At 42.0% G+C, this 380976-nt stretch carries 340 protein-coding genes, 7 tRNA genes, 2 pseudogenes and 1 riboswitch (1 of these 350 running past the window's edge); of the genes and pseudogenes, 199 read left to right on the forward strand and 150 right to left on the reverse strand.

The features are described from left to right. The 4 genes from ABJH64_RS09580 to rnhA all read left to right on the forward strand — a co-directional run. Positions 1-475, forward strand: the 3' portion of a protein-coding gene (locus tag ABJH64_RS09580) for an FKBP-type peptidyl-prolyl cis-trans isomerase (protein ID WP_348277038.1). Its footprint begins 77 nt before the window's first position; the window shows 475 of its 552 coding nt (coding positions 78-552); its start codon lies off the left edge, out of view; its stop codon occupies positions 473-475. Beyond that, complete coding sequence (locus ABJH64_RS09585; protein ID WP_348277039.1) at positions 476-1033, forward strand: FKBP-type peptidyl-prolyl cis-trans isomerase; 558 nt, start codon at positions 476-478, stop codon at positions 1031-1033. 556 nt (positions 1034-1589) lie between these two features. Next, complete coding sequence (locus ABJH64_RS09590; protein WP_348277040.1) at positions 1590-2180, forward strand: MarC family protein; 591 nt, start codon at positions 1590-1592, stop codon at positions 2178-2180. A gap of 36 nt (positions 2181-2216) precedes the next feature. Continuing rightward, positions 2217-2672 carry a ribonuclease HI gene (gene rnhA / locus ABJH64_RS09595; protein ID WP_348277041.1) on the forward strand — a complete coding sequence of 152 codons (456 nt, stop codon included), beginning with the start codon at positions 2217-2219 and terminating at the stop codon, positions 2670-2672. A gap of 60 nt (positions 2673-2732) precedes the next feature. Here the strand turns inward: rnhA and ABJH64_RS09600 are convergent, their stop codons facing one another. The 5 genes from ABJH64_RS09600 to yihA all read right to left on the reverse strand — a co-directional run bounded on the left by ABJH64_RS09600 (position 2733) and on the right by yihA (position 5999). Continuing rightward, positions 2733-3854: a sugar phosphate isomerase/epimerase gene (locus ABJH64_RS09600; RefSeq protein ID WP_348277042.1), complete on the reverse strand. Its 1122-nt coding sequence runs from the start codon at positions 3852-3854 to the stop codon at positions 2733-2735. A gap of 97 nt (positions 3855-3951) precedes the next feature. Next, complete coding sequence (locus ABJH64_RS09605) at positions 3952-4425, reverse strand: hypothetical protein (RefSeq protein WP_348277043.1); 474 nt, start codon at positions 4423-4425, stop codon at positions 3952-3954. Between the two features lie 74 nt (positions 4426-4499). Next, positions 4500-4808, reverse strand: a complete 309-nt coding sequence (locus ABJH64_RS09610; RefSeq protein ID WP_348277044.1) for a hypothetical protein — start codon at positions 4806-4808, stop codon at positions 4500-4502. Between the two features lie 42 nt (positions 4809-4850). Further along, the gene (locus ABJH64_RS09615; protein WP_348277045.1) at positions 4851-5345 is read right to left on the reverse strand and encodes a DUF5606 domain-containing protein; all 495 of its coding nucleotides are present in this window, start codon (positions 5343-5345) and stop codon (positions 4851-4853) included. A gap of 51 nt (positions 5346-5396) precedes the next feature. After that, entirely contained in the window at positions 5397-5999 is a 603-nt protein-coding gene (gene yihA, locus ABJH64_RS09620) for a ribosome biogenesis GTP-binding protein YihA/YsxC (protein WP_348277046.1), read from the reverse strand. 123 nt (positions 6000-6122) lie between these two features. On the opposite strand from yihA, the gene ubiE reads away from it, so the two are divergent. The 8 genes from ubiE to ABJH64_RS09660 all read left to right on the forward strand — a co-directional run bounded on the left by ubiE (position 6123) and on the right by ABJH64_RS09660 (position 13165). Continuing rightward, positions 6123-6845 (forward strand): bifunctional demethylmenaquinone methyltransferase/2-methoxy-6-polyprenyl-1,4-benzoquinol methylase UbiE, encoded by a 723-nt coding sequence (gene ubiE / locus ABJH64_RS09625; RefSeq protein ID WP_111612467.1) that lies wholly within the window; start codon positions 6123-6125, stop codon positions 6843-6845. Then, positions 6794-7600: a porin family protein gene (locus ABJH64_RS09630; protein WP_348277047.1), complete on the forward strand. Its 807-nt coding sequence runs from the start codon at positions 6794-6796 to the stop codon at positions 7598-7600. The genes ubiE and ABJH64_RS09630 overlap by 52 nt, the downstream gene beginning before the upstream one ends. Positions 7601-7812: 212 nt before the next feature. After that, positions 7813-8571: an SDR family NAD(P)-dependent oxidoreductase gene (locus ABJH64_RS09635; RefSeq protein ID WP_348277048.1), complete on the forward strand. Its 759-nt coding sequence runs from the start codon at positions 7813-7815 to the stop codon at positions 8569-8571. Between the two features lie 146 nt (positions 8572-8717). Continuing rightward, a complete protein-coding gene (locus tag ABJH64_RS09640; RefSeq protein WP_348277074.1) occupies positions 8718-9323 on the forward strand; it encodes a M15 family metallopeptidase in 606 nt (201 codons plus the stop codon). A gap of 345 nt (positions 9324-9668) precedes the next feature. Next, a complete protein-coding gene (locus ABJH64_RS09645) occupies positions 9669-10406 on the forward strand; it encodes a ThuA domain-containing protein (protein ID WP_348277049.1) in 738 nt (245 codons plus the stop codon). Between the two features lie 77 nt (positions 10407-10483). Next, positions 10484-11065, forward strand: coding sequence for a NifU family protein (locus ABJH64_RS09650; RefSeq protein WP_348277050.1), 582 nt, complete (start codon positions 10484-10486; stop codon positions 11063-11065). 11 nt (positions 11066-11076) lie between these two features. Further along, complete coding sequence (locus ABJH64_RS09655; protein ID WP_348277051.1) at positions 11077-12150, forward strand: DUF3810 domain-containing protein; 1074 nt, start codon at positions 11077-11079, stop codon at positions 12148-12150. A 121-nt stretch (positions 12151-12271) separates the two neighbouring features. Further along, positions 12272-13165 carry a hypothetical protein gene (locus ABJH64_RS09660; protein WP_348277052.1) on the forward strand — a complete coding sequence of 298 codons (894 nt, stop codon included), beginning with the start codon at positions 12272-12274 and terminating at the stop codon, positions 13163-13165. A 12-nt stretch (positions 13166-13177) separates the two neighbouring features. Here ABJH64_RS09660 and ABJH64_RS09665 read toward each other — a convergent pair whose 3' ends face one another. Then, a complete protein-coding gene (locus ABJH64_RS09665) occupies positions 13178-14089 on the reverse strand; it encodes a DMT family transporter (RefSeq protein ID WP_348277053.1) in 912 nt (303 codons plus the stop codon). Positions 14090-14452: 363 nt separating this feature from the next. On the opposite strand from ABJH64_RS09665, the pseudogene ABJH64_RS09670 reads away from it, so the two are divergent. Beyond that, positions 14453-14721: pseudogene (locus tag ABJH64_RS09670) on the forward strand (AAA family ATPase); the annotation flags it as partial. A gap of 129 nt (positions 14722-14850) precedes the next feature. Next, a complete protein-coding gene (locus tag ABJH64_RS09675; RefSeq protein ID WP_348277075.1) occupies positions 14851-15549 on the forward strand; it encodes an ATP-binding protein in 699 nt (232 codons plus the stop codon). A gap of 70 nt (positions 15550-15619) precedes the next feature. Here ABJH64_RS09675 and dusB read toward each other — a convergent pair whose 3' ends face one another. After that, positions 15620-16609 (reverse strand): tRNA dihydrouridine synthase DusB, encoded by a 990-nt coding sequence (gene dusB / locus ABJH64_RS09680; RefSeq protein WP_348277054.1) that lies wholly within the window; start codon positions 16607-16609, stop codon positions 15620-15622. A 37-nt stretch (positions 16610-16646) separates the two neighbouring features. Between dusB and ABJH64_RS09685 the strand changes: the two genes are divergently transcribed. The 6 genes from ABJH64_RS09685 to ABJH64_RS09710 all read left to right on the forward strand — a co-directional run bounded on the left by ABJH64_RS09685 (position 16647) and on the right by ABJH64_RS09710 (position 21262). Beyond that, the gene (locus ABJH64_RS09685) at positions 16647-17597 is read left to right on the forward strand and encodes a CPBP family intramembrane glutamic endopeptidase (protein WP_348277055.1); all 951 of its coding nucleotides are present in this window, start codon (positions 16647-16649) and stop codon (positions 17595-17597) included. Next, entirely contained in the window at positions 17572-17778 is a 207-nt protein-coding gene (locus tag ABJH64_RS09690) for a DUF2007 domain-containing protein (RefSeq protein ID WP_348277056.1), read from the forward strand. Before ABJH64_RS09685 ends, ABJH64_RS09690 begins: the two co-directional genes overlap by 26 nt. Next, entirely contained in the window at positions 17762-18601 is an 840-nt protein-coding gene (locus tag ABJH64_RS09695; protein ID WP_348277057.1) for a phosphatidate cytidylyltransferase, read from the forward strand. Before ABJH64_RS09690 ends, ABJH64_RS09695 begins: the two co-directional genes overlap by 17 nt. Positions 18602-18671: 70 nt before the next feature. Beyond that, a complete protein-coding gene (locus ABJH64_RS09700; protein WP_348277058.1) occupies positions 18672-19949 on the forward strand; it encodes a Glu/Leu/Phe/Val dehydrogenase in 1278 nt (425 codons plus the stop codon). 72 nt (positions 19950-20021) lie between these two features. Continuing rightward, positions 20022-20684, forward strand: a complete 663-nt coding sequence (locus ABJH64_RS09705; RefSeq protein WP_348277059.1) for a phosphatidylserine decarboxylase family protein — start codon at positions 20022-20024, stop codon at positions 20682-20684. A gap of 77 nt (positions 20685-20761) precedes the next feature. Next, complete coding sequence (locus ABJH64_RS09710) at positions 20762-21262, forward strand: hypothetical protein (protein WP_348277060.1); 501 nt, start codon at positions 20762-20764, stop codon at positions 21260-21262. A gap of 52 nt (positions 21263-21314) precedes the next feature. Here the strand turns inward: ABJH64_RS09710 and ABJH64_RS09715 are convergent, their stop codons facing one another. The 5 genes from ABJH64_RS09715 to ABJH64_RS09735 are packed head-to-tail and all read right to left on the reverse strand — an operon-like array spanning position 21315 to position 24636. Next, the gene (locus tag ABJH64_RS09715) at positions 21315-21788 is read right to left on the reverse strand and encodes a Clp protease ClpB (RefSeq protein WP_348277061.1); all 474 of its coding nucleotides are present in this window, start codon (positions 21786-21788) and stop codon (positions 21315-21317) included. Then, on the reverse strand, positions 21785-22177 hold the full coding sequence (locus ABJH64_RS09720; protein WP_348277062.1) for a hypothetical protein: 393 nt from the start codon (positions 22175-22177) through the stop codon (positions 21785-21787). Before ABJH64_RS09720 ends, ABJH64_RS09715 begins: the two co-directional genes overlap by 4 nt. 58 nt (positions 22178-22235) lie before the next feature. Next, a complete protein-coding gene (gene mnmD / locus ABJH64_RS09725; RefSeq protein ID WP_348277063.1) occupies positions 22236-22919 on the reverse strand; it encodes a tRNA (5-methylaminomethyl-2-thiouridine)(34)-methyltransferase MnmD in 684 nt (227 codons plus the stop codon). After that, positions 22916-23398 carry a 2-C-methyl-D-erythritol 2,4-cyclodiphosphate synthase gene (gene ispF, locus ABJH64_RS09730; RefSeq protein WP_348277064.1) on the reverse strand — a complete coding sequence of 161 codons (483 nt, stop codon included), beginning with the start codon at positions 23396-23398 and terminating at the stop codon, positions 22916-22918. The genes mnmD and ispF overlap by 4 nt, the downstream gene beginning before the upstream one ends. Next, positions 23395-24636, reverse strand: coding sequence for a pitrilysin family protein (locus ABJH64_RS09735; RefSeq protein ID WP_348277065.1), 1242 nt, complete (start codon positions 24634-24636; stop codon positions 23395-23397). The genes ispF and ABJH64_RS09735 overlap by 4 nt, the downstream gene beginning before the upstream one ends. A gap of 197 nt (positions 24637-24833) precedes the next feature. Between ABJH64_RS09735 and bshC the strand changes: the two genes are divergently transcribed. From bshC to ABJH64_RS09785, 10 genes are all read left to right on the forward strand, one after another. After that, on the forward strand, positions 24834-26399 hold the full coding sequence (bshC, locus tag ABJH64_RS09740; protein WP_348277066.1) for a bacillithiol biosynthesis cysteine-adding enzyme BshC: 1566 nt from the start codon (positions 24834-24836) through the stop codon (positions 26397-26399). Next, on the forward strand, positions 26389-26961 hold the full coding sequence (locus tag ABJH64_RS09745) for a 5-formyltetrahydrofolate cyclo-ligase (protein WP_348277067.1): 573 nt from the start codon (positions 26389-26391) through the stop codon (positions 26959-26961). The genes bshC and ABJH64_RS09745 overlap by 11 nt, the downstream gene beginning before the upstream one ends. A gap of 22 nt (positions 26962-26983) precedes the next feature. After that, positions 26984-27481, forward strand: coding sequence for a hypothetical protein (locus ABJH64_RS09750; protein WP_348277068.1), 498 nt, complete (start codon positions 26984-26986; stop codon positions 27479-27481). A 554-nt stretch (positions 27482-28035) separates the two neighbouring features. Next, complete coding sequence (locus ABJH64_RS09755) at positions 28036-31095, forward strand: TonB-dependent receptor (RefSeq protein WP_348277069.1); 3060 nt, start codon at positions 28036-28038, stop codon at positions 31093-31095. A gap of 11 nt (positions 31096-31106) precedes the next feature. Beyond that, a complete protein-coding gene (locus ABJH64_RS09760; protein ID WP_348277070.1) occupies positions 31107-32468 on the forward strand; it encodes a RagB/SusD family nutrient uptake outer membrane protein in 1362 nt (453 codons plus the stop codon). Between the two features lie 133 nt (positions 32469-32601). After that, complete coding sequence (locus ABJH64_RS09765) at positions 32602-34251, forward strand: patatin-like phospholipase family protein (RefSeq protein WP_348277071.1); 1650 nt, start codon at positions 32602-32604, stop codon at positions 34249-34251. Positions 34252-34459: 208 nt separating this feature from the next. Further along, positions 34460-37252 (forward strand): 2-oxoglutarate dehydrogenase E1 component, encoded by a 2793-nt coding sequence (locus ABJH64_RS09770; protein WP_348277072.1) that lies wholly within the window; start codon positions 34460-34462, stop codon positions 37250-37252. 87 nt (positions 37253-37339) lie between these two features. Beyond that, entirely contained in the window at positions 37340-38887 is a 1548-nt protein-coding gene (gene odhB / locus ABJH64_RS09775) for a 2-oxoglutarate dehydrogenase complex dihydrolipoyllysine-residue succinyltransferase (RefSeq protein WP_348299518.1), read from the forward strand. Between the two features lie 152 nt (positions 38888-39039). Then, a complete protein-coding gene (gene lpdA / locus ABJH64_RS09780) occupies positions 39040-40437 on the forward strand; it encodes a dihydrolipoyl dehydrogenase (RefSeq protein WP_348276372.1) in 1398 nt (465 codons plus the stop codon). Between the two features lie 84 nt (positions 40438-40521). Next, positions 40522-41295, forward strand: a complete 774-nt coding sequence (locus ABJH64_RS09785) for a Rossmann-like and DUF2520 domain-containing protein (RefSeq protein WP_348276373.1) — start codon at positions 40522-40524, stop codon at positions 41293-41295. Between the two features lie 63 nt (positions 41296-41358). Here the strand turns inward: ABJH64_RS09785 and ABJH64_RS09790 are convergent, their stop codons facing one another. From ABJH64_RS09790 to ABJH64_RS09805, 4 genes are all read right to left on the reverse strand, one after another. Then, on the reverse strand, positions 41359-42897 hold the full coding sequence (locus tag ABJH64_RS09790; protein ID WP_348276374.1) for a bifunctional GNAT family N-acetyltransferase/carbon-nitrogen hydrolase family protein: 1539 nt from the start codon (positions 42895-42897) through the stop codon (positions 41359-41361). Positions 42898-43051: 154 nt separating this feature from the next. Further along, a complete protein-coding gene (locus tag ABJH64_RS09795; protein ID WP_348276375.1) occupies positions 43052-44053 on the reverse strand; it encodes an acyl-ACP desaturase in 1002 nt (333 codons plus the stop codon). 319 nt (positions 44054-44372) lie between these two features. Beyond that, positions 44373-45257: an ATP-binding protein gene (locus ABJH64_RS09800; RefSeq protein ID WP_348276376.1), complete on the reverse strand. Its 885-nt coding sequence runs from the start codon at positions 45255-45257 to the stop codon at positions 44373-44375. Between the two features lies 1 nt (position 45258). Next, entirely contained in the window at positions 45259-46986 is a 1728-nt protein-coding gene (locus ABJH64_RS09805; protein ID WP_348276377.1) for an alpha/beta hydrolase-fold protein, read from the reverse strand. A 170-nt stretch (positions 46987-47156) separates the two neighbouring features. Between ABJH64_RS09805 and ABJH64_RS09810 the strand changes: the two genes are divergently transcribed. The 3 genes from ABJH64_RS09810 (at position 47157) to clpB (ending at position 52210) form a co-directional block, all read left to right on the forward strand. Then, a complete protein-coding gene (locus ABJH64_RS09810) occupies positions 47157-48413 on the forward strand; it encodes a dipeptidase (RefSeq protein ID WP_348276378.1) in 1257 nt (418 codons plus the stop codon). A 284-nt stretch (positions 48414-48697) separates the two neighbouring features. Beyond that, complete coding sequence (locus tag ABJH64_RS09815) at positions 48698-49189, forward strand: hypothetical protein (protein ID WP_348276379.1); 492 nt, start codon at positions 48698-48700, stop codon at positions 49187-49189. Positions 49190-49591: 402 nt separating this feature from the next. Further along, the gene (gene clpB, locus ABJH64_RS09820; protein ID WP_348276380.1) at positions 49592-52210 is read left to right on the forward strand and encodes an ATP-dependent chaperone ClpB; all 2619 of its coding nucleotides are present in this window, start codon (positions 49592-49594) and stop codon (positions 52208-52210) included. 324 nt (positions 52211-52534) lie between these two features. Here clpB and ABJH64_RS09825 read toward each other — a convergent pair whose 3' ends face one another. From ABJH64_RS09825 to ABJH64_RS09845, 5 genes are all read right to left on the reverse strand, one after another. Continuing rightward, the gene (locus tag ABJH64_RS09825) at positions 52535-52717 is read right to left on the reverse strand and encodes a hypothetical protein (protein ID WP_348276381.1); all 183 of its coding nucleotides are present in this window, start codon (positions 52715-52717) and stop codon (positions 52535-52537) included. A 340-nt stretch (positions 52718-53057) separates the two neighbouring features. Then, positions 53058-53420, reverse strand: a complete 363-nt coding sequence (locus tag ABJH64_RS09830) for a carboxypeptidase-like regulatory domain-containing protein (RefSeq protein WP_348276382.1) — start codon at positions 53418-53420, stop codon at positions 53058-53060. A 184-nt stretch (positions 53421-53604) separates the two neighbouring features. Then, entirely contained in the window at positions 53605-55782 is a 2178-nt protein-coding gene (locus ABJH64_RS09835) for a DUF5916 domain-containing protein (RefSeq protein WP_348276383.1), read from the reverse strand. A gap of 28 nt (positions 55783-55810) precedes the next feature. Continuing rightward, the gene (locus ABJH64_RS09840; protein WP_348276384.1) at positions 55811-58219 is read right to left on the reverse strand and encodes a TonB-dependent receptor; all 2409 of its coding nucleotides are present in this window, start codon (positions 58217-58219) and stop codon (positions 55811-55813) included. A gap of 351 nt (positions 58220-58570) precedes the next feature. Then, the gene (locus ABJH64_RS09845; RefSeq protein WP_348276385.1) at positions 58571-59854 is read right to left on the reverse strand and encodes an OmpA family protein; all 1284 of its coding nucleotides are present in this window, start codon (positions 59852-59854) and stop codon (positions 58571-58573) included. Between the two features lie 172 nt (positions 59855-60026). On the opposite strand from ABJH64_RS09845, the gene ABJH64_RS09850 reads away from it, so the two are divergent. From ABJH64_RS09850 to ABJH64_RS09890, 9 genes are all read left to right on the forward strand, one after another. After that, the gene (locus ABJH64_RS09850) at positions 60027-60935 is read left to right on the forward strand and encodes an aminopeptidase (RefSeq protein ID WP_348276386.1); all 909 of its coding nucleotides are present in this window, start codon (positions 60027-60029) and stop codon (positions 60933-60935) included. Between the two features lie 15 nt (positions 60936-60950). Continuing rightward, complete coding sequence (gene hpt, locus ABJH64_RS09855; RefSeq protein WP_348276387.1) at positions 60951-61487, forward strand: hypoxanthine phosphoribosyltransferase; 537 nt, start codon at positions 60951-60953, stop codon at positions 61485-61487. A 15-nt stretch (positions 61488-61502) separates the two neighbouring features. Continuing rightward, entirely contained in the window at positions 61503-62075 is a 573-nt protein-coding gene (locus ABJH64_RS09860; RefSeq protein ID WP_348276388.1) for an adenylate kinase, read from the forward strand. 74 nt (positions 62076-62149) lie between these two features. Further along, the gene (gene obgE / locus ABJH64_RS09865) at positions 62150-63145 is read left to right on the forward strand and encodes a GTPase ObgE (protein ID WP_348276389.1); all 996 of its coding nucleotides are present in this window, start codon (positions 62150-62152) and stop codon (positions 63143-63145) included. A gap of 77 nt (positions 63146-63222) precedes the next feature. Further along, positions 63223-63795 carry a nucleotide exchange factor GrpE gene (locus tag ABJH64_RS09870; RefSeq protein WP_348276390.1) on the forward strand — a complete coding sequence of 191 codons (573 nt, stop codon included), beginning with the start codon at positions 63223-63225 and terminating at the stop codon, positions 63793-63795. A 4-nt stretch (positions 63796-63799) separates the two neighbouring features. Continuing rightward, positions 63800-64912: a molecular chaperone DnaJ gene (dnaJ, locus tag ABJH64_RS09875; protein ID WP_348276391.1), complete on the forward strand. Its 1113-nt coding sequence runs from the start codon at positions 63800-63802 to the stop codon at positions 64910-64912. 80 nt (positions 64913-64992) lie between these two features. Beyond that, the gene (locus ABJH64_RS09880) at positions 64993-65880 is read left to right on the forward strand and encodes a hypothetical protein (protein WP_348276392.1); all 888 of its coding nucleotides are present in this window, start codon (positions 64993-64995) and stop codon (positions 65878-65880) included. A gap of 17 nt (positions 65881-65897) precedes the next feature. Continuing rightward, on the forward strand, positions 65898-66791 hold the full coding sequence (locus ABJH64_RS09885; RefSeq protein WP_348276393.1) for an ATP-binding cassette domain-containing protein: 894 nt from the start codon (positions 65898-65900) through the stop codon (positions 66789-66791). Then, entirely contained in the window at positions 66784-68094 is a 1311-nt protein-coding gene (locus tag ABJH64_RS09890) for an ABC transporter permease (protein ID WP_348276394.1), read from the forward strand. Before ABJH64_RS09885 ends, ABJH64_RS09890 begins: the two co-directional genes overlap by 8 nt. Positions 68095-68255: 161 nt before the next feature. On the opposite strand, the gene ABJH64_RS09895 is transcribed toward ABJH64_RS09890, so the two are convergent. Continuing rightward, a complete protein-coding gene (locus ABJH64_RS09895; RefSeq protein ID WP_348276395.1) occupies positions 68256-68726 on the reverse strand; it encodes a DNA starvation/stationary phase protection protein in 471 nt (156 codons plus the stop codon). 331 nt (positions 68727-69057) lie between these two features. On the opposite strand from ABJH64_RS09895, the gene ABJH64_RS09900 reads away from it, so the two are divergent. Next, on the forward strand, positions 69058-70293 hold the full coding sequence (locus ABJH64_RS09900; protein WP_348276396.1) for an ATP-binding protein: 1236 nt from the start codon (positions 69058-69060) through the stop codon (positions 70291-70293). A 427-nt stretch (positions 70294-70720) separates the two neighbouring features. After that, positions 70721-72301 carry a peptide chain release factor 3 gene (locus ABJH64_RS09905; RefSeq protein WP_348276397.1) on the forward strand — a complete coding sequence of 527 codons (1581 nt, stop codon included), beginning with the start codon at positions 70721-70723 and terminating at the stop codon, positions 72299-72301. A gap of 48 nt (positions 72302-72349) precedes the next feature. Here ABJH64_RS09905 and ABJH64_RS09910 read toward each other — a convergent pair whose 3' ends face one another. From ABJH64_RS09910 to ade, 5 genes and pseudogenes are all read right to left on the reverse strand, one after another. Then, a complete protein-coding gene (locus ABJH64_RS09910) occupies positions 72350-74785 on the reverse strand; it encodes a TonB-dependent receptor plug domain-containing protein (RefSeq protein ID WP_348276398.1) in 2436 nt (811 codons plus the stop codon). Between the two features lie 108 nt (positions 74786-74893). Further along, on the reverse strand, positions 74894-75094 hold the full coding sequence (locus ABJH64_RS09915; protein ID WP_283414668.1) for a hypothetical protein: 201 nt from the start codon (positions 75092-75094) through the stop codon (positions 74894-74896). A gap of 308 nt (positions 75095-75402) precedes the next feature. Beyond that, the gene (locus ABJH64_RS09920) at positions 75403-76440 is read right to left on the reverse strand and encodes a BF3164 family lipoprotein (protein ID WP_348276399.1); all 1038 of its coding nucleotides are present in this window, start codon (positions 76438-76440) and stop codon (positions 75403-75405) included. 50 nt (positions 76441-76490) lie between these two features. After that, positions 76491-76691, reverse strand: a complete 201-nt coding sequence (locus ABJH64_RS09925; protein ID WP_348276400.1) for a hypothetical protein — start codon at positions 76689-76691, stop codon at positions 76491-76493. 136 nt (positions 76692-76827) lie between these two features. After that, a pseudogene (gene ade, locus ABJH64_RS09930) lies at positions 76828-78459 on the reverse strand (adenine deaminase). Between the two features lie 129 nt (positions 78460-78588). On the opposite strand from ade, the gene cmk reads away from it, so the two are divergent. From cmk to ABJH64_RS09985, 11 genes are all read left to right on the forward strand, one after another. Continuing rightward, on the forward strand, positions 78589-79272 hold the full coding sequence (gene cmk, locus ABJH64_RS09935) for a (d)CMP kinase (protein WP_348276401.1): 684 nt from the start codon (positions 78589-78591) through the stop codon (positions 79270-79272). A 4-nt stretch (positions 79273-79276) separates the two neighbouring features. Next, positions 79277-80173, forward strand: coding sequence for a 4-hydroxy-3-methylbut-2-enyl diphosphate reductase (locus tag ABJH64_RS09940; protein WP_348276402.1), 897 nt, complete (start codon positions 79277-79279; stop codon positions 80171-80173). Between the two features lie 133 nt (positions 80174-80306). After that, on the forward strand, positions 80307-81659 hold the full coding sequence (locus ABJH64_RS09945; protein WP_348276403.1) for a Na(+)-translocating NADH-quinone reductase subunit A: 1353 nt from the start codon (positions 80307-80309) through the stop codon (positions 81657-81659). Positions 81660-81664: 5 nt separating this feature from the next. Next, positions 81665-82882, forward strand: coding sequence for an NADH:ubiquinone reductase (Na(+)-transporting) subunit B (locus ABJH64_RS09950; RefSeq protein ID WP_348276404.1), 1218 nt, complete (start codon positions 81665-81667; stop codon positions 82880-82882). Further along, positions 82869-83633, forward strand: coding sequence for an NADH:ubiquinone reductase (Na(+)-transporting) subunit C (nqrC, locus tag ABJH64_RS09955; RefSeq protein WP_348276405.1), 765 nt, complete (start codon positions 82869-82871; stop codon positions 83631-83633). Before ABJH64_RS09950 ends, nqrC begins: the two co-directional genes overlap by 14 nt. Positions 83634-83663: 30 nt before the next feature. Then, positions 83664-84347 (forward strand): NADH:ubiquinone reductase (Na(+)-transporting) subunit D, encoded by a 684-nt coding sequence (locus ABJH64_RS09960; protein WP_348276406.1) that lies wholly within the window; start codon positions 83664-83666, stop codon positions 84345-84347. A gap of 14 nt (positions 84348-84361) precedes the next feature. Further along, positions 84362-84973 (forward strand): NADH:ubiquinone reductase (Na(+)-transporting) subunit E, encoded by a 612-nt coding sequence (gene nqrE, locus ABJH64_RS09965; protein WP_348276407.1) that lies wholly within the window; start codon positions 84362-84364, stop codon positions 84971-84973. A gap of 219 nt (positions 84974-85192) precedes the next feature. After that, positions 85193-85822, forward strand: coding sequence for a DUF1080 domain-containing protein (locus tag ABJH64_RS09970; protein ID WP_348276408.1), 630 nt, complete (start codon positions 85193-85195; stop codon positions 85820-85822). An 85-nt stretch (positions 85823-85907) separates the two neighbouring features. After that, complete coding sequence (locus ABJH64_RS09975) at positions 85908-86462, forward strand: DUF502 domain-containing protein (protein WP_348276409.1); 555 nt, start codon at positions 85908-85910, stop codon at positions 86460-86462. 106 nt (positions 86463-86568) lie between these two features. Beyond that, positions 86569-86787 (forward strand): hypothetical protein, encoded by a 219-nt coding sequence (locus ABJH64_RS09980; RefSeq protein ID WP_348276410.1) that lies wholly within the window; start codon positions 86569-86571, stop codon positions 86785-86787. 55 nt (positions 86788-86842) lie between these two features. Continuing rightward, a complete protein-coding gene (locus ABJH64_RS09985) occupies positions 86843-87931 on the forward strand; it encodes a 6-bladed beta-propeller (RefSeq protein WP_348276411.1) in 1089 nt (362 codons plus the stop codon). A 35-nt stretch (positions 87932-87966) separates the two neighbouring features. Here the strand turns inward: ABJH64_RS09985 and ABJH64_RS09990 are convergent, their stop codons facing one another. Next, positions 87967-88869 (reverse strand): DUF5050 domain-containing protein, encoded by a 903-nt coding sequence (locus ABJH64_RS09990; RefSeq protein ID WP_348299643.1) that lies wholly within the window; start codon positions 88867-88869, stop codon positions 87967-87969. Positions 88870-89303: 434 nt separating this feature from the next. Here ABJH64_RS09990 and ABJH64_RS09995 point away from each other — a divergent pair, with 434 nt between their 5' ends. Further along, on the forward strand, positions 89304-89687 hold the full coding sequence (locus tag ABJH64_RS09995; protein ID WP_348276413.1) for a TraR/DksA C4-type zinc finger protein: 384 nt from the start codon (positions 89304-89306) through the stop codon (positions 89685-89687). A gap of 3 nt (positions 89688-89690) precedes the next feature. Then, complete coding sequence (scpB, locus tag ABJH64_RS10000; protein ID WP_348276414.1) at positions 89691-90251, forward strand: SMC-Scp complex subunit ScpB; 561 nt, start codon at positions 89691-89693, stop codon at positions 90249-90251. Here scpB and ABJH64_RS10005 read toward each other — a convergent pair. From ABJH64_RS10005 to era, 4 genes are all read right to left on the reverse strand, one after another. Further along, positions 90248-90871 carry a SprT-like domain-containing protein gene (locus ABJH64_RS10005; protein WP_348276415.1) on the reverse strand — a complete coding sequence of 208 codons (624 nt, stop codon included), beginning with the start codon at positions 90869-90871 and terminating at the stop codon, positions 90248-90250. The genes scpB and ABJH64_RS10005 overlap by 4 nt on opposite strands. Positions 90872-90936: 65 nt before the next feature. Further along, positions 90937-91134 (reverse strand): hypothetical protein, encoded by a 198-nt coding sequence (locus tag ABJH64_RS10010; RefSeq protein WP_348276416.1) that lies wholly within the window; start codon positions 91132-91134, stop codon positions 90937-90939. 76 nt (positions 91135-91210) lie between these two features. Beyond that, positions 91211-92524 carry a ribosome biogenesis GTPase Der gene (gene der / locus ABJH64_RS10015; protein WP_348276417.1) on the reverse strand — a complete coding sequence of 438 codons (1314 nt, stop codon included), beginning with the start codon at positions 92522-92524 and terminating at the stop codon, positions 91211-91213. Between the two features lie 2 nt (positions 92525-92526). Then, positions 92527-93420 (reverse strand): GTPase Era, encoded by an 894-nt coding sequence (gene era / locus ABJH64_RS10020; RefSeq protein ID WP_348276418.1) that lies wholly within the window; start codon positions 93418-93420, stop codon positions 92527-92529. A gap of 326 nt (positions 93421-93746) precedes the next feature. On the opposite strand from era, the gene ABJH64_RS10025 reads away from it, so the two are divergent. Further along, positions 93747-93819, forward strand: a tRNA-Met gene (locus ABJH64_RS10025). Between the two features lie 1159 nt (positions 93820-94978). After that, entirely contained in the window at positions 94979-96628 is a 1650-nt protein-coding gene (locus ABJH64_RS10030) for a hypothetical protein (RefSeq protein WP_348276419.1), read from the forward strand. A gap of 1491 nt (positions 96629-98119) precedes the next feature. On the opposite strand, the gene ABJH64_RS10035 is transcribed toward ABJH64_RS10030, so the two are convergent. The 5 genes from ABJH64_RS10035 to ABJH64_RS10055 all read right to left on the reverse strand — a co-directional run bounded on the left by ABJH64_RS10035 (position 98120) and on the right by ABJH64_RS10055 (position 103524). Beyond that, a complete protein-coding gene (locus ABJH64_RS10035) occupies positions 98120-98395 on the reverse strand; it encodes a hypothetical protein (protein ID WP_348276420.1) in 276 nt (91 codons plus the stop codon). Between the two features lie 72 nt (positions 98396-98467). Then, a complete protein-coding gene (locus ABJH64_RS10040; protein WP_348276421.1) occupies positions 98468-98974 on the reverse strand; it encodes a polysaccharide deacetylase family protein in 507 nt (168 codons plus the stop codon). A 44-nt stretch (positions 98975-99018) separates the two neighbouring features. After that, positions 99019-99729: a DUF1080 domain-containing protein gene (locus ABJH64_RS10045; protein ID WP_348276422.1), complete on the reverse strand. Its 711-nt coding sequence runs from the start codon at positions 99727-99729 to the stop codon at positions 99019-99021. A 64-nt stretch (positions 99730-99793) separates the two neighbouring features. Then, positions 99794-102655 carry a PVC-type heme-binding CxxCH protein gene (locus ABJH64_RS10050; protein ID WP_348276423.1) on the reverse strand — a complete coding sequence of 954 codons (2862 nt, stop codon included), beginning with the start codon at positions 102653-102655 and terminating at the stop codon, positions 99794-99796. Continuing rightward, on the reverse strand, positions 102652-103524 hold the full coding sequence (locus ABJH64_RS10055) for a sugar phosphate isomerase/epimerase family protein (protein ID WP_348276424.1): 873 nt from the start codon (positions 103522-103524) through the stop codon (positions 102652-102654). The genes ABJH64_RS10050 and ABJH64_RS10055 overlap by 4 nt, the downstream gene beginning before the upstream one ends. A 966-nt stretch (positions 103525-104490) precedes the next feature. Between ABJH64_RS10055 and ABJH64_RS10060 the strand changes: the two genes are divergently transcribed. The 5 genes from ABJH64_RS10060 (at position 104491) to ABJH64_RS10080 (ending at position 108344) form a co-directional block, all read left to right on the forward strand. Continuing rightward, entirely contained in the window at positions 104491-104766 is a 276-nt protein-coding gene (locus ABJH64_RS10060; protein WP_348276427.1) for a hypothetical protein, read from the forward strand. 188 nt (positions 104767-104954) lie between these two features. Then, positions 104955-105797 carry a substrate-binding domain-containing protein gene (locus tag ABJH64_RS10065; protein ID WP_348276428.1) on the forward strand — a complete coding sequence of 281 codons (843 nt, stop codon included), beginning with the start codon at positions 104955-104957 and terminating at the stop codon, positions 105795-105797. A 119-nt stretch (positions 105798-105916) separates the two neighbouring features. Then, complete coding sequence (locus tag ABJH64_RS10070; protein WP_348276429.1) at positions 105917-106918, forward strand: multidrug DMT transporter permease; 1002 nt, start codon at positions 105917-105919, stop codon at positions 106916-106918. Positions 106919-106934: 16 nt separating this feature from the next. Further along, positions 106935-107837, forward strand: a complete 903-nt coding sequence (gene rbsK / locus ABJH64_RS10075; protein ID WP_348276430.1) for a ribokinase — start codon at positions 106935-106937, stop codon at positions 107835-107837. Positions 107838-108029: 192 nt separating this feature from the next. Then, the gene (locus ABJH64_RS10080; RefSeq protein WP_348276431.1) at positions 108030-108344 is read left to right on the forward strand and encodes an ArdC-like ssDNA-binding domain-containing protein; all 315 of its coding nucleotides are present in this window, start codon (positions 108030-108032) and stop codon (positions 108342-108344) included. Positions 108345-108921: 577 nt separating this feature from the next. Here ABJH64_RS10080 and ABJH64_RS10085 read toward each other — a convergent pair. Further along, entirely contained in the window at positions 108922-109629 is a 708-nt protein-coding gene (locus ABJH64_RS10085; RefSeq protein WP_348276432.1) for a response regulator transcription factor, read from the reverse strand. After that, positions 109626-110624 carry a sensor histidine kinase gene (locus tag ABJH64_RS10090; protein WP_348276433.1) on the reverse strand — a complete coding sequence of 333 codons (999 nt, stop codon included), beginning with the start codon at positions 110622-110624 and terminating at the stop codon, positions 109626-109628. Before ABJH64_RS10090 ends, ABJH64_RS10085 begins: the two co-directional genes overlap by 4 nt. A gap of 464 nt (positions 110625-111088) precedes the next feature. Between ABJH64_RS10090 and ABJH64_RS10095 the strand changes: the two genes are divergently transcribed. From ABJH64_RS10095 to ABJH64_RS10110, 4 genes are all read left to right on the forward strand, one after another. Then, positions 111089-111538, forward strand: coding sequence for a nuclear transport factor 2 family protein (locus ABJH64_RS10095; protein ID WP_348276434.1), 450 nt, complete (start codon positions 111089-111091; stop codon positions 111536-111538). Positions 111539-111553: 15 nt separating this feature from the next. Beyond that, the gene (locus tag ABJH64_RS10100; protein WP_348276435.1) at positions 111554-112156 is read left to right on the forward strand and encodes a flavodoxin; all 603 of its coding nucleotides are present in this window, start codon (positions 111554-111556) and stop codon (positions 112154-112156) included. Positions 112157-112468: 312 nt separating this feature from the next. Further along, positions 112469-112927 carry a (2Fe-2S)-binding protein gene (locus ABJH64_RS10105; RefSeq protein ID WP_348276436.1) on the forward strand — a complete coding sequence of 153 codons (459 nt, stop codon included), beginning with the start codon at positions 112469-112471 and terminating at the stop codon, positions 112925-112927. An 11-nt stretch (positions 112928-112938) separates the two neighbouring features. Continuing rightward, positions 112939-115209: a molybdopterin cofactor-binding domain-containing protein gene (locus ABJH64_RS10110; RefSeq protein ID WP_348276437.1), complete on the forward strand. Its 2271-nt coding sequence runs from the start codon at positions 112939-112941 to the stop codon at positions 115207-115209. A gap of 328 nt (positions 115210-115537) precedes the next feature. Here ABJH64_RS10110 and ABJH64_RS10115 read toward each other — a convergent pair whose 3' ends face one another. The 4 genes from ABJH64_RS10115 to ABJH64_RS10130 form a co-directional block, all read right to left on the reverse strand. Then, entirely contained in the window at positions 115538-116191 is a 654-nt protein-coding gene (locus ABJH64_RS10115; protein WP_348276438.1) for an outer membrane lipoprotein carrier protein LolA, read from the reverse strand. A gap of 33 nt (positions 116192-116224) precedes the next feature. Continuing rightward, complete coding sequence (locus ABJH64_RS10120; RefSeq protein ID WP_348276439.1) at positions 116225-118720, reverse strand: DNA translocase FtsK 4TM domain-containing protein; 2496 nt, start codon at positions 118718-118720, stop codon at positions 116225-116227. Between the two features lie 53 nt (positions 118721-118773). Continuing rightward, a complete protein-coding gene (locus tag ABJH64_RS10125) occupies positions 118774-119814 on the reverse strand; it encodes a quinone-dependent dihydroorotate dehydrogenase (protein ID WP_348276440.1) in 1041 nt (346 codons plus the stop codon). Between the two features lie 334 nt (positions 119815-120148). Further along, positions 120149-121645 (reverse strand): M28 family peptidase, encoded by a 1497-nt coding sequence (locus ABJH64_RS10130; protein WP_348276441.1) that lies wholly within the window; start codon positions 121643-121645, stop codon positions 120149-120151. Between the two features lie 275 nt (positions 121646-121920). On the opposite strand from ABJH64_RS10130, the gene gcvP reads away from it, so the two are divergent. After that, complete coding sequence (gcvP, locus tag ABJH64_RS10135; RefSeq protein WP_348276442.1) at positions 121921-124809, forward strand: aminomethyl-transferring glycine dehydrogenase; 2889 nt, start codon at positions 121921-121923, stop codon at positions 124807-124809. Positions 124810-124954: 145 nt separating this feature from the next. Here gcvP and ABJH64_RS10140 read toward each other — a convergent pair whose 3' ends face one another. From ABJH64_RS10140 to ABJH64_RS10150, 3 genes are all read right to left on the reverse strand, one after another. Then, positions 124955-125266: a hypothetical protein gene (locus ABJH64_RS10140; RefSeq protein ID WP_348276443.1), complete on the reverse strand. Its 312-nt coding sequence runs from the start codon at positions 125264-125266 to the stop codon at positions 124955-124957. 104 nt (positions 125267-125370) lie between these two features. Then, complete coding sequence (lipA, locus tag ABJH64_RS10145; RefSeq protein ID WP_348276444.1) at positions 125371-126249, reverse strand: lipoyl synthase; 879 nt, start codon at positions 126247-126249, stop codon at positions 125371-125373. A 54-nt stretch (positions 126250-126303) separates the two neighbouring features. Beyond that, on the reverse strand, positions 126304-127032 hold the full coding sequence (locus ABJH64_RS10150; RefSeq protein ID WP_348276445.1) for a hypothetical protein: 729 nt from the start codon (positions 127030-127032) through the stop codon (positions 126304-126306). 70 nt (positions 127033-127102) lie between these two features. Between ABJH64_RS10150 and ABJH64_RS10155 the strand changes: the two genes are divergently transcribed. Beyond that, the gene (locus ABJH64_RS10155) at positions 127103-127507 is read left to right on the forward strand and encodes an OsmC family protein (RefSeq protein WP_348276446.1); all 405 of its coding nucleotides are present in this window, start codon (positions 127103-127105) and stop codon (positions 127505-127507) included. A 166-nt stretch (positions 127508-127673) separates the two neighbouring features. Next, positions 127674-128582 carry an L-serine ammonia-lyase, iron-sulfur-dependent, subunit alpha gene (gene sdaAA / locus ABJH64_RS10160; protein ID WP_348276447.1) on the forward strand — a complete coding sequence of 303 codons (909 nt, stop codon included), beginning with the start codon at positions 127674-127676 and terminating at the stop codon, positions 128580-128582. Here sdaAA and ABJH64_RS10165 read toward each other — a convergent pair. The 6 genes from ABJH64_RS10165 to ABJH64_RS10190 all read right to left on the reverse strand — a co-directional run bounded on the left by ABJH64_RS10165 (position 128571) and on the right by ABJH64_RS10190 (position 135238). Further along, positions 128571-129032 (reverse strand): hypothetical protein, encoded by a 462-nt coding sequence (locus tag ABJH64_RS10165; RefSeq protein WP_348276448.1) that lies wholly within the window; start codon positions 129030-129032, stop codon positions 128571-128573. The genes sdaAA and ABJH64_RS10165 overlap by 12 nt on opposite strands. Then, complete coding sequence (locus tag ABJH64_RS10170; protein ID WP_348276449.1) at positions 129029-129967, reverse strand: calcium/sodium antiporter; 939 nt, start codon at positions 129965-129967, stop codon at positions 129029-129031. The genes ABJH64_RS10165 and ABJH64_RS10170 overlap by 4 nt, the downstream gene beginning before the upstream one ends. A 7-nt stretch (positions 129968-129974) precedes the next feature. Further along, a complete protein-coding gene (gene upp / locus ABJH64_RS10175) occupies positions 129975-130619 on the reverse strand; it encodes a uracil phosphoribosyltransferase (protein WP_348276450.1) in 645 nt (214 codons plus the stop codon). Positions 130620-130684: 65 nt separating this feature from the next. Continuing rightward, on the reverse strand, positions 130685-131977 hold the full coding sequence (locus ABJH64_RS10180) for an OmpA family protein (RefSeq protein ID WP_348276451.1): 1293 nt from the start codon (positions 131975-131977) through the stop codon (positions 130685-130687). 137 nt (positions 131978-132114) lie between these two features. Continuing rightward, entirely contained in the window at positions 132115-134262 is a 2148-nt protein-coding gene (locus tag ABJH64_RS10185; protein WP_348276452.1) for a cation:proton antiporter, read from the reverse strand. A gap of 19 nt (positions 134263-134281) precedes the next feature. Beyond that, positions 134282-135238 carry a calcium/sodium antiporter gene (locus ABJH64_RS10190; protein ID WP_348276453.1) on the reverse strand — a complete coding sequence of 319 codons (957 nt, stop codon included), beginning with the start codon at positions 135236-135238 and terminating at the stop codon, positions 134282-134284. Between the two features lie 223 nt (positions 135239-135461). On the opposite strand from ABJH64_RS10190, the gene ABJH64_RS10195 reads away from it, so the two are divergent. Then, complete coding sequence (locus tag ABJH64_RS10195) at positions 135462-136043, forward strand: DsrE family protein (protein WP_348276454.1); 582 nt, start codon at positions 135462-135464, stop codon at positions 136041-136043. Positions 136044-136086: 43 nt separating this feature from the next. Here the strand turns inward: ABJH64_RS10195 and ABJH64_RS10200 are convergent, their stop codons facing one another. The 9 genes from ABJH64_RS10200 to ABJH64_RS10240 all read right to left on the reverse strand — a co-directional run bounded on the left by ABJH64_RS10200 (position 136087) and on the right by ABJH64_RS10240 (position 149518). Further along, positions 136087-137619, reverse strand: coding sequence for an SPFH domain-containing protein (locus tag ABJH64_RS10200; RefSeq protein ID WP_348276455.1), 1533 nt, complete (start codon positions 137617-137619; stop codon positions 136087-136089). A gap of 12 nt (positions 137620-137631) precedes the next feature. After that, entirely contained in the window at positions 137632-138198 is a 567-nt protein-coding gene (locus tag ABJH64_RS10205) for an NfeD family protein (protein WP_348276456.1), read from the reverse strand. A gap of 185 nt (positions 138199-138383) precedes the next feature. Continuing rightward, on the reverse strand, positions 138384-138935 hold the full coding sequence (locus ABJH64_RS10210; protein WP_348276457.1) for a lipocalin family protein: 552 nt from the start codon (positions 138933-138935) through the stop codon (positions 138384-138386). A gap of 11 nt (positions 138936-138946) precedes the next feature. Next, positions 138947-139732 carry a hypothetical protein gene (locus ABJH64_RS10215; protein WP_348276458.1) on the reverse strand — a complete coding sequence of 262 codons (786 nt, stop codon included), beginning with the start codon at positions 139730-139732 and terminating at the stop codon, positions 138947-138949. Positions 139733-139735: 3 nt separating this feature from the next. After that, entirely contained in the window at positions 139736-141127 is a 1392-nt protein-coding gene (locus tag ABJH64_RS10220; RefSeq protein WP_348276459.1) for a mercuric reductase, read from the reverse strand. Positions 141128-141241: 114 nt separating this feature from the next. Further along, positions 141242-141817, reverse strand: coding sequence for a hypothetical protein (locus tag ABJH64_RS10225; protein ID WP_348276460.1), 576 nt, complete (start codon positions 141815-141817; stop codon positions 141242-141244). 315 nt (positions 141818-142132) lie between these two features. Next, entirely contained in the window at positions 142133-145066 is a 2934-nt protein-coding gene (locus tag ABJH64_RS10230) for a prolyl oligopeptidase family serine peptidase (protein WP_348276461.1), read from the reverse strand. A 602-nt stretch (positions 145067-145668) separates the two neighbouring features. Next, entirely contained in the window at positions 145669-147372 is a 1704-nt protein-coding gene (locus tag ABJH64_RS10235) for an amidohydrolase (protein WP_348276462.1), read from the reverse strand. 61 nt (positions 147373-147433) lie between these two features. Continuing rightward, entirely contained in the window at positions 147434-149518 is a 2085-nt protein-coding gene (locus tag ABJH64_RS10240; RefSeq protein WP_348276463.1) for a hypothetical protein, read from the reverse strand. Positions 149519-149611: 93 nt separating this feature from the next. Between ABJH64_RS10240 and murF the strand changes: the two genes are divergently transcribed. Then, positions 149612-150907, forward strand: a complete 1296-nt coding sequence (gene murF, locus ABJH64_RS10245; protein WP_348276464.1) for a UDP-N-acetylmuramoyl-tripeptide--D-alanyl-D-alanine ligase — start codon at positions 149612-149614, stop codon at positions 150905-150907. Here murF and ABJH64_RS10250 read toward each other — a convergent pair. Continuing rightward, positions 150900-151319 (reverse strand): PIN domain-containing protein, encoded by a 420-nt coding sequence (locus tag ABJH64_RS10250; protein ID WP_348276465.1) that lies wholly within the window; start codon positions 151317-151319, stop codon positions 150900-150902. The genes murF and ABJH64_RS10250 overlap by 8 nt on opposite strands. Next, on the reverse strand, positions 151309-151635 hold the full coding sequence (locus tag ABJH64_RS10255) for a DUF6364 family protein (protein WP_348276466.1): 327 nt from the start codon (positions 151633-151635) through the stop codon (positions 151309-151311). Before ABJH64_RS10255 ends, ABJH64_RS10250 begins: the two co-directional genes overlap by 11 nt. Before the next feature lie 132 nt (positions 151636-151767). On the opposite strand from ABJH64_RS10255, the gene ABJH64_RS10260 reads away from it, so the two are divergent. Beyond that, positions 151768-152445 carry a DUF2461 domain-containing protein gene (locus tag ABJH64_RS10260; RefSeq protein WP_348276467.1) on the forward strand — a complete coding sequence of 226 codons (678 nt, stop codon included), beginning with the start codon at positions 151768-151770 and terminating at the stop codon, positions 152443-152445. 46 nt (positions 152446-152491) lie between these two features. On the opposite strand, the gene ABJH64_RS10265 is transcribed toward ABJH64_RS10260, so the two are convergent. The 7 genes from ABJH64_RS10265 to ABJH64_RS10295 all read right to left on the reverse strand — a co-directional run bounded on the left by ABJH64_RS10265 (position 152492) and on the right by ABJH64_RS10295 (position 155658). Further along, positions 152492-153319: a Cof-type HAD-IIB family hydrolase gene (locus ABJH64_RS10265; RefSeq protein ID WP_348276468.1), complete on the reverse strand. Its 828-nt coding sequence runs from the start codon at positions 153317-153319 to the stop codon at positions 152492-152494. After that, on the reverse strand, positions 153319-153591 hold the full coding sequence (locus tag ABJH64_RS10270) for a hypothetical protein (protein ID WP_348276469.1): 273 nt from the start codon (positions 153589-153591) through the stop codon (positions 153319-153321). The genes ABJH64_RS10265 and ABJH64_RS10270 overlap by 1 nt, the downstream gene beginning before the upstream one ends. A 15-nt stretch (positions 153592-153606) precedes the next feature. Beyond that, complete coding sequence (locus ABJH64_RS10275) at positions 153607-154029, reverse strand: hypothetical protein (protein WP_348276470.1); 423 nt, start codon at positions 154027-154029, stop codon at positions 153607-153609. A gap of 44 nt (positions 154030-154073) precedes the next feature. Beyond that, positions 154074-154493, reverse strand: coding sequence for a hypothetical protein (locus ABJH64_RS10280; RefSeq protein WP_348276471.1), 420 nt, complete (start codon positions 154491-154493; stop codon positions 154074-154076). Positions 154494-154609: 116 nt separating this feature from the next. Then, positions 154610-154683: transfer RNA gene (locus ABJH64_RS10285), tRNA-Ala, on the reverse strand. Between the two features lie 48 nt (positions 154684-154731). Further along, positions 154732-155352 carry a recombination mediator RecR gene (recR, locus tag ABJH64_RS10290; protein WP_348276472.1) on the reverse strand — a complete coding sequence of 207 codons (621 nt, stop codon included), beginning with the start codon at positions 155350-155352 and terminating at the stop codon, positions 154732-154734. A gap of 12 nt (positions 155353-155364) precedes the next feature. Beyond that, positions 155365-155658, reverse strand: coding sequence for an ATP-dependent Clp protease adaptor ClpS (locus ABJH64_RS10295; protein ID WP_348276473.1), 294 nt, complete (start codon positions 155656-155658; stop codon positions 155365-155367). Positions 155659-155711: 53 nt separating this feature from the next. Between ABJH64_RS10295 and ABJH64_RS10300 the strand changes: the two genes are divergently transcribed. Then, positions 155712-157160: a sodium:solute symporter gene (locus ABJH64_RS10300; protein WP_348276474.1), complete on the forward strand. Its 1449-nt coding sequence runs from the start codon at positions 155712-155714 to the stop codon at positions 157158-157160. Here the strand turns inward: ABJH64_RS10300 and ABJH64_RS10305 are convergent. After that, a complete protein-coding gene (locus ABJH64_RS10305) occupies positions 157155-157493 on the reverse strand; it encodes an MGMT family protein (RefSeq protein ID WP_348276475.1) in 339 nt (112 codons plus the stop codon). The two genes, ABJH64_RS10300 and ABJH64_RS10305, sit on opposite strands and share 6 nt — an antisense overlap. Then, complete coding sequence (locus ABJH64_RS10310; protein WP_348276476.1) at positions 157474-158367, reverse strand: mechanosensitive ion channel domain-containing protein; 894 nt, start codon at positions 158365-158367, stop codon at positions 157474-157476. The genes ABJH64_RS10305 and ABJH64_RS10310 overlap by 20 nt, the downstream gene beginning before the upstream one ends. Before the next feature lie 59 nt (positions 158368-158426). On the opposite strand from ABJH64_RS10310, the gene ABJH64_RS10315 reads away from it, so the two are divergent. Genes ABJH64_RS10315 through ABJH64_RS10325 form a run of 3 tightly spaced genes read left to right on the forward strand, consistent with a single transcriptional unit; the run spans position 158427 to position 160035 of the window. After that, a complete protein-coding gene (locus ABJH64_RS10315) occupies positions 158427-159104 on the forward strand; it encodes an SDR family NAD(P)-dependent oxidoreductase (RefSeq protein ID WP_348276477.1) in 678 nt (225 codons plus the stop codon). A gap of 10 nt (positions 159105-159114) precedes the next feature. Further along, positions 159115-159573 carry a nuclear transport factor 2 family protein gene (locus ABJH64_RS10320; RefSeq protein WP_348276478.1) on the forward strand — a complete coding sequence of 153 codons (459 nt, stop codon included), beginning with the start codon at positions 159115-159117 and terminating at the stop codon, positions 159571-159573. Positions 159574-159579: 6 nt separating this feature from the next. After that, entirely contained in the window at positions 159580-160035 is a 456-nt protein-coding gene (locus ABJH64_RS10325; RefSeq protein ID WP_348276479.1) for a hypothetical protein, read from the forward strand. Between the two features lie 107 nt (positions 160036-160142). Here the strand turns inward: ABJH64_RS10325 and ABJH64_RS10330 are convergent, their stop codons facing one another. After that, positions 160143-160565, reverse strand: a complete 423-nt coding sequence (locus ABJH64_RS10330) for an META domain-containing protein (RefSeq protein WP_348276480.1) — start codon at positions 160563-160565, stop codon at positions 160143-160145. Between the two features lie 411 nt (positions 160566-160976). Between ABJH64_RS10330 and thrA the strand changes: the two genes are divergently transcribed. The 3 genes from thrA to thrC are packed head-to-tail and all read left to right on the forward strand — an operon-like array spanning position 160977 to position 165668. Next, entirely contained in the window at positions 160977-163427 is a 2451-nt protein-coding gene (gene thrA / locus ABJH64_RS10335; protein WP_348276481.1) for a bifunctional aspartate kinase/homoserine dehydrogenase I, read from the forward strand. Next, a complete protein-coding gene (locus tag ABJH64_RS10340; RefSeq protein ID WP_348276482.1) occupies positions 163427-164362 on the forward strand; it encodes a homoserine kinase in 936 nt (311 codons plus the stop codon). The genes thrA and ABJH64_RS10340 overlap by 1 nt, the downstream gene beginning before the upstream one ends. 4 nt (positions 164363-164366) lie before the next feature. Then, the gene (gene thrC, locus ABJH64_RS10345) at positions 164367-165668 is read left to right on the forward strand and encodes a threonine synthase (RefSeq protein WP_348276483.1); all 1302 of its coding nucleotides are present in this window, start codon (positions 164367-164369) and stop codon (positions 165666-165668) included. A gap of 193 nt (positions 165669-165861) precedes the next feature. Here thrC and ABJH64_RS10350 read toward each other — a convergent pair whose 3' ends face one another. The 3 genes from ABJH64_RS10350 to ABJH64_RS10360 all read right to left on the reverse strand — a co-directional run bounded on the left by ABJH64_RS10350 (position 165862) and on the right by ABJH64_RS10360 (position 169002). Beyond that, positions 165862-166617 carry a hypothetical protein gene (locus tag ABJH64_RS10350; protein WP_348276484.1) on the reverse strand — a complete coding sequence of 252 codons (756 nt, stop codon included), beginning with the start codon at positions 166615-166617 and terminating at the stop codon, positions 165862-165864. A gap of 198 nt (positions 166618-166815) precedes the next feature. Beyond that, positions 166816-167769, reverse strand: coding sequence for a Fic family protein (locus ABJH64_RS10355; protein WP_348276485.1), 954 nt, complete (start codon positions 167767-167769; stop codon positions 166816-166818). A 258-nt stretch (positions 167770-168027) separates the two neighbouring features. Then, positions 168028-169002: a polyprenyl synthetase family protein gene (locus ABJH64_RS10360; RefSeq protein WP_348276486.1), complete on the reverse strand. Its 975-nt coding sequence runs from the start codon at positions 169000-169002 to the stop codon at positions 168028-168030. 147 nt (positions 169003-169149) lie between these two features. Between ABJH64_RS10360 and ABJH64_RS10365 the strand changes: the two genes are divergently transcribed. From ABJH64_RS10365 to ABJH64_RS10375, 3 genes are all read left to right on the forward strand, one after another. After that, positions 169150-169635 carry a DUF4199 domain-containing protein gene (locus ABJH64_RS10365; protein WP_348276487.1) on the forward strand — a complete coding sequence of 162 codons (486 nt, stop codon included), beginning with the start codon at positions 169150-169152 and terminating at the stop codon, positions 169633-169635. An 80-nt stretch (positions 169636-169715) separates the two neighbouring features. Next, positions 169716-171413: a 1-acyl-sn-glycerol-3-phosphate acyltransferase gene (locus ABJH64_RS10370; protein ID WP_348276497.1), complete on the forward strand. Its 1698-nt coding sequence runs from the start codon at positions 169716-169718 to the stop codon at positions 171411-171413. Beyond that, positions 171391-172449 carry an NAD(P)H-dependent glycerol-3-phosphate dehydrogenase gene (locus ABJH64_RS10375; protein WP_348276488.1) on the forward strand — a complete coding sequence of 353 codons (1059 nt, stop codon included), beginning with the start codon at positions 171391-171393 and terminating at the stop codon, positions 172447-172449. The genes ABJH64_RS10370 and ABJH64_RS10375 overlap by 23 nt, the downstream gene beginning before the upstream one ends. Positions 172450-172708: 259 nt before the next feature. On the opposite strand, the gene ABJH64_RS10380 is transcribed toward ABJH64_RS10375, so the two are convergent. Together ABJH64_RS10380 and fbp are read right to left on the reverse strand one after the other, a co-directional pair. Then, on the reverse strand, positions 172709-173875 hold the full coding sequence (locus tag ABJH64_RS10380) for a PQQ-dependent sugar dehydrogenase (protein WP_348276489.1): 1167 nt from the start codon (positions 173873-173875) through the stop codon (positions 172709-172711). Positions 173876-173944: 69 nt separating this feature from the next. Then, on the reverse strand, positions 173945-174982 hold the full coding sequence (gene fbp / locus ABJH64_RS10385; protein WP_348276490.1) for a class 1 fructose-bisphosphatase: 1038 nt from the start codon (positions 174980-174982) through the stop codon (positions 173945-173947). Between the two features lie 57 nt (positions 174983-175039). On the opposite strand from fbp, the gene ABJH64_RS10390 reads away from it, so the two are divergent. Together ABJH64_RS10390 and ABJH64_RS10395 are read left to right on the forward strand one after the other, a co-directional pair. Further along, positions 175040-176341 (forward strand): aspartate kinase, encoded by a 1302-nt coding sequence (locus ABJH64_RS10390; RefSeq protein WP_348276491.1) that lies wholly within the window; start codon positions 175040-175042, stop codon positions 176339-176341. Positions 176342-176404: 63 nt separating this feature from the next. Then, complete coding sequence (locus ABJH64_RS10395; protein ID WP_348276492.1) at positions 176405-177529, forward strand: Gfo/Idh/MocA family oxidoreductase; 1125 nt, start codon at positions 176405-176407, stop codon at positions 177527-177529. A gap of 157 nt (positions 177530-177686) precedes the next feature. On the opposite strand, the gene ABJH64_RS10400 is transcribed toward ABJH64_RS10395, so the two are convergent. Next, positions 177687-178172, reverse strand: coding sequence for a low molecular weight protein-tyrosine-phosphatase (locus tag ABJH64_RS10400; RefSeq protein ID WP_348276493.1), 486 nt, complete (start codon positions 178170-178172; stop codon positions 177687-177689). A gap of 190 nt (positions 178173-178362) precedes the next feature. On the opposite strand from ABJH64_RS10400, the gene ABJH64_RS10405 reads away from it, so the two are divergent. From ABJH64_RS10405 to panB, 4 genes are all read left to right on the forward strand, one after another. Beyond that, on the forward strand, positions 178363-179601 hold the full coding sequence (locus ABJH64_RS10405) for a glycosyltransferase N-terminal domain-containing protein (protein WP_348276494.1): 1239 nt from the start codon (positions 178363-178365) through the stop codon (positions 179599-179601). Between the two features lie 2 nt (positions 179602-179603). After that, positions 179604-180527: a ribosome small subunit-dependent GTPase A gene (rsgA, locus tag ABJH64_RS10410; RefSeq protein ID WP_348276495.1), complete on the forward strand. Its 924-nt coding sequence runs from the start codon at positions 179604-179606 to the stop codon at positions 180525-180527. Between the two features lie 61 nt (positions 180528-180588). After that, the gene (locus ABJH64_RS10415) at positions 180589-181080 is read left to right on the forward strand and encodes a phosphoribosyltransferase family protein (RefSeq protein WP_348276496.1); all 492 of its coding nucleotides are present in this window, start codon (positions 180589-180591) and stop codon (positions 181078-181080) included. Positions 181081-181084: 4 nt separating this feature from the next. Then, positions 181085-181906, forward strand: a complete 822-nt coding sequence (gene panB, locus ABJH64_RS10420; protein WP_348299650.1) for a 3-methyl-2-oxobutanoate hydroxymethyltransferase — start codon at positions 181085-181087, stop codon at positions 181904-181906. Between the two features lie 51 nt (positions 181907-181957). Here panB and ABJH64_RS10425 read toward each other — a convergent pair whose 3' ends face one another. The 6 genes from ABJH64_RS10425 to ABJH64_RS10450 all read right to left on the reverse strand — a co-directional run bounded on the left by ABJH64_RS10425 (position 181958) and on the right by ABJH64_RS10450 (position 189461). Next, positions 181958-183043: a hypothetical protein gene (locus ABJH64_RS10425; protein ID WP_348274837.1), complete on the reverse strand. Its 1086-nt coding sequence runs from the start codon at positions 183041-183043 to the stop codon at positions 181958-181960. Positions 183044-183202: 159 nt separating this feature from the next. Continuing rightward, entirely contained in the window at positions 183203-184411 is a 1209-nt protein-coding gene (locus tag ABJH64_RS10430) for a glycoside hydrolase family 57 protein (protein ID WP_348274838.1), read from the reverse strand. Further along, positions 184408-185697, reverse strand: a complete 1290-nt coding sequence (locus ABJH64_RS10435) for a glycosyltransferase family 4 protein (protein WP_348274839.1) — start codon at positions 185695-185697, stop codon at positions 184408-184410. The genes ABJH64_RS10430 and ABJH64_RS10435 overlap by 4 nt, the downstream gene beginning before the upstream one ends. 6 nt (positions 185698-185703) lie before the next feature. Next, positions 185704-187623, reverse strand: a complete 1920-nt coding sequence (locus ABJH64_RS10440) for an amylo-alpha-1,6-glucosidase (protein WP_348274840.1) — start codon at positions 187621-187623, stop codon at positions 185704-185706. A 342-nt stretch (positions 187624-187965) separates the two neighbouring features. After that, a tRNA-His gene (locus ABJH64_RS10445) sits at positions 187966-188041 on the reverse strand. Positions 188042-188117: 76 nt separating this feature from the next. After that, positions 188118-189461, reverse strand: coding sequence for a dihydroorotase (locus ABJH64_RS10450; RefSeq protein WP_348274841.1), 1344 nt, complete (start codon positions 189459-189461; stop codon positions 188118-188120). A 47-nt stretch (positions 189462-189508) separates the two neighbouring features. On the opposite strand from ABJH64_RS10450, the gene ABJH64_RS10455 reads away from it, so the two are divergent. Together ABJH64_RS10455 and ABJH64_RS10460 are read left to right on the forward strand one after the other, a co-directional pair. Beyond that, positions 189509-190882 carry a DEAD/DEAH box helicase gene (locus ABJH64_RS10455; protein WP_348274842.1) on the forward strand — a complete coding sequence of 458 codons (1374 nt, stop codon included), beginning with the start codon at positions 189509-189511 and terminating at the stop codon, positions 190880-190882. A gap of 72 nt (positions 190883-190954) precedes the next feature. Then, on the forward strand, positions 190955-192118 hold the full coding sequence (locus ABJH64_RS10460; protein WP_348274843.1) for an alpha/beta fold hydrolase: 1164 nt from the start codon (positions 190955-190957) through the stop codon (positions 192116-192118). 497 nt (positions 192119-192615) lie between these two features. On the opposite strand, the gene ABJH64_RS10465 is transcribed toward ABJH64_RS10460, so the two are convergent. Continuing rightward, positions 192616-193917, reverse strand: coding sequence for an amidohydrolase (locus ABJH64_RS10465; RefSeq protein WP_348274844.1), 1302 nt, complete (start codon positions 193915-193917; stop codon positions 192616-192618). A 149-nt stretch (positions 193918-194066) separates the two neighbouring features. Between ABJH64_RS10465 and ABJH64_RS10470 the strand changes: the two genes are divergently transcribed. The 6 genes from ABJH64_RS10470 (at position 194067) to dnaN (ending at position 200512) form a co-directional block, all read left to right on the forward strand. Next, a complete protein-coding gene (locus ABJH64_RS10470) occupies positions 194067-194765 on the forward strand; it encodes an SDR family NAD(P)-dependent oxidoreductase (protein ID WP_348274845.1) in 699 nt (232 codons plus the stop codon). A gap of 174 nt (positions 194766-194939) precedes the next feature. Further along, a complete protein-coding gene (locus ABJH64_RS10475; protein WP_348274846.1) occupies positions 194940-195458 on the forward strand; it encodes a TlpA disulfide reductase family protein in 519 nt (172 codons plus the stop codon). Between the two features lie 231 nt (positions 195459-195689). Continuing rightward, complete coding sequence (gene gldA, locus ABJH64_RS10480; protein ID WP_348274847.1) at positions 195690-196598, forward strand: gliding motility-associated ABC transporter ATP-binding subunit GldA; 909 nt, start codon at positions 195690-195692, stop codon at positions 196596-196598. Between the two features lie 2 nt (positions 196599-196600). Further along, positions 196601-197320, forward strand: coding sequence for a gliding motility-associated ABC transporter permease subunit GldF (gene gldF, locus ABJH64_RS10485; protein WP_348274848.1), 720 nt, complete (start codon positions 196601-196603; stop codon positions 197318-197320). A 139-nt stretch (positions 197321-197459) separates the two neighbouring features. Continuing rightward, the gene (gene gldG, locus ABJH64_RS10490) at positions 197460-199148 is read left to right on the forward strand and encodes a gliding motility-associated ABC transporter substrate-binding protein GldG (RefSeq protein WP_348274849.1); all 1689 of its coding nucleotides are present in this window, start codon (positions 197460-197462) and stop codon (positions 199146-199148) included. A gap of 239 nt (positions 199149-199387) precedes the next feature. Beyond that, positions 199388-200512 (forward strand): DNA polymerase III subunit beta, encoded by a 1125-nt coding sequence (dnaN, locus tag ABJH64_RS10495; protein WP_348274850.1) that lies wholly within the window; start codon positions 199388-199390, stop codon positions 200510-200512. Between the two features lie 272 nt (positions 200513-200784). On the opposite strand, the gene ABJH64_RS10500 is transcribed toward dnaN, so the two are convergent. The 6 genes from ABJH64_RS10500 to ABJH64_RS10525 form a co-directional block, all read right to left on the reverse strand. Beyond that, positions 200785-201027, reverse strand: coding sequence for a VF530 family protein (locus ABJH64_RS10500; RefSeq protein WP_348274851.1), 243 nt, complete (start codon positions 201025-201027; stop codon positions 200785-200787). 316 nt (positions 201028-201343) lie between these two features. Further along, a complete protein-coding gene (locus ABJH64_RS10505) occupies positions 201344-201550 on the reverse strand; it encodes a hypothetical protein (RefSeq protein ID WP_348274852.1) in 207 nt (68 codons plus the stop codon). A 165-nt stretch (positions 201551-201715) separates the two neighbouring features. After that, the gene (locus tag ABJH64_RS10510) at positions 201716-202102 is read right to left on the reverse strand and encodes a VOC family protein (RefSeq protein ID WP_348274853.1); all 387 of its coding nucleotides are present in this window, start codon (positions 202100-202102) and stop codon (positions 201716-201718) included. Between the two features lie 49 nt (positions 202103-202151). Next, entirely contained in the window at positions 202152-202538 is a 387-nt protein-coding gene (locus ABJH64_RS10515; protein ID WP_348274854.1) for a glyoxalase/bleomycin resistance/extradiol dioxygenase family protein, read from the reverse strand. Positions 202539-202599: 61 nt separating this feature from the next. After that, positions 202600-203538: a TIM barrel protein gene (locus ABJH64_RS10520; RefSeq protein WP_348274855.1), complete on the reverse strand. Its 939-nt coding sequence runs from the start codon at positions 203536-203538 to the stop codon at positions 202600-202602. 29 nt (positions 203539-203567) lie between these two features. Next, complete coding sequence (locus ABJH64_RS10525; protein ID WP_348274856.1) at positions 203568-204494, reverse strand: nucleoside hydrolase; 927 nt, start codon at positions 204492-204494, stop codon at positions 203568-203570. A gap of 109 nt (positions 204495-204603) precedes the next feature. On the opposite strand from ABJH64_RS10525, the gene ABJH64_RS10530 reads away from it, so the two are divergent. Further along, positions 204604-206232 (forward strand): sulfatase, encoded by a 1629-nt coding sequence (locus tag ABJH64_RS10530; RefSeq protein WP_348274857.1) that lies wholly within the window; start codon positions 204604-204606, stop codon positions 206230-206232. A 181-nt stretch (positions 206233-206413) separates the two neighbouring features. Here ABJH64_RS10530 and ABJH64_RS10535 read toward each other — a convergent pair whose 3' ends face one another. After that, entirely contained in the window at positions 206414-207916 is a 1503-nt protein-coding gene (locus ABJH64_RS10535; protein ID WP_348299648.1) for a sulfatase, read from the reverse strand. A gap of 461 nt (positions 207917-208377) precedes the next feature. Here ABJH64_RS10535 and ABJH64_RS10540 point away from each other — a divergent pair, with 461 nt between their 5' ends. Together ABJH64_RS10540 and ABJH64_RS10545 are read left to right on the forward strand one after the other, a co-directional pair. Then, positions 208378-210084, forward strand: coding sequence for a GMC family oxidoreductase (locus ABJH64_RS10540; protein ID WP_348277181.1), 1707 nt, complete (start codon positions 208378-208380; stop codon positions 210082-210084). Positions 210085-210087: 3 nt separating this feature from the next. Next, on the forward strand, positions 210088-210681 hold the full coding sequence (locus ABJH64_RS10545) for a gluconate 2-dehydrogenase subunit 3 family protein (RefSeq protein ID WP_348277180.1): 594 nt from the start codon (positions 210088-210090) through the stop codon (positions 210679-210681). 213 nt (positions 210682-210894) lie between these two features. On the opposite strand, the gene ABJH64_RS10550 is transcribed toward ABJH64_RS10545, so the two are convergent. The 8 genes from ABJH64_RS10550 to ABJH64_RS10585 all read right to left on the reverse strand — a co-directional run bounded on the left by ABJH64_RS10550 (position 210895) and on the right by ABJH64_RS10585 (position 218978). Next, complete coding sequence (locus ABJH64_RS10550) at positions 210895-213324, reverse strand: PAS domain S-box protein (protein ID WP_348277179.1); 2430 nt, start codon at positions 213322-213324, stop codon at positions 210895-210897. Positions 213325-213332: 8 nt separating this feature from the next. Beyond that, positions 213333-213779, reverse strand: coding sequence for a response regulator (locus tag ABJH64_RS10555; RefSeq protein WP_348277178.1), 447 nt, complete (start codon positions 213777-213779; stop codon positions 213333-213335). Between the two features lie 383 nt (positions 213780-214162). Further along, positions 214163-215296 (reverse strand): 6-bladed beta-propeller, encoded by a 1134-nt coding sequence (locus ABJH64_RS10560; protein WP_348277177.1) that lies wholly within the window; start codon positions 215294-215296, stop codon positions 214163-214165. 54 nt (positions 215297-215350) lie between these two features. Continuing rightward, a complete protein-coding gene (locus ABJH64_RS10565) occupies positions 215351-215635 on the reverse strand; it encodes a hypothetical protein (protein WP_348277176.1) in 285 nt (94 codons plus the stop codon). Positions 215636-215949: 314 nt separating this feature from the next. Continuing rightward, a complete protein-coding gene (locus ABJH64_RS10570; protein WP_348277175.1) occupies positions 215950-216609 on the reverse strand; it encodes a hypothetical protein in 660 nt (219 codons plus the stop codon). Between the two features lie 159 nt (positions 216610-216768). Further along, complete coding sequence (locus ABJH64_RS10575; protein ID WP_348277174.1) at positions 216769-217560, reverse strand: SDR family NAD(P)-dependent oxidoreductase; 792 nt, start codon at positions 217558-217560, stop codon at positions 216769-216771. Further along, positions 217550-218224, reverse strand: coding sequence for a hypothetical protein (locus tag ABJH64_RS10580; RefSeq protein ID WP_348277173.1), 675 nt, complete (start codon positions 218222-218224; stop codon positions 217550-217552). The genes ABJH64_RS10575 and ABJH64_RS10580 overlap by 11 nt, the downstream gene beginning before the upstream one ends. Beyond that, positions 218217-218978, reverse strand: coding sequence for an SDR family oxidoreductase (locus tag ABJH64_RS10585; RefSeq protein WP_348277172.1), 762 nt, complete (start codon positions 218976-218978; stop codon positions 218217-218219). Before ABJH64_RS10585 ends, ABJH64_RS10580 begins: the two co-directional genes overlap by 8 nt. A gap of 275 nt (positions 218979-219253) precedes the next feature. Between ABJH64_RS10585 and tnpA the strand changes: the two genes are divergently transcribed. Further along, a complete protein-coding gene (gene tnpA, locus ABJH64_RS10590) occupies positions 219254-219715 on the forward strand; it encodes an IS200/IS605 family transposase (protein WP_348277171.1) in 462 nt (153 codons plus the stop codon). A 238-nt stretch (positions 219716-219953) separates the two neighbouring features. Here the strand turns inward: tnpA and ABJH64_RS10595 are convergent, their stop codons facing one another. From ABJH64_RS10595 to ABJH64_RS10615, 5 genes are all read right to left on the reverse strand, one after another. Continuing rightward, on the reverse strand, positions 219954-221672 hold the full coding sequence (locus tag ABJH64_RS10595; RefSeq protein WP_348277170.1) for an IlvD/Edd family dehydratase: 1719 nt from the start codon (positions 221670-221672) through the stop codon (positions 219954-219956). Positions 221673-221935: 263 nt separating this feature from the next. Further along, positions 221936-223240, reverse strand: coding sequence for a UDP-N-acetylglucosamine 1-carboxyvinyltransferase (murA, locus tag ABJH64_RS10600; protein WP_348277169.1), 1305 nt, complete (start codon positions 223238-223240; stop codon positions 221936-221938). Further along, a complete protein-coding gene (locus tag ABJH64_RS10605) occupies positions 223240-223914 on the reverse strand; it encodes a DUF4290 domain-containing protein (protein WP_348277168.1) in 675 nt (224 codons plus the stop codon). Before ABJH64_RS10605 ends, murA begins: the two co-directional genes overlap by 1 nt. Positions 223915-223979: 65 nt before the next feature. Then, positions 223980-226250: a UvrD-helicase domain-containing protein gene (locus ABJH64_RS10610; protein WP_348334673.1), complete on the reverse strand. Its 2271-nt coding sequence runs from the start codon at positions 226248-226250 to the stop codon at positions 223980-223982. Between the two features lie 279 nt (positions 226251-226529). Beyond that, positions 226530-227369 (reverse strand): lysophospholipid acyltransferase family protein, encoded by an 840-nt coding sequence (locus tag ABJH64_RS10615; protein ID WP_348275450.1) that lies wholly within the window; start codon positions 227367-227369, stop codon positions 226530-226532. A 125-nt stretch (positions 227370-227494) separates the two neighbouring features. On the opposite strand from ABJH64_RS10615, the gene ABJH64_RS10620 reads away from it, so the two are divergent. From ABJH64_RS10620 to ABJH64_RS10650, 7 genes are all read left to right on the forward strand, one after another. Beyond that, positions 227495-228106 carry a sigma-70 family RNA polymerase sigma factor gene (locus tag ABJH64_RS10620; RefSeq protein WP_348275451.1) on the forward strand — a complete coding sequence of 204 codons (612 nt, stop codon included), beginning with the start codon at positions 227495-227497 and terminating at the stop codon, positions 228104-228106. Between the two features lie 6 nt (positions 228107-228112). Beyond that, entirely contained in the window at positions 228113-228385 is a 273-nt protein-coding gene (locus ABJH64_RS10625) for an anti-sigma factor (RefSeq protein ID WP_348275452.1), read from the forward strand. A gap of 2 nt (positions 228386-228387) precedes the next feature. Next, positions 228388-228960 (forward strand): guanylate kinase, encoded by a 573-nt coding sequence (gmk, locus tag ABJH64_RS10630; protein WP_348275453.1) that lies wholly within the window; start codon positions 228388-228390, stop codon positions 228958-228960. 4 nt (positions 228961-228964) lie between these two features. Next, positions 228965-229531, forward strand: coding sequence for a nicotinate (nicotinamide) nucleotide adenylyltransferase (gene nadD, locus ABJH64_RS10635; protein ID WP_348275454.1), 567 nt, complete (start codon positions 228965-228967; stop codon positions 229529-229531). Between the two features lie 318 nt (positions 229532-229849). Then, positions 229850-231142, forward strand: a complete 1293-nt coding sequence (locus tag ABJH64_RS10640) for a 6-bladed beta-propeller (protein WP_348275455.1) — start codon at positions 229850-229852, stop codon at positions 231140-231142. 276 nt (positions 231143-231418) lie between these two features. Next, entirely contained in the window at positions 231419-233200 is a 1782-nt protein-coding gene (locus ABJH64_RS10645; RefSeq protein WP_348275456.1) for a glycoside hydrolase family 15 protein, read from the forward strand. A gap of 282 nt (positions 233201-233482) precedes the next feature. Further along, entirely contained in the window at positions 233483-234376 is an 894-nt protein-coding gene (locus tag ABJH64_RS10650) for an N-acetylmuramoyl-L-alanine amidase (RefSeq protein ID WP_348275457.1), read from the forward strand. 491 nt (positions 234377-234867) lie between these two features. Here the strand turns inward: ABJH64_RS10650 and ABJH64_RS10655 are convergent, their stop codons facing one another. From ABJH64_RS10655 to ABJH64_RS10685, 7 genes are all read right to left on the reverse strand, one after another. Then, a complete protein-coding gene (locus ABJH64_RS10655) occupies positions 234868-237042 on the reverse strand; it encodes a bifunctional alpha,alpha-trehalose-phosphate synthase (UDP-forming)/trehalose-phosphatase (RefSeq protein WP_348275458.1) in 2175 nt (724 codons plus the stop codon). 172 nt (positions 237043-237214) lie between these two features. Beyond that, on the reverse strand, positions 237215-238555 hold the full coding sequence (locus tag ABJH64_RS10660; RefSeq protein WP_348275459.1) for a vanadium-dependent haloperoxidase: 1341 nt from the start codon (positions 238553-238555) through the stop codon (positions 237215-237217). Between the two features lie 120 nt (positions 238556-238675). Further along, on the reverse strand, positions 238676-241972 hold the full coding sequence (locus tag ABJH64_RS10665) for a VCBS repeat-containing protein (RefSeq protein ID WP_348299464.1): 3297 nt from the start codon (positions 241970-241972) through the stop codon (positions 238676-238678). Then, positions 241944-245243 carry a VCBS repeat-containing protein gene (locus tag ABJH64_RS10670; protein ID WP_348275461.1) on the reverse strand — a complete coding sequence of 1100 codons (3300 nt, stop codon included), beginning with the start codon at positions 245241-245243 and terminating at the stop codon, positions 241944-241946. Before ABJH64_RS10670 ends, ABJH64_RS10665 begins: the two co-directional genes overlap by 29 nt. Then, on the reverse strand, positions 245240-245815 hold the full coding sequence (locus ABJH64_RS10675) for a hypothetical protein (RefSeq protein ID WP_348335066.1): 576 nt from the start codon (positions 245813-245815) through the stop codon (positions 245240-245242). Before ABJH64_RS10675 ends, ABJH64_RS10670 begins: the two co-directional genes overlap by 4 nt. 229 nt (positions 245816-246044) lie before the next feature. Continuing rightward, a complete protein-coding gene (locus tag ABJH64_RS10680; protein WP_348275464.1) occupies positions 246045-247535 on the reverse strand; it encodes a RagB/SusD family nutrient uptake outer membrane protein in 1491 nt (496 codons plus the stop codon). Positions 247536-247554: 19 nt separating this feature from the next. Further along, the gene (locus ABJH64_RS10685; protein WP_348275465.1) at positions 247555-250542 is read right to left on the reverse strand and encodes a SusC/RagA family TonB-linked outer membrane protein; all 2988 of its coding nucleotides are present in this window, start codon (positions 250540-250542) and stop codon (positions 247555-247557) included. An 827-nt stretch (positions 250543-251369) separates the two neighbouring features. Here ABJH64_RS10685 and ABJH64_RS10690 point away from each other — a divergent pair. Further along, entirely contained in the window at positions 251370-254027 is a 2658-nt protein-coding gene (locus tag ABJH64_RS10690) for a DUF5686 and carboxypeptidase regulatory-like domain-containing protein (protein ID WP_348275466.1), read from the forward strand. Between the two features lie 52 nt (positions 254028-254079). Here ABJH64_RS10690 and frr read toward each other — a convergent pair whose 3' ends face one another. The 3 genes from frr to ABJH64_RS10705 form a co-directional block, all read right to left on the reverse strand. Then, positions 254080-254640 carry a ribosome recycling factor gene (gene frr / locus ABJH64_RS10695; protein ID WP_348275467.1) on the reverse strand — a complete coding sequence of 187 codons (561 nt, stop codon included), beginning with the start codon at positions 254638-254640 and terminating at the stop codon, positions 254080-254082. Between the two features lie 12 nt (positions 254641-254652). Beyond that, positions 254653-255363 carry a UMP kinase gene (gene pyrH, locus ABJH64_RS10700; protein WP_348275468.1) on the reverse strand — a complete coding sequence of 237 codons (711 nt, stop codon included), beginning with the start codon at positions 255361-255363 and terminating at the stop codon, positions 254653-254655. A gap of 274 nt (positions 255364-255637) precedes the next feature. Continuing rightward, positions 255638-256132 carry an acetyl-CoA carboxylase biotin carboxyl carrier protein subunit gene (locus tag ABJH64_RS10705; RefSeq protein WP_348275469.1) on the reverse strand — a complete coding sequence of 165 codons (495 nt, stop codon included), beginning with the start codon at positions 256130-256132 and terminating at the stop codon, positions 255638-255640. A 66-nt stretch (positions 256133-256198) separates the two neighbouring features. Here ABJH64_RS10705 and ABJH64_RS10710 point away from each other — a divergent pair, with 66 nt between their 5' ends. The 54 genes from ABJH64_RS10710 (at position 256199) to cysM (ending at position 295676) form a co-directional block, all read left to right on the forward strand. Further along, positions 256199-258826 carry a M1 family metallopeptidase gene (locus tag ABJH64_RS10710; RefSeq protein ID WP_348275470.1) on the forward strand — a complete coding sequence of 876 codons (2628 nt, stop codon included), beginning with the start codon at positions 256199-256201 and terminating at the stop codon, positions 258824-258826. Positions 258827-258976: 150 nt separating this feature from the next. After that, positions 258977-259059 (forward strand) — tRNA-Tyr (locus tag ABJH64_RS10715). A 159-nt stretch (positions 259060-259218) separates the two neighbouring features. Then, positions 259219-259291 (forward strand) — tRNA-Gly (locus ABJH64_RS10720). Positions 259292-259335: 44 nt separating this feature from the next. After that, a tRNA-Thr gene (locus ABJH64_RS10725) sits at positions 259336-259407 on the forward strand. 64 nt (positions 259408-259471) lie between these two features. Next, positions 259472-260659, forward strand: a complete 1188-nt coding sequence (gene tuf, locus ABJH64_RS10730) for an elongation factor Tu (RefSeq protein ID WP_348275471.1) — start codon at positions 259472-259474, stop codon at positions 260657-260659. 118 nt (positions 260660-260777) lie between these two features. Beyond that, positions 260778-260851, forward strand: a tRNA-Trp gene (locus ABJH64_RS10735). A 16-nt stretch (positions 260852-260867) separates the two neighbouring features. Continuing rightward, positions 260868-261056 carry a preprotein translocase subunit SecE gene (secE, locus tag ABJH64_RS10740; protein WP_086543367.1) on the forward strand — a complete coding sequence of 63 codons (189 nt, stop codon included), beginning with the start codon at positions 260868-260870 and terminating at the stop codon, positions 261054-261056. Between the two features lie 18 nt (positions 261057-261074). Beyond that, complete coding sequence (nusG, locus tag ABJH64_RS10745) at positions 261075-261632, forward strand: transcription termination/antitermination protein NusG (RefSeq protein ID WP_348275472.1); 558 nt, start codon at positions 261075-261077, stop codon at positions 261630-261632. Between the two features lie 3 nt (positions 261633-261635). Then, positions 261636-262079, forward strand: a complete 444-nt coding sequence (rplK, locus tag ABJH64_RS10750; protein ID WP_348275473.1) for a 50S ribosomal protein L11 — start codon at positions 261636-261638, stop codon at positions 262077-262079. A gap of 10 nt (positions 262080-262089) precedes the next feature. Further along, positions 262090-262788: a 50S ribosomal protein L1 gene (gene rplA, locus ABJH64_RS10755; RefSeq protein WP_348275474.1), complete on the forward strand. Its 699-nt coding sequence runs from the start codon at positions 262090-262092 to the stop codon at positions 262786-262788. 2 nt (positions 262789-262790) lie between these two features. After that, positions 262791-263333 carry a 50S ribosomal protein L10 gene (gene rplJ, locus ABJH64_RS10760; protein ID WP_348275475.1) on the forward strand — a complete coding sequence of 181 codons (543 nt, stop codon included), beginning with the start codon at positions 262791-262793 and terminating at the stop codon, positions 263331-263333. 42 nt (positions 263334-263375) lie between these two features. Next, positions 263376-263756, forward strand: a complete 381-nt coding sequence (rplL, locus tag ABJH64_RS10765; protein ID WP_348275476.1) for a 50S ribosomal protein L7/L12 — start codon at positions 263376-263378, stop codon at positions 263754-263756. A gap of 156 nt (positions 263757-263912) precedes the next feature. Next, positions 263913-267788 carry a DNA-directed RNA polymerase subunit beta gene (gene rpoB / locus ABJH64_RS10770; protein WP_348298968.1) on the forward strand — a complete coding sequence of 1292 codons (3876 nt, stop codon included), beginning with the start codon at positions 263913-263915 and terminating at the stop codon, positions 267786-267788. A 48-nt stretch (positions 267789-267836) separates the two neighbouring features. Next, on the forward strand, positions 267837-272150 hold the full coding sequence (gene rpoC, locus ABJH64_RS10775; protein ID WP_348298970.1) for a DNA-directed RNA polymerase subunit beta': 4314 nt from the start codon (positions 267837-267839) through the stop codon (positions 272148-272150). Positions 272151-272214: 64 nt separating this feature from the next. Next, entirely contained in the window at positions 272215-272538 is a 324-nt protein-coding gene (locus tag ABJH64_RS10780) for a DUF3467 domain-containing protein (RefSeq protein WP_348298971.1), read from the forward strand. Positions 272539-272636: 98 nt separating this feature from the next. Beyond that, complete coding sequence (gene rpsL, locus ABJH64_RS10785) at positions 272637-273047, forward strand: 30S ribosomal protein S12 (protein ID WP_348298973.1); 411 nt, start codon at positions 272637-272639, stop codon at positions 273045-273047. An 18-nt stretch (positions 273048-273065) separates the two neighbouring features. Then, positions 273066-273533 carry a 30S ribosomal protein S7 gene (rpsG, locus tag ABJH64_RS10790; RefSeq protein WP_283414129.1) on the forward strand — a complete coding sequence of 156 codons (468 nt, stop codon included), beginning with the start codon at positions 273066-273068 and terminating at the stop codon, positions 273531-273533. A gap of 5 nt (positions 273534-273538) precedes the next feature. Then, positions 273539-275662, forward strand: a complete 2124-nt coding sequence (gene fusA, locus ABJH64_RS10795; protein WP_348298975.1) for an elongation factor G — start codon at positions 273539-273541, stop codon at positions 275660-275662. Positions 275663-275674: 12 nt separating this feature from the next. Further along, positions 275675-275980 carry a 30S ribosomal protein S10 gene (gene rpsJ / locus ABJH64_RS10800; protein WP_008203035.1) on the forward strand — a complete coding sequence of 102 codons (306 nt, stop codon included), beginning with the start codon at positions 275675-275677 and terminating at the stop codon, positions 275978-275980. Positions 275981-276218: 238 nt separating this feature from the next. Beyond that, the gene (rplC, locus tag ABJH64_RS10805; protein ID WP_348298976.1) at positions 276219-276851 is read left to right on the forward strand and encodes a 50S ribosomal protein L3; all 633 of its coding nucleotides are present in this window, start codon (positions 276219-276221) and stop codon (positions 276849-276851) included. Positions 276852-276854: 3 nt separating this feature from the next. Next, positions 276855-277484 carry a 50S ribosomal protein L4 gene (gene rplD / locus ABJH64_RS10810; RefSeq protein ID WP_348298978.1) on the forward strand — a complete coding sequence of 210 codons (630 nt, stop codon included), beginning with the start codon at positions 276855-276857 and terminating at the stop codon, positions 277482-277484. A 4-nt stretch (positions 277485-277488) separates the two neighbouring features. Further along, positions 277489-277776, forward strand: a complete 288-nt coding sequence (gene rplW, locus ABJH64_RS10815) for a 50S ribosomal protein L23 (protein ID WP_111611451.1) — start codon at positions 277489-277491, stop codon at positions 277774-277776. A gap of 13 nt (positions 277777-277789) precedes the next feature. After that, on the forward strand, positions 277790-278614 hold the full coding sequence (gene rplB / locus ABJH64_RS10820; protein WP_348298979.1) for a 50S ribosomal protein L2: 825 nt from the start codon (positions 277790-277792) through the stop codon (positions 278612-278614). A 2-nt stretch (positions 278615-278616) separates the two neighbouring features. Further along, the gene (rpsS, locus tag ABJH64_RS10825; RefSeq protein ID WP_057939455.1) at positions 278617-278895 is read left to right on the forward strand and encodes a 30S ribosomal protein S19; all 279 of its coding nucleotides are present in this window, start codon (positions 278617-278619) and stop codon (positions 278893-278895) included. 2 nt (positions 278896-278897) lie between these two features. Then, entirely contained in the window at positions 278898-279290 is a 393-nt protein-coding gene (gene rplV / locus ABJH64_RS10830; RefSeq protein WP_348274834.1) for a 50S ribosomal protein L22, read from the forward strand. A gap of 9 nt (positions 279291-279299) precedes the next feature. Next, a complete protein-coding gene (gene rpsC / locus ABJH64_RS10835; protein ID WP_348274833.1) occupies positions 279300-280031 on the forward strand; it encodes a 30S ribosomal protein S3 in 732 nt (243 codons plus the stop codon). Between the two features lie 23 nt (positions 280032-280054). Then, a complete protein-coding gene (gene rplP / locus ABJH64_RS10840; protein WP_348274832.1) occupies positions 280055-280477 on the forward strand; it encodes a 50S ribosomal protein L16 in 423 nt (140 codons plus the stop codon). A gap of 5 nt (positions 280478-280482) precedes the next feature. Then, the gene (gene rpmC, locus ABJH64_RS10845) at positions 280483-280665 is read left to right on the forward strand and encodes a 50S ribosomal protein L29 (RefSeq protein ID WP_348274831.1); all 183 of its coding nucleotides are present in this window, start codon (positions 280483-280485) and stop codon (positions 280663-280665) included. Positions 280666-280683: 18 nt separating this feature from the next. Beyond that, complete coding sequence (gene rpsQ / locus ABJH64_RS10850) at positions 280684-280947, forward strand: 30S ribosomal protein S17 (RefSeq protein WP_348274830.1); 264 nt, start codon at positions 280684-280686, stop codon at positions 280945-280947. A 2-nt stretch (positions 280948-280949) separates the two neighbouring features. Continuing rightward, on the forward strand, positions 280950-281318 hold the full coding sequence (rplN, locus tag ABJH64_RS10855) for a 50S ribosomal protein L14 (RefSeq protein WP_348274829.1): 369 nt from the start codon (positions 280950-280952) through the stop codon (positions 281316-281318). A gap of 2 nt (positions 281319-281320) precedes the next feature. After that, a complete protein-coding gene (rplX, locus tag ABJH64_RS10860) occupies positions 281321-281665 on the forward strand; it encodes a 50S ribosomal protein L24 (RefSeq protein WP_348274828.1) in 345 nt (114 codons plus the stop codon). Next, positions 281658-282218 (forward strand): 50S ribosomal protein L5, encoded by a 561-nt coding sequence (gene rplE, locus ABJH64_RS10865; protein WP_348274827.1) that lies wholly within the window; start codon positions 281658-281660, stop codon positions 282216-282218. The genes rplX and rplE overlap by 8 nt, the downstream gene beginning before the upstream one ends. A gap of 2 nt (positions 282219-282220) precedes the next feature. Then, positions 282221-282490 (forward strand): 30S ribosomal protein S14, encoded by a 270-nt coding sequence (gene rpsN, locus ABJH64_RS10870; RefSeq protein WP_057939446.1) that lies wholly within the window; start codon positions 282221-282223, stop codon positions 282488-282490. An 82-nt stretch (positions 282491-282572) separates the two neighbouring features. After that, complete coding sequence (gene rpsH, locus ABJH64_RS10875; RefSeq protein WP_057939445.1) at positions 282573-282968, forward strand: 30S ribosomal protein S8; 396 nt, start codon at positions 282573-282575, stop codon at positions 282966-282968. Positions 282969-282977: 9 nt separating this feature from the next. After that, positions 282978-283535, forward strand: a complete 558-nt coding sequence (gene rplF, locus ABJH64_RS10880; protein ID WP_348274826.1) for a 50S ribosomal protein L6 — start codon at positions 282978-282980, stop codon at positions 283533-283535. Between the two features lie 6 nt (positions 283536-283541). Next, complete coding sequence (gene rplR / locus ABJH64_RS10885) at positions 283542-283892, forward strand: 50S ribosomal protein L18 (RefSeq protein WP_348274825.1); 351 nt, start codon at positions 283542-283544, stop codon at positions 283890-283892. Between the two features lie 6 nt (positions 283893-283898). Continuing rightward, positions 283899-284417, forward strand: coding sequence for a 30S ribosomal protein S5 (gene rpsE, locus ABJH64_RS10890; RefSeq protein ID WP_348274824.1), 519 nt, complete (start codon positions 283899-283901; stop codon positions 284415-284417). A 5-nt stretch (positions 284418-284422) separates the two neighbouring features. Next, positions 284423-284602, forward strand: a complete 180-nt coding sequence (gene rpmD / locus ABJH64_RS10895) for a 50S ribosomal protein L30 (protein WP_348274823.1) — start codon at positions 284423-284425, stop codon at positions 284600-284602. Positions 284603-284604: 2 nt separating this feature from the next. Next, on the forward strand, positions 284605-285051 hold the full coding sequence (rplO, locus tag ABJH64_RS10900) for a 50S ribosomal protein L15 (protein ID WP_348274822.1): 447 nt from the start codon (positions 284605-284607) through the stop codon (positions 285049-285051). Between the two features lie 4 nt (positions 285052-285055). Further along, entirely contained in the window at positions 285056-286375 is a 1320-nt protein-coding gene (secY, locus tag ABJH64_RS10905; RefSeq protein WP_348274821.1) for a preprotein translocase subunit SecY, read from the forward strand. Position 286376: 1 nt separating this feature from the next. Further along, entirely contained in the window at positions 286377-287150 is a 774-nt protein-coding gene (gene map, locus ABJH64_RS10910; RefSeq protein ID WP_348274820.1) for a type I methionyl aminopeptidase, read from the forward strand. A gap of 1 nt (position 287151) precedes the next feature. Continuing rightward, positions 287152-287370, forward strand: coding sequence for a translation initiation factor IF-1 (gene infA, locus ABJH64_RS10915; protein ID WP_057939437.1), 219 nt, complete (start codon positions 287152-287154; stop codon positions 287368-287370). A 7-nt stretch (positions 287371-287377) separates the two neighbouring features. Next, positions 287378-287494: a 50S ribosomal protein L36 gene (gene rpmJ / locus ABJH64_RS10920; RefSeq protein ID WP_082632371.1), complete on the forward strand. Its 117-nt coding sequence runs from the start codon at positions 287378-287380 to the stop codon at positions 287492-287494. A gap of 3 nt (positions 287495-287497) precedes the next feature. Further along, positions 287498-287875, forward strand: a complete 378-nt coding sequence (gene rpsM, locus ABJH64_RS10925; protein WP_057939436.1) for a 30S ribosomal protein S13 — start codon at positions 287498-287500, stop codon at positions 287873-287875. 15 nt (positions 287876-287890) lie between these two features. Next, on the forward strand, positions 287891-288289 hold the full coding sequence (rpsK, locus tag ABJH64_RS10930; protein ID WP_057939435.1) for a 30S ribosomal protein S11: 399 nt from the start codon (positions 287891-287893) through the stop codon (positions 288287-288289). Between the two features lie 18 nt (positions 288290-288307). Continuing rightward, entirely contained in the window at positions 288308-288913 is a 606-nt protein-coding gene (gene rpsD / locus ABJH64_RS10935; RefSeq protein ID WP_348274819.1) for a 30S ribosomal protein S4, read from the forward strand. 39 nt (positions 288914-288952) lie between these two features. After that, the gene (locus tag ABJH64_RS10940; RefSeq protein ID WP_348274818.1) at positions 288953-289942 is read left to right on the forward strand and encodes a DNA-directed RNA polymerase subunit alpha; all 990 of its coding nucleotides are present in this window, start codon (positions 288953-288955) and stop codon (positions 289940-289942) included. A 6-nt stretch (positions 289943-289948) separates the two neighbouring features. Next, the gene (gene rplQ / locus ABJH64_RS10945) at positions 289949-290506 is read left to right on the forward strand and encodes a 50S ribosomal protein L17 (protein WP_348274817.1); all 558 of its coding nucleotides are present in this window, start codon (positions 289949-289951) and stop codon (positions 290504-290506) included. Positions 290507-290626: 120 nt separating this feature from the next. Further along, positions 290627-291724 carry a glutamine-hydrolyzing carbamoyl-phosphate synthase small subunit gene (gene carA / locus ABJH64_RS10950; protein WP_348274816.1) on the forward strand — a complete coding sequence of 366 codons (1098 nt, stop codon included), beginning with the start codon at positions 290627-290629 and terminating at the stop codon, positions 291722-291724. Between the two features lie 22 nt (positions 291725-291746). Then, on the forward strand, positions 291747-293027 hold the full coding sequence (gene eno / locus ABJH64_RS10955) for a phosphopyruvate hydratase (RefSeq protein ID WP_348274815.1): 1281 nt from the start codon (positions 291747-291749) through the stop codon (positions 293025-293027). A gap of 103 nt (positions 293028-293130) precedes the next feature. After that, a complete protein-coding gene (locus ABJH64_RS10960; protein WP_348274814.1) occupies positions 293131-293418 on the forward strand; it encodes a septum formation initiator family protein in 288 nt (95 codons plus the stop codon). Next, complete coding sequence (locus tag ABJH64_RS10965) at positions 293399-293950, forward strand: hypothetical protein (protein WP_348274813.1); 552 nt, start codon at positions 293399-293401, stop codon at positions 293948-293950. Before ABJH64_RS10960 ends, ABJH64_RS10965 begins: the two co-directional genes overlap by 20 nt. Before the next feature lie 18 nt (positions 293951-293968). Beyond that, positions 293969-294799: a serine acetyltransferase gene (locus tag ABJH64_RS10970; RefSeq protein WP_348274812.1), complete on the forward strand. Its 831-nt coding sequence runs from the start codon at positions 293969-293971 to the stop codon at positions 294797-294799. A 1-nt stretch (position 294800) separates the two neighbouring features. After that, positions 294801-295676: a cysteine synthase CysM gene (gene cysM / locus ABJH64_RS10975; protein ID WP_348299480.1), complete on the forward strand. Its 876-nt coding sequence runs from the start codon at positions 294801-294803 to the stop codon at positions 295674-295676. A gap of 89 nt (positions 295677-295765) precedes the next feature. Here the strand turns inward: cysM and ABJH64_RS10980 are convergent, their stop codons facing one another. The 5 genes from ABJH64_RS10980 to ABJH64_RS11000 all read right to left on the reverse strand — a co-directional run bounded on the left by ABJH64_RS10980 (position 295766) and on the right by ABJH64_RS11000 (position 310005). Next, positions 295766-296992, reverse strand: coding sequence for an MFS transporter (locus ABJH64_RS10980; RefSeq protein ID WP_348274810.1), 1227 nt, complete (start codon positions 296990-296992; stop codon positions 295766-295768). A 115-nt stretch (positions 296993-297107) separates the two neighbouring features. Next, positions 297108-299816, reverse strand: coding sequence for a hypothetical protein (locus ABJH64_RS10985; protein ID WP_348274809.1), 2709 nt, complete (start codon positions 299814-299816; stop codon positions 297108-297110). A 284-nt stretch (positions 299817-300100) separates the two neighbouring features. Further along, positions 300101-303595, reverse strand: a complete 3495-nt coding sequence (locus ABJH64_RS10990; protein ID WP_348274808.1) for a hypothetical protein — start codon at positions 303593-303595, stop codon at positions 300101-300103. A 103-nt stretch (positions 303596-303698) separates the two neighbouring features. Beyond that, the gene (gene yaaA / locus ABJH64_RS10995; RefSeq protein WP_348274807.1) at positions 303699-304451 is read right to left on the reverse strand and encodes a peroxide stress protein YaaA; all 753 of its coding nucleotides are present in this window, start codon (positions 304449-304451) and stop codon (positions 303699-303701) included. 1 nt (position 304452) lies between these two features. Then, positions 304453-310005, reverse strand: a complete 5553-nt coding sequence (locus tag ABJH64_RS11000; RefSeq protein WP_348299478.1) for a gliding motility-associated C-terminal domain-containing protein — start codon at positions 310003-310005, stop codon at positions 304453-304455. An 82-nt stretch (positions 310006-310087) separates the two neighbouring features. Here ABJH64_RS11000 and ABJH64_RS11005 point away from each other — a divergent pair, with 82 nt between their 5' ends. Further along, on the forward strand, positions 310088-311134 hold the full coding sequence (locus tag ABJH64_RS11005; protein ID WP_348273997.1) for a type IX secretion system membrane protein PorP/SprF: 1047 nt from the start codon (positions 310088-310090) through the stop codon (positions 311132-311134). A 327-nt stretch (positions 311135-311461) separates the two neighbouring features. On the opposite strand, the gene ABJH64_RS11010 is transcribed toward ABJH64_RS11005, so the two are convergent. Next, positions 311462-312883 (reverse strand): Gfo/Idh/MocA family oxidoreductase, encoded by a 1422-nt coding sequence (locus tag ABJH64_RS11010; RefSeq protein WP_348273996.1) that lies wholly within the window; start codon positions 312881-312883, stop codon positions 311462-311464. A gap of 190 nt (positions 312884-313073) precedes the next feature. On the opposite strand from ABJH64_RS11010, the gene ABJH64_RS11015 reads away from it, so the two are divergent. The 3 genes from ABJH64_RS11015 to ABJH64_RS11025 all read left to right on the forward strand — a co-directional run bounded on the left by ABJH64_RS11015 (position 313074) and on the right by ABJH64_RS11025 (position 315722). Further along, the gene (locus tag ABJH64_RS11015; protein WP_348273995.1) at positions 313074-314096 is read left to right on the forward strand and encodes a ThuA domain-containing protein; all 1023 of its coding nucleotides are present in this window, start codon (positions 313074-313076) and stop codon (positions 314094-314096) included. Positions 314097-314146: 50 nt separating this feature from the next. Continuing rightward, complete coding sequence (locus ABJH64_RS11020) at positions 314147-314998, forward strand: sugar phosphate isomerase/epimerase family protein (RefSeq protein ID WP_348273994.1); 852 nt, start codon at positions 314147-314149, stop codon at positions 314996-314998. A gap of 271 nt (positions 314999-315269) precedes the next feature. Continuing rightward, positions 315270-315722 carry a GNAT family N-acetyltransferase gene (locus ABJH64_RS11025; protein ID WP_348273993.1) on the forward strand — a complete coding sequence of 151 codons (453 nt, stop codon included), beginning with the start codon at positions 315270-315272 and terminating at the stop codon, positions 315720-315722. Between the two features lie 185 nt (positions 315723-315907). Here ABJH64_RS11025 and ABJH64_RS11030 read toward each other — a convergent pair whose 3' ends face one another. The 4 genes from ABJH64_RS11030 to recQ form a co-directional block, all read right to left on the reverse strand. After that, positions 315908-316363, reverse strand: coding sequence for a gliding motility lipoprotein GldH (locus ABJH64_RS11030; RefSeq protein WP_348273992.1), 456 nt, complete (start codon positions 316361-316363; stop codon positions 315908-315910). After that, complete coding sequence (ricT, locus tag ABJH64_RS11035; protein WP_348299477.1) at positions 316356-317819, reverse strand: regulatory iron-sulfur-containing complex subunit RicT; 1464 nt, start codon at positions 317817-317819, stop codon at positions 316356-316358. Before ricT ends, ABJH64_RS11030 begins: the two co-directional genes overlap by 8 nt. Before the next feature lie 134 nt (positions 317820-317953). Beyond that, positions 317954-319240: a phosphoribosylamine--glycine ligase gene (gene purD, locus ABJH64_RS11040; protein ID WP_348275517.1), complete on the reverse strand. Its 1287-nt coding sequence runs from the start codon at positions 319238-319240 to the stop codon at positions 317954-317956. A gap of 14 nt (positions 319241-319254) precedes the next feature. Further along, positions 319255-321432 carry a DNA helicase RecQ gene (gene recQ / locus ABJH64_RS11045; protein WP_348275518.1) on the reverse strand — a complete coding sequence of 726 codons (2178 nt, stop codon included), beginning with the start codon at positions 321430-321432 and terminating at the stop codon, positions 319255-319257. A 96-nt stretch (positions 321433-321528) separates the two neighbouring features. Here recQ and ABJH64_RS11050 point away from each other — a divergent pair, with 96 nt between their 5' ends. Then, positions 321529-322497, forward strand: coding sequence for a KpsF/GutQ family sugar-phosphate isomerase (locus ABJH64_RS11050; protein ID WP_348275519.1), 969 nt, complete (start codon positions 321529-321531; stop codon positions 322495-322497). Positions 322498-322505: 8 nt separating this feature from the next. Then, on the forward strand, positions 322506-323576 hold the full coding sequence (locus tag ABJH64_RS11055) for a mannose-1-phosphate guanylyltransferase (protein ID WP_348275520.1): 1071 nt from the start codon (positions 322506-322508) through the stop codon (positions 323574-323576). Positions 323577-323604: 28 nt separating this feature from the next. Here ABJH64_RS11055 and rlmB read toward each other — a convergent pair whose 3' ends face one another. Beyond that, the gene (gene rlmB, locus ABJH64_RS11060) at positions 323605-324378 is read right to left on the reverse strand and encodes a 23S rRNA (guanosine(2251)-2'-O)-methyltransferase RlmB (protein ID WP_348275521.1); all 774 of its coding nucleotides are present in this window, start codon (positions 324376-324378) and stop codon (positions 323605-323607) included. Next, on the reverse strand, positions 324351-325586 hold the full coding sequence (locus ABJH64_RS11065; protein ID WP_348275522.1) for a GWxTD domain-containing protein: 1236 nt from the start codon (positions 325584-325586) through the stop codon (positions 324351-324353). The genes rlmB and ABJH64_RS11065 overlap by 28 nt, the downstream gene beginning before the upstream one ends. Positions 325587-325647: 61 nt before the next feature. On the opposite strand from ABJH64_RS11065, the gene ABJH64_RS11070 reads away from it, so the two are divergent. After that, on the forward strand, positions 325648-326424 hold the full coding sequence (locus ABJH64_RS11070) for a methyltransferase domain-containing protein (protein WP_348275523.1): 777 nt from the start codon (positions 325648-325650) through the stop codon (positions 326422-326424). An 11-nt stretch (positions 326425-326435) separates the two neighbouring features. Here ABJH64_RS11070 and ABJH64_RS11075 read toward each other — a convergent pair whose 3' ends face one another. After that, on the reverse strand, positions 326436-327050 hold the full coding sequence (locus tag ABJH64_RS11075) for a MarC family protein (RefSeq protein ID WP_348275524.1): 615 nt from the start codon (positions 327048-327050) through the stop codon (positions 326436-326438). Positions 327051-327230: 180 nt separating this feature from the next. On the opposite strand from ABJH64_RS11075, the gene ABJH64_RS11080 reads away from it, so the two are divergent. Then, complete coding sequence (locus ABJH64_RS11080) at positions 327231-327989, forward strand: hypothetical protein (protein ID WP_348275525.1); 759 nt, start codon at positions 327231-327233, stop codon at positions 327987-327989. Between the two features lie 85 nt (positions 327990-328074). Here the strand turns inward: ABJH64_RS11080 and ABJH64_RS11085 are convergent, their stop codons facing one another. From ABJH64_RS11085 to ABJH64_RS11105, 5 genes are all read right to left on the reverse strand, one after another. Next, positions 328075-328908 (reverse strand): OmpA family protein, encoded by an 834-nt coding sequence (locus tag ABJH64_RS11085; RefSeq protein WP_348275526.1) that lies wholly within the window; start codon positions 328906-328908, stop codon positions 328075-328077. A 228-nt stretch (positions 328909-329136) separates the two neighbouring features. Continuing rightward, positions 329137-330027, reverse strand: coding sequence for a sterol desaturase family protein (locus ABJH64_RS11090; protein WP_348275527.1), 891 nt, complete (start codon positions 330025-330027; stop codon positions 329137-329139). Positions 330028-330129: 102 nt separating this feature from the next. Continuing rightward, positions 330130-330888 (reverse strand): DJ-1/PfpI family protein, encoded by a 759-nt coding sequence (locus ABJH64_RS11095; protein WP_348275528.1) that lies wholly within the window; start codon positions 330886-330888, stop codon positions 330130-330132. A 298-nt stretch (positions 330889-331186) separates the two neighbouring features. Next, the gene (locus ABJH64_RS11100; protein WP_348275529.1) at positions 331187-331402 is read right to left on the reverse strand and encodes a dodecin family protein; all 216 of its coding nucleotides are present in this window, start codon (positions 331400-331402) and stop codon (positions 331187-331189) included. Between the two features lie 151 nt (positions 331403-331553). Next, a complete protein-coding gene (locus ABJH64_RS11105) occupies positions 331554-332402 on the reverse strand; it encodes a peptidylprolyl isomerase (RefSeq protein ID WP_348275530.1) in 849 nt (282 codons plus the stop codon). 231 nt (positions 332403-332633) lie between these two features. Here ABJH64_RS11105 and ABJH64_RS11110 point away from each other — a divergent pair, with 231 nt between their 5' ends. The 3 genes from ABJH64_RS11110 to ABJH64_RS11120 are packed head-to-tail and all read left to right on the forward strand — an operon-like array spanning position 332634 to position 335087. Further along, positions 332634-332984, forward strand: a complete 351-nt coding sequence (locus ABJH64_RS11110; RefSeq protein ID WP_348275532.1) for an MmcQ/YjbR family DNA-binding protein — start codon at positions 332634-332636, stop codon at positions 332982-332984. Next, entirely contained in the window at positions 332981-333934 is a 954-nt protein-coding gene (locus ABJH64_RS11115; protein ID WP_348299670.1) for an ABC transporter ATP-binding protein, read from the forward strand. Before ABJH64_RS11110 ends, ABJH64_RS11115 begins: the two co-directional genes overlap by 4 nt. Positions 333935-333953: 19 nt before the next feature. Further along, a complete protein-coding gene (locus tag ABJH64_RS11120) occupies positions 333954-335087 on the forward strand; it encodes a phosphatase domain-containing protein (protein ID WP_348276841.1) in 1134 nt (377 codons plus the stop codon). A 9-nt stretch (positions 335088-335096) separates the two neighbouring features. Here ABJH64_RS11120 and ABJH64_RS11125 read toward each other — a convergent pair whose 3' ends face one another. From ABJH64_RS11125 to ABJH64_RS11140, 4 genes are all read right to left on the reverse strand, one after another. Further along, positions 335097-335432: a c-type cytochrome gene (locus tag ABJH64_RS11125; RefSeq protein ID WP_348276842.1), complete on the reverse strand. Its 336-nt coding sequence runs from the start codon at positions 335430-335432 to the stop codon at positions 335097-335099. Between the two features lie 160 nt (positions 335433-335592). After that, positions 335593-336123: a peptidylprolyl isomerase gene (locus tag ABJH64_RS11130; RefSeq protein WP_348276843.1), complete on the reverse strand. Its 531-nt coding sequence runs from the start codon at positions 336121-336123 to the stop codon at positions 335593-335595. A 5-nt stretch (positions 336124-336128) separates the two neighbouring features. Then, a complete protein-coding gene (locus ABJH64_RS11135) occupies positions 336129-336848 on the reverse strand; it encodes a class I SAM-dependent methyltransferase (protein WP_348276844.1) in 720 nt (239 codons plus the stop codon). Beyond that, positions 336835-339246: a YfhO family protein gene (locus ABJH64_RS11140; RefSeq protein WP_348276845.1), complete on the reverse strand. Its 2412-nt coding sequence runs from the start codon at positions 339244-339246 to the stop codon at positions 336835-336837. The genes ABJH64_RS11135 and ABJH64_RS11140 overlap by 14 nt, the downstream gene beginning before the upstream one ends. A 161-nt stretch (positions 339247-339407) precedes the next feature. Between ABJH64_RS11140 and ffh the strand changes: the two genes are divergently transcribed. From ffh to ABJH64_RS11160, 4 genes are all read left to right on the forward strand, one after another. Then, a complete protein-coding gene (gene ffh, locus ABJH64_RS11145; RefSeq protein WP_348276846.1) occupies positions 339408-340751 on the forward strand; it encodes a signal recognition particle protein in 1344 nt (447 codons plus the stop codon). 139 nt (positions 340752-340890) lie between these two features. Continuing rightward, positions 340891-341181 carry a hypothetical protein gene (locus ABJH64_RS11150; protein ID WP_348276847.1) on the forward strand — a complete coding sequence of 97 codons (291 nt, stop codon included), beginning with the start codon at positions 340891-340893 and terminating at the stop codon, positions 341179-341181. A gap of 409 nt (positions 341182-341590) precedes the next feature. Continuing rightward, the gene (locus ABJH64_RS11155) at positions 341591-341839 is read left to right on the forward strand and encodes a DUF6364 family protein (protein WP_348276848.1); all 249 of its coding nucleotides are present in this window, start codon (positions 341591-341593) and stop codon (positions 341837-341839) included. Then, positions 341836-342249 carry a PIN domain-containing protein gene (locus ABJH64_RS11160; protein ID WP_348276849.1) on the forward strand — a complete coding sequence of 138 codons (414 nt, stop codon included), beginning with the start codon at positions 341836-341838 and terminating at the stop codon, positions 342247-342249. The genes ABJH64_RS11155 and ABJH64_RS11160 overlap by 4 nt, the downstream gene beginning before the upstream one ends. Before the next feature lie 47 nt (positions 342250-342296). Here the strand turns inward: ABJH64_RS11160 and ABJH64_RS11165 are convergent, their stop codons facing one another. The 3 genes from ABJH64_RS11165 to ABJH64_RS11175 all read right to left on the reverse strand — a co-directional run bounded on the left by ABJH64_RS11165 (position 342297) and on the right by ABJH64_RS11175 (position 345073). After that, a complete protein-coding gene (locus ABJH64_RS11165; protein ID WP_348276850.1) occupies positions 342297-342773 on the reverse strand; it encodes a nucleoside deaminase in 477 nt (158 codons plus the stop codon). A 371-nt stretch (positions 342774-343144) separates the two neighbouring features. Further along, a complete protein-coding gene (locus tag ABJH64_RS11170; protein WP_348276851.1) occupies positions 343145-343888 on the reverse strand; it encodes a LytTR family DNA-binding domain-containing protein in 744 nt (247 codons plus the stop codon). Between the two features lie 111 nt (positions 343889-343999). Continuing rightward, positions 344000-345073, reverse strand: coding sequence for a histidine kinase (locus ABJH64_RS11175; protein WP_348276852.1), 1074 nt, complete (start codon positions 345071-345073; stop codon positions 344000-344002). A gap of 336 nt (positions 345074-345409) precedes the next feature. On the opposite strand from ABJH64_RS11175, the gene ABJH64_RS11180 reads away from it, so the two are divergent. Further along, positions 345410-347923, forward strand: coding sequence for an outer membrane beta-barrel family protein (locus ABJH64_RS11180; protein ID WP_348276854.1), 2514 nt, complete (start codon positions 345410-345412; stop codon positions 347921-347923). A 298-nt stretch (positions 347924-348221) separates the two neighbouring features. Here the strand turns inward: ABJH64_RS11180 and ABJH64_RS11185 are convergent, their stop codons facing one another. Continuing rightward, positions 348222-349202, reverse strand: a complete 981-nt coding sequence (locus ABJH64_RS11185; RefSeq protein WP_348276855.1) for a pyruvate dehydrogenase complex E1 component subunit beta — start codon at positions 349200-349202, stop codon at positions 348222-348224. Between the two features lie 250 nt (positions 349203-349452). After that, on the reverse strand, positions 349453-349851 hold the full coding sequence (locus ABJH64_RS11190; protein ID WP_348276856.1) for a rhodanese-like domain-containing protein: 399 nt from the start codon (positions 349849-349851) through the stop codon (positions 349453-349455). A 69-nt stretch (positions 349852-349920) separates the two neighbouring features. Between ABJH64_RS11190 and ABJH64_RS11195 the strand changes: the two genes are divergently transcribed. Further along, positions 349921-350430 (forward strand): metallophosphoesterase family protein, encoded by a 510-nt coding sequence (locus ABJH64_RS11195; RefSeq protein WP_348276857.1) that lies wholly within the window; start codon positions 349921-349923, stop codon positions 350428-350430. Positions 350431-350666: 236 nt separating this feature from the next. Here ABJH64_RS11195 and ABJH64_RS11200 read toward each other — a convergent pair whose 3' ends face one another. After that, a complete protein-coding gene (locus ABJH64_RS11200) occupies positions 350667-350810 on the reverse strand; it encodes a hypothetical protein (RefSeq protein ID WP_348276858.1) in 144 nt (47 codons plus the stop codon). 166 nt (positions 350811-350976) lie between these two features. Between ABJH64_RS11200 and hisS the strand changes: the two genes are divergently transcribed. The 3 genes from hisS to ABJH64_RS11215 are packed head-to-tail and all read left to right on the forward strand — an operon-like array spanning position 350977 to position 353724. Further along, entirely contained in the window at positions 350977-352341 is a 1365-nt protein-coding gene (gene hisS / locus ABJH64_RS11205) for a histidine--tRNA ligase (RefSeq protein WP_348276859.1), read from the forward strand. 43 nt (positions 352342-352384) lie between these two features. Further along, positions 352385-352720 carry a YbaB/EbfC family nucleoid-associated protein gene (locus ABJH64_RS11210; protein ID WP_348276875.1) on the forward strand — a complete coding sequence of 112 codons (336 nt, stop codon included), beginning with the start codon at positions 352385-352387 and terminating at the stop codon, positions 352718-352720. Continuing rightward, on the forward strand, positions 352717-353724 hold the full coding sequence (locus ABJH64_RS11215) for a glycosyltransferase family 2 protein (RefSeq protein ID WP_348276860.1): 1008 nt from the start codon (positions 352717-352719) through the stop codon (positions 353722-353724). Before ABJH64_RS11210 ends, ABJH64_RS11215 begins: the two co-directional genes overlap by 4 nt. Here ABJH64_RS11215 and ABJH64_RS11220 read toward each other — a convergent pair. Next, positions 353721-353939, reverse strand: coding sequence for a PspC domain-containing protein (locus tag ABJH64_RS11220; protein WP_091695064.1), 219 nt, complete (start codon positions 353937-353939; stop codon positions 353721-353723). The two genes, ABJH64_RS11215 and ABJH64_RS11220, sit on opposite strands and share 4 nt — an antisense overlap. A gap of 94 nt (positions 353940-354033) precedes the next feature. Here ABJH64_RS11220 and ABJH64_RS11225 point away from each other — a divergent pair, with 94 nt between their 5' ends. The 4 genes from ABJH64_RS11225 to ABJH64_RS11240 all read left to right on the forward strand — a co-directional run bounded on the left by ABJH64_RS11225 (position 354034) and on the right by ABJH64_RS11240 (position 365009). Then, on the forward strand, positions 354034-355803 hold the full coding sequence (locus tag ABJH64_RS11225) for a hypothetical protein (RefSeq protein WP_348337676.1): 1770 nt from the start codon (positions 354034-354036) through the stop codon (positions 355801-355803). Positions 355804-356279: 476 nt separating this feature from the next. Further along, the gene (locus ABJH64_RS11230; RefSeq protein WP_348276862.1) at positions 356280-359567 is read left to right on the forward strand and encodes a TonB-dependent receptor; all 3288 of its coding nucleotides are present in this window, start codon (positions 356280-356282) and stop codon (positions 359565-359567) included. 53 nt (positions 359568-359620) lie between these two features. Next, a complete protein-coding gene (locus ABJH64_RS11235; RefSeq protein ID WP_348276863.1) occupies positions 359621-361345 on the forward strand; it encodes a RagB/SusD family nutrient uptake outer membrane protein in 1725 nt (574 codons plus the stop codon). Between the two features lie 139 nt (positions 361346-361484). After that, positions 361485-365009, forward strand: a complete 3525-nt coding sequence (locus ABJH64_RS11240; protein ID WP_348276864.1) for a VCBS repeat-containing protein — start codon at positions 361485-361487, stop codon at positions 365007-365009. A 130-nt stretch (positions 365010-365139) separates the two neighbouring features. On the opposite strand, the gene ABJH64_RS11245 is transcribed toward ABJH64_RS11240, so the two are convergent. Continuing rightward, positions 365140-365901, reverse strand: a complete 762-nt coding sequence (locus ABJH64_RS11245; protein WP_348276865.1) for a creatininase family protein — start codon at positions 365899-365901, stop codon at positions 365140-365142. Positions 365902-365988: 87 nt separating this feature from the next. Here ABJH64_RS11245 and ABJH64_RS11250 point away from each other — a divergent pair, with 87 nt between their 5' ends. The 4 genes from ABJH64_RS11250 (at position 365989) to ABJH64_RS11265 (ending at position 369840) form a co-directional block, all read left to right on the forward strand. Further along, positions 365989-366978: a N(4)-(beta-N-acetylglucosaminyl)-L-asparaginase gene (locus ABJH64_RS11250; protein ID WP_348276866.1), complete on the forward strand. Its 990-nt coding sequence runs from the start codon at positions 365989-365991 to the stop codon at positions 366976-366978. Continuing rightward, positions 366975-367718: a copper homeostasis protein CutC gene (locus ABJH64_RS11255; protein ID WP_348276867.1), complete on the forward strand. Its 744-nt coding sequence runs from the start codon at positions 366975-366977 to the stop codon at positions 367716-367718. Before ABJH64_RS11250 ends, ABJH64_RS11255 begins: the two co-directional genes overlap by 4 nt. After that, on the forward strand, positions 367715-369259 hold the full coding sequence (locus ABJH64_RS11260) for a VCBS repeat-containing protein (RefSeq protein WP_348276868.1): 1545 nt from the start codon (positions 367715-367717) through the stop codon (positions 369257-369259). Before ABJH64_RS11255 ends, ABJH64_RS11260 begins: the two co-directional genes overlap by 4 nt. A 119-nt stretch (positions 369260-369378) precedes the next feature. Next, positions 369379-369840, forward strand: a complete 462-nt coding sequence (locus ABJH64_RS11265) for a CBS domain-containing protein (protein WP_348276869.1) — start codon at positions 369379-369381, stop codon at positions 369838-369840. A gap of 211 nt (positions 369841-370051) precedes the next feature. Here the strand turns inward: ABJH64_RS11265 and ABJH64_RS11270 are convergent, their stop codons facing one another. The 4 genes from ABJH64_RS11270 to ABJH64_RS11285 form a co-directional block, all read right to left on the reverse strand. Then, complete coding sequence (locus tag ABJH64_RS11270; RefSeq protein ID WP_348276870.1) at positions 370052-371224, reverse strand: PLP-dependent transferase; 1173 nt, start codon at positions 371222-371224, stop codon at positions 370052-370054. 104 nt (positions 371225-371328) lie between these two features. Further along, a riboswitch (SAM riboswitch) is annotated at positions 371329-371431 on the reverse strand. Between the two features lie 59 nt (positions 371432-371490). Next, entirely contained in the window at positions 371491-372051 is a 561-nt protein-coding gene (pth, locus tag ABJH64_RS11275; RefSeq protein WP_348276871.1) for an aminoacyl-tRNA hydrolase, read from the reverse strand. Between the two features lie 82 nt (positions 372052-372133). Beyond that, positions 372134-372712 carry a 50S ribosomal protein L25/general stress protein Ctc gene (locus tag ABJH64_RS11280; protein ID WP_348276872.1) on the reverse strand — a complete coding sequence of 193 codons (579 nt, stop codon included), beginning with the start codon at positions 372710-372712 and terminating at the stop codon, positions 372134-372136. A gap of 22 nt (positions 372713-372734) precedes the next feature. Next, positions 372735-373661 carry a ribose-phosphate pyrophosphokinase gene (locus tag ABJH64_RS11285; protein WP_348276873.1) on the reverse strand — a complete coding sequence of 309 codons (927 nt, stop codon included), beginning with the start codon at positions 373659-373661 and terminating at the stop codon, positions 372735-372737. A gap of 372 nt (positions 373662-374033) precedes the next feature. Here ABJH64_RS11285 and ABJH64_RS11290 point away from each other — a divergent pair, with 372 nt between their 5' ends. The 7 genes from ABJH64_RS11290 to ABJH64_RS11320 form a co-directional block, all read left to right on the forward strand. After that, the gene (locus ABJH64_RS11290; RefSeq protein WP_348276874.1) at positions 374034-376727 is read left to right on the forward strand and encodes a M14 metallopeptidase family protein; all 2694 of its coding nucleotides are present in this window, start codon (positions 374034-374036) and stop codon (positions 376725-376727) included. Between the two features lie 232 nt (positions 376728-376959). Then, positions 376960-377232 (forward strand): hypothetical protein, encoded by a 273-nt coding sequence (locus tag ABJH64_RS11295; RefSeq protein WP_348276877.1) that lies wholly within the window; start codon positions 376960-376962, stop codon positions 377230-377232. A 28-nt stretch (positions 377233-377260) separates the two neighbouring features. Next, positions 377261-378406 carry a DUF4221 family protein gene (locus tag ABJH64_RS11300; protein ID WP_348334677.1) on the forward strand — a complete coding sequence of 382 codons (1146 nt, stop codon included), beginning with the start codon at positions 377261-377263 and terminating at the stop codon, positions 378404-378406. Beyond that, the gene (locus ABJH64_RS11305; RefSeq protein WP_348339434.1) at positions 378378-379403 is read left to right on the forward strand and encodes a hypothetical protein; all 1026 of its coding nucleotides are present in this window, start codon (positions 378378-378380) and stop codon (positions 379401-379403) included. The genes ABJH64_RS11300 and ABJH64_RS11305 overlap by 29 nt, the downstream gene beginning before the upstream one ends. 88 nt (positions 379404-379491) lie before the next feature. Then, complete coding sequence (locus tag ABJH64_RS11310; protein ID WP_348334681.1) at positions 379492-380217, forward strand: EcsC family protein; 726 nt, start codon at positions 379492-379494, stop codon at positions 380215-380217. A gap of 31 nt (positions 380218-380248) precedes the next feature. After that, on the forward strand, positions 380249-380623 hold the full coding sequence (locus ABJH64_RS11315) for a transposase (RefSeq protein ID WP_348339436.1): 375 nt from the start codon (positions 380249-380251) through the stop codon (positions 380621-380623). Continuing rightward, positions 380539-380976: transposase (locus ABJH64_RS11320; RefSeq protein WP_348339438.1), on the forward strand; the 438-nt coding region annotated here is incomplete at its 3' end. The genes ABJH64_RS11315 and ABJH64_RS11320, both read left to right, overlap by 85 nt.

The following is a 380976-nucleotide window of genomic DNA, read 5'->3' on the forward strand; positions in this document are numbered from 1 at the left end:
TACTGATAACGCCATACTAGCAAATGATAAACTAGCCATAGAAGAATACCTAGAGTCAAATACAATCGTCAATGTGAAAGAATATTACGATGAGGTAACTGGCCTGAGGGTAATTTGGCAAGAATTATCTGGCTCTGGAATAGGCGTCACCGCAGGAGACACATTGCAAGTGGATTACACCGGTAAATTACTTTCAAATAAAGTATTTGACACTTCTAACGAACAAGTAGCCAGAGACGCTGGGGTGTTTTCATCTGGTAGAACATACGCTCCTCTTAAATTTCCAATTGGCTACAATTTCCTGATCGCAGGATTTGAATTTGGAGTAGGTCAAATGGAGCAAGGGGATAAAGCTACGGTATTCATCCCTTCGGAATTTGCCTATGGAAGGCAAGGGAGTGGAATTATTCCAAGCAGTGCCCCGATACTATTTGAATTAGATCTTATTCAGGTAACTCAAGGACCACAACAATAAATGAGCAATTCTAAACTAAGTATCCTCTCATTCCTTTTAGCGTTAGTTGCACTTAGTAGCTGCGACACACAAAATCCTTTTGATACAGGACCTGCCTATGATGTAGAAGGGAACCTCGCAAAAGACAGCCTGTTGATCGTGGATTACCTCAAAACGGCTGAGATCGATAGTTTGTATAGAATCTATGATCCTAGTGGAGTGGTCATCATCGTACAGAAGGAGGGAAATGGCTCAAGACCGCTTACTGGCAACGCTATTTTCACCAATTACATAGGATCGCTGATGAGCGATGGCTCCGTGTTTGACACTAATATCAGGCAGGTAGCCATAGAAAATGATATCGATGTAGAAGGCAGAGAGTATGAGATCTTGAGTTTTGCACTAGGTTCGGGAACGGTTATACAAGGCTGGGATATTGCATTCAGGCGACTAAGGCCAGGATCTAAAGCTCGGCTGATCATTCCCTCTACTTACGCATATCGAGATGCCGCAAATAATGACCGGATCCCACCCAATTCCGTCTTAGTATTTGACGTGGATTTTAAAGGGATAGAATAAATTAACTAAGGGGGCTTCGGCCCTCTTTTTTATTTCTTTGAAAAGCCAAAAAATCACGTTGTGGCAGGAGATCAGAAGCTATCTCTAATCGTGGATTGGTAGTTCACCTAACCTATGGGCGTAGTGCTAGCTTGGGAGAGTATGGGAGCAGTTTTCAAAGAAAGTATAATTGCAAATTACTTGATAATGAAAATTACCTGAGCCTTATCATCCTATCTGTTCACTTGAACCCTGTTAAGCATGGACTAGTGATGACAGCCAAGGTAGAAGGTATTTTTTTTCAGCTTATTCTACCCATAAAACTCCCAAAGTATCTAGAGAGCAGGGTTGTGCATGGTTTGGAGGTATTTCTGAATTTCTAAAATTTCGTGGAAGAGTTAGTGAAGATTTTTTAACTGATGAGTACTCTCGAGAGTGATAACCTCATCAGAGAAGTGAAACCATCGAGGTCAGGTAAATAGTAATGGTTGCTGACAACTTATTTCTTCACATTATTTTAATCTAAATACCTTCTGAGTCTTATAGACCTCAACCGTTAATTCCCTACTTTCGCGGCATGTTTGATTTGAAGGAAATTTTATCTGTTTCGTTGATCTTGTTTTCGGTGATTGATATTCTCGGTTCTATTCCGATTATCGTCAATCTCCGCCAGAAAGTAGGGCATATTCAGTCTGAAAAAGCTACGCTTGCTGCGGGTGTTCTGATGATTCTTTTTCTGCTTGCAGGTAAGTCGATTCTAGGACTTTTCGGAATTGGTGTGGAGGATTTTGCTATTGCCGGTGCGCTGATCATTTTTGCAATCGGTGCAGAGATGATTCTAGGAATTGAGCTGTTCAAATCGGATCCAGACGCCAAGTCTGGTACCTCTATCGTGCCAATTGCTTTTCCGTTGATCGCAGGTGCGGGTACGCTGACTACTATTTTGACGCTGAAGGCAGAGTTTGCGCAGCTCAATATTGCTATAGGTATCCTACTGAATTTGATATTGGTTTATATCGTATTGAAAAGTACGGGGTGGCTAGAACGGAAAATCGGAAAAACAGGCCTTGATGTGCTGAGACGGATTTTTGGTATTATTTTGCTTTCTATCGCAGTGAAAATTTTCAAAACAAATGCCTTTCCTATAGGGGTTGAAACTGGTCTCTAAACCGGTTATCTCTCCTATTTTCACTTACTTTGTTTCATGATTACCATTTACACTGACGGTGCTGCCAAAGGCAATCCAGGTCCGGGAGGATACGGAGCTGTCCTAAAATTCGGCAAACACCGCAAAGAACTTTCCGAAGGCTTCCGCAGAACTACCAATAACCGCATGGAACTTTTGGCAGTGATCCGTGCGCTTCAAGCCATCAATACTACCGAGTTTCCTGTTCAGATTTACTCCGATAGCAAGTACGTAGTTGATTCTGTAGAGAAAGGCTGGATCTGGGGTTGGCAGAAAAAGGGCTTCAAGGATAAAAAAAATCCAGATCTCTGGTTGCGCTATATTCCACTTCACTTGAAATACAAACCCAAATTTATTTGGGTAAAAGGCCATGCCGGAAACATCGAAAATGAACGCTGCGACGTGCTAGCGGTACAAGCTGCAGAGGGATTTGATCTGAAGGTGGATGAAGGGTATGAGGAAAGTCAGAAGTAAAAGTTAAAGATCTAAAGTCTGAAATCTGAAAAAAGTACTTCAGACTTCAGACTTTAGATTTCATAATTTCTCCATGGTCATCACCGGAATATCATTTCGATTAACCTCCAATAGTGGCCTGTACTCAGTCTCAGGATAGACCCATCCATTTTCCCTCAACTCATAGAGTAGAGGAGCGAGGTTCTGCACGGCAGCTTTGCAGCCTTGAACGATTGCTCCCATATTTCCAGTTTGTTTTGAAAGCACAGCTTCATTCTCGATTTCAAAAGGACCTGAGAACCCTTTCTCCTTCAGGATACTCACAAAGGCTCGCCAATCCATAGAATCACCTAAGCCAAAGCCTGGCAAAGTGGCTTCGTAGTGATGTCTGTCCCAAGGATTGGTACTTGAAGGAATACCGGCTTTAACGGCCCAATCCTCACGGACTGCCTGCATGGGATACATGTTGCCCCAGAAAGGATCAGGGTTGTTTCGTGTGGATTTGACGTGAATGCGCTTGAGGCGCTTCATATCGGTATTTTTGATCACTTCCAGCGGATCAGTATGCTGCCAGATATCGTGGGAAGGATCATAAATTTCGCCGTGATTGGACTCAGGGATGAGTTCATACATGATTTTTCTTGATGCCAAAACTCCGGGAAGATTATTGAACGTACCAAAGTGACCGGAGCTTCTCCAGCCTTCCATAGGACAGTTTTCATAAAGTACAGTTATTCCCAGATCATTTGCATATCGTATGATGGGGCCAAAAACTTTTTGATATTCGAGTAAATTCTTCTCAAATCCACCTTCTTGATTTCCAAGCTCGTGGTTATATCCTACGAATGTTCCGACCTTAACATCATTTTCATCTCCACCGAGCAAGAATGCAATCCTGATCAATTTCAATAGATGGTTCTGATTCTTCAAACGTTCAGCAGGATCCCCTCCGATTAGGTTATCAAAAGCTCCAATGGAAAGTCTAAGCTTAGCTCCATTGAATTTCTCGATGAGTTTTTTGGCCTCTTCGGGATCAAAATTCTCATAGTCCAAGTGAGTCGCCACGAAATCGTCACGTGTCCCGTCCTTTCTGAAAACACATAAGTCAAGGCCTTGAACGCCGATTTGTAATGCTTTTCCAACCGTTTGATCCAAACTAAGTTGGTCAAAAGCAGAAGTCATGATCCAGATGGGGTTTGCCATTTTGGGAGTTTTTTGGTGAAATAAAAAAAGGGAATAGTCCGAGTTTAGTGAAAGCTCGATCTATTCCCAAGGAATGGAATTTATGTGATTTTGTCAATCAATGCACTAAGGTCACGATGACTTTCTGGGTGCCAAAGCCTGGCAATGCTACGTTTTGCGATAGAACCAGCTGGGTTGGAGTTACACTTTCTACGATTAAATCCCCTTCAGCTCCTGGGATATCAATGATGTCGGTATTAACAGTCAGTATTTTAGTGGCATCACTATAGCTCCAAGTGAAATCCACCGTTTGCGGGTCTGCGGGGTCACATTTAGTTGGGCCATCATCTACTACGCCTATGCTGATGGGGGTTTCATAGTTAAATGTAACTAAGTTGTCCAGCAAGCAGTCATCTATCAGCGAAATAACACTAATGCCATTTGTGGTGGCAGTGCTTACCTTCCAGGCTATGCCTGAACCGATGATTTCAGCATCGGATTTGATTGGATCTGGATCGTCATCGCCACAAGATGCTAGTGTCATCAGACTTGCCATTGCTAAAAGGAAGGAGAGTTTTTGAAAAGTTTTCATGTGAAAAATGGTTGAGTTGAAAAGCTATTTGTTAAGTACTAAGCTAAAATATAGCTTTAATTTGATAGTAATTGTCATTCTGGCGCAGAATACCTTTTTCTGATTTCGATTTTTTGCTTTTGCCTGTTCCAAAGGGCCCTAGCCAAATCAGGAGCGACTTGGTCTGGCTCGGATACGTGGAGGATTTTTTTCAGTTTTTCCTCTCCCAAGTCTATTCGATAGCAGATCTGAAGCAAGCGCTCAAACTCTCTGTCCAGCATGTGCGCTATGACTTTTGAAAGGGAGGAGATAGCTTTTTCCTCATCAAATTCTAAAGAGACTTCAGGAAGTTCAAAGTCTTTGCGCAGCAATAAGAAAGTTTCTTGAGGTAAAGTTTCGCTCATAATAAAGACAAAAAAGCCCCGAGGTGAGTCGAGGCTAGGTACTTATTTGTCTGATTTTTTGTCAGACTTAGCAGCTTTTGGAGCTTTAGCTTTTTTCTCCTCGGCAGGTTTTTCCTCTTCTGCTTTTACTTCCTCTTCTTTTTTCTGAAGTACTTCAGGAGCTTGTGCTTTGATGAGTTTGTACCACGTGATGAGCTTTTTGATATCAGAGGTGTAAACTCTCGCTTCGTCCACCTCGGGAAGAATGTGCTTCATAAAGGCTCTTAGCTCGGAATCATCCGGATTGGCATCCAGTCCCAAATCTCCTTGGAATTCTGCTTCGATCTTCTGCATCACAGACTCCAGAGGCTCTGCGCCCTCTTCGGTCAGGGTATAAATAGAAATATCGCTGAGTATAGAAACACGCTGGGACATGCCGGCAACGAGTTTGGTATTCTTTCCATCCATGCTTTCCAGGATTACTCCTGTGCGAGATGGTTTCAAAACTTTGAATAAACCGGGTTTACCGGCGACGGAGGCAAGATCTTTAAAATTCATTCGATATGTTTTTTTTCAAGGGTGCAAATATAGGGTTATCAGTGTAATGATTCACCTCGCTTGATATTCAGTGACTAATTCTTCCATAAATCCAATCAACTCCTCTTTGCCGGTGCCGGCTTCTGCACTGGTGATAAAGTAATCTGGATTTTCACCGAACATCTCTCTGGTTTTCTTTAGAAACTTCTGGATGTTCTGCTCAGTTTTCGACTTGGATTGCTTGTCGGCTTTAGTGAAAACCAGGGCAGTAGGAACTTCCTGAGTTCCGCACCAAAGCAAAAATTCCAGATCGATCTGCTGTGGCTCTAATCGGCTATCGATCAGTACAAATACACCGCAAAGATTTTCACGCTTGGTCAAATAGGTGGTGATCATACTTTCCCATCCTTGCTTCACTTTCAGGTTTACTTTGGCAAAGCCATAGCCAGGAAGATCGACCAGATACCATTTGTCATTGATCATGAAATGGTTGATGAGCTGGGTTTTACCCGGCTTTTGGGAGGTTTTTGCCAATCCTTTTTGGTTGACTAGCATGTTGATCAGTGAGCTTTTGCCCACATTGGATCTACCGATAAAAGCAATCTCGGCCCGATCTGGCTTTGGACAATTCCCAGGGTTGGAATTACTGATTACAAAAGTGGCTTTCTGGATCATTTGCTGGTATTTGTTTGCAAAAGTACGACATTATCCGAAACTGAAAGGATGAAGAGGAAGCGTAACAATTTTCCTTTCCTCGTGTTTCTTGCCTATTATTGCCCTTACAAACACAGAATTCTCATGGCCGTAGTTCCTTATAAAGACAAGCAAGATTCCAAGAAAGATCAGGTAGCGGAGATGTTCAATAACATTTCTGGCAAATATGATTTGCTCAATCACGTGCTCAGCATGGGTATTGACATTACTTGGAGGAAAAAAGCAATTAAATACCTGAAAGATGATCAGCCTAAATTAATCCTGGATATTGCCACTGGGACTGGAGATTTTGCGATTGAGGCGCTTTCACTTAACCCAGATAAGATCATCGGAGTGGATATTTCCGAAGGTATGCTGGAAGAAGGCCGGAAGAAAATGAAGAAAAAAGGACTTGAAGATAAGATTGAGCTTCAGCTCGGCGATTCTGAAGGCTTACTTTTTGAAGATAATAAGTTTGATGCGGTCATCGTTTCTTTTGGAGTGAGAAATTTCGAGAATTTGGAGAAAGGTCTCGCCGATATGTATCGGGTTTTGAAGCCAGGCGGGAAAGTGGTGATTTTGGAGTTCAGCAAGCCTACCAAGGCACCGATGAAGCAAGCGTATGCGTTTTACTCCAAAGCTATTTTGCCCCAGATCGGCAAAATTGTATCCAAGGATAATTCTGCTTATACTTATCTCCCTGAGTCAGTACAGGCCTTTCCGGACGGGATGGATTTCCTGAGAATTATGAATAGTGTAGGATTCACCAGCAACTTATGCAAACCACTAACATTTGGAATAAGCTCAATCTACGTAGGGACAAAGTAATTCTCGCAGGTTTAGTTTTTGTAATAGCGACACTTCCAACCTTCGGTCAGGGCATGTTCGGACTGACTTCAGCTTCGACTTCGGATAATAGACCAATTTCATACGGGTTTTTTCTTGCTGCTCATAACAGTACGCTGCGGATCAAATACACCGATGCTTTTCTTGATCCAACTTCTGTTGATCCATTTACAGGGGTTAGAAGTATTCAGACTAAGTTTTCGCCGGGCTTTTCACTCGGGTTTATCGGTATTTTGAGATTTCACGATCAGGTTTCGTTGATGTTTACTCCCAAAGTGGGGTTTTATGAATACAAAACTGAGGTAACCTATTTTAATGATCAGATCGATGTAGAGTTAGTCGGCGGGGATGTGATTGTCAGCGAGGAGAATCTAGGGAATGTTGTAGAGTATAGCTCGGAAGCGACAATGGTAGAATTGCCTTTGCTTTTCAAATACCGCTCCGTCAGGTTTAATAATACCCGGATGTACTGGCTCGGTGGAGCAAGCTATCAGTTTCGTACCAAAGGTCAGGACGAAGCTAATGTGGATGATATCGTGATGACGGGACAGGATGTTTCTCTAGAAGCAGGAATGGGCTTTGAGATTTATTTCAAATACTTCAAGTTTGCTCCAGAGATTCGCTTTTCACATGGGATGATGAATGCCTACCAGGCGGAAAATACCAGACCAGAACTTCAAGGTGCAATCGAATCGATTAAGAGGAAAAGCATTACGATCTATCTGAATTTTCAGTAGGAAGATTGTAAGATTGGAATAGTGAACTATTGTAAGATTTTATCTCATCCATCATCTTCCTTAACAATTGCGGGTTGAGTATTGAAAATTGTCCATTGATAATTTTTTAACTTGCCTCTATGAAATCGAGCATGACCCAAGCGACTCACAGAGGTATGGTTATACTGCTTGCGAAGATTCCATGTGGCCATTAAAAATCAAAATATAGACACATGAAAAACAAAATTGCCTTAGTCACAGGAGCGACTTCCGGAATAGGTAAAGCTGCTGCTATCACCCTTGCAAAGCTTGGTTTTGATATCATTGCTACAGGAAGACGTGGAAATCGACTGGAAGAATTGAAGTCTGAATTACCTGAAGGAATTGATTTTTTGCCCCTGATATTTGATGTGCGCGATCGGGAAAAGGTGCTGGAAATACTCGAGAATCTGCCCGAAAGATGGAAAGCCATCGACGTGCTGATCAATAACGCAGGAAATGCACATGGCATTGATCCAGTGCAAACTGCCAATCTGGACGATTGGGATGCGATGATGGATATCAATGTAAAAGGACTTTTGTATGTTTCTAGAGCTATTATTCCAGGAATGACTGATCGGAAATCAGGAATGATCATCAATATCGGATCCATAGCCGGCAAAGAAGTATATCCTAACGGTAGCGTCTATTGCGGTAGTAAGCATGCCGTGGATGCGATCACTAAAGGAATGCGAATAGACTTGAATCAGTTTGGAATCCGAGTGGTCGCCATACATCCAGGTTTGGTGGAGACCGAGTTTTCTCTGGTGAGATTCAAAGGAGATGAAGATAGGGCAGGCGCTGTCTATCAGGGAATGGAACCTTTGGTCGCTCAGGATATTGCGGATATCGTCGAGTTTGCCGTAACTAGGCCTGCACATGTGACGATCGCCGATGTGGTGGTGCTTCCCACAGCTCAGGCTTCCGCTACCCTTGTAAAAAGAGCTATTTGATTGTGAACAAACTATATATTCCATTAATACTACTAGTAGCCTCTTGCGGTACTTCACAAAAGTCTGATCAGGAGGTTTTCTCCGAGCAGCAGAGAGAAGTGCTAGATCCTGTGAAGGATATAGATTTGGAAATCGAAATTCCCGAAATGGAGAAAGTGCTGATCAATCAGGGATTGGTCAATGTGGAGGAAGTCATTCCAGGCATTAAGGTAGAGCTGAAATATTCGACCACGGATAATTTCTTTGGACAGGATGTCTATGGAGACTTAACCAACGCTTACTTGCAACCAGAAGTAGCAGAGCTTTTGAAAAAAGCCCAAGAAATGCTTCAAGCTGAGAATCCTGATTTTACTTTTCTAGTCTATGATGGCGTCCGACCATCCTCCGTGCAGCAGATTCTTTGGGACAATCTAGACAAACCTGACAGCGTAAAACCTCTCTATGTAGCAGATCCAAAAAAAGGCAGCTTACACAACTTCGGGGTGGCTGTTGACTTGACGATTTTTGACACTAAGGCTGACTCGACTTTGGATATGGGCACAGGCTATGATTACTTTGGCTATCCAGCTTATCCTGACCGTGAAGCCCAAATGCTCGCTGAGGGAAAAATCACCAAAGCTCAAGTAGCTAATCGGGAGATTTTGAGAAAAGTGATGACAGCAAATGGATTTTCAGGAATCGGTTCGGAATGGTGGCATTTCAATGCTTTTTCCAGAAAAGAAGCTGGAGAGAAGTTTGAAATGATCAAGTAAAAAAGACGGGAGATAGAAGACTTGAGACAGAGAACAGGAGACCCATGTCTGGTGGCTGTGGCAGTAGTATGAATGAGTGGTTCCCGTTGATTAAGTTTCAGAAAACTAGATTTTAGCCCCAATTGGCGGGTTTGTTTTATAGATAATTCAATAGATTTAGAATCAATTATCAGCATACAAATCCTTTTTTCTCAAGTTGAAAAAGTCTCTTAGTTTCGTTAAACGCTAGCATTTGAGTAGCATCCCACACCTGACATTCAGCATCGGTCTGAATCCTAAGGATGAAATTGGAACACAGATACTATTCCTAATTAAATAAATACATTAAAAAACAATTCAAACCCTATGACCTTAAAACGATCAATTCTCACGCTCTCGCTGATTTTCAGCATTGCGCTGGTATCTCAGGCACAGCAATTCAAAGCGCTCGTCTATACCAAGACGGCAGGTTTTCGCCATCAATCAATTCCCAATGCAGTCGTAGCGCTGAAGAAAATGGGCGAAAAGCAGGTATTTAGTGTGTATGCCTCTGAAGACCCTAAAGTGCTGGAAGAAGAAAGTTTGATGAAATACGATGTCCTAATCTTAGTATCGACTACTGGGACTATTTTCGATGAAAAAGCGCAGGCTTCATTGCAGAAATTTGTTCAAAGTGGCAAAGGTGTAGTCGGTGTGCATGCCGCTGCGGACTCAGAGTATGATTGGCCTTGGTATAACAAAATGATGGGCGCTTATTTCCTTTCTCATCCAGCTCAGCAAACCCTGCGTCTGGAAGTGGTAGATCAGAATCATCCGGCCACCTGGCATTTGCCTAAAAATTGGATGTGGACAGACGAATTGTATGAATACAAAGACATCAATCCTGATTTGAACATTCTACTCAACGCAGATGAAAGCACATATAAAGTCGCTAAGGGCAACGGTGCCAATCACCCAATGGCTTGGTACCATGAGTTCGAAGGTGGTAGAGTATTCTATACTGCTTTGGGTCACGTCGATTCAGCTTGGGAAGATGATGTGTTCTTGAAGCATCTCTACGGAGGAATCTGGTACGCAGCTACCGGACACCCCTTTAAAAAGTAAAAAGATTCCTTGAAAAAGCCGATTTGCAGGAACTTAATACCTGTAAATCGGTTTCCTCTTTAAAAATCAAGAATACCATGTTACAAGCTCAAGCTAGACCAGTTCACCTCTACATGGAGGCCAATCCAAACCCCAATTCTTTGAAATTTGTTGCCAACTTCATGTTGGTAGATGAAGGGGTAAGTTTTGATTTTCCAGATGCTGAAGCTGCCAAAATTAGCCCGCTGGCTCAAGAATTATTCAATTTTGCTGCAGTGGAGCGTGTGTTTGTTGCTTCTAACTTTGTGACTGTGACTAAGTCCGAATCAGTAGAATGGTCAGAAATACAAGGAATAGTACGTGATCATATCAAGCACTATTTGGAAGCAGGCAAAGCACCCGTACCTGTCAACATAGAGAAAGATCCCTTATTTGATGAGAACGATTCTGAAGTCGTGAAAAAAATCAAAGGAATCCTGGACGAGTATATCCGCCCAGCCGTGGAGCAAGACGGGGGAGCTATTGTCTTCCATTCCTTCCACGAGGGAGTGGTGAAAGTTCAGCTTCAGGGTTCCTGCTCAGGCTGTCCATCCAGTACTGTGACTTTGAAAGCTGGAATCCAAAACCTGCTTACCAGAATGCTTCCTGAGGTGAAGGAAGTGGTAGCAGAGGGAGTTTAAGCTGGCATTTTATGGGTAAGAGAGATTGGTCCTGGGCGATTCTTGGAGTTATTGCTTTGGGAATCCGTTATTTGGCTACTCAAAACCCTGAGGGCACAGACGATATTTATTCAAGAATCTTCTTTCCGGGAATCCGGAATGTAATCGATTTGACGCTGGGAAGATTGCCTTTTCCCAGCGTTTATTTGTTTATCGTGTCGGTGATGCTGGTTATAGGCATTTATCTTTTTAGGCTTCGCAAAAGAATTGGGTGGAAAAATAGACTCCTTTACTCCCTCAGGGCGCTAGCTAATGGGCTAGGGGCGCTGATTTTCTTTTTCTTAATCCTCTGGGGGTACAACTATCAGCGTACACCCATCGTGCAGCAACTTGGTCTGAGACCTACATCCATGAATTTGGAGGAGTTAAAAAGTGAAGTGCTCCTCACGCAGCGTCTGGCGCAGCAGTACCGCAATTCTATCACGCAGGATACATTGGCCATAGAGGAGATTTTACCTTACCCAGAACTGGAAAATCTCGTGAGGGCAAACATTGCAGATAATCTGGATATGCTGGGCCTGAACTTCACCGGCCGACCTCGCACCAAGCTTTTTCCCCCTCCAGGATTTATGCGGAAAATGGGAATCCTTGGAATTTATTTTCCTTTCACTGGAGAAAGTTATATTGATCCCACATTGCATGCGCTAGAAATGCCATTCACAGTGGCTCATGAGATGGCGCACAGTTATGGTGTCACGGATGAAGGGGAGGCCAATTTTATCGCTTGGGTAATCTGCACCAATAGTGACGACCCACTCCTGAGGTATTCTGGGCAACTTAGATTGCTGACTTATCAAATCCGAGACTACTACCGCATGAGCCCTGAGGACTATAAGCTCTGGATTAGCACTTTGGACCGAGGCATAAGAAATGATTTGATTTCTCTTCAATTAGCTTCAGAGGCCTTCAAGCCCTTTTCTATAGAGCTGAGTAGGAAAACCAATGATGTATTTTTGAAGACTCAAGGAGTCAAAGCCGGAATCAACAGCTACCAACAACTTCCAAAATTAGCCTTTGCGTGGAGAGCGCGGATGAAAGGCGAATAGTCAACTATCTTAAGTTTTTGTTTGATCGGATCGAAAATAATTCTTAGTTTGAGCGAAGCCAAATCCACCTTCATTAGAATTTGAATTAATTGGTTTTAGCTCATTTTAACGTTCTCGGTTTATGCGCCCACTGCTATTCGCTCTTTTCCTGTTCTCTTTCATTCAGGCTAGTTTTGCCCAAATCACAATGGAAACTGAGCGTGCCGATGATGGAAGCATGGAGCTTTACACAGTTAACTCTACTGTGATCCCTTACACTGTTTTGATTGATTATGCTGAGTTGAGTAATCTGAATTCGACCGGAAGTACTTCGATGGTAGTGGCGCGGCCTGGGAAGTCTAAGGTGGTGACCTTGAAGCGAACGGTAGAAAGTCAGCCCACCAATGTCCGCTACACCTTCACATATGTCAAAGGTGATTACACCAGAAGGTCAAAAACGGAGGCAGTTTATTTGATTCCCTTACCTGAAGAAACTCAGACAAGGGGAATTAGGATGACTCACATAGAAAATCGCCTGCAGCCAAAGGAGGTGAACTTAGAATATGTAGGGATTTCTTTTGAATTTGGCTTGCCAACTGAGATTTTGGCTCCGCGTAAAGGTGTTGTCTCAGACCTCCAAATGGGAAAATCTTCGGAAAAGGAAAATTTGGATTTTGACAGAGGAGAAAATTTTATTGAGCTTTTTCACGAAGATGGATCTCTGACTAAAGTAATGGTACTGAGTCCTGGCAGTGAAAAAGTAAAGTTAGGACAGGTAGTTTTTCCTGGCGATGTATTGGCTAGCTCCTCGGGCGAGGCATACAATTCTGGGTTTCATGTGAGGTTGGCGAATATGAAACCATTCAAAGACCCTGACGGAAAGCTTCGCTATGAAATGACGCCTATGAAGTTTGTCTTTAAAGGCGGAGAATCGGACTTTTCCAGCCCGATGGAAGTGGCGGTAGTTCATCCAGTAGAATTGGTCACTGGAGAAATGAGTAAGAAAGAGAAGAAGGAATTTGAGGCGGGCAAATAGGCAGAATGTGAATCAAGGTTGAGCGACTTTTTTCCTATTTCCTACCCAAACTCCTATGATCACGGCGAGGATTCCTACATAATGTCCTAAAAGTAAAACTTCTCCATCCAGTACACCCCAGAAAATAGCCACAATCGGGATGAGGTAGGTGACGGAAGAAGCAAACACTGGAGTTGCTGTTTTGACCATGACATTGAATATAATCAATGCTAACGCCGTCCCCATCACCCCGAGTAGGGTGACATAGCCTAGCGCCGGTAAGGCTCCGGCTACATTCACGACCTTATAGGAAAATTGAGTTCCAGCCATCAAATACACAAGTGCCAATGGCAACACCATTAGCAAAGAAATGGCAGTGATTTCTATGGGTTTGAGTTTTTGAAAGCGGTATTTGATGATGTTCAGATTGAAACCGTAGCAGATGCAGGCTAGAATCACGTAGAAAGCATGGGAGTTGATATCTGCAAAAGCTCCAAAACCGGAACCTTCTTTGACGGTAACCAGAATGAAAACTCCGATGAACGCGATGGCTAATCCTACGCCGTTTCGTCTGGTGATTTTCGAGTTGAAAAATAAAGCCCCGATGACTACAACAGACAGCGGAGTCAAGGCATTCAGCACCCCAGTGAGAGAGCTACTGAGTTGAGTTTGAGCTTTGGCAAATAGAAAAGCAGGAATAAAACTGCCCACCAAACCTACAATTATGAGGTTTTTAAGCTGAGTTTTATCAAGATTTCTTAGCCTAGGAATGGATAAAGGTAAGAGGAAACTAGCCGCAGCCACGATTCTATAAGCGCCTACTTCTCCGGGAGAAAATACTTCTAGCCCTCTTTTGATTAAAATAAATGAACTGCCCCATATGAGGGATAAGAGAATTAGCAAGCCCCAGTTTCTTAGGTTGCTGTCATTGGTGGTAGTGGACATCGATGGTCGCAGAGAATTATTCGCTTTGCAAAGGAAGCAAAACCAAAGAAAAGTTAGAGAAAAAATTACAGGAGACTAAATTAGGAGCAACTCTTAAGTCTGATTTTCTTGTTGAGATACTCGTGGAATCGATGAGTTGATGCTTTTTCGGGTTATAAACTAAATAACCCATCAATTCTATAAAGTTTTTATGGTTATAACCTTAATATATTTACGATTAATGATTTTTTTATGGTTATAACCTAAAAGAACATCATTTCAAGAACGACTGATTATGATCAGTTAAGGGGATTCATTGACAAGCCGCAGATCAAAATCCTAACTGGGATTAGGAGAAGCGGTAAGTCAACAGCTTTATTACTGCTGAAGAAAGAATTGCTGTCTAGAGGTGTTGAAAGCAACCAGATTATTCATATCAACTTAGAAAGTTTTGTGTTCTCCGACTTGCGCACAGCTACTCAACTTTATGGGTATGTTGAAGAGAAAGTACAAAAAGAGCCTATTTGCTTCTAGATGAGATCCAAGAGGTAGATGGCTGGGAAAAAGCAGTCAATTCATTTATGGTAGATTTTGAAGTAGATATTTACCTCACTGGCTGCTATTCTCATCTTTTGTCGTCAGAACTGGCCACTTATTTGGCAGGACGCTACGTAGAGATTCCAGTTTACACGTTGTCCTTTGCTGAGTATTTGGATTTTCGAGCTGCTTATTTCCCGAGTGACGCACCTGATAGAAAATCGGCCTTCATGGCCTATTTGAGAATGGGAGGTTTTCCAGTATTGCACACGTCAGATTATTCAATAGAAACGGCTTATAAAGTCGTGTACGATATATATTCTTCTGTTATACTCAGAGATACTGTTCAGCGCTACAAAATAAGAGATGTGAAATTGCTCGAGCGGATTGTGAAATATGCTTTTGATAATATAGGGAATACTTTTTCGGGGAAGAATGTGGCAGATTATTTCAAAAGTCAACAAAGAAAGATTGATCTTAATACAGTCTATAATTACCTTAATGCGTTGGAGGGAGCATTTATTTTGTATCGTGCATCGCGATATGATATCAAAGGAAAAGAGATCTTGAAAACCCAAGAAAAATTTTACTTGAGCGATGGGGGATTACTTTATGCTACTATGGGCTATCGGGATAGGATGATCTCTGGGATTTTGGAGAATATAGTTTTTCTTGAATTAAAAAGAAGAGGATATACTGTGTTTGTAGGGAAATTTCTTGACAAGGAAATTGATTTCATCGCAGAGAAGAAAGGTCAAAAGATATACGTTCAGGTAGCATATAAACTAGAGAGTGAACAGACTATAGAAAGGGAGTTTTCCAGTCTTTTGGCCATTCAAGATCAATTCCCAAAATATGTTGTGACACTGGATGATTTTTGGAAAGAAGATGTAGAGGGTGTTCAGCATGTACACCTATCCGATTTTTTGCTACAGAGTTTTTAATTTTAGCATAAAAAAGGTGGTAAAGCTGAAAACTAGCTTTCCAACTTTACCACCTCACTACTTATTTGTTCTAAAAAACATGATCTGCATAGACATTAGAGACTTGCTCCAAAATCTCGCATACATGCTCATACGTTTCTGCAGTGACCATTTCAGACCGGTATTGTTTGAAGTTGGGCATGCCGCGGAAATAATTGGTGTAGTGTCTCCTCATCTCAAGAATGCCAAGTTTTGGCCCTTTCCATTCTACGGAGAAGTCCAGGTGTTTTTTGGCGACAGCGATTCTCTCATCTAGCCCGGGTGCAGCGAGTTTTTCGCCAGTAGCAAGATAATGCTTGATTTCATTGAAGATCCAAGGGTACCCAATGGATGCTCTGCCGATCATCATGCCATCGACATTGTATTTGTTCTTGTATTCCTGAGCCTTTTCTGGCGAATCTATGTCACCATTCCCAAAAACAGGAATATGTAAACGTGGGTTTTCTTTAACCTTATTCAAATAACTCCAGTCCGCTTCACCTTTGTACATCTGGGCTCTAGTCCGTGCATGGATGCTGATAGCCTGAATTCCCACATCCTGAAGTCGCTCTGCTACTTCTACGATTCGTATCGTGTTTTGATCCCAGCCCAAACGGGTTTTCACGGTCACGGGGATGTTGACAGCTTTTACGATTTCGGCAGTCATCGAGACCATCTTGTCTATGTCCAACAGAATTCCGGCACCTGCACCTTTGCAGGCTACCTTGTTTACCGGACAGCCGTAATTGATGTCCAGAATATCTGGCTGGGCTTCTTCTACGATTGCTGCTGCTTCTCGCATCGAGTCGATTTCGTTGCCGAAAATCTGAATTCCGATTGGCTTCTCATAATCGAAAATGTCGAGTTTAGCTACACTTTTAGCAGCATCACGAATCAATCCCTCAGAGCTGATAAACTCTGTGTACATAAGGTCTGCACCGTTCTGTTTACAGACTGCTCTGAACGGTGGATCGCTGACATCTTCCATCGGTGCAAGCAACAATGGGAAGTCCCCTAACTCCAAGTTTCCTATCTTAACCACTTCTTATTTTAAATTTGCGCGTAAATTTACCCCAATTATGGAGATATACGAAACTGAATCAGAAATTGCCAAACGAAAGAATTGGCTTTTGTCCTTGATAGTCATTGTTTTAGTAGGGATAGGGATTTTGGTAGTACTTCAAGTCTTAGCACTGGCGGTTGCACCTTTTCTCTTTAATATCTCCGTCGAAGAGATTATGGGGCTGATGCTAGGGGATTATTCTCCGCAAAATGGTCGAATGGCCATGTTTTTTATCCAAGGAATTGGTTCTGGAATAGGATTTTGGGTGGCGGCATACGTGGTGATGCATTATATAGATAAAGCTGATCTGCATTGGGAGATTCAATTGCCGAGGTTTAATCTGACAGGCGCAGGCTTAGTTTTGTTAATCTCACTCGGGGGAATGTTGTTCAATGGTTTGTTGGTTTATTGGAATTCCCAGTTGGTGCTGCCGGAATTTATGTCTGGTATAGAGCTGTGGATGCAGGAGATGGAGACTCAGCTGATGGAGATGACTAAATTTCTTACAGATTTTCAGTCTATTCCTGAGCTCTTAATGGGGATTGTGGTGATTGGAGTGCTTGCAGGGATTGGTGAGGAGATGTTTTTTAGGGGGTTGATTCAGCCCAAGATGCATCTATATACAGGCAATGGACATGCAGGAGTTTGGTTGACAGCTTTTATTTTCTCGGCTATCCACTTGCAGTTTTATGGGTTCTTACCCCGATTATTTCTGGGAGGGATGTTCGGTTATCTTTATTATTATTCCGGGAGCCTTACTTATCCTATTTTGGCACACATAGCCAACAATTCAATTACTATAATATTGGTGTATGCTTCTAACCAAGGGATGATAGATTTCGACATGGAATCTACAGATACAGTGTCCTATCCTGCAGCTATGGGTGGTTTATTGGTTCTTCTGGCAGGAATCTATTACTTTAAGAAAATAAATAAGCCCAATGGAGAACTGGAACAAGGTATTTGAAACCCCAACGCAGGTAAGAGCTGAGATAGTCAAAGGCGTCTTGGAAGAACACGAAATACCTGCGGTGGTATTGAATAAAAAAGAAACGGTGTATCAGATTTTTGGGTACTACGAGGTGCATGTGCAGCATGAAAATTTGATGGAGGCAACTAACCTAATCCAGAATGAGATCACGTTTTAGTATAAATAATTACAGTAATCTAGGTCAGAGAGCCATTACGGGATTGTTTGGAGCTTTGCTTATCGTAGGTGGATGTGTTTATTCAGAATATACTTATTTCTTAGTCTTTGCTGGAATTCTGGGTTTTTCGCAGATGGAGTTTTACAAGCTCAGCGGGCTGGATGGAATGCTACCTTTGAAGAGTTTCGGTACTTTTCTTGGACTGATGATATTCTGTCTCACCTTTTTAGTACAGCAGGAACATCTCTCGGATAAGTACTTTTTCCTTATCTTCCCTATCGTCTCTATTACATTCTTTATTAAGCTTTATCGCAAAACAGATAAAAAACCTTTCACAGGCGTTGCATTTACTTTTTTGGGCCTTTTCTATGTCGCTGTGCCATTTTCCTTGCTGAATCTTGCGGTATTTTCAGTAGATGCTACCTATAATTATCAGATTATTATTGGCTGTCTTTTGATTCTTTGGGCCAGTGACACAGGAGCCTATTTTGCTGGAACAAAATTTGGTAAGACTAAGTTATTCGAGCGAGTTTCGCCCAAAAAATCCTGGGAAGGTTTCCTGGGAGGAGCATTTTCTGCGATTGGTGTGGCATTCGTATTGACAAGATACTTTCACGTGATCGAAGATTGGAAATGGCTGGTGATAGCCGGAATTATCATTATCGCGGGCACTTATGGAGATCTGATTGAGTCGCTTTTCAAGCGTTCTATTGAGATCAAGGACTCAGGCAAAGGGCTGCCAGGTCACGGAGGATTTATGGATCGTTTTGACGGTTTGTTACTTTCGGCCCCTTTTATTACCGCGTTCTTGAAAATCTTCTAATTTCCACCCCCTTAAATTGAAAATCTGCTTAATATTGTAACGCATTTGAATAACTAAATCAAACCCAAATATGGCTTACATTGAACCGGCTCCGATAAAGGATAAAGAGAATCCCTTGGAGTCAATGATGGAAAGATTCAACATCGCAGCTGAAAAGCTGGGCCTCTCCGATGAGGTGTATAATGTGTTGAAGAATCCCGCCAAACAAGTAATTGTATCTCTTCCAATTACCATGGATAATGGAAAAATCCAGGTGTTCGAAGGCATCCGAGTTATCCATTCCAATATCCTCGGTCCAGCCAAAGGTGGGATCCGATTTGCGCCAGATGTACACATCGATGAAGTGCGTGCATTAGCCGCATGGATGACATGGAAATGTGCCGTAGTGGATATTCCATATGGCGGAGGAAAAGGAGGCGTGAGGTGTAATCCTAGAGAAATGTCCAAAGGTGAAATCGAACGCTTAGTGAGAGCTTACACGATGGCTATGATCGATGTATTCGGACCGGACAAGGATATTCCTGCTCCTGATATGGGAACTGGACCTAGAGAAATGGCCTGGCTGATGGATGAGTATTCTAAAGCAAAAGGAATGACTGTCAGCTCCGTAGTTACAGGTAAACCGCTAGTGCTTGGTGGATCTTTGGGTAGAACTGAAGCTACCGGTCGTGGCGTAATGGTTTCAGCTTTGGCAGCCATGCAAAAACTGAAGATTAATCCTTTCCAAGCTACTTGTGCAGTTCAAGGATTTGGTAATGTGGGCTCTTGGGCAGCTAGGTTGTTAGAAGAAAGAGGCTTGAAGATTGTCGCTATTTCTGATCACACAGGTGCATTTTTCAATGACAAGGGGATCAATATTGTAGAGGCAATCGAATACCGCGATGCAAATGGCGGAAACCTGGAAGGTTATCAAGGAGGCGACAGAATGGAAAATGCTGCTGATCTTTTGACCCTAGAGGTAGATGTATTGGTGCCAGCGGCAGTAGAAGACGTGATCACGATTCACAATGTCAATGATATCAAAGCTAAGCTAATCGTGGAAGGTGCTAATGGCCCTACTTCAGCCAAAGCTGATGCTATCATCAATCAAAAAGGAATCATGGCTGTGCCAGATATCTTGGCAAATGCAGGAGGTGTAACGGTTTCTTATTTCGAATGGGTTCAGAATAGATTGGGTTACAAATGGACAGCTGACCGAGTGAACCGTCGCTCTGATCGAATCATGAAAGATTCATTTGAAATGGTTTATCAAGCTTCTCAGAAGTACGATGTACCGATGAGAATAGCTGCATATATCGTCGCAATTGACAAAGTAGCGAAGACATATACATTCCGAGGAGGCTTCTAAGCCAATTCTCTCGAAAGAATATTTTATCTTTGAGGCGTGGGGAATTCTCCACGCCTTTTAGTTTTGAAGCTTATGACTATACATAGAGAAGGACGCGTTTTGTTATTTTGGTTGCTAATTATTTTAGTAGCTGGGAATTATCTCATCATTTATTTCATGCCAGATGCTCGGGTGTTGTCTAATGTGGCAGTATTGGGAAGCATCGTGCTTTATCTGATTATTCTCCAATTTTTCAGAAGTCCGATATTCCAGTTGCCATCGGACGAAAGCCTTGTTTACGCGCCCGTGGATGGGAAAGTAGTGGTAATAGAGGAGACTTTTGAAGATGAGTATCTAAAAGAAAACCGCAGACAGATTTCGATTTTCATGTCTCCGATCAATGTTCACGTTACCAGATCTCCAATCAAAGGCATTGTGGAGTTTTTCCAATATCACCCAGGGAAATATTTGGTTGCTTGGCACCCTAAGTCAAGCACTGAAAACGAGCGTACTTCCCTGGTCGTGACTCATGAGAATGGAACAAAACTTATGGTCCGACAGGTAGCAGGTGCCTTGGCACGACGAATCAAATGGTATGTGAAACCAGGTTCGGAATTAGCTTCAGGTGGGGAGTTCGGTTTCATTAAATTCGGATCAAGAGTGGATGTGTACCTTCCTTTAGATGCTGAAATATTAGTAGGATTAGAAGCGAAAACTAAAGGAGGAAGAACTCCGATCGCGCGGTTGAAAGGGTAGTTTTTCTTTCTCCAGTTTTGTAGCGAATAGCGCACAGGTATCGTTTCAGGTATTGTTAACCAAATTTCTTTTTAGCCATGAAACATCTTTCCTTATTTTCTCTTATTGTAATAGCATTCGGTTTATTTGCCTGCGACAAAGATGATGATCCACTTCCGAACCAATTAGTAGGTAGCTGGGAAAGCAGGTATTTTGTGGACTCTGTAGATTATTGGGTAGTGAATACGCTAGAGTTCAAAAATGACAGTGTATATCAATTTAGAACCACCGTCAGAGATTCAGAAGCAGGCCCTGATTTAGGCTATCGTATGTATTATGATGATAGGTATGAATGGGATGGAATGAATTTCAAATATCTTCCAGACTTGGCTTATTGGATTGACTATAAAGAGGAAGCTTTTTATGTTCCACAGCAAGAGTTACGCGCCGGTATTATTGATTATTTCCATCAACCAATTGCCAGGATCACCTTTATAGATAACAAGGAGAGATTACTATTTCAGGAGCAATGTCCAGAAAACCCTGCTTTTGGGTGCGAGGAGCCAAGAGATCCTATAGAATATGTGAGAGTGGATTGAGACTGTTTAGTGTCGGAAAAAGTAGGATTCAATTTGGTGAATCCTACTTTTTTTATGCCTTGATGACTTTTTTATAAACAACGAATCCAAGACCTAGCGTAATCAGGAACAGGATCAAACTGATCCACTCAAAGGTTCTTCTTTCGTTTAGTTTTTCTTTGAGTTGCTTATCACGCTCAGCTACGGCTCTTTTCAGTGCCTGCACGTCTTGCTCTTGTCTAAGCGCGATAGCTTTGTAATCTTCTCCGGTTTGTGTAGCAGTGGTGGTTTCGATGTCACCGATCATTCTGAGTTCATCCATGATTAGATTATCCTTAGCAATGATTCGTTCCAGCCATTCGTTGGTCTCAATCATGTCTTTTTTGGTACGATTGCCAAAAATTCCGGATTTTCTGGTTTCGGAGTCTTTCCATTGTTGAGTAAGCACGTCTCGCTCCTGAACCATTTTCTCCAACTTAGCTTGCCCTGCTTCGGTGAATTGAGGATTGAGTAAGTTAAAAAGTAAGAGAAGTAAACCTAGACTCATTTTTCTGGATTGTAGTTGTGAATAGTTAGTAGCTCGGATTGATCGTTGTGGCGCTTATTTCTGATATATAAAAACGCAAAAATTAACATTCCCACAAAAAAGGTTAAAGTCGCTGATTGAGATTTCCATTGAGTTAATTCCTGGGAATTAATTTCGTGATTTTTGTGTGCAAGCTCGCTTTTAAGTTTCTGAACGTCATTTTGCAAAGAAGCAGCCAATTCCTGAAAATCTTCAGTTGCCAAGTTAGCTTGTGAGTTTTTTTCAGACATCATTTCCTGTGTTTTTTCAGGTGTGTTCTCTAGATTTTCTTCGGTGAATCGTGAATTATGACTGCCAGCGAAGATCTGAATAGGTAAGAGAAATAGCCAAGTAAAGATTGCCGTTTTCATTGAAATGTAGATTGGTGGTTTTCCTGATCCCTATCCAAACAGCATTCCAACCCTCGGTTTATTTTCTCCAGCCTCTGGTCATTTCTTTTTTGCCAGGAGGGCCAGGCAAAGTTTCTACTGCAAGTCCCATTTCCTTCAAATCTCTTTTCAGTTGACCGGTGGCACAGTAGGTAGTAAATATGCCGCCTGCATTCAGGCTGTCACAAACCTTGCGGAGCACTACTTTTGACCACATTTCAGGCTGTTTGCTTGGCGCAAAAGCATCATAAAAGACCACATCAGATGGGTAGAGTTGGACATCTTGAAGCGTAACTTTCTCTTTTTTCATGTTGAAATATTCAGACATGATGATGCCTTTGTCCCATTCTGCTTTGTGTAATCTTTGCAGATAAGGCTTGTAATGAAAAATCGCATCATCCATATCCCCATAGTTTAGCTGGGAATAAATATCCTCAGTTAGCGGAAAGGGCTCTATGCTATGATAAAGTACTGGGATCTGATTTTGCTCCGCCCATACTAGCGTCAGCCAAGCGTTGAGACCTGTGCCAAACCCAACTTCAAAAATCCTGATTGGCTTTTTCTTGGGGTTATTCATCACCCAAGTATCCAATCCATAGAGCATATTGATGTGGATAGATTCTCTAAATGCGCCTCCCAAATTGTGATAACTCTCCTTCAGGTCGTCATTGTATAGAGAATGTGACCCATCTTCCGTGGTGATAATTCTCAGACTCGAACTCATACCGAATAGATTAAAGCTGAGCAATAAGCCGAAATTCCTTCTTGTCTTCCTACAAAGCCAAGTTTTTCAGTAGTTGTAGCTTTGATAGAAATATCATTTTCGGATACATTCATCACCTCCGCTAGACATTGCTTCATGGCCGGGATGTGTGGGTTTAATTTTGGGAGCTGCAAGCAAATGGTGGTGTCTAAATTGCCAACTTCATAGCCAGCTTCACGGAGTAGAACCATTACTTCTGACAAGAGAATCTTACTGTCTATTCCTTTGAACTTCGGGTCTTGGTCGGAAAAATGAAAACCAATATCACGAAGATTCGCAGCACCTAGCAGTGCATCACAAATCACATGGATCAAAACATCGGCGTCGGAGTGTCCGACTGCGCCTTTTTCATAGGCTAATTTGATACCGCCCAGCCAGAAGTCATAGCCTTCTTTGAGTTGATGGACGTCATAGCCGAAACCTATTCTGAATTTGTTCATGCAGGTACAGATTTATAGTAAAGTACTGAGGAGTTTTCTTCACGGATCAGGCGGTTTGCCCAGGTCATGATTTCATCTCCTTTTATTTTTGATTTTTTATTGAATTCTCCGAAGTACAAATCCGGGCTCCCAAGCTGCGCATAATTTGCCAGGTTCATGGCACGATTAATTAGCTGAATGGATTCGTAAGTCTTCATGGCCTCACCTTGGTTCTTCACCTTTTCAAGCATGTTTTCGGAGATTTCTGAAGTAAGAAAGTTTGAAACTACGGCATCAAGAGCATTTTCCGCTTCTTCCGCTTTCACTCCATTTTCCATTTTTCCAGAGAAAATAAGTAATCCTGGATCCACAGAACCTAAGACATAAGCACCCACCGCAGCAAATAGTTTTCCGTTTTTCACTAATGTTTGCTCCAGAAGAGATGACTTGCCAAAACCTATGATGTCTGTGACCAAGTCTGCTTCCAGGTATCCGTTTGCTAATTTGGCCGGCATTTTATAGGCTTTATACAGCGCATCCGTGGGCACAGGTGCTTCTACTGTCTTAGTTCGTTTGGTCAGTTGCGTAGGCTCAGCAGGAATCGAGTCTGAAGCTTTGCTCTGATTAGGGATAGGTTCAAACCATTTTTTGGCTAAGCGCTCAACTTCCCCTGCTGTCACCGCTCCAGCTACCACCAAGACGGCATTGTCAGGTCTGTAGTGGGCTTGATAGAATTCCCAGACGTCTTCCTGCGTATAGTTGATTATATCCTCCAGATTTTGCCCGATGGTAGGCCATCGATAAGGGTGCGTCGTGAAGGCTAAGTCACGTAAATGATGAAAAACATCCCCGTAAGGTTGATTTAGGTAGCGCTGCTTGTACTCCTCCATGACTACCTTTCGCTGATTTTCGATTGTTTTCTCGCTCAGGGTCAGTTGCAGCATGCGGTCAGATTCCAGCCAAAAGGCCGTTTCTAGGTTCGCGGCTGGTATCGTGATGTAATAGTTCGTAATGTCTGGACTGGTAAAGGCATTGCAGGCGCCGCCGACCCGCTCCAGCTCTCGGTCGAAAACAGGGACATTCGCCGAACTCCCAAACATCAAATGCTCGAAGAAATGTGCGAGTCCAGTTTTACCGGGCTTTTCGTTTCGGGACCCCACTTTATAGAGTAGGTTGAATACGGCGATTTTGCTGCCGTGATCCTCATGTACAATTACTTCGAGTCCGTTTTTCAGGAAAAATTTAGTGTAGGGTAGCATAGGTGTAGGGTGCAAAGCTAAGATAATTGGCAATTTTGGCTAGTCAGGAACTGCATTTTAAATAAACCTTAGTGTAAAATCTTCAGTTTAACCAGCAACGCTCCCACTAGTGTAAGCATTCCAGATTTTTTCGAAAAAAAAGCGAACTTTGATTTGCCTTAGTTAATCTTTATTTATCATCCTCAGCTCAAACCCCTATGAAAAAACATTGCGTAGAACTCCAAAAGACAGGTCAGTTTTCACAATTTTTTTTGGACTATATCGAGGGAAAAAAGGAATTAGAGCCTTTTTATGCACTTGCACCTAAGATGGAGAATTTTCAGCAGGCAATTGAGCAGAAGTCTTTTTCCCAAAGTAAAAGAAAAACACTAGTCGAGGCTCTTCAAAATCAATATGCCAATCAGGAAGTAAGCTATGCCGTTTCTTCGAATATAGAGTCATTAGCTTCTGAGAAGACCTTCACCGTAACCACTGGGCATCAGCTGAACCTATTTACCGGTCCGCTTTACTTTATTTATAAAATTGTTTCGACGATCAATCTCGCAAAGAAATTAGAGGAAAATTACCCCGACAGCAAGTTTGTACCGGTTTATTGGATGGCAACAGAAGATCATGATTTTGACGAGATCAATTACTTCAAGTTGGATGGGAAGAAGTATCAGTGGAACTCAGATCAGACTGGTGCGGTAGGTCATTTCGAATTGGATAAGAGCTTCAAGGATTTTCTGAAGTCGGTTTCCTTTGCGCCTGAGGTTTTTTTGGAGGCATATTCTTCTTCCAAGACTTTAGCCGAGGCAGTTAGAAAGTATGTCAATTCACTTTTTGGAGAGGAGGGATTAGTAATCGTAGATGGGGATGATGTGAGTTTGAAGTATGAGTTCAAGGAAGTTATTCTCTCAGATTTATTTGAGCATGCTCCATTTGAAAAAGCTACCGAAGCGACTAACGCTCTAGAGAAACTCGGCTACAGCAGTCAGATTTTCCCGAGGGAAATCAATTTCTTTTATTTGGATAAAGGTGTTCGGGAGCGAATTGAACGCATGGAGTCTGGATTTGGTGTAGTGAATACTGAGCTGAGGTTTTCTGACGAGGAGATGAAAGCCTTGGTAGAAAAACATCCGGAGCGATTCAGTCCAAATGTTGTATTGCGCCCCCTTTATCAGGAAAGTATTTTGCCAAATTTGGCCTATTTGGGAGGCCCGGCAGAAGTAGTGTATTGGCTTCAGTTGAAAGGAGTTTTTGATCATTTTGAAGTTCCCTTTCCAGTTATTTTGCCGAGGAATTTTGCGCTGATCATCAATCAAAAACTACAGCGCAAAATGGCGCAGTTGAATTGGGATATTGAGGATCTCTTTGTAGATGTGGATCACTGGAAAAAGACTTTTGTGAAGGCTGAGGCAAGTATAGATATTGAGTTGAAAAAGCAGAAGGAAGTGATATCCACACTTTTTGATATGAAAGGAAAGGAAGCTGCTCACTTGGAGAAAAGCTTGGAGAATGCATTCGAAGCAGGGAAAGTGCGCTCTTTGAAAATCATCGATCAGATGGCTACAAAGCTTCGAAAGGCTGAGGAGCGTCGGTTACACACGCAAATTGAACGTGCATCTGCGATTCAAGAACTAGTAAAGCCAGGTGGTAGCCCACAGGAACGCGTGGTCAACATGATGCAGTTTTACCTAAGTAATCCAGAGCTGATCGCTTCACTTTTGGATTGTTTTGATCCGATGGATTTTAAAATGATGGTGCTAGCGGATGAATCGTGATAAGCAGGAGTTGAGGAGGTTTTATAAGCAAAGGCGGGCAGCTATGTCAGCAGAAGAGATAGAGGGAAAATCTCTTCAGATTACGGATCAGGTGATATCTTTTTTGAAGGAGCGTGAGACTTTGAATCATTTCCACCTTTTTTTTCCCATCTCAAGACAGCGTGAAGTCAATACATTTCCCCTCAAAGATTTTTTGGAAAGTAGAGGAAGCGTCCTGTACACTGCGAAAGTAGCGCCTGATACGTTGATCTTGCAGACTTTGCGACAGGAGCCTAAGACTACATTTCTGATAGATCAATGGGGTATCCCTGTGCCGAGAGATTTTGAAGTCGTGGAGAGCGAGGCCATTCAGGTGGTTTTTATCCCGCTTTTGGCATATGACCAAAAAGGCAATAGAATAGGGTTTGGAAAGGGATATTACGATGTGTATTTAAGTAGTTTAAGTCCTCATGTGTTAAAAATAGGCTTGAGCTTCTTTGAGCCTGAAGCAAAAATCCCATTTGAGAAGCACGATATACCGCTTGACTATTGCGTTACGCCAGAAAATATTCTTACTTTTTAGGTCTTTATAAATTCAGCAATCCATGCGCTTTCCCTTTATAGTGGTTGTCACCACATTCCTTTTGATGTTTTCGCTTCCTTCAGAGTCTATGGCTCAGTTAAGAGATTATAATACGATGATAGGAATGACCGCCGGGACGAATATCGGAGGTACAGTGAAACAGTTCTTTTCGCCTCAGAGTGCAGTAGATCTTCTTGTTTATCGAAGGTGGAAGGGATGGGTGGCAGCTGCTTTATATGAGCATCATTTGGACATCAGAGAGCTGAGGGGCTTAGAGTGGTATTTTGGAGGAGGCGCTCATTATGGTATGTGGAAAGATGGAAAAGGAGAGCCGCCTTGGGTGGATCCCATCGATCAGGATTATGCTGCCTTTGGGATAGATGCGATAGTGGGACTGGAATACAATATCAACCGAAGTAGCTTTTATGTTGGGGTATATTGGAAGCCGGCTTACAACTTTACCGACTTTACCAAGTTGTGGGAGGATGAGGCAGCCTTTACTCTGAGGTATGCGCTATGAAAGTGTGGTATTGATTTCAGTAGTGTGCACTATTTGTAGAATAATGTTTTAAGGGGAAGAATTTTATTGCCGTTATTTTTTTAGCCTATTTTATCCAATTTGTTATCCATACTCGACTTTATGGATGAATAAAGTATCTCTAGAATTGAAATTTTTCAGAAATATCAGGTCTTCTATTATTTTTTCAACCCAAGTTGTTTTTTTTGATAAAAGATAAATAATTGTCAAAATTTTAATTTTTTGGCAACTATGAAATAATATTCTGTTTAAACTGATATTTTTTCTGATAGTCTATTGATTTCATTCCTGAAGCGGAATAAGATTAATAATTCTTCTGTGAAAACCGTTTATACTGAAATTTAACCGTTTATTCTAATTAAGGGTATTTATTTTACTATTATGGATGTTGTTTTATATTATTTGACAAGAGGGATGTATTAATTGTATTTTTTTTATTATTTATATAATAATGCCTGCTTGGGAGTGATTTCATGTAGCATTTTGATATTCGATTTTAAGGAATTTTCTTTAGGTATCAACCAAATAAATACCTTATGAGAAAAGCTTTACTATGTATTGTTTTGCTGCTAACAACAACCCTCAGTTTTGAGGTGTTGGCACAACAACGGCAAATTACCGGAACGGTAATTTCAGCGGAGGACGGCCTCGGATTGCCAGGGGTGAATGTCCTAATCAAAGATTCCTCGCGAGGGGTTATTACAGACTTAGACGGAAAGTATTCTATTGCAGCCAGCACAGGTGAGACCTTGGTATTCTCGTTTGTGGGTTACCTATCTCAGGAGATTGAAATAGCTCAGAGCAGTGTTATTGATGTCACACTTGAAACAGATGCTAAGATTCTAGGAGAAGTGATAGTCGTAGGCTATGGTAGTACGACCAAGGGGGATTTGACGGGGAATATCGCCAGTGTAAAAGGTTCTGACCTAGCAACTGTACCTGTAGTGAATTTCCAGGATGCCTTGCAAGGCCGTATGGCGGGAGTTTTTGTCCAGTCTTCTAGTGGTAAGCTAGGTGAAGGAGTGAAGATTAGAGTACGAGGAACCACGTCTATTTCTGGTGGAAACGATCCGCTATATGTTATTGACGGGATTCCGGTGACTTCAAATGGTGCAATAGGATATTATAATCCGATGTCAGACATCAATCCAGGAGACATTGAGTCTTTGGAGGTTTTGAAAGATGCCTCAGCTTCAGCTATTTATGGTGCTCGTGGAGCTAATGGGGTTGTTTTGGTAACTACCAAGTCTGGCTCTAAAGGGAAAACCAAATTTAACGTTGGTATTCAAAGAGGTTACTCCAGCCCGACGCGAAAGAAAGAATTCTTGAATGCTTCGGAGTTTGTGGAGCTGATGAGAGAAGCTGGGTATAACAATGACCTTCAGATCTATAATATCGATCCAATAAATAATCCTGATGATTATCCTGGTTCAGATCTTGAATTTGTAGAAAGTAGATTGGATAGATATTCGGGCTATGCAGATTGGAGAACGGGTGAGATAGATACAGACTGGCAAGATCAAGCTTTCAATGAGGATGCAGGTACTTTCAGTGTGAATTTCTCTGCATCTGGAGGAGATGATAAGACGAGATTCTTCTTGAGCGGATCCTATGATCAACAAACAGGTATTATGATTCGAAATGATTTTGAAAGAATATCAGGACGACTTAATCTGGATCATTCTGTATCAGAGAAGTTTTTAATAGGCGCAAATTTCAGCCTTAGTCGAACTGATAATAATCGTCTTTCAGATGATAACCAGTTTAACAACCCAATTCAGCTAGTCGCTCTGGCACCTATTACTCCTATCAGAGATGAGAATGGTGAGCTTTATGATAGGCCTACTACTACCTACTATAACAATTTGATAGATTCTGAAAATGCAGAATGGGTGAATTTGTCCTTTAGAAATCTGACGAATCTATTTGGTGAGTATAAGATTTTACCAAATTTGAAATTTAGAACAGAGTTTGGTGTCGATATATTCAACCAGAACGAGGAGCAGTTTTTTGGCTCTAGAACCAATTCCGGTTTGTCAACAAATGGATTTGGCCGGTCGAGATGGGCTAGGATTGTAAATTACAATACCAACAATTTCTTCACCTACAATAAGGTGTTTAATGAAATGCACAATTTTGAAGCAGTGGTGGGGATGTCCTTTCAGCGTTCTGATCAAAGCAGTGCTTTCGTGGAAGGACAAGAATTCCCTTTAGATGATTTGAAAACTCTTGCTTCAGCAGCAGAAATCACTGGAGGATCGTCTTCATTGACAAATTTCACCTTCCTGTCTTATTTCGCCAGGGTGAATTATAAATATGGTCAGAAGTATCTTGCAACCTTGAGCGCAAGGATGGACGGCTCTTCACGTTTTGGTCCTAACAATCGCTATGGATTTTTTCCAGCAGCCTCAGTAGGCTGGATCCTTTCCGAAGAGGGCTTTTTGCAGGGAAATAGTACTGTAAGTTTATTAAAATTGAGAGGTTCTTACGGATTGACAGGTAATGCTGAAATTGGGAATTTCGACCATTTGGGTCTTTACGGTTCGTCTGCTTATGGACTGGTTCCTGGACTAGTACCTACTCAGATTCCCAATCCAGATTTGACTTGGGAGAACACACGTCAACTAGACTTGGGAATTGAGTTTGGAATCTTGAATGACCGGATCACTGGTGAGATTGATTACTACAATAAGAATACAACAGATTTGTTGCTTAACGTGCCGGTACCAGCTACCTCTGGTTTTAATACCCAGCTTACAAACATCGGTAAGATGCAGAACCAAGGTGTAGAAATTGTCTTGAACTCGGTCAACATTGCTAAGCCAAACTTCCAGTGGAATACTTCAATAAATTTTGCTAGAAACGTCAACGAAGTGAAAGAGTTAGCGCCAGGACAGGAGTCAATACCTCCATCATCCTCCAGGTTCTTGAATGCAGTAATTATCGGTGAGCCGTTAGGTGTTTTCTTTGGTGTAGCCTATGCAGGGGTAGATCCACAGAATGGTGATGCACTTTACTATACGAATGCAGATCAAACTGAAACGACCACTGACTATAACGAAGCAGAGCGAGTAGTACTAGGAGATCCAAATCCATCGTTTTTGGCTGGTATGAGCAATACTTTCAAGTATAAAGGCTTCGATCTCATGTTCTTGTTCCAAGGAGTATTTGGAAATGAGATCTTTGAGGGTGGTGGAGGATTCTACTCCGCTAATGGAGATTGGTTTGATAACTCTACGCGAGATCAACTTGCAAGATGGCAAAACCCTGGTGACGTGACGGATATACCTCAAGCACGACTAGGTGAGTGTAACGGGTGTCAAGCATCTAGCAGATATCTTTCCGACGGGTCTTATGTAAGGCTGAAAACGCTTAATGTTGGATATTCATTTAGTCCTAAGGTTCTATCCAAGATTAATCTGACAAGCTTGAGAGTTTTCTTCACCGGTCAAAACCTGCTGACATTTACAGATTATAAAGGATGGGATCCTGAAGTAAGTGCGGATTATTTGGGAGGAAATATCCAAATCGGAAATGATTTCTATTCAGCTCCGCAAGCCAAAACACTTTCTATTGGTCTTAATGTTGGATTTTAACTGAACTTATTATGAAAAAATATATAATTATTGGATTAGTTATTTTGTTTTCGGGATGTGCGGATCAATTGGATTTGTCCCCTCAGCAAAGTGTTGATCAGGATTTAGCTTTGAGTACGGATGCCAATGTAAAAAGAGTCCTACAAGGGGCTTATTCCGAAATCCGAACCGGAGATTTATATGGTGGTAGTTTGCTGCTATATGCAGAAATGCTAGGTGCCAATGGCGAGGTAAGATGGGAAGGTACTTTCAATCAGCCACGAGAGATGTACAATAAAAATATTTTTGTCAACAACTCTTTTGTGCAAGGCACCTGGTCAGCAGCCTATCGAGCCATCAATGTGTCTAATAATATCCTGGCCTCGCTGGAGGTGGTGAATGCTGAAGATAGATCTCAAGTGGAAGGTGAAGCCTTGTTCATCAGAGGGTCTATGTTTTTCGAATTGGTAAAATTCTATGCGCTTCCTTATTCGGCGGGTAACATCCAGTCCAACTTGGGGGTGCCATTAGTTCTTACGCCTACCAGACAAATCAATGAGGAAAGTTTTGTTCCTAGAAATACTGTTGCTGAAGTTTATGCTCAGATTATCAGTGATCTAGAAAAAGCAGAAGCTCAATTGCCTGCGGTAAACGGATTTCTGGCGCGAAACTATGTAGCAGCAGCTCAACTTTCTCGGGTTTATTTGCAGATGCAGGATTATGTCAAAGCAAGAGATGCTGCAAACAGAGCTATTACACTAGCTACAGCCAATGGAAAAATGTTGACTTCAAACTACTTGGATGCGTTCAATACCGACGGCGATTCTATCGAAGATTTGTTCTCTATTCAGGTAAATACGCAAGATTCAGACAACGACATGTTCCTTTATTATTCTCTCCCGGAGTTCGGCGCGAGAGATGGTGATGTCGCTATTTTGACTCCTCACTTCACTTTCTATGAAGCAGGAGATGATAGGCTAAATCAGTTTTACGAAGGCGCTGGCGAGGAAAGAACTGCTAAGTGGAGAGATCAATTTAAAAATGTGAAGGTGATCAGACTAGCAGAGATGTACTTGACCAGAGCTGAGGCCAATTTTAGATTGGGAACTTCAGAAGGAGCTACGCCATTAGCAGATCTGAACAGAATAAGACAAAGAGCTAAGCTACCTGCAGCTACTACTGTTTCTTTGGCGTCTATTCTCGCAGAGAGAAAAGTAGAATTAGCTCACGAAGGCCAATTCTTACACGATGTCAAAAGAAATCAGGGTTCTATAAAAGACAATGCGTCAAATGCCACCTTTAGCTATACCGATGGGAAATTAATATTCCCTATCCCTCAGCGTGAGATGGACGCCAACCCAAATTTGATTCAAAATTCGGCCTACACAAATTAATTAGGTACTAAATTGGTAAAAAGCAGCTCCAAATGGGGCTGCTTTTTTTATGCCTTGTCTGTTATATCTTTTGGACAATCACTACCTTAAACAAGGCAAGTGACCCGTTCTTCGTCTTTAAACTTCAATTTTTATGATCAATTCTGATTCAATTAGTGCTCCATTGAAGCCATTCGAAACAATAGGTCTATGCTTTAGCGGCGGAGGATATCGGGCCAGCGCATTCAGCCTAGGTGTCTTGGATTATCTTCAGAGGGTTAGCTTTGATGAACGACCCTTACTTGATAAGGTCATTGCACTAAGCTCGGTCAGTGGCGGGACGATCACAGCGGCTACTTATGCAGCTAGTCAAGCTAAGGGGGATTCATTTGCTACTTTTTACAGAAAACTCTACACCTTTCTCAAAGAAGATAAGCTAGTAGATGAGGCTGTATCGAAATTTATGGATGAAGAAGTTTGGAGAAATACCACCCGGAGTAGATCAATCATCAATGGGTTTGCGCTCACGTATTTTGAGCGTTTAGTGGAAGAAAGCTTCAGGGAGTTAGATCCGGATTCTATGCAAGGCCATTTGAAATATGTGGCTTTTAATGCAACAGAGTTTTCTTTCGGATTGGCGTTCAGGTTTCAGAATGCCAATATGTTTGGTAATTATCCTTTGAACTGTCAGGAACTTGAAGCTGTAGCACCATCTATTAGAATTGCTGATGCTATAGCATCTTCCTCTTGTTTTCCGGGAGGGTTTGACCCAATGATTTTTCCCAATGATTATTTTGAAGACCACCAAAGTGAAACTTATCTGAAGTTGGTTAAAGTCGATAATTTCAAAAATGGCATCGGGATAATGGATGGTGGAATCGTGGACAATCAGGGAATCGGTAGTATGGTTAATTTTGACAAAAGCTCGAAGAATGGTTTTCCACTTGACCTCCTGATCATCAATGATGTGGATGGCTATAAAATGAAACCATGGGAAAAATTCACGCCTTCCAACAGCACGGGCGAAGCAGAACCTTTGGATTCATTGGTCAATCGGTACTTGGCCTATCTTCAGCTGAAGCCATTATATTGGGTGGGGCTGAGCTTGTCAGGTTTGAGTTTGTGGTATTTTTTTGGGTTAGACTGGGCAATGCTGACTAGTATGCTCTCTGGGTTAGTTGGTGTTTTTTCTGTGCTTACTGTTCTTGGATTAGTTGGAAACGTATTGGTAGGGAAAATAAAAAGGAAAATAAAGGAAGAATTCGTAAGCAATATCCCAACTCCGCTACAGGATGATGTCGAGAAGTTCACCCAGCTACAAGTCAGTCAGGTAAGAGAAATGATTCAAAATCGATTTACCTCTGCTATGAAAATGATTAACTCTGTTTTCCTGAGGCAAATAAGACGCATTAATTTTGATTATTTCTACACCTCACCAAGATTTAAAAACAGACGGATTACCTCTATGGTTTACCAGCTGAATGGCTTACAAAACAATGTCAGTAATGAAAATCAAAAGAAGAAAGCAAATCAGGTCACTGTTTCTGATTCGATCAAAGCAGTTGCGTTAAGTGCTTCAGAGATGCCCACTACCCTTTGGTGGAGGGAAAATGATATTCAAGAAAACAGACAGGACAAGTTGATAGCGTGCGGTCAATTCACTACTTGCTATAATTTGATTAAATACATACAGGATCTTCCGTCTGAGTATAATAGCTTAGAGGTAAAGAATCTTGAAAAATTACTTCTGGAAGATTGGAGCAAATTTGAGACAAATCCGCTGGTTTTTGTCGGAAAAGAGTAATTCCACGTATTCGTTCTACCTCAGCATACGGATGAATTAGGTATTATCTAATACCATGCTTTCCTTAAATCACTCCTCTATTTTTAAGTTCCTAGACCTGAAGTAAGAATTATGTTTTGGGAAGAAATGTAAATTCGGAAAAGCAAATAAGCAATTTTTAATTGTTACTAGAAGACCTTAGCTTTGAATTCTTCTTTAAGAATCAATTATGGATAAGTTTTCTTATATCGCAAACGCTCATGTGTCCTACATAGATGAGCTTTACTCTTCTTACAAAAGTGATCCAGAATCAATCGACCCAAGCTGGAAGGAGTTTTTCGACGGCTTTGATTTTGCACTGACTAATTATGGAGAGGAGGAAGGTGCACCTTCTTCTAATGGAGCTTCTAAGTCTCCTGCCAAAAACGGCGCATTGGCGACTCCAGGTACGATCATGGACATGGAGGAATTGCCAAAAGAAATTAAGGTGAGAGCCTTGATTCATGCCTACCGCTCTAGAGCTCACTTGAGATCCAAGACCAACCCGGTACGAGAGCGAAGAGATAGAAAAGCATTGATTGATCCTCAGGATTTTGGTTTGGGGCAAGATGATATGAATACGGAGTTCCAAGCAGGCAACGAGATTGGGATCGGGAAAGCAAAATTTTCAAAGATTTTAGAATCGCTGAAGACTATCTATGAGGGTCCGATGGGTTTTGAATACTTATATATTCGTGATCCAGAGATGCTGGATTGGTTCAAAACTAAGGTGGAAAAAGATGCCTTGGCTTTTAATCCAACTCACGAGGAGAAAAAGAGAATACTTTCTAAACTGAACCAAGCAGTAGTATTTGAGAACTTTTTGCATACTAAATACCTTGGACAGAAGCGTTTTTCTCTTGAAGGTGGAGAAAGTACTATCCCGTTTTTGGATGCTGTGATCAATACTTCTTCCCAGTTGGGTGTGAAAGAAGTGATGATTGGTATGGCACATAGAGGGCGTCTGAACGTGTTGGCTAATATCATGGGCAAAACTTACGAGCAAATTTTCTCTGAGTTCGAAGGTACTGCCAAGCCTGACTTGACGATGGGTGATGGTGATGTGAAGTATCACATGGGTTATTCCAGTGATATTGTGACACATAGTGAGAACAAAGTTCACTTAAAACTAGCGCCAAATCCTTCTCACTTGGAGGCTGTGGATCCTGTAGTGGAGGGTTTTTTAAGAGCAAAAATTGACTCCGAATATAAGGGTGACAAAACCAAAGCGCTTCCAATTCTAATACATGGTGATGCGGCTGTAGCAGGTCAAGGTATCGTCTATGAAGTCACCCAGATGGCAGATCTGAAAGGTTATAACACCGGAGGAACTATTCACTTTGTGATTAATAACCAAGTAGGTTTTACTACTGATTTCGATGACGCCCGCTCCTCTATTTATTGTACAGATGTTGCTAAAATCATCGATGCCCCTGTGATTCACGTCAATGGCGATAATGCTGAATCTGTGGTTTTTGCTGCAAAACTCGCCGCTGAGTTCAGACAGAAGTTTAGCAGAGATATTTTTGTGGACATGGTATGCTACCGTCGTCATGGCCATAACGAGTCTGATGAACCTAAATTCACTCAGCCCGAATTATATAATATTATTTCCAAGCATCCGAACCCTAGAGAAATCTACGTCAAGCGTTTGGCCGAGAGAGGAGATGTTGAGGCGAAATTAGCTTCGCAAATGGATGAGGAATTCAGACAATTGCTTCAAGATCGTCTGAATCTCGTGAAGGAAAAGCCTTTACCTTATCAGGCTACCCGTTTTGAAAATGAATGGAGTAGTTTAAGAAGATCAAAACCAGAGGATTTTGATTCTTCTCCCGAAACGGGCATTAGCCAAGACGTAGTAGAGAAAGTTGCTGAAGCACTTACGGTGATACCGAAAGGGTTCAAGCCTCTTAAACAGATTGAAGCCCAAATGAAACACCGAAAGGACATGTTCTTTCAGTCCAAATCATTGAATTGGGCAGCAGCAGAGCTACTTGCGTATGGTTCATTGACCTTGGAAGGTAAGACAGTTCGCCTCACTGGACAGGATGTGCAGCGTGGTACATTCTCTCACCGACATGCCGTTCTTCATGATGCGAATACCAATGAAGCGTATAATTCGTTGAAGGAGATGAAGGATAGAAAAGGGGATTTCTACATCTATAACTCCCTGCTTTCCGAGTATGCGGTACTAGGTTTTGAATATGGCTACGCTATGGCAAATCCAAATTCTTTGACTATCTGGGAAGCACAATTTGGTGATTTTGCTAATGGTGCTCAGACGATGATTGATCAGTTTATCACCTCGGGTGAGTCTAAGTGGCAGAAAATGAACGGCTTAGTGATGCTTCTTCCGCATGGATACGAAGGTCAAGGGCCAGAGCACTCCAATGCTCGTCCGGAACGTTTCCTTCAGTTGGCGGCAGAATACAATACAGTAGTTGCTAACGTCACCGAGCCATCGAACTTCTTTCATTTATTGAGAAGACAGCTTGCATGGGAGTTTAGAAAACCTTGTATTGTCATGTCTCCTAAATCTCTCCTGAGACATCCAAAGGTAGTTTCTCCACTTTCAGAGTTTACCAAAGGTCACTTTAGAGAAGTTCTTCCTGATACTACTGTGAAGGCGAAAGACGTGAAGCGAGTTGTTCTTTGCTCGGGAAAAATCTATTACGATCTCGAAGAAATCAGAGAAAAGGAGAAAGTAAAAGATGTAGCGATCGTTCGGATCGAGCAGCTTCACCCACTTCCTAAAAAACAAATGCTTGAAGTGCTCGCAGATTATCCAAAAGCTGAGTTGGTTTGGGTTCAGGAAGAACCATCTAACATGGGCTATTGGAATTATATCCTGAGACTTCTATACAAGGAATTGCCAATGGAAATCATCGCACGTAAAGCGAGTGCTTCCCCTGCTACAGGATATAATAAAGTCCATGTGGAGGAGCAGAAAAATATTATCGCTCAAGCACTTAAATTAAAGTAATCCAGCTCTTTTTAGAAAGACATCCTAAATAGTCCTATCATTTTGTTCCTCTCTTTTTGACTACAAAAGAGAAAAAAAGAAAAACTTATGAGCAAAGAAATTAAAGTTCCTACAGTAGGTGAATCCATCTCGGAAGTCACTATAGGCCAATGGTTTAAAAAAGATGGAGATGAGGTTCAGATGGACGAAGTCCTTTGCGAACTAGAATCCGACAAGGCTACCTTTGAGTTGCCAGCAGAAGCAGCCGGAATACTCAGAATCAAAGCCCAGGAAGGAGATGTCCTAGAAATCGGCGCTGTGATCTGCGAAATAGACGAATCTGGAACATCAGGTAATTCGGAGCCTTCCGCTGAATCTTCTAAAGCTGAATCTGCCCCTAAAGCTGAAGCAAAATCATCGGCAGCCAAAAGTACCGGTGAGGTGAAAGAGATGGTTGTGCCTACAGTGGGAGAATCCATCACCGAGGTTACATTGGCCAATTGGATCAAAGCTGACGGTGATTATGTGAAGTTGGATGAGATCATCGCTGAAGTGGATTCTGATAAAGCTACGTTTGAATTGCCGGCTGAAGCATCTGGGATTTTGCGCCATGTGGCGGCAGAAGGCGATGTGCTTGAGATCGGTGGAATGATCTGCAAAATCGAAGTGACCGAAGGCGAACCAGCAGCTGCTTCATCCGAAAAATCATCCGATTCTGCTCCTGCTGCTTCTTCTTCTTCTTCAGATAATACAAACTATGCAACTGGACATGCATCCCCAGCTGCGTCTAAGATTTTAGCAGAAAAGGGCATCTCTCCAGAGACCATAAAAGGCTCAGGAAAAGATGGAAGAATCACTAAAGAAGATGCTCAATCAGCTCAAAAACCAGCTGCTGCACCGGCTAAAGCTGAAAGTAAAACTGCTGAATCTTCTGCACCTGCACCAGTGGCGGGATCGAGAAATGAACGCAGAGAGAAAATGTCTTCTTTGAGAAAAACGGTAGCCAGAAGATTGGTATCTGTAAAGAATGAGACAGCCATGTTGACCACATTCAATGAGGTAAACATGAAACCAATCATGGATTTGAGGTCAAAATTCAAAGAGCAATTCAAGGAAAAGCATGGTGTTGGACTTGGATTTATGTCATTTTTCACCAAAGCTGTTTGCGTAGCGCTTCAAGAGTGGCCGTCTGTGAATGCTAAAATTGATGGAAATGAAATAGTATTTAATGATTTCTGCGACATCTCGATTGCTGTATCTGCTCCAAAAGGATTGGTCGTTCCGGTGATCAGAAATGCTGAGGCGATGAGCTTCGATCAGATAGAAAAAGAAGTGGTGAGACTTGCCGGGAAAGCAAGAGACAACAAACTTTCAATCGAAGAAATGACTGGCGGTACGTTCACCTTGACCAATGGCGGCATCTTCGGTTCGATGATGTCCACACCTATTATCAATGCACCTCAGTCAGCTATCCTTGGTATGCACAACATCGTTCAGCGCCCTATGGCAGTGAATGGTGAAGTAGTCATCCTTCCGATGATGTATTTGGCATTGTCTTACGATCACAGAATCATAGACGGTCGTGAGTCTGTTAGCTTCTTGGTAAGAGTAAAAGAATTGCTTGAAGATCCGACGCGCTTGTTGTTTGGAGTTTAAAAAAGTATTGAGTCACTAGTACAAAGTATCAAGTAAAGGGGGCGTTTTCAAAAGAGCTCATTGTTAATGCTCCCACACTTGATATAATAGTATTTCCATTATAAGTAAGAGTAAGTCTTAATGCTTATTTCTTTCTACTAAAATCTAAAAAAATGTACGACGTAATAGTAATAGGTTCTGGTCCTGGAGGATATGTGGCAGCGATTCGCTGCGCGCAACTTGGTCTGAAAACCGCCATTATAGAAAAATACCCAACTCTTGGAGGTACCTGCTTGAATGTAGGCTGTATTCCTTCCAAGGCACTTTTGGATTCTTCTGAGCACTATCACAATGCTGCCCATACCTTCGACACGCACGGTATCAAACTTAGCAATTTGAAAGTAGATCTAAAGCAGATGATCATTAGAAAGGATGATGTGGTGAAGCAAAATACAGATGGAATCAATTACTTGATGAAGAAGAACAAGATCGATGTTCATCAGGGAGTTGGCTCTTTCGTGGATAAGACTACCGTGAAAGTTACCAAGGACGATGGCTCTTCTTCTGATATTCAGGGGAAAAATATCATCATCGCTACTGGATCTAAGCCTTCGACCTTGCCTTTTATTAAGCTTGATAAAAACAGAGTAATTACTTCTACGGAGACGTTGAACCTAAAAGAAATTCCTAAGCACCTGGTTGTAATCGGCGGTGGTGTCATCGGTCTAGAGTTAGGTTCTGTATATGCGAGATTGGGTGCAAAAGTTTCTGTAATCGAGTTTATGGATTCCTTGATTCCTACCATGGATCGCACCATGGGCAAAGAGCTTCAGAAGTCCCTGAAGAAAATCGGTTTCGAATTTTTCTTAAAGCATAAAGTGACTTCCGTAGAAAGCAAAGGCAAGGAAGTAACCGTGAAAGCTGAGAACTCAACAGGCGAAACAGTAGAAGTGAAAGGCGATTATGTCTTGGTTTGTATTGGCAGAAGGCCTTATACAGAAGGATTGAATGCGGAAGCTGCAGGGGTGAAAATCACCGAACGAGGACAGATCGAAGTGAATGATCATCTACAGACTTCGGTTCCAAACATTTATGCTATCGGAGATGTGGTCAAAGGTGCTATGCTAGCTCACAAAGCTGAAGAAGAAGGCGTTTTTGTAGCAGAGACTATTTTGGGTCAAAAGCCACATATTAATTACAACCTGATTCCTGGTGTAGTATATACCTGGCCGGAAGTGGCTGCAGTAGGATACACCGAGGAGCAGCTGAAGGAAAAAGGCATCAAGTATAAAACAGGTAAATTCCCGTTTATGGCTTCTGGCCGCGCCAGAGCATCCATGGATACAGATGGATTGGTAAAGGTTTTGGCTGATGCTGAGACGGACGAGATTCTAGGGGTACATATGATTGGCCCAAGAACTGCAGATATGATTGCTGAAGCAGTAGTAGCGATGGAGTACAGAGCATCCGCTGAAGATATCTCTAGAATGTCCCATGCGCATCCGACCTATACGGAGGCATTCAAAGAAGCCTGCCTGGCTGCGACGGATAACAGAGCGTTACATATCTAAGTTAAAAACACCACTTAAGTAAGAAGCCATTCGAAGAGATTCGGATGGTTTTTTCTTTTTGGGGAAAAATAGTTTACTTCCACTATGAAGTTTAAAATTGCCATTTTGGGTGCGGGAAATGTGGCTTGGCACCTGGCCTCAGCTTTGGAAGACGCAGGGCATACCATCACAGAAGTGTATGCTAGAACCCTCAAAAGTGCCTCAACTATCACAGATAGAGTCTATGCCGGTGAGCCCAAGGATGATTTGGACTTCTCGACTAGCGAGGCAGAGATTTTTATATTGGCGGTAAGGGATTCAGCGATCCTTGATGTAGCTGATGAAGTGATTTTGCCCGAGGATAGTATTCTAGTTCATACCTCTGGCTCTGTGCCTTTGGATATGTTGAATTATAGCTCAGCAGCTTACACGGGAATATTTTACCCACTTCAGTCATTTACTAAGGGCAGAAAAATCGAGTTTGATGAGGTCCCTATTTTGCTAGAGTCCGATGATGAAGAGACCTTGCAAAAGCTAAAAAAACTAGCTAAATCTTTGTCGCCTTTGACCTACCTGGTGAGATCAAAAGACAGAAAGGCGATGCACATTGCTGCTGTTTTCGCAAGCAACTTTTCCAATCACATGATCAGGATCGCCGAAGAAATAATGAAAAGGCAAGGTTTGGACTTCGAGATGCTGAAGCCCTTGATCATTGAGACGATTTCCAAAAGTCTCCAGCTAGGTGCAAAGGCAGCCCAAACTGGTCCTGCCATCCGGGAAGATTACGAAACCTTAGAAGATCATCATCGCTTTTTAAACTACAACGAGAGTCTCGCTGAAATCTATCGGCTGGTCTCTCAGGACATTATCGATGGATAAGTGGAGTTAGGTGATCAGTTTTTCTTGCGGAAAATCGCACGTAGTATTTGGGAACATTTCCACTTATTTGGATTGATCTTTTAGCCTTAGTTCAAATAAATCTTTCCTGCGATCTTTCAAATTCCGAACACTACCAAATTGATTTAGCTCACGCAAAAGAGACAGATCCACGTCTGCTATTAATGTCATCTCGCTATTCGGTGTAGCTTCAGCTTTGATTCCATTGCTTGGGAATGGGAAGTCACACGGGGTGATCACCATGGATTGCGCATACTGCATGTCCATATTATGTACTTTTGGCAAGTTGCCTACACTGCCAGCCATGGCTACATAGCATTCGTTTTCTATCGCTCTAGCCATCGCACAATTCCGAACTCTGGAATAGCCATTCTGTGTGTCGGTCAAGAACGGAATGAATAAAATATCCATGCCTTGATCAGCCAGTATTCGGCTCAGCTCTGGGAATTCTGCGTCGTAGCATATCAAAATGCCAATTTTCCCACAATCCGTATCGAAGGATTTGAGCACACTTCCTCCTTGCATCCCCCATACTTTTGACTCTAACGGAGAAATGTGAAGTTTTTCATAGGACTCTATCGAGCCATCTCGCTTGCATAAGTACCCGACATTGTAGAGTTTGTCATTGGTTACTTTCGGCATAGAGCCAGTGATGATGTTGATATTGTATGAGACGGAGAGCTGTCCGAAGCGCTTGACAATTTCGTCCGTGTACTTGGCTAGCCCACGTACTGCTTGTGCTTCGCTCAGGTGATTGAACTCAGCCATCAAAGGAGCATTGAAAAGTTCTGGAAAAAGTGCGAAGTCTGCTCGATAGCCGGATACTGCATCGATGAAGTATTCTGCTTGCTGCATCAGTTCGTCCAAGTCATCATAAAGTCGCATTTGCCACTGAATCAGCCCAAGTCGCACGATGGTCTTATTCGTAGCGGCTTGGGTAGTTGGCTTTTCGTAGAAAATGTTATTCCATTCAAGTAAGACTGCAAATTCACTGGAAGCGGCATCTCCTTCCAGGTAATTTTTCATAATCCTGGCAGGATGAAAGTCATTTGCCAACTGGAAGTTCAATACCGGGTCATAAATCTCCTTCAACTTTACCTTTTCCAGATATTCCTTTGGCCCCATCTTATCCGCGTACTTGTGGTAGTTTGGGATTCTTCCCCCGAATACGATGCCTTTTAGATTTAACTTTTCGCAAAGTTCTTTTCGGTAATCGTATAACCTTCTACCCAGCCTCAGGCCACGGAACTCGGGTTTGATAAATACGTCAATCCCATAAAGCATATCTCCATCATTATTGTGCTTGTCAAAGGTGAAATCAGTAGTGATATCTTTATACGTGTGCTCTCCTTCGAGGTGATCTTCATTTACAATGATGGAAAGAGCACATCCCGCCAGTTTCTCATTGATCCGAATGACCACTTGCCCTTCCGGGAATTTCTTGATTAGACTTTCGATTTGACTTTCTTTCCAAAAAGAGCCAGGCATACTTCTGTAGGCTTCGATCATGGCAGCTTTGAAATCCTGGTAGTCGGAAGGCTGAAGGTAGGAGAGCGCTATATTTTCTGTCTGAGTATTGTCCATGGATTAGGCTAGAGGATGCCGGTTTGATCGTTGAGAAAAGCTTATGGATAAAAGTTGAGATTTGCACGCCATTTATCCCGAAGCTAAGTGTTTTGAATTCAATCAAAAAATCCTTCCCAAGCTGGAAAGGATTTCGTAAGGTTAGTCTTTAAGGCTATTTCAGCCAGGCTAGTTTTACTTCTTCCGGAGCTTTCATTCTATCGGCCAGACGCATATATCTATCAGATAATTTCACAAGGTACTCTTGCGCTTTGGAAGCCACATCATTCAAACCGGTTAGGCTTTCTATTTTCCATAGCTGTACCAAATGATCAATGATTCTCGCATAATCCCAACCGGTGTAAATTCCTACCTTCTGAGTGATGGCTGAGAATTCGGTGAAAAGTGAGGGATTGGATCCGCCTACTCCCATCATGACAGCAGGCATCACGATTTGCTTTCGCATTAGCTTTTCAAAAGCAAGGATTGCTCCGTTCGGATCTATATCAAATATAGCAGACATAAAACTCTTGTAAGCTTTCTCGTGTCTGGCTTCGTCTCCCGCAATTTGTTTGCAGATCCTACCCAAAACTGAATCACCGGCGATATCCGCTAGTTTCCCAGTATTTACGTGGGAAATTTTAGTAGCTCTCTCCTGAAAAGAAGTATAAACGATAGCCTGATATGGATCGCCTCCAGAGTTTGGGTCGAAACCGTTCATCAATAGTCTGTGGATGGTTTGCTCCACGGCCTTCATATCTACTCTCCCCGTCATGTAGAGGTATTTGTTGAGTAGATCTCCATGGCGGTTTTCCTCAGCAGTCCAAGATTTGGACCAGCGAACCCATCCAGATGGAGAGAAGAGCGATCTTTCTGGATTTATTCCTTCCAGTAAGTTGAAATAGGTCTGATAACTTGGGAGGGCTTCTTCCGTGATCATATTGCCGATCAGTGATGTCAATACGGTATCCGGTATCCCTTCAGATCTTTTCTGCAATAATTTTAATTGGTCATGAATATCTGGGTCACCAAAATCTGGAAGAAAATCGGATGGTTGCCAGCATTGGTCAGGATCTACCAGGATTTTATCCACAGCCTCGCCTACTAGGCCATCTAATTGAGAGATAACCTCTATGTTTTTTTCTAGTTCGTAATCTATTTCTCCTGATTTCATCATGGATAAATTTAGGCCGAATCTTTACAATTCGGTGCGGTTTTTTGACTTAGGACAAATTTACTCACAAATGGACAAAATACTGATAGAAAGAAATTATCAATGATTAGGTTTTTGTAAGTAGTCAATTATCAGCAGTTTAGCTGATGGGGTCTCTTGGCCTTTTTAGGTTTTCCCCGTGTTATTATTGCATGAGGCTAACTTCAAGAGATATTTTCTTGCGAGCCCTCTCTTTAAGATAAGGAATTTTTCGACTTCTCAGTTCAATGGGCACAAAAAAGCCTTCCGAAAAAGGCTTTTTAAACGCTAGAAAGAAATTTGCTTAGTAATCTAATTTGTATGCAACTACTTTGTTTTTGAAAAAGGTAGGGACTAACACAATGTTGTCTTCAGGGATAAATCCTATGTCTGCAGTATTGGACTCTTCACTTTTGGTGTCTAAGAGGAGCGTCTCTCCATCACCACTTACGAAATAAATCTCCCCAGCCCAACGAGAAGCCACATAATTGCCATCTCCCAAAATCACAAGTCCATCACCACCGGTGACCGTTTTGTTAATTATCGTGGAGGATCCGTCTGAGTTGAAAGATTTCACACCTGATTTGTCAAGTCCGTAGATCGTTCCATCTTCTGCGATTTCAATTCCGTTGATGGATTCGTTGCCTTCTGAGATGGTTGATATCATGCCGTCAGCGAGTAAATGAATCTTGCCGGTATTCATGTCGGTGAAATATACCTTACCGTCGTAAGTCGCCAAGTCGTTTAGAAAGCCTGCTCCCTCAACGGTGTATTTATTGGTGATCTTGCCAGTTTCAAGGCTTACTTCTACGAGTTGATCGATATCAGTCACATAGAAGTTGCCATTGGTGATACCCATGCCCTTCGGAGCATTTAGACCTTTTACCCATTCTTGAGTCACGATATTTCCTTCCTTATCAAGAATAGAGATAGAGCCTTTTCCATCCTTTCCGGTCGGATCTCCATCTATATTGGACACGTATATTTTACCGGAATTCTTATCGTAGAGCACAGATTCGTTGGTGGTGAGTGTAGTGTCTGATTCCCAAAGCATGGTTAGCGTTGGGGTTTTCACGTCAGCTACCTTGGCACCTTCTAGCACTTCTTCGGTTTTGGTTGAAGTACAATTGGTGAGTATAAAAGCGCTTGAAAGACCAAGCAGCATTAATTTTAGATTTGGGGTTTTCATATTAGTTTTTGTTTAAAGTCCAGTTGTATTGATTGAATGCTGGTGGTGCCGTTTGTTTTAGTCTTTCTCCGATTTCTTCTAAATACATGGTGTTGTATCGAAGCCTAGAGATATAATTTGGGAGCGTCGGGTCCCCATTCCAACAATGCTCGGCTCGGTCGCCATACGCGACTGTTCCATCAAAATAAGGATTTTCTGTTTCTTCGAGAAATTCCTCAGTCAAATATACCGCGTTGTTTAGGTAATAATTATCCATATCGCCACAGAAAATATTTATTTTTCCCTCCAGTTTTGGACCAAGTGAACTCCAGTCCCGCTCCATAATATAACGGAGATCGTAATTCTCCTTCCAATAGGAGGCGACTGTAGGATCGATTTCTCCAGAATATTTGTCCCAAATAGGTTTTGGGTAGCCATCATCGGCAGCAGGGGAATACACCGCCTGCCAAATGTCAAATTGATCACCAGATCTGCTTTTGGTTCCGCCAATAGCTAGCTCGCGATGATTCATGTCCTGAATAGTGGACTGAATATGCCCAAGGTAGTCTCTATGTCCTGGTCGTAGTGTCTTGCGAAATTTGCCTTCTTCATAGTAGGCGTTTTGATCTTCATAGAGATTGATAGAGGTGTAAGCTCTGAAATCTATAGGGTCTGGACAAGCTGCAAAGCAACCGTTGTATTCATCTGGATAGAATACTTGTGCCGCCAAAGCTTCCCATCCCCCGGTGGAGCCTCCGTAAAGAAAACGAGACCAACCTTCACCTATTCCACGGAACTGATCTTCAATATAAGGGATCAATTCATAGGTAATGGCGTCGCCATAAGGTCCAAGATTTGCAGAATTAACGGCATAGCTATCGTCATAGTAAGGATTGGCGTGTTGGATTTCTATGATGATGAAGCGCTGAAAATCTGGTGATACCCATTTTTGATAGAAATCGTAGGCTTCTTGCTGCTCCATTTTGGCATAGCCATAGATGCCAAATCGAGCGTTGTAATCGTCCTCGCCCAGTTCGGGGTCTGGAGGTATAGTTCGAAAGCCTGAAAAGTCAGATGGAAAGTGTCCATGAAAAATCATCAGAGGATAATACTGATTGGGGTTCTCGTCAAATCCCTCCGGAAGTAGAATATTTGCGCCGAGATACATATCCCTCCCCCAGAACTCCGAGAGCTTTTCTGATTTCATTTTAATATGCTTGATGTACTCCGTATCCTCTGGGAGTGGGATTTCTGGAATAATTGTGTTGACAGTGAGACTGAGTTCTTGGCCTTTTTTCCAATTCACAGTCATAGGAATACTGTAAATATTCTTTGGCGCCCTTGCCCATTGGCGTCCTTCACCCTGATCCATGGGGAGCTTCACGGTATGTCCATCAGACCTCACGAACGTATCATGTTTTTGGATAAAGGCCTGAACGTAGTAAGTACCGTCCTCTAGTTTATCCATACGCTCAACCGGATATCCAAAGCTTTCTGGGTCAAAAAGTATAGGCTTGCCTACTTCGTAATCTTCAAAATCCATCCCAAAGACTTGATTTGTGCCCACATTATCACTGATTCCAAATCGAGGTTCCGAGGTGCTGTCTGTGGAGAAAATCAGAAGCAATCGTCCATCTTTTAGCTCAGCTTCAAGAGCTGGATCTATCACGATCTCGATAGGAGAGGAATCAGTAGGTGTGCAAGACCAGCTAAAAAAGAGCAGCATGGTACAATAGAAAATTTGTTTCATAGAGGGTGGTTTTAGATTGGAATTTAAGGATAATCACCTGAAAATAGAAGTTGCTGGGTTTTATAAATCACAGATCTTTCCGATGTTTTGTCAATAATGCCATTGGTGGATTAAACGAGTTTCACTTAGAAAAACCACTTATCTTACAGATTCATACAAACCGCCGACTTATGAGAAACTATTTGAGTACAGTCCTGCTTGCCACCCTGGCTTTGGCTTGTACACCTAAAGAAGAAGAAACTACTATTGACTATACTACCCTTTCGGATGCAGAAAGATTGGAAGTAGCGAAAGAAATCGCCCAAGAAACTATTATGGTAGATGGGCATGTTGATTTGCCGTACCGAATGAAAGTAGGAGGTTTTACGCTACAGCGTGAAATATTGGACGTTTCAGTCCGGACTGACGGCGGAAACTTTGACTATCCTCGAACCAAAGAGGGTGGCCTTGATGCGCCTTTTATGTCTATTTATATTCCTGCCGGACTTCAGGCCATGCCAGGAGCATCCAAAGCTTTAGCTGATTCGCTGATCTTGATGACAGAGCGTCTGACTACTACTTTTCCAGACAAATTTGCGATGGCTTATAGCCCCGCGGATATAGAAGCGAATTTCGAGAAAGGTATTATCTCACTTCCTATGGGGATGGAAAATGGTTCAGGGTTGGAAGATGATATTTCTAATGTAGCCTACTTTCACAAGAGAGGAATTCGTTATATCACCCTTACGCATGGTAAAGACAATCTGATTGGCGATGCCAGCTATGACACTACGGGTACCTATGGTGGTTTGAGTGAATATGGAGAGCAAGTGGTGAAAGAAATGAATCGTGTGGGCATCATGGTTGACCTTTCTCATGTTTCGGATAATACCTTCAGGGATGCCTTGGCGATAACCAAAGTTCCTGTCATTGCTTCGCACTCATCGGTGAGAAAATTCACCCCAGGATTTGAACGAAATATGAGTGATGAGCTCATTCAAGCTATGGCCAAAAATGGCGGTGTGATGATGATTAATTTTGGTGGGACTTTCATAGATTCTGCTTACGCAGCGGGTTCTGGAAAAGTAAGAGAACACTTGGTGAATTATATGGTGGAGAATAACCTAAGTAGAACCGATTCGGCATTTGAAGTTTATGCAGCTGAATACACGGCTGCTAATAATCCTTTTCCAACGGTGCAGCGTGTGGCGGATCACATTGATCATGTGAAAAACTTGGTAGGGATAGACTATGTGGGCTTGGGTTCTGACTTTGATGGGGTAGGTGATTCCTTACCAACAGGTCTGAAAGATGTCTCCATGTATCCAAATCTGATCGCGGAACTTCTCAAGCGAGGATATTCTAGAGAAGAGATAGAAAAGATCTGTTACAAAAATATATTCAGAGTGTGGACTGCAGTGGAAGAATACGCTGCTACTGCTGAGTAAATAACCACTTGGTAACTATTCGCTTGAAGCCTTGATTTGACCAATCAGGGCTTCTTTCGTTTTAAGGGAAAAATAGTATGTAATATTACTGAAGGGTAAGGTGCTTCTAAGATGATTGGGATAGCAATTCTAGTTTTCCATGGTGAGTATAAAAGCAAACCCTAAAGGTGCAAATTCAGCAAGATACGTATGTGGAAGTGGGATTTGTTTTAAACAAATTGAGCACAAAAAACTCATCCTACAATTATTGCTTTAATTTTAATCAGGCATTAAAAAAATAACTTATGAAAATTAGACTTACCATTTTATTTGTATTCGGCTTCTTTGTAAGTGCTTTTTCCCAAGAAGGATTAAGTCTTCACCTCAAAGGACTCGAAGGATGTTATACCGACTACTACAGCGAGTTTGCTAATAAAGGAGCCAAAGCAGTAGAGGATGGTGAGCATGAAGTTGTGATTTCGATTATTTATCAAAATAAGAGCAATTGCTACCTGGGTAAAGCTACGGTTAAGGACAAGAAACTTGTTCTGCCTATCCTGATGCTAAAGGATGATAAGAACTATTCTCCACTGGCTACTATATTTAATAATATCGATCAGGCTTGGTTGATTCAGCAAGACCAAAGGTCTCTGTATGAAATCAGTGATGGGATGAGTAAAATGGTGAAATCCGATCAAGGATATCTGGTTCAATTATTTTTCCCTAGTGCAATCAATTCAAATTCAGGTGTAAATGTAGAAGCACCTCCCGCGAGTGTATTGCTGAAAGGAAACTAACATAAGCCCTGCCGGATCGGTAGGGCAATCAGTGAAAAAAGGTAACTACACCCTTTAGATACAAGGAATTCAGCCCCGGCTTCCCTATCGAAAGCAGGGGTTTATTTTTTGAAGCCAACAGCTTAGCGGATCGATTAGGATAGATTTTTTTAAAAATTATGGTTACGTAATTTTAATTATACACTCGTTTTTGCCTGCAAAACCTGACGTTAAGTTGGGGTGATCTGTGTAAAATTCTGTCAGAATTTCCGTTTTGTGAGTGAGAATTGAGTTTTTTCCGACATTGTGACCGAAGAAAGTAATTGGAGATTATTTTGATAGTAGTGGTAGAGACTTGGATTGGAGAATAAACCTCTACATACCAACTCAATTAATTAGATACCACTACTAATCAACCATACTATGGACTTTAAACAATTCACTATAAAATCTCAGGAGGCGATACAAAAAGCCTTGGAGTTAGCATCGGCAGCGGGTCAGCCAAACATTGAGCCGGCGCACCTGCTGAAAGGCATTATTTCCGAAGATGAGAATGTAACGGATTTTCTATTCAAAAAGCTAGGAACAAATAAACAACTCATATCAACAAAGCTTGATGAGCAGCTAGCTCGACTTCCTAAAGTGAGCGGAGGGCAACAGCCGCACTTGTCAACTTATTCCAACCAAGTACTCACAAAAGCCAAAGATTACCTTAAGAACTTTGGGGATGAGTATGTGGCAATTGAGCATTTGCTATTAGCAATCTTGGCATCAGGTGATGCTACCTCGTCAATCTTAAGAGATCAAGGAATCTCTGAAAAGGCATTAATTGAAGCAATCAAAGAACTTAGAAAAGGAAATAAAGTGACCGATCCAAACGCAGAAAGCAAGTATCAGGCTTTGGAGAAATACTCGAAGAATCTTAATGAAATGGCTAAGAAGGGTAAAATTGACCCGGTAATTGGCCGTGATGAAGAGATAAGGCGAGTGCTACAGATCCTAGCTCGTAGAACTAAGAACAACCCAATTCTTCTAGGTGAGCCAGGCGTGGGTAAAACAGCCATTGTAGAAGGGCTAGCGCAAAGAATCGTATCAGGAGATGTTCCTGAAAACCTTAAATCCAAGACGTTGATCTCTTTGGATATGGGCTTGCTGGTCGCTGGCGCTAAATATAAAGGAGAATTCGAGGAGCGACTGAAAGCCGTCATCAAAGAAGTAACTGATGCAGAGGGCGAGATTATCTTATTTATAGATGAGATCCACACCTTAATCGGTGCAGGTGGAGGCGGCGAAGGAGCCATGGATGCTGCGAACTTGCTTAAGCCTGCTTTGGCACGAGGTGAACTTCATGCTATCGGAGCTACTACGCTGAAAGAATACCAGAAATACATCGAGAAGGACAAGGCTTTGGAACGAAGATTCCAGGCTGTTATCGTAGATGAGCCGGATGCTGCGGATGCGATATCTATTCTTCGGGGAATTAAGGATAAATATGAATTGCATCACGGCGTGCGGATCAAAGATGATGCGGTGATTGCAGCAGTAGAGCTTTCGCAACGTTACATTTCAGATCGGTTTTTACCAGATAAAGCCATTGACTTGATGGATGAGGCTGGCGCAAAATTGCGAATGGAGATCGATTCTTTACCTCAGGAATTGGATGAATTGAATCGTCGGATCATGCAGTTGGAAATAGAGAGGGAAGCAATTCGAAGAGAGAAAAACAAAGATAAGGAAACCGTTCTGAGCAAGGAATTGGCTGAACTTGCTGAAAAGCGAGATAGTGTAAAAGCGAAGTGGGAAAGCGAGAAAGCGGTGATCACTGGGATTCAACGAGAAAAGGAACGCATTGATAATTATAAAATAGAAGCAGAACAGGCAGAGCGAGCTGGGGATTTTGGAAAGGTAGCTGAGATTCGATATGGAAAAATCGGAGAGGCTGAGCAAAAGCTCGAGTCTTTCAAGAGCCAGTTGAAGGAAATGCAGGCGGGTTCTCCATTGCTGAAAGAAGAAGTAGATCAGGAGGATATTGCAGCTGTAGTGTCCAAGTGGACGGGAATTCCGATGAACAAAATGGTCCAGTCGGAGCGTGAAAAACTATTGCATTTGGAGCTGGAATTAGGACATCGTGTAGCTGGGCAGAAAGAAGCGATTAGTGCCTTGTCTGATGCTGTGCGAAGAAGCAGAGCTGGTTTGCAAGATCCAAAACGTCCAATTGGTAGCTTTATTTTCATGGGTACCACTGGGGTAGGTAAGACGGAACTGGCTAAAGCTTTGGCAGAATACCTCTTCAACGATGAAAACTCCATGGTACGAATCGACATGTCGGAGTACCAAGAAAGACATGCCGTCAGCCGATTGGTAGGAGCACCTCCGGGCTACGTGGGATACGATGAAGGTGGGCAACTGACAGAGGCTGTTCGTAGAAAACCGTATTCTGTGATTTTATTGGATGAGATCGAAAAGGCACATCCTGATGTGTTTAATATTCTCTTACAGGTCTTGGATGACGGTAGATTGACTGATAATAAAGGACGAATTGCCAATTTTAAGAACACGATTATCATCTTGACTACTAATATCGGATCACACTTGATTCAGGAGCGATTTGCTGAGATGGAGGAGTGGAATAAGGAGGAGATTTTAGAAAAGACCAAAACAGAAGTTTATGAGCTCTTGAAAAAGTCTGTTCGTCCAGAATTCTTAAATAGAATAGATGAAACGATTATGTTTGAGCCACTAAATAAGGAGGTCATCCGTAAGATCGTGGATATCCAATGGAGAGAAATTCAGCATCGATTATCCGAATCAGGTATAGAGATAGAGGCGACTAAAGAGGTGTTAGATTACCTGGGAGAAGTTGGATTTGATGCGAACTTCGGCGCAAGACCGCTGAAGCGAACTATGCAGCGTTTGTTGCTCAACGAGCTTTCCAAGCAGATTTTGTCTGGATATATCAAAAATGATTCAGCAGTATTGGTAGATCTGGATGCAGACAATCAGGTTTACTTTAAAAATATTGAAACTGATATTGAAGTGTAATTTAGGTTAGTGGTATATGGTTAAACCCTCGGAGTAAATGACTCCGAGGTTTTTTTTACCTCCATCCCTATCTAATTAATTCCCAGAATGAATAGTTTCGTAGGTGGCTTTTAAATGAGCTTTCACTCATTCGACTGAGTCTTTAGGTGACTTGATGTTATGATACAGGAATTCAAAAGGCCGAAGCGAATATTATTCTTCCACCCAGTCGATTTCGTGCTGGCCATAAATTCTCCAAAAATAATTGTTGCAGCGGGTAGGACTGTAATTTTGAAATCTTCCACTTGAGCAAATTCCGTCTGAGCCAGAGGATTAAGGAATTGCCTATTTCTTTATCCCTACTAGTGGTTCTCCCTCTTGCTGTTGCATGTAGAAAGATGATGAGCCGTTGGCTTTTACTTTTACTCCTTCAATCGTATCCACCATCAGCCCAATCTCTGGTAAATACTTAGCCTCGTCGATGCCCAAGAGCATTTTGCCAGCTAGCAAATGGATGTAGTTTGCCACTGATCATTCTTGTAGAAGCTCAGTATCAAGCATATCTTCTCTAGTTAGGATCATGCGTTACTAAAAATCATCAATATCTTATTCGCTATTAACTTCCTATCAAAATTGGCTCCTAATGCTCAGGGATAGTATGCACCATCTATCTTCTTAAAATACAGTAGAAAGCAAATTGTCTTTATCAGAATTAAAAAATTAACTGACGGAATTAATGCACATAGTGTCAGTTGATACCTGTGGTTTTAATTTCTAATATCAATATTTGGGATATTTACCTCAACTATCGACTAGCTAGCATGAGCATCCGTGTGGTGGAATCCAACCAGATTTTCTAGGGCGTGCGCTATTTTACAATATCGTTTAATTTGATTTGACCAAAGGACTTTGGCAGATCTTTCATACTTACATCTACTTTTTTTACTTCTGTCCCTACGTACCTTATGATCAATGTCACCTTCTTTTCCGTGAACAGAGATAGGTCAAGTTCGAAAAATCCGTTTAGATCAGACGCGACGCCTTTGGTAGTTCCATCCACTAGGATTGCCGCACCAGGAATTGGGGCTGAATCCTTGTCTATGATTTGGCCTCTTACCACAGGAGTTGTTGGAGGTTTAGGTTGCTTTTGTGCCAAAACTTCTTGGTCAATGCAATAACTAAAAAGAATTCCTAGAAATAGGAATGTTCTGAGTACGTTGGCTTTTGTCATCTGGGTTAAAAATTATTTCCCTTAAATAACTAATTTATAAGCACTTAAGCAAGCGTTTATTTCAAGATAGGCTGTCTGCTCCTGAGTGAAGAGGTGCGAAGAATAATTTGAATCCGCAATGCGTCTGTTCTTAATTGCAAAATCAAGGAGATTGTGGTTCCCAGTTTAGTGTAATTAAAAAGCCCTAAAGGTTCCACCAATAAGTAAACTTCAGTACTAAGGATCTATTCTTGGTATAAAAAGGAGCAGGCAGGTAGTTGTCGGTATAAACCAAGAATATGTCCGAAGCGGGCTTGAATCTCCACTGAAAACGAGTGTTTAAATTGATGTTTTCGATCTGCTCATTATACTGGACAAATGCCGTGAAGAAGAGCGTATTTGTCATGGTTACATCTACACGTGGCCCTACGAGCCAGAAGTTGGTCCTATTCCAAGGTTCTGGCAAAACGATGCGATTGTAGTTTGCATTCATCGTGATACTCACATAGGGCTGAAATCTATAGCCCAGTTCTCCGCTCACATTATACCGATCACCATCTGCATAATATCCGCCCATTCGAGTAGAAAAAGCATAGGTGAAAACACTTTGTGGTTTGGAAGTGTATTCTGTACCCCAAGCAAACCACTCATGTTTGGTACCAGCCGGAAGGATTTCACCACTGTAGTTGGTCGGGTCAAAAGGTCTCTGCAATACCACAAAATCATAGGCAGTCCATAGCATGAATGTGCTTTGTGACCTCCATTTTATGTTATAGGCTATGTAGGAAGCATTGTCTGTGTAGTCTCCTGAAGTATTCCAATAGCTGGTGCTACTCACATCAGGGCCATGATTGAGGATTTTTTCACTTTTTGGAAACCATCGATATCCTATTTTAGGATTGATTTTGAAGTATCCGTTCCTGGGTACGTAGCCTACTTCAGCAGTGTATTCATCAGAAACATATTCATGTTGCCATTCCCAAGTGAGGTTGCCCGCGGTGTATTTGAGATTTGCGGCCTGCACAAAGCCGTTCTGTGAATTGTCAGGGCCAAAACTTTTAAGCCCCATCACCTTCCCGGTCCAGAGGTTATTAGAAGTAGCGAGATTGTATTCCAACCCTACATTTCTATTGAATTGTGAATAGATTGGCGCCTCAGAATTAAGGTCTGGATTATAGTTAAGGGATTGTTTATTGACAAAAATGGCTCCGATGTTTGATCGAGCACCTACTCTCCTCTGAACTGCCAACACGGTGAAATTCTGCGAGGGAAGTGCTTCTTTCTCTACCCCGCCAGTTTGCATATTCATGGCACCTATCCTCCAGTCTTTATTAATCTTGCCACTGACTCTGGCTCCAAATTGAATTGGAGCATTCAGCCCGATTCTTCTGGAGAAAAAAGGACGGATTCTTTCGTACCCAAAACTTGCAAACAAGTCTCCATTTTCTAGGAAAAATTGCCTTCGCTCAGGGAAGAAAAGCTCGAAGCGGTCCAGATTGGTTACTTGTCGGTCCACTTCCACCTGCGAGAAATCCGGATTTACTGTCAGGTCAAGATTCAGTGAAGAAGTCAGGGCAATCTTGGCATCTCCACCGATTTCTTTTCTATATACAGGATCTTCACCTTCAAATCTATTTTGGCGAAAGCCTCCAAGAGCATAGGGAATCAAAGATATATTAGCACCTACCTGTGGCGGCGCCTGATCCCAAACGAGTATTCCAGTGTAAGCTAAGGAGGCGGAGGGAAATTGGCGAGGAACAGGCGCCCAGCTTGATTTTTCAGTGGTTTTGAGATCTAGTCTGGAAAAATTGATTCCCCATTCGGTAATTCCTTTTTTGTAGCGGATAGATTTAAATGGAATTTTCGCTTCAAACACCCATTTATCTTCGTAGTTAGTGACTTTTGAGGTCCATTTATTATCCCAGCTTAGATCTACACTTCCTCCGTTGTACATAATGCCATCCCACTGCGCACCGGCTGCATTTGCCCCAAAGGAAAATCCATTGGTCTGATCATCGAAAGGATCCATGAATAGGAGGAAGTTGTCATTTTTTCCAAAATTAAAATCACGCCGTAGCGACTCCACCATATATGGCCCTGGCAATGCATGAAAATTCTCTACTAATAAATATAAATTTTCATCATCATAGGTCATCCGCACGTCTGTGCGCACCTGTGCGAAACTGGTGTCCATGGGAGTGATCATGAAGAAGTCCGTAGCCACTTCAGCATCCAACCACGCTTGCTCGTCCAACAATCCATCTATTTGGATTGATGAGGAGGCTTTGCTCATGTGAAGTCGGTAGGAGTCATTTATTTTTTGAGCGGCGAGGGGGTTTGCCGCGAAAATAATGAGAACAACGAAAATGAATTTTTTCAACATAAAATGATTCGTAACCTATTTTCCAGAGTTATTGCTTTAGTCTGTAAGCGAAGGTTAAATTGATTTGTCTTCTCTGATATTGGCTACTTCCTTCGGTATAAAAAGTCTCGTCCTCATTTATAAATCTGCTTATTCTACTGTTGAAAATATCTGTGGCATTGAGTGTCACGGTGCCTCTGTCGCTGAGGATTTTTTTGGCTGCAGAGAGATCCATGAAAAATATACCTTTACGCACGCCCTGCACTGTTTTTTGGCGGGCTTCATAATTTGCACGGACCTGTAGCTCTATGCCGTTGCCGATCGAAAACCTAGAAGTTTGGCGGAAAAGCCAAGAGTAAGTCTTGGTCTGATAATTTGTCTGAATATTTGAACCGTCGATATTGGCGTGGAAGAAATTGACGTTGAAGTCTAGTTTCCACCATTCATTCAGTTTATAATCGCTGCTGATCTCCAGACCAAAGGAATTTTCTCCATTGAGGTTATATGGCAAGGTCACCGAGAATCCTTCTTCATTTACAGTTCTTAAGCGATCGATTTTATCCGAAGTGCTTCTGTAATAGACTGTGGTGAAAAATGTTCCTTTTTCAAAGTATTTTATATGACCAAGTTCGAAAGCATTGGTGTATTCAGGATTTAAATCAGGGTTTCCGCTAAAGAAATTCCGTGCATCGGAGAAAGTCACGTAGGGGCTTAAGTCATTGTAAACAGGTCTTCTTACTCTTCTGCTATAGCTGAGCTGAAAGGCATTTTCTTGCGAAATAGAATAAGTTATATGAGCACTTGGAAAGAGGTTGGTGTAGCTTCTTGGATTGACTTCATTTGTTTCCTCGAGGATAGTTTCTACATCTGTATATTCTGCCCGTAGTCCAGCCTGGTAGCTCCAATTATTGGTTTTATTGCCAATAATACCATAAGCAGCCAGAATATTTTCTTTGTAAATGAAGATGTTGTCAAGTCCAGGAATAGGTGTGAAATTTCCATTTTCGTCAGCTTCCTGCACGATGTAATCATTTTTCATATCCCGAAAGCTTGTCCGGAATCCTGTCTCGAATTTGCCTTCCTCACCAAATGGATTTACATAATCGAGCATGACTAAGTATTGATTTTCGTACTCGTCATTTAGTGAAGTTTGAAGCTGGTTTTCCTCAGGGATGAGGTTTCCCTCTGTGGTGTAGGTTTGTTGGGTGAAAGTTTGATCTGAATTTTCCCAGTAGTTCAGATAGGTGAAGGTAGCGGTGAGCTCCTGTCCACTTTTATTAAATTCCCTTTTATAGTTAGCGGAGATTTCAGAGTTTGGTTCTTGCTCGGTCTCATCTTGCCTTCTTAATGTATAGCCGAGAGGAGTGCTGAGGTTATGAATGCTATAGGAATCATCGTAGCGAATATCTGTGATCCTATGCGCGTCACTTCTTCGCCAGAGGTATGAAAGAGTGAGGATGCTATTTTCGTTGAAATAATAATCCAAACCGCCTCGAATGGTATTATTCAGACTTTTGACAGTGCCTTCTTTACTTTGGTCGGAAATGAGCGTAGTATCTCCATTGTAAACCTCCTGATATAGATCACCTACATTGGGGGATTTTCGATAAGCAAATCCATAATTGACAAACCAGTTTATTTTTTTGTGCCTGTAATTCAGGTTTGTGGTAAAACCAAAGTTGGTAGGAGTGCCGCCGATAAGCTCGAAGGATGCATTGAAACCTTGACTATTATCTTTTTTGAGGATAATATTTATGACTCCAGCCATGCCTTCTGCTTCATACCTCGCAGAGGGATTGGTGATTACTTCTACACGATCGACCATGTTTGCTGGAAGCTGTCGTAGTCCCGCCCCACCCTTGAAGCTTACCAATCCCGAAGGTTTTCCATCAATTAGAATGCGGACGTTAGATGACCCCCTGAGCCGGACATTGCCTTCTGGGTCCACAGCCACTGAGGGAAGATTCATAAGAATATCATTAGCTGTACCACCGGCATTTGCCAGGTCTTTTCCTACATTGAAAATACGTTTGTCAAGCGAGAGTTCCATAAGCGTTTTTTCGCCTTGTACTATTACTTCGTCCAGATCCCCAGCAACAGTATTCATTTTTATTTCACCTAGCTCATAAGCAGGGGCTTCATAGGAAATAGTTAATATTTCAGTTTTGTGTGGCTCATATCCCATGAATTCAATTATAGCATAGTATTGTCCCTCTTCAATGTCAATTTGAAACCTGCCATCCTCATTTGATAGACCTCCACCGATTAGGCTGTCTTGGGTAGTATAGATTCCAATGGATGCAAAAGGCAAAGGCGAGTTTGAACCATTTTCTACGATCACTCCACTTATAACTCCTCTTTTATCCAGCTGAAGGGCGTAGGAATCGTAGCACAAAAGAATGCTCAATAGGAAAGGTGCTAGAAATTTAATTGTAAAATACTGCTGATCTTCTAACATCAGATAATTAGATTTTTATAGGCTTGAATTGATAGAAACCCAAAGTAATTTATGGTTTCTGTTAAGTTTTGATGCAAGTTATTTTGAATAACTCTAAATATCAGCAGTAAAATGTTAAAAGGCGGGAATTGTTATATGAGCTGACTGTAAAGCTTCCGCTATACCTTATATGTAAGGAATGGGATATTAAGGATAAGTAGATTTTCGTTCTCTATAATTTTCTACCAGGACAAAATAGGTATGGATAGGGTGGAGCAAAAGCCTTCTTCATGGGGTAATTCCAAAAAAAACTACAGACAAAAAAAAGACCCGATATGAAATCGGGTCTTGAATATTCTAGTAGCGAATTACTTATTTCACTTCGAAACTTGCTCTTCTAGCCATTTGTCTTGCATCAGCAGATGATTTGTCAACGCTAGTATCTTCACCGTAACCTTTGTAAGAAAGTCTAGATGCATCTACTCCAGAGGCAACAATTAGATCGTAAACTGCTTTTGCTCTTCTTTCAGAAAGCTTCATGTTGTAATCTTCAGGACCTAGCTCATCAGCATAACCTTTGATTTCAACACTAACACCAGGATTCTTTTTCAAGAAGTTAGATACATAGCTAGCAGCGCTAGTAGAGTACCCAAGTGGCTTAGAGCTATCAAATGCATAGTAAACATTTACGTAACCATCATTGATTGCTTTCTTGAAGAAGTCAAGTTGTTCTTTAACTTCCTCAACAGGGCATCCGTTAGTAGATGCTGGACCAGGAAGGAATGGACATTTATCCATATGATCTGGAGTACCGTCACCATCAGAATCCATAGTCATCCCTGAAGAATTAACTCTTGCTCCAGCAGGTGAATTTGGCTCTTTGTCTAGGTAATCAGGAACACCGTCACCATCAGAATCTTTCAACATATCCTTGATACCGTTGATTTGAGAAGCTAGCTCTTCTTTAGTAGCATACTTATCAGCTGCAATGTACCAATCTGCATGTTCTTCGTTTTTACCTAGGTAGAACTGAAGACCTAATGAACCTGTCCACCAAACTGCATTAGCACCGAAAAAACCTTGATCAGCTGGACCGATTGCTTGAGAACCATCCCAAGTAACTGTCTGACGACCATTGATAATTGTACTAATATCTCCTACTAATGCAATGCTTTTACCTAACTTCAATTGAGGCGTAACCCCCACGATGAAGTTGTAAACATCATCAGTGAAATCATTATAAAGATTTTCCTGAGGTCTTACATTTCCAATACCAGCTCCAAAATGTCCAAGCAATCCTAATGATCTTGTGAAAGACTCAAAATTCATGATTCTGCCAAGATTGGTAACCGCTTGAAGGTTTAGTCTGTAGTATTTGGTGTCGAAAGAACCCGTGTTGGCGTCTTCATTGCCAGCTTCTTTCATTGATCCAAATCCGTAGTCCAATTTCAAACCGAACTTCTCGTTGAACATATACCTAGCGCCAAATTCTACATGGCCAAGGTTTAAGGTAGGTGATAAGAATTCAGGTGCCAGAGGTGCCATTGGTTTGTTGAAACCACCGCCAACTTCTAGTGAGAACTTATCGAATTCCTGAGCATTAGCTCCGAATGCCAAAGCCCCTGCGATTACTGTTGATAGTATTAGTTTTTTCATAACAAAAAATTTTTGTTCAAATTTTAAGTGTTGATTGATGTGAATACAAATTTATAAACTTTTTATTTACTACAAATCTAGCTGAATTATTTTAAACCCAATTGGGACAAGAAAATAATTCATAACTTTTTTTCAAATTAATTATCAAAATATTAACATAATTTATGCCAAAATGAAATTTTTATTCGAAATCCTCAAAATAGAAAGTATTTCTGGCGACGAGGGTCAACTAGCGGAATTTATTTTGCGCTCTATCAAACAACGCAAAACTTCTTGGAAAGTTATCCCAGAAATTTATTCTGGTGAAAATTTCCACAATTGCATTTTACTCAAATTCGGTAATCCGAGAACTGCAGTATTTGCGCACATGGACACTGTAGGCTTCATGGCAAGGTATAATAATCAGTTGATACCCGTGGGAGGGCCGGAGATTGTTGCGGATTCTGTTCTCGAAGGAAGGGACTCTTTAGGTGAGATTACCTGTAAGCTACATGGCGAGCAAGATGAGATTTTTCATGATTTTCCAAGAGGTATAGACCCGGGTACTCGACTTTCATATGCTCAGAACATTCGATTAGATGAAGAGTTTATACAAGCTGCCTACCTGGATAATAGGTTAGGGATTTATAATGCGATGAAACTATGCGAAACAATTACTGATGGTTGGGTAGTTTTTACCACATATGAGGAACATGGAGGAGGATGCATGCCTTTTATACTCAAATTTATTCAAGAAACGTCTCCGATTAAGCAAGCCTTGATTTCTGACATTACCTGGGTGACTGAAGGAGTTCAGTTTCATGAGGGGGTGGTGATTTCTATAAGAGACAAGTTTATTCCGCGGAAAAAGTTTCTTGATAAAATTATTAATCTTGCCAAAGAAAGTGGAATTCCATTTCAGCTTGAAGTAGAAGAGCACGGCGGTAGTGATGGCCGCGAGGTGCAATTTTCCCCTTATGCCATCGATTGGTGTTTTATAGGAGCTGCTGAAGAAAATGTACATACGCCTAACGAAAAGGTCTCCTTGGCTGATTTGCAATCAATGTTGGCGATTTATCCTTATCTGGTGGAGAGGCTCTAATATATAATCACTATCATGAGTAAAATACTGAAAGACAAGACGTTTGAAATTTACCTGACTGCAGAAGAAATCAAACTACGTAATTCTCAACTTGGACAAGCTATCACGCGTGATTTTTTAGGAAAGGAGTTGGTCGTAATCGGAGTGCTGAACGGATCTTTTGTCTTTATGGCAGACATTTGCAGGTATATAGATCTACCCTTGACTACCTCGTTTATAAAAATTAGTAGCTATTCAGGTATTGAATCAACAGGTGAAGTGCGCTCGATTTTAGGTTTGCAAGAAAAAATTGAAGGCAAATTTGTCCTGGTTGTGGAAGATATAGTTGATACTGGAATCAGCATGGATTATTTATTAAGGGCTCTTTCGGAGCACAATCCCGAGCAATTATCTATTGTAACCCTGCTTCACAAACCTGATGCATTTCAGTTTAATTATGCGTTGGATTATGTCGGTTTTGAAATTCCCAATAAATTTGTGATTGGTTACGGCCTTGATTACGATGGTTTGGGTAGGAATCTGCCCGATATTTATCAACTCAGTACTCCTTAAATAATAGACTTTCTAATGTATAATATTGTATTATTTGGCCCTCCTGGTGCAGGAAAAGGCACGCAAAGCGAAAAACTCATTGAAAAATACGGGCTTACGCATCTTTCAACAGGGGATCTTTTTAGAAAACACCTTGGAGAAGGAACTGAACTAGGTCAGCTAGCTAAAAAGTACATGAACGAGGGGAGATTGGTGCCAGATGAGGTAGTAATTGGCATGGTGGAGGATAAAATTAATGAGACCAAAGACGCCAAAGGGTTTATTTTTGACGGCTTTCCACGTACAACCGCACAGGCAGAGGCGCTAGATGAAATGCTTTCTAAGCACGATCTTGAAATTAATGGAATGGTTGCGCTCGATGTGCCGGAAGAAGTATTAAGAGTCAGAATCAAAGAGCGTGGCAAAACGTCAAATCGAGTGGATGATCAGGATGATGAGAAAATCAACACCCGTATTAAAGTGTACCTAGATGAGACCCTTCCGGTGGCAGATTACTATGCTTCTCAGGGGAAACTTCAGAAAATCAACGGTGTAGGTGAGATCGAGCAGATTTTCTCAGACATCACTTCAGTGATTGATAGCTACTGATTGCCTTAATTTTCCTAATTTTGCAATTCATATTTGGCTAAGCTAGTAAGCTTAGCCTTTTTTCTTTATTAAAAATGGCTGATTCAAACTTCATAGATTACGTTAAGTTCTGCTCCAGATCTGGCGCCGGCGGACCTGGGTCTACACATTTTCGCAGAGAAAAGCATGTTCCAAAAGGCGGTCCGGATGGTGGAGATGGCGGAAGAGGAGGACATATTATAGTAAGAGGGACTACTCAAGTTTGGACATTACTTCACTTGAAGTATAAAAAACATGTGATAGCTGAGGCGGGTAAAGGTGGTGAAGGTGGACGAAGAACAGGCGCGGATGGAAAGGACGTGATATTGGAAGTGCCGCTCGGAACCATCGCTAAAGATGCCGAAACTGGCGAGAAACGTTTTGAGATCACTGAGGACGGCCAAGAAGTGATTTTGACTAAAGGAGGCAGAGGGGGCCTAGGAAATGATCATTTCAAAACCTCCACGAATCAAGCGCCCCACTATTCACAGCCAGGTGAGGAAGGAATTGAAGAATGGATCATCTTGGAGCTAAAACTGCTTGCGGATGTTGGTTTGGTTGGTTTTCCAAATGCCGGTAAATCCACCTTACTTTCTTCCATTTCTGCTGCTAGACCTGAAATAGGAGATTATCCATTTACCACACTGGTACCAAACCTTGGCGTAGTAGCTTATCGCGGTGACCAATCTTTTGTTATGGCAGATATTCCAGGGATCATTGAAGGCGCTGCTGAAGGAAGAGGTCTCGGTATTCGATTCCTCCGCCATATAGAGCGTAACTCCATTTTGCTATTCATGGTGCCTGCCGATGCTCCGGACATTTCTGAGCAATACAGAATCCTTCTGGGAGAATTGGAAAAATATAACCCCGAACTGCTGGACAAACGCAGACTCCTGGCTATTTCTAAGGCAGATATGCTGGATGACGAGTTGAGGCAAGAGATGGAGAAGGAAGTGCCAAAAGGCATTCCTCACGTTTTCATCTCCTCCGTCTCACAGTACAATCTTGACAGTCTAAAAGATCTTATCTGGCAGGCTATCCAAGAGGGTTAAGGTGTCAGTTTGTCATAAAAAGTGCAATGGCAACAATATTGATAAGTCCATAGCGCCAATTATTGTCTATTTCAATTATGAAAAATAAAGAACAAGTGGATCAAGAAACTAACCTTCAGGATGAGGGCTTGGACCAAGATATGTTTCAAAATACTTCTTCAGAAGCCGATTTTGAAGGTGTGGAATCTCAAGCTATCTCGGAAGAGAATAGATTAGAATATGAAGTAGCTGACTTAAAGGATAAATATCTTCGGCTTTACTCGGACTTCGAGAATTATAGAAAAAGGACTGCCAAAGAGCGTTTGGACCTTATTTCTACGGCCTCTGAGGATGTAATAAAAGATTTGATTCCTGTAGTTGACGATTTTGAGCGAGCGTTCAAAGCAAGTGAGCAGGTAGATGAAGGATCCAAAGTAAGGGAGGGGAATTTTCTCATTTTTCAAAAAATGGTAAAAATCCTGGCTTCAAAAGGATTGAAACCAATGGATGATCTGATAGGAAAACCTTTCGACGCAGATACCCAAGAAGCGATCACACAGATACCTGCCCCTAGCGAGGACCTGAAGGGGAAAGTAGTTGATGTGGTCGAGAAAGGTTATGTGTTAGGAGATAAAGTAGTACGCTACGCAAAAGTGGTGACAGGAGCATAATATTATGGCGAAAAGAGATTATTACGAAGTACTTGGAGTAACGAAGTCCGCGTCTGCCGATGAGATAAAAAAGGCATATAGGAAGCTAGCGATTCAATTTCACCCCGATAAAAACCCTGACAATCCCGAAGCTGAGGATAAATTCAAAGAAGCAGCTGAGGCTTACGAGGTGTTGAGTAATCCAGAGAAAAAGCAACGTTATGATCAATTCGGTCATCAAGGCGTAGGTGGCGCTGGCGGCTTTGGCGGAGGGGGAATGAATATGGAAGACATTTTTTCCCAATTCGGCGATATTTTCGGAGGCGGGGGTGGCGGCTTTGGCTCATTCTTTGGCGGTGGCGGAGGAGGCCGACGTACTAAAAAAGGAACCAATCTTCGCGTCAAGATGAAAATGACGCTGGCAGAAATTGCCAACGGAGTAGAGAAAAAGATTAAAGTGAAGCGTCATCTAATTGCAGATGGAGTGACTTTTAAGTCTTGCTCTGCCTGCCAGGGTTCTGGTCAGGTCAAGAAAGTGGTCAATACGATGCTTGGACAGATGGTTTCAGCTAGTACCTGCGGGATATGTGGAGGGAGCGGTCAGATCGTTGACAAAAAACCTGCGGATGCAGATGCTCGAGGACTTATTGTCAAAGAAGAGGTTATTTCTATCAATATCCCAGGTGGAGTGGCTGATGGAATGCAGCTAAGCATGTCAGGAAAAGGAAATGAAATCCCGGGAGGCATAGCTGGAGATCTACTTATCGTCATTGAAGAAATAGAAGACAAGATTCTCCAGCGCGATGGAAACAATGTGATTTTTGATCTCTATGTATCTTTTATAGATGCTGCTCTTGGGGCCTCCATAGAAGTGCCAACTATTGAGGGCAAAGTGAAGATCAAAATTGATCAAGGAACCCAAAGCGGAAAAGTACTGCGATTAAAAGGGAAAGGGATAAAAGATATCAATGGCTATACCAAAGGTGATCAGCTGATCATGGTGAACGTATGGACTCCCACACACCTTTCTCGAGATGAAAAAGAAGCATTGGAAGGAATGCGAGATTCAGACAATTTTAAACCGGACCCCGGTAATGGAGAGAAATCATTCTTCGATAAGATGAAAGAGTTCTTTTAATATAAAATTAGCCAGAAGCAATTCTGGCTTTTTTTATATTTTTAAAAAACCTTTTCAAAGTCGCCTCGTAACCTTACCGTATGCTTAGAAATTTGTGTCTGCTTTTCCTGATGATGATTGGATGGGTAGCTGTGAGTAAGGCGCAATTGGTCAAGGAGTTCAAAGCAACGGAAAGAACTGGTTTTGATATGGTTGCCGTTGAGTTCACTACTTATAAGAGTAGTACCCAGCTCAAGCGAACCAAGTCTGCGGATCCTATCTACATCCATGGACACCTTGAACAAACGAATATCCTCCCGGTTTATTCTCAGAAAATATCCAATAATGTCCTCAGTACGTCATTGGTACACAAAAATGTGGAATCTGAAAACCTAGGGAAAAGCATTACCTCCAAGCTTTTTTCGGGATCTGCTGACGACTTTGATCACAGTTGGGATGTGGCTTTGAGCACTAATTATCTTTATCATCTGGACTTTAACTTGGGGATGGGTAAGTCAGATTTTGACTTGTCTAATCTCACGATCAGTCAGCTCAAAGTGAAAAGTGCGAGTGCAGACGTCAATATTCACTACGGCACTGGCGCTCCTAACAAAGTTCAAATGGACACCCTTTTGGTAACATTGAACATGGGGACTGTGATGATCAGCAATGCCAATTTCACCAATGCCAAAAAGATGATTTACGAGGTGAATTATGGCAAAATCGATTTGAATTTTTCTGAAGGGATGCACAATCCCACTCATGTGATAGCGGCGGTAGGAGCAGGCTCGATACATTTAAGACTGCCTTCTGACTCCTTTCCCATCAAAATAAAAGTAAGAACCACGGCGATGTGCAGAACTTCTTTGCCTAAATACCTCAAGACGTTGGAAAAAGGAATATACGTCACCAAAGGCTATAATGCTTCAGATCCACGATTAATGGAGTTGATCCTTGATGTGGGCGTGGGTTCATTAACAGTAGAATAATCCGTACTTTTTGCGATATGCTGAAAATAGTTAAGCTAAATAAATCCTATGGAGCAAATAAAGCTCTGACGGATGTGAATTTGAATGTGTCTGAAGGATTGGTGTTTGGGCTTCTAGGTCCAAATGGAGCTGGAAAAACTACTCTTATTCGAATTATAAATCAAATCATTGACAGTGATAGCGGGGAAGTCTATGTAGGAGGAGAATTACTTTCGCCGAAACACATAGAGCTGATTGGATATTTGCCTGAGGAACGTGGCCTGTACAAGAAAATGAAAGTCTGGGATCAGATGCTTTATTTCGCCAGACTTAAAGGCCTCCCTTCCCAAGAAGCAAAAATCAAGATAAAATACTGGCTCGAAAAGCTCGAAATGGAGACTTGGCGAGACAAGAAAATCGAAGATCTATCGAAAGGGATGGCGCAAAAAGTCCAATTCATCTCTACAATAATTCATAATCCCCCGCTTCTAATTCTAGACGAACCATTTTCAGGCTTTGACCCTGTGAATGCGGAAATCATAAAAAATGAAATATTGGAGCTAAAGGAAAAAGGTACCACCGTTATCCTCAGTACGCATCGGATGGAATCAGTAGAACTTCTGTGCGATCAGGTAGCGATGATTAATCGTTCCAAAAAAATCCTAGACGGTACGATCAAACAAGTGAAATCCAGCTATCGTCCTGAAGTGTATTCTGTCACCTTGGATCATCTCACTCGTGATCTACCCATCGAATGGATAGCAAGGGAAGAGGAGGGTAGCTATAGCTTTACACTACCTCTAAGCGGCAAGCATCCCAACGATCTTCTCAACGAATTGATGCATTATGGGCAGGTGAGCCGCTTTCAGGAACTCATCCCGAGCATGGAAGAAATTTTTATTCACCAGGTAAAATCAACAGAAAATGGATAAGATCTGGCTAGTAATTCAGCGGGAGTATGTAGCCCGTGTCAAAAAGAAATCATTTTTACTCGTCACCTTGCTCACACCACTTATTTTCCCTGCCATAATGGGCGTTTTTGTATGGTTAGCAATGGAGGAAGACGGTAATCAGGCCTTGAGGATAATAGAGGTGGTAGATGATAACAAGCTTTTTTTTCTAGAAAGCTCTGAGCAATATGCTTTTTCATTCTCAGATACAAGTCCAGAGGAAGCCAAGCAGCTAGTGCAAAATGGGGATCGTTATGGATTTCTGCATATTCCTAAGTTCGACATCAAGGATCCGGCGGGGATTTCTTTTTATGGGGAAGAGAATCCCAATTTGAGCTTAATCAGTTACCTGGAAAATAACCTTCGGAAAAAAATCGAAGAGCAAAGATTATTTGAAAGTGGGATAGACCCCAAGATCATCAATGAAGTTCGTACCAAAGTAGCGATCAAATCGATCACGCTCGATGATGAAGGAACAGAGACAGTCTCTGATGCGACTGTGAATTATGTCATTGGTTTTGTGTCGGGAATTTTGATTTATATGTTCATTTTCATCTATGGTAATCAGATCATGCAGGGTGTGATAGAGGAAAAGTCTAGTAGAATAGTCGAAATTTTGGTTTCCTCCCTGAAGCCTTTTCAACTCATGCTTGGCAAAATCATAGGTATCGCCGGAGTAGGACTGACCCAGCTTTTGATTTGGATCGTGCTCATCGGTACATTAACTACCGTCGTGACTGGAGTCCTAGGTTTGCAGATGCCACAGCAACAGGCGATGGAACTGGCAAACCCTGAATTGACGCAGGAAATAGTCCAGAATTCTGATATGAGCAACATTCTTCAAGTAATCGCGGATATTAACTATGTGCAGATTGTATTGAGTTTTGTTTTTTATTTCTTGGGAGGATACTTGCTTTATGGGGCGTTATTTGCAGGGATAGGTTCAGCGGTGGATGCGCCTTCTGATGCGCAGCAGTTCATGTTACCGGTGACAATTCCGTTGATCGTGGCATACATGGGGTTATTTGTGTTTGTACTGAATGACCCCAATAGCTCCACCTCCTTTTGGCTTTCCATAGTCCCGCTGACTTCTCCGATTGCGATGATGGGTAGGGTGAGCTATGGAGTTCCTTTTTGGGAACTGGCACTTTCTATGGGGTTGTTGATTGTTGGATTTTTGTTCACTACTTGGGTAGCTGGAAAAATATACAGAATCGGAATACTTATGCATGGAACCAAACCAAGCTACAAGACGCTTTGGAAGTGGATAAGGACAGATAATTGAGTATTATGAGTCCAAAAGCCAGAGCCTGGAATCGAAAGTTAGAGCCAAGAACCTAGAAGGAAAAATCCAGGTCTAAGAATTGAGAGGCTCGAACAATGGCAGAAAAAAATCCCGACCAGAATGTTGATCGGGATTTTTCATTTTATGTGCTGTCGGAATTTTCACCTCAAATAGGCTGATAGCATCCAAACAACCTTCTCTTTAGATGTGATGTAATCACTCATCAAAGAGACTGTTCCCTCATCGCCTGAAGCTCCGGCAGCTTCAAGTGTTTCTCTTTCCAGTTTGAGGAGCGTATTCATATTTGATTTGATGATTTCTACCATTTTCATAGGTTCGCTTACCTCTTTCGCCTCTTTTATAGAAGAATTGTCAATGTATTCTTGGTAGGAAGAAAGCGGTCTTGCGCCCAAAGTAAGAATACGTTCTGCCGTTTCATCTACTGCTAGATTCGCAGCATTATACAGTTCTTCAAATTTGGCATGCAGCTCAAAGAAATTTGGGCCTGAAACATTCCAATGAAAATTTCTCAAATTCTGATAGTAAATCTGGTAATTGGCCAATAGGTCATTTAATTTTTCCACCAAAACTTTACTTTCTTTAATTTCCAATCCTATGTCGTTCGTTTTCATCTGTTTGTAGTTTGATGTTTTATGGTTATATGAAATCTCGAATTCACGATAAGCATACTCGGGTTCATAAGTAATTTAATTAAGTATTCAGTAGTAGTAGCACTTGCTGGGTAAGTCCAGCCAAATGGTGTTTTTTCATTCGTGTAAAGCAATCCTTTTTTGAAATCAGTGTGATGCTTGTTCTATCTTTAAGGGTTTAATTTCCCCAGCTTGAATTTAAATTTAAATTTACTCAATGAGGCTATGCCTTCCCAACTGATAAATTCTATCTTCAAGTCATACTATCTATACGATTGGGAAGTTAGTAACGGTAGTAATTCAAGTTAGATTAATGAAAAAAAGATTTCAAGACCTTACTTCGCTGGATTTTTATTCGAATAAAAAGCAGGTCAAATGGATAGTAGTAGCAGCCTCTTTGATCATCGGTGCAGGGTCGATTTGGTACACGAACAGCCTGGTGGAGGAACTGCGTGAGCGGGAACGGCGACAGATAGAATTGCTCTCCAGCGCGCTGGAATATGCCGCTACCACCATGGAGAATCTTACTTTCATCAATCAAGAAATCATCCAACAGAATTATTCTATTCCCATTATCATGGTGGATGCCTTGGGTAAGCCGATAGAATACCGGAACATTCCATTTAAAAAGAATGCTGATGGGGCAGACTCCTTGAAAACCCTGGAGAGTGAATTAGTAGAAATGCGCTCGGAGTATGAACCCATTCTCCTGCCTGATGCTGATATTTTGGTTTATTACAGGAATTCTGAACTCCTTATCAACCTCAAATATTACCCCTATATACAGCTAGGTGTAATTTTGATTTTTGGTCTGCTAGCCTATGCGCTTTTTAACCAGAGTAAAATAGCAGAACAGAATCGCGTCTGGGCGGGACTCACCAAAGAAACTGCACATCAACTCGGTACTCCTATCGCCTCACTGATGGCTTGGATAGATTACCTAAGAAACTCGCCAGTTTGGGAGGAAAACAAGGAAATCATTACCGAAATGGACAAAGATGTAGTGAAGCTGCGAATGGTGACTGAGCGATTTAGTAGCATTGGATCCAAACCGGTAATTCAATCTGGGAACGTCTATGAAACTATAGAGGAAACGATCAATTACTTGCGCCCTAGGATTTCTACCAAAGTTGACCTGAATATTCATGCAGATGCCAAGGATCTGGATGCTATGATGAACAAGCCTTTGTTTGAGTGGGTGATCGAAAATATCTGTAAAAATGCAGTGGATGCGATGAAAGGGAAAGGCAAAATCGATATTGAGATTCTTCAGGACAGTGACAAATTCGTAATCATAGACATCACCGACACGGGAAAAGGTATGGAAAAAAACATGTACAGACGTGTTTTCAATCCAGGATTCTCTACTCGTCAAAGAGGCTGGGGCCTGGGCTTGACGCTGGCTAAGCGTATCGTAGAAGGATACCATGGAGGAAAAATCTTTGTCAAGCAATCCGAAGTTGGAAAGGGGACAACCTTTCGAATTCTGCTGCATGGAAGTCAAGAGGGAGCATCGCAGTTTATTACGGAAGGAATTTTGGAATATTAACTTTGGGTATTTACGAATTACGATTTTGGATTTACGAGGGCAAATTGTACTTCATTCATCACTTCCTATAGTAAACCCTTTCGCTTTTTCAATGATGAAGTCTCCTCGTAACGTTACTGCGACGAGGAACGAGGAAGCAGTCTGGTTGTGTTAATGAGATTGCGAGCCTCGCAAAGACGTACTTCGAAATCCAAAATGCTTTTTTTAATGATGAATGTCGAATGATGAAGTAAGCAACACTGAAACCCCGATTTTTATTCTTCAATTTTAAATTTCCTTCAGGCGGGTCTCCAAATAATTTTTTAAAAGCTCAGAATTGTAGAAAACGATTGAATCTATCAGGAATCTCGTAAATCGTAAATCGTAATTCGTAAATTCTTTACGCCTATTTTTTCACTACCTTTGCCCCCTTAATTTGAAGTCTCCCATGAGTTTGAAAGAAGAAATCCAGAAGCGTAGAACCTTTGCCATTATTGCTCACCCTGATGCAGGAAAGACCACTTTGACTGAGAAGTTATTGCTTTTTGGAGGTGCGATACAGACGGCAGGTGCAGTGAAATCGAATAAAATCGACACAGGAACAAAGTCGGATTGGATGGCGATAGAGAAGCAAAGAGGGATCTCAGTAGCTACCTCTGTTATGGGCTTCGAATACAAAGACATCAAAATCAACTTGCTTGACACACCGGGTCACCAGGATTTTGCGGAAGATACCTACCGTACTTTGACGGCGGTTGATTCAGTAATTATGGTGATTGACTGCGTGAAAGGCGTGGAGATTCAGACGGAGAAGCTCATGGAAGTTTGCCGGATGAGAAACACACCGGTGATCTGCTTTATCAACAAACTCGATCGGGAAGGGCGTGATCCATACGAACTGATCGAAGAGGTAGAACAAAAGCTAAATATTCAGTGCCGTCCGCTTTCCTGGCCGATCGGTATGGGGAAGTCATTCAAAGGTGTGTACAACTTATTTGATCACAAGCTCAATCTTTTTACCCCATCTCAACGAAAACTTAGTGATGTTCGCCAATCATTTGAAGATGTGAATGATCCGGAATTGGATGAATTGATCGGTAGGAGCTATGCAAAACAGCTACGGGATGATGTGGAATTGATCGAAGGGGTGTATCCTGACTTTGATCCATCGGAGTACCTGGAAGGAAAAGTAGCTCCGGTATTCTTTGGTTCAGCTGTAAATAACTTCGGGATTAATGAGATGCTGGATACCTTTATCAAAATCGCCCCGGCACCCAAAAGCCGTAGAACAGAAGATCGCGAAGTGAAGCCTGATGAGAAGAAATTTTCGGGTTTTGTATTTAAGATCCACGCTAATATGGATCCGAATCACCGAAATAGAATTGCTTTCTTGAGAATATGCTCAGGAACTTTTGAGCGAAATAAGCCCTACAATCACGTTCGTGGCCCAAAACCTTTGCGATTTTCCAATGTAACCCAGTTTATGGCGCAGGATAAGGAAATGATCGACGAGGCATTTCCAGGAGATATTGTTGGTTTGTATGATACTGGAAATCTAAAAATCGGCGATACGCTGACGGATGGAGAAGACATGCAGTTTGTAGGTATTCCGAGTTTCTCTCCGGAGATTTTCCGTGAGGTGGTGAACAAGGACGCGATGAAAACCAAGCAACTTGAAAAAGGCTTGAAGCAACTGATGGAAGAAGGTGTAGCGCAATTGTTTACCTTCGATATGGGTTCTAGAAAAGTAGTCGGGACAGTCGGGCAGCTTCAGTTTGAAGTAATTCAGTTCCGACTGAAAAACGAATACAATGCCACGGTGGAGTTTCATCCTATGAACCTGTACAAAGCCTGCTGGATCACAAGTAAGGATAAGAAACAATTAGAAGAATTTGTCCGCTCCAAAAACCGTCACATCGCTCATGACAAGGATGGCAAGCTAGTCTTTATGGCCGAGTCAAAAGCTTGGCTTCAGATGGTCATGGATAATTATCCTGAGATAGAGTTTCACTTTACTTCTGATATTTAATGATAAACCTTCCAGGTTTTTAAATCTGGAGGGTTTTTACTTTAGGGATTACTTTTCAATAGTGTAGTTAAATTTTGTAGATCCAGGCTTACCGCCTCCACTAATTCCTTCTATCTCTCCATTTATCAAATGCTCTGCATCAGAATTATAGAAAGATACAGATGCCTTTCCCGACGAATCTGTCTGGATATTCGGTGCCCAAAAAAGAGTGGCGCGCTGATCTGGTTTAGGAAGTGAACTGATATCTGCTGGATATTTGGGTGAGTAGAATTCCTTTTCCACCTGATAGCCCTTCATGGTCAATGCGGCATCCTGTTGGATTGTTTTTTTATCAGTACCAAGGTCTTTCCTAGTGTAAAATCCAATTACTCCATTTGATCCTCTTGCACCGAATATCGCCGTGTCCGCTCCCTTCCATACTCGGTAGCCTTCGATTTCTTGCACAGGGATAGTGAGCAAGGATTCTAGTCTGACTTGAATGTCATCCACCATGAGCATCGGTTCCATACTGCTGTTGATGGAATTCACTCCTTGGATGTGAATCTTCGCGCTTTCTCCATATCCCGTTATTTGCACGCCGGCTACTCTACCTCTCAGTAGGTCTATCGGATTCAGCAGGTTTTCCAGTGCCGGCTTGCCAGCCACTTGCATCTGTACAGTTCCAGCGCCATAAGTACTGGAGATATTGGAGGGTTGATCTATTCTTTTTGCCCTCACTTCTACTCCCTCAAGGGCAAATTCCGAGTTATCAAAGTCAAATGCTTTATCAATAGCTAGACGCACGGCAGCGTTGGTTAAGAAATTTTGATCGAGAGCAGAAGGCTGGGTAAAATCAGAATAGAGTTGGTAGAATAGCTGTGGCGAACTATAGGAGCTTTCTGTCAAAATAGTAGCTATTCTACCATTGCTTGTTTTCCCCTGTAGGATTATTTTCGTAGAGTCAAAGAAGATAAGGTCTTGGATTTCAAACTCACCTTTAGAATTGGTTACTGCAGTTTTTGACTCTGGGAAGGGGAATAAGGATAGGTAGGATACAGTTCCCGATTCTATAGGCTGATTTTTCTTTTCATCAGTAAGTACTCCTCTGATCGTCAATCCTTTTTCAACGCCATATTCAGGATCTGTCACCTTTTCGCTCAATGCCTCTTTTATCGTAAATCGCCGCCAGCCTTGCGTCAGCATAAGGATGTCCAGGTCTTTTGCGCGATCCTGATTGCTGGGATTGAAATAATAACCCGGCGATTCGATATGTCCTTTCAGTTCTGAGGAAAGTAAAAGGTTCGATTGTATCGTTTCTTTGTTTTCAGACAAAGCTACCTGACTTCCGTCAACTACGCTTAAAGACATATTAGCAGCGACTGGATTTCCTTCTTTATCCTTTGCTTCAATGTCAATTTGAACTCGTTCTCTAGGCTTATAAACCGATTTGTCCATGGATGCTGTGATGGTCATCTGATCTTGATGATCGATGAAAACTAGCCGCTCTGCCAAGGGATTTCCGGCCTCATCTAAAACAGTGATTTGAGCGATTCCTGAGGGAAATTCTTTCTTTGGGATTCGGGTAAAGCTTACTTTCTTTGATAGATCAGCTTGACTGGATGCACAGACTATTCCACGTGTTTGCGCCAAAAGATAGACAGTTTGAAGGGTGGAATTCTCTGAAGCTTGAACCTTCACGAGGAGATCTGCTGTAGTAGGCGAATTCGTCACAGAGAGAATTATTCCTGAATCAAGGGCTTTTGGTAGCGTTACTATTTCTTGGCTATTCTCGATCGTTGCCGTGTATTTCTTCCTTTCTTTGGGCATCAAGGCAAAAACGCCCATCCCAAATTGATTGCTTTCAAATGTGGCAACTTCCTTTTCGCCTTCATAGACTTTTCCGCTCACCACTTTACCCAAGCCATCCATTCCGATAGCTTTGAAGCCTACTTTACTCATGATCCCATTGATTAAATTACCTCCTTCGGGAAAGAACTGAAGAGCTATAGTTTCATCACTTAGGGCGTTATTGATGGGGTCTTGGGTATTCCATATTTTTATCTGCTTATGAAAAAAATAGGCTTCATCGGCATTCCGCATCCAATTGGTATAGGAGCGAACTAGGTAGTTTCCTGAGGGAAGTGATTCATCTAATTCTAGCTGACCTGCCGCAAAACCTTCTCTAGAAAATAGCTGATCCTGCTGTATTACTTCACCGGAACTATTGATCAACTCTACATAAATAGTGTTGCTGAATAACGATGGTTCATGGTATGAACCCGCTGTGAGATAGACTTTAAACCAAATTGTCTCACCTGCGGAATAGTTTGGTCTGTCTAGGTGGAGATAAACCTTTTCTTGAGGAAGCTCGGTGATATACCTTTTGAATCCTGCGATGATCCTCTCTAAGGGATTAGAGAGTGGAGAAAAGGAGAAGAGTAAAATGGTAAAGATGGTAATAAATACCGTCGAGCTAAACTTATTTATTTTTAGATAAGCCATCATAGGATAGGTGTTTAGATGAAAAAGAGATATAATCTATATTGTAAAAATGAAAGCACAACCCATAATCAATGAGTTGTGCTGACTTGCTTCTACAAGACTATTAATTCATCAAGTGTCACATTCTGTCTCTATTAAAACTACAATTACATTCTGACAAAATGGGTCGCCTGTTGACCAAAATAGCTCTCCACATCCATTGTAATAATCTGTTCTAGTACAACCATTCATTCCATATCCAGATTGATATGGCAATAAAGTATTGATTAAAATGGCTAAGGTAACGACAAGCACTGTCTTTAATTTTTTCATGATTTTTTTAATTTGGGTTTATTTTTGATGGATTATACGCCATTTTATTTGAAGGGTTTTCCTAATTCTAGGAATTCAAACTATTTTTTAAATCAATCCTATATGTGTTTTTCAGCTGGATAAAATAAAGTAGGTCCATCCAATAATCGTCACATCGCTCATGACAAGGATGGCAAGCTAGTCTTTATGGCCGAGTCAAAAGCTTGGCTTCAGATGGTCATGGATAATTATCCTGAGATAGAGTTTCATTTTACTTCGGATATTTGATAATAAACCCTCTAGATATTAGAATCTGGAGGGTTTATACTTTATTGTCCATCTAGATCGTAGCGAGTCAAGTTGGGCTTCCCATCGTCATGATAGGATATTAGAAATTCATCATCACTTGAAACAGTAATAAATTCTACTTCATGATCCAGATTAAATCTCTTTATTTTATTCCCCTCCCAATCATATACAAGCACTATATCGCTTAGATAAGGATCTATAGAGAAGTCTTTTCCAGAGAAAAGTAGATAGATGTAATTATTTGTTGCTGAGCTTGATATAAAACCAAATTTGTTTTCCTGTTTAAGGTTTGCTGATATACTTTTTTCATCATCATTAGGTTTTGTTTCTGGAGCCCAACCTTCAAATACATAAGAAGATTTTACCTCCTTTTCTCCATTAATATTTAGGATTTCAAAATATGGAGCATATTTAGTGGTGCATAGTATTTTATCTCCAGATGGTTTTAAAATAAGATCTCCTTGTTGACTCATTGGAACATTACCCGATTGTGCATTTCCATCGGTGAATGGGTATGGGATATCCAAAACTTCAAATTCATTAGAATTTGCTCTTGACATAGCAAATTTCAAATCAAAAATACCAGTACCAAAAAATAATGAATCACTTATTTTTAGTAGTTTTTGATAATTAAAATTGAAGGCTCTAGATGTTTGATTATAACAAGAATCTATTTTATCATCAATTGCCTTGATGTTCATTTCCTGATATTTCCAGTTTTTTCTGCCATATAATCCAATTGTATTTGAGTTATTCCCAATTCTTTGAATTGTAGTTGGGAAAATTATTTCACAGGGGCCTTCTCCAATTTTCCCAAATCTGCGTAATCTATTGCTGTTCTCAAGATCGAATGTTTTAAAATGGTATTCATCTGGATCTGCAACTATCAACTGATTATTTATCAATTCAATATCAAAGGCTTGGTTTAGCATAGCTGAAAAATCCAGATATTTGCCTTTAATATTTTTTTCGTCAGGAAAATCATTAAAGAAGGATTTAGAATCTTTTGGGGATGTGCAGGAGGAAAGTATTAATACAAATAGAATCGTGTTTTTCATCGATTTAAAAGAAATGGCGAGAATGGTATTCTCGCCAAAGTTGAAATAAATTAACATGCAGCTTGTTTACCAATGAAAACATAGATTTCTGTAATAGGATCTCCATTTTCATCTACACCTTCAACCATTACTCTGGTACATTCATCTGAACCGGATTTACATCTTGTGCAATCTTCACCTGCCATAGAAGGGGTGATAAATGCGAAAGCGCCGAGCACTAACACTCCAGAAAATAAAATTAACTTCTTCATAATAATTAAAATTTACCTTAAAAAAATCCCTTTGAGTAGGCGGATTCGTTTTCCTAATCGGTTGGCCAAAAGATCACTAGCAATATAGGTGGGGGGGGGTTAAAAAGCAACTAATTTGTAAAATTATTTTAAAGAATTAATATTCAGCAAAAAACACCTTTTTAAACTTAAATCGTTGCCCATTAAATAAACCTTTATCGCTCAGCTTCAAATCAGGAATCACCAATAAGGCCATAAAGCTTAGCGTCATAAATGGAGAGTTAAGCGTAGCTCCCATTTCCTTGGCAAGTCTATCAATCTTCGTGTAAGCAGCAGCAACTTCATAACCGTCCGAAACAGACATAATTCCTGCTACAGGAAGTGGAAGTATTTCTTCCTAATCTCCAGAGACAGCAGAAACTCCGCCTTTCGCCTCGATTATCAGATTCACAGCCTTGCAGATGGATTCATCATCGATTCCAACTGCGATGATATTGTGCGAATCATGCCCCACAGAAGAAGCAATGGCACCGGTTTTCAATCCGAAATTCTTGATAAATGCCACCGCTGGTGGAGCATCCTCGTAGCGATTGACCACGGTAATTTTTAAGATATCTTCGTCTGGAATCGATTCTGCGAAGCCATTTTTGATTAGAATCTCTCCTGAGATTGCTGGCGTGATCAATTGTCCGTCCAAGGCTTCGATCACTCTGACTTTGGAACCATTTGCTTTGAGCTGAAAGTCTTCTGGCTTCTTGAGTGAAGTATTGAAATTATTGATGATGTCGTTTGTGATTGGCTGAATCAGCGTTTTACCATTCTCCGCTACCTTCTCTCCATCTATATAAGTGCTGATGACTTCGAAATCTTTCAGGTCTTTTACCAGAATAAAATCAGCTGGATCGCCTTCTCTGAGTTGTCCCACATTTAAAGAATAGTGAGCGATCGGGTTCAAACAAGCAGCCTGAAGTACATTAAACACATCTTTTCCTTTTGCGACAGCTCTTGCTGCAAGTTCATTAATATGAGAAACTGCCAGATTATCCGGATGCTTATCATCCGAGCAAAACATGATCATCTCAGGGAATTCATCGATGAGGTCGATCAGTGCCTCAAAGTTTTTGGCGGCGGAGCCTTCACGGATAGCGATCTTCATCCCAAGTTTTAATTTTCCCAAAGCCTCCTCAGCCGTAAAGCATTCATGATCGGTGCTTGGGCCAGCGCTTACATATTTTTCAGCCAATTCGCCTTTTAGTCCTGGCGCATGTCCATCGATAGGTTTACCGTATTTCTTTGAGATTCGGATTTTCTCCATCACCAATTCATCCCTATCCACCGTTCCTGGCCAATTCATCATTTCCGCTAGGTAATGAATCTCTGGGCGAGACATCAGATTTTCTATGTCTGCGGCATTGATCTCTCCGCCTGCCGTCTCAAATGGCGTGGCCGGCACACAGGATGGAGCGCCGAAGTAGAACTTGAAAGGAACCTGATTTCCATTGTCAATCATGTATTCCACACCCTGCATTCCGCAGACATTGGCGATCTCATGTGGATCTGAGACAGTCGCCACCGTGCCATGAACAACGGCAAGTCGAGCGAATTCTGAAGGGACGAGCATGGAGCTTTCCACATGCACATGCGCATCTATGAAGCCAGGCATCAGAAAAGGAAGATTCTCTGAAGTGTTGATTTTTTTGAGAGAAGATATTTTGCCTTCGGAGAAAATGAGTGAAACGGGATAGATTTCACGATTTAGGATATCGACGAGTTGACCTTGGATCTGCATGAAAATGTGTGGCTGAATTACTTGGAGAGAATCTTTATTAGCGATTCGGTTCCGAGGGTTAGGGATAGGTTTGGATTAAAACTACTATATTTGCGCAGCAATAAAAAAACGAATCAAGCGGGTTTTTGAATGAATAAAATCGTCATCGCCATCGATGGGTACTCAGGATGTGGGAAGAGCTCCACGGCCAAAGCAGTAGCAAAGGACTTGGGATATACCTACATCGATTCCGGAGCCATGTACAGAGCGGCGACCTTACATTTTTTAAACAACTTCCTGTCCCCAGCCAACCCACATGATGTGGAAAAGGGGTTAAAATCACTAGAAATTTCTTTTCACCTTAATCCTGAAACACTCAAACAGGAGACATATCTGAATGGCTTGAATGTGGAAAAGGAGATTCGCACGATGCGAATTTCTAATAAAGTATCTGAGATCGCTACTGTTGCTAGTATTCGGAAAGAGTTAGTCGCTCAACAGCAGCGACTGGGCAGGAAAAAAGGCGTGGTCATGGACGGTCGAGATATTGGCTCTGTGGTTTTTCCAGAGGCGGATCTGAAGATTTTCATGACTGCTGATCTGGACACTCGAGCTGCTAGAAGACAGGAGGAGTTGCTTGCAAAAGGAGAGCTAGTGGAATTAGATGCAATAAAAACAAACCTTTCAGACCGGGATAGGGTTGATTCTACACGATCAGAGAGTCCTCTGATGAAAATGCCGGAAGCGGTGGAGGTAGATACAAGTAATAGTACCTTTGGAGAGCAAGTGGGAAAAATAGTCCATTTGGCACGTCAAATTATTGATAAAAAATAGAGCTATGCAGGTAACCATTGATAAAAACTCTGGGTATTGCTTCGGTGTGGAATTTGCCATTAAGATGGCAGAGGACGAAATGGAGCAAAGTGACCAGTTGTATTGCTTAGGTGATATTGTGCATAATGATATGGAGGTTTCTCGCTTGAGCGCAAAAGGCCTTGTGGTAATTGATCGGGAGGAGTTGGCTGGATTACATGATTGTAAGGTGCTGATTCGAGCTCATGGGGAACCGCCTGAGACCTACAGAACAGCGATTGAAAATAACATCGAATTGATCGACGCCTCTTGCCCAGTCGTACTAAAGCTTCAGCATAGAGTAAAGAGTGCCTTCGACAAAATGGAGCGAGAAGAAGGTCAGATCGTTATTTATGGTAAAAAAGGCCATGCCGAAGTGATTGGGTTGACAGGTCAGACCTTAGAAAAAGCCATTGTGGTGATGGAAGACGCAGATCTGGAAAAGATTGATTTCACCAGACCAGTTACTCTTTTCAGCCAGACCACAAAAAGCACCAAAGGCTTTTATGAAATCTCTCAAAAAATAGAAGAGCGGATTCAAGCAGCAAGGCAAGAGCTCTCTAGGGAGACATTCAATGCAAATGATTCCATTTGCAGACAGGTTTCTAACAGAGAGCCACAGTTACATCGGTTTTCGCAGGAAAATGATGTGATTTTATTCGTTTCTGGGAAAAAGAGTTCAAATGGAAAAGCACTTTACCAAGTCTGCCTAGCTCAGAACAAGAGAAGTTACTTCATAGAGAATGAGTCAGAGATAGATCCTGACTGGTTTCAGCTCGAGGATAAAATTGGAATTTGTGGTGCGACTTCCACTCCCATGTGGCTAATGGAGCAAGTCAAAACCTATGTGGAATCTCTCGAAGAAGGCGTGATTTCGGTGTAATTAGCAAGAATTTAAAATCTCAGGAAGCCATTCTTCCAAAAGTTCAAACATTAAAGTTCAGATTCCCTCAAATTAAAAAGGTTATTTATTAGATTTGGGGCGTTTTTCAAAAGCTCATAGTTCAAAAACAGATATGTCTAAAATAGTGAAGCTTAAGAAAGGTTTTGACATCAATATGGTGGGAAAAGCTAAGCAAGAGCTGGCTGATTTCGCCCCGGCGCAAACCTTCGCAATTAAGCCGACAGACTTTATAGGGCTCCAACGCCCAAAAGTACTTGTCAATGAAGGAGATACCGTAAAGGCTGGTACTCCAATCTTGATCGACAAAGCATTGGATCAAGTAATTTATGCAGCTCCTGTTTCCGGCAAAATTGTCGAAGTGAAGCGTGGGGATCGTCGCAAGCTACTTGAGATCAGTATTTTGGCGGATGCTACCATAGCTTACGAGCAATTTGGTCAAGTGGACATCGCTTCCCTTGATAGAGATGCTTTGGCGGCTAAACTTGCGGCAAGCGGCACATGGCCTTACATCATTCAACGTCCTTTCGGCATCGTAGCGAATCCAGCGGAAACTCCAAAGAGTATTTTCATCTCTGGATTTGATACTCACCCGCTAGCTCCAGATTATGGTTTTGCTTTGCAAGGCCAGGAGAACTATCTACAAGCAGGAATCGAAGCCTTGGCAAAATTGACAAGTGGCAAAGTTCATCTAAATGTGGATGGTTCTAAAGGTACTCCAGCTGTTTTTGCTAATTTGAAAGGTGCGCAAGTAAATAAATTTTCGGGGCCTCACCCTGCTGGAAATGTAGGCGTACAGATTCACCATTTGGACCCTATTAATAAAGGAGAACTTGTCTGGACAGTTTCGCCATATGGCGTAGCTCAGATTGGTAAATTTATTTTGGAAGGTATTTACGATGCATCCAAGGTGTTGGCTGTGACTGGATCTGAATTAACTAAGGCCGCCTACGTGAAGACCTATACTGGAGCAAATGTTTCTTCATTTGTGAAAGGAAATCTTAACTCAGGTCATGTTCGGGTAGTTTCTGGCAATGTACTTACGGGAGAGAAAATTTCTCTAGAAGGTTTTGTAGGGTTCTACCACAATCAGATCACGGTTATTCCTGAAGGCGATTACTACGAGTTTATGGGTTGGGCAAAGCCTACCACCAGACTTAGTTACCATAGAGCTTTAGGGTTGCTTTCTTTCTTGACTCCAAATAAGGAATTCGTCTTAGATTCTAACGGTAGAGGAGAAGAAAGGGCATTTGTTCAGACAGGTGTTTTTGAGTCTGTTACTCCTATGGATATACTTCCTGTTTATCTTTTGAAAGCCATCATGGCTGAGGATTTTGATGAAATCGAAGAATTGGGAATCTATGAGATCGTAGAAGAAGATTTAGCTCTTTGTGAGTTTGTGGATGTGTCTAAACATCCTGTGCAGGAGTTGGTGAGAAAAGGAATTGAATTAATCCAATACAGTTAATCCATATGAAGTTTCTAAGAGATTTATTGGACAAGCAGAGGCCAATGTTCGAAAAGGGCGGTAAGCTTGAAAAATTATATTATGCATTTGAGGCGGGAGAAACGTTCCTATTTAGCCCAAATCACACGACAGGAATCAAAGGAGCACAAGTAAAAGATGCTATTGACCTGAAGCGAATGATGATCACTGTGGTGATTGCCATGATTCCTTGTTTGTTATTCGGAATTTATAACACTGGCCATCAGCATTTCCTAGCTACCGGTGGGACTACTGGTCTTTGGGATAATTTTGGAGACAAAACTTGGGTAGGTGTAATGCTTGTCCTTCCTATTGTTTTAGTGGCCTACACAGCGGGTGGGATAGTTGAAGCGATTTTCGCAGTCGTACGAAAGCACCCAATAAATGAAGGCTTCCTAGTGACCGGTATGCTTATTCCATTGGTAGTGCCTGCGACTACGCCATTATGGCAAGTCGCCTTGGCAACTGTATTCGCAGTAGTGATTGCTAAAGAAGTATTTGGCGGCACAGGGATGAACGTGCTAAACGTGGCGATGACAGCCAGAGCATTCTTGTATTTCGCTTACCCAGCTCAGATCTCAGGTGATCAGGTATGGACTTACTTAGGCGATAAAATGCCAGTTGATGGCTTCTCAGGTGCTACTGCCCTTGCGGTGGTTTATAATGCAGGCGTGGAGGGTACTCAGTCAGCGGTAGAAGCACTAGCCAGTCACAACACTGTGCTTGGATCTGGATTATTTGATTTTACCAATCTTTTCATGGGATGGATCCCAGGTTCTATAGGGGAAACATCTACTTTGATGGCCTTAGTTGGTGCGTTGATTTTGGTAGCAACAGGTGTGGCGAGCTGGAAAATCATAGTTTCAGGTTTTGCTGGAGCATACATTATGGGTTTTGTGATGAATCTATTCGCAGTGAATGAATACATGGCATTGCCGCCTCAGTATCACTGGGTAATGGGAGGCTTGGCATTCGGTATTGTATTTATGGCAACAGATCCGGTGTCAGCAGCTCAGACAGAAGTCGGTAAGTGGATTTATGGTCTTTTAATAGGCGTTCTTACAATAATCATACGAGTGACTAATCCAGCGTATCCCGAGGGAATTATGCTGGCGGTTCTATTCATGAACGTGTTCGCTCCATTGATCGATTATTATGTAGTAAAGGCAAACAAAACAAGGAGGATACAACGTGCAACAGTCTAATACTTATATTATAACATTCTCCGTCATTTTGACGGTAGTTTTGGGGTTACTTCTTTCTGGAACTTCCCAGTTGCTTGGTCCTATGCAGAAGGAAGCTATTGCTTTAGATAACAAGAAGCAGATCCTAGGTGCTGTTATTTCCGGTGAGGAGATTGCAGCAATGACACCACAAGAGGTGAATGAATACTATAACAGTAGAATCGCTTCATTGGTAGTAGATATTAACGGTAAAGAAGTGACTGAACAAAATGGGGTAGCTGTAACAGCAGAAACTGTGGATATAGCTAAGAACTATAAGAAGTCAGCTGATGAGAGATTGTATCCGGTATATATTTATCATGGAGAGGGAAATCCGAATGATGTCTCTAACTACGTATTGCCTCTCTATGGAGCAGGCCTTTGGGATGCGATTTGGGGATATATTTCCTTAGATACAGATATGAATACTGTAGGTGGTATCACCCTAGCTCACGCCGGCGAGACTCCTGGTCTAGGTGCTAGAATCACAGAACCGGGCGTTCAATCCAGGTATGAAGGCAAGACTATTTTTGATGATTCTGGAAATCTTGTAGCTATAGAAATGCAAAAAGGTGAAGGTAAAGATTACTCTTCCGACCCACATCAAGTAGATGGATTGTCTGGAGCTACTATCACTGCAAAGGGAGTAAATAATATGCTGAAGAATTATCTTGGCTATTATCAGGCTTACATTGAAAAAAAGAAGTCATCTACTACGGTAGCTGCACTTTAATCTAACTATCAACTCAAGAAATATTTAAACATGAGTGCTGAAACAGTAGAAAAAGCAATTGAGAAAAAGCCAGCTGAGGCATTATTCTCTAAGCGCCGTAAAAAACTTGTCTCTGATCCATTGGTGGATGAAAACCCGATTACCATTCAGGTACTTGGTATTTGTTCGGCATTGGCTGTGACTACGCAGATGAAGCCAACTTTGGTAATGGCCATATCGGTTATTTTCGTGGTAGTAATGTCCAACTTGGTCATTTCTTTGATGAGAAATACCATTCCTAGCCGAGTGAGAATTATTGTGCAGCTTGCTGTAGTTGCTACATTGGTGACCCTAGTAAGTGAAGTATTGAAAGCTTTTGCTTATGACATGTACAAAGAACTTTCTGTGTTCGTAGGATTGATCATTACCAACTGTATTGTGATGGGCCGTCTGGAAGCTTTTGCTCTGGGCAACAAACCTTACGATTCAGTATTGGATGGTTTTGGATCTGCTTTGGGTTATTCTTGGATCATCCTTACCGTAGCATTCTTCCGTGAGCTTTGGGGATCAGGAGCTGTGTTTGGAATTCCCGTTTTTGAATATGTGTCTGGAATATTCGGTCCAGATTTCAAATTGGCTACGAATGGTCTAATGGTATCACCTGTAGGAGCATTTATCATCCTGGGATTGATTATCTGGGTACAGCGTACCAAAACTGGATATGTAGAACACTAAAACAAGCTGAAGAAATGGATTTATTTAATTTAGGTATTCGGTCGATTTTTATCGACAACATGATTTTCGCTTACTTCCTTGGGATGTGTTCTTTCTTGGCAGTTTCCAAAAAGGTAAGCACCGCAATTGGTCTTGGTGCAGCAGTAATCTTTGTCTTGACAGTGACTGTTCCAGTGAACTGGCTATTGAACGAGTTTGTGCTGAAAGAAGGAGCTTTGACCTGGGCTAGTGCTGGATTGGCTGATATTGACCTCTCTTTTTTACGTTTTATCATGTTCATTGCGATTATCGCGGCAATGGTTCAATTGGTAGAAATGATCGTGGAGAAATTTGCACCTGCATTATACGGAGCACTAGGTATCTTCCTTCCTTTGATCGCAGTGAACTGTGCGATTCTAGGTGGGTCACTTTTCATGGCACAAAGAGATTATACCTTAGCCGAATCTGCAGTCTATGGATTTGGCTCAGGAACTGGATTCTTCCTTGCTATGGTAGCTTTAGCTGCTATCCGTGAGAAATTGAAGTACTCACATGTTCCGAATGGATTGAAAGGATTGGGAATTACAATGCTTTTAACCGGTCTAATGGGAATTGCATTTATGTCCTTTATGGGAATTGACTTGTAAAAAGCTGGAAGACCGATGACTGGTGACCGATCTTGCTTGAAAACTGGCGTGTGTCACACTCTTTGGTTCAATTGTTTTTTATAAGCATAAAAACTAAAAATTATACTAATAAAGCTCTGGGACAATATCTCAGAGCTTTTGTTTTTAGTGGTAATTGATTTTTGTCAATTCCCTCGTAACTTTTGAGCAGTAAAGATATTAACTAAAATCCTGATTAAAATGAAAAACCTATTGTGCTTATTTTGTCTCCTAACCTTGTCCTTTTCAGTTTCTGCACAGGGAGATAGTTGGATCGAGCTGTTCAACGGCAAGAATCTGGACGGATGGAAAATTTCCGAGAATCCTCAATCTTTCCAAGTGGAGGATGGGATAATTAAAGTGGCGGGACCTCGCGGGCATGCCTTTTATGTTGGAGATGTAGCGAATCATGACTTTAATAACTTTGAAGTAATTGCCGAAGTGAAAACTATGCCAGGAGCAAATTCAGGAATTTTTATACATACTCAATACCAAGAAAACGGCTGGCCAAATATTGGCTATGAAATACAGGTAAATCAAAGTCATACCGATTGGAGAAAGACAGGTAGCGTGTATTCCTTCCAGGATGTAAAAGATGTCTATGTAAAAGATGGCGAATGGTACACCGAACATATCATCGTTCAAGGTGATGTAGTCACTGTGAAGATCAATGGAGAAACAATCAATGTTTACGACCAGTCTAAAGATGAAAATCGTAAAGACGGTTTGGGCTCTAAAAAACTAGATCACGGTACAATAGCACTACAAGCACATGATCCTAACTCTGTGATTTATTATAAAAGTGTAAAAGTAAAAGTCCTTCCAGACTAATTGAGGAGAAATTTAACTATAACTTATCATCACCTGAAAATCCTGATTATTCTTCAATAAAAATCAGGATTTTCCTTTTACAGCCATGGCATTTACTTACAAGCGCATCATTTCATATTTTCTACGGGGGATGTTATTCGTCACTCCTTTGGCAGTCACTTTTTATGTTATCTATCAAACGATCCTTTTCCTTGATAATTTAATACCAGTTCCTCTACCAGGAATTGGCATCTTGATGGTATTGGGGTTGATTACCTTCGTTGGGTACTTAGCCAGTCTTTTCTTTGCCAAGCCGATTTTTGACTGGTTTGAGAGAGGCTTGATTAAAATTCCACTGGTCAATTTGATTTATACCAGCATCAAAGATTTGATGGGAGCATTTGTGGGCGACAAAAAGAAATTCTCCTCACCGGTCAAAGTTCAATTGAGCGATACCTTCATCCGATTGGGCTTTGTCACACAGGAGGACATGTCCATCGTCGGGGAACCTAACATGGTTGCCGTTTACTTCCCGCATAGCTACAATGTCTCTGGTAATGTGTTCTTGGTGCCAAAAGAAAAAGTAACGCCATTAGTTGGGGTTAAAAGCTCTGACGTGATGAAATTTATGGTTTCGGGTGGAGTTTCCCCTTTAATTTAATTTTTTCAAGAAAAAAGTTAACTAAGAACTTGCTTCTTTCTTTCTTTCTTTCTTTCTTTCTTTCTTTCTTAGATAAAATTATTGTTCATTTCTAAATTTATTTATCATGAAGAAAAAAGTTCTTTTGGCATTTTTGCCTCTTTCATTCTTGCTATGTTTTTTTAGCATTCAGCCTTCCGTTGCGGATTGTAAACCAGGTCATAGTTCCACTGGAAACCAAGATTTCGGAGGTCCAAACGGTCGTTGGGAATTAGTATGTGATAAGGCACATTCTGCTGTTTGCTGTGTATCTCATCCATCACCTCCGGAAGAAGAGGAAGGGTAATTAATTCTTTTCAATCAGGCTAGGATTTCGTACTCCTAGCCCATTTAATAAAAACATGTTTAAATACCTTTTATTCGTAAGCTTAAGCTTTTTCTTTTTTTCTTGTGTATCAGAGAAATCAGATTTGGAAAACCAAAGTTTTTATACAATTAATTTAAATTCGGCATTTACAGAGTCAGTTGATTTTATAAGTGACACTACTTTCATACCATTAGAGTTTTGTGATGATTGTATAATAGGGGATATTTCAAAGGTCCTGAAAACGCCAGATGGATTTATTATTTCAGATAAAAGAGTTACTAAACGAGTACTCAAATTTAACAATGATGGAGGATTTGAATTTGTAATCGGGGCTCAGGGTGATGGATTAGGAAATTATGTATTACCCTTTGACATAAGTTTAATTCCTGAAACTAATAGGTTGGCGGTCTTAGATCAAAATCAAAAAAAGATCATTATTTATTCTCTCGTTGATGGAAAGTTTATAGAAGAAATACCAATTAACTTCCAAGCAAAGTCCTTACACTATATATCGCCAAACTTACTTGCAGTCCATTTAGATGGACAGTTTTCAGGAAAGGAATTAGATTATCTAGCGGGAATACTGGATCTTCAAAAAAATGAGTTTATATACCAAGAAGTTTTAGATTTCTCTAAAACTGATCAGAATAAAACAGCGGCAGACTTTCTAAAAGGAAGTAAAGATCTTTTGTTTTCTAAGTCATTAAATGACACCATATATGTAGTAGGTAAAGATGGGTTTACCCCCAAGTATTTGGTTGATTTTGGAGATAAAAGAGTTTCTGACGAAATAAAAAAGTTGCCACTTATGGATATGAGAACTAGAATGATGAGAGAAGTTCCATTCTATCATAATGGAAATTTCATTGAGAATGAAAAATATTTATTCTTTTTGTGGTGGGGAGAGGATGAATACGAAAACTTTACTTTATTTGATAAAAAAGAAAATCAGACCCTAAATTACCACGGGAAAAATATAATTTTCAAAAGACCATTTTATATTACTGAAGATTATATGCTGTCGTATTTGTTGAATGAAGATTATGAGAATATGGGAGTAAATCAGCAATTTTTTGGGCTTTCTCAAAACCAAGTCTTAATTAAAATTAGCTTCCGGAATTAATAACGATTACAAATATTCTCATTGAATACCTATAATCAAGGCTTATGATACCGCACAAAAGCTATCCACTCTCCATCAGGTGACCAGCTGTGCACGTTGATAGTACCTTGACCTCCATAGAATACTTCCGTTAGATCTTTGATCTTTTTGGTCTCCACATCTAGCAAGCGAAGTTTGACATCTTTCCCAAAGGGGTGAGATCCTTTTTGATCTTCGAGATAGGAAATGATTACTGCTGATTTATTGTTGGGCGAAGGATGCGGAAACCAATTGTCCAAGGAGTCATCAGTCAGTTGCTCAGCGCCAGTTCCATCTGGTTTCATTCGGTAGGCATGCATTCTTCCCGTGCGGTTCGAGTTGAAATAGATCCACTTTCCGTCGTAAGAGTATTCAGGACCATCATCGAGTCCTTCGGCATCAGTCAATCTAATTTCTTCGCCGCCAGCTGTAGGAATAGAGTAAATATCCCAAAGTCCATCTCGCTCAGCACAATAAAGCAGGGTCTTCCCATCTGGACTGATCCCATGCCAATAGCTAGGATGTTTTGGGGTAATCAGCTTTAATTCTCCTCCATCCATTGGCATAGTATAAATACGTGAACTTGTGCCTTCATCACTTTTGCTGATCACAAGCGTTTCGCCGTCAAAACTTATCCCATGATCGTTGTTTGCTCTGGAGATTTTATCAGGCTGAATTTGCCCCAGTTTGTTTCCATCCAAATCAACTTTCTCCAAGAATCCTCCCGAATTAATCAGCAGGTATTCTCCATCTCTCGACCAGTTTGGCGCTTCAAAATGACGGACTTCTTTTAAGACTGTTTTTTGCGAACCTGTTTTCACATTTAGAATTACTAGTTCGCTAACAATTCCTTCAGGAACCTGAGCGGTCAATGAAAATGAAATAGCGTAAAGGATTAATGTAAGTGTGTATTTGGTCATGAGCTTTTGTATAAAATGAATTTAGTGATTTTTGAGATCCAGTCAAATCAATTAAATCCAAGTACTACAGATTTTTTAGTAGATCAAATTTTAGCTATAAGGGGCGATATTTAATTTTACGTTGTTGTTTGAAGTTTAGCATGCTATTGATCAGCCTAGAGTTGTTAATGATTTCGGGAGATTTCTATAGAGTTGATAATCAGTTTTTTGCGAATGGCTTCATAATTTTAGCTGATATTCGCGAAATATTGAAGACTAAAGTTGAATTTTATCTCCCATAGTTTTTCAGCTAGCAAATGGCGAACACAACACGCCAGGTATATTTTTAGGCAAAAAGGCAAGTCTGAAACTCTTGGAAATCCAATGTCTAGATGTATTTTAGGGAACTTATTCTAATTACAATCGTCCCGTTACTATTATATAAATATCAGGCTATGAGCAAGGAAGAAAAGACCGCATATTCTCAAGAGGAATTGAAAGAATTTGAAGAGATAATCTTGAAGAAACTCGTCAGTGCTAAGGAGGAATTACTTTCGCTCAAAGAGTCGCTAAGCAAGAAAAATGACAGTGGTACCGATTTCACGGCATCGACTTCAAAGTTACTCGAGGATGGCGCAGACACGCTGGAGCGGGAAAGTCAAAATCAATTGGCCGCTAGACAACAGAAGTTTATCTATAACTTGGAGAATGCACTCATCCGGATTAAGAATGGCACCTATGGCGTTTGTGTAGATACCGGCAAGCTCATAGCAAAAGAAAGATTGATGGCAGTGCCTCATACCATGCATTCCATAGAGGCAAAGCTTGCAAAAAAATAAGTTTTGGATTTTCTACACAGGCATATCGAAGCATTGATTTTTTGTGCACCTACACCTTTGCCTAAGGTGGAGATAGTCAAATGCTTGACTGAAATGTTTGAAGCCGAAATTCCCGAGACACACGTAGATCAGGCTATTGAAGATTTAGTGGAAAAGTACCAAGGGGAAGATTTTTCTTTTCAGTTAGAACACTCGGGAGGTGGATTTCATTTTTTGACAAAACCTGCCTATCAGACGTCAATTGGGATTCTATTGCGTCAGCAATCTCAGAAAAGGCTATCAACAGCGCAGCTCGAGACCTTGTCAATTATTGCCTATAAGCAGCCAGTAACGAAAGGGGATATTGAGCAAATCAGAGGTGTAAACAGTGATTATTCAGTGCAGAAGCTTTTGGAAAAGGAGTTAGTAGATATCAAGGGGAAATCAGATGGCTTAGGGCGACCGATTCTGTATGGAACCTCTACTAAGTTCATGGAATATTTTGGGATCAATGAGCTATCGGAGTTGCCACAACCAAAGGATTTTCTGCAACCTGACAATCAAATAGGTGAGGAACGTGATTAACCGGGTAGTTTCACCTTAGCTAATTGGCTGATTAAATACTTGCTGCCCGAAGTCACTTCTTCGCATAAAACCTGAGTTCTCCGGGTCTCACCTTTTTCGAACTCTCGTCCTGCGAGTAAAAATCTTTTTCCAACCTTTATATCTGATAGGAATATCACATGCTCGAAGCTATTGTTCTTGTCGTATTTGCTTAGTTCTTTCATGAGAAAAAGATCTGCAGATGAACTTGCTTTTGGATTTCTCATGTGCTTTCGCAAAGGAATAAGCAGATCAGTTGGAAAATAAGCGGTGGATAAGAGGGGCAACATTAGTTTCTGAAAGGTAGATTTCCATTCCGCTCCATGCGGGGGGATTTCGATGCCAAATTTCACGAATGCATGTAGATGCGCCACTTCATGAATGAAGGTGAGAAGGAATTGGTAAGGATTAAGATCAGCGTTGATTGTGATGGTTTGGATCTGGCGATCTCTTCGATATCTAAAGTCTCCAAGTTTAGATTTTCTAGTGGCGGTGGTTTTAAATGAGAAAGGCTCTTTTTCCCAAAGAGCCAAGGCATAACCGACAGCCGGGGCAGGTAGTTTTGAATCTAGTATTTGCTTTAGTTTTTCTGAACTATCCATAGCGAAAACTACAAAAAAAAAGAGTCCCGAATTATCGAGACTCCATACTTTCAGAGAAGAAAGAATTATTGAGCTGGCTCAACTACTTCGACAACCTCTTCTACAACTACAGTAGAATCAGCTTCTTCGATGATAATTTCTTCTTCAATAACAGGCTCTTCAACTACCTCGATAGTTTCAGTTTCTTCTGTTACTTCTTTGTTACCGCATGAAGCTACTGCGAACATGCTAGCGATTGCGAAAATTGCAAATACTTTTTTCATTTTTTGTGGTTTTCTTAATTACGGTGCAAATGTATTATTCTTTTGATCAATAAAACAATAGCCGTTCAAATATATTTTATTTGTTTTTATAGATGATTTTTACAGGCACACCTTCAAAGTCAAAGTTTTCCCGAAGCCGGTTCTCCAGATATCTCGTGTAGGGGGATTTGATGTATTGTGGAAGGTTACAAAAGAACGCAAAAACAGGGTTTTTGGTCGGTAGCTGTGTGGTGTATTTGATTTTGATGTACTTCCCTTTCCATGCTGGAGGAGGATATCGCTCTATCTCTGCGAGCATGACATCGTTTAATTTGGAGGTTGAAATTCTCCTGGTTTTATTTTCATATACCTTGACGGCCAACTCAATTGCTTGAAAAATTCTTTGTTTTTCAAGAACTGAGGTGAATATGATCGGGATCCATTTATTTTCTCCTAATTTATCCAACATATCATCCTTGATCTTTCCCATAGTTTTATGGTCCTTTTCAATCAAGTCCCATTTATTCACCATGATCATCACACCTTTGTTGTTTTTGATCGCTAGGGAAATCAGGTTCATGTCCTGAGATTCAAGCCCTCTTGTGGCGTCCACTATGACTATTACTACGTCTGACTCCTCCAACGTTCTTAAGGAGCGCATCACTGAATAGAACTCTACGTCCTCGGTTACTTTGGATTTTTTTCTAATTCCTGCAGTATCCGTGATGATGAAATCCTGTCCAAATAGCTGATAACGAGTATGTATGGAGTCACGCGTTGTGCCTGCTTCATTGGTGACAATAGAACGATCTTTTCCGATCAATGCATTTAGGAAAGAAGATTTTCCCACATTTGGACGTCCTAGGATTGATATTTTAGGAGTATCAGAATCAGGGTCTTCCACACCTTCGTCATCGAAATGTGTAATCACTGCGTCTAGCAATTCACCCGTTCCACTACCACTAGCAGAGGCTACAGGATATACTTCAAAGTCACTTACACCCAATGAATAAAACTCATGTGCTGCAAAACTCTTCTCTTGATTGTCAGCTTTATTGGCTACTACGTAAATAGGTTTTTTACTGCTTCTTAATTCCTTTGCGAATTCACTATCCAGATCTGTCAGACCTGTGTGGCAGTCCACGACGAAGAGAATCACATCCGCCTCTTCTATGGCAAGCTTCACTTGTTTGCGAATCTCAGCTTCATACATGTCGTCCGAACCGGTCACGTATCCACCTGTGTCAATTACAGAGAAAAATTTGCCCGACCACTGTGCATGACCGTAATGCCGATCACGAGTTACGCCGCTCATATTGTCTTCAATCGCCTTGCGTTCTTCCACCAGTCGGTTAAAAAGAGTGGATTTACCTACGTTAGGTCTTCCTACTATCGCTACTATATTTGCCATGATTAGGTTGGGTCGTACCCAAATTTTTTCAGTTTCAATTTATTTTTTCTCCAGTCTTGCTCCACCTTCACGAAGGTTTCGAGGAAGACTTTTTTACCGAAGAATTTTTCCAATTCTTCGCGTGCTTGTATTCCCACTTTTTTCAGTGCAGCACCTTTGTCACCTATAATAATTCCTTTTTGGCTATCACGTTCTACATAGATTACTGCTCGAACACTGATGATATTTTTCTTCACTTTGAAATCTTCTATAGAGACTTCAGAGCTGTAGGGAATCTCTTTTTTATAATTCTCAAAGATTTTCTCCCGGATGATCTCAGAGGCAAAAAACCGCTCGGATCGATCTGAAAGTTCCGCTTTGTCATAAAATGCAGGGTGCTCTGGAAGTCTGTCTAGAATTTCCTGCATGACCTTTTCAGTATTGAATTTTTCTCCTGCGGATATAGGGATAACTACTTCAGTCTTAATTCTCGAAGTCCAGTATGTTGTTACTTCTTCTAGTTGACCTGGTTTTGCTAGGTCTATTTTGTTGACTACCAATAAAACTGAGACACCAGACTCGTTGATTTTTTCGATCACATGTTCGATATCCGCGTCAGTCTCATACAAGTCAGTGACAAAAAGAATGATATCCGCATCTTCTAAAGAGATATTAACGAAGCTCATCATGTTTTTTTGCAATTCATACTGCGGCTTGAGCATCCCAGGAGTATCTGAGAACACAATCTGATAATCATCAGAATTAGTCAGGCCAATGATTCTGTGTCGGGTAGTTTGTGCTTTGGAAGTGATTATAGAAAGGCGCTCACCCACAAGGATATTCATCAATGTAGATTTGCCCACATTTGGTTTACCTATGATGTTGACGAAGCCTGCCTGATGTTTTGGTGAATCCATTGTAGAAATTTTTTACAAAGGTACTTGATTTTTATGGACTCCTGACGATTGAGCTTATTTGGCAAAATAAAATTTGGCTATGACGGGGGTTAGACTTTTACCTTTTAGAACTGTGTGTAATGATTTGAGAAGCAATTGACTGATGAAAATGAAAGTGAGTTTTTCGATAAAGTAGCAGAAGAAAACTGTGCTAAATTTTCATCTATTCCTAATATTTTTCTTGGCATGAATTTGCATTCCAAAAATAATCGCCTACTTTTGTATCACAATAAGCCACAAGGGCAGATTAGCAAAGAAAAAAAAAGCTTATAGCTTTATAGATATATCGCGGGATGGAGCAGTTGGTAGCTCGTCGGGCTCATAACCCGAAGGTCACAGGTTCGAGTCCTGTTCCCGCTACTTGGTAACTCCGGACAATGTCAAAATTGTTCGGAGTTTTTTGTTTTTCAGGGGTTTAGCATTATTTCGAATCTGTTTGAATCTGTTATATTCGGATGGTTTTGTCCCAGTTTTTGTCCCAGATATTGTCCCAGTTTTTGTCCCAGTTTTTTATGCTCTTTTTGCTCCGCTTTTTATTGTGACTATTTTGGGGCATGATTGACATCAAAATTTCTGCTGTTCTGAACCCAAAAGCAATTCCCTCATCAGGTGGCCAGGGGATTTATTTGTGCATAAATTGGAAAGTTCGACATTACATTAATCTCAAACTTGAGAAAATTCCTAAAAATGCTTGGTCTGGAAAAACCACCAAATGGGTGAATACTAATTACCAGTATGCAGATTTTCAAAATTTTGTAAATCAATATCTTACATTGGTTTTGTCAACTGTTTTTGTAAAATTCCGGCATTCTTTTCACGGGTTTTTTGAAAGCACCGCCGATGCTTAGTGTGTACCCTTCGGAGAGGGTGAATTTACTCATGGCCGGCACCTATTTTAGCAGGGATTTGTACTTTATTTTGTCCTCAAGTCACTTTCAGCGATGTGTGATCCATGTGTAGTGAATGTGTATAATAGGGCTTTCCAGCCACCAGACAGTATTCCGGGTCAGAAATATCGAAAAAATGTCTCTACGCTACATCTGATCAAGTCCAAAAAGGAACTTAGTTATTGGCTTCACGAACTAGCTAACTGGGATCATCTACACCATGAGTTTGTCCATGAAAAAACGGTCAATCCCATTAGGAGAAAGTTTTAGTATAAACACAAACTGTTGAGACTTTTCTTCTTGATTTTGAAAAGTGCCTCTTATAACCTTTTTGCCTACCTGGAAAAGACCAGAATCCCAAAATCCACCAATGGGCTAGAGTCATAATTCGGACATTTAAAAATCTGAATCATATACACTCTCTTTTCCCTCAAGAAATCAAGGCGAAAAAAACAATTTACTTAATTTACTCTTTCACATAATGTTATCAAAAACCTTGAATTAGTACCTGAAGTGAGGGCAAATACATTTTTTAGAGAGTTAAGTTATTTTTTTTGTATTTATATAAATTTAGTAATAATGTATTCATTTACAATGGCTTGAAGTAATTTTGCTCTTCAATCAAATTCTATATGAAACGCTCAGTACACTTTCTAATTTTACTAACAGGGATGACTCTTTGGTCTTGTAATGAAGAATCAGAAATCCCTACTTCTACCAATAAAATTCCCTACCTGCTGAATTCTGATCAAAGTGTAGTAGGGCCTCGGGTGGACTTGTCTCAAGCCGGAACAATTTTTCCGCTCCTTCAAAGCAGTTTGGCATCTTCCCGAATTCAATCGGCAAACTTCAAGCTAGAGCTCCTTAGCGAGATTAAGGCCCCCGAAGTGGGAGGGAAAAGTCTACAGGCTGCCAATGTTAGAGTCACAGGCGATTTTTTGACTATTTCTTATAATTTGGAAGGAAGTTCGTATTTGGGTGGGATTGATATTGTCAATATTTCCCAGCCTAATTCTCCAAGATTGGTTACTCAAATACTTTTTGAAGAGGGATCAGTAAGCGATGCCTTCATTGAGGATGACCATTTGTACTTCACTGGAGCCTTGGATATAGACCGGGTGAGCGGACTGAGCTCGCCTGCGATAGTTGGAAAAATCCGTCTCAATGAAATCTCAGAGGCCACGGATGCCTATGATCAAATGGATATACCTAGCTTTGTTGGCACTTACACGGAGAAAGGTTTTGGCAGCTATTTAGCTACCTCCGGAAATAGTGGAGGAGGATTGACCATCTTGGACGAAAATTTCCAACGAACCGGATTCATTGATTTACCCAATGCCCGTTCGGTGGCTGTGGGGGATACCACCGCTGCTGTTCTTCAAGGCGAACCGGGACGGATTGCCGTATTAGATGAGGAATTGAAGTTGATCAATCAATTTTCTATTGCAGGTGCCGGAAATCCGGAGGCAAAGGGTCAGGTGGATTATTTCAATTCCTTTTTGGCAGTAGCCGGAGGGCCTGAGGGAGTCTTGATCTATAATCCTGTCGAAGGCAAATTGATCACCACCTTGGAAATGAATCCAATTGAGGGTGTAGCGGACACAGATATTGTGGCAAATGGCATAATAGCAGAAGGAAACTCACTCTTCATGGCTAATGGAGCTGCTGGGCTTTACGTCGCTGACCTGATCGGAAATGAACTAAATATTCTCGGGACTTTTGATGTCAATGCATCGGCAAATGGTGTGGCGGTGAGTGATGATCTGGTTATAATTGCAAACGGAACAGCAGGAACCCGAATCCTAAATCTAACCAAATCAAAACCCATCCAAGAAGGAGAAATCTTTAACCTTGATTTTTCTTCTGTCACTAGGGATGAATTGGCGGTAAAGGGATGGATATTTCAATCCTTTACCCAAAGTGGAGGTGAACTTCGTGGAGGAAGGTACGGCGGACCTGATCGTAGCAATCTTATCAATCCTAGTGCACCACAGAAAAATCAAATTAAAATACCGGCAAACCAATTGGTTGCGGTCGATGAGCTGAAGGTTTCAATACGAAGAGACCAGCCCTATGAGGTGTATGTCTGGCTTCAGAAAAAGGATGGTAGCATTGAAAATCTAGGCTTAACCAGACTGGCGGACAACAACTCAGTTCAAAGTCTGGCTTTTGACCTGAAGGGAACCGAAAACCTGGATTACGTCATCCTGGGTGCGGCTCCTGCCGCTGGAGGATATGGTAGAGTCTATATCTCCAAAATCAGCATGAGCGGTAAATTCTGACGGTGGTTAGTTTAATATGTACATAGACTTACTTGCAAGATTGTGGGTAGTCGTGTCAATGAAAATCAATCCCGCCCCTGATTCAGAAAATGGATCACCATAGGGCGGGATTTTTTTGTGTATTGGGCTAGCCTATCTAGGGTCTGCTCTCAAACTATTGAGATAAAAATGGTGATAGTTTTTTGCCAACGAGTCTACAAAACATTAGAATTCTGTTCAGCTCCGAATATCTTTTGGGGATTTTCCATAAAACTCCCTAAAACTCTTAGAAAAGTATGCTGGGTCCTTAAAACTCACATCATAAGTAACTTCCAACCTCAGCTTGTATGGGCATTTAATCAACAGTTAGTGCGCTACCTTCAATCTTTGCGATCGAATGTATTCGTGGACCGTTTCCCCGGCGATTGCCTGCAGGTTTCTATAAAGCTGAATATTACTCACAACTACTTCTTTGACAATAGTCTCATGATGAAGGGATGGATTCTATATCTCACAAAGTATAAATAAATCTAACTATTCAATGAAAGCCCTGTCGTGCTCATTTTCAATTATCTCCTGAACCTTGATTTTTTCGGGTGAACAAAGGATCTCATGAAGCTACATCCAGGAGGGGATCAACTTGTGAACCCGAGACTTGAGAATTTTTACATTAAACAGTATAGAGATATAATCGTCCGCTCCGACATTTAAACCTTCGATCTGAGAACTTTCCCCAGTTTTGGCTGTGAGAAGGTTTATAAGGATTTGGGTGGACCGTAGATCAGATTTGATTTTTTCGCTCATTGCTATGCTGTCCATGTGGGGCATCATCACGTCACTTAATATCAGGTCAGGAACATACTGTAGGGCTAGGTCTTGGCCTTCTTGACCATTTGAGGCGGTAATATTTGAAACCTTAGTCCTGAAATTCGTACACCTCGTATGGCTCGTACCCCTCGTACCGTACGAATTGTACGAGGGAGAAAAATGATTCTAATCCTTTCAAATGAATTCAATCCAGCGACGGCTCAAATACCTCCAAATTTGGAGGAAATTCAAAGGTTCATTTTCTAATTTTGACCCTGTTTAAAATAGGTTCGTTTTCTGAGTTTACATCAAAAAGGAAAATGATCATTCAAAAACATAAACATAAAAAATCTACATATAGCCTATAGAGCTACATTTTAAGACGTTCAAAATGGTTCTATTCAAATAAATTTAAAATTGAAAAAGCAAAATGAACCTGTCACCCTTTTGCCCCCTTTTCTTCGACGTGCCGATTTTTGTAACAATATTCAAGCATGATTGACATGAAAATCACTGCCGTTTTGAACCCTAAAAGCAAAAAGTTGGCTGGAGGAGAAGCGATTTATTTGTGCATTAATCGGAAGGTACGGCACTTTGCAAATCGATCGAGAAACTAGTCGTTCTCTACGGTAAATTTCTTCTGGCCTGAAGAAGTTTTTTTGTTCAAGATCAACTATTCCGTTTGATTTTAAATAGTTTGTTGACTTAGATTTCCCTACTTCTTCCTAGATCCTTCCATGTAACCAACTGAATGTTATTTTCCATTAGTAGGGTTTTGCATGTTTCACTAGTGAAAAAACCGAAGTCTATCTGTCGCCATTCCGATCCAAAATTCGAATGATTGACGGCGATACCTTGCATTTCCTGTGTGTCAAAAGCAGGATGGATCAGGATCATATTTAAACCGGGAGACAGCTCCCTGAGAACTTGTTCGTAATAGGTAGCGAGCTTGCCTTTTTCGAAATCTGCATATTTGCCCACCTACACATGGTCAAAAATCAAGTCATCCTTTCGGATGTTACTCTCGAAGTCGAGACCCACTTCTTCCATCATTTATCGGTTGATCAGACAGGGAAGTTGGTATTCTTTGGCGAGGTCTCTAAATATGTCCAGGAGATCGGGGAGTGAGCCTACACTGTACATGTGCGAATCTAGATGCGAAGGAGAAAGGCCAAGTTCTAAAGCTCGCTCAATTTGAGCTTGAAGTTCCTTTCTGACTTCACTAGCTATGGCATGTTCACTAAGCGATTTTCTTTTTGGATAGAAATAGCCATTCTCGTCTACCAGACTTGGGACTTCATGGACAGGTAGAATTGGTCCGAATTTATAGTTTCCCCATTCACAGGTGAGCGTAAGATGTATCCCATAATCAAAGCGGGGATTGTTTTTGGCGAATTTTGCCATTTCAAAAAACCCGAGACAAGGCACCATGAGGCTGTAGGAAGTGACCATTCCTTTTTCCAAAGCACCAATTGTCGCCAGGTTTTCAGAATGGCATAGAGCGGCGTCATCCGCATGGATTATCAGCAATTTGCTGTTTTCTGCGTAATTGCTATTCATTTGTGAAACACATTTCAAAGTTCAAAAACAAGAATACAGAAGCATTACAGTTCTTTGATTTTTACGTTTCTGTAAGTGACCAACCCCGCATTTTGAAGCCCGATATGCCCGGATTTGGCAATGCCGTAATCAGGAACTTCTGCCCATTTCCCAGCCGCTTTCCGGCTTTTCCAATCTTCACTGCCAAACTCATATCCCACTACTTTTTTGCCATTGAGCCAGTGCTCCACGTGAGGATATTGTACAATGATCTTCGTAGAATTCCATTCTCCGACTGGCCTCACTTCAGCTCCTTCCGGTGCGTACATCGAATAGCTTCCTGCTGTTAATTGGTTGGGTTTCATTTGGTCAGGCCAACCTTTATCGTCCAAAACCTGATATTCTGGCGCATTTTCATAAATAGGTGTACTGTCAGATTTTTGAACATAATAGAAAATGCCAGAGCTGTTGGCTTCTTCGATTTTCCACTCTAGCTCTAATTCAAAATTTTCATAGGAGTTTTTGGTAATGAGATCTTCTCCTGCGTCCCATCCTGCTCCGGAGGCAATTAGTTCGCCATTTTCAAATCTCCATCCTTTGATTTCGGAACCATCATACATCTCCCAATGATCCAGTATATTACCATCTGTGAGCTGGATCCATTCAGAACTTGGGGTTTCAACTTCTGTATTTTCAGTTTTGCTTTGTTCGTTAGCTGAGCAGGATAGCAAGGCCAATGTTGCCATTGACAGCGAGAAGGATTTAAGTGTTTGCATGGGGTTTAGGGTTTATTGGTTTGGGTTACAGGATAGTTGAGTAAGGAAATGATTTGTTCTTGATTTAGCGCAAGTTAAGTAGGTAGGCTGAAATGTCGGCCAATTCTTGGGATTTCATGCCCAAGCTTGCTGGATCTGGCATAATCGAATATGCCTCCTGTTTTTTCTGATCGATTTCTGACAAACTTAGCGTGATCCGTTTGCCTGAAAGATCTTTAATAATCAGTGTTTCTTTAGTTTCGCCTTGGATAAATCCATAATAGGATTCACCGGATTTTAACTTCACCAGCCAAGGTTCGTAGCCAAACACAATTCCTCCATTCGGATTGATAATGGCATCGAGCAAGGTGGTTTGGTCATATTTGGTCTTGATTTGAGATAGATCTGGCCCAATGTCTTTCCCTTCTCCATTTACTGAATGACAGGTTGTGCAAAAGCTCTTAAATGCTGCCTCCCCTCTGAGTACATCGGAATTCAGGCTTTTTAAGTGATCGATAGCGTAGTTCTCTCCGTTTGCTTTGCTGCCAAAATAATTTCCGGCCTGTACGCGAACTCCTAAATTGGGATTACTCGGAATGGTTTCCTTTACCGTGTCGATGAGGTCGGCAGGTAATGAATTAGATACAAGCATTTCCATCAGCATCTGGCCGCCAAGAGGGTCTTTTGCCATGGCTTTTGCCTGATTTTTACGGTCATTCAGCGCCATTTTTTCCTCCAAGAGTAGGCTTCTCTTGGCTTTCATTTCAGCTAGTTTTCTTGTTTTCTCCGGATCTACTCCTATTTTACCCCAATCCAAAAATTCTTTCCAGTCATTTCCCTGGCGAAAGGAAAGCCAGTAATTGGCCATTTCGGCAAGGGAGGAGTCTGGGTGATTACTGAATGAGTAGATCGCTTCTGCCGCGCTTTTTTCTGGAATAAATGCCAAGGAGGTCAGTACATAATCTTGCTTTTTAGTACCCAGCTTTTCATTTTCCAGACGTTTTTTCAGTGCTGGGATTGCTTCTTTGCTAGGGATTCTCCAAGCCAAAGCTTCCAGTTCTTCGGACCATTCGCCTTTCTCCGTTAAGGGAAAGGTTTTTATGGAAATGGCGAAGGCTTCCTGTTCATGACCGGTTGCCAGTTTTCCAAGAGCATCCAAATACCAGCTGTCCGTTGGATCAAAATCTTTCAAAAGCAGTTCAAATGCCTTTTTTCTGACCTCCCAATCCCTATCCCATAGCATGGCGGCATAAGTTCTTCTCACCAAGGCAGAGGGATCCTGCAGCAGTTGGTCTGATGGGAGAAAGGAAGGATTTCCGCTGGCTTTGATTGCCCGAAGCGCTTCCAGGCGAGTCATTTCGTCCTCGCTGTCCAGTAGTTTTAAGGTTTTTTGTTTGCCTTGCTCTCCTAACTGAGCCAATAAATAGATGGCTCTAGACTGGATGAACGGATTTTCATCACTTAGTAATGGTTCAATGAGCGGAATAGCCGTGTCTCCTTTGGCTTTCAACGCTTCAAATGCCTTTAGCCGAACGTTTACGGCTGGATTTTTCAAAACTTCCACCAAACCTTGGTCAGAATCATAATCAAGGGTGGGTGTGCTGAGTTTCTTGTCTTTAGGAACTATGCGATAGATTTTACCCACTGCGGTGGTGTCTTTCATCTGATGCCCACCTACCACCGGATCATACCAGTCTGCGATGTAGATGGCTCCATCTGTTCCAGTTACCAGATCACTAGGCCGAAACCATTTGGCTTTTTGGCTTTGAAAGGACGTATCATTCCATACATAACCTTCATCATCTTCCTTCACTGAAGAAAAAAGTATCGTCCGTGTGCCAAGTTCATATCCGGATTTAAAAACCTGAGGCTGGTAGGAAAAAATTGAATTTCTACCTGCATCTGCACTCATAAGAGTACCTCTAAATTGCCGGCCGAAAGCATCTCCCTCGTATCTCATCATACCTGTAGGTGAACCTGCACCGGTTTTATCTCCAGCTGGCATTACTCCCGGATCATCCTGATGCCAATGCGCACTAAAGATGTCTTGACCAGGTCGTTGGTCTGCTTGCCAAGTTCTGGTGCCATCCGAGCTGAAATAGCCTGCATTGCCTTTCTCCGGAATCCAAGAAACTCTACAGGTGACGACCTGATCATCGTTGTCATTTTGCCATAAGTCCCCTCTAGAATCAACGAAGACCTCATAACTATTCCTGAAATTATGGGCAAGGACCTCTAGTCCTGTTCCGTCCGGATTGATTTTTAAAGCTAATCCACCGACATATACTTTTCCATCGTCACTGATCTGACCTCCGCTGTTGGAGGTGTTATAGGGTGAACCACCGGTATATAAACTTCCCGAGCGTAGGGTCCAGCCACTTTTGTCAGTGACCTGATGGGGTCCAGCATTTCCTGTATTGAAATATAGCTTTCCGTCAGGACCTGCCAAAATGGAATGCAGCGAGTGATCATGGTCTAGACCTCCGAATCCAGTAAGAAAAATTTCCTTTTTATCGGGAACATCATCACCATCTTCATCCGTGTAAACAAGCAAATGGGGAGCACAGGAAACAAATACCTTGTTGCCTAAGACTGCAATTCCCAAAGGGGAAACTAAATCTGGGTCTTGGACAAAAACCCTGGAAGAATCCGCCACGCCATCCTGGTCGGTATCTTCCAGAATCATTACACGATCGCCTTGAGCGTGGTGGAGAAAGGAATTCGAATCATTGTTATAGTTTCTATAATTCACTGCTTCTGTCACCCAAATCCTACCCTTTGCATCCACGTCCATATTCGTTGGATTAAAAAACATCGGTGATTCTGCCCACACACTGATTTCGAATTCTTCCGGAGAAAACAAAGCTGGCCCCTCAATTGCATCCGACTCACAAGAATAAGATAAGACCGAAAGTGCGATAATGATTGTTATGGATTTGACGCTCATGCGGGATTGAGATTTTTGTTTACAAAAGCTAGGTTGTGTTGATATGCTTTTAGGATATCTGCCCCTTTGGGCGTCGACCATTCGATTTGCATCCAGCCTGATCCTATATAGTCAGATTTTGACAGCAATTCACCTATTTTTGCCCAATCCAAGTCACCCTCACCCAATAATTTTCCGTTTTCCTTGATGTGGATTTCGCAGATATAATCCTTTGCCAGGAGCGGAATTTCCTCATAGATGGGATGGCCGGCATCTGCAGAATTTCGGAAGTCGTAATAAATTTTTACTGAATTGGAACCAACGGCTTCGATGATTTCCAGATGCTCAGCGGCAGAGAGGTAGGACTCGATGCCCAAGATCACTCCAGTTTTTTCTGCTTTTGGGGCAATGTTTTTTAGCTTGGAAATGACTTCACTTTTCCCTTTTGAATCGTCACGTAGGTCATTTTTATTGAAAAAGGGCAACAAAATGACCCCCAGCCCCATGTTCTCTGCTACCTCGATGCTATCGGAGACCCATTGTTCGGTTTGGGGGTCAGATTTATAAGGGTAAGAATTCAGCTCCCCAATTGCCAGACTACTGATGGGGATGCCTAGTGCTTTGGATTTTTGAAGGTATTCTTGTTGAATGGATTTTTGTCTCAGATGAAGCTGATTGTCGAAGTTGCCTAGATTTACCTGTAATCCGTCTAATCCAATTTCTTTTGCCACCGCTAATCCATTTGGATCGCTGCTGTGCTCAATCGACCAATCACAAGCACCTACTTTTAGGTTTAGGTTCGGGAAAGGACTTGAATAAGTGTCAAACCCCATCCCTAAAGCTATAGATGCCAGAGCTGATTTTTTAATAAATTCTCTTCTATGGGTCATTTTCGAGTTCCGCTTATCAATTTTGAAGTTTTCATTTGCCGAAAAAACTGCAAACCACCTATACTTAGATCTAAAGCTAGTCAGTCCTTCGGATGAATATATAAACTTTTTCTAGCTTGTATAGACAGGATGGGTGGGATTTGCTTTATCAGATACTCTTTCTCCAAGCCTAAGAAAAAAAACCTCGTTAACCTGAGAATCCGTCGCGAGTAAGTGCCTACTGGTTCCGTCTAAAAATTCTGTTCAATCAGTTCAATTTTGATTTTGGGAGCAACGGGACACGTCGGACGGGAGGTGATCAAACACCTGCTAAATTCTGGTTGTTCCACTGTAGTTTTTGCAGGAATTAGAAATCCACAGCGAGCAACTGAGGGATTTCCGGCGCATGAGCAGTAGAAGTTTCGAAGGTTTGATTTTGAAGAGCAGAGTTCTTTCGGCGTGGCGCTGAAGGGAATTGATGTGTTGTTTCTACTCCGTCCCCCACAAATAGCGGATGTGGACCATATCTGCGCCTTTGCCGCAAAGATCCTGTGCAATTTTGGCACATATAGCGGTCAGCCTTTCGAGCTTACGGGGTTGCAAAATTTGTCCTTTCAGGAGGTTTCGAGTCTTTTTCAAAAAACAGTTGGACTTACAATAAGCTATCGAAGGTTGAATCCATTTATGTTTTTTTGATGAAAAGGCGAATCGGGATGAAAGCGGAGTTTGCTTTGGTCATGCTGATGCTCCACTTTCAGCCCCGATTCCAGGCCGAACCTCGAATCAGTACTGACTTTTCGAGAATTATGGGGAAAGCCCTGACATCACTGGAAAGTTTTGTTTTGAGAGAGAAACCAAAATTGAGCGCACAAAAACCTTAACCTATCCTGGAATCAAGACCCACGTTTCTAGTCCAATTTTTTACCGGCCACTTATTTACCTTGAGGAAAAAGTGATTTATTAGAGGGATTTTCAATTTCAGCAAGAATGTATTTTTCTCTTAGTTTTGTAGTCAAAGTCCTGACCAAATTCAGCATGACTCCAAAAGCCTTTCCAGCAATTCCTTTCTTTAACTTGTTTTGGGGCCTTGTAAATAGCCAGGAAAAGTATCTCCAAAAAGTGATCTTTGATACCAACGTGGGGTCTGGCTACGATGATGTGGTGACTATTGCAATGCTCCATGTTTTTGAGGATGGGGAAAAAGATCGAAATCCTGTCCACGGTCGGCAGCACTTTGTATGTTTCACCTTTCAAGAGTCGTAATTTTGGGAAATTCCAGTTATAATATTCAAAAAATCGCCAAATCACTCGGCTTATCGGTCACCACTGTGTCACGTGTTATTTCGAATCAAACGGAAAAATATAGGATCAGTGCTAAGACAGCCAAGATTGTAAGGGATTTTATAGCGATTCATCAGATAGAGCCGAATGAAATCGCAAGGCAATTGCGAATGAAAAGCACGAAAACAATTGGGTTAATCGTGCCAGATATTGCAAATCCATTCTTTTCTGAAATCGCAAGAAGTATAGAAAATGAAGCCCGAAATAACGGTTATTTTGTGATTTTGGGCGATAGTAATGATGACCAAAAGCTTGAAGAGGAGCTGGTTTCTTTGATGCAAAAACGGAGAGTTGACGGCTTAATCATTGCCCCTGTTGGAAAAGATAGCAAAACGTTTGAGCAGTTGGTAAGTAGAAATTTTCCTCTTGTTTTTGTAGATAGGTATTTTGAAGAACTAGATGGCAGTTACGTATCATCTTCCAATTATGAAGGAGCTGTGAAGGCTACAAAATTTTTGATCGGAAATGGGCATAGAAAAATTGCATGTCTTCAAGGATTGCATGGGACGAGTACCAATTCAAACCGAGTCAACGGGTATTTAGAAACGTTAGAATCCGAAGGATTAATTAGCGATAGAAATCTGGTGAAAGGAGACAGTTATTCAGAGTCAGATGGCTATCTCAATGCCTTGATTTTGCTAAAGGAGTTTCCACAAATTACAGCGGTACTTTGCCTAAGTAACCTAATTGCGTTGGGAGCACTTAGAGCAATCAAGGAATTAGGAAAAAAAGTTCCAGAGGATATTTCGCTTATAACGTTTGATGATCAGCCTTACTTTCAGTTTTTCCAATCACCCTTAACCACCGTTGCTCAACAGATGACCTCAATCGGAACAAGTGCTTTCCAGATATTGCTTGACCATATAGTTTCGGGAGAGGGTTTTTCGAAACAAAAATTACTATTGGATATGCCCTTAATTGAAAGAGAATCTGTAAGAATTATTGGAGAATAATCGGAAATAGTATTTTTTTAATTAGTTTGAACAAACGTTTGTGCAATGCTTTTAACCGTGATTTAGTTAAGAGTAAGGCAAGAAATGGAATTGAACTATCAAAACCCAAAATAATCCTTATGTTCATAATTGATTCGTACCCACTAGCAGTAGGTCTGCTTCTTGTTACTATGATTTGCTGGGGTTCCTGGGCAAATACTCAGAAATTGGCCACTAAGAACTGGCCATTCCAACTTTTTTATTGGGACTATTCTCTAGGTATCATTTTGCTGACTTTGATTTTGGGTCTGACCATGGGTAGCTACGGAGAGGAGGGTAGAGGTTTTATTACAGATCTTTCTCAGGCTTCACAGACAGCTATTTTTTATGCATTCCTTGGAGGAGTGGTTTTTAACATCGCGAATTTATTACTAGTCGCAGCTATTGATATTGCTGGAATGGCGGTTGCTTTTCCGGTAGGAATAGGTCTTGCTTTGGTCCTGGGAGTTTTGGTGAATTACATAGCAACACCTGTAGGGGATCCTGTATTATTGACGATTGGAGTAGTGCTGGTTACCGTCGCTATAGTTTTGGATGCGATTGCCTTCAAAAAACACCAACATGAGAAAGCATTTTCAATGAAAGGGCTTTGGATCGCGATAGTTGCAGGAATCCTGATGGGCTTTTTCTTTCGGTTTGTTGCAGCAGCCACCTCATTGGAATTTGCAAATCCTACTCCGGGTCTTATGACTCCTTATTCCAGTGTTTTTGTTTTTGGAATAGGATTGTTTCTATCAAATTTCATATGGAATAGCATTTTAATGTATAGGCCATTGGTAGGGAAAAAAGCTACTTATTCAGAATACTTTAGTAACGGAAATCTGAAACTTCATCTGATAGGAATTCTTGGCGGAATGATTTGGTGCTTGGGAATGTCACTCAGTATGCTTGCATCTGAACAAGCTGGTTTTGCGATTTCTTATGGATTAGGCCAAGGCGCCACGCTCGTGGCGGCTATATGGGGGGTGTTTATTTGGAAAGAATTTAAGTCACCAAGCAAATCTGTGAAGCTTCTACTTTTTCTCATGTTCATCTGCTTTTTAATAGGACTAGCGTTGATCATTCTTGCAAAAACCGTTTGATTTCAATGTATTCAAAATGAAAAAAATAATAGTTGTAGGGAGCTCAAATACAGATTTAGTAGTTCGGTCGCCGAAATTACCTGAACCTGGTGAGACCTTAATTGGCAGTAAGTTTTTCTCAACACAGGGTGGAAAAGGAGCAAACCAAGCGGTAGCCGCCAAACGCGCTGGAGGAGAAGTGATTTTCATCGCTAAAGTAGGAAATGATGGTTATGGCAAAGAAGCTGTGAAGCAATATGACGAAGATGGGATTTGTACGGATTTTATAAAAGTATCAGAATCTTCGCCAACAGGAATAGCGATTATCACAGTGGATGATCGTGGTGAAAATACCATCGTAGTCGCTTCAGGAGCAAATAGTGAGTTGCGTCCAATAGACCTTCAACTGGATGAGGAAGAAATTCGTGAAGCGGAATATTTTCTCGTCCAACTCGAAACACCATTGGAAACAGTCAATGCGCTTGCCTATTTCTGTAGAATCAACAATAAAAAGTTGGTGCTTAATCCAGCTCCCGCTACGCCATTGTCTGCTCCTATACTGCAGGATCTTTTTATGATCACACCAAATGAAACAGAAGCGGAACTACTTACGGGAGTAAAAATCCGTGATTTGGTCGCTGCAAAAGTTGCAGCTGGGAAATTGATTGAAAAAGGTGTAAAGCATGTGATAATTACGCTTGGGGAAAGAGGGGCATTTTATCATGATGGGAAGAACTCATATCATGTTCCATCCCCAAAGGTGAATCCAGTTGATACCACTGCGGCAGGAGATACGTTCAATGGTGCGTTGATAGTGGCACTTTCGGAAGGGAAAGGAATGGAAGCAGCGATTGAATTTGCTAACAAGCTCGCTGGAATTTCAACCACTAAAGAAGGTGCACAGGCCTCGATTCCTTATAGAAAAGAGATTGTTTTTTAATCTTTTAAAAACTAAATCTCAGTGTATAGAATAATGGTTGAAAACTTCAACAAATTAGCGGAAACCCCAAGAAATGAAATCATCGAGGGAGTCCAAAATGAAAACTTCACTTAGGAAAAGGTTTGGCATCCGAAAAATGCTCCAAAAAACCATGTTTTGAATCGGCCTTATTTAGGGTTCGAGGCGCTTTGAATGGCTTGGGTGGCAATCTTCAAGAAATTCAATCATCCTTACTTTCTGACTTTCAAACAAGCAAAACGGTTTGAAGAAACTATCAGAAAAGGCCAAAAAGGAACAAAAGTGGTATTCTGGAAGATCTCCAAATTAGTCTTAGGACAAGCCAGAAATGAAGCCGTAGAAGATGAGGATTTCTACGGAAGAAAGTTCACACCCTGTATCTGGACAGTTTTCAACATCGATCAAATTGAAGGAATCGAATTTGCAAGTAATGAAACAAAGGCGAGGGTTGTTACTCCTCTTGAAACTTGTGAACAGATTATTTCTTGATATGCAGCTTGCCCTAAAAACGTTCATACCGGTGATGAAGCTTTTTACAGTCCATCCACTGATTATATCAATATGCCATATAAGTAAGCTTTTAAAAGAGACCTACAGAATTACTCCTATCATTGCAGACTTGGAATGTAGTTTTTGTTAGTCACCCTGTAGTTGAATGTACGCCACGGTATGGCTTAAATACATCTCGAATTCATGAGGACTTTATATTTTCTAAGGTCTCTAGAGATTTAACCTCTTCAGCTTTTGATTCGGGGACTGAATTGCTAAGTTCATTCTTGAAGGAATACCCTGGAAAATCAATAATCCGACGAGGATTAAATTTGACAGCAGCAGCCTATCTTTGGTTACTTTTGGGAAATTTTTGAAGTATTTCACAAATAATAGTAGTTAATAGCAAAGTGAAATTTCTCACTATTATTTCAGTAGAGATATTCAGTGTTTCACGAGATAAGAAACTAATCTTCAATTGTTTAATGAAGGAGGTGCAGCCACTACTAACGAGTGTCTTTACCCGCTTAAGCAGTTATTTAACCAATCGATTTGGCTTTCTAACTTGCCTGATATCTTACAACAATTTCATTCCATCCAATTTTCTGAAAAAATCCTCCCGATAATTCCGGCTGATCGGATAAAGCTCTTTTCCTATCAAAACCTCATTAGCTTGCACTTCATCGATATGCCGCATATTTATGATAAAAGATCGGTGGATACGTACGAATTCTCCGGGCAAGGCATTTGCAATTCCAGTCAGGGAAACCAGAGACATTACTTTTCGGCTGGGTGTTATAAATTTCACATATTCCCTTTGGGCTTCTATTGCCTGGATTTCTGAAAAAAGAAACTTCACGATGCGGGTATCGGTCTTGATAAAAAAATAATCAGGTTTCTCAGCGGTTTCTTCTGTAGTCACCTGCGCCGAAAGGTATTCTGTAGCCTTTTCGATTGCCTTTGTAAACCGCTCAAAGGAAACCGGCTTCATCAGGTAATCAATCACGTCCAGCTCATAGCCTTTGACTGCATATTCCTCATAGGCAGTCACAAAAATAGTAAGCGGCTTTTCCTCCAATTCATTCAGCAAATCCATACCTGTCATCAGCGGCATGCGAATGTCGAGCAATAGAATGTCAACGTGATTTTCTTTCAAAAACCCCAGCGCTTCCTCCCCGTTTTTGCACACCCCAGCGAGTTCCAAATTTGACATTTTGGATACATAGTCGGAAAGCAACTTCCTTGCTGGCGGCTCGTCGTCCACAATTAATACATGGTAGCTCATCCTAAATCAATGGTTAACTTCACTTCAAAGTACGTCGCATGCTGATCCAAGGTCAACTCATGCTTTCCAGGATAGATCAGATTCAATCTTTTTTTCACATTAGAAAGACCTACTCCACTTTCTTCCTCTGCTGTCTTTCGGGCATCGATCACCTCATTTCTACTATAGAAATGTAGCCTGTCAGCTGCATCAACAGTCAGTTTGATCTCAATCGTACCATCTATGGTATTTCCGTGTTTAAAGGCATTTTCCAGAAAAACCAGAAATATCAGATGGGCAATCCTATGCCGATCTTTCACACCTTCATACGTGAAAAATATCTTGGGCTTCTCATCCAACTTCAATCTCCACAGCTCAATAAAATTCTCCATAAAGGTGATTTCCCTGGAAAGGGATACAAACTTTCCCTGATCTTCATAGAGCATATGCCGCATCATTTCGGAAAGTTTCATGATCGCCGGAGCAGTGTTATTCTCCTTGAAATACGCCATGGAATAAATGTTATTTAGGGTATTAAAGAGGAAATGTGGGCTGAGCTGTAGCTTCAGAAACTTCAATTCGGAGGCCAATTGACTATTGCGAAGTTCAATTTCATTTCGCTGAGCTTTGATCAGATTGGCAAAAAACCAGACAACTGTCGTGACCAAGTAGAAACCAATGGCTGGAACCGATCTGATGAAATAAGTATAAGCAACAGATTGATGTGACATACCGAGGAGATTGACCCTCAGAAGCACAATGACAATCACTAAAGCAAGTGAAGCGATCACGTAGGAAAAATGCTTGCCTTTAGCATACAGCCTCGGCAGGAGCAAATAGTAATTCAGATACGTGATGGCGGAGGAAGTCAACACATCCGAAATGACGATTTTCCAAATTTCTAACGGAGAATTAATCCAGCTGCTAAGTGAAGCAAATAATATAGCTCCATAGCAAAACCAGAAAAGTACATGCAGCGCATAGAATGCCGGACGCGATATGACAGTATTCTTCATTTTCGAAATTTAGAATTTTAAATAACACCAAATCTCAGCGATCATCCAACTGACTGTTGCGCTCTACAGAAGACAGGTTTTATCCAACAAGTGGAAATAGATCACTACTATATATATGTAAATTGGAAATAGTTAGTACTGGCTATGTACATCCACTTTTCTACAAGTAAATAGGGAAAAGCAATCTAGGATATGTTAAAATTTAAAATTGAGGCCGCTTCGGTCTTCGGTCACCGGTCTTCCGACCAAATAAGCTAAGAATTTAAGGTGACTGGCATCTTTAGGGATAGACATGCTAACTGATTTTTCATTCGTAGATCAAATCTGTTGACTGGGTGAGAGAACCTTGCTGTCTATTGATTTCCCCCAAACCCTAGGATTTTTTTTCGTCTATTAGTACTGATGAATTGGGTCAATCCAATTTACAACCCATTGAAAACTAGCACTTCAAAAACAAAATAACCATGAAAAAACTCCTCTTCATTTTTACCCTCATATTATTCAGCGTTTCCTTCACTTTTGCCCAATCTTCCACCGAGCAGGAAATTAAAAAGCTTTCCATGGACAAATGGCAATGGATGGCAGATAAGGACGTAGCCAAACTGGAAAAGTTATTCGACGACAAAGCAAAGTTTGTTCACATGAGTGGAAGCTGGAAAAAAGACCGGGAACTGGAAATCATCGAAACGGGAAGCATTTGGTACAAGAAAGCGGAGGTGCACGATACGGCGATTGAGATCTCTGGAAACACTGCATTGGTTTGGAATAGAATCACCTTGACTGCTCACGTGAGAGGTGATGATGTGCAAAATGAATTTACCGTGACAGAAGTATATCAAAAGCAGGGCGAAGAATGGAAAATGCTGGTTTTGACCTTCAGTAGTGTGCGTGATACCCACGAGATAGAACATTAAAAAAATCAGAAATCGATGAAACGTCTCCTCCTGTTCATCTTCCTCTTCAGCGCGCTGAGCTGCAGCAGTCAAACCCAGCCTGAAGTACAGCTGGATGAGGTAGCATCGGAAAAAATCCTTATTGTTTACCTCACACGCACCAAAAACACCAAAGCTGTGGCGGAAATGATTCACGAAAAGGTAGGTGGAAGGCTGGTTAGTCTGGAATTAGAAACTCCCTATCCGGAAGATTATGCAGCAATAGTCGCACAGGTAGCTCAGGAAAATGAAACTGGGATTCTACCTCCCTTAAAGACAAAAATTAATCTTACCCAGTATGAAGTGGTCTTTGTAGGTTTTCCTACTTGGGGAATGCAGCTGCCACCACCTATGAAAACCTTCCTAAGTGAAAATGATCTGAGTGGAAAGACTGTCATCCCTTTCAATACCAATGCTGGTTATGGATTAGGAAGCAGCTTTGACAAAGTAAAAGAGCTCTGCCCGGATTCTAATATTCTAGAAGGCTATTCCACAAAAGGAGGAATAGAGCGGGATGGTATCCTGTTCGTCATGGAGGGTACCAAAGAAGTGGAAGTAAAAAAAGAAGTCAATGACTGGCTGAGCAGCATGGGTTTTTAAAACGTATAAAACTGAAAAATATAGATTGATTGGGTTACAAGAGAAAGTCCAGGTCCGTGTGGGTCTGGTTTTTCTGACATAGACTTAGGTCTTGCCTGACGGCAGTCCTATCCACCGAGCTTTGGTCAATGCCTTATATAGTAAAAGCGGAAAAAGGTTCTATGATCAGCCATTTATCAATCAGTTAACTAGTTAGTAAAAAATTTAGAACCCTTTTAAATAAATCAAATCAGTGGCAGAATATGCGTTTCGTTTGAATTTCGTAAGCATCACTCCATGTAAATAGTTAATTTAGAAATAAATACAACACTTATGGCACAGTATAATTTGACAATAAATGGTAAATCTCTCCAGGTAGATGTAGATCCAAGCACTCCTATGCTTTGGGTGTTAAGAGATCATCTGGATCTGGTCGGTACCAAATTTGGCTGTGGCATCGCACAATGCGGAGCCTGTACGATCCACCTGGATGGCAACGCAGTGAGATCTTGCCAATTGCAGGTTTCGGCTGCAGAAAACGCTGAAATCACCACCATAGAGGGCATCTCCGAAAACGGGGATCATCCTGTACAGAAAGCCTGGCTGGCTCATGATGTCCCTCAGTGTGGCTACTGCCAGGCAGGTCAGATTATGTCAGCCACCGCACTGTTGAAAAACAATCCCAGTCCAAGTGATGAGGATATCGACAATGCGATGAACGGTAATATCTGCCGCTGTGGAACCTACACTAGAATCAAAGCAGCTATCAAAACTGCCGCTAAATCAGCCTAAAACCCGAAATCATGACTTTGATAAATAAAAAATTAACTAGAAGATCCTTTCTGAAAGTCTCCACACTGGCAGGAGGCGGAATGATGCTGAGTTTCAGTTGGCTGGCAGGATGTAAGCCTACGCCGGAGCAAATTCTGACTATGCCTGAAGAATGGTTTGAAATCAACAGCTACATCAAAATCGGAGAAAATGGAGCAGTCACACTTTTCAATCCCAATCCTGAATTCGGATCAAATGTCAAAACTTCTCTTCCTATGATATTGGCAGAAGAGCTCGATGTGGATTGGAAAAACGTTTTTGTAGAGCAGGCAGATTTTTATCCCGAGCGCTTCGACCGACAGTTTACCGGGGGTAGTCAAGGTGTGAGGCAAGCCTGGAAACCTCTGCGAACTGCAGGTGCTACAGCCAGGCAATTACTGGTCAATGCTGCCGCCCAAACTTGGAATGTGCCGGCAGGAGAAATCACAACTCATGCTGGAATGGTAGAACATACAGGATCCGGCAAAAAAGCTGGGTACGGCGAGCTGGCTTTTTTGGCAGGAACCCTAGAAGCTCCAGATCCTGAGACGGTCAAATTGAAGGATATTTCTGATTTCAAAATTATAGGCAATTCCAAAAAGAATGTGGACGGGCTCAAAATCGTCACTGGTAAGCCCATCTTTACCATGGATCATAAGGTGGAATGGATGAAATATGCAGCAATCGTACATCCTCCGGCTTTTGGCATGAAGATCAAATCCTTTGACAAAAGCTCGGTGACTTCGTTACCTGGTATCCAAGATGCCTTTGAAATAAAACTTTTCAAAGATGACTATGAGCGTAATTTTTTCGATACAACTACTTTCCCTGAGGTAATCGCTATAGTTGGCAACTCCACCTGGGAGGTGCTGCAGGCCAAGAGAAGCCTCCAAGCCGAATGGGAGCAAGCACCGGAAAGCCAGTTCAAAATGGCAGGATGGGGTGGCAATGTGTCCGATGTCAAGGTTCCGAGTGGACTGGAGGATACCAGTTCTCATAAAGAAAAAATGGACCAGTACCTTTCTAAACCCGGAAATGTAATTAGAAAAGACGGTGACCCGGAAGGTGCATTTAAGAAAGCCTCAAGAGTACTCGAACGGACTTATTCCGCACCATTCCTAGCCCATAATACGATGGAGCCTATGAATGCCTTTGCAGATGTAAAAGGTGATAAAGCCGTCATCTACGGGCCAACTCAAGCACCTGAATCAATTATGAATGCGCTGTCCAGTAGCTTGGGGCTACCCAAAGAAAACATTCAGATCAATTTAGCCCGAATGGGCGGAGGATTTGGCCGAAGAGCCTACAGCCATCATTTTACAGAGGCGGCTTTGATTTCCCAGAAAATACAAGCACCGGTAAGTATGGTGTATTCCCGTGAGGATGATATGAGTGCCGGCGTATATAGACCTGCCTATTCTGCCACTTATCGAGCTGCATTGGATGAGAATAATAAGCTACTCGCGCTGCATGTAAAGGCAGGCGGAATCCCCGAATCACCACTTCACGCGAATAGATTCCCGGCTGGAGCAATCGATAATTACCTGGCTGAAAGTTGGCAAGTCGAATCTAACATAACCATAGGTGCTTTCAGAGCACCCAGATCCAACTTTATCGCCGGAGCTGAGCAAAGCTTTCTGGACGAACTCGCAGAAGAAATGGGCAAAGATCCAATTGAATTTCGATTGGAATTGCTGAAAAGAGCAGAGACAAATCCCGTGGGCAAGGACAACGACTACGATCCTAAGCGTTATGCCGGTGTGTTGGAACTCGTGAGAGACAAATCCAATTGGAACAGTCCAAAGGATGGAATCTATCGTGGCGTGTCAGCTTATTTCTGTCATAATTCCTACGTGGCGGAAGTGATTGATATCAAGATAAATAACAATCAGCCCGTAGTGGAAAATGTCTTCGCAGCGGTGGACTGCGGTATCGTAGTAAATCCGGATGCAGCAGCTAACATGGGTGAAGGGGCTATAGTAGATGGTATAGGCAATGCATTCTATGGAGAGATGACCTTTGAAAATGGAGCTCCTACCAAAAGAAATTTTGACACCTATAGAATGATCCGACACTCAGAAGCTCCCAAGAAAATCGAGGTTCACTTTGTGGATAATAAAGAAGAACCTACCGGATTGGGCGAACCGCTCTTTCCTCCTGTTTTCGCTGCGTTAGGAAATTCGCTTTACAAGGCAACTGGGAAGCGATTATATGAGCAACCTTTTCAGCCTCAGATTTTACAGATGGAAAATCTGAGAATGTAAGATGTTGGCTTGAACTAAAGAATATGGATTTCCAAACTTGGGCTATCCATATTCTTTCTTTTAGTTCTAGCTGAAGTAAGGTTTTACAACAAAGAAAAAGGTGGAGTAGTACTATTGCAGGATGAACGTGAAATAGCAGTGGCCTCCACAAGGTAAGAAGAGCTGATGTAGTTTCTTCGTTCTACTTAAGTATGCTGCCTTGGTAAGGCTACGACAAATCTTATTAATCGATTAATCCAACTATTGAACTGTTCATCGAATTTTTCAGAAGAGCTTACTGCTTTCAAAAGTAGAAATCCTCTTTTTAGAAGTAGATTTAGCTTATGTACTACCTCAAATCAATCACCTCAATTCCAGGATATTGTTTGGTGTCAAAGACGAAGTAAGAAGAAGGCAGATTTGCGTCAACCTTGAGGTTGTTGAACGTATAGGAAAAAACACCTCCTTGACCATCAAACATCTCCCATCCAAGTAAATTAGAGCTGTTTTTGTCTATCATGAGTTTTACCTGCTCGAAGGGAGCATTGCTTTTTTCTGCAAATAATTCAATTATTTGAGCTGTCTTGCCTTGGAATTGCTTTTCACCAATCAGTTTGTAGCTATAGTCTTTTTCATAAAGCCTGTAAATATTAGAAGGTGTTAGCTCACCTTCCATCTGACCAGCATCGTTAATAGTGACTTCCTTGTAGTTATCAGATTGGATGTAGGTCCAGACAGTTTTTCCATCGTTGTAGATTTCCTGGTCTGGAATTTTAAGACGGTATTGTTCGCCTTTGACAGCTATTTCACCAGTCTGTCTATCACCGGTGCCGCTTGCATCCTGGAAGGTAAAGGAGAAATTTGCTGTAAAGCCGTTCATTTTCTGAAACTTCTGACTCATGGCATCCAAAATTACTTTTGCTTTTGGATCCTTCTGAGCAGCTGCCTCAAACGAGCATACTAAGGCAAGAATTAAGGTATAAACTAGGGCGATTTTTTTCATGTAAGCGAGCTGCTTGAACTAATTGAACAGCTTTTACAAACTCTCCAATAACCGTTCCAAACTAGCTTCATCTTGAATAAGCACTTCCCGGGCTTTTGACCCCTCAAATGCTCCCACTATTCCTGCAGCTTCCAGCTGATCGATGATTCTTCCTGCGCGATTGTATCCTAGCTTTAGCTTTCGTTGAATCAAAGAAGTACTTCCCTGCTGATGCATCACGAGTAGTCTCGCCGCATCATTGAAAAGAGGGTCTAAGTCAGAGAAATCCACGTCTCCAATTGAATTGTCTGCATCTTCCCCTTCAAATTCAGGAAGTAAATAGGCGTCTGAATAGCCTTTTTGCTCACCAATCCAGTCACAAATCGAATCTACCTCAGGAGTATCCAAAAATGCACATTGGATTCGGGTCACTTCAGATCCATGGGATAAAAGCATATCTCCCATACCAATCAATTGATCCGCTCCACCAGTATCCAAGATGGTTCTACTGTCTATTTTGGAGGTTACTCTGAAGGAAAGTCGAGCGGGGAAATTCGCCTTAATAATACCCGTGATCACGTTCACCGACGGTCGCTGGGTAGCCACTACCAAGTGAATTCCAATCGCTCGGGCAAGCTGTGCAAGTCTGGCTATTGGACCTTCGATTTCCTTACCTGCCGTCATCATCAAATCCGCTAATTCGTCAATTACTAAGACTATGTACGGCATGAATCTATGCCCTTTGTCTGGATTTAATTTTCGCGCCACAAATTTTGCGTTGTATTCCTTCAGGTTTCTTGTGCCGGCATCCTTCAGAAGGTTGTAGCGATTGTCCATTTCAATACACAGAGAATTCAGCGTATAAATCACCTTTTTGGTGTCGGTGATAATTGCCTCTTCGGCTCCAGGCAACTTGGCAAGGAAATGTCTCTCTATCTTGTTGAAAAGGGTAAGTTCCACCTTCTTAGGATCTACCAGGATGAACTTGAGCTGTGATGGATGTTTTTTGTAAATCAGAGAAGCTAAGATCATATTCAAGCCCACTGACTTACCTTGACCAGTTGCACCGGCCATGAGTAGGTGAGGCATTTTCGCCAAATCCACTACAAAAACCTCGTTGGATATCGTCTTTCCGAGGGCCACTGGAAGATCTTTGTCCGATCTCATGAATTTCTCTGTACCCAAAACCGCACGTGCTGGAACAAGCTCTCGGTTTTTATTTGGAACTTCTATACCAATCGTACCTTTGCCGGGAATAGGGGCTATGATTCTGATTCCCAAAGCTGCTAAGCTCAGCGCTATGTCATCTTCCAAATTTTTGATTTTGGAGATTTTCACACCAGGCTCAGGGACGATCTCATAGAGGGTAACCGTCGGGCCGATGGTCGCTTTGATCTCTTGAATTCCTATTTTGAAATTCTCCAAGGTCTCAACGATCTTGTTTTTATTGTCCTCCAATTCTTGACGACTAACTGTTACTTTCTGAATATCATATTCATTTAGCAGGTCAAGCGTAGGGTATTTGTAGTGAGGAAGATCAAGAGTAGGGTCGTATGCATCCAGATTCTCCACTTCCTCTGCCGTTTTCTCTTCTCCGGCTGGTTTTACTACGGAGAAGTTTTTTTCATCTGAAATCTTCTCATCCTCTCGATGAACGATCGGGTCCAGGATGTTTAATTGAGGCACATCGAAGGCAATCTCTTCCTTTTTAGGTTTGGCAGGTGCTTCTGGTTTTAAATTGATTGCTTCTTTGGTTTTATTTTCCTCCTGATCTTTTACAATCCAAGAGCTTCCATCATCATCGATTTCTTCTTCCTCTTCGAGTTCCGCCTCAGGGGAAAATGGGTTTTTTCCTGGTAAAGGCTCAATCTCCAGCTCATCGTCTTCCAATTCAGAATCGGAAGATTTAGCACTAAACCAGTCTAATTTGTCAATATCAAAGAAGAAAATCACGAAGATTAGCATGGATCCACCCAACAGAATGAAAGTGCCCCAGCTAAGAAAATCTGCTGACAACTTCGCCAATTCATAGCCAAAACCTCCAGAAAGGAAGCTCCAATAAGAGTAGCCCTGAACTAGAATCACAATATAGCCAGTCAATAGCCCTAACCAGAAGGTGAAGAAGAGCGCGAAGGTGGTGTATCTAGTAAGTGATATCAGTGAAATTTTAAAAGCCCATTTGAATCCCAGGATGAATAGGAAGGGAGGGAATAAGAAAGCTGCCACTCCAAACCATCTGTAAATCATCCAATTACCTGCCTGAGCACCGAGATATCCGAGCCAATTCGTTGATTCTCTGGCTGTGTCTCGAATAGCTTCGTCAGGATTATTCATCACCAAACTTTGGTCCGCAGGTCCATTCACTAGGTAGCTGATAAAAGCTATAAAGAGAAAAATAGCTATTGACATCAGCAAGATGCCAAGTGTCAACACTAGCTTGGTTGAATTAAATTTCCCAAAGGAAAAACTCGGGGCTTTAAGTCCTGAACCTTTCTTTTTGGTGGGTTCTGTCTTTTTTCTAAAAGTATTGGTCCTAGGTGAATTGGCCATGTATTCGATTCAAATCCGATTTAAGATAAGCGTTATGAATTTAGATTGGCAACTTACTGCGAAAAATGAGCCAATAATCCTTTTTTGATCTTCTTGATCAAGCTAGGTCCCTCATAAATCATGCCCGAGTACACCTGAATGAGACTGGCTCCAGCTTCGAGTTTTTCTATCGCATCAGCCGCTGAAAAGATTCCACCCACACCAATGATTGGGAAGGCTTTATTTGACTTATCGGATAGGTATCGGATGACTTCGGTACTTCTTTTTGCCAAGACTTTCCCACTTACTCCGCCAGCACCGATTGCCTCCACTTCCTCAGCTGAAGTGCTCAGTTGCGAGCGATCAATAGTCGTGTTTGTCGCAATTACGCCGTCGATTTTTGTTTCTTGTACGATTTCGATGATGTCGTCGAGTTGCCCATCTGTCAAATCAGGGGCTATTTTTAACAGGATAGGTTTTGGTTTTGGCTTGAGTTCATTTGCATGTTTCACGGCTTGAAGGAGAGCTTTCAACGGTTCTTTCTCCTGCAAATCCCGTAGGTTTGGGGTATTCGGCGAGCTTACATTCACCACAAAATAATCCACATAATCATGCAGGGCTTCCAGGCAAATCAAGTAATCGTCAACAGCATTTTCGTTGGGGGTGGCTTTGTTTTTACCAATATTTCCACCGACTAATACGGTTGATTTCCGCTTTTTCAAACGCTTCACAGCTTCGTGAACCCCACCATTGTTGAAGCCCATTCGGTTGATCAATGCTTCATCTTCCGGAAGTCTGAACAAGCGAGGCTGGGGGTTTCCTTCTTGAGGTTTGGGCGTGAGTGTCCCGATCTCGACAAAACCAAAACCAAGCATGGCCATTTCGTCTATGACCTTCGCATCTTTGTCAAATCCTGCTGCTAACCCAACTGGATTTTTGAATTTTAACCCAAAAACCTCTCGTTCTAATCTCTGATCTTCCAGCGCAAAAGTCGATTTTACGATCGATCCTATGATAGGGAGATTAAAAGAAAACTTGGTGAGATCCACCGTAAAATGGTGAGCATCTTCAGGTTTTTTCAGGAAAAAGAGTGGCTTAAGCAGGGATTTGTACACGGGATTTGATTTGCGTTCGTGTGGCAAAGATATCCTTTTATGAAAAATGAAGATTCGAAAAGTATAAGGAATTTGTTTTTACTGCAGAGTCCGGAGAGTTTTGCGAAGAAGGCACGACTGAAGTTTTAATAATCTCTACAGTCTGTACCATCCACCCAAAAAGCAGGTAGAAGAAGAGGTGAGGCAATACTATTTAAGCAAGTATAAAATCAATATTTAAGATTACAGGGTAGTCGATAGTAGCTGTGTTCCTTGTGAAAAGATTTGACCTTGACCAAAAAAAAGGCCACTGGATCACTCCAATAGCCTTTTTTATGAATTTGAGACTGAATACTTATCTGTCAGTTCTAGTGTTTGTTCCGTCCACGCGCGGTTTGTTCTCTCTGTTGGCTATATCCCAAACGGTATAGAATATTAGTCTTGATCTTTTCTCCATCAGCGGGAATTCGATTTTGTCCACCGTGTCTGTCACTTGGTGATAGTCATCGTGTACTCCATTGAAGAAGAATGCTACAGGGATATTGTGCTTCGCAAAGTTGTAATGATCTGATCTGTAGTAGAATCTGTTTGGATCATCTGGCGCATCATATCTGTAATCTAAGATCAAGTTGGAATAAGTGATGTTGTTGTATTCTAGGATTTTTTTCAAATCTGTAGAAAGCATTTCAGAACCGATCACATAGACAAAGTCTTGGTTTTTCTCCTTCTCATACTCGTAGTCAATTCTTCCTACCATGTCGATGTTGAAATTAACTACCGTTTTATCAAGAGGAAAAATAGGATTCTCTGAGTAGAATTCAGATCCCAAAAGTCCTTTTTCTTCGCCAGTGACATTGATGAAGAGGATAGATCTTCTTGGTTTGATGCCGTCTTTTGCCGCCATCGCAAATGCCTCAGCGATTTCAGTGACAGATACAGTTCCGGATCCATCGTCATCAGCGCCGTTGAAAATTTCGCCAGTACTGCTCACGCCTACGTGATCGTAGTGAGAAGAAATGACGATCAATTCGTCTTTTTTATCGGTTCCCTCTAAGTAGCCCATTACGTTGGAACTCTCTATTGGCTCTACTTTCTTTTCGATTTGGTAAGTAGCTTTCTGAGCTTTGATGGACTGAGGATTTGTTTTAGCGGCTTCCTTTAATTCTTCTACTGGAGTGTTGAACAATTCCGCCATTTTATCAGAGCTTACCATGAATATTGGTCTTTGCTCTACTGGCTTATCAAAACCTACTCTTCCTTTTCCAGCCAGGCTCTGGTAGCGTCCGGCAATACGGTCGAAGTTAGCCTGACCTTCCATGCTTACGATGACGATGCCCGCTGCGCCAGCTTCCATTACTTTCATAACCAGATCGTTGGATCTTACGCCTACTGCCCAGATCCCTACCAGTTTGTCTTTTACGTCAACCTTGGCTAGGTTTTCATCTGTCACCAAGCCTAAGAAAACCAGCTCAGTTTTGGCAGCCTTCTTCATATTACCGTCTCCAGTGAAGACAAAATCAGTGTTGTTTACCAATTTGTTGTTACCCACTTTCAGAGATATTTCACCAAATGAAGCGCTCACAAGGTCAACTGGCTGTAGATAGCTGCCATCTACTGGAGCAGTCAAGCCTATCTTTTTGTAAAAATCTGCCAGGTATTTTGCAGCTACTTTTTGTTCTTCTGAACCTGTGTCTCTTCCTTTCATTTCGTCAGAAGCAAGGTAAGTAAGACGTTCTTTCAGGTCTTCAGCGGTGATGGTGTTGGCGTACTTTACCTGTACAGGTTGCTGTGCCAACGACGGCAGCGCAAGGCCAAAAGCCATAGCACCCGTCAATAACAGACTTTTATTCATCAGTATATAGTTAGGTTTTTAATTTAAAAGGGAACCAACCTCACTTCATACCTAGAAATAGGCGTGAACTATTGGCTAATTCCAAACTTTTTTCAATTCTGCCGCTAAACTAGAGAAATTTTCTACCCTTCAATAAACCGTTTATATATTTTGGTGTTTAAAGGGGGAAATAATGGAGCACTTGAAAGCTTTATCTTTCAATAAATTGTACCTTCGCACCTTGAAAAAACAGCGAATTTCAAACCCAAATAGTTAATCGTCTTTAACGTTCTTATATGAAGATCAATCTTTCTAATGCTGTCAAGTTTGAGAGCAGACACAATGGCCCGACTGATGCTGAGATCTCCTCAATGCTGGAAAAAATCGGAGCCTCATCTTTAGAGGAATTAATCAACCAAACGGTTCCGCAAGCCATCCAATTGGAGCGTCCATTGGATCTTCCGGCAGCTAAGCTGGAATCGGAGTTTTTGAAGGATTTTAAAATACTTGCTTCGAAAAACAAGGTTTTCAAGTCATTCATCGGCTTGGGGTATTACGATACGCTCGTACCAGGAGTGATTTTGAGAAATGTACTGGAAAACCCAGGATGGTACACCGCTTACACTCCATATCAGGCAGAAATCGCTCAAGGGCGTCTGGAAGCATTGATCAATTTCCAGACAGTGATCATGGAGTTGACAGGAATGGAGCTAGCCAATGCATCTCTTCTGGATGAGGGTACTGCGGCCGCAGAAGCTATGAACATGCTTTTTGCCATTAAGCCTCGAGAGAAAAAGAACGCTACCAAATTCTTTATTGACGACAAAGTTTTCCCTCAAACCAAGGCTGTTTTAGAAACTAGGGCTGAGCCAGTAGGAATTGAATTGGTGTTTGGGTCCATAGATTCCTTGGACTTGACAGATGAGAATTTGTTCGGCGTATTATTCCAATATCCAGATGCAGATGGCGAAGTGCGAGATTATTCTGCGCTGGTAGCTGCTGCTAAGGAGAATAATGTGACTACTGCATTTGCAGCGGATCTTTTAGCTTTGACGCTGCTGACACCTCCTGGTGAGATGGGGGCTGACGTAGTAGTTGGTTCATCCCAGCGCTTTGGTGTGCCCATGGGTTACGGTGGGCCACATGCTGGTTTCTTCGCTACCAAAGAAGCTTACAAGCGTCAGATTCCAGGCAGAATCATAGGCGTGTCTCAAGATCGTGAAGGTAATAAAGCCTATAGAATGGCTTTGCAAACGCGTGAGCAGCATATCAAGAGAGAAAAAGCAACTTCAAATATTTGTACTGCTCAAGTCCTACTTTCTGTAATGGCTGGTTTTTATGCCGTCTATCATGGACCAAAAGGACTTAAAAATATTGCGCTTAGAACACATGGATTGGCGAAACTTACCGCCAAGTCTTTGGAGCATTTAGGTTATGAAGTTTCTTCTAAACATTACTTTGACACCATCAAGGTAAAAATAGAAGCCAAATCCCTCAATGCGATTCAGTCTCTGGCCCTTTCTGAGGAGATGAATTTCCGATATGATTACGACACCGTGTATTTGTCCTTTGATGAGGGCAAAACGCTGGAAGATATAGCTACTGTGGTCGCAGTTTTTGCGAAAGCAAAAGGAATGGAAGTTCCTGATCTTTCGGCTTTGGCATCTGAGATTGAGCTAGAGCTACCGGAAGGATTGCTAAGAACATCCGAGTACTTGACTCACCCGGTGTTCAATGACTTTCAAAGTGAGCACGAAATGCTTCGCTATATCAAGCGTCTAGAAAATAAAGACTTATCCTTGGTTCACTCCATGATTTCATTGGGTTCCTGCACGATGAAGCTAAATGCGACAGCTGAAATGATCCCAGTGACTTGGCCTGAGTTTGGGCAGATTCACCCATTTGCTCCTACCGATCAGACAGCTGGATATCAGGAGCTTTTTGCAAATCTGAGGCATTGGTTAAATGAAATCACTGGTTTTGCTGATACTTCTCTTCAACCAAATTCTGGTGCGCAAGGCGAGTATGCTGGACTTATGGTGATTCGTGCTTATCATCAGAGCAGAGGTGACCACCACAGAAATGTGGCTTTGATTCCTACCTCAGCCCATGGTACTAACCCGGCTTCAGCTGTCATGGCTGGCATGAAAGTGGTTTTGGTGAAATGTGACGAAAAAGGAAATATTGATCTTGAAGACTTGAAAGAAAAAGCGCAAGCTCATTCTAAAGACCTTTCATCTCTGATGGTAACTTACCCATCCACTCACGGAGTATTTGAAGTTGCGATTCAGGAGATCTGCCAAATCATTCACGATAATGGTGGGCAAGTTTACATGGACGGCGCTAATATGAACGCTCAAGTAGGATTGACAAGCCCGGGAAGAATCGGTGCTGACGTTTGTCACCTGAACCTTCACAAGACGTTCTGTATTCCTCACGGTGGTGGCGGTCCTGGCATGGGCCCGATTTGCGTAGCAAGTCATTTGGCGCCATTCCTTCCAGGTAATCCGGTGGTGAAAACTGGAGGTGAGCAAGCTGTATCTTCTATATCTTCAGCTCCTTATGGTAGCGCAAGTATTTTACCAATATCCTATGCATACATCGCTATGATGGGTGGAGATGGATTGACCAATGCTACGAAGATGGCGATCCTAAATGCTAATTACATTAAGGAAAGATTGAAAGATCATTTCCCTATCCTTTATACGGGAACTCAAGGAAGAGCTGCGCACGAGATGATTGTTGACTGTAGAGCATTCAAAGAAGTAGGAATAGAGGTGGAAGATATCGCTAAGCGTCTGATGGACTATGGCTATCATGCTCCTACCGTTTCCTTCCCAGTAGCTGGTACGCTGATGATCGAGCCTACGGAATCTGAGACCAAAGCTGAATTGGATAAATTCTGTGATGCGTTACTTTCTATACGAGATGAGATTCAAGAGATCCAAGACGGAAAAGCTGATCGAGTGGAGAATGTATTGAAAAATGCACCACATACTGCGATGATGGTTCTGAGAGATGATTGGAACTTGCCTTATTCTAGAGAAAAAGCCGTTTATCCTCTTCCTTATGTAAAAGGAAATAAATTCTGGCCAAGTGTAAGAAGAATCGATTCAGCATTCGGTGATAGAAACTTGATCTGTAGCTGTATTCCTGTGGAGGATTATGTAAGCGAAGAAGCTTAATTAGCTTTTAATATAACTAGTGAAAGGGCTGCCGATTGGTAGCCCTTTTTTTTGGTTTTTACCTCGGAGGTCACAAAGGACACGCGGAGTACACAGCTGTCAGTCGGAGTGAAGTCGAAGCCAATTTTAAAGTCTTAAGCTGACTTTACATCAATGGTCTCTCATCGTCTTTAGAAAGCTGGATTTCCAAACCGCCAGTTTTTGATGCTACAAAATTGTAAACCACTGCCCCCAAAGCCCCCACGATGAACCCTATTATTCCATACATAATTGGGAATACGATTGCCATTCCGATTCCTAAGCCTGCTCCGGATATGGGGAATTCATCTCCGAGCAAGCCAGAGAACACAGAGAGAAATAGAGCGTAGAAAATTCCAATAAAAAAGCCAAGTGCGCCAAGTGTCAAGCCATAGATTTTGGCAGCTGAAGCCACCCCGATTTTTTCAATTTTTACCATAGGGTTAAAAGTTTAGTGTGAGTTTAAATTTCCTTTAAAGTATTAAAAATTAGGCATAAAAAAAGCACACCCAAAAGTGTGCTTCAAATATTTATTTAGTGAAACTAGACGTTCACGTGACGTTCAGCATGGTAAGACGACCTCACTAATGGACCGGATTCAACATATTTCAGTCCTCTTGCCAGTCCTTCTTCTCGGTATTCTGCGAAAAGATCCGGATGAATAAACTCAGCAACTTCTATGTGCATTTTGGTAGGCTGTAAGTATTGTCCCAACGTCAGGATATCGCATCCATGCTCTGCTAGATCATCCATTGTCTTGAATACTTCCTCTTTTTTCTCACCCAAGCCAAGCATAATTCCCGTCTTAGTTCTTTTGCCATACTCTTTGGTGAGCTTGGTTTGCTCCAGTGATCTGGCATATTTTGCTTGTGGGCGCACTCTTCTATACAGGCTTTCCACTGTTTCCATATTGTGGGAAACCACTTCCTGACCAGCACTGATCATTCTATACAATGCATCCCAATTTGATTTGACGTCTGGGATAAGAGTTTCTATGGTGGTGGAAGGCGAGAGTTCTTTGGTTTGAATCACCGTTTGATACCAGATTTCTGCACCTTTGTCCTTAAGCTCATCTCTATTTACCGAGGTCAACACGGCATGTTTTACACCCATGAGTTTGATTGCTTCAGCTACGCGTCTTGGCTCATCGGTGTCATACTCCGGTGGACGGCCTGTCGCTACTGCGCAAAACGAGCAAGACCTCGTACATACGTTTCCCAATATCATAAAGGTTGCAGTGCCAGCTCCCCAGCATTCTCCCATATTAGGGCAATTGCCGCTTTCGCAGATAGTATGGAGCTTGTGCTCATCTACTAGCTTACGGACTTTAGCATATTCTTTTCCTACAGGTAGTTTTACTCTTAACCAATCAGGTTTTTTTCTTCGAGTAGCTTCTTCGGAAATTACAGGTAATTCGATCATTGATTTCTGATTTGATGCAAAGGTAAGTTAGCCATGGGCAAAACCCAAGTTGACTTACTGTCTGAACCCATAGAAAAACGTGAAATAAACAGATTGGAATAGCTGTCTATTTTCAGTAGTAGGGATCAGCGGGATTTCTTTGGTAAACCCTTCCAGCATGTATCCTAGTTCCAATCCAGTAGCATTTGAGCGGAAAACACCAAATTCAAAATTCAGGGCAGCTTTTAGATTTCCACCAAAAGCAAACTCTGACTCACCCAGACCTTCGAATAAATATCCTGTGCCTAAGATGTAGCCCGGAACTTGATGGATTTCGGCATCATACTGTTCATTGACTGTTTCTACGCGATTTACTGCATACTCTATATAGTATGGAGCGATCAAACCGAAGGTAGGGCCTACCGCAGCTAGCGCAGATACTTGCACGCCTTGATTGGGAGCTTTTTTGAAAAGAATGATTTCCCGGCCGTACTGAGGTCTGATGGAATAGAGATAATTAGATTTCCCGAAAATGTAACTGTTACCTAGATTGTTGGTGTATCGGGTCTCCTTTGGGTTTTTGACATTGGAAAGTTCCAAAGCCCAAAAACTAAACTGACTATCGTCAATCCGTGTTCCTACTTTGAAAACAAAACCTCCAATGAGTCCTCCGTTTGTGTTTTTATTGACACCAAACATGTATTCCTTGTCATATTCATAGTTGCCTATGTCCTCTCTTTGGGCAAATGATTCGAAGGATAAGGAAAGTAAAAGAAGCGGGATGATGAATTTCAGCTTGTTCATTCGAGTTGGTCGAAAATATAGCCCTATTTTTGGGTGTTAGTATTTTAACTGATTTTAAATCTAAGAGTTTATGCCCACTATAAAAAGTTCGTATTTAGGGAATTTGAGAACTGTCTCCGAGCATCTACAATCCGGAGTGAAAATTCTTTCGGATGCACCAGTCGATAATAATGGAAAAGGAGAGGCTTTTTCCCCTACTGATTTGGTGGCTAGTGCTTTAGGAAGTTGCATGGTTACAATCATGGGAATAGTGGCAGAGCGTGACGAAGTTTCATTGGAAGGCCTAACTTGGGAAGTAACCAAAGTCATGCAAGCTTCCCCTCGTAAAATAACCGAAATCGTAGTTGACTTTCATTGGGAGAATCCGGTAAATGATCCTGCTATGATTCAGAAATTGAAAAATGCTGCTAAGACTTGCCCCGTCGCGCTAAGTTTGGATCCAGTCATTAAGCAGACGTTGAGGTTCAATTTCTGAAAGCAATAGCAAACGACAGGAGTAAGCTAAGGAATGAAAAACTGCACAGTTACCGGAACTGTGGTCTTCGATCCCACGTCTTCTATCCAAACTAATGAGAGAAGTTCAATTGCTTGTTCCTTCACAACGCTATTGAATAATCGATAAGAATATAAACCCACATAACATGAGCTATTTATTTGAATCCTTCAAAGGCTGGAAAAGCTATTGCGAAGAGAAGAATCTAACCTTTCCCGAGTCAGTGATTGAATATGAAGTCGATCAGAAGAACGGCAATAAGGAATCCATCAAAGCTGGTCTTCTCCAAGCGTACGGCGTGATGAAGGATGCAGTGAAGACAGGGTTGGAAGAGGACATGACCTCTCGCTCAGGAATGATAAATAATGGCGCCAAGAAAGTCTATAATCATCCGCTGACGGTACTTTCCCCAGAATTTCAGAAGTTGATTTCACGTGCTTTGGCTGCCAAAGAAGTGAATTCCTGCATGGGACGGGTAGTGGCTGCACCTACTGCAGGAGCAAGTGGTATTCTCCCTGGGACTTTGGTTACGCTTCAGGAAATCCACGGATTGAGCGATGAGCAAATCGTCGAAGGATTATTGGTAGGTGCTGGTATTGCGCTGATTATTGAAGATAAAGCAAGCTTGGCGGGAGCAGTAGGTGGCTGTCAGGCAGAGACGGGATCGGCAGCTGCGATGGCTTCCGGTGCGATTGTTTATTGTTTGGGTGGAAGTACTGATCAGATTTTTAACGCCGTAGCCATTACAATTCAATGCATGCTTGGCTTAGTTTGTGATCCTGTTGCGGGATTGGTGGAAGTCCCATGTGTGGTGAGAAATGCCAGTGCCTCAGCGATTGCATTCAGTTCGGCCCAGATCGCGCTAGCTAATGTAAGTGCAGTGATTCCTGTGGATGAATGTATTGACGCGATGGGAGAAGTGGGAGCTTCTATGGAAAGTCGCTACAAAGAAACAGCTATGGGCGGACTAGCTGCGACGCTGACTGGACAGGCTATTTCTGAAAGGATTCTGATAAAAGATATCGAAATCCTTCCCGATGAGGAGTTAGAGGAATAGGTTTTTTAGAAAAGGGATTTCAAAAAGTTGATTGACACTAAGACTAAATACTACAGCCCAAAGACAGGCACTCCAAAACATATGTAGATAAATGTGTGCTTTTTTCACTCCAAAAGACACCATTATCAAAGTTCCTACTATTGGAGTGAAAAGTATAGGAGTGAAAAAAGCAATTCCAATTTCTCCATATTTTCTCCACAGGTGTACGATGCGCCTGTTCTTTTTGGAGAAAACTAACTTAGGTTTAGCCGTGAGATTTGCATTGATAAATCTCTTGATTTTTTCGCCTACCAGTGTGAAAACAACAACGCTAGTCATCATTCCGGAGATGGTCACCAGTAAAATCACCCATAGGCTAAACCCTGCGGCAGAACCCAAAATTGGTCCTGAAAGGATTTTGAACCAACATAAAAAATAGATGCCTAGCAGGGTCAGAATTTTTTCTATCATAGAAGAAAGTACAAATAGGCAAAGTAGCTAAGCAAAAGTAGCGAGCCTTCCACTTTGGATACCCGCATTTTTGTACGCATCAGCAAGAAGAGCAGTATAGTGATTCCGATCATCCACAAAAAGTCAGAAGCTATAAATTCCTCTGACACACCTATCGGCTTGATGATGGCTGTTAGGCCGATGATGGATAGAATATTCATGATGTTGCTGCCCAAGATATTCCCGAGAGCCAAATCTGTCCGTTTAGATAAGGCGGCGATGATAGAAGTGATTAATTCTGGCAGACTGGTTCCAATAGCTATAATAGTCACGCCGATGACGCGCTCCGATACCCCAAATTCCCGGGAGATTTTTACGGCATTGTTGACTAGCAACTCAGAGCCTAGGTATAGCCCTAGCACTCCACCCAGAAATAGGCCTCCTGAGGCTAACCAAGAGTAATCTTTCACTTGTTCTATTTCCTCTTCTACTTCTGTATTGTTAATCGAGTCTGCCCCCGGGCTTTTGAAAAGGTAAACATTGAAGGCAATGAACAATCCAAACAATAAAATCCCTTCCCATAAACCGATTAGCCCATTGTAGCTCAAGCCGTAAAAAAGCAAGGTAACAAGCAGGGTGACTACATAGTCAAATCGGATGTGGCTTTTACGAATTAGGATCGGATAAAAAATTCCACTGATTCCAAGTACGAGCGCAATATTAGCGATGTTGGATCCTATCACATTTCCGATAGAAATATCGCTATTTCCTTTTAATGCGGCATTTACACTCACTAGTAGCTCTGGAGCCGAAGTGCCAAAAGCAACGACAGTCATACCGATTAAGCCTGCACTCATCCCGAGTTTTACCGCCATGGCTGAGGCTCCGTCCACTAAGATTTTTCCACCATAGAGAAGAATGACCAAACCGAGAATTAGAAGAAAATATGGGAGCATGGGAAGATTATAGTTTTGGGCCAAAAGCAAGATCGCCCGCGTCGCCTAGTCCAGGGACAATGTAAGATTGGTGATTTAATTTTTCGTCTATTGCTCCGATCCATAGGGAATAGGAGCAGGTGATATTTTCTTTGAGGTATTGAATGCCCTCAGGAGCAGCGATGACTGCGGCGATATGAATGTGCTTAGGCGTCCCGTGTGACAGGATAGTTTGGATAGATTCCACCAACGATTTGCCTGTAGCAAGCATAGGATCGGCGAGTATGAGTACGCGTCCCTCTACGCTTGGGCTGGCATGATATCCCAACTGAATGGTAATTTCTCCAGGGGTACTTTCATCTCTAAAAGCGCCTATAAACCCACTATCTGCCTGATCAAAATAATTTAAAAACCCCTGGTAAAAAGGTAAGGAGGCTCTCATGACCGAAACAATCACCGGTTTTTCACTTGCGATTAGGTTTGATGTGGTCGTGAGCGGAGTTTGGATTTCAGTGGAGACATATTCTAAGGATTTGGATAGCTCATAGGCCATTATCTCGCCCATTCTTTCCAGGTTTCTTCGAAAACGCATTCGATCATTCTGAATGTGTATATCCCTCATTTCACGAAGAAAATGATTGGCGAGGGAGGGGGTGTCAGATAAAACAAACATACTGCGAAGATAAAATAAAAACCCGGCTCTTCTGAACCGGGTTTTTGTAAAGCGTAATTTTTGGCTTAGTTGACCGCGAAGCTTGCTCTCCTCGCTAGCTGCCTGCTTTCCGCAGATGATTTGTCCACGCTGGTATCTTCACCATAACCTTTGAAGGAAAGTCTCGATGCTTCTACACCTGAAGCAATCAACATATTATAGACAGCTTTTGCTCTTTTCTCCGAAAGCTTCATATTGTAATCTTCAGGCCCTAGTTCGTCTGCGTAGCCTTTGATTTCCAGATTTACACCGGGATTCTTTTTCAAGAAATTGGCCACATAGCTCGCAGCACTAATGGAATACCCTAGTGGTTTGGCGCTATCAAATGCGAAATAAACATTCACGTAACCTTCGTTGATTGCTTTCTTGAAGAAATCAACTTGGTCTTTTACTTCTTCTACTGGGCAGCCATTTAGGGAGGTAGATCCCGGCTGGAAAGGGCATTGGTCTAGGTGGTCTGGAGTGCCATCTCCATCAGAGTCCAAGGTCATTCCAGAGGCGTTTACTCTAGCTCCTGCCGGAGTGTTTGGCTCTTTGTCTAAGAAGTTCGGCACACCATCTCCATCTGCATCTTTTAGCATGTCCTTGATTCCATTGATTTGAGAATTTAGCTCCACTTTAGTGGCGTATCTATCAGCAGCGATATACCAATCAGCATGTTCAGTCTGCTTTCCTAAATAGAAATTAAGTCCCAATGTGCCAGTCCACCAAGTTCCAGTAGCATGAACCATTGGATTGGAATTGGGAGCGGGAGGCTGAACTTCTGCATTGTATTGATTTCCGTCGAAGGTATAAGTTTGCCTTCCATTGATAATCATAGATATATCTCCTGTGAGTGCGACTCTAGTCCCTAACTTCAATTGCCCTGTCAAACCTGTAATGAAGTTGTAAACATATTCTGGGTCAGTAGTTAATGTTGTTTGTTCAAACTTCAAGCTGCCACCTCCCACACCAAAATGTCCTAGAAATCCTACACTTCTAGTAAAAGATTCGAAGTTCATAATTCTGCCTAAATTGGCAACTCCCTGAATATTAGCTCTAAAATAATTCGTAGTAAAACTTGGGCTTTTGTCTTTAGCTTCTGAAAAGGAACCAAAGCCAGCATCTGCTTTCAAACCGAATTTCTCATTCACCATGTATCGAACGCCAAAGTCTAAGTGTCCGATGTTCAAAGTAGGTGATAGATAGCCTGGCGTTAATGGCCCCATGGGTTTATTGAAGCCAGCATTGGTTTCAAGTGACCAGCGATTGAAATCAGTTTGCGCAAGCAAAAGATTTGACAACCCTAAAAGGACTAGGGATAATACTTGTTTTTTCATTTGGATTTTGGGGTGATTAATTTAAACGATGCAGCTTCCTGCATATTTCATGCAACTTATTTCAAAATGGGGAAATGAAGGTAGCCTAGAATATTGATGTACTTACACGGCTTGCTAGCTCAAGTTTGTCCTGATAATTATTTTCTCCTCAGCAAACTCGAGAGCGTTCTCCCTATCCAATCCAACCGATCGATAGGTCCGACAAGTGATCCATGCATCATATCCATTAGGGGCATCCCGGCCGCCTTTGGCTGATTAGGATAGATAAGAATAAAGCTGTGAAATTTTAACCAGGTATTGATCAACTGAGGGACCTGTTCGAATTTGGGATGATAGGATTCTTCTCCTCTTCGACTGAGCACCATGATCAGGTTGTCATCCGGTTTGAGTAGAATATTTATATTCCCTAGTTCTTCCCAATTGGGAAAAGGGCGGAAATCTACCCTTATCGGATGCTTATGCAGAATGTCTTCCAAGTATAGTTTGGTTTCATCTCCCGTGTAAAAAATCATTCGTGCGCCGGTGTTTCGCGCAATATTCCAGATTTTCACGAGCCAGAAAGGAAAGCCTAATTCATTTTCGGCTTTGGGCGGTATAAAAACCAAATGCCTTTTGTGGGTGTCAAAAGGTTGAAATGGCTTGTAGATAAAGGTGGTTGTATTGCATTTGCTGAGGAGCCCTTCGGTTAGATTTCCTAGAAAGCTATCCTCCATGCCATGCTTTTCATGAAGTCCAAGGATGAGGGTGGAGATTTTATTTTCGTGAATCACACTGGCGATCCCGTGTTCTACATTGGTGTCATACCTAAGCAGCTCGTATAAAAAATGATCCGTGGATGCTGCTACTTTGCTTGCTTGGTTTAGGATTTTCTGAGCTTTTACCTCAGCTCCATCGTCTTGAAGATCCGGATTAATAATACTCAGAGCATACAGACCAGTAGGGTTTTGTGGAGACTTCAGCATGATGCTGAGATGAATAAGTTCTGCGACGGTATCTTGATTTCTCACTGGAATCAACATACGTTCTGCGCTTTCTTCTATCCCAAGTTCCGAGAGTGGAGATTCAGACAATAGAATGCGACGTGCGGCTTTTTGAGCTTCCAATGAGGCAATAGTGCAGGTCACCAAAATCATGATAATGGTGCCGTTCAGCACGGATTCAGACAATAATCGTATAGATTCCCCACTAGCATCTGTCCCAATAATGGTATTATACCCCACAAGAACTGCAGCGAGTGTAGCAGCTGCTTGGGCATTGCTCAGGCCAAAAATAATACGGCGTTCATCCCTGGAAAAACCAAAAGTTTTTTGGGTGGACAGCGCTGCTAAATATTTAGCTGTGGTAGCAACCACCGTCATTACAAGTGCCACGGTCACTGTCTCCCAACCTTGAATAAATGCCCGGAAATCAACCAGCATTCCTACACCTATGAGGAAAAAAGGGATAAATATCGCGTTACCCACAAAACCAATTCTATTCATCAAAGGCGACGCTTGTGATATCAAGGGGTTCAGTGCTAAGCCGACCAGAAATGCTCCAATAATAGCCTCCACTCCAGCCCATTCAGCCAAGGCAGCACCAGTAAAAAGCAGCACCAAAACAAAAATGTACTGAGTGACATTGTCCTCGTACCTTTTCAGAAACCAGCGACCTATCCTTGGAACCAGAAACCAGACGATCATCACAAATAGAACTAAAGAAAACCCAAGCTTAGCCCAAAAGGAAGTATTTACGGCTCCATTCGCCATCCCTACTACGATTGCTAATACGAGCAAGGCAAGTGTGTCAGTAATTAGCGTACCGCCAACTGTGATGTTGACTGCTCTATTTTTTGCAATACCCATCTTGGAAATCATGGGGTAGGCAATCAATGTATGTGAGGCAAACATACTTGCTAGTAGGATAGAGGTGGCCCAGCCAAAATCCAATAGGTATAGCCCTGCTGCCAAACCCAGGATCATAGGGATCAAAAAAGTGTATAAACCGAAAATGATGCTCTTTTTACTGTTTTTCTTGAAGTCAGCCAGGTCGATTTCAAGTCCTGCCAAAAACATGATATACAATAAGCCAGCCGTCCCAGAAAGAATAATTCCACTGTCCCTTTCTATCAAACTCAGACCGTTTGGTCCTACCACCGCACCGGCAATGATCAATCCTAAGAGCGGTGGAATTTTAATCTTATTGAGAAAAATGGGTGCTAGTAGAATGATCAATAAAATCAATAGGAATTTGAGCACCGGATTGGTGATGGGCAATTCAGTAGAAAACACCAATTCTAGGAGCATAGAGTTTGACACTAAAATTTTATACTTCTAAACTAACGAGGTATGCGGTATAGCCTAGGTAGGTGATTAATAGTAATCCGGCCTCCCATCTATCTAGTGTTTTCTTTTTCCCCATAAACATAGCTAGAAGAAGAAACAGCGTACCGCCTATCAAAATGTAAATATCTGTATTGAACGCAACCTTGAACGAAAGGGGACTGATCATCGAACTGACCCCCAGAATTAGGAAAATATTAAAAATATTAGAGCCAATGATGTTGCCGATAGCGATGTCATTGTTCTTTTTCATGGAAGCGACCACGGACGTGGCTAGTTCAGGCAGAGATGTACCCGCGGCGACGATGGTCAAGCCTATGATTTTTTCGCTCACACCCAGAGATTGAGCCATGGCTACGGCATTATCCACTACTAGCTTTCCACCGATCACCAAACCTCCCAGACCTATAATAATTAATCCCCAAATTTTGAGGGTAGAGTAATCCTTTAGCTCAATTACCTCCGTGCTTGGGTCAGATTTAAGCTGGGTGAATACATAGTAGAGAAATCCTATAAAAAGCACCAGTAAGATAGCCCCATCCAGCATACTAAGTGCAGGGCTTTCGCTGCTGAGGTAGTTATTTGCCAAAATAATAAGAACTATCGCGGCGAATAATGAGAACGGGATTTCTTTCCAAACAGAACTAGACTGTACAGCTAGCGGGGTAATCAATCCTGCGATTCCAAGGATGATAAACAAGTTGAAATTATTTGAACCAATCACGTTGCCAAAAACTATATCCGGGTAGCCTCCCATCGAAGCAACGGAGTTCACGACTAATTCGGGGGCGGATGTCCCAAACGCCACGATGGTCAGACCTATCGCCAGGTCCGAGATTTTATTTTTTTTGGCTAAAACGGAAGCTCCATCTACAAGCCAATCTGCGCCTTTCACTAATAACAATAGTCCGGCGATGAGGATAATACCTTGAAGGATCATAATAGGTTTGATTTCTGTCTCAAAGCAAGCCGCTTGCAAAAATCTATCAAAAGTAGATTGAAAAATGAGTTGCTGATATCCTCGGAGCTACAATTATTTTAAGTGGCTTGCTTAGAATTCTACATCTGGTCAGACTGAGCAGAGAAATTATGGGGCTTAGCTTCATGGTAAATAATCCTATATATTTGGATGCATTTCCTAATTCCTTTAAAATCATGTTCTTATGAAACTCTTTTTCTTTTCCCTTAGCTTAATTTTCTTAGCTAATTTTACAGGAGCCTTCGCACAGGAGGGCATGCCTCCTCACATCAAAGACCACATTACCTATCCTGTTTTAGATTTTCATCCTTGGGTGGGTGTTATGCCAAGCAAGAATGCTGCTTTGCCTTTTGATCCTACGTTGGATTACAAAATTGTCCTTGATCTATATGGGAAAATGAAGGATTCCACGGCGATTCATCCCGTTTTTCAGGAAGTGGCACGGACCTATAATCTAAACATCGCTAATGGAGTCCCTGCCGATAAAATCCACATGGCAGCAGTCATCCATGGAGGAATAGTGAGAGCAATTCTTTCTGAGGAGAATTATCAGGAAAAGTATCAAACTGCCAATCCAAATTTGTTGGCTATCAAAGCTTTAGAGGATTTAGTTGTTAAATTTTATGTCTGTGGCCAAAGTTTAGCCTTCAATAACATCCCTTCGGACAAGGTAACGTCACTGGTGAAAGTAGCTGTTTCAGCAAAAACATCTTTTATCACGCTGGATCAAATGGGCTATTCCTACCTCAATATCAGTGATGATTAGGCAAAAAAAGAGGCTGGATCGGTGTGATTCAGCCTCTTGTTGATTATTCTTTTTCACGTTGTGGATCCTCCTTTATATTCGGAGTTTCTTTCTGTTTTGGGACTTCTTTTAACTCCTCTCCTTTGAGATAGGTAGGTAAATTCAACCCTGCCATATTAAATAAGTCATTCAATGGGGGAACTGTTTTCATCATTCCTGAGACAAAATTAGCTGTCGAGCCATTGCCATTTTCGTTATTCCCCGAGTCCCAAACGGTAATTTTATCGATCTTGATATTTTTTACGGCTTCCACCTGAGTTCTAACTAATTCAGGAAGCTTTTCAATCAAAAGCAACTGGAATGCCTTGGTTGGATCTCCGCCGGCAGCACTTACCACTTCACGATAGCCTTCTGCTTGTTTGGTGAGAATTTCATACAAACCTTTCGCTTCGGCATCCATTTTAGCAAAAATCGCATCTGCTTCACCCTTAGCCTGCTCTCGGATTCGTTCTGCTTCAGCTTGTGCATCGATGATCGCTCGAAGTTTAGCGATCTCTGCCGGGACTACGATGTTCGCATTTTGAGTGGAGCGCTCTCTTTCAGCTCTTGCAGTTTCAGCTTTTTGCTCCGCGAGATAGGCTTCTTCTAGTGCTCTAGCACTTTGCACTTTTTCGGATGCTAGGGCAATTCTGAGGGCTTCGGCTTCTTTTTCCCTACGCTGCGCATCAGACTGGGCAATGGAAATTTTGGCTTCGTTTTCCCCTTTGATTGCGATGGCGTTTGCTTCGGAAGTTTTTACGCGGGTATCTCTTTGAGCTTCAGCTTTACCGATACTTTCGTCTTTGGCTGCTTCGGCGATACTTACCTCACGATTTTTGTTGGTGATGGCGATTTTCACATCACGATCACGCTGGGTATCCGCGATCTGCACATCCTTTTCACGATCGGCTAAAGCCTTACCCGTTTCACCGATTTTCTCCTGCTCTGCAACAGATATTTTTGCTTCGTTGATGGCTTTTGCAGCCGCTTCCTTACCTAGTGCCTCTATGTATCCAGACTCATCTTTTATATCCGTTACGTTGACGTTAATGAGTTTTAGACCGATTTTCTTCAGTTCGCTATCTACGTTTTTGGAAATGCTTTCTAGGAATTTGTCTCTGTCAGAGTTGATTTCCTCGATTGTCATCGTAGCAATCACCAATCGTAGCTGACCAAAAAGAATATCCTTTGAAAGCTCCTGAATCTGCTCATGAGCCAGGCCAAGCAAGCGCTCAGCAGCAGTATTCATCGTGTCTGTATCAGTAGAAATAGCAATCGTGAATCTACAAGGCACATCCACCCGAATGTTTTGGCGGCTAAGTGCATTTGTCAAATTGGCTTCAATGGAAATAGGTTTCAAATCCAGATAAGCATAATCTTGAATCACTGGCCAGATGAAAGCTCCACCTCCATGAATACAGCGAGCAGAGGTGCCGCCGGTTTTGCCGTAAACGACCAATATTTTGTCAGAAGGGCAGCGCTTGTATCGGGAGACAAGGGCTAGAATAGTCACAAAGGCAACAACCGTCGCGACGACGATGAGAATTAAAGGATCCATGAATAAATTAGGTTAAAGCTTTTCTACGATGAGGATATTGCCACTTTCTACGCGCATGATTTTCACGGTGGCATTTGTTTCTATTTTGTCATGCTCGGTCATGGCATCTATTTCTCTTACCGAGCCATTTAGACTGACCATTATTTTCCCTTTGCCCTGCATTCTGCCTGGGATAGCGAGATAGACATCAGCGATTTTGTTCAGGGTTTTTTCCAGTCGAAATGTATTGTCTTCGCCGAGTTTCTGGATCTGCTTGATGATGAGAAAAAAGAAGTAAACAAAGGCGAAACCCACTACCAAACTGACAAGAATTAGTAGGGAAGTGTTTGGAATCAGGTTGTAAAAAGAAATTCCAGTCCAGCTGAAGCCGAGTAGGAAATTGACTAAGTTCCGAAAAGAAAACATTTGGAAAGGAGCATCTCCTCCATCTAAGTCCCCATCAAAATCCGCTTCTAATCCATCCGAGCCACCTCCTCCAACAAATGTCAGGATGGTCTGAAGCACAAAAATCAGAGACACGGGTATAGCGATGTACCAGAAGATTTTGAGTTGAGGGTCTAGTCCTTCTAAAAATTCCATTTCATTTTAAATTAAGCCCACAATAGGCAGCCTCAAAATATTAAAAATTCTCGAATTACTATCTTTTTATTTTCGAATAGCTAAGGGGTGAAAAAGTAAATGAAAACCTCATAAAATGTCTAAATCAAGCAGGTCTAGTTGAAAAGGGAAAATCCCAGAATTGAAATCCTGGGATTTTAAGTTGCTTAGTCGTCACATTGTATCGTCTTCACGAGTTTTTCTAGATCGAATCCCTTCTCCTCAACCCTTTGAAGTATGCCGTTATAAGTAGCTTCGTCCATTTCTTGCGTCCTGGACAAAATCCACAGATACTTTCGGTTTGGATGTCCGACCACAGCGTAGGAGTAGTCTTTAGCCAAGTCTATGATCCAATATTTTCCTTTGAATGGCCAGAAGAATTGAACCTTCAACTTGGCATTTCCAGATCCATCTTCTACCCAAGCCTTAGCTGTGGAGGTCTTCGTTTTGCTTTTTTCTGGAAGATTGCATGAATTGACTACCTCAATCGTACCGTCCTCATTGGGTGTATAGGTGGCTTTGGTGCAGGTACACCCTTTTTGGAAGGATTGTGGGAACGAGGCAATCTCGTACCATTCCCCTGCATATTTTTCAAGATCAACGTAAGGAACTGTCTCCAGACTTTGCGCTTGGGAATTATGTGATAGAAACATAATGCTTGCAGCAGCCAGAATTGGCATAGCCAAAGCAATTTTTTCAGTTTTGTTTAAGGATCTCATAATAGGATGGTTTAGTTGAGTTTGAAAGGTGCTGTTTTTCTGTTTTTGTATCCATGATAACTGACGGCTATGAATAGCACGATAGCACCGACTAGTGCTGTCCACTGCAATTCTGGAATTGTATTCCAATGTCTCACTGCTATTGCGACCAAGGCCCAGATACCCACACAGGCTGATTCTCTCAGGTTTCGGGCAGCGATTAGGAAAAGATTTAGAATAACTGCTACGATGATCATCACCACCGTCCAGCTTACTTCAGGTGCTCCGCTGCTCCATCCAATCTTAGCTAGGTAGGCAGAAATGTTGGCTATCGTTGCTACACAGATCCATCCGAAATAAATGGCAATAGGCCACCATAGCCAGACGATAATCGGCCGGGGTGCATCCCATCGTTCCATATTGGTGTTCAAAACCGTGATGACTAGGCTGGACAAAATCCCAAGCATCACGATGACGCTAATTCCGGTATATTCCATGAGCCACATATAAATCCAAAGTCCGTTACCTAGGTTGGTAAGAATCAAATAAGGGCCAATTTGAGAGAGGAAGTCGGAATCTTTGTCCGCATTAAATGCTCGGATGTTAAAGAAAATAGCCTGTATGAAAAGCGCCAAAAAGATCAATCCCCAGATGGAGAAGGCATATCCGGCAGGCGTAAATAGATTTTCATATTCGGAACTTAGTGAGCTTACTGTATTGCCGTTAATTCCTTTTGCATTGACCCAATAATTCCAAAAGATGACCAAAGCCAATACGATCAGATTCAGGACAGCATAAATTTTATGTGATTTTTTCATGGGTTAATCTTTGAGAGGTTTAAGTTGCTGAAGGAGTGTTGGGATTAGTTCTGTGACGGTGGGGTGAGTTTGTACTGAATTCATCAGCGTTTTATAGCTCATTTTTCCATACATCGCAGTCAGGAATGTGCCGATTATCTCATCTGCACCAGTGCCGAAAACTGTTGCTCCTAGGATTTGTTCAGAGTCGGCGTCTATGATAACCTCCATTTTTCCCTGTGTTTCTCCCTTTTCTTTTGCCCTGGAAATATCACTCATCGGCATGCGGGAAAACAGCAGTTTCTTACCAGAGTCCTTAGCTTGACTCAGTGTCATTCCAGCTCTCCCCATAGGAGGATCTATATAAAGCGCATAATTGGTGATTCGATCGCTAAGTTTTCTCTTTTTGTCTCCCAATAGCTGATCCTGAACGATCTCGAAATCATTGTAAGCAGTATGTGTAAAAGCACCTTCTCCATTACAGTCGCCCAATGCGTAAATTCCTTCAATGTTAGTTTCCAATTGCTGATTCACGTTGATGTAACCTTTTTCAGAAATACTAAGTCCAGCATTTTCGGGTTTGAGCAGGTCTGAATTTGGAATTCTTCCAGTGGCGATCAGCACCTGTGTGCTACTTATTTTTTGGTCTTTTCCATCCTTCTGAAAAGATACTGTTACACCGCCTGATTTTTTGTTTTTGCCTGCGAGGCAGTTAGCTCCGCATATCACTTTAATTCCATCCTTTTCTAAAACCTCCCGAACCAGCTCTGAAGTATGCTGATCTTCTTTGGAAATCAGGAAATCACCCTTTTCCAGCACGGTGACTTTGGATCCCAGGCGCTTGAAAATCTGCGCGAATTCCAGTCCTATGTAACTTCCTCCGATGATTGCTAAGCTTTCCGGCACTTTATCGAGCTGAAGAATTGAGGTATTGGTGAGGTGATCGACGTCTTCAAATCCCTCTGGAACTCGAGCACGAGCGCCAACATTTAGGAAGATTTTATCAGCTTTGAGAACCCTGGAGCCCACCTTCAACCTAGTTTTGTCCACGAAGGAAGCGGTGCCTCTAATCAACGTGACCTGAGCTGAGTCCTCCAATGATTCTCTGATCCCCAGCCTCGATTGATTGACCAGTTTGTCTTTTCTTTTTTTGATTGCTTTAAGATTAACTGTGGGCGATTTGGGTACTTCGATTCCCAGATTAGGAGCGTTTGCAATTGCCCAGGCCGCTCTTGCGCTTGCTACATAGGCTTTGGTAGGCGTGCAACCTGTATTCACGCAGGTGCCTCCTAGCGCCCCTTTTTCTACTATAGCTACTTTCCATTTTTCCTTGGCTAGGGCCAAAGCAAGGGGATTTCCCGCTTGACCAGAACCAATTATAATGGCATCAAAAGTTTCTACACTGTCCTCTATCATGGGCTAAAAAGTTTGGTTAATGAATTTTGTTTCTCTAAAAGTTACAAACAGAAAGCCAGACGCAAAAAAAAAGAGCCTGATATCCAGACTCCTTAGATTTTAGAAAATTGAGAATTAACTTTTTGAAATTAGCCAGGCCCGCACGTTTCCATGAAACTCGTTGATCGCTTTCGTATGAAAATACGGATAGATGATCTTGTCTCTAAACCAAGATCCACTGCGATAGAAAGTTTTGTGTGAAACTTCGGTTTTGCCACTTGGAAGTGCCTTGAATTGGATAAACTGAGAACCTTCAGATTTAGAGTTTTCCAGATAGCAGATCCGAATTAATCCCTTTGATTTATCAATCTCCATTACTTCATGGCCCACTTGCAGTTTTATGAGTGCATTGAAAACATGAAGGTTCAGAATAAGCACTTGTCCTTCACCCATTCCACCCGTGTAGATTTGTCCTGGAAAAACCTCCTCGCTACTGAGCCGAGAATACAAGCGATGAAAGTGAATCATTCTTCCGCTCCAGGCTTTTTCTGGGGATATGTTCACATAAGCATTCCAAACACTATCGAAATCCTGCTCATAAGTGTAGGTTTCCAAATGCTCATGGTAGTTCGGATCTGATGCCTGGTAGCAAATGGACTTCAGCTTCGCAAAATCAAATTCTGCGTTTGGATCGTTGTTGGATTTTTGCATGAGTAAATAGTGCTCGCTAGGGCGAAATTATTTTTAAAGAAAGCGAATGTCCAGCCATTCGCAAATTCTATAGTGATAGGAGGTAGTATTGATAAAAATGATCTGTTTTTTGAAATTTTGAAGGGATGATTTGGAGCAAACAAATAATCACTTCTTAGGGCTTACTAACGTAAAGTGGACTGAAATAGCTACTTCACACTATCCCTCCCACATGGAATAAGTATAGAGACTTCTTACGTGCGTTCTTCGCTAAAATCTCTGCGCCCATTGCGGTTTGATATAAAAAAGAGGAGCTTTTTACAGCTCCTCCCGGTATTAAAATGCTCTTTTTTCCAGGTGTTCATCCAGATCGATCTTGTCAATACCTGTTGACATCCAGTCCGGTGCTTCGGCGCCTTTTAGATGATGGTCAAAGAACTCCATCATCCGCACGGAATAATCTTTTCGGTTTTCAAGTTTACCTAGACCGTGATTTTCTCCTTTGTACTGAACCATAATCACTGGCTTTTTCAATCTTCGCAAGGCAGAGTAATATTCAATTCCTTGTGTGAAGTCCACTGCTCCGTCTTTATCGTTGTGCAGGAGAAGGAGTGGAGTGTTTACGTTTTTCACGTGGTAAACTGGGCTGTTTCTTTCATAAGATTCCCAGTTTTCCCAAGGAGCTCCGGTGAATCTGCCTTGCGAAGCTTCGAAGATCGACATGTTTCCTCCTCCAGAATTCCAATAGATGAGATCATACATGGAAATCATATTGGTGAGAGGAGCTCCAGCTGCTGCGGCTTTGAACATATCGGTCTGCGTGATCAGGAAGGAAGTCTGATAGCCACCCCACGAGTGACCGTGAATTCCTATGTTATCCGGGTCGATCACACCAGTTTCAATTGCGGCTTTTACACCAGGAATCACACACCATACGGCAGACATACCCGGGTCATCCATGGTGTACACAATGTCCGGAATGAAAACGGCAAAACCATTACTGGTATAAACTGACGGACTCCAGCCGGTGCCGCTGTAGCCTGGGTTAGACCAATTGTGACGAGTCTGGGATAGTTTTTCGTAGTAGTAAACCACGGTTGGATATTTTTCACCTTCCACGTAATTGGCGGGTAGGAATAGAGCGCCTTGAAGTTTTGCGCCTTTATCAGAAACATAATCAACTAACCTTGTGCCTGCAGACCAGGCGTAGTCTTCTACATTTGGCGCATTCTCGGTGACTTTGGTTGGAGAGGAAAGAGAGGCGTCTGCAGAGAAAATTTGGGTTGGCGTATTAAATGTTTCTTTGCTGAAGAAATACACTTCCGCATTTTCCGCTTTTCTCAGAGAACCAATACTCGCATCCTCCCAAATCAAAAATTCCGCACCTGGTTCCAAACCTTTTTTCGAAGTGTTTATCCTAGCAATTCCACTTTTCTTGGTCCATTCCCCATAGGTTCTGATATAAAGTGGCTTGCTCAGGTTGATACCTTTTTCCTCTGGATCAAGGGAAAAACGGTATTGATATCTGATTTGATCCGATTTGCCATTTTGAGTCAAATTAACTGCCTTGCCCTTTGCTGTCACGGGTACTTGCCAGATATCCCAACCATCGTTTAGCAACACATATTGGCTATCACTACTCCATCCGAGTGAACCGTGCAGCGGCTTTTTCACATTATGGTCATCCTCTACATCTACAAAGGAAACTGGTAAGCTACCTGTCAAATTTGTCTCTTCACCAGTAGCAATGTCGTAGCTGTAATAGTTGCCGTCGTACCCGTAAATTAACTTGGTGCCATCCGAAGATCCACGTGGATAGGAAGAATATCCAGGAAGATAGAAGTTGGAGAAAAGTGTCTTTTTCTCACCGGTCATCAGATCTACTATATAAAAGTCTTGGTAATTCTGTCCATCAAGATTGCTTTGAAGTTCGTAAGTCTGATTGTCAGAGCCGATTGCATATTTCTCCTTATCCAAAATACTCAGGCTAAGCATACTACTGTCCTGAAGCTGAATATGCTTGCCAGACGACACATGGTACATCGCATAGAAGCTGTAGTTTTTATCCTGGTTTTCCAGAACTTGCTGACGAGACTGAAGTCGGCTGTCATTCCAGTGCCAGATGGTCATGTCTGGTTTGTCAGCATCGTTTTCTTTAGGACTTACTTTTCCAGAATCCAATTTCGATAGTGCTTTCTTCAGGTCGGCGAGGGAATTCATAGCCGTATCTGTCATGATTCTCTTTATCGCTTCTGCCTCTGCTACCTTCACAGAATCCGGATCCAATTCTTTCTTAACCTCTTCTTTTTTGGCTAAAACTAAAGGATGAATACCGTAGAAAAGTCTCGTCAAGTCTTCAGACCACATCGGACGGCGATTTGGACTGATGGTATATTCTTTAGAAAAACCAGTGGAGTCTTTCGCAGGATCATAAACCGTCACCTGAGGACTGCTAAGATTTTTCACTCCGACCACCTTGCCATGATCTTGCTTATATTTTTTGTCTTTGACCATTTTCAGCGCTGCAAATGCATCGCCTTTTTCAGTCCAGTTGAGAGACTTGTAAGAAGCTTTGTCCGAATCAAGCACGCTGGTGCTATTGCTGGCCATGTTGAGCAGATAAATTCCATTTCCAGATTCGTTGGCGGCATCGACGGTATAGGCCAGGTAGTTCCCGCTTTTGTTGAAAGAGAACTCTGCAACATTTCCCAGATTTTGCGCCTTTTTGGAATTGAGGTGATAGATCAAAAGATCCGATCCCTTGGCATCTCCACCGCCGTCCTTGGTAAGATTTAGCGCGAGGTGGGTAGAAGCATCTCCGTTGAAAGAAAATGTGCTTACATTTTCAAAAGTCATCTTCTCTTCCTTATCAGTTGAGCCAAGTTTCATCAGAATAACTTTGTCTTTCAAAGGTTTACCTTTGGATTTTTCGTTAGCTTCCTTTTCCTTGAAAGTGGGATATTCCTTGTACGCGATCCACTTGCTATCCTTGCTGAATTGAATAGCAGGGTAGGAGGTAAACCCTATTTTAAAAGTCTGCGTGGAATCTGGATCACTCACATACTGAAGGATCACTTCTCCGTCCGCTTCAAGAGCAGTCATCCCATAGGCCACCCATTTGCCATCAGGAGAAATTTGGAAAGTGCCTATGTTCATGGATTTCCAGGTAGGAATATCCTTCCAAGAGATTGGCTTAGGTGCTTCGTCTTGGGCGATTGCCAAGTTGCTGATTAGGCAAAAAAGCCAGAAAAAGGTAAAGAGTTTTTTCATACGTTTATAATTTGATATTTAATGGCCATATAGCCTGTCCCGATTTTCATCGGGAGAATCTCGCCTGGTTATAATCATCCCAGTGTGTGATGTTCTTCGTCAGGCCTGTCTGCCTCAGGCAGGCAGGCTCGATTTCATGATGCGTGTTTTTTCAGATTTTGAAAATAGGGAAAAATAATCAGATGGATTGGTAGATCGAATAATATGATTATCCGCAATACTGCCAGTCACCTTATATTCCTTGCTTATCTGATTGGAAGACCGATGAGCGAAGCAGCCTCAATTCTTAAGTTTAATATTTGCTACTTTGCTTATTCCACCTTACTGGTAGAAAAGTGGATAATCATATCGAATAATTATACCGTGTGAATCAAAGTTATATGGTGTCCCCCCGCTAGGGCTTTTCTGGATGGTAGATGTCGTTTTGTTTTACAAAGGTGACTGCCCGCTTGGCTTGGTTTTAGGATAAGCTAAGGGGTGGCTACAGGTTGTTATGAAAAAAGTCTCAAACCTTTCGATCTGAGACTTTTCGAAAATCCTAATTCGGTGAATTTCAAGTACGTGTTTTCTTAATTGACATCCAGCAATCTACAACTGACAACCTACTTTTTATACACCACTTTTCCTCCAACAACCGTCATCGAAACTTTGCTATTTAAAATCTCATCTTCCGGCACTTCCATGATATTTTTATCAAAAACAGTGAAATCAGCCGCTTTTCCTACTTCAATCGAACCTTTGAAATCTTCTTCAAACTCGGCATACGCACCATCCAGCGTGTAAGATTTAAGCGCTTCAGCACGAGTCATTTTCTGATCGCCTTCATAGCCTCCTTCTGGCATTCCTTCTAGAGTTTTACGGGTGACGGAAGCATAAAAAGAAGGGATAGGATCAACTGGCTCAACAGGTGCATCTGTTCCGTTGGTGACAACCGCGCCGGATTTCATCAGTTTTTGCCAAACATAGGCTCCATCGATGATTCTTTTTTCACCTAATCTATCAATAGCCCATGGACGATCTGAACTTAGGTGAATGGCCTGCATCGCTGCTATTACGCCCATTTGACCAAATCGAGGAATGTCATCAGGATGAATGTGTTGAGCATGTTCGATGCGGAACCTCAGATCTTTTGCATCAGGAAATTTGGTGAATGCTCCCTCATATCTGTCCAAGATTTCCTGATTAGCGCGGTCACCTATGGCGTGCGCACATACCTGAAAACCTGCTGGAATAGCTTTTTCTGAAACTTCTGTCACCACTGACATTGGTAGAGTCTCATGACCTTGATGCCCTGGTCTATCAGAATAATCCTCCAATAACCACGCGCCTCTTGGGCCCAAAGCACCATCGCAATTCAGTTTGATCGAGCGAACGGTCAGCATGTGATCTGCTGTGTCTATCATAGGGCCTTTTTTATACCACTCTTCCAGCAATGCAGGCTGAGTCCCCGTTAACATCACGTATTGGCGAACGCTGAGTTTGCCTTCATTTTTGAATTTCTGTATAAGGTCAATTACATTTTGGCCAGATCCTGCATCGTGGAAACTTGTAATTCCTTTTTCATTCAGCTCCTTTAGTGCTAGGGTTAAGGCTTCTTCGGCTCTTTCTGGCGTTTCTGCAGGCACTAATCTCGCCACCAAGCCAGATGCTCTTTCAGTTAGTACACCCGTTGGGTTGCCAAGTTCATCAAGGATGATCTCCCCACCTTCTACTTCACCGGGTCTTTCTCCTTTGAGGTTAGAAATTCCAGCCAGTTCCAAGGCTTTTCCATTGGCGAATGACGCATGTCCACTCGCATGTCTCAAAAACACAGGATTGTCAGGGGAAACTTCATTGAGTTCATCGTTGGTTTGGAAGCCTTTTACCATCTTTTCTGGCTTCTCAATCCACTTGTCCTGATGCCATCCGCGGCCGGTGATCCAGTCTCCAGGTTTAGCTTTTGATACTGCCTCAGCTACTTTTTCGACTAGTTCGTCGTAGGTTTTCACGTACATTAAGTCCAGTTCCAGCTTGTTGTAGCCAATTCCCATCAGATGGGCATGTGACTCCACTAGCCCAGGAGTCATGGTTTCACCATTCAAGTCGATCACCTCCGTGTTTTCACCCTGGTGTTTTTCGATTTCTTCGGTGGAGCCTACTGCGAGAATCATTCCGTCTTTGACGGCAACTGCTTCAGCGGTAGGCTGCGCTTCATTTACCGTGTAAATGATGCCGTTGGTAAAAATCAAATCGGCAGGTTCGGCCTTTTCGGAGGAGCAAGAAATGAGGAAAATCCCCAAGATTGCGAATAAGTAGATGTTCTTCATGGATTTATATTTCCTTCGAAACTACTGCTTTTTCAAACAATCCAAAAAGCCAGTCCTGTAATTAGCGCATCCAGATTTTGCGGGATTTCCTGAATTTTCCCTCAGATTCAAGAATCAAAATATAAAGCCCCGGAGTTAAAAATCCGGCTTGGATCTCCACTTCTCTATTGGCGGGAATGGCAATGTCACTCACTAATTCCTGTCCCAGAGAATTGATCAAAATACCAGTTGAGACTTTGTTGGTGAGAACCTTGATCGGCCCCTCACTTGGGTTGGGAAAGACTTTGATTTGGTACTCGTCTTCATCAGGATTGGATTCGGCGGTGGAGGTAAGGTAAATCAGACCACCAGCTCGTGTTCCCAAAATCAAATCTGTAGTCCCATCAAAGCCATCTGTCGCGGTAGTTATCCAAGTATTTCTTCCCAATCGCGTCGGGAAATTCTGTCCACCGATTTGGATCAAAACTTCAGAGATGGTAGCGGATTGCATGAAATCCTCGATTTTGCTGATTACGCCATTTTGATCTACCGCATAGAGGTCAGGATTGGTTTTTTGCATTACTACTACATTCAGATTCCGGTTGGCAGGATTGTCTGCAAATCCCAGAAAGTCAGATTCAACGAGTGATGCAGAATAATTGGAAAAATCAACCGAATACAAGTCCAAGCTCCCATTTTGCGAAGCTACAAGCATCATATCTTTATTTTCATAAGGGAAAAACTGAAGATAATCTCCTCGCTGGGATGTGTAGCCGGTGAGCGTAATTTGATTATAACCTGATTCTCCCAATTCATAAAGTAGCTGAGTTGGGACACTTCCTTTTCTGGATATTCCCGTGATCAGCTGATGGTGTTTGCCTGCTTTATCATTAAAAAGAATTTTTTGAGCATCAATGAGTTTCAGGTTTTCCAGTGACTCATTGTACACGTCAACATAAGTAAATGCTCCATCTTCTAGAAAAAGCATGGATTCTGAGGCAATTACTTCTCCATTCTTAAATTTATTTGAGATGATAAATAAGCTCCCATTTGAGTTATTTCCAATGTGGAAAGGCTTAGCATTTTCTCCCAGATCAATCATCTGATTTTGAAGGAAATCAAAGTCTGCATTGCCCTGCCTGTCAATTTTCACGATAGAATTGGCAAAATCAATCCCGAAATTAGAAGAAGCCTCGCTAGTGTTTAAAGAGATAAGAAGTTCATCGTCGATCTGCTGGCCAATGTGAAAAAGCGGAAAAGCTGGCAAATCGCCATAATTAGGTAACGTATTGCTGAAGCTTTCGAAGGTAGGAGTGGTGCTGGTTCCTATATTTGGCAGAAAATAGAGGATGTCGCATTCATCGCGCCCTAACAGCAAATCTTCTACGCCATCTCCATCCAGATCTTTGTATAAAATAGAATGTCCGCCTGCGTGTAGAATTCTGTCGTTTTCCTCTGATATTTTCCGAGAATTTAAGTCTTGTCCCTGACAGGTTTTTCCAAAGGAAAGATCTCCACAGCCACAGAATTCGAAGTTTCCCCAGTGACTTACCCCAAAAGCAAACCCGTCGATATCCGCTATACCTTTTCGCTCCACGCTGGTGTTTTTGTAAAACTCCATGTAATCGCCTCCGGCAAAATTGAAGATGACCAGATCTAAATCCCCGTCACCATCTAGATCCTGAATTAGCGGAGTGTCCAGATTATTGGTTTGGATATTTCCTGAACCGTCAAGTTTGAGGAAGTTTTGCGCTACCTGCCAAGAGATCTGTGAATTGGTGGAGGTGTTTTTATAGGCTTTAATTCCGAGTGCCGTTGAGGTGAACAGGTCTTTTTTTCCATCGCCATCGAAGTCCGTGAGGACCAAAAATCCATTGATATCGGAAGGAAGTGCATAGCTTAACTCAGGTAAATGGAGGAAGTTTTCGCCCTCTTTTTTCAAAACCAGCAGCTGCCGGGAATTGATATCCCAAGTCACCCATTCTTCGATTCCATCACCCGTCAGGTCTATTGTTTCTAGCTGTGCAGCATTGATTCCTCCAGTGAAGGGCGCTGTAAGTTGGACATTATTCACTTCGACGGACGGGTTTTGATCTATTCGAAAAATCTCTTGTGCCTTCAGTTGAAAGCAGCTGATCATAAAAATGAAAATCCAGAATTTGCGCATGGAGTGGTGATGGCTAAGACAAATTAATACGGTTGTCTCCCTTCAAAGATGTGAAGGATTCCTTTATTTTGGGAAATAATTCCTTCGAAAACGATGAATACCTCCATTTTATATACCCTCTTCAAAAAAAGTACGGGCGTGAGCACAGACACTAGAAAAATCGAGAAAGGCAATATCTTCTTTGCGCTGAAAGGCCCAAATTTCGATGCCAATGCCTTTGCTCCGAAAGCCTTGGAAATGGGAGCGTCAGTAGTTGTGATCGATGATGTTAAGCACTTTGTCGAGGATGACGAGCGGTATTTTCTGGCTGAAAATGTGCTGAAAATGCTTCAGGATTTGGCGAATTACCATCGCAAACAGCTGAATATCCCCATCATCGGACTGACTGGCTCTAATGGGAAAACTACCTCTAAGGAACTTTTGAATGCAGTTTTGAGCAAGAAATTCAAAACCGCGGCTACGGTCGGTAATCTGAATAATCATATCGGGGTGCCACTGACTTTACTGTCAATTACTAGTGCGCATGAGATTGCTATCGTAGAAATGGGAGCAAATAAGCAGGGAGATATTGAAGAACTCTGCTTGATCGCTGAGCCTACGCATGGTTTTATCACCAATATCGGAAAAGCTCACCTGGAAGGCATGGGCGGTCCAGAAGGAGTTTTGAAGACAAAGACAGAGCTGTTTCAGTTTCTGAGAGAAACTGAGGGGACAGTCTTCATTAATTCTCAGGATTCGATTTTGTCAAATTTTTCGAAGCGATTTGATAATCCAGTTCTTTACCCCTCAAAGGGAGACTTCTGCGAAGTGACTTTTCAGGAGGCAAATCCCTTTGTCAAGTTTTCCGTGGATGATAACGAAGAAGTGTTTTTGAGTCATCTGATTGGAGCCTATAATTTTGGAAATATTGCGACGGCGATCACCGTCGGGAAGTTTTTTGGAGTGGAGATGGAAAAGGCCGTGCAGGCTATCGTGGAGTATCAGCCTTCAAATATGCGCTCTCAATTACTGGAAAAGCGAAGCAATCTGATCATTTTGGATGCTTATAATGCTAATCCCTCCAGTATGGAAGTTGCGATCCGAACTTTTGGGAATATGACTGGGAAGAAGCACAAGATGCTGATTCTTGGTGATATGTTCGAGTTGGGAGATCATGCTGAATCGGAGCATGCTCGGCTAGGAGAAATCATTAGTGAATATGATATTGAAAAGGTTTGTTTTACCGGCCAGTTAATAGTTTCAGCTTTGGCCAAGTATCCAAAAGCGCTTTATTTCCCTGATCCTTTTTCCTTTAGAAACTGGCTTCAGGATAGCAAATTGGAGGATTATCTGATTCTGATCAAAGGAAGTCGCGGGATGAAGCTGGAAGGATTGGTTGATTTTATTTAAAAAGGGCGAGGAATTCTTGCGGAGTAAATACTGGAAGGGTGGATAACTTATAATCTTTTTTATTACGGGTAATGATAGCTTCAATTCTCGAGTTTTGATTAGCTGTTTCAAATTGAATAGCATCTTCAAAATCCGTGAATCCATTTCGGAAAGCGTTTCTAATTTCGACATCTCCAACCGGAAGAATTTTGCAATACTCTAAAATCTGTTGCATGGACTTTATAGTTAGCTCTTTCCCAATTTCTTTTCTAGCCACGTAAAAGGAATTAGAAATCATGAGGCTTGAAAAAAAAATTGAAACTTCTCCGTTCGCTGCCAAGAGAAATATTGCGTTTGATTTTTCCACAAAAGGATCTCGCGTTAATAAAGTATCCAAGAAAATATCTGAATCAACAAAAATATTATGAGCCATATTTTTTCATTAATTCCTCTGTAAGAGTCTTTTTGTCTTCTGACAATTCGGAATACTCTAATTCAGAATTGATTTTTGGCTTACGTGCAAAAAAAATCTCCAAATTCTTAGGAAATGGCTCAGTCCCATCCAATATCCTCTTTACAATATCAGGGTTTTTGGAGGGTATTTTCTCTAAGGCTTTTTCCTTAGACTCAGTCACTTCAGATAAAAGTGTTTCAACCAAAGCAGATAAACTTAGCCCTTGCTCTTCAGCATGCTTTTTTGCTTTTTCAGCGAGTTTTTCGTTGATGTCCAATGTTACCTTCGTTGTCATGACTTCTGGATTATTCCATTTAATTTAAGAAGATTTCTTCCAGTATTGAAATCAATTTTACCTCAGTAAAGTTTACTTCACTATCTGACCTCAGACGATCTTCAGATTTCATTAGTTACAAAAACCAACAAAATGCGCCCATACTTACCTTTTTTAACAGCCCTCGCCGAACATAATTCCAAAGAATGGATGGACGCCAACAAGAAATGGTATCAGGATACTCGAGCGGAATTCTTGGAAGATGTGGCGGTTTTGTTGAAAGGTATTGGAGAGTGGGAGCCGGAGCTTTTGGTATTCAAACCTAAGGATTGTGTATTTAGACAAAATCGGGATATCCGCTTTTCTGCCAATAAGATGCCCTACAAAACTAATTTTGGCGCCTATTTTTCTCCCAAAGGAAAGAAGTCGGAAGGTCCCGGCTATTACCTACAGGTCCAACCTGGAAATTCATTTATAGCTGGAGGAATCTGGATGCCGATGGCTGAAACGCTGAAAAAAATCAGAAAGGAAATCGATTACTCTGGCGCTGAGCTTGCCAAACTTGAAAGCCAGCCAGCTTTCAAATCTCAGTTTGGCGAAATTGAAGGCGAAAAACTCAAAACCAGCCCCCGTGAATACGAGCCTGATCATGAGTTTATAGAATATTTAAGGTTGAAGAGCTTTACTGTTTCTTCCAAAATTGCAGATCCAGACATAGCGTCTGGAGCATTTCTCAAAATCGCTTTGGACGGCTTTCAAAAGATGAGACCGCTGCAGGAATTTCTTTCCAAAGCGATAGAGGATGTGGAAGGTGGAGCGGATATTTTATAGAATTAAGAGTCTAGAATTAAGAATAGAAGCCAAGAAGCTTTGTTTCTTAGCCGATCTCAAAGTTCAAATCCCGAATTTTCTCCAGTGTGGCAGCTACTCCATCCTCTTTGTTGTGATGAGTGATTTCTTTTGCCACAGCTTTCACTTCCATTCTTGCATTGTCCACGGCGACTCCCCAGCCGACGGATTGCAGCAAATCGATGTCATTATAGTTATCCCCAAAAGCAATGACAGATTCAATACCAAAATCATACGAATGCTCCAAGATTTTTCGTAGTCCTGTCGCTTTCGAAATAGCCTTAGGAGCAATTTCCAAATAGGTGTCGCTGGATCTATATAAATGCAAGTCGAGCGCATGTTCGAAATGTAGTTCACCGAAAAGCCAAGCCATTTCATTGGATTCACCCATGCACATCACTTTGTGCGCACCAGAATTATTTTTCGCCCAAAGATCAACCACTTCCTGACCTGGAAGCCAATCGCATTGAACTTTCGTGTTTCTCACTTCACGCTGTGACCAATAATCGTCCTTTTCCTCATACCATTTTTCTCCTTGATACAAACTCACGTGTATATCAGTTTTGTGAGTCAAGCGAAGAATCTTGGCTACCAGCTCTACCGGAATGGTCACGTCATCTAGCACTTCTCCATCCGCACTCAGCACATAGCCGCCGTTGTAGGCGATCAACGGTTGGGGGAAGCGGTTCATGTCATGAAGCAAATGCCGCATGGCATCGGGCATGCGGGAACTTGCAAGAATAACTGGGAAATCGGAAGGAAAATCTGCCACTACGGCTTTGAGGCGAGGCGACAGATCGCGCACTGAATTGAGGAGAGTGCCGTCAATGTCAGAGCAGAGGGCTTTTATGATCATTACTCGAAGTCTGACCAGTTCACTTCATCAGCAAAATTGGCAAAAACGCCAAAGCCAATGATGGCAATAAAAATCACAAAAACTGAGAAAATGATGAGTTTCACGATTAACTCAGCCTTCGCCCAGTTGGCTTTTTCAGGGTCGGTGTTTTTATCTGTTGCCCAAATAATGAGCATGACTAAGCCTATCAAAGGAAGTCGTTTTACCAGTACTGCGATTACCCATTCCCCGAGTGAGGTGGGTGGCTTTTTGTATTCGTGAGGTAATTCCATGAATAATAGGTTTAGTTAAAAGTCTTTGGTGTCAAACATGTACTCCTGCATCGCCACATTCTCAGGGTTGGTAGGGTCAGTTTGGATGAACTGTACCGTAATTTGTTGATAATCTTCAGCATTTTCAAAATCACGCAGGTAAAGTTCAGCACACTTTCTAGCCAACACTTCAGGCTGGTTTCCCAAGATCAATGGATCGCCATTTTGTAGTTTTAGGTAAATGGTAGAAGTAGTAGAATCTTCTGCGGTCGATTTACTGAGGTTGATATTCATGCTTTGGAAATTGCCCAGCTTTCGGATTTCTTCAGAAGGCATAAAGCCTTCACCCATCATAGCTTCCATTCCTTTGAAGGCGAATTTGGCGATGTTCTCAGGATCGCAAGAGCAGGAGCTGATTGTTCCAATGAGTAAAAAGAGAATAAAAATTCTATTTCGCATCGTAATTTTTAAGAGAGAAGTTAGCCCTGCGAATTTAAACAATCTTAGGAAGATCTTTTAGAGATGAGTAAAACGGCTCGTTTGTTATCAGGATTCGAAGAGTCATTTTGATTAGGATAAGGGGTCGCATCAATTAATTTGATAATATACCCTTCGGTAGAAAGTTGGACAGGAAAACCGCTTGCAGTTTCGTTTGTACTTAGTTGGAAATCATGTTCTTTTCCGTCAATTGTCACAGTTGCTTCGATCACTATCATTCCTTGCCAAATGCAGACTATTCCGTTGGGGCATCTCGAATCCTGAATATTTAGCAGAGTTAAATAGAAGTTTTTAGGACAGATTTGCAGCCTTTCATTGATTGCTATCTCATACTCTTTATCCAAGTCAATACCTTCGCAATTTTTTTCATTATCACAGGAAAAGAAAAAAAAGGCAGACAAAAATAGAATCAAGATGTTGCGCATTGCAATACAAAGTGTTTGAGAAGTCTGTTCTAAACGGATGATCCGGGGAAAGTGATACAAATTAGAGTTGATTGAAAATACAAAAAGCCTCACATTTCTGTGAAGCTTCTTGAAAGTGGAGAATAACGGATTCGAACCGATGACCCCTTCACTGCCAGCGAAGTGCTCTAGCCAGCTGAGCTAATCCCCCTTTAGGTTTGCAAATATAGACCTTGGTTTTTCCTATGCAAAGGAAATTTCACTCGGTTGTGTAATTAATTCGAGTCATAATACTTCGCCCAAGCGTGACTTCATCCGTGAATTCCAATTCTCCGCCTACTGGTATTCCCCGAGCGATAGAACTTACCATTATTCCTTTTTCCTTCAACTTTTTAGCGAGATAGAAGGATGTAGTGTCGCCCTCCATAGTTGCGCTTAGTGCTAAAATCACCTCTTTGATAGGTTCAGTTTGCAAAGCTGAATCTACTCTGGATAGCAAGGATTCTATTTTCAATTCCTCTGGACCTATGCCTTGAATAGGAGAAATCACTCCTCCTAGCACATGGTATTTTCCCTGAAATTGATTCGTATTCTCTATCGCCAGCACATCCCGAATGTCTTCGACTACACAAAGAAGCGAGCCGTCCCGACGATGACTTATACAGATGCTGCATTCTTCTCCGTCAGAGATATTGTGGCAGGTCTTACAATACTGTATTTCAGTACGCATACGGGTGATCGCCAAAGCTAGGGCTTCGGTATTTGCCTCGTGTTGCTTGAGAAGATGAAGTGCCAATCGAAGGGCTGTTTTCTTACCTATTCCCGGCAGTCGGGAGATCTCGGTGACAGCATCTTCTATCAGTTTGGAAGGGAAATTCAATTCTGGGTGGATTTAAACTATTGCGGCTTGGATTCCGGCATCTAATATAGCTTCACACATAGGTTTTAGCTCTGTTATGCTGCCTTTTTTTACCGCACATTTTCCTCTGTAGTGTATGGTGATGGTGCATTGCTCTGCCTGCTCTATACTATGCTTGCAGACTTTCATCAGAATCTTGATCACGTGATCGAATGTGTTGAACTCATCATTGTACACGATCAAGTCGTTGGATTCAATATCTATCAAATCCTCCACTAGAACTTCTGATTCCTCGATATATGGAAGTGGGTCGTATGAATGATTCATTTTGCAAAATTAAGAATATTGGACAACTTAGCGAACCCACTTCAATACGAAATATGAATTCCCAACTAGTTCTCCTGGTAATCTGTTGCTATTTTTTACTGCTATTTCTCATTTCCTATTTCACTTCCCGCAAGGTTTCCGCAGATACTTTCTTTACAGGAGACAGACAATCGCCTTGGTTTTTGGTTGCTTTTGGGATGATAGGGGCCTCGCTTTCAGGGGTTACCTTTATTTCAGTTCCTGGGGAGGTCGGTAATTCTAACTTCTTTTACTTCCAAGTTGTTTTAGGTTACACCTTGGGCTATTTCGTGATAGCCAAGGTGCTTTTACCACTTTATTACCGGCTGAATCTCGTCTCTATCTACTCTTACCTTGATGATAGATTTGGGTTTTGGTCATATAAGACGGGTGCTTTTTTCTTTATTTTATCCAGAACTTTAGGGTCTTCGATACGGGTTTTTCTAGTGGCAAGCGTGCTTCAATTAATTCTTTTTGACTCCTTGGGAATTCCCTTTTGGGTGTCGGTTTTGATCACGGTGGGCTTGATCTGGCTTTATACTCATCGTGGAGGGATCAAAACGGTGGTGTGGACAGATACACTTCAGACATTTTTTATGCTTGCAGCAGTTGTGGTTTGTGTGATTTCAGTGGGAAATGCCTTGAATTTCGATGGGGTTGGCGATTACATCAAATCAGTTTCAGATGATCCTCGTTCTCAGATATTCAACTGGGATTGGAAAGCAGGAACGAATTTCTTTAAGCAGTTTGTCTCTGGGGCTTTTATCACCATCGTCATGACAGGCTTGGATCAGGATATGATGCAGAAAAATCTGACCTGTAAAAACATAGGCGAGGCGCAAAAAAACATGTTTTGGTTTACGACGATTTTGGTCTTTGTGAACTTACTTTTCTTGGCGCTTGGCGTTCTACTTTATCTATATGCAGAGACACAAGGTGTGCAGATTCCGATCAAAACAGATGAGCTATTCCCGCTGCTGGCGACGGAGTATTTTACGCCATTTGCAGGGATTATTTTTGTATTGGGTATCACGGCTGCGGCCTATTCCAGTGCAGATTCCACGCTGACAGCGCTGACGACTTCTTTTTGCATCGATTTCTTAGAGATAGAGAAAAGATATCCTGCGGAAAAGCGGGTTATGGTCCGAAAGAAAGTACACATTGCATTCACCTTTATTATGTTTTTGGTGATCATGGCCTTCCATGTGATCAATAATCAAAGTGTGATCAATTCGGTCTTTGTGATCGCGGGATATACCTACGGACCTTTGTTAGGGTTGTATTCTTTCGGACTTTTCACCAAGTGGAAGGTTCGGGATAAGTTCGTTCCTTACCTAGCTGTCTTTGCTCCGCTGCTGACTTTTGCGATAGCATCCAATTCGGAAAAACTGTTCTGGGGCTATAAATTCGGCTTTGAAGCCTTGATTCTGAATGGGTTGATTATGTTTGGCGGGTTGTATTTGTTGAGAACTAATAAGTCATAACGCCAACTCCACCTCAGGATTCCAGAAGACCTTGTCAAAATTCTGGACTTTGTCTTTTACGACTTCGATCCCTTCTTTTTCAAGCAATTCCTGCATTTCTGTTGGGGTAGAAAAATGCCCTTTTCCTGTCAATAAACCCTGGCTGTTTACTACGCGGTGAGCGGGAACGTCTGACATCGTGTGGGCAGCATTCATCGCATAGCCGACCATTCTGGCTCCACTTTTTATCCCTAAATAATGTGCAATCGCGCCGTAATTAGTGACTCTACCTCTGGGGATCAAGCGAACCACCTGATAGACCAAATCAAAATAATTAGGCTTTTCGGTTTTCATTAGACCAGTTGATTAAGGCTTGATTGATGGTTTTCTTGACTTTTTTTTCTTGGACTTTTTCTCCTGATTTAATGGGAAACTGAAAGCGGATAATAATGCTTTCAGGTTTGCTCTCCAGAATGTTCAGTTGGGAGCCTTCGGCAAACACATAGTCGGAGAATTCTGTCAGTGCCGCAGTGAGTTTCTTTTCCAATTCATTCAATTGGATGCCAGTAAAAAATGGGATTTCGGAGTCCATGATCACCTGATGGGAATTATTCCTAGAGTAATTCACCACCTCAGAAGTCAATGCTAGCGTATTTGGGATAATGATGATTTCTCCAGTTTCACTTTTCAACACCATATTAATCAGTGTGATATCCCTGATAAACCCGACGCTTTTCCCAATCATAATCTTGTCTCCGATCTCCAATTGATCCGAAAACATCATAATCAACCCATTGACGATGTTTGTAATGTAATCCTTGGTGAGCAAAGCAATGGCTGCAGCTACGATGGTGATACTTGTTAAAAATTCCAGAGGTCGAACCCCAAAAGCCAACATGAGGGTAACCAAGAAAACCATGATGTTGAGTAAGGTGGAAAGTCTGTCAATTCCAATTACAAAATTGGGTTGTACCCGAACTTCCTCAGTTTTCTTTAGGTAAAATTGCAATGTGACAATTCGGGCAAGGGATATAATCAAATTTCCACTGATCAGAACAATCGCCGCTTTAACCAAGTTGGAGGCTATAACATGGGTGTCGAAGAAGGGGCTGAACCAACTGTTTGATTCAAAACTGACTAGCAGAATTACCAGCAAAACCAATTTCAAAAAGAAATTTCTTCTTCGTTTATTTTCTTTGTCTTTGATGATGGTTTTAAGTTGATTCATGTCTCTTTTGAAAAATTACCCCTATTTTTAACAAATATCAGAAAGAATTTTGGAGTAGTATGAGCAGAAATATAATAATAACCGGCGCAGCTGGTAATCTAGGTGAGGCAGTTGTAGAGAAGTTCAAGCGTGAGGGATACCATATTATAGCTTTGTTGCAACCAGGCAAAAACGAAGAAGTGGAAGAGGCAGACGATACCTATGAGGTGGATGTGACTGACGAAACCGCCACAGCGGAGTTTGTCAAAGAATATTATTTGCAATATGGAGAGGTAGATGCCATGGCGTTTTTGGTTGGTGGATTTGCGATGGGAGGTATATCAGATACCAGTCAGTCGGATTTGGAGAGCATGTTCACGCTCAATTTTTTCTCAGCTTTTCACTTAGTAAAAGGCTTTTTGCCACACATGAAAAAGCAAGGAAAAGGCACTTTCCTTTTCGTAGGAGCACGACCTGCGCTACAGGTGGCGGATGCCAAAGGGGCGTTAGCTTACGCGTTAAGTAAGAAATTGGTGATATCTCTGGCAGAAATAGTGGGCGAAGAGACCAAGGACACCCCCATTAGATCACACGTTTTTGTACCAAGTATCATCGATACGCCACCAAATCGTAAGTCTATGCCAGATGCAGATTTCAGCAAATGGGTAAGTGCAGATGAAATAGCTGAGGCGATGCACTATGCTGTCAATACACACGCGCTGCGCAATATGACCTTCAAATTATATGGAGAAGTTTAATTTTATACCAATGAAAAAGAAAGCACTAGTACTTGTAGTTTTTGCCTTCATATTCGCAATTCCAGGCTTTTCGCAGACAGAAGAAGATGCTGTGAAAGCCGTAATCGAATCGCTTTTTGATGGGATGCGAGCAAAAAATACAGCGCAGATCGCGGATGTATTTTCCGAAACTGCCATCATGCAAACCATAGAAACGACGGGAGAAACAGGTTCGGTAAAAGCTGGTTCTGTAGCTGATTTTGTCAAGGGAATAGGGAATCTTCCAGCCACAATGAACCTGGACGAGCGAATCACCGACTATCAAATCAATATTGATGGGCCTATGGCGACTGCCTGGACCCCCTACGAGTTTTATGCCAATGAGAAATTCAGCCACTGTGGGGTGAATTCATTCCAATTAGTAAAAATGGCCGAAGGCTGGAAAATAGTTTACATTATCGATACTCGCCGCAAAGAGGGCTGCTCTTGATTTATTATGAATACGTTTAAAGAAAAAGTTTACCAAACTGCGATCACGCAGGTGAAGGAAAAAATCAACCTGTTGAAGGCTGAGCGTCAGGCTATTAATGAGGGGATTTTGGAGGATACGAAAAGTAGTGCCGGGGATAAATTTGAGACTGGAAGAGAAACCCTCTCGCAAGATATCATGACGGTGGAAAAGCAACTGAAGCAGGCCTTATATGAATACGATGAGCTCTGCCGATTCCAAGCGATCAAGCAGCCCTCTAACACCGTGCAAGAAGGAAGCTTGGTGCAGTTGGGCTCAGATCATTATTTAATATCCATCAGTCTAGGTCAAATAACCGTCGATGGTCAAAAGCTTTTTATGCTTAGCAAAAGTTCACCGCTAGGTGAACTATTAGTTGGCCGCAAGAAAAATGATCAAGTAGAATTTCGTGGGAAGTCTATCAAAATCACTGAATTGCTCTGATTAAATAGTAGAAAGTCTGAGGCTGTCATCCGCACATCTCGGAGGGCAGGCGGCCTGATCAGCTAAGAATCTAAGCTGACGGGTCACCTTACGGAGATCCGTATAAATTAATTTTTCTTAGGGACTAAACTCATCAATTCGGTGGTGCCATCGAATAAGGTGAGTTTGTCCTTTTCTATTTTTAGGCTTCCGACTTTGCTCAACGCTGCTATGAAATCGCGCTCGCCAATACCTGGACACATTTTTTTCGACATGGCCCCTAAGTCAAGTTGCAGTCTAGAATCATCTATTGAGAAGTCCCCTGAGAAATTATTGCAACCAGTGAATCCAGATAGTGTGCCATCGGCGAGAAAGCTAAGCGATGGAATTCCACCTGGAAACTGAGTCATGTCTAAGCCCTCGCCTAGAAGCGAGGCAAGTGCCCAGCTATTCCCTGATAAATGATTTAGCGTATTGATAGGCTTGGAACTGGCACAAGCAGTCAAAAGAAAAACACTAAACACATAGGGAAGGATTTTAATTGCTTTCATACTTAGGTGAATTTTGAGCTTTTTGAAAAGCTGGTTACAGCTTAAAATCGATTTTAAATGGTAAACGGTGTAATGCAACAGGCTGTTAATTATTAGGAGAATTATTGCGGTATTTCTAATAGTATTTCTAATTTTTTCAAAAAACTACAATGTTTTGTTTGGCTAATTGAAATTTAGGCAGTAAGATTGTCCTGTCAATTGTCCAGTTATGGTATTTGCAGTAACAATCTCTTCAGACCTAAATCTACATCCAGCCATGGATGTGAGAGCCTGCGCCACTTTTTCTATGACGACATGGATGTGTACCACGATTACGGGTTGATCCCGTCTAAATCTATTAAGTACTCGCCCCCGCGGCCTCCTAGAGGCCAATCTTAATTTCTCAGTAATTAACTCCAGAAGCTTTATTTTATGCAAATCATCAAATTCGGTGGCTCATCCGTAGCGAACCCAGAGAATATACAGCGAGTTTTCGCCATCATTAAAGACAAACTAAAGACCAATGAGGTAGCCATAGTTTTTTCGGCTTTTGGTGGAGTCACGGAGAGCTTGTTGATGATTGCTCAGCTCGCGAGAGAAGGAGACGAAGCTTACCGAGAAGTTCTACAAACTCTCGAAGAAAAGCACCTAGCCATCGTGCGCCAACTAATCGCCGTACAAAGCCAATCCACGGTGATGACTTTTGTGAAGGTGCGGTTCAAAGAATTGGAAGACCTATTTCACGGGATTTATTTGATCAAAGAAAACTCACCTCGGACGCTAGATTATGTAGCAAGTTTTGGAGAGAGGCTTTCAGCTTTTATTCTTGCGGAATCCATGCAGGGGCAGGGGCTCAAAACACAGTTTTTAGATGCCCGAGAAGTAATCAGAACCAATGATCGATTTGGGCAGGCAAAAGTTGATTTTGATATCACTAATCAGGCGATCAAAACTTATTTTTCGAAGCATGATGGAATTAAAGTGATCACAGGATTTATAGCCTCCACAGCCAAAGGTGAGACGACAACACTTGGAAGATCAGGCTCTGATTATACTGCAGCCATTTTTGCGGCAGCACTAGATGCTGATAACCTAGAGATCTGGACGGACGTTTCTGGCGTGCTGACCTCTGATCCCAAGTTGGTTTACACCGCTTTTACCATTCCTCAACTGAGTTATAATGAGGCAATGGAGCTTTCGCATTTTGGTGCCAAAGTGATTTTTCCAGCTACCATGCAGCCAGCAATGCGCAAAAGCATTCCGATTTATATCAAAAATACCTTTGATCCATCAAATTCAGGTACATTGATCAACGGAGAGGTAAGTCCTGGGGCTTTGATCAAAGGGATTAGTTCTATTCCGAATGTGTCTATCGTAACGGTCCAAGGGGCAGGAATGCTTGATTCTACCGTCGGAACTAGTCGAGTATTCAAAGCTTTGGCAGAGGCAAAAGTCAATGTTTTGCTGATTTCTCAAGCTTCTTCTGAGCATAGCATCTGTTTGGCGATCAAGACACAGGAGTCTTATCTGGCCAAAGAAGCCGTGGAAAAGGAGTTTTACTACGAAATCAAATCCGGAGAAATGGACGAGGTGATCCTGCTACATGACCTGGCTACAGTAGCGGTGGTAGGTGAGAATATGAAGCATAACCCAGGCGCTTCAGGACGCATGTTCCGAGCTTTGGGAAGAAATAATATTAACGTGGGCGCGATTGCGCAGGGGAGTTCAGAGTTGAACATCTCAGCCGTTATTCCTCAGCCAGATTTGCAAAAGGCGCTCAACGCGCTGCACGAGGCATTTTTCCTATCAGAAAACAAAGTGCTTCACGTATTCTTAGTCGGCACAGGGTTGATCGGCCAGGCGTTAATCAAAATGATTGCAAATCAACAGCAGAAACTTCGCGGGGAAAATGAACTCGACATTCAGATTCACGGCTTGGCCAACAGTCGCTACATGGCTTTCCATGAAGATGGTTTTGACCTTACTAATCCTTATGAGCTAAGTGATGCTGATGAGAAAACTGATCTCAGCAAGTTTATCCGCACGATGGAAGAGATGAACTTCTCTAATTCTGTTTTTGTGGATTGTACTGCAAGCCAGGACGTAGCGGAGCTTTATACTCAGATTTTGGAAGCCAAAGTTGCGATCGTGACTCCTAATAAAAAGGCCAATTCTGGCTCAATGGAACAGTATAAAAATCTGAAAAGAATCGCTAAGAAACGCGGAGTGAAATTCCTGTACGAAACTAATGTGGCAGCTGGCCTTCCAGTCATAAATACACTACAGGATTTGATGCTGAGTGGTGACCGTGTGATCCGTATTGAGGCGGTGCTTTCTGGCTCGATGAATTATATTTTCTCTGAATTGGAAAAAGGTGATCCTTTCTCCGAAGTGGTGAAAAAAGCTAAGGAATTGGGTTATACTGAACCAGATCCACGCGATGATTTGAGCGGAATGGATGTGGCGAGAAAGATATTGATTTTGGGTCGTGAGGCTGAGCAACATCTGGAATTTGAATCAATTGATATTCAAAGCATGGTTCCTGAAGACTGTCAGAATCTGGGGTCGGTTGCTGAGTTTTTTGAAGTGCTAAAGTCACACGATGTGGACTTTGAGAACTTGCTGAAAGAGGCAGAAGCCAAAGGAGAGAAGCTTCGATTCATGGCAACTTTGGAAAATGGAAAAGCCAAAGTCGGTCTGAATTCCCTTCCGATTGCTCATCCATTTAGTGGATTGGGCGGCTCTGATAATATGATCCTGTTGACTACAGATAGATATCGTGATAGACCTATGATCATCAGAGGTCCAGGTGCTGGGGCAGATGTGACTGCTGCAGGAGTATTTGCAGATGTGATTCGTATCGGTAATTATACCAGAGAATAATGCGCTCTGTCAAAGCTTTTGCCCCTGCCACGGTCGCAAATGTTTCCTGTGGATTTGATATTCTAGGATTCGCGATAGACGCGATGGGCGATACAGTAGAGCTGGTTCTGAAGAATGAGCCGGGGTTAGTTGTGGTTTCTATTGACGGAGACGGCGGGAAGCTCCCTTTTGAAGCGGAGAAAAACACCTGTGCTGTGGCCATTCAAGCCATGTTGGATGAGTTGAATTCCAACGTAGGTATGAATATTTACTTGACTAAAGGTTTGCCTTTGGGTTCAGGGATGGGGTCGAGTGCCGCAAGTGCTGTTGCTGCATTGGCGGCGGCCAACAGGCTTTTGGGTGATCCATTTGAAAAGAAAGATTTATTGCCTTTTGCTATAGCAGCGGAGAAAGTGGCTTGTGGAGCTGGACATGCGGATAATGTCGCGCCAAGCTTGTTAGGTGGCTTTGTGTTGGTAAGAGATTACCATCCGTTGGATGTGATCAAACTTCCTGTTCCACAAGGGTTGTATTGCACATTATTACACCCACATTACGAGCTGAAAACGGCAGATTCCAGATCTGTCTTGCGAGATCAAATCCCGATGAAGCATGCGACAATCCAATCCGGAAATGTGGCTGGGTTAATTGCAGGATTATATGAAAGCGATTTTGAATTGATATCTAGATCTCTCCGAGATGTGATTGCAGAACCGTATCGTGCGGTATTACTTCCAGGTTTTTACGAAGTGAGAGAAGCATTGAAATCAGCTGGTGCTCTTGGAATGGGGATCTCAGGATCGGGGCCTACACTGTTCGCACTCTCTAAGGGAAAAGAAACTGCTGAGGCTGTAGGCGAAGCAGGCAAAGAAATGTTTTCAAAAATAGGTCTTGACGTGGATGTTTATTTCTCTGAGATCAACACCAGAGGCGCCTACGTCATCGAAGAAAAATAAGCGTATGAGGTTTTACAGCACAAATAATTCTGGCCATCAGGTAGATCTTGCCGAGGCAGTGATCAAAGGCTTAGCACCTGATCAAGGGCTTTATATGCCGACTGAAATTCCTGTTTTGGAACAGAGTCTTTCGGATAAATTCCCAGAAATGACTTTTCAGGAAATAGGCTACGAAGTCATTGGAGCTTTATTCTCTTCTGCATTAAGTCAGGAACAAATCAAAGAATTGGTGGATCATACGCTGACGTTTGATGCACCGCTGGTAAAAGTGGAAGAAGATGTATATAGCCTAGAGCTTTTTCATGGGCCTACGCTTGCATTCAAAGATTTCGGAGCACGTTTTTGTTCCAAACTGATGAGTATGCTGATGAAGAAATCTGATCGTACTGTGCGCGTACTAGTTGCGACTTCCGGAGATACAGGATCTGCCGTCGCCAATGGATTTTTGGGTGTAGATGGAGTGGAGGTAATCATTCTTTTCCCGAAAGGGAAAGTAAGTGAACTACAGGAAAAGCAGTTTACTACCCTAGGGCAGAACATCTCTGCACTGGAAGTTGATGGGGTATTTGACGATTGCCAGAAGATGGTGAAGCAAGCATTTTTGGATGCTGAGTTGAATGAAAAGTTATTGCTGACTTCTGCGAATTCCATCAACGTGGCCCGTTGGATTCCACAATGTTTGTATTATTTCTATGCTTTTTCCAGACTTCCGCAAAATGGTAAAAAAGTAGCTTTCGCTGTTCCTTCAGGGAATTTTGGGAACATAGCAGCAGGAATATTAGCGCAACGAATGGGCTTGCCTATAGATCAATTTGTGGCTGCGACGAATGTAAATAAAGTAGTTCCAGACTTTTTGAACGGAGCTGATTTTGCGGCTATGTCATCTATAGCTACAATCAGCAACAGCATGGATGTGGGGAACCCAAGTAATTTTCCTAGGCTTTTGGCGCTTTATGGTAATGATGAGCAGGTGCTCAAGGATAATGTGAAGGGTTATTTCTATTCAGATACAGAAACGGAGGAAGCGATGCAAGAAGTGAAAAAATCTGGCTATACCCTAGATCCACACGGAGCAGTTGGGTACTTGGGCTTAAAGGATTTTATGGCTGAAAATGATGATTTCCAAGGTGTGTTTTTGGAAACGGCTCACCCGGGTAAATTCAGGGAAACTGTAGAAAAAGCATTGAACTTGAAACTTGAGCTTCCAGAGAGATTAGCTGCTTTTATGGATGGAGAGAAGAAAGTGGAGGCTTTGGAGAATGATTTTGAGGAGTTTAAGGGGTATTTGATAAATCTAGATGCCTAAATGTTTCCTTTGAATAGAAGATGGCGTGAATTTTATCGGATTATATGTATTTCCGCTTTCTTGCCAGAAAACAATATGTGTAAGTATGGTCTAAATTACTAACGAGCCTAACCATCATTAATTTGTTACTGGCATTATTTGGGATACACATTTTGGGTAAATAGCTGTTGTCATTCTGTTTAGGGATTTTGTCTCATCTCGAGGTGCATACGTTTACAATTTGGAGTAACATTTTACATTCATCTAGATTTAATTCAAGGTCTGGATACTTCTCTTTTTCAATATTAATAGATCCGCAGGTAATTGTCCCTTTTTCAGGATTTTGATCAATAATCCTTTTTATCAAAATTCCTTCTTTGTGTACAATAACGTAATCCTTGAATTTAATGATCTGAAAACGAGAATTCCATAAGCCTTTTTCAATATCCCTTGCTGTCACTATTGATCTTGACATGATGGATTCAGATGTTCCGTTATCCATTCCATTGCCTGACACTCTGAAAGAATAATATTTTCCTTTATGATTCCTATCCAGCACAAAAGAATGATTGGGTAATTCCTCAAGGAATTCTAAATCATTGTAGCCTGACAAAAAACCTGCTTGAGCGTATTCCTCCACCAAAGGCGTGACCATTAATAATGATCCATTATTTAATTTGATGAAATGGTTAATACCTTTTCTATAATAGGGGACATGATCATTATTTGCAAAACCATTATTTACATCGTTGGTATTAATCCAATTATCGTTTCGCCAAATTTCAGATTCTTTTACCTTAAAAACGTCAAGGATATGCTCTGCTGTTTTGTGATTCAAGTTCTCACTTGTAAAGTAGCTGTAAACCTGCTGCCTGCTCACTCCTAACATATCTGCAGCCTTAGTTTTACTGATGCTCTGTGAATCAATCCATTTTTTGAACTGAATGCCTGTTCTAAGTTTTAGTGTCATTTTGTAAATATTTTAAAGTTAATGATATTGTTTTGTAAACATATTAACTAAAATGTAAATAAAATAAAACTTTATTATAAATGTAAATGGTGTTAGTCGCTAGGAAATACAATTGAGTAAGTTTTCGTGCGTAATTGATGTTTACACTAATGTTTTGTGTAAATGTAGTGTAAGGTACAATGAAGAAGTTTTCAAAATCTACTTTAAAAAATACCTCGTCTGATTACCTTTTCCTTCAGCCAGAATTAGACTTGATTCTACCGCTTTTTTCAAATCACGACTTGCGGTAGCAGAAGAGATTGTTTTGAACACGTCCATGTACTCTTTACGGGTGAATTCATTTTTGCCCAAAGAAAGGAAATGCGTGATCCTTTGATCTGAAGTCAAGATTTGACCATTTACATTCAATAAGTCCCCTAGAGAACTGTCAATAATGTGAAGCATGTATTCAATGAATATTGTTGAGTTTCCAGATTTATCACTGGCTGATAATGCCTGATAATATTCATCTTGAGTTTGACTAATGAGCGTTTCAAAGGGTAGAAATTCGAATACAGCATATCTTTCCTTAAGAATTATAGTTTGCCATAGCCTTCCCATCCTCCCGTTTCCGTCAAGAAATGGATGGATGAATTCCATTTCGTAGTGAAAAACACAGCTTTTGATCAAAGCAAGCTCATTATCATTCTTTAGATACTTAAATAGTTCTTTCATGAGTCCAGGCACATTTGAAGCTGGCGGGGCTAAATGTGCTACTTGCGAACCTTTAACTACTCCTACTCCTCGAGTTCGGTAGCTGCCAGGTTGATCAATCAATTCTTTCATCAAAGTTGCGTGTGCGAATAAGAATGATTTCTCAGAGGAGGATTTGTAGGCATTTAGATTTTCATAAACTTCTATCGCATTCAAGACTTCAGTAATGTCTTTCTGTGGACCAATGATAGGTTTGTTTTCAATCAAAGCCGTAATCTGCTCTTCTGAGAGTGTATTTCCTTCAATCTGAAGAGAAGAATGGATGGTTTTAATCTTATTTTGCTTGCGAAGCTGAGGAGATTGCTTTTCTAGAAAAAGTGCGTTTGTTTCACCGATTTTTTCTGAGATCGAGCTGACTAACTGCAGAATCTTCGGCGTAATATCATATGGTGGTCTCATTGATAGTATCATTTGATACTATCAAAGGTATCGCTATTGATTTGAATTCAGGTAATTTGTGGGTGAATGCTACCGATAAAATATGCTAGAATAAAGTCATCATTGCACATATATAAGATAAAATGATTGTATAAGAATGTGACCTAATGATTGTACTTGACACTTTTTACTTCTTACAGTTAGATCGCTTCACTCCTACGTCGTTCGCGATGACGGCTACGGCCACTTCGGTCTTCCGTCTTCTAGCTAATTCAAACCCTACTTTTTCCTCTCAATCGTATAACTCACCAATCCTTCCAGAGAAGTTTTGTATTCAGACTCGGGAAAGGTTTTCAGGATATCCAATGCTTCCTGATAAAATCTATCCATGATGGTTTTGGCGTATTCCAAACCGCCACTTTTCTTTACAAATTCGATTACCTGATTGACTGCTTTCTTGTCTTCGCTCCGGTTTCTGATCAGGTTGATGATTTTCTTTTTCTCCAGCCAATCCGCCTTTTGCAACGCAAAAATAAGGGGAAGTGTCATTTTCTTCTCTTTGATATCTATTCCGACAGGCTTGCCGATTTCATCTTCGCCGTAGTCAAAAAGATCGTCTTTGATCTGAAATGCCATCCCGACTTTCTCTCCAAAAATTCTCATTTTGGAAATTGTCTCATCACTGCTATCAGTGCTGGATGCACCTACTGCACAGCAGGAAGCCAACAAACTGGCGGTTTTCTGACGAATTATATCGTAATATACTTCCTCTGTAATGTCGAGCTTACGCGCTTTAGCGATTTGCAGCAATTCGCCTTCAGACATTTCCTTTACTGCGTTGGAAACGATCTTCAGGAGTTTGAAATCATTGTTTTCCACACTTAGAAGCAATCCTCTGGAAAGCAGATAGTCGCCTACAAGCACTGAGATTTTGTTTTTCCAAAGGGCATTGACAGAGAAAAACCCGCGTCGGTAGTTTGCATCATCCACGACATCATCGTGTACCAAAGTCGCCGTGTGTAAAAGTTCAATTAATGCTGCGCCTCGGTGAGTGGAGTCATTGATTCCTCCACAAACTCCCGCTGTCAAAAACACAAACATCGGACGCATTTGCTTGCCTTTGCGCTTGACAATGTAATTCGTGATGTGGTCTAGAAGTTTGACCTTAGATTTCATAGAAGCCCGAAATTTCAGTTCAAACTGAGCCATTTCGTTCTCTATTGGAATTTGTATTTGCTTAAGGTCTGGTTTCATCCGGTCTTTGATGCTGTAAAAATACTACCGTTTCTCTCATGGACAAGGGAATGTAGTTCTATGAACTGTGAAGAGGCCAAATTGATTGTGATTTTTGGAAATTGTGTATTTTGTACTACTTATTTTGCACCCCTAACCCGAGATACGATGAAGAATTTTAAGATTGAAATCAAGTGGGCATTCATTTTTGTGCTCATGATGCTTGCCTGGATGATGCTGGAAAAGTCCCTTGGTTACCATGATGAGAAGATTGCGGGCCATCCGACTTTCACGAATTTTGTGGCTATCCCCTCTATTGCGATTTATGTTTTTGCCCTCCGTGACAAAAAGAAAAATTTCTATCACGGCCTAATGAGCTATAAACAAGGATTTATGTCAGGGTTGATTATTACGATCATCGTGGCTTTACTTAGCCCACTTTCTCAATATATTATCAGTGAATTTATCACGCCGGACTACTTCGGCAATGTGATTACCTATGTCGTCGCCCAAGGAACAATGACACAGGAAGACGCGGAGGCATATTTTAATTTGAAAAGTTACATGATCCAATCCATGATAGGAGCCATGGTCATGGGGCTATTGACTTCTGCGATTGTAGCTTTTGTAGTAAAGTCAAAGAGCAAGAGCTGAGAATTCATTGGCTGAGATGAGTTAGAGTACAAAGGGCTTTTTCACTATCTTTGAGCAGATTTTTAACTAAAACCAGACACTTGGAGGAGAAATACATCAAGCATAAGTACGAGCCGATTCACCCTAGTAAGGAGGAATGGCCAGTAGTGAAGCTGGCGAGAGAGCGGAAGGAATTTGTGAAGAAAGTGGCTGATCTATCTGAAGATAGAATTCTCAAACTCACGGGTAATAATCCTGATATTCTCAAGGAGGAATTGGAGACGACGCTCTATAGAGAAAAGCTTAGGATCAAGCAAAATCCTTGGGTAGTAGATCCAGATGATGATGAGGCTTTCTGGAGCGGTGTCAAATCTTCGTTAGTTCAAATAAGCACAGAAAATGGGCGGCAGAAACTTAAAAAATTTCAGGCCTACAAGTCGATTTTGAATCAAATCACAGCTCGGTATGCAGAAGAAATTGCCAGTAATTTCAAGGCTACACATTATAAATTCACACGCTCGGTAGTCACGTATGGCTTTTCAAGGCTACTGAATGCAGCTCGGGTCAAGGGGTTCAAGTCTATTTTCAGCAATCAATACACGCTCCAGGATAAGATTCAGATCACCGGAGAGACGGATCAATTAAGAGATTTGGCGACCAAAGGAACCGTAGTGATGGTACCCACACACTTTAGCAACCTGGATAGTATTCTGATTGGCTGGGTGATTTCTGTTTTGGGTTTGCCTCCCTTTATCTATGGTGCAGGTCTGAACCTGTTCAATATTTCCATTTTCGCTTACTTCATGAATTCCCTCGGTGCATACAAAGTGGATCGGAGAAAGAAGAACTTAATGTATCTGGAGACGCTGAAGACCTATTCCAAGGAAGCGATTCAGTTTGGATGTCACTCACTTTTTTTTCCTGGAGGAACAAGGTCCAGAAGCGGAATGATAGAATCCAAGCTTAAGCTCGGGCTCCTCAGTACTGCCATAGAAGCTCAGCGGGCAAACTATGAATCTGGACTGAACGATATCACGGGTAAGATTTTCATCGTACCAGTGACTATCAATTATCACTTTGTGCTAGAAGCTCCCAGTTTGATTCGGGATCACCTGAGTATTACCGGTCAAGAGCGCTATTACAAGGAGAATGATGAGTTTTCTAACTCCTACAAAATCTCCAAGTTTCTTGTCAAATTTTTTACCAAAGGATCAGATATCTCAGTTTCTGTGGGAAAAGCAATGGATGTTCTCGGTAACTATGTGGATGTAGAAGGGAAAAGTTTGGATAAGCATGGACGGGTGATTGATACCCGGGACTATTTTGTGTCAGGAGGGGAAGTGACTATAGACAATCAGCGGGAAGAAGAATATACGAATATGCTAGGCAAGCGAATCGTAGAGGAATTCCATAAGATAAATCGTGTTTTCAACTCGCATCTGGTCGCATTTGTGGCTTTTGAAATAATCAAGCAGCGAAATAAAAAGCTGGATTTATTTGACCTACTGAGGATTCCGCAGGAAGATATTAGCATCCCTTATGAGGAATTTAAGGCTAGTTGCCAGCTCGTTTTGGATAAAATCAAAGAATTGAAATCTCAGGGGCTGATCAATACTGCGCCTCACCTCTCCAAAGATCTGGATGAAATCATCAAGCGAGGAATAGAAAATGTGGGAATGTATCATTCCAAGCGACCAATAATTGAGGACAAAAATGGAGATATAGGAACGGATGATATGAGCCTACTTTATTTTTATCACAACAGACTGACAGGATATGGACTCGAAAAACTCTACTGAAGCTAAGTATATAGGAGTAGTCGGAGTGGGGAGCTTTGGCGCAGCCATCGCAAATATTCTGGCTGCCAAAAATCCAGTCATGGTCTATGCACGGAAGCAAGAAGTGGTGGATGAGATCAATACTTCTCATACGGCTCAGGGAAAAGCACTGAATGAACATATCATCGCATCCAATGACCCAGAACAACTCTGCCAAAGCTGTGATGTGTTGTTTTTCATGATTTCTTCTTCGGGATTCCAAGAAGTGGTACGTAACTTTTCGCCCTTTCTCTTCCCGTATCATTTGATAATCCATGGTACCAAAGGACTCTGTCTGAACCTCAAGCCAGGTGAATCGCTAGAGACTGTTAAAAAAATCAAACGCTCCCAACTACTCACCATGAGTGAGGTGATTATTCAGGAGACGGTAGCAGTGCGGGTAGGATGCCTGGCAGGTCCAAATATTTCGAAAGAACTAGCGCAGGGACAGCCTGCTGCCACTGTGATAGCCAGTAAATACAACGAGGTGATTTTAGAAGGTCAAAGCCTGCTGAGATCTGAGAAATTCCAGGTTTATGGCAATTCAGATATAATTGGTGTTGAGCTAAGCGGAGTGCTGAAAAATATCATTGCTATCGCCTCAGGAGCTTTGGCGGGGTTAGGATTGGGGGAAAATGCCAAAGGTTTGCTCATCAGCCGGGGTATGGTGGAAATGATTCACTTGGGAAATGCGCTAGGAGGAAGCATCAAATCTGTGATGGGCTTAGCAGGAATTGGTGACTTGGTCACTACTTGCAACTCGATTCACTCAAGGAACTTCACCGTGGGATACAGGCTTGCCAAGGGCGAAACCTTAGATGAAATTCTCGCCGATATGGATGAGGTGGCAGAAGGTATCAATACCGTGCGAATTATTAAGGCTTTTCTGGAGACTGCGGATTTGCGGGCACCTATCACCGAGAATCTCTATCGCGTACTATTTGAAGATTTGGAGATCGAAGAGGCGTTACAGTTTCTGATGAAATATCCCTTCAATGTGGATGTGGATTTTGTGTAATTTTTTTGAACTACCGAGATCGCAAAGAAATCGCAAAGAGCACAGGAATTTAGTGTAAAATCAAATGGTTTAAGTTGGCTTAGATGCCAGCAGTATTAGATACGTATCCGTTACAATTCAATCTTTCAAAAGGCTCCGTTTATAGTTAATGTTGTTCTGAAAGAGCTGCTTTAAGTGAACTCTTTCCTGACTATAATAAAGAAAGGCCACTTTTGAGAAATCAAAAGTGGCCTTTTTTCAATTATATACTTAACCGTATTTATCGAATTGGAATCAATTTCACCATCAAGCCGGTACCCTCGGTAATCGCATAGATATACCCATCTGGACTTTGCGAAACCTGGCGCACACGTCCGATATCCTGAAGCATGATTTCTTGATTTCCTGCCACTGTGCCATTCATGTCCACACGGTTGATGTGCATTTTACTCAATGCTCCAATAAGAATATCACCCTTCCAAGCTGGGTACTTATCCGAAGTTACCATGGTCATACCTGCTGTAGCTATAGAAGGTACATAGTAGGTTAATGGCTGCTCCATTCCCTCTTTTTCCTGAATATCAGATACAGGCTTGTCATCGTAGCCAATACCCCAAGTGATCACCGGCCATCCGTAATTCTTGCCTTTTTCGATCAAGTTCAACTCGTCACCCCCCTGAGGTCCATGCTCAGTTTCGTAAAGTCTATTGTTTACTTTGTCAAAATATAGACCTTGAGGATTTCTATTGCCATACGTCCAGATCGATGCGACTGCACCTTCTGTACCTACAAATGGATTGTCAGTTGGGACTCTACCATCGTCATGAATACGGTGGATTTTCCCATGGGAATTTGTCAAATCTTGCGCATTGGATGGATTATCTCCACGCTCTCCACTTGAATAATATAGGTAGCCATCATTGTCAAAAACGATACGGCTTCCCAAGTGCCTGCCCCCTTTCCAAGCCGGAACGGATTGAAAAAGTTCTTCTTGGTTGACAGCATTGTTTCCTTCTAGCTTGAACCTCATGATAGCAGTAGTGGAAGTGCTATCTGGCATTGGTTTTCCATAAGAAATATAAATCCAGCCATTCTCAGCAAATTTTGGGTGAGCTGCTACGTCCAGAAGTCCTGACTGGCCCTGAGTCCAAAACTGTGGCAAGCCCTGTATTTTTTCACCAGTGAATTCATCATCCTGGAAGATCAGTATTTCACCTTTTTTCTCAGTGACTAGCATTTTGCCGTCAGCAAGCCAGGTCATTCCCCAAGGGTTTTCAAAATCCGTGTAGAGTGTGTCCACATTGAGAAGTAGTGCTTCCGTCTGAACGGCATAAGTTTCGTCGATAGGCTCGGCTATAACTTCTGGTTCTTTAGGCGAGCAAGAGCTCCACAGTAAGACGCCAGCTGCAATAGGGACAATAGGTAGGTAATGATTGATGTTTTTCATAGCTATGTTAAAATCTTAGCACAAGATAAAGCACATCTTCCGGATCTTAAATCTTTTTACACGAGCGACTTAAATAATCGGAGTTTCTGCCACGCTAGCGATCATTGCTTCTACCTCATTTACCATTTCAGAAGAACCGATGAATAGCGGAGTTCTTTGGTGGAGATCCGTTGGTTGTATTTCCAGAATTCTCTGTGATCCATTGGTGGCTTTTGCGCCAGCTTGCTCCGCGATTAGTGCCAACGCATTGGCTTCGTATAGCAAGCGCAGTTTCCCTGAAGGATTCTTTTTAGTGGGCGGATACAGATAGATACCACCTTTCAGTAGGTTTCTATGGAAGTCAGCCACCAAGGATCCTATGTATCTCGCAGAGTACCTTCTGTCTTTGCATTGATTGATGTACGCATTGATTCCATCTTCCCATTCATGCTGTGTGCCTTCGTTGACGGAGTAGATTTGCCCGTTCTTAGGAGCTTGTATATCTGGATGAGAAAGGAAAAATTCTCCTAATGACGGTTCGTAGGTAAAGCCATTTACACCGCACCCGGTGGTATAAACCAGCATGGTGGAGGAACCATAAAGCACATAGCCTGCTGCTACTTGCTCGGTTCCAGCTTGCATGATATCTTCTTTTTGAATTGGGCTGCCTGTAGGAGTTTTTCTTCGGTAAATAGAGAAAATTGTTCCTATACTAATATTTACATCGATATTGGAGCTGCCGTCCAAGGGGTCTATCGCTATCACATATTTGCCAGAGCTATTTTGCAGGTCAATCACAGCATCTTCCTCTTCGGAAACTATGGCACAGACTTCGCCGCCTTTACTCAGCGCACGCATGAAGCGAATATTTGCAATCACATCGAGTTTTTGCTGCTCTTCGCCCTGTACATTTACTTGACCTACCGCGCCACCTATGTTCGATAGTCCTGCTCGTGTAGTTTCACGATTGACTATCTTGGCGGCAAGAGCGATATCACGAAGAAGTTGGGAAAGTTCACCTGAAGCGAACGGAAAATCGCTTTGCTTGAATTTAATGAATCGGTCAAGTGTGGTTCCGACTGAGTAGGCCAACCCGCTTTGATCTGGCTGATAAGGTACTATTTTCATATGTTGGAATAGTTCAATTTAAGGTATAATACATTCGAAAATTAGGTAAAAATTTTTATGACAAAAACTCAGGTTTATAAATTTGGAGGAGCTTCTGTGAAAGATGCGCTTGCAGTTCAAAACTTAGCTGAAATTCTCCGTAATCGATTGCGAAATAATTTTGTGATTGTGGTTTCTGCCATGGGAAAAACTACAAATCAGCTGGAAAACATCCTTTCACTTAAATTGGCTGAACAAGATTATTCTGTGAATAGTACAATTTTAAAGAATTTTCACCTCGGGATATGCAAAACACTTTTTCAAGATGAACATGTGATTTTCCCCAAAATCGAAAACTATTTCATCCTGCTCCATCATGAGCTCAACAAGCCTATCACTAAGGACAACTACGATGAGTACTACGATCGGATTATTGGTTTTGGGGAGCTTTTTTCCTCACGGATTGTAATGGAATACTTGTGCCAAGAGAAGTTGCTGATACTTTGGCAAGATGCAAGAGAGCTAATCAGTACTAGCAGTGATTTTCGATTTGCAAAGATTGATTGGGGAAAAACCAGAAGAAATTGTCAATCTCAATTGAAACCTAAACTGGAACACTTTCCGGTGTTGACTCAAGGATTTATAGGAGCGGATAGCGCTGGCAGACCTACGACACTGGGCCGGGAAGGGTCGGACTTTACCGCCGCGATTTTGGCAGCAAGTCTAGATGCAGGCTCGGTGACGATCTGGAAGGACGTACCTGGTGTTTTGAATGCTGATCCCAAGATCTTCAGCCAAACGACTCTTTTCCCAGAGCTAGATTATCAGCAGGCTGCCCAAATGACCTTCTATGGAGCTTCTGTTATTCATCCCAAGACGATAAAGCCTTTGGCAAATGGGGGGATTCCTTTGTTCGTTAAGTCTTTTCTCCACCCTGAACAACCGGGTACCAAAATCCATGCGCAGGCAAAAACAGAACCTGTGTCGTCTTTTATTTTAAAGCAGCAACAAATCCTTGTGAGCTTGAAAGTAACAGACTTCACGTTTATTGAAGAAAAACACATTCATCAGGTCTATGAGCAACTCCAAAGTTTGAAACTCAGAGTGAATATGCTTCAGACTTCTGCGATCTCTATTTCGATCGTCATAGATTCTCAGCTTTTTAAGCTGGAGCAATTACTTGAGTGTCTTCGGCAGGATTTTGAGGTTCGGTATAATGAAGGGCTGGAATTACTTACTGTGTTGCATCCGGATTTTGGCACGATTCCCGAACTTTTGGTAGGCTATGAGATCTTGCTGGAGCAAAGCACCCGAAATACTTTTCAGGCAGTTCGACGAATTAAATTTCCAAATGAGGAAAAGTCCAAAGAAGGGAATTAAGTGGATTTGGAGAAAATTGGATAGTTTAAGGATTCAAAAGCTCAATAACCTAAATCCAATCCCTTGAAAACCAGAAGAATATTTTTACAAAAGGCTAGTCTTTCCGCTCTGGCATTGGCTACTCCCACTTTCAACACACTTTCGGCTATGACAGAATCTTTTACCCTACCCACCAATGAACCACAAATCCTTCGCGTCGCTATCATGGGGCTGGGAAGCTACGGGACCAGAGTCGCCGAAGCCATTCAGAAATGTACCCGCACCAAGCTAACAGGTGTGATCAGCGGTACTCCTTCTAAAGTGGAGGATTGGAAAAAAAAGTATGATATTCCCGCTAAAAACTGCTACAACTACGAGAATTTTGATGCTGTAAAAAATAATCCTGATATCGATGCGATCTATGTCATCACTCCAAATGCCTTGCACAAAGATCAGGTGATTCGGGTGGCTAAGGCGGGGAAGCATGCAATCTGTGAAAAACCTATGGCGGTGAATGCGGAAGATGGACAAGCGATGGTAGATGCCTGCAAAGCGGCAGGAGTTCAATTGTTGATTGGATACCGGATGCACTTCGAACCCAATACGCTCGAAGTGATCCGGATGCGGAAGGCTGGTGAGTTTGGTGACATTCGATTTTTTCAGGGTCTTTGTGGCTTTGTGATCGGTGATCCTACTCAGTGGAGATTAGATCCAGTGCTTTCTGGTGGAGGAGCGATGATGGATATAGGTATTTATGCAATCAATGGAGCGCGCTATATGATCGGAGAAGAGCCAGTTTGGGTCACTGCTCAGGAGACCAAAAGCAACCCTGAGAAGTTCAAAGAAGGTATAGATGAGACCATTACATTTCAGTTTGGCTTCCCTAGTGGAGCTACAGCCTCTTGTCTGTCCACTTATTACATGAATTATCTGGATAAATTTTATCTAAATGGAAGCAAGGGTTGGGTAGAAATGAAGCCATCGACTGGCTATGGGCCGATTAAAGGAGAAACCCATAAAGGCCCTCTTAATGAGCCAATCGTGACGCATCAGACCGTTCAGATGGATGAGATGGCAGCGATTATTTTTGATGGGAAAAAGCCAGAAGTTCCGGTGAATGGCGAAGAAGGGGTGAAGGATATGAAGATTATCGATGCAATCTTCAAAGCTGTGAAAACAGGCGAAAAAGTTTCCCTCAAGCTTACCTAAAGCAAGTTTCTTTTCTGGCAAGTAATTAGGAGAATACTTTAGCTAGGTATGCTTTGGATTACTTTCATGATAAAAAATCAGAGGTGTTTTAATCTGAGCCGGAGTGATTTTCTACTTGCTTGCTTAGGTCAAAATGCTATGGAAAAATAGCTGATGACTAAACGTATAACTGATGCGTTTCTTTAATCTGAGCTAGAAAGCTATCTATGGCACCATCCAAGATGTGATAGATTTCTTCAAATCCTTCGTCTCCGCCATAGTAGGGGTCAGGTACGGGCATTCCCTGAGTTTCGGTCACAAAATCCCTCATCAAATGAATTTCCTTATCTGCGAATCCATAGCGAACTTTGAGGTTGTTCAAGCTGCGCAGGTTGTTTTCGTCCATTGCTAGAATGTATTCAAAATCCCTAAAATCTGTACGGTTTACCTGTCTGGCTCTGTGTTTTAAGGGTAGATTGTATTTGGATGCGCACTTTATCGTACGATCATCTGGTAACTCGCCGATATGAAAGTCAGATGTGCCGGCACTATCACACTTAAACCTAGTTTGTAGTTTTGCTGCATTTACCTTATTTACAAAAATAGCTTCAGCTAAAGGCGACCGGCAAATATTACCTAGACATACAAATAAAACTCTTATCATATCACTTTACCACTGATTGCAACAAACTAGCTTAAAAACAAAGGCTTTGAAAGTAGCGAATTTTAAGGGGATTTGCACCCAGCTTTTGGGATTTTTCCGGATAATATTAAAACTTGATTTTCATGAGGAGCTTCTCGGCAGAATTAAACACCACTAAAACTATTTCCTTTCAAATAGCTACTTTTGAAGAATGAAATTGATTTACAGGGTTGGGATATTTTTAGCTAGATTGCTGTTACTGCTTGCAGGCCTTTTCATACCCAAAATAAGGCATTTTTCCTCAGGTAGGAAAAATCTATTTCAGAGACTTGAGGAATTTAGGTTAAAATATCCAGGAAAATTGGCTTGGTTTCATGTAGCATCCTTAGGTGAATATGAGCAGGCTAGGCCGGTGATTGCTGAGTTGAAAAGGGTACATCCCGATTACCTCATCGCGGTAAGTTTTTTTAGCCCATCGGGCTATGATCATGTAACCAAGAAGCCTCAGCCCCAGGTGGATTTCATTACCTATTTGCCGCTGGATAGCAAGCGTCAAGCAGATAGATTCGTCAAAAGTCTAACTCCTTCGATCGCATTTTTTGTCAAATATGACTTGTGGTATCATCATATTAGGGCTGTTAAAGCGAGTCAAATTCCGCTTTTCCTATTTTCGGCCTCTTTCCGATCTGAACAGATTTATTTCAAAAGCGATGGGTTTTTTAGAAATATCCTGTTTCAGTTTGATCATATTTTCACACAAAATGAAACTACCCTTGAGCTGCTTAGATCCATCAACTATCAGCAGGTAAGTATCGCAGGAGATACCCGATTTGACCGGGTAGCTGAGACGGCAAGGAATTATAAAGAATACCCTGACTTGGCTAGGTGGTTAGGAGATAAGCCTGTAGTAGTAGCGGGATCTGTATGGCAAGAGGATATGGAGTTGCTGATTCCCCTGATGAATTCACATCCTGACTACCGATGGATCATTGCTCCTCATGATCTTAGTCCGGAACCTATGAAGCGCTGGACGGAACAGTTGAAGCTCAAAAGTACTAGGTTTTCTCAGTGGGATTCCGACGATTCTCCAGATGTGATTTTCATAGACAATATAGGAATGCTGAGTTCCTTGTACCAATTCGCCAGAGTTGCTTATGTGGGAGGAGCTTTTGGCAAAGGCCTCCATAATATTTTAGAGCCGATAGGTTTTGGGATTCCCGTCATCTTTGGCAAATTGGAGAAAGTTGCAAAATTCCCTGAGTCTGCCGTGAGTCAGGAGCGGGGATGTAGCTTCGAGGTGAAAGATGCTGATAGTTTAAAACTGGTCTTTATGAAATTGGAACAGCCAGTAGTTTATGAACAAAGTGCAGCTGCAGCTAGAAGCTGGGTAGAAGTGAATATCGGAGCTGCTGAAAGAATAATCAATAAAGTGGAGGAATTAATAGCTTAAGGATGCAAGGAAGAGTCATAAAATCCACAGGTAGCTGGTACTTGGTGCAGACAGACGGGGGAGTGGTGGCTTCGAGGTTGAAAGGTAAGTTCAAACAAGATGAGCTGAAGTTGACCAATCCTATAGCTGTAGGTGATTGGGTGGAATTGGAAAAAGAGCAAAATCAGGAGACTGCGGTTATAACGGACATTTTACCTCGTGAAAACTACGTGATCCGAAAGTCCACTCGCAAGCAGCATTTTTCACATATAATCGCTAGCAACTTAGATCAAGCGATCTTGGTGATAACGATGAAAAGTCCTCGAACTTCATTGGGTTTTATCGATAGATTCTTGGTGAGTACAGAGAGTTTTCGGATTCCAGCCATTTTGGTAGTGAACAAAATGGATCAAATGTCAGGTGAGAAAGCCGACGACTGGCTGCTGGATATTCATGAGATCTACGAGCCACTTGGCTATCACGTGATCGAAGTGTCTGCGCTGAAGGAAGAGAATCTGAAAGAGAAATTCGATTTGGTTTTGGCAGGAAAGTCAACGTTGATCTCTGGACATTCTGGTGTTGGGAAATCCACTTTACTGAATGCTTTGGTTCCCGAAGCTGCGCAAAATACCAAGGAGATTTCTGGTTTTACTTCCAAAGGAGTGCATACGACCACTTTTGCGGAGCTTTTTGCCTTAGAAAATGGAGGAGATTTGATCGATACTCCAGGAATCAAGGAGTTTGGGATTTTGGATATAGAAGACAATGAGCTTTCACACTATTTTCCAGAAATGAGAAAATACCTGGGCCAGTGCAAATACAACAATTGTCAGCACCTGAATGAGCCTGGCTGTGTAGTTTTAGAGAAATTAGAAGCCGGATATATCCACCCATATCGCTACGAAAGCTATGTAAATATCCTTAATGAGGAAGATGACTACAGATAAGACTTGGGCTTGACTTTGAATCCAAGCAGAATTGGCCTAATTTTCATTTTTAAATAAAATCATGAGCGAAGTACTCAATCATAAGCAGATAAAGAAGAAAATCACCCGAATGGTCTATGAGATTTATGAGAGGAATCTCAACTCAAAAGGAGTAGTGTTTGCGGGAATTTCTGGCATGGGAGGAATCTTGGCTGACCTACTATCCGCCGAACTGAAAGCAATTTCACCTCTATCGATCGAGCAAACTGAAGTGGTCTTGGACAAAGCACATGTGGCTTCCGCCGAGGTAAAGCTAACCCAGGATATAGATTTGCAAGGCAAAACCTTGATCCTTGTCGATGATGTGCTCAACACTGGCAAAACTTTGGTCTATGCCATGAAGCCATTTTTGGACGAGGAGCTTTATAAAATGGAAATTGCCGTGCTAGTCAATCGTAGCCACGGTCTTTTTCCTATTCGTCCTGATTATACAGGATTTGAACTTTCAACTACACTTAATGAGCACATCAAAGTAGATTTCTCAGGAGAAAACTACTTCGTTCACCTACATTAATACTATGTCTGTACACTCGTCTGCCAACGTCAAACGAATCACCACGCACATTCTGCAGGAAATGAAAGATCGTGGAGAGAAGATCTCCATGCTTACAGCCTACGATTTCTCGATGGCCAAAATAGTGGATGCTGCCGGGATCGACATTATTCTTGTTGGCGATTCCGCTTCCAATGTCATGGCGGGCCACGAGACTACGTTGCCGATCACCTTAGATCAGATGATTTATCATGCTTCATCCGTAGTGAGAGCAGTGAGTAGATCATTTGTAGTCGTGGATATACCTTTTGGGAGCTACCAGGGCAATAGCTCTGAGGCGCTTCGCTCTACTATCCGGATCATGAAAGAGTCTGGAGCGCATGCAGTGAAAGTAGAAGGAGGATCTGAGATCAAAGAATCTGTTGTTAGAATTCTAAGCGCAGGAGTTCCTGTAATGGGGCATTTGGGATTGACTCCTCAGTCGATTTATAAGTTTGGAACTTATACCGTTCGGGCAAAAGAGGAAGCAGAAGCTACGAAGCTTTTGGAAGATGCTAAGCTTCTGGAAGAGTTAGGATGCTTTGCGATCGTGGTAGAAAAAATCCCGGCAGATCTTGCCCAAAGAGTAGCTGAGACAGTCGCTATTCCTGTCATTGGCATTGGTGCCGGAGGAGGAGTAGATGGGCAGGTCTTGGTCATGCATGATATGCTAGGTATTACTCAGGAGTTCAAACCGAGATTTTTGAGACAATATGCAGATCTGGAAGGAATTATGATGGAAGCATTCGGGCAATACATCAAAGATGTGAAGAGTAAGGACTTTCCGAATGAGAAGGAGAGTTATTAACTAAAAAGGGGGTTTTTCAGTGAAGAAAAACCCCTTTTTAGTTAGGTTTTATTAGTCTTTGATGAGTGCCTTAAAGTTGTCTAACCCACTTCCTATCATCTCCATCATTGAGCCTTTGGCTGCGCTGACATATTTATCATGATCACAGGATACATAGTGTGAGGCAAGTGTCATTTCTCCACCAGAAACCATGACGAGTTGAGGATAATCGGTTTTAGTAAACGAAGCAACTTCAGCTGAGGTGACCTCTACTAATTTGTCTGTTTCAAAAATTTCTCCGAAATAAACATCTCTTTTCAATCCTGTAGAAGAATCAAACAAAGGAGAGCTGGCCATGTAACCTGCGACAAATCGAACACGAGATTGTAATTGAGAAGTGGTTGGTGACTGGGTAAATCCTTTTGCGAATTTTCCAAGACTCATTTGTTCATTGTCCGCTGTACCTACGGCTGCTGCCAATCTTAAATTAATATCCGCCTTCACTTTAGAGGAAGCATAATTTGCAAAGCTTGTAGAGCTGGCATCCAAGTTTACGAAGGGAAATACGAAAGTAGCTTCTGCCACATAGGCGTCTCCTAGATCTTTGGAAAGCTTAGAGCTGGTGTCTGTGAAAGTCCCTTTTTCTCTGCCGTCATTAGAGACCCCCTTAACCCAGTACTCATATCCATTAGGAGTGACCATGACATAGCCTGTGGCCTGATCAGTTGAGGAGGCGCCACCTTTTAACTTGGTATAGCCAGCATAATACTCAGTCTTTCCAGCCTCTTCAGCAGTGATGATTTCAAAGCCATCTGCTTCGAGTTGAGCTACAAAATCTGCGTATGCTTCATCGACTATTTTTTGAAAATCAGGAACATCCACCCCGCTAAGCTGAACCCCCATGCTGGTTTTAGTTCCGGAGATGGTAGTGCTTCTATTAGCTCGTTCATTTTTGGATGACGCAGTGCTCGCAGAGGCTTCTTCATACACTTCGAATAACGCGCGGAATTTTTGAATATAGACTCGCTTTGGTGATTTGGAAGATTGCTTATTTCTATGGAAAGCTCCCACATCATAATCTTTGGAAGAGATGTAAGGGTCCGCAGGTTGGAAGATACCTAGTAGGAAAAATCCGATCAATAGTAGTGTAGATTTCATAGCATGTTGAGTTATAAATTTATATGCCTAAAGGTCTCTGTTACAGCGGATTTTTAGAATACGTCAAACGCCCTATACTTATGTTTTGGTAGTGATTTGAAATAAAAAATGCCTTGCTAAGGATAGATTTAGCAAGGCATTTCTCTTTAAAAAGGTGGACTAAACAGTTTTTTTACTTGTAGCCATATCCTTCAGTCTAAGCTTAAAATCACTCAACACATTCATGTAATTGATGAAGGCATCGTACGGAGAATCGTAGGGGCTGAAGTAAGAGTGAATATCTCCATCAGAAAAGAATTTTGTACACATATAATAGAAGTGATCTGATGTCTGGAGATAGATCCAGTCTCGTTTTACATCAGGGTCATCACAGTTTTTGACCAATGATTCTAGCGCATACAGCTTATCGAAAGCTTCATCTTGAAGGTCATTGCCAAGCCAAGCTGTCAAATCTCGTTCTTCATCCGCCCAAGAGATTGGGATGGGGACGTGGATTTTTCCAACAGCTTTTGCATTGGCGACTACTTCGGATGGGGTAGAAAACCGAAAATTAGTCTGGGATAGTACGGCTTCAGGAAGGTGTCTCATAAAATCGAAAATCCCAGTTTCTGCCCATTGATGCTCGCCGAAAGTCTCATAATCCATAAATAGATTGATCACTTCCTCCTCCTTTGGAACAGCAGAAATCCAATTGACAAATTTATCTGTCGTCAGCGGGTAATCTGCCCATGTTTTATTTCCAAACCTGAAAGCAATATCATCACTTAGCTGGAAGTTTTTCAAAAGCACTTTGAGGTTAGGGTCTATGCTATTGGTGTACATGTAATTAGGGCTTTTCCATCCCAAGATGTGCTTTGCACCTTCGGTCAGGGTGGCTTCGTAGCCCATTTCAGCGATCACAGCTCCAATCTCATCGGAATAGATTAACTCAGTGTTTCGAAACACTTTAGGCGTATAACCATTGAATAGCTCTTGTATTTTTTTGGTATGCCTAGATACTGTAGCCTTAAATGCCTCTTTGCTTTTCAGAGAAACTAAAGAATGTCCATAAGTTTCATCCAGCAGTTCCACGTGACCCGTTGCCACTAATTTCTGGAAGCTTTCTAACACATCGGGAGCATAGGCTTGCATCTGATCGAGAAATACTCCTGACATGGAAAAACTCACCTTAAAAGCCCCATTGTACTTGTGAATAAGTTCTAGCAAAAGCGCATTCATAGGTAGGTAGCACTTATGAGCCACTTTGCGGATGATGCTTTTGTTAGAAAAATCATCCCAATAGTGGTGATCCTCGCCAATGTCGAAAAATCTATATGGCTTCAAACGGAATGGCTGATGTACTTGGAAATAAAAACAGATGGTTCTCATAGTTTCTTTGCTAAAACGTTTTCATAGACTGTGACAAGTTTGGCAGCCACATGCTCCCATTTTAATTTCTTTAATTCTTCCGTACCCAGTTCCCTAAACATTTTGGAAATCCCCTCATAATGGAGCAAAGCAAAAGTGGCGTCTGCCATAGCGTCTATATCCCAAAAATCTACTTTGATAGCATTGTCAAGTACTTCTGCTACTCCAGATTGCTTGGAGATAATTACGGGCGTATTGTGTCTCACTGCTTCCAAAGGAGAAATGCCGAAAGGCTCCGATACGGATGGCATGACATATACGTCTGAAATGGCGTACATGTGATCTACGTCATCCCCTTTGAGAAAGCCAGTAAAGTGGAATTTGTCAGCCATTCTGAGTTCAGCTACTCGATCGATCATCCGGTTCAGTAGGTCTCCATTGCCCGCCATCACGAATCGCACATTTGGATCCCTGTCCAGTACCTTCTTTGCAGCTTCTACAAAGTACTCTGGGCCTTTTTGGAAGGTAATTCTTCCTAGGAAGGTGACTATTTTTTCAGGCACCATTTTATTGTAAGAAGATTTAATGATGGAAGCATCGAGTACAGCGTTATGCAACACGCTGACTTTGTGTGCCGGGACTCCATACTTCTTGATGATCGTATTCTTAGTAAGCTGGCTTACAGCACACACGTGATCTGCCGCATGCATTCCCGCTCGTTCTATGTCATAGACAGGCTTATTTACAGATTCACCAGACCTATCGTATTCAGTGGCGTGGACATGGGCTACTAACGGTTTTCCACTAATCTCTTTGGCAGCGATCCCGGCTGGGAACGAAAGCCAATCGTGGGCATGGATGATCTCAAAATCATCTCGGTCTCTAGCTATTTGGGCGCCTGTAAGGGCATAGCGGGATACTTCCTCCATGAGGTTTTTACCGTATTTTCCGCTGAACTCATATTTACTGGAGAAAATACTCTCATCTACATCTGTTCGATCGTGGATGGCGTAATCAGTGAATTTCTGATATTCTTCAGGGCCTAGATAAGGAACTAAAAAGCTACTTACCTCGAGGTAGGTGAGGTTTTTCCAAATCGATTTGAATTTCCTTTCTTTATAATCAATCGTCACATCACTGGCGTTTACAAAATCCGCCATCGGCTCCTCGTCTCCCCAAAGTTTCGGTACTACAAAGATAATTTCCTGATTGTGATGGACCATTCCTTTCACCAACCCATAACAGGCGGTGCCCAATCCTCCGGAAATATGAGGTGGAAATTCCCACCCAAACATTAGTACCTTCATGGTTTCTTAATTATTTTTTTTGACCAAATCCATCATTCTGAGCAATTCAGCTACGCTCCAAGCTTGAGACACTGCTCCTTTTGATCTGTGGGGAGGATCTCCGTCATATATCTCAGCTACCGTACCTATGCCATATTGAGTCATCACTTCATCGAAGCCCTTAATCAACTTGTTGACCAAACTCAGCCCTGATTTACCATGAATTTTCAAATACCCCTCAACAAAATGACCCAATGGCCACACCCAAACCGTTCCGTTGTGGTATGCCTCATCTCTACTGATCTGGTCTCCAAAGTAGTATCCTTTGTATGCTGGATCATCAGGGGAAAGTGATCTCAAACCTCTCGTTGTAAGTAGTTTGGATTTGACCGTTTCTAAAATAGAATCATTTTGTACTTCGTCTAGCATAGTGTATGGCAAAGAGGTAGCAAATACCATGTTACATCTGATATCCCAGTTTTTTTCTTCACCATTAATATAGTCAGCCAAATAGCCATGCTCCTCTGACCAGAACTCTGCTGCAAATGTCTCTTTGGTTTTAGCTGCCATCGCTGCGATCTCTTCATCTCCGGTCAGCTCATGATAGAAGCACAAGGCATTGTACCAAAGTGCCTGAATCTCCACTGGACAGCCGATTCTTGGCGTGACAGGACCATCAGGTGTCACAGCGTCCATCCATGTAAGGGCTTTGCCTTCTTCTCCACCATACACCAATCCGTTTTCTTGGACATGGATATTGAAGTCAGTCCCGTTTTTAAAACCATCAATGATCCCTTTCATTTTGTCTAGATATCGTTTTTTGATGGTTTTGGAATCCTGAGTATAAAGGATGTATTGCTGCATGGCCCAGAAATACCAGAGCGGTGCATCAATTGAATTCATATTGAAATTCACACCGCTTCCGACATTGGGGAATAATGGGCCTTGCAGATCTTTGGACATGGTATCCATGACCGCTAGAAAAGTTTTGTAATCTCCTGTGGGCAAAGTCAGGCCTGGTAAGGATACGAAAGTATCTCTTCCCCACCAGCCAAACCATGGGTATCCGGCGATGACTCTGGTGTCTCCATCCCGAAGCCTGATGAATTGTCCAGCTGAGTTTTTGAGGCAGTTTTCAAAATTATTTCTAGGGATTCTACGCTCTATTTCTTTTTGAAAAGCTGACTGTCTGGTCTTTGGATCTGCTTCTGTCAATCCTGCTGAGAAAATCACAGATTCCCCCTTTTCAATTGAAAATTCAAAATATCCAGGCACGAAAAGATCTTCTTGGTAGTCGTACCCTCTTTCTCGCTCTAGGATATACTCCACATTTCTAAACCAATCTGGTTTATATACAAATTCAGCTTTTTTGGAAATCTGCAAATAAAGTGGATCATACACATCATAGAGCTGAAATGATGCACCATTTGGCACTTTTTTGAAATCTTTATTTATGTCTCCATTTTCTTTGCTAAGCGAATGATATCCTCTGAATGCTAGAAATGGGGAAATCCGAAGTGTGGTGGGAGAATGGGCTTCCAGTAGCGTGTAGCGAAGCATCACCCGGTCTCTGTTCGTGTCCAGAATCATTTCCTTCTGCAAAAGGACCCCACCTACACGATAGGTTAATTTTGGAATAGGTTCTGAGTCAAAATCCTTCAAGTATTTGTGTCCTCGAGGCGAATAGTTGCCAGGATATTTACTGATACCTAAGTTGAAACTTGCCCCATGCTGAATGACAGTTTCGTGTACAGTCGATAACAGGACGTGGTTTTCGGTGTTAATTTGGGGTTGGGGAACTACGAGAAGTCCATGGTATTTCCGAGTATTGCAACCAATGATAGTGGTGCTGGTATAGGTCCCCGAACGGTTAGTTCGGATGATCTCCCGGTCCAGGGAATAGTTTAAGTTGATAAGCTGGGCTTTATCGAAGTGTATATAACTCATGTCCAAAATTTCTATGTTGCTAAAAATAGAATTTTGCACGGACAAGAAAAACGAAACACTAAAAAATAAAGGTTATGATTTCATAACCTTTTGTTTTTGATTAACTAATTAAGAATGTATCGCTTCCTTTTGAATTTCTTCGAAATTTCTTAGCGATTCTTCAAACTTAATCAGGTAACATCTTGCCATCTGAAGGTTGATAGGCTTTACCTGTGGGAATTTTGGCGAAGTTTTGAACAAAGTAAACATCTGAAGTTGGTTTAGTTCTGAAAGCGTTTTTATCAAATGCTATGCCAATAGAGGCTCTATAAATAACAAAGCCCCTCACAAGGAGGGGCTTTAGGGTGAAAGACCGGGTTCGAACCGGCGACCTCTGGATCCACAAACCAGCGCTCTAACCAGCTGAGCTACAATCACCATTTAATCACCTGGACTGGTTTCTTCCAAATGGTCTGCAAAAGTAATAATTCACTCTACTCTTTGCAAGAGCCAGTTTAAAAATTTCCTGAAAATTTCAAACGATCACCTTTTTTCTCCTCATGGAATGTCCCGTTTTCGTACGCCAAATGTCCAGAAACGACTGTATGTGTGACTTTTGACTGGAAAGTATGTCCTTCGAAAGGAGACCAGCCACATTTAGATAAAATATTTTCTTTTGTAACCTTCCATGGATCATTTAAGTCCACTAGCACCAAATCTGCATAATATCCCTCTCTGATGAAGCCTCTTTTCTCCATACGGAATAAAGTTGCCACGTTGTGCGAAGTCTTTAGTGCAATCTTCTCCAAGCTGATTTTGCCCTGATGATAGAAATCAAGCATGGCTACTAAGCTGTGCTGATTGAGTGGTCCGCCGGATGGAGCTTTAGTGTAATTCTGTGCTTTTTCTTCCAGGGTGTGTGGAGCATGATCAGTGGCAACTACATCGATCCTGCCGTCCAGCATGGCAGCGAAAATTGCATCACGGTCGGTGGCTGTTTTGACAGCTGGATTCCATTTGATCAGGGTTCCTTTGGTTTCATAATCTTCCTCAGCGAACCACATGTGATGGATACAGGCTTCAGAAGTGATTTTTTTCTCTTCGAGAGGAATTTCGTTGGTGAAAAGCTCCAATTCCTTCGCTGTACTGATATGAAGAATGTGAAGTCTAGTACCATGTTTTTTTGCCATGGCCACAGCTCGGCTGGATGCATCATAGCAAGCTTCCTCAGATCTGATTTTTGGGTGAAATTTCACGGGGATGTCATCGCCGTAAATCGCTTTATACTCATCAAAGTTAGCTTTTATGATGTCGTCATTTTCTGAGTGAATCGCGATAATTGCTTTGCATTCCTTGAAAATTCCTTCCAGCGACTCAATATTATCCACCACCATATTTCCAGTAGAAGAGCCTTGGAAAATTTTCAATCCGCAGACCTCCCTGAAATCTACACTTAGTATCTCATCCAGATTATTATTGGTAGCTCCCATGAAAAATGAATAGTTGGCTAACGACACCTCTGAAGCCCTACTGTATTTCTGTTCTAGCAATTCTACAGTAGTTGCTTGAGGGATCGTATTTGGCATTTCCATATAGGAAGTGGTGCCGCCAGCCACTCCGGCTTTTGCTTCGGTATAGATTTCAGCTTTATGCGTCAGCCCTGGCTCTCGGAAGTGTACCTGATCGTCTATTAGCCCTGGGAAAAGATGTTTTCCCGTGCCGTCAATATGAATATCAGCTGTTTCTCCGCTGAGGTCTTCCCCCAGTTTTGAGATTCTTCCATGCTCGACTAATACATCGCCCGGACTTATCCGGCCTTCATTGACTATATTTGCACCGGTGATCAGAATACTTTTCATCTTTATTCCTTTTAGGATTTTCTTTATTCAACCAAAATTAACGAATCATGAGCAATGAGGCCTCAACTTTTGAAGCATTTAAGCTAAATCGACAGCTATTAAATGCCGTGGCGGACGCTGGATATGTTCATCCTACCCCTATTCAGGAGAAAGCCATACCGCTTGCTCTAGCTGGCCATGATGTGCTGGGCATTGCTCAGACGGGTACTGGGAAGACAGCGGCTTTTGTTTTGCCGGTGCTCATGAAGGTGAAATATGCCCAAGGCGATCATGCTCGTGCGGTGATTTTGGCTCCCACCCGGGAATTGGTTATGCAGATCGAAGAAGTGGTGGTTCAAATGTCTGCGAATACTGACCTGAGAATGGTTGCGCTTTATGGAGGTTTGGGGCCAAAGACACAGATAGAAATACTTGAAAAGGGTGTTGATATCATCGTCTCTACTCCTGGAAGATTCTTGGATATCTATAGAAAAGGAAAAATCCTGACTAAGGAAATCAAAACCATGGTGCTCGATGAAGCTGACAAAATGATGGATATGGGCTTTATGCCTCAGATTCGATCGATTTTGGAAATCATCCCAAGAAAGCGACAGAACCTACTTTTCTCCGCAACTTTCGGAGAAAGAATTGACCGCTTTGCAGCTGAGTTTTTAGAATTTCCAGAACGAGTAGAAGTTACCCCTCAGGCTACTACAGCTGAGACAATTGGTCAAGTCAAATACTTAGTTCCAAATATTAAGACCAAACTTAGTCTTCTTGCTCACCTTTTTAAAAATGAAGAAATCAATAGGGCTATCATTTTTACCAGATCAAGAAGAAATGCAGAAGAGGTTTTTGCATTCCTAAGTCATCGTAGTTATGGTGAAGTTCGTGTGATCCATGCCAATAAAGGCCAGAATACGAGAATCAATTCTATAGAAGATTTCAAAGGTGGAGAGGTACGGATCTTGGTAGCGACGGATGTTGCTTCCCGTGGACTGGATGTCACGATGGTTTCACATGTAGTGAACTTTGATGTTCCGCTGATCTATGAAGATTATGTGCATAGAATCGGTAGAACTGGTCGTGCAGAGAATGAAGGTAAGGCTATCAGCTTTGTGAATCCTGCTGAGGAATACCACTTCGATAAGATAGAGCAAATCATACGAATGAAAGTGGAGGAAGTCCCAATTCCAGATGAAGTCGATGTGACAGTCACGCCTTTTGAGGAGAAACAGGCTTATGCGCGTGAATTGGATCGCCTGCTGCAAAGAGATAATCCTGATTATAAGGGCGCTTTTCATGAAAAGAAGGACTTTAAAAAGGCAAATCCGCACTTAGAGGCAAAGGAGAAAGAGAAAAAGCGTGGCAATAAGAACTCAAAAGCCAAGACCAACAGAAATCAGCTGAAGACCAAGCATCAGAAGAATAAGGGAAAGTAGTTTTTAGTTAATTTTCCGTAAAATCAATCATTAACTAGTTGGTGATTCAGTTGAAAAGACAAAATTTAGGGCATGAGACTAGCCCTGATTTTTGTCTTTTTTATTTCTAAGTTGAATGCTCAGTCTTTCCAAGTCCCCTATGATCATCAGATTCCTAATTCAAGGAAAATCGAAATTCAAGTTGAATTTTTAAATGAATTTGATTTAGAAAGGGAAACCGTATTTCTTCTGGAGGATGCTTTCGATGCACTTTTTTTGCCTTTTGATGAATTGCTGGATTTTCCTGTGTCCAGCAATTTTGTTTTAATCAAAGGAAGAAAGGACAATGCAGAGTTAAAGACAGGAGTGATGCTTTCTGGAAATCCAGATTGTCAATTGGCTTATAAACTCTACAATCAAGATCAAGTAGCGCGGGATATAGAAGTGATCAGAAAGGAGTTGCTTGGAGGTAAGCAGGTGATTTTGTTGGGTTATTCTTCGTCAGCTATGGTTTTGCAGCATTATTTGTCACTTTATCCTGATATGGTTAGCAGGATGATTAGTGTCAACCCATTAGTTTTTGATATTCAAAAGAACTTGGGTTTTCCGGATGTTGGCTTGTCTTTTCCTTCTTTTAATTTAAATCCAGAGCATCTTTTTGACTTCAGCTACTACTCGAATTTTGAAAGAGAAATGGCGAATATAAAAAGCGCTTCATTCAGCAACCTGATTGGTTTTTTGAGCTACCAGGATGTGTTGAGAGGATTTTCTCAAGCAACTAATGTTGAAAATGATTTTGCCTTGCAAGTCCGCTTATTCGAGCATTCTATTGCCCTCTCAGGTTTAGAGAGTAATTCTCAGAAACCAAACCCAAACTTTGAATTATTGAAAAAGTGGAGCGGGCCAATTTGGGAGAGGTATCTAGATACCAACTTTCCAGTATTCGGAACCAATTATGATGACCTGCTCAGCTTTCAGGGTAAGATGATCCTGATAGGAGGGGCTTTTGATCAGTTGATTTACCCTAAGTCTTATGACATACTCGCAGAGTTTTATTCTAATTCCACCCTGCTGCTTCTCAAAGACGGCCATGCCTTACAGAAAACTGCTGGCGCTCATGGGTTACATCAGCTGGTTGGAGCATTTATTTCCAATGATTTCGAACAGAAGATAGCTGCATACAAAAAGCTGGCGAATGAAAACCTCATTTTCGAAAAGTACAACGAGGGTGATTTTAAGATTCTTCCTTGGTTTTGATAGAAAAATATAACCCCAGTCCATTCCGAACTGGGGTAAGCTAATGTTTTGCTATTTTTTCCTTAGTAGAACAAAGCCAATTATGGCTATTGTCAAGCACAGTGGTGAAAAAAAGATACTATCTATATAAGCGAATTCGGTTGATTTAATCTGCTTAAAGAAACCAACATAATTAAAATCTCCTACAGCTCTCAAGGTGAAAATTATTGGAATACTCCAAAGTCCAAAATTCCTGAGCCAAAGTGGAAGTCTGTCATTTTTTGAGATAAATGTGACCCAATAAAATGAGCCAAACAGAGCTAATGCAACTCCCACGATTATACTATCATAAGTTTGGGGGTCAAGTATGCGAACTCCATTCTCATCCGTAGGTAAGGTACTTTCAAATCCCCAAACTCCTCCGCTTGCCCAGTAAAAATGGATTAAAGCAAGATTAGAAAAGATTACGATTAAAAGGATGGCGAGTGCTGATTTCATTACGTTTTGTTCAGCTAGTCTTACTTTTTCATCCCCATATAATCCACCACAAAATAACTCATCACTCGCACGCCAAGTGTAAATCCGCTCTCATCAAGATAGAATCCAGGCGTATGATGCGAAGGTGTAGTCAATGGATCACCACCTTTTTTCATGCCTCCCAGAAAGATAAACGCACCCGGCTTTTCCCTCTGGAAAAAGCTAAAATCTTCTGCTCCGGTTACTGGGTTGAGATAGATTAAATTTTCCGCTCCTGCAGCCGCTTCCAATGATGGAAGCATTTTCTTTGTCAAATCAGCATCGTTTACGGTGGATGGATAAAGTTTCTCAAGCTTCAGGTCAACGGTAGCGCCTGCGCTTTCAGCAATATTTATTACAATCTCATTGATGCGCTTATGTACCAGCTTTTGCTGCTCATCTCCAAAGGTTCTTACGGTACCAATCAACTTCACTTCCTCAGGAATAATGTTATGGCGTATTCCTCCATGAATAGCACCAATAGTTACTACCGCCGGATTCTGGGTGACATTTACACTTCTGGATAGAATAGTCTGCAATCCCATGATGATCTGCGAACTTGTCACAATCGGATCCACACTTGACCAAGGATAGGCGCCATGTGCTTGCACACCTTTGACTGTGATTTCCAGATTATCCACAGCTGCCATGATTGGTCCAGATCTATATCCTATTTTCCCAACTTCTGTCTGCGAGTTGATATGCAAGCCGAAAACTGCATCCACATCATCCATCACGCCTTCTTTCACCATCAGTTCTGCACCTGCCATGTCTGCATCAAAAACTCCTTCTTCGGCAGGTTGAAAAATAAACTTCACCGATCCTTCCAAGTCAGCCTTCATGCTGGCAAGCACTTCCGCTACGCCCATCAGGATCGCCACATGTGAATCATGTCCGCAAGCATGCATCACACCTGTTTCCTGGCCATTATAGATGGCAGTGTTTACAGATTTGAAAGGTAAATCATTGCGTTCAGTCACTGGAAGCCCATCCATATCAGCGCGCAAGGCTACGGTCGGTCCAGGTTTACCGCCTCTCAAAACGCCTACCACACCTGTCACGGCTACATTTTCGGTCACTTCTATCCCAAGCGAGCGAAGGTGATCTGCCACTATCTTAGCTGTGCGGGTTTCTTGATTGCCGAGTTCCGGGTATTTATGAAAATCACGACGCCATTCGATTACTTGATCCTCGATGGCATTCGCCTTGGTATCAATAGCTGTTCGCAGTGAGGATTGTGCCAAAAGTGTCCCTGATCCAAGGATCATGGGGGCTAGGATAAGTGGGAGTAAACGATTTTTCATAGGTAGTGAATTGGGTTGCTGATTTTCAAATTTAAAGAAATGTGCTAATGCTCAAGCTATTTGATAGACTGAAGTTGAAAAGTCGGTGGAGAAAGAACTATTTCAGCCTGAATGGCTTTTGTATGGTACACTCCAAAAATTAAGGATTTATGCAATTAGATAATCAAATCGCTGTAGTCACAGGCGTCAGCAAGGGTATAGGCCTAGAATTAGTAAAACTTCTTTTGGAAAAAGGAACGGTCGTGGCAGGCTGGGGCAGAAACGCACCAGAGCTAACTCATGAGAATTTCCATTTTTTCACCTGTGATGTGGCCAAAGAAGAATCAGTGGAAAATGCATTTCAAGAAACTACCAAAAAACTAGGAACTGACATCCGCATCTTGGTCAATAATGCAGGATTTGGAGTGGCTGGAGATACAGAGACTTTTTCTTCAGAAGATTGGAAAGCAATGTTTGATACCAATGTACACGGGATTTTCTATACGACTAAGCGGTTGATTCCTGGAATGAAAGCAGCTGACGAAGGGCATATCCTGAATGTAGCTTCTATCGCAGGACTGAATGGGGTGAATAAATTTGCCGGCTATGTAGGAACAAAGCATGCAGTTCGTGGGATTTCCCATTCCCTATACATGGAGTTGAGGGACTTTGGGATCAAAGTTTCTACCATCTATCCGGGTTCGATCCAAACCAATTTCTTCGATGATATAGAAGGTGTAAGTGCAAATGAGAATATGATGCGTCCTATCGATGTCGCGACTACCATGCTGCAAACCCTAGAGACTCATCCGAACTTCTTCGTGGCAGATGTGGAATGCCGCCCGCTGAGACCGAAAGGGAAAAAATAAACTGACACCTTTACTTCTAGGCTCCCACGAGCATCTTGAGGATTTCTCAGGGGAGCTTCTCCCTGATACTTTCAATTCCTTCATAAAACAGTCTCGGGCTTTTCACAAGCTTTTGGATTGTTTAGACTGAGTTAAGTGTTTAATTTGCACTCAAATCCCCATAAGATTAAGGCTATGAAAAAGACGAATTTAATTATCCTTCTTGTCGTATTAGTAGGCGGTGCTGCTTACTTAGGCTATCTGTCAAAAATAGGCACAGAAGCTGAAGCAGCTGTGATAACAGTGCCGAGTACACTTCCTGACTATACGCTGAACGACATCAATGGCAAGGCAAATTCTATTCATCAATTAGCCGGGACGAAGCCTACGCTATTCGTTTACTTCAATTCCACCTGTCACCTTTGCCAGGATGAGCTCGCGGCACTTTCTAAGAGAATCAAGGAATTCAAAGACTACAACCTGATTTTCACGACGGTTGAGCCGCTGGAGGAGATGATCGGTTTTGTAGATGGACTTGGAATAAAAGGCGAAAGCAATGTGCATTTTTTGCTTGATTCCAGAATGGAAGTGGCTAGCTTCTATAAGATCCGAAGTGTTCCATCTATTTTCGTTTACGATGCAAAGAAGCAATTGGTCGCTGAATACGTAGGAATTACAGAGGTAGATCTGTTGTTGGAGAAACTGGCGGGGTAAACGTTCGATGAATGCTTGGAATTAATCCAGTTTTTCAAGTAGTTTTCTGCAAATGAGCATGTTATGAAAGCTTGTATTTGAAATACACGATAAGGCGTTTTTCAAATACAAGCTTTTTAAAAATAAGGGCATGGAAGTTTTGAGTTCAGCTGATTTTGACCAAGCTACAAATAGACTCCAGCCACGGGAAACCCCATTTTTTCCTTACTTTTGGAAGACTAAAAAACCTACATGTCACTAGAAGTAACTAATCTCAGCAAACTGTACGGAACCCAGAAAGCACTTGACCAAGTGACTTTTTCTGCAAAACCAGGAAGAATTCTAGGTTTTTTGGGACCAAATGGTGCAGGGAAATCCACCACTATGAAAATCATAACGGGATTTCTGTCGGCGGATTCAGGAGAGGTGAAAGTGATGAGGAAGGACGCAATTCATGCGCCCAAGGAAGTGAGTCGCTTGATTGGTTATTTACCGGAGCATAATCCCTTGTATTTGGATATGTATGTGCGTGAATTCCTCGAATTCTCGGGTGGGCTTTATGGGCTTTCGGGCCATCTTTTGAAATCTAGAACCAAAGAGATGCTTCACCGCACTGGCCTGGAGCCAGAGCAGCACAAGAAAATCGGGCAGCTTTCCAAAGGTTACCGACAGCGAATAGGACTGGCCAGAGCGCTTATTCATGATCCGCAAGTAGTGATTCTGGATGAGCCTACCACAGGGCTGGATCCCAATCAATTGGTAGAAATAAGAAATCTAATTCAGGAAGTAGCGAAAGACAAAACGCTTATTCTTTCGACGCATATCATGCAGGAAGTGGAAGCGATTTGTCAGGATGTAGTCATCATCAATAAAGGAAAAATTTTAGCTGCTGATTCCCTTTCCAATCTGAAGTCCAATTCTGAAGAGACTATCTTAATTCTGGAAACGGAAGAAGAGTTGAATCTTGAGTGGTTTGAGCAGGTGGGGAATATAAGCTTTGGGACAAAAGGTAAAATGGAAGTTCTTGTTTCTACCATAGACCCGGCTTCCGCCCGAAAAGCCATCCTGCAGGTCATTCAGGAGCGCTCTCTTAATCTGATCAGTCTCAATCAAAGTAAAAAGAATCTGGAATTGATATTCCGCGAAATCACCAACGCCTGAGTATGCAAAGTCTTTTTCTGAAAGAAATCAATGCCTTTTTCGGGAGCCTATTAGGGTACCTGGTTTTAGCCTTGTTTCTGGTGGCGATTGGTCTGATCGTCTGGGTTTTTCCTGAAAGCAGCGTACTTGAATATGGCTTTGCCGACCTCGAAGCACTATTTACTTACACGCCTTACGTATTCACGTTTCTAGTCCCGGCTCTCTCCATGCGAGCAATCGCAGACGAACGCAAAACTGGAACCTGGGAACTTCTACGAACTTCGCCCCTGTCATTGGTTCAGATAATTCTGGCCAAATACTTTGCGTTGCTATGCTTGGTGCTGGTAGCACTTTTACCCACGTTATTGTATTTCTATAGCATAGTACAGCTTGGAGATCCAGTTGGAAATTTGGATCAGGCAGGTTTTTTCGGGTCTTGGATTGGGATGATTATGATCGGTGCGGTATTCGCTGCGGTGGGATTATTCGCTAGTGCCTTAACATCACAGCAAGTAGTGGCCTTTGTACTAGGCGTGTTTTTATGTTTTGTTTTATACTTCGGATTTTCAGCTTTGGCTGATATGCAGCTTGGCAATTTATCCTACTGGGCATCTGACCTGAGCTTGAGCGTTCACTACATCAACCTGAGTAGGGGAGTGATTGACTCCTCTGATCTATTCTTTATGTTCGGGATGATTTGGGTGTTTTTAGGTGGGGCAGTTTTGATTTTGAGGAGCAAATGAAGATAAGTATTAGCCATTATGTAATTGACCATACTGTCCTTTATTTCGAGGACGGAAGACCGAAGTCGGGTGACCGAAGCGGCCTCATAGTTAGTGTTCAACAAAGTCTAAGGTTCTTCTCATTTTTATTAAGCAACAAATGAAAAGATCAACAGGAGATATCGCCAAGCCTTGGATATTCCTTTTGGGCGGAGTTTTAGCTTTTGCCTTATTGGCCCAATTCCTTAATTTCAGAATTGACTTGACAGAGGAAAAGCGCTATTCTCTGCACCCGGCTTCAGCGAAGGTTTTGGAAGAAATATCCGAACCCCTTCATGTGGAGATACTCTTGGTAGGAGAAAATCTCCCGGGAGGCATGCGCCGTCTGCAGACTTCCATCGCAGAGACCATCCGAACATTCAATGCCTACAGTCCAGAAAAGATCACGTATTCTTATTTTGATCCTTTGACTTTGCCTGAAGATGAGCGGGTTGAATTTATACTTTCTCTAGCTGACTATGGTATAAACCCAGTCAATCTTGCTGTGATGAGAGATGCTGGTCAACAAGAGCAGCTGATTTTTCCGGGAATTCTAGTGAGCAACGAAGAATTCGAAACTGGAGCTTTGATTCTCAAAGGCGAGCGGGGAATGTCTCCTGATCAAACACTCAATCAATCCATAGAGAATTTGGAGTTTGAGCTGAGCAATGCCATTCGGAAGCTCATTTCTCCAGAATCCTCGTCTATTGCCATGATTATGGGACATGGAGAAATGAGCTCTGATGAAGGTTTTGGTATGGTGGAAGCCCTGGATGGCGATTTTGAATTGTTTAAGGTGCCGCTGGAGCAAGCCAAAACTCCCGAGGATCTGGCTGGTTTTAAGATGATTTTCATCCAAGGACCAAAGGAAAGTTACACTGAGCGGGAAGTTTACCTGCTCGATCAATACGTTATGAATGGTGGCAACCTAGTGGTACTCCTCGATGGTGTGGCTGTAGCTATTGAAAATGCAGGCGGTGAAGGTACGGTGGCTATGCCAGTTGATTTGGGCTTGGATCAGCTCCTTTTTCGCTATGGAATCCGAGTAAATAAAGATTTGATTCAAGATTTGAACTTTGGATACATTCCGGTGATGGGAGGGAATTTCGGAGATCAGCAACAGATGATTCCTTTGCCTTGGCCTTTTTATATCCTAGCGGGACGTGTTCAGGATCATCCGATTACCAAGGGTTTGGATGTGGTACAGTTTCGTTTTGTGAGTAGCTTGGATACGGTGAAAGCTGACGGCGTGACGAAGACCCCGTTGATTTTTAGCTCCGATTTCTCTCAGATTTTGCCAGGGCCAGCACGGGTAGCTTTTTCGGATATGGATCAGCAGCCGAATGTGGAACAGTTTGATTTAAAAAATCTACCGCTTGCCTTCTTGCTCGAAGGTGAATTTACTTCGTTGTACAAAAACCGTTTTCTTCCAGATGGTTTTGCGAAAGGTGATTTTAAAGAGAGTGGAAATGGAAAAGTAGTGGTGATCGGAGATGGGGAGGTTTTTCAGGCACAAACTAACCTGGAAGATGGGGCTCCTTTGGCTTTGGGTGAAGATCAGTTTTCCCAAACTACCTTTGCCAATAAGATTTTTCTAAAAAACCTAGCACAGTACCTAGCCGACCCTGATGGGATAATTGCTTCAAGAACACGTACCTTCCAGATTCGCCCGTTGAATAAGGTCAAGGTTTCGCAGGAAAAGACCTTTTGGCAAACCTTGAATGTGCTCCTTCCTGTCCTTGTGCTTTTGATGCTAGGTGGTATAGTCTGGTGGATTCGCAAGAATACCTACAGTCGAAAATCAAACTAGTCTAAAAAGTAGCTGCTAATCCATTAATTTTCCACAGAATCAAATATCCGGGGGTTCGAATTAGAATTTATTTATAAATTTACCACCATTCAAAAGTAAAAGTAAATTAAGCCTTAGAATACGAAATCGAGCGTTATTGATCTTTTCACTTTGAGAAGATTGTAATCCCTTCGAGATCTCCCGTCCGACTGACGTAAGCCGGGCGTACATATGGCCTTCAATAGACAAATTATAAACATATGAAATTTATTGTTTCCTCTTCTGCCTTACTAAAGCAGCTTTCGGCGATCAACGGTGTGGTGACAACCAACCCCGTAGTGCCTATTTTGGAGAATTTTCTTTTTGAGATCAAAGAGAGTCAACTTACGATTACTGCTTCTGACTTGCAGACCTCCATGATCACCGAAATCAGCGTGGAGGCCAAAGAAGATGGGAATATCGCTGTGCCTGCAAAGATTCTGATAGAGACGCTGAAAAATCTACCTGAGCAGCCGGTGACTTTCAGTATAGATCATGATACGTATGCGGTAGAGATCAGCTCTGACAATGGCCGATATAGATTGGCTGGGGAGAATGCAACAGACTTCCCAAAGATCCCTACTGTAAGCAATGCTACTTCCGTGGATATGTCCACTGAGGTTCTTTCTTCGGCTGTTTCCAATACCATATTCGCTACAAGTTCTGACGAGCTCCGTCCGGCAATGACAGGTGTTTACATCAATCTAAGCCCTACCAACACTACTTTCGTAGCAACTGACGGACATAGACTGGTAAGGTACAGAAGAGTGGATATCGCTTCACAGGATGCTGCTACGTTGATCATTCCTCGTAAGGCATTGAACCTTTTGAAGTCAACTTTGCCTTCAGAAAATCTTCCCGTGACGGTGGAATTCAATCAGTCTAATGCATATTTCAACTTCAATAACATCAAGATGATCTGTCGTCTGATCGATGAGCGTTTTCCTGATTATGAAAATGTAATTCCTGCGGAAAACCCGAACGTGATGACAATTGACCGTTCAGAATTGTTGAGTTCCCTTCGTCGTATCGCCATCTATGCGAATAAAACTACGCATCAGGTGAGATTGAAATTGACAGGTAGTGAATTGATGATTTCTGCTGAAGATCTTGATTTCTCTAACGAAGCAAACGAGAGACTTTCTTGTGAGCATGATGGAGAAGATATCGAAATCGGATTCAACGCTAAGTTTTTGGTAGAAATGCTGAACAACCTTTCTTGCAAGGAAGTTAGCTTGAAGTTCTCTGCGCCTAACCGTGCAGGTTTGATCCTTCCGGCAGAGCAAGACGAAAATGAAGACATCCTGATGCTAGTGATGCCAGTGATGTTAAATAACTACGTATAACAACCACAAACCATAAAGCGAAAAGCCCGGAGATTCCTTCGGGCTTTTTTTGTGACTATGGAAAATTGGAATGCATCGAACATCTTTCCCGCGCAAGTCTTTAGACTTGTGCCCTATAAAATGTAGCCTTCTGGTTCTCTGATATGCTTCACTTACTAGATGTATGAAGACTTCATTATGGTAGGTATAAGTGCTGGGACTTGGACCAATTAGAGTTAGCTCCCTTAGGCAACTTTTTTCGCCGCGCCGCCGCGTCGTTGCGAGAGATCAACTCACTTCTTTTTCGCATCCCGCAAGGACTTCAAATACAATCCTTCCACTCGTTCTCTTGCCCAAGGGGTTTTACGAAGAAACTTCAAACTTGAATTGACCGAAGGATCATGTGTGAAGCAGCGAATAGTGATCCGCTCACCAAGTTCCTCCCATCCATAGAATTTTACCAGATGTTCGACCATGTCTGCGAGTTTTACGCCGTGAAGTGGGTTGTTGGGTTGTTGTTCTATTTCTGAATTCATTTTATTCGATATCTCTTAGTAATTCTATTAACTCCTTATTTGAGAGACTTGACTTTTCCGATTTGTCATAAATGGAAAGTAGGTAAACTGTCTCTGCTATGAATACCACGTTTGCAATTATTCTTACACCTCCCGATTTTCCTTTGCCTTTTGATTTTATAGGAATTCTGATTCAAAGCAATTTTTGCCTAGAGATGTGCCTTGCTCAGGACTTTCTTTTAATAGTTGAATTAGATTAAAAAGTTCAGGTTTTTAGCTTGGGTATTTTTTAAGCAGACGTTTGAATTGCTTTTCAAATACTTAGATGGTTTTAATCTCAAAGCTCATTTAAGAATTGCTCAGCATCTTTTGGTACCTTTTTTCCTTCCAAAACTAGCTTAAGTTCCTCATCAGCTTCCTTAATTTCAGTCAATGGTTGTGCTTTTTCGCCAGTAAGTTGCTCAGTTTTGACGTAAGGAAGGGCATCCAAAGCTTTCACAAGCTTATTTGCCTTATCGTCTTGTATATCAAGGAGTACCTTCATCAGTTTTCAATTAGCAAATCAATTTACTGAATTTGAAATCAAAAAGTTCAAATGGATTATGTATTTCTCCTTTCTTGTCAGTACAGTCAAATAAGCAATTTAGGATAATGTAAACTTTCACCTAGCCTTACATAGTTCATCTGACATCGATCATCAAACAATTCCTTATTTCCTTTCTATAAAATCCCACAAATTTCCATACAAATCTTTGAAGACAGACACCGTTCCAAAAGCTTCTTCAGAAGGCTCTCGGATGAATTCTACACCTTTCGCGGTATAGTTGTGATAGTCGCGGTAGAAATTGTCTGTATAAAGAAAGAGGAAAACCCTGCCTCCAGCCTGAAAGCCAATTTGATTTCGTTGAAGTTCGTCGGCAGCTTTTGCAAGGAGCAACTGGCAGGAAGAACCTGGAGGTGCGACTCGTACCCAACGCTTAACATCACTTAGATGCGTGTCCTCAATGAGCTCGAAACCTAATATCTGTGTGTAATACGTAATTGCCTCATCGTAATCTCTCACCAAAATTGCGATCTGTCCAAGTTGTTGTTTCATGGGTGCAAATAGGGGAAGGAAAAGGGATTTTGAAACCCAAGATGCTCTTTCATGACGTTTTTTCTGCTGAAGAAGCAATGTCTTCTACAATGACTATAGAGTTGTTGTTCAAGTCATAAAGCCCGAATTCATGCGTACCCCATGCTGTATTCTTGCGAAGTTTATCACATGTTATTACCCCTTTTATCACCAAAGATTCAAAGTAAGGTTCAATGTTTTTTACAAAAATCCTCACTACCGAACCTCCTAAAAGCGGATCATCAGGTGGGTCTGCATGCCATTGAAGGTGTAGCTCTATTTCCTCCAAGCGCATCCCAGCATACCTGTGGTCGCCAAAGGTTTTTACAAATCCAAAGTTTTGACAATACCAATCTAAATCCCTGGCGATGTTTTGCGAGGGTAATACGGGTACTGCGCATTTAAATTCTGTTTTCATAAGTGCAGAATAAAGTATGGCTCCGATCAGCTTTTCGGAGCCAGATGCGATTCAGCTACTGTCAGGCAAGTGAATTTCTCACAGCCTCCAGCTTCTCTCTTATTTCAATGATGCTTTCCCATTCTCTGTCTTTTTCGCCATGCTCTATTCCCACATATTCATGGAAATCATGGGCGAGCACAAGATTCATCATTTTGGTATAGTCTAATGGTGACTCGTTGCCGTTGTCATCCCAGACCACAGGTTTTAGACTTACGCCTTTTGCCCTAGGCATCAATTCATCTATTCCGCGATAGGAATCATAAGAAATAGCATTACCATCTTTTCTAGCAATCTGAAAATTTCCAAAATCAGGAAGGCTACCTGCTCTTGGATGATCGGCTTTTTGAATCATCTCGGCAAGCCATTTTCCATTGCTTGAAAAACCACCATGATTCTCGATCAAGACATTGATGTTGAAGCCGTCAGCAAATTCGCAGAGTTCGTGTAAACCTGCACTGGCGAAATCACTTGATTTCTTATAATCTTCTTCAGAAGTACTCCATGGCACAGATGAGTACGCATTTACACGGATAGAATGACAGCCGAGAAACTTGGCTGCTTCTACCCATTTTTTATGGTTATCCACTGTTTTGGCTCTTTCTTCAGCCGTAGCGGCGCCTAGCATTCCCTCGCCATCGCACATGATCAGCACAGATCTGATACCTTCGCCGTCTGCGCGGGTTTTCATTTCCTTCAGATAAGCCATGTCCGTGGCCTTGTCTTTGAAAAATTGATTGACATATTCCACAGCATCAATTCCAGCCTTTTTTGTGAGCTTCGCAAAGTCCAAATGATCCATTTTTCCTGAGAAAAGCTGTCTGTTCAAGGACCATTCCGCTAAGGAGATTTTGAATAAGGGATCTACTTTTTTTGAGGCGACGGCCAATTGTGGCAATCCCAGCCCTATAGCGGCTGTGGCTAGGCCGGCTGTTTTGAGGAAATTTCTTCTAGTATTCATGGGTTGTTTGTATTAGGGATGGGTCAGGTTTATTCTTTTATAATTCTCCAAAATTCCTTTTTCATAGCTGCGGCATCAATCTCACTGAAGATTTTTACTGATCGTGGGGCATTTTCCGGAGGAGTCATCACTGTTGAGACTGTCGCCCATTCAGGATAGAGATAGGCCTCAACGAGGGCGAGATCCCACATCACCCGCGTTTTGTCTTGGGGATTGTGAATCCGCCAGCGATCGGCAAGTATTTTTTGTATAGCTACTGATTCATCCAGCGCTGCGTAAGTCTCGTCCCGGTCAAACTTTAGCGCGAAGGAAGTGGTTGTGGTCATGATCGTGAAGTCTAATCCTTGCAGATTCAAGAGGTAGTCGAAGGCATTCAGATCACAGCGAATATTAAACTCACTTTTATTCCAGGCTTTGGTTTCGGGCGTGTACCATGACCCCAAAGAATAGAGTCGGATTTTGTCCTTGATATCTGGAGCCAGCATCAGTGCGGTCGCAATATTGGTCATGGCTCCTAGCGTCAAAACATCCAGTTTTTCGGCACCCTTCATCTCACGGGCGGCAGCGATGATGGCCTGCGCTGCCGGTGAATCCCTCGGGTCTTGCTGTCCCCAAGCTCTGCCGATTTGACGATCTGCTCCGAGCGGATGGGGAATATCAGTGCGGCCCATGGCTTCAAGTATCTCTTCGTTCAGTCGCTGACTCTCTTCTACGGGCTTTAGTGTGGCAGCGTCGTAGGCATTCCATTTTTCGAAAACATTCAGATCCGCATTATTGAAATGCGCTGAACTGATGCCAATCAAATCAATTTTTTCAGATTTTACCAAATGAGCGATGGCATAGAGATCGTCCATTTCATTTCCAGTGTCAGCATCCAGCCAGACTTTTTGCTGAGCAAATGAAACTTGTGAAATCAAACAAATGATCAAAATAGCGAAGGAAGTGTAGTATTTCATGGGCGGAAATTAATTGAATTTTCAAAGTACAAAATTTACTTTCTTGATGGAAAGGATAGCGAATTTTAAAGAAAAAGCTAACTTATCTGAAATTCGCTGGTTTCCCCTTATGAAAAATTTACTCGTAGTATTTGGTTTGCTCTTGCTTTTTTCTTGCCATCAAAAGGCAAAAGAGACTTTGTCAGAGCCTTTTCCAACTCGTCCTAACATCGTATGGATCGTTAATGAAGACATGTCGCCTGAGCATCTCGAGGTTTACGGTGGGACTGGCGGACAGACACCGCATTTGAATGCCTTGGCGGCGGATGGATTGCGCTTCACTAATGCCTATTCTACGGCTGGCGTCTGTGCGCCCAGCCGAGCGGCGTTGATTACTGGAGCCTATCAGACGTCTATTGGAGCAATGCATATGCGCACCTTAGGTATGTCCCAAAATGCCCTCGATGCCTACCCTCCCGGACATCAATCATACTCTGTGGTATTACCGGCGGATATGAAGCCGTACCCAGAGTATCTCAGAATGGCAGGCTACTACACAAGTAATAATGTGAAGGAAGATTATCAGTTCCAAAGTCCTGTGACCATGTGGGATGAAAGCAGCAATAAAGCACATTGGAGAAATCGAAAAGATCCCGATCAGCCATTTTTCTCCATTTTCAACTTGACCATATCTCACGAAAGTCAGGTTTGGGCTCGAGCTGATGAACCCCTTCTGGTTGATCCAGATTCGGTAAAAGTTCCGCCAGTATATCCGGATGATTCGGTGTCTAGAAATACGTTGGCAAGATTTATCACCAATGTGATGCGGATGGATACTCAGGTGGGCGAGATAATCGCTCAGCTCAAAGAGGATGGTTTGTATGATAATACGATCATTTTCTACTACTCCGATCACGGGGATGGTATGCCCTATTATAAGCGAGAGTTGTATGATCGGGGGCTGAAGGTGCCTTTGATAATCAAAGCTCCCTTTTTGGAAAAGGGGGCCGTGACCGACGAATTAGTCAGCTTTGTAGATTTTGGACCTACTGTCCTATCGCTGGCAGGAGTAGAAATTCCTGAAAGTATGCAGGGGCAAGCTTTTCTTGGAAATCAAAAAGCTCCAAATCGGAAATATATTTATGCCGCCCGGGATCGAATGGATAGCGAATACGATCGGGTGAGGGCCGTATCAGATGGACGCTATAAGTATATTCGAAACTACATGCCCGACAAACCCAATTACCAAAACATCCAATACCGACTTAATAATCCGCTTATGCTTCATCTATTAGAGCTGAATGAAAAGGGAGCACTGAATGAAAACCAAGCCCGTTGGTTTGCTTCATCAAAGCCTGAAGAGGAGCTCTACGATACCCAAAATGATCCTTTTGAATTTAAAAATCTAGCAGATAATCCTGATCATGCTGAGAAGCTTGCAGAGCTACGGGCTGCTCACCTGAAATGGGTGGCGGATTTTGGGGACATGGCTGAGCAAAACGAACAAGAAATGGTTAAAGCTTGGTGGGGCGGTAAAGATACCCCTCCTGTCACGGCTGCGCCAGAAATTGCGTTTCATGATGGAAAGGTGAGTATTAATGTGGATATGTCTGGAGCATCTATTGGCTACCGTAAATCAGCAAAGGATACCTGGTCTGTCTATACCGGGCCATTTGAAGCGACCTCTGGTGATTCACTGTATGTAAACGCACATAGGATTGGGTATGAACCGAGTGGAGGAGCCATGAAGTTGGATTAGTATTTCGCTATGCTGTTCAGGAGTTGCAATTCTAAACCCTGATCGTAGGATTTTTAACCCGTGCGAGGGTTTGCTTTTTATTGGTGGTGAAGATGACAAGGCTTCTGATTATGCTGAGATTGCAAATTTCAAAAAGCTGATTGTTAGAATTTACAATCTTGAAGAACTGGGAGCATCACCGCTAATTAGGCAAACAGGGAATTCCCTCTTTTGCATACTTACCAAAAGGCGGTAATATCTTGTATTCTTCCACAAGCTTTTTCCACTCCACATTTTCCCGCTGATCATTTGCCACATAGCGCACTCCATCCCAAAAGGTAGATCGAGGGTCAGCGGCTCGCAGGTCGCCCGTTTCTTCCATCCACTTCAAAAGCTTTTGATGCATCGTGCTTCTGATCTTCGAATAAGCCGGGTTAGCTGCTAAGTTGGTTAGTTGGTAGGGATCTTGGGTTACATCATAGAGTTCCATTTCTGGCCTTTGGCCAAAACTCAACTCAAATAGATCCGGCTTTCCTACTTCTGCTTTGCCTTCAAGGGCCATAATCAAAAACTTGGTAACCGAGTGATCCACATCTCCATATTGACCTACAGACTGATGCACAGTGGGATTTCCTGCTGGATTGCGCTCAGGAATGGGATTCCAGATGTAAAGATAGTTCTGGTCACGAACCGCCCGCATAGGATAGGAGAGATCCCCTTTTCTGACGTTTGCATGTCGCTCCCGCTCTAGATAGACTTGCTCACGATCTTGTTTTTCTCCAGCCAAAAGTGGCCAAAGGGATTGCCCAGACATGGAGTTTTGCGTGAGTCCAGCGGCTTCTACAAAGCTAGGAGCGAAGTCCACGAAATTGACAAAGTCGTCGATTACCGTTCCTGCCTTCACCCTTTCAGGCCATCTGATCACCAGTGGCATTCGAGTGCCATAGTCGTAAAGATTTGCCTTGGCTCGAGGGAAAGGCATCCCATTATCGCTCGTCATCACAATGATAGTATTGTCAAGTTCGCCCATCTCTTCCAGCATGGCGATCAGCTGTCCAGATTCCCGGTCAAAGCGCTCGATCTCGAAGTAATAATCCAAGATGTCATTTCGGACGCAGTCATAATCGGGGAAAAACCCAGGAACCACCACGTTTTCTAGTTTCATTCCCGTTTGAATTCCGGTATTTGCGACGTATTCCCGATGTGGATCAGAGCTACCAAACCAGAATGTGAAAGGCTGACCTTTTGGTTTTTCAGCTAGAAAGGCTTTAAAATCCTCATAGCTTTTCCCTGCTGGATTATGGGTAAAGCCTGTAGTTTGAAAATCCCCAGGTCCCCATCCTTTTCGGGTGGAGCCAGTGAAATAGCCATCATTTTCTAAGAGTTGTACATAGGTGGGATATGCATTGGGAAACTCAGACCAGAGGTTCCCCCCGTCCCCATTCTGATGGGGATACCTTCCCAAAAGTACAGAAGCTCGTGATGGAGAGCAGGAAGGTGAGGCGGTGTAGGCATTGGTGAACAAAGCTCCTTCAGTCGCTAATCTGTCAAAGGTAGGCGTCCGGACGACCTGATCTCCATAAACTCCCGCATGTGGAAAAGACCAATCATCGGCAATAAGAAATAGGATGTTGGGTTGAGTAGTTTTTTTTTGTGGACTGTAGAAAAAACTCAGTAATAGCAAGAGGATTGAAAAAGCAGGCATGTTTTGAGAGTTTAGGCAAATAAGATAAGCCAGAATACTACACGATGCAAATCTGAAAAACTGACTTCGAGTAGAGTTGAATTTGCTGACTTAGAGCAATCTCAATGAAAAACTCAAAGCGATGAAAGGAGTGTTCGTAATCTTATTATTGTCTATTATTTACTCATTCATTTGTCCTAGAGACATCCGTCCTGAATATCTCTAGGGGCGTGGGTGAGTAGAAAAGTAAAGAATCTTAAGTGACCGGTATGATTTCAGATATTCAGAAAAAGATTTTACTATCTTTTGAATCTCAAAATAACCTATTATGATTATCCGCACTAATGCCAGTCACCTTCTATTCCTTGCTTATCTGCTTGGAAGACCGAAGCGGCCTCAATTCTAAAGTTTAACATTTGCTACATTGCTTATTCCACCTTACTGGTAGAAATGCGGATAATCATATAACTAATTATCAATTTATGGCTAATTTTAATATTGACGCTGATAAAGCTTTGACCTACGATGCTATTGTCATCGGATCAGGGATCAGCGGAGGATGGGCAGCAAAGGAGCTTTGCGAAGCCGGACTGAAAACGCTAGTACTTGAACGTGGCAGAATAGTCGAACATGTTAAGGATTATCCTACCATGAATCTCGATCCGTGGGACATGGAATTCCGAGGAGCTATGACGCCTGAGCAAAAAGCCATTCACCCCATCGGGCAGCGCGTTGGTTTTGTAGGAGAAACAAATCAGCATTTTTATGCCAATGATATTGAGAATCCCTATACGGAAGTGAAGCCTTTTCTGTGGGTTCGTGCGCATCAGATGGGAGGCAGATCTTTACTTTGGGGAAAACAAACCTACCGCTGGTCTGACTTAGATTTTGAAGCGAATGCCAAAGATGGACATGGGGTGGACTGGCCCATTCGATACAAAGACATTGAGTCCTGGTACACCTACGTGGAGAAATTCGCCGGAATTTCCGGCGAGGCTATAGGTCTTCCTCAGTTGCCTGATAGTCATTTCTTGCCTCCCATGGAATTAAACTGTGTGGAAAAGCACGTCAAGGAGCGAATAGAAAAGGAGTTTAATGGGAGGAATCTGATCATTGGGCGTGTGGCACATTTGACAGAACCTCTCAATGGACGCGGAAAATGTCAATTTAGAAATCGCTGCGATAGAGGTTGCCCGTATGGTGCTTATTTTTCAAGTAATGCTGTGACACTGCCAGCCGCAAATGCCACTGGGAATCTGACGATTAGGCCTTTTTCCATAGTGCAGTCGATCATTTATGATGAAGATCTAGGAAAAGCTTCAGGAGTGAGGATTATCGATGCGGAAACCAATGAAGAAATCGTATATAAAGCCAAGGTGATTTTCTGTAATGCCTCAGCGCTTAGTAGCACACAGATTTTGTTGAATTCAACTTCCAACCGTTTTCCAGAGGGGCTGGGGAATGACTCGGGGGAATTGGGGCACAACTTGATGGACCACACCTACCGAGTGGGAGCCACGGGGTTAGTGGATGGTTTTGAAGATCAATATTATAAAGGTCGCCGGCCAAATGGGATATATATTCCTCGCTACGTGAATCTCAAAGATGGGCCACAATCGGATAAATTTGTTCGCGGCTTTGGTTTCCAAGGTGGAGGACAGCGAGCTGGCTGGGGGCAAGGAACTAATATGAAAGAGTTTGGAGGAGAGTTCAAGGATAAAATTATGAATCCAGGACCCTGGGAGTTTTTTATTACGGGATTTGCGGAGTCACTACCTAATCATGAGAATAGAGTTTTCCTCAATAAGGATGTGCTTGATAAGTGGGGGCAACCTACGCTTTCAATAGATGCTGAATGGGGGCCAAATGAACTTGCAATTAATGCTCAAATGAGAGTGGATGCAGCAGAAATGCTTGAGCGTGCTGGATTGAAGGATATTGTGGATTTTGACAACAAGCATGAAATGGGCTATGGAATCCATGAAATGGGAACAGCCAGGATGGGTAGAGATCCAAAGACTTCGGTTCTCAACAGTATGAATCAAATACATGCCTGCAAAAACGTATTTGTCACTGATGGTGCAGCGATGACTTCATCTTCCTGTGTCAACCCTTCTCTTACCTATATGGCGTTGACAGCCCGAGCGGCAGCTCATGCCGTGTCTGAACTCAAAAAATTAAATCTCTAAGCCATGAATAGAAGAGACGCTTTACGAAAAACTGGTTTGCTTGCAGGTTCAGCCATGGCTGCTCCTAGTCTTTTTTCAATTCTCCAATCCTGTAGCCAAACTCCAAGGTTGGGCTGGACTCCGCAGTTTCTTTCCGAGAATCAGGCTCAGTTTATCAGCTCATTTGTGGACACTATCCTTCCCAAAACTGAAACGCCTGGAGCGTTAGATGTGAAAACAGATATGTTTTTGGATATGGTCTATGCGAAAACTTACGGAACTGAAGCCCAGGCCAACGTGAAAGAAGGAATAGATCAACTCAATAATGAGGCGAAGGAGGAGTTTGGGAAATATTTTTCCGAGCTGGGAAAGGAAGAGAAATCGAAGTTTTTGCAGGGGCAAGAGGCCAAATCAGAAACATTCAATCGGGGTGTCTGGGGTACCTCCGTTGGCGAACAAAAGCCGGTTTCTTTCTATCGGCAACTCAAATCTCAAGCTTTGTGGGGGTATTTCAGTTCGGAGGAAGTTGGTAAAAACATCTTAAACTACGATCCGATCCCTGGGGAATTCCTTGGCTGCGTTCCAGTCAGTGAAATTGGTAAAGTTTGGAGCTTATAGACTAAAAAAAGCCTGCTGAAGGGCTACTTCAGCAGGACTCTAGTTTTAGAGAATTTGGTTATCCTCAATCTTGCCAGTATCCAAAATTCCCTTGCTCATCCGGACCGAAGTAACCTCACTTCTTAAGTTGACCAAATCTTATAGTGCATTAAGCTCCCCACTGGTGTAAAAGCGGATAGACACGAAAGAGAAAATCAAGTTGTACTAGTGCCTCTAGTTTTCCGGCAAATAAATGTCAAACGTCGCCCCTTGATTTGGCTTTCCATTGGCCACGATAAAGCCATTATGATTTTCTACTATTTTTTTGACGATGGCCAAGCCAATACCTGTGCCTTGAAACTTATCCTTGCCATGAAGCCGCTGAAAGAGTTCAAAAATTCGTTCGTTGTATTTCTGATCAAATCCAATCCCATTGTCTGAGATTCGTATGTGGCAGTAGTTGGTCGTAGGGGAGAGGCGATCCACCTCAAATTCACTGCCCAGGCCTTTTTCGCTAGCGATCTGAATATGTGGATCTCGATCTTTTACGGTGAATTTCAACGAATTACTGATGAGGTTTTGTAGTAGCTGGCGAAACTGAAAAGGAATGACGCTGAGCGTGCACAATTTATCCGACTCTATGACCGCTTGATGAGAAGCCAACTCTTCTTTCAGATCCATTTTCACTTCAGTGATTAACTTATTGAGATCGGTAGGTTCATAAATCCGCTCTGAGATCGTCGTTCTGGAATAGGCCAATAGATCATTGATCAAAAGCTGCATTCTTCTGGCAGCATTTTGCATTCTTTTAAATTGTTCTTTTCCATCCTCCGTCAGATTGTCGTATTCATTTTCCAGGAGTAGGGTGGAAAAAGTCTGGATTTTGCGAAGCGGCTCCTGCAGGTCATGGCTGGAAATGTAGGCAAATGACTGAAGCTCCTTATTCATATTTGCCAAATCTTTCATATTCTGCGCTAGCTCGTTGGTGCGCTCTACTACCAATCTTTCCAGTTCTTCGGTAAATTCCTTTTGATCATGGATATCTGTACTAGAGCCTACCCACATTTGTATTTCTCCATCTTGATTTAGCTGAGGTTTGGCACGACTTAGTTGCCATCGATAAGTGCCGTCATGCTTGCGGAATCTATGTTCAAACAGGAAGTCTTTTCCGGTGGAAATCGAGTCGGTCCAGGCTTTGACATTTGCCTCTCTGTCGTCGGGATGCACAATAGCTAGCCAGCCTTCTTCGTCTATGCGCTTGGAGCTAAAGCCTGAAAAATCATACACATATTGATTGAAATAATTCACATTGCCATCGACATCCGCGGTCCAAATGTGCTGTGGTAATGAGTCAGCCAGAAGTCTGAATTTCTGCTCACTTTCTTCCAGTTTTTGCCTGCTGGTCTTTTCGGCAGTGATATCTCGAACAGTGCCGAGGACTCTAATGGGTTTATTTTCAGAGTCAAAATGTACTTTTCCTCTAGTTTCTATCCACCGTATTTGCTCGTCAGGAAGAATTACTCTACTGGTGTAGATGAGGTTTCCGTCAATTAGCGCTTTTTCAAGTGCTTTATTCCTAATCTCTAGATCTTTTGGGTGGATACAATTTAAAAATTGCTGGTGACTGATTAGGGCTTTGCCCGAAAAGCCAAATATTTCTCGCAGCCGATCAGAACTTTCTAAAGCTTTGCTAGAGAAATTGAACTCATACGTTCCTAGCTCGGAAGCATCAATGACCAGTTTTAGTTTCTCTTCATTAGCTTCGATTTTTTTATGTCCAAGTACTTGGAACGTGACATCATGTCCAATCGCTATTATGCCATCAATTTCACCTTCCGCATTATAAAGAGCCTCGTAGCTGAAGTTTATATAGATTGTTTCCAGTTCGCCATTTCTTAGAATCTGTATTGGCAATTCTGATGCAGCAAACCGATTTCCAGTTGTATAGACGTCGTCGAGTAGTGCTTTTATACCTTGATCTGCCAATTCTGGCATAGCTTCCAGAATCGGTTTGTTTAATATCTGGTTTTCTTTGCGGCCCCAGAGCGCTAATGCATTTGCATTGGCAATGTCCGTAATATAATTAGGTCCTTTAAAAGTGGCTATTGAAGCAGGAGCCTGTTGAATGATGAGTCTGAGCTTTAGTTCGCTTCTTTCAAGTTTACTTTTCGTCAGCACTTCTTCTGTGGTTTCTACACAAGTAACAATGACACCTGAGATTTTGCCATCATCATCTATTGCAGGGCTGAAGCTGAAAGTCCAATAGACATCTTCAAGTTTCCCATTTCTAGTAATGGGAACCAATAAGTTTTCAAAAAATAGTGCTTCTCCACCATCCATGATTTGTGCTATGAGTGGCCTGGAAAATGACCAGGTTTCTGGCCAAGCATCTTTTCCAGGCATACCTAATATGGTGGGATGTTTTCCTTCAGTACCTAAGCTAGGCCTGTAGGCATCGTTGTAAAAACATAGAAAATCTGGACCCCACCATAAAAACTTAGGGAATTTGGAATACAGGAGAATGTTCAGTGTCGTCTTAAAACTCTGCGACCACTGCTCTTGGCTTCCTATCGATGTCTTGCTCCAGTCTTTTTCACGAATCAATTGACCCATTTCACCTCCTCCCACAGGGAAGTTTGTAGTAGCTGAACGTTGATCTGACATAGGTTTTCTTAGGATGATTGGATTACAAAATTGTCTTTTGAGGGTTTGATGGAGTTGTTGATTAAACTGCTGAGCCCCTTAAAAATGACATCTTTTAATTTCGAATATTCGCCTGGCTTGCGGATATAATGAAATGCGCCTTGCTCGTAAAGTGTATTCACTACAGGCTCATCCATTGAAGTGGAATATATGATGATGGGTAAATCTTTGAACTTATCATTGGCCATGATCTCAGCTAGACATTCGAAGCCAGATTTTCGCGGCATATTCAAGTCGAGGAATAGGACATCTGCAATATTCTTCTCGGAGGTCGATAGCAAGGACATTAGTTCTTCGCCGTTTGCCACGGTTAGTAGATTCGTTTCAAAGGGTAATTTTGAAAGGGAATCCTTAAAAAAGAAGCGATCGTCTTCGTCGTCGTCGGCTAATAAAAGTTTAATCGGTCCCACGTTCATTTGTATGGATAAACAGTTGTCTAGTTTTGAGCTCTAGTTTCAAATATACTAAAAATGAGAATGGCTATGAAATAGTAATTAGGTTGGTAGTTTTGGAAGGTGCTACTAATGTGACTCGAAGCGGCATATCTCCTAGGTGTAGAGAGCAGGTTAAAATTTGTGTTTTCGCTGCCGGAGTAATCGTTTCGCAGAGGTAGAAAAAGCACTAAAGGTAATAGCTAGTAAGCAGGGTTAACTTGATAGCTAGCTGTATGGGCCAAATTTCGTCCATTGCCTGTCGTGAAGAGAAGTGCTTTTTATGGATTTGATGTAGTTCAATTTAGTGAAAAGTCACAAAAAAGCCGCTTGCACCAAGCAAGCGGCTTAAGGTAAATATTTCTATTTTATCTCCGGATATATTTCCTCATTAGGATTTTGTTGTTGCTTAAAATGCCTAGAATTTTTGTACGGTTGGCTTCAAACTTATTTTTTTCAAGCTTATATTCTTTAAAACTGTAATAATCTCCATCCAATTCTAAACTTCCTCCCATCTCAACAGTGATGTTCTTCAAGTAGTCCTCAAAGCTAGGGAAGAATTCATCGGTCATTAGCGAGTAATCGTATTCACCTTTGTCGTCGTTGGTAGGAAATGAACTCATGGCAAGTAAGTCTAAGGAACATAGGAAGGAAGTGTAGTTTGAAACAAACTTATTTTCCTTGAAGTATGATATTATTCCCTGCTCCTCCTCACCTTTTTGGAAAGCTATCATCAGAAAATAATCTTCAAAATTAATCTGCCAAAAATCTACAATCTGAAAAGTAGAACTGTCTTTGATGAAAAATTTGGAATATTCAATTGAATCAGTTTCTATATCAAATGTTACGATCTGATTATTGTACATATCATTGATATAGATTGAATTAGATTCTTTTTGAAAGAATTTAATAGGTAAAGACAAACGTTCTGCCATTTCTCCTCCCATGAGATTGAGAACATTACCTTCTTGATCTATTTCAACTATAGGGTATCTATTTTGCTCATAGCCTTCATTTGGCGAGATTAATAAAAATCCATTTTTTGTCTTTTGAAATCCTCTGATATGTAATTTCAATTGATGCCATTCCTTATAAAATTGGCCGTCTTTAAAGGCAATGATTTTCCTTCCAAAGTCATAGATGTATAGAATATCATTCTCATCTACATCAAAATCATTAATCAACTGGTACTCTTCAGGGCCTTCTCCAATTTCTTGTATTGTATATAAAAAGCTTTCGGTATTCAGATCAAAGACGAGTATTTTATTCTGAGGAAGGTCATGAACATAAAGTTTATCATTCTTTATTTTGGAGCTTCTAATTGACGTCAGGTTGACTGAATCCGGAAATGTCAGTCCTACATAATCTGTTGAGCTATAAAAGTTAGCTAAATCAAAATTACCTGAATTTTGATTGGAGTCTATTTCAATCATACCAGAACTTTTCTCCTTACAAGAAATTAGTATGGTTAATAAACAAAGTAGTATAATTATATTCTTCATATATATGGGAAAGACCTGAGTTTAAGTTTTCTCAGGTCTGACATTGGTTTAGTGCTAAACTTCTCCTATTGGAATACAAGCTCCTCTTACTACTAGTTGTGAACACGCTGGATCTTCTAAGCTCTGATTGCAGTGATCCATATCAGTTCCATTAGTGCAACAAATAACTTTTGTAAAGAACAGGCTAAACATCGGTTCTTTCCCAATAGCAACAGACATTCCATTCATATGCCAGACATCTGCTCGTATTTGATTAGTGCACCAGTCATCTAAAGCAAAGGAATCTGAGGGGGCAAGGAAAGCTCCAAAAATGATCAAGGGGAATAGTACTTTTTTCATGTTTTAATTAGTTAAAGTGAATTGTAATTATAGTTTTATTTATTCAAATATTCTTATTTTTTTAACTAAAATTTCTCTAAATGATTGAAAGTCAAAGAAATTGATTTTTTTGTTAGGGAGTGCGCACATTGAGTTTAGACAAGAGAAATAACTAATCTTGTTATAATGTAACTATTAAATGGTTATTTTTTTAGAGCTTTTTAACGTATTGAAATGAAAGCTATCGGAGTTCAAATTCTCAGTCATTAATTAGCTCAATGCAAAAAAAACCGTTCGCATTGTGCAAACGGCTTAATAAAATTTTTTCAGTACAGTTAATCTACTTTAATATCAGTAAACCAAATAAACCGCCTGCCCTCGGCTCCCATGTGATCTTTTGCTAGGGTGATGCCTCCGAATTTCTCCTCATTTTCCCAGGTCCAGGTTCTTCCTTCTATCCCGTTACCTCTTCTGAAAGTCCACTCTAGGATTTTGTTGTTTTCATCCAAATACAAATCATACGCATCTCCAGGGGTGTAGCCCATTCCTGGAGCTTTAGCTTCGCCAGCACTATATAGGATAGTTAGTTTGGTTGAGTTGGTACTCTTGATCGGACTAGCTACATTTTCCTCGGTTTCAAAAGTATAACCTGTATCCCAAGCCAGTTGGAATGGCATCATGAACCAATACTTGTCATTGACGAACGCGCCATCTTTCTCAGGCAAGGTTTCGGCTGTCAGGCTGTAAGTAAATGTGGTGTCATCACCAGAGTAATACACCGTGCTGTCTTTAATATTCCATTTCCAGTCACGCGAAAGCACATTGACCGAGTCTCTTTGGACATTCCAGGTGTAGGCGATGGAATTGATCTTGTCAAAATTCTCTATTCCGTAGGCCTTGGCAACTTTCATCGGCAAGGTATCCGGTAAGGTTTCTTTGGGTTGACAGGCCTGCAACGCGCAAACCGCAACTACTGCGAGTAAGATGTTTTTCATATGTTTATAATTTGGTTTATTAAAGACGCCCCGATTAATAGGCAGGCTATGAACTCTCGCATGGTGAATAAATATCTCTCCGTGTAATGCTCTCTTCATACCTGTCTGCCTCAGGCAGGCTCGATTTCATAGCTTTGGTTTTTTGTAAAGGTAATAGACTTAGGATTCGGATTGTTTTTTGAGCCACTTTTTATACTTCTGGTATTCAAAGAGTTGGTAAAGCTTTTTTAAAATCCTGAAAAATCTTGTTACGAATAGCATTCCGAGAAAAAGCGGCGAAGGAAATATTTTCTTCTTTCCTTTGGCTGTGCCACGAAGGATAGCGGTAGCAACCCAGCTTGGCGATTGGACTGGAAAAGCGGTTGGAATATCCTTGCCAGCGCTATCGAAAAACTTGGTTTTGGTGGCGATCGGAAAAACCAAGGTGAGCCAGTCGCCACTTTTCTCCAGCCACACTGTACGAGCCCATTGCAACAAAGCGGATTTGGTAGCCGCATATAAGCTGTAGCCGGGAATCGTCCAAAAAGACATTGCTGAAGCAGTGATGATCAATCGAAATACTCCATTTGGAAATAGCTGTCGGATCATCAAGCCGATTTGAATTGGGCTAAAAACATTGAGTTGGAAAAGGCGATCCATTTCTTTCCAGTTCTGGGATTCGGCTGGAGCAAATTCTGCTTTCCCAGCATTTGCAAAACAAAAATCTACTCGATTCCAATTCCCTTCAACCCACGTAATAATCGTTTCATTCCCCAATTTTTGACTTAAATCAGCCTGAAGAATAGTGATTTTTGGAAATTCATTTTGCAATCTTTCCAAACCTATTCTATCAAAATCAACTGCCAAAATCTGTGAATTTGAGGGGATTAATTGTCTTACCAGTTCCTCCCCGATCCCAGAAGCTGCGCCGGTGACGATAATATGAGCTTCCGTAAACTGCTTATATAGCATAGGTAGCTTCGGGGAATTTGATTTTGAAGGGATCTACTTTGACGGCAAATAGAGGTTTTTGATTGCTGAAGTCAGGGAAATAGGAAGGGTCAATTTCCAGATTTTTCACCTTGCAGCGTTTTCCCCAGCCGTTTCCTGATGGTTTGGTGAAAAAATCTACGCCATCCCAAAGCTGATGTAGATCGATGGGCAATAGACTGGTAGAGATCGGAAAAGGGATTATTCCGGTTGTAATTTCGCAGGAGAAAACAGTCTTATCCCCATCCTTTACTTGTACTAGTTCTATCCCCTCTTTTTTCTCCCAAGAAAATGGCAATGTTTCCTTCGGAATCCCCCAATTGACGTGGCCATTTTGAGTGCTGACTTCGGCGTCCACGTAGATTTTGGTGATAGCTTGTTTGCTATATGGGCCAAATTTTCCAGGAATGAAAAGCAATTCTCTGTAAGGCCCAACGGGAGAGGAATGATAGTTGACCAGCATCACATAGCCCAATCCACCTTTGAATTTGCCCTTCAAATGCTCTGGCAAATTTCCATGCTTTTCCACCCAGCTTTTGGAGAATTTGAAAATCATGATCATTCCTTCCCCTTCCAGTTTCCATGGTGCGGGAGCCTGCTTGTAGAGTTTCAGGCTGGGTAAGGATATTTGGTGATTTTCAGGCATAAGGAGAGGGACTGACGCTGGTCCAGCCGCCATCGATGATGAGCGTTTGCCCGGTGATGTGTCTAGCTTCGTCCGAGAGAAGAAACGCAGCAGCATTGGCGATGTCCTGCACCGCAGCAGGTCTGCCTAATGGCGTGATCTTCGACCAGGTGGCCACATAGGCTGGATCCATAGTAGTTCTATTGGTCACCGTAGCTCCCGGGGCGATACTGTTTATGCGGATTTTGTAGGGTGCGAGCTCGAGTACTAGGTTTTTAGCCAGCATTTCCAGTGCTGCCTTACTCATGGCATAAGCAGCGAGATTTTCATGGCTTTGGTGTGCTGTGACTGATGAGGTGAAAAGTAATGCTCCGCCATTGGGCTGATCCTTCATCACTTTTGCAGCGGCCTGAGCCAAAAAGAAAGTGCCGGCTTGATTGACACGAGTCACTTCCATAAAGTCAGCTCTAGAGTAATCCAGAAAGCTTCCAAAAAGAGTAATTCCAGAATTAGCCACGACCATATCTACCGAGCCAAAATTTGACCTAGCGGTATCGATCAGCTCATCAATCACTCTTTCAGAGCTGGAATCTCCAGGAATGGCAAGTGCAGAGACTCCATGCACATGACTGATGCGCTTACAAGCTTCGGTGATTAGGCCTTCTTCGAGGTCGTTCAGAATTAGATTGGTACTTTGCGCAGCTAGTTTCTCTGCGATCGCCAATCCAATTCCTTGTCCGGCTCCTGTGATGATGGCGGTTTTTTGAGGTTTCAAGGGTGTGATTTTTTATTTTCATTAATGTAGAAATAAATGAAATAAGTGAGGTGGAATTTGAGATAGAATTAGGTTGAAAGATGGAAAAAGTTTTTTCAGCTCATTCTCAAATAGACCTCGCCCCATGGGAACGATTTGTATGTAGCAAATAATCAGCTGTTCATTCGCATCCTGTAGGGATGCATGGTGAAAATTGTTTTACATTATCAACTTATTTCAATTCAAAATTTTGAAGTTAAATTGATGTGCTCATGTGAAATCTAAACATACTTTTTATGGCCAATACCTACACCCAACTCTATGTGCATCTTGTCTTTGCAGTTAAATTCAGAAATGCATCGATACAGAAAAATTGGAATGAAAGACTTCATCAATACCTCACTGAAATTTTTCAAAACAACAAACACAAGATGATCCAAATTAATAGTATGCCTGATCATATACATATATTTATAGGACTCAATCCTGATCAATCTATCTCTTCAATCGTAGGGAATGTAAAGTCTGAATCAACAAAATGGATTAAGAGGGAAGGTTTTTGCTCATTTCCATTTGCATGGCAAGATGGATACGGTGCATTTTCCCATTCTAGAAGTCAACTTTCTAAAGTTATTTCTTATATAGAAAATCAAGAGGCTCACCATGCTAAAAAAGATTTTCTAACGGAATATCGAGACTTACTAAAAGCTTTTGATATCGATTACAATGAAGCCTATATTTTCAAAGAGTTAAGCTAATGCAATTAAAAAAACCTCCAATTTTGGACTAGCCCCCAATAACTGTCCAACTTTTTTGGGGCAGATCATTTGGAGGTTTTTTTAATATGATTATCCGCTTTTCTACCAGTAAGGAGGAATAAGCAATGTAGCAAATGTTAAACTTAAGAATTGAGGCCCCTTCGGTCATCGGTCTTCCAACCAGCTAAGCAAGGAATACAAGGTGACTGGCATTATTTCGGATAATCATATTTTTTAATTAATGTGAATCTCGCTTTACTTCCGATCCTGAGCTACCTTGGAGGAAATCAAAATCCACTCCCTCATGCGCTTGGTTTACTTTGTCTAGGAAAAGGTTGACATAACCACGCTCATAAGGCAGGTTTAGAGGCTGAAAATCCGCTCTTCTTCGCTCAAACTCTTCTTCGGAAATCATCAGATTCAAGGTCCTTGCTGGCACATTCAGCTCGATCAAATCGCCATCCTGCACAAAAGCTAATGGTCCTCCTATAGCCGATTCTGGCGAAACGTGCAGAACGACCGTGCCGTATCCCGTTCCACTCATTCTTCCATCGGAAATTCGAACCATATCCTTGACACCTTTTTTGAGGAGTTTTTCAGGTAAACCCATGTTGCCCACCTCTGGCATGCCTGGATATCCTTTGGGGCCCACATTCTTCATCACCATCACGCAGGTTTCATCTATATCCAATTCGGGAGAGTCTATTCTAGCCTTGTAGTCGTCGATATTTTCAAATACCACCGCACGACCCGTGTGAGTCAGCAGACTTGGAGTAGCCGCAGAAGGCTTGATCACCGCGCCGTTAGGGCAGAGGTTGCCTTTGAGTACCGCGATGCCGGATTCTGGTTTGATCGGTTGCTCGAAGGTGCCGATAAGGTTTCTATCGTAGCACTCGGCCTTTTCAATGTTTTCTCCTAAAGGTTTGCCATTTGCGGTAATTGAATCGCGGTGGAGGTGTTTTTCAATTTCCTTCATGACTGCCGGTAGTCCGCCTGCATAGAATAAATCTTCCACCCAGTGTTCTCCTGAGGGCTGTACGTTAGCTATGAGCGGAATAATGGAGGAGAATTTATCAAAATCTGTCAAGTCTAGCTCCACGCCGATTCGCTTGGCAATGGCGGTGAGATGAAGAATGAAATTCGTGGATCCGCCCAAAGCAGCATTGACCATAATGGAGTTTTCGAATGCTTTTCGAGTGAGGATTTTACTCATTTTTAGATCTTCGTTCACCATCTCCACGATACGCATGCCAGTCATGTGAGCCAATACCTTTCTTCTGGAATCTGCAGCGGGAATTGTAGCATTGTCCGGAAGGGAAAGACCAAGAGATTCTACCATGGCGGCCATCGTAGAGGCAGTGCCCATAGGTGCGCAGTGACCCACCGAGCGGGACATCGCTGCTTCGGCTTCTATCATTTCCTCTTGGGTGATTTTGCCAAGCTTGAAGTCTTCTGCAAATCTCCAAATATCCGAGGTTCCAATTTTTTTTCCTTTGAATCGGCCTACCAGCATCGGTCCACCTGAAAGTACAATCGAAGGTAGATCTACAGATGCAGCTCCCATTACGAGGGAAGGGGTTGTTTTATCACATCCGCACATCAGCACTACGCCGTCCATAGGATTGGCACGGATGCTTTCTTCTACGTCCATACTGGCTAGATTGCGGAAAAGCATTGCAGTGGGTTTGATAGAGCATTCTCCAAGAGACATCACGGGGAATTCTAGTGGGAATCCACCAGCTTCCCAGATTCCGCGCTTTAATGCTTCCGCGAGATCTCTAAAGTGAGCATTGCAAGGAGTGAGTTCTGACCAGGTATTGCAGATCCCGATTACGGGTTTGTCTCCTTCAAAAAGGTGGTGAGGAAATCCCTGATTTTTCATCCATGAGCGGTAGATGAATCCGTCTTTTCCGGTGCGTCCATACCAATCTTGGCTGCGCAATTTCTTCTTTGACATATAGGTTGTTTTGGCTTTTCAAGCCAGAATTTACCAAAAATTTCGAGAAGGAAGGAAATCTGGGAATATTGCTGAAGAATTTATTTTGAGTACTACTAGCTCTCAGTTGAGTGCTTTATGTAAATAAGAACACGAGTTGAATTTTATATCGGGTTGATAGAGTGGGAGTAATGATGACGCTAGCTGTTTAGGTTAAAATAGATTCACGAAAAAGGGCTTTGAATTTCTCCAAAGCCCTCAATTTCTCAGTACTAGAATTTTCATCAAATTCTTTCAATATCTGCACCTAATGCTCTCAATCTCTCATCGATGTTTTGATAGCCTCGGTCGATTTGCTCAATATTATCGATGATAGAGGTTCCGTTGGCTGAGAGAGCGGCGATGAGCAAAGCTACTCCGGCACGAATATCCGGAGATGTCATTCGGATTCCTCTTAGTTCTGTTTTTCTGTCCAAACCAATCACAGTTGCTCGATGTGGATCGCAAAGGATGATCTGAGCGCCCATATCGATCAACTTATCCACAAAGAATAATCTGGATTCGAACATTTTCTGATGCACCAAAACTGTTCCTTTGGCCTGAGTAGCAGTCACCAAAATGATAGAAAGTAGATCAGGTGTAAAGCCAGGCCAAATCTGATCAGCCACCGTCAAAATAGAACCATCGATGAACGTTTCAATTTCATAATGCTTTTGAGCAGGGATGAATATATCATCTCCTCTAAATTCCAGCTGAATCCCCATTCTTCTGAAGGTGTCAGGAATAATCCCAAGTCTGTGGATTTGGCAGTCTTTGATCGTAATCTCAGATTGGGTCATGGCAGCTAGGCCAATGAAGGAACCAATCTCAATCATATCAGGGAGCATTTTATGTCTAGTTCCTCCCAATTTTTTCACTCCTTCAATAGTCAGGAGGTTTGACCCTACACCAGAGATTTTTGCTCCCATGCGGTTGAGCATATCACAAAGCTGCTGCAAGTAAGGCTCACAAGCTGCATTGTAGATGGTCGTGGTACCTTCTGCCATGGCTGCGGCCATGACGATGTTGGCTGTTCCAGTCACGGAAGCCTCGTCCAATAGCATGTAGCAACCTTTAAGATTTTTTCCGTCAATGTGGAAAATCTCATTTTTAGCGTCGTAATTGAACTGGGCACCTAGCTTCTGGAAACCTGTAAAATGGGTATCCATTCTTCTACGGCCGATTTTGTCTCCTCCAGGTTTGGAAAGTTTACCCGTACCAAATCTTGCAAGTAGAGGACCCAGAAGCATAACTGAACCTCTCAAAGCTGATGCTTTTTTGAGATACTCTTCCGTTTCCATGAAATCAAGATTGACCTCGTCCGCTTGGAAGGAGTAGGTATCCGGTCCTTCTTTGGTGACTTTGACTCCCATGTCACTCAAAAGCTCAATAAGCTTGTTGACATCGACGATATTTGGGATTTTCTCTATGGTTACTTTCTCCGGAGTGAGAAGGACGGCGCAAAGAATTTGAAGTGCTTCGTTTTTTGCTCCTTGGGGAATTATTTCACCCTTAAGTTTAATTCCACCAGTTACCCGAAATGAACCCATTAATTTCTACGTTTTTTGTTGTGACCGCCATTAGAACGGCGCTTGTTGTTATTGCTGTGATTAGAGCGTTTGTTTTTGGAAGTTCTTTTTTCCTCCTGAATAGGTACTTTGAAGTCACGGTGTGTATTTGATTCAAACAAGCCGTTCTCTTTTACCTTTTCCAGATCGATATGCAATTTTCCTTTGGATAACGTCTTGATGTCATCAAGGATTATGGCATCGTCGAAATTTTCTCTGTTCCAGGTAGAATGAAAGCTTCTCATCAACTGACCGATGAAAATAATCGCAGCTTCCTGCTCCTCGTCATCCTCAAGCTTGATGGCGCCTTCGATGAGTTTCTCAATGTTTCTGCCGTAATGCTTAAATTTGATTTCACTAGTCGGGTAGCCTATTGGCAAAGGTTTTTTTCCCAATAGCTCTTTTTCAGGCATGGGAAACGGGGAATCCACCTCAAGTTTGAAATCTGACATGATGTACAAGTCGTCCCAAAGCTTCTGGTCGTTTTCCTGCTTCATGCTAGGATTCAATTGTTTGATGATTTCAATTGCCGTGTAAGCGCTCTGGGTACGCTTATCCTTGTCTTCAATCGCCGTGATATGATCAACGAGGCGTTGAATGTTTTTGCCGTATTCTTTCAAAATGAGTTGTTGTTTGTCTAATTCTAATGGCTCCATGTTGCATCCCGTTTAGCGCTAATTAAGGTAACGAAAAAATTACCAAAAGGCAGGGGAGCAGGTGATTAGTCTATAATTCTGAGCTTCGCAAAGCTAAGTAATAATGTTTTCTCACCAAAATGCTCGAATTGAATCGTTGCTTTTCGGTTAATTCCTTCTGTTTCAATCTTTTGAACTTTTCCAAAGCCAAACTTCGGATGTTCTACTAATTGCTCAGCTTGAAGATTGTTGGTATTGGAAGGTTTGAAATCCGGACTTGGCGTATGCAATTTCATCGCCGTAGGCATTCTAGATTCTGGTTTTTTCTTAATGCCGATGTAGCCTGATGAGGTCTCTGAGCTTCCTGGCAAACCTTCTTTTCGGAATGCTCCGGACATCTCCTTTGAAGACACTTTTTTACTTACTTTGATACAGTCTGGCGATACTTCTTCGAGAAATCTGCTTGGCTCACAATTCAGTAATCTTCCGTAGCGATACCTGGTGAGTGCATAGGTGAAATATAACTTGTCCATCGCTCTAGTGGTGGCCACGTAGAACAATCGGCGCTCCTCCTCCAAGTCCTCCCTGCTTTGCATCATCATTTGAGAAGGGAAAAGATCTTCTTCCATCCCTACCACAAATACCTGCTTGAACTCCAATCCTTTGGAAGAGTGAATCGTCATCAGCGTGATGGCGTCAGTGGTGTCTTTGTCACGATCGTTATCTGTGAGCAAGGCGATTTCCTGAAGAAAAGCGCCTAGGCTTTTGTCCTCATTCTCCTCGTTGTCCACATATTCTTTTATTCCGTTCAGCAATTCCTGGACGTTCTCGTAGCGGTTTAGCCCCTCGATGGTTTTGTCTTCGTAGAGCTCGCGAAGAAGACCACTTTGCTTGGCGATGCTGCTGGCTGCCTCAAAAGCATCCTTGCGTTCCACTTCGATTTGGAAAGCTTTGATCATCGTGGCAAAATCATCCAATTGACTTGCCGCTCTGCCTCCGATGAAGCTATGCGCATTTTGAACTACTTCCCAAAGCTGCATGTCATGGTCAAATGCTGCGACCAAAATCTTATCCACCGACGTATCACCTATACCTCGTTTGGGATAATTGACGATTCGCTTGAATGCTTCTTCGTCCACCGGATTTACCGTGAAGCGCATGTAAGCCATCAGGTCTTTGATCTCTTTCCGCTGGTAAAACGAAAGTCCACCTACGATCTTATAGGTAAGATTTAGCTTGCGCAAAGCTTCCTCCATCGCTCTGGATTGGGAGTTGGTGCGGTAGAGGATTGCGAAATCGCTGTTATTTAGTTTTTTGGTATTCCGCTCTTCGAAAATCGTGGAGGCTACAATCCTGCCTTCTTCGCTATCTGAGCTCGCTTTGATGAGCTCGATCTGATCTCCGTCACCATTGGAAGTCCAGACGTTTTTCTTGAGTTGGGCTTTGTTTTTATCTATGATAGAATTGGCTGCATCGACGATCATCTTCGTGGAGCGGTAGTTTTGCTCTAGCTTCACCACAAAAAGATCCGGGTAGTCTTTCTCGAAATTCAGGATGTTTTGAATATCTGCTCCGCGAAATGCATAGATACTTTGTGCATCGTCACCTACCACGCAGATGTTTTGGTGGACAGCCGCTAGTTTTTTGGTGATGAGGTATTGGGAGAGATTCGTATCCTGAAACTCATCCACCATCACATAGCGGAAGCGCTGCTGGTATTTATTCAGCACGTCGAGGTGATCGCGGAAAAGGATATTGGTATTGAAAAGCAAATCATCAAAATCCATCGCTCCGGCTTTGAAAAGTCGGTCTTGATAGCGCTGATAGATTTCACCCATTTTAGGTTTCATTGCTGCTTCGTCATCCGCTTTGACGAAAGGGTCATCCTGATAGACTTTCCAGGAAATCAATCGGTTTTTGGCACCCGAGATTCTGGAAAGAACGGCATTGGCTTTATACACTTTATCGTCCAAGCGCATTTCCTTCACGATCGTGCGAATTAATGATTTGGAGTCGTCCGAATCGTAAATGGTGAAATTGGAAGGATAGCCGATCTTGGGAGCTTCTACTCTCAGGATTTTTGCGAAAACAGAGTGAAATGTTCCCATCCAGGTATTTCTTGCTTCTAGTCCGGCCAGAGATTCAATACGGTGTCGCATTTCTGCTGCCGCTTTATTGGTAAAGGTCAGGGACAAAATATTAAAAGCATCTACGCCTTTTTCATAGATCAAGTGAGCTATGCGGTAGGTAAGTACACGGGTTTTGCCGGATCCGGCGCCCGCGATGATCATCACTGGGCCATCTGTATGTTCTACTGCCAATCGCTGGGCAGGATTTAAACTATCGAGGTAATCCATTTTATGTTAGATTCAAGAAGCTAGTAGCTAGTATCAAGATATAAGACACTAGACTTAAGTAGCTAGTATCAAGATGTTAGATTCAAGAGCCAAGAAACAAGGTAAGTTTCAACTCTCATTTATTAGATATGTCCGTAATCGAATGACAAAAGACCAAGAGAAACTTAAGGGATGCTGAACACTAGCATTGCTGGTACTTCGGTCATCCGTCATCGGTCTTCCAGCCAGATAAGCAAAGCAATGACATATGCAGACATCATCGCGGATAATCACAATAAGCTATATCCTCCACCGCTTATGACTCCAAAGATACAGTTCAGGTTGCCGGCGGATATTCTCCTCCAGCCTGCGACAAAATTCATCTGTGATGCTGTGTGCTGCATGGTCTGCATAGGGAGGCCGGGCTAGTTCTGTAAATTCAAAACGGTAGTGCCCACGTTTTTCTTTGGTAATCTGCCCATAGAAAACTGGAAGTCCCATTTTCTTTGCCATAAATTCTCCCCCTTCGAAGAACAAAGCGGGACGATTCATAAACTCGCGGGTGTATCTGCTATCTGATACCGGAGGTCGCTGATCGGCTGCAAGGTGCACAATTCTCGGCTCACTGCGCATAGTAATCATGCTTCTTCTGAATTCTTTTTTCTCAGTCATCACTCCTCCGAAGTGCGTCCTGATCTTGAGCATGAGCTCGTTAAAGAAGGCGTTGTTCAGTTTTAGGTAGACTGTCTCAGCAGTAACTTCTGTATTGAGCGCAACTCCTAGAATTGCCATTTCCCAGTTGAACACATGTCCAGCCATCATAAGCGTGCTTTTCCCTGCTTTTACGGGTTCGTCCACGACTTCCTGATTGAGTACATGAAATCTTTGGCGCAGCTCTTTCTCTGAGATCGTCAGCATTTTTATCGTTTCTGCGAAAAATGCATCGGTGAAATTCCGGTAGAATTTATTCCGGATGTCTTTTCTCTCTTCAGCAGTTTTCTCTGGAAAAGCATGAAGCAAGTTCTCATCAATCACTTTTTTGCGGTAGCGAATCACATAGCGGGCGATGAGATAGAGGAAATCTGAGAATAGGTATAATACAGGTAAGGGAAGCCGGGAAAGCAGTCTGAACAAAAACATAGCGCGATATGACGGGAGAATGTTTGGCTGGAATTATGCCAATTCATATAACAAAATAAACGAAATCACCCGAATTCTTCCCAATTCCTAGTTATAAATTGACCCAATCATTACTTTTGAAGCTTATGTCGGAAGTTCAGCGCAGAAAATATTCTCAGGAAGAGAAAAATGCCATCTTCGATGGGGAGTTTATGCCACACATAGACTCAATGTACAATTTTGGCTACAGACTCACCTTCGATGGGGATGATGCCAAAGACCTTGTGCAGGATACTTACCTGAAAGCCTATCGGTTCATCAACTCATTTGAGCAGGGCACCAATGCCAAAGCTTGGCTTTTCAGAATTCTGAAAAACAGCTTTATCAATGAGTATAGAAAGAAGTCCAAGCAGCCTACGAAGGTGGATTACCAGGAAGTTGAAACTTATTACAACTCTGATGACGTTCACTACCAAAGCACTAGCGATCTTCGGGCTGAATCCGTCAAGGATATGCTCGGCGATGAGATCTCCAATGCTTTGAATAGTTTGGCGGTGGATTTCAGAACTGTGATCATCTTGTGCGATTTGGAGGGATTCACTTACGAGGAGATGGCTAAGATCCACGATATCCCTATCGGGACGGTGAGATCTAGATTGCACCGAGCCAGAAATCTTTTGAAAGAGAAGCTTCAAAGTTATGCTCAGCACATGGGGTACAAGACAGATCAGGAGCAAGACGAGGAAAATATAGATTAATTACGCATGGAAATGAACGAAGAAATACCAGGAGAGCGCAAAATGCAGTGCGGTGACGAGAGCAAATGCTTCGAGCTATTAGAGAGTATTTTGGATGGGGAGCTGGAAGGTTCTAGCAAGGAAGTCTTGACGGAGAAGCTAGCCAAATGCCAACCCTGCTTTGAGCATTACCATCTGGAGCAGGCGATCCGTGATGTGTTGAAAACAAAATGTACCAAACAAGCTGTGCCAACTGAATTGGCGGATCTTATCCGTCAGCAGATTCAGGATATCAAATAGTCATGACTCAAGGTAAAGCCATTATTTTTTCTGCGCCGTCGGGCTCAGGCAAGACTTCGCTAGTGAAGCATTTGATCGAAACCATCCCAAATCTGGGTTTTTCTATTTCTGCCTGTACGCGTGATAAGCGCGGCAGACATGAGGAGCATGGCAAGGATTACTATTTTTTGAGTCAGGAGCAGTTCAAGAAACATATAGATCAGGATGATTTCATCGAGTGGGAAGAAGTCTATGCAGGCAACTTCTACGGTACGCTCAAGGAAGAAATCCAACGGATCTGGGATTCGGGCAAAGCCGTGATATTCGATGTGGATGTGAAAGGTGGTTTAGCCTTGAAAAAATACTTCGGCGATCAGGCGCTGGCGATCTTTGTGAAAGTCCCGAGTCTGGAAATACTTTCTGCACGACTCAATGAGCGGGGTACAGAATCCGAAGAGTCACTTTCCCGCCGACTGTTCAAAGCGGAGTTTGAGTCCAAGTTTGAGCCGCAGTTTGATGTGACGGTAGTCAACGACGAATTTGCCAAGTCATCTGCAGAAGCGAGGTACTTGGTTAGCGAATTTTTAGCTCGCTAGTCTAGTGAAGATCGGTCTTTACTTCGGTTCCTTTAATCCCATACATATTGGTCATCTGATCATCGCTGACACGCTTCATGATCGCACAGATCTGGATCAGGTTTGGTTTGTGGTGAGTCCGCAGAATCCCCTTAAAAAACGTCAGTCTCTCATTCATGAATTCGATCGACTGCGGATGGTGGAACTGGCTATCGAGGATAATTATCAGTTCAAGGCTTCAGACGTGGAGTTTTCCATGCCCAAGCCTAGCTACACCATAGACACGCTAGCTTATCTTACCGACCAATACCCACAACACCAATTTTGCTTATTTTTAGGTTCGGACAATCTCACGCAGCTGAAGCGATGGAAGAACTATCAGACCATACTGGACAACTATGAGATCTTCGTCTATCCACGACCGGGAGATGCGACGAGTTTTGAGCATCCAAATATCACGCTGATTGATGCACCATTATTGGATATCTCAGCCACCTTTATCCGTAAGTCCATCTTGGCAGGTAAATCTGTCAAATACCTGCTTCCCGATGGAGTTGCAGATTACATTCGGGATAAGAAGTTGTATTTGTAGGAAGCATTATCAATTGATATATAGGTATTTGTAATTTGAAACTAAAAAAAACTGTGTACATACATTATAGTTATATTTCTGAGGAAAGCTTGTGTTTTATAAAACAATGAGTTAGGTTGAAGCATAGATCGAGTGATCTTGGAGTCTGGCCAGGTTTCTTTACATCAACACATAATTTTAGGTTTGTGAAAAAGTTATTATTTGGAATGGCCTTCTATATGGGAGCGATGCTGTTTACGAGTTTGGATGTTCAGGCTTTAGAAGATGAATGTAAAACAACTGTTGTTACACAAGGAGAACTTATTACTGTAACTGTATGTGGCAGAAGAACAACTATTTGGGGGACAATTAAAGGTGATAGTTGTACTAAGCCTTCATCAGAATCATGTAGTTTTACAAATCTGGGAAATCCACCTGCTTAAAAGAATTAGGCATGTCATAAACTTGACATGCCTTTTTTTATTTTACCTTATTTATTTTATGAGAATGAAAAATTTGCCTTTCATAATTCTGGCACTAGTTCTTGTTTCCTGTGGCTATAAGCAACAGACTAATACCAATAATATCATATCTATAAGTGATACATCCTTAACCGATGATTTAGAATTAAATAAAATTCGCTTACTAAAACTAAAATCTAACACCTTTGCACAAATATCCAGTATTGATAAAGCTGTGTTTACTGCGGATAGAATCTTCATTCTAGATAAAATGATCGGAAATGCCATTTTTATCTTCGACTTGGAAGGAAATTTTATCAATCATATTTTCAGGATAGGGGAAGGACCTGGGGAATATAGAGATATTGAAAATGTTTTTTGGAATGCATTTACCAATGAACTAGTCTTAATTCCAATGGATTTTAAAAAGAAGCTATACTTTACCCCTGAGGGTAATTATTTGAGAGAAGAGTTTTATACACAGGAGATTGTTTATGCAGATTTGGTTTTTCTAAAAAATGGTGAACTGCTTGTCAATTACAGTTCATTAAATGCAGAGGCTAACGTATTGCTCTACCAAGATGGCTTACAAAAAATGGCTGCATTTCCATTTGACCCATTGATGGATGATAGCCCTCTGGATTATAGAAGTATAATTTCGAAGGTTGATGATCGTAATTATTTGGTGACGTTGGGATTAAGAGATACTCTTTATTCGATTGACATTCAGGATTATCAAGTTCACCCCAAATATTTCCTGGATTTTGGAAATGACTTGTCATTTGAAGATTTTAACAAGCAGCCCAATCCATTAGGATATTTCTCGAAAAATGATATTTATGTGGGAGTAATGGATCTTTTCCAGACTAAGGATTTTATTTCTTTTACAACCTTAAACTTTGAAGGCCTTCATGGCAGAATATTTTCTAAAAGTATTGGTAAAAGCTATTCGACCCAAGAATTTATCGAACGGAAAGTGGGGAAACTAGGGTTCGAAGGGGTATTAGGAATCACTTCAAAAGATGAATTTGTTGCCGTCCTTTCATCAGGAAAAGACGGTAAATGGGACTTTTCTTTAAACTCCTCGTTAGAAAAACAGTTTGCTGATTTTGGACAGGTAGATAAGGAAGAATTAATTCTAATGATATTTGAGTTGGAAGAGGAGAATTGATTTAGTAGACGTTGATTTTTAGATCTCTATATTTTAAATACTTCCTTCCTGAGGAGTGGCATATTGTATCAGGGCTAAGCTTTTTGAATTTGATAAGACTAAGTGAGGTTTTGTTTTTTGTTTTAAACTTTTTTAACTATCTACTTCCTACAGCTTAACAATTCTTCGCCTCTTCCGAAATTTCATTAAGGGACAGGATTTTTGCATACTATCCCCTTTTTTACTTTCTTGAAGATTGACCCAGAAGCCTGACTTTTCAAATCAAATCTAAGCTAAATGCAAAAACATACCTATGGAAGTGGCGTGATTGGCAACTGTGCCTATATCGCCCATGTGGAACTGGACACCAATATCAGCTGGATGTGTCTGCCAAGATTCGATTCAGATTTTATTTTTGGAGGAATGCTGGATAGGGAGAAAGGCGGAGAGTTCACTATTCACCCCGAGTCCAAGGACTTCAAGTCTAGCCAAGTTTACCTGGAGAATACCAACGTACTCAAGACCACCGTCAAATCAGAGGAAGGCAGTTATTCGGTGACTGACTTTGCTCCGCGATTTAAGAACTTTGATCGCTATTATAAGCCGCTGATGCTGATCCGTAAGATCGAAGCCATATCGGGTTCTCCAAAAATCAAGATCATCTGCAAACCTCGGGCTGATCAAGGTTCCAGGGGTTTGACAGCCAGTATGGGCTCTAATCATATCAGTTTTGCAGGAATAGGTCAAGAGTTGCGTCTGTCAACCAACGCGCCGCTTAGCTATGTGATTGATGAAAAAGCATTTCTATTGACTAAGCCTGTTTATTTGGTATTGACCTCTGGGCGACCACTCGAAGCTCCTATTGAGACTACCTCGGAGCGCTTTCTTCATGCGACTACCAGTTATTGGCAGGAGTGGGTGAAATCCACGAGTATTTACAATTTTCATCAGAGATTGGTATTGAGATCAGCGTTGATTCTTAAGATCCACCAATACGAGGATACCGGAGCCATCATCGCAGCCTCCACGACCAGCCTTCCTGAGTCACCAGGTTCCACCCGAAACTGGGATTATCGTTACTGTTGGATGCGTGACACCTATTATACCTTGACTTGTTTCAACTCTTTGGGCCACTTTGAAGAGTTGGAGAAATATTTTGAATTTATCCATAACCTTAAGCCAGGTGCTGACGGTAGATATCAGCCTCTTTATTCCATTACGGGTGATTCACTTTTGACGGAGGAGATTTCCGATTTGGATGGTTATCTGGGTGAAAAGCCTGTTCGCTTCGGAAATCAAGCTTATACACATATTCAGAATGACCTTTATGGGCAGGTCTTGGTTTCCTTGTTACCGCTTTATTCAGATCGACGATTTACTGAGGAAGAAAGAAGTTCCTCTAGACCTATGATCATGAATCTCCTAGACAAGATAGAGGCGACCATGGACGAGAAAGATGCCGGTCTATGGGAGTTTAGAAATTTGGCGCAGCAGCATTGTTATACTTTTCTCTTTCATTGGGCTGGGGCCTGTGCTGCCGCAAAAATTGGAACTCGTATGAAGGATGATGTGATGTATCAAAAAGCCATTCTACTTCGCGATATGGCTGTCGCCAAAATAGAGGAATGTTATCTTCCGGATCGAAAAGCTTATGGTCAAGCAATCGGCTCGACATACATGGACGCTTCTACGCTTCAGTTGATTACAATGGGGTATTTTGGAGATGATTTGGAGCGGGCTAATAATCACCTTAAAGCACTGGAGGAAGACCTTCTTGCTAAAGATTTCTTATTCTATCGCTACAAGCACATGGATGATTTTGGGGTGCCGGAGACGACTTTCCTGATTTGTGCATTTTGGTACATCGAGGCGCTGGCATGTGTAGGGCGCTTGGATGAAGCAGTGGAAGGCTTTGAGACGTTGGTAAAATATTCCAATCACTTGCAGCTTTTCTCAGAGGATGTGGATCAAAAGACTGGTAGTCAATGGGGAAATTTTCCGCAGGCCTATTCTCATGTAGGGCTGATGAATGCTGCTTTCCGTATCGGAAGGAAACTTGATAGACCTAATTTCATGTGATACTTATTTTTGAACCACAGAGTTCACAGAGGGTAACACAGAGTTCACAGCTTAGTGTTGCTCTGGATCTACTGAAGTTGGACTGGAGATAACCTTTGAGGTATAATCCCGAATGTCGTTAGACTCGGTATCTCCTCTAAAATTATATTTGTTGGACCAAAGAACCTTAGAGGTCCAAAAAAGATGTCAAAGGTTATTTGCTAATTCATCACTTTTCTACAATTGGTTTTCAGGCTTAGTACAATCCTTGTAGCTTCAAATTCTGATTAACTATTAACAACCATGAATTTCCATAGAATTTTATCAACCTTCCTCCTTATTGGTTTGATGGGGGCTTTTTCTTCCTGTTCCAAAGACATTTACAAAAAAAACAACAAGGCTCACGAAAAAGCGGTGAAAGCAGCTACAGCGTCGATTCAAGAAATCCCCAAAACCAAGGCTGAGCTCGATTACGACACGCTGAGCATCACGGATGAGTGGATAGGAACTACCAACTTCAGCATCAGAAAACCTAACTATGTGATCATCCATCATACAGCGCAGGATTCGCTTAAGCAGACAATTAAAACGTTTACCCTCACTAGAACTCAGGTAAGTTCGCACTATGTGGTAGGTAGAGATGGAGAGATCGTGCAGATGCTGAACGATTACCTGCGCTCCTGGCATGCTGGAAGTGGGCGCTGGGGAAATGATACAGATCTTAACTCGGCTTCCATCGGTATAGAATTAGACAATAACGGTAGCGAACCATTTACCCAAGCACAAATCGAAAGTTTATTGGTACTGCTGAAAAGGCTGAAATGGAAATATGGAATTCCTACTGCGAATTTCATCGGTCATTCAGATATAGCGCCTTCGCGCAAAGTGGATCCGAGTACCTATTTTCCTTGGAGAAAATTAGCTGAGGAAGGCTATGGGCTTTGGTATGATGAGGAAGTGGTTTTTCCAGTTCTTTCATCCCAGGTAAATAATGGTTTTCCCCTTGAAGGTACAGATGATTTACCTCAAGAAATGGTAGATCCAGTGCTAGCTTTGAGAGTCATAGGCTATAATGTGAGTGATCCGAAAGCTGCTATTCGCGCATTCAAGCTTCACTTTGTGCAGCGTGACATAGAATCGGAATTGACGGAAACAGATAAGAGAATTCTGGATAATTTGTACAAAAAGTATCTGTGATTATTTGCCGCGGAGCCCGCAGAGGATTACACAGAGAAGCGCAATGTGTAGAAACGATACATCTTTTTTCCTTTTGATGTATTGGAAAAGTTATGCTGATGCTGAAGTAATGTTCCGCTATGGACGAACTAGGGGTAACTAAAAGGATTATGATATGATCAGCAGTGCCTTTATGTACTGCTTTCTAATTAGGTAAAGATTTAGCGCTGTACCTAACGGCACAGCAATACCTTAATTCCGATAATTTACTACCCATAGGAAGCCCCGATGGAGCAGATGATTATTTTGACATGAGGGATTGTAGTCTGGAGACTGCATTGATTTGAATTCATTTGTTCGGAGATACACAAAAGCAGAAAACCACGAAGTGGTTAAACCATGAATAACCAAGGGTTCTCCAACTTATATGCTTGAGCGACCCTGAACGGTGTCTAACAAAAAAGGGCGAAAAATCTTTCGCCCATACGCTAAATGAACACCTAATTTTTCAATCATAAGGTCAGCTTTTGTAACAGCTGCCTCACTTGCTTCACGGATTTGATATTGAAATTGGCTTGGGTGTATGCATAGCCTACTCGGATGGAATAGGCATTTTTCGGCATGGCTTTGAATGTATCTTCATCTGTCCAATCATCGCCGATTGCCAGGATGAAATCATATTCCATCCCTTTCATCATCGCCGTAGCTGCTCTTCCTTTGTTGATGTCGGGACGCTTGATTTCCAAGACCATATTTCCCTCCAATACCTGCAAGTTGTGACCCCTAGCCATGTATTTCAGATGGCTAAACAGTTCACGCATTCTGAGATCACCCAGTCCGCTTTCCACTTTTCTATAGTGCCAAACAAGGGAATGATGTTTTTCTTCGATAAATGCGCCGGGCGTTCGAAGTACGTAATACTCCATTATTTTCCGGATGTCATCCTTCCACGAATCATCAATCTCCGCGTACAATTCGAAGTCCCCATTATCTTCTTTTCTTTTCACCCAGACACCATGTTCGGCGATCATATCGATGTTTTGACCTGCAAACCATTTTCCTAAAGTATCCTTATCTCTTCCTGAGATGATGACTACCTGAGAGATTTTGCTTAGTTCTTTTACAATTCCTCTGAGCTCTTCATCAGGAATGGCTTTTTGCGGATCAGAATGAAATCCTGTCAACGTGCCATCGTAGTCCAAGAATAAGATGGACTTTTTCGCTTTTTTGAAGCTAGCCTGGATCTCGTTCATCACTTTGGTGTCCACGTCTTTGGAAGTTAGCTCTTCTTGCTTTTGCTTCACATGCTCAAGCCTATCCATGAATACCTTCACCCATTGGAATACATCATACTTTTTCAGACTTTCCTGCATGCTATTCATTCGAGCTACTTGCTCCTCCTGCGGCATAGAAAGCGCGTTGAAAATCGCATCTACCACACCTTGACGGTCGTTAGGATTGACCAAGATTGCGTCTTGGAGTTCTTTGGAGGCTCCTGCCATCTCTGACAGGATCAATACACCGGTCTGGTTAGTTTTGCTTGCGACAAATTCCTTGCAGACCAAGTTCATGCCATCACGTAGCGGAGTCACGAGTGCGATATCAGACATATTATAAAAAGCACTCAGTTCGTCGAAAGGAAAACTTCTATAAAAATAATGCACGGGAACCCAGTTCAGGGTGGAGTATTCACTATTTATCCTGCCTACCAGCAAGTCAATTTCCTCTTTCAGTTCTTTATATGACTGCACTTTATCACGACTTGGTACCACGATCATGATCATAGACACCTTGCCGTGTAGTTCTTTGTGCTGCTCCAGAAGTTGATTGAAAGCTTGAATACGCTGGGGAATTCCCTTAGAATAATCCAGTCGATCTATAGTGAGGAGGAGTTTTTGGCCTTCTACCTGTTTGCCAAATTCTTCTACAAATCGAAGGGTTTTCTTGCTTTTTGCCTGCTTTGCGTATTTATCGTAGTCAATTCCCATCGGGAAAGAATCCACATTGATGATTCTATTTTCTGCTTGGATGTAGCCGCTTTCACTGGATAGACCGGTCAGTCTTCCCACAGCACTGAGGAAGTGCCGCATGTCATCGTAGGTGTGAAATCCGATCAAATCTGCTCCAACCATTCCTGTCAATAATTCTTTTCGCCAGGGAATCATCCGCATGATCTCGTAGGAAGGAAAAGGGATATGTTGGAAAAAGGCGATGGTGGCATTTGGAAGAACTTCTCTTAGCATTTGCGGAAGCAAAAGCAACTGGTAATCATGAATCCAAATGGTGTCTTCTGGTCCAGCTTTCTTCAGAATAGCATCGCAAAATTTTTGATTTACTCTGACATAGGCTTCCCAGTGCTCAGGATTGTACACCATGTACTGCGTGAAATAGTGAAATGCTGGCCAAAGTGTTTCGTTACTGAAACCCTCGTAAAACTCTTCCACATCTTCTTTGGAAAGAAAGACAGGAGCCATTTTTAGCTCATGAAGTTCGAGGATGATTTCTGCCCGTTGCTCGGGATCGTCCACGGTATTTCCTGGCCAGCCGATCCAGATGTTTTCTCCTTCTTTATAAATAGATCCAAGTCCTGTGGCTAACCCTCCTGCACTAGGCTTGAATTCAAATCGGCCATTTCGATGGCGTAAGCTGATAGGAAGGCGATTGGAAACGATGATGGTTTTTGACATACTACTAATAGGTTTAAAAACAAAAGGGGAATACTCCCATTCAAAAAGGTGATTGTTCAAATTACAAAATATCTCCAAAACATGAAGCCTGAAAAATGACAATGAGTGCCTTCTTCCCTCATGTTTCCTGAGGAGAAAAAAAAAGCATCCGGTTTCTCGGATGCTTTAGCGCTTATTTGCTAGCTAAGTTTTTTGCTTTGGTATCTACTTTGGTCCAAATAAATTCGGCCAAATCCCGACCTTGCGTAATTCCATATTCTATGGCTGGTCTGTAATGAATTCCTCCATAAAACCGACTCAAGGCAGCTTCTTCAGCAGCTTGAGAGAAGGAGCTATACTCTCTAACAGGAAGTCCATAAGCCACTTCAGAGCTGTCAACTAGATGAAACTCGTCCCCAAAAATTCGAGCCAACGTATAAGCAGAAGCTGAGGAAGCTACACTGTGTCCGCTGGTATGCTCAGGAAAAGGAGGGGTTTGCAACAGTGGTACCCACTGCTCATCGATGTGCTGATTGATGTATGTCTCAGGTCTGATGAGATTGCTTCGATATTTCTCATCCCAACAGGAAATAAATGCTTCATTCAGTGATATTCCCGTCATGGCAAATACCTCCGCAATTCCTTTCCAGTCTTTTCCTGCTGCTTTAGAAGCTATTGCTGCGATGCTCATCCAGTGTCCGCCGGGAGTTATTTTTTTCTCCGCAAACATCACGTGACCTTTTACATTCATTTTGTAAGGATTGCAATCCCAGAAAAGTGCTACATCTTTTTGCTCTTGGGTAGCCGCTCTGTCCATGTCATAGACTTCTTTAGCGACTTTGTAAAACTCACTGTTAGGATCAGTAGAGAATGGAGGTGGGGGTAATGGTTTGAATTGAGAAGCCGAATCAAGAACGAAGGTTCTGATTTTGCTCCAATGTGGTTCGATAGCCTCCATGTATGCTGGAGGAGTAGGTTGCCAGGTTCCTTCTTTGTTGGTAACCGTAAACTTCGGGAAGGAGCGACTCTGATGATAGTTGTCCTTGGAAGAATAGGCTTTGATGACATCACCCACCTCTTTGCCGAAGGCTACTGAAGCTTCAAACACATCGTCTGGAATACCTTTTTCTTTGAGTCTTGCGAACGTAGCATCCCGATGTTCGTTCATCATTTCCTCCGAGAAGATCAAGCCGGTCCCAACGTAGTAATAAGCTGCTAGCGATGCTAAAGGTGGATACACTTTTTCCGAAGGAGTGAATGTCACTTGCTCTGATCCATTCAATTGACCTAGCAGGGAAGCATAATTTGGATCTACGGAAGCAGCCACTTCATAGGCTGCAAGGGATGCGTAAGTGTAGATTCTAGCCGCTACAGGAGGGGAGAAAATATCGTGGATGATGACTTCTGTGATTCTATCCTGGGCTTCAGTGATGTACTGACCATCTGTGATGGCTTGGGAATAATCGACGGGCTCTGCGCAAGAAGCTGCAATCAGGAGGATTCCTGAAAAAAGCATGGATTTTAGAGTACGCATATTGTGAAGGGTTTTGAGAGTATAGTAGTTGAAATCGAGGTGAAGCTTGTGCAAAGCAGATTTCAATTGATTGGGTTTGGTGCCCAAAGCTATTGGAAATTAAGGAAGTATCCAATGATTTTAGTCAAGTTTGACCCAATAAAGGGGGCCTGAATTACTTGCGGCCAAAGCATAATATCGCTCGTTAACTTTAATTTTTGTAAGGATTCGTATTTCCGATTTTGAAGGAATTGAATGTACTACTCTAAGTTCTTTCCAGCCATCTTTGTTCCATTGGTAAGCTGCAAAAGCGGATGCTTTACTTAGGCCAAGATCGACTCTAAAACCTGAGAAATTACCTCCAAGGAGAACTGCCTTTTTGGATTCGTCCCAGCTTATGGTGAAAATAGGAGAGAGCTGAGCTTGATCCGGAAAAGGCTCGAATACGAAGCTTCCATCTGTCTGCTGTAGGTAAGCACCGGAGCGAAACTCGTATGCGGCTTTCTTGGATGCTTTTGCTAACTCATCAGCAGTGAACAAATCTGAAGGTTTGGTGATCTTAGAGTATACTTGGTAAGAAGTATGTTTTCTTTTGACTCCAGGGATCTGTTTGATTAGCTCATCTCGGGAAGCTAAAGGAACGAGGCCTTGCTCCATGTAATGAAAAATGAGCGGGTCTGCCTGTCCATTTTCATCCAAATCACCATGATAGAGCCAAACAGGTTTTTCCTGGCTGGCTTTCAGTTTGCTGTTGAGTCCGAGGTTGCCAGTAAGAATATCCAGTTTTCCATCTCCATTTACATCGCCGATAGCCACAGGTTGAATCCACCCGGCAGAGTATTCTAATCCTGGGATCACTTTCTCCCGAAGGGATTTTCCATCGCCATTTTCAAAAACCCGAATTCCCTGCCAGTCTCCTGTAATGATCAGTTCGCTTTTCTCATTCGCATCCAAATCAGCCCAAACAGCGGAGTTGATCATCCCTAGGTCTGTATTTTCCCCAAACCATTCGGCGGTTTTATCTAGAAATGAACCGTTCCCTTGGTTGATAAGCAGAGTGCTTTTTGGGCTTGCCCCATAGTCACCGCTCACTACTGAACTCCCTACAAAAATGTCCAGGTCACCGTCGCCGTCTAGGTCATGGATTGCAATCGTGGAGGTATTCTCGCCAAACTTGGGCAGCGACATGGGACTGAAGCGAAAATCTCCTTTTCCATTTCCGAAGAATATTCTATCGAAGTTGAACAGTGCACCGCTCGGGTGTTCGTTACCTCCGCTTCCTACGTAAAGATCGAGATTTCCGTCTCCGTCAAGGTCTGCGAACTCGGCTACGATATCTTCTGCTTTGGCGAGTTGATAAAAGATCTGATTGGGCTTTTCCTCAAATTGTCCGTCAGGAGTCTGAAGAAATAATGCTCCCGCATGATCTTGTGCTCCTCCTAGATATACATCATTCAGCCCATCTCCATTCACATCTCCTACAGCCAATGCTGGCCCCATACTCGCAAAGCTTTTTGGGATTAAGTACTCGCGCTTGGTCTCGTCTAGCGAATTTTTTTCCTGATGTGTCCAAGATATTTCTGGGAAAATAGCTGCTTTGGTTTCGTCTTCTGCTGCTTGAGAAGTTGGTTTTCCTTGGCCTTGAATTAAGGTAAGGGTTTGGTTGATTGATTTTTCGGGGAAAATCTCAGTAGCACCATCTGGCCAGCGTACAGCTATTGAGTCGATAGCTGCTGCTTTTCCCAAGCCAAAAACCAGCGTGGCAGAGGTGCCAGATTGAAACCCTCTAGTTCCAGCATACTGCTGGAAAATCGTTTTTCCTTCAAAGTAAACCCCAACTTTTGCGCCCATCCCGAAGGAGTTAGCGCCATTGGCTTTGAGGTTAATTCTAAGGAAGGAATTACCTGATTTCTCGGAGTGATTCTGATAGATGAAGGCAGGTTGATTTAGGTTGTTGATGATCAAATCCAAATCTCCATCATTATCTAGATCAGCATAAGTGGAGCCAGTGGAATAGCTCGGCTGATCCAAACCCCACTTAGCTGCCTGATCTACAAACTGAAGCTTACCTTGATTTTGATAGCTAAGGTTGGGTAGTTTGACTGAAGGCAGGAGCTCGATCTGCTGTTTCCGGATTTCCTTCTCGGTGAGTTTAGCAATACTCTGCTGACTGTATTGGATAAAATCCAGGTCATTTGGGCGCTTTTCAATACCGTTAGTTATGTGAATATCTGGTAGGCCATCGTTGTTCATATCGAAGATCAGCGGAGACCAACTCCAGTCTGAAGCGTAAACTCCAGAGAATAAGGCGATCTCAGCAAATCCATTTTCTCCTTGATTCAGTTGCAGGTGATTCCGCACATACTGATCCCCATAGCCAAACTGCTTCTTGATCTGATAGACTTCAGCTTTGTCTTCGCCCACAGATTTCATCCAGATTTCTGGAGAGATGGGAAGCATGTCTGTGGTAAAAATCTCCGGTAATCCATCTCCATTTAGGTCGGCGAGGTCATTTCCCATGCTGTATCGAGAGGTGTTGGATATCAAACTTTCCAGCGATTCTAGGAATGTCCCGTCTTGCTGATTGAGGTAGAGGTAATCATTTTCGGTAAAATCGTTGGAAACATAGATATCTGGCCAACCATCCCCGTTCACATCTTCGACTCCCACTCCGAGGCCGAATCCTAATATGCTTGAGTAAATTCCTGAAGCTTCAGTAACGTCTTCAAAGCCAATTTTTCCTTCGGACAGGAGGTTTTTGAAGAGTTTATCACCCAAGGCTTCGGGTATTTTTCTTTGATCTGCCCGGGTAAAAACCTCGGGTGATTTGATGGAATGAGTTAATAAGTACATGTCTAGATCGCCATCCCGATCGTAATCTAGAAATGCAGCTTGGGTCCCGAAGCCAGAAAAATCAACACCGTATTCATTTGCTCGATCTTCAAATTTATTGTCACCCAGGTTAATGTAGAGGCGGTTTTTACCAGCTAAGCCTTTAAAATCATCCACTTGAGAAACGTAAATATCCAACAAGCCGTCGCCATTCACATCGGCCATGGTGACTCCAGTGGACCAGCCGCCTTCGCCGCTTACTCCGGCTGATGTGCTGATGTCTTCAAATTGGAAGTTGCCCTTGTTGAGATAGAGGCGATTGGAAGTTTGATTTGCTGCGAAATACAAATCGACTAAACCGTCATTATTGATATCTCCAGCGGCAACCCCGCTACCATTGTAGAAATAGAGGTACTCCAGGATATTCAGTGAATCAGTAGAAAGTAGCGTGTTTTCAAATGTCACTCCTGTTTTTTCCGAAGGCATTAATTCAAAAAGAGGTTCTTCTGTCTTTTTCTCTTTGCAGGAAAAAAGAAGTCCTAGCCCAATCAGAAATGCTAAAGAAGACTTTTTCATCTCAATAATTCCAAATTTCAGCAGGTTCATTATTTTTCACTACCAGAAGCTTTCCTTCGCCTAACATAGAAAATGCCCTAATATCGCCATTCAATTGAAGCCCATGTTGCGCGTTTGGCCAGTAATCAAAAGTACCGTCGCCCTTGCCCAGCAGCACATCTCCGTAGCTCGCGTCGTATTTGCCGAACTCAGGCTTGGCATTGAACAAGTTTCCGCCCAGAATTAGATCTTGATTACCATCTTTATTCAGATCAGTCACTTGGAAGGCAAAAACATACGATCGTTGAGCCATCCTTGGGAAAGGTATCCATTTAAATTTTCCATTTCCCTCATTCATCAATACACCAGACTCCAGATTGTTGAGCTCGGAGATGATGGATTTATCAATTACTTCTGCTGGGAAAATGTCTGTTAGCGACTGATTATTGTAGTCACTGTACTTCATGTATTTTTTTCTGATCGAAGGGACTTGTTTTTCCAGCTCGTGCTTGAGCGTGTAAGGGATTTGCGCTTCGCCTTCCTGTCGAGTAATGATATGCTCCACTGCGCCATTTTGATCGAAGTCATTCAGATACATTTTGACTGGGTTCGTCTCCGACACCTTGAAGCGTGAGTTAAGACCATTATTTCCGAGTACCAAATCGGGTAACCCATTTCCGTCCAGATCAGCTATTTCTAAAGTTCTGTACCATCCTTTGAGAGTTTGCAATTCCGGCATTTCGATTTTTTGAAGCTTTCCACCGCTAGTTCGAAAGAAAATAGGAGCAAGCCATTCTCCCACGAGCACCAAATCATTTGAGCCATCATTATCCCAATCCACTACCTTGGCATCAGTAATCATTCCGATTTGATTCAGTTCGGGTGCAAGAGTAGCTGTTTGATCCGTGAAGTTCCCTTTTCCATCATTGACCCAAATGCTGCTGCTGGCAGGTGCTCCATATACAAATGGGACTAGTCTGCCGCCGATAAAGAGATCAGGAGCGCCGTCCTCGTTGATATCTATTACTTCTACTACTGAGCTGCTGCCGCGGTTAGAAGTGAGGCCTAGCTGTTGACTTTTAGTGAAATTCCCCAGCCCGTCATTCAAGTAAAGTCTATCTGCCAAGTCGGGAGACCCTAGACCAGATTCATTTCCACCTGAGACTACTAATAAGTCTAGCTTACCATCGGAATTGGCATCGAAAAATAGGGCGTCTATGTCCTCTGAGATTGCATCTTGCGCAAAATCAGGCTGGGTAGATAGCTTGTATTTCCCCGTTGAAGTGCCGAGGTATAGTTGTGCTTCGTAGCCTTTGGCTCCGCCAAAAAATAAGTCCTCGATTCCATCTCCGTTTACATCGCCTTTGGCAAAAGCTGGACCTTCGGTAGAATACATGTGGAAAGTGAGTCTATCCCGATCGAAGTCCACAAAGGGATTTTCCTGATGTGTAAAATCTATACTGGCTTTTTCTTCTTTATAAAAGAATGTGGTTTTAGACTTAGGGAAAAATTGCTCTCCATCAGGCATAGGATTGGATTCGGCCCACTTGACCTGGAGCAATTGATCTGCCTGGATGTTTTCAAGTTTGGTGAAACTCCCATCTGGCCACAGGATTTTGATCTCGTCAAGAACCGATAATTCCCCTAGCCCTATGGTTAGCTTAGGATCCACAGAGGATTCAAATCCACGATTAGGCATTTGTTCGGCATAGAAAAGTTGATCTCCAGCTACCAGTTGAATTTGAGTCCCGATAGCCTGTGTGTTTTTATCTTTTCCGATCAGTTGAATCTGCAGGGAATGATAGGTTGGATTCAGCGTTTTGCCAAGATTTCTGAATAAGGAAGCAGGTTTATTGACATTGTTGACGACTAAGTCCAGGGTGCCATCATTGTCCAGATCTCCATAGGCGGCTCCATTTGAATGAATTGGTTCTCCCAGCCCCCAAGCTTCGGCGGCATTTTCGAAAGTAAGGTCCCCCAGGTTTCTATAAGCATAATTGGGAATAGGATTGATAGGGATAGGGTCAATGAGTGCTTTGTAATCTACTCCTTCATTGGAGATTATTTTCAGTTTGGTTTCTTCATTGTCTATGAAGTTCAAATAATCCAGATCGGTGAGGTCTTGATAAATTCCATTTGCGACGAATAAATCTCGCCTACCGTCATTGTCCATATCAAAAATCAGAGCACCCCAGCTCCAATCTGTTGCTTCCACATTAGCCATTCTGCCCATCTCACTGAAAGTCCCATCGCCATTGTTGATATGAAGGGCATTTCTGGAATATTGGTAGTGATAGCCATGCTCCTTGTTGAATTTGAATTTGTCCCAATTTTCGAAAGTAGTCACCTGCTTTAATCGAGTGGGGGATTCTGGGAGCATATCTGTCACAAAAATATCCAGCAATCCGTCCCCATTGATATCTGCGATATCAGCCCCCATTGAGGCTGAGGAGATAGAGCGCATGGATTTCTCAAGTGACTCGGTAAAAGTTCCGTCTTGGTTATTGATGTATAGGTAATCCTTTTCGAAGAAATCATTTGAGATAAAAATGTCCGGCCAAGTATCCTGATTCACATCTCCGATGGTAATGCCGAGTCCGAACCCGATGATAGAGCCGTAGATTCCGGCTTCTTCGCTGACGTCTATAAATTTCCCGTTGTCATTTCTAAAAAGTTTGTCACCACCTACAGCATCTCTCTTAGGACGTTCGTTTTGCATCTTATTAAAGCTCCCGATAGCCTGATAGCTGTTGTTCAATAAGTAGGTGTCTAGGTCGCCGTCTTTGTCATAATCAAAAAATACCGCATGCGTGGAGAAGCCTTGATCAGCTAAGCCATAAGCCTCCGCTTCTTCAGTGAATGTGCCATCTCCATTATTGATAAATAGTTCGTTTTGCTTGTTGTCACCTGCGACATCTCCTGAGTTGCATACGTAGATGTCTAAATATCCGTCACCATTGATATCGGCCATAGCCACTCCAGTGCTCCATGCACGAGTGCCAGCTGTACCAGATGCTTGGGTTACATCCTCAAATTTGAAATCTCCTTTATTGAGGTAAAGCTTGTTTGGGCCGAGGTTTGCCGTGAAGTAAATATCAAGTAGCCCGTCATTATTTACATCACCTAGCGCTACGCCACCACCGTTGTAATAGTTTCTGTAAGTGAAGATGTTGAAGCTTTCGTCAAATGAAAGGTCATTGCTAAATGACACGCCTGAAAGTTCGGGAGAAATAGGCTGGAAAAGTGTAGGTGTTTCTGACTGAGGCGCTGAACAAGCCCAAAGCGTTGAGCCTAACAGTAGCCCAAGAATAATTTTTGTCATGACGGTTCTTCTTCGATTTTCTGCAGAACTTTTAAATCCACTATTTCTACTCGTACTACTGAAAGGTGCTTTTTGAAAATACGTACTCTTCGATTTCCTTCTACGCTTACATAGGCTAGTAAGCTTTTATCTTCATTAGCCACTTCAATAAACTCCGTATTGTACCAATCCTGAAGCAAGGATACCACGTCAGATCTCAAATTTTCTGCAGAAAGCTCTTCGTTCCAAGGTGCCCATCCCAGGTAGGTGAATTCCACTGGCATCAAGTAGAGCTGATCATCTTCGAATTTTGGATAAAACCTCATTTTGGCGGTGTTCCCAGAAGGAAGTGCAGCGTCATATTCTACAGAGAGTTCCGTGGGGCCATTGGTAAGAACGCCTTCCTTATTTAACTCCCAGCACGTCTCATAGAATTCTTTTCGCGTCATTCCTAGCTTCAATCCAAGAAAGAGTTCATCTACCTGTTTTCCTGAGGAGAGTTCTTTTTCCACCATTTTTTGATAATCAGACTTACAAGAAGTAATACCTAAAACAAAGAAAATGGTAATACGAAATAGTAGGTGGGTGTTCATGTTTTGTCTATAGGGCATGGCTTTTCTAGTAAGACCTAGTCCTTCTAGCCACATAAAATAAGAAGTAGGTCTCAGAAGCTTGACGTATGGATTCAGAATTCAAACTTAACTTTCCTAAAGCTAGAAAGTATTCACTTATCCGGAAAGATAAGGATTTGGTATGGGTAGGTTTGAAAAAAGGAAGTGCGCTTTCGTACACTTCCTTTGAGTTCAATCGATAAAGATTCTATTAATAACCTGGGTTCTGAGTCAGGTTAGGGTTAGCGTTGATCTGCTGCAATGGAATTGGAAACAGAGTTCTGAATGGTTGAGAAGGATTTTTTTCCCACCAAGCCTCAGTCCATTTGCCAAATCGAATCATGTCAGTTCTTCTAGAAGCTTCAGCGAATAATTCTAGACCTCTTTCATCGAAGATATTATCCAAGGTAAGAGCTGTGTAGTTAGGCATGTTTGCACGAGCTCTGACTTGATTTATGGCGGTCAAGGCTACAGCGGTTTTACCTTGACGGAAGGCAGCTTCTGCTTTGGTCAGGATAATATCTGATAATCTGATCAATGGGTAATCATTGCTTAGGTTTGCAGGTGTTCCTGGTGCAAATTCATATTTCCCCACTCTTGCTCCAGACTGTCTCAGTGCATTTGGCTCCAGCATGTTGATGAATGGAGTAAATGTCAATGGCGGTCCATCAGGATCACTGGCTTCAGCAGAAATGTCATTCAGACGAGTTCCATCTGCTGCAAACTGCGGTCCTACTATGAAACTTTGTTTTCTGACATCGTTTTCCTCAAACCCATTGTAAAACTCTTCCAAAGTTGCATAGCCATTCCATGGTTGCTCCTGAAGATCATACGTGTTTTGGCTTAAGTAATGAAGCGTCATCTGCACAAGATTGAAACCACCCGCATTGTTCTCATCGTATGGCAATGTCAAGATGTTTTCTGTTGACCCACCATTTCTGGTAGAAAAATTACTGAAGAAATTAGAGGACAAAGAGTACATGCCGCTATTGATAACTTCATCTGCCGCTGCTTCTGCATCTGCCCATCTAGGAGTTCCTGTATAGACTTCTGCATTAAGGTACAACTTGGCTAGCATTGCCTGCGCAGTGTAGTAATTGATGGTGGTTTTGGTGTTAGTTTTCACCAAAAGATCCATATTGTCCTTGATAGAAGATTCTATGAATGCGAATACCTCTTGTCTTGAATTGTTGGTAGGGTTACCGCCTGAGCTCTCTTCAGTGATGATAGGCACGTTTCCAAAGCTATCGATTAGCCATAGGTAAGTCAGTGCACGAAGAACTTTCAACTCCGCACCAAGTGCCTCTACATCAGGAAAGCTGATAAGCAAGTTGTTGATTTCCCCTATTGCCGTAAAGCAATAGTTCCAAGAGTTGTTGAATGCTTCGTCAGAAGGTTCCCATGTATGTCTGTGCATTCTGAGCCAAAGTCCTCCATCTTGCCAGTCAGCTCCTTTCTGAGCAATAACCATTTCGTCTGAAGAGACTTCATGGATAGACCATATACCATTGTGTCCACCCCAACCGCCTACTATTCTAGAGTAAGCAGAAGCTTTGAGTACGTTAATTAATTCTGGATTGTCGCTATTTGCCACATCCTCTGGAGTGACTCCGTCGAGTACCTCCTGATCTAGTTCCCAGCATGATCCCAATAAGAACACCATTGGCACCACCAGACAGATTTTACTTATATATTTTAACATGGCTCTGTTTTTAAATTGATTATTTAAAATTTAATGTCACTCCCATCGTGAAAGATCTAGTTTGGAAATACGTATTTCTTCGCTCGATACCTGGTGATAAAGAGGTGGTGAATCCATCTCCGTTTTCAGAGTCGGTGATTCGTACTTCCGGGTCGATACCAGTGTAATTTGTAATTGTGAACAAATTTTGAGCAGCGAAGTAAACTCTAAGTGAGTTAACGTTTGCAGATTTTGTAGGTATGTTATAACCAAGTTCTAAGTTGTCTAGTCGGACGAAAGAGGCATCCTCTACATACGAACTGTTGAAGGTAGGCGCTGAAGTCACCAGTGGTGATTGTGGCGTTTTATCTGTCACCACAGAATTCCAAGTGTTGGAAGCAGCATCTGCATTCTCATAGAATCCTCTATAAGAATTATACAAGTCGTGTCCCCATGCTCCTCTGAAGAAGAAGCTTAGGTTCCAAGCGCCATAAGTGAAGTTGTTAGCAAATCCAAACTCTCCTTTTGGAAGACCATTGCCTAATTTCTCAAATTCATTAGGATTGGTAGTTGAGAGAATATACTCTCCTCCATCAGTAAGTCCAAGAAGTCTTGGTCCATAGAAATCACCCAATGTTTCTCCAACTCTGTTGTAGATCATCGGGTTGTTATTTTGACCTGGAGAACCTGGTGTAGCGAATCTCAACTCGTCAAATCCTAACTCACCTGCAGATAAACTTTCAATTGTAGTCTTGTCATAGATGGTGAAGTTCAAGTTTGGCGTCCAATTGACAGGGCCTAATTCTATGTTTCGAACTCCAACAGAAAACTCAAAGCCCGCAGCTCTCAAATCTGCCAAATTCACCCAAGTAGAAGATGCTGTATTGAATCTTCCTGGATCAAATGGGTTAGGAGCTCCAGTAGCTACTGGCACGTTGAATAAGAGGTCAGAAATATTCCTCACGTAATAGTCCATGCTACCCGTCACTTTATCATTCCAAAGTCCGAAGTCTATACCAAAATTCATTTCTTGCTTAGTCTCCCACTTTAAGTCTTTGTTCGGGTTTGAATTTTGCACAATACCCACATACAAATCGTTTTGAGTAAGTGGATCTCCGTCTAGATCTACTCTGTTTCCATTACCAAATACACCAAGTGCCAAGGTAGGAGAAGGAGGGAGGTTACCGGTGATACCAAAAGAAGCTCTAGGCTTGAACTGACTTAGAATCCCCATATTGAATATCTGGGTGAAATCTGCCCCTATACTTAGCGCTGGGAAAACACCAGTTTGGTTGTTTTCTCCAAAACCAGAATAAGTCTCTGCTCTCACAGAAGCGGAGAAGAAGTAAGTATTATTGTAGTTGAAATTAGCTCTTCCAAAAAGGGAGTTCAGTTGATCTTCATTTGCAAAGGAAGATACATTCGTGTTGTTACCTAGACGAATAGAACCTGCTCCAAGATTATTCCATCCTAGATCGAAGAGGTACTGTCTTACCCGAGCATTGAACCCTTGATTCTTAGTAGATTGAAAAGCTGCCCCTCCTAAGAGTGTCATATTCAATCTATCAGTAATGTCTTCTTCAAACCTTAAGGTAGTTTCAAAGATTTTTTGCTGTCTGTCAAAGGTGTTTCTTTCAGCAGACCCTTTGGAACCGAAGCCCACTTGGTAATCCTGTCTTGACCAGAATCCACCTGATAGTGTATTCGTTCTGTCCTCGGAATACTGAGCACTCAAGGTCAAATTAGGGAGGAAGTCATACTCAGCTCTGTAGGAAAGCAAGGCAGTCTTAGTCTCACCTACGAACTTTTGCTGATTGGCAAGTGCCACAGGATTGTAGAAATCGAACAAGTCTCTTTGGAAGTAGCCACCAAAACGATTATCGGGATCTTCCTCAAAGATGGGAGCAGTTGGATTGTAAAGCGTTGCATATCTGAACGCCGCATCGTTGATAGATTCTGAGTCAATGGTTGAAAAAGAAAGGTTCACATTGAATCGCAATTTGTTGTCTAATGCACCTTGGGATAAATTCAATCTAGTGTTTAGACGCTGATTGTTCGTTCCATCTACTATACCTTGATTATCTCGGTAGTTCACAGAGGCCATATAATTGGTATTATTGAACCCGCCAGATATAGTAGCATTGGTAGTATAAGAAAACGAATCACTGATCAGCTCATCTCTCCAGTCAGTTTCGCTTCCAAAATCTGCACCGCCTCTTTCTACAAATTCCTCAGCTGAAAGAATAGGGATAAGATTAGTAGCTTGATTAAGTGTACCAAAGGTGTTGATCGCGACGTTGGTTCTGCCTTCCTTATTTCCTTGGCGAGTGGTAGTGATCAAAATCACACCAGAAGATCCTCTTGCTCCATAAATGGCTGCTGCAGACCCGTCTTTCAACACGTCAATAGACTGAATGTCATTAGGATCGACGTTGTCTAGGTTAGCTCCGATTACTCCGTCTAATACGATAAGCGGGGCTGAGTTGGCACCAAAAGTTGAAAGACCTCTGAGACGCACTTGAAAACCTGCATTAGGGTTTCCTCCTGGTCTTGTGATTGACAATCCTGCCACTTTACCTTGAAGCAATTGAGCAGGGTTAGAGATATTTCCTTTGTTGAAATCTTCAGGTTTTACACCTACCACTGCCGAGGTGATTTCTTTCTTGTCCTGCGAACCATATCCAATAACCACCGCTTCTTCTAGGCTTTGAATATCCTCTTGAAGATTTACAGTGATGTTCGATTGATTGCCGACTTCTACCTCTTGCGTAAGATATCCCACAAAAGAGACTACAAGAACTTGATCTCCAGGCTGAAGGTCAATAGAAAACTTCCCATCCAAATCAGTGGCTACGCCACGCGTGGTACCTTTGACAAGAATGGTCGCTCCAGGTACTGATTCCCCAAGTACTGGATCCATGACCGTTCCTGTCACCGTTCTACTTTGGGCGTTCACTACGAGGGTAGCGCAAAATAGTAGCGCTATAGCAAGTAGAAACGTCTTTTGTTTTAGTAAATAGTTTCTCATAGGGTTTGATTGTTTGTTTATTTGAAATACTCATTCCAATTGTATTCCGAATCGAAAATGGGCCATTATTTTTAATTTTGCAATTGTTAACATTTCGGCTATTTGAGAATTGTAAAACTCGATTTAACAGAATATTGTTTTATTTATTGATTTGCCAGTTATTTCGCTAATATTATGTGAAATTGGCAACGGAAATCGTTTTCCATTTTCGAAAAGTCATGAATTCTTCTTTTTTTTAAAAAATCGGAAAAAATATTGTTTTCGTTGAAGCCAAATTTTTCCTAGGAAATACATTTTTAAAAATTTTGCAAAAGTTGTCAATCATTCTAAAAATTCAAGGAAAGGAATTTATAAAATATGATGATCCACAATCTTGCCGGTACCCAAAATTGTCTTGCTCGTCCCGACTGAAATCCGAAGACCGGTGGCCGAAATGGCAGCGATTCTTAAGTTGACCAGATATTGATTTTCCATCAAGCTCTTTACGGGTATCAAAGCACATATTCACGTTATAGAATTTGATGATTGGGAATGATTGAAAGTAGCCTGATTTGTTGGCTTTTTTGGTTTCGAGCTTAATGAGCAATGACCCTTACTGTTTCTGTTTCTAAGATTAGCTTGTGCTACATTGCTCCTAATTCCAATCTGGCAGAACTGCAGATGATTATTCAAAAAGTTTTCCATCATCACCTTCAATCTTATCCCAAAAATAATCACTTGAAGTGTGTTGCTTACATTTAGCTAAACTTCCTAAATCATCTTAAAACCTGTAGAAAGTAAAGCTCGTTTTTCAAAAGCTATTTAACTTGAGTTACAAACCGACTTTTATGAAAAGACAAGTACTATTAACCTTTGTAGTCAGTATTTCTTTGGTTACATTTTTTTTTAGCAAGTCCAGCGAAGCACAGGGGATCAGAGGAAAAGTGACCACAACCGATGGTGAGCCCCTGGCATTTGCTTCAGTTTATATTCGGAATCTTGGAGACGGTGTACCTACCAACGAAGAAGGTAACTACGAATACAAGCTTCCCAAAGGTGTATATGATGTGCTTGTGCAGTACCTAGGGTATAAATCGCAACTCGAGACTATTGTCGTCACGGATGCTTATGTAGTAAAGGACTTTGTGCTGAAGCCTCAGGATTATACGTTGGCAGAAGTGGAAGTGAGGGCAGGAGCGGAAGATCCCGCTCTCACTATCATGCGAAAAGCCATAGCAAAAGCGAAATACCACCGACCTCAGATTCAAAAGTACAGCATGACAGTCTATCTCAAAGGAACCGGGAAGCTGACAGATGCACCTTTTTTTCTTGAAAAAACTATTGAAAAAGAAGGATTCAAGCTGAACGAAGCTTACACCTCCGAATCTGTATCCAGGATCACTTTTTCTCAGCCCAATAAAGTGGAAGAAAAAGTGATTTCTATCCGTACCAATGGGGACAATCAATCCACCTCCCCAGCACCGTACATTCAAACTACGTTCTATCAGGAGAAAATAAACGGGATTATTTCACCGCTTTCCAGGTCAGCATTTCAGTATTATCGGTTTAAATACGAAGGAAGTTTCTTTGATCAGGACGTGATGGTGAGCAAAATCAAAGTGACTCCAAGATCTCGCGGAGAACAGGTTTTTGAGGGTTTCATTTATATCATTGAGGATTTGTGGGCTATTCATAGCTTGAATCTTCAGACTTCTTTATTGGGATTTCAGATTCAAGTCAAACAACAATTTGCTCCAGTTGCCGAGAACGTATGGATGCCGCTCACTCATACTTATGACTTTGGCGGAAAAATGCTTGGTTTTGAGGGTGATTTCAAATACCTAGCTTCGACTCGAGATTATGAGATAGAACTCAATCCTGATTTGGAGCTGGTGCCAGAGATCATCGATGAAAAGGTGCAAGAGGTGCCGGAGGAAGCTGTGAAATTTGATAAATCAGTTTCAGCATTAGAGCAGCTTGCCTCTGAGGAACCTAAAACGCGTAAGGAATATCGCAAATTGCTGAATGAATACGAGAAGGAATCTCGGGAAGAACTGAAGCAACCGGAAGTGATCCAAGAAAGCTATTATGAGGTAGATTCCATGGCCAAAAAATATAATCAGGCGTATTGGGATAGCATCAGGCCAGTGCCATTGACTGAAAGTGAAATTCTGGGCTATCAGCGAGACGATAGCTTGGCTACTGTAGAAGTAGCCAAAATGAGTGATGTGGACTCCATAGCGAAAAAGGCAAAACGGAAATTGAAGCCACTCGATTTCATGAATGGCGGTACATACTCGATGGGAAATGGTGTTTCGCTAGGTTTCAAGCAGAATTGGACAAAGATTTCCTTTAATACTGTAGAGGGGGCCAAACTGGGAATGGGTTTGTTTTACAGAAAAGAAATTAACACCAAAATGGCGGATAGCGTAACCGTTTTGCGGAAAAGCTTTAACATCGAGCCTGAACTTCGCTATGGTTTTTCCAGTAATCGATTCTATGGGAAAGTTGATTTCCGCTGGTCCAGCACACAGCAGCTTTCTGGAAGGACCTACGGGATGAGGGGCGGAAGGTATATCTATCAGTTCAATGGCGGTGAACCAATCAATGAACAGGTGAATGCGCTCTATTCCTTGTTTTTTCGTCAAAACTACATGAAACTTTTTGAGCAAAGTTTTGCACAAGCCTATTGGGCCCATCGAGTGAATGGCGGGATTACTTATCGGGTAAATATGACTTACGCCCATCGAAATGAACTGTTCAATACTAATAATTACAGCTTCTACAATAAAGAAGGGCGAACTTATTCTTCCAATCAGCCGGAAAATGTGGAAGCAGACCCCAGTTCTTTTGCCGATCATGATATTCTAAAATTAAATACTGAGCTAGAGTGGCGGCCTGGAATCAAATATGGAATTAGAAATGGTAGAAAATATCCTCTGACGGAACGATCACCGCTTGTCAAGGTAGCTTACACCAAAGCATTTGGTGGGATTAGTGGAGATGGAACAGCATCTGATTTCGATCATTTGGAGTTGGGAATTCAGCATGATTACACCTTTGGGGTTAGCGGAAAGTTGGATTTTAATCTTTCGGTAGGAGCATTTTTGTCCAATGACCAAGTTTATTTTCCAGATTTCCAGCATTTTGGTGGGAATAGGACCATCTTTTCCAACTTTGGTCCAGCTTCGAACTACCGCTTTATGGATTATTATAAGTACAGCACAAACTCGAAGTATTTCTCAGGAATTGTCCATTATCAGTTCAGGAAATTCATTTTCACTCAGTTGCCTATGTTGAGGTTCTCAGGAGTTCGGGAGAACATTTTCTTCAATTATCTGAAGACAGATAACTCACCAAATTATTGGGAAGTTGGGTATTCGTTGGATAACCTGTTTAGAATCTTCCGTGTGGAAATGGGAGCAGGATTTGAAGATGCGAAATTCCTTCGCGGTGGCGTAAGATTTGGGATTGCTACTTTTATCCAGATAAGCGGTGGAGATTAAGTGGAAAAATGACCATAAAAAAACCCGGCTTTAAACCGGGTTTTTTTTGGATTTAGACTTTCATAATGTCTTGTTCTTTTTTCGCCAAGAGCTCGTCTATTTTGGCTGAAAACTGATCTGTCAGCTTCTGCACCACGTCTTCAGCGCGTTTGATTTCATCTTCTGGTGCTCCGTCTTTTTGTAGCTTTTTCAGTTCGTCATTGATATCTTTTCGGACAGTTCTCAGAGAGATTTTTCCTCCATCACATTCATGTTTTGCTTGCTTCACCAAGTTAATACGTCTTTCCTCAGTGAGTGCAGGAATGGTGAGAATGATCACTTCACCGTTGTTTTGTGGAGCAAGCCCCAGGTCTGAATTGATGATTGCTTTTTCAATCTCAGAGATCATCGAGCGTTCAAAAGGCTTGATAGAAAGCGTACGTGCATCAGGGGTATTGATCGATGAAACTTGGCTAAGGGGAGTGTTTGCCCCATAATATTGTACCAAGATCCCGTCGAGTAGATTAGGCATAGCCTTACCCGCACGGATTTTCAATAGCTCTGCAGAAGTATGATTTACTGCTTTCTGCATTAATTCTTTTGCCTCGTCTAAGTATAATTCGATTTCTTCCATGATTTTTTAAACTTAAAGTGAAGTGATCAAAGTTCCTATTTCCTCTCCCTGAACCAATTTTTTTAAGTTTCCTGCCAGATTCATGTCAAATACGATGATCGGAAGGTTGTTCTCCTGGCACAGGGTAAAGGCTGTCATGTCCATGACATTAAGGTTCTTTTCATATACTTCGTGAAAGGAAATAGTTGTGTATTTGGTAGCTTCGGGATCTTTTTCCGGGTCGGCAGTGTAAACTCCGTCCACTCGAGTACCTTTCAGTACGATATCTGCCTCTACTTCTATGGCTCTCAAGCTGGCTGTAGAATCGGTCGTGAAATAAGGGTTGCCGATTCCTGCACCGAAAATCACAATTCGACCTTTCTCTAAGTGGCGTATGGCTCTCCTGCGAATGAAAGGTTCGCAAACGCTTTCGATTTTGATACCAGACATCAAGCGAGTGTACATGCCACCCTGTTCCAACGCACTTTGCAGTGCCATGGCATTGATTAAGGTAGCGAGCATACCCATGTAGTCACCTTGTACTCGGTCTATTCCGGATGATTCTGCCTGCACACCTCTGAAAATATTGCCGCCTCCGATTACGATCGCAATTTCCACTCCCATGTCATGTACTTTTTTGATCTCCTCTGTGTATTGTTGAAGTCTTACTGGGTCGATTCCATAATTCTTATCTCCCATTAGTGCTTCGCCACTGAGTTTGAGCAGTATTCTCTTGTATTTCATCTGTTTACGATTGATTTTTATAGTCAGCTGGAATTTCGCATGGCTGATGTTCTATCCCGTGTTTTACGTTCAGAGCCATGTTTGATTTCAATTGTTGTGAGTTGTCTTTCAAAGGGTTTTCTCGCTAATGTTTCTGTCAATTGAAACCTGCTGTCTTTCGATTAGGAAAAAAAAACAGTAGCGTATTCATTGGAACTAGATCGGGCTTATCCCACATTGCTCAAAATAATCCGACAAATATAATTTCTTCAACTCATTATGCTAAGGATAAAAGCTAAAATTGGATTAAGACTTGGTTTTTTTCTACGCTTTGATTTAGAGAAACTTTCACCGCTTTCACTACACCGTCACCTGGAGATTTAAGGATGTTTTCCATTTTCATGGCTTCCAATATTAAAATGACATCTCCTTTTTTGACTTCATCCCCTGGTTTTATTTTCAGGTCGAGTATCAGTCCTGGCATAGGTGCTTTGATTTCTTTTAAAGCTTGGGAGGCTGAATTATTCATTCCCATTTGCTCTAAAAGCAAGTCAAATCTATCCTTGATTTGCACGTTGGTGATTGTAGTCCCCAGCTTGATTTGGATGGTTTTGGCTTCTTTGTCAATAGAAATTAATTCTGCTTCCAATGATTTATGGTCGTGGACCAGGTGGATTTTTCGATCTGAGATCCACTGAAGATCCCACTTGACTGCTTTGTTATTGACGTGGATGGCCTCGTCGGTTTTTTCAACCGAATAGCTTTTATTTAAGATGGTTACTGTAAACATTCCTATTAATTTGAAGCCGAATATACAATTTCCCTTAAAAGGGACCCTTTTTAGTACCTAATAAATATGAAGTACCTACCTGTAATCAAATTAGAAGTTAAGTGGTATCCGATACTAGGCTACCTGGTTTTTTGGGCACTTTTTACCATTTCATGTAAATCTAAACAGTTCTCCGAAGCGGATAAAGTGCAGGTCCAGCAGGAGGATATGCTCAAAGAAGGGGCAGCTAAGGAGAATTTGAGAAATCTTGAATTAGAGAAGGAACAGGCTATAGAAAGTTATAGACCGTCAGCTAAGAAAGATTTTGACATACTCCATACTGACCTGGATCTATCTTTTGATTACCAAAATCAAGTAGTGATTGGAACAGCTGAATTGACAATTAAGCCTTTTTTCTACCCAAGTAAAGAGCTAGTGCTAGATGCGCAGGACTTTGAATTGGAAGAGATTTTTTATCAACATAGGGGAAATCTAGTCTCTGTGCCATACGATTACGAAGTCGAAAAACTTCACATTCACTTACCGACGGAATTAAGTAGATCAGATACTTTTCAAATTTCCCTTCAGTACAAAGCTTTTCCTGAACGTAACACGGGAGGTGGAAGTGAAGCCATCACCGACACCAAAGGCCTTTATTTCATTGATCCCCTAGATACGGTGCCGGATAAACCTACCATGATCTGGACGCAGGGTGAGACAGCACATAATTCTAAGTGGTTTCCTACCATTGACTCTCCCAATGAAAAATTCACCCAGCTTATCAAACTGACTGTGGCTGACACTTTAGTGACCATAGGGAACGGGGAATTGATAAAGCAGGAGGATCTTGGAGGAGGCCTGAGAAAGGATTACTGGGAGATGAAACTTCCGCATTCGGCCTATTTAGCGGCTTTTGCTATTGGGGATTTTGGAAAAGTGGAAGCGGCATGGAAGGAAATTCCATTGGGGTATTATGTGGAAAAAGGCTACGAAAAAGGTGCCGCCAAAGTATTTCAGCATACTCCTGAAATGATTGGTTTTTTTTCGGAATTGATTGGCGTGAGGTATCCATGGCCCAAATATGACCAGATAGTGGTCCGGGATTTTGTGTCTGGAGCAATGGAAAATACTACGGCTTCCATTTTCATGGAAGAGTTGAGAATGACTGAACGTGAGGCCATTGACTCCGAAATGGATTATATAATTGCGCACGAGCTGTTCCATCAGTGGTTTGGAGATTATGTGACCACGGAGTCATGGTCAAACCTCACGCTGAATGAAGGATTTGCCAACTACAGTGAGTTTCTTTGGAATGAATACAAATATGGAAAAGATGAGGCTAAGCTGAAGTTAATAGCAGAAACTGAAAGTTATTTTCTGGAAGCTAAAACAACTCAAGTGGACTTGATTCGATTTGAATATGACAATGCAGAAGATATGTTTGACTCGCATAGCTATTCCAAAGGTGGTGCGATCATGCACATGCTCCGCGAGTACCTGGGTGCTGAGGCATTTTATGAAGGACTTAAGTATTATCTGACTAGGCACGCATTCGAGAATGTAGAAGTACATGACCTTCGGATGGCTTTCGAAGAGATTAGTGGACAAGATTTGAATTGGTTTTTTAATCAATGGTTCTTGGCAAAGGGGCATCCAGAGCTCAAATTTGAAGTCAATTATTCTGATCCCAGTGCTATTGTAATTTCCGTTGAACAGCTTCAGGATCTGACGAAAGCGCCGCTTTACCAACTTCCTTTGGAAGTGAGTTGGTATGAGGACAATGAGCGCAAAAGCAAGGAATTTATTGTGAATAAAGCTTCTCAGCAATTTGAATTGAAGAATGAACTGCCGATCAGTTTGGTGTTGTTAGATGAGGAGAAAAATCTACTTGCAGAAAGTACCCTAGCTAGAAGTCCTGAACAAATGCGAGAGCAATTCAGAGTTTCCCAATTTGGAATCGCTAGGTATGAGGCATTAGATAGTTTGGCTTCTTGGGAAGCAGTGACAGAATTGGAATCGATTATAGACGAGGCACTGGAGGATGAGTTTTGGTCTATACGTGAATCGGCATTGTCAATCCTGCAAGGTTATCCCGAATGGTTAAGCGACACGCCAGAGCTAGCTCAGAAAGTTGCTCAAATGGCTGAATCTGATGAGAGAAACTCTGTACGAGCAGGAGCACTCGATGTGCTATCTTCTTTTTCTCCAGACTCGTATTATACTACATTTTTAACCTTGGCTGAGGACTCTTCCTATTTGGTGGCAAGTTCGGCATTGATGGGACTAGTGAGTATGGAGTCGGGCAAGGTAGGGCTGGCAGAGATAGAACGCTTTGCTTCAGAGCGTAATTTCCGAATGGTCATCCCTGTGGCAGATTATTACATCACACAGACTATACTTGGTAAAGGAGACTGGTTTATAGAGCAGGCTACAAGAATGTCTGGGGAAGGCTTGTATTATTTTTTAGGCTATTTCTCAGAATATTTCATCCGATATCCAGAAGAAGGCGAAAGTCGGGCTGTTGATTTATTATTGGATAAAATGGAAAATGATACTCGAAGCTATATCCGTTTAGGTGCTTTTCAAGGTCTATTAGGCTTTGGTACCAACGGCGAAATTTTAACAAGAATTAATGATGTCGCCGTCAAAGAAAAGGATAGTGAGTTGATAATGTATTACAAGTACTTCCTAGAGTCTTCGGATGAAGAAAATTAATCTATTGATTTATAAATGTTTGGAAATAAAATGTGTAAAATCTCATCAAATTTGAAATACATGTTTTGCTTCTTTGATAAAAGCCTCTAATTTTGCCATCCGTTACGATAGAAAAGCCCGAGAGTAAGGCTCAAAAATCTAACGCTAGTTGGGGGAATACCAAAGCGGCCAACTGGGACGGACTGTAAATCCGTTGACTTAAGTCTTCATAGGTTCGAATCCTATTTCCCCCACACCATTGTCCAAATGCAAAATTTTATCTAATTTTGCAGGGCGAAAAAGAGTTTGGATATGTTCATACTCAAATGGAAGTAGCTCTCCAAAGTAGTATCAATGAATGATATACTTAGAGGTAGAGCGGCCAGAGATGGTTTCATCTCGAAAGATTACAAGCGGGAGTAGCTCAGTTGGTAGAGCGGCAGCCTTCCAAGCTGCAGGTCGCGGGTTCGAGCCTCGTCTCCCGCTCTTTATTTTCTCCGAGGGATCTTGGAGAAAATAAAAGAGTCTAAGCCGACGTAGCTCAGGGGTAGAGTACTTCCTTGGTAAGGAAGGGGTCAGGGGTTCAAATCCCCTCGTTGGCTCATTTCGATTAAAAAGAAAAAATAATTAAATATATCTTTAAACTTAAACTGAGGATTTTCACGCATGGCAAAAGCACAATTCGACCGTTCCAAGCCGCACGTTAATATCGGTACGATTGGTCACGTAGATCATGGAAAGACCACTTTGACTGCTGCCATCACTACCGTTCTGGCTAGTAAGGGTCTATCTGAATTAAGAGACTTTTCTTCTATCGATAACGCACCAGAAGAAAAAGAAAGAGGTATCACCATTAATACCTCTCACGTAGAATACGCAACTGAAAACAGACACTACGCTCACGTAGATTGTCCAGGTCACGCTGACTACGTTAAGAACATGGTAACGGGTGCTGCCCAAATGGACGGCGCTATCCTAGTAGTAGCAGCTACAGACGGACCAATGCCTCAAACTAGAGAGCACATCCTTTTGGCTCGCCAAGTAGGTGTACCTCAGCTAGTGGTATTTATGAACAAAGTAGATATGGTTGACGATCCAGAGCTTCTTGAGCTAGTGGAAATGGAGATCAGAGAGCTACTTTCATTCTACGAATTTGACGGTGACAATATTCCAGTAATCGCAGGTTCTGCACTTGGTGCATTGAACGGTGAAGAGAAGTGGGTTGAAACTGTAATGGAATTGATGAATGCTGTTGATTCTTACATTCCTCTTCCTGAAAGAGCTGTTGATAAAGAATTCTTGATGCCTGTAGAAGATGTATTCTCGATTACTGGTCGTGGTACAGTAGCTACTGGTAGAATCGAAAGAGGTGTAATCAATTCTGGTGAGCCAGTTGACATCATCGGTATGGGTGCTGAAGGACTAAAGTCTACAGTTACTGGTGTTGAGATGTTCCGTAAGATCCTTGACAGAGGTGAAGCAGGTGATAACGTAGGTTTATTGCTAAGAGGTATTGAAAAATCGCAAATCAAACGCGGTATGATTATCTGTAAGCCAGGATCTGTGAAGCCTCACTCTCACTTCAACGCTGAAGTTTACGTTCTTTCTAAAGAAGAAGGTGGACGTCACACTCCATTCTTCAACAGATACCGTCCACAGTTCTACCTAAGAACTACAGACGTGACTGGTGAGATTTCTCTTCCTGAGAACGTTGAGATGGTTATGCCAGGTGATAACGTTACTATTGAAGTAAATCTTCTGTCTGCAGTAGCACTTGAGAAAGGTCTTCGTTTCGCTATCCGTGAGGGTGGTAGAACAGTAGGAGCTGGACAGGTTACTGAGATCCTTGACTAATTCTCAATCATTGATTGATTAAATATATAATGCGATCCCAAATTATTTTGGGATCGCATTTGTTTCTTTAGCAATCTATACCTAATTTTGCGTTCCCATTAGCGGGGCGTTCATTTACACGGGCATAGTTCAACGGCAGAATAGCGGTCTCCAAAACCGTTGATGGGAGTTCGAATCTCTCTGCCCGTGCCAGTAAGTTAAGTACACTATGAATCTGAAAAACTTTGTTCTAGAATCTTATGATGAAATGGTTAATAAGGTCACTTGGCCTAAATTCTCATTTCTTCAGAATAGTGCAGTATTGGTGTTAGTAGCTTCCTTGATCTTCGCTTTATTTATAGGTGTGGTAGATCTGGGTTTCGAAAACATCATGAAATGGTTTTATGATTTGTTCTAATTGAATTGACATTACAGAATGGCTGAACATAAATGGTACGTACTCAGAGTAGTAGCGGGACAGGAGAAAAAAACTAAAACCTATTTGGATAATGAAATTGCCAGACAGGATATTGGTACTTTTATTCCTGAAGTCTTAATACCCTCAGAGAAAGTATATGAGATGCGCAACGGTAAAAAGCGTGTTAGAGAGAGAAATTTCTTTCCAGGCTACGTTTTAGTCAATGCAGATCTTTCAAATGGTGAGGCTAATCACGTAATTACAAGCATTCCGGGAGTGATCGGTTTCTTAGGGTCAAACTCAGGTGGGGCTTCCAAAACCCCTGAGCCGCTTCGTCAGTCAGAAATCAACCGTATTTTAGGTAAGGTTGAGGAGATTGATGAGTTCGCAGAGAAACTCGATACGCCATTCATTGTTGGGGAGACAGTCAAAGTTATGGACGGTCCTTTCAGTGGGTTTACCGGGATAATAGAGGAGATATTTGAAGAGAAGAAGAAATTGAATGTTATGGTCAAAATCTTCGGACGAAATACTCCTGTTGAATTAAACTTTATACAAGTAGAAAAACAAGACTAAGCAATGGCTAAGGAAATCACTGGTTATTTAAAACTACAAGTGAAAGGTGGCCAGGCAAACCCGTCGCCTCCAGTAGGGCCGGCTCTTGGTTCCAAGGGTCTGAACATCATGGAGTTTTGTAAGCAGTACAATGCACGTACCCAAGAGAAAATGGGTCAAGTGCTACCTGTATTGATTACTATCTACTCAGACAAGACTTTTGACTTCGTTGTTAAAACTCCTCCAGCAGCAAATCTGTTGCTAGAGGCAGCGAAAGTTAAAAGTGGATCTGCTGAGCCAAACCGTAAGAAGGTTGGATCAGTTACCTGGGATCAGGTAAGAGAAATCGCGTCGGTAAAAATGCCTGACCTTAATGCTTTCAAAGTTGAGTCTGCCATGAAAATGGTAGCTGGTACAGCAAGAAGCATGGGAATCACAGTATCTGGAAAAGCCCCTTGGGAAGTATAAATAAAAAACAATGGCTAAGTTAACAAAAAAGCAAAAAGAAGCTCTTTCTAAGTACGACCCAAGCCAAGTGTACTCCCTGGAGGCAGCTTCTACTATAGTGAAGGATATTACTTTGACGAAGTTTGACGCTTCCGTAGATCTTGACGTCCGATTGGGTGTAGATCCTCGTAAAGCTGATCAAATGGTAAGAGGCGTTGTTGCGCTTCCTCATGGTACTGGCAAAGACATCAAAGTATTGGTGCTTTGTACTCCTGACAAAATAGCAGAAGCCACTGAAGCAGGTGCAGATTACGCAGGCTTGGACGACTACATAGCAAAAATTGAAGGCGGATGGACTGACATTGATGTCATCATCACTATGCCAAACGTAATGGCGAAAGTAGGTAGATTGGGTAGAGTATTAGGACCTAGAGGTCTTATGCCAAATCCTAAATCAGGAACTGTTACTCTAGATGTAGCTAAGGCAGTAAGAGAAGTAAAGGCGGGTAAAATTGATTTCAAAGTAGATAAATTTGGAATTATTCACGCTGGCATCGGTAAGGCATCCTTCACTGCAACGCAGATAGAAGAGAATGTAAAAGAACTTATCCTTACTATTTCTAAGTTGAAGCCGTCATCATCTAAAGGAACGTATTTCAAGAGTATTCATTTATCCAGTACAATGTCTCCTGGAATTGCAGTGGACAAGGGTAGCATTCAAGGAATTTAATCATGACTAGAGACGAAAAGAAAGTAATAATCGACGGTCTTACTGAGAAATTTAAAGAAAACCCTTTCTTCTACATCACAGATGCATCAGGTTTCTCTGTAGCACAGGTGAACGCATTCAGAAGGACTTGCTACGAACGAGGAGTTGAGTACAAAGTGTACAAAAACACCTTAGTAAGTAAAGCTCTGGAAAATTTAGATGCCGACTTCTCGGAGTTGTCAGATAAAGCATTGAAAGGATTCTCTGGAATTATATTCTCAAAAGAGACGAGTAATCTTCCAGCAAATGTATTGCTGGATTTCAGAAAAAAATTAGGTAAAAAAGCAACGAAGCCAGCATTCAAAGGAGCTTCTATCGATGCAGATATTATCATCGGTGAAGAAAATCTTGAAATGCTTTCTAAGTTGAAGTCAAAGGAAGAGTTGTTAGGCGATTTGATCAGCTTGCTACAGTCTCCAGCGATGAATCTTATCTCAGCATTGCAAAGTGGCCAGAACAATATTACTGGTGTGCTTAAAACGCTTGCTGATAGAGAAGAAAAATAGTTTTAAAAAAATAATTCAAACAAATATTAAATTTCAAATACAATGGCAGATCTTACGCAACTTGCAGATCAGTTGGTAAACTTGACTGTAAAAGAGGTTAAAGAATTGACAGACATCCTTAAGGATCAGTATGGCATCGAGCCAGCTGCTGCTGGTGCAGTAGTTGTAGCAGGTGGTGCTGGTGCTGGTGAAGCTGCGGCTGAAGAAGAGAAAACGACTTTTGACGTGATCTTGAAAGCTGCTGGTGGATCAAAGCTGGCAGTCGTTAAGCTTGTTAAAGAATTGACTGGTCTTGGTCTTAAAGAGGCTAAAGAACTAGTTGATGGAGCTCCTAAAGCGTTGAAAGAAGGCGTAGCTAAGGACGAAGCAGAAGGCTTGAAGAAGTCTTTGGAAGAAGCTGGTGCTGAAGTAGAGATCAAATAATTTGCTGGACCGCAACTATTAGGTTGGGGTTCGCACCTAAGACCTGACTATTTTAGTCAGGTCTTTTCCTGTTTATGCACAGGTTTAAAATTGCATTATTTTAAGCGTAAATTGTAATTTACCGCTATTAATATTTCACCATAAACATACACTACCTTGGCTATCAAGAATCAAACCGAAAGGAAAAGTTTCTCCTCCATTAAGGTGGTCAAAACCTATCCGGATTTTCTAGATATTCAATTGCAGTCTTTCAAAGACTTTTTCCAATTGGATACACCTGCTGAAAAACGCCGGGCAGACGGTTTATTTAAAGTATTTGCAGAAAACTTCCCAATCTCTGATTCAAGAGAGAATTTTACTCTTGAATTTATTGATTATGCAGTGGATCCACCGAAATATTCGGTGAGCGAATGCATTGACCGTGGCTTGACCTACTCTGTACCGCTGAAAGCAAAGTTGAGACTACTTTGTCATGATGAGGACAATGAAGATTTCGAAACGATTGAGCAAGAAGTATTCTTAGGTAATCTTCCGTATATGACCGAGAAGGGGTCATTTGTAATTAATGGTGCAGAACGAGTTATTGTTTCACAACTTCACCGTTCTCCAGGCGTATTCTTTGCCCAAAGTAAGCATACGAACGGAACGAAACTTTACTCTGCCAGAATTATACCTTTCAAAGGTTCTTGGATCGAATTCGCAACTGACATTAACAATGTCATGTATGCTTATATCGATCGTAAAAAGAAATTCCCAGTCACTACTTTGCTTAGATCTATTGGCTATGGCTCTGACAAGGACATTCTAGATTTGTTTGGATTGTCTGAGGAAGTCAACGCTACTAAAACAGCAATGAAAAAAGTGGCAGGTCGTAAACTTGCAGCTAGGGTTCTTAGAACATGGGTAGAAGATTTCGTTGATGAGGACACTGGTGAGGTGGTTTCCATTGATAGAAATGAAGTCCTGCTAGAGCGTGATACCGTTCTTTCAGACGAAGACATTGAAATGATTTTGGAATCAGGCTCGAAGAGCATTATTCTCCATAGAGAAGATGTGAACGTAGCCGATTACTCTATTATTTATAATACACTTCAAAAAGATAGCTCCAACTCTGAAAAAGAAGCTGTTGAAGTTATCTACCGTCAGTTGAGAAATACGGAAGCTCCTGATGAGTCCACAGCTCGCGAGGTGATTCATAGTTTGTTCTTCTCTGACAAACGTTATGATCTGGGAGAAGTTGGTCGTTATAGAATCAATAAGAAGCTAGGTCTTGACATCGATTCAACTAAAATTGTCCTTACTAAGGAAGATATCATCCATATCGTTAAATACCTCATTGGTCTTATTAACTCTAAGGCTGTGGTCGATGATATAGATCACTTAAGCAATAGAAGAGTAAGAACTGTAGGTGAACAACTTTACAGTCAATTCGGTGTAGGTCTTGCCAGAATGTCGAGAACTATCCGTGAAAGAATGAACGTACGTGACAATGAAGACTTCAAACCAGTCGATTTGATTAACGCTCGTACCCTTTCTTCTGTGATCAATTCCTTCTTCGGAACGAACCAACTTTCTCAGTTTATGGATCAAACCAATCCTTTGGCTGAGTTGACCCACAAGAGAAGACTTTCAGCTTTGGGTCCAGGAGGTTTGTCTAGAGAAAGAGCAGGATTTGAGGTTCGAGATGTACACTACACACACTACGGTCGTCTGTGTACTATTGAAACACCAGAAGGTCCAAACATTGGTTTGATTTCTTCCCTTTGTGTTCATGCGAAAGTGAACTCTATGGGCTTCCTTGAGACTCCTTATCGTAAAGTGAAGGATGGCAAAGCAAGTATGAAAGCTGAGGATGTTCTTTTCCTTACTGCCGAAGAAGAAGATGATCATAATATTGCTCAGGCAAATGCGCCATTGGATGAAAATGGTAAGTTTATCAACGAAAAAGTGAAAGCGAGATTTGAAGGTGACTTCCCTGTATTGGAGCCTTCTGAGATCACTTACATGGACGTTGCACCTAATCAAATTGTATCAGTTGCTGCATCATTGATTCCATTCCTGGAGCATGATGATGCAAACCGTGCATTGATGGGATCTAACATGCAGCGCCAGGCAGTTCCTTTGTTGAAGGCAGAAGCACCTATCGTAGGTACTGGCCTTGAGGCAAAAGCAGCCGTGGATTCTAGATCACTTATCATCGCAGAAGCTAGCGGCGTAGTAGATTATGTAGATGCTAAGAAAATTGTTATTAAATACGATCTTTCTGACGATGAATTATTAGTGAATTTCACTGATGAGTATAAGTCTTATGATTTGATCAAATTCAGAAGAACTAACCAAGACACTACTATCAACCTCACTCCTTTGGTCCTTAAAGGACAAAAAGTGAAAAAGGGTCAGGTACTAGTAGAAGGATATTCTACTAATAACGGTGAGCTAGCTCTTGGTAAAAACCTGAAGGTGGCTTATATGCCATGGCAAGGATACAACTTTGAGGATGCGATCGTAATCTCTGAGCGAGTAGTAAGAGAAGATATTTTCACTTCTATCCACGTAGAAGAATTCCAGCTGGAAGTTCGTGATACAAAGAGAGGTGAAGAAGAATTGACCTCAGAAATCCCTAACGTCTCTGAAGAAGCAGTTAAGAATCTTGATGAGCATGGTATCATCGCGATTGGAGCTGAAGTGAAAGAAGGCGATATCATCATCGGTAAGATCACTCCAAAAGGAGAGACTGATCCTACTCCAGAAGAAAAACTGCTTAGAGCAATCTTCGGTGATAAGGCGGGTGACGTGAAAGACGCTTCTTTGAAAGCTTCACCTTCATTGAACGGTGTTGTAATTGAAACGAAGCTTTTCGCTAGACCAAAGAAAGACAAGGACGTGAGAGCTAAGGCGAAGGCTGAAGTAGAGAAACTGAAAGGTAGATATTCCAAAGATTTGTTGGGCCTTAGAGCTCGCATGATCAATAAAATGGTCACTATCCTTGATGGAAAAACTTCTCAAGGTGTTAAGCATAAGTTCGGTGATGAGATCATCTCGAAAGGACAGAAGTTCAACCAGAAGAATATTGAGAATAATCTTTTCCCTGCTAAGAACCCTTACAGAGATGAGAGTAATTACAATGTTCCGGAAGAGGCTAACCTTATTTCTGACATCGTTCTTGACGATTGGACAAATGATCCTCATACCAACGAGTTGATCGTTCAATTGGTGAAAAACTTCATCAATTCAAGAAACGAAATCGCTGGAACATTCAAGCGAGAAAGATTCACACTTGAAGTAGGTGATGAACTTCCTGCAGGTATCGTTCAGCTTGCCAAAGTGTACATCGCCAAAAAGCGTAAGCTTAAAGTAGGTGATAAGATGGCAGGTCGTCACGGTAACAAAGGTATCGTTGCTAGAATCGTAAGAGATGAGGATATGCCATTCCTAGAGGATGGAACCCCTATGGATATTGTATTGAATCCACTTGGTGTACCTTCTCGAATGAACATCGGCCAGATCTTCGAAACTGTTTTGGCCTGGGCTGGACAGGTACTTGATAAAAAATATGCTACACCAATCTTTGATGGTGCTTCTATGGAAGAAGTAGCTCACGAATTGGAATTGGCAGGTTTGCCAGCTTATGGTCGTACTTATCTATACGATGGTCTTTCGGGTGTGAAATTCGATCAACCAATCACAGTAGGTATTGCTTATATGCTGAAACTTGGTCACTTGGTAGATGATAAGATGCACGCACGTTCGATCGGACCATACTCTTTGATCACGCAGCAGCCATTAGGTGGTAAGGCCCAGTTTGGTGGTCAGCGTTTTGGAGAGATGGAAGTGTGGGCACTGGAGGCATTCGGTGCATCTCACGTACTTCAGGAGATCCTGACAGTGAAGTCTGATGACGTAATCGGTAGAGCAAAAGCTTATGAAGCGATTGTGAAGGGTGAAAACCTTCCTAAGCCTAATATTCCTGAGTCATTCAACGTATTGGTTCATGAGTTGAGAGGTTTAGCTCTTGAAATTACCTTAGATTAATAAAGCGAATGGGCTCGCAAGAGCCCTTTACATATCTTTCAAAAAACTATGGCGTTCAGAAAAAATAAAAAACTTAACAATGATTTTTCCAGAGTCACCATCAGTTTGGCTTCCCCAGAATCTATTCTGGATAGCTCAAACGGTGAAGTGACCCAGCCAGAGACCATTAATTATAGAACTTACAAGCCTGAAATGGGCGGTTTGTTCTGTGAGAGAATTTTTGGTCCTGTAAAGGATTGGGAATGTCATTGTGGCAAGTACAAGCGCATCAGGTATAAAGGTATTATCTGTGATCGCTGCGGTGTAGAGGTTACAGAGAAGAAAGTAAGAAGAGAGCGAATGGGGCATATAGAGCTGGTAGTACCAGTTGCTCACATCTGGTATTTCAAATCTCTTCCTAATAAAATCGGTTACCTTCTCGGTCTTCCAACTAAGAAACTTGATCAGATTGTCTATTACGAGCGTTATGCGGTAGTTCAGCCAGGTATCAAAGCAGAAGAGGGAGTTCAATACCTGGACTTCTTAACTGAAGATGAATACTTGGACATCATGGACAAGTTACCAAAGGAAAACCATATGCTTGACGATGATGATCCTAACAAATTCATCGCCAAAATGGGCGCTGAAGCGTTGGAGATGCTATTGGCAAGAATTGATTTGGATGATCTTTCGTACGCACTACGTCACCAGGCCGCTACTGATACTTCTCAGCAGAGAAAAGCAGAAGCACTGAAAAGATTAAAAGTAGTAGAAGCATTCCGTGATGCTAGAACCAGAATCGAAAACCGACCTGAGTGGATGGTAGTTCGCATGGTTCCGGTTATCCCACCTGAATTGCGTCCATTGGTTCCTTTGGATGGCGGTCGTTTTGCGACTTCCGATTTAAATGACCTATACAGAAGAGTTATCATCAGAAACAACCGTTTGAAGCGTTTGATCGATATCAAAGCTCCAGAGGTGATTTTGAGAAACGAAAAAAGAATGCTCCAGGAAGCTGTGGACTCTTTATTCGATAACTCTAGAAAAGTAAATGCGGTAAGATCTGATGGAAACCGTGCCTTGAAATCCCTTTCTGATATGTTGAAAGGTAAGCAAGGTCGATTCCGCCAAAACTTGCTCGGTAAGCGTGTGGATTACTCCGGTCGTTCGGTGATCGTGGTCGGACCTGAGTTGAAGCTTCACGAGTGTGGTCTTCCTAAAAATATGGCTGCTGAGCTTTTCAAGCCTTTTATCATCAGAAAACTGATCGAGAGAGGAATTGTAAAGACAGTAAAGTCAGCAAAGAAAATTGTGGATCGTAAAGATCCTGTGGTTTGGGATATTTTGGAAAATGTACTAAAAGGACACCCAGTGCTCCTTAACCGTGCACCTACGCTTCACAGATTAGGTATCCAAGCTTTCCAGCCAAAACTAATTGAAGGAAAAGCTATCCAGCTTCACCCATTGGTATGTACTGCATTCAACGCCGATTTTGACGGTGATCAGATGGCGGTTCACGTACCGCTTGGACATGAGGCCATTTTGGAAGCTTCTACTTTGATGCTTTCTTCTCACAACATTCTTAACCCAGCAAACGGAGCTCCGATTACTGTACCTTCTCAGGACATGGTATTGGGTCTATATTACGTAACTAAGGGTAAGAAATCTACTCCTGAAGAGGTAGTAGCTGGTGAAGGGATGACTTTTTACAGCACGGAAGAAGTGATAATCGCAATGAATGAGGAGAAAATCTCTAAGCATGCGAATATCAAGTGCAAAGTACAAGTTAGAACTGAAGATGGAGGTTACAAAGATGAAATCATCGAGACCGTAGCTGGTCGTTTGATTTTTAATCAGTTTGTTCCAAAAGAAGTAGGCTATGTAAATGAGCTTTTGACTAAGAAAAAACTTCAGCAGATCATTGCTAAGGTGGTTAAAGTTTGTGGAATGTCGCGTACTGCACAGTTCTTGGATGATATCAAAAATCTTGGATTCCAGATGGCCTACAAAGGTGGTCTATCCATGGGCTTAAATGATGTAATTATCCCAGAACAAAAAGAGCCGATGATTAATAAGGCCAAAGAGGAAGTAGATCAAGTATGGAACAACTACCTAATGGGTCTGATCACGGATAATGAAAGATATAACCAAGTAATTGATATCTGGACTCGTACCAACTCTCATTTGACAAATGATCTAATGAGACAAATGGAAGAGGATAAGCAAGGATTCAATGCCATCTATATGATGATGCACTCTGGAGCCCGAGGTTCTAGAGAACAAATTCGTCAGCTAGGCGGTATGAGAGGCTTGATGGCTAAGCCACAGAAAAACCTTCAAGGTTCTGTAGGTGAGATCATTGAAAACCCTATCCTTTCCAACTTCAAAGAAGGTCTAGATGTATTAGAGTACTTCATCTCTACTCACGGTGCACGTAAAGGTCTTGCCGATACTGCATTGAAAACAGCTGATGCGGGTTACCTCACCAGACGACTGGTGGACGTAGCTCAGGACATGATTATTACAGAAGATGATTGTGGTAGTTTGAGAGGCTTATTAGTTCAGCCTTTGCGTGACAATGACGATATCGTTGAGCCACTTTCTGAAAGAATTGTAGGTAGAGTATCAGTTCATGATATTTATAACCCAGCTACGGATGAGTTGATCATTGAATCAGGAGAGATGATCAGTGACGAAGTAGCGCAACTTATTGACGAGGTTGGCATAGATGAAGTTGAGATTAGATCTGTATTGACTTGCGAAACTCGTAGAGGAGTTTGTGGAAAATGCTACGGCAAAAACCTTACTTCTTCTGGTCATATTGTCCAGACTGGAGAGTCAGTAGGCGTGATCGCTGCGCAGTCCATCGGAGAGCCAGGAACTCAGCTTACATTGAGAACTTTCCACGTAGGTGGTACTGCATCCAATATGGCCGTAGAGGCTAGTGTGATCGCTAAATTTGACGGGGTGGTAGAATTTGACGATGAATTGAGATTGATCGAGACTACTAATAAAGATGGTGAGAGTATTACCGTTGTTATGGGTAGATCTGGTGAGATCAAAGTCAACGATGCCAAGACCGGAAAAACTTTGGTTTCAAATCATGCTCCTTATGGCGCCATGGTGAATGTGAAGGATGGTGAAAAGGTTACTAAAGGCCAGACTCTTTGCAAGTGGGATCCATACAACGCAGTTATCTTGTCAGAATTCGACGGTAAAATTGAATTCGAAGCGATTGTAGAAGGAGTTACTTATAAGGAAGTGTCCGATGATCAGACAGGTTTCCGTGAGAAAGTAATTATCGATACAAAAGATAGAACTAAGAACCCTGCAATTATTGTAAACTATGGAGAAGAGTCAAAAGGATACAACATTCCTGTAGGAGCTCACTTGGCTATTGAAGCTGGAGATAAAGTAAGATCTGGTCAGATTTTGGTTAAAATCCCAAGATCTGTTGGTAAAACAAGAGATATTACCGGTGGTCTTCCACGCGTTACCGAGTTATTCGAAGCAAGAAATCCATCCAATCCGGCTGTAGTTTCTGAGATCGACGGCGTAGTAACGTACGGTGGTATCAAGAGAGGTAATAGAGAGATCATCATCGAATCCAAAGATGGTGTGATCAAGAAATATATGGTGTCTCTATCCAAGCATATTCTGGTTCAGGAGAATGATTTCATCAGAGCTGGCGAGCCACTCTCTGACGGAGCAATCACTCCTAACGATATCTTGGCGATCAAAGGACCAACAGCTGTCCAAGAGTACTTGGTGAACGAAATTCAGGAAGTTTACCGACTTCAGGGTGTGAAAATCAACGATAAGCATATCGAGGTGATCGTATCGCAGATGATGCAGAAAGTTGAAATCCTTGATGCTGGTGATACTGGGTTCCTGCAAAATCAAGTAGTGGATAAGTGGGCGTTCAGAGAGGAGAATGATAATATTCTTGACCGTAAAGTAGTGATGGATGCAGGTGATTCTTCTACGTTGAAGCCTGGTATGATTATCTCCGCGAGAAGATTGAGAGATGAGAATTCAAGCTTGAAGCGTAAGGATCTGAAGTTGGTACAAGTACGTGATGCGGAGACTGCGGTTTCTAAGCCTACATTACAGGGTATCACTGCGGCATCTTTAGGTACTGAGTCATTTATCTCTGCAGCTTCTTTCCAAGAGACCACTAAGGTGCTTTCTGAAGCAGCGATTAGAGGTAAGCGAGATGAGTTGAAAGGTCTGAAAGAAAACGTAATCGTTGGTCACTTGATTCCTGCCGGTACTGGTCAGAGAAGATTGCAACCAATCATCGTTGGATCTCAAGAAGAATATGAGAAGCTTTCAGAAAACATGGAGCGTAACACTAAAAGATCTAGCGAAGCAATCCTGTAATATTCTAATAAATTAATTTAAAAGGCCTGTTTCACGACAGGCCTTTTTTTAATCTATACAAACCATGCAAGACGACAATCTAAATAAAAAAGCAGATCAGCAGATCAACGTGGAGCTTTCAGAAGAAGTAGCTGAGGGAGTTTATTCAAATTTGGCTATGATCGCACATTCCAATTCTGAATTTGTGATCGATTTTATCCGCCTGATGCCAGGTGTACCGAAGGCAAAAGTAAAGTCAAGAATTATAGTAACTCCAGACCACGCGAAGCGTTTGCTTTCTGCACTCAAAGATAATATTGAGAAGTATGAAGCTGCCTTTGGAAAGATCAACCAATCAGGAGGTGCACCTCAGTTTCCCATTAGTTTCGGGACGCCGGGTGAAGCCTAGCAAAAATATAACTGCTTAGCTTTGTTACTCTTATTACTTTGTTTACCTTTGCAGTCCAAAATTTAACAGTTTACGGGAAAACTAAATTTTATCAGTTAATGCCTACTATTCAACAATTAGTACGAAAAGGTAGAGTGACACTGGAGACCAAATCAAAATCAAGAGCTTTGGATGCTTGTCCACAGCGAAGAGGGGTTTGTACCAGAGTTTACACTACAACCCCTAAGAAGCCAAACTCTGCAATGAGAAAAGTGGCGAGGGTGAGATTGACAAACGGAAAAGAAGTGAATGCTTACATTCCTGGAGAAGGTCACAATCTACAAGAGCACTCGATCGTCTTGATCAGAGGTGGTCGTGTAAAAGATCTACCAGGTGTGAGATATCACATCATCCGAGGTGCACTAGATACCGCAGGAGTTAAAGACCGTAAGCAAGGTCGCTCTAAGTATGGTGCTAAAAGACCGAAAGCAGGTAAGGGTGCTCCAGCTGCTCCGGCAAAGAAAAAATAATCATAACAGTTAGAAAAAATGAGAAAAGCGAAACCAAAGAAGAGATATATTCTTCCTGATCCAAAGTTCAACGATACGCTAGTAACTAGATTCGTGAACAACCTAATGGTCGACGGGAAGAAGAGTATTGCTTACAGAATTTTCTACGATGCAGTAGAGAAAGTTGAGGAAAAAGTAGGTGAGAATGGTCTTGAAGTTTGGAAAAAAGCGCTAAACAATATTTCTCCATCCGTTGAGGTGAAGAGTCGTAGAGTTGGTGGTGCTACATTCCAGGTTCCAATGGAGGTCCGTCCTGACAGAAAGGTTGCATTGGGAATGAAATGGATGATCAGCTACGCCAGAAGAAGAGGTGAGAAAACAATGATGGACAGACTAGCTGGCGAAATTATCGCTGCTTCCAAAGGCGAAGGTGCCGGTGTGAAGAAGAAAGATGATACGCACAGAATGGCTGAAGCCAACAAAGCATTCTCCCACTTTAGATTTTAATCATAATGGCTAAAAGAGATTTAACACTCACCAGAAACATAGGTATTGCTGCGCATATTGATGCGGGTAAAACTACTACGACAGAACGAATTCTTTTTTATTCGGGCGTATCTCACAAAATAGGTGAGGTTCACGACGGTGCTGCCACCATGGACTGGATGGCTCAGGAGCAGGAGAGAGGTATTACTATTACTTCTGCTGCAACTACCGTTTTTTGGAATTACAGAGAGAAAAAATACCAAATCAACATCATCGATACTCCCGGTCACGTTGATTTTACTGTTGAAGTAAACAGATCACTTCGTGTTCTCGATGGATTGGTATTCCTTTTCAGTGCTGTAGATGGCGTAGAGCCTCAGTCCGAGACTAACTGGAGACTTGCGGATAACTACAAAGTTGCTCGTATTGGCTTCGTAAATAAAATGGACCGTGCCGGCGCAAACTTCCTAGAAGTGTGTAAGCAGGTGAAAGAAATGCTAGGCAGCTATGCTGTACCATTGCAGCTTCCTATCGGTGCAGAAGATAAATTCCGTGGAGTAGTTGATCTAATCAACAACAGAGGTATCGTATGGAATGAGGATGATTTCGGAATGACTTTCGAGGAAGTTCCAATTCCGGAAGATATGATTGACGAAGTAGCGGAATACAGAGAGTACTTGCTTGAAGCAGTTGCTGATTATGACGAATCATTGATGGAGAAATTCTTCGAAGATTCAGATTCTATCACCGAAGCAGAGATCCTTACCGCTTTGAGAAAGGCAGTAATTGATATGAAGATTGTACCTATGGTATGTGGCTCTTCTTTCAAGAACAAGGGGGTTCAGACTATGCTAGATCTAGTTATGGAATTGCTTCCTTCTCCGATGGATAAGGACGATATCATTGCTCATGATGTAGATGATGAGGATAAAGATGTAAGAATCTCTCCAGATGAGACTGAGCCTTTCACAGGCCTAGCTTTCAAAATCGCTACAGATCCATTTGTAGGTCGTCTATGCTTCGTTAGAGCTTATTCTGGAATCTTGAATTCTGGTTCTTACATATTCAATAGCCGCTCTGGTAATAAAGAGCGTATCTCCAGAGTATTCCAAATGCATGCTAATAAGCAAAACCAAATCGATGCCCTAAGAGCAGGTGATATTGGTGCAGTGGTAGGCTTTAAAGATATTAAAACTGGAGATACACTTTGCGACGAAAGCCGTAAGGTAGTATTGGAATCAATGGTATTCCCTGAGCCAGTAATCGGATACGCTATTGAGCCTAAAACTCAGGCAGACGTTGACAAGCTAGGTATGGCCATCGCCAAACTAGTGGAAGAAGATCCTACTCTTCAGGTAAATACTGATCACGAAACTGGTCAGACAATCCTTAGAGGTATGGGTGAACTTCACCTAGATATCATCATTGACCGTTTGAAGAGAGAATTTAAGGTTGAGATTAACCAGGGTGCTCCTCAGGTAGCTTACAAAGAAGCTTTATTTGGTTCAGTTGAACACAAAGAAGTTTACAAGAAGCAGACAGGTGGTAAAGGTAAATTTGCTGATATTTCCTTTGAGCTTAGCCCTAGAGATCCAGATCCGGAGACTGGAGAGATCAAGCCAGGACTTGACTTCGTTAACGCGATTGTAGGTGGTGTTATTCCTAAGGAATTCATCCCTTCTATTCAGAAAGGATTTGCTGAATCCATGAAAAATGGTCCATTGGCAGGTTACCCTATTGAATCTATGAAAGTGAGATTGTTCCACGGATCATTCCACGATGTCGATTCAGATGCCCTTTCTTTCGAATTGGCAGCTAGACTTGGTTTCAAAGACGCGGCTAAGAAGTGTAAGCCACAGTTGCTAGAGCCTATCATGGCAGTTGATGTAGTAACTCCTGATGAGTACACTGGTCCTATCACTGGTGACTTGAACAGAAGAAGAGGTTTGATGAAAGGAATGGATACCAAAGGTACTTCTTCCGTGATCAAAGCTTCTGTACCATTGTCTGAGTTGTTTGGTTATATCACTGACCTTAGAACGATCACCTCTGGTAGAGCTACGGCTTCATTGACATTCTCTCACTACGAGTCAGTGCCTAACAACATTGCCGAAGGTGTAATTGCTACAGTAAAAGGTCAGAAGGACTAAATAATATTTGCGATGAATCAGAAAATTAGAATAAAACTAAAATCATACGATCACAGCCTGGTGGATAAGTCATCAGAGAAGATCGTGAAAGCAGTGAAAGCCACTGGTGCAGTAGTAGTGGGACCTATTCCATTGCCTACAAAGAAGGAGAAATTCACAGTATTGAAATCTCCACACGTATCTAAAAAAGCTAGAGATCAATACCAACTTTGTACTTACAAGAGATTGGTAGATATCTACTCTAACTCCTCAAAAACTGTGGATGCTTTGATGAAAATCGAGCTTCCAAGTGGAGTTGATGTAGAGATCAAAGTTTGATCGTACTGGATTAAATTAATAAAAACCTGCTTTTCGAAGCAGGTTTTTTTTGCTCTTATGGTATCCAAGGGCCTTTTGGCTTATATAAATGCCTGAGGCACAATCGAAATATTTCATAATACATCGAAAATTTAGGATTTCGGATTTGTTGCAGAATTTTATTTCAGTAACTTTGCAGTCCTTTAAAAGGAGCCCCGGCAGACAAATGCTTGTGGGTTATTATATTATCTTATAAAAGATGTCTGGTATAATAGGTAGAAAAGTAGGAATGACTAGCATTTTCAGTGCCGATGGACGTAACGTCGCATGCACGCTAATAGAAGCTGGTCCTTGCGTAGTGACGCAAGTAAAAAACGTCGAGACAGACGGGTACAATGCCGTGCAGTTGGGTTATGGTGAGCGTAAAGAGAAAAATACGCCTAAGCCATTAATCGGTCATTTCAAAAAGGCTGGTACAACTCCAAAGCACAAAGTTGTTGAGTTCAGAGATTTCAGGGTCGAGTTTGAAGGCCAGGTTAATCTAGGAGCTACTGTGAAGGCTGGTGAAGTATTTATCGAAGGCGACTTCGTAGATGCAATCGGAACTTCAAAAGGTAAAGGATTCCAGGGTGTGGTAAAGCGTCACGGTTTTGGTGGTGTGGGTGGACAAACTCACGGTCAGCACAACAGAGGCAGACACCCAGGTTCAATTGGTGCATGTTCTTGGCCATCCAGAGTATTCAAAGGAATGAGAATGGCTGGTAGAATGGGCGGAGACAGAGTGAAGGTGGTCAACCTCAGAGTGTTGAAAATCTATGCTGACAAAAACCTACTATTGGTTTCTGGTTCTGTACCTGGTCCTAAAAATTCTTTCGTTATTCTAGAGAAGTAAGCCATGGAATTAGCAGTAATTAATCAAAAAGGAGAAGACACAGGTAGAAAAATCAGCTTGTCTGATGAGATCTTCGCTATCGTACCTAACGACCACGCGATCTACCTTGATGTAAAGCAGTACTTGGCTAACCAAAGACAAGGTACGCACAAGTCAAAAGAGAGAAATGAGATAGCTGGCTCTACTCGTAAGATCAAGAAGCAAAAGGGCACTGGTAGTGCACGTGCAGGATCTATTAAGTCGCCACTATTCCGAGGAGGAGGAAGAGTTTTTGGCCCACAGCCTAGAGACTATTCTTTCAAATTGAATAAAAAGGTAAAACAACTAGCCAGAAAATCTGCACTTGCTTATAAAGTGAAAGATAACAGCTTATCAGTTTTGGAAAGCATTTCATTTGACTCTCCAAAAACTAAGAGCTACTTGGCTTTGCTGGACGGTTTGTCCTTAGCAGATAAGAAAACACTCCTAGTACTTCCTGAGGAAAATACTAACGTATTCTTGTCAAGCAGAAACCTTCCAAAGGCGAAAGTTGTGACTGTAAATGATGTAAATACTTACCAATTGCTGAACGCGGATCACCTAGTGCTTTGTGAAGGCTCTATCAGTAAGTTGGAAACCATTTTATCGAAATAAGACAATGGATATTCTAAAGCAGCCTTTAATTACAGAGAAGATTTCTGCCATGAACGAAAGAGGCGTTTATGGATTCATCGTGGAAAAAACTGCGAAGAAACCAGAGATCAAACTAGCAGTAGAAAAAACGTTTGGTGTGAAAGTGGTTTCTATTAGAACCATCAGATATGCTGCAAAGCATAAATCTAGATACACTAAAGCGAAAGTGGTTTCAGGCTTTACCAATGCTTTTAAGAAAGCAATCGTGCAAGTAGCCGATGGTGAAGTGATTGATTTTTACGGAGAAATTTAATTGAATCTATATCATGGCAATTAAAAAGTTGAAGCCTGTAACTCCAGGAACAAGATTCAGAGTAGCTCCAGCATTCGACGAGATTACAGCGTCGAAGCCGGAAAAATCTCTTCTTGCTTCTATCAAGAAGTCAGGTGGACGAAACAATGAAGGCAAAATGACTGTCCGCAACATCGGTGGTGGTCATAAGAGAAGACTACGTATTGTAGACTTCAAAAGAAACAAGTTTGGTGTACCAGCAGTAGTTAAGTCTATAGAGTATGATCCAAACAGAACGGCACGTCTCGCCCTACTATATTACGCAGATGGTGCTAAGGCCTACATTATCGCCCCGGAAGGTCTGTCAGTAGGACAGACAGTGATTTCCGGTGAGCAAGTTGCTCCAGAAGTTGGCAACGCCATGCCAGTGGTCAATATTCCAATGGGTACAATCGTACACTGCGTGGAATTGAAGCCAGGTAAAGGTGCTGCAATGGTAAGAAGTGCAGGAGGTTATGCTCAGATTGTAGCTCGTGACGGCAAATACGTGACTGTAAAGCTTCCATCTGGTGAGATGAGACTTGTGCTTAATACGTGCATGGCTACTGTTGGAACAGTTTCTAACGGGGATCACATGAACGTAGTATTGGGTAAAGCTGGTCGTAAGAGATGGCTCGGAGCTCGTCCTCGTGTAAGAGGGGTAGCAATGAACCCAGTAGATCACCCTATGGGTGGTGGTGAAGGTCGTTCTTCTGGAGGACACCCTAGATCTAGAAAAGGTCTATTGTCTAAAGGTAAGAAAACAAGATCACCTAAGAAGTATTCAAACAAGTTCATCGTAAGCAAAAGATCTAAATAATTATGGCACGTTCATTAAAAAAAGGTCCTTATATCGAGCACCATCTTGTGAAGAAAGTGGATGCTCAGAACGAATCAGGCAAGAAATCGGTAATCAAGACTTGGTCAAGAAAATCTATGATTTCACCAGATTTCGTAGGACATACCTTCGCTGTGCATAATGGGAATAAATTTATCCCTGTATTTGTAACAGACAACATGGTAGGTCATAAGCTAGGTGAATTTGCTCCTACCAGAAATTTCAGAGGCCACATTGCCAAAAAAGATAAAGGAAAGAGATAATCATGGAAGCATTAGCAAAATTAAATAATGTACCTACATCTCCGCGTAAGATGCGCCTTGTGGCTGACCTTGTCAGAGGCAAGAGAGTAGGAATGGCACTTAGTATATTGAAGTTCACTCCTAATCATGGAGCAGCTCGACTTGAGAAGTTGTTGCTTTCCGCTGTAGCCAACTGGCAAGCGAAAAATCCGGATGCCAAACTAGAAGAGGCTGATCTATTTATCAAAACTGTCATGGTAGATGAAGGTAGAATGCTTAAGAGATTAAGACCAGCTCCTCAAGGTAGAGGCCATAGAATCCGAAAGAGATCAAATCATGTAACCCTAGTAGTTGATTCTTTCACTACTCAGGATGTTACCGCTGATGTAGTAGAAACAAACGAAAAGGCAAATTAAGAACAGACTATGGGACAAAAGATCAACCCAATAGGATTTAGACTTGGTGTAGTCAAAGGCTGGGATTCCAACTGGTATGGTGGGAAGGACTTTGCTGAAAAACTATACGAAGATCAGCAAATCCGTAAGTACGTCCTTGCCAGAATTCCTAAGGGAGGTATTTCTAAGGTGATTATCGAGCGTACGCTTAAGAGAATCACACTTACGATACATACTGCCCGACCAGGTGTTGTAATTGGTAAAGGTGGAGCCGAAGTAGATAAACTGAAAGAAGAACTTAAGAATATCACCAATAAGGATATTCAGATTAATATCTTCGAAATCAAGCGTCCGGAATTGGATGCGAAATTGGTAGGTGAATCAATCGCTCAGCAGCTTCAAGCAAGAATTTCTTTCAGAAGAGCTATGAAGCAAGCAATAGCAGCATCCATGAGAGTGGGAGCGGAAGGAATTAAAGTTAAACTTTCTGGACGTCTAGGCGGAGCTGAAATGGCCCGTTCTGAAATGTACAAAGAAGGAAGAATTCCTCTTCACACATTGAGAGCAGATATAGATTACGCACTTTCAGAAGCCCTTACGGTTTATGGATTGATCGGAATCAAAGTCTGGATCTTCAAAGGTGAAGTGTACGGTAAAAGAGATCTTTCTCCTAATCAGGGAGCTGCAAATGAGCCTAAAGGTGCTCGTAATGCTGGCCCTAAGAGAAATGATGGTCCAAGACGAAGAAAAAGAAATAACTAATTTTCACCCATAAGTGAGAACTCATGTTACAGCCAAAAAGAACTAAATATAGGAAAATGCAAAAGGGCCGTGTCAAAGGCATTGCACAAAGAGGGCATACGCTTTCTTTCGGCAACTTTGGCATCAAATCCCTTGAGCCAGGATGGATCACATCCCGTCAGATCGAGGCAGCTCGTATCGCAATGACGAGAGCAATGAAAAGAGAAGGACAGGTTTGGATCAGAATTTTCCCTGACAAGCCTATCACTAAGAAGCCCGCAGAGGTTCGTATGGGTAAAGGTAAAGGAGCTCCAGAATACTGGGTTGCCGTTATCAAACCAGGAACGATCCTTTTCGAAGCTACAGGCGTGAGCCTGGAGACAGCTCAGGAGGCGTTGAGACTTGCACAGCAGAAATTGCCTGTAAGTACCAGATTTATTGTTCGTAGAGATTACGCTGAATTATAAGCACTATGAAAAACACAGAAATCAATTCACTTTCAACAAGTGAAATCGCCGAGCGACTAGTCGCAGAACAGGAGAATCTAACCAAACTTAGGTTTGCGCACTCGATTTCTCCAATAGAGAATCCTAACAGAATCCGCGAGACCAAGCGCTTTATCGCAAGATTAAAGACTGCATTGGCTGCCAAATAACTAGCTAACCTAAAGAATATGGCTACGATAGAGAGAAATCTTCGAAAAGAAAGAATTGGTAAGGTGGTAAGTAACAAGATGGATAAATCCATCACCGTATTGATCGAGCGTCGCGTAAAGCATGCCATCTACGGTAAGTTCGTTACCAAAACAACCAAATTTATGGCTCATGACGAGACCAATGATTGTAACCCAGGTGACTTGGTGAAAATCAGCGAGACTCGTCCGCTGAGTAAAAACAAGCGTTGGAGAGTAGTTGAAATTATTGAAAGGGCTAAGTAATTATGATCCAGCAAGAATCTAGACTAAGTGTTGCGGATAACTCTGGTGCCAAAGAGGTATTAGTAATCCGCGTATTGGGAGGAACAAAAAAGAGATATGCTACTATCGGTGATAAAGTCGTAGTAACAGTAAAATCAGCTTTGTCTTCCAGCAGCATGAAAAAAGGTACCGTGTCAAGAGCGGTAATCGTGCGTACTCGTAAAGAAATAAGAAGAAAAGATGGTTCTTATATTCGTTTCGAGGATAATGCAGCTGTCCTATTGAACAACAACGACGAGCCGAGAGGCACGCGTATCTTTGGCCCAGTGGCTAGAGAGTTGAGAGAGAAGCAGTTTATGAAAATCGTTTCATTGGCTCCTGAAGTATTGTAATCATGGCAAATAAAGTGAACAAGCAAACTAAGCTTCATATCAAAACTGGTGACACTGTAAAAGTGATCTCAGGTGATGATAAAGGCAAAACAGGAAAAGTTCTTTCCGTAGATAAAGCTAAAAGCAGAGCAATCGTAGAAGGTCTTAATATGATCACTAAACATGTGAAGCCTACAGCCTCTAAGCCTCAAGGAGGAATTGACAAGAAAGAAGCTTCCATGCACATCAGTAACCTGATGCTTGTAGATCCTAAAACTGGTGATTCCACTAGGACAGGTCGCAAAGCAGGTGAGAATGGTAAATTAGTAAGGTACTCAAAGAAAACTGGGGAGGTGATCAATGGCTAATCCAAGAATCAAGCAAAAGTACATGGACGAGATCGTCCCTGCTTTGAAGGAGAAATTCCAATATACATCTATCATGCAAGTACCTAAGTTGGAGAAAATTGTTCTCAACAAAGGTATCGGAGCAGCTGTAGCTGATAAGAAATTGGTTGACCAAGGTGTAGAAGAACTTTCTTTGATCACTGGTCAGAGAGCTGTTTCTACCATTGCGAAGACTTCCGTTTCCAACTTTAAGTTGAGAGAAGGAATGCCAATCGGAGCTAAAGTTACTTTGAGAGGTCAGACCATGTACGAATTCCTAGATCGTTTGATTACAATCGCTCTTCCACGTGTGAGAGATTTCAAAGGTATTTCAGATAAAGGTTTTGACGGAAGAGGCAACTACACACTAGGTGTGCAAGAGCAAATTATCTTCCCTGAGATCAGCATCGAGAAAGTCAACAGAATTTCAGGAATGGATATTACTTTCGTCACTTCTGCTAAAACAGATGAAGAGAGTTTAGAATTGTTTAAGGCTTTCGGAATGCCTTTCGTTAAAAAAACTAAAGAAGAATAGTCATGGCAAAAGAGTCAATCAAAGCTCGTGAGAGAAAAAGAGAGCGTCTGGTAGCCAAGTATGCTGATAGAAGAGCCGCGCTGAAAGCAGCCGGTGATTATGAAGCTCTTGATAAATTGCCAAAGAACGCATCTCCAGTAAGACTTCACAACAGATGTAAGCTTACTGGCCGCCCTAAAGGCTACATGAGAAAGTTCGGTATCAACAGGGTAACCTTCAGAGAAATGGCCTCAGCAGGCAAGATCCCTGGAGTGACAAAGTCCAGCTGGTAAAATAACGACAGTAGTTTTTATTCTAAAAATCAATTCGTAACTTTGCACGCCCAAATCGGGTGTAGCTAGACTATAAAATACAATGACTGATCCAATAGCTGATTATCTGACAAGGTTGAGAAACGCCATTAAGGCCTCTCACCGAATCGTCGAAATTCCTGCTTCTAACATCAAGAAAGAGATTACAAAAGTATTGCACGACAAAGGATACATTCAGAATTACAAGTTTGAAGAAAACGGTCCTCAGGGATCTATCAAAATTGCTCTGAAATTCAATCCAGTAACAAAGCAAAACGCTATTGTAAGCCTGAAGAGAGTTAGTACGCCAGGTTTGAGAAAATATGTGAAACATACGGAGCTTCCAAGAGTAATTAATGGACTTGGAATAGCAATCGTATCCACCTCTAAAGGTGTGATGACAGACAAAGAAGCCCGTACTGAAGGTGTTGGTGGAGAAGTTCTTTGCTACGTATACTAATTTACTATCATGTCTAGAATAGGTAAAAAACCAATAAATATACCTGGCGGTGTTACTGTAGACGTCACAGACAAAGGTACTGTGACTGTTAAAGGTCCAAAGGGTACACTGGTTCAGGATGTGAATCCTGATATCACAGTGAAAGTAGAAGGCAGCGAGATCGTTGTCACTAGACCTACAGATTCCAAAAGACACAAATCTATACATGGTCTTTACAGATCTCTTATCAACAACATGGTGATAGGTGTTTCTGAAGGATACAAGAGAGATTTGGAGCTTGTGGGTGTAGGTTTTAAGGCGTCTAACCAAGGTCAGGTTCTTGAATTAAACCTTGGTTACTCTCACAACATCTTTATGTTGCTTCCTGATGAGGTGGCTCTTAAAGCTGAAACTGCAAAAGGTAAGAATCCAATCATTACCTTAGAATCTATTGATAAAGAGTTGATTGGACAAGTAGCTGCAAAAATCAGATCCCTTCGTAAGGTTGAACCTTACAAAGGAAAAGGTGTGCGCTTCGTTGGTGAACAAGTTAGACGTAAGGCTGGTAAAACTGCCGCTAAAAAATAATAGGTTATGGCATTTAATAAGAATTCCAGAAGACTTAGAATCAAGCAGGGTATCAGAAGAAAGATTTCTGGTACTGATTCCAGACCTCGTTTGTCAGTTTTCAAAAGCAATACTGGCATCTACGCTCAGCTTATCGATGACCTTAAAGGTCAGACTGTGGCACAGGCTTCTTCCAAAGAATTGGGAGCAAAAGCTAACGCTAATGTATCAGTGTCCAAAGAAGTAGGTAAAAAACTTGCTGAAAGAGCTGTTGCAAACGGAGTAGAATCCGTAGTATTTGACAGAAATGGCTACTTGTATCATGGGAATGTGAAAGCTTTGGCAGAAGGTGCCAGAGAAGGAGGCCTTAAATTTTAATAAGCTATGTCTCAACTAAGAAGAAAGCCTATCAGGGCTACAGATACAGATTTAAAGGAAAAAGTAGTTGCTATCAACCGAGTTGCCAAGGTGGTAAAAGGTGGTAGAAGATTCTCTTTTTCAGCAATTGTTGTAGTAGGAGATGGCCAAGGTGTTGTAGGTTACGGATTGGGTAAAGCCAATGAAGTAACAGATGCAATCACTAAGGGTATTGAAGATGCAAAGAAGAACTTGGTTAAAGTTCCAGTATTGAAAGGTACTATCCCTCACGAGCAAATTGGTAAATACGGTGGAGGTTTTGTTTTGATCAAACCAGCAGCAGCAGGTACAGGCGTAATCGCAGGTGGTGCAATGCGTGCTGTGTTGGAGAGTGCTGGCGTTACTGACGTACTAGCTAAATCCAAAGGATCTTCTAATCCTCACAACGTGGTAAAAGCTACTATTGAAGCTTTGGTTCAGCTTAGAGATGCAATCGCTGTTTCACAACAGAGAAGCGTTAAAATGTCTAAAGTATTTAACGGATAATCATCATGGCTAAGATCAAAATCACGCAAACCAAAAGTACCATTGATAGACCAAAGGATCAGAAAGCAACTATTGCTGCTTTAGGTCTAGGTCGTATCAGCAAGTCTGTCACCGTAGAGAATACACCACAGATTGCAGGTATGGTAAATAAAGTTAATCACCTTGTAAAAGTGGAGGAAGCTTAATTATGAAACTGCATACATTAACACCAGCTGAAGGATCTACCAAAAATCGCAAGAGAATTGGTAGAGGTACAGGTTCAGGTAGAGGTGGAACTTCTACAAGAGGTCACAAAGGAGCTAAATCAAGATCAGGTTACAAGTCTAAACTAGGTTTTGAAGGTGGTCAAATGCCGCTTCAAAGAAGAGTTCCTAAGTTTGGATTCAAAAGCTTGAATAGAGTTGAGTTCAAACCAGTAAATTTGGATACATTGCAAGGCCTTGCCGAGCAATACAATCTTGAAGTTGTCAACATGGAGACTTTAGTGTCTCATGGTATCGCTTCTAAGAATGACAAAATCAAAATCCTCGGAGGAGGTGAATTGAAGTCCAAATTAGACGTAACTGCTCATAAATTTTCGGCAACTGCAGTAGCGGCGATCGAGAAAGCGGGCGGAACGGTAAACGCAATTTAAGTTAATGAAAAAGTTTATTTCGACAGTTAAGAACATTTTCTCTATCGAAGACCTTAGAGTTAGAATCATGAATACGATCGGTTTTCTGATCATATTCAGATTAGGGTCGTTCATTGTTCTCCCTGGTGTTGATCCTTCTCGTTTGGGAGCAGCACCTGAAGGAATCTTTGGATTGATCGATACCTTCCTTGGTGGAGCGTTCAGTAACGCATCTATCTTCGGTCTAGGCATAATGCCATATATATCTGCTTCCATCGTGTTGCAGCTATTGACTGTCGGAGTACCATATTTTCAGAAAATGCAAAAAGAGGGTGAATCTGGTAGAAAAAGAATCAACCAGATCACTCGAGTTTTGACTATCCTGATCACTATTGCGCAAGGTATCGGTTATGTATCGGCTACCATTATGCCTACTGGTGCTGTGATGGTTAGCTCTACCTTATTTATGTTTAGTTCTTTAGTGTTGCTTTCTGCTGGCACCATGTTCTGCATGTGGTTAGGAGAGAAAATTACTGAGAAAGGTATAGGCAATGGTATCTCGATGCTAATTATGATCGGTATCATCTCAAGATTCCCGGGTGCTATTATAGCTGAGGGTTTGGAGAAAGGTACTTCAGGCATGTTGCTTCTTCTAATCGAAGCCGCTGTGTTGTTCTTCGTAGTAGTTGGGGTGATAGCTTTGACTGAAGCGACAAGAAGAATTCCTGTACAATACGCCAAGCAAGTCGTAGGAGGTAAAGTGTATGGCGGACAAAGACAGTATATTCCTATCAAGGTAAATGCTTCTGGTGTTATGCCAATCATCTTTGCGCAATCTTTGATGTTTGTTCCTGCGCTTATTGCACAGATTTGGGCTTCAGAGAATGATATTGCCAACTACATTGGAGCTACGTTCAGTGATTTTACTTCTTGGCAATACAATTTGCTTTTCGCAGCAATGATTATTCTTTTCACCTTCTTCTACACTGCTATTACAGTTAACCCTGAGCAAATTGCTGAAGATATGAAGAGAAACGGGGGATTTGTTCCAGGCATTAAGCCAGGCGCACCTACTTCGGAATTTATCGACGGAATTATTTCCAAGATTACACTTCCGGGATCTATTCTCTTAGCTGCAGTAGCTATACTTCCTGCTCTTGCGATTATATCGGGGGTAGGTGCTGAATTTGCTCAGTTCTATGGTGGTACCTCTTTGCTTATTATGGTAGGTGTAATCATGGATACATTGAGACAGATCGAAAGTTACTTGTTGATGAGACACTACGAAGGAATGATGAAGAGTGGTAATGTGAAGAATAATCCTTCTAATTACCAAGTTGCCTAAGATGATTCATTACAAGACTTCGGAAGAAGTTAAGTTAATTAAACAAAGTGCGGACATATTAGCCAAAGCCCATGGGGAAGTAGCGAAATATGTTAAGGAAGGAGTAAAGACTTCTTTTCTAGATAAAATTGCTGAGGAGTTTATCAGGGATCACAACGGCGTACCTTCTTTTAAGGGATACAACGGATTTCCTGCTTCACTATGTATTTCTGTGAATGAAGTAGTAGTACATGGTTTTCCCAGTGAATATGAATTGAAAGATGGCGATATAATCTCAATAGATTGTGGAGTCTTTCACCAAGGTTTTCATAGCGATTCCGCTTATACATATCCTATTGGTGAGGTCTCTCCTGCTGTTAAAGCATTATTAAAGGCCACCAGAGATTCACTTTACATTGGAATAGAGCAAGCTGTCTTTGGGAATCGGATAGGCGATGTTGGTAATGCCATTCAGAAGTTCGTCGAAGCTAAGGGCTACACTGTAGTTAGAGAGCTAGTCGGTCATGGATTGGGCAGAAGTCTTCACGAAGGTCCAGAAGTTCCCAATTATGGTAAGAAAGGAAGCGGCCCATTGTTGAAAAATGGAATGGTGATCGCAATTGAGCCCATGATAAATCTCGGAACACGAAATATTGTCCAAGAGCGGGATGGTTGGACGATTCGCACTGCGGATAGAAAACCTTCAGCACATTATGAGCACACGGTAGCGGTATTTGAAGATAGAACAGAGGTGTTGACCTCTCATAAATACATAGAAGAGAATTTTAAATTCTAATATGGCCAAGCAAACATCAATAGAGCAAGACGGTACGATTAAAGAGGCATTGTCTAATGCGATGTTCAAAGTGGAACTAGAGAATGGGCATCAGCTGATCGCTCACATATCTGGTAAGATGAGGATGAATTACATAAAAATTCTTCCTGGTGATCGAGTAAAGTTGGAACTGTCTCCCTATGATTTGAGTAAAGGCAGAATTGTATATCGATATAAATAAGACTGAGATGAAAGTAAAAACATCCATCAAAAAAAGAAGTGCTGACTGCAAGCTAATCCGTAGAAAAGGGGTATTGTATGTCATCAATAAGAAGAATCCTAAGTTTAAACAAAGACAAGGTTAAATTATGGCTAGAATTGCAGGTGTAGATATACCAGACAATAAGCGTGGCGTAATCGGACTTACTTATATCTTCGGAATAGGTAACTCTGCTGCCAAAGCTATCCTGACCAAGGCCGGTATCTCTTTCGATAAAAAAGCAGGTGAGTGGGATGACGATGAGTCAACCGCTATCCGTAACATTATCGCGGAAGAGTTCAGAACCGAAGGTGTATTAAAGTCAGAGATCCAATTGAACATCAAGCGCCTACAAGATATTGGTTGCTACAGAGGTTTGAGACACAGAAAAGGACTTCCAGTTCGTGGTCAGCATACCAAGAACAACGCCAGAACAAGGAAGGGTAAGAGAAAAACAGTTGCTAACAAGAAAAAGGCAACTAAATAAAACCTGATTTAGATTATGGCTCAGAAAAGAAACGATAAAGCAAAAGGTAAAAAAAGAGTAGTAAAAGTTGAAGCTGTAGGGCAAGCTCATATCAGAGCTTCTTTCAACAACATTATTATCTCTCTTACCAACAATGCAGGTCAAGTAATATCTTGGGCTTCTGCCGGTAAAATGGGTTTCAGAGGTTCAAAGAAAAATACTCCATACGCAGCACAGATGGCCGCGCAAAACTGTGGACAAGTAGCATATGACTTAGGTTTGAGAAAAATCGAAGTATTTGTAAAAGGTCCAGGATCAGGTCGAGAATCAGCGATCAGAACATTGCAAAATGTAGGATTGGATGTGACTACGATCATCGATGTGACTCCAATGCCGCACAACGGTTGTCGTCCACCTAAGCGTAGAAGAGTTTAATCATAAAATTGTAATACAATGGCTAGATATAGAGGTCCTAAAGCAAAGATTGCCAGAAAATTCGGCGAAGCTATAGAAGGACATAGCAAAGCACTTGCAAAGAAAAACTACCCTCCTGGCATGCACGGAAGAGGTAGAAGAAAAAAGCAGTCTGAATACGCAATCCAGCTTGCTGAGAAGCAAAAAGCAAAATACATCTACGGAGTATTGGAAAGACAATTCGCTAAGATGTTTGATATTGCTTCCAGAAAAACTGGAATTACCGGTGAAAACCTTCTTCAGCTTCTAGAAGCAAGATTGGACAACACCGTATATAGATTGGGAATATCCCCTACCAGAAGAGGTGCTAGACAGCTAGTTTCTCACAAGCACGTGCTTGTAAACGGTGAGGTAGTGAATATTCCTTCGTTTACACTTAAGCCAGGTGATGTAGTTTCTGTAAGAGAAAGATCCAAGTCTCTAGAAGCAATCACTAGTAGCTTAGCAGGTAGAGGTGCTAATAAATATTCCTGGTTAGAGTGGGATGGCACATCGTTGACCGGCAAATTCGTCAGTGTTCCAGGCAGAGATGATATTCCTGAGAATATCAAGGAGCAACTCATTGTCGAACTTTACTCTAAGTAATATTTTACTATTTTCAGCTTTTAAAAAAGAACGAGATATATGTCCATACTAGCATTTCAAATGCCCGAGAAAGTGGTAATGGAAAAAGCCGATGATTTTCATGGCCTATTCACTTTCAAACCACTCGAAAAAGGCTATGGAGTTACAATCGGTAACGCCCTGAGAAGAATTTTGCTTTCTTCCTTGGAAGGTTATGCCATCACTGCCATCAAGATTCCTGGTGTAGTGCATGAGTTTTCGACCATCGAAGGTGTAGTTGAAGACGTTACAGATATTATTTTGAACCTTAAGCAGGTTAGATTCAAGAAAGTGCATGAAGCATTTGACGGGAAAATCACTGTTGAGATTAAAAATCAATCTGTCTTCACTGCAGGGGACATTGCTAAGTTTACTTCTTCTTTCGAAATCTTGAACCCAGAGTTAGTCATCTGTCATATCGACGAGACCAAAAACTTTGAGATCGAATTGACGATGGAAAAAGGAAGAGGGTACTTACCAGCTGAAGAATCCAAACCAAAAGAGCAAATCTTCGGTACTATCGCTATTGATGCTGTTTTCACTCCTATTAAGAATGTGAAATACAGTGTAGAAAATACACGAGTAGAACAGAAGACTGACTTCGAAAAATTGATCATGGAAGTTTCTACTGATGGCTCTATCCACCCGGAGAAAGCGCTTCAGGAATCTGCCAAAATCCTTATCCAACACTTTATGTTGTTCTCTGACCAGACAATGGTTCTTGATTCAACTGGAGTAGCAGAGCCGGAGCCGATCGACGAAGAATTCTTGCATATGAGAAAGCTTCTTAAGACAAACCTTGGAGATCTAGACCTTTCGGTTAGAGCATTCAATTGTCTTAAAGCTGCTGATGTGAAGACATTGGGTGACCTTGCCAAACTAGAAATTTCTGACATGATGAAATTCAGAAACTTCGGCAAGAAATCCCTAGCTGAACTAGAGCAACTGATCCAAGAAAAAAGCCTGACCTTCGGGATGGATATTTCTAAGTATAAACTTGATGAAGAATAACAAATAATGAGACACGGTAAGAAATTTAACCACCTTGGAAGGAAGGCTGCTCATAGAAAAGCAATGCTTTCTAATATGGCAACTTCACTGATTCTTCACAAGCGTATCTCAACCACGCTTGCCAAGGCTAAAGAATTGAAGAAGTACTTGGAGCCACTGGTAACAAGAGCTAAAGAAGACACTACACACAATAGACGTATGGCCTTCGCTTATTTGAAAAATAAGGAAGCTATTATCGAACTATTCGGTGAAGTAATCTCTAAAGTAGCTACTCGTCCAGGTGGATACACCAGAATTATTAAGACTGGTTTCAGATTGGGTGATAACGCAGAAATGTGTATCATCGAATTGGTGGACTTCAACGAACTAATGTTGAAAGATGCTCAGCCTGTTAAGAAAACTACTAGAAGATCACGTAGAGGTTCTGGTAAATCTGCTGGCGCTGAGGAAACAAAAGTAACTGCTGCTCCAGCAGTGGAAGCAGCTGCTGCAAAGGATGCGGAGGAGCCTAAGGCACCGGAAGCTTCTGCTGATTCAGCTGAAGAAGAAACTGAGAACAAATAAGTTGATCAGTGGATTCACGATATTGAAAGGATTGGACATTTGTTCAATCCTTTTTTTTATACCCTTTTCATTTAACTTCCTTCCCAATAAATATTTAACTTTGGGCAATTACTTAGCAAAATGATTAAACAAAAAGCAACTTTACTCTTGGCAGATGGTACTGTCTTTCATGGTTCATTAATAGGAAACCCTGGCACAAATGGTGGCGAGATTTGCTTCAACACCGGGATGACTGGCTATCAGGAGATCTACACAGATCCATCCTATACCGGGCAAATCATTGTAACTACTACTTCTCACATTGGCAACTACGGAGTTATTGATGAAGAGGTAGAATCTGATCACCCGACGATCGGTGGTATCGTTGTCAATACCTTTTCAGATGTTTACTCTCGTCTTGACGCTTCTGGTTCATTACAGGATTACTTAGTGAGAAATGGAATCACTGGAATAGCAGATGTTGATACTCGTCAGTTGGTTAGACACCTACGCTCTAAAGGTGCTATGAATGCAATCATCAGCTCGGAATTTGAAGATGATCTCGATGGACTTCAAGCAAAACTAGACGAAGTTCCTGATATGGATGGACTGGAGCTTTCATCCACTGTCTGCACGCAAGAGCCTTATTTCATAGGTGATGAAAATTCTTCTATTAAAGTTGCCTGCATGGATTTCGGGATTAAGAAAAACATTCTTCGTAATCTTACGGATAGAGGAGTTTACTGCAAAGTTTTCCCTGCTAAAGCTACTTTGGCTGAAATGGAAGAATGGGCACCAAATGCTTATTTCCTTTCTAATGGACCTGGCGATCCAGCTGTAATGGAATATGCAGTAAAAACTACCAAGGATATTTTGGAGACCGGCAAACCTGTATTTGGGATATGCTTAGGTCATCAGCTTTTGGCTGAGGCTTGTGGCATTTCAACCTATAAAATGCACCATGGCCACCGTGGATTGAATCATCCCATCAAAAATCTTTTGACAGGAAAAAGCGAAATCACTTCCCAGAATCACGGATTTAATATTACCCGTGAGGATACCGAGCAAAATTCTGATGTAGAAATCACGCATGTACACTTGAATGATAATACTGTTGCTGGAATTCGTTTGAAAAACAAGCCTGCTTTTTCTGTGCAATATCACCCGGAATCTTCTCCAGGGCCACACGATTCCCGCTATTTGTTTGACGATTTTATTTCTTTGATCAATAAAAATTAATACCCTTAAACCTTTTAAAACTATGACGTTGATTCAATCAATTCATGCAAGACAAATCCTCGATTCAAGAGGAAATCCTACCATAGAAGTAGATGTTTACACAGAAAATGGAGCGTTTGGCCGGGCAGCTGTACCAAGTGGTGCTTCTACTGGTATCAACGAGGCAGTAGAGCTTCGTGACGGTGACAAAGGCGCATATATGGGCAAAGGTGTTTCCAAAGCCGTTGCCAACGTAAATGATATAATTGCATCTGAGCTTGTTGGCTTTGATGTATTCGAGCAAAATATGATTGATCAAATCATGATTGAGCTTGATGGTACTCCTAACAAAGGGAATTTGGGCGCGAATGCTATTCTAGGAGTTTCTTTGGCTGTAGCTAAAGCTGCAGCTATGGAGTCAAACCAGCCCCTGTATAGATACGTCGGTGGTGTAAACGCAAATACACTTCCTGTTCCAATGATGAATATCATCAACGGTGGATCTCACTCAGATGCGCCTATCGCATTTCAGGAGTTCATGATTCGCCCAGTCGGTGCACCAACTTTCTCTGAAGCAATGAGAATGGGGACTGAGATCTTCCACCACTTGAAGAAAATTCTTCATGACAAAGGCCTAAGCACTGCTGTAGGTGATGAAGGTGGTTTTGCTCCTAACTTCTCTGGAGGAACAGAGGAAGCGCTTGCAAGTATTTTGGATGCTATCGCAAAAGCTGGATACAAAGCTGGTGATGATGTGACTATTGCGTTGGATTGTGCGGCATCTGAATTCTTTGTAGATGGCAAATATGATTACACGAAGTTTGAAGGTTCCACAGGTAAGGCTAGAAGCAGAGAAGAGCAAGTGGCTTACCTAGCTGAGCTTTCCGAGAAATACCCTATCGACTCTATCGAAGATGGATGCGCAGAAGAAGATTGGGAAGGTTGGGCTATGTTGACTGCCAAAATAGGTGATAAAGTTCAATTGGTAGGAGATGATCTTTTCGTGACTAATGTGAAATTCCTTCAGAGAGGTATCGCAGAGAAGTCAGCTAACTCTATCCTAATCAAAGTTAATCAAATCGGTACCTTGACAGAAACCATCAATGCAGTAAATCTTGCGCATAAAGCAGGTTTCACAGCGGTAATGTCTCACAGATCTGGCGAGACTGAGGATTCAACTATTGCTGATCTTGCGGTGGCTTTGAATTGTGGACAAATCAAGACGGGCTCTGCCTCTAGATCTGATCGTATGGCAAAGTACAATCAGTTGCTTAGAATAGAAGAGCAATTGGGAGATTCCGCTGTTTTCAACGGTAAATTCTAAGTTCAGCTTCTCAGAAGTCTAAAATATAAAGGCAGCTCACCTCGGTAAGCTGCCTTTTTTTGCACCATTTTTGTACCTTAACACGCGTTAATAACCTCGGCATATGAGCAAATACTTAAAGTACACCAAAAGCTTTTACTTCCTTGGGCTAGTCTTTTTCATAGCTTGGATGATTTTTATCGATTCTAATAATGTGGTGAACCAAGTGAAGTTGAGTAATAAGCTAGGTCAGCTAGAGGATCAAAAAGAGTTTTATCTGGAGCGCAAGGAGAAAATCAAAGCAGAGCGAGAAGAACTGATGAGTAATCCGGAACTCTTGGAGAAGTTTGCCCGTGAGAAGTACCTAATGAAGAAAAATACCGAAGATCTCTATGTCATTGTTAAAAAGTAAATGCCTTCCGCTATTTTTTTTAGCGTTTGTCCTTATTCAAACCGCCGCCTTTGCGCAACGTGAAATCTACGAAGGAGATTCGATTCCTTTCAAAGAGCGATTGTATTATGGGGGCAATTTCGGGATGCAGTTTGGTACAGTTACTTTGATAGATTTCTCTCCACTTGTGGGGGTGATGATTACCCCTAGATTCTCCTCAGGTGTTGGCATTACTTATCAATATTTTAATGATAAGCGATATATAGGCGGTGAGACTTCCTCCTATGGGGGAAGGCTATTCAGTAGATATAATATTTTCCCTAATATTTTCGCTCATGCCGAATTTGAGACTATTAATTTTGATAATTACAATTTGATATCTGATCAATTTGAGCGGGTGTGGTCGGAAGCTTTATTTCTAGGTGGCGGCTATTTTGCACCTTTTGGCCCACGAGGCGGGGCTAATTTCACATTTCTTTATAATGTATTGCATGACAACCTTCGATCTCCTTATGGTGAACCTTACGTGATTCGAGTGGGTTTTGTACTGTAGATATCTAACGCCCCTTTCATGGATACTTTTATTTCAAAACTTCACAAAGCACACCAAGATTGCTCTGAATGTCCTTCTCCGAAAGTAATTCAACAGTTTTTCGAAGATCTACTAGGTTTGCTTTTTCCAGAATTTACTGTCGATAAAATTAGTGAGAAGTCCCAAATAGAAGCCTATTTGTTGCAATTGAAACTACGTCTTTCCGCTATTTTAGAAAGAAACCCACATTTGCATACAGATAAAGGTGGTCGATTAGCAGATGTTTTTTTCCTTAACCTAGAAGATGTTTTCGATAGAATCAATCAGGATGTCGATGCTATGTACGCAGGAGATCCAGCGGCCAAGTCTAGGACAGAAATCCTGAGAAGTTATCCTGGGTTTTACGCTATTTCAGCGTACAGAATTGCACATGCGCTTCATAGGCTAGGGATTAGTTTGATTCCTCGGATGATCACTGAGTTTGCACATAGCCGGACAGGTATTGATATTCATCCTGGAGCTACAATTGGGCGTTTCTTTTGTATAGATCACGGAACAGGCGTGGTGATAGGTGAAACAACCACTATAGGAAACCATGTGAAAATCTACCAAGGGGTCACGCTGGGAGCATTAAGTGTGGACAAGGCTGATGCTGATATTAAGAGACATCCTACGATTGAGGATCATGTGGTGATTTATTCAGGAGCGACCATTCTAGGTGGAAATACGATTATTGGTAGAGGTAGTGTTATCGGTGGTAATGTTTGGCTTACCAAAAGCGTAGCTCCAAAAAGTAAAGTTTATTACCAAACCCAAATGTATCATGCAGATACTGAGGTAACGGACTTGTACGTTTTTAAAAACGATTGAAATGAAACTATTTGAACTGATTGGCAATACGCCTTTAGTCCACCTGGAGCATATTCCTGTAAATCCAAACGTCAAAATTTTTTGTAAGCTAGAAGGTCAAAATCCTGGAGGAAGCGTGAAAGATCGAGCTGCCTATAACATGCTCAGAAGCGCGATGGATCGCGGACAAATCAAATCTGGAGACAAACTAGTAGAGGCTACCAGTGGAAATACAGGAATAGCTTTGGCCATGGTTGCTAAAGTCCTTGGCTTGGAAATGACCCTGATCATGCCAGACAATTCTACTAGAGAGCGAGTAATTTCTATGGAAGCTTATGGCGCCAAAGTAATTTTGACACCAGCAGCGAAGACGATAGAGTATTCTAGAACACTCGCTGAGCAGATGAGTAAAGAAGGGTACTTCATGCTTGATCAGTTTGGCAACCCGGATAATTACCTTGCTCATTATAAGACGACTGGCCCAGAGATATGGGAAGGAACGAATGGTGAAGTGACTCACTTCGTCTCAGCAATGGGTACTACTGGTACGATCATGGGGGTTTCTAAGTACTTGAAAGAAAGAAATCCTGACATCCAGATAGTAGGAACTCAGCCAACTGATGGATCAAGTATTCCGGGTATCCGAAGATGGTCTCCAGAGTTTTTGCCTAAGATTTTTGACCCTAGCCGAGTTGATCAAGTAATAGATGTGAGCCAGGATCAAGCCACTATGATGACTCGTAGAATGGCCAGAGAAGAAGGTATTCTGGCAGGCATGAGTAGCGGTGGAGCTCTTCATGCAGCTATAGAACTTTCTAGGACTTTAAAAGAGGGAGTGATCGTTTGTATTACCTGCGATCGGGGTGATCGGTATTTGAGTTCGGATCTCTTTGGTTGAAGAAACTCTTATCTATGTATTCAAGTTCCTGAGAAATCTCAACTTAAATACATAAAAAAAGCAGCCCATCAGTGGGCTGCTTTTTTAGTTTAATGTGCTGCGCTCGCAGCTGGTTGTTTGCCTTTTTGCCAGAAAAATAAAATGGTAAAGAGTACAATTAATATTATCGGGAAGATCATCATTTTCTCGAGGGTGTCTTGCCCTGTGGCTAGTTCTAGAGCAGTTCCCTCAAGTCCAGCAGCAGTATTAGTCACAGTCGCTTCATCAATCCAATTACCAATAATCGGTTGGAAAAATCCTGAGGAGAACATTCCTATAGCTCCAATCACGGACATACCTAGTGCGCTACTCAGTGGTACGCGCTGAGCCACTGCACCCACCATCACCGGCCAGAAGTAAGCATAACCCAGGCCATAAATAACTGCAGCTACATAAGCGATAGGGCCTTCGACTACACTAAACAAGTAAATACCTAAAGCAGTGAAGATAGCACCGCCTAAAAGGACACCAGTTTGACCTAGAGAAGAGACTACTGGGCCAGCAAAGAATCTTAATACGGTCACCAAACCAGCTGTAAGCGCTAGGATGATCATAGGATCTGCTCCGCTACTACCCAAGACTACACCTACCCACTGGCCTGGTCCGAATTCTGAAATTGCAGTAAGCGCCATACACACCAAAAGGAAAATATATAGAGGAGATACCATTGCTTTCAAATTGCTACTCAAGGAAGTAGCTTCTTCATCTTTTGGCTCAGGGAATGTTTTTCCATAAAACAAGATAAAATAGGTGATCGCTGGAATCATGATAACTCCCATTTGTGCCTGCCATCCCAGATCAAATTGAGTCATGATCTTTGAGATCAGGGCACCCATTACAATTCCGCCAGGGAACCACATGTGGAACCTGTTAAGCATTTTGTTCATTTTATCACCGGAATACATGTCGGCGATCATAGGGTTACAGGCTGCTTCAGTACAGCCAGTTCCTAGTCCTATGCATAGCATTGAGATCAATAGACCAACATACCCACCTGCAAAAATCGTCAAAAGCACCCCTAGAGTGTGAGCCACAAAAGCAAGCTTCATGATATTCTTTGGACCTACGGAATGGTAAAAAAGACCCCCTAAAATCATTGAAATAGGAAATCCGAAAAACCACATGGAGTTAATGTATCCAAGTTGTTCGCCTGTTAAGTTGAATTCAGTGCCGAGTTCAGACAGAATTCCCGCTCGAATAGAGAAGGATAGTCCTGTGGTAATCAGTGCAAAACAACTTCCATTGAATAGTGCACTTTTGTTGATGGTTTGATTCATACGATAGGTTTTAGAATTTTTGGGTTGTGAACAATCAATTGTAAAGTCTGAAAAATAGGAAAAATATTGCATTCCACTTTCCCGCTAATAAAAAATATTATTCTGAATTACTTCATTAATCCAGCACTAGGAGAGATACTGTTTCTTTTTCCTCCAGTCCATAAAGTGGATTACGAAGGACAATTACAGCCACATAAGTACCAGTCGGGACAAACTGTCCTTGAGCCATACCGTCCCAATTTAGCATGGGCTCCTCTACAGGTACGTCGTCGGTAGTAGTGTGATAAATTAACTCACCTTGGCGAGTGAGAATGAATAGCTCGGCCTCAGTTACCCCTTCACTTATCAATACCCTGAAGTCTCTAGTAGGATCTCCCAAAACCAACGCATTAGGATAGACTAATTGGTAGTCGCAGACATCGTAGGTCCTGAAGCTGTCTTCAAAAACACACCCATCTATCGTCGTCACCAAAAGTTGATATTCTCCAAGTTGCTTTGGGTTAAAGCGGCGTTGAGTGGAGATTAATTTCCCCTCAAAATACCATTCATAGCGCTGGTATTCTCCCGGGTCAATCGGTGGAAGCGTATTTTCTTTAGAGCAAATAGGATAACTATCGTCTAAATCCGGAAGTGTAAGTAATGTGCTCTCCTCTACCGCTATTAGATTTCTTCCTATTTCACATTGGAACTTGTTGTAAGCTACCGCTTCATAGGTTCCGGGTTGATTCACAGTTATTTCCAGGAGATCGTTGAATTCAGTAAGCTCTTTCCTTTGGTCGTTCAGGTCATAAAAAATCCACCTTATCTCTAGGACTTCATCCTCTTGAGTGGTCAATTTAACCTCCGCTGTACCTGGCTCTGGGCAGATTTTTGTCGCCTCTAATTCCATTAATACAGAAGTAATCGGAGCTACTACTTCGAATTCTACAGGTACAACTTCACAGAATCCACTTGCCAAAGGCTGAACAACCAAGGAGAAAATACCGGTGTTGGCAGGATATAACTCTATCCCACGGCCAACTATTTCTCCCTCTGAATTGACCCATCGAATACTTGCCTCCTCGGGAAGTAAACCTTGAATCTCTGCTACAAAGAGAATTGGGTCAAAACATCCTCGTTCTACTTTTTTGGGTTGGAAAGTAGCTTTTTTCAAAACAGTCACCTCAAAGCGCTCCACCCGCGGACATAGTGCAGAAGAGGGATCAGATGTGACAGCTTTCAGCGTATAAGTACCACCTTCAGTTAAGGTGAATGCCGCTCCTGTATTCTGTACTTGAGTAGTGCCGTCTGGATAGGTAAGGGTGAATACCAGGTTTTCAGTGGTTTCTGGTATAAAATCAAACACTTCACAAATAGAAAAGTCTTCAGGGATGCTGAAATCAACTTGTGCTTGATTCCCAATGGAGAATGGTTCTATCGGATAGGTACAACCGTCTATGCTTATTTCTAATAAGTAGTCACCGTTAGAAATAGAAAGTTCTAATAAACCAGTGCTGGGGATTACTCCACCGTCTAGTTGACCCTGAGTAGTAGAAAACAATCGGTATTGACCGACACTGATTGCCTGCCCGAAATCTATTGCCACTTTTCCGGGTAGAACACCTTCGGAAAAACATGTTTCTGGAGTTGTGGTTATGACCGGGGTTAATTGGGTAGGAGGGCTGGGAGTTACCGGAGGATTTTTAGCTTCTAATTGAATTAACCTGGTGACTTTACACCCATTTTGGGTAGCAATTACCGTATAGATTTGAGGCTTCAGGTTTGAGTACGACAATACTTGTCCTGCCGAAATAGCCCCCAAAGTTATACCCAATTCAGGTAGTTCGATCGAGTCCAACCCGGTGGAACTACTAATCTCAAAGCTCCCATTAGCAGAAATACAGTCATCGGGCAACGTTAAAATTTGGATGTCAATCGCTGGCTTAGCCAACAGTTCAAATACTATTTTCCGCTCAGAAGGACATCCGGGGAAATTAGGATCCTCTGCCCTGAAAAAAACCTCATATATTCCTGGTCCATTGAGGTCATTTTCATTTATCGTGATTTCGAAAGCATCACCAAGGCTGGTTTTGGAGGCATCAGAACTTTTCTTAACGAACCACTCACCGGACAGGGGTGTGTCGGTGCTGACCGTTATGCTACCTTCACAGAATTGGGTAGTGCTTTGCAAGATTTGAAAATCAATGGGAGGCCCTACAAAAGTAGAACCCTTAATGGTGCAGGCTTGAGTCCCGTCTGGATTGGTCAGGAATAGCTCCACAAAGTGAAAACCAGTAGAATAGGTGAGTAATTCGTTACCGCGGCCAATTTCTACTTGGCCTCCTTGGTCATCAAAGGCTGACCACACGATCGTGTATTCTGAAAGGTTTGGGGTAGTAGGAAAAAGCGCCGTGAGCAAAACTGGCTCATCACCGCAGCTTAGGTAGTCAGGTTTTAGTGCTAGCTCAGCACCTTTTAAGATTTGAACAGGAAAATCTTCCTGATAGAAATTTGTATTGGTTCCCCTTCTAATTTTTAAAGAAACCTGATAATCACCTACTTCAGAAAATAAAAACTGGATGGTTTCAAACTGGTCCCCACCACTTCTTTTGAATAGTTCCTCCCCAGTTGACTTGGTGATGGTCCACTCATATACGTCGCCAGGTAACCCTCCCGCACTATACGTACCGATCACTCCGCCAATCACAATACAAAGGCTGGCATCACCGGTAATTTCTGGAGAAGCACTAGTTGAATAACTGGCTTCGGAGTTACTTGGGTTTTTTATTGGTCTTCCTATGCTGACTAGCGTAGCTAGAAGTAGTGAAGTCCAAATTAAAATCATCCCAATTTTCCTTTTCGAAAATGGGTAGTAGGGTTTCAATAAAATTAAATTTGGGTGCGCACAAAGATAACAATACCAGTTTTGAATGAACTGGTATTAAGCTGTGCGTTTCAAAAAATGTTCCAACACAGGGTTGAACACTTCAAATGATAGAATTCGGCAAGTAATATGAGCTTGATCGATTTTGTTTTTTTAGAATAGTGATTATTTCCATCGAACCCACCGGCTTGGAGTTTTAGGTTTTTGAAAAATAAGGAAGCACGACAGAACTGGATATATTACCGTTAATCGAGTATGAGTAGGACTCCAAATTCAGATTTGGAAATATTTCTTTCCAAGTTTTTGAAATTAAGGCGAATGGCATAATTCCCGTTTGGAATCGTATTACCATTATAAGTACCATCCCAGGCACAGGTTGATTTTTCTGAAATTAGATTTGTTTCTGAGCATTCAAAAACCACCTGCCCCCATTTGTTTAAGATAACAAGATCTAGTTCATCAATCAGATAATTTGTATAGAGTAAAAACTCCTTGTCGGGATTTCCAGGCTGCACAGCTGTAGGATAAACCACCTTCAACTCACATTCTTCTTCTGTGGTGAATGCTGCTTGATAAGCACAGCCCTCTGCACTATAAACGATCAAATCATAATCACCTACAAGCTGGGGTTTGTATGCTGAGCTAGTTGAGACTAATTGATCTCCATAATACCATTCATAGCTCGCAAAATTACCTGGGTTAATTATAGGCCCGATCTCATATTGCGGACAAATTTGATAGTTTTCCTCTACCTGAGGTCGAACGCTATCAGTAGAACGTAGGATTAATACAAGGTCAGATCCTAGCAGACATGAAACCCGATTATAAATTCTGACCTCATACGTACCTTCATTGATAGCCACTATTTCATTTTTATTGCGTTGGCTTGAAAGTTCATAGTATTCACCCGTAGGTGAAGTAAACCACCATTCGATTAAGGACACTTGGCTGAAGTCAGCTTCAGCACGAATAGTAGCTGATGGTGAATCAGGGCAAAATGGTTCTGCTACTAGCCTAACCTCTACATCCAGCACAGGAGGCAAAACTTCAAATGCAATAGGTGAAATGTGACAGGGAATCACACCGGCAGGTTGAACCAGTAACTTATAATTACCTGGAGTGGTGATCGTCAAAAATTCCCCGTTGCCCAATGGATTCCCATTTTCGTCAGACCACATAATGTCAACATCGGCTAAATCATAATTGCTGATTGAAGCCTGAAAAATTCGTGACCCATCACAAAACTCATCTGATAAAATGGGCCGGAAATCAACTGGGCTCGCTAAGGTAACGATGAGTTCTTTTTGCTCAGGACAGAGTGACGTAGGGCTAGCCTGATCAAAAGCCAAAAAAGTGTAAGTGCCAGCCTCGTCCAGCGTGAAGGTTTGGCCTGAAGGTTTATCGACTACCGCTCCAGATGGTGTAGTTACGAAGAAATCTAGATTTTGACTGGTAACAGGAATAAGCTCGTGAAAATCACAAATGGTAAGCTCAGATGGGATATCGAATACAACTTTGTCCGGCGTAAGGTCTAGTTGAAAAGTCGCTCTTCCCAGTTCGCAGTTTTTGTTTATTTGAGGGATAATGCTGAAAGCAGCAGCTTCATAGGTTCCACCTATGCGTGTTGTGATGGTTTGTTTATTTCTAAATTCAGGTAGCTCGACGATGTCACCATTTTCGTCAAATCTCCGCCATCGAATGTCAGTGACAGCCTCAGGGGATGTGGTGACTAGTTCGAGGATAGCTTCAGGACCGAATTCACATAGTTTGGTGGAGGTAATGGTAGCATCTACAAAAAGCACTGGTGCAGCTACTTCAAATTCCTTGGGTAAAATTGGGCATGCTTCGCTGTCTTTTGGCTGTACTTCCAAGGTGAACTTACCTATCGAGGTAGGGGAGAGAAAGAGTTCCTTGCCGCTACCAATGATATTTCCTGCGGCATTTCTCCAGAAATAAACGGACTTGTCGGGGTCTGCACCATAGATTTCAGCTTCAAAAACCCGGTTTCCAATGATGCAATCCTCACTTTTGAGAACTGGGTCAAAATTTATTTCATTCGTAGTAGCTACGGTCAATTTCTTTTCCGAGGGACAGATATCAGACTGTGCAGGCAGGGTACCTACCAGGCTATACTCACCAGCATCTGTCAGGGTAAAGGGTTCGCCCGAATTCCTGGTCAACATATTTCCCGATGGGTCTGTCAATGTAAATACAAGGTTTTCTGTAGTTTCTGGGATTAAGTCATAGGCTCCGCAGATAGTAAGCTGTTCAGGTATTGAAAAAACAGTTTGCGGTTTAACTGGGATCTCTATGAGTTCTCTGGTTGGGAGGTTACAGCTGTCTTTATCCAGCAATTCGAAGAAATATCTTCCACCTGCCAATTCAATCTTGAAAGGATTGACCGCAGGCAAGGCTTGTTTGATGACGACATCTCCTCTTACACTTAATATCCTGAAAGACCCATCAGTGGGGCCATTGTCTAAGTTGACATCGAATGAACCGTTAATTTTTCCGTTGGTTGTACAGGATTCAGCATTTATATTTTCAATTTCAAATTCCAGATTAGTGGGTGGGTTTTCTAGTGGTATCACTGCGCCGAGCTTATTCTGGCATCCATTTAGGAAATAAATAAAAGTATATCCACCTGATTTAAGATTAGGAATAGTTATAGGTTCTCCAGCGAGAAAAGGACCAAAAACTAACCCCGTTCCCTCCACGACAAGCTGATCGATATCAGTCTCCGCCAGCAGTTCTAATCCTCCATCGGGAACGAAGCAATCACTTGCGCCAAAAGTAGAAAACAAGGAAACTATAGGCTCTTCGTTGTATGCAAAATCACTTGTGGCTGTAGGGCTACAGGCAGGGTTTTCTAGGTTTTCAATTATCAATTCCAAGTTGTAATTCCCAAAAACTGGCAGATCTATAACAGGAAGAAGGGTGAGCGTGGAAGAAAAGCCCTTGGAGATTGCTGTAGGTTCTCCAGGCAAGGTCAGAAGCCACTGACCTGCAACAGGAGGATCCGCAGTAAAGGTGATACTTTGATCTTTACAAACATTGGATGTGCTCTTTACAATACTGATCGCATCGAGGGTTTCCACCTTGGTTTGAAGCGTGTTTTCACAAACAGGATTTGAAGGATCTGGAATATAAAAAGTCACTGAGTAGTCTCCCGGAGCACTTACACTTAGCGTGTTGGAAGAGCCTATTACCACTCCACTTTCATTTTTCCATTCAAAAAAATAACTTGTGAACTTATCACTGCTAGGTGAAATAGCCTGAAGCTCTAAGGACTGGCCTGTACATATTTTATAATTCCCAATCAGGGTAATTTCTGGTGCTTTGGTGATGGCGACATTTTTAGTGAAGGAGGCAAGTGAAATTCCCCCTCTACTGACTTCTAATTTTACTTGATGAAGGCCGAGTGATTCAAAGGTGTATTCTATCGTCTGAAATGCTCCTGGAGGCCTGGTAAATAAGGTGCTTCCATTTGGCGCAAGAACTGTCCATTTATACACATCGGTAGCAGGATCGCCTCCGCCGGAAAAAACTCCCACAACACTCCCGACGACGTTACAAAGCTGATCTGGACCGGTCAATTCAGGCGGTGCAGAGATGGTTTGCCAAGATTGGGAATGTTTGAAAAAGTCTTCGTTTATTCTCTCGAATGCAGCAAAAGCCACGTAACTCACCATCAAGGAGAATAGGGCTATGGTGATAATTTTGAAAGATGCTGCGGCCAAAATAGAGGTATCAACGGTTGTTTTCTGCCTCTAAGTTACATTTTTATCAAGTTGAAAAAGAAGTTTGAAAGCCCAAGTTTCAGATTACGAGTGGATTGAGTTTTTATCGTACAAAAACCCAATTTTCTCCATCACTCATCTTTTCAGCGTATTCATAACCACCCTCGTTGAACGTTTTTAATTGCTCTGGGTCTGTGATTCTGTTTTTAATGGCAAAGTTACTCATCATCCCTCTGGCCTGCTTTGCAAAAAAACCGATGATTTTATAACTGTCATTTTTGAAGTCCTTGAATTCAATGTTAATCAAAGGACTTTTTAAAGTCTTCAAATGAACCGATTTAAAATATTCCTGAGAAGCAAGGTTTATCACAGGTTGTCCATTTGCTACTTCATTGATTGCCTTGGCAATTTTTTTGTCCCAGAATTCATACAGGTTTTTACCCTTTTTATTTTCTAAGCGGATCCCCATTTCCAAGCGATAAGGCTGGATCAAATCGAGTGGCTTCAGCAAACCATATAGTCCAGATAATATTCGTAAGTGCTTCTGTGCAAAAGCGAAATCCTCTTCTGAATAAGTATCCACCTCAATTTTAGTGTACACATCCCCCTTGAAAGCTAGGATTGCCTGCTTGGAATTATCAGTAGTGAAATCTTTTTGGAAGGTCTTAAAGCGTTGCTCATTGAGCTCTGCGAGATTTTCGGATATGCTCATTAATTCGCCGATTTCTTTGGCCGACTTCTTTTTCATAATGCCCACAAGGGAGCGAGTGTCTGTTTGAAAATCTGGCTGAGTGTACTCATTAAACTCTGGGGTGCTATAATCCAGCGTTTTTGCCGGGGAAATAAGAATAAGCATGCTATTGAATTACTGTAATCGCTTTGGTTAATTTTTCGGTTATCTGCTGGTCTTGACTGGTAAACTTCACCACTACGGCATATGTTCCATTTGGCACGAAATCTCCCCCATATTGTCCATTCCACGGACAGAATGCTTGACTTGGTTCTACGTTTTCGTGCGTGCAATAAAAAATCAATTCTCCCCAGCGATTGTAGATATAAACCTCCACATCGTCTATGTATTCATTGGCATAGAGGATGAAGTTTCTCGTTGGATCGTTGAGAACTACGCCATTTGGAAATACTATTTTTAAAGCACAATCCTCTACCACGTCGATGGTGGCAAAATATTCGCAACCTAGATTATCTGATACAGTTAGCTCATAGGTCCCGGCTTCAGTAGGGGTGAAGACGGGTGCTGTAGAAACTTCCATCCCATTTAACTTCCAGGAATAGTTGTCATAAACCCCAGGGTCTATAGTTTGCGTCACGCCTTCTATGGCACAGATGGTAAATCCTGTTGGTACGACTGGAGGCAAAATGGTCGATTTGGCAACGACCCCATTGGCACGGCCAAGTTCACATCCCACACCACTTCTAAGCAAGGCCTCGTAGGTTCCTTCCTGAGAAACTTCTATGATAGGCAGACCGTCAAACGCTGGGATTCGTGTGCGTGTACCATTAGCTACGGAGTACCACTCTATATCAGCCACATTTGTCATGTCTGCAACTACTGTAATGGTGGTGCTAGTTTGCTGCACACAGAAAGGAACTACATCCAGACTGACATCCACTCGCTGAGAAATGACCTCTGCTGAGAAAGATTTTTTGTCAACCGGACACAAGCCACCTGCTACTGGCTGGACTTCCAGGGTATAATCACCTGATCTACTTGGGACAAAAGTTTGTCTTCGTCCCACAATTACTCCTGTATTATCCTTCCAGAGGAAAATCACATCAGCAGGATCCGCATTGTTCAAAATGGCTTCGTATTGAATTCCTACCTGGCAATCTACAATTGGTGGAGAGATTTCAAAATCTATGGGCTGTGTGATGTTTGCAACGATCGTTTCTTCTCGAGGACAATTTACTCCAGTAGGGTCTTCTCCTCTTACGGTATAGGTTCCAGATTGGGTAAGGGTAAACTCACCATTGGAGTCTGGGGAAATGGTAGTCCCTGAAGAATTTGTCACTGTGAAGTTCAGCGCGTCTGGTGAGGTAGGAGCAAAAGTGAAGCTTTCACAGGCAGTCAGATCTGCAGGAACTGAGAATACAACTTCAAATCGTTGATCTACAGTGTAAATCGTTGGGTCTGGAATAGCACATCCGCTTGGGTCTTGAACCTCTACTGCGTAATCCCCATGAGGAACTGAGATGATCACTTGAGAGGTGTTGGTGAACGTTCCCTGGAAAACCTGTCCATCGCCCTGTCTGGTCGCGGAATAGGTTCCTGATTGCGGAGAGCTTGTGAAGTTAATGGTCAAAGCTCCATTGTTAACTCCTGAAGGACTGCAGACCTCGTCGGTGGTAGCCACAGTGTAGTCAAAACCAGCTGGAGGGTTGGCATTTTCTACCGTTACCGTTCCTATGTAAGTACAGCCGAAGGAGTTTTCCGCTTCAATGGTATAGATTCCTGGTAAAACTCCCGTTAGCGGAAATGTACTGCCAGCTTGCGCATTAGAAAAGACATCTCCTGTTTCCACTACAGTTATTGTCTGCGCATCGCTTTGCATGGTGATTTCAAAAGACCCATCAGCGGTAGTACAATCAGTCGCTGGAGCAGTCTGAACCGCAACAAAAAGAGGAAGCTCATTAACTATAAGATCCACTTTTTTCTCAACTGTACATCCTTCCAAAATAGGATCTTGAGTCACGAATATAATCTCATAATTTCCAGGTCCTGGCAGGGTATTAATCCAAAGTTCTAGCTCAAAGAATTCACCTAAAGCCACTCGGTTTGGGTCTCCGTTTAACTCGTAGAACCATTCGCCGGAAATAGGTGTGTTTGGAGCGAAGGTCACAGAAATCTCTTCAAAACAAACTTCCGTAGCGGTCTGATCCAGATCAAACTCAAAGGCCGGACCTACGAAAATCTCTGCACTTGATGGACAAGTTTCGTAAAGTAAAGCCTCGTCATCCGATAGTCCAGCTGGCAGTCTGTAGCTCACGTTTACTGTATATATACTTTCTTCGGTGACGGTGATCTCATTGGAATTTTCGTCACCAAAAACCTGTCCTGCAGCATTGGTCCATTCGAAATCATAAAGACCTTCGGCTGGATCGTAACCGTCTATAGCTACCAAAGTCACAGGATTCCCAGCGCAAAGTGTCGCATCATCAGCTAAGGTCAATACTGGAGGAGCTTCTACCAAGATCGTGGTCGTAGCTCTAAAATACTCCGGATCACCGCATCGATCTACTCTTAGTTCTACCGTGTAAGTACCTGGGGTGTTAAATAGTTGTTCTAAATTTTGAAATTCATCTCCCGGTCCTCCGTAGTTACTTCGCAGGATAGTCCCGTCATCGTTATTAGTAATAGTCCAGAAATAGCTATCGATATCCGGTTCTCCTCCGCCTTCTAGTAACGCTCCGGCTCCGAGCTCAGGATCTAAACAAAGTCGTGCTGGAGCTGCTAAGCTTGGCTCCGGTATGGAGCTTCCAGAGTTTTGGACAAAGGATGGAAGTCCGAGATTTGAGGTACCTGGCATGGCATCTACCCCATCTTGGGTAAAGGTACTTTGAGAGTTGCATCCCGAGCCTACATTGATTTGTCCGATTCTATTATCACCTACTACTGCGGCATAGATTTGACCATTTGGTCCTATTTGTAGCGCGCCTAGGTTAAGCCCGGAAGTTTGGCTGACTTGGTTTTTTGTAGAAACGATACAAGCTTCTATTTCAGCTCTTGTACCTGCGCCTTCGAAGCAGCTCGGACAGGTGGCAGCGTCTGGATCATCGTTGTCATTGGCTTTGATGATAAATTCCTCTATCCCAGGGCCTCCATTTCTGTAGGAGACTAGAATACGCTCTCCGTCCTGAGAGAATTCCATTCCATAAACATCTCCATTGCAGCCTAAGTTGATTCGCGCATACTCCGTCATTTCGCCAGTATCGCTATCAAAATCGAAGATCTCCAGCTTATTACAGCCACCTTCAGAAATGGTTACAGCTATTTTGTCTCCATCTGAGTTGAACTTCATCGCACCCACTCCGGAATTAAATCCGTGATTGCTTCCTACCGAGCTGAGAACTGGTTGACCTATACCATTTGCAGACACTGGGTAAGCTCTGAAGGTGTTATTTCCGAGTTCATGATACATGACCCAGGTAGTGTCTCCTGCATCCAAAGCAGCGGAATGCTCAGTAGATGGGCTAAACAGAAAATTATCTTTGGTGACTACATTGCCTACTCCCGTTTGATTTTCGGCTTTTATATCGACCAGTGAATATTTTGCTTCATTATCTCCATTGGCTGAAAGCTGTGAGGTGAATAAATAAAAGAGGGTTTCCTCACCAGGAACCGGTACGGCGATTACACTCTGACTACTTGAATTGTCTCCACCGATGTCATCCCCATTTTCCATCAAGTCTCCGTTCAGATCCCACACTGACTGTCCATCCGTGAAGAAAAGAACTTCTCCATCTTGGCTAGAAATTGTAGTTGTTCCAGCTGGGATGTTTTGAGGATGTCGGGATGCTATTGGCCTAGGTGTAGGAGCTTCAGGATCGTCAGGGTCCGGGTTGAAGTCAAGACCGGCACCGTCTCCGAAATACCAGATGTTATTGGTCTGATCCAACACGTCCCACATTTTTACCCGAATTTCTGCGTAAGCGTAGCAAGAAGATCCCGGCTCACGAACCAAAACCCAATACAATCCCGGCTTGCAGATTTCGTTAGCTTCTTTCCCTATCCATCCTCTATCACGTTTGTTTGACCAAAAGTATTCATATTCCTCACCACCACCCTGGCCTCCACCTGCACCTCCGCCTCCACCAGCTCCGCCGTCTTCTTCACCTTTTTGTGCGCTTAGCAAGGGTTCTATGTCGAAACAAGATTCACAGAGGGTCGTGTCCTGAGGGGAAAAATTAGCTTGCAGATCATTCTCAGTTAGTGGGATTTCCTTAGTAACGACTTTGGTTTCCCCATCAGCGAAAGTCACCGTAAGTGTTACGTTTACGCTCATTTCTTGCGCAGCGTCTGCAGGGATTAAGAAATGCTCCTGCGCGTAATCTGCCGCTAGTTCGTTGCCAGCCGAATCCAAGAGTGGAGGATCAAACTCCCACTGAAAGCTTACCGGGCGGTAATTCTCAGGAGTTAATTCAGAAGTGAGCTGCACGGGATTATTTGCACACGGCTCATCTGGAGCCCATGTGAAATTCACGGTAGGCTCTATGTCAGCATTTGGGGCAAAAGTTGGAAAAACTGTTCCACAAAAGTCTGTGCCGGCGAAAGGATCCTCTTCCACATCCACCAACGTTATATCTGTTTCGTTAGGATTGTTTACTTTTCCCATTAACTGAGGACCGCCATCCACCTCTTCATAGATATAATAAAGGCTTCCATCTGGGCCTGCCTTGATGTCATAGATAGCAAAAAGATCTGCAGGTGGAGTTCCAGGGCCATCTATGGGTATTTTTTCTGGGGTAGAGGATAGATCCGCTAGGGGCACTCTGAATAAATTGTTTCCTGAAGAATAGTAAAGATAAATCCCATCAGGAGAAAATTCTGCACCTCCATATTCACCATTTCCGGAGGATTGGGTTATTGGAGTTGGTGCGCTAAAAGACCCAGTACTTAAATCGAAATCTAGTACTAAAATTGGATCTGTACTGGATTCAGGAATGATGATTAATTGACTGTTCTCCTCATTAAAGACGATTTGCTTTGGCGTAGAAGAGATGCTCTCATTGTCTGTGGTACTGAAATTTCCTTCCCCAGAATCAATACTTCGGGAAATAAGGTTTCCATTGTCAAAGCTGATTAGGTAGGAGGGAGACGCGGGAATCTTAACTACCAAAAGTGCTCCAGAAGCATTTCCAATTACATTGTCTTTTGAGGTGATTTCCCCCAGAGGCCGCTCATTTCCGGAGGCTTGTCCTGGGGCATTCATATCTACTACTGCGTATTGTAGGTCTCCCCCGAGCGATAAGTAAAAGATGTAAAATAACTTGTTGCCCTGCGGGTCATATTCTAAGAACCCTGTGGCTACCTGCTGTGTGCCGTTTATATTACCATTGAGACCAGATCCAACGCCCTGGATTGGGTTTTGGCTGAAATCATAAACCAATTCCCCGTTCGTGAGAAATAAAGGTTGTCCTGTAATGGGGTCTATCGCCAGCGCAGAATTCATGTCTGTGAAGACTATTGATCCTGGGATGGATTGAACTGTGGCGTTATTTCCTTTCCCGAAGGACAAGTAATTATTTTCTGTGGAACCACCACAATACCCAAAAATCCACTCATTGTCATTAAATCCCTGAGAATATGCCGCATTATTAAATACAAAAATTGTAAATAGGAGGGCAAGCGTAAAAATGTAGGGTAACCTTATGGAATTAGGGCTGCTTTTCATAATTTTCGAACTGCTTCTAAAACAACATACGTTCTGTAGCGTTGAAGAAGCCTACTGAATATTCAAATTAACGAACAAATACTTGTTACGGTCTCAGGTTTACGTTGTTTTTCTTTGTGTGGTTGGTCTTTTTCTGGGAACTAATGCCTACGCACAAGATCCGCAATATAGCCAATATTATGCGGCACCACTTTACTTAAATCCCGCCTTCGCTGGATCTGAGTTGACTGGGCGCGTTGGTTTTAATTACAGAAATCAATGGCCGAGCATTGATGCGCAATTCACTACTTTTTCTGCTTATTACGATACCTATCTGAATGATTACAACTCGGGAATCGGAGTAATGGTTATGCAGGATACGGAGGGCGCTTCCAAACTTCGATCTACGACGATCTCTGCCCTCTATTCTTACGAGTTGAAGCTGAGTGACAAGATGTATTTCCGTCCTGGTTTTCAGGCGAGTTACATTAGAAGAGAGATAGGTTTTTATGAAAACCTGGTTTTCGCTAATCAGATCAACCCCAATGATCCATTTGGTCCTTTGTTTCCTGGTACAGATATCCCGGGATTAGGCGATCCGGTCAATATGCTTTCGCTTTCATTTGGAGGACTTTTTTTTACAGAGGATTTCTGGATAGGAGGATCAGCTCATCATGTCAATCAGCCTAATCAGTCTTTCATTGACGGCGATAGTCCATTGCCTGTCAAATTCTCCGCACATGCTGGCTACAGAATTTCGCTGGGTGAGGGTTCCATGCGTGGAGATTTTACCCATATCAGGCGGCAGCGGTATTTGACACCTACTATTAACTACAAGAAACAAGGTCCCTTCGAACAACTTGATGTAGGTGCTTATTTTTATGTAGAACCTATTGTTTTTGGACTATGGTATAGAGGTCTTCCTTACAAAAAAGTGGAGGAACAAAGCAACCGAGACGCCATCGTCATGATGGTGGGGTTGAACCTTCTGAATGGCCTAAATGTAGGGTACAGTTTCGATTACACCGTTTCTCAGCTTGGAATTCAGTCTGGAGGCGCTCATGAGTTGAGTTTGTCTTGGACTTTGCCAAATAGCAATCAAGGAAAACCGCAGCGAAGAGATACGCTTCTGCCTTGCCCTAAGTTCTAATTTGCGATTTTATAATTACGATTGACGAGATTACCGATTTGGAAACCTCCATTTCCGTCAATGCTTTTTAAAAAAAAATAGAATTTTATTGATTTCTCTTTTGAAAAGTGCTGGATTAAAAGCAGAAAAGCTGGAATGATTTCTCATTCCAGCTTTTCAAATCATAATTGTTTCATATGAGTATCTACAATTGGAGTAGTTATAGATAAAAAGAGGCGTAAGGAATGGTAAACACTTATTTGACGCTACTTCCGTCACCAGTCTTCGGTCTTCCAGCCTGTTCGAATAAAAAGAAGGTTGGTTAATACCATAGACGATCCTCAGTGATCATAAAGTGTAATACTCTTCCCACCCTCTGCGTGGTACTTCTCCACCTAAGAGTTGATTTGCCAGTGGATTATTGGTGACCCGCTGGGTTTCTCTATCAAATTTCAACGTAGTATTCAATTGCTGAGCAAGTACTCCCAAGCAGAATACCTGGCTGAGAGGCCCTGCGATTTCGAATCTAGAGCGAGTTTGTTCTTCGCCTTTACATGCTTTTAGAAAATTAGCGAAGTGATTGGAAGGGCTTTCTGGGACTTCTGGAAGTTTGCTTTCCATTGCTTTAGCTTTTTCATCGCCTATAATGGAAAGTGTAGATCCATGAGACCCTCCTTTGAAGGTTAGGTCTTTGCTGTAGATGATTTTTCCGGGGTTCAGTTTTGCCGGCTGTATCTGTCCGGTGCTGGCCGCGGGGATGTCAGCGTTCAATTCTGAGGTTCCGTAGTCAGCAGGTACTGGCGGAACATTGTCCACCCCGTCGTACCAAGTCAAATCTAGTGCTGGCATGTCTCCTCTTTTCGGGAATTTGAAAGCGATAGTTGAAGACATTGGAAAAAAGAAAGGATTGTGACCTTTTAGCATCACTGGATCTACTTCGTACGGTAATCCCAAATCTAGAAATTCGTGAACAGTATCCATAGTATGTGCTCCCCAGTCTCCAAGTGCGCCCATTCCGAAGTCATACCAGCATCTCCATTGGCCGTTTATGAAATCCTTATTGTAGTCGTGCATAGGCCTGGCCATCATCCAAGTGTCCCAATCTAAGGTGGAAGGGATAGGCTCAGCTTTAGGAAAGCTTTGCATGTTCACATCCCATCCATGCCATCTTCTTGGGCTATTCATGTGTGCTGTGACGGCAGTTACATCTTTGATGATTCCGGCTTCTTTCCATGCCTTGAATTGGAAATAATTTGCCTCAGAGTGTCCTTGGTTGCCCATCTGGGTTACTACGTTGTGTCTTTTGGCGGAGTCCATCATGAGGGTGATCTCATTGAAGGTACGAGCCATCGGTTTTTCTACGTACACATGTTTGCCCTCTGACATAGCCAGCATAGTGATCGGGAAGTGGGAAAAGTCTGGCGTCCCGACCGTGATCGCTTCGAAACCATTTCCAAACTCATCAAACATTTTTCTAAAATCCTGAAAACGCTTAGCCTCAGGGAACTTGTTCATGATAGCAGTAGTGTGAGGCGCACCCATGTCCACATCGCAGAGTGCTACTATATTACATAGTCCAGTTTTGTAGAGGTCGTTGATGATTTGAGCGCCACGATTACCTATTCCGCAACAGGCGAGATTTACCTTGTCACTTGGAGCTATATTTCCTGTTAATTTGCCTAGAGCATTAGCTGGAATTATAGAAATTCCGCTTAGCCCGAGGGCAGCAAGAGAGCCAGTTTTGAGAAAATTTCTTCTATCCGTTTTCATATTTAAGGGGTATTTTGGGAATTCGAGATGTTTTTGAATGGAGAAAGTAGGGATTTTTTGCCGCTTGTCTTTCCGATTAAAGGTTGAAAGGCTAAAGAATTAACGGAATCGATACCGAAAGAGAATTTTGCTTGCAGGACATAAACCCTTAAAAGTTTTACTATTTTCCCAATTCATTCTCTAAAAAACCATGAATAATTCATCTCTTAAGAAATTTGTTTTTCTAGTGACTAGTATTGCTTTCCTTTCAATTTCCTGCGTTTCAGCTCAAAATGGAAAGCCTTTTCTCCAATTTGAAGGAAAGGAAGGTCCAGGAAAAGGAAAGAAAATCGTCTTAATCTCTGGCGATGACGAGTATAGATCAGAGGAGTCCATGCCGATGATGGCCAAAATTCTTTCCGAACATTACGGGTTTACTACTACTGTCCTGTTTCCCATCGAGCCTGAATCAGGGGATGTGGTCCCAAACTATCAGGCTAATATTCCTGGTTTGGATCATTTGCAACATGCCGATTTAGTGATTATGCTGATTCGCTTCAGGGATTTGCCTTTGGATCAAATGCAGCATTTTGAAGATTATTTCAAATCTGGAAGACCTTTTATCGCACTTCGTACGTCCACTCATCCCTTTGCCATCAAGGATAAAAACTCGCCTTATGCAAAATGGTCCTGGAATAGTAAAGTGCCCGGTTGGGAAGGTGGATTCGGTCAGCAACTCGTAGGCGAGACCTGGATAGCTCATCATGGAATTCACAAATCTGAGGGGACCAGAGCATTGATCGATGGGGTAAATCGAGATAAAGACCACCCAATTTTGCGCGGGGTAGATGATATCTGGGCACCAACAGATGTGTATTCGATAAAGAATTTGCCATCCGATGCCAACGTGCTCGTCTATGGGCAATCCACCGCTGGGATGACGCCTGAAGCTCCATTGATGTGGGACAAATCGATTATGCCGATCGCTTGGACGAAGGATTATTCATTGGATGGTGGGAAAACGGGGAAAGTATTTGGAAGTACGCTAGGGTCTTCGATAGACTTTGAAGTAGAAGATATGCGTCGATTGATTGTCAATGCGTCTTTTTGGCTATTGGGAAATCCCGAGGTGATCACGCCAGACTTGACGATGGATGTTGTAGGCAGTTATGAGCCGACGATGTTTGGGTTTGATAGCTTCCGAAAAGGGATGAAAGTGGAGGATTTTAATTAGACCATAGCCGTTAGTATAACTTCCGTAGGCTAAAAATCATCAACTGAAAAATGAACAAAATAGGATTTAATGTGCTGGCTTGGTCAGCGGAAATGTCGGAGGATTTATTACCCGTGCTGGATCGCTTGAAAAAGATAGGTTATGACGGGGCGGAGTTTTTTATAGGAGGCTCGCCAGAGGAATCCTTCAAACTGGTAGGTAAGCACTGTGCAGATATTGGGTTGGAAGTGACAGCTGTAACAGTCATGGGGCCTGAGCACAATCCTATCTCAGAAGATGCAAAAATACGTGAGGCCGCTGGCGAACAACTCAAATGGGTAATCGACCGAGCGCGAGATTTGAATGCCCAGGTTCTTTGTGGGCCTTTTCACTCAGGTTTTACCGTTTTTGCAAGTCGCGAACCGCTGGAACAAGAATACAGCTGGTCTGCGGAATATTTGCATGCTATGGGAGATTATGCCCGACAGGCAGGAATTCTTTTGACGCCCGAGGCTCTGAATAGATTCGAGTGCTACCTCTGCAACACCATGGAGCAGCTTGCTTATTTGCTTAAAAAAGTAGATCATCCTAATGTCAAAGCCATGTTTGACACGCATCACGCGAACATAGAAGAAAAAAAACTGGGCGAAGCCATCAAATTTATTGCACCACAATTAGGGCATTTTCATATTTCAGAAAATGATCGAGGTACTCCAGGTTCAGGACATGTGAATTTTGATGAGACGTTCCAAGCTCTGGCCGATATCCAATACAAAGGCTGGTTGACTATAGAAGGCTTCACCAGAAATGATCCAGCTTTTGCCAACTCAATCGGCGTGTGGCGAAATTTCTCCGAGCCCTGGGATATGGCAGAAAAGGGCTATGAATTGATCCGAGGAATGGGCGAGAAGCATGGGCTGTAAAAGGAATGGCAGTAAGTAGAGGCCTTTTAGAGGCCTCTACTTACTGCCAAAATTTCTTGTCTTCAGGACGAGCCGCCAACGATTCTGAATGAACCAAAAAAAATAGTAGTACGAGAGAGGCAGCTATTCGACAAGAGTTAGTCATAGGATTATACTTGAGGAATGATTTTCAACCAAACAAATCATTTTGAACCCAATAAGCCATTCGGTTAATTGTAAAAAGCGCTCGTGCAGGCGTAACTGACGCGTGATTTCTAGTTAACTTCAACTTATGATTACACTTACCCGCACCGATTCCTCTAGTCCTGATTTTGTCTCATTGGTAAAACTCCTAGACACCTATCTTGCTTTGAAAGATGGGAGAGATCATGATTTTTATAATCAGTACAATTCCATCACCATGCTGAATAATGTTATCGTTGCCTATGACAATACTATTCCGGTAGCTTGTGGGGCTATCAAGGAATTTGACGAGGACTCAATGGAAGTGAAACGGATGTTTACTGTATCCGACGCTCGGGGCAAAGGTTTTGCGTCACTTGTGTTATCTGAATTGGAGGCTTGGGCTGCGGAATTGGGCTATAAAAGCTGCGTGCTCGAAACAGGGAAAAGACAAGTAGAGGCCGTTGCCCTTTACAAAAAGCAGGGATATTCTCTCATTCCGAACTATGGACAATACATTGGAATGGATAATAGTATTTGTTTTCAAAAGGAGGTGAAGTGAGTTGCCTGTGGCGAGAGGAAAAGCTTTTTTTCTCAGATACACGCTCAACAATCACAGCAGACTACTGCGGATTTTGAATCAGGGGCTTGATTCTAATTGGGTAATTTTTAGGGAATTTGCAGGTCAGGGAGATTTTTTCTGTGATAATCTCTGGGAAATACCTTAGTATCCTACTAGTCAGTTGATTATTTCAAGATCTTAATTCCCACAGCTTCCACTCCCGGTAATTGGTCCTGACGCATGTATTGAAGGAGCGTTACACTTTTAGTCAGTGGATTAAATACAAAAGGTAGCGTGTCGTAGCGGGTGTATGAATTACCAAAACCCTCACCTAGCGGTTCCCCGGATTTGGGATCAAACAAAATCATGTTTATCAGTTTGTTTTCCAAGACCAACCCAGAAGAATCTTTACTGATTACTCTCAAGTAGCAATTTGAAAACCCGTATTCCTCATTGAATTTCACTGCAACGAGATTTGGGGTGTTCACCAAGTTTACGTCTGATAAATCAAACACAAGGCTGTCTTGAACTTCCCAGTTTTGGTTGGGTAAGGCATGAAAATCCTCGTAAATGCGCCCATCTGTACAGGCAGCACTTACGAAGACTAGAAATATAAACAGGCTCTTCTTTACCTTATTCATTTCCTGAATTATTAGGATTTGGTCCTTGGTTTTTTCTTGGAGGAAATCTCTTTTTCCCTTGTGCTTTTGGTTTGGCTTCAGTAGTTCCGTTGCCTTTGTTGCCATCATTTCCTTGAGGTCTTGGTTTGGCAATGTCAGAATTGGACTTGTTGGAATCGTCAGCTTTTGGCTTCTGAACATTTTGTCGCTTAGGAGGTCCGCCTTGCGCTTTAGGTTGCTGAGGCTGAGGAGCTGAAGCTTGTCCAGGGCTTGCATCAGGGTTTCTAGGCTTATTTCTATTTTTATTCCTGCGTTTCTTAGGCTGCTCTCCTTCAGCTCTTGGGCCTTGTTTAGTTTTCTGAGCGTTGTTTTGTGGGTTATCAGGCTTGCCAGGTTTGGAGTCTGGTTTATTAGAAGCAGGTGGTTGACTCCTGTTTCCATTCGAGTTTTTATTTTGGGAGCGTGGTTTTTTCTTACGCTTTGGGCTGGTGGAGGCAAACTTCTTGTCCAAAAGCTCCAGTTCGCGTGTAGATTTAGCTGCTAAATCTTCAATTTCCGAAGCCTCATTGTATTGAAGCGTAAAGACTTTTTTGCCCTTCTCATTGATCGCTAAAATCTCCTTCACTCGATCGCAGCTGATGCTATGCCAGTCATTGTCATTGTTGTAGCTAAACCACATCAGCCTGCGGAAAATATCTGTTTTCTGGAGTTTGGCTGGGCCGGACTCGGTCTGAAGAGGACGATCTATGGAAGGGATGTCTTTGATCGCGTCCATGTAGGTGTCCAATTCGTAGTTTAGACAGCATTTCAATCGCCCACACTGACCGCTTAATTTCCCGGGATTGAGAGAAAGGTTCTGGTATCTCGCCGCTGAGGTGCTGACATTTTTGAAGTCAACTAGCCAAGTAGAGCAGCATAGCTCTCTACCGCAAACGCCTATTCCGCCTAGTCTTCCTGCTTCCTGGCGAAGACTGATTTGGCGCATTTCTACACGAATTCTGAATTCGCCTGCCAGTGCTTTGATCAATTCCCGGAAATCAACCCGGTCATCAGCTGAATAGTAAAAGGTAGCTTTGGAATTGTCTGCCTGATATTCGATATCTGACATTTTCATTTTCAGGCCATATTCATCTACGATCTGTCTGCATCTGTAGAGTGTGGGGATTTCTCGGTTTTGAGCTTCCCCCCATTTTTCCATGTCCTTTTGATTGGCGACACGGTATATTCTCAGGATTTGGTCGTCATCTCTGATTTTTCTTTTTTGCATTTGTAGGCGTACTAGTTCGCCCTGAAGCGATACGTAGCCGATGTGATGCCCGCTTGGGACGTCCACGACTACCGGATCACCGGTGTTTAAGGGTAGGAAATCTACGTTTCGGTAGTATTCTTTACGTCCGCCTTTGAATTTTACTTCTACGATATCAAAATTGTCAACCTCAGGAATCCCCATGTGAGATAGCCAATCGAAAACATTCATTTTATTACAATCACTCGTGCCGCAGGTGCCGTTACTTTGGCAGCCCCCGGTTCCTCCAGAGGAGGTTGAGCATGTGCTACATCCAGACATAATATATAGACAAGGGCTAGCGCCCTGATTAGTTTTGGGTTGAATTACATTAAGTTCAGGATATCCATTCCGATATCCTTTCGGTAGTAAGCCTGATCCCAGTTTATGCCTTTTACTGTGGTAAAGGCATTGCTGAGTGCTTCCTGCAGAGATTCGCCTTTGCCGGTGACGGCAATCACCCGGCCACCTTGGTTGACTAATTCCCCGCTTTCATTACGGCCAGTACCTGCATGAAAAATCTCTGCACCATGTACTGCTTCTGGCAAAGAAATGATTTTCCCTTTTTCATACGAACCTGGGTATCCTCCGCTGACCATGACCACGGTAGCAGCATAGTCTGGAGAGATTTTTAGATCATAAGTAGCTAGGGTGCCATTGCCTATACCTATTAGTAGAGACAAGAAGTCACTTTCAATTCGAGGAAGAACCGCTTCTGTCTCTGGGTCTCCCATTCGCACATTGTATTCGATGACGTGCGGCTCCCCGTCTTTATTCATCAGACCGATAAAGAGAAAGCCTTTGTAAGGAATATTTTCCTTTGCTAGCCCTTCCACCGTAGGCTTTACCACCTTCTCTTCTACTTTGGACATGAAGGCTTCATCTGCGAAAATGACTGGGCTCACGGCTCCCATTCCGCCCGTGTTTAGTCCTGTATCTCCTTCGCCGATTCGTTTGTAATCTTTGGCCTCCGGCAAAATTTTGTAGTTTTTCCCGTCAGTAGCCACAAAAACCGATAGCTCAATCCCCTCCAAAAACTCTTCAATTACCACTTTGGAGGAGGCTGCGCCAAACTTTTGATCGAGGAGCATCTCCTTTAGTGAAGTTTTGGCATCTTCCAGTGTCAGACAGATGAGCACTCCTTTTCCGGCGGCTAATCCATCGGCTTTTAGGACGATAGGGAGTGTTTGTTGTTCCAAGTAAGCAAGACCAGCATCCAGCTGATCTGCCGTGAAGGTCTCATAAGCAGCTGTAGGGATATCGTTTCGCTGCATAAATCGCTTCGAAAAGTCCTTGCTTCCTTCTAGTGTCGCGCCGAGCTGAGATGGGCCTACCACCGGGATGGTTGCTGTTTCAGGCTGGGATAGAAGGTAATCCACTATTCCTTTGACCAAAGGTTCCTCTGGTCCTACCACCACCAGGCCAATGGTTTTTTCTAGGATAAATTCTCGGATGGCGTCGAAATCTGTGATGCTGAGATCGACATTTTGAGCGATATTTTCTGTGCCTGCATTCCCTGGAGCCACATATAGTTGCGTACAGTTATCACTTTGTACGATCTTCCAAGCGAAAGCATGTTCTCTGCCTCCACTTCCTAATAAGAGTATATTCATTGACTCAGTTCAAGTTAATTCGCATGCTCTGAGATGAATTTTATTCTGTAAACCCGCAGTTCGTCTTCTGCAAAGTCTTCATCTTCAAGTTCTTCTAGAGCTGCTTTGATTTGATCACTAGTAGCATTCATGAAGTAATCGTGGAGTAAATCCTCCCGATCTTCATCCATGATGGCTTCGATATAGTAATCTATATTTAGTTTAGTTCCGCTATAAATGATCTGCTCTATTTCATGAAGCAAGTCACTCATACTCATATTGAGATTTTCTGCTATCTCATCCAAGCCTACCTTGCGGTCGATCTGCTGGATTATTGAGATTTTCACTTTAGACCTAGTTCCAGATGATTTGACAACAACGTCTGAGGCGGTCTCGATTTCATTCTCTTCCACATAGGTAGCTATGAGTTTGAGGAATGAAGCCCCGAATTTAACGACTTTTCCCATACCAACTCCTATGATTTGAGCTAGTTCCTCTCGGGTAGTGGGATATACGGTGGCCATTTCTTCCAACGATGGGTCTTGGAAAATCACATAGGGTGGGAGATTTTTGGTTCGAGCTACTTTTTTGCGTTCAGCTTTTAATAACTCAAACAACTTTTCATCATAGGCAATGCCAGCGTTGAGGACAATTTCTGCTTGTCCTGTAGCTACTTCTTTTTCAAAATCGTGATCCTGATGAAGATCTAGCTTGAATGGAGATTCCAGATAGTCTCTTCCTTTGGAAGTAAGCTTCAGTACGCCATAGCTTTCGATGTCCTTTTCCAGCATATTCAGAATCATCACTTGGCGAATAACGCTTGTCCACGTCTTTTCAGTTTCTTCTTTTCCTGTACCGAAAACTGGCAGTTTGTCGTGGCCATAGCTCATTACATAGTCTGTGGCTTCACCTACAAGTACCTTCACCAGATGATCCAAGCCAAAGCGCTCGTTGGTTTGCATAGCCGCTTCCAGTACTTTACTTACTAAGCTCATTCCTTCAAATGTCTCTCGCTGACGCTTACAATTGTCGCAGAAGCCGCAATCCTCATCCATCGTTTCGCCGAAGTAATTCAGGATAAATTTCCTTCGACATACGCCTGTTTCAGAGTAAGCTGACATTTCCTGAAGGAGAATTCTGGCATTTTCCCGCTCCGTGACGGGCTTGTCCTTATTGAATTTGTCCAGCTTGACGATGTCCTCATACCGGTAGAACATCAGGCAGTGACCTTCCAGTCCATCACGACCGGCCCTACCAGTTTCCTGATAATAGCCCTCCAATGATTTTGGCACATCGTAGTGGATGACGTAGCGCACGTCTGGCTTATCGATTCCCATCCCGAAAGCTATGGTAGCAACGATCACATCCAGTTCTTCATTGAGAAAATCATCCTGAGTTTTGATTCTGACAGAGGAGTCCAGCCCCGCATGATAAGGGGCGGCATTGACTTGATTTACTTTTAAAAGCTGGGCGATTTCCTCTACTTTTTTCCTGCTGAGGCAATAGATAATTCCAGATTTACCTTTATGTCCTTTGATGAATTTGATTAAATCTTTCTTGGATTCATTCTTCACTTTGGGACGAACTTCATAGAAGAGGTTAGTTCTGTTGAAGGAAGATTTGAATAGATCTGCCTCTTCCATCTGTAGATTTCGCTGGATGTCCTGCTGCACTTTGGGTGTAGCTGTGGCCGTCAGGGCGATAATCGGGAGATTGGGAGCTATCTGCGCTATGATAGACTTGATCCGCCTGTATTCAGGTCTGAAATCATGGCCCCATTCTGAGATGCAGTGTGCTTCATCTATGGCGACGAAGGATAGGGTTGCAGATTTGAGAAACGCTACGTTTTCTTCCTTAGTCAGGGATTCTGGAGCTACATAGAGAAGCTTAGTTTTCTTCTTTAGAACCTCGCTTTTGACGCGGAGAGCTTCTGATTTATTCAGGGTAGAGTTCAGAAAGTGAGCGTTGATTCCCAACGCCTGCAACTGATCCACTTGATTTTTCATCAATGCAATCAAAGGAGAGATGACAATAGCTGTTCCGTCTTGAATTACGGCCGGCAATTGATAGCATAAAGATTTGCCAGCGCCCGTAGGCATGATGACGAATGTGTTTCGTTTGTTAAGCAAGTTGTCAACGATCAGTTCCTGATTTCCACGAAATTGACTGAATCCAAAGATTTTTTTAAGATCTGCTTTTACATTTTCTTCCACTTGTTAGGGGGCTAAAAGGGTAACTAAAGCCTGTAAACAGGAATGATTTATTACATTTATACCCAGGTTCAAAAATAGTTATAAACCCAGGCAAAATTGAATTTAGCTAAAAATATTAGAAATACAGCCACAAGAGTACTGCAAAACGAAGCACAGGCAGTGTTAAATCTTGTTGATTTTTTGGATGGTGATTTCGAAGCTTGCGTGGCGCATATTTTAGATTCCAAAGGTAGAGTAGTCATCACCGGGGTAGGGAAAAGCGCCATCATCGCTAATAAGATCGTGGCAACACTCAACTCAACCGGGACGCCGGCTCTTTTCATGCATGCTGCTGACGCAATCCATGGAGACTTGGGTATGATCCTAGCGGATGATATCATCATTTGTATTTCAAAAAGTGGAAATACTCCTGAGATAAAAGTACTGGTGCCTATGATGAAAAGGCTGGGTTCCAAGCTCGTAGCCTTAGTCAGCAACACGAAAAGTTTTCTCGCAGAACAGGCAGATTTCGTGCTCAATGCGACCATAGGAGAGGAGGCTTGCCCAAACAACCTGGCGCCCACTACCAGTACCACTGCGCATTTAGCGTTGGGTGACGCATTGGCGGTGTGCTTACTTGAAGCGAGAGGTTTTACCTCGGAGGATTTTGCTAAGTATCATCCGGGTGGTTCGCTTGGTAAGCAATTGTACCTTAAAGTAGGAGATGTGCTGGGCGGAAATGAAGTGCCAGTGGTGTTAGAGAATGCCGGGATCGCTGAAGTGATTTTTGAAATTTCTGGAAAAAGACTGGGTGCAACTTCCGTAGTGGATGCTGAAGGAAATCTGAAAGGAATTATCACAGATGGAGATCTCCGGAGAATGCTTCAAAAAACGTTAGCTATCGAATCTTTGAAAGCATCGGATATCATGACGGTTAATCCTAAATCTATTTCAACCCAAGAATACGCCATTCGTGCATTGAATATGATGAAAGATCACAATATCACACAACTTGTGGCAATGAATGGAGAAAAAATCGCTGGTTTTGTTCATATTCATGAATTGATGAAAGAAGGAATTGTTTAACCCCTAGCATGCAGAATAAACCTTATATTCTTATTATGGCCGGTGGCATTGGCGCCCGATTTTGGCCCTATAGCCGCAGAAAACGGCCTAAGCAATTTTTGGATATACTAGGGACAGGTCGCACACTTTTGCAGATGACTTACGATCGCTTCACGGAGATTGCCGAGGCGGATCAATTTGTGGTGATTACCTATAGAAAATACCTCGCATTGGTCAAGGAACAATTGCCTGAGCTAAAGGATCATCAGATTATTGCTGAGCCCATGCGCAAAAACACCGCACCTTGTATCGCTTACGCCACTTACAAGATCCAGGCATTAGATCCAGAAGCGACCATCATTGTCACTCCGGCAGATCATTTGATCTTGCAGGAAAGGAAATTCACTCGAACGCTCACTAAGGCGGTAGAGGCTGCCCAAGACGGAAAACTAATTACTCTAGGTATCAAACCAATTAGACCAGAGACGGGCTACGGGTATATTCAATACATAGAAAAGCCTGATACAAAGGTGTTTCGTGTGAAGACTTTTATCGAAAAACCTAATTCGAAGCTTGCCAAAACTTTTTTGGAAAGCGGGGATTTTGTATGGAATTCGGGGATGTTTGTCTGGAAAGCAAGTAGCCTAATCAAAGCATTTGAAAAACATATGCCAGACCTGGCAGAGGTTTTCGAAGAGGGAAGAGGCATCTATGGGACAGAGCGAGAAGCTGGGTTTGTGATGAGCTCCTATTCACAGCTGAAGAGTATTTCTATAGATTATGGTATCATGGAGAAATCTAGCCAAGTGTATGTTATTCTTGGGGATTTTGGCTGGTCTGATTTAGGGTCTTGGAACAGTCTGTATGCTCAGAAGGAAAAAGATGAAGAGAACAACGTGGTGGAAGCGAATGCAATCTTATATGACACCAAAAATAGTTTTATAAAAGTCGATAGTGATAAACTGGTCGTGGTGCAGGGACTTGATAATTATATTGTAAATGAGACTGATAATGTCCTTTTAATCTGCAAACTCGACGCAGAAAAAAAATTCCGGGAGTTCGTCTCCAATGCAAAAAAGAAAGGGGAAGACTTTATCTAAGACTTCCCCTTTCTGGTGAGTTGAATCTTTATTTTCTCTGTCTGATCGCTTCGTATATCGCCACTCCAGCTGATACAGACACGTTCAAACTTTCTATTCGCCCAGCCATAGGGATTTTTACTTTTTCATCCATGATTCCCATCAATTCAGTGGAAATTCCGTCTTCTTCTGATCCCATCACCAGGGCAACTGGCACTGAGAAGTCAGCCTCGTACATTGTCTTATCGGTCTTTTCGGTAATGGCTACCAATACCAATCCTGATTTTTGAAGATCGCGGCAGGTATAAAAAAGATTTCTCGATCGTACTACGGGAAGGAAATTCAAAGCTCCAACTGACGTTTTGATCGCGTCTGAATTGATCTGGGCGCTGCCTTTTTCTGGGATCACGATGGCATCCACGCCTGCACATTCTGCAGTTCTGGCGATTGCTCCGAAGTTTCTTACATCCGTGATTCTATCCAAAATCAAAATTAGAGGAGCCTTCCCCACATTGAAGCAACTCTCAATCACGTGATCCAAAGAAGCATATTCAATAGAGGACATCTGAGCTACTACGCCCTGATGATTTTTACGCGTGATTCTGTTGAGTTTGGCGTCTGGAACGCGTACAACGGGGATCTTCTCTACTTTACAAAGCTTCAGCAATTCCTTGATCAAGTCATTGTTTATTTCCTTCTGGACAAGAACCTTGTCGATGTCTTTACCTGCATGGATGGATTCCATGACTGCCCGTGTTCCAAAAATAAAATCTTTCTCGTGTTCGCCTTTTTCAATCAAAAAGCCATCTTTCCGCTTCTCCATATGGATATATTTTTGAACCAAACCGGCTGATAAGCGCGGGAGCGATTCAAGGTGTAATAGTGTGGGCTAAGTATGTTTTTAACCCGCGCAAAGGTAAAGCGAATTCTCGAACTCTCATTAGTTCCTCCATAACTCCACTCCTCTCTGTCCAAATAAAAGTTGACTTCCTGAGGTGGGCCCATGACAATATAGATCATTCCCTTGTCTGTTTTCCATCCTTCTTTGAAGTCTGTGAAGAGGAGATTGGCAAACTCTACCTGACGGAAATATTCACGGATAAGGTCCTTAGCGGTGTCAGAATTTTTGGTCAATCCTAGCCAATACATATCCAGTGCCTTCTTTTTATCCTCAGCTTCTTTTAGGTCTTCATGTTCTTTTCTAGTGGAAATATAGGTGACCATATCCACCATTTCATCCCAGTCTTTTACTTTTGGGAAAGCTTCATGTGCTGTTTTCAACACCATCCCCGTCGCGGCAGTTGTGTCACTTTGGATAAAATAATAGCCAATCTTATCGAATGATTTGGGGATGTTTTCCAGAAAGTCTCCTTGGTCTATTACCTGCAGTTCTCTAGGTACTGCTGCTGGCTTTGTTTCCATAGGTGGATAGGGTACTTCCAAAGTGGTAGGGTAGTAGAAGCTATGCAAAGTGGGTCCGTCTTTGGTTTTGAATAGAAGCGATTCACCAGCGTTCAGGTAGTTCTGATCAAAACCTACAGAATTCGCATAATAGGCACCAAAGCTAGGTTGATCAAAAACGAAGCTACTTTTGATGTCCGTGGAGTAGTAATATTCGTCTCCTTGCCGAGTATCTAGGGCTGTGAATAGAGCAATAGCTGTAGCTGTAGTAGCAGGGATTTCAATGGTTTTTTCAAATACCCAATGCTTATCCGTATCAAACTTCAGGTCATCGGCCGTCAAAATATTGGTGTTGTCTGAAAGAATCTCTTCATCATAACTATCCAAAATACTGTAGGTGAAGCTAAATAAATTGAACGCTGGTTTCTCTTCTATTTTTTCTACCTGGAACTGTACCTTATAACTGGTTTCTGACACTTTGATCGGGATGATTTTCAGCGATAACCTAGAATACCTGGAATACCGAAGTGCTTGATTTATACTACTTAAGGTTTTCTGTGCAAGGGTTGGTAGAGAAGCGCCTGCGAAGAGGACCAAAAAAATCAGGAGTCGGCTTGTTTTACAGTTCATTGGGTGTTGATCTCGGGTTTGGGAAAATAACCTTACTTTTGCCAAAATAGTAAATTTTTGTATGGCTACCTATACAACGGAAATCGCCTCTGACAAGTTGGTCAGTGACAATCCTATTCATCAACGACTACTTAAAGCATACATTGCTGCTCAGCCTTGGATTTCTGGCAAATTGCTGGAAGTGGGCTGCGGAGAAGGTCGTGGAGTGGAGACCCTTTTGCCCTTGGCAGAAAGCTATCTGGGTTTGGACAAAATCCAGGAAGTGATCGACGAGCTCAACGTTCGATTCCCTAAAGTCGAGTTTCAGCAGGCTGTAATTCCTCCTTTTGCCGGAATCGCTGATAACTCCTTTGACACTGTGGTGAGTTTTCAGGTGATCGAGCACATTCCAAATGACCGGCTGTTCCTAGAAGAAATCTATCGGGTGCTGAAACCAGGAGGAAAAGCCGTGATTTCTACTCCAAATATTAATCATACACTTTCGAGAAATCCTTGGCATGAGCGGGAATATACCCCGCAGCAATTGATTGATCTTTGTTCTTCCATTTTTGATTCGGTGGAGGCAAAAGGAGTAGGGGGAAATGAGAAGGTCTGGACATACCACGAAGCCAATCGCAAGTCGGTACAGAAGATTATGCGCTTTGATATTTTTGATTTGCAGCACAAGCTCCCAGCGTCAATTCTAAGAATGCCGTATGAAATCCTCAATCGCAGAAACCGTAACAAACTGCATCAGCAGCAGGGTAAGAGCGTGGTGGATATTTCGCACGAAGATTATCTGATCGTCGAAGATCCGGCGGTTGGGTTGGATTTGTTTTATGTGTTGGGGAAGAAGTAGAGCAGTATAATTTACTCGAAGAAGGCAGCTTTAATTCCAGAAATTATCATGTTGGTCCCGATGATGGCGATAATCAAACCCATAATTTTCCCTATCACGACAATCAGATTTTTCCCTAATCGTTTGACGATTTTTTCCCCTAGGCCAAAAGCTATGTGAGTCATCCAGCACATCACCGCGAAGACAGCGATGACAATCAGTATGTGAATATGATTGCCTTTGGAAGCAAAATTCATGGCTGTCACTATCGTGCCCGGACCAGCAAGGATAGGGATGGCCAACGGTGAAATGGCAATATTTTCCTCAGTTTCCGGGTTTTTAATGTGCTCCACACTGGATTTTTTGGATTGAAGCATTTCAAAACCCACGTAAAAAATCAATATCCCGCCGGTGATTTTAAAGGCTGGAATTGTAATTCCGAAGATTTCAAAAATGAATTTTCCCAACACCACGAAGACCACTACTATCACAAAAGCTGTAATAGTTGCTGTTTTACTAATGCTTCGTTTGCTGGTTTTGTCCAGATCCTCCGTCAGCGAATGGAATATCGGAACGTTAGCAATGGGATTCATAATTGCGAAAAATCCTGTAAAAACAGATAAAGTGAATCCGAGGATATTGTCCATTGGAGAATACTGGCTACTGTGTAAGGTTTAATTACTAAGATATCAAAATCTTTTGCTTGAGCGAAATGAGTAATTTCTAGATAAAAGGGGTGGGTTTAGGATGGATATACGCTGAATGCCGTATGGTATGAGGTAATGGGCTGCACTACTTTTGAAATGTAATTTAAATCTTTCAAAACCATGAAAACTCTTAACACAACTCTTTGGGCTTTATTTTTAGGAGCGACACTCGTTTTTTCTTCTTGCAGCTCTGACGATGTCGATCCTACGCCCACCACACAAGCTACACCCACACCTAATGCACCAAGTGATGCAAATGCAGTTTTAGCAGCGGTGTTATCTTACTCAGATCTTCCTAGCACGGTACCTAGTGTACCAGGATTGGGAGGAATTGCTATCGATGTAGCTTCGGGTTCCTTCTTTAATGGAGCTATAGGCTCTACGCTTGTGAATGTAGGCGAGGTCAAGTTGAACTCTAAGGCATTAAGTATTCCAGGTGGAAATGCTTACGTCAATAACCCTACAGACTTATCCTACTCCTTAGTCTCCGGTCAGACTAATAGCTGGCAGGTTGCTGGAGGCAGTGGATTTGATGCTTTCACGCATACTACCGCTAAGAGAATGCCTTCTCAGGTAAAATTTAGAGCTTCTTTAGCTGATAGTTTTAGCAAAGGCTCAGACATAACGTTATCCATCGAAGCAGTTACTTCCAATACCGACAACATCCTATGGGTAATCTCTGATGGTAGGACTACAGTGACTAAAGAAGCTAAGGCAACCTCGGTGACCTTTTCAGCCTCTGAGCTCAGTGGGCTTAGAGCTACCGCAAATGGTTTAGTACAAGCGGCTAGCTACAATACAGAAGAGAAAACTTTTGGTGGGAAAAAGGTCTTCTTTGTCAATGAATCTGTCCACACCAAAATCGTTGAGATTAAGTAATTCTTATTTTTTCGGAGGAGAGTTTTAAGCATCTCTGCTTAAAACTCTCCTCTTTTTTTTAGCCTGGAGTGTTTGAGGGTGATTTTTATTTTTTCGAGACCATGACTACTCTCCTGTTCTTTGCTTTGCCTTCTTCGGTAGCATTGGTAGCCACAGGGCTTAGTACACCCACGCCTTCGGCCGTTAGTTGAGATTTAGGGATGTTATGGTTTGAAGTTAATTCTGAAACTACCGCTTCGGCTCTTGCTTTGGACAAACTCAGATTGTGCGCCGCAGTGCCGGTATTATCGGTATGTCCCACTAGATAGACTTCCATTTGTGGATTTTCCTTTAAGTAGCTGGCGATTTCTTTGATCAAGCCTATAGATTCCTGTTTGATCACGGACTGATCAGAATCAAAGTATATCCCATAGAAGGTAACTTGTCCATCTTCAGCCATCAGCTTGCTGATTTCCTTAGCATTGAAGTCAACGTATTGATTCATCTTTGCTTCCATGATCGTCGTCACAGTGTATTGGCCACTTCCATCTGTTAAAACATTTATCCAATAGGTTTCGCCTCCTTTTTCCAATTCAAAATAAGCCGAGGATCCACTGTAGAGCAGTTTACCACCGATTTTTTCTACAGCATTCTGATAGTTTTTGTAAATCAAAACACTAGACGGCCGCTGCTCCCATTCTCCCTGCCATTGGTAAGTAATCCTTGACTTAGTTCCTTCTTTTTCAAAGTATTCTCTCGATCCCCCCTCTACTTGGCGGTTAAATTCATGCGTATCAAACTCTCGGAATTCACATGCCGTAGCAACGTGATTGGGTAAGGGACTGAAAAGCTCATGGCTGAGGCAGGTTTCGGTAGTTTGTGCGTGTGCATGAAGAAAAGTGCCTATAAAAAGTGAAAGGCAAAGTGTGAATTTTATCATGTGGATTTGATGAAGTTGGTTAAAAATTAATCAAAAAGAATTGTCAGCTAGGAGAAAAGCACTAGTAAACGGCAAATTTCTTCTCAGAGCCAATACAATCTTAAGAACGGTGATAGTCCCAATTTAGGTTTCAAGGAAATTGATGTTCTAAATATTTTTTTGCTGGTATGCCTACTGCTACAGAACAGTTTTTCCAGCTTTTGATTAGATCCAAACGAGTTGGATTGCCTAGGTTTTTTTCCTAGCGAAAATCCGCCTGAATGGCTCCGCTGTCTGACCTATGAAATCTTCTGGAAAGTGTTCGGAGTCCGGCAATCCCACCGGTAGATTTTCATCATCCGAAGGCCAATAATTAGTGCGGAACAAAAAGTCCCAAAGACTAAGCGAAATCCCAAAATTGAAGCCATAAGGATGGCTATCAGGTAATTCTCTTGCATGATGCCAAAGGTGCATTTGCGGCCCGTTTAGGATGTATTTGAATGGGCCTAGCGGAATGTTAAGATTGGCATGACCGAGCTGACCAAGCACTAAAGTAATCATATGGACAATGAAGAAATCAGTGATTCCAAATCCTATCATGGCTAGCGGAATGTATTCTAGCGTCCGGTAAAGAATGTTTTCCATCCAGTGGTAGCGTAGCAATGCCGCAAATCCCATCTCTCTAGTACTATGATGAACCTTGTGAAATTCCCACATCCAGCCCACGCGATGATACATGAGATGAATAGCCCATTGCATAAAGTCTCTCAGGATAAAAATAATGACCAATTGCAGCCAGCCTGGCAGCTGATCTACTTTGATGGCAACTGTATTAGTGATTCCAAATAAGCTCAGGAAGTCATTGAAAGCCTCCACTGCTACCATGGATAGGGCATTGTACGCCACCAGTGCAAAAAGAAAGTAATTCCAAAAAAGATAAAAGATATCCAACCAAAAATGCTCTCGCAAAACGGGTTGATTTTTCCTCCATGGAAAAAGAAGTTCCAACCCATAAATCACCAAGGAGGCACCGATGAGCCAGTAGAAATAATTATTCCAACTCGGGTTCAAGATCTCTCCAATAAAGTAATTCCAATAGCCATAATAGCCGTCAGCAATCGCTTTGATGTATTTTTCCATGGTGCAAAGATGAATGAATTAGTGTTGACTTAGTGTGCGGTAAGTCACAAAGCAATGGGAAAGGGATTTATTTCTACCTGAGAAAATGTAAGCCAGTAAGGCTTATTCTCCTTTTTTCCAATCCTGCAATCTATCCAGGTATAAATAAGACTCCACAAACTTCCGGTGTTCTGGACTAGTCATTTTCTCGACTAGTTCCAATGCCGTGATGTAGCTGGCAAGGTTTCCATTGGATGATATATACTTGCCGTCTTCCATGTATGTCACTTCGTACTCATCCTGTACCAAAAGCTTGGGATAATCCTTCTGGAGTTGCTCTCCACCACCAATCCAGGTTACGATTTTTTTACCGTCTGCAATTCCAGATTCGCCGATTAGCTGAGCACCCGCACAATTGCTAACAGTATATTGTGTTTCCTTATCCCTTTCACGGATAAACGCCACGATATTCTCATTGTGGACTTGGGAATACATATCATAAGCACTAGGCACGAATAGCACATCTAGTTTTGGAGCATTTTTGAAGGAATAATCTCCGACCATTGTCAATCCTTCTTCGGTGATGATGGGATCAGTTGTTTCTGTGATAGTAATTACATTAAAAAGTTGCTTTCCATCTTCTGTGGCTTTGGTGAATACATCTGCCGATGCGGTTACTTCCGTGGTCAGCACGCCATTATACATCAGCAACCCAATGGTAGGCAAATCTTCACGGAAAGGCTTCAAATGGGTGGTCAGCGTATCAGTTTGTGTGTTTGTGTCGTAAGTTGGATTACCGTCTGCGTCTATAGAGTTGTCTTTGGATGTGCAGCTACAGAGACAGAGCATGAGGAAAAACAGGGAGTAAAATAAATGTTTCATGCCTAACGCGTTTGAAAGATTATGAAATAGGTTTTTATGATTTTCTGCTTTTTTACCTTTAAAAAGGCTAATGAAACATAAGGCATATCAAACTTAAGAATTCAAGCCGCTTCGGTCACCGGTCTTTCGACATGCTTGGCAAAGCGTGTAAATCGACTGACATCATTGCGGATAATCCTTTAGGTTTTTCAAAATTAGCCTAATTCCAAGTTCTTAACCCCTAGGAAAATACTATAGTTTGCTAAGCACAAAAAAAGAGTGCGGCACTAGCCACACTCTCTTAATGGTAGTTGGTCTTTTAGACGTTTTTGGATTGGTCCACTCGGAACGATACCTTGCAGACGCAGCCGAAGCTAGTGACTTTACCGTCTTTGACGTGGGCTTTGATGTCTTTCACATACACTGAGTCAATGTTGTGAACTGTTTTAGAAACTTCATCTACTGCATTCTGGATAGCATCTTCAATGCTTTTTTCTGAAGAGGCGATTATCTCCAATACTTTTACTATTCCCATGATTGTTGTGGTTTTGATGAAAATTAGGATTAAGCCTAAAATCATGCAATCCCCATGCTAAGGCTGGAAGTCCGAAGTCAGCTGTTAGTCTCTCAGATGGGTTTTTGGGAATTTTTGCTCTCAAATTCTAACAGTAAAGTTCTGAGTAAGCTTATCTATCCACTAGCCTGGTTGATAGAATAAGGACATCATTGACTGGTTTATTTCGATCGCCAGTCTCAACAGCAGCTATTTTATCCACCACATCCATTCCTGTCACCACCTCTCCAAACACCGTGTAGTTCTGATCTAAATGAGCTGCTCCTCCGACGGTCTTATAAACTTCTCTGTGCGATTCCGGAAAGCTATAAAGAGCCATCGTTTCTAGCCTTCTCTCAGTCAAGGAATCTAGCTCGCTTTTTAACTTTTTTATAGCCTCTTGGTTATTTCCGCTGCGATTTTTAATCAGGTTTTGATAGGTAGTGAAGGTTGAAGCATTAGCAGGGTCGTTAATGACCTGATTATAAGCTAGCGATTTATTAATCCGTTTTTCAGTAAGATCTAGGGTGCTGTCGGTGTAAGTTCTTCCGTGGACGATGTAAAACTGAATAAAACTACCCTGTTGTTTTGGGTTTGAATCATCACCCTCTCTGGCTGCTGCGAGTGCCCCTCTTTTATGAAAATGGCCCGCACTTATTTCTGCTGGAACGAGGTCCTCGAATCCATATAATTCTTTCTTCTTCTTGAAAGATTCCTCGTGCACGCGTTCTCCCGCCTGAATCATAAATTTCTCGATCACCCGATGAAACTGTATGCTGTCATACATCCCTGTCTTGGCCAACTTGAGGAAATTACTGCGACTTAAGGGAGTGTCGTCATACAGCCTTAGCACGATCACTCCCTCTGTAGTGACCAGTTCAACATCCTTTTTCAAATCCTTTTTGCTGATTTTGGATGAGCTAAGAGAATGACAGCTTACCAGGATTAGAAGTAAGGCACAGGATAATGGATTAATCTTCATGGGGGTTTAATTTCGAGGAAATTATAAAATTGCTTAAGTTTTTTTCATTAGTGAATCAAAGATTACACAACTGGCAAGTCACCGTTTTTGGCTTCTTTATGAACTTTAAGATAAGGGGATTTGAGAAGTTGGCCAATTCTAAAAGTAAGCTACATAGTCATCAGCCAACTAGCATTCAGCTTTTTTCTCCTCACTCTTTTCCTTAATTTCCTACTTCAAAAATGTATGGCCATGACCTTAGAATATTACCGTGATTATTGCCTCGCCAAACTTGGCGCTACTGAAGACACACCTTTCGATGAGGACACCCTTTGTTTTCGGGTTGGCAATAAGATTTTTTCCCTTTGTTCTATCTCTGAGTTTCAATATATCAATCTGAAATGTGATCCAGAGCGAGCGGTAGAGCTGCGAGAGCAGTACGATGGAATCACTCCCGGATATCACATGAATAAGCAACAGTGGAATTCAGTGAGCACGAGTGGAAATGTGCCTGATCGACTGATTTTGGAATTGGCAGATCATTCTTACGACCTTATCTTTGACAGCTTGACCAAAAAACTGCAAGCTGAAATCCGCCCATGAGTTATTTTTCCATTTCCAACGTTTCCAAATTTTATAATGACTTACCGGCTTTGCTTCCCTTTTCCCTGGAAATGGAGCAGGGAGAATTTTTAGCTATCGTAGGAGAAAGCGGTTCTGGGAAAAGTACCCTTCTGAAGATCATGGCAGGATTGGAAGTTCAGGATGCTGGGGAAGTTTTCTTGGAAGGACAGCCGATTTTGAATCCTAATCAGAAAATTGTCTCCGGTTACGATGAAATCCGGTTGATCCACCAGAATTTTCATCTCTATCCCAATTCCACGGTGGAGGAGAATATTTCGAGACAACTTCTTCACTATGAAAAGAAATACGCGAAAAGCCGAGTGGAGCATCTGCTCAAGCTTCTTGGGTTGACAGATTTCAGGGACCGATTTCCTCGGCAACTTTCCGGAGGCCAAAAGCAAAAAGTGGCCATAGGAAAAGCAATGGCTGTTGAGCCGGATATTTTATTACTCGATGAGCCTTTTTCGTCATTGGACACTATTCAGACACATCGCTTGATTTCCGAGCTGAAGGAGATTTTCTCTGAACTCGGCACTACGGTGATTTTTGTAACGCATGATCTGGATGATGCACTGCGGTTGACGGATAATCTGATCATTTTGCAAAAAGGAAAAGTCGCTCAAAAAGGCACTTCCCAACAGCTGTGCGAAAAACCAAAAACCAAGTATGTTGCCCAGCTTTTTAGCCCAATAAATAAAATTCCTGAAACAAAGAACAGCTTTGTGAGACCTGCGGATGTGAAGCTGCGCACCAAAGGTGGATTGCTCGGGCATGTTACCGATTTGCGCTTTTTGGTGCATTTCAATTCCCTTCAGATACAACTCAAAGAAAGTGGTGTGACCTGGGAGGTAGATGACTCTCAGCGGAAATATGTGGTAGGAGATCGCGTGTATGTGAGTTGGAACGAGGAGAAAATAATGACGCTCTGAGAAGCTATATTTTTCAAGCATGACCCAAACAAGAAATATACCACTCACCATTCTCTATGAAACCAAACTTGCGCTCAATCAAGCCGTCCTTTGGCTTTGGATTAAGTTGGGCTGGGTGAAATCTATTTTGATCGTTCCCTATGAAGGTTTTGGGAACGAAAGAGAAATACTCTTAGTCGGCCGTGTGATTCGCGATAACAGGGTGGGAGCGTCCACGCCCGAGGATTCTGTCTGGCAAAATATCGGAAAAATGCGCAGACGTTTTATGACCGTGGTGATTCCCGGCGTAGTGGTCAAAGCCAACTTTCAAGGGGAAGAATACCTTGCCAAAACTGACGAAGAGGGCTATTTTGAATTCAAAATTCACCCCAGAGAGTCGATTCAAATCTCCTCGCGCTGGCAGCAAATTGAGTTGATATTGCAAGATCAGGTCATCAGAAATCAAGGTGAAGTAAAGGCTCGCGGGGATGTTTTTCTTCCCGTCGGACAGATAGATTATGGGATAATTTCAGACGTGGACGATACCATTATTCCCACGGGTGCGATGCGAATGACTGAAATGCTGAAGACTACATTTGTCAAAAATGCACATACCCGAGTGCCATTTCCAGGGGTTTCTGCTTTTTACAAAGCTTTACAAAAGGGGAGTGATGGCATTGAGAGCAATCCTTTTTTTTACGTTTCCAGCAGTCCATGGAATCTGTATGATTTCCTCCACGAGCTGCTTCAGATCCATCACATACCAAAGGGCCCACTTATGCTTCGGGATATAGGTTTGTCTCGCACAGAACTGATTTCCGGAGATCATTCAGAGCATAAACTGACGCAGATCAGGCAGATATTATCTACGTATGTGGAGCTTCCTTTTCTCCTTTTTGGGGATAGTGGGCAAGAGGATCCTACGATTTATTTGCAGGTTGTAAAAGAGTTTCCACGTCGGATCCTGGCGATTTTCATACGTGATGTGCATTCCTCCCGGCATGATATGGTGGAGAAAATACGCTTGGAATTAAAAGCCTTGGGAGTAGAAATGCTTCTGGTGAAAAACACCCTGGAAGCTTCTCACTATGCGCTCCAAAAAGGTTGGGTTTTGGAGGAAGATATAGAGGGTATCGCCTCAGAAAAAGTTAAAGATGAGCTAGATAATGAGTAGGACTGCTGTTCATTCCTCCAGCGATAGAATGTAACTCACCATCGCTCTGGCATCTTCCTCATTCAAATCAGGATGTGGTAGCATGACTGGACTTCCCCAAGACCCCGTGCCACCGGAGATTACTTTTCGAGCTAATAAATCCAAGTAAGCGGACGTGGTTGGATAGCGCTTGGCTATGTCACGAAAGGCCGGACCTTTCGCTCTTTTATCTGTTTTATGACACTCAGCGCAGTCTGAGTAGGATATCAGGACTTCACCTCTTTTGATTATTTCAGGATCGAGTATTTCGTCCTCTCCTTCGATGGCTCGAATGTATTCCTGCTCTTTTCGTGCGGAAGTATCCATGTGGTCCTGGGCAGGTTTTTCTGTGCAAGCAGCGAATACAACTAAGACGAAGAGTAGTGATCTTCTCAATTTTGACGCATTTAAAACTGGAAACAAAAACAAAGAGGTAAGAAGCGTAGTGGCTTACTTCTTACCTCTTACAGAATTCACTAGTTACAATTTATTCCTCGTCATGAGCTCCGTGAGCGCCATGCACATGTCCATGAGCCAATTCGTCTTTCGTCGCTTCTCGCACTTCTTCGATATTTCCCTCGAAGTGCAAATCGAAACCTACTAAAGGGTGATTGAAGTCTAGAAGAACATCATCTCCCAGATCCTTTAAGATTTTTGCTTGCATGGGATAGCCATCTTCATCCATCAAAGGAAGGAAATTTCCTTCCTGAAGCATTTCTGGGTTGAATCCATTTTCTCCGGAAAACTGCGATTTGGGAAGGTTGACGATCAAGTCTTCGTCAATTTCTCCGTAAGCTTCAGCTACAGGAATGACGAAGGAGAAGTCTTCGCCTTGCTCTTTGCCGAGAAGTAATTCCTCGAATTTCGCAGGCAGATCACTTGTGCCAAACAGAAAATAAAAAGGATCCTCTGTGTCTCGTACTTCCACACTGAATGGTGCTGATTCGATTTCGTCTGCTTCTTTGGCTACTTTGAGCTCATAGGTGAGCCCCACCACGGTGTTTGCTGCTATTTTCATTTCTTTTATTTTAAAATTCCATGCTTTAATCTAATGATAATTCGCTCCTTCAAAACCTCCCATTTGCTCCTAGGGGTGGATTTGAAAAGTGGCTTTATCGCTCTAAACACGAAGTATTGATAATCTTTCTCTTGGAAAAAGATAGGGTAGGTTTCCATTTTTTCCAGGTAAAAGCCATTGGAAGTGATGCTTTTGATCAGGTCACCAGAATCCAAAGGCTGATCGATTACCTGTAATTTTTGCGGTTCATTTTCTATCATCCACTGCAAATACCTAGGCGCAGGTATATGGATAAATATCACTGAATCCTGATGCGCATGTTTGTGGATGTTGTTGAAAAGGCGCTGATGCTGATCCACAGGAATATGCTCTAAGACATCCGGAAACACAAAAAAATCGAAGGTTTTTCCTTGTTTATCGAAGTCGGACATATCCGAAACTTCAAACTTCAGATTGGACTGGCTCTTCCAGAGTACCTTTGCTTTTTCTATGCTTTCCGGAGAAATATCCACAGCGAGAACTTCCCCCTGCTTCACTTGATTAGCAAGTAAATGGCTCACCGTGCCTATCCCGCAGCCCACTTCAAGCACGCGGTGATTTGCGTTTAGCCCAGCTTCAATCACCTTATCCAGGATACTTAAATGTCTGGAGTTGATCCCGGTCTGTTCTTGTTTTTCTGCAAACTGATCGTAAAAACTGACGACTTTATCTTTATCCTCTTTCATTCTTTTCTCTGATGGTGAAAAATACTCCTGCTATCAAAGTCAATACAATCAGGTATTGGAAAATGATCATGGGAGTTTTGGTGGCGGTATAGCTTTTTGGCAAAAACTTAAAAACAATCTCATGACTTCCAGCTGGAATAATCAAGCCACGCAGGAGGTAATTCGCTCTCAAAATATCAGTTTCAACGCCATCTATTGTGGCCGTCCAGCCCTCAGGATAGTAGATTTCTGAGAAAACAGCGAGTCCTTCTGAAGTCATATCAGCTTGATATTTCAGCTCATTTGGCGCGTAGGAAGTATGGGTGATTTGCCCAGCACCAGCCGTGATCTCTCCAAACTCCGAAGTATTTACAGTTGCCTGAGCTTTAGTGTCTATTCTACCTAGTTCGTCCATTTCTTCCTGATTGCTCTGAACGGATACGATTTGAGAAGGTACCCAAGCAGGGCCATTAGCTTCAGGATTTTCAAATACAGAATTGGCAGCTGTTCCTGCGACCACATATTTCGTATTCATCATATTGATTGTCTGTATTCCTGCGAAATCAAAATTTCCTTCCTGAGCTTTTTTCACAAAATCATTCAATTCAAAATTCAATCTGTTGTCCAGCAAGTCTTGATATCTACGCATTTTTGCTCCGTGATACCCACCTAGGCTATGAAATCTGTAAGCTGATTTTCCTGTGGAGGTTAGGCCCTCAGTGAGGTCGAGAACTCTGAAATAATCAGAATCTTTGGCTATCACTTGGTCAGCTGGCGTTTCTGCAAAATAAGCTTTCGTAGGATTTGCCTGAAAGGCGCTTTCGTTCAAGTACTGCTTATTTACAGTCCAAAGATCTAGCGTAACTAGCGCGAAAATACCCAAGCCTAAAACGATGTCCGAAATCTTGTTTTTAAGGGCAAAATAAATCAAGGCAAAAGAGGCTGCTACTAGTGCCAAGCTTCTCCAAGCACTTGCAGAAAGCATAGCCTTACGGTCTTCACGAAGCGCTCCTATCAACCAATCCGGCAGACCCGCATCAGCTGCCCCTTCAAATCTGAACAGGCCAGCGCCTATAGCAAGCAAAAGCAAAAGTCCTCCAATCGAGGCTCCTGCAAGATAAAGTGGTTTGAAGTCCTTGTTTCGATATATTCTTTCCAGAGAAATAGCGGCCAATGCTGGAATGGCAAAAAGCGTCATACCGAGTGCCATGGATACTGCCCGGAACTTATTGTAGCCTGGCAGAATATCGAAAAGCAAATAATTGAACCAGCTCAGGTTTTTTCCCCAAGAAAGTAAAAGTGAAAGAATAATAATCGCGCCGAAGGTGTAAAGACTCTCTTTAGGCGCAGCCCAAATTCCAATAAAAGCAAGAAAAACAAGAATCACTCCCCCGTAAATCGGTCCACCAGTAAATGGCTGATCTCCCCAATAGGTCGGTGCGCCTTGCAAAAACCCATTGATTTGAGCGGGATCAAGACCATTGCTGCGCAAGGCTTTTTCAGAGGCGGTACCTTTTCCAAGTGGCGTGCTGCTTCCGCCGCCGTAAAAATTTGGAACCAATAAAGTCAGGGTTTCCAGCTTGCCATTGGACCAAGAAAATGCATAATCCTTATCCAATCCAGCTGATGCGGATTCCAAAGTGCTTTCACCTCGGGTGGAATAAGGTGCGTATTCGAGCGCTGTTGCTAATCGTCCAATATTGCCTCCCACAGCCAATGCGGCTCCTAAAACCAAGGCACCAATGATTTTTCCTAGTTGGGCTACTCCTTCTTTTTTCCAATCATAAACCAGTCTAACGGTGACATAAATGACGGCGATGATAAGCGTGTAATAGGTGATCTGCACATGGTTGAACTTTAGCTGAAGCAGAAGTCCAAGTGCTAAAATGGCAGCACCAAGCAGTAGTTTCTTTTTGAAAGCCAGATGAATCCCCAGCAGGATCATAGGCATCAGACTGATCGCCCAGATTTTTGCATTGTGACCTGCCGCTAGGCTCAGTAGATTATAGGAGCTCAAGGCAAAAGCAACACTCGCAATAATCGCAAAAACCGGCCGGACGCCGAATGTGAGCATAAGCACATACATGGCAACCATGCCAAGAAAAAGGCTGTTTACCGGATGCGGAAGTCCTAAAGTGAGGACTGAAACCAATCCATTTGTGATGTCACCGGCAAATTCCAAGCTGATAAAATAGGCTGGCATTCCCCCAAAAACGCTAGTTGTCCATAATGCTTCCTCTCCGGTAGCTTCACGATAATCCAATGCCTCCTTCGCTGATCCTTCCCATTTCAGGATATCTCCTTGCATGATCACTTGATCCTCAAGAACAACAGGGGCAAAATAAACGACTACGATAGCATAGAAAATGGCGATTCCCACCAAATGAGGCAGGACGTCTTTTTTGAAATTCAACTGCATGAAAAGAGTTTTTCTTTGGAAAATGGATGCGACCGCAAATTAGGGATTTATGGGCAAACGCCCATCTACAAAAATAGCTATGCTCTAGCTCGAATAGATAGATTTCTCCTTTCCATACCTCATGAAAATCATTACTTTTGCACCAAATAGCCAGATAAGGAATGTTTGATAATTTAAGTTTAAAATTAGACCGGGCTTTCAAAACGCTGAAAGGTACCGGGACAATCACCGAAATAAACGTCGCAACTACCGTCAAAGAGATCAGAAGAGCTTTGATAGATGCCGATGTTAACTATAAAGTAGCCAAAGAAGTCACGGATACCATCAAGACCGAAGCCCTCGGTCGTGACGTCTTGATCGCCGTTTCCCCAGGTCAATTGCTGATCAAAATCACTCAGGAAGAGCTTACAAAGCTTATGGGTGGGAAGAAAGAGGATATCAAAATTTCTGGTGATCCATCGATTATTTTGATCTCCGGTCTTCAGGGTTCTGGTAAAACAACTTTTACTGGTAAGCTTGGAGCACATCTGAAAAAGCAAGGACGACAGGTATTATTGGTTGCTTGTGATATTTACAGACCTGCTGCGATTGATCAGTTGAAAGTACTAGGTGAGCAGATAGGTGTGGAGGTTTACGCCGAACCGGAGAATAAGAATGCCCTGGAAATCGCAAACAATGCGATCGCTTACGCAAAGAAAACCGGTAAGAAAACTGTAGTAGTCGATACGGCTGGTCGTCTGGCCGTAGATGAGGTGATGATGAACGAAATCGAGGCGCTGAAAAAGGCCTTGAATCCTTCTGAGACACTTTTTGTGGTTGATTCCATGACGGGTCAAGATGCAGTGAATACGGCGAAGACATTTGACGAGCGCTTGAATTTCGACGGTGTAGTACTGACCAAACTCGATGGTGATACACGAGGTGGTGCGGCGATTTCCATTCGTCACGTAGTGAATAAGCCGATCAAATTTATCTCTACAGGTGAGAAAATGGAAGATCTGGACGTGTTCCACCCAGATCGTATGGCCCAGCGAATCCTAGGTATGGGTGACGTCATTTCTCTGGTGGAAAGAGCTCAGCAATCCTTCGACGAAGATGAAGCCAAGCGTATCAACTCGAAGATCCGTTCCAATAATTTCAACTTTGATGATTTTCTTTCTCAGCTGGAGCAGGTGAAGAAAATGGGTAACATCAAGGATTTGCTAGGGATGATTCCTGGCATGGGTAAGGCTATCAAAGGTTTGGATATAGACGATGATTCTTTCAAACCAATCGAGGCGATCATCCGATCTATGACTCCGGCAGAGCGAGAGCACCCGGATTTGATCGATGGAAGTAGAAGAAAAAGGCTTGCAGCAGGATCCGGCCGAACTATCGTGGAGGTGAATAATTTGATGAAGCAGTTTGGTGATATGCGCAAGATGATGAAACAGATGAACAAAATGGGCGGTGCTAAAGCCGCCATGAGTAAGATGCTTCCACCAGGTAAGGGAGGAAGAAGATAAGAAAATGAAACCCGGTCGCGAGATCGGGTTTTTTGTTTTTTTAGATTTATAGGTGTAGATTTTTTACCGCGGTGGGCACGGAGGGTGACGCAGAGGGCGCTATTACCATGATGTGAGTTTCTTTTGCATATTTAGCCTCATGAATAGATTATTAATTTTAATGCTTCTAATTCTAGCAACTTCATGCGGAGTTCAAATGAAGCTTGAAGATTTTTCTCGAGTGGAAATCACTCCCGAACCAAAGATTGTAGGTATAACCGATATTTTGGGTAGTGAGGAAGAAGATTTATTACATATCATGCTTGATTCTGAATATTTAGAACGTTTAGAAAAAGCAGATTTGAATAAAATTAGCACTGCCTTGGGAGTTGATCTGAGTGTTACTAGAGATATCCTTATTACTGGCAAAATCCGAGATGATCTCAAGTGATTAGTGAATTTATTTCTCATAAACTCCAAGAACAACCTTCTTTTTAATATCACTCACAGTAATTTATTGATTCTGACCGTTCCTTTAAAGACACTGAAGTTTGTCTAATTTCTAGCATGAAACAACGCTGCCTGTGTAGGATTGTCTGATTTTTGAAGGCTTTGTCGTCTCTTTAGGGAAAAGCTATGGGTAATAAATTGTTTAAACCGAAGCCAGCCGTGCCGTCAGGTACGGCTCTATGAATTCTGGGAATATTAGGGCTGTACCTAAAGGCATAGCAGATTCATGGAATAGTATAGATCTACCCATAGTCTGTCACGGTGGGACGATTCAAAATTGAAAGATGAATCTATCGTATTAATTCTTACGTATAAAAATCAATATATTTGTACGTACAATACTTTGCCTTATGGATACCAAACTCACTTTAAAGCTCAATCAAAAGGTAATTGAAAAAGCTAAAATATTTGCATCTGATAGGAAGTTGAGCTTGTCTCGATTGATTGAGAATTATCTGAATTCATTGACCTCAGATCAGCCCGCTGATGAGCGTGAGATTTCTCCCTTTGTGAAAAGTCTTACTTCAGGAGTTAAAATCCCAGCAGACTTCGATTATAAAAAGGATCGTGCTGACTATTTGGATAATAAATACAAATGAGCAAAATCTTTTTAGATACTAATGTGATCTTGGATTTGCTGGGAGAAAGAGTCCCTTTCTACGATGCTATTGCTAATGTGGCGACGTTAGCTGATCAGAAGAAAATCACCCTAGTTGTTTCTCCACTGTCATTTATAACCGTTGATTATGTTTTGAATAAATATGAAGCTTCAGATTCAGTTTTGAGGAAGCTTCGAATGTTCAAAATACTCTGTGAGGTAGGTGAAGTTAATGAAGAAGTAATTGAAAAAGGATTGAATTCTGGTTTTAATGATTTTGAAGATGCTGTTCAGTATTTCACGGCTTTACAAGCCAAATGCTCGATCATCATCACTCGAAATGGAAAGGACTTTAAGAGTTCCACCTTGCCGGTGATGACTGCTGAAGAGTTTTTGAGTAGCTTAATTTAAATTTTTGAACATCCATCCACCAACTTATTAACTCCAAGAAAGTCCTCTCAATACAGGGTCTTATCTCCTTTTGTCTTCCAGAGTTCAAAGACTTTTTGAGATTCTTCACGCATCATTCCTTCCATAGGAATCTGTCGATCTTGGGGTGCAACTTGTATTTCTCGATAGATAAATGAATCGTCAAAACCAGCAGCTGTGGCGTCCTCATGTGTGCAGGCATAGTAAACCCGACTTGGCCTAGCCCAAAAAATTGCTCCAAGACACATGGGGCACGGTTCGCAGGAGGTATAGACTTCGCAACCCTCCAATTGGAAATGATTGAGGTTTTTGCAAGCGTCTCGGATGGCTACCACTTCTGCATGTGCAGTCGGGTCCATAGTTGTAGTAACCATGTTGCTACCGCTTCCTATCACCTGATCGTCTTTGACTATCACACATCCAAATGGTCCTCCGTTCCCAGATTCCATTCCTGATTGAGCCAAGTCAATCGCTTGTTGCATAAATTGCTTCTGTTTTTCGGTCATGAGAGCTAAAAGGATGATTTGTAAAGCAAGCTACTAAAATGCAGTCTTTAGTGTGATGAGAGTGTATGAAATTTGGTGGAGGTTTAAGCTTCCGCGGATTACGAAATTTCCATCCTCATTCTTAAATGTCATGAAATCGAGTCTGCCTGAGGCAGGCAGGCCTGCCTCAGGCAGACAGGCTTGACGAAGAACGTCATACACTGGGATGATTATAACCATGGGAATTCCCTATGGACATTAAAGATCAAATAATAAACACATAAAATAACAGGGGTAATATGTACCCTCGAGTTATGAACACAGGTAAATTTTGCCTGAAATTACTCCCGTACTTTAAAAAAATTAGTTAGCTGAAAATCGCGAAAGCCTGTTCAATTCATCCAGCGACTCATGAATTCTAAAAACCCTTCCTTATAGTTATCACTAACGCTGATGTGATTTTGACCGATTTGAATGACGTTTTTAGAAACAGAATCGATGTGATCAAGTGCGACGATATAGGAACGATGCACTCGCATGAACTTTTCTGCAGGGAGTAATTCCTCCATGCTTTTCAAGCTTGTGAGAGAAAGCAGTGGATTAGGCTTGGAAAGTAAATGTACTTTCACGTAGTCCTTGTAAGCTTCCACATACGCAATGTCCTTTAGATTAACTTTGACGAGTTGATATTCTACTTTGAGGAATATATATTCTGGAGCAGCACTGTCAGTAGCTATTGATTCGGGTTTTGGTTGAGCGAGTCTCTCGAAGTAGGAATAGGCCTTGGTAGCCGCATTCAAAAAGTCTTCGTAGCTATATGGCTTTAATAAATAATCTAATGCGTCCACTTTATAGCCTTCTATTGCAAATTGGTGATAGGCTGTCGCAAAAATAATCCGGGTTTTATCGGCGTTTTTTTTGCCGTCCAGTACTCTTGCTAGCTCCATGCCCGATAGATCAGGCATTTGAATGTCCATAAATGCGAGCTGCACCTCGTTTTGATTGATGAATCCCAATGCTTCTATGGCATTGGAAAATTTCCCAATTAAATTCAGAAAAGACGTTTGCTCGATGAACTTGCTGAGTAACTCTAGTCCAAGAGGTTCATCGTCAATGGCTACGCAGTTAAGTTTCATCAGGCAATAATTAGTGTATAATTGTCAGGAAGGCTACCTTCATTTTTCTTCAGGATAGTCTCGCTTCGGAAATAACAATCCCAGTGTGTGTCGAATTCGAGAGGCTGAGTTTTATTCCAGATTGATCGTAAGGTTTACCCAATACTCCTGTTTGTCTTCGTCTTTTCCAAATTTCAATCTATGCTTATCCGGATAGAGGAGACTCAATCTTCGCTGGGTATTAACCATGCCGATACCGTTTTCTTTGGCTTCGGGACTTTCCGAATGTACTGGGAAAATATGATTTCTTGTTTCAAAAAATACAGTACTCCCCATTACTTCCAATTTGACCATGATTTCGCTGGCTTGCTGGCTGCTCACGCCATGTTTGAAGGAATTTTCCAAAAATGGAAGCAAAAGCATCGGAGCGATAAGCAGATCATCTTTGGGGTCGTCCACCGAGATATTGAGTGTAACTTTCTCTGTCAACCTCATCTTCATCAATTCTATATAATCATTGATGAAACTTACTTCTCGACTCAGCAAAGTTTCATTTTTCTGGTTTTCATATAACACGTAGCGCATCATTCTCGATAGCTTCAAAAGTGCTTCCTGAGCCTTTTTTACATCAAGATTGGTAAGTGCATAGATATTATTGAGTGTGTTGAAAAAGAAGTGAGGGTTGATCTGGGCTTTGAGATAAGAAAGTTCGGTGTTGATTCGCTGTTGGTCCAGCTCTCGTCTGAGTAGTTCATCCTTTTGCCACTTCTGCACCGAAGCCACAGAGGTACTGATCCCTATAGTCAGTAAATAAATCATTCCATTAAAAATATCTCCGGAAAGTCTCCTCCCTTTGTTGACATAGGGTTTGTCTGGGTTAAATGCCTTATGCATCAGTTCAGGTAGATTCAGGAAGTTTTCTATGTAAATAAATAAGCCTACGAAAAGTACACCGCCGAGAATGACAGAGATGAGGTAGATGGTGTAATTACCTCTCAATAAGACCTTTGGCACGAACCTGAGCATATTGACGTAGAAGAGAGTAATTAGCGATATGGCCATTAGTACTTGCCTAAACCAAAATTCTACCGGAATATCCACTCGCCAAGAAAGAGGGGAGAGGAGGAGGAGCACGGTGCAGAGCATCGCCCAACCCAATACGTGAACAAGAATTGAGACTTTGCTTTTAGGACTTAGGTTGATCATAAATCTGATTTTCAGTATCCAAACTAACGTATTCCACTCCTTTATATAAAATACAATCTACGAATTCGGCGATTGTGACTGCCAACGGTTCATCTGAGTAGATAAGCCCATTCGCAGATAAAATGATAGTCTTTGTCTGGTTAATCGCAGGGTTTGTCGATGAATCTGCCCTAGCCGTCTATTACGCAAAATACTCCGAAACAAACCCTGTTGTTTTGGGGTATCAACAAGCACGAGGCCCAACAATTGAAAACAACTGGGGTACAGGAAGGGGCTTCCACCTATTATAAGTCAGCTTCCTAATTTCCAGATCATCTGAGCAATTATCTACTACAAATGAAAAAATTACTAAACATCATCGCACTTTTTTTCCTAATAAGCTCTAGCACTGTTATAGCTCAGCAGACTCCAGGGAAAGAGACTACTCCTTCCAAAATCATAGGAGTAGCCAAAGATGCAAAAACGGGTGAGCCGGTGGCTTACGCTACCGCCGCTTTATATGCTGCAGGAGGTGATACAAATGTCGCTGGTGCTGTGGCTGACGGAGATGGAAAATTTTTTATCACTGGAATGGATCCTGGAACTTACGATTTGAAGATTAGCTTTTTGGGTTTTGAAACCAAAACGATAAGTGGGATTCAGGTCGTTGCGAAGACCGGTGATGTAAATATTGGTGAAATCGAAATGACCGACGAAGGATTGGCACTTGAAGAAGTGACGGTACAAGGTCAGCGTGAATTAATAGAGGAGCGAGTGGATCGCACGATCTACAAAGCTGAAAATGATAAAACCACAGCCGGTGGCGATGGAACAGACGTGCTGAGAAGAGTGCCGATGCTTTCTGTTGATTTGGATGGAAATGTATCCATGAGAGGGTCTAGCAATATTACAGTTTTGATTGATGGTAGGCCTTCGGCTATTGCCGCAAGTAGCATTACAGATGCATTGAAGCAAATTCCTGCGGATGAGATCAAAGAGGTAGAAGTAATCACTTCTCCTTCTGCCAAATACGATGCTGAGGGTACTTCAGGCGTAATTAATATTGTGACCAAAAAGAATAACCTTCAAGGAATGTCTGCCAACATCAGAACAGGCACGGGCATGAGGGGGTCGGATTTTGGTCTAAACGCAAGTGCGAGAAAAGGTAAATTTGGCTTTACACTAGGAGGATATGGAAGAGCGGGGTACAATACCCCAGGTAGTTTTGAGAATACTCAAGTAGTAACCAACCCAGATAACACTACCTCTACGATCATCCAATCGGCAGATTCCGATAGAGAGTTTCTTTTTGGAAGGTATAATTTCGGAGCTGATTATGAAATTGATAAGTACAACTTCCTGACTGCTGCGGTGAACTTTGGAATTAGAAATTCAAAAAATTACCAAGATGATTTCCTAACGCAGAATTTTGTTAACGGTGATCTGGTAAGAAATACCTTGAGAGAAACAGACACGAAGGACAATTCCAATTCAGTGGACGTTAGCTTAAACTACACAAAAACGTTTGAGGAGAAGGGTAAAGAAGTTTCAGTATTGACTCTCTATAGCAGAAATAACCAAGAGAACGCTTTTATAAATACACTTTTCTCCGAGGATATGTCAACAATCGACTCTCGATTGAAAAATGACAACCCAAGCAAAAATGAAGAATTTACCATACAGCTGGATTTGGTAGAGCCAATGGGAAAAGATGGACAATCGATTCTAGAGTATGGAGCTAAGAATATTTATAGAAAAGCATTTTCCGATTTCGCTTATTTCCAAGCGGATGGAGCGGATGGTGAATTCGTAGAGAATACTAATCCTTCGTTGAGCAATGCATTTAGCTACGATCAGAACGTGACTGCAGGCTATGTGTCTTACACTACTACGCTGTTCAAAAACTATACGATCAAACCAGGACTTAGATATGAGTACACTACGATCAATGCTGATTTCAAAACTGAAACTACTACAACTGACATTCCTTCCTACGGAACATTTGTACCTAGCTTGAACCTGAGCAGAAAGCTTGCAAATGGAAATATGATCAAAGCGTCTTATAACAGAAGAATTTCACGTCCATCTCTAAGGTTTTTAAACCCTAATATTGACTCATCTAACCCTCTTCAGATTTCTCAGGGTAATCCAGAGTTGGATCCAGAGTTCACGGATAACTATGAGGTGGGCTATAGCACTTTTTTCAAAGGCACTATGGTGAGCTTCAGTGGTTTCTTTAGAAACACTACAGGATCTATCCAGTCTGTGAGGACTGTTCAAGATGATGGAGTAATCTACACCGGCTATGATAATATTGGCCATGAGAGAGCATTTGGTACTAACATTTTCACCAATATCAGTATCAACAATAAGTTCTCCTTGAACGGAAGCGTGGATGCCTACTATGCCTTTTTGGACAATGGTCTAACGGACCCACTTTATGCAGCATCCAATGATGGGTTTGTGATCAGCGGACGTCTATTTGGTAACTACACGCTACCTAAAGATTGGCAGATCCAAGCCTTTACTTTCGCACGAGGTAGAAGTGTACAATTGCAGGGTTCTGCTGGTGGATTTGCTGCCTACGGACTGGGAATTAACAAGCAATTTGATGAGAAAAGAGGAAGCATAGGCTTCGGAGCAGACAACTTCCTGATGAAAGAGTTCAGGATGAAAAATGAAATCATCACACCAACGATTGTTCAGAATAGCACGAACATCATGCAAAACATGAATTTTAAAATCAATTTCAGCTATAGAATCGGTAAGCTAAGCGTGGATCAAAACAAAAGAAAAAAGAGATCTGTTTCTAACGATGACTTGAAAGGTGGAGGCGAAGGCGGTGGAGCTGAAATGACTCAAAATAAATAAGTGAAGAAAGTAAAATAGTAGATTGGGTTACAAGAGAAAAACCCGTCCTCGTTTGAGGGCGGGCTTTTTTTATGGATTTTTACTTACTAAGGATACGCAGAATGAAGGCGAGGGCACGTAGGTGCTGCATTTTATTTTTCGTTTTGCCTAGTTAGACTGAGCGAAGTCTAAGATCACTTATTTTAGCTCCATGATGGAATTTAATGCATCAGAACTAAGGCAATTTTTACAACCTATTTCAACCAAAAAGCCTGATTCCTTTGCTGAAATCAGGCTTTTGTATGTGTTTTCGAAGTTTTTAGTCTTTATAGCAAACCTTCTTTATGGCGTCTATTGTGCGTTTTACATTTGGCAAAGTAGCCTCAATGTAAGTAGGTGAGTAGCTCAAAGGAATGTCCATAGAATTCACTCGGATCACTGGAGCGTCTAGGTAATCGAATGCATAGCGCTGGAAGTGATACGTCAATTCTGAAGAAATACCGGCGATTGGATTAGCTTCTTCTACGATCACTACTCGGTTGGTTTTCTTCACTGACTCTAGACAGGTAGCATAATCAATAGGTCTCACTGTACGAAGATCTATGACCTCAGCTTCAATACCTTCTTTGGCCATTTCTTCTGCTGCTTCCAAGGCTACTTTCATCATTTTACCGAAGGAAATCACAGTGACATCTTTGCCTTTTCTCTTCACATCTGCTACGCCGATAGGAAGTAAATATTCACCCTCAGGTACCTCACCTTTGTCAGAATACATAACTTCTGACTCCATGAAGATTACTGGATCTGGATCACGGATAGCAGCTTTCATCAAGCCTTTTGCATCATAAGGATTAGAAGGAACGATCACTTTCAGACCTGGTGTATTGGCAAACCAATTTTCAAAGTTGGAGGAGTGAGTAGCTCCCAATTGTCCTGCATTTCCTGTAGGTCCTCTGAAAACAACCGGTACGCTGTATGCTCCGCCAGACATGGCTAGCATCTTAGCTGCGGAATTGATAATCTGATCTATAGCAACCAGAGAGAAGTTGAACGTCATGAATTCGACAATTGGCTTCAGTCCATTCATCGCGGCACCTACGGCTAGGCCTGAAAATCCAAGCTCTGCGATAGGAGTATCATATACACGATCCGGACCAAACTCATCCAGCATTCCTTGGGAAACTTTGTAAGCTCCATTGTATTCAGCAACTTCCTCGCCCATCAAAAAAACGTCTTTATCACGTCTCATTTCTTCAGACATTGCCTCTCTTAGGGCTTCTCGAAACTGTATTTCTCTCATTTGATTATGACAAAATTTTGGCTCGTAAAAATAGAAAGGAATTGGCCAAAACCAAAAATTAAGGCTGTTTTATCCCTAATAGATTAGCTGCATTACCTCGTTTATTGATTTGATTTTGTGCGGATCTGCTAATAAATCAACTTTCATCAGAATTCAGACCAGAAGAAGGCTTTCCATTTCGTGGGATTTGAATAGGAGGCTCGCTCAATATTTCCAGAGCTTTGTTTGGTACTAGGTCTGACTTCAGCAATTATTTTTCTATTGGTTTTCCCTCTTTAATCCAGGAATCTAAGCCTCCTTCTAGGGCATATACATGAGTGAAACCTGCCTCTTTCATAAGCTTAGCTGCATTATCAGATCTCGCTCCAACTTTGCAATAAACCAAGTAGGTTCTTTTTTTATCTAGTTTGGCCAACTCATTTTTGAAGTTATTAGTGTTGTAATCAAGGTTGATGGCGCCGGCTAGATGTCCTTCTGCGACTTCCTCAGGAGTACGCACGTCCAGCACTCGTACTGCGCCTTTGTTTTTCATGAGTCCTTCAAAATCTGCTGCACTAATATTTTTGACAGGTGATGTTTGGGCCTCAGCCAGATCGATATTGAATACCAGGATAGCTAGTGTCAGGAATAAAATCTTTTGAAGTTTCATGGTTGTTCAGTTTGATGAGAAAATTTGCGACTCGATATTGAAGTGGAAAATAAGCAAGATTAAGTTCAAATGCCTACAAAGATCGCTCTCATCTCTGATTCACACAGTAACATAGATCACAAAACACTCTCCTATCTTGATGATGTGGATGAGATATGGCATGCGGGAGATATTGGCAGTTTTGATGTGATGGATGCATTGCCGAAAGGGAAGCCTGTGCGGGCTGTTTTTGGGAATATAGACGATAAGACTATGCAGCAAACTTATCCTGAATGGCAGGAATTCGCCCTAGAAGGAGTAAAGGTGCTGATGACGCATATTGGTGGCAAGCCGCCTCGCTACGCCAAAGGAATAAAAGCTAAAATAAAGGAGTCAGCCCCCAATCTTTTCATCTGTGGTCACTCGCATATCTGCAAAGTGGAATTTGACAAGTCTGTGAATTGCCTTTACATGAACCCAGGAGCAATAGGGCAGCATGGTTTTCATGTGATGCGAACGATGCTGCTTTTTGATTTGGAAGCAGGGCAAATAAAAAATCTCCGGGTAGTGGAGCTAGGGAAGAGGGGGAAGGTTTTGTAAGTGGGATAAATCGTAAGATGCGAAAAGTGACAGGTGAAAAGTGTAAGTGGTAAGATGTGAAAAGTAAGAGTCAGTTCAGTTTTCAGTCACGGTTTATGTATTGAATATCCTTCAGACAGAGCAAAGTGACTAATCAATTGCGTTCTCCGTGTAAAACTCTGTGTCCACTGCGTTTAAAAAAAGCACAAAAAAAGGCGGTCATTTGACCGCCTTCCCTGTTTTTGCAGAAATAAATATTATTTCGCGAAAGACTTCTTAAGCTCTTCAACGTCCACATTTTTGATTACAGGCTGAGCAGACAATTGCTTGATCTTAATCACACGCGTGGTTTGAGATTGTCTTTTTCTTTTAAGTTTTCTCTTCAGTGTAGTAACTGCCATGGTCGTATATTTTTAATAGTATTGTTTCGAAACGAGTCGCAAAAGTAAACAAACATTTCTTTCCTGCCTAAAATATTTTTGGATTTAATTATTCGACTTTCTCTATATCAGGGAGCGTTTCCTTTTTTTTGAATAAATTTGGCAGCTAATCACCAACAAATATTCCATGCAAAAGCCAAGTCTGCCAAAGGGAACCCGGGATTTTGGAACCGTCCAGATGGCCAGAAGAAATTATATTTTAGATACTATTAAAGGCACTTTTCAACTTTTCGGCTACAATCAAATCGAAACTCCTGCGATGGAGAATCTCAGCACTCTGACTGGGAAATATGGAGATGAGGGAGATCAGTTGCTTTTCAAAATCTTGAATAGTGGAGATTACCTGAAAAATGTAACCCAAGAAGATTTGCAGAAAGGAGCTTCTCAGACTTTGACAAAAGTTTCCGAGAAAGGCTTGCGCTATGATCTGACAGTTCCTTTTGCCCGTTTTGTGGTGATGAATAGAAACGAGTTGACTTTTCCTTTCAAACGATTTCAGATTCAGCCCGTTTGGCGAGCAGATCGACCTCAGAAAGGTCGCTATCGTGAGTTTTATCAGTGTGATGCAGATGTGGTCGGGACAGATAGTTTGCTTTGCGAAGCTGAAATCATCCTGATGATACGCTCGGTTTTCGAAAAATTGAAGTTGAATGATTACAGTATCAAACTGAATAATCGCAAAATTCTAACTGGAATCTCTGAGGCAATCGGAGAGGCTGGCAAAGAAGGTCCGCTTTGCGTAGCGATAGACAAGCTCGATAAAATCGGCTGGGAGAAAGTTCAGGAAGAACTGTCAGAGCGAGGTTTTGCAGCTGAATCAATTGAGAAATTGGCACCCCTGGTAAAGTTGGACGCAGATCAAGCAGGAAAATTAGTATTTCTGAAAGAATTCTTAGCGACAAGTGATGTGGGATTGCAAGGTGTACGCGAGCTGGAAGAGGTATTTCAGATAGTAGCAGGAATGGGTGAAAACCTTGATTTCGTGGAGTTGGATATTATGCTGGCACGCGGACTATCGTATTATACAGGTGCGATTTTCGAAGTGAAAGTGAACCATGTGTCGATAGGTTCCGTCAGTGGAGGTGGTCGATATGATAATTTGACGGAAAACTTCGGGCTTAAGGAAAAGATGTCTGGGGTAGGATTTAGCTTTGGTGTGGATCGCTTGTACGACGTGCTGGAAGAGCTGGAGTTGTTTCCAGAAGATAGTTTGCAGAGTACGAAGATCCTCCTTACGCATTTTGACCAAAAAGCATTTATATATGCGTTAGGTTTATTGAAGAAATTCAGAGCTGCAGGAATCAAAGCTGAGCTTTATCCTGATGTGACGAAAATGAAAAAACAGCTGGATTTCGCTTCCAAAAAGGCAATTCCTTTCGTGGGGATTTGCGGAGATGCGGAGATCGAAGCTAATGTGATAGCCTTGAAAAATCTGGACACTGGCGAGCAGCAATCTGTAAGTCTGGGCGACGCTATCGCACGATTAAAATAAAATGTATCCCGCGGATTGTGGGGAGACCTTAAATAGAAAAAATATGTTTGATATCATGGGCATGATGGGCAAAGTGAAAGAAGCCCAAGCTAAAATAAAAGAAACTCAGGCAAAGCTAGTGCATCTCACTGCCACTGGTGAAGCTGGGGCAGGTATGGTGAAAGTCTTGGTGAATGGTGACAGAAAAGTGGTCAGTATTGATTTCGATGACTCGTTGCTTTCTCCAAAAGACAAGGAAATGTTGAGTGACCTGATCGTTGCTGCGACTAATATTGCCATGACGGCAATTGAAGTGAAAATCAAAGCGGAGATGAAAGCTGCTACAGAAGGCATGATGCCAAATATTCCGGGAATGGATCTAGGCAGTATGTTTGGATGAGAAGTTGTGCCATCGTCATACTAAATTACAATGGGGAAGAAATGTTGAAGACATTTCTTCCTTCTGTTTGTGCACATAGTAGATATGATGTTTGGGTAATAGACAATGCCAGTACCGATCGTTCGATTGCGTTTTTGACAAAAAACTATCCGCAGGTTCAGCAAATCAATCTGTCAGAAAATCATGGCTATGCTGGTGGATACAACGTTGGGTTAGCTAAGATACAAGGCCAATACAACTATTATATCCTGCTGAATTCTGATGTGGAGGTGACAGCGAGTTGGGATTCGATTCTGATTGAGTGGATGGAAATACACCCCGCATATTCCGCGCTACAACCAAAGATTTTGTCATGGAAAGAAAAAGACACCTTCGATTATGCTGGAGCGGGAGGGGGATTCCTAGATGCTTACGGATATCCGTATTGTCGCGGAAGGATTTGGGACAGTATAGAAAAAGACAGCGGCACCTATAATGATACCATCGATGTGGACTGGGCTTCAGGTGCGTGCATGGTAGTAAGTGCTGCGGTATTTCACCAGTTAGGTGGGTTTGATTCCGCTTTTTTTGCCCATATGGAAGAGATTGATCTTTGTTGGCGAATGCGTCGATCTGGGTGGAAAATAGGGTACGTCGGTTCGTCAACTGTCTATCATCTCGGTGGAGCTACCTTGGATAGAGCTAGTCCAAGGAAACTGTATCTCAATATTCGGAATAGCCTTCACATGATTTACAAAAATGAATCTCCCTACAGATTTTCAAGGATTTTTGCCGTCAAATTCATTTTGGAACAGTTGGCAGCTTTAAGTTTTGCTAGTCAGGGGAAGAAGGAGTTTTCGAAGGCCGTGAAAGATGGTTATCGAGATTTTAAATCGAATAAAAACTCCATTGAGAAATTCCAACCAAAATCTGAAGGAAGGAAAGAAGTAAGAAGAAGTGGGAAGGTTAACCTTATCTTTTGGAAATGGAAGGTGCAGGGTATAAAGAGCTTTGAGAAGCTTTAATCAAAAAGGACAGGATTGTTCTTTTTTCTAAAAAACTTTCTAATCTTCATGGTCATAGCCATGCTTACATAAAGAATAACAGGCGAACCCATGGTGACGAAGGACGCATATATAAAGAATAAGCGAATGCTGTCAATCGGGAAATTGAGTTTTTCACCCAATCTTGAGCAAACTCCAAAAGCCCTTTCCTCAAAAAATATTTTCAGCTTTTCCATGGTGTTAGGTGTGTTCGTTGCGGTAAATTTAGAAAAAAGTCTTGTGAATTAATAAATAAGAATGTTGTACCAATTGTTTAAAGGAAAATCAATCTTGCTTTTACTCCTAGTATTGCCTCTTCTAGGCAGTTCAATAATGGTGCCCGAAACCGATTTTTTGAAGGATGCAAAAGTCACTCCGGGAAAGCTTGAGTTTCTAAGAGATTCAGTTCGGTTTGAAGTGACAGGCACAATTCCCATCGAGTCGGCTCTTAGTCCGCGTAACCCAGAAATCAAATTGCTATTTAAATCTTCAGAGAACTCTTTGTTTTTTGGGGATATAGAATTGGTCAAGGGGGTAGCTGATTATTCTTATACTAAATCAGTTGTGTTGCCTTATGAACCTTGGATGGAAGGTGCGTTTCTAGAAGTTCAGTTTTTTCAGGGGAAAAAGGCGCAGCCAGTTGCTTTTCAAAAGAAGATACTCGCCAGAGGAGTGATCACTACACCTCTACTAGCTAAAATTGGAAGGGTAAATCCCGATGAGCCTATCCCTCAGGTAGGACTCTTCATTCCTACTGGAGCGATGGACGTGGACCTTTCTAGGTCCAAGGAATTTCTGATTAAATTTGACGCTGGGTCTTCTGCCATAAAAAAGAATACCGCCAATACTCAGGTGATTGCCGACATCAAAGAGTTTTTGACTGAAAACTCATCAGTGGTGTCATTTAGAATCATTGGTACTCAATCTCCTGAAAGTACAGAGGGGCGGAGCAGTAAGCTCGGCATGGATAGAGCAGAGGCTGTGAGGAAGCTGCTCGCGGAATCCAATATTTCAGTCCGAGACAGCCTGCTGGAAATAAAATCACGATGGAACGATTGGTTCGATTTTAGGCTACAGCTTCGAGGCTATGAGAAGATTTCTACCCAACGGAAAGACCAATATTATGCGGTTTTGCTAGATGGATCTGACTATGAGAACCAGTCAAAAGCCTTACGTAAAATCCCCGGCTTCAACCAAGTTGCCAATGATTTATTCCCAGGTCTGAGAGCTGCTAGAATTGAAATAGTAGCTAAGCCACTTCCAGGATTAGATCAAGCGCAAGCCGCTCTGCTGCAGAAGGCGTTAGATGAAAATACCTCAATTTCTGAGCTTGACCTCGCTGATTGGGCTATAGCAGGAGAAGTGACGCCACGACTGGAAGACAAAGCAAGAATCTACAGTAAGATGACTGAGCTCTTTCGGTCTGTGATTCCTTACAATAATTTGGCAGTAGTAAAGATGCGACTCGCACAGCGCACCTTAGATCAAGCTACTAAGGACACCTTATGGCAAGAAGCAAATGCCCTGCTTTATCAAGCATCAAAAATTGATACTGATCCCTATGTGCTTCATAATCAGGGTCAAATTATGGTTCTTCAGGGCGATACCTGGGGAGCATATAAGAAACTTTCTGATGCATCAGTTCTTACGAGAAACCAGGATTTCTTGAAATCCAACGAAAGTTTACGAGGAGCATTGGATATTATGAGAGGAGACTACAAACTTGCGACTCTGCGTTTTGATTACCCGTATTCTGAGGCTAAGGATTTTTTTAATAAGGGGCTTGCATATTTTCTGTCAGGGGATTTAGTAAATGCCAGCTTGTCTTTTGAAGAGTCGGTGATGGCTGGGAGAAATTATGGTTACGGATTTTATGGCCTAGCTATGGTCGCTGCGGAAAGTGCCCAAGTGGAGGTTGCTTTATTACAGTTGGACAAAGCCATTCATGCAAGTGAATTAATTTATCAAAAAGCTTTAGTAGATCCGATTTTTCAAGAAATTCGTGAACAGGAAGGATTTTTTCAGATTTTCAGGACCAGTTCTACCGGAGTCGAAAACTAGTATTATACTCTTTAGGCCTTAATTTTTTGACTTAATTAAAGGGGTAAATTGTACTTTTAAAGGAATTCTGAAAAAATCCCTCTATCGCTTTTATACGAAGGTTATCAGGGAAGACGTGTTGGGTTTAGTGCGGCTAGCCTAATTTTTTCCAAATATTATTTTAGGATTTGAATTTGATAATTGTTTTAGAATCTTTAACATTGAGACATAAATACAATTTTTGTAACCCAAAATATCTGCCTATGACCTATTCTACTTAGAAGAAGTATGCCCTCTCCGTACAGCATCGCTTACAGATGCTCTCAAACCTAAAGGTTTTTCAATTAGCTGGTTTATAAAAAGCCATGGTATAGTCGCAATAGTCCCTCCTAATCTGGAAACAATCTATTGCTATTATTTTGAGTCCTATCGCAATCGTTTGCGATAACCTAATTAAAGACAAGTTTTTGAAATTATTCTTGTTACCCAATCTATCTATGTTTATGAAAAATATTTACAAAAATCTAAGTGCGATTTTATTGCTCTTAGTCCTAACCAGTGCTACTGCCTTTGCGCAGCGAACTGTCACTGGTACTGTACTAGACGAATATGATACTGGCCTTCCCGGTGTATCCGTACTGGTAAAAGGAACGACTACGGGTGTAGCTACCGATATAGACGGGAAGTATTCCCTTACTATACCTAATGATCAAGCGGTTCTTGTATTCTCATTTATAGGATATACTCCTTTGGAGCAACCTGTAGGGAATAGAAGTATAGTAGATGTGAAATTAAGCCCTGACGAAACGACCCTTACAGAGATGGTTGTGACAGGATATACCATTGATAGCAGAAGAGAGACGACAGGTGCAATTGCAACAGTTGACCCGAAAGATTTGACGGTGATACCAACAGGTAACGTAGAGCAGGCTCTTCAGGGTCGTGTATCAGGTGTTACGGTAATTACCAACGGTCAGCCAGGTACTACTTCTATTATTCGTGTACGTGGTTTTGGTTCCTTCGGTGGAAATCAGCCGTTGTATATCGTGGATGGTGTTCCAGTAGGATCTACAGATTTCTTGAACCCAGATGATATCGAATCAACCACGGTATTAAAGGATGCAGCAGCAGCTTCTATCTATGGTGCTAGAGCATCAAATGGTGTAATCATTTATACCACTAAAAGAGGGCGAAGAGGTGATCAGAAATTGAGAGTTGATTATAACGGCATGTTCGGGGTTACTACTCCTGGAGAAGGTCTAGATATGATGAATCCTCAGGATTTCGCTACCTATACTTGGCTAGCTGAGACTAACCAGGCAGCACAAGATGGAAGAGCTCCAAAGTATGAGCATCCACAGTTTGGTACTGGTAACACTCCAGTATTACCTTATTATATTAATGTGGGTGGTGCATCAGGTGTAGCTGGTCCGTTTTCAGAGGCTCAGTTGGCTGCAGAAAGAGAGAAGTATAATGTGGACAGAACAAAAGGTGGAGTTTACCAGGTAGTGAGAGCTGCTACTGGAGAAGGAACGGATTGGTATGATGCACTTACTAGAAATGCACCTTTGAACAGACATTCCATTGGGTTGAATGGCGGATCAGAAACTAGCAGGTTCTTTATAGGACTTGGGTATCAGGATCAGGCAGGTATAGTTTTGAACAATGATTTCAAAAGAATTTCATTTCGTGCAAACTCTGAATTTGACGTAACCAAGAAGTTAAGAATTGGTGAAAACTTCCAAGCGACTTACCGTCAGGTATTAGGTCAGGATGGTGGAACCGGAGGTCAGGGGGTTTCTGTCAATGAAAATGATATTTTGCAAGCATTCCGTATGCCGTCAATTATACCTATTTATGATGAGTTCGGTGGATATGCAGGAACTGCTGCCAAAGGCTTTAACAACCCAAGAAACCCAATAGCTAACCGTGATGGTATAGTAAATAATAGAAACTTTAATGCCAATATTTTTGGTAACGTATATGCTGAATTAGACATTATCGACAATCTGAAATTCAGAACTTCTATCGGTGGGCAATACAATAATTACTACTTCTGGGATTACTCAAGGCTACAGTATGAAAACTCTGAAAACAACTCCGCTTTCGGGTATGGAGAAGGTTCTGGGTTTGTTTTTGGTTGGGTGTTTACCAATACACTTAGCTGGAAAAAGCAATTCGACAAGCATTCATTTGACGTACTTTTAGGTCAAGAAGCATTGAATACTGGTGCAGGAAGAAATATGAGTGCAAGTGGTCAGAACCCTTTTTCCCAGGATCCTGATTTTATCACCATCTCTAATCTACCAGTATCTACTAGACAAGTAAATTCCTCTCAATTTAAAGGTGTGAATTTCGCTTCTTACTTTGGAAGGTTAAACTATACCTACAACGACAAGTATCTTTTCAGTGCTGTAATTAGACGAGATGGATCTTCTGTTTTCGGAGAAAACTCTAGATACGGTGTCTTCCCAGCCTTCTCAGGAGCTTGGAGAATGTCCTCAGAAAGCTTTATGTCTGGAGCAACTTGGATAGATGAATTGAAGATCCGAGGTGGATGGGGACAAATGGGTAATTCTAACCCAGTACCTGCTACTAACCAATACTCTCTTTTTGCCGGTAATGTCGGTGCATCTTCTTACGATGTGAACGGATCAAACTCTTCAGCAGTAATTGGCTTCAGAAGATCAAGTATTGGTAACCCAAATACGCAGTGGGAAACAGCTGAAACCAAGAATGTCGGTTTTGATGGTACCTTCTTCAATGGTAGATTAGATGTGATCTTCGACTTATGGCAGAAAGATACGAAGGACCTCCTTTTCCAACTTCCTATTCCACAGACTGCAGGTAGTAATGCTACTCCTCCGTTTGTAAATATCGGACAAATGAAAAATGCAGGTATAGACCTCTTAGTAGGGATTAAAGGTAACCTTTCTAGTGATTTCACCTATGACTTGACCGTCACAGCATCTACGCTGAACAATGAGATTGTAGCTCTAGCACCAGGTTTGGATATCATTACATCCATCAACCCAAGCTTTAGAGGTATTCAGCCTATCCGAAACCAAGTAGGTCAGTCGCTATCTTCTTTCTTCGGTTATCAAGTAGAAGGCCTTTTCAGTTCTGCTGAAGATGTTGCCAATCATGCTGATCAAGTAGGAGCTGCACCAGGTCGATTCAAGTTTGCTGATATTCAAGGAAGAGATGCCGACGGTAACTTGACTGGCCAACCAGACGGTCAAATCACTCCTGACGATAGGACTTTCATTGGTAGTCCGGTACCTGATTTCACTGGTGGGGTTAACTTCACTGTGGGTTACAAAGGGCTAGACTTGTCAGTTTACCTTTATACTTCACTTGGTAACGAAATTTTCAACCAGTCCAGATGGTTTACAGATTTCTATCAAACATTTGAAGGAGCTGCGATTTCTGAGCGTTTGAAGGATGCCTGGACTCCACAAAATCTTGATGCTAAGATTCCTATTGTAGAGAAAACTGCAAACTTCTCTACGTCTGATGTGGCAAACTCATTCTATGTAGAAAATGGATCTTACCTGAGATTGCAGAACATAACACTAGGTTACTCCTTACCACCTAGCTTGCTAGAGAAGTGGAGATTAGAAAGACTTAGAGTATTTGCAGCTGCAAATAACTTATTCACCATCACAGGATATGAAGGATTAGATCCTGCTGTCGGTGGCAATGCGGATACTACATTCGGGATTGATGTAGGTAACTACCCTGTTACTCGCGGTTATACTTTTGGCGTAAACCTTAGCTTCTAAGTATAGTTTAATAGATAAATCGAGTTATAGACACTATAATTGATTATAAAAACATGAAGAATTATAAATTAAAAGTCGGAGCCCTATTGTCATCAGCACTGTTGATGGTGGGAGTGGGCTGTAGCGATAGTTTCCTTGAAGTCCCAGCTACTGGTGCACTTTCGGAGGCTCAACTGAGCACATTAGCTGGCCTTGAAGCCTCATTGATTGCGGCTTATTCACAAGTGAACGGTAGAGCAAATAGATTGGGCTCACCTTCTAACTGGGTGTGGGGAAGTATCAGAGGTGGTGATGCCAATAAAGGTACAGATCCAGGTGATTTTAGTACGATCAACCCTATTCAGCGATTTGAAATCAATGCTGCATCAGGAGAAGTGGGTTCAAAATGGAACGTAGCTTATGAAGGAATTGCAAGATCTAACAATGTGCTCAGGCTAATGGCTTCTAAAGGGCCAGATGTAACTGATGCAGATGTTGCAAGAATTTCCGCACAAGCGAGATTCTTAAGAGCACATTATTATTTCGAATTGAAAAGAGACTATGGAAATACTCCATATGTTGATGAGACGGTAGATTACGGATCAGGATTAGAGGAAATCAGTAATAATCAAGATTTATATCCTTTCATTGAGGCTGATTTACAGTTCGCTGCAGCTAATCTTCCCGCAGTACCTTCACAGGTAGGTAGAATTAATTCTTGGGGAGCTAAAGCACTTTTGGCTAAAGTTTACCTTTATCAAAAGAAGTATCCTGAAGCTAAAACTCTGTTTGATGATGTGATCGCAAATGGTGTAACCAGCAGAGGTGATAAATATGACTTGGTTGAGAATTATGGGGAAATGTTTAGAGGAGAAAACGACAACCACAAAGAATCAGTGTGGGTTTATCAAGCAGCTGCCAATACAGGATCTGTGAATAATGCCAACCCTGAGTTTGACTTGAACTTTCCTTACAACGGTGGTCCAGCAGGCTGCTGTGGATTCTTCCAGCCAAGCTTCACGTTTGTAAACTCTTTCAGAACGAATGCGAATGGTCTTCCTTTATTAGATGGTTCTTACAATGCTGCTCCTAACAGAGTTAAAAACGATCAGAATATTGGTAGTGACGCACCGTTTGTACCTGATGCTGGGAATTTGGATCCAAGATTGGATCATACAGTAGGTAGAAGAGATTTGCCATACCTTGATTGGGGTAAACACCCAGGAGCTGCTTGGATTAGAAATCAGCCGAATGGTGGTCCTTATGCTCCTAAAAAATACATCTATGAAAAAGCTGAGATCGGAAGCTTCCAAGATGGATCTAGCTGGACTGCTGGTTACACTGGTATGAACTTCATGATGATCCGTTTTGCTGATGTTCTCTTGATGGCAGCTGAGGTAGAAGTTGAAATTGGAAGTTTGGAAAAAGCCCGTGAATATGTGAATAGAGTCAGAACACGTGCTAAGAATTCCAATGTGAAAAATGATGCTGGTGTTGATGCCGCTAATTATAAGATAGAACTTTACAATGCTCCATGGACGGACAAAGCTCTAGCTAGAGACGCGGTACGTTTCGAAAGAAAACTAGAGCTTGGTATGGAAGGACATAGATTCTATGATTTAGTTAGATGGGATACTGTTCAGGCTGAAATGGACGCTTACTTTGCGCTGGATGGTTCTATCCTTATCGCAGCGCTAGGTAGTGCTAAATTCACAGAAAAATATAAATTGGTTCCAATACCACAAGATCAAATTGACCTTGTAGGACCAGATATCCTTATCCAAAACCCTGGTTTCTAATCAGTTTGGTTTGACTAGTTAAGAAGGGAGGCGTTATGTCTCCCTTTTTTTATTTGCCCTCAGAAATCTACTTTTTTCCTTCTCTTAGCACCCCAAAATTGGTAATTTCAACGCTACTCAAACACCCTTTCTACACCCTATGAAGTTCACCTATTACACCCAATTGGTTTTAGTACTATTGGCTTTTACTTCTTGCAAAAAAGAGTCAACCTTATTTGAATTACTCCCTGCCAGTCATACCGGAATTGACTTTAGCAATACGCTCGTAGAGTCAGATTCCTTCAACATTCTTACTGATGAGTATATTTTCAATGGTGCCGGATTGGCAGTCGCAGATTTTGATAATAATGGATTGCCAGATTTATTTTTCACAGGGAATCAGGTGTCTAATAAACTGTACCTGAACTTAGGTGGGTTTGAGTTTGAAGATGTGACAGAGACTGCTGCCGTGTCGGCAGCAAATCAGTGGTGTACGGGCTCGGTCGTAGTGGATATCAACAGTGATGGATGGATGGATATCTACGTTGCGTCGGCTATGAAGTTAGGGTCGGGAGAACGAAACAACCTGCTTTTTGTAAACCAAGGTAAAGACGCCAACGGTATGATTACCTTCACTGAAATGGCCGCTGAATACGGAATTGCCGACCCTGGCAACTCCATGTGGGCTGCTTTTTTGGATTATGATCTAGATGGCGACTTGGATTTGTATGTCCTCAATAATGAGCAAAAGGCAAGTGTACCGTCCAATTACCGAGAAAAAATCACGGATGGATCTTCGATTAATAACGATTCTTTTTATCGAAATAACGGGGATGGTACATTCACGAATGTGACGATTGAAGCAGGAATCACTATAGAGGGATTTGGTTTGGGAGTTTTGGTCTCTGATCTAAACAACGACGGCTGGCCAGATATTCATGTCAGCAACGACTACGTCACCAATGACATCCTTTATATCAACAATCAGGATGGCACTTTTACCAACCAATCCAAAGAGATTCTTAGACATCAGAGCCAGTTCTCAATGGGAGCCGATATTTCTGATTTCAACAACGACACAAAGCCTGATATCATCACACTAGATATGCTGGGTGAAGATAATTATAGGAAAAAAACTACGATTGGTAATAACTCCTATCAAGTCTATATCAGCAATGAACAGTGGGGTTATGAATATCAGTATGTGAGAAACATGCTTCATATGAATAATGGAGCTGATCTTCCATTCAGTGAGATAGGGATGTTTGCAGGTGTTTACCAAACTGACTGGAGCTGGGCACCTCTATTCGCTGATGTGGACAATGATGGACATAGAGATTTATTAGTTACCAATGGCTTTCCTAGGGATATCACAGATAAAGATTTTGCCAATTATAGGGCTGATGTGGGAAGTTTGGCCAGTATTCGTCAACTTTTAGATTCTATTCCGATAGTGAAAATCCCAAATTATGCTTTTCAGAACAATGGGGATATGACTTTTACAGATAAGGGAAAGGAATGGGGATTGGACAAACCTTCCTTCTCTAACGGTGCTGCATTTGTAGATTTGGATGCAGATGGAGACTTAGATTATGTAGTAAATAACATCAATGACCCAGCGTTTATTTTTGAAAACACCCTAAAAAACGCAAAGCAAAACAATAATTATATTCGAATTCAGCTGCAAGGTACAAAACTTAATCCCCAGGGATTAGGAGCAAAAGTGTTGCTGACATTGCCGGACGGGAGCCAATCTTACCAAGAGCAACAAGTGGTGAGAGGCTACATGTCTTCCTTAGATGAGGTGATGCATTTTGGTGTGGGGAATGTTGCTGAACTTTCAAAGGTCCAAGTGCTATGGCCTGATGGAAAGGAAAATATCCTAACAAATGTGGCCACCAATCAGCTGCTAAAAGTTTCTTATTCTGAAGCTTCCATCGGACAAAATACCCTGGCAATACTTACCTCAGAAACTCAAAATTCACTTTTCCAAGAAGTCTCTACAGCCAAAGGCTTGAATTACAGCCACCAGGAGTTGGATAAAATTGATTACTACCTGCAGCGCACCATTCCGCACAAACTGAGTCAATACGGCCCTAGTTTGGCGGCAGGGGATTTAAATGGTGATGGACTGGAGGATTTGGTGGTGGGATCATCATCAGGCTTTTCACCGCAGCTATTTTTTCAGGACAGGGATGGGAGATTCTCTTCCAAAGAGCTTTTTGCAGATGGCGGAAAATCCTTCGAAGAGTCGGGTATCCTTCTTTTTGATCTTGAGAACGACGGAGATTTGGACTTGTATCTCGTAGGAGGAAGCAATGAGTTTACGGCTGGATCTATTGAGTACACTGATCGCTTGTTTCTGAATAATGGCTCTGGACACTTTACTTTGGATGAGAGTTTTTCCACTGTGAAAGCCAGTGGTTCCACGGTGCGCGGTGCTGACTTCGATGGAGATGGATTGATGGATTTGTTTGTAGGTGGCAGGTCTCCAGTGGGTCAATACCCATTTCCTGAGAAAAGTTATTTGCTTCGAAATACTAACGGTCAGCTACAGGATGTCACGGATGAAGTGGCTCCTGATCTTCGAAAAGTAGGCATGGTGACCGATGCCATTTGGTCCGATGTGGATAGTGACGGATTGATTGACTTGGTAGTAGTAGGAGAATTGATGCAGATAACGGTTTTTCAAAACAGTGGTAAACAGCTCATCAAACTGGAGAATACAGGCCTTGAGAATTATTTGGGTTGGTGGAACTCCATCACCGCAGGGGATTTTGACCGAGATGGCGATACAGATTTTGTAGTTGGGAATCTGGGAGAAAACAATTCACATCATCCGACTTCGGATCGGCCGTTGAGAATTTATGCCAAGGATTTTGACAACAATGGGAGTGTAGATCCTGTTACTTTTGCTTATTACAAAGATCGAGAGGGAAATTACAACTCGTTTCCTAGCCATTTCTGGGGAGATTTGTACGGTCAAAGTACGCTTTTCAGAAGGAAATTTTCACGTTACAAGCTTTATGCACTGAGTGATGAGGCTAGCCTTTTTTCAGAAGAAGAAAGAAAAGACGCACTAATTCTCACCGGTAATTATGACAAAACTGCCTATATAGAAAATTTAGGCAATGGAAGATTTGACCTGAAGCGGCTACCTTCACTAGCTCAAATCGCTCCAGTCAACGGGCTGGTGACAGACGATGTAAATGGCGATGGTTATCCAGATGTAGTGATGATAGGCAATGATTATGGTAATGAGATTTTCGTCGGTCGCTTAGATGCTTCTTTAGGATTGGTTTTATTGGGGGATGGAAAAGGCGGATTCGTACCGATGAGTTCTCAGGAAAGTGGATTTGTAGTACCAGGAGATGGAAAAGCGCTGGTGAAAATTGTTTCTGCTCAGGGAGATCACCTGCTAGTCGCTTCGCAAAATCGAGGTAAACTCTTGGCCTTTGAGCAAAATAATAAAGCAGTAGGCAGGTCTATCACACCCGGGCAGGATGTCATGGCCGTGATCTTAGAGTTGGAAAATGGCCAAAAACAGCGCATCGAAACTAGCCTTGGATCTGGCTTTCTGTCTCAATCAGGCAGACAAATCACGCTTCCACCTGGAGTGAAAGCGATTCAGTTGCAAGATTATAAAGGCAATAGGAAGGATGTTGACATGGAGGTCTTGGATTGATGCCTAAGGATATTTCTTGCAGATTTTGACTAAAAAAAACGCAGATTTTCACTCAGTATGCAGTGCAAGTGGGATGAGAAATCTGCGTCTTTAATCTTCGAAAATCTGTAGGGAATTAACTGTCTCAGTATTACTTATACATTTCACCAGGCTTGGCCTCGCAGATATCCACCATCAACTGGGCAACTTTGTCCGTGACATCTTCCAAATACTTTTTTCCTTTGTCTGCTGTGGATTTTTTCGGATTTCCGATTCCGGTGTCAGAAGTTACTTCAGACCATTTGCGCTCAGCCCACGCCCATTTCTCCTGAATTCCTTTGATGGATGATTTTTTTTCAGACCCATCTCCTGCTTCCTCCAGCGGCAAAAGCAACTCGGGATGAAGATGCATGATGATGGAAGTCTCCATTTCATCAGCGTGATCTCCCGCTTCCTCGAAATACTTACTCTTATCCAACGCTTGAAACCAGTTGCAAGTAAAAAGCATCATCTCTGGAAACTGCAGGCCCAGTTCTCTAAGCATGGTTTTGAAGTCGTTACCACCGTGACTATTTACAATCAAAAGTTTCTTAGTCCCTTGTCGATCAAGCACGGTGATGATGTCTTTCAGGATCAGTAGTTGCGTACTTGGATTCAGATTGATGTCCAGGTAAATATCCGACTGTCCAGTATTAACCCCAAAAGGAATCGTCGGCATGATAGTCACATTGGCGCCTTTTTCCCAAGCTTTTCTCCCAGCTTCACTGGCCACTGCGTCCGCTTCAAATACATCCGTCCCATAAGGCATGTGATAGTTGTGCGCTTCAGTCGCTCCCCATGGCAAAACTGCCAGGTCAAAGCGATGGGTTTCAAGTGTTTTCCAGTTTGATTCTGCGAGTAAATAGGGTTTCATATAGTGATTATTAAAAGGAAATGAAGGATGGTAGGCCGAAATAGAGTCATTTTTGATAATTTGAGACCTGATTCTAAATTAAGCCTAATGTCACAAAGAAGAAAATTTATCAAGCAATCCCTGATGGGCTCTGCTTTATTTATACCCGGAGTATCCACCATTGCCGAAGCAAAAACACCAATACTTTTCAAAGGAGAAAAACCATTAATTCTATCAACTTGGAATCATGGTTTGCCAGCTAATACCGCCGCGGTGGAAATGTTGAAATCCGGTGGGAGTATCATTGATGCGGTGGAAGCGGGCGTGAAAGACACCGAACTTGATTTGAGTAATTTGTCTGTTGGTTTGCAGGGGTTGCCGGATCGGGAGGGAATCACTACCCTTGATGCATCCATCATGACTGGAGATGGTGCATGTGGCGCTGTGGCTTTCGTCCGGCAGGTGAAGCATCCTATTTCTTTGGCTAGAGTAGTGATGGAAAAGACGCCGCACGTGATGATTGTGGGTGAAGGGGCAAAGCAATTGGCGATAGCAGAAGGTTTTCCAATAGAAAAAGAGGAGCTAAGCCCTGCGGCAGAGAAAGCTTATTTGAAGTGGAAAGAAACTAGTCAGTATAAACCGATTATCAATATTGAAAATCACGACACAATTGGAATGATCGGGATGGACGCCAATGGAAACATGGCTGGCAGCTGCACGACTAGCGGCCTATCCTATAAAATGCATGGCAGAGTAGGCGATAGTCCGATCATTGGTGCAGGTCTATTTGTGGACAATGAAGTGGGAGCTGCGACTGCAACGGGTCTGGGAGAGTCGATTATCAGGATTTGCGCCAGTTTTTTAATTGTAGAATTGATGCGTCAGGGGCGCACGCCGCAGGAAGCCTGTGAGGAAGCGGTGAGACGACTGATCGCCAAGAACAGCAAGGACATCAATGCTATTCAAGCAGGTTTCCTTGCGATGAACAAAGACGGAGAAGTAGGCGCGTTTGCTGTTCATCCAGGGTTTAACTTTGCGCAAGCAACACTTCAAAATAATCAGTTGATTGATTCGGGCTCGCATTTCAAAAAAGGATGAGTAAAATAATCTTAGAATCTCCTGTTTTCAATGTGGAGGCAGCACTCGAAGCTGCTGCCTATGGTGTAGATCGCTTGGAACTTTGCGCTAATTTTCCCGAGGGTGGAGAAACCCCTAGCGCAGGATTGCTGAGATTTCTGAAGACTGAAATTGACATCCCCGTTTTTGTGATGATCCGACCTAGAGGAGGTGATTTTCATTATTCCCAGAAAGAATTGATGGTCATGAAGCGAGATATAGAATTGCTAGGCGAGTTAGGGGCGGATGGCTTTGTGTTTGGAGTGCTGGATAATCAGGGTTTTGTAGATACAGATTCCTGCCAATCACTTTTGCGCACAGCCTCAGGCAAGCCGTGTACTTTTCATCGTGCATTTGATGTTTCAGCGGATTATTTTGATTCTCTTGAGAAAATTATTTCCTGTGGTTTTGATCGTATTTTGACTTCAGGAGGCAGAAATTCAGTCTCCGAAGGGTTAGTGATGGTAAAAGAACTAATGGAAAAAGGGCAAGATAGAATTAGCATTATGCCTGGTGGAGGTACTCGTCCCGAGCATGTTTCTGAGTTGAGGAAAACTGGTTATTTGAAAGAAGTTCATGCATCCTGTAAGACCTGGAAGGCTTCATCTAATTATTATTTCAACCCAAATGTGTCTTTTTCTGATGAACCTAAATCCTTCACACATCACCTTAGGATAAATCAGGAAACAGTCAAACAATTTTTGAAGGTAACGGCAGAATGAAATTGAAAAGTCTGATTGTCATTGCTTTTGCACTTCTTGCGATTTCCTGCGGGCCGATTTCAGAGCGTAAGCAGCCGCCACCTTCATTGGAGCATTTGGCCAGCATGAATTTGAAATTGGATGGAAAGCAACTGGCAGAAGCCTATTGTGGTTCCTGTCATTTGAAGCCTGAGCCTGAAGTTTTGGATACGAAGACTTGGGTAGAACATGTGCTTCCTGACATGCGTAAGCGCTTAGGACTTTTATTGCCGGAGGATTTTGGTAAGCCTTTGCCAGCGGATATGGATGTTCCCCGGGGAGTGTATTCTGAAGTGCCGTTAATAAAAATCGATGATTGGCAGAAAATCCTAGCGTACTATCAAGAAAATGCGCCAGAAACTCCTTTGCCACAGGCTGAAAAAGCAGTGCCTGAAATAGGGATACCTGGGTTTACCGTGTCGCAACCTACCTTTCAAACTATCAAGTCTAACCTGACCACCATGGTCCGGGTGCATGCAGAATCTGGAACACTGTGGGTAGGCGATCGCTTGAATCGAGTGTTTATTTTAGATTCTAAAAATGGCTTTCAGGTGAGAGATTCCATCCTCACCGAGACCGCACCGGTGGATATTTACTGGCATGACGACAAGAGTGTTGAAATGCTTACGATGGAAAAAATGGATCCTACTAATGATAGTGTAGGTGTCTTGTCTAGATTTAGTCTGCAGGGGGAGAGTTGGCGCAGTGAGGTGCTACTGGATGAGTTAATCAGGCCCGTGAGCTTAGCCGTGGAAGATTGGAACGGAGACGGGAGATTGGATCGAGTGGTGTCTCAGTTTGGTGATCACGTAGGGAAAATGAGCCTCTATCTTACGGGTGGGACTGAGGCAAAAGAAGTGGTTTTGAGGGCAGAACCTGGTGCTAGAAGAGCCTTGGCGGTGGATTTCGATTCAGATGGAGATATGGATGTATTGGGTCTAATGACTCAAGCCAGAGAAGGTGTTTATGCTTGGATCAATCAAGGAGGCGGCCTTTTTCAAGAGAAGCTGCTACTTTCCTTTAATCCAGTTTTTGGGTCGAGTGACTTCAGATATGAGGACGTAAATAAGGATGGTCACAAGGATCTGATTGTGGTCAACGGCGATAATGCCGACTTATCAATTATCCCCAAATATTTCCATGGCGTGAGAGTTTATCTCAATGATGGACAAAATCAATTCAGTGAATCCTGGTTTTACCCGATTTATGGTGCGAGTAGTCTGGAGCTTGCTGATTTTGATGGAGATGGGGACTTAGATTTATTCGTGATGTCCTTTTATCCGGAATCATCTCAAGCGCCAAAGCAGGATTTACTTTACTTCAGACAGGATACTGCTGGAGGATTTGAGCCATTTGTAATGGAACAAAATTTCGAGGAGAGCTGGATGACGCTCACTGCTGGAGATATCGATAAGGATGGAGATGTAGATGTTTTCTTAGGAGCTTTTGATTTCGAATATTTATATCGGGCCGCAGATAGGCCATGGCGGCCAATTATTTTTCTAGAAAACACGAGTAGGTAAAATTTTGAGATTCTAGATTTAGTAGAATTATAGCTCTTAATTTGATCTATATCTAGTTTTTAATTTGCTATGTTGGGATAATTTCGGTAAGTTATTCGTTCACTCTTAATTTTTAAACTATGGTAAAAAGTTTTCAAGGGGTTAAGATGGCCGAGCCCAAAAAAGCCCCGATTCCACAAATTCTTGTCAAAGAGTACATGACCACTTCTTTGATCACATTCAAACCAGACGATACGATCGATCAGGTGATGGAAATTCTCACTAAAAAGAAAATCTCTGGAGGCCCTGTAATTGATGCATCTGGAGCATTGGTTGGGATTATATCTGAGGTAGATTGTCTGAAAGAAATTATTAAGGGGAAATACACCAATACGCCAAAATTCCCTGCAAAAGTAAGCGAGCATATGTCAAGAGAGGTGATGACTCTGTCGCCCGATTTATCAATTTTCGATGCAGCATCTCAATTTTTGGAACATAAAATCCGGAGGTTCCCCGTGATGAAGGATGGGCGATTATTGGGTCAAATTAGTTTAAGTGACATCATCAGAGCATTCCCAATCCTGAAACATACCACATGGTAAAGTATATTTTTTGGTTAAAGTGTAAATGCCCCTAACGGATGAGAATCTCGAAGGGGCATTTTTAATTAGAGCTTTCTAGCCATGAAAGCACAATGGTTTGCGAAAGTGAGAGTAGTCACAAAAATTAATTTCGCCCAAGTTTGAATATGAAATCTACCAAGGCTACAAACTGATCGCTGAGACTGAAAACTGAGCACTCTCAATTATTCACTCATTTCGAACTCTCAATCGCTCTTTCCACATCCAGAATAATGTCTTCATAATGCTCCAATCCCACCGACAATCGAACCAAACCATCTGAAATCCCTACTTGTGCTCGTTCATCAGCAGATAGTTTGCTGTGCGTAGTGGAAGCTGGATGTGTGATGATGCTTCGGCTATCGCCAAGGTTAGCCGTAATGGAAATCATCTCCAGCTGATCGATGAATCGCTGAGCGCGTTGTACTCCTCCTTTAAGATCCAGGGTAATTACTCCGCCACCCTGACTCATTTGTTTTTTGGCTATTTCGTATTGCGGGTGAGATTTCAGAAAGGGATATTTTACCCCAAGTAATTCTGAATTTCCTTCGAAGTACTCAGCTACTTTCAAGGCATTGCTGCAGTGTCTATCCATTCTCACGCCAAGTGTTTCCATGCTTTTTGCCAAAATCCAGGCATTGAAGGGAGAGATCGCTGGACCTGTGTGTCTGGCGAAAAAATGCACTTCCTTCATCAAATCGGCTTTTCCGAGGATCAAACCTCCCAAAACTCTTCCTTGCCCATCGATATATTTGGTGGCACTATGCGTCACGATATGTGCGCCCCATTTTGCTGGCTGCTGAAGATAGGGCGAGGCAAAGCAATTGTCCACCACCAAAATAAGGTTGTGGGCAGCAGCGAATTTCCCTGCCCATTCTAGATCGATAATCTCCAGACCTGGATTGGATGGAGTTTCGATGAATAGCATTCTAGTGTTTGGTTTTACGAGCTTTTCCCAATTCAGGTAATCTGAAATATCGCCATAAGTTGAGGTGATGCCCCATTTAGGAAATACTCTGGTCAACAATTGGTGCGTAGAGCCGAAAAGCGAGCGAGCAGCTAATACATGATCCCCTTGCTGAAGCAGTGCTGCAATACTTCCAAACATAGCTGCCATTCCAGAAGCCGTAGCAAAACCATCCTCTGTTCCCTCAGCAGCGCAGATCTTCTCTATCAAATCACTGGAATTGGGATTGGCGTAGCGAGAATAAATATTGCCCTGAATCTCATCTGCAAACGTAGCTCGAGCCTCTTCAGCAGAATCAAACGTGAAGCTGGAAGTCAGGTAAATAGGAGCGGAGTGCTCTCGCTGATTGGATTTGGAAGGGGCGATTCGTACAGAATTCGTTTCGAAATGCTTACTCATGTATTGATCAGTTTAGATTTTAGCAATTACTAATCAAGCAGATTTGAGAAAATCAAACCCAGGAGCGGTGTATGAACTAGAAGGGATTGTTGGAGAAGTAAGCCAATCTATAGTTCCCGCGTAGGGTAGGATTTGGCACCGTTCTCCGTTTCGGGATGGTTGCCAGAGGGTCATAGAGCCTAATCTCTCGCCTCTTCTTTATAAATCAGTTGCCTGAAGTGATGCAAAGAAAGATCTAGATTTGGGTATTTCCAAATCTTAGGAGATCAATCATTGAATTGATTCATGGTGCGCTCTATTCCTACGGAGCAAAAACTAAGGCCCATCGCTATCGCTTTGTCCATTATTGTAGGTAACTCTGCGAACTCATCCTGAGTGAATTTCCCGAGAACATATTCAATTAGCCTTCCTTGCGGGAAATCATCACCGATGCCGATTCTTAGCCTAGGATAGTTTTGTCCGCCGGTGAGTTCTTCTATGTTTTTCAGCCCATTGTGTCCTGCTGCGCTGCCTTTGGGTTTCAAGCGGATTTTTCCAAAAGGAATAGCGACATCATCTACGATTACCAAAGTGTTTTCTTTGGTTACTTGAAGTTCTTTCATCCAGTAGTTCATCGCCTTACCACTCAGATTCATGTAGGTGGTAGGTTTGATTAGATGGATAGTTCTTCCCTTATGTTTGAATTCTGTTTTGAAAGCTAATCTATCACTTTTCCAAGTACAGCTATTTGCGTCAGCAAGTCTGTCCAGAGTCAAAAATCCTATGTTATGTCTGGTGAGTTCGTATTCAGGGCCTATGTTTCCGAGGCCAATGATTAAGTATTTCATAATTGGATGGCGCTTTGAGGCTTAAAAATAAAAAAATCCTGCCCGGTAAAGGGCAGGATTTGGAATGAATAAAAGCTTGAAATTAATCTTCTGCGCCTTTTTTACCTCTAAGTGCTCTTGGTACACCAATAGTCACGATGGAGACATTTGGACTAGTAAGAATTTCAAAACCTTCAACTGATAGATCTTCTACTTTGAAAGATTTTCCTAATTCTAGATTAGAAATATCAACAGTAATGAAGTCAGGGAAGTCATTTGCAAGACCTTTTACTTTCAATACTCTTGTTTTAAATTCAAGTTTACCACCGACAGCGATACCTGGAGAGCTTCCTACTACTTTCACAGGAATTTCAAACTTGATAGGCTTATCTTCAGAATAAGCTACAAAGTCAGCATGCAATAGCATTTCACTAACTGGATGGAACTGTGCATCTTTTAGAACAGCTTTAATCAAAGTTCCTTCGATGTTCAATTGTACTAAGTGAACTTCAGGAGTGTAAATTAAGTCTCTGAAAAGGATGATTGGAGAGTAGAAATGAATCTGCTCTTTGATACCAGGTCCGTAAACCACACAGGGAACATTACCTGATTCTCTCACTTCAGAAAGACTGGCACTGTCGAGATTTGCTCTTTTAAACCCTATAACCTCTAGTGTTTTCATATTATATTTTTAAAATTGGTTCTTAGATAAACAAAGAACTGATAGAAGTATTTCCCGTCACGGCGTGTATAGCCTTTGCGAATAGGTCAGCAACTGTCAATACTTTGATTTTTGAGGATTGTTGTTTTGGGGTGATGGTGTCTGTGATGACTAATTCTTCCAAAACTGAGTTTTCGATGTTTTCGTAGGCTTTGCCTGACAATACACCATGCGTAGCAATGGCTCTTACCGAATTAGCTCCTTTTTCCATGACGATCTGCGCAGCTTTGCAAAGCGTACCGGCAGTATCTACTAGATCATCCACGAGAATAACATCTTTTCCCTCTACATCCCCGATTACTTGCATAGAAGCAATCTCGTTGGCTCTTTTTCTGTGCTTATCACAGACGACCATTTCTACTTCAAAATGCTTGGCATAAGACCTAGCTCGAGCTACTCCTCCCACATCTGGTGCTGCGAAAATCATATCTGGAAGCCTGAGCGAATTCAAATAGGGCACAAAAATAGCTGATCCATTCAAATGATCCAAAGGGATATCGAAAAAACCTTGAATTTGTCCGGCATGAAGGTCGCAGGTCATAATTCTGTCAGCACCTGCTGAAGTGATCATATTGGCGATAGCCTTGGCTGCGATAGATACCCTTGGTCTATCTTTTCGGTCCTGTCTAGCATACCCAAAATAAGGGATTACCGCGCAAACCTTATACGCACTGGCCCTTTTTGCAGCATCTATCATCAGACAAAGCTCTAATAGATTGTCACTTGGAGGGGTGGTGCTTTGTACCAGAAAAACAGTGCACCCCCTGATGGATTCATCAAAACTTGGCGATAGTTCGCCGTCACTGAATTTAGAAAGCGTAAGGTCACCTAGCTTTTTACCGTAGTTTTTAGCGATCTTTTCTGCAAGTGATTGGCTATTAGTGCCTGCAAATATTTTAACCTCGGACATGGTTAGTGGTTTATTTCGAGAAAGATTTGGAATGGATTTGCTAGCAAAAGTAGTAAAATTTGAATGGATGACTAAGCGATTGAGCTTGGATTCCGAAGATTGTCTAGATTGAGAAATATTCTGGCTAGCGTCCTACTCGCAGTAGTGCACTACTTCGTACTGGGAGTTTAGATGATATTGAACCCTTCGGCAAATCCGGATAAAGACAGGTAGGTGTGCCCGCAGCTTGATTCCTTGAAGTGTTAGGCTTATTGCTTAATTTTTCCGATCCTGTAAAATTTCTAAAAATCGGGAAGTCTCACAGGTAGATGCCTTCATTTTCATACTATTTTAGACTTTCAATAGCCTTTCTTTCAACCAACCCAAGTCACTATGAGATTAAAAACTACGCTAGTTATTCTGCTGATATCCTTTTCCATAGGAGTATTTGCCCAAAGCATTCCGACTCCAAAATCCCACTTTGGATTTGACATTGGTGATGATTACAAGCTTGCCAATTTTACACAAACAGAGGCTTACTTCCAGAAGGTAGCCGAAGCAAGCGACCGGGTTCGAATGATGGAAATCGGTAAAACTGAATATGGTAGATCACAGCCCATGATGATCGTGACTGCTCCGGCTAATTTTGCGAAGCTAGATCAATACAAGGAAATCTCGCAAAAGCTGGCTCATGCTGAAATCACCAGAGAAGAAGCAGAGAAACTGTCTGTAGAAGGTAAGCCTGTCGTGTGGATCGATGGTGGTCTCCATGCAAATGAAGTAGTAGGCCCGCATCAGCTGATCGAAACGCTCTATCAACTTGCCTCGAGAGATGATGCCGAGACGCTGAAAATCTTGGATAACGTGATCATTTTGCTCGTCCATGCCAATCCAGACGGAATGGAGATCATGTCTGATTGGTATATGAAAAATGAGGATCCGGAAAAGAGAAATCAAAACATTCCAATACTTTATCAGAAATATGTGGGCCATGATAATAATCGTGACTTCTACATGAATAATATGAGCGAAGCGACTAATATGTCTCTTCAGCAGTACGTAGAGTGGATTCCGCAAATCATCTACAATCACCACCAAACTGGCCCTGCAGGAACAGTCGTAGCAGGCCCTCCCTATAGAGATCCTTTCAATCATGTCTTTGATCCGTTGATCATCACCAGTCTTGATGCGGTAGGTGCAGCCATGATCAATAGAATGAATCAGGAAGACAGACCAGGCTATACTAGACTGGATGGTTCTGTTTTTTCTACCTGGTGGAATGGTGGATTACGAACCACACCTTACTATCATAATATCATTGGGATCTTGACTGAAATCATCGGCAATCCTACACCCATGAAAATCCCTTTGGTACCGGAGCGACTGATCCCCAACAATGGAACACCTTATCCGGTGACTCCTCAGGATTGGCATTTCCGGCAGTCCATTGACTATTCTGTTTCGCTGAATTATGCGATTCTGAATCATGCTGTGCGTCATGGAGATGAGTTGTTGTTGAATATCTATTTGATGGGAAGAAAATCTATCGAAAAAGGCAGTCAGGATAATGTAACTATGTACCCAAAGTTTGCTCAGGCTGTGGAAGATGCCTATGCTGATTCTCAAAAGGGTAACAGTGGATCCGCTAACAGATCCAGATTCCCGGAGCAGTTTTACGACTCTGTTTATAACAACCCAGCCAACAGAGATCCTCGCGGCTATATTCTTTCGGCAGATCAGCCTGATTTCCCTACCGCGGTGAAATTCATGAATGCCTTGATTAAGTCAGGAATTTTGGTGGAAAAAGCTACCGCTGATTTTACAGTCAATGGGAAAAAATACCCTGCTAATTCCTTTATCGTGAAGACTGCGCAGGCGTTTCGTCCACATATACTTGATATGTTTGAGCCACAGGATCACCCGAATGACTTCCTATATCCAGGTGGACCACCCGTTCGTCCGTATGATGCGGCAGGCTGGACTTTGGCTTTGCAAATGGGCGTAAAAGTAGATAAACTGTATGAAGCCTTTGAGGGGCCTTTTGAGCGTATTCCTTATGGCGAGATCCAGTCTCCACCTGCAAAAACGCTGGCTAATGGTTCCGGCTATTTACTTGATGTGAGAAACAACAACAGCTTCAAGGCAGTAAATGATTTGCTGAAAGCAAAAGTGAAGGTGTATAGAACAACTGCCATGGTGGATGGACTGCCTACTGGATCATTCTATGTGAGTGGAGGAAAGAAGGAGCTGGAAATAGCGGCTAAAGAATATGGAGTGTATCCAGTTCCAGCAGCTATGCCCAAAGGTGCCACTCGGATAGAACCTGCGAGAATTGCGCTATACGATTACTATGGCGGATCTATGCCTTCAGGTTGGGTGAGATGGATGCTCGAGCAGTTTCACTTTGAGTATCAATTGGTATTTGCCAAAGAGATTGATGAAGGGAATTTGAAAGATAAATTTGACGTCATGCTATTTATAAGCGGTGGAATTCCTAGCTATGGTTCACGAGGTTTTTCCAGATCGCTGCCGAAGCCTGAAGAAATCGATGAGAAGTATCATGAGATGTTGGGGAATTTCTCTGCGGAGGAGTCTGTGCCTCAGCTGAAGAAGTTTGTAGAAGAAGGAGGAGAAATAATCACAGTAGGTTCTGCTACTGACCTGGCATTTCATTTTGGATTACCAGTAGAAGATGCTTTGGTAGAAATAGGCGCTGATGGTGAGGCTAGATCATTGAGTGGTGAAAAGTATTACGTACCAGGCTCCGTGCTGGAAATGCATGTGGATAATTCTGCTCCTATAAATTATGGTATGGGTGAATCTGCCTACATTATGTTCAATAGAAGTCCAGTATTCAACCTGGCACCAAATGCTGGGAATAAGGGAGTGAAGCCTATAGCTTGGTTTGGTGAGGAGGAGCCACTTCGTAGTGGGTGGGCATTTGGACAATCTTACCTAAAAAATGGGGTGACGGCTTTTGAGGCTCAAATAGGGAAAGGTAAATTCTATGCCTTTGGCCCGGAGATTACCTTCAGAGCACAGTCTCATGGCACGTTTAAGATGTTGTTTAATGGGTTGTATAAATAATCATCAAGTTCTATAGCTCATAAAAACCGCCTTGAGAGAGGCGGTTTTTATTTATTGAATATTTTTGATCGAATTCTTCTTTAAGCAAATTCAATTAATGGCGAAGGAGAAGGTAAACTGGTTTCAGAAAATTTATTATGATTTTGCCTATAAAAAGTTGTTAAGTATTTGAATTTGTATTTGTTGTTCTTTAGATGAACAAAATTCTCTAACAACTTAACTGGTTTAAAAAATGAAAACAGCAAAAATTTTAAAAGCAGTTTTTTTACTGCTAGCATTTGTACTCATTTCAAGTTCATATGCAATAGTGGAAGAGCCAGTTTGCGAAGGTGGAATGTTTCTAAACCCAATTTGTGAACTCATTCCTAATTCAGGCGGAGCGAATGTTTATGTTTGCGAATTTGACACTGGGACAGTATTTTCAGTTTGTTTTTCACCGACTTCGACGGGAGGTTGTGCAGGTGCTCCAACCAATTGTTCGGGAGGTTATGTGGTTCCAGTTTAAAACTATCGGGAGGATAATTTTCCTGCCGATGCTCTTTGTTATTTTTCTTTCTTCTTGTTCTAAAAGCAACAATGATTTTTCTGAATCAATTGAGGGTCGAAAATATCTGATAGATAGCCTTGTAGTACCTATGGATTCCAAATCCAGTTACGATTTCAACTATTTTGATATTGGTAGAATGGATGGAAATGAGAAGCTGGTTATATTAAATCAGGTTAATTATTCAATAGATTCTTACAATCTTAAAAATGGAAGTCTTGAGAATAGGTTTGAAGTGCCGCAAGAAGGCCCTTTTCCAGTTTTAAATACACAAGGCTTACTTATTCACAATCAGGACTCCATTTTTGTTTTTACGTCGTATTTGCTTTCACGATTTGGTTTGTTTGATAGAAATGGTGCGGTAATATCATTGCATCGACCTATTATTGAGTCTGAGAACCCTCAGGATAAATTGCATAATCATTCTTCAACGCCAACTATTCCAACATTCTATTTGAATGGTAGATTGTATTTTTCCTTATTAACTATGGAGGATCCTTTAAGTAATCCTAAATTTTCTGAGCGCCATATTGCAGAGTTTATCTACTTTCTCGAAAAAGACTCAGTTATAAAAGTCAATCATTTGAAAATGCCTTCTGATTATTTAGGAAGGACTATGCCTCTTTCATTTTCTTTTCATTCTAAGGCTTTAAATGATTCAAAAGAGTTTGTGATTTCTTGGTTTGCTTCAGATTCAATATATGTATATGACTTGAATTTTAACTTGAAATCAGCGATTTTGGGCAAAAGCGTGCTTTCCAAGGGCTTTGAAAAAACAACCCATCCCTTGAGTGAGGAAGAGTCCAATCGTTTGACTATTTCGCAGACACATTATCCTAGGCTAATCTATGATTCATATCGGCACTTATATTATAGGTTTGCTCATATAGCACGAGCATATGACCCAAATGAGCTGATTGATCATAAATCCACGCAAAAAAATCCATTTTCGGTGATAGTACTGGATGAAGACTTCAATAAACTTGAAGAGGTAGTATATCCGGGTAGTACGTATAACATTTTTAAGGCTTTTGTTGCTGAAAAAGGCTTGTATTTGCCGAAGACAAATATTTTTTATATTAACCTGAATGAAGATGAAGTCACCTATGAAATATTTGATTTTAGTAGCTTGTAGCTATTTAATCCTACTGTCGTGTTCTTCACCATCTAATGTTGACGAGCATTTAGTATTTCCAATTGATGTTTCTGAAATTTATGATGATGTTATAAAGGGCTCTCAACATCCTTTTTGGGGCGGCCCGATTAAAGTTACTGAGTCTGGTGATTTTCTTTCATTTCAGGTGTCTGGTAGTAAGGATGTAATTGTGATTGATGTAAAATCAAGAAGGGTTGAAAAGATGTATCCTAATCCCCCGGATTCAATTGGAGGAATGGTTTATAGATATGATCCGGTAAGTTTTGTTTTTATAAAGAAGTCAGAATTTTTCTATCTAAAAAATGAAAATCAATTAATACAGATTGGGGATTTACTGAGTGAAGAAAAGCCATATTTGATTGAAGGGGAAAAACTTTCTAACCCTGGCAAAATTATTCACCTTTCAGATGAAGAGTTACTATCATATTGGAGGGGTAGTTCTTCAAAACAATCGCCCTCATCAGGTGGGGTGTTTTTTACAGACTTAAATAAGAACTCCACTAAATGCATAATTCCTGATACTATAATTGGAAGTGTTGCTGATTTAGTTGCTGTAAATGAGAAAATCTATATTCTGGAAAAATACAAACCTGTAATTCGAGTATTTGATTTCACAGGAAAGGACCTATACACTATAGAATTGCCAAAGTCCGAATACCTGAAATATCAAAAACTCGAAAGACCTACAGGTTTTCTAAAACTAACAGCAGAAGAAAAAGTGGCTTCTTTGGAAGATTATTGTTTGGATATTACCCAACAAGGAGATACTACGGCTTTTTTGCATCATACATATTCTGTGGAGGACAAATCTCTGAAAGAAAATTATGTGTTATCCTTATTTGCAGATGGAAAGTTGCAAGAGAAAATCTTAGATTTCAAACCCATGAATTTCAGTGTTGATGGTGGTGTTTATTTTTTTAATGAGACAGATTCAGGCCAGTATTTATTGAAAAAGCCTCTAAATCATTTTTTTTGAATTCCGAGCGATAATTACTTTTTAGAATTCTAAACTCAATCACATAAGTTTATGTAAATAGATTGTCTCATCATATCATTCTAACCCAATGGATTCCTATTTACACTATGCACACGCCGAGCTTGCGCTGTGGCAATATCAGATGAAAAAAAAGCCAAGTCTAGGTGGGCGGCTTACCCATGGAGTGCAGAGCAAAATCAATAGCTGGATTCCAGATAAGGTTCATAAAGCTATCACTATGGCCATAGAGAATATGGTCAAAGTAGTGATCACAGGTTCGAGCTGGATAGTGCCTAAGCCTAATGAAAGCCTCACGATCAAGCAGCGGGAATTTAAGGTGCGAAGTAGGATCAAGTGGTATCGCAATACAGCTTCCGTGGAAGGAGCAGTGACTGGTGCTGGAGGTATTTTGATGGGGTTTGCAGATTTTCCAGCTTTTCTGACCATCAAGATGAAAATGCTTTTTGATATAGCTGCATTATATGGATTTGATACTAAGGATTTCCAAGAGCGTTTATTCCTACTGTATGTTTTTCAGCTTAGTTTTTCATCCCAGCAAAGAAGAAATGATTTGATAGGTCTGCTAGAGAACTGGGAAGAATACCGGGAGACTCTACCCAAGGATCTGAAGGATTTTGACTGGAAGACGTTCCAGTTGGACTACCGTGACTACATCGATCTTGCCAAACTGGCTCAATTGATCCCCATCATCGGTGCAGGAGTGGGGGCAATTGCCAATTATCGCCTGACGGAACATCTAGGCAGGTACGCAATGAATGCGTATAGATTGCGGGTTTTGAAGGATCAGTCCTAAAAGTTGGGGGAATTGACACAATCCATTTTCTTTGCTAAAAAAAGAATTGGAAGAAAAGGACTACCTCAGCTTGCTTTTGCCTCAGGGCCTGCTTGAATTTTTCAAGGTTACTTCAGCGGGACTCAAAGACAATGCTTACCACATTTATTTGGAAGAGCTCAATATTCATCCCGAGCATCTTCAGGGGTCAAAACTCACCTCAAAGGGTTTTTATGATGAGGTAAGTATTCAGGATTTCCCGTTGCGCGGTAAAGCCTGTTTTCTGAATATTAAGAGGAGGAAGTGGCTCAATGAAGAGACAGGAAAGAATGTGAGTAGAGATTGGAGCTTGGTGGCAAATGGTACGCGGATGACAGAGGAATTCGCGCTTTTTTTAAAAAGGAACGACTGGATTCATCGCCGGTAAGTTGCAAAAGCCTAGCGGATAACTTCCAGGTAAACGGAAAAACCCTTGAGCATCAATACGTTTTCCATCTGAGCAACTTCCTGGACTGGCAACAACGCCCACATGCTAAAGACTGGATTATTTTTCCTGAAAATCTGGGAACACATCTCAGCATTGATGAAACAGCCCTCTCTCAAGGAGAACTGTATACTGTCCTGACCAATAAAGCAGCAAAAGGTAAGAAGGGAGCTCTGGTTGCCATGATAAAAGGGACTGAAAGTGAAACAGTGAATGCTGTTCTCAGGCAACTACCCGAGAATAAACGGAAAAAGGTAGAGGAAGTAACACTGGATATGGCCGCCAGTATGGAAAAG

The organism is Algoriphagus sp. (assembly GCF_039969895.1).
Taxonomy (GTDB): Bacteria; Bacteroidota; Bacteroidia; order Cytophagales; family Cyclobacteriaceae; genus Algoriphagus.

Excerpts from the sequence above, each read along its gene's own strand:
- ABJH64_RS09585 (WP_348277039.1), top strand. The coding sequence starts at position 476 with ATGAGCAATTCTAAACTAAGTATCCTCTCATTCCTTTTAGCGTTAGTT.
- ABJH64_RS09590 (WP_348277040.1), top strand. The coding sequence starts at position 1,590 with ATGTTTGATTTGAAGGAAATTTTATCTGTTTCGTTGATCTTGTTTTCG.
- rnhA (WP_348277041.1), top strand. The coding sequence starts at position 2,217 with ATGATTACCATTTACACTGACGGTGCTGCCAAAGGCAATCCAGGTCCG.
- ABJH64_RS09600 (WP_348277042.1), bottom strand. The coding sequence starts at position 3,854 with ATGGCAAACCCCATCTGGATCATGACTTCTGCTTTTGACCAACTTAGT.
- ABJH64_RS09605 (WP_348277043.1), bottom strand. The coding sequence starts at position 4,425 with ATGAAAACTTTTCAAAAACTCTCCTTCCTTTTAGCAATGGCAAGTCTG.
- ABJH64_RS09610 (WP_348277044.1), bottom strand. The coding sequence starts at position 4,808 with ATGAGCGAAACTTTACCTCAAGAAACTTTCTTATTGCTGCGCAAAGAC.
- ABJH64_RS09615 (WP_348277045.1), bottom strand. The coding sequence starts at position 5,345 with ATGAATTTTAAAGATCTTGCCTCCGTCGCCGGTAAACCCGGTTTATTC.
- yihA (WP_348277046.1), bottom strand. The coding sequence starts at position 5,999 with ATGATCCAGAAAGCCACTTTTGTAATCAGTAATTCCAACCCTGGGAAT.
- ubiE (WP_111612467.1), top strand. The coding sequence starts at position 6,123 with ATGGCCGTAGTTCCTTATAAAGACAAGCAAGATTCCAAGAAAGATCAG.
- ABJH64_RS09630 (WP_348277047.1), top strand. The coding sequence starts at position 6,794 with ATGCAAACCACTAACATTTGGAATAAGCTCAATCTACGTAGGGACAAA.
- ABJH64_RS09635 (WP_348277048.1), top strand. The coding sequence starts at position 7,813 with ATGAAAAACAAAATTGCCTTAGTCACAGGAGCGACTTCCGGAATAGGT.
- ABJH64_RS09640 (WP_348277074.1), top strand. The coding sequence starts at position 8,718 with ATGGAGAAAGTGCTGATCAATCAGGGATTGGTCAATGTGGAGGAAGTC.
- ABJH64_RS09645 (WP_348277049.1), top strand. The coding sequence starts at position 9,669 with ATGACCTTAAAACGATCAATTCTCACGCTCTCGCTGATTTTCAGCATT.
- ABJH64_RS09650 (WP_348277050.1), top strand. The coding sequence starts at position 10,484 with ATGTTACAAGCTCAAGCTAGACCAGTTCACCTCTACATGGAGGCCAAT.
- ABJH64_RS09655 (WP_348277051.1), top strand. The coding sequence starts at position 11,077 with ATGGGTAAGAGAGATTGGTCCTGGGCGATTCTTGGAGTTATTGCTTTG.
- ABJH64_RS09660 (WP_348277052.1), top strand. The coding sequence starts at position 12,272 with ATGCGCCCACTGCTATTCGCTCTTTTCCTGTTCTCTTTCATTCAGGCT.
- ABJH64_RS09665 (WP_348277053.1), bottom strand. The coding sequence starts at position 14,089 with ATGTCCACTACCACCAATGACAGCAACCTAAGAAACTGGGGCTTGCTA.
- ABJH64_RS09675 (WP_348277075.1), top strand. The coding sequence starts at position 14,851 with ATGGGAGGTTTTCCAGTATTGCACACGTCAGATTATTCAATAGAAACG.
- ABJH64_RS09685 (WP_348277055.1), top strand. The coding sequence starts at position 16,647 with ATGGAGATATACGAAACTGAATCAGAAATTGCCAAACGAAAGAATTGG.
- ABJH64_RS09690 (WP_348277056.1), top strand. The coding sequence starts at position 17,572 with ATGGAGAACTGGAACAAGGTATTTGAAACCCCAACGCAGGTAAGAGCT.
- ABJH64_RS09695 (WP_348277057.1), top strand. The coding sequence starts at position 17,762 with ATGAGATCACGTTTTAGTATAAATAATTACAGTAATCTAGGTCAGAGA.
- ABJH64_RS09700 (WP_348277058.1), top strand. The coding sequence starts at position 18,672 with ATGGCTTACATTGAACCGGCTCCGATAAAGGATAAAGAGAATCCCTTG.
- ABJH64_RS09705 (WP_348277059.1), top strand. The coding sequence starts at position 20,022 with ATGACTATACATAGAGAAGGACGCGTTTTGTTATTTTGGTTGCTAATT.
- ABJH64_RS09710 (WP_348277060.1), top strand. The coding sequence starts at position 20,762 with ATGAAACATCTTTCCTTATTTTCTCTTATTGTAATAGCATTCGGTTTA.
- ABJH64_RS09715 (WP_348277061.1), bottom strand. The coding sequence starts at position 21,788 with ATGAGTCTAGGTTTACTTCTCTTACTTTTTAACTTACTCAATCCTCAA.
- ABJH64_RS09720 (WP_348277062.1), bottom strand. The coding sequence starts at position 22,177 with ATGAAAACGGCAATCTTTACTTGGCTATTTCTCTTACCTATTCAGATC.
- mnmD (WP_348277063.1), bottom strand. The coding sequence starts at position 22,919 with ATGAGTTCGAGTCTGAGAATTATCACCACGGAAGATGGGTCACATTCT.
- ispF (WP_348277064.1), bottom strand. The coding sequence starts at position 23,398 with ATGAACAAATTCAGAATAGGTTTCGGCTATGACGTCCATCAACTCAAA.
- ABJH64_RS09735 (WP_348277065.1), bottom strand. The coding sequence starts at position 24,636 with ATGCTACCCTACACTAAATTTTTCCTGAAAAACGGACTCGAAGTAATT.
- bshC (WP_348277066.1), top strand. The coding sequence starts at position 24,834 with ATGAAAAAACATTGCGTAGAACTCCAAAAGACAGGTCAGTTTTCACAA.
- ABJH64_RS09745 (WP_348277067.1), top strand. The coding sequence starts at position 26,389 with ATGAATCGTGATAAGCAGGAGTTGAGGAGGTTTTATAAGCAAAGGCGG.
- ABJH64_RS09750 (WP_348277068.1), top strand. The coding sequence starts at position 26,984 with ATGCGCTTTCCCTTTATAGTGGTTGTCACCACATTCCTTTTGATGTTT.
- ABJH64_RS09755 (WP_348277069.1), top strand. The coding sequence starts at position 28,036 with ATGAGAAAAGCTTTACTATGTATTGTTTTGCTGCTAACAACAACCCTC.
- ABJH64_RS09760 (WP_348277070.1), top strand. The coding sequence starts at position 31,107 with ATGAAAAAATATATAATTATTGGATTAGTTATTTTGTTTTCGGGATGT.
- ABJH64_RS09765 (WP_348277071.1), top strand. The coding sequence starts at position 32,602 with ATGATCAATTCTGATTCAATTAGTGCTCCATTGAAGCCATTCGAAACA.
- ABJH64_RS09770 (WP_348277072.1), top strand. The coding sequence starts at position 34,460 with ATGGATAAGTTTTCTTATATCGCAAACGCTCATGTGTCCTACATAGAT.
- odhB (WP_348299518.1), top strand. The coding sequence starts at position 37,340 with ATGAGCAAAGAAATTAAAGTTCCTACAGTAGGTGAATCCATCTCGGAA.
- lpdA (WP_348276372.1), top strand. The coding sequence starts at position 39,040 with ATGTACGACGTAATAGTAATAGGTTCTGGTCCTGGAGGATATGTGGCA.
- ABJH64_RS09785 (WP_348276373.1), top strand. The coding sequence starts at position 40,522 with ATGAAGTTTAAAATTGCCATTTTGGGTGCGGGAAATGTGGCTTGGCAC.
- ABJH64_RS09790 (WP_348276374.1), bottom strand. The coding sequence starts at position 42,897 with ATGGACAATACTCAGACAGAAAATATAGCGCTCTCCTACCTTCAGCCT.
- ABJH64_RS09795 (WP_348276375.1), bottom strand. The coding sequence starts at position 44,053 with ATGATGAAATCAGGAGAAATAGATTACGAACTAGAAAAAAACATAGAG.
- ABJH64_RS09800 (WP_348276376.1), bottom strand. The coding sequence starts at position 45,257 with ATGAAAACCCCAAATCTAAAATTAATGCTGCTTGGTCTTTCAAGCGCT.
- ABJH64_RS09805 (WP_348276377.1), bottom strand. The coding sequence starts at position 46,986 with ATGAAACAAATTTTCTATTGTACCATGCTGCTCTTTTTTAGCTGGTCT.
- ABJH64_RS09810 (WP_348276378.1), top strand. The coding sequence starts at position 47,157 with ATGAGAAACTATTTGAGTACAGTCCTGCTTGCCACCCTGGCTTTGGCT.
- ABJH64_RS09815 (WP_348276379.1), top strand. The coding sequence starts at position 48,698 with ATGAAAATTAGACTTACCATTTTATTTGTATTCGGCTTCTTTGTAAGT.
- clpB (WP_348276380.1), top strand. The coding sequence starts at position 49,592 with ATGGACTTTAAACAATTCACTATAAAATCTCAGGAGGCGATACAAAAA.
- ABJH64_RS09830 (WP_348276382.1), bottom strand. The coding sequence starts at position 53,420 with ATGACAAAAGCCAACGTACTCAGAACATTCCTATTTCTAGGAATTCTT.
- ABJH64_RS09835 (WP_348276383.1), bottom strand. The coding sequence starts at position 55,782 with ATGTTGAAAAAATTCATTTTCGTTGTTCTCATTATTTTCGCGGCAAAC.
- ABJH64_RS09840 (WP_348276384.1), bottom strand. The coding sequence starts at position 58,219 with ATGTTAGAAGATCAGCAGTATTTTACAATTAAATTTCTAGCACCTTTC.
- ABJH64_RS09845 (WP_348276385.1), bottom strand. The coding sequence starts at position 59,854 with ATGAAAAAACTAATACTATCAACAGTAATCGCAGGGGCTTTGGCATTC.
- ABJH64_RS09850 (WP_348276386.1), top strand. The coding sequence starts at position 60,027 with ATGAAATTTTTATTCGAAATCCTCAAAATAGAAAGTATTTCTGGCGAC.
- hpt (WP_348276387.1), top strand. The coding sequence starts at position 60,951 with ATGAGTAAAATACTGAAAGACAAGACGTTTGAAATTTACCTGACTGCA.
- ABJH64_RS09860 (WP_348276388.1), top strand. The coding sequence starts at position 61,503 with ATGTATAATATTGTATTATTTGGCCCTCCTGGTGCAGGAAAAGGCACG.
- obgE (WP_348276389.1), top strand. The coding sequence starts at position 62,150 with ATGGCTGATTCAAACTTCATAGATTACGTTAAGTTCTGCTCCAGATCT.
- ABJH64_RS09870 (WP_348276390.1), top strand. The coding sequence starts at position 63,223 with ATGAAAAATAAAGAACAAGTGGATCAAGAAACTAACCTTCAGGATGAG.
- dnaJ (WP_348276391.1), top strand. The coding sequence starts at position 63,800 with ATGGCGAAAAGAGATTATTACGAAGTACTTGGAGTAACGAAGTCCGCG.
- ABJH64_RS09880 (WP_348276392.1), top strand. The coding sequence starts at position 64,993 with ATGCTTAGAAATTTGTGTCTGCTTTTCCTGATGATGATTGGATGGGTA.
- ABJH64_RS09885 (WP_348276393.1), top strand. The coding sequence starts at position 65,898 with ATGCTGAAAATAGTTAAGCTAAATAAATCCTATGGAGCAAATAAAGCT.
- ABJH64_RS09890 (WP_348276394.1), top strand. The coding sequence starts at position 66,784 with ATGGATAAGATCTGGCTAGTAATTCAGCGGGAGTATGTAGCCCGTGTC.
- ABJH64_RS09895 (WP_348276395.1), bottom strand. The coding sequence starts at position 68,726 with ATGAAAACGAACGACATAGGATTGGAAATTAAAGAAAGTAAAGTTTTG.
- ABJH64_RS09900 (WP_348276396.1), top strand. The coding sequence starts at position 69,058 with ATGAAAAAAAGATTTCAAGACCTTACTTCGCTGGATTTTTATTCGAAT.
- ABJH64_RS09905 (WP_348276397.1), top strand. The coding sequence starts at position 70,721 with ATGAGTTTGAAAGAAGAAATCCAGAAGCGTAGAACCTTTGCCATTATT.
- ABJH64_RS09910 (WP_348276398.1), bottom strand. The coding sequence starts at position 74,785 with ATGATGGCTTATCTAAAAATAAATAAGTTTAGCTCGACGGTATTTATT.
- ABJH64_RS09915 (WP_283414668.1), bottom strand. The coding sequence starts at position 75,094 with ATGAAAAAATTAAAGACAGTGCTTGTCGTTACCTTAGCCATTTTAATC.
- ABJH64_RS09920 (WP_348276399.1), bottom strand. The coding sequence starts at position 76,440 with ATGAAAAACACGATTCTATTTGTATTAATACTTTCCTCCTGCACATCC.
- ABJH64_RS09925 (WP_348276400.1), bottom strand. The coding sequence starts at position 76,691 with ATGAAGAAGTTAATTTTATTTTCTGGAGTGTTAGTGCTCGGCGCTTTC.
- cmk (WP_348276401.1), top strand. The coding sequence starts at position 78,589 with ATGAATAAAATCGTCATCGCCATCGATGGGTACTCAGGATGTGGGAAG.
- ABJH64_RS09940 (WP_348276402.1), top strand. The coding sequence starts at position 79,277 with ATGCAGGTAACCATTGATAAAAACTCTGGGTATTGCTTCGGTGTGGAA.
- ABJH64_RS09945 (WP_348276403.1), top strand. The coding sequence starts at position 80,307 with ATGTCTAAAATAGTGAAGCTTAAGAAAGGTTTTGACATCAATATGGTG.
- ABJH64_RS09950 (WP_348276404.1), top strand. The coding sequence starts at position 81,665 with ATGAAGTTTCTAAGAGATTTATTGGACAAGCAGAGGCCAATGTTCGAA.
- ABJH64_RS09960 (WP_348276406.1), top strand. The coding sequence starts at position 83,664 with ATGAGTGCTGAAACAGTAGAAAAAGCAATTGAGAAAAAGCCAGCTGAG.
- nqrE (WP_348276407.1), top strand. The coding sequence starts at position 84,362 with ATGGATTTATTTAATTTAGGTATTCGGTCGATTTTTATCGACAACATG.
- ABJH64_RS09970 (WP_348276408.1), top strand. The coding sequence starts at position 85,193 with ATGAAAAACCTATTGTGCTTATTTTGTCTCCTAACCTTGTCCTTTTCA.
- ABJH64_RS09975 (WP_348276409.1), top strand. The coding sequence starts at position 85,908 with ATGGCATTTACTTACAAGCGCATCATTTCATATTTTCTACGGGGGATG.
- ABJH64_RS09980 (WP_348276410.1), top strand. The coding sequence starts at position 86,569 with ATGAAGAAAAAAGTTCTTTTGGCATTTTTGCCTCTTTCATTCTTGCTA.
- ABJH64_RS09985 (WP_348276411.1), top strand. The coding sequence starts at position 86,843 with ATGTTTAAATACCTTTTATTCGTAAGCTTAAGCTTTTTCTTTTTTTCT.
- ABJH64_RS09990 (WP_348299643.1), bottom strand. The coding sequence starts at position 88,869 with ATGACCAAATACACACTTACATTAATCCTTTACGCTATTTCATTTTCA.
- ABJH64_RS09995 (WP_348276413.1), top strand. The coding sequence starts at position 89,304 with ATGAGCAAGGAAGAAAAGACCGCATATTCTCAAGAGGAATTGAAAGAA.
- ABJH64_RS10005 (WP_348276415.1), bottom strand. The coding sequence starts at position 90,871 with ATGGATAGTTCAGAAAAACTAAAGCAAATACTAGATTCAAAACTACCT.
- ABJH64_RS10010 (WP_348276416.1), bottom strand. The coding sequence starts at position 91,134 with ATGAAAAAAGTATTTGCAATTTTCGCAATCGCTAGCATGTTCGCAGTA.
- der (WP_348276417.1), bottom strand. The coding sequence starts at position 92,524 with ATGGCAAATATAGTAGCGATAGTAGGAAGACCTAACGTAGGTAAATCC.
- era (WP_348276418.1), bottom strand. The coding sequence starts at position 93,420 with ATGGATTCACCAAAACATCAGGCAGGCTTCGTCAACATCATAGGTAAA.
- ABJH64_RS10030 (WP_348276419.1), top strand. The coding sequence starts at position 94,979 with ATGAAACGCTCAGTACACTTTCTAATTTTACTAACAGGGATGACTCTT.
- ABJH64_RS10040 (WP_348276421.1), bottom strand. The coding sequence starts at position 98,974 with ATGAATAGCAATTACGCAGAAAACAGCAAATTGCTGATAATCCATGCG.
- ABJH64_RS10045 (WP_348276422.1), bottom strand. The coding sequence starts at position 99,729 with ATGCAAACACTTAAATCCTTCTCGCTGTCAATGGCAACATTGGCCTTG.
- ABJH64_RS10050 (WP_348276423.1), bottom strand. The coding sequence starts at position 102,655 with ATGAGCGTCAAATCCATAACAATCATTATCGCACTTTCGGTCTTATCT.
- ABJH64_RS10055 (WP_348276424.1), bottom strand. The coding sequence starts at position 103,524 with ATGACCCATAGAAGAGAATTTATTAAAAAATCAGCTCTGGCATCTATA.
- ABJH64_RS10060 (WP_348276427.1), top strand. The coding sequence starts at position 104,491 with ATGTATTTTTCTCTTAGTTTTGTAGTCAAAGTCCTGACCAAATTCAGC.
- ABJH64_RS10065 (WP_348276428.1), top strand. The coding sequence starts at position 104,955 with ATGAAAAGCACGAAAACAATTGGGTTAATCGTGCCAGATATTGCAAAT.
- ABJH64_RS10070 (WP_348276429.1), top strand. The coding sequence starts at position 105,917 with ATGTTCATAATTGATTCGTACCCACTAGCAGTAGGTCTGCTTCTTGTT.
- rbsK (WP_348276430.1), top strand. The coding sequence starts at position 106,935 with ATGAAAAAAATAATAGTTGTAGGGAGCTCAAATACAGATTTAGTAGTT.
- ABJH64_RS10080 (WP_348276431.1), top strand. The coding sequence starts at position 108,030 with ATGGCTTGGGTGGCAATCTTCAAGAAATTCAATCATCCTTACTTTCTG.
- ABJH64_RS10085 (WP_348276432.1), bottom strand. The coding sequence starts at position 109,629 with ATGAGCTACCATGTATTAATTGTGGACGACGAGCCGCCAGCAAGGAAG.
- ABJH64_RS10090 (WP_348276433.1), bottom strand. The coding sequence starts at position 110,624 with ATGAAGAATACTGTCATATCGCGTCCGGCATTCTATGCGCTGCATGTA.
- ABJH64_RS10095 (WP_348276434.1), top strand. The coding sequence starts at position 111,089 with ATGAAAAAACTCCTCTTCATTTTTACCCTCATATTATTCAGCGTTTCC.
- ABJH64_RS10100 (WP_348276435.1), top strand. The coding sequence starts at position 111,554 with ATGAAACGTCTCCTCCTGTTCATCTTCCTCTTCAGCGCGCTGAGCTGC.
- ABJH64_RS10105 (WP_348276436.1), top strand. The coding sequence starts at position 112,469 with ATGGCACAGTATAATTTGACAATAAATGGTAAATCTCTCCAGGTAGAT.
- ABJH64_RS10110 (WP_348276437.1), top strand. The coding sequence starts at position 112,939 with ATGACTTTGATAAATAAAAAATTAACTAGAAGATCCTTTCTGAAAGTC.
- ABJH64_RS10115 (WP_348276438.1), bottom strand. The coding sequence starts at position 116,191 with ATGAAAAAAATCGCCCTAGTTTATACCTTAATTCTTGCCTTAGTATGC.
- ABJH64_RS10120 (WP_348276439.1), bottom strand. The coding sequence starts at position 118,720 with ATGGCCAATTCACCTAGGACCAATACTTTTAGAAAAAAGACAGAACCC.
- ABJH64_RS10130 (WP_348276441.1), bottom strand. The coding sequence starts at position 121,645 with ATGAATAAAAGTCTGTTATTGACGGGTGCTATGGCTTTTGGCCTTGCG.
- gcvP (WP_348276442.1), top strand. The coding sequence starts at position 121,921 with ATGAAGATCAATCTTTCTAATGCTGTCAAGTTTGAGAGCAGACACAAT.
- ABJH64_RS10140 (WP_348276443.1), bottom strand. The coding sequence starts at position 125,266 with ATGGTAAAAATTGAAAAAATCGGGGTGGCTTCAGCTGCCAAAATCTAT.
- lipA (WP_348276444.1), bottom strand. The coding sequence starts at position 126,249 with ATGATCGAATTACCTGTAATTTCCGAAGAAGCTACTCGAAGAAAAAAA.
- ABJH64_RS10150 (WP_348276445.1), bottom strand. The coding sequence starts at position 127,032 with ATGAACAAGCTGAAATTCATCATCCCGCTTCTTTTACTTTCCTTATCC.
- ABJH64_RS10155 (WP_348276446.1), top strand. The coding sequence starts at position 127,103 with ATGCCCACTATAAAAAGTTCGTATTTAGGGAATTTGAGAACTGTCTCC.
- sdaAA (WP_348276447.1), top strand. The coding sequence starts at position 127,674 with ATGAGCTATTTATTTGAATCCTTCAAAGGCTGGAAAAGCTATTGCGAA.
- ABJH64_RS10165 (WP_348276448.1), bottom strand. The coding sequence starts at position 129,032 with ATGATAGAAAAAATTCTGACCCTGCTAGGCATCTATTTTTTATGTTGG.
- ABJH64_RS10170 (WP_348276449.1), bottom strand. The coding sequence starts at position 129,967 with ATGCTCCCATATTTTCTTCTAATTCTCGGTTTGGTCATTCTTCTCTAT.
- upp (WP_348276450.1), bottom strand. The coding sequence starts at position 130,619 with ATGTTTGTTTTATCTGACACCCCCTCCCTCGCCAATCATTTTCTTCGT.
- ABJH64_RS10180 (WP_348276451.1), bottom strand. The coding sequence starts at position 131,977 with ATGAAAAAACAAGTATTATCCCTAGTCCTTTTAGGGTTGTCAAATCTT.
- ABJH64_RS10185 (WP_348276452.1), bottom strand. The coding sequence starts at position 134,262 with ATGCTCCTAGAATTGGTGTTTTCTACTGAATTGCCCATCACCAATCCG.
- ABJH64_RS10190 (WP_348276453.1), bottom strand. The coding sequence starts at position 135,238 with ATGATCCTTCAAGGTATTATCCTCATCGCCGGACTATTGTTATTAGTG.
- ABJH64_RS10195 (WP_348276454.1), top strand. The coding sequence starts at position 135,462 with ATGAAACTCTTTTTCTTTTCCCTTAGCTTAATTTTCTTAGCTAATTTT.
- ABJH64_RS10200 (WP_348276455.1), bottom strand. The coding sequence starts at position 137,619 with ATGGATCCTTTAATTCTCATCGTCGTCGCGACGGTTGTTGCCTTTGTG.
- ABJH64_RS10205 (WP_348276456.1), bottom strand. The coding sequence starts at position 138,198 with ATGGAATTTTTAGAAGGACTAGACCCTCAACTCAAAATCTTCTGGTAC.
- ABJH64_RS10210 (WP_348276457.1), bottom strand. The coding sequence starts at position 138,935 with ATGAGATCCTTAAACAAAACTGAAAAAATTGCTTTGGCTATGCCAATT.
- ABJH64_RS10215 (WP_348276458.1), bottom strand. The coding sequence starts at position 139,732 with ATGAAAAAATCACATAAAATTTATGCTGTCCTGAATCTGATCGTATTG.
- ABJH64_RS10220 (WP_348276459.1), bottom strand. The coding sequence starts at position 141,127 with ATGATAGAGGACAGTGTAGAAACTTTTGATGCCATTATAATTGGTTCT.
- ABJH64_RS10225 (WP_348276460.1), bottom strand. The coding sequence starts at position 141,817 with ATGCAAAAATCCAACAACGATCCAAACGCAGAATTTGATTTTGCGAAG.
- ABJH64_RS10230 (WP_348276461.1), bottom strand. The coding sequence starts at position 145,066 with ATGAAAAAACTCTTTACCTTTTTCTGGCTTTTTTGCCTAATCAGCAAC.
- ABJH64_RS10235 (WP_348276462.1), bottom strand. The coding sequence starts at position 147,372 with ATGAAGAACATCTACTTATTCGCAATCTTGGGGATTTTCCTCATTTCT.
- ABJH64_RS10240 (WP_348276463.1), bottom strand. The coding sequence starts at position 149,518 with ATGCGCAAATTCTGGATTTTCATTTTTATGATCAGCTGCTTTCAACTG.
- murF (WP_348276464.1), top strand. The coding sequence starts at position 149,612 with ATGAATACCTCCATTTTATATACCCTCTTCAAAAAAAGTACGGGCGTG.
- ABJH64_RS10250 (WP_348276465.1), bottom strand. The coding sequence starts at position 151,319 with ATGGCTCATAATATTTTTGTTGATTCAGATATTTTCTTGGATACTTTA.
- ABJH64_RS10255 (WP_348276466.1), bottom strand. The coding sequence starts at position 151,635 with ATGACAACGAAGGTAACATTGGACATCAACGAAAAACTCGCTGAAAAA.
- ABJH64_RS10260 (WP_348276467.1), top strand. The coding sequence starts at position 151,768 with ATGCGCCCATACTTACCTTTTTTAACAGCCCTCGCCGAACATAATTCC.
- ABJH64_RS10265 (WP_348276468.1), bottom strand. The coding sequence starts at position 153,319 with ATGATCATAAAAGCCCTCTGCTCTGACATTGACGGCACTCTCCTCAAT.
- ABJH64_RS10270 (WP_348276469.1), bottom strand. The coding sequence starts at position 153,591 with ATGGAATTACCTCACGAATACAAAAAGCCACCCACCTCACTCGGGGAA.
- ABJH64_RS10275 (WP_348276470.1), bottom strand. The coding sequence starts at position 154,029 with ATGCGAAATAGAATTTTTATTCTCTTTTTACTCATTGGAACAATCAGC.
- ABJH64_RS10280 (WP_348276471.1), bottom strand. The coding sequence starts at position 154,493 with ATGCGCAACATCTTGATTCTATTTTTGTCTGCCTTTTTTTTCTTTTCC.
- ABJH64_RS10295 (WP_348276473.1), bottom strand. The coding sequence starts at position 155,658 with ATGAATCATTCATACGACCCACTTCCATATATCGAGGAATCAGAAGTT.
- ABJH64_RS10300 (WP_348276474.1), top strand. The coding sequence starts at position 155,712 with ATGAATTCCCAACTAGTTCTCCTGGTAATCTGTTGCTATTTTTTACTG.
- ABJH64_RS10305 (WP_348276475.1), bottom strand. The coding sequence starts at position 157,493 with ATGAAAACCGAAAAGCCTAATTATTTTGATTTGGTCTATCAGGTGGTT.
- ABJH64_RS10310 (WP_348276476.1), bottom strand. The coding sequence starts at position 158,367 with ATGAATCAACTTAAAACCATCATCAAAGACAAAGAAAATAAACGAAGA.
- ABJH64_RS10315 (WP_348276477.1), top strand. The coding sequence starts at position 158,427 with ATGAGCAGAAATATAATAATAACCGGCGCAGCTGGTAATCTAGGTGAG.
- ABJH64_RS10320 (WP_348276478.1), top strand. The coding sequence starts at position 159,115 with ATGAAAAAGAAAGCACTAGTACTTGTAGTTTTTGCCTTCATATTCGCA.
- ABJH64_RS10325 (WP_348276479.1), top strand. The coding sequence starts at position 159,580 with ATGAATACGTTTAAAGAAAAAGTTTACCAAACTGCGATCACGCAGGTG.
- ABJH64_RS10330 (WP_348276480.1), bottom strand. The coding sequence starts at position 160,565 with ATGAAAGCAATTAAAATCCTTCCCTATGTGTTTAGTGTTTTTCTTTTG.
- thrA (WP_348276481.1), top strand. The coding sequence starts at position 160,977 with ATGCAAATCATCAAATTCGGTGGCTCATCCGTAGCGAACCCAGAGAAT.
- ABJH64_RS10340 (WP_348276482.1), top strand. The coding sequence starts at position 163,427 with ATGCGCTCTGTCAAAGCTTTTGCCCCTGCCACGGTCGCAAATGTTTCC.
- thrC (WP_348276483.1), top strand. The coding sequence starts at position 164,367 with ATGAGGTTTTACAGCACAAATAATTCTGGCCATCAGGTAGATCTTGCC.
- ABJH64_RS10350 (WP_348276484.1), bottom strand. The coding sequence starts at position 166,617 with ATGACACTAAAACTTAGAACAGGCATTCAGTTCAAAAAATGGATTGAT.
- ABJH64_RS10355 (WP_348276485.1), bottom strand. The coding sequence starts at position 167,769 with ATGAGACCACCATATGATATTACGCCGAAGATTCTGCAGTTAGTCAGC.
- ABJH64_RS10360 (WP_348276486.1), bottom strand. The coding sequence starts at position 169,002 with ATGAAACCAGACCTTAAGCAAATACAAATTCCAATAGAGAACGAAATG.
- ABJH64_RS10365 (WP_348276487.1), top strand. The coding sequence starts at position 169,150 with ATGAAGAATTTTAAGATTGAAATCAAGTGGGCATTCATTTTTGTGCTC.
- ABJH64_RS10375 (WP_348276488.1), top strand. The coding sequence starts at position 171,391 with ATGGACTCGAAAAACTCTACTGAAGCTAAGTATATAGGAGTAGTCGGA.
- ABJH64_RS10380 (WP_348276489.1), bottom strand. The coding sequence starts at position 173,875 with ATGAAAAACATCAATCATTACCTACCTATTGTCCCTATTGCAGCTGGC.
- fbp (WP_348276490.1), bottom strand. The coding sequence starts at position 174,982 with ATGAAAATAGTACCTTATCAGCCAGATCAAAGCGGGTTGGCCTACTCA.
- ABJH64_RS10390 (WP_348276491.1), top strand. The coding sequence starts at position 175,040 with ATGACAAAAACTCAGGTTTATAAATTTGGAGGAGCTTCTGTGAAAGAT.
- ABJH64_RS10400 (WP_348276493.1), bottom strand. The coding sequence starts at position 178,172 with ATGATAAGAGTTTTATTTGTATGTCTAGGTAATATTTGCCGGTCGCCT.
- ABJH64_RS10405 (WP_348276494.1), top strand. The coding sequence starts at position 178,363 with ATGAAATTGATTTACAGGGTTGGGATATTTTTAGCTAGATTGCTGTTA.
- rsgA (WP_348276495.1), top strand. The coding sequence starts at position 179,604 with ATGCAAGGAAGAGTCATAAAATCCACAGGTAGCTGGTACTTGGTGCAG.
- ABJH64_RS10415 (WP_348276496.1), top strand. The coding sequence starts at position 180,589 with ATGAGCGAAGTACTCAATCATAAGCAGATAAAGAAGAAAATCACCCGA.
- panB (WP_348299650.1), top strand. The coding sequence starts at position 181,085 with ATGTCTGTACACTCGTCTGCCAACGTCAAACGAATCACCACGCACATT.
- ABJH64_RS10425 (WP_348274837.1), bottom strand. The coding sequence starts at position 183,043 with ATGAAATCTACACTACTATTGATCGGATTTTTCCTACTAGGTATCTTC.
- ABJH64_RS10430 (WP_348274838.1), bottom strand. The coding sequence starts at position 184,411 with ATGAGAACCATCTGTTTTTATTTCCAAGTACATCAGCCATTCCGTTTG.
- ABJH64_RS10435 (WP_348274839.1), bottom strand. The coding sequence starts at position 185,697 with ATGAAGGTACTAATGTTTGGGTGGGAATTTCCACCTCATATTTCCGGA.
- ABJH64_RS10440 (WP_348274840.1), bottom strand. The coding sequence starts at position 187,623 with ATGAGTTATATACACTTCGATAAAGCCCAGCTTATCAACTTAAACTAT.
- ABJH64_RS10450 (WP_348274841.1), bottom strand. The coding sequence starts at position 189,461 with ATGAAAAGTATTCTGATCACCGGTGCAAATATAGTCAATGAAGGCCGG.
- ABJH64_RS10455 (WP_348274842.1), top strand. The coding sequence starts at position 189,509 with ATGAGCAATGAGGCCTCAACTTTTGAAGCATTTAAGCTAAATCGACAG.
- ABJH64_RS10460 (WP_348274843.1), top strand. The coding sequence starts at position 190,955 with ATGAGACTAGCCCTGATTTTTGTCTTTTTTATTTCTAAGTTGAATGCT.
- ABJH64_RS10465 (WP_348274844.1), bottom strand. The coding sequence starts at position 193,917 with ATGAAAAATCGTTTACTCCCACTTATCCTAGCCCCCATGATCCTTGGA.
- ABJH64_RS10470 (WP_348274845.1), top strand. The coding sequence starts at position 194,067 with ATGCAATTAGATAATCAAATCGCTGTAGTCACAGGCGTCAGCAAGGGT.
- ABJH64_RS10475 (WP_348274846.1), top strand. The coding sequence starts at position 194,940 with ATGAAAAAGACGAATTTAATTATCCTTCTTGTCGTATTAGTAGGCGGT.
- gldA (WP_348274847.1), top strand. The coding sequence starts at position 195,690 with ATGTCACTAGAAGTAACTAATCTCAGCAAACTGTACGGAACCCAGAAA.
- gldF (WP_348274848.1), top strand. The coding sequence starts at position 196,601 with ATGCAAAGTCTTTTTCTGAAAGAAATCAATGCCTTTTTCGGGAGCCTA.
- gldG (WP_348274849.1), top strand. The coding sequence starts at position 197,460 with ATGAAAAGATCAACAGGAGATATCGCCAAGCCTTGGATATTCCTTTTG.
- dnaN (WP_348274850.1), top strand. The coding sequence starts at position 199,388 with ATGAAATTTATTGTTTCCTCTTCTGCCTTACTAAAGCAGCTTTCGGCG.
- ABJH64_RS10500 (WP_348274851.1), bottom strand. The coding sequence starts at position 201,027 with ATGAATTCAGAAATAGAACAACAACCCAACAACCCACTTCACGGCGTA.
- ABJH64_RS10505 (WP_348274852.1), bottom strand. The coding sequence starts at position 201,550 with ATGAAGGTACTCCTTGATATACAAGACGATAAGGCAAATAAGCTTGTG.
- ABJH64_RS10510 (WP_348274853.1), bottom strand. The coding sequence starts at position 202,102 with ATGAAACAACAACTTGGACAGATCGCAATTTTGGTGAGAGATTACGAT.
- ABJH64_RS10515 (WP_348274854.1), bottom strand. The coding sequence starts at position 202,538 with ATGAAAACAGAATTTAAATGCGCAGTACCCGTATTACCCTCGCAAAAC.
- ABJH64_RS10520 (WP_348274855.1), bottom strand. The coding sequence starts at position 203,538 with ATGAATACTAGAAGAAATTTCCTCAAAACAGCCGGCCTAGCCACAGCC.
- ABJH64_RS10525 (WP_348274856.1), bottom strand. The coding sequence starts at position 204,494 with ATGAAATACTACACTTCCTTCGCTATTTTGATCATTTGTTTGATTTCA.
- ABJH64_RS10530 (WP_348274857.1), top strand. The coding sequence starts at position 204,604 with ATGAAAAATTTACTCGTAGTATTTGGTTTGCTCTTGCTTTTTTCTTGC.
- ABJH64_RS10535 (WP_348299648.1), bottom strand. The coding sequence starts at position 207,916 with ATGCCTGCTTTTTCAATCCTCTTGCTATTACTGAGTTTTTTCTACAGT.
- ABJH64_RS10540 (WP_348277181.1), top strand. The coding sequence starts at position 208,378 with ATGGCTAATTTTAATATTGACGCTGATAAAGCTTTGACCTACGATGCT.
- ABJH64_RS10545 (WP_348277180.1), top strand. The coding sequence starts at position 210,088 with ATGAATAGAAGAGACGCTTTACGAAAAACTGGTTTGCTTGCAGGTTCA.
- ABJH64_RS10550 (WP_348277179.1), bottom strand. The coding sequence starts at position 213,324 with ATGTCAGATCAACGTTCAGCTACTACAAACTTCCCTGTGGGAGGAGGT.
- ABJH64_RS10555 (WP_348277178.1), bottom strand. The coding sequence starts at position 213,779 with ATGAACGTGGGACCGATTAAACTTTTATTAGCCGACGACGACGAAGAC.
- ABJH64_RS10560 (WP_348277177.1), bottom strand. The coding sequence starts at position 215,296 with ATGAAGAATATAATTATACTACTTTGTTTATTAACCATACTAATTTCT.
- ABJH64_RS10565 (WP_348277176.1), bottom strand. The coding sequence starts at position 215,635 with ATGAAAAAAGTACTATTCCCCTTGATCATTTTTGGAGCTTTCCTTGCC.
- ABJH64_RS10570 (WP_348277175.1), bottom strand. The coding sequence starts at position 216,609 with ATGAAAAACATCTTACTCGCAGTAGTTGCGGTTTGCGCGTTGCAGGCC.
- ABJH64_RS10575 (WP_348277174.1), bottom strand. The coding sequence starts at position 217,560 with ATGCTATATAAGCAGTTTACGGAAGCTCATATTATCGTCACCGGCGCA.
- ABJH64_RS10580 (WP_348277173.1), bottom strand. The coding sequence starts at position 218,224 with ATGCCTGAAAATCACCAAATATCCTTACCCAGCCTGAAACTCTACAAG.
- tnpA (WP_348277171.1), top strand. The coding sequence starts at position 219,254 with ATGGCCAATACCTACACCCAACTCTATGTGCATCTTGTCTTTGCAGTT.
- ABJH64_RS10595 (WP_348277170.1), bottom strand. The coding sequence starts at position 221,672 with ATGTCAAAGAAGAAATTGCGCAGCCAAGATTGGTATGGACGCACCGGA.
- murA (WP_348277169.1), bottom strand. The coding sequence starts at position 223,240 with ATGGGTTCATTTCGGGTAACTGGTGGAATTAAACTTAAGGGTGAAATA.
- ABJH64_RS10605 (WP_348277168.1), bottom strand. The coding sequence starts at position 223,914 with ATGGAGCCATTAGAATTAGACAAACAACAACTCATTTTGAAAGAATAC.
- ABJH64_RS10610 (WP_348334673.1), bottom strand. The coding sequence starts at position 226,250 with ATGGATTACCTCGATAGTTTAAATCCTGCCCAGCGATTGGCAGTAGAA.
- ABJH64_RS10615 (WP_348275450.1), bottom strand. The coding sequence starts at position 227,369 with ATGTTTTTGTTCAGACTGCTTTCCCGGCTTCCCTTACCTGTATTATAC.
- ABJH64_RS10620 (WP_348275451.1), top strand. The coding sequence starts at position 227,495 with ATGTCGGAAGTTCAGCGCAGAAAATATTCTCAGGAAGAGAAAAATGCC.
- ABJH64_RS10625 (WP_348275452.1), top strand. The coding sequence starts at position 228,113 with ATGGAAATGAACGAAGAAATACCAGGAGAGCGCAAAATGCAGTGCGGT.
- gmk (WP_348275453.1), top strand. The coding sequence starts at position 228,388 with ATGACTCAAGGTAAAGCCATTATTTTTTCTGCGCCGTCGGGCTCAGGC.
- ABJH64_RS10645 (WP_348275456.1), top strand. The coding sequence starts at position 231,419 with ATGCAAAAACATACCTATGGAAGTGGCGTGATTGGCAACTGTGCCTAT.
- ABJH64_RS10650 (WP_348275457.1), top strand. The coding sequence starts at position 233,483 with ATGAATTTCCATAGAATTTTATCAACCTTCCTCCTTATTGGTTTGATG.
- ABJH64_RS10655 (WP_348275458.1), bottom strand. The coding sequence starts at position 237,042 with ATGTCAAAAACCATCATCGTTTCCAATCGCCTTCCTATCAGCTTACGC.
- ABJH64_RS10660 (WP_348275459.1), bottom strand. The coding sequence starts at position 238,555 with ATGCGTACTCTAAAATCCATGCTTTTTTCAGGAATCCTCCTGATTGCA.
- ABJH64_RS10665 (WP_348299464.1), bottom strand. The coding sequence starts at position 241,972 with ATGAACCTGCTGAAATTTGGAATTATTGAGATGAAAAAGTCTTCTTTA.
- ABJH64_RS10670 (WP_348275461.1), bottom strand. The coding sequence starts at position 245,243 with ATGACAAAAATTATTCTTGGGCTACTGTTAGGCTCAACGCTTTGGGCT.
- ABJH64_RS10675 (WP_348335066.1), bottom strand. The coding sequence starts at position 245,815 with ATGAACACCCACCTACTATTTCGTATTACCATTTTCTTTGTTTTAGGT.
- ABJH64_RS10680 (WP_348275464.1), bottom strand. The coding sequence starts at position 247,535 with ATGTTAAAATATATAAGTAAAATCTGTCTGGTGGTGCCAATGGTGTTC.
- ABJH64_RS10685 (WP_348275465.1), bottom strand. The coding sequence starts at position 250,542 with ATGAGAAACTATTTACTAAAACAAAAGACGTTTCTACTTGCTATAGCG.
- ABJH64_RS10690 (WP_348275466.1), top strand. The coding sequence starts at position 251,370 with ATGAAAAGACAAGTACTATTAACCTTTGTAGTCAGTATTTCTTTGGTT.
- frr (WP_348275467.1), bottom strand. The coding sequence starts at position 254,640 with ATGGAAGAAATCGAATTATACTTAGACGAGGCAAAAGAATTAATGCAG.
- pyrH (WP_348275468.1), bottom strand. The coding sequence starts at position 255,363 with ATGAAATACAAGAGAATACTGCTCAAACTCAGTGGCGAAGCACTAATG.
- ABJH64_RS10705 (WP_348275469.1), bottom strand. The coding sequence starts at position 256,132 with ATGTTTACAGTAACCATCTTAAATAAAAGCTATTCGGTTGAAAAAACC.
- ABJH64_RS10710 (WP_348275470.1), top strand. The coding sequence starts at position 256,199 with ATGAAGTACCTACCTGTAATCAAATTAGAAGTTAAGTGGTATCCGATA.
- tuf (WP_348275471.1), top strand. The coding sequence starts at position 259,472 with ATGGCAAAAGCACAATTCGACCGTTCCAAGCCGCACGTTAATATCGGT.
- secE (WP_086543367.1), top strand. The coding sequence starts at position 260,868 with ATGAATCTGAAAAACTTTGTTCTAGAATCTTATGATGAAATGGTTAAT.
- nusG (WP_348275472.1), top strand. The coding sequence starts at position 261,075 with ATGGCTGAACATAAATGGTACGTACTCAGAGTAGTAGCGGGACAGGAG.
- rplK (WP_348275473.1), top strand. The coding sequence starts at position 261,636 with ATGGCTAAGGAAATCACTGGTTATTTAAAACTACAAGTGAAAGGTGGC.
- rplA (WP_348275474.1), top strand. The coding sequence starts at position 262,090 with ATGGCTAAGTTAACAAAAAAGCAAAAAGAAGCTCTTTCTAAGTACGAC.
- rplJ (WP_348275475.1), top strand. The coding sequence starts at position 262,791 with ATGACTAGAGACGAAAAGAAAGTAATAATCGACGGTCTTACTGAGAAA.
- rplL (WP_348275476.1), top strand. The coding sequence starts at position 263,376 with ATGGCAGATCTTACGCAACTTGCAGATCAGTTGGTAAACTTGACTGTA.
- rpoC (WP_348298970.1), top strand. The coding sequence starts at position 267,837 with ATGGCGTTCAGAAAAAATAAAAAACTTAACAATGATTTTTCCAGAGTC.
- ABJH64_RS10780 (WP_348298971.1), top strand. The coding sequence starts at position 272,215 with ATGCAAGACGACAATCTAAATAAAAAAGCAGATCAGCAGATCAACGTG.
- rpsL (WP_348298973.1), top strand. The coding sequence starts at position 272,637 with ATGCCTACTATTCAACAATTAGTACGAAAAGGTAGAGTGACACTGGAG.
- rpsG (WP_283414129.1), top strand. The coding sequence starts at position 273,066 with ATGAGAAAAGCGAAACCAAAGAAGAGATATATTCTTCCTGATCCAAAG.
- fusA (WP_348298975.1), top strand. The coding sequence starts at position 273,539 with ATGGCTAAAAGAGATTTAACACTCACCAGAAACATAGGTATTGCTGCG.
- rpsJ (WP_008203035.1), top strand. The coding sequence starts at position 275,675 with ATGAATCAGAAAATTAGAATAAAACTAAAATCATACGATCACAGCCTG.
- rplC (WP_348298976.1), top strand. The coding sequence starts at position 276,219 with ATGTCTGGTATAATAGGTAGAAAAGTAGGAATGACTAGCATTTTCAGT.
- rplD (WP_348298978.1), top strand. The coding sequence starts at position 276,855 with ATGGAATTAGCAGTAATTAATCAAAAAGGAGAAGACACAGGTAGAAAA.
- rplW (WP_111611451.1), top strand. The coding sequence starts at position 277,489 with ATGGATATTCTAAAGCAGCCTTTAATTACAGAGAAGATTTCTGCCATG.
- rplB (WP_348298979.1), top strand. The coding sequence starts at position 277,790 with ATGGCAATTAAAAAGTTGAAGCCTGTAACTCCAGGAACAAGATTCAGA.
- rpsS (WP_057939455.1), top strand. The coding sequence starts at position 278,617 with ATGGCACGTTCATTAAAAAAAGGTCCTTATATCGAGCACCATCTTGTG.
- rplV (WP_348274834.1), top strand. The coding sequence starts at position 278,898 with ATGGAAGCATTAGCAAAATTAAATAATGTACCTACATCTCCGCGTAAG.
- rpsC (WP_348274833.1), top strand. The coding sequence starts at position 279,300 with ATGGGACAAAAGATCAACCCAATAGGATTTAGACTTGGTGTAGTCAAA.
- rplP (WP_348274832.1), top strand. The coding sequence starts at position 280,055 with ATGTTACAGCCAAAAAGAACTAAATATAGGAAAATGCAAAAGGGCCGT.
- rpmC (WP_348274831.1), top strand. The coding sequence starts at position 280,483 with ATGAAAAACACAGAAATCAATTCACTTTCAACAAGTGAAATCGCCGAG.
- rpsQ (WP_348274830.1), top strand. The coding sequence starts at position 280,684 with ATGGCTACGATAGAGAGAAATCTTCGAAAAGAAAGAATTGGTAAGGTG.
- rplN (WP_348274829.1), top strand. The coding sequence starts at position 280,950 with ATGATCCAGCAAGAATCTAGACTAAGTGTTGCGGATAACTCTGGTGCC.
- rplX (WP_348274828.1), top strand. The coding sequence starts at position 281,321 with ATGGCAAATAAAGTGAACAAGCAAACTAAGCTTCATATCAAAACTGGT.
- rplE (WP_348274827.1), top strand. The coding sequence starts at position 281,658 with ATGGCTAATCCAAGAATCAAGCAAAAGTACATGGACGAGATCGTCCCT.
- rpsN (WP_057939446.1), top strand. The coding sequence starts at position 282,221 with ATGGCAAAAGAGTCAATCAAAGCTCGTGAGAGAAAAAGAGAGCGTCTG.
- rpsH (WP_057939445.1), top strand. The coding sequence starts at position 282,573 with ATGACTGATCCAATAGCTGATTATCTGACAAGGTTGAGAAACGCCATT.
- rplF (WP_348274826.1), top strand. The coding sequence starts at position 282,978 with ATGTCTAGAATAGGTAAAAAACCAATAAATATACCTGGCGGTGTTACT.
- rplR (WP_348274825.1), top strand. The coding sequence starts at position 283,542 with ATGGCATTTAATAAGAATTCCAGAAGACTTAGAATCAAGCAGGGTATC.
- rpsE (WP_348274824.1), top strand. The coding sequence starts at position 283,899 with ATGTCTCAACTAAGAAGAAAGCCTATCAGGGCTACAGATACAGATTTA.
- rpmD (WP_348274823.1), top strand. The coding sequence starts at position 284,423 with ATGGCTAAGATCAAAATCACGCAAACCAAAAGTACCATTGATAGACCA.
- rplO (WP_348274822.1), top strand. The coding sequence starts at position 284,605 with ATGAAACTGCATACATTAACACCAGCTGAAGGATCTACCAAAAATCGC.
- secY (WP_348274821.1), top strand. The coding sequence starts at position 285,056 with ATGAAAAAGTTTATTTCGACAGTTAAGAACATTTTCTCTATCGAAGAC.
- map (WP_348274820.1), top strand. The coding sequence starts at position 286,377 with ATGATTCATTACAAGACTTCGGAAGAAGTTAAGTTAATTAAACAAAGT.
- infA (WP_057939437.1), top strand. The coding sequence starts at position 287,152 with ATGGCCAAGCAAACATCAATAGAGCAAGACGGTACGATTAAAGAGGCA.
- rpmJ (WP_082632371.1), top strand. The coding sequence starts at position 287,378 with ATGAAAGTAAAAACATCCATCAAAAAAAGAAGTGCTGACTGCAAGCTA.
- rpsM (WP_057939436.1), top strand. The coding sequence starts at position 287,498 with ATGGCTAGAATTGCAGGTGTAGATATACCAGACAATAAGCGTGGCGTA.
- rpsK (WP_057939435.1), top strand. The coding sequence starts at position 287,891 with ATGGCTCAGAAAAGAAACGATAAAGCAAAAGGTAAAAAAAGAGTAGTA.
- rpsD (WP_348274819.1), top strand. The coding sequence starts at position 288,308 with ATGGCTAGATATAGAGGTCCTAAAGCAAAGATTGCCAGAAAATTCGGC.
- ABJH64_RS10940 (WP_348274818.1), top strand. The coding sequence starts at position 288,953 with ATGTCCATACTAGCATTTCAAATGCCCGAGAAAGTGGTAATGGAAAAA.
- rplQ (WP_348274817.1), top strand. The coding sequence starts at position 289,949 with ATGAGACACGGTAAGAAATTTAACCACCTTGGAAGGAAGGCTGCTCAT.
- carA (WP_348274816.1), top strand. The coding sequence starts at position 290,627 with ATGATTAAACAAAAAGCAACTTTACTCTTGGCAGATGGTACTGTCTTT.
- eno (WP_348274815.1), top strand. The coding sequence starts at position 291,747 with ATGACGTTGATTCAATCAATTCATGCAAGACAAATCCTCGATTCAAGA.
- ABJH64_RS10960 (WP_348274814.1), top strand. The coding sequence starts at position 293,131 with ATGAGCAAATACTTAAAGTACACCAAAAGCTTTTACTTCCTTGGGCTA.
- ABJH64_RS10965 (WP_348274813.1), top strand. The coding sequence starts at position 293,399 with ATGTCATTGTTAAAAAGTAAATGCCTTCCGCTATTTTTTTTAGCGTTT.
- ABJH64_RS10970 (WP_348274812.1), top strand. The coding sequence starts at position 293,969 with ATGGATACTTTTATTTCAAAACTTCACAAAGCACACCAAGATTGCTCT.
- cysM (WP_348299480.1), top strand. The coding sequence starts at position 294,801 with ATGAAACTATTTGAACTGATTGGCAATACGCCTTTAGTCCACCTGGAG.
- ABJH64_RS10980 (WP_348274810.1), bottom strand. The coding sequence starts at position 296,992 with ATGAATCAAACCATCAACAAAAGTGCACTATTCAATGGAAGTTGTTTT.
- ABJH64_RS10985 (WP_348274809.1), bottom strand. The coding sequence starts at position 299,816 with ATGATTTTAATTTGGACTTCACTACTTCTAGCTACGCTAGTCAGCATA.
- yaaA (WP_348274807.1), bottom strand. The coding sequence starts at position 304,451 with ATGCTTATTCTTATTTCCCCGGCAAAAACGCTGGATTATAGCACCCCA.
- ABJH64_RS11000 (WP_348299478.1), bottom strand. The coding sequence starts at position 310,005 with ATGAAAAGCAGCCCTAATTCCATAAGGTTACCCTACATTTTTACGCTT.
- ABJH64_RS11010 (WP_348273996.1), bottom strand. The coding sequence starts at position 312,883 with ATGAAAACGGATAGAAGAAATTTTCTCAAAACTGGCTCTCTTGCTGCC.
- ABJH64_RS11015 (WP_348273995.1), top strand. The coding sequence starts at position 313,074 with ATGAATAATTCATCTCTTAAGAAATTTGTTTTTCTAGTGACTAGTATT.
- ABJH64_RS11020 (WP_348273994.1), top strand. The coding sequence starts at position 314,147 with ATGAACAAAATAGGATTTAATGTGCTGGCTTGGTCAGCGGAAATGTCG.
- ABJH64_RS11025 (WP_348273993.1), top strand. The coding sequence starts at position 315,270 with ATGATTACACTTACCCGCACCGATTCCTCTAGTCCTGATTTTGTCTCA.
- ABJH64_RS11030 (WP_348273992.1), bottom strand. The coding sequence starts at position 316,363 with ATGAATAAGGTAAAGAAGAGCCTGTTTATATTTCTAGTCTTCGTAAGT.
- ricT (WP_348299477.1), bottom strand. The coding sequence starts at position 317,819 with ATGAATGTTTTCGATTGGCTATCTCACATGGGGATTCCTGAGGTTGAC.
- purD (WP_348275517.1), bottom strand. The coding sequence starts at position 319,240 with ATGAATATACTCTTATTAGGAAGTGGAGGCAGAGAACATGCTTTCGCT.
- ABJH64_RS11055 (WP_348275520.1), top strand. The coding sequence starts at position 322,506 with ATGCAGAATAAACCTTATATTCTTATTATGGCCGGTGGCATTGGCGCC.
- rlmB (WP_348275521.1), bottom strand. The coding sequence starts at position 324,378 with ATGGAGAAGCGGAAAGATGGCTTTTTGATTGAAAAAGGCGAACACGAG.
- ABJH64_RS11065 (WP_348275522.1), bottom strand. The coding sequence starts at position 325,586 with ATGAACTGTAAAACAAGCCGACTCCTGATTTTTTTGGTCCTCTTCGCA.
- ABJH64_RS11070 (WP_348275523.1), top strand. The coding sequence starts at position 325,648 with ATGGCTACCTATACAACGGAAATCGCCTCTGACAAGTTGGTCAGTGAC.
- ABJH64_RS11075 (WP_348275524.1), bottom strand. The coding sequence starts at position 327,050 with ATGGACAATATCCTCGGATTCACTTTATCTGTTTTTACAGGATTTTTC.
- ABJH64_RS11080 (WP_348275525.1), top strand. The coding sequence starts at position 327,231 with ATGAAAACTCTTAACACAACTCTTTGGGCTTTATTTTTAGGAGCGACA.
- ABJH64_RS11085 (WP_348275526.1), bottom strand. The coding sequence starts at position 328,908 with ATGATAAAATTCACACTTTGCCTTTCACTTTTTATAGGCACTTTTCTT.
- ABJH64_RS11090 (WP_348275527.1), bottom strand. The coding sequence starts at position 330,027 with ATGGAAAAATACATCAAAGCGATTGCTGACGGCTATTATGGCTATTGG.
- ABJH64_RS11095 (WP_348275528.1), bottom strand. The coding sequence starts at position 330,888 with ATGAAACATTTATTTTACTCCCTGTTTTTCCTCATGCTCTGTCTCTGT.
- ABJH64_RS11100 (WP_348275529.1), bottom strand. The coding sequence starts at position 331,402 with ATGGGAATAGTAAAAGTATTGGAGATAATCGCCTCTTCAGAAAAAAGC.
- ABJH64_RS11105 (WP_348275530.1), bottom strand. The coding sequence starts at position 332,402 with ATGAAGATTAATCCATTATCCTGTGCCTTACTTCTAATCCTGGTAAGC.
- ABJH64_RS11110 (WP_348275532.1), top strand. The coding sequence starts at position 332,634 with ATGACCTTAGAATATTACCGTGATTATTGCCTCGCCAAACTTGGCGCT.
- ABJH64_RS11115 (WP_348299670.1), top strand. The coding sequence starts at position 332,981 with ATGAGTTATTTTTCCATTTCCAACGTTTCCAAATTTTATAATGACTTA.
- ABJH64_RS11120 (WP_348276841.1), top strand. The coding sequence starts at position 333,954 with ATGACCCAAACAAGAAATATACCACTCACCATTCTCTATGAAACCAAA.
- ABJH64_RS11125 (WP_348276842.1), bottom strand. The coding sequence starts at position 335,432 with ATGGATACTTCCGCACGAAAAGAGCAGGAATACATTCGAGCCATCGAA.
- ABJH64_RS11130 (WP_348276843.1), bottom strand. The coding sequence starts at position 336,123 with ATGAAAATAGCAGCAAACACCGTGGTGGGGCTCACCTATGAGCTCAAA.
- ABJH64_RS11135 (WP_348276844.1), bottom strand. The coding sequence starts at position 336,848 with ATGAAAGAGGATAAAGATAAAGTCGTCAGTTTTTACGATCAGTTTGCA.
- ABJH64_RS11140 (WP_348276845.1), bottom strand. The coding sequence starts at position 339,246 with ATGCAGTTGAATTTCAAAAAAGACGTCCTGCCTCATTTGGTGGGAATC.
- ffh (WP_348276846.1), top strand. The coding sequence starts at position 339,408 with ATGTTTGATAATTTAAGTTTAAAATTAGACCGGGCTTTCAAAACGCTG.
- ABJH64_RS11150 (WP_348276847.1), top strand. The coding sequence starts at position 340,891 with ATGAATAGATTATTAATTTTAATGCTTCTAATTCTAGCAACTTCATGC.
- ABJH64_RS11155 (WP_348276848.1), top strand. The coding sequence starts at position 341,591 with ATGGATACCAAACTCACTTTAAAGCTCAATCAAAAGGTAATTGAAAAA.
- ABJH64_RS11160 (WP_348276849.1), top strand. The coding sequence starts at position 341,836 with ATGAGCAAAATCTTTTTAGATACTAATGTGATCTTGGATTTGCTGGGA.
- ABJH64_RS11165 (WP_348276850.1), bottom strand. The coding sequence starts at position 342,773 with ATGACCGAAAAACAGAAGCAATTTATGCAACAAGCGATTGACTTGGCT.
- ABJH64_RS11170 (WP_348276851.1), bottom strand. The coding sequence starts at position 343,888 with ATGAAACTTAACTGCGTAGCCATTGACGATGAACCTCTTGGACTAGAG.
- ABJH64_RS11175 (WP_348276852.1), bottom strand. The coding sequence starts at position 345,073 with ATGATCAACCTAAGTCCTAAAAGCAAAGTCTCAATTCTTGTTCACGTA.
- ABJH64_RS11180 (WP_348276854.1), top strand. The coding sequence starts at position 345,410 with ATGAAAAAATTACTAAACATCATCGCACTTTTTTTCCTAATAAGCTCT.
- ABJH64_RS11185 (WP_348276855.1), bottom strand. The coding sequence starts at position 349,202 with ATGAGAGAAATACAGTTTCGAGAAGCCCTAAGAGAGGCAATGTCTGAA.
- ABJH64_RS11190 (WP_348276856.1), bottom strand. The coding sequence starts at position 349,851 with ATGAAACTTCAAAAGATTTTATTCCTGACACTAGCTATCCTGGTATTC.
- ABJH64_RS11195 (WP_348276857.1), top strand. The coding sequence starts at position 349,921 with ATGCCTACAAAGATCGCTCTCATCTCTGATTCACACAGTAACATAGAT.
- ABJH64_RS11200 (WP_348276858.1), bottom strand. The coding sequence starts at position 350,810 with ATGGCAGTTACTACACTGAAGAGAAAACTTAAAAGAAAAAGACAATCT.
- hisS (WP_348276859.1), top strand. The coding sequence starts at position 350,977 with ATGCAAAAGCCAAGTCTGCCAAAGGGAACCCGGGATTTTGGAACCGTC.
- ABJH64_RS11210 (WP_348276875.1), top strand. The coding sequence starts at position 352,385 with ATGTTTGATATCATGGGCATGATGGGCAAAGTGAAAGAAGCCCAAGCT.
- ABJH64_RS11215 (WP_348276860.1), top strand. The coding sequence starts at position 352,717 with ATGAGAAGTTGTGCCATCGTCATACTAAATTACAATGGGGAAGAAATG.
- ABJH64_RS11220 (WP_091695064.1), bottom strand. The coding sequence starts at position 353,939 with ATGGAAAAGCTGAAAATATTTTTTGAGGAAAGGGCTTTTGGAGTTTGC.
- ABJH64_RS11230 (WP_348276862.1), top strand. The coding sequence starts at position 356,280 with ATGTTTATGAAAAATATTTACAAAAATCTAAGTGCGATTTTATTGCTC.
- ABJH64_RS11235 (WP_348276863.1), top strand. The coding sequence starts at position 359,621 with ATGAAGAATTATAAATTAAAAGTCGGAGCCCTATTGTCATCAGCACTG.
- ABJH64_RS11240 (WP_348276864.1), top strand. The coding sequence starts at position 361,485 with ATGAAGTTCACCTATTACACCCAATTGGTTTTAGTACTATTGGCTTTT.
- ABJH64_RS11245 (WP_348276865.1), bottom strand. The coding sequence starts at position 365,901 with ATGAAACCCTATTTACTCGCAGAATCAAACTGGAAAACACTTGAAACC.
- ABJH64_RS11250 (WP_348276866.1), top strand. The coding sequence starts at position 365,989 with ATGTCACAAAGAAGAAAATTTATCAAGCAATCCCTGATGGGCTCTGCT.
- ABJH64_RS11255 (WP_348276867.1), top strand. The coding sequence starts at position 366,975 with ATGAGTAAAATAATCTTAGAATCTCCTGTTTTCAATGTGGAGGCAGCA.
- ABJH64_RS11260 (WP_348276868.1), top strand. The coding sequence starts at position 367,715 with ATGAAATTGAAAAGTCTGATTGTCATTGCTTTTGCACTTCTTGCGATT.
- ABJH64_RS11265 (WP_348276869.1), top strand. The coding sequence starts at position 369,379 with ATGGTAAAAAGTTTTCAAGGGGTTAAGATGGCCGAGCCCAAAAAAGCC.
- ABJH64_RS11270 (WP_348276870.1), bottom strand. The coding sequence starts at position 371,224 with ATGAGTAAGCATTTCGAAACGAATTCTGTACGAATCGCCCCTTCCAAA.
- pth (WP_348276871.1), bottom strand. The coding sequence starts at position 372,051 with ATGAAATACTTAATCATTGGCCTCGGAAACATAGGCCCTGAATACGAA.
- ABJH64_RS11280 (WP_348276872.1), bottom strand. The coding sequence starts at position 372,712 with ATGAAAACACTAGAGGTTATAGGGTTTAAAAGAGCAAATCTCGACAGT.
- ABJH64_RS11285 (WP_348276873.1), bottom strand. The coding sequence starts at position 373,661 with ATGTCCGAGGTTAAAATATTTGCAGGCACTAATAGCCAATCACTTGCA.
- ABJH64_RS11290 (WP_348276874.1), top strand. The coding sequence starts at position 374,034 with ATGAGATTAAAAACTACGCTAGTTATTCTGCTGATATCCTTTTCCATA.
- ABJH64_RS11295 (WP_348276877.1), top strand. The coding sequence starts at position 376,960 with ATGAAAACAGCAAAAATTTTAAAAGCAGTTTTTTTACTGCTAGCATTT.
- ABJH64_RS11300 (WP_348334677.1), top strand. The coding sequence starts at position 377,261 with ATGCTCTTTGTTATTTTTCTTTCTTCTTGTTCTAAAAGCAACAATGAT.
- ABJH64_RS11305 (WP_348339434.1), top strand. The coding sequence starts at position 378,378 with ATGAAATATTTGATTTTAGTAGCTTGTAGCTATTTAATCCTACTGTCG.
- ABJH64_RS11310 (WP_348334681.1), top strand. The coding sequence starts at position 379,492 with ATGGATTCCTATTTACACTATGCACACGCCGAGCTTGCGCTGTGGCAA.